This is a genomic window from Pseudomonas sp. FP2309 (assembly GCF_030687575.1).
Taxonomy (GTDB): domain Bacteria; phylum Pseudomonadota; class Gammaproteobacteria; order Pseudomonadales; family Pseudomonadaceae; genus Aquipseudomonas.
Genome location: NZ_CP117439.1, coordinates 2,841,827 through 3,303,199, shown reverse-complemented (window position 1 = coordinate 3,303,199; position 461,373 = coordinate 2,841,827). Strand labels below are relative to the sequence as shown.

The 461,373-nt window shown below is 60.9% G+C and carries 389 protein-coding genes, 2 tRNA genes, 27 pseudogenes and 1 riboswitch (2 of these 419 only partly in view); of the genes and pseudogenes, 180 read left to right on the top strand and 238 right to left on the bottom strand.

Features of this window, described 5'->3' with window-relative positions; translation table 11 throughout:
- Window positions 1-611: the 5' portion of a PAS domain-containing sensor histidine kinase gene (locus PSH59_RS15000; protein WP_305393058.1), read on the bottom strand. It extends 532 nt beyond the left edge of the window; only the first 611 of its 1,143 coding nucleotides appear in the window; it begins with the start codon at window positions 609-611; its stop codon lies beyond the left edge, outside the window.
- Window positions 601-1,416, bottom strand: coding sequence for an alpha/beta fold hydrolase (locus tag PSH59_RS14995; RefSeq protein WP_305393057.1), 816 nt, complete (start codon window positions 1,414-1,416; stop codon window positions 601-603). Before PSH59_RS14995 ends, PSH59_RS15000 begins: the two co-directional genes overlap by 11 nt.
- Window positions 1,417-1,544: 128 nt before the next feature.
- Here PSH59_RS14995 and PSH59_RS14990 point away from each other — a divergent pair, with 128 nt between their 5' ends.
- On the top strand, window positions 1,545-2,747 hold the full coding sequence (locus tag PSH59_RS14990; protein WP_305393056.1) for a YgcG family protein: 1,203 nt from the start codon (window positions 1,545-1,547) through the stop codon (window positions 2,745-2,747).
- Between the two features lie 41 nt (window positions 2,748-2,788).
- Here the strand turns inward: PSH59_RS14990 and PSH59_RS14985 are convergent, their stop codons facing one another.
- Both PSH59_RS14985 and PSH59_RS14980 read right to left on the bottom strand, forming a co-directional pair.
- Window positions 2,789-3,214: a GNAT family N-acetyltransferase gene (locus PSH59_RS14985; protein ID WP_248083513.1), complete on the bottom strand. Its 426-nt coding sequence runs from the start codon at window positions 3,212-3,214 to the stop codon at window positions 2,789-2,791.
- A 17-nt stretch (window positions 3,215-3,231) separates the two neighbouring features.
- A complete protein-coding gene (locus PSH59_RS14980; RefSeq protein ID WP_248083512.1) occupies window positions 3,232-3,723 on the bottom strand; it encodes a GNAT family N-acetyltransferase in 492 nt (163 codons plus the stop codon).
- A gap of 54 nt (window positions 3,724-3,777) precedes the next feature.
- On the opposite strand from PSH59_RS14980, the pseudogene PSH59_RS14975 reads away from it, so the two are divergent.
- Window positions 3,778-3,996: pseudogene (locus tag PSH59_RS14975) on the top strand (GNAT family N-acetyltransferase); the annotation flags it as partial.
- A 64-nt stretch (window positions 3,997-4,060) separates the two neighbouring features.
- On the opposite strand, the gene PSH59_RS14970 reads toward PSH59_RS14975, so the two are convergent.
- The gene (locus tag PSH59_RS14970; protein ID WP_248083511.1) at window positions 4,061-4,546 is read right to left on the bottom strand and encodes an HIT family protein; all 486 of its coding nucleotides are present in this window, start codon (window positions 4,544-4,546) and stop codon (window positions 4,061-4,063) included.
- A gap of 140 nt (window positions 4,547-4,686) precedes the next feature.
- On the opposite strand from PSH59_RS14970, the gene PSH59_RS14965 reads away from it, so the two are divergent.
- Window positions 4,687-5,016 carry a DHCW motif cupin fold protein gene (locus tag PSH59_RS14965; RefSeq protein WP_248083510.1) on the top strand — a complete coding sequence of 110 codons (330 nt, stop codon included), beginning with the start codon at window positions 4,687-4,689 and terminating at the stop codon, window positions 5,014-5,016.
- Window positions 5,017-5,025: 9 nt separating this feature from the next.
- Here the strand turns inward: PSH59_RS14965 and PSH59_RS14960 are convergent, their stop codons facing one another.
- Both PSH59_RS14960 and PSH59_RS14955 read right to left on the bottom strand, forming a co-directional pair.
- Window positions 5,026-5,508, bottom strand: a complete 483-nt coding sequence (locus PSH59_RS14960) for a copper chaperone PCu(A)C (protein ID WP_248083508.1) — start codon at window positions 5,506-5,508, stop codon at window positions 5,026-5,028.
- Window positions 5,508-6,113 carry an SCO family protein gene (locus PSH59_RS14955; RefSeq protein ID WP_305393055.1) on the bottom strand — a complete coding sequence of 202 codons (606 nt, stop codon included), beginning with the start codon at window positions 6,111-6,113 and terminating at the stop codon, window positions 5,508-5,510. The genes PSH59_RS14960 and PSH59_RS14955 overlap by 1 nt, the downstream gene beginning before the upstream one ends.
- Window positions 6,114-6,295: 182 nt before the next feature.
- Between PSH59_RS14955 and PSH59_RS14950 the strand changes: the two genes are divergently transcribed.
- The 5 genes and pseudogenes from PSH59_RS14950 to PSH59_RS14930 all read left to right on the top strand — a co-directional run bounded on the left by PSH59_RS14950 (window position 6,296) and on the right by PSH59_RS14930 (window position 8,638).
- Complete coding sequence (locus PSH59_RS14950) at window positions 6,296-6,679, top strand: DUF2946 domain-containing protein (protein ID WP_305393054.1); 384 nt, start codon at window positions 6,296-6,298, stop codon at window positions 6,677-6,679.
- Window positions 6,680-6,741: 62 nt separating this feature from the next.
- On the top strand, window positions 6,742-7,329 hold the full coding sequence (locus tag PSH59_RS14945; protein WP_305393053.1) for a putative natural product biosynthesis protein: 588 nt from the start codon (window positions 6,742-6,744) through the stop codon (window positions 7,327-7,329).
- A gap of 117 nt (window positions 7,330-7,446) precedes the next feature.
- Complete coding sequence (locus tag PSH59_RS14940) at window positions 7,447-7,890, top strand: hypothetical protein (protein WP_248083504.1); 444 nt, start codon at window positions 7,447-7,449, stop codon at window positions 7,888-7,890.
- Window positions 7,891-8,058: 168 nt separating this feature from the next.
- Window positions 8,059-8,247, top strand: a pseudogene (locus PSH59_RS14935) (GTP 3',8-cyclase MoaA); the annotation flags it as partial.
- 181 nt (window positions 8,248-8,428) lie between these two features.
- Window positions 8,429-8,638 (top strand): DUF3079 domain-containing protein, encoded by a 210-nt coding sequence (locus PSH59_RS14930; RefSeq protein WP_305393052.1) that lies wholly within the window; start codon window positions 8,429-8,431, stop codon window positions 8,636-8,638.
- Here the strand turns inward: PSH59_RS14930 and PSH59_RS14925 are convergent.
- Together PSH59_RS14925 and PSH59_RS14920 are read right to left on the bottom strand one after the other, a co-directional pair.
- Window positions 8,627-8,908: a hypothetical protein gene (locus PSH59_RS14925; protein WP_248083502.1), complete on the bottom strand. Its 282-nt coding sequence runs from the start codon at window positions 8,906-8,908 to the stop codon at window positions 8,627-8,629. The two genes, PSH59_RS14930 and PSH59_RS14925, sit on opposite strands and share 12 nt — an antisense overlap.
- A gap of 71 nt (window positions 8,909-8,979) precedes the next feature.
- A complete protein-coding gene (locus PSH59_RS14920) occupies window positions 8,980-9,456 on the bottom strand; it encodes a hemerythrin domain-containing protein (protein WP_305393051.1) in 477 nt (158 codons plus the stop codon).
- Window positions 9,457-9,801: 345 nt separating this feature from the next.
- Between PSH59_RS14920 and PSH59_RS14915 the strand changes: the two genes are divergently transcribed.
- The gene (locus tag PSH59_RS14915) at window positions 9,802-10,008 is read left to right on the top strand and encodes a PLDc N-terminal domain-containing protein (protein ID WP_305393050.1); all 207 of its coding nucleotides are present in this window, start codon (window positions 9,802-9,804) and stop codon (window positions 10,006-10,008) included.
- Between the two features lie 63 nt (window positions 10,009-10,071).
- On the opposite strand, the gene PSH59_RS14910 is transcribed toward PSH59_RS14915, so the two are convergent.
- Both PSH59_RS14910 and PSH59_RS14905 read right to left on the bottom strand, forming a co-directional pair.
- Window positions 10,072-10,632 carry a type 1 glutamine amidotransferase domain-containing protein gene (locus PSH59_RS14910; protein WP_305393049.1) on the bottom strand — a complete coding sequence of 187 codons (561 nt, stop codon included), beginning with the start codon at window positions 10,630-10,632 and terminating at the stop codon, window positions 10,072-10,074.
- 27 nt (window positions 10,633-10,659) lie between these two features.
- Window positions 10,660-11,163: a DUF4142 domain-containing protein gene (locus tag PSH59_RS14905; RefSeq protein ID WP_305393048.1), complete on the bottom strand. Its 504-nt coding sequence runs from the start codon at window positions 11,161-11,163 to the stop codon at window positions 10,660-10,662.
- Window positions 11,164-11,347: 184 nt separating this feature from the next.
- Here PSH59_RS14905 and PSH59_RS14900 point away from each other — a divergent pair, with 184 nt between their 5' ends.
- From PSH59_RS14900 to PSH59_RS14890, 3 genes are read left to right on the top strand one after another with little or no spacing between them, the layout of a single operon-like run.
- On the top strand, window positions 11,348-11,572 hold the full coding sequence (locus tag PSH59_RS14900) for a hypothetical protein (protein WP_305393047.1): 225 nt from the start codon (window positions 11,348-11,350) through the stop codon (window positions 11,570-11,572).
- Between the two features lie 2 nt (window positions 11,573-11,574).
- Window positions 11,575-12,006 (top strand): DNA methylase, encoded by a 432-nt coding sequence (locus tag PSH59_RS14895; RefSeq protein WP_305393046.1) that lies wholly within the window; start codon window positions 11,575-11,577, stop codon window positions 12,004-12,006.
- On the top strand, window positions 12,003-12,740 hold the full coding sequence (locus tag PSH59_RS14890; RefSeq protein ID WP_305393045.1) for a DUF72 domain-containing protein: 738 nt from the start codon (window positions 12,003-12,005) through the stop codon (window positions 12,738-12,740). Before PSH59_RS14895 ends, PSH59_RS14890 begins: the two co-directional genes overlap by 4 nt.
- On the opposite strand, the gene PSH59_RS14885 is transcribed toward PSH59_RS14890, so the two are convergent.
- Window positions 12,705-13,490 (bottom strand): DeoR/GlpR family DNA-binding transcription regulator, encoded by a 786-nt coding sequence (locus PSH59_RS14885; RefSeq protein ID WP_248083493.1) that lies wholly within the window; start codon window positions 13,488-13,490, stop codon window positions 12,705-12,707. The genes PSH59_RS14890 and PSH59_RS14885 overlap by 36 nt on opposite strands.
- A gap of 122 nt (window positions 13,491-13,612) precedes the next feature.
- Between PSH59_RS14885 and PSH59_RS14880 the strand changes: the two genes are divergently transcribed.
- Complete coding sequence (locus PSH59_RS14880; protein ID WP_248083492.1) at window positions 13,613-14,773, top strand: alpha-hydroxy acid oxidase; 1,161 nt, start codon at window positions 13,613-13,615, stop codon at window positions 14,771-14,773.
- A 191-nt stretch (window positions 14,774-14,964) separates the two neighbouring features.
- Here the strand turns inward: PSH59_RS14880 and PSH59_RS14875 are convergent, their stop codons facing one another.
- Window positions 14,965-15,891, bottom strand: a complete 927-nt coding sequence (locus PSH59_RS14875) for an alpha/beta hydrolase (RefSeq protein WP_248083491.1) — start codon at window positions 15,889-15,891, stop codon at window positions 14,965-14,967.
- 143 nt (window positions 15,892-16,034) lie between these two features.
- Between PSH59_RS14875 and nudK the strand changes: the two genes are divergently transcribed.
- Window positions 16,035-16,622 (top strand): GDP-mannose pyrophosphatase NudK, encoded by a 588-nt coding sequence (gene nudK, locus PSH59_RS14870; RefSeq protein WP_305393044.1) that lies wholly within the window; start codon window positions 16,035-16,037, stop codon window positions 16,620-16,622.
- A 19-nt stretch (window positions 16,623-16,641) separates the two neighbouring features.
- Here nudK and PSH59_RS26395 read toward each other — a convergent pair.
- Window positions 16,642-16,752: pseudogene (locus PSH59_RS26395) on the bottom strand (RHS repeat-associated core domain-containing protein); the annotation flags it as partial.
- Window positions 16,753-17,054: 302 nt separating this feature from the next.
- Here PSH59_RS26395 and lexA point away from each other — a divergent pair.
- The 6 genes from lexA (at window position 17,055) to PSH59_RS14835 (ending at window position 27,112) form a co-directional block, all read left to right on the top strand.
- Window positions 17,055-17,672 carry a transcriptional repressor LexA gene (gene lexA, locus PSH59_RS14860; protein WP_305393042.1) on the top strand — a complete coding sequence of 206 codons (618 nt, stop codon included), beginning with the start codon at window positions 17,055-17,057 and terminating at the stop codon, window positions 17,670-17,672.
- On the top strand, window positions 17,672-18,286 hold the full coding sequence (imuA, locus tag PSH59_RS14855; protein ID WP_305393041.1) for a translesion DNA synthesis-associated protein ImuA: 615 nt from the start codon (window positions 17,672-17,674) through the stop codon (window positions 18,284-18,286). The genes lexA and imuA overlap by 1 nt, the downstream gene beginning before the upstream one ends.
- A gap of 7 nt (window positions 18,287-18,293) precedes the next feature.
- Entirely contained in the window at window positions 18,294-19,706 is a 1,413-nt protein-coding gene (locus tag PSH59_RS14850) for a DNA polymerase Y family protein (protein WP_305393040.1), read from the top strand.
- Window positions 19,703-22,774: an error-prone DNA polymerase gene (locus PSH59_RS14845; RefSeq protein ID WP_248083485.1), complete on the top strand. Its 3,072-nt coding sequence runs from the start codon at window positions 19,703-19,705 to the stop codon at window positions 22,772-22,774. The genes PSH59_RS14850 and PSH59_RS14845 overlap by 4 nt, the downstream gene beginning before the upstream one ends.
- A 109-nt stretch (window positions 22,775-22,883) precedes the next feature.
- Window positions 22,884-24,590: an ATP-binding protein gene (locus PSH59_RS14840; protein ID WP_248083484.1), complete on the top strand. Its 1,707-nt coding sequence runs from the start codon at window positions 22,884-22,886 to the stop codon at window positions 24,588-24,590.
- A 2-nt stretch (window positions 24,591-24,592) separates the two neighbouring features.
- A complete protein-coding gene (locus tag PSH59_RS14835) occupies window positions 24,593-27,112 on the top strand; it encodes an excinuclease ABC subunit UvrA (protein WP_248083483.1) in 2,520 nt (839 codons plus the stop codon).
- A gap of 70 nt (window positions 27,113-27,182) precedes the next feature.
- Here PSH59_RS14835 and tkt read toward each other — a convergent pair whose 3' ends face one another.
- Entirely contained in the window at window positions 27,183-29,237 is a 2,055-nt protein-coding gene (tkt, locus tag PSH59_RS14830; RefSeq protein WP_305393039.1) for a transketolase, read from the bottom strand.
- 174 nt (window positions 29,238-29,411) lie between these two features.
- Here tkt and PSH59_RS14825 point away from each other — a divergent pair, with 174 nt between their 5' ends.
- On the top strand, window positions 29,412-29,639 hold the full coding sequence (locus PSH59_RS14825; RefSeq protein ID WP_248083481.1) for a YdcH family protein: 228 nt from the start codon (window positions 29,412-29,414) through the stop codon (window positions 29,637-29,639).
- A 133-nt stretch (window positions 29,640-29,772) separates the two neighbouring features.
- Here the strand turns inward: PSH59_RS14825 and PSH59_RS14820 are convergent, their stop codons facing one another.
- Entirely contained in the window at window positions 29,773-31,149 is a 1,377-nt protein-coding gene (locus PSH59_RS14820) for a VOC family protein (RefSeq protein WP_305393038.1), read from the bottom strand.
- 288 nt (window positions 31,150-31,437) lie between these two features.
- On the opposite strand from PSH59_RS14820, the gene PSH59_RS14815 reads away from it, so the two are divergent.
- Both PSH59_RS14815 and PSH59_RS14810 read left to right on the top strand, forming a co-directional pair.
- Window positions 31,438-32,847, top strand: coding sequence for an OprD family outer membrane porin (locus PSH59_RS14815; RefSeq protein ID WP_248083479.1), 1,410 nt, complete (start codon window positions 31,438-31,440; stop codon window positions 32,845-32,847).
- A 68-nt stretch (window positions 32,848-32,915) separates the two neighbouring features.
- Window positions 32,916-35,543, top strand: a complete 2,628-nt coding sequence (locus tag PSH59_RS14810; protein ID WP_305393037.1) for a glucosidase — start codon at window positions 32,916-32,918, stop codon at window positions 35,541-35,543.
- Window positions 35,544-35,603: 60 nt separating this feature from the next.
- Here the strand turns inward: PSH59_RS14810 and PSH59_RS14805 are convergent, their stop codons facing one another.
- Entirely contained in the window at window positions 35,604-35,918 is a 315-nt protein-coding gene (locus tag PSH59_RS14805; RefSeq protein ID WP_248083477.1) for an SCP2 sterol-binding domain-containing protein, read from the bottom strand.
- 56 nt (window positions 35,919-35,974) lie between these two features.
- Window positions 35,975-36,685 carry a histidine phosphatase family protein gene (locus tag PSH59_RS14800; RefSeq protein WP_248083476.1) on the bottom strand — a complete coding sequence of 237 codons (711 nt, stop codon included), beginning with the start codon at window positions 36,683-36,685 and terminating at the stop codon, window positions 35,975-35,977.
- Between the two features lie 192 nt (window positions 36,686-36,877).
- On the opposite strand from PSH59_RS14800, the gene sohB reads away from it, so the two are divergent.
- Both sohB and PSH59_RS14790 read left to right on the top strand, forming a co-directional pair.
- Window positions 36,878-37,903 carry a protease SohB gene (gene sohB / locus PSH59_RS14795; protein ID WP_305393036.1) on the top strand — a complete coding sequence of 342 codons (1,026 nt, stop codon included), beginning with the start codon at window positions 36,878-36,880 and terminating at the stop codon, window positions 37,901-37,903.
- Between the two features lie 384 nt (window positions 37,904-38,287).
- The gene (locus tag PSH59_RS14790) at window positions 38,288-39,853 is read left to right on the top strand and encodes a TerC family protein (protein WP_305393035.1); all 1,566 of its coding nucleotides are present in this window, start codon (window positions 38,288-38,290) and stop codon (window positions 39,851-39,853) included.
- A 94-nt stretch (window positions 39,854-39,947) separates the two neighbouring features.
- On the opposite strand, the pseudogene PSH59_RS26390 reads toward PSH59_RS14790, so the two are convergent.
- Window positions 39,948-40,166 (bottom strand): annotated as a pseudogene (locus tag PSH59_RS26390) (thioredoxin family protein); the annotation flags it as partial.
- A gap of 408 nt (window positions 40,167-40,574) precedes the next feature.
- Here PSH59_RS26390 and PSH59_RS14785 point away from each other — a divergent pair.
- The 8 genes and pseudogenes from PSH59_RS14785 (at window position 40,575) to PSH59_RS14750 (ending at window position 47,003) form a co-directional block, all read left to right on the top strand.
- On the top strand, window positions 40,575-41,423 hold the full coding sequence (locus PSH59_RS14785; RefSeq protein ID WP_248083473.1) for a transporter substrate-binding domain-containing protein: 849 nt from the start codon (window positions 40,575-40,577) through the stop codon (window positions 41,421-41,423).
- Window positions 41,424-41,475: 52 nt separating this feature from the next.
- Window positions 41,476-42,138, top strand: a complete 663-nt coding sequence (locus PSH59_RS14780) for an amino acid ABC transporter permease (RefSeq protein WP_065878346.1) — start codon at window positions 41,476-41,478, stop codon at window positions 42,136-42,138.
- 10 nt (window positions 42,139-42,148) lie between these two features.
- Window positions 42,149-42,811 (top strand): amino acid ABC transporter permease, encoded by a 663-nt coding sequence (locus tag PSH59_RS14775; RefSeq protein WP_248083472.1) that lies wholly within the window; start codon window positions 42,149-42,151, stop codon window positions 42,809-42,811.
- The gene (locus tag PSH59_RS14770; protein WP_248083471.1) at window positions 42,808-43,590 is read left to right on the top strand and encodes an amino acid ABC transporter ATP-binding protein; all 783 of its coding nucleotides are present in this window, start codon (window positions 42,808-42,810) and stop codon (window positions 43,588-43,590) included. Before PSH59_RS14775 ends, PSH59_RS14770 begins: the two co-directional genes overlap by 4 nt.
- Window positions 43,591-43,605: 15 nt before the next feature.
- Window positions 43,606-43,989, top strand: a pseudogene (locus PSH59_RS14765) (RidA family protein); the annotation flags it as partial.
- An 83-nt stretch (window positions 43,990-44,072) separates the two neighbouring features.
- Window positions 44,073-44,837 carry an IclR family transcriptional regulator gene (locus PSH59_RS14760; RefSeq protein ID WP_248083470.1) on the top strand — a complete coding sequence of 255 codons (765 nt, stop codon included), beginning with the start codon at window positions 44,073-44,075 and terminating at the stop codon, window positions 44,835-44,837.
- 8 nt (window positions 44,838-44,845) lie between these two features.
- Complete coding sequence (locus tag PSH59_RS14755; RefSeq protein ID WP_248083469.1) at window positions 44,846-46,054, top strand: amino acid deaminase; 1,209 nt, start codon at window positions 44,846-44,848, stop codon at window positions 46,052-46,054.
- 40 nt (window positions 46,055-46,094) lie between these two features.
- Window positions 46,095-47,003: a sugar kinase gene (locus PSH59_RS14750; RefSeq protein ID WP_248083468.1), complete on the top strand. Its 909-nt coding sequence runs from the start codon at window positions 46,095-46,097 to the stop codon at window positions 47,001-47,003.
- Window positions 47,004-47,040: 37 nt separating this feature from the next.
- Here the strand turns inward: PSH59_RS14750 and PSH59_RS14745 are convergent, their stop codons facing one another.
- The 12 genes from PSH59_RS14745 to PSH59_RS14690 all read right to left on the bottom strand — a co-directional run bounded on the left by PSH59_RS14745 (window position 47,041) and on the right by PSH59_RS14690 (window position 62,484).
- Entirely contained in the window at window positions 47,041-47,316 is a 276-nt protein-coding gene (locus tag PSH59_RS14745; RefSeq protein WP_003174397.1) for a peptidylprolyl isomerase, read from the bottom strand.
- 31 nt (window positions 47,317-47,347) lie between these two features.
- Window positions 47,348-49,897, bottom strand: a complete 2,550-nt coding sequence (locus PSH59_RS14740) for a PAS domain-containing sensor histidine kinase (RefSeq protein WP_305393034.1) — start codon at window positions 49,895-49,897, stop codon at window positions 47,348-47,350.
- A 142-nt stretch (window positions 49,898-50,039) separates the two neighbouring features.
- A complete protein-coding gene (locus tag PSH59_RS14735) occupies window positions 50,040-51,992 on the bottom strand; it encodes an acetoacetate--CoA ligase (RefSeq protein ID WP_305393033.1) in 1,953 nt (650 codons plus the stop codon).
- 99 nt (window positions 51,993-52,091) lie between these two features.
- Window positions 52,092-52,865, bottom strand: a complete 774-nt coding sequence (locus PSH59_RS14730) for a 3-hydroxybutyrate dehydrogenase (protein WP_305393032.1) — start codon at window positions 52,863-52,865, stop codon at window positions 52,092-52,094.
- Between the two features lie 7 nt (window positions 52,866-52,872).
- Window positions 52,873-54,264, bottom strand: a complete 1,392-nt coding sequence (locus tag PSH59_RS14725) for a GntP family permease (protein ID WP_305393031.1) — start codon at window positions 54,262-54,264, stop codon at window positions 52,873-52,875.
- 294 nt (window positions 54,265-54,558) lie between these two features.
- Window positions 54,559-55,953: a sigma-54-dependent Fis family transcriptional regulator gene (locus tag PSH59_RS14720; RefSeq protein ID WP_248083463.1), complete on the bottom strand. Its 1,395-nt coding sequence runs from the start codon at window positions 55,951-55,953 to the stop codon at window positions 54,559-54,561.
- Window positions 55,950-57,524 (bottom strand): ABC transporter ATP-binding protein, encoded by a 1,575-nt coding sequence (locus PSH59_RS14715; RefSeq protein WP_248083462.1) that lies wholly within the window; start codon window positions 57,522-57,524, stop codon window positions 55,950-55,952. Before PSH59_RS14715 ends, PSH59_RS14720 begins: the two co-directional genes overlap by 4 nt.
- Before the next feature lie 10 nt (window positions 57,525-57,534).
- The gene (locus tag PSH59_RS14710; RefSeq protein ID WP_248083461.1) at window positions 57,535-58,557 is read right to left on the bottom strand and encodes an ABC transporter permease; all 1,023 of its coding nucleotides are present in this window, start codon (window positions 58,555-58,557) and stop codon (window positions 57,535-57,537) included.
- Window positions 58,557-59,618: a microcin C ABC transporter permease YejB gene (locus tag PSH59_RS14705; RefSeq protein ID WP_248083460.1), complete on the bottom strand. Its 1,062-nt coding sequence runs from the start codon at window positions 59,616-59,618 to the stop codon at window positions 58,557-58,559. The genes PSH59_RS14710 and PSH59_RS14705 overlap by 1 nt, the downstream gene beginning before the upstream one ends.
- Complete coding sequence (locus PSH59_RS14700; RefSeq protein ID WP_305393030.1) at window positions 59,618-61,477, bottom strand: extracellular solute-binding protein; 1,860 nt, start codon at window positions 61,475-61,477, stop codon at window positions 59,618-59,620. The genes PSH59_RS14705 and PSH59_RS14700 overlap by 1 nt, the downstream gene beginning before the upstream one ends.
- A gap of 131 nt (window positions 61,478-61,608) precedes the next feature.
- The gene (locus PSH59_RS14695) at window positions 61,609-61,890 is read right to left on the bottom strand and encodes a peptidylprolyl isomerase (protein ID WP_005788801.1); all 282 of its coding nucleotides are present in this window, start codon (window positions 61,888-61,890) and stop codon (window positions 61,609-61,611) included.
- Between the two features lie 99 nt (window positions 61,891-61,989).
- A complete protein-coding gene (locus tag PSH59_RS14690) occupies window positions 61,990-62,484 on the bottom strand; it encodes a DUF1543 domain-containing protein (protein ID WP_305393029.1) in 495 nt (164 codons plus the stop codon).
- Between the two features lie 106 nt (window positions 62,485-62,590).
- Here PSH59_RS14690 and PSH59_RS14685 point away from each other — a divergent pair, with 106 nt between their 5' ends.
- Window positions 62,591-63,412 carry an aldo/keto reductase gene (locus tag PSH59_RS14685; protein ID WP_248083457.1) on the top strand — a complete coding sequence of 274 codons (822 nt, stop codon included), beginning with the start codon at window positions 62,591-62,593 and terminating at the stop codon, window positions 63,410-63,412.
- 57 nt (window positions 63,413-63,469) lie between these two features.
- Window positions 63,470-63,946, top strand: a pseudogene (locus PSH59_RS14680) (protein kinase); the annotation flags it as partial.
- Here PSH59_RS14680 and PSH59_RS14675 read toward each other — a convergent pair.
- Window positions 63,943-64,272, bottom strand: a complete 330-nt coding sequence (locus PSH59_RS14675; RefSeq protein ID WP_305393028.1) for a DUF6388 family protein — start codon at window positions 64,270-64,272, stop codon at window positions 63,943-63,945. The pseudogene PSH59_RS14680 and the gene PSH59_RS14675 sit on opposite strands and share 4 nt — an antisense overlap.
- A gap of 216 nt (window positions 64,273-64,488) precedes the next feature.
- On the opposite strand from PSH59_RS14675, the gene PSH59_RS14670 reads away from it, so the two are divergent.
- The gene (locus tag PSH59_RS14670; RefSeq protein WP_305393027.1) at window positions 64,489-66,576 is read left to right on the top strand and encodes an EAL domain-containing protein; all 2,088 of its coding nucleotides are present in this window, start codon (window positions 64,489-64,491) and stop codon (window positions 66,574-66,576) included.
- Here the strand turns inward: PSH59_RS14670 and PSH59_RS14665 are convergent.
- The 3 genes from PSH59_RS14665 to PSH59_RS14655 are packed head-to-tail and all read right to left on the bottom strand — an operon-like array spanning window position 66,561 to window position 69,844.
- Window positions 66,561-67,403 (bottom strand): metal-dependent hydrolase, encoded by an 843-nt coding sequence (locus tag PSH59_RS14665; RefSeq protein ID WP_248083454.1) that lies wholly within the window; start codon window positions 67,401-67,403, stop codon window positions 66,561-66,563. The genes PSH59_RS14670 and PSH59_RS14665 overlap by 16 nt on opposite strands.
- 15 nt (window positions 67,404-67,418) lie before the next feature.
- Window positions 67,419-68,309 (bottom strand): SDR family oxidoreductase, encoded by an 891-nt coding sequence (locus tag PSH59_RS14660; RefSeq protein ID WP_305393026.1) that lies wholly within the window; start codon window positions 68,307-68,309, stop codon window positions 67,419-67,421.
- Entirely contained in the window at window positions 68,306-69,844 is a 1,539-nt protein-coding gene (locus PSH59_RS14655; RefSeq protein WP_305393025.1) for an NAD(P)/FAD-dependent oxidoreductase, read from the bottom strand. Before PSH59_RS14655 ends, PSH59_RS14660 begins: the two co-directional genes overlap by 4 nt.
- Before the next feature lie 276 nt (window positions 69,845-70,120).
- Here PSH59_RS14655 and PSH59_RS14650 point away from each other — a divergent pair, with 276 nt between their 5' ends.
- From PSH59_RS14650 to PSH59_RS14605, 10 genes are all read left to right on the top strand, one after another.
- On the top strand, window positions 70,121-71,110 hold the full coding sequence (locus tag PSH59_RS14650) for an alpha/beta fold hydrolase (RefSeq protein WP_305393024.1): 990 nt from the start codon (window positions 70,121-70,123) through the stop codon (window positions 71,108-71,110).
- Window positions 71,111-71,411: 301 nt separating this feature from the next.
- Window positions 71,412-72,692 carry an alkane 1-monooxygenase gene (locus PSH59_RS14645; RefSeq protein ID WP_305393023.1) on the top strand — a complete coding sequence of 427 codons (1,281 nt, stop codon included), beginning with the start codon at window positions 71,412-71,414 and terminating at the stop codon, window positions 72,690-72,692.
- A 111-nt stretch (window positions 72,693-72,803) separates the two neighbouring features.
- Window positions 72,804-73,298 (top strand): alkane oxidation protein activator PraA, encoded by a 495-nt coding sequence (gene praA / locus PSH59_RS14640; RefSeq protein WP_248083449.1) that lies wholly within the window; start codon window positions 72,804-72,806, stop codon window positions 73,296-73,298.
- A 133-nt stretch (window positions 73,299-73,431) separates the two neighbouring features.
- Window positions 73,432-73,926: an alkane oxidation protein activator PraB gene (praB, locus tag PSH59_RS14635; protein ID WP_248083448.1), complete on the top strand. Its 495-nt coding sequence runs from the start codon at window positions 73,432-73,434 to the stop codon at window positions 73,924-73,926.
- A 132-nt stretch (window positions 73,927-74,058) separates the two neighbouring features.
- Complete coding sequence (locus PSH59_RS14630; protein WP_248083447.1) at window positions 74,059-75,513, top strand: outer membrane protein transport protein; 1,455 nt, start codon at window positions 74,059-74,061, stop codon at window positions 75,511-75,513.
- A 258-nt stretch (window positions 75,514-75,771) separates the two neighbouring features.
- A complete protein-coding gene (locus PSH59_RS14625) occupies window positions 75,772-78,297 on the top strand; it encodes an acyl-CoA dehydrogenase (protein ID WP_305393022.1) in 2,526 nt (841 codons plus the stop codon).
- An 81-nt stretch (window positions 78,298-78,378) separates the two neighbouring features.
- Entirely contained in the window at window positions 78,379-79,722 is a 1,344-nt protein-coding gene (locus PSH59_RS14620; protein ID WP_305393021.1) for a 3-oxoacyl-ACP reductase, read from the top strand.
- Between the two features lie 4 nt (window positions 79,723-79,726).
- The gene (locus tag PSH59_RS14615) at window positions 79,727-80,617 is read left to right on the top strand and encodes a MaoC/PaaZ C-terminal domain-containing protein (protein WP_305393020.1); all 891 of its coding nucleotides are present in this window, start codon (window positions 79,727-79,729) and stop codon (window positions 80,615-80,617) included.
- Complete coding sequence (locus PSH59_RS14610; RefSeq protein WP_305393019.1) at window positions 80,614-81,912, top strand: acetyl-CoA C-acetyltransferase; 1,299 nt, start codon at window positions 80,614-80,616, stop codon at window positions 81,910-81,912. Before PSH59_RS14615 ends, PSH59_RS14610 begins: the two co-directional genes overlap by 4 nt.
- 34 nt (window positions 81,913-81,946) lie before the next feature.
- Entirely contained in the window at window positions 81,947-83,650 is a 1,704-nt protein-coding gene (locus PSH59_RS14605; RefSeq protein ID WP_248083442.1) for an AMP-binding protein, read from the top strand.
- Window positions 83,651-83,679: 29 nt separating this feature from the next.
- Here the strand turns inward: PSH59_RS14605 and PSH59_RS14600 are convergent, their stop codons facing one another.
- Window positions 83,680-84,795 (bottom strand): Gfo/Idh/MocA family protein, encoded by a 1,116-nt coding sequence (locus PSH59_RS14600; protein WP_305393018.1) that lies wholly within the window; start codon window positions 84,793-84,795, stop codon window positions 83,680-83,682.
- A 313-nt stretch (window positions 84,796-85,108) separates the two neighbouring features.
- On the opposite strand from PSH59_RS14600, the gene PSH59_RS14595 reads away from it, so the two are divergent.
- Entirely contained in the window at window positions 85,109-86,149 is a 1,041-nt protein-coding gene (locus tag PSH59_RS14595; RefSeq protein ID WP_305395303.1) for a YCF48-related protein, read from the top strand.
- A 15-nt stretch (window positions 86,150-86,164) separates the two neighbouring features.
- Window positions 86,165-88,540 carry an RND family transporter gene (locus tag PSH59_RS14590; RefSeq protein ID WP_248083440.1) on the top strand — a complete coding sequence of 792 codons (2,376 nt, stop codon included), beginning with the start codon at window positions 86,165-86,167 and terminating at the stop codon, window positions 88,538-88,540.
- A gap of 73 nt (window positions 88,541-88,613) precedes the next feature.
- Here the strand turns inward: PSH59_RS14590 and PSH59_RS14585 are convergent, their stop codons facing one another.
- The gene (locus PSH59_RS14585; protein WP_305393017.1) at window positions 88,614-93,302 is read right to left on the bottom strand and encodes a hypothetical protein; all 4,689 of its coding nucleotides are present in this window, start codon (window positions 93,300-93,302) and stop codon (window positions 88,614-88,616) included.
- Between the two features lie 170 nt (window positions 93,303-93,472).
- On the opposite strand from PSH59_RS14585, the gene PSH59_RS14580 reads away from it, so the two are divergent.
- From PSH59_RS14580 to PSH59_RS14545, 8 genes and pseudogenes are all read left to right on the top strand, one after another.
- The gene (locus tag PSH59_RS14580) at window positions 93,473-93,760 is read left to right on the top strand and encodes a DUF5629 family protein (RefSeq protein WP_248083438.1); all 288 of its coding nucleotides are present in this window, start codon (window positions 93,473-93,475) and stop codon (window positions 93,758-93,760) included.
- On the top strand, window positions 93,747-94,922 hold the full coding sequence (locus PSH59_RS14575; RefSeq protein ID WP_305393016.1) for a lactonase family protein: 1,176 nt from the start codon (window positions 93,747-93,749) through the stop codon (window positions 94,920-94,922). Before PSH59_RS14580 ends, PSH59_RS14575 begins: the two co-directional genes overlap by 14 nt.
- 156 nt (window positions 94,923-95,078) lie before the next feature.
- Window positions 95,079-95,258 carry a hypothetical protein gene (locus PSH59_RS14570; protein ID WP_305393015.1) on the top strand — a complete coding sequence of 60 codons (180 nt, stop codon included), beginning with the start codon at window positions 95,079-95,081 and terminating at the stop codon, window positions 95,256-95,258.
- A 185-nt stretch (window positions 95,259-95,443) separates the two neighbouring features.
- On the top strand, window positions 95,444-98,161 hold the full coding sequence (locus tag PSH59_RS14565; protein ID WP_305393014.1) for a type VI secretion system Vgr family protein: 2,718 nt from the start codon (window positions 95,444-95,446) through the stop codon (window positions 98,159-98,161).
- Window positions 98,158-100,059, top strand: a complete 1,902-nt coding sequence (locus PSH59_RS14560; RefSeq protein WP_305393013.1) for a phosphatidylserine/phosphatidylglycerophosphate/cardiolipin synthase family protein — start codon at window positions 98,158-98,160, stop codon at window positions 100,057-100,059. Before PSH59_RS14565 ends, PSH59_RS14560 begins: the two co-directional genes overlap by 4 nt.
- A complete protein-coding gene (locus PSH59_RS14555; protein ID WP_305393012.1) occupies window positions 100,059-101,348 on the top strand; it encodes a sel1 repeat family protein in 1,290 nt (429 codons plus the stop codon). Before PSH59_RS14560 ends, PSH59_RS14555 begins: the two co-directional genes overlap by 1 nt.
- A 49-nt stretch (window positions 101,349-101,397) precedes the next feature.
- Entirely contained in the window at window positions 101,398-102,684 is a 1,287-nt protein-coding gene (locus PSH59_RS14550; RefSeq protein WP_305393011.1) for a sel1 repeat family protein, read from the top strand.
- 51 nt (window positions 102,685-102,735) lie between these two features.
- A pseudogene (locus tag PSH59_RS14545) lies at window positions 102,736-103,425 on the top strand (tetratricopeptide repeat protein); the annotation flags it as partial.
- Window positions 103,426-103,434: 9 nt separating this feature from the next.
- Here PSH59_RS14545 and PSH59_RS14540 read toward each other — a convergent pair.
- Window positions 103,435-104,610: pseudogene (locus PSH59_RS14540) on the bottom strand (IS3 family transposase).
- A gap of 75 nt (window positions 104,611-104,685) precedes the next feature.
- On the opposite strand from PSH59_RS14540, the pseudogene PSH59_RS14535 reads away from it, so the two are divergent.
- Window positions 104,686-105,024 (top strand): annotated as a pseudogene (locus PSH59_RS14535) (DUF6396 domain-containing protein); the annotation flags it as partial.
- Between the two features lie 35 nt (window positions 105,025-105,059).
- Here the strand turns inward: PSH59_RS14535 and PSH59_RS14530 are convergent.
- From PSH59_RS14530 to PSH59_RS14480, 11 genes are all read right to left on the bottom strand, one after another.
- Complete coding sequence (locus PSH59_RS14530; RefSeq protein ID WP_305393010.1) at window positions 105,060-105,653, bottom strand: glutathione S-transferase; 594 nt, start codon at window positions 105,651-105,653, stop codon at window positions 105,060-105,062.
- A complete protein-coding gene (locus PSH59_RS14525; RefSeq protein WP_305393009.1) occupies window positions 105,650-109,288 on the bottom strand; it encodes an AAA family ATPase in 3,639 nt (1,212 codons plus the stop codon). Before PSH59_RS14525 ends, PSH59_RS14530 begins: the two co-directional genes overlap by 4 nt.
- Complete coding sequence (locus PSH59_RS14520) at window positions 109,285-110,526, bottom strand: exonuclease SbcCD subunit D C-terminal domain-containing protein (protein WP_305393008.1); 1,242 nt, start codon at window positions 110,524-110,526, stop codon at window positions 109,285-109,287. The genes PSH59_RS14525 and PSH59_RS14520 overlap by 4 nt, the downstream gene beginning before the upstream one ends.
- A 136-nt stretch (window positions 110,527-110,662) precedes the next feature.
- Complete coding sequence (locus tag PSH59_RS14515; RefSeq protein WP_305393007.1) at window positions 110,663-110,947, bottom strand: DUF3077 domain-containing protein; 285 nt, start codon at window positions 110,945-110,947, stop codon at window positions 110,663-110,665.
- A 381-nt stretch (window positions 110,948-111,328) separates the two neighbouring features.
- Complete coding sequence (locus PSH59_RS14510) at window positions 111,329-112,969, bottom strand: BatD family protein (protein WP_305393006.1); 1,641 nt, start codon at window positions 112,967-112,969, stop codon at window positions 111,329-111,331.
- The gene (locus PSH59_RS14505) at window positions 112,966-114,705 is read right to left on the bottom strand and encodes a tetratricopeptide repeat protein (RefSeq protein WP_248080713.1); all 1,740 of its coding nucleotides are present in this window, start codon (window positions 114,703-114,705) and stop codon (window positions 112,966-112,968) included. The genes PSH59_RS14510 and PSH59_RS14505 overlap by 4 nt, the downstream gene beginning before the upstream one ends.
- Window positions 114,702-115,790 (bottom strand): VWA domain-containing protein, encoded by a 1,089-nt coding sequence (locus PSH59_RS14500; RefSeq protein WP_305393005.1) that lies wholly within the window; start codon window positions 115,788-115,790, stop codon window positions 114,702-114,704. The genes PSH59_RS14505 and PSH59_RS14500 overlap by 4 nt, the downstream gene beginning before the upstream one ends.
- Window positions 115,783-116,277: a DUF4381 domain-containing protein gene (locus PSH59_RS14495; protein ID WP_248080715.1), complete on the bottom strand. Its 495-nt coding sequence runs from the start codon at window positions 116,275-116,277 to the stop codon at window positions 115,783-115,785. Before PSH59_RS14495 ends, PSH59_RS14500 begins: the two co-directional genes overlap by 8 nt.
- Window positions 116,274-117,206, bottom strand: a complete 933-nt coding sequence (locus PSH59_RS14490; RefSeq protein WP_248080716.1) for a DUF58 domain-containing protein — start codon at window positions 117,204-117,206, stop codon at window positions 116,274-116,276. The genes PSH59_RS14495 and PSH59_RS14490 overlap by 4 nt, the downstream gene beginning before the upstream one ends.
- Before the next feature lie 5 nt (window positions 117,207-117,211).
- A complete protein-coding gene (locus PSH59_RS14485; RefSeq protein WP_003174327.1) occupies window positions 117,212-118,171 on the bottom strand; it encodes a MoxR family ATPase in 960 nt (319 codons plus the stop codon).
- A gap of 217 nt (window positions 118,172-118,388) precedes the next feature.
- Window positions 118,389-118,742 carry a hypothetical protein gene (locus PSH59_RS14480; RefSeq protein WP_305393004.1) on the bottom strand — a complete coding sequence of 118 codons (354 nt, stop codon included), beginning with the start codon at window positions 118,740-118,742 and terminating at the stop codon, window positions 118,389-118,391.
- 491 nt (window positions 118,743-119,233) lie between these two features.
- On the opposite strand from PSH59_RS14480, the gene PSH59_RS14475 reads away from it, so the two are divergent.
- Window positions 119,234-124,102, top strand: coding sequence for an NAD-glutamate dehydrogenase (locus PSH59_RS14475; RefSeq protein WP_305393003.1), 4,869 nt, complete (start codon window positions 119,234-119,236; stop codon window positions 124,100-124,102).
- A 159-nt stretch (window positions 124,103-124,261) separates the two neighbouring features.
- Here PSH59_RS14475 and PSH59_RS14470 read toward each other — a convergent pair whose 3' ends face one another.
- From PSH59_RS14470 to PSH59_RS14460, 3 genes are read right to left on the bottom strand one after another with little or no spacing between them, the layout of a single operon-like run.
- Entirely contained in the window at window positions 124,262-124,948 is a 687-nt protein-coding gene (locus PSH59_RS14470; protein WP_305393002.1) for a GntR family transcriptional regulator, read from the bottom strand.
- A 16-nt stretch (window positions 124,949-124,964) separates the two neighbouring features.
- Window positions 124,965-125,666 (bottom strand): FadR/GntR family transcriptional regulator, encoded by a 702-nt coding sequence (locus PSH59_RS14465; protein WP_305393001.1) that lies wholly within the window; start codon window positions 125,664-125,666, stop codon window positions 124,965-124,967.
- Between the two features lie 52 nt (window positions 125,667-125,718).
- Window positions 125,719-127,044 (bottom strand): C4-dicarboxylate transporter DctA, encoded by a 1,326-nt coding sequence (locus PSH59_RS14460; protein WP_248081132.1) that lies wholly within the window; start codon window positions 127,042-127,044, stop codon window positions 125,719-125,721.
- A 216-nt stretch (window positions 127,045-127,260) separates the two neighbouring features.
- On the opposite strand from PSH59_RS14460, the gene PSH59_RS14455 reads away from it, so the two are divergent.
- Window positions 127,261-127,890 (top strand): DNA-3-methyladenine glycosylase I, encoded by a 630-nt coding sequence (locus PSH59_RS14455; protein ID WP_305393000.1) that lies wholly within the window; start codon window positions 127,261-127,263, stop codon window positions 127,888-127,890.
- 96 nt (window positions 127,891-127,986) lie between these two features.
- On the opposite strand, the gene PSH59_RS14450 is transcribed toward PSH59_RS14455, so the two are convergent.
- The 6 genes from PSH59_RS14450 to PSH59_RS14425 all read right to left on the bottom strand — a co-directional run bounded on the left by PSH59_RS14450 (window position 127,987) and on the right by PSH59_RS14425 (window position 133,574).
- On the bottom strand, window positions 127,987-129,420 hold the full coding sequence (locus tag PSH59_RS14450; protein ID WP_305392999.1) for a PLP-dependent aminotransferase family protein: 1,434 nt from the start codon (window positions 129,418-129,420) through the stop codon (window positions 127,987-127,989).
- Window positions 129,421-129,489: 69 nt separating this feature from the next.
- On the bottom strand, window positions 129,490-130,257 hold the full coding sequence (locus tag PSH59_RS14445) for an SDR family oxidoreductase (protein ID WP_122488127.1): 768 nt from the start codon (window positions 130,255-130,257) through the stop codon (window positions 129,490-129,492).
- A 23-nt stretch (window positions 130,258-130,280) separates the two neighbouring features.
- Window positions 130,281-131,348 carry a phosphotransferase family protein gene (locus tag PSH59_RS14440; protein WP_248080727.1) on the bottom strand — a complete coding sequence of 356 codons (1,068 nt, stop codon included), beginning with the start codon at window positions 131,346-131,348 and terminating at the stop codon, window positions 130,281-130,283.
- 129 nt (window positions 131,349-131,477) lie between these two features.
- On the bottom strand, window positions 131,478-132,431 hold the full coding sequence (locus PSH59_RS14435; protein WP_305392998.1) for a 2-hydroxyacid dehydrogenase: 954 nt from the start codon (window positions 132,429-132,431) through the stop codon (window positions 131,478-131,480).
- Between the two features lie 135 nt (window positions 132,432-132,566).
- Window positions 132,567-132,998, bottom strand: coding sequence for a hypothetical protein (locus PSH59_RS14430; protein ID WP_305392997.1), 432 nt, complete (start codon window positions 132,996-132,998; stop codon window positions 132,567-132,569).
- Between the two features lie 63 nt (window positions 132,999-133,061).
- The gene (locus tag PSH59_RS14425; RefSeq protein WP_305392996.1) at window positions 133,062-133,574 is read right to left on the bottom strand and encodes a DUF4822 domain-containing protein; all 513 of its coding nucleotides are present in this window, start codon (window positions 133,572-133,574) and stop codon (window positions 133,062-133,064) included.
- A gap of 438 nt (window positions 133,575-134,012) precedes the next feature.
- On the opposite strand from PSH59_RS14425, the gene PSH59_RS14420 reads away from it, so the two are divergent.
- Window positions 134,013-135,290, top strand: coding sequence for a serine/threonine transporter (locus PSH59_RS14420; protein ID WP_305392995.1), 1,278 nt, complete (start codon window positions 134,013-134,015; stop codon window positions 135,288-135,290).
- Between the two features lie 128 nt (window positions 135,291-135,418).
- Here PSH59_RS14420 and acnB read toward each other — a convergent pair whose 3' ends face one another.
- On the bottom strand, window positions 135,419-138,028 hold the full coding sequence (acnB, locus tag PSH59_RS14415) for a bifunctional aconitate hydratase 2/2-methylisocitrate dehydratase (protein WP_248081135.1): 2,610 nt from the start codon (window positions 138,026-138,028) through the stop codon (window positions 135,419-135,421).
- A gap of 397 nt (window positions 138,029-138,425) precedes the next feature.
- Here acnB and PSH59_RS14410 point away from each other — a divergent pair, with 397 nt between their 5' ends.
- Both PSH59_RS14410 and PSH59_RS14405 read left to right on the top strand, forming a co-directional pair.
- Complete coding sequence (locus PSH59_RS14410; RefSeq protein WP_305392994.1) at window positions 138,426-138,917, top strand: DUF1289 domain-containing protein; 492 nt, start codon at window positions 138,426-138,428, stop codon at window positions 138,915-138,917.
- 122 nt (window positions 138,918-139,039) lie between these two features.
- Window positions 139,040-142,795 carry a YncE family protein gene (locus PSH59_RS14405; RefSeq protein ID WP_305392993.1) on the top strand — a complete coding sequence of 1,252 codons (3,756 nt, stop codon included), beginning with the start codon at window positions 139,040-139,042 and terminating at the stop codon, window positions 142,793-142,795.
- Between the two features lie 113 nt (window positions 142,796-142,908).
- Here PSH59_RS14405 and PSH59_RS14400 read toward each other — a convergent pair whose 3' ends face one another.
- Window positions 142,909-143,757, bottom strand: coding sequence for a universal stress protein (locus PSH59_RS14400; protein ID WP_305392992.1), 849 nt, complete (start codon window positions 143,755-143,757; stop codon window positions 142,909-142,911).
- A 151-nt stretch (window positions 143,758-143,908) separates the two neighbouring features.
- On the opposite strand from PSH59_RS14400, the gene PSH59_RS14395 reads away from it, so the two are divergent.
- The gene (locus PSH59_RS14395) at window positions 143,909-144,511 is read left to right on the top strand and encodes a tRNA-(ms[2]io[6]A)-hydroxylase (protein WP_112195593.1); all 603 of its coding nucleotides are present in this window, start codon (window positions 143,909-143,911) and stop codon (window positions 144,509-144,511) included.
- Here PSH59_RS14395 and PSH59_RS14390 read toward each other — a convergent pair.
- Entirely contained in the window at window positions 144,467-145,666 is a 1,200-nt protein-coding gene (locus PSH59_RS14390) for an MFS transporter (protein ID WP_305392991.1), read from the bottom strand. The genes PSH59_RS14395 and PSH59_RS14390 overlap by 45 nt on opposite strands.
- A gap of 155 nt (window positions 145,667-145,821) precedes the next feature.
- Here PSH59_RS14390 and PSH59_RS14385 point away from each other — a divergent pair, with 155 nt between their 5' ends.
- Both PSH59_RS14385 and PSH59_RS14380 read left to right on the top strand, forming a co-directional pair.
- Window positions 145,822-146,529, top strand: a complete 708-nt coding sequence (locus PSH59_RS14385; RefSeq protein ID WP_248080746.1) for a winged helix-turn-helix domain-containing protein — start codon at window positions 145,822-145,824, stop codon at window positions 146,527-146,529.
- Complete coding sequence (locus PSH59_RS14380; RefSeq protein ID WP_248080748.1) at window positions 146,530-147,834, top strand: ATP-binding protein; 1,305 nt, start codon at window positions 146,530-146,532, stop codon at window positions 147,832-147,834.
- Window positions 147,835-147,854: 20 nt separating this feature from the next.
- Here the strand turns inward: PSH59_RS14380 and PSH59_RS14375 are convergent, their stop codons facing one another.
- Window positions 147,855-148,619, bottom strand: a complete 765-nt coding sequence (locus PSH59_RS14375) for a terpene synthase family protein (protein WP_305392990.1) — start codon at window positions 148,617-148,619, stop codon at window positions 147,855-147,857.
- 65 nt (window positions 148,620-148,684) lie between these two features.
- Here PSH59_RS14375 and PSH59_RS14370 point away from each other — a divergent pair, with 65 nt between their 5' ends.
- The gene (locus PSH59_RS14370; protein ID WP_305395302.1) at window positions 148,685-149,545 is read left to right on the top strand and encodes a polyprenyl synthetase family protein; all 861 of its coding nucleotides are present in this window, start codon (window positions 148,685-148,687) and stop codon (window positions 149,543-149,545) included.
- Between the two features lie 4 nt (window positions 149,546-149,549).
- On the opposite strand, the gene ampC is transcribed toward PSH59_RS14370, so the two are convergent.
- The gene (ampC, locus tag PSH59_RS14365; protein ID WP_305392989.1) at window positions 149,550-150,704 is read right to left on the bottom strand and encodes a class C beta-lactamase; all 1,155 of its coding nucleotides are present in this window, start codon (window positions 150,702-150,704) and stop codon (window positions 149,550-149,552) included.
- Window positions 150,705-150,787: 83 nt separating this feature from the next.
- Entirely contained in the window at window positions 150,788-151,675 is an 888-nt protein-coding gene (gene yghX, locus PSH59_RS14360) for a YghX family hydrolase (RefSeq protein ID WP_305392988.1), read from the bottom strand.
- A gap of 195 nt (window positions 151,676-151,870) precedes the next feature.
- Here yghX and PSH59_RS14355 point away from each other — a divergent pair, with 195 nt between their 5' ends.
- Window positions 151,871-152,428 carry a YceI family protein gene (locus tag PSH59_RS14355; RefSeq protein ID WP_305392987.1) on the top strand — a complete coding sequence of 186 codons (558 nt, stop codon included), beginning with the start codon at window positions 151,871-151,873 and terminating at the stop codon, window positions 152,426-152,428.
- On the opposite strand, the gene PSH59_RS14350 is transcribed toward PSH59_RS14355, so the two are convergent.
- On the bottom strand, window positions 152,425-153,315 hold the full coding sequence (locus PSH59_RS14350; RefSeq protein WP_305392986.1) for a DMT family transporter: 891 nt from the start codon (window positions 153,313-153,315) through the stop codon (window positions 152,425-152,427). The two genes, PSH59_RS14355 and PSH59_RS14350, sit on opposite strands and share 4 nt — an antisense overlap.
- An 89-nt stretch (window positions 153,316-153,404) precedes the next feature.
- On the opposite strand from PSH59_RS14350, the gene PSH59_RS14345 reads away from it, so the two are divergent.
- Both PSH59_RS14345 and PSH59_RS14340 read left to right on the top strand, forming a co-directional pair.
- Window positions 153,405-154,730 carry a PLP-dependent aminotransferase family protein gene (locus PSH59_RS14345; protein WP_305392985.1) on the top strand — a complete coding sequence of 442 codons (1,326 nt, stop codon included), beginning with the start codon at window positions 153,405-153,407 and terminating at the stop codon, window positions 154,728-154,730.
- A gap of 102 nt (window positions 154,731-154,832) precedes the next feature.
- The gene (locus tag PSH59_RS14340; protein WP_248080770.1) at window positions 154,833-155,072 is read left to right on the top strand and encodes a DUF6434 domain-containing protein; all 240 of its coding nucleotides are present in this window, start codon (window positions 154,833-154,835) and stop codon (window positions 155,070-155,072) included.
- A gap of 1 nt (window position 155,073) precedes the next feature.
- Here the strand turns inward: PSH59_RS14340 and PSH59_RS14335 are convergent, their stop codons facing one another.
- Window positions 155,074-156,786: an amidase gene (locus tag PSH59_RS14335; protein ID WP_305392984.1), complete on the bottom strand. Its 1,713-nt coding sequence runs from the start codon at window positions 156,784-156,786 to the stop codon at window positions 155,074-155,076.
- Window positions 156,787-156,842: 56 nt separating this feature from the next.
- Window positions 156,843-157,631 (bottom strand): helix-turn-helix domain-containing protein, encoded by a 789-nt coding sequence (locus PSH59_RS14330; RefSeq protein WP_305392983.1) that lies wholly within the window; start codon window positions 157,629-157,631, stop codon window positions 156,843-156,845.
- Between the two features lie 83 nt (window positions 157,632-157,714).
- Here PSH59_RS14330 and PSH59_RS14325 point away from each other — a divergent pair, with 83 nt between their 5' ends.
- A complete protein-coding gene (locus tag PSH59_RS14325; RefSeq protein WP_248080781.1) occupies window positions 157,715-158,020 on the top strand; it encodes a DUF2834 domain-containing protein in 306 nt (101 codons plus the stop codon).
- On the top strand, window positions 158,013-158,435 hold the full coding sequence (locus PSH59_RS14320; protein ID WP_305392982.1) for an MAPEG family protein: 423 nt from the start codon (window positions 158,013-158,015) through the stop codon (window positions 158,433-158,435). Before PSH59_RS14325 ends, PSH59_RS14320 begins: the two co-directional genes overlap by 8 nt.
- A gap of 51 nt (window positions 158,436-158,486) precedes the next feature.
- Here PSH59_RS14320 and PSH59_RS14315 read toward each other — a convergent pair whose 3' ends face one another.
- From PSH59_RS14315 to PSH59_RS14300, 4 genes are all read right to left on the bottom strand, one after another.
- Window positions 158,487-159,383, bottom strand: coding sequence for a M12 family metallopeptidase (locus PSH59_RS14315; protein ID WP_305392981.1), 897 nt, complete (start codon window positions 159,381-159,383; stop codon window positions 158,487-158,489).
- Window positions 159,384-159,416: 33 nt separating this feature from the next.
- Window positions 159,417-160,589, bottom strand: coding sequence for a GGDEF domain-containing protein (locus tag PSH59_RS14310; RefSeq protein ID WP_305392980.1), 1,173 nt, complete (start codon window positions 160,587-160,589; stop codon window positions 159,417-159,419).
- Between the two features lie 96 nt (window positions 160,590-160,685).
- A complete protein-coding gene (locus PSH59_RS14305) occupies window positions 160,686-161,816 on the bottom strand; it encodes a sensor histidine kinase (protein WP_248080791.1) in 1,131 nt (376 codons plus the stop codon).
- A gap of 118 nt (window positions 161,817-161,934) precedes the next feature.
- On the bottom strand, window positions 161,935-163,146 hold the full coding sequence (locus tag PSH59_RS14300) for an MFS transporter (protein WP_305392979.1): 1,212 nt from the start codon (window positions 163,144-163,146) through the stop codon (window positions 161,935-161,937).
- A 97-nt stretch (window positions 163,147-163,243) separates the two neighbouring features.
- On the opposite strand from PSH59_RS14300, the gene PSH59_RS14295 reads away from it, so the two are divergent.
- The gene (locus PSH59_RS14295; RefSeq protein WP_305392978.1) at window positions 163,244-164,065 is read left to right on the top strand and encodes a helix-turn-helix domain-containing protein; all 822 of its coding nucleotides are present in this window, start codon (window positions 163,244-163,246) and stop codon (window positions 164,063-164,065) included.
- Here PSH59_RS14295 and PSH59_RS14290 read toward each other — a convergent pair.
- The 3 genes from PSH59_RS14290 to proP form a co-directional block, all read right to left on the bottom strand.
- Window positions 164,058-166,637: an EAL domain-containing protein gene (locus tag PSH59_RS14290; protein ID WP_305392977.1), complete on the bottom strand. Its 2,580-nt coding sequence runs from the start codon at window positions 166,635-166,637 to the stop codon at window positions 164,058-164,060. The two genes, PSH59_RS14295 and PSH59_RS14290, sit on opposite strands and share 8 nt — an antisense overlap.
- Before the next feature lie 142 nt (window positions 166,638-166,779).
- Window positions 166,780-167,286, bottom strand: a complete 507-nt coding sequence (locus PSH59_RS14285) for a GAF domain-containing protein (RefSeq protein WP_248080798.1) — start codon at window positions 167,284-167,286, stop codon at window positions 166,780-166,782.
- Window positions 167,287-167,337: 51 nt separating this feature from the next.
- Window positions 167,338-168,840: a glycine betaine/L-proline transporter ProP gene (proP, locus tag PSH59_RS14280; protein ID WP_248080801.1), complete on the bottom strand. Its 1,503-nt coding sequence runs from the start codon at window positions 168,838-168,840 to the stop codon at window positions 167,338-167,340.
- Between the two features lie 413 nt (window positions 168,841-169,253).
- Here proP and PSH59_RS14270 point away from each other — a divergent pair, with 413 nt between their 5' ends.
- Window positions 169,254-170,657, top strand: coding sequence for an MFS transporter (locus PSH59_RS14270; protein WP_305392976.1), 1,404 nt, complete (start codon window positions 169,254-169,256; stop codon window positions 170,655-170,657).
- A 74-nt stretch (window positions 170,658-170,731) separates the two neighbouring features.
- Here PSH59_RS14270 and PSH59_RS14265 read toward each other — a convergent pair whose 3' ends face one another.
- Both PSH59_RS14265 and PSH59_RS14260 read right to left on the bottom strand, forming a co-directional pair.
- On the bottom strand, window positions 170,732-172,024 hold the full coding sequence (locus tag PSH59_RS14265) for a sorbosone dehydrogenase family protein (RefSeq protein WP_305392975.1): 1,293 nt from the start codon (window positions 172,022-172,024) through the stop codon (window positions 170,732-170,734).
- Entirely contained in the window at window positions 172,021-172,434 is a 414-nt protein-coding gene (locus PSH59_RS14260) for a DUF2231 domain-containing protein (protein WP_248080809.1), read from the bottom strand. Before PSH59_RS14260 ends, PSH59_RS14265 begins: the two co-directional genes overlap by 4 nt.
- 186 nt (window positions 172,435-172,620) lie before the next feature.
- Here PSH59_RS14260 and uvsE point away from each other — a divergent pair, with 186 nt between their 5' ends.
- A complete protein-coding gene (uvsE, locus tag PSH59_RS14255) occupies window positions 172,621-173,649 on the top strand; it encodes a UV DNA damage repair endonuclease UvsE (RefSeq protein ID WP_248080811.1) in 1,029 nt (342 codons plus the stop codon).
- An 86-nt stretch (window positions 173,650-173,735) separates the two neighbouring features.
- Here the strand turns inward: uvsE and PSH59_RS26385 are convergent, their stop codons facing one another.
- Both PSH59_RS26385 and PSH59_RS26380 read right to left on the bottom strand, forming a co-directional pair.
- Window positions 173,736-174,440, bottom strand: coding sequence for a methyl-accepting chemotaxis protein (locus tag PSH59_RS26385; RefSeq protein WP_370694432.1), 705 nt, complete (start codon window positions 174,438-174,440; stop codon window positions 173,736-173,738).
- Window positions 174,441-174,638: 198 nt separating this feature from the next.
- Window positions 174,639-175,478, bottom strand: a pseudogene (locus PSH59_RS26380) (cache domain-containing protein); the annotation flags it as partial.
- 115 nt (window positions 175,479-175,593) lie between these two features.
- On the opposite strand from PSH59_RS26380, the gene PSH59_RS14245 reads away from it, so the two are divergent.
- Window positions 175,594-175,752: a hypothetical protein gene (locus tag PSH59_RS14245; protein WP_248080816.1), complete on the top strand. Its 159-nt coding sequence runs from the start codon at window positions 175,594-175,596 to the stop codon at window positions 175,750-175,752.
- Window positions 175,753-175,825: 73 nt separating this feature from the next.
- On the opposite strand, the gene PSH59_RS14240 is transcribed toward PSH59_RS14245, so the two are convergent.
- A complete protein-coding gene (locus PSH59_RS14240; protein WP_305392973.1) occupies window positions 175,826-179,812 on the bottom strand; it encodes a bifunctional nitrate reductase/sulfite reductase flavoprotein subunit alpha in 3,987 nt (1,328 codons plus the stop codon).
- Between the two features lie 564 nt (window positions 179,813-180,376).
- Between PSH59_RS14240 and nirB the strand changes: the two genes are divergently transcribed.
- Window positions 180,377-182,932: a nitrite reductase large subunit NirB gene (gene nirB / locus PSH59_RS14235; protein WP_305392972.1), complete on the top strand. Its 2,556-nt coding sequence runs from the start codon at window positions 180,377-180,379 to the stop codon at window positions 182,930-182,932.
- On the top strand, window positions 182,932-183,294 hold the full coding sequence (nirD, locus tag PSH59_RS14230) for a nitrite reductase small subunit NirD (protein ID WP_248080824.1): 363 nt from the start codon (window positions 182,932-182,934) through the stop codon (window positions 183,292-183,294). Before nirB ends, nirD begins: the two co-directional genes overlap by 1 nt.
- A 135-nt stretch (window positions 183,295-183,429) precedes the next feature.
- Here nirD and PSH59_RS14225 read toward each other — a convergent pair whose 3' ends face one another.
- Window positions 183,430-184,908 (bottom strand): PAS domain-containing methyl-accepting chemotaxis protein, encoded by a 1,479-nt coding sequence (locus tag PSH59_RS14225; protein ID WP_370694431.1) that lies wholly within the window; start codon window positions 184,906-184,908, stop codon window positions 183,430-183,432.
- Window positions 184,909-185,157: 249 nt separating this feature from the next.
- Between PSH59_RS14225 and PSH59_RS14220 the strand changes: the two genes are divergently transcribed.
- Complete coding sequence (locus PSH59_RS14220) at window positions 185,158-187,356, top strand: OsmC domain/YcaO domain-containing protein (protein WP_305392971.1); 2,199 nt, start codon at window positions 185,158-185,160, stop codon at window positions 187,354-187,356.
- 13 nt (window positions 187,357-187,369) lie between these two features.
- Here the strand turns inward: PSH59_RS14220 and dapA are convergent, their stop codons facing one another.
- Window positions 187,370-188,293: a 4-hydroxy-tetrahydrodipicolinate synthase gene (gene dapA / locus PSH59_RS14215; protein WP_305392970.1), complete on the bottom strand. Its 924-nt coding sequence runs from the start codon at window positions 188,291-188,293 to the stop codon at window positions 187,370-187,372.
- A 561-nt stretch (window positions 188,294-188,854) separates the two neighbouring features.
- Here dapA and PSH59_RS14210 point away from each other — a divergent pair.
- Window positions 188,855-189,433 (top strand): DUF1349 domain-containing protein, encoded by a 579-nt coding sequence (locus PSH59_RS14210; RefSeq protein ID WP_370694430.1) that lies wholly within the window; start codon window positions 188,855-188,857, stop codon window positions 189,431-189,433.
- Between the two features lie 129 nt (window positions 189,434-189,562).
- Here PSH59_RS14210 and PSH59_RS14205 read toward each other — a convergent pair whose 3' ends face one another.
- The gene (locus PSH59_RS14205; protein ID WP_248080838.1) at window positions 189,563-189,919 is read right to left on the bottom strand and encodes a VOC family protein; all 357 of its coding nucleotides are present in this window, start codon (window positions 189,917-189,919) and stop codon (window positions 189,563-189,565) included.
- A 104-nt stretch (window positions 189,920-190,023) separates the two neighbouring features.
- Between PSH59_RS14205 and PSH59_RS14200 the strand changes: the two genes are divergently transcribed.
- Window positions 190,024-190,767, top strand: a complete 744-nt coding sequence (locus PSH59_RS14200) for a class I SAM-dependent methyltransferase (protein ID WP_305392969.1) — start codon at window positions 190,024-190,026, stop codon at window positions 190,765-190,767.
- A 42-nt stretch (window positions 190,768-190,809) separates the two neighbouring features.
- Here the strand turns inward: PSH59_RS14200 and PSH59_RS14195 are convergent, their stop codons facing one another.
- The 5 genes from PSH59_RS14195 to PSH59_RS14175 all read right to left on the bottom strand — a co-directional run bounded on the left by PSH59_RS14195 (window position 190,810) and on the right by PSH59_RS14175 (window position 197,709).
- Entirely contained in the window at window positions 190,810-192,147 is a 1,338-nt protein-coding gene (locus PSH59_RS14195; RefSeq protein WP_305392968.1) for an MFS transporter, read from the bottom strand.
- A gap of 245 nt (window positions 192,148-192,392) precedes the next feature.
- Window positions 192,393-193,085 carry a CPBP family intramembrane glutamic endopeptidase gene (locus PSH59_RS14190; RefSeq protein WP_305392967.1) on the bottom strand — a complete coding sequence of 231 codons (693 nt, stop codon included), beginning with the start codon at window positions 193,083-193,085 and terminating at the stop codon, window positions 192,393-192,395.
- 107 nt (window positions 193,086-193,192) lie between these two features.
- Window positions 193,193-194,686, bottom strand: a complete 1,494-nt coding sequence (locus tag PSH59_RS14185; protein WP_305392966.1) for a methyl-accepting chemotaxis protein — start codon at window positions 194,684-194,686, stop codon at window positions 193,193-193,195.
- 179 nt (window positions 194,687-194,865) lie between these two features.
- Window positions 194,866-197,031 carry a TonB-dependent siderophore receptor gene (locus PSH59_RS14180; RefSeq protein ID WP_248080850.1) on the bottom strand — a complete coding sequence of 722 codons (2,166 nt, stop codon included), beginning with the start codon at window positions 197,029-197,031 and terminating at the stop codon, window positions 194,866-194,868.
- 186 nt (window positions 197,032-197,217) lie between these two features.
- Window positions 197,218-197,709 (bottom strand): Lrp/AsnC family transcriptional regulator, encoded by a 492-nt coding sequence (locus PSH59_RS14175; protein ID WP_305392965.1) that lies wholly within the window; start codon window positions 197,707-197,709, stop codon window positions 197,218-197,220.
- Between the two features lie 121 nt (window positions 197,710-197,830).
- Here PSH59_RS14175 and PSH59_RS14170 point away from each other — a divergent pair, with 121 nt between their 5' ends.
- Complete coding sequence (locus tag PSH59_RS14170) at window positions 197,831-198,865, top strand: histone deacetylase family protein (protein WP_248080854.1); 1,035 nt, start codon at window positions 197,831-197,833, stop codon at window positions 198,863-198,865.
- A 67-nt stretch (window positions 198,866-198,932) separates the two neighbouring features.
- Window positions 198,933-200,336, top strand: a complete 1,404-nt coding sequence (locus tag PSH59_RS14165) for an amino acid permease (RefSeq protein ID WP_305392964.1) — start codon at window positions 198,933-198,935, stop codon at window positions 200,334-200,336.
- A gap of 1 nt (window position 200,337) precedes the next feature.
- Here PSH59_RS14165 and PSH59_RS14160 read toward each other — a convergent pair whose 3' ends face one another.
- The 19 genes and pseudogenes from PSH59_RS14160 to PSH59_RS14075 form a co-directional block, all read right to left on the bottom strand.
- Window positions 200,338-201,099: a PIG-L deacetylase family protein gene (locus PSH59_RS14160; protein ID WP_248080858.1), complete on the bottom strand. Its 762-nt coding sequence runs from the start codon at window positions 201,097-201,099 to the stop codon at window positions 200,338-200,340.
- Window positions 201,100-201,276: 177 nt separating this feature from the next.
- A complete protein-coding gene (locus PSH59_RS14155; RefSeq protein ID WP_305392963.1) occupies window positions 201,277-201,936 on the bottom strand; it encodes a glycosyltransferase family 2 protein in 660 nt (219 codons plus the stop codon).
- Window positions 201,933-202,532: an SAM-dependent methyltransferase gene (locus PSH59_RS14150; RefSeq protein WP_305392962.1), complete on the bottom strand. Its 600-nt coding sequence runs from the start codon at window positions 202,530-202,532 to the stop codon at window positions 201,933-201,935. The genes PSH59_RS14155 and PSH59_RS14150 overlap by 4 nt, the downstream gene beginning before the upstream one ends.
- Complete coding sequence (locus tag PSH59_RS14145; protein ID WP_305392961.1) at window positions 202,529-203,287, bottom strand: PIG-L deacetylase family protein; 759 nt, start codon at window positions 203,285-203,287, stop codon at window positions 202,529-202,531. The genes PSH59_RS14150 and PSH59_RS14145 overlap by 4 nt, the downstream gene beginning before the upstream one ends.
- A complete protein-coding gene (locus PSH59_RS14140; RefSeq protein WP_305392960.1) occupies window positions 203,284-204,282 on the bottom strand; it encodes an acyl-CoA dehydrogenase family protein in 999 nt (332 codons plus the stop codon). The genes PSH59_RS14145 and PSH59_RS14140 overlap by 4 nt, the downstream gene beginning before the upstream one ends.
- 1 nt (window position 204,283) lies before the next feature.
- Window positions 204,284-206,443 (bottom strand): glycogen debranching protein GlgX, encoded by a 2,160-nt coding sequence (glgX, locus tag PSH59_RS14135; RefSeq protein WP_248080870.1) that lies wholly within the window; start codon window positions 206,441-206,443, stop codon window positions 204,284-204,286.
- Window positions 206,444-206,576: 133 nt separating this feature from the next.
- Window positions 206,577-206,843 (bottom strand): DUF2934 domain-containing protein, encoded by a 267-nt coding sequence (locus PSH59_RS14130; protein ID WP_248080872.1) that lies wholly within the window; start codon window positions 206,841-206,843, stop codon window positions 206,577-206,579.
- Between the two features lie 30 nt (window positions 206,844-206,873).
- Window positions 206,874-209,618 (bottom strand): malto-oligosyltrehalose synthase, encoded by a 2,745-nt coding sequence (locus PSH59_RS14125; protein ID WP_305392959.1) that lies wholly within the window; start codon window positions 209,616-209,618, stop codon window positions 206,874-206,876.
- Window positions 209,615-211,699: a 4-alpha-glucanotransferase gene (malQ, locus tag PSH59_RS14120; RefSeq protein ID WP_305392958.1), complete on the bottom strand. Its 2,085-nt coding sequence runs from the start codon at window positions 211,697-211,699 to the stop codon at window positions 209,615-209,617. The genes PSH59_RS14125 and malQ overlap by 4 nt, the downstream gene beginning before the upstream one ends.
- On the bottom strand, window positions 211,696-213,441 hold the full coding sequence (gene treZ / locus PSH59_RS14115; protein ID WP_305392957.1) for a malto-oligosyltrehalose trehalohydrolase: 1,746 nt from the start codon (window positions 213,439-213,441) through the stop codon (window positions 211,696-211,698). Before treZ ends, malQ begins: the two co-directional genes overlap by 4 nt.
- A gap of 19 nt (window positions 213,442-213,460) precedes the next feature.
- On the bottom strand, window positions 213,461-215,014 hold the full coding sequence (glgA, locus tag PSH59_RS14110) for a glycogen synthase GlgA (protein WP_248080884.1): 1,554 nt from the start codon (window positions 215,012-215,014) through the stop codon (window positions 213,461-213,463).
- A gap of 536 nt (window positions 215,015-215,550) precedes the next feature.
- The gene (locus PSH59_RS14105) at window positions 215,551-216,504 is read right to left on the bottom strand and encodes a D-2-hydroxyacid dehydrogenase family protein (protein WP_305392956.1); all 954 of its coding nucleotides are present in this window, start codon (window positions 216,502-216,504) and stop codon (window positions 215,551-215,553) included.
- 26 nt (window positions 216,505-216,530) lie between these two features.
- Window positions 216,531-217,532, bottom strand: a complete 1,002-nt coding sequence (locus PSH59_RS14100; RefSeq protein WP_305392955.1) for an alpha/beta fold hydrolase — start codon at window positions 217,530-217,532, stop codon at window positions 216,531-216,533.
- A 46-nt stretch (window positions 217,533-217,578) separates the two neighbouring features.
- A complete protein-coding gene (locus PSH59_RS14095; RefSeq protein WP_305392954.1) occupies window positions 217,579-218,022 on the bottom strand; it encodes a YqaA family protein in 444 nt (147 codons plus the stop codon).
- Window positions 218,023-218,025: 3 nt separating this feature from the next.
- Window positions 218,026-218,472 carry a DUF411 domain-containing protein gene (locus PSH59_RS14090; protein ID WP_305392953.1) on the bottom strand — a complete coding sequence of 149 codons (447 nt, stop codon included), beginning with the start codon at window positions 218,470-218,472 and terminating at the stop codon, window positions 218,026-218,028.
- 82 nt (window positions 218,473-218,554) lie between these two features.
- On the bottom strand, window positions 218,555-219,013 hold the full coding sequence (locus tag PSH59_RS14085) for an SRPBCC family protein (RefSeq protein WP_305392952.1): 459 nt from the start codon (window positions 219,011-219,013) through the stop codon (window positions 218,555-218,557).
- Between the two features lie 81 nt (window positions 219,014-219,094).
- Window positions 219,095-219,802: a methyl-accepting chemotaxis protein gene (locus tag PSH59_RS26375; RefSeq protein WP_370694429.1), complete on the bottom strand. Its 708-nt coding sequence runs from the start codon at window positions 219,800-219,802 to the stop codon at window positions 219,095-219,097.
- A gap of 201 nt (window positions 219,803-220,003) precedes the next feature.
- Window positions 220,004-220,699, bottom strand: a pseudogene (locus PSH59_RS26370) (cache domain-containing protein); the annotation flags it as partial.
- 521 nt (window positions 220,700-221,220) lie between these two features.
- Window positions 221,221-222,216, bottom strand: a complete 996-nt coding sequence (locus PSH59_RS14075) for an aldo/keto reductase (protein WP_305392950.1) — start codon at window positions 222,214-222,216, stop codon at window positions 221,221-221,223.
- A gap of 117 nt (window positions 222,217-222,333) precedes the next feature.
- Here PSH59_RS14075 and PSH59_RS14070 point away from each other — a divergent pair, with 117 nt between their 5' ends.
- Complete coding sequence (locus PSH59_RS14070) at window positions 222,334-223,251, top strand: LysR family transcriptional regulator (RefSeq protein ID WP_305392949.1); 918 nt, start codon at window positions 222,334-222,336, stop codon at window positions 223,249-223,251.
- 108 nt (window positions 223,252-223,359) lie between these two features.
- The gene (locus tag PSH59_RS14065) at window positions 223,360-223,554 is read left to right on the top strand and encodes a hypothetical protein (RefSeq protein ID WP_248080910.1); all 195 of its coding nucleotides are present in this window, start codon (window positions 223,360-223,362) and stop codon (window positions 223,552-223,554) included.
- A 1-nt stretch (window position 223,555) separates the two neighbouring features.
- On the opposite strand, the gene PSH59_RS14060 is transcribed toward PSH59_RS14065, so the two are convergent.
- Window positions 223,556-223,936: a fe2+ zn2+ uptake regulation protein gene (locus tag PSH59_RS14060; protein ID WP_248080914.1), complete on the bottom strand. Its 381-nt coding sequence runs from the start codon at window positions 223,934-223,936 to the stop codon at window positions 223,556-223,558.
- 238 nt (window positions 223,937-224,174) lie between these two features.
- Here PSH59_RS14060 and PSH59_RS14055 point away from each other — a divergent pair, with 238 nt between their 5' ends.
- Entirely contained in the window at window positions 224,175-226,463 is a 2,289-nt protein-coding gene (locus PSH59_RS14055; protein ID WP_305392948.1) for an acylase, read from the top strand.
- 212 nt (window positions 226,464-226,675) lie between these two features.
- Window positions 226,676-226,749 (top strand) — tRNA-Cys (locus PSH59_RS14050).
- Between the two features lie 80 nt (window positions 226,750-226,829).
- Here PSH59_RS14050 and PSH59_RS14045 read toward each other — a convergent pair.
- A complete protein-coding gene (locus tag PSH59_RS14045; RefSeq protein ID WP_305392947.1) occupies window positions 226,830-227,087 on the bottom strand; it encodes a hypothetical protein in 258 nt (85 codons plus the stop codon).
- Window positions 227,088-227,237: 150 nt separating this feature from the next.
- Between PSH59_RS14045 and PSH59_RS14040 the strand changes: the two genes are divergently transcribed.
- The 3 genes from PSH59_RS14040 to PSH59_RS14030 all read left to right on the top strand — a co-directional run bounded on the left by PSH59_RS14040 (window position 227,238) and on the right by PSH59_RS14030 (window position 229,606).
- Complete coding sequence (locus PSH59_RS14040) at window positions 227,238-227,390, top strand: hypothetical protein (protein ID WP_305392946.1); 153 nt, start codon at window positions 227,238-227,240, stop codon at window positions 227,388-227,390.
- A gap of 285 nt (window positions 227,391-227,675) precedes the next feature.
- Window positions 227,676-228,284, top strand: a complete 609-nt coding sequence (locus PSH59_RS14035) for a LysE family translocator (RefSeq protein ID WP_248080922.1) — start codon at window positions 227,676-227,678, stop codon at window positions 228,282-228,284.
- Between the two features lie 341 nt (window positions 228,285-228,625).
- Complete coding sequence (locus PSH59_RS14030) at window positions 228,626-229,606, top strand: GlxA family transcriptional regulator (protein ID WP_305395300.1); 981 nt, start codon at window positions 228,626-228,628, stop codon at window positions 229,604-229,606.
- Between the two features lie 139 nt (window positions 229,607-229,745).
- Here PSH59_RS14030 and PSH59_RS14025 read toward each other — a convergent pair whose 3' ends face one another.
- Genes PSH59_RS14025 through PSH59_RS14015 form a run of 3 tightly spaced genes read right to left on the bottom strand, consistent with a single transcriptional unit; the run spans window position 229,746 to window position 232,954 of the window.
- On the bottom strand, window positions 229,746-231,047 hold the full coding sequence (locus PSH59_RS14025; RefSeq protein WP_305392945.1) for an FAD-binding oxidoreductase: 1,302 nt from the start codon (window positions 231,045-231,047) through the stop codon (window positions 229,746-229,748).
- Window positions 231,047-231,994, bottom strand: coding sequence for a dihydrodipicolinate synthase family protein (locus PSH59_RS14020; protein ID WP_305392944.1), 948 nt, complete (start codon window positions 231,992-231,994; stop codon window positions 231,047-231,049). Before PSH59_RS14020 ends, PSH59_RS14025 begins: the two co-directional genes overlap by 1 nt.
- Before the next feature lie 33 nt (window positions 231,995-232,027).
- Window positions 232,028-232,954 carry a 4-hydroxyproline epimerase gene (locus tag PSH59_RS14015; RefSeq protein WP_305392943.1) on the bottom strand — a complete coding sequence of 309 codons (927 nt, stop codon included), beginning with the start codon at window positions 232,952-232,954 and terminating at the stop codon, window positions 232,028-232,030.
- Between the two features lie 195 nt (window positions 232,955-233,149).
- On the opposite strand from PSH59_RS14015, the gene PSH59_RS14010 reads away from it, so the two are divergent.
- Window positions 233,150-233,929, top strand: coding sequence for an AraC family transcriptional regulator (locus PSH59_RS14010; RefSeq protein ID WP_305392942.1), 780 nt, complete (start codon window positions 233,150-233,152; stop codon window positions 233,927-233,929).
- 84 nt (window positions 233,930-234,013) lie between these two features.
- Window positions 234,014-236,077, top strand: coding sequence for a maltose alpha-D-glucosyltransferase (treS, locus tag PSH59_RS14005; protein ID WP_305392941.1), 2,064 nt, complete (start codon window positions 234,014-234,016; stop codon window positions 236,075-236,077).
- Here treS and PSH59_RS14000 read toward each other — a convergent pair.
- From PSH59_RS14000 to PSH59_RS13980, 5 genes are all read right to left on the bottom strand, one after another.
- Window positions 236,032-236,217: a hypothetical protein gene (locus PSH59_RS14000; protein WP_305392940.1), complete on the bottom strand. Its 186-nt coding sequence runs from the start codon at window positions 236,215-236,217 to the stop codon at window positions 236,032-236,034. The genes treS and PSH59_RS14000 overlap by 46 nt on opposite strands.
- A 59-nt stretch (window positions 236,218-236,276) precedes the next feature.
- Window positions 236,277-237,152, bottom strand: a complete 876-nt coding sequence (locus PSH59_RS13995; protein ID WP_305392939.1) for a sensor domain-containing diguanylate cyclase — start codon at window positions 237,150-237,152, stop codon at window positions 236,277-236,279.
- Window positions 237,153-237,290: 138 nt separating this feature from the next.
- Complete coding sequence (locus tag PSH59_RS13990; RefSeq protein ID WP_305392938.1) at window positions 237,291-237,545, bottom strand: metallothionein family protein; 255 nt, start codon at window positions 237,543-237,545, stop codon at window positions 237,291-237,293.
- Between the two features lie 99 nt (window positions 237,546-237,644).
- A complete protein-coding gene (locus PSH59_RS13985) occupies window positions 237,645-237,989 on the bottom strand; it encodes a general stress protein (RefSeq protein ID WP_305392937.1) in 345 nt (114 codons plus the stop codon).
- A gap of 287 nt (window positions 237,990-238,276) precedes the next feature.
- Entirely contained in the window at window positions 238,277-238,459 is a 183-nt protein-coding gene (locus PSH59_RS13980) for a general stress protein (RefSeq protein WP_305392936.1), read from the bottom strand.
- A 318-nt stretch (window positions 238,460-238,777) separates the two neighbouring features.
- Between PSH59_RS13980 and PSH59_RS13975 the strand changes: the two genes are divergently transcribed.
- Together PSH59_RS13975 and PSH59_RS13970 are read left to right on the top strand one after the other, a co-directional pair.
- The gene (locus tag PSH59_RS13975) at window positions 238,778-239,035 is read left to right on the top strand and encodes a hypothetical protein (protein WP_305392935.1); all 258 of its coding nucleotides are present in this window, start codon (window positions 238,778-238,780) and stop codon (window positions 239,033-239,035) included.
- Between the two features lie 92 nt (window positions 239,036-239,127).
- Window positions 239,128-240,732, top strand: coding sequence for a histidine kinase famiy protein (locus PSH59_RS13970; protein WP_305392934.1), 1,605 nt, complete (start codon window positions 239,128-239,130; stop codon window positions 240,730-240,732).
- On the opposite strand, the gene PSH59_RS13965 is transcribed toward PSH59_RS13970, so the two are convergent.
- From PSH59_RS13965 to PSH59_RS13945, 5 genes are all read right to left on the bottom strand, one after another.
- Window positions 240,729-241,280, bottom strand: coding sequence for a ClpP family protease (locus PSH59_RS13965; protein WP_305392933.1), 552 nt, complete (start codon window positions 241,278-241,280; stop codon window positions 240,729-240,731). The genes PSH59_RS13970 and PSH59_RS13965 overlap by 4 nt on opposite strands.
- A gap of 332 nt (window positions 241,281-241,612) precedes the next feature.
- Window positions 241,613-241,852 carry a hypothetical protein gene (locus PSH59_RS13960; RefSeq protein ID WP_305392932.1) on the bottom strand — a complete coding sequence of 80 codons (240 nt, stop codon included), beginning with the start codon at window positions 241,850-241,852 and terminating at the stop codon, window positions 241,613-241,615.
- Window positions 241,852-242,001, bottom strand: coding sequence for a hypothetical protein (locus tag PSH59_RS13955; protein ID WP_305392931.1), 150 nt, complete (start codon window positions 241,999-242,001; stop codon window positions 241,852-241,854). Before PSH59_RS13955 ends, PSH59_RS13960 begins: the two co-directional genes overlap by 1 nt.
- Window positions 242,002-242,176: 175 nt before the next feature.
- Window positions 242,177-246,319: a CheR family methyltransferase gene (locus tag PSH59_RS13950; RefSeq protein WP_305392930.1), complete on the bottom strand. Its 4,143-nt coding sequence runs from the start codon at window positions 246,317-246,319 to the stop codon at window positions 242,177-242,179.
- 325 nt (window positions 246,320-246,644) lie between these two features.
- Window positions 246,645-246,731: transfer RNA gene (locus PSH59_RS13945), tRNA-Leu, on the bottom strand.
- A 280-nt stretch (window positions 246,732-247,011) separates the two neighbouring features.
- On the opposite strand from PSH59_RS13945, the gene PSH59_RS13940 reads away from it, so the two are divergent.
- Both PSH59_RS13940 and PSH59_RS13935 read left to right on the top strand, forming a co-directional pair.
- On the top strand, window positions 247,012-247,203 hold the full coding sequence (locus PSH59_RS13940; protein ID WP_248080948.1) for a DUF2188 domain-containing protein: 192 nt from the start codon (window positions 247,012-247,014) through the stop codon (window positions 247,201-247,203).
- 125 nt (window positions 247,204-247,328) lie between these two features.
- Complete coding sequence (locus tag PSH59_RS13935; protein WP_248080951.1) at window positions 247,329-247,787, top strand: GFA family protein; 459 nt, start codon at window positions 247,329-247,331, stop codon at window positions 247,785-247,787.
- A gap of 2 nt (window positions 247,788-247,789) precedes the next feature.
- Here the strand turns inward: PSH59_RS13935 and PSH59_RS13930 are convergent, their stop codons facing one another.
- Window positions 247,790-248,317: a DinB family protein gene (locus PSH59_RS13930; RefSeq protein WP_305392929.1), complete on the bottom strand. Its 528-nt coding sequence runs from the start codon at window positions 248,315-248,317 to the stop codon at window positions 247,790-247,792.
- 103 nt (window positions 248,318-248,420) lie between these two features.
- On the opposite strand from PSH59_RS13930, the gene PSH59_RS13925 reads away from it, so the two are divergent.
- Complete coding sequence (locus PSH59_RS13925; RefSeq protein WP_248080956.1) at window positions 248,421-248,579, top strand: hypothetical protein; 159 nt, start codon at window positions 248,421-248,423, stop codon at window positions 248,577-248,579.
- Here PSH59_RS13925 and PSH59_RS13920 read toward each other — a convergent pair.
- From PSH59_RS13920 to PSH59_RS13890, 7 genes and pseudogenes are all read right to left on the bottom strand, one after another.
- Window positions 248,519-248,762, bottom strand: a pseudogene (locus PSH59_RS13920) (cation-transporting P-type ATPase); the annotation flags it as partial. The gene PSH59_RS13925 and the pseudogene PSH59_RS13920 sit on opposite strands and share 61 nt — an antisense overlap.
- A gap of 268 nt (window positions 248,763-249,030) precedes the next feature.
- Window positions 249,031-249,642 carry a LysE family transporter gene (locus tag PSH59_RS13915; protein WP_248080958.1) on the bottom strand — a complete coding sequence of 204 codons (612 nt, stop codon included), beginning with the start codon at window positions 249,640-249,642 and terminating at the stop codon, window positions 249,031-249,033.
- Window positions 249,643-249,715: 73 nt separating this feature from the next.
- Entirely contained in the window at window positions 249,716-250,507 is a 792-nt protein-coding gene (locus PSH59_RS13910) for an AraC family transcriptional regulator (protein WP_248080960.1), read from the bottom strand.
- 50 nt (window positions 250,508-250,557) lie between these two features.
- Window positions 250,558-251,244 (bottom strand): arsenical resistance protein ArsH, encoded by a 687-nt coding sequence (gene arsH, locus PSH59_RS13905; RefSeq protein WP_248080962.1) that lies wholly within the window; start codon window positions 251,242-251,244, stop codon window positions 250,558-250,560.
- Between the two features lie 12 nt (window positions 251,245-251,256).
- A complete protein-coding gene (locus PSH59_RS13900; RefSeq protein ID WP_248080964.1) occupies window positions 251,257-251,727 on the bottom strand; it encodes an arsenate reductase ArsC in 471 nt (156 codons plus the stop codon).
- Between the two features lie 12 nt (window positions 251,728-251,739).
- Window positions 251,740-253,023 carry an arsenic transporter gene (locus PSH59_RS13895; RefSeq protein WP_305392928.1) on the bottom strand — a complete coding sequence of 428 codons (1,284 nt, stop codon included), beginning with the start codon at window positions 253,021-253,023 and terminating at the stop codon, window positions 251,740-251,742.
- Between the two features lie 19 nt (window positions 253,024-253,042).
- Complete coding sequence (locus PSH59_RS13890; RefSeq protein WP_248080968.1) at window positions 253,043-253,399, bottom strand: metalloregulator ArsR/SmtB family transcription factor; 357 nt, start codon at window positions 253,397-253,399, stop codon at window positions 253,043-253,045.
- A gap of 177 nt (window positions 253,400-253,576) precedes the next feature.
- Between PSH59_RS13890 and PSH59_RS13885 the strand changes: the two genes are divergently transcribed.
- The 4 genes from PSH59_RS13885 to PSH59_RS13870 all read left to right on the top strand — a co-directional run bounded on the left by PSH59_RS13885 (window position 253,577) and on the right by PSH59_RS13870 (window position 255,421).
- The gene (locus tag PSH59_RS13885; RefSeq protein WP_025856028.1) at window positions 253,577-253,792 is read left to right on the top strand and encodes a hypothetical protein; all 216 of its coding nucleotides are present in this window, start codon (window positions 253,577-253,579) and stop codon (window positions 253,790-253,792) included.
- A gap of 71 nt (window positions 253,793-253,863) precedes the next feature.
- Window positions 253,864-254,559, top strand: coding sequence for an AzlC family ABC transporter permease (locus PSH59_RS13880; protein WP_248080971.1), 696 nt, complete (start codon window positions 253,864-253,866; stop codon window positions 254,557-254,559).
- Window positions 254,556-254,867, top strand: coding sequence for an AzlD domain-containing protein (locus PSH59_RS13875; RefSeq protein WP_305392927.1), 312 nt, complete (start codon window positions 254,556-254,558; stop codon window positions 254,865-254,867). Before PSH59_RS13880 ends, PSH59_RS13875 begins: the two co-directional genes overlap by 4 nt.
- A gap of 200 nt (window positions 254,868-255,067) precedes the next feature.
- Complete coding sequence (locus tag PSH59_RS13870; RefSeq protein WP_248080977.1) at window positions 255,068-255,421, top strand: hypothetical protein; 354 nt, start codon at window positions 255,068-255,070, stop codon at window positions 255,419-255,421.
- A gap of 145 nt (window positions 255,422-255,566) precedes the next feature.
- Here PSH59_RS13870 and PSH59_RS13865 read toward each other — a convergent pair whose 3' ends face one another.
- From PSH59_RS13865 to PSH59_RS13820, 10 genes are all read right to left on the bottom strand, one after another.
- Entirely contained in the window at window positions 255,567-256,271 is a 705-nt protein-coding gene (locus PSH59_RS13865; RefSeq protein ID WP_248080979.1) for a YoaK family protein, read from the bottom strand.
- A gap of 264 nt (window positions 256,272-256,535) precedes the next feature.
- Window positions 256,536-257,564: a DNA topoisomerase IB gene (locus PSH59_RS13860; RefSeq protein ID WP_248080981.1), complete on the bottom strand. Its 1,029-nt coding sequence runs from the start codon at window positions 257,562-257,564 to the stop codon at window positions 256,536-256,538.
- Between the two features lie 73 nt (window positions 257,565-257,637).
- Complete coding sequence (gene modC / locus PSH59_RS13855) at window positions 257,638-258,717, bottom strand: molybdenum ABC transporter ATP-binding protein (protein ID WP_305395299.1); 1,080 nt, start codon at window positions 258,715-258,717, stop codon at window positions 257,638-257,640.
- A 5-nt stretch (window positions 258,718-258,722) separates the two neighbouring features.
- Entirely contained in the window at window positions 258,723-259,403 is a 681-nt protein-coding gene (modB, locus tag PSH59_RS13850; protein ID WP_248080983.1) for a molybdate ABC transporter permease subunit, read from the bottom strand.
- Window positions 259,404-260,156, bottom strand: coding sequence for a molybdate ABC transporter substrate-binding protein (gene modA / locus PSH59_RS13845; RefSeq protein ID WP_248080985.1), 753 nt, complete (start codon window positions 260,154-260,156; stop codon window positions 259,404-259,406).
- A 115-nt stretch (window positions 260,157-260,271) separates the two neighbouring features.
- Window positions 260,272-261,330 carry a nitronate monooxygenase family protein gene (locus PSH59_RS13840; protein ID WP_248080987.1) on the bottom strand — a complete coding sequence of 353 codons (1,059 nt, stop codon included), beginning with the start codon at window positions 261,328-261,330 and terminating at the stop codon, window positions 260,272-260,274.
- Between the two features lie 107 nt (window positions 261,331-261,437).
- Complete coding sequence (gene ada, locus PSH59_RS13835) at window positions 261,438-262,484, bottom strand: bifunctional DNA-binding transcriptional regulator/O6-methylguanine-DNA methyltransferase Ada (protein WP_305392926.1); 1,047 nt, start codon at window positions 262,482-262,484, stop codon at window positions 261,438-261,440.
- Between the two features lie 75 nt (window positions 262,485-262,559).
- Window positions 262,560-263,225, bottom strand: a complete 666-nt coding sequence (gene alkB / locus PSH59_RS13830; RefSeq protein ID WP_305392925.1) for a DNA oxidative demethylase AlkB — start codon at window positions 263,223-263,225, stop codon at window positions 262,560-262,562.
- Window positions 263,226-263,229: 4 nt separating this feature from the next.
- Window positions 263,230-263,397 carry a hypothetical protein gene (locus PSH59_RS13825; RefSeq protein ID WP_248080993.1) on the bottom strand — a complete coding sequence of 56 codons (168 nt, stop codon included), beginning with the start codon at window positions 263,395-263,397 and terminating at the stop codon, window positions 263,230-263,232.
- Window positions 263,398-263,422: 25 nt separating this feature from the next.
- Window positions 263,423-263,725 (bottom strand): DUF1883 domain-containing protein, encoded by a 303-nt coding sequence (locus PSH59_RS13820; RefSeq protein ID WP_027606593.1) that lies wholly within the window; start codon window positions 263,723-263,725, stop codon window positions 263,423-263,425.
- A 212-nt stretch (window positions 263,726-263,937) separates the two neighbouring features.
- Between PSH59_RS13820 and PSH59_RS13815 the strand changes: the two genes are divergently transcribed.
- Both PSH59_RS13815 and PSH59_RS13810 read left to right on the top strand, forming a co-directional pair.
- Entirely contained in the window at window positions 263,938-264,288 is a 351-nt protein-coding gene (locus tag PSH59_RS13815) for a hypothetical protein (RefSeq protein ID WP_248080996.1), read from the top strand.
- 21 nt (window positions 264,289-264,309) lie between these two features.
- Window positions 264,310-264,540 carry a hypothetical protein gene (locus PSH59_RS13810; protein ID WP_248080998.1) on the top strand — a complete coding sequence of 77 codons (231 nt, stop codon included), beginning with the start codon at window positions 264,310-264,312 and terminating at the stop codon, window positions 264,538-264,540.
- Between the two features lie 7 nt (window positions 264,541-264,547).
- Here the strand turns inward: PSH59_RS13810 and PSH59_RS13805 are convergent, their stop codons facing one another.
- On the bottom strand, window positions 264,548-264,829 hold the full coding sequence (locus PSH59_RS13805) for a hypothetical protein (protein ID WP_248081001.1): 282 nt from the start codon (window positions 264,827-264,829) through the stop codon (window positions 264,548-264,550).
- Between the two features lie 142 nt (window positions 264,830-264,971).
- Window positions 264,972-265,157, bottom strand: a complete 186-nt coding sequence (locus PSH59_RS13800) for a hypothetical protein (RefSeq protein ID WP_034127495.1) — start codon at window positions 265,155-265,157, stop codon at window positions 264,972-264,974.
- A 312-nt stretch (window positions 265,158-265,469) separates the two neighbouring features.
- Here PSH59_RS13800 and galU point away from each other — a divergent pair, with 312 nt between their 5' ends.
- Entirely contained in the window at window positions 265,470-266,309 is an 840-nt protein-coding gene (galU, locus tag PSH59_RS13795) for a UTP--glucose-1-phosphate uridylyltransferase GalU (RefSeq protein WP_003212579.1), read from the top strand.
- A gap of 99 nt (window positions 266,310-266,408) precedes the next feature.
- Entirely contained in the window at window positions 266,409-267,767 is a 1,359-nt protein-coding gene (gene gorA / locus PSH59_RS13790; protein WP_305392924.1) for a glutathione-disulfide reductase, read from the top strand.
- Here the strand turns inward: gorA and PSH59_RS13785 are convergent, their stop codons facing one another.
- Window positions 267,768-268,775 (bottom strand): DNA-binding protein, encoded by a 1,008-nt coding sequence (locus tag PSH59_RS13785; protein WP_305392923.1) that lies wholly within the window; start codon window positions 268,773-268,775, stop codon window positions 267,768-267,770.
- A gap of 170 nt (window positions 268,776-268,945) precedes the next feature.
- Here PSH59_RS13785 and PSH59_RS13780 point away from each other — a divergent pair, with 170 nt between their 5' ends.
- From PSH59_RS13780 to ahpF, 3 genes are all read left to right on the top strand, one after another.
- Window positions 268,946-269,878, top strand: a complete 933-nt coding sequence (locus tag PSH59_RS13780) for a site-specific integrase (RefSeq protein ID WP_248081008.1) — start codon at window positions 268,946-268,948, stop codon at window positions 269,876-269,878.
- Between the two features lie 143 nt (window positions 269,879-270,021).
- Window positions 270,022-270,585 (top strand): alkyl hydroperoxide reductase subunit C, encoded by a 564-nt coding sequence (gene ahpC, locus PSH59_RS13775; protein ID WP_034119642.1) that lies wholly within the window; start codon window positions 270,022-270,024, stop codon window positions 270,583-270,585.
- Window positions 270,586-270,712: 127 nt separating this feature from the next.
- Entirely contained in the window at window positions 270,713-272,278 is a 1,566-nt protein-coding gene (gene ahpF, locus PSH59_RS13770) for an alkyl hydroperoxide reductase subunit F (protein WP_305392922.1), read from the top strand.
- Window positions 272,279-272,328: 50 nt separating this feature from the next.
- Here the strand turns inward: ahpF and gloA are convergent, their stop codons facing one another.
- Window positions 272,329-272,850, bottom strand: coding sequence for a lactoylglutathione lyase (gene gloA / locus PSH59_RS13765; RefSeq protein ID WP_017528076.1), 522 nt, complete (start codon window positions 272,848-272,850; stop codon window positions 272,329-272,331).
- A 198-nt stretch (window positions 272,851-273,048) separates the two neighbouring features.
- Here gloA and PSH59_RS13760 point away from each other — a divergent pair, with 198 nt between their 5' ends.
- The gene (locus PSH59_RS13760) at window positions 273,049-273,585 is read left to right on the top strand and encodes a DUF4946 domain-containing protein (protein WP_305392921.1); all 537 of its coding nucleotides are present in this window, start codon (window positions 273,049-273,051) and stop codon (window positions 273,583-273,585) included.
- 110 nt (window positions 273,586-273,695) lie between these two features.
- Here PSH59_RS13760 and PSH59_RS13755 read toward each other — a convergent pair whose 3' ends face one another.
- The 3 genes from PSH59_RS13755 to PSH59_RS13745 form a co-directional block, all read right to left on the bottom strand.
- Window positions 273,696-274,061 (bottom strand): histone-like nucleoid-structuring protein, MvaT/MvaU family, encoded by a 366-nt coding sequence (locus PSH59_RS13755; protein ID WP_248081017.1) that lies wholly within the window; start codon window positions 274,059-274,061, stop codon window positions 273,696-273,698.
- Between the two features lie 198 nt (window positions 274,062-274,259).
- Window positions 274,260-275,801, bottom strand: coding sequence for an EAL domain-containing protein (locus PSH59_RS13750; protein ID WP_305392920.1), 1,542 nt, complete (start codon window positions 275,799-275,801; stop codon window positions 274,260-274,262).
- A gap of 81 nt (window positions 275,802-275,882) precedes the next feature.
- Window positions 275,883-276,752, bottom strand: coding sequence for a LysR family transcriptional regulator (locus tag PSH59_RS13745; RefSeq protein WP_305392919.1), 870 nt, complete (start codon window positions 276,750-276,752; stop codon window positions 275,883-275,885).
- A 75-nt stretch (window positions 276,753-276,827) separates the two neighbouring features.
- On the opposite strand from PSH59_RS13745, the gene PSH59_RS13740 reads away from it, so the two are divergent.
- Both PSH59_RS13740 and hppD read left to right on the top strand, forming a co-directional pair.
- Window positions 276,828-277,751 (top strand): DMT family transporter, encoded by a 924-nt coding sequence (locus PSH59_RS13740; protein WP_305392918.1) that lies wholly within the window; start codon window positions 276,828-276,830, stop codon window positions 277,749-277,751.
- A 246-nt stretch (window positions 277,752-277,997) separates the two neighbouring features.
- A complete protein-coding gene (gene hppD, locus PSH59_RS13735) occupies window positions 277,998-279,074 on the top strand; it encodes a 4-hydroxyphenylpyruvate dioxygenase (RefSeq protein WP_248081027.1) in 1,077 nt (358 codons plus the stop codon).
- Window positions 279,075-279,128: 54 nt separating this feature from the next.
- Here hppD and rarD read toward each other — a convergent pair whose 3' ends face one another.
- From rarD to PSH59_RS13720, 3 genes are all read right to left on the bottom strand, one after another.
- Window positions 279,129-280,010, bottom strand: a complete 882-nt coding sequence (gene rarD, locus PSH59_RS13730; RefSeq protein ID WP_248081029.1) for an EamA family transporter RarD — start codon at window positions 280,008-280,010, stop codon at window positions 279,129-279,131.
- A gap of 135 nt (window positions 280,011-280,145) precedes the next feature.
- A complete protein-coding gene (locus tag PSH59_RS13725; RefSeq protein ID WP_305392917.1) occupies window positions 280,146-281,156 on the bottom strand; it encodes an aldo/keto reductase in 1,011 nt (336 codons plus the stop codon).
- 82 nt (window positions 281,157-281,238) lie between these two features.
- Window positions 281,239-282,141 (bottom strand): LysR family transcriptional regulator, encoded by a 903-nt coding sequence (locus tag PSH59_RS13720; RefSeq protein ID WP_305392916.1) that lies wholly within the window; start codon window positions 282,139-282,141, stop codon window positions 281,239-281,241.
- Between the two features lie 100 nt (window positions 282,142-282,241).
- Between PSH59_RS13720 and PSH59_RS13715 the strand changes: the two genes are divergently transcribed.
- Window positions 282,242-282,946: an SDR family oxidoreductase gene (locus tag PSH59_RS13715; RefSeq protein WP_305392915.1), complete on the top strand. Its 705-nt coding sequence runs from the start codon at window positions 282,242-282,244 to the stop codon at window positions 282,944-282,946.
- Between the two features lie 52 nt (window positions 282,947-282,998).
- Here the strand turns inward: PSH59_RS13715 and PSH59_RS13710 are convergent, their stop codons facing one another.
- Window positions 282,999-284,309, bottom strand: a complete 1,311-nt coding sequence (locus tag PSH59_RS13710; RefSeq protein ID WP_248081035.1) for an MFS transporter — start codon at window positions 284,307-284,309, stop codon at window positions 282,999-283,001.
- Between the two features lie 160 nt (window positions 284,310-284,469).
- On the opposite strand from PSH59_RS13710, the gene PSH59_RS13705 reads away from it, so the two are divergent.
- From PSH59_RS13705 to PSH59_RS13695, 3 genes are all read left to right on the top strand, one after another.
- Window positions 284,470-285,576, top strand: coding sequence for a sugar diacid recognition domain-containing protein (locus PSH59_RS13705; protein ID WP_248081036.1), 1,107 nt, complete (start codon window positions 284,470-284,472; stop codon window positions 285,574-285,576).
- Between the two features lie 91 nt (window positions 285,577-285,667).
- The gene (locus tag PSH59_RS13700) at window positions 285,668-286,807 is read left to right on the top strand and encodes a glycerate kinase (RefSeq protein ID WP_248081038.1); all 1,140 of its coding nucleotides are present in this window, start codon (window positions 285,668-285,670) and stop codon (window positions 286,805-286,807) included.
- Between the two features lie 53 nt (window positions 286,808-286,860).
- Window positions 286,861-287,931: a DUF1176 domain-containing protein gene (locus PSH59_RS13695; RefSeq protein ID WP_305392914.1), complete on the top strand. Its 1,071-nt coding sequence runs from the start codon at window positions 286,861-286,863 to the stop codon at window positions 287,929-287,931.
- Between the two features lie 77 nt (window positions 287,932-288,008).
- Here the strand turns inward: PSH59_RS13695 and PSH59_RS13690 are convergent, their stop codons facing one another.
- Window positions 288,009-288,701 carry an aspartate/glutamate racemase family protein gene (locus PSH59_RS13690; RefSeq protein WP_305392913.1) on the bottom strand — a complete coding sequence of 231 codons (693 nt, stop codon included), beginning with the start codon at window positions 288,699-288,701 and terminating at the stop codon, window positions 288,009-288,011.
- A gap of 162 nt (window positions 288,702-288,863) precedes the next feature.
- On the opposite strand from PSH59_RS13690, the gene PSH59_RS13685 reads away from it, so the two are divergent.
- Complete coding sequence (locus PSH59_RS13685) at window positions 288,864-289,358, top strand: hypothetical protein (RefSeq protein WP_248081043.1); 495 nt, start codon at window positions 288,864-288,866, stop codon at window positions 289,356-289,358.
- A 115-nt stretch (window positions 289,359-289,473) separates the two neighbouring features.
- Complete coding sequence (locus PSH59_RS13680; RefSeq protein WP_248081046.1) at window positions 289,474-290,145, top strand: DUF3313 domain-containing protein; 672 nt, start codon at window positions 289,474-289,476, stop codon at window positions 290,143-290,145.
- On the opposite strand, the gene PSH59_RS13675 is transcribed toward PSH59_RS13680, so the two are convergent.
- The 5 genes from PSH59_RS13675 to PSH59_RS13655 form a co-directional block, all read right to left on the bottom strand.
- Window positions 290,142-291,125, bottom strand: coding sequence for a DUF3829 domain-containing protein (locus tag PSH59_RS13675; RefSeq protein WP_305392912.1), 984 nt, complete (start codon window positions 291,123-291,125; stop codon window positions 290,142-290,144). The two genes, PSH59_RS13680 and PSH59_RS13675, sit on opposite strands and share 4 nt — an antisense overlap.
- Complete coding sequence (locus tag PSH59_RS13670; protein ID WP_305392911.1) at window positions 291,122-292,678, bottom strand: J domain-containing protein; 1,557 nt, start codon at window positions 292,676-292,678, stop codon at window positions 291,122-291,124. The genes PSH59_RS13675 and PSH59_RS13670 overlap by 4 nt, the downstream gene beginning before the upstream one ends.
- A 101-nt stretch (window positions 292,679-292,779) precedes the next feature.
- A complete protein-coding gene (locus PSH59_RS13665; RefSeq protein ID WP_305392910.1) occupies window positions 292,780-294,180 on the bottom strand; it encodes a DUF1254 domain-containing protein in 1,401 nt (466 codons plus the stop codon).
- Between the two features lie 163 nt (window positions 294,181-294,343).
- The gene (locus PSH59_RS13660) at window positions 294,344-294,706 is read right to left on the bottom strand and encodes a response regulator (protein WP_248081056.1); all 363 of its coding nucleotides are present in this window, start codon (window positions 294,704-294,706) and stop codon (window positions 294,344-294,346) included.
- A gap of 200 nt (window positions 294,707-294,906) precedes the next feature.
- On the bottom strand, window positions 294,907-298,482 hold the full coding sequence (locus PSH59_RS13655) for a hypothetical protein (protein WP_305392909.1): 3,576 nt from the start codon (window positions 298,480-298,482) through the stop codon (window positions 294,907-294,909).
- Between the two features lie 279 nt (window positions 298,483-298,761).
- On the opposite strand from PSH59_RS13655, the gene PSH59_RS13650 reads away from it, so the two are divergent.
- The 5 genes from PSH59_RS13650 to PSH59_RS13630 all read left to right on the top strand — a co-directional run bounded on the left by PSH59_RS13650 (window position 298,762) and on the right by PSH59_RS13630 (window position 305,329).
- Window positions 298,762-302,259, top strand: coding sequence for a response regulator (locus PSH59_RS13650; protein ID WP_305392908.1), 3,498 nt, complete (start codon window positions 298,762-298,764; stop codon window positions 302,257-302,259).
- On the top strand, window positions 302,260-303,090 hold the full coding sequence (locus PSH59_RS13645; RefSeq protein WP_248081062.1) for a protein-glutamate O-methyltransferase CheR: 831 nt from the start codon (window positions 302,260-302,262) through the stop codon (window positions 303,088-303,090).
- Window positions 303,087-303,686, top strand: a complete 600-nt coding sequence (locus PSH59_RS13640) for a chemotaxis protein CheB (RefSeq protein WP_248081063.1) — start codon at window positions 303,087-303,089, stop codon at window positions 303,684-303,686. The genes PSH59_RS13645 and PSH59_RS13640 overlap by 4 nt, the downstream gene beginning before the upstream one ends.
- Window positions 303,680-304,873 carry a hybrid sensor histidine kinase/response regulator gene (locus PSH59_RS13635; protein ID WP_305392907.1) on the top strand — a complete coding sequence of 398 codons (1,194 nt, stop codon included), beginning with the start codon at window positions 303,680-303,682 and terminating at the stop codon, window positions 304,871-304,873. Before PSH59_RS13640 ends, PSH59_RS13635 begins: the two co-directional genes overlap by 7 nt.
- A gap of 78 nt (window positions 304,874-304,951) precedes the next feature.
- Window positions 304,952-305,329, top strand: coding sequence for a response regulator (locus tag PSH59_RS13630; RefSeq protein ID WP_248081066.1), 378 nt, complete (start codon window positions 304,952-304,954; stop codon window positions 305,327-305,329).
- Between the two features lie 25 nt (window positions 305,330-305,354).
- Here PSH59_RS13630 and PSH59_RS13625 read toward each other — a convergent pair whose 3' ends face one another.
- From PSH59_RS13625 to PSH59_RS13615, 3 genes are all read right to left on the bottom strand, one after another.
- Window positions 305,355-306,950 carry an ATP-binding protein gene (locus PSH59_RS13625; RefSeq protein WP_248081142.1) on the bottom strand — a complete coding sequence of 532 codons (1,596 nt, stop codon included), beginning with the start codon at window positions 306,948-306,950 and terminating at the stop codon, window positions 305,355-305,357.
- Window positions 306,951-307,024: 74 nt separating this feature from the next.
- Window positions 307,025-308,524, bottom strand: coding sequence for an ATPase domain-containing protein (locus PSH59_RS13620; RefSeq protein WP_248081068.1), 1,500 nt, complete (start codon window positions 308,522-308,524; stop codon window positions 307,025-307,027).
- 119 nt (window positions 308,525-308,643) lie between these two features.
- A complete protein-coding gene (locus PSH59_RS13615) occupies window positions 308,644-309,702 on the bottom strand; it encodes a HEAT repeat domain-containing protein (protein ID WP_248081070.1) in 1,059 nt (352 codons plus the stop codon).
- Window positions 309,703-309,996: 294 nt separating this feature from the next.
- On the opposite strand from PSH59_RS13615, the gene PSH59_RS13610 reads away from it, so the two are divergent.
- From PSH59_RS13610 to PSH59_RS13595, 4 genes are read left to right on the top strand one after another with little or no spacing between them, the layout of a single operon-like run.
- Complete coding sequence (locus tag PSH59_RS13610) at window positions 309,997-310,764, top strand: SDR family NAD(P)-dependent oxidoreductase (RefSeq protein ID WP_305392906.1); 768 nt, start codon at window positions 309,997-309,999, stop codon at window positions 310,762-310,764.
- A 12-nt stretch (window positions 310,765-310,776) separates the two neighbouring features.
- Complete coding sequence (locus PSH59_RS13605) at window positions 310,777-311,961, top strand: acetyl-CoA C-acyltransferase (protein ID WP_248081075.1); 1,185 nt, start codon at window positions 310,777-310,779, stop codon at window positions 311,959-311,961.
- Window positions 311,962-311,973: 12 nt separating this feature from the next.
- Entirely contained in the window at window positions 311,974-313,101 is a 1,128-nt protein-coding gene (locus PSH59_RS13600) for an acyl-CoA dehydrogenase (RefSeq protein WP_305392905.1), read from the top strand.
- Between the two features lie 11 nt (window positions 313,102-313,112).
- Window positions 313,113-313,886 carry an enoyl-CoA hydratase gene (locus tag PSH59_RS13595; protein ID WP_305392904.1) on the top strand — a complete coding sequence of 258 codons (774 nt, stop codon included), beginning with the start codon at window positions 313,113-313,115 and terminating at the stop codon, window positions 313,884-313,886.
- A 71-nt stretch (window positions 313,887-313,957) separates the two neighbouring features.
- Here PSH59_RS13595 and PSH59_RS13590 read toward each other — a convergent pair whose 3' ends face one another.
- The 12 genes from PSH59_RS13590 to arnC all read right to left on the bottom strand — a co-directional run bounded on the left by PSH59_RS13590 (window position 313,958) and on the right by arnC (window position 326,990).
- On the bottom strand, window positions 313,958-315,109 hold the full coding sequence (locus tag PSH59_RS13590; RefSeq protein WP_248081080.1) for an acyl-CoA dehydrogenase family protein: 1,152 nt from the start codon (window positions 315,107-315,109) through the stop codon (window positions 313,958-313,960).
- Between the two features lie 3 nt (window positions 315,110-315,112).
- Window positions 315,113-316,216, bottom strand: coding sequence for an enoyl-CoA hydratase/isomerase family protein (locus PSH59_RS13585; protein WP_248081082.1), 1,104 nt, complete (start codon window positions 316,214-316,216; stop codon window positions 315,113-315,115).
- Between the two features lie 141 nt (window positions 316,217-316,357).
- A complete protein-coding gene (locus PSH59_RS13580) occupies window positions 316,358-317,068 on the bottom strand; it encodes an HPP family protein (RefSeq protein WP_305392903.1) in 711 nt (236 codons plus the stop codon).
- A gap of 164 nt (window positions 317,069-317,232) precedes the next feature.
- The gene (locus PSH59_RS13575) at window positions 317,233-317,406 is read right to left on the bottom strand and encodes a hypothetical protein (RefSeq protein ID WP_248081086.1); all 174 of its coding nucleotides are present in this window, start codon (window positions 317,404-317,406) and stop codon (window positions 317,233-317,235) included.
- Window positions 317,407-317,696: 290 nt separating this feature from the next.
- The gene (locus tag PSH59_RS13570) at window positions 317,697-319,313 is read right to left on the bottom strand and encodes a glycosyltransferase family 39 protein (RefSeq protein ID WP_305392902.1); all 1,617 of its coding nucleotides are present in this window, start codon (window positions 319,311-319,313) and stop codon (window positions 317,697-317,699) included.
- 3 nt (window positions 319,314-319,316) lie between these two features.
- Window positions 319,317-320,696: a UDP-glucose/GDP-mannose dehydrogenase family protein gene (locus PSH59_RS13565; RefSeq protein ID WP_248081089.1), complete on the bottom strand. Its 1,380-nt coding sequence runs from the start codon at window positions 320,694-320,696 to the stop codon at window positions 319,317-319,319.
- A complete protein-coding gene (arnF, locus tag PSH59_RS13560; protein WP_248081091.1) occupies window positions 320,693-321,094 on the bottom strand; it encodes a 4-amino-4-deoxy-L-arabinose-phosphoundecaprenol flippase subunit ArnF in 402 nt (133 codons plus the stop codon). The genes PSH59_RS13565 and arnF overlap by 4 nt, the downstream gene beginning before the upstream one ends.
- A complete protein-coding gene (gene arnE / locus PSH59_RS13555; RefSeq protein WP_248081092.1) occupies window positions 321,091-321,438 on the bottom strand; it encodes a 4-amino-4-deoxy-L-arabinose-phosphoundecaprenol flippase subunit ArnE in 348 nt (115 codons plus the stop codon). The genes arnF and arnE overlap by 4 nt, the downstream gene beginning before the upstream one ends.
- Window positions 321,435-323,090, bottom strand: a complete 1,656-nt coding sequence (arnT, locus tag PSH59_RS13550) for a lipid IV(A) 4-amino-4-deoxy-L-arabinosyltransferase (RefSeq protein WP_305392901.1) — start codon at window positions 323,088-323,090, stop codon at window positions 321,435-321,437. Before arnT ends, arnE begins: the two co-directional genes overlap by 4 nt.
- A complete protein-coding gene (gene arnD, locus PSH59_RS13545) occupies window positions 323,087-323,971 on the bottom strand; it encodes a 4-deoxy-4-formamido-L-arabinose-phosphoundecaprenol deformylase (RefSeq protein ID WP_305392900.1) in 885 nt (294 codons plus the stop codon). The genes arnT and arnD overlap by 4 nt, the downstream gene beginning before the upstream one ends.
- Window positions 323,971-325,962 (bottom strand): bifunctional UDP-4-amino-4-deoxy-L-arabinose formyltransferase/UDP-glucuronic acid oxidase ArnA, encoded by a 1,992-nt coding sequence (arnA, locus tag PSH59_RS13540; RefSeq protein WP_305392899.1) that lies wholly within the window; start codon window positions 325,960-325,962, stop codon window positions 323,971-323,973. Before arnA ends, arnD begins: the two co-directional genes overlap by 1 nt.
- A complete protein-coding gene (arnC, locus tag PSH59_RS13535; RefSeq protein WP_248081100.1) occupies window positions 325,959-326,990 on the bottom strand; it encodes an undecaprenyl-phosphate 4-deoxy-4-formamido-L-arabinose transferase in 1,032 nt (343 codons plus the stop codon). The genes arnA and arnC overlap by 4 nt, the downstream gene beginning before the upstream one ends.
- 399 nt (window positions 326,991-327,389) lie before the next feature.
- Here arnC and PSH59_RS13530 point away from each other — a divergent pair, with 399 nt between their 5' ends.
- Window positions 327,390-328,202 (top strand): M949_RS01915 family surface polysaccharide biosynthesis protein, encoded by an 813-nt coding sequence (locus PSH59_RS13530; protein ID WP_305392898.1) that lies wholly within the window; start codon window positions 327,390-327,392, stop codon window positions 328,200-328,202.
- Window positions 328,203-328,310: 108 nt separating this feature from the next.
- A complete protein-coding gene (gene xerC / locus PSH59_RS13525) occupies window positions 328,311-329,225 on the top strand; it encodes a tyrosine recombinase XerC (protein ID WP_305392897.1) in 915 nt (304 codons plus the stop codon).
- Between the two features lie 3 nt (window positions 329,226-329,228).
- Here xerC and PSH59_RS13520 read toward each other — a convergent pair whose 3' ends face one another.
- Together PSH59_RS13520 and PSH59_RS13515 are read right to left on the bottom strand one after the other, a co-directional pair.
- Window positions 329,229-330,086, bottom strand: coding sequence for an SDR family oxidoreductase (locus PSH59_RS13520; protein WP_305392896.1), 858 nt, complete (start codon window positions 330,084-330,086; stop codon window positions 329,229-329,231).
- 103 nt (window positions 330,087-330,189) lie between these two features.
- Window positions 330,190-331,398: a multidrug effflux MFS transporter gene (locus tag PSH59_RS13515; RefSeq protein ID WP_305392895.1), complete on the bottom strand. Its 1,209-nt coding sequence runs from the start codon at window positions 331,396-331,398 to the stop codon at window positions 330,190-330,192.
- 156 nt (window positions 331,399-331,554) lie between these two features.
- On the opposite strand from PSH59_RS13515, the pseudogene PSH59_RS26365 reads away from it, so the two are divergent.
- The 5 genes and pseudogenes from PSH59_RS26365 to PSH59_RS13495 form a co-directional block, all read left to right on the top strand.
- Window positions 331,555-332,262, top strand: a pseudogene (locus PSH59_RS26365) (methyl-accepting chemotaxis protein); the annotation flags it as partial.
- 42 nt (window positions 332,263-332,304) lie between these two features.
- Window positions 332,305-333,168 carry a methyl-accepting chemotaxis protein gene (locus tag PSH59_RS26360; RefSeq protein ID WP_370694428.1) on the top strand — a complete coding sequence of 288 codons (864 nt, stop codon included), beginning with the start codon at window positions 332,305-332,307 and terminating at the stop codon, window positions 333,166-333,168.
- 256 nt (window positions 333,169-333,424) lie between these two features.
- Entirely contained in the window at window positions 333,425-334,345 is a 921-nt protein-coding gene (gene rbsK, locus PSH59_RS13505) for a ribokinase (protein WP_305392893.1), read from the top strand.
- Between the two features lie 27 nt (window positions 334,346-334,372).
- The gene (fucP, locus tag PSH59_RS13500) at window positions 334,373-335,704 is read left to right on the top strand and encodes an L-fucose:H+ symporter permease (RefSeq protein WP_248081119.1); all 1,332 of its coding nucleotides are present in this window, start codon (window positions 334,373-334,375) and stop codon (window positions 335,702-335,704) included.
- Window positions 335,701-336,747 (top strand): aldose 1-epimerase family protein, encoded by a 1,047-nt coding sequence (locus tag PSH59_RS13495; RefSeq protein WP_305392892.1) that lies wholly within the window; start codon window positions 335,701-335,703, stop codon window positions 336,745-336,747. The genes fucP and PSH59_RS13495 overlap by 4 nt, the downstream gene beginning before the upstream one ends.
- Here PSH59_RS13495 and deoR read toward each other — a convergent pair.
- Window positions 336,744-337,502 carry a DNA-binding transcriptional repressor DeoR gene (deoR, locus tag PSH59_RS13490; RefSeq protein WP_248081125.1) on the bottom strand — a complete coding sequence of 253 codons (759 nt, stop codon included), beginning with the start codon at window positions 337,500-337,502 and terminating at the stop codon, window positions 336,744-336,746. The genes PSH59_RS13495 and deoR overlap by 4 nt on opposite strands.
- Before the next feature lie 128 nt (window positions 337,503-337,630).
- Here deoR and deoC point away from each other — a divergent pair, with 128 nt between their 5' ends.
- From deoC to PSH59_RS26355, 3 genes and pseudogenes are all read left to right on the top strand, one after another.
- Window positions 337,631-338,314: a deoxyribose-phosphate aldolase gene (gene deoC / locus PSH59_RS13485; protein WP_305392891.1), complete on the top strand. Its 684-nt coding sequence runs from the start codon at window positions 337,631-337,633 to the stop codon at window positions 338,312-338,314.
- 170 nt (window positions 338,315-338,484) lie between these two features.
- The gene (locus tag PSH59_RS13480; RefSeq protein WP_305392890.1) at window positions 338,485-338,904 is read left to right on the top strand and encodes a hypothetical protein; all 420 of its coding nucleotides are present in this window, start codon (window positions 338,485-338,487) and stop codon (window positions 338,902-338,904) included.
- A gap of 361 nt (window positions 338,905-339,265) precedes the next feature.
- Window positions 339,266-340,518, top strand: a pseudogene (locus PSH59_RS26355) (tyrosine-type recombinase/integrase).
- Between the two features lie 143 nt (window positions 340,519-340,661).
- Here PSH59_RS26355 and PSH59_RS13465 read toward each other — a convergent pair.
- Window positions 340,662-340,868 (bottom strand): annotated as a pseudogene (locus tag PSH59_RS13465) (integrase core domain-containing protein); the annotation flags it as partial.
- Between the two features lie 202 nt (window positions 340,869-341,070).
- On the opposite strand from PSH59_RS13465, the gene istA reads away from it, so the two are divergent.
- The gene (gene istA, locus PSH59_RS13460; RefSeq protein WP_305392887.1) at window positions 341,071-342,585 is read left to right on the top strand and encodes an IS21 family transposase; all 1,515 of its coding nucleotides are present in this window, start codon (window positions 341,071-341,073) and stop codon (window positions 342,583-342,585) included.
- 20 nt (window positions 342,586-342,605) lie between these two features.
- Window positions 342,606-343,361 (top strand): IS21-like element ISPsy14 family helper ATPase IstB, encoded by a 756-nt coding sequence (gene istB / locus PSH59_RS13455; RefSeq protein WP_305392886.1) that lies wholly within the window; start codon window positions 342,606-342,608, stop codon window positions 343,359-343,361.
- A 90-nt stretch (window positions 343,362-343,451) separates the two neighbouring features.
- On the opposite strand, the pseudogene PSH59_RS13450 reads toward istB, so the two are convergent.
- The 4 genes and pseudogenes from PSH59_RS13450 to PSH59_RS13435 form a co-directional block, all read right to left on the bottom strand.
- Window positions 343,452-344,427: pseudogene (locus PSH59_RS13450) on the bottom strand (IS3 family transposase); the annotation flags it as partial.
- On the bottom strand, window positions 344,396-345,361 hold the full coding sequence (locus PSH59_RS13445; protein WP_305392885.1) for a DMT family transporter: 966 nt from the start codon (window positions 345,359-345,361) through the stop codon (window positions 344,396-344,398). The gene PSH59_RS13445 and the pseudogene PSH59_RS13450, both read right to left, overlap by 32 nt.
- A gap of 462 nt (window positions 345,362-345,823) precedes the next feature.
- Window positions 345,824-346,969, bottom strand: a complete 1,146-nt coding sequence (locus PSH59_RS13440; RefSeq protein ID WP_305392884.1) for an MFS transporter — start codon at window positions 346,967-346,969, stop codon at window positions 345,824-345,826.
- Between the two features lie 233 nt (window positions 346,970-347,202).
- On the bottom strand, window positions 347,203-347,739 hold the full coding sequence (locus PSH59_RS13435) for a sugar O-acetyltransferase (protein ID WP_370694427.1): 537 nt from the start codon (window positions 347,737-347,739) through the stop codon (window positions 347,203-347,205).
- A gap of 235 nt (window positions 347,740-347,974) precedes the next feature.
- Here PSH59_RS13435 and PSH59_RS13430 point away from each other — a divergent pair, with 235 nt between their 5' ends.
- Window positions 347,975-348,526, top strand: a complete 552-nt coding sequence (locus PSH59_RS13430; RefSeq protein ID WP_305392883.1) for a TetR/AcrR family transcriptional regulator — start codon at window positions 347,975-347,977, stop codon at window positions 348,524-348,526.
- On the opposite strand, the gene PSH59_RS13425 is transcribed toward PSH59_RS13430, so the two are convergent.
- From PSH59_RS13425 to tnpB, 4 genes and pseudogenes are all read right to left on the bottom strand, one after another.
- Complete coding sequence (locus PSH59_RS13425; RefSeq protein ID WP_305392882.1) at window positions 348,507-348,737, bottom strand: hypothetical protein; 231 nt, start codon at window positions 348,735-348,737, stop codon at window positions 348,507-348,509. The genes PSH59_RS13430 and PSH59_RS13425 overlap by 20 nt on opposite strands.
- 69 nt (window positions 348,738-348,806) lie before the next feature.
- A pseudogene (locus PSH59_RS13420) lies at window positions 348,807-349,214 on the bottom strand (FAD-dependent oxidoreductase); the annotation flags it as partial.
- Window positions 349,212-350,000, bottom strand: a pseudogene (locus tag PSH59_RS13415) (IS66 family transposase); the annotation flags it as partial. The pseudogenes PSH59_RS13420 and PSH59_RS13415, both read right to left, overlap by 3 nt.
- Window positions 350,001-350,012: 12 nt before the next feature.
- Window positions 350,013-350,087, bottom strand: a pseudogene (gene tnpB, locus PSH59_RS13410) (IS66 family insertion sequence element accessory protein TnpB); the annotation flags it as partial.
- Window positions 350,088-350,151: 64 nt separating this feature from the next.
- On the opposite strand from tnpB, the pseudogene PSH59_RS26350 reads away from it, so the two are divergent.
- Window positions 350,152-350,415, top strand: a pseudogene (locus PSH59_RS26350) (hypothetical protein); the annotation flags it as partial.
- Between the two features lie 80 nt (window positions 350,416-350,495).
- Here the strand turns inward: PSH59_RS26350 and PSH59_RS13405 are convergent.
- A pseudogene (locus PSH59_RS13405) lies at window positions 350,496-350,642 on the bottom strand (chemotaxis protein); the annotation flags it as partial.
- A gap of 383 nt (window positions 350,643-351,025) precedes the next feature.
- Between PSH59_RS13405 and PSH59_RS13400 the strand changes: the two are divergent.
- Window positions 351,026-352,027, top strand: a complete 1,002-nt coding sequence (locus PSH59_RS13400; protein WP_305392881.1) for an amidohydrolase family protein — start codon at window positions 351,026-351,028, stop codon at window positions 352,025-352,027.
- A 626-nt stretch (window positions 352,028-352,653) separates the two neighbouring features.
- On the opposite strand, the gene PSH59_RS13395 is transcribed toward PSH59_RS13400, so the two are convergent.
- Window positions 352,654-353,331, bottom strand: a complete 678-nt coding sequence (locus PSH59_RS13395) for a TetR/AcrR family transcriptional regulator (RefSeq protein ID WP_305392880.1) — start codon at window positions 353,329-353,331, stop codon at window positions 352,654-352,656.
- Between the two features lie 371 nt (window positions 353,332-353,702).
- Here PSH59_RS13395 and PSH59_RS13390 point away from each other — a divergent pair, with 371 nt between their 5' ends.
- From PSH59_RS13390 to PSH59_RS13370, 5 genes are read left to right on the top strand one after another with little or no spacing between them, the layout of a single operon-like run.
- Window positions 353,703-354,218 carry a hypothetical protein gene (locus PSH59_RS13390; RefSeq protein WP_305392879.1) on the top strand — a complete coding sequence of 172 codons (516 nt, stop codon included), beginning with the start codon at window positions 353,703-353,705 and terminating at the stop codon, window positions 354,216-354,218.
- A gap of 25 nt (window positions 354,219-354,243) precedes the next feature.
- Window positions 354,244-354,885 carry a paraquat-inducible protein A gene (locus PSH59_RS13385; RefSeq protein WP_305392878.1) on the top strand — a complete coding sequence of 214 codons (642 nt, stop codon included), beginning with the start codon at window positions 354,244-354,246 and terminating at the stop codon, window positions 354,883-354,885.
- Complete coding sequence (locus PSH59_RS13380; protein WP_046035965.1) at window positions 354,882-355,496, top strand: paraquat-inducible protein A; 615 nt, start codon at window positions 354,882-354,884, stop codon at window positions 355,494-355,496. Before PSH59_RS13385 ends, PSH59_RS13380 begins: the two co-directional genes overlap by 4 nt.
- A complete protein-coding gene (locus tag PSH59_RS13375; protein WP_305392877.1) occupies window positions 355,489-357,171 on the top strand; it encodes an intermembrane transport protein PqiB in 1,683 nt (560 codons plus the stop codon). The genes PSH59_RS13380 and PSH59_RS13375 overlap by 8 nt, the downstream gene beginning before the upstream one ends.
- Window positions 357,168-357,770: a membrane integrity-associated transporter subunit PqiC gene (locus PSH59_RS13370; RefSeq protein WP_305392876.1), complete on the top strand. Its 603-nt coding sequence runs from the start codon at window positions 357,168-357,170 to the stop codon at window positions 357,768-357,770. The genes PSH59_RS13375 and PSH59_RS13370 overlap by 4 nt, the downstream gene beginning before the upstream one ends.
- Before the next feature lie 154 nt (window positions 357,771-357,924).
- On the opposite strand, the gene PSH59_RS13365 is transcribed toward PSH59_RS13370, so the two are convergent.
- A complete protein-coding gene (locus PSH59_RS13365; protein ID WP_305392875.1) occupies window positions 357,925-359,007 on the bottom strand; it encodes a hypothetical protein in 1,083 nt (360 codons plus the stop codon).
- A gap of 302 nt (window positions 359,008-359,309) precedes the next feature.
- Between PSH59_RS13365 and PSH59_RS13360 the strand changes: the two genes are divergently transcribed.
- Window positions 359,310-360,512, top strand: a complete 1,203-nt coding sequence (locus PSH59_RS13360; RefSeq protein ID WP_305392874.1) for a M48 family metalloprotease — start codon at window positions 359,310-359,312, stop codon at window positions 360,510-360,512.
- On the top strand, window positions 360,500-365,956 hold the full coding sequence (locus PSH59_RS13355) for a WGR domain-containing protein (protein WP_305392873.1): 5,457 nt from the start codon (window positions 360,500-360,502) through the stop codon (window positions 365,954-365,956). The genes PSH59_RS13360 and PSH59_RS13355 overlap by 13 nt, the downstream gene beginning before the upstream one ends.
- 595 nt (window positions 365,957-366,551) lie before the next feature.
- On the opposite strand, the gene PSH59_RS13350 is transcribed toward PSH59_RS13355, so the two are convergent.
- The 3 genes from PSH59_RS13350 to PSH59_RS13340 all read right to left on the bottom strand — a co-directional run bounded on the left by PSH59_RS13350 (window position 366,552) and on the right by PSH59_RS13340 (window position 369,784).
- Entirely contained in the window at window positions 366,552-366,953 is a 402-nt protein-coding gene (locus tag PSH59_RS13350) for a hypothetical protein (RefSeq protein WP_105162211.1), read from the bottom strand.
- Window positions 366,940-367,395, bottom strand: a complete 456-nt coding sequence (locus PSH59_RS13345; RefSeq protein WP_248079346.1) for a hypothetical protein — start codon at window positions 367,393-367,395, stop codon at window positions 366,940-366,942. Before PSH59_RS13345 ends, PSH59_RS13350 begins: the two co-directional genes overlap by 14 nt.
- Before the next feature lie 76 nt (window positions 367,396-367,471).
- The gene (locus tag PSH59_RS13340) at window positions 367,472-369,784 is read right to left on the bottom strand and encodes a TonB-dependent siderophore receptor (protein ID WP_305392872.1); all 2,313 of its coding nucleotides are present in this window, start codon (window positions 369,782-369,784) and stop codon (window positions 367,472-367,474) included.
- 347 nt (window positions 369,785-370,131) lie between these two features.
- Here PSH59_RS13340 and PSH59_RS13335 point away from each other — a divergent pair, with 347 nt between their 5' ends.
- From PSH59_RS13335 to PSH59_RS13320, 4 genes are all read left to right on the top strand, one after another.
- On the top strand, window positions 370,132-371,259 hold the full coding sequence (locus PSH59_RS13335) for an efflux RND transporter periplasmic adaptor subunit (RefSeq protein ID WP_305392871.1): 1,128 nt from the start codon (window positions 370,132-370,134) through the stop codon (window positions 371,257-371,259).
- Between the two features lie 11 nt (window positions 371,260-371,270).
- On the top strand, window positions 371,271-374,357 hold the full coding sequence (locus PSH59_RS13330) for an efflux RND transporter permease subunit (protein ID WP_305392870.1): 3,087 nt from the start codon (window positions 371,271-371,273) through the stop codon (window positions 374,355-374,357).
- Window positions 374,350-375,819 carry an efflux transporter outer membrane subunit gene (locus PSH59_RS13325; protein WP_305392869.1) on the top strand — a complete coding sequence of 490 codons (1,470 nt, stop codon included), beginning with the start codon at window positions 374,350-374,352 and terminating at the stop codon, window positions 375,817-375,819. The genes PSH59_RS13330 and PSH59_RS13325 overlap by 8 nt, the downstream gene beginning before the upstream one ends.
- Window positions 375,820-375,944: 125 nt before the next feature.
- Window positions 375,945-376,559, top strand: coding sequence for a Fur family transcriptional regulator (locus tag PSH59_RS13320; protein WP_305392868.1), 615 nt, complete (start codon window positions 375,945-375,947; stop codon window positions 376,557-376,559).
- Window positions 376,560-376,564: 5 nt separating this feature from the next.
- On the opposite strand, the gene PSH59_RS13315 is transcribed toward PSH59_RS13320, so the two are convergent.
- Both PSH59_RS13315 and PSH59_RS26345 read right to left on the bottom strand, forming a co-directional pair.
- Window positions 376,565-377,416 carry a helix-turn-helix transcriptional regulator gene (locus tag PSH59_RS13315; protein ID WP_017526905.1) on the bottom strand — a complete coding sequence of 284 codons (852 nt, stop codon included), beginning with the start codon at window positions 377,414-377,416 and terminating at the stop codon, window positions 376,565-376,567.
- 191 nt (window positions 377,417-377,607) lie between these two features.
- Window positions 377,608-378,258, bottom strand: a complete 651-nt coding sequence (locus tag PSH59_RS26345; protein ID WP_370694426.1) for a hypothetical protein — start codon at window positions 378,256-378,258, stop codon at window positions 377,608-377,610.
- 277 nt (window positions 378,259-378,535) lie between these two features.
- On the opposite strand from PSH59_RS26345, the gene PSH59_RS13305 reads away from it, so the two are divergent.
- Together PSH59_RS13305 and PSH59_RS13300 are read left to right on the top strand one after the other, a co-directional pair.
- Window positions 378,536-379,264 carry an AraC family transcriptional regulator gene (locus tag PSH59_RS13305; RefSeq protein WP_248079337.1) on the top strand — a complete coding sequence of 243 codons (729 nt, stop codon included), beginning with the start codon at window positions 378,536-378,538 and terminating at the stop codon, window positions 379,262-379,264.
- A 79-nt stretch (window positions 379,265-379,343) separates the two neighbouring features.
- A complete protein-coding gene (locus PSH59_RS13300; RefSeq protein WP_305392867.1) occupies window positions 379,344-380,288 on the top strand; it encodes a DMT family transporter in 945 nt (314 codons plus the stop codon).
- Between the two features lie 125 nt (window positions 380,289-380,413).
- Here PSH59_RS13300 and atzF read toward each other — a convergent pair whose 3' ends face one another.
- The 7 genes from atzF to PSH59_RS13265 form a co-directional block, all read right to left on the bottom strand.
- On the bottom strand, window positions 380,414-382,177 hold the full coding sequence (atzF, locus tag PSH59_RS13295; protein ID WP_305392866.1) for an allophanate hydrolase: 1,764 nt from the start codon (window positions 382,175-382,177) through the stop codon (window positions 380,414-380,416).
- Complete coding sequence (gene uca / locus PSH59_RS13290) at window positions 382,174-385,779, bottom strand: urea carboxylase (RefSeq protein WP_305392865.1); 3,606 nt, start codon at window positions 385,777-385,779, stop codon at window positions 382,174-382,176. The genes atzF and uca overlap by 4 nt, the downstream gene beginning before the upstream one ends.
- Before the next feature lie 205 nt (window positions 385,780-385,984).
- Complete coding sequence (locus PSH59_RS13285; RefSeq protein WP_305392864.1) at window positions 385,985-386,611, bottom strand: urea amidolyase associated protein UAAP2; 627 nt, start codon at window positions 386,609-386,611, stop codon at window positions 385,985-385,987.
- Between the two features lie 10 nt (window positions 386,612-386,621).
- Window positions 386,622-387,335, bottom strand: coding sequence for an urea amidolyase associated protein UAAP1 (locus tag PSH59_RS13280; RefSeq protein ID WP_248079328.1), 714 nt, complete (start codon window positions 387,333-387,335; stop codon window positions 386,622-386,624).
- A gap of 19 nt (window positions 387,336-387,354) precedes the next feature.
- Complete coding sequence (locus tag PSH59_RS13275) at window positions 387,355-388,125, bottom strand: ABC transporter ATP-binding protein (RefSeq protein ID WP_305392863.1); 771 nt, start codon at window positions 388,123-388,125, stop codon at window positions 387,355-387,357.
- Entirely contained in the window at window positions 388,122-388,937 is an 816-nt protein-coding gene (locus PSH59_RS13270; protein ID WP_248079324.1) for an ABC transporter permease, read from the bottom strand. The genes PSH59_RS13275 and PSH59_RS13270 overlap by 4 nt, the downstream gene beginning before the upstream one ends.
- Window positions 388,938-388,952: 15 nt before the next feature.
- Complete coding sequence (locus tag PSH59_RS13265) at window positions 388,953-390,020, bottom strand: putative urea ABC transporter substrate-binding protein (RefSeq protein WP_305392862.1); 1,068 nt, start codon at window positions 390,018-390,020, stop codon at window positions 388,953-388,955.
- A 65-nt stretch (window positions 390,021-390,085) separates the two neighbouring features.
- A riboswitch (guanidine-I (ykkC/yxkD leader) is annotated at window positions 390,086-390,188 on the bottom strand.
- A gap of 454 nt (window positions 390,189-390,642) precedes the next feature.
- Between PSH59_RS13265 and PSH59_RS13260 the strand changes: the two genes are divergently transcribed.
- A complete protein-coding gene (locus tag PSH59_RS13260) occupies window positions 390,643-391,584 on the top strand; it encodes a cupin (protein ID WP_248079321.1) in 942 nt (313 codons plus the stop codon).
- Between the two features lie 33 nt (window positions 391,585-391,617).
- On the opposite strand, the gene PSH59_RS13255 is transcribed toward PSH59_RS13260, so the two are convergent.
- Window positions 391,618-392,526, bottom strand: a complete 909-nt coding sequence (locus PSH59_RS13255) for a LysR family transcriptional regulator (protein ID WP_305392861.1) — start codon at window positions 392,524-392,526, stop codon at window positions 391,618-391,620.
- Window positions 392,527-392,710: 184 nt separating this feature from the next.
- Between PSH59_RS13255 and PSH59_RS13250 the strand changes: the two genes are divergently transcribed.
- A complete protein-coding gene (locus PSH59_RS13250) occupies window positions 392,711-393,127 on the top strand; it encodes a low affinity iron permease family protein (RefSeq protein WP_248079317.1) in 417 nt (138 codons plus the stop codon).
- 109 nt (window positions 393,128-393,236) lie between these two features.
- Entirely contained in the window at window positions 393,237-394,067 is an 831-nt protein-coding gene (locus tag PSH59_RS13245; protein ID WP_305392860.1) for an exodeoxyribonuclease III, read from the top strand.
- A gap of 94 nt (window positions 394,068-394,161) precedes the next feature.
- On the opposite strand, the gene PSH59_RS13240 is transcribed toward PSH59_RS13245, so the two are convergent.
- The 5 genes and pseudogenes from PSH59_RS13240 to PSH59_RS26330 form a co-directional block, all read right to left on the bottom strand.
- A complete protein-coding gene (locus PSH59_RS13240) occupies window positions 394,162-395,724 on the bottom strand; it encodes a methyl-accepting chemotaxis protein (protein WP_370694425.1) in 1,563 nt (520 codons plus the stop codon).
- A 332-nt stretch (window positions 395,725-396,056) separates the two neighbouring features.
- Window positions 396,057-396,491: pseudogene (locus PSH59_RS26340) on the bottom strand (methyl-accepting chemotaxis protein); the annotation flags it as partial.
- A gap of 150 nt (window positions 396,492-396,641) precedes the next feature.
- Window positions 396,642-397,280: pseudogene (locus PSH59_RS26335) on the bottom strand (PAS domain-containing protein); the annotation flags it as partial.
- Between the two features lie 158 nt (window positions 397,281-397,438).
- On the bottom strand, window positions 397,439-398,626 hold the full coding sequence (locus PSH59_RS13230; RefSeq protein WP_370694424.1) for a methyl-accepting chemotaxis protein: 1,188 nt from the start codon (window positions 398,624-398,626) through the stop codon (window positions 397,439-397,441).
- Window positions 398,615-399,079, bottom strand: a pseudogene (locus tag PSH59_RS26330) (MCP four helix bundle domain-containing protein); the annotation flags it as partial. The pseudogene PSH59_RS26330 and the gene PSH59_RS13230, both read right to left, overlap by 12 nt.
- 548 nt (window positions 399,080-399,627) lie before the next feature.
- Here PSH59_RS26330 and PSH59_RS13225 point away from each other — a divergent pair.
- Genes PSH59_RS13225 through PSH59_RS13215 form a run of 3 tightly spaced genes read left to right on the top strand, consistent with a single transcriptional unit; the run spans window position 399,628 to window position 401,414 of the window.
- The gene (locus PSH59_RS13225) at window positions 399,628-400,056 is read left to right on the top strand and encodes a thiol-disulfide oxidoreductase DCC family protein (RefSeq protein ID WP_248079243.1); all 429 of its coding nucleotides are present in this window, start codon (window positions 399,628-399,630) and stop codon (window positions 400,054-400,056) included.
- A gap of 41 nt (window positions 400,057-400,097) precedes the next feature.
- Window positions 400,098-400,658: a GTP cyclohydrolase I FolE gene (gene folE, locus PSH59_RS13220; RefSeq protein ID WP_305392857.1), complete on the top strand. Its 561-nt coding sequence runs from the start codon at window positions 400,098-400,100 to the stop codon at window positions 400,656-400,658.
- 45 nt (window positions 400,659-400,703) lie between these two features.
- Window positions 400,704-401,414, top strand: coding sequence for an SDR family oxidoreductase (locus PSH59_RS13215; RefSeq protein WP_305392856.1), 711 nt, complete (start codon window positions 400,704-400,706; stop codon window positions 401,412-401,414).
- A gap of 62 nt (window positions 401,415-401,476) precedes the next feature.
- On the opposite strand, the gene PSH59_RS13210 is transcribed toward PSH59_RS13215, so the two are convergent.
- Window positions 401,477-402,103, bottom strand: coding sequence for a dTMP kinase (locus tag PSH59_RS13210; protein ID WP_248079237.1), 627 nt, complete (start codon window positions 402,101-402,103; stop codon window positions 401,477-401,479).
- Window positions 402,104-402,315: 212 nt separating this feature from the next.
- Here PSH59_RS13210 and PSH59_RS13205 point away from each other — a divergent pair, with 212 nt between their 5' ends.
- Window positions 402,316-403,185: an oxaloacetate decarboxylase gene (locus PSH59_RS13205; RefSeq protein ID WP_305392855.1), complete on the top strand. Its 870-nt coding sequence runs from the start codon at window positions 402,316-402,318 to the stop codon at window positions 403,183-403,185.
- Window positions 403,186-403,240: 55 nt separating this feature from the next.
- Here PSH59_RS13205 and PSH59_RS26325 read toward each other — a convergent pair.
- Both PSH59_RS26325 and PSH59_RS26320 read right to left on the bottom strand, forming a co-directional pair.
- Window positions 403,241-403,717 (bottom strand): annotated as a pseudogene (locus PSH59_RS26325) (methyl-accepting chemotaxis protein); the annotation flags it as partial.
- Window positions 403,718-403,876: 159 nt separating this feature from the next.
- Window positions 403,877-404,506, bottom strand: a pseudogene (locus tag PSH59_RS26320) (PAS domain-containing protein); the annotation flags it as partial.
- 271 nt (window positions 404,507-404,777) lie between these two features.
- Between PSH59_RS26320 and PSH59_RS13195 the strand changes: the two are divergent.
- Together PSH59_RS13195 and PSH59_RS13190 are read left to right on the top strand one after the other, a co-directional pair.
- Window positions 404,778-405,158, top strand: coding sequence for a RidA family protein (locus PSH59_RS13195; RefSeq protein ID WP_248079233.1), 381 nt, complete (start codon window positions 404,778-404,780; stop codon window positions 405,156-405,158).
- Window positions 405,159-405,228: 70 nt separating this feature from the next.
- Window positions 405,229-407,208, top strand: coding sequence for a U32 family peptidase (locus tag PSH59_RS13190; RefSeq protein WP_248079231.1), 1,980 nt, complete (start codon window positions 405,229-405,231; stop codon window positions 407,206-407,208).
- Here PSH59_RS13190 and PSH59_RS13185 read toward each other — a convergent pair.
- A complete protein-coding gene (locus PSH59_RS13185; protein ID WP_305392853.1) occupies window positions 407,186-408,091 on the bottom strand; it encodes a DMT family transporter in 906 nt (301 codons plus the stop codon). The genes PSH59_RS13190 and PSH59_RS13185 overlap by 23 nt on opposite strands.
- 109 nt (window positions 408,092-408,200) lie before the next feature.
- Between PSH59_RS13185 and PSH59_RS13180 the strand changes: the two genes are divergently transcribed.
- Complete coding sequence (locus PSH59_RS13180; protein WP_248079227.1) at window positions 408,201-408,644, top strand: Lrp/AsnC family transcriptional regulator; 444 nt, start codon at window positions 408,201-408,203, stop codon at window positions 408,642-408,644.
- A 64-nt stretch (window positions 408,645-408,708) separates the two neighbouring features.
- Here PSH59_RS13180 and xylB read toward each other — a convergent pair whose 3' ends face one another.
- The 6 genes from xylB to PSH59_RS13150 all read right to left on the bottom strand — a co-directional run bounded on the left by xylB (window position 408,709) and on the right by PSH59_RS13150 (window position 415,375).
- Complete coding sequence (xylB, locus tag PSH59_RS13175) at window positions 408,709-410,169, bottom strand: xylulokinase (RefSeq protein WP_305392852.1); 1,461 nt, start codon at window positions 410,167-410,169, stop codon at window positions 408,709-408,711.
- A gap of 16 nt (window positions 410,170-410,185) precedes the next feature.
- Window positions 410,186-411,178 (bottom strand): LacI family DNA-binding transcriptional regulator, encoded by a 993-nt coding sequence (locus PSH59_RS13170; RefSeq protein WP_305392851.1) that lies wholly within the window; start codon window positions 411,176-411,178, stop codon window positions 410,186-410,188.
- A gap of 21 nt (window positions 411,179-411,199) precedes the next feature.
- Window positions 411,200-412,132, bottom strand: a complete 933-nt coding sequence (locus tag PSH59_RS13165; protein ID WP_305392850.1) for an ABC transporter substrate-binding protein — start codon at window positions 412,130-412,132, stop codon at window positions 411,200-411,202.
- Between the two features lie 34 nt (window positions 412,133-412,166).
- Window positions 412,167-413,144: a ribose ABC transporter permease gene (locus tag PSH59_RS13160; RefSeq protein WP_248079219.1), complete on the bottom strand. Its 978-nt coding sequence runs from the start codon at window positions 413,142-413,144 to the stop codon at window positions 412,167-412,169.
- On the bottom strand, window positions 413,137-414,669 hold the full coding sequence (locus PSH59_RS13155; RefSeq protein ID WP_248079217.1) for a sugar ABC transporter ATP-binding protein: 1,533 nt from the start codon (window positions 414,667-414,669) through the stop codon (window positions 413,137-413,139). The genes PSH59_RS13160 and PSH59_RS13155 overlap by 8 nt, the downstream gene beginning before the upstream one ends.
- Before the next feature lie 163 nt (window positions 414,670-414,832).
- Entirely contained in the window at window positions 414,833-415,375 is a 543-nt protein-coding gene (locus tag PSH59_RS13150) for a cytochrome b (protein ID WP_305392849.1), read from the bottom strand.
- A 182-nt stretch (window positions 415,376-415,557) separates the two neighbouring features.
- Between PSH59_RS13150 and PSH59_RS13145 the strand changes: the two genes are divergently transcribed.
- Genes PSH59_RS13145 through PSH59_RS13115 form a run of 7 tightly spaced genes read left to right on the top strand, consistent with a single transcriptional unit; the run spans window position 415,558 to window position 421,855 of the window.
- Window positions 415,558-416,235, top strand: coding sequence for a thermostable hemolysin (locus tag PSH59_RS13145; RefSeq protein ID WP_248079215.1), 678 nt, complete (start codon window positions 415,558-415,560; stop codon window positions 416,233-416,235).
- On the top strand, window positions 416,225-417,703 hold the full coding sequence (locus tag PSH59_RS13140; RefSeq protein WP_017530659.1) for an AMP-binding protein: 1,479 nt from the start codon (window positions 416,225-416,227) through the stop codon (window positions 417,701-417,703). Before PSH59_RS13145 ends, PSH59_RS13140 begins: the two co-directional genes overlap by 11 nt.
- Entirely contained in the window at window positions 417,700-418,374 is a 675-nt protein-coding gene (locus PSH59_RS13135; protein ID WP_305392848.1) for a TenA family transcriptional regulator, read from the top strand. Before PSH59_RS13140 ends, PSH59_RS13135 begins: the two co-directional genes overlap by 4 nt.
- The gene (locus PSH59_RS13130) at window positions 418,361-419,170 is read left to right on the top strand and encodes an SDR family oxidoreductase (protein WP_305392847.1); all 810 of its coding nucleotides are present in this window, start codon (window positions 418,361-418,363) and stop codon (window positions 419,168-419,170) included. Before PSH59_RS13135 ends, PSH59_RS13130 begins: the two co-directional genes overlap by 14 nt.
- Complete coding sequence (locus tag PSH59_RS13125; protein WP_305392846.1) at window positions 419,167-419,811, top strand: tetratricopeptide repeat protein; 645 nt, start codon at window positions 419,167-419,169, stop codon at window positions 419,809-419,811. Before PSH59_RS13130 ends, PSH59_RS13125 begins: the two co-directional genes overlap by 4 nt.
- 11 nt (window positions 419,812-419,822) lie before the next feature.
- The gene (locus PSH59_RS13120) at window positions 419,823-420,485 is read left to right on the top strand and encodes a response regulator (RefSeq protein WP_305392845.1); all 663 of its coding nucleotides are present in this window, start codon (window positions 419,823-419,825) and stop codon (window positions 420,483-420,485) included.
- Window positions 420,482-421,855, top strand: a complete 1,374-nt coding sequence (locus tag PSH59_RS13115) for an ATP-binding protein (protein WP_305392844.1) — start codon at window positions 420,482-420,484, stop codon at window positions 421,853-421,855. Before PSH59_RS13120 ends, PSH59_RS13115 begins: the two co-directional genes overlap by 4 nt.
- Window positions 421,856-421,864: 9 nt before the next feature.
- On the opposite strand, the gene PSH59_RS13110 is transcribed toward PSH59_RS13115, so the two are convergent.
- Entirely contained in the window at window positions 421,865-423,103 is a 1,239-nt protein-coding gene (locus PSH59_RS13110) for a DUF4010 domain-containing protein (protein WP_305392843.1), read from the bottom strand.
- Between the two features lie 228 nt (window positions 423,104-423,331).
- Here PSH59_RS13110 and PSH59_RS13105 point away from each other — a divergent pair, with 228 nt between their 5' ends.
- From PSH59_RS13105 to PSH59_RS13090, 4 genes are all read left to right on the top strand, one after another.
- Entirely contained in the window at window positions 423,332-424,255 is a 924-nt protein-coding gene (locus PSH59_RS13105) for a universal stress protein (protein WP_305392842.1), read from the top strand.
- Between the two features lie 213 nt (window positions 424,256-424,468).
- Entirely contained in the window at window positions 424,469-425,812 is a 1,344-nt protein-coding gene (locus tag PSH59_RS13100; RefSeq protein WP_305392841.1) for a HAMP domain-containing sensor histidine kinase, read from the top strand.
- Window positions 425,797-426,180, top strand: coding sequence for a response regulator (locus PSH59_RS13095; RefSeq protein WP_248079199.1), 384 nt, complete (start codon window positions 425,797-425,799; stop codon window positions 426,178-426,180). The genes PSH59_RS13100 and PSH59_RS13095 overlap by 16 nt, the downstream gene beginning before the upstream one ends.
- Window positions 426,181-426,189: 9 nt before the next feature.
- Window positions 426,190-427,401, top strand: a complete 1,212-nt coding sequence (locus PSH59_RS13090) for an EAL domain-containing response regulator (RefSeq protein WP_305392840.1) — start codon at window positions 426,190-426,192, stop codon at window positions 427,399-427,401.
- Window positions 427,402-427,404: 3 nt separating this feature from the next.
- On the opposite strand, the gene PSH59_RS13085 is transcribed toward PSH59_RS13090, so the two are convergent.
- The 3 genes from PSH59_RS13085 to PSH59_RS13075 form a co-directional block, all read right to left on the bottom strand.
- A complete protein-coding gene (locus PSH59_RS13085) occupies window positions 427,405-427,539 on the bottom strand; it encodes a hypothetical protein (protein ID WP_282445891.1) in 135 nt (44 codons plus the stop codon).
- A gap of 11 nt (window positions 427,540-427,550) precedes the next feature.
- Window positions 427,551-427,763: a hypothetical protein gene (locus PSH59_RS13080; RefSeq protein WP_305392839.1), complete on the bottom strand. Its 213-nt coding sequence runs from the start codon at window positions 427,761-427,763 to the stop codon at window positions 427,551-427,553.
- A gap of 70 nt (window positions 427,764-427,833) precedes the next feature.
- Window positions 427,834-428,379 carry a hypothetical protein gene (locus PSH59_RS13075; RefSeq protein WP_248079191.1) on the bottom strand — a complete coding sequence of 182 codons (546 nt, stop codon included), beginning with the start codon at window positions 428,377-428,379 and terminating at the stop codon, window positions 427,834-427,836.
- A gap of 374 nt (window positions 428,380-428,753) precedes the next feature.
- Here PSH59_RS13075 and PSH59_RS13070 point away from each other — a divergent pair, with 374 nt between their 5' ends.
- Together PSH59_RS13070 and PSH59_RS13065 are read left to right on the top strand one after the other, a co-directional pair.
- Window positions 428,754-430,163: a circularly permuted type 2 ATP-grasp protein gene (locus PSH59_RS13070; protein WP_248079189.1), complete on the top strand. Its 1,410-nt coding sequence runs from the start codon at window positions 428,754-428,756 to the stop codon at window positions 430,161-430,163.
- Window positions 430,164-430,166: 3 nt separating this feature from the next.
- Window positions 430,167-431,117: an alpha-E domain-containing protein gene (locus PSH59_RS13065; protein WP_248079187.1), complete on the top strand. Its 951-nt coding sequence runs from the start codon at window positions 430,167-430,169 to the stop codon at window positions 431,115-431,117.
- On the opposite strand, the gene PSH59_RS13060 is transcribed toward PSH59_RS13065, so the two are convergent.
- The 3 genes from PSH59_RS13060 to PSH59_RS13050 form a co-directional block, all read right to left on the bottom strand.
- Window positions 431,114-432,055 carry an alpha/beta fold hydrolase gene (locus PSH59_RS13060; RefSeq protein WP_248079185.1) on the bottom strand — a complete coding sequence of 314 codons (942 nt, stop codon included), beginning with the start codon at window positions 432,053-432,055 and terminating at the stop codon, window positions 431,114-431,116. The two genes, PSH59_RS13065 and PSH59_RS13060, sit on opposite strands and share 4 nt — an antisense overlap.
- A gap of 77 nt (window positions 432,056-432,132) precedes the next feature.
- A complete protein-coding gene (locus PSH59_RS13055) occupies window positions 432,133-434,388 on the bottom strand; it encodes an ATP-dependent DNA helicase (protein WP_305392838.1) in 2,256 nt (751 codons plus the stop codon).
- Complete coding sequence (locus tag PSH59_RS13050) at window positions 434,385-436,034, bottom strand: VRR-NUC domain-containing protein (RefSeq protein WP_305392837.1); 1,650 nt, start codon at window positions 436,032-436,034, stop codon at window positions 434,385-434,387. The genes PSH59_RS13055 and PSH59_RS13050 overlap by 4 nt, the downstream gene beginning before the upstream one ends.
- Before the next feature lie 186 nt (window positions 436,035-436,220).
- Between PSH59_RS13050 and PSH59_RS13045 the strand changes: the two genes are divergently transcribed.
- A complete protein-coding gene (locus PSH59_RS13045; protein WP_305392836.1) occupies window positions 436,221-436,445 on the top strand; it encodes a YgdI/YgdR family lipoprotein in 225 nt (74 codons plus the stop codon).
- A 57-nt stretch (window positions 436,446-436,502) separates the two neighbouring features.
- Here the strand turns inward: PSH59_RS13045 and PSH59_RS13040 are convergent, their stop codons facing one another.
- From PSH59_RS13040 to PSH59_RS12995, 10 genes are all read right to left on the bottom strand, one after another.
- Window positions 436,503-437,927, bottom strand: a complete 1,425-nt coding sequence (locus PSH59_RS13040; protein ID WP_305392835.1) for a lipase — start codon at window positions 437,925-437,927, stop codon at window positions 436,503-436,505.
- 41 nt (window positions 437,928-437,968) lie between these two features.
- A complete protein-coding gene (locus PSH59_RS13035) occupies window positions 437,969-439,309 on the bottom strand; it encodes a TolC family outer membrane protein (RefSeq protein WP_305392834.1) in 1,341 nt (446 codons plus the stop codon).
- A 2-nt stretch (window positions 439,310-439,311) separates the two neighbouring features.
- A complete protein-coding gene (locus tag PSH59_RS13030) occupies window positions 439,312-440,613 on the bottom strand; it encodes an HlyD family type I secretion periplasmic adaptor subunit (protein ID WP_305392833.1) in 1,302 nt (433 codons plus the stop codon).
- The gene (locus PSH59_RS13025) at window positions 440,610-442,361 is read right to left on the bottom strand and encodes a type I secretion system permease/ATPase (protein WP_305392832.1); all 1,752 of its coding nucleotides are present in this window, start codon (window positions 442,359-442,361) and stop codon (window positions 440,610-440,612) included. Before PSH59_RS13025 ends, PSH59_RS13030 begins: the two co-directional genes overlap by 4 nt.
- A 103-nt stretch (window positions 442,362-442,464) precedes the next feature.
- Entirely contained in the window at window positions 442,465-442,833 is a 369-nt protein-coding gene (locus PSH59_RS13020; RefSeq protein ID WP_305392831.1) for a protease inhibitor Inh/omp19 family protein, read from the bottom strand.
- 50 nt (window positions 442,834-442,883) lie between these two features.
- The gene (locus PSH59_RS13015; protein ID WP_305392830.1) at window positions 442,884-444,317 is read right to left on the bottom strand and encodes a serralysin family metalloprotease; all 1,434 of its coding nucleotides are present in this window, start codon (window positions 444,315-444,317) and stop codon (window positions 442,884-442,886) included.
- A gap of 501 nt (window positions 444,318-444,818) precedes the next feature.
- Complete coding sequence (locus PSH59_RS13010; protein ID WP_248079161.1) at window positions 444,819-445,898, bottom strand: polyamine ABC transporter substrate-binding protein; 1,080 nt, start codon at window positions 445,896-445,898, stop codon at window positions 444,819-444,821.
- Between the two features lie 60 nt (window positions 445,899-445,958).
- Window positions 445,959-446,300 carry a cupin domain-containing protein gene (locus tag PSH59_RS13005; RefSeq protein ID WP_305392829.1) on the bottom strand — a complete coding sequence of 114 codons (342 nt, stop codon included), beginning with the start codon at window positions 446,298-446,300 and terminating at the stop codon, window positions 445,959-445,961.
- 27 nt (window positions 446,301-446,327) lie between these two features.
- Complete coding sequence (locus PSH59_RS13000; protein WP_305392828.1) at window positions 446,328-447,734, bottom strand: FAD-binding oxidoreductase; 1,407 nt, start codon at window positions 447,732-447,734, stop codon at window positions 446,328-446,330.
- Between the two features lie 49 nt (window positions 447,735-447,783).
- Window positions 447,784-448,593 (bottom strand): AraC family transcriptional regulator, encoded by an 810-nt coding sequence (locus PSH59_RS12995; RefSeq protein WP_305392827.1) that lies wholly within the window; start codon window positions 448,591-448,593, stop codon window positions 447,784-447,786.
- A 254-nt stretch (window positions 448,594-448,847) separates the two neighbouring features.
- Here PSH59_RS12995 and PSH59_RS12990 point away from each other — a divergent pair, with 254 nt between their 5' ends.
- A complete protein-coding gene (locus tag PSH59_RS12990) occupies window positions 448,848-449,120 on the top strand; it encodes a DUF1652 domain-containing protein (protein ID WP_248079151.1) in 273 nt (90 codons plus the stop codon).
- 11 nt (window positions 449,121-449,131) lie between these two features.
- Here PSH59_RS12990 and PSH59_RS12985 read toward each other — a convergent pair whose 3' ends face one another.
- Window positions 449,132-451,579: a UvrD-helicase domain-containing protein gene (locus tag PSH59_RS12985; RefSeq protein WP_305392826.1), complete on the bottom strand. Its 2,448-nt coding sequence runs from the start codon at window positions 451,577-451,579 to the stop codon at window positions 449,132-449,134.
- Window positions 451,580-451,798: 219 nt separating this feature from the next.
- On the opposite strand from PSH59_RS12985, the gene PSH59_RS12980 reads away from it, so the two are divergent.
- The gene (locus PSH59_RS12980) at window positions 451,799-452,494 is read left to right on the top strand and encodes a pirin family protein (RefSeq protein ID WP_305392825.1); all 696 of its coding nucleotides are present in this window, start codon (window positions 451,799-451,801) and stop codon (window positions 452,492-452,494) included.
- Between the two features lie 68 nt (window positions 452,495-452,562).
- Here PSH59_RS12980 and pgm read toward each other — a convergent pair whose 3' ends face one another.
- The 4 genes from pgm to PSH59_RS12960 form a co-directional block, all read right to left on the bottom strand.
- Window positions 452,563-454,206, bottom strand: a complete 1,644-nt coding sequence (gene pgm, locus PSH59_RS12975; RefSeq protein ID WP_248079143.1) for a phosphoglucomutase (alpha-D-glucose-1,6-bisphosphate-dependent) — start codon at window positions 454,204-454,206, stop codon at window positions 452,563-452,565.
- Window positions 454,207-454,301: 95 nt separating this feature from the next.
- The gene (locus tag PSH59_RS12970) at window positions 454,302-455,708 is read right to left on the bottom strand and encodes a PLP-dependent aminotransferase family protein (RefSeq protein ID WP_248079141.1); all 1,407 of its coding nucleotides are present in this window, start codon (window positions 455,706-455,708) and stop codon (window positions 454,302-454,304) included.
- Window positions 455,705-457,114 carry a hypothetical protein gene (locus PSH59_RS12965; protein WP_305392824.1) on the bottom strand — a complete coding sequence of 470 codons (1,410 nt, stop codon included), beginning with the start codon at window positions 457,112-457,114 and terminating at the stop codon, window positions 455,705-455,707. The genes PSH59_RS12970 and PSH59_RS12965 overlap by 4 nt, the downstream gene beginning before the upstream one ends.
- Window positions 457,115-457,821: 707 nt before the next feature.
- Window positions 457,822-458,844, bottom strand: a complete 1,023-nt coding sequence (locus PSH59_RS12960) for a zinc-dependent alcohol dehydrogenase family protein (RefSeq protein ID WP_305392823.1) — start codon at window positions 458,842-458,844, stop codon at window positions 457,822-457,824.
- A 268-nt stretch (window positions 458,845-459,112) separates the two neighbouring features.
- On the opposite strand from PSH59_RS12960, the gene PSH59_RS12955 reads away from it, so the two are divergent.
- Entirely contained in the window at window positions 459,113-460,027 is a 915-nt protein-coding gene (locus tag PSH59_RS12955; protein ID WP_305392822.1) for a LysR family transcriptional regulator, read from the top strand.
- Between the two features lie 40 nt (window positions 460,028-460,067).
- Here the strand turns inward: PSH59_RS12955 and PSH59_RS12950 are convergent, their stop codons facing one another.
- Together PSH59_RS12950 and PSH59_RS12945 are read right to left on the bottom strand one after the other, a co-directional pair.
- The gene (locus PSH59_RS12950) at window positions 460,068-460,208 is read right to left on the bottom strand and encodes a hypothetical protein (protein ID WP_248079118.1); all 141 of its coding nucleotides are present in this window, start codon (window positions 460,206-460,208) and stop codon (window positions 460,068-460,070) included.
- Between the two features lie 5 nt (window positions 460,209-460,213).
- Window positions 460,214-461,373 (bottom strand): annotated as a pseudogene (locus tag PSH59_RS12945) (pyruvate dehydrogenase (acetyl-transferring), homodimeric type); its annotated part runs 301 nt beyond the window's last position; the annotation flags it as partial.

The following is a 461,373-nucleotide window of genomic DNA, read 5'->3' as shown; positions in this document are numbered from 1 at the left end:
GCGATGTGCCCGAGCAGTTGCTGTTCCTTGGGCGTGCGCTCGGCGCGGGTGAGAAAATCCGTGGCCATGCGGATGGCCGTGAGCGGGTTCTTCAGGTCGTGGCTGACAATCGCGACCATTTGCTCGGCAAACAGCGCGCGGCGCTGGGCGATGGCATAGGCCTCTTTCAATTCAGCCTGGGCCTGGTGCAGCGCCACTTGGGTGGCGGTTTTTTCCTGCAGCAGCGCTTCGGCCAGGTTGCGCGCATTGAGCAGTTCGCGTTCGTACTTATCACGGTCGGTCGTGCCGAACAGCGCCAGGTCGTACACCACGGCGTCGGCTTGCGCGCGTTTATTGCCGTTGAGCAGCACGGTTACCTTGTGTCCGTCACGGTGCAGCATGTCCAGCTTCACTTCGGTGACGCTGCCGTGCATACGCAGCATCGGTGCCAGGTGGGTCTGGTGGAAGATCCGCCCACCCATGGTCAGCAAGTCCTGAAAGCGCTGGCTGCACAGTTCGCCGATGCTGAACCCCAACCACTCGCCGAAGCGCGTGTTGGCTTTGAGGATCATGCCGTCCTCGGCAGTGACGGCCAGGGCACAGGCCGCGCTGTCGAACACTTCAGCTGACACGAGCGGGTATCCAGGGCGCAAGGAACGCGTCCATGGCCACGGCACAGGCCTGCGGCGCGCTCATGTGCGGGCAATGGCCGACGTTGTCCACCAGGCAATAGGTGCTGTTGGGCAATACGCGATGCAGGTATTCGCCCACGGCCACCGGCGCAATCAGGTCGTCGCTCGATTGCAGGATCAGCACCGGGGTGGTCAGGCCGATTACGTCCTGGCGGTTGTCCGACATAAAAGTCACCCGCGCGAACTGCTTGGCGATGTCCGGTTCGGTGCGGCAGAAGCTTTCGGTCAACTCGACGCTCAGTGCCGGTTGCTGCGGCGCGCCCATGATCACCGGCGCCATGCTGCTGGACCAGCCGAGAAAGTTGCTGTCGAGGGTGTCGAGCAGGTCATCGATGTCCGCGCGGGTGAAACCACCGACGTAGCCCTCGGCATCGATATAGCGTGGCGACGGGCCAATCAGCACATGCGCTGCGATGCGCCCCGGTACCAGGCGGTCGGCAAGGGCGCCGATCATCGCGCTGACCGAATGCCCGACCAGAATCACCGGGCCCTCGGCATAGGCGTCGATGATCTCATTCAAGTCGCAGGCGTAGCCGTCCAGCGCGCTGTATTTGGCTTTGTCGAAGGCAGCCAGGTCGGAAAGACCGGCCCCCACCAGGTCATACATCACCACGCGAAAACGGTCGGCGAACTGCGGCGCCAGGTCATTCCACATGGCCTGGTTGCAGCCGAATCCGTGGGAAAACACCAGGGTCGAGGTCCCGTTGCCTATCACATTGACGTTGTTGCGCTGGCGTAGGTCCATGGGTATCTCGAGGTTGTGGCGTATTGCTATAAGGGACGCAGTTTAGATAGTCGAAGGCTTTGGGTCACGCCTTATAGCGCTGATAAGGTAAAGTCGCCACCTTCAGGAAGAAACTTTAGGTAACAAATATGAAGCGGTGGTTGCGGCAATCCGTCTTGAGTCTGCTGGTGCTGGCGTCGGCAGGCTTGTGTATCACCGCCCAGGCTGATCCGTCGCCCATTGGCGTGGCCCTCGACCAGCGGGTGATCGACCTCACAGGCACCCTGGATGCCGGCACCACCACCCGTCTGAAAGACCAACTCGCCGCCCTGGAACAGCGCAAAGGTGCGCAAGTGGCCGTGCTGCTGATACCCACGATCGGCGACGCGAACCTTGAGGACTACACCAACCAACTGTTCCGTGCCTGGAAGCTGGGGCGCAAGGATGTCGATGACGGCATCCTGTTGCTGGTGGCCAAGGATGACCGCAAGGTGCGCATCGAAGTGGGCTACGGCCTGGAAGGCACCGTCACCGACCTGTTGGCCCACCGCATCATTGAAGAACACATCACCCCGGCGTTTCGCCAGGGCGACTATGTCGGTGGGATCGGCAGAGGGGTGGACGACCTGATCGTGCTGGTGGACGGCGGCGATCTGCCGGCCGTGGCTGAACCGGGCTTCCCGATGGGAGCCCTCGCCGTGTTGCTGGCGTTCATTGTCGGCAGCGTCGGCGGGGTGCTGATGGCGGCCGGCAAGTTGCGTTGGCGCCGGGCGCTGATCGCCACCTTGGCGGTCACGCTGCTGTTGACCGTATTGGGCGGTGGTCACGAGTGGCCCATGTATTTGCTGCTGGTGCCGCTGACCCTGCTGATCGGCGGCGCCACGTTCGGCGGCTTGTGGATGGCCCGCACCGTGTTCTACGGCGTGCTCGGCGTGCTTGCGTACATCATCGCGGTGGTGGTGGCGAACCGCTTTATGGCGGTCAACTACGTTCACTGGTTGCTCTGGCCGTTGGGTGGGGCTTTGGTGCTGGGCCTTTACGTGGGGTTGTTCTTCATCATCAAACAGTCCTGGAAAACCCGCCCGCGTTTCTTCCTCGTTCGTGCGTTGGCGGTGCTGGGCATTTATGTCGTCGCAGGGCTGCTGGTGGGGCACGGTTACCAAGGCTGGCTGGTGGCGATACCGGTGGCTTCTTTTGCGGCGTTTGTTGTGTTTGTGCAGAGCATTGGCAGCTCAGGCTCCGGCTCGAGTGGCGGTTCCAGTTCGAGCAGCTCAAGCCGCTCCAGCTCCAGCAGCAGTTCGTCGGGCGGCGGTGGTTCCAGTGGCGGCGGCGGGGCTTCGGGGAGCTGGTAGCTCAGTGCCTGGCGCCCCGGGCCGTCGCCCCGCCCTGAACGTCATAACTGCTTGGAGAGAAACACGCGGCTGCTGCCCTCTGGCGCACAGGGTATTTCCCCAAACCGCACCCACCCATTTTTTTCGTAGAACCCTGGCGCCTGAAAGCTGATGGTGTACAGCACGGCATTCAAGCAACCCCGGCGCCGGGCTTCCTCTTCGAACGCGTGTAACAACCGGCTGCCCAGGCCCACACCGCGCAGTGTTTCGGGCAAGTGAAACAGGTCGAGGAAGGCCATGCCGAACGCGGTCCTGCCGGTTATGCCCCCGAGTATTTCCCCGGTGTGCGGGTCTCGGATCAACGCGCTCAGAGGGCGCCGGTCATGGTAGCCGCTGGCGTGTTCGTTGAACGCCGCCAGACCGCTGCTGAGAACGCGCTCGGCATCGGGGTTGGGCTGGTCGCTGATTTCAATAAGCGGTGCGTTCATGACTGACTCCCTGGCTGTTAGAGCGCTTTAACCATCTCATGCCACGCCATGCCACCGTGGTCCGAGGGCGATGGCCGAACGTAGGTGTAGCCCATGCGCTGGTACAACGGCACGTGTTGCTCCTTGCACATCAGGTGAATGGTCTGCTTGCCCAAGGCTTGCATGCGCTGCACGAACTCGCTCATCAGCCGCTTGGCATACCCTTGGCCCTGATGCGCCGGGTCCACCACCACCGACATGATCACCACATTCGGCGCCTCGGGCGCATGCCCCACCAATTCCTTGAACGCTTCGTCCGACATCACCACGTCATGGGCGCAGCCACTGTTGATAAATCCCACCACCGTGGTATCGGCTTGCAGAATCAGAAAACCCTGAGGGTAGCGGGCAATGCGCGTGGCGATCTTTTCCAGGGTGGCGGCTTCGTCGCCTTCGTAGGCGCTGATTTCGATGTCATAGCAGCGGGCGGCGTCGGCGGGGAGGGCGTTGCGCAAGGTGAGGGCGGGCATTCGGGTTCCTGGAGGTTGAGCGAAGGGCCCTATCATAGAGACAAAACCACCGCGTTGCCTGCCTTCACCGGGCTTGGGTATGGCAGCGCGATGCTGGATCACCTCGAGCGCGTTGCCCGGGAACTGGCGATTGAAGAGGTGGTGCTCGACGCCACGTTGAATGCCGCGGGCTTTTATCGCGGGTTTGGCTACGCAGGCGATGAGCCGGCGATTTACCACGCGCCGTCGGGGTTGCAGTTGGCGTGTATTTCCGATGAAAAGAAACTGGGTTAAACCGATGACCCAAGCCAACGTTGGGTAGACACCGACGACCACCGGCACCTGCAGCGGGTATTCCTCAGTCACGCAGGTGCGCGCGCAGGCTGTCGACAACCTGCCCAACCGATGGCCCTTGGATCAACGCAGGCGTGGGGCTCTCGCCAAATTCGCGCCACACAAACAGCGTTAACTCCGCGCCGTCGGTCAGTGGGTGTCCCTGGGGCTGCAAACCCAAGTCTTGCAGTCGCCGGTAACGCGCATCCTGCCAGAACGAGTCCTCGACCCAGTCATACACCGGGATGAAGTGAAAATGCAGAGGAAATCCCGGCATATGTCCATAGCGGCTTATATACAAGTGCTTGGGTTTGAGGTGTGCTTGCATGACGCGCTGGGTTTTAGCCAGCAGCCCACCCAATTCGGCCAACGCCGCATCCGGCATGTCCGCCAGGGCATCCACAGGCGCCTTGGCGCCCAGCATCAGGTAACCCGGCAGATGCGTGGCTAGGTGATGGTTGAGCAACCAGTGCTCGGTCTCAAGCAGGATATAAGCGGGATCAATCTGCATCAGCACGCGTCCTTGGGAGCAAGGCTGCCAGGATAACAAGCCCGTCGGCCTGTATCCCTCAAAACCAAGCCATCTGTGTCTATCGCACGTGCCGGCAGCTGGATAGTCTCACGCCACGTCAACCGACCACCGAGTACACCATGGAACTCACCGCTGTCCCGTTTGGCATCACCGACTGGTCCACCGTCGCGCCCGAGCGTCACCCAGGCGTTACCGGCAGTGCCTCGTGGCGCACCTGCCATTTCGGCACCACCCGCGTGCGCATGGTCGAGTACACCGCCGGTTACCTGGCCGATCATTGGTGCACGCGCGGGCATGTGCTGCTGTGCCTGGAGGGCGAGTTGCATACGGCGTTGGAAGACGGCCGTCAGTTCACGCTGACGGCCGGGATGAGTTACCAGGTGGGCAATGACATGGAGGCCCATCGCTCATCGACAAGCGTTGGGGCGAAGCTGTTTATTGTCGATTGAGCGGCACGGTCAGTGCATCTTGCTGTGGTCCATGTGGCTATGGTCCACACCATCCAGGCCGCGCGCGGTGGCGCTCACGTCGACGCTGTGTTTTTCGCCCTTGGCGTTTTCCACGGTCAGGGTCAGCGGTACCTGATCACCTTCCTTGATCTGTCCGGTCAGGCCCATCAGCATCACGTGGTAGCCGTTCGGGTCGAGCTTGACCGCCTGGCCTGCGGGCAGGGCCACCGAGTCCACCGGGCCCATGCGCATCACGTCGTCCTTCATGCTCATTTCATGGATCTGCACGTCCTTGGCCACCGGCGAGGCGACACGCAGCAACTGGCTGTCGGTGTCGGCGGTGAGGGTCATGAACGCGCCGCTGGACGGCTGGCCCGGCACTGAAGCGCGCACCCAGGCATCGGTCACTTGAACCTCGGCGCTGGCATGCGCGGCGAAGCCCAACAGGGCGAGACTCAAGGTCAGGCGCTTGAGGTGTTGTACGGCAGTCATTAGCAGACCTCCATGACGGTGAGCAGGTCTTCTGCGCACTCTTTAGCGGTAAGGGATGCTTGCAGGCCCAGGCGCAGGTTGCCGCGGGTGTCGAAGACAAAACTGGTGGCCGTGTGGGACAGGGTGTAGGTGTCGCCGGCGGGGATCTTTTCATAAAAGATCCCGAACTCCTTGGCGGCCACGGCGATTTCTTCCGGGGTGCCGTACAGCGCCTCGAAGCTGGGATCGAAGGCCTTGACGTACTTGTCGAGAATCTCCGGCGTGTCGCGCTCCGGGTCCAGGGTGATGAAGATCACCTGCATGATCTCGCCGTCGCGGCCCATCAGCTTCTTGGCCTGAGCGGCGCGGGCGAGGGTGGTCGGGCACACGGCCGGGCACTGGGTGAAACCGAAGAACACCACCGGCATCAGGCCACGGTAGGAACTGAGGGTCACGGTTTCACCCTCGGTGTTCTTGAGCTTGAAGGTGCGGCCCATGATCTTGTCGCTCAGGTCCTTGCCGTACCTGAAGTTCAATTTTGGGCTGCTGTCACAACCGGCCAGCAGGCCCAGACCCAGCAGGCTCATGCCGGTCAGGACGTTGCGGCGGGTCAATAGCGTACTCATCAACTGGGCATCCTGTGAAACGCCTGCATTGCTCTGGATCTACACATCAGGCTTTGAAAAGGAGTAAACGAGGAGGGCGCCAAGTCTACCAACCCTGGCTACCCCACGTAATCTGCGACGTTCTGCCACAGGTGCGCGGTGCATTTGGCCTCTTTTGTGTCTCGAGTGGTAGAGTCGCCGCCATGAAATTGAGCCATCCCAACCGTTCGCTGATCGCCTGGAGCCTGTATTTCTGCGTGCTGATGAACCTGTTCGTGTGCGGTTTGGGCCATGGGCATATGATGGGCCAGCAACTCAACGGGATCGGCGGGGCGTTCTGTTCGGTGGCGGGTAAACAGGCGCCACTTTCCGACAAAGGGTCCGGCGGCGCGGCTTCCAGTAACATCTCGAACTACTTTGCCTGCCCAGTGTGCGCCACCTTGACGCTCGCCCTGGTGTTCCTGATCGGCCTGGCCTGGCTGCTGGGCCTCTCGCAACCCCCGCGCCCGGCCTATGCGCGGCGCAACAAGGCGCCGCCACGCTACGTCTGGCCCTCGGCCAACCCCCGCGCTTCCCCCGCCGTCTGACGTGTGCCTTGGGCCGCCCCTAACAGGGCGGCGTTCTATCGTCACGACTGTGAGTGCGTTTCATGAGCCACCCATTGCCTGCCGGCGCCCGTCGCCTGCGTGCCGAACCTGTACCTGCGCAATACCCCAGCAATTCCCGCTGCTTCGTGCACCTGGATGCACGTCTGTTGCCGTACTGGCACAGCCTGTTCGACATCTGTCCGGCGCTGCTCAAGCTGGACCCGCCCGAGGGCCTGAACCTGTTTCGCAGCTTCATGACCTGGGCCTACCGCAACCAGCCCGCCCAGGACTGGACCTACCACCTGAATGTCTGCCGCTGGCTGCTGGACTCGCCGTATCGCGAGCAGATCGACGATGAGCCCATCGAAGCCTTCATGGCCGCCACGGCGGCCTGCTGGGTCAATACCGATGACAGCCCGGCCGAAGGCGTGGTGCTGGCGTGGCAAGGGGTGACGCTGTTCGATTGGAAAAAACCTGGGCGCGCCGCTGTCGAACCGCGCGCCTTGCCCCCCGCGCCGTGGGATTTCGCCTGGTGCCCACTGACCGCACGCGGTGGCTTCAGCGGCTGGAGGGTGCCTCCCGACCTGGCCCCACCGGCAAACGGTATCGTTCCCGGGCCCCCACGGGCACGTTCCAAGGCCTGGGCGTGACCTGGCGCAGCACGGTGCTGCAAGGCACGTCAGCCAAGCCTTGATCGGCATCAAGGCTGCACCCTGCGTCCGCCGGCACACTGAGCGCTCCCCGGCCGGTCCCCTTGAGAGGCCACGATGCTCTATCTGCTGCTGTTATTGGCTCACCTGTTCGCCGCGCTGATTTTTATCGGCACGGTGTTTTTCGAGGTGCTGATCCTGGGGCACTTGCACCGGCACTTGCCGCTGCGCGTGATGGTGTTGGTGGAGCAGGGCGTCGGCCGGCGTGCCAGGGTGCTGATGCCCTGGGTGTTGCTGGTGCTGTTCGGCGCCGGGCTCGGTATGGTCTGGCTGCGTTATTGGCCGGCGTTGGCCGCGCCGTTGTCTTCCTCGTTCGGCACCTTGTTGAGCCTTAAGTTGATCCTCGCCGCCAGCGTGCTCGCGCACTTTTTGCTGACCATGGCGCGGATGCGCCGGGGCAGCGTCAGTGCGCGCTATATCCGTGGGGTGCACCTGAGCCTGTTCGGGCATATGGTCGCGATTGTGCTGTTGGCCAAGAGCATGTTCTACCTCACCTGGTAAAGCCCTTGATGCACATCAAGGTGCGCCGTGGCGTCGCACCGGACAATGGCTCACCGTCGCCTGTTCCGGAGCCTGTCATGCACACCGTCATCCCACTCGCTCGCGCACGCCAGGCTCAAGGCGTGCTGGACTTGAACGGGCATGTCGACCAGCGCAAGTTCCACGTCGGTGACCGTTGAAGGGCAGTTGTTGTTGTTGTGTTTGGGGTAGGAAGATGCGCTGGATTTTCGCGCTTTGTTGCGGCGCTATCCGCTGGATGACGGGCCGTTGGTTGAGGCGTTTTGTATGGGGTTGAGGGGCAAGCCGTTGCGGCATGATTTCAGGGGGGATGGGGTGATTGGGGGAACTGAGTATTGAGTACATATCCGTTGCTGCAGCAACGGATATGTACTCTGTCCTACCATCGACACCCCATCCTGAACCAACCCCTGTGTTCGGGGCCCCAGCTGTAAGAACGGACCCAATTGACATCAATCAAGCCCACCAGCCGCCACCGGACGTAGGGTGTGGCTATCGCCCACCGGCAAGGATCCCGCCCATGGCCAAGCCTTTCCCCCTGCACCCCAAGCACCCCGAACGCATCTGCTGGGGCTGTGATCGCTACTGCGGCGCCAGCGACCTGGCCTGCGGCAACGGCGCCGACCGCACCATGCACCCCGCCGAGATGCTCGGTGATGACTGGTACGAACACGGCGACTGGGGCCTTGCCCCCGAGCCACCGAGCGCCGATGAGCCGTCAGCTGCCTGAACGCGGTTTTCTGGGTGGTTTCGTGTCGGAATCGGAGTCCGCAGGTTTGGACGTTTTGTCCGTCTGCTGCTGGTCGCTTTCCTGGGTTTTTTTGTCCCGGTCGGAAGGGCTGCTTGGATAAGTCCCGGGCGGCAGGGCAGAGCCGGCGGCGCCGTCGCCCGCCAAGGCATCGGCCGCAGCTGTGGGGTTGTCGCCAAATGCAGCAAAGGCAGGTTGACCGCACAGGGCAGTCAGGGTGAGGGCGAGCAAAATCCTTCGCGAGTGCTTCATGATTCAATCCTCTTGATCCATTGCGCAAAACTGTTTCCCTCACCCCGACGCAGCGGGACGACGGGCGGTAATCAAGCCGCCATCGGTTTAGCGCCCATGGTTTTTTTATACGCTGCTTTCATGGCTTCCATTTCTGCACCAAGCGCTTCGAGCTGCGCTTTGCCGAGCAGTTTTTTCGCTTGAGGGAACATCTCGGTTTCCTCTTCCTCGATGTGATGTTCCAACAGTTCCTTGACCACTTTTACCCGGCCGGAAAACTCGGTGGTGGAAGGTTCGGTCTTCTTAAGATCAGGCAGCACCAGGGCGTCGACGGTGCGGTGCTCTTCCTTGGCTTCGTGGTACATGACGTCTTGTTCCTTGCCGCCGGCTTTACGGAAGGCTGGGTAAAGAATCTCTTCCTCCAGCTTGGTGTGCAGAGTGATTTCCATCTCCAGCTTGGCCAGCAATTCGGTGCGCTTTTTTACCCCGCGTTCGGTGGACTCGCTCAGTTGGGTCAGCAGCGTTTTGACACGTTCGTGGTCGGCTTTGAGAAGGTCGATCGCATTCATGATGAAACCTCACAGACTGGGTTCGGGCGCGTCGAAGTGCGCGCCTCGTCGGAGTCATTGCATCAGCCGTACCAACTTATAATTTCGATAAAAGTACCTATAGATCAATGGGTTGTGGCGAATTAAAGACGGCGCGGGTCGTGCAGCTTGCATGGTCGGCGGTCAAGCGGATTGCATTACGCCCATGGTGGTCGGCCGGCTTGATGAATGTGGCGCCCACTGCCTGCTTGACCTCACAGGCCAGGCCGCCAGGTCTCTATTCACGTGCCGGCTCAAATAGCACAAATCCGATGGAACCCTTGGGGCTCGTGCTTGACCTAACCCTTAGACCTCAGGAGGTGAAGCATGCAATTAGAATATGTCTGGATTGGGTTGGCGGTGATTGTGCTGCTGTTGGAGTTGTGGGCCATCAACGTGGTACTGCGTAGCACCAGCGGCTGGGAGACCAAGGGGTTGTGGTTGGTTATTCTGATCTTTGTGCCGGTGTTGGGGTTGATCGCCTGGTCGATGTTCGGGCCTAAGCGTGAGATGGCCGAACACCGTAAAAGCTGAGGTTCAGCACGGTCGGCAAACAGGCGCCCCATGGGGCGCCTGTTTACGTTCAGAGCTCGACTATCAGCCAGCCAGGGCGCTGGCAATCGCCTCGTTGAACGCCGGCAGGTCATCCGGTGTGCGTGAGGTGATCAACGTCCAGCCATTGGCTTTGCATTCCTTGACCTGGGCATCGACCCAGCCGGCAGCACCGGCGTTTTCCAGGTCGATGCGCACGCTTTTATACGAGGTCAGGGTCTTGCCCTTGATCACGCCCGCGTCGATCAGCGTCCAGGGCCCGTGACAGATAGCGGCGACGGTCTTGCCGGCGTCGGCGAAGTCTTTGATCAAGCGCAATGCCGCCGCGTCCTGGCGCAGAGTGTCAGCGTTGACGGTGCCGCCGGGAATCACCAGCGCGTCGAAGTCGCTGCTAAGAACGTCCGACAACTGCACATCGGATTCTACCGTCTTGTCCTTCTCGGTATCGCCGACGAAGGTCTGGGTGGTGCCGCCCTTGCTGGAACCGTGGGTCACGGTGGCGCCATAACCGCGCAGCGCTTCCAAAGGCTTGACCAGCTCATCGCGTTCGATGCCGGTGTTGGACGTGATGATAAGGATTTTCTTGCCGCTGAGTGACGAACTCATGGTCGAGTCTCCTGTGTGCTGGGTGGATTATTTGGCGTATTTGCTTTGCAGCTCCTTGGCCATTTGCAGGTGTTTTTCCAGGGTCGGCAGCGTGTCGGTGGCGAATGCCTTCAACTCGGCGTTGTCCGAAGAAGCAGCTTCTTTCTTGAACAATTCGACGGTTTTTTCATGGGCGGCCACCTGGTTGTTGGCGTAGGCCTTGTCGAACGATTCGTCGCGCATTTCGAGGATGGCTTTTTTGGCTTTGTCGGTCAGCGCGGCGTCATCCGGCACTTCAATATCCAGCTTTTTCGCCAGGGCCATCAGTTGCTGATTGGCCTTTGTGTGGTCGGTGACCATGTGCTGGGCGAATGTTTTTACATCGGCCGATGTGCTTTTTTCCAAGGCCAGCTTGCCGGCCTCGACTTCGGTGATACCGCCTTGTGCGGCGTTTTCAACGAAGTCGTTGGACGTGGCGGCCATGGCGGTCGAGATAGAGCCCGCAACCAGTGCGAATGTCAGGCCCATTTGTTTCATCAGCAAAGTAGTCATGGTGTTTCTCCTTGAAAATGGCGAGTGCCAGTACCTGTCTGTTGAGCCGGTACCTGTGCAAAAGGTTTAAATTTTTTTCGCGAAAATCCCGCAGGGCAATTTCTTTGAACGATCGAAATGCCACACGCTCTGCTGCATAAGTGCGCGCTGTTTCTGCGCGCTTTCAATGGCTTGGAGAGAGACCGTGACCGACCCTAAGACCGCCGACAAAACCCCTGACCCGATCAGTTCTGAAGACGCCCAGAAAGGTACCGACGATGCTTTAAAAGGTCAGACCCTGGCGCAGCCGAATCCCAAAACAGAAACCGTCGACAAAGTGCTCACGCCCACATCGATCAAAGACACTGAGCGCCAGACCGATGCGATCCGCGAGCAGGCCGCAGACGCCGAGCGCAAACTGGACCGCTGAGCATGGCAGGTGTTATTACCGCCGCCGACCTGGGCATCGAGCTCAAGCCCGATGACGACAGCAGCCTGTTCAAGTGGTTTATCGCCAGCTTCCTGATGGGCAAGCGCATCCAGGCTTCGATTGCCGCGCAGGCGTACAAGGTGATTGTTCAAGAGCATGGCCGCGACACCGCGCGCAAGTTGCAGCACTGCACCTCGCGCGAACTGGTGGCGATGCTGGGCCGCGCCCATTACGTGCGCTATGACGAAACCACGGCGCAGCGCTTGCTGGACCTCAGCGCCAAGTTGAACGCCGACTATGCCGGCAAGCTCACCCAGATGCGCAGCGCCAGCGCCGACCGCCAGGCGTTCGAGCAGCGCTTGGCTGAGTTCGAGGGGGTAGGGCCCAAGACCATCGAGATTTTCATGCGCGATGCGGCGGCGGTGCTGTTTTGACGCCAGCGTTGTATGTGGGATGCGCGGGCTGGAGTTTGCCGCGTGAGCACTGGCCGGCGTTCAGCCGTGAGGGCACGCATTTGCAGCGCTATGCGTCACGCTTCAATGCGGTGGAAATCAACAGCTCGTTCTATCGGCCCCACCAGCCGAAAACCTATGCGCGCTGGGGACAGAGCGTGCCGCCAGCGTTTCGTTTTTCGGTGAAGGTCCCCAAGCACATTACCCACACCCGGCGTTTGCAGCAGTGTGAGATGGCGCTGGATGAATTTCTCGAGCAATGCTTGCCATTGCGCGAGCATCTGGGCTGCCTGCTGGTGCAATTGCCCCCTTCATTGACCTATGAACCCTCCACGGCCGACGCGTTTTTTACGGCGTTACGTCGACGGTTTGCCGGCAATGTGGTGCTTGAACCACGCCACGTCAGTTGGCACGCCGCTGAGGCGCTGTTGCAGGCAATGCAGATAGGGCGCGTGGCGGCCGACCCGCCGGTGCTTGACGCCTCTGTCACCTGCGCCGGCTGGCACGGCGTGCGCTATTGGCGCCTGCATGGCTCGCCGCGCATCTATCACAGTGCCTATGGTCCGGAACGTGTGCAGGCCTTTGCGCGACTTTTGGGCCAGTCGGCTGCAGAGGGCGTTCCCACCTGGTGCATATTCGACAACACCGCGAGCGGCCATGCGGTGGCCGACGCCTTGTCTCTACTCGACCTCAACCCGCAGAACGTCCACACCTAGCTGCTCATACGCCTCCAGGTTCGGCACATGCCACTCGGTGATTAATGTGTGAATGCGGTTGCACGGCGCCACCACAAACGGCTCCACGGCGCCGAGTTTGTCGGCGGTGGTCACGGCCACTACGTGGGAAGCGCTGTCGAGCAGGGCTCTTTTGACCGCCACTTCATCAAAATGCAGCGAACTGATGCCCACCTGCGGGTGCAAGGCGCACACGCCGGTAAACAGCAGGTCGGCCTTGATGCTCTGGATCAGGCGTACGGCTTCGAAGCCGCCGGTGGAGAGTGTGGCGGGGTTGAGTTGGCCGCCGGCCAGGATCACGTTCACATCCGGATGGTCGGCCAGGGCGATGGCGATCATCGGCGAGGTGGTGACAGCGGTCAGGCGGATCGAGCGCGGCAATGACTGAGCGATCTGCAGCGTGGTCGAGCCGGAATCGAACAACACGATCTGGCCGTCCTGCACTTGGTTTGCGGCCAGTCGTGCAAGATGGCGCTTGGCCTCATTGCTCTCGCCGACGCGGGTGAAGAAGTCCTTGCCGGTGTCTTTCGGCCGGGGCAGGGCGCCGCCGTGGACACGTTGCAACAGGCCGGCGGCGGCGAGTTCGCCGAGGTCGCGGCGGATGGTGTCCTGGGACACGGCAAAGTGTTCGACCAATTGCGAGGCGGTGACTTTGCCGTCGCGTTCCAGCAGCAACAGAATCTTCTGTTTGCGCAAGGACGGCAGATCAATGGCTTGGTGGGTGTTATGCATGTTTTTGCACTTATTTGCGGGTTTGTGCGAGATTAGTCGCCGGTCGATCTAAACGCAATGGCTGGTTGCAGGGCCGATGGGCGGTTACTCTCTGGGGGTCAGTTCAGGGAGAGGTGACCTAGATGTCGTTGATGACAACCATCGAAGATTTACGCAAGCTGGCGCAAAAACGTGTCCCACGGATGTTCTACGACTACGCCGATTCCGGGTCCTGGACTGAGAGCACCTACCGCGCCAATGAAAGCGACTTTGCCGCCATCAAGTTCCGCCAGCGTGTGGCGCGCAATATCGATGAGCGCTCGATCCGCGCCAGCATGATCGGCCAGGACATGGCCATGCCGGTCGCGCTGGCGCCCACCGGTCTGGCAGGCATGCAGCATGCCGATGGCGAAATACTCACCGCGCGTGCCGCCGCTAGGTTCGGCCTGCGCTACACCTTGTCGACCATGAGCATCTGCTCGCTGGAAGACATCGCCGAGCACGTCGGCCAGCCGTTCTGGTTCCAGCTGTACGTGATGCGCGACCGCGCCTTTGTCGAGCAATTGATCGAACGCGCCAAGGCTGCCGGTGTGGACGCCCTGGTGCTGACCCTGGACTTGCAGATTCTTGGGCAACGTCACAAAGACTTGATCAACGGTCTGTCGGCGCCGCCCAAGCTGACCCTGCCGAATATCCTCAACATGGCGACCAAGCCGCGCTGGGTCATGGGCATGCTCGGCACCCAACGGCGTGGCTTCGGCAATATCGTCGGGCATGTGAAGGGCGTGGCGGACATGAGTTCGCTGTCGTCGTGGACCGCTCAACAGTTCGATCCGCGCTTGAGCTGGGACGATGTGCAGTGGATCAAAAAATGCTGGGGCGGCAAGCTGATCATCAAGGGCATCCTCGATGTGGAAGACGCCCGTCTGGCCGCCGATTCCGGCGCGGATGCGTTGGTGGTCAGCAACCATGGCGGCCGTCAGTTGGACGGTGCACCCTCGAGCATCAGCCAGTTGCCGGCGATTGTCGACGCGGTGGGTGAGCGTATTGAGGTGTGGCTCGACGGTGGCATTCGCTCCGGCCAGGACGTGCTCAAGGCCATGGCTCTGGGCGCCAAGGGCACGATGATCGGCCGGCCGCATTTGTACGGTTTGGGTGCCATGGGGGAGGCGGGCGTGACCAAGGCGCTTGAGATCATCGCCCGTGAATTGGACGTGTCGATGGCATTGTGCGGGTATAACGATATACGCGATGTGAATCGCGAGATTTTGTTGCCCGGTACATTTCCAGAAAGCATTCGATAAGCAAAAAAAACGTAAAAAAATAAAAAGAGTTGTCCACGGAAACCGTGGGTATCTCTGTGGATAACTTTGCGAACCCCCGGCTGGCTTGGCGATTTAAGCATAGATCAATATTTGATCAACTTTGCGTTTGGGCCAGCATGGGCTGGGTTTGCGCTTGACAGGCAAGTGCGGACCCAGTGCCGAAAACCTATTTATGACGGGTTATTGCGGCCTGTGGAGTGCGTAACCACCTGCGCCGGCATCCGGGCTTGCATCAGGTTGTCGAGTGCCTGGCGATAGCTGCGACCGGCCAGGCTCATGCTGTTGTTATGGCTGGCACCGGGCACCAACAACAGCCGCTTGGGTTCCCTGGCGGCGTCGAACAATTGCTGGCTGAAACGCGGTGGCACGTAGCGGTCGTCAAGGCCGTGCACCACCAGCAGCGGCATCTGGATGTCGGCGATCTTGTCGATGGAATCGAACTTCTGCGACAGCAACCAGCGCACCGGCAACGAGGTGTTGGCCACCGCCGTGGCCACATCCGCGAGGGAGGTGAAGGTTGATTCGATCACCAGCCCGCGTACCGGCAGCGGCGTCTGCTTACCCAGTTCCGCCGCCAGATCGATGGCCACCGCACCGCCCAGCGAGTGCCCGTAGATCAGGCGTTTGCTTGGGTCTGGTTGCAGCACCTGGAAACGTTCCCAGGCGATACGCGCGTCCTCGTACACCGTGGTTTCCGAGGGAAGGTCACCTTTGCTTTGGCCAAAGCCACGGTAATCGATGGCCAGTACCGAATAACCGAGTGCCTGCAGTTGCTCGATACGAAACAGCTGCCCGGTGAGGTTCCAGCGCACGCCGTGCAGGTAGAGCACCGCCGGCGCGTCTTTCTGGTCGGCCGGGTACCACCAGGCGTGAATGTTCTGCCCTGACTTGAAACTGGCGGGCTTGAGTTCAAATTCCTGCACCGCCTTCGGTAAACCGCTGTACCAACTGGCAGTGCCCGGCTCGATACGAAACACCAGCTCGCGCTCTTTTTGTTGCAGTACGCTGCACCCCACCGGCAAGCCGACGATCAACACCAGCATGCACAACAGGGGAAACCAGCGCAGGCGCAAGCGCGACAGAAAACGAGAAGACATGAAGGTTCCAGTGCAAAGGTGAAGCAGGGTTTTTACCAGATGGCCTACAGCGGCAGGTATAAATTCGACGGTCGTGCAGGGTGATTGCTTGCAAAGTATTACAGAGCTGACAATGGCGCCTTCTTTTGAACAAAGGCCCGACCATGGACAACAGCCCCGTTCGCATCACTGCCGAAGAAACCCTCTCGGACAATTGGTACCTCCTCAAGAAATACAGCTTCGACCTGCGCCGCCGCGACGGCAGCTGGCAAGCCCAAACCCGCGAGGTGTACGACCGAGGCAATGGCGCGACCATCCTGTTGTACAACCGCGAGCAGCGTACGGTGGTGCTGATTCGCCAGTTCCGCATGCCCACGTTCGTCAACGATTACCCCGGTTACCTGATCGAAACAGCCGCCGGGTTGCTGGACAACGCCAGCCCCGAAGAACGCATCCGCCTGGAAGCGGAAGAAGAGACGGGCTACCGCGTGGGGCAGGTGGAGAAGGTCTTCGCGGCGTTCATGAGCCCGGGTTCGGTTACCGAGCGGATTCACTTTTTTATCGGCGAATACCAGCCAGGGGATCGCGTGAGCAGTGGCGGTGGCCTGGAAGAAGAGGGCGAAGACATCGAGGTGTTGGAACTGGGCTTCGAGAGGGCATTGGCGATGGTGCAGAGCGGGGAGATTGCGGATGGCAAGACCATCATGCTGCTGCAGCACCTGGAGTTGAGGATGTTCAAAGACGGCTGGTGAGTCGGCCCTTTCAGGTGAGGTACGCGTTGATCCCACCCGCCAACGTCACCGGGTCTTGCGTGAGGTAACGACCAATATCCGGATTGTAGTAGCGATGGCGGTTGTAGTGCAGTCCGCTTTCTTGATCGAAAAAGGTATTCAGGCATTCACGAAAGTCACGAAAGACGCCTTCGGCATCGACCTTCTTTACGTCCATTGGGGTCAGGGCCAGCCTGCCGATGGCCAGGTTCAAGGCATTGCCCCATTAACCAGGGCCATAACGAAGACAACCATCTGCAATACCTCGCACTGTGTATTCAGGCGAAGGACTTTGCAGCGGTTATCAGGGGCGGGGAGTAGAGGTTATCCGGCGCTTGCGTGGGGCGTTTCGACAATTCGCGTCCCCGCTATGCGACTGCCGGCTATTGTCAGAAATTTCCCACAAGAGTACAAATGTACTCCATGACAACCCTGACCCCCCGCCGTACCGCCATCCTGACCTTCATCCGCGACCGTATCGCGCAGCAAGGTCAGCCCCCGAGCCTCGCCGAGATTGCCGAGGCGTTCGGCTTTGCCTCTCGCAGCGTCGCACGCAAGCACGTCGTGGCATTGACCGAAGCGGGTTTTATCGAGGTCAACCCCAACCAGGCCCGCGGTATTCGTGTGCTTAATCAACCCGCGCGCCCGGAATGGCTTGACGTGCCCGTGCTCGGCCGTGTCGCCGCAGGCCGGCCCATTGGCGCCGACGCCGAAGTGCACAGCCGTCTGCAACTGGACCCGAGCACCTTCGCGAAAACCCCCGACTACCTGCTGCGGGTACAGGGCGACTCGATGATCGAAGACGGCATCCTCGACGGTGACCTGGTGGGCGTACGCCGCAGTGCCGAAGCCTTGAACGGACAGATCGTGGTGGCGCGCCTGGACGGCGAAGTCACCATCAAGCGGTTTGAACGCAGTGGCAACAGCGTGCGCCTGCTGCCGCGCAACCCCGCGTATCAACCCATTGTGGTGGGCCCGGATCAGGACCTGGCCATCGAAGGGGTGTTCTGCGGCCTGGTGAGGCAAGGCTGATGGGCGCCGTGGTTGCGCTGGATACGCTGTTCAACGGCGGCCGCGTGTGGAAAGGCCGACCGGCCGCGCCTCCCGCCAGCGTGCACCCCACCGGGCTGGCCGCGCTGGATGCGGTGTTGCCCAGCGGCGGCTGGCCGGAGTCGGCGTTGAGTGAAATCCTGATGGCCAAGGACGGTATCGGTGAGCTGCAACTGGTGCTGCCGACCCTGGCGCGCTTATCCAAAGCAGGGGAACGCATTGTGTTGGTGGCGCCGCCCTATACGCCGTATCCCCATGCCTGGCAGAACGCCGGGGTGGATGTACGCCGGCTCTCGGTGATCCAGGCCGAGGAGCGTGACGTGTTGTGGGCGGTGGAGCAGTGCCTGCGTTCCGGCAGTTGCGGCGCGGTGTTGTGCTGGCCGCGCAAGGTCGATGATCGCGCGCTGCGGCGTCTGCAAGTGGCGGCGGAAACCGGCCAGACCCTGGCGTTTGCCTGGCGCGCCTTGAGCGAAGCGGTCCATTCATCGCCGGCGGCCTTGCGCCTGGCGGTCGAAGCAGCGCCTGCGCAAGTGCGGGTGCTCAAGTGCCGCGGTGGCCTGGCTCATCCGGCGCCGATCGCGCTGGCCGGGCACTGAGGTTGGCATGCGCTGGGTGTGTATTGTCTTCCCGCAATTGGCGCTGGACGGGGTGCAGCGTGTGCATCCCGAGCCCGACCAGCCCTTGGCGCTGCTGGCCGGCACACCGCAGCGGCGTGTGCTGCAAACCGTCAACGACGCCGCGCGCGCCTTGGGCTTGCGCCCAGGTCTTTCCCTGACGGCAGCCCATGCCCTGGCCAAGACCTTTGCCAGCGCTGAATACGACCCCGCCGAAATCGAGCGCTGGCAGCAGTTCCTGGCGGCCTGGGCCTATAAGTTCAGCTCCCAGGTGAGCCTGTATTACCCACGCGCCCTGTTGTTTGAAATCGAATCGAGCCTGGGGCTGTTCGGGCCCTGGCCACAGTTCGAAGCGCGCTTGCGCAAGGAGTTGACCGAACTGGGTTTTCGCCACCGTATCGTCGCTGCGCCCAACCCGGCGGCGGCGCGGGTGCTGGCCAATCTCTACGATGGCCTGGCCGTCGGCGACGACGCCTTGCTGCACGCCCTGGCGCCGTTGCCCATCGACCGCGCCGGCCTGGAGCCCCAGGCGGCCACCGCCTTGTCGCGCATGGGCCTGCGCACCCTGGCCCAGGTGCAAGCCTTGCCCCGACACACCTTGGCGCGACGCTTCGATGCCGGCCTGCTCAAACACTTGGATGCCCTGGCCGGGCAGCGCCCATTGGCCCTCGGTTTTTACCAACCGCCGGACCAGTTCGATGTGCGCATCGAGTTGAATTTTGACGTGCAGTCCCACCAGGCACTGCTGTTTCCCCTGCGCCGCTTGACCGCCGATTTATCCGCGTTTCTGTGCGGTCGCGACAGTGGCGTACAGCGTTTCGACCTGCACCTGGAACACGCCCAACTGCCCGACAGTGTGATCAAGGTCGGCCTGCTCAGCGCCGAGCGTGAACCGGCGATGCTCTTCGAACTGGCCCGTGGGCGCCTGGAACAGGTGCAGGTCAGCGCACCGGTGCGCGGTTTTCGCCTGGTGGCCCAGGACCTGCCGGTGTTCGTGCCGCAGCGCCAGGACCTGTTCGACGACCGCCCGCAACAGACCCTGCCGTGGGAGCAATTGCGTGAACGCCTGCGCGCACGCCTGGGCGATGAAGCCGTGCAAGGCCTGCGTTTTCATGCCGACCATCGCCCCGAGTGCGCCTGGCAAGCGGCGACCGACACCCGCGCGTGCCCGGGCTTGAACAAGGTGCGGCGCCCCGGCTGGCTGCTCAATCAACCCACCTTGCTGGCTGAGCAGGGCGTGCAGATTCTTATGGGCCCGGAGCGCATCGAGTCCGGCTGGTGGGACGGCGCCGACATCCGCCGTGACTATTACCTGGTCCGGACCCGCGCCGGCCAACAAGGCTGGGCTTACCGCAGCGTCGGGCAAAACGATGGCTTGTGGCTGCAAGGCTGGTTTGCATGAGCTACGCCGAGCTGCATTGCCTGTCCAACTTCAGCTTCCAGCGCGGCGCGTCCAGTGCGCTCGAGTTGTTTGAACGCGCCAAGCGTCAGGGTTACAGCACCTTGGCGATTACCGATGAGTGCACCTTGTCCGGCATCGTGCGCGCCTGGCAGGCCGCGAAGGCGGTAGAGCTGCCGCTGATTATCGGCAGCGAAGTGTGCATCGAGAACGGCCCGAAACTGGTGCTGCTGGTGCAGGATCTGCGCGGCTACCAGCACCTGTGCCGGCTGATCACCGTGGCCCGACGCCGTGCCGAAAAAGGCCATTACCGCCTGCTGCAGGAAGACTTCGAGCAACCCCTCGGTGGTTTGCTGGCGCTGTGGGTCGCGCAGGACAGCGATACCCAGGCCTCGATCCAATGGCTGCGCCGCACCTTCGCCGAACGCCTGTGGCTGGCCGTGCACCTGCACTGCGGCCAGGACGATGCGCGTCATCTTGAGCAGCGCCTGCAACTGGCCGCGAGTCTGAATATCCCGGCGGTGGCCTGTGGGGATGTGCACATGCATGCGCGCGGCCGCCGCGCCCTGCAGGACACCATGACTGCCATCCGCCATCACGTGCCGGTGGCTGAAGCCGGCACACGCCTGCACCCCAATGGCGAGCGCCATCTGCGCAGCCTGGAGGCCCTCGGCGCGCTGTACCCCCAAGCCTTGCTCGACGAAACCCTCAACATCGCGCGCCGTTGCACCTTCGACCTCGGCCAACTGCGCTACCACTACCCGCGCGAACTGGTACCGACGGGGCATGATGCTCAATCCTGGCTGCGCGCCGTCACCGAAGCCGGCATCGCCAGGCGCTGGCCCCACGGCATCGACGCCAAGACCTTGCAGCAGATCGATCACGAGCTGACCTTGATCAGCAAACTGGGTTACGAAAGCTACTTCCTCACCGTGCATGACATCGTGTGCTTTGCCCGCCGCCAGTCGATTCTGTGTCAGGGCCGGGGCTCGGCGGCCAACTCGGCGGTGTGTTTTGCTTTGGGCATCACCGAAATCAACCCGAGCCTGACCAATATGTTGTTCGAGCGTTTCCTGTCCGAGGAGCGCAACGAGCCGCCGGATATCGACGTGGATTTCGAGCACGAGCGTCGCGAAGAAGTGCTGCAGTACGTGTTCCAGCGCTACGGCCGCCACCGCGCCGCGTTGACCGCAGTGGTCAGCAGCTACCACGCGGCCGGCGCGGTGCGTGACGTGGCCAAGGCGCTGGGGTTGCCGCCGGACCAGATCAACGCCCTGGCCGATTGCTGCGGGCGCTGGAATGACGAGGCGCCACCGTTGGAACGCCTGCGCGAAGCCGGCTTCGACCCGGACAGCCCGATCCTGCGCCGCGTGCTCACGCTTACCCAGCAGTTGATCGGCTTCCCCCGGCACCTGTCCCAGCACCCCGGCGGTTTTGTGATTTCCGAATACCCGCTGGACACCCTGGTGCCGGTGGAAAACGCCGCGATGGCCGAGCGCACCATCATCCAGTGGGACAAAGACGACCTGGACGCGGTCGGTCTGCTCAAGGTGGATATCCTCGCGCTCGGGATGCTCAGTGCGATCCGTCGTTGTTTCGATCTGCTGCGTCGCCATCGCAACCTTGACCTGGCCCTGGCCACGATTCCCAAGGAAGACCCGGCCACCTACGCGATGATCAGCAAGGCCGACACCATCGGTGTGTTCCAGATCGAGTCGCGGGCGCAGATGTCGATGTTGCCCAGGCTCAAGCCACAGACCTTTTATGACCTGGTGATCCAGGTCGCCATCGTGCGGCCGGGGCCGATCCAGGGCGGCATGGTGCATCCGTATTTGCGCCGTCGAAACAAGGAAGAAGCCACCACCTATCCGTCGCCGGAACTGGAAAGTGTGCTCACGCGCACCTTGGGCATCCCGCTGTTTCAGGAGCAAGTGATGCAGATCGCCATGGTCGCCGCCGACTACAGCCCTGGCGAGGCCGACCAGTTGCGCCGCTCCATGGCCGCGTGGAAACGCCATGGCGGCTTGGAACCGCATCAGGAACGCCTGCGCACCGGCATGCTTAAAAACGGCTACACCGAGGCATTTGCCGCGCATATTTTTGAGCAGATAAAAGGCTTTGGCAGCTATGGCTTCCCGGAGTCCCACGCGGCCAGTTTCGCCTTGCTGACCTACGCCAGTTGCTGGCTCAAATGCCATGAACCGGCGGCGTTTGCCTGTGCACTGATAAACAGCTGGCCCATGGGTTTCTACAGCCCGGATCAGATCCTGCAGGATGCGCGGCGCCATCGGCTACAGATCCGTCCGGTGGACGTGCAGGCCAGCGACTGGGATTGCAGCCTGGAGCCCATCGACGGCGGGCAACCGGCGATCCGCATGGGCTTGCGCATGATCGCCGGGTTCCGTGAAGCGGACGGGCGTCGCCTCGAAGTTGCGCGTCAGTGCCGGCCGTTCAGCGACATTGCCGACCTGGATGCACGCGCCGGGCTGGATGCGCGTGCCCAGGCCCTGCTGGCCGATGCCGGCGCCTTGCGCGCCTTGGCCGGCAACCGGCATCAGGCGCGCTGGGACGTGGCCGGGGTGCACAAACAACTGGGGCTGTTTGCCGGTTTGCCAGGCCCCGATGAAGCGCTGGTGGACTTGCCCGCGCCCACGGTGGGCGAGGACCTGCACGCGGATTACGCCACGCTCGGCACCACCCTTGGGCCGCACCCGCTGGCGTTGCTGCGCGATGAGTTGCGTAAGCGCCGTTGCCGCAGTTCCCGCGAGCTGATGGCGGTGGAGCATGGACGCAATGTCAGTGTGGCGGGGCTGGTCACCGGCCGGCAGCGCCCAGGCACTGCCAGTGGTGTGACATTCGTGACGTTGGAAGACGAATTCGGCAACCTCAATGTGGTGGTCTGGCGTGACCTTGCCGAGCGCCAGCGCCAGGCATTGGTGGGCTCGCGTCTGCTCAAGGTGGATGGACGTTGGGAGGCGGTGGGCGAGGTGCGACACTTGATTGCCGGGCGCCTGACCGACCTGACGTCGCTGTTGGAAGGCATTCATGTGCGCAGTCGCGACTTTCAATGAAACCGGTGCATCTGAGGGTGTTTACGCCCAAATTTATACCAGATGAAACCAACCGCGCCGTGTAAGCTCCAAAAATGGCGACTGTCTTCTCTTTGCCTTGAGCCAAACGATGCAATTCTTATCCAACCCCCATGGCTGTGAAGGTTGGGCCGGTGAAATGGCCCAGCGTATTCGTGGGTTCGATTGGTCGACCACCGACCTCGGGCCGATCGACCAATGGTCCACCAGCCTTGCGTGTACCGTGCAGATGATGCTCGCCTCGCCGGTGCCCATGGTGATGCTCTGGGGGCGGGCGGGTTACATGATCTACAACGACAGCTACTCGGCATTTGCCGGCGGCCGGCACCCGTACCTGCTGGGCACGCCGGTGGAATTGGGGTGGCCCGAAGTGGCGGATTTCAACCGCCACGTGGTGGACACCTGCCTGGCCGGCGGCACCTTGTCGTTCAACAACAAGGACCTGGTGCTGCTGCGCAATGGGCAGCCGGAAACGGTCTGGCTGGACCTGTATTACAGCCCCGTCGCCGGTGACGATCAGCAACCGGCCGGGGTGCTGGCCATCGTGGTCGAGACCACCGAACTGGTGAAGTCCGAGCAGGTGCGCCAGGAACTCACCCATAACCTCGAAAAGCGCGTCGCCGCCGAAGTGCAGGCGCGCTCGGTCGCTGAAGACCAGTTGCGCCAGTCGCAAAAACTCGAAGCCATCGGTGGCCTCACCGGCGGCGTGGCGCACGACTTCAATAACCTGTTGCAAGTGATCTCCGGAAATCTGCATCTGCTGGCCCGCCATGAGCCGGACAACCCTCAGGTGCAGCGTCGCGTCAGTGCCGCGATTGCGGCGGTGGAGCGTGGCGCCAAGCTGTCGGCGCAATTGCTCGCCTTTGCCCGGCGCCAGCCGCTGTCGCCGGCGGTGTACAACCCCTTGCGCATCTACGAAAACCTCGGCGAACTGTTGCAGCGCGCGCTGGGCGAAACCATCCACCTGGATGTGCAATTGCCCACAGACCCCTGGTGCATCCACGTTGACCGCAACCAGTTGGAAAATGCCTTGCTCAACCTGGCGATCAATGCCCGCGATGCCATGAAAGGCGAGGGCGTGATTCGCATCACCGGCGAAAACATCATCCTCAATCCCAACGACTGCATCGGCAAAAGCATCAGCCCCGGCGAGTATGTGCGCCTGGCGGTGAGTGACACCGGGGTGGGCATGTCGCCGGCCATCCAGGCCAAGGTCTTCGAGCCGTTCTTCACCACCAAGCGCGACGGACACGGTACCGGCCTGGGCTTGAGCATGGTGTTCGGCTTCGTGCGCCAGAGTGGCGGGCATGTCGACGTGTGTAGCGCAGAAGGCCAGGGCACCGTGGTGCAGTTGTATTTTCCACGCAGCCTGGGCGAGGAATGCCAGGAGTCGCCGTCCGAGCCTGTGGCGTCGATGGGCGGCCAGGAAACCATCCTGGTGGTGGAAGACAATGAAGGCGTGCGCCTGACCGTGGTGGAGGTGCTCGAACAATCGGGCTACACCGTGCTCACCGCTGAAGACGGTGACCAGGCCATCCTCAAGTTACAAGGCGGCCTGCAACCGGACCTGATTTTCACCGACGTGGTCATGCCTGGCCGGGTCAAGAGCACCGACCTGGCCGACTGGGCCCGCCAGCAACAGCCCCCCGTGCCGGTGTTGTTCACCTCCGGGCACACCCGCGACATCCTCTCCAGCAACCACTTGCTGAGCCCCGATATTCATCTGCTGAGCAAGCCCTACAGCCCCGAAGCCCTGACGCTACGGGTGCGCCGCGTGCTCACCGCCAGACAAGGTTGACCATGACGTCCCAGCGCAACATCCCCCCGATCACTGCCCAACGCCCAGGTTTTGTGCGGGTGCGCGGCGCTCGCGAACACAACCTGCGTAATGTCGATGTGGACATCCCCCGCGATGCCCTGGTGGTGTTTACCGGGGTGTCGGGCTCGGGCAAATCGTCCCTGGCATTTTCCACGGTGTATGCCGAGGCCCAGCGGCGCTATTTCGAGTCGGTGGCGCCCTATGCGCGGCGCTTGATCGATCAAGTGGGCGTGCCCGATGTGGACAGCATCGAAGGCCTGCCGCCCGCCGTGGCCCTGCAACAGCAACGCGGCACGCCGAGTGCGCGCTCGTCGGTGGGCAGCGTCACCACCTTGTCGAGCCTTATCCGCATGCTTTACTCCCGCGCCGGCAGCTACCCGGCGGGGCAGCCGATGCTGTACGCCGAGGACTTTTCACCGAACCTGCCCCAGGGCGCCTGCCCGCAATGCCACGGTTTGGGGCGCGTGTATGAGGTGACCGAGGCATTGATGGTGCCCGACCCCTCACTGACGATTCGCCAGCGCGCGGTGGCCGCCTGGCCGCTGGCCTGGCAGGGCCAGAACCTGCGCGACATCCTGGTGACCCTGGGCTACGACGTGGATATCCCGTGGCGCGACCTGCCGAAAAAGCAGCGCGACTGGATCCTGTTCACCGAAGAAACCCCCACTGTGCCGGTGTACGCCGGTCTCACCCCGAAGCAAACCCGCGACGCACTCAAACGCAAGCTGGAGCCGAGTTACCAAGGCACATTCAGCGGCGCGCGGCGTTATATCCTGCACACCTTCACCCACACCCAAAGTGCGCTGATGAAAAAGCGCGTCGCGCAATTCATGCAGGGCAGCCCGTGCCCGTTGTGCGAGGGCAAGCGCCTGACCAGGGCGGCGTTGTCGGTGAAGTTTGCCGGGGTGGACATCGGTGAGTTATCGCAGTTGTCGCTAGCGCAACTGGCCGAACTGCTGCGGCCGGTGGCGGCGGGGCAGGACAGGATGAAACTGTCTGTGGAAAAACGCCTGGCGGCGCAGCGCATTGCCCAGGATTTGCTCGAGCGGGTCAGCACCTTGACCGAGCTGGGGTTGGGTTACCTGTCCCTGGAGCGCAGTACGCCGACGTTGTCGTCCGGCGAGTTGCAACGTTTGCGTCTGGCCACTCAATTGGGTTCGCAACTGTTTGGCGTGATCTATGTGCTGGATGAACCGTCGGCGGGGTTACACCCTGCCGATGGTGAAGCGCTGTTCATCGCGCTTGAGCGCTTGAAGGCGGCGGGCAATTCACTGTTTGTGGTGGAGCACGACCTGGAAACCATGCGCCGCGCCGACTGGCTGATCGATGTGGGCCCGGCTGCCGGCGAGCATGGCGGCCAAGTGTTGTACAGCGGCCCGCCGGCCGGCTTGGCCGATGTGCAGGCCTCTCAGACCCGCGCGTACCTGTTTGCCGAGCCGGGCACCTCGCATCGGGTGCGCCGCGAGCCCAGCGCCTGGTTGAAGCTGGCGGGGGTGACGCGCAATAACCTCAACGACCTGAGTGTGGCGTTTCCGCTGGGCTGCTTTACTGCCGTGACCGGTATTTCCGGCTCGGGCAAGTCGAGCCTGGTCAGTCAGGCGCTGTTGGAACTGGTGGGCAGCGGGCTCGGGCGCGTGGTGGAAAACGACGACGAACCGAGCCTGGAAGACGACGCGCCGCAAACCAGTGGTGGGCACATCAGCGCCGGGCTGGAGCACATCCGCCGCCTGGTGCAGGTGGACCAGAAACCCATCGGCCGCACCCCACGCTCGAACCTGGCCACCTACACCGGGCTGTTCGACAACGTGCGCAAATTGTTCGCCGCCACACCGGCGGCGAAAAAGCGCCAGTACGATGCCGGGCAGTTCTCCTTCAACGTCGCCAAAGGCCGTTGCCCGAACTGCGAAGGAGAGGGGTTTGTCAGCGTTGAATTGTTGTTCATGCCCAGCGTCTATGCGCCGTGCCCGACCTGCCATGGCGCGCGCTACAACCCCGAAACGTTGGCGATCACATGGCAGGGCTTGAGCATCGCCCAGGTGTTGGCGCTGACCGTGGAACAGGCGGTCGAGGTGTTTGCCGAACAGCCAGGCGTACTGCGCTCGCTGCAGGTGTTGCGCGATATCGGCCTGGGCTATCTGCGGCTGGGACAGCCGGCCACCGAGCTGTCCGGTGGCGAAGCGCAACGCATCAAGCTGGCCACTGAATTGCAACGCAACGCACGGGGCGCGACCTTGTATGTGTTGGATGAGCCAACGACCGGGTTGCACCCGCGGGATGTGGACCGCCTGCTCAGCCAACTCAATAACCTGGTGGATGCAGGACACACGGTGGTTGTGGTGGAGCATGAGATGCGCGTGGTGGCCCAGAGTGACTGGGTGATCGATATCGGCCCAGGCGCAGGCGACCTTGGCGGGCAGGTGGTTGCCAGCGGTCCGCCGCAGAAGGTGGCCCGGAGCAAGAAGAGCCGCACTGCGCCCTTCCTGGCCCGAGCGCTGAATTAGGCCGTACGACCGCCGGGCTTTTGTGGTGAGCGGGTTTGCCCGCGCGAGGCAAGCTCGCTCACCATAATGGTCAGCGATTGGCGCGTTCGATTTGTTGCCTGGCCTGGCTCACGACGTGCTCAACGGTAAACCCGAACTTCTCCTGCAACTTGGCCAGCGGCGCCGAGGCGCCAAAGCTGTTCATCACCACCTTGTCGCCGGTCTGCCCCACATAACGGTCCCACCCCAACGGGCCGGCCTGTTCAACCACCACCCGGGCTTTCAACGTCGGCGGCAGCACGCTGTCGCGATAGGCCTGGTCCTGTTCTTCGAACAACTCCCAACTGGGCATCGACACGACCTGCGCGGCAATCCCTTCTTTTGTGAGCCGCTCATACGCGGCCACGACCAAACTCACTTCGCTGCCCGTGCCGATCAGGATCACCTGCGGCTCCTGCGCGGCGGCCAGCACATAAGCGCCCCTGGCCGCTCCGGATGCCGCTGCATACTGCGTGCGGTCCAGCGTCGGCAGCGGCTGGCGCGACAGCACCAGGCAACTGGGTCGATGGGTTTGCGCCAGGGCGACTTTCCACAGTTCTCGTGTTTCATTGGCATCGCCTGGGCGCAGGGTCAGCAGGCCCGGTGTGGCGCGTAGCTGGGTCAGCTGTTCGATGGGTTGGTGCGTGGGGCCATCCTCACCGACGCCGATGGAGTCGTGGGTGAACACGAACACCACCGGCAACTCCATGATCGCCGCCAGGCGGATCGGCGGTTTCATGTAGTCGCTGAACACCAGGAAGGTCGAGGTGTACGGGCGCAGGTAGGACAGCGCCATGCCATTGGCAATCGCGCCCATGGCGTGTTCACGGATACCGAAATGCAGGTTGCGCCCGCTGTAGTCGTCGGCACTGAAGCGTCCCGCACCGTCAAAAGTGAGGTTGGTCTTGGTCGACGGCGACAAATCCGCCGAGCCGCCGAGCAGCCAGGGGATGTGCCTGGCGAAGGCATTCAGCACTTCACCACCGCAGGCGCGACTGGCAACGCCCTTCGCGTCGGCGGCAAAATCGGGTAATTCGGCCTGCCATTGCGTGGGCATTTCTCCGGCGCGCATGCGCTGCAATTCATCGGCCAATAGCGGGTCGAGGTCTGCCAGGGTCTGGTTCCACTGCTGCAGCAACGGTTCGGCCCGGGCGTGCAGGGCATCGCGCAGCACCGTGCGTGCTTCATCGGGCACCAGAAAGCTCGAATCCTGCGGCCAGCCATACGCGGCCTTGGTCAGGCGGATTTCCTCGTCACCCAACGGCTCGCCATGGGCGGCGGCGGTGTTGTGTTTATGGGGCGAGCCGTAGCCGATCACGCTGTCGACCACGATCAGGGTTGGTGCGCCGGTGTTGGCCTGGAAGGTCGCCAGGGCGGTGCTCAGGGCGTGCAAGTCATTGGCGTCGGTCACGTGCAAGGTGTGCCAGCCGTAGGCCTGGAACCGCTTGATCACGTCCTCGCTGAAGGCCAACTCAGTGTGGCCTTCGATGCTGATGGTGTTGTTGTCGTAGATCCAGCACAGGTTATCCAGCTTCAGGTGCCCGGCCATGGACGCCGCTTCGCTGCTGACGCCTTCCATCATGTCGCCGTCGCCGCACAGGGTGTAGACGTTGTAGTCGAACAGCACCTGGCCGTCGCGGTTGTAACGCTCGGCCAGCCACCGCTCGGCCATGGCCATGCCCACGCTGTTGGCGCAGCCCTGGCCGAGTGGCCCGGTGGTGGTTTCCACGCCAGTGGTCATGCGGTATTCCGGGTGCCCTGGGGTCTTTGAGTCGGCCTGACGAAACTGCTGGATATCGTCCAGGCTTATCGCCGGCTGCCCGGTGCGTTTACCCTTGGCATCGATCTCTACCACGCCGGCCAGGTGCAGCAGCGAATACAGCAGCATCGACGCATGCCCCACTGACAACACAAACCGGTCGCGGTTAGGCCAGTCGGGATGTTCGGGGTGATAGCGCAGGAAGCGGCTCCACAGCGTGTATCCCACTGGTGCCAGGCCCATGGGCGTGCCGGGGTGGCCGGAATTGGCCTTTTGTACGGCGTCCATCGCCAGGGTGCGCAGGGTGTTGATGCACAGGGTGTCGACAGTGGTGGCAGCGTTAGTCATGAACCGGTCTCCCTCGAGTGGCGATCTAGTGTGGAGGGCCGGGCGCCGCAAAGGTTTGATCCCATCGGCGTTACCGCGACGAACGGGGATGTATTGAGCGTAAACATGACAAGACCCCTCGCAATGGTCTAGCTTCAAGTGCGTAAGCCATTGATCAACTTGCGGAGGTAAGCCATGCCAGTGAAACACGACCTGTATCAGGACTTGGGATTGAGCAAGGAAGTTGTTCACGAACGCAGGGCGAGCGATAAACGCCTGGACTCGCTGCTCACGCAATACGACGCTGCCGATGGAGACGTGCTGGAGGCCGAATCACGCAAAGCCGACGACAGGGAGGTGGAAGTGCTGAAGAAGAAACGCCTGCTGATAAAAGACCAGATCGCCGGACGATTGGACGCCTGATACGAATCAGGTTTTGCCCGGATTTACCGGCGGGGCATCGCGTGACTCTGTCTTTGTGATGCCCTGCGCCCACCCGGCTCCGGGGACTGTTGCGGCGCAAGGACTGCGTCGATGAGCCGGGTGGCATCTTGTTTCAGGCGTTCAGTGCTTCCATGCACTCATCCATCGACCGCTGTTGCGTCTCGTCATAAAGCGTCAATTCATCAAGGGTCTTGCGCCCCAGCGCTTGCTCGAACTCGGCTTGATTCGAGTTCGCAGCGTAATGACTTTGTGCGGCATCCCCCAGGTTCGACTGGAAGATCCCCGCCGCGCTCACCGGTAGAAAATCCTCATACACCAACGGCTCCACATCGACATGGCCGGCGGCGATCAGCGCCTCCAGTGTGCGCGGCTGATTGGCGCTGCCGCGTGCCAAAAGGCCCTTTTCTGTGGCGAAGTAGCGGAAGTAGGCCAGGCCCTGCTCACGCATGTGCGCATGGTTGTCGGGGAAGACCTGGAAGTGTTGTTCCATCAATTGCATGTAGCGCGCGGCGTTGGTGTCGTTGGGGAACGCGCCCAATTCGTCGCGGGCGGCATTGAGCAATCGGTCATACAGCGCGCGCCCCTTGGGGGTGAGTGCGACGCCACGTTGTTCGATTTCACCGAAGCGCGCGCTGTGGCTGCCTCTGGCGTCGGTGAAGGCGATGGCTTCGTCGAGGGCCTTGAAACTGGTCTGGCGCAACAGGATCGGGCATTGGCGGCGCGGTGGGCCTTCTATCACGGCTTTGGGGGTGATGCCTTTGCCGGGCATGGCGGCCTGCACTTGGTCGATGTCCAGGGTGCGCGGGGTGAGGTGGTTGATGTGCGGGCCCTTGAAGGCGACCACGTCGGCGATCAGGCGGTGCTGGTCGCTGAGCTGTTGGTACTGCGCGGCGGTGACGGTGGCGGTGTGGTGCCAGCGGAAGGTTTCCAGGGCCTGACGGATAAATTCGGCGGCGTCGTCGGTGTTAAGGCCGCCGTCTTGTTCCGCTTGCTCGATCAGGGCGAGGGCGCGAGGGGTGAAGATCGAGCGCTTGGCCAGGGCGGCGGCTGCGAAGGCGCGCAGGTCAGGGTTCTCGATCAACTCCAGGCGCAACAAGGAGGTGAACACGCGAAACGGGCTGGTTTGCAGCGCGTCTTCATGCACCGCGCGAAACGCCGTTGAGTGCACGGGCACGCCGGCTGGGGTGAGGTCGTAGTAGCCCACCGGTTGCATGCCCATCACCCCAAACAGGCGGCAGATGGTGGCCAGTTCCGCCGCGGTGCCCAGGCGGATGGCGCCGTGGCGCTCCATGTCCAGGCGCTGGATCTCGCCGGTGCGTTGCAGCTGTCGGGCCAGGTCCGGTTCGGCGTCGAGCACGCGGGTATTGGTCTCGGCCACCAGCGCCATCAGCGCGCCGTACAGCGGAACTTCATCTCGGTACATCGCGGACATGGCCTGGGAAAAGCCCTTGCGGATCTCATCCGGGCTCACATGTAAGGAACTGGGCATAGAAAAATTCCTGATGGCGGTGGAGTGGGGCATGGCCTTTTGCTGGATCTTGTTGGGCTGCAGGCCGCCTTGCAAACGAAGATTCCTCTGGACTTCATTCTGCAAATGAATGGGATGACCTGAATATGACAAAAAACGCCTGTGCCGAAACTTCATTTTCGAGCGGTTTTTCTAACTTTTTCTTCACGGAGTCTGCCCCGGACCTCATGAAACAATCGTCACGGTTGTAGGGATGAAAACGCCGTTTGCACACACATCACATAAAAAAACGTTTAGGGGCCGTCGTTCATGAAGCTATCTACACTGGCGTTATCCATCACCGCCGCCGTGCTTGCACAACAGGCTTGCGCGGATGATTTCGGGCTCGGTTCGCTGGGCACCGGCAACGGTCACAGCGGTTTTCTGGAGGACAGCCATGCGTCCGTCAGTTCGCGGACCATGTACTACAGCGCCGACAACCGTTCGGGTACCAACAATGACTTGCGCGAAGCGGCCACGGCGCTGCGCTTTGACTACAAGTCCGGCTTTACCCAGGGCACCGTGGGTGTGGGCTTTGATGTGATGGGGTTCGGCGCCTTGCGCCTGGACGGTGGCGATGGCCACGCAGCGGGCCCAGGTCTGGCGGGTAACGGCAACAGCTTCTTCCCGACCAGGAACAACGGCACTGAACCTGCCGACTCCTTTGGCCGTGCGGCGGGGAATGTGAAGTTCCGTATTTCCCAGACCGAATTGCATGTCGGTGGCGGCCTGGCGCCGGTGTTGCCGATCCTGGTGGCCAACGACAGTCGTGTGGCGCCGCAGACGTTCGACGGCGGCGTGCTGACCTCGAACGACATTCCCAACGTGACCTTTACCGGCGGTGAACTGAACCGTGCAGAAGGTCGTGCATCGAGTAACGCCACGGGCTTGAGTGTCGCCGGTGGTCAGCGCGACAGCGACAGCTTCAAGTTCGGTGGTGTGGACTACAAGCCCTTCGGGTTTTCCGATAACACCCTCGCGAAAAACCTGACGCTGCAGTACTACTACGCCCAGTTGCAAGACTTCTACAAACAGAACTACGTCGGTCTGGTGCACGTATTGCCGTTGGGCAATGACCAGTCCTTCAAGACCGACCTGCGCTACTTCGACAGCACCAGCGACGGCAAGAATGGCTCGAGCGGCTATGCGTTCAACAACAACGGCGGCTATGCCAGGCATGCTGGCGAAGTGGACAACAAAACCTACAGTGCTGCCTTCACTTATCAGTTGGGCGGCAGCAGCCTGATGCTCGGCCACATCGGCGTAGGGGATGACGGCGGCTTTGTCTGGGTCAACCAGGGCAGCCTGGCCGACCCGCACGCGCAAGGCGCCGGCGGCAGCGACTTCTATCTGTTCACCGACGCGGTGGTCGGCCAGTTCTCCCGAGCGGGCGAGCAGGTCAACTTTGGTCAGTATGCCTATGACTTCAAGGCCTACGTACCGGGGCTGAAGGCGTCCGTGGCCTATCTGGACGGTAAGGACATCAAGTCCAGCGTTGCCGGTGGTCCTGACCAGAAAGAAAACGAAGCCGACTTCCGTTTGGACTACGTAGTGCAGGCCGGTCCTCTGAAAGGCTTCGGTACCACGCTGCGTACCGGTACCTATCACGGAAAAAACACCGGCACCGCCGACCAGGACCAGACCCGCCTGATCTTCAACTACACCTACGCCATCTTCTAAGTCTTCATGTGCATCCGGGCGTGGATGGGTCCTACACTGCACCTCACTGTGCAGGTGGAGGAGGACCCATGACGGCCACGCCCATAACCCAAACGATTGAAGGCCAACGCCTGGCGACCGAGGATGCCGAGCGTTGGCGCGATTGGGGCCCATACCTGAGCGAGCGCCAGTGGGGCACGGTGCGCGAGGACTACAGCGCCGATGGCGACGCCTGGCGCTATTTTCCCCACGAACATGCCCGCAGCCGTGCCTACCGCTGGGGCGAGGACGGCTTGGCCGGTTTCAGCGACAGAGCGCAACGCTGGTGCCTGGGGCTGGCACTGTGGAACGAACGTGATGCGATCCTCAAGGAACGTCTGTTCGGCCTCACCAATGCCGAAGGCAACCACGGTGAAGACGTCAAGGAACTGTACTTTTTCGTCGACGGTGTCCCGAGCCATGCCTACATGCGCATGCTCTACAAATACCCCCATGGGGCTTTTCCCTACAGCGACCTGATCAGCGAAAACGCCCGTCGCGGGCTGGCGGATGCCGAGTATGAAATCCTCGACACCGGCGTCTTTGAAGACAATCGCTATTGCGACGTCAGCGTCGAGTACGCCAAGCATCAGCCTGACGATATCTTCATGCGTGTCACGCTGCACAACCGTTCGGATCAGCCGACCCGCGTGCAGGTGCTGCCCCAGCTGTGGGCGCGCAATGACTGGAGCTGGACCGTTGATGCACCCAAGCCGCAGTTGCGCCTGGACGGTGAACGAGTGGTGGCCCGTCATCACGAATTGCCAGATCGCCAACTGACTGCCTGGGGCCAGGACGGCATGGAGTGGCTGTTCTGCGAAAACGAGAGCAACGTTGTCACACTGGACGGGCTGGCGGCGCCGGGGCCATTCAAGGACGGCATCAACGATTACGTGGTGCACGGGCAGGAGACGGCGATTCGCCGTGACCGCGGCACCAAGGTCGCCGCGCGGTTCATCCTTGAGCTGGCGGGCCTGCAAAGCCAAACCCTGTACCTGCGCTTTGCGCCTATGCAGGCACCACCGGTCAATGCGCGCAAGCTGTTCGAGCAACGTCGTCAGGAAGCCGACGACTTCTATGCCGCGCTGCAACACGGCATCGCCGATGCCGACGCGCGCAACGTACAGCGCCAGGCCCTGGCCGGTTTGCTGTGGTCCAAGCAACTCTATTATTTCGACGTGAACGGCTGGCTCGATGGCGACCCCGCCCAACCGGCGCCACCGCCCGAGCGCCTGCATATCCGCAACACCCATTGGCGGCACTTATCGAATTTCGACATCCTGTCCATGCCCGACACCTGGGAATACCCCTGGTACGCGTCCTGGGACCAGGGCTTCCAGGCGGTGGCGATCGCGCTGATCGATCCGGGGTATGCCAAGCATCAGTTGTTGCTGCTGGTGAAGGACCGCTTCATGCACCCCAACGGCCAACTGCCAGCCTATGAATGGCGGTTCGACGACGCCAACCCTCCGGTCCATGCCTGGGCCACCTGGCGGGTGTACCAGCAAGACAAGGCGATGACCGGCGTCGGCGACATGGATTTCCTCGAGCGGATTTTCCACAAGCTCCTGCTGAACTTTTCCTGGTGGGTCAACCGCAAGGACGCCGAGGGTCGCAACCTGTTCCAGGGCGGGTTCCTCGGGCTGGACAACATCGCCTTGTTCGACCGTTCGACCGCCTTGCCGCCGGGGTATCAATTGGATCAGGCCGACGGCACTGCGTGGGTCGCGGCGTATGCGCTGGACCTGATGCGTATCGCCCTGGAACTGGCCAAGCGCAATGGCGTGTACGTGGATATTGCGGTGAAGTTTTTCGAGCATTTTCTGTACATCGCCGGTGCCATCAACCGCGTCGATGACAGCGCCGATGGCCTGTGGGATGAGCAGGACTTGTTTTTCTACGATGTGCTTCACCGCCCCGACGGCCAGAACGAGCCCGTACGCCTGCGTTCGATTGTCGGCCTGATGCCGCTGTTTGCCGTGCTGGTGCTGGAGCAACGTGAACACGAAGGGTTGCAAGGTTTGCGTGAGCGCTTGCTGGGTTTTATGAAGCACCGACCGGACCTGGCTAAGTTGGTCTCGCGCTGGAACGAGCCGGGGCAAGGCAATCGCCTGCTGCTGGCGCTGTTACGCGGCGAACGCACCAAGGATCTGCTGCGGCGCATGCTCGATGACCGTGAGTTCCTCTCAAGCTTTGGTGTGCGTTCCCTGTCCAAGGCCTTCGCTGAGCAGCCTCTGGCGTTGAAGCTCAATGGCGACACGCTGTGCGCGCGCTATCAACCGGGCGAATCCGATTCGCGCCTGTACGGCGGCAACTCGAATTGGCGGGGGCCGGTATGGATGCCGGTCAATTACATGCTGATCGAATCGCTGCGCGAGTTTCACCGTTACTACGCGGATGACTTCTCGGTGGAGTACCCGACGGGCAGCGGTTATCTGTCGTCGCTGGAGGAAGTGGCGGACAGCTTAAGTCAGCGTCTGACGGGGTTGTTTCTTCGCGATGAAAATGGCCTGCGCCCTTCAATGGCAGGGTATGCGCAGTTGGAAGCGGACCCGGCGAGTCGTGATTTAGTGTTGTTCCATGAATATTTTCATGGCGAGACCGGGCGTGGGTTGGGGGCCTCCCATCAAACCGGGTGGAGTGCGCTGGTGGCGTTGCTGTTGCAACCGAAAATCTAACGCGAAAAAAAATGGGAGCGGACGTGTCCGCTCCCATTGGGATTCAGGGTTGCCCTTGAATCAGGAAGGGAACAGCTCGCTTAGCTTCATCGCCAGCATCATGTCGCCTTCGGTGCGCAGCTTTCCGCCCATAAAGGCCTGCATGCCGTCGGTGGAGCCATCGACGATACCTTCCAGGGTTTCGCTGTCCATGACCAGGGTCACTTGGGCGTCCGGGTTTTCGCCTTCCTGCAGCTCGCAGGTGTTGTCTTTGACGATCAGCGAAAAGTTCTTGGTGTCGTCAATGCGGAAACCGAATACCAGGTCCAGGCCGTCGGCAGCGCTTGGGTTGAATTTGGCTTTCATTGCTTCTACAGCTTTAGCTACGTCAGTCATGGTTTCGATCCTTTAGGGTGGAGTCCAGTGACCTTGGGGTCACGGTTGGCCGCATTTCATCGGAAGGTGATGAGTTGCGGCGCCTTCAACAGTTGCAAGTGGGTATGACTGTTGAAGGAAGCCAGTGCCACCTCGCGCCCGCGGAATTTCAGCTGGTTGAGCGAGGTGTTAACAATTTGCCAGTTCAGTTCGAAGGCCTGGGCGGCAGGCATTCGGGTAATCAGGTGGAGCAGGGCGGTGATGGTGCCGCCGGAGGTAAACACCGCGACTTTGTGCGAGTTGTCCGCCGTTTCAAGAATGCGTTGCAAGCCCGCCTGGACGCGTTCGACAAACCCCAGCCAGCTTTCCAGGCCGGGCGGGTCATACGTTCCGGCCAGCCAGCGGTCGATGATCAGGGCGAAGATGCGCTGGAATTCGCCGCGGTTTTGCGCGGCGTTACGCAGGATGTCCAGTGCGTCGGGTTCGGTGGTGAGCAGGTCGGGGAGCAGGGCGCGAATAATCGCGTCGGCATCGAATTCATTGAAGGCGCTGTCGGTCTCCAGGTCGGGAACCGGCAGGCCGAGCGCTGTGTAGCGATCGAAGGCGGCGGTGGCGGTGTGCTGCTGGCGGCGCAGGTCGCCGGCAATGCAGCGGTCGAATACCACGCCGAGGTCAGCCAGGTGTTGGCCGAGCACTTGCGCTTGCTCCACGCCTACGGGCGACAGCACGTCATAGTCGTCTGCACCGAAGGAGGCCTGGCCATGTCGAATCAGATAGATGCTGCCCACGTCCGTTTTCCCGGTACGTTGAAAGTCTGGCGAGGTTATGAGGATGCCGGAGAGCTGTCAATGAAAAAACATACGCTTGTTTTAAAAGCTCGTTGGAGGCGCGTCGGCAAGGTTTGAGCGCTGGCTCGAAGACAGTGCCGCCGGTATGCTGGGGCAATCCGCGCGTGGCGCACTGCATTGGTAAGGAGCAACATGGATTTTCTGGCCGAATACGCGAGTTTTCTGGCGAAGACCGTCACTCTGGTGGTCGCTATTCTGGTGGTACTGATCAGCTTCGCGGCGCTGCGCAGCAAGGGTCGTCGTAAATCTGCCGGGCAACTGCAGGTCAACAAGCTCAATGACTTTTACAAAGGCCTGCGTGAGCGGCTGGAATCGACTTTGCTCGACAAGGACCAACTCAAGGCCCTGCGCAAGTCCGAAAGTAAAACCGAAAAAAAGAACAGCAAAAACAAAGCCGAGCCCAAGCCACGGGTGTTCGTGCTGGACTTCGACGGCGACATCAAAGCCTCGGCCACCGAAAGCCTGCGCCACGAGATCACCGCACTGCTCAGCCTGGCCACGCCGAAGGATGAAGTGGTGCTGCGCCTGGAAAGCGGCGGCGGCATGGTGCACAGCTACGGCCTGGCTTCCTCGCAACTGGCGCGTATCCGCCAGGCGGGCGTGCCGTTGACCGTGTGCATCGACAAGGTCGCGGCCAGCGGCGGCTACATGATGGCGTGCATCGGCGAGAAGATCATCAGCGCACCGTTCGCCATCCTCGGTTCCATCGGCGTGGTCGCGCAGTTGCCCAACGTCAACCGCCTGCTGAAAAAACACGACATCGACTTTGAAGTGCTGACCGCCGGTGAATATAAACGCACCCTCACTGTGTTTGGCGAAAACACCGAGAAGGGGCGCGAGAAGTTCCAGGAAGACCTGGACATCACCCATCAGCTGTTCAAAAACTTCGTGTCGCGCTATCGCCCGCAACTGGCCATTGATGAAGTCGCCACGGGTGAAGTGTGGCTGGGCGTGGCAGCCCTCGACAAACAACTGGTCGACGAGCTGCAGACCAGCGACGAATACCTGGCCACCAAGGCCAAGACCGCCGAGGTATTCCACCTGCATTACGCCGAGCGCAAGAGCCTGCAGGAACGCGTCGGCCTGGCGGCCAGCGGCTCTGTGGACCGCGTACTGCTGACCTGGTGGAGCCGCTTGACCCAGCAGCGCTTCTGGTAATCCATACCTGAAAATAGCGGCACCCTGTGGGGCGAGCTCTTTTGCGAAGGCGGTGTAGCCGACAAAGCAACTCTCGGCTCACAGGGTCGCTTCGCAAGCCAGCCCTTACCCCATAAGCCTTGCCGTGGCTGGGGTTACAGATTTTGTAATGATTTAGCTCTGAAGGAAATCTGCTCTTCGGTTGTAGGATTCAGGTCCTTTTCTAATCGCAGGACATGCATGAACACCCTCTCGGAGCCCCCCAGTCGTCTTTCCCCAAGACATCCGTTGCTGCCGTTACCGCTAAAGCCCCCCGTATTCCGTCGACTACCCTTGGTCCGGCCCCATGGACCGCACTTTGTCGTGCCCGGCATTTTGAATATTTCGAATACAGAGACTCTATAAATGGAATGGTTAGCGGATCCAACGGCCTGGCTCGGCCTGTTGACCTTGATTGTGCTGGAACTGGTGCTGGGTATCGACAACCTGGTGTTTATCGCGATCCTGGCGGACAAGCTGCCGCCGGAGCAGCGCGACCGTGCGCGGTTGATCGGTTTGTCCCTGGCATTGCTCATGCGCCTGGGCCTGCTGGCGAGTATTTCCTGGCTCGTGACGCTCACCCAGCCGCTGTTCGAGGTGTTCGACAAGAGTTTCTCCGGCCGTGACCTGATCATGCTCTTCGGTGGTGTGTTCCTGCTGTTCAAGGCCACCATGGAATTGCACGAACGCCTGGAGGGCCATGTGGCCCAGCGCACCGGCAATGTGGCGTACGCGATGTTCTGGCCGATCGTGGCGCAGATCGTGGTACTCGACGCGGTGTTCTCCCTGGATGCGGTGATTACGGCCGTCGGCATGGTCGACGAACTGGCGGTGATGATGATCGCGGTGATCATTTCCATTGGCCTGATGATCGTCGCCAGCAAGCCGCTGACGCGCTTCGTCAACGCCCATCCCACCGTGATCATGCTGTGTCTGGGCTTTTTGATGATGATCGGTTTTGCCCTGACCGCCGAAGGCCTGGGTTTCCATATTCCCAAGGGCTACCTGTACGCGGCGATCGGGTTCTCGATCCTGATCGAAGTGTTCAACCAGATCGCCCGCGCCCGTCGCAAGAAGTCGGCACAAGGTGTGTTGCCGGTGCGTGAGCGTACTGCTCATGCGGTGATGCGCTTGCTTGGCGGTCGCAGTCTGGCGGTGGAAGACGTGGGTGAAGAGGTGGCCGACCTGCTGGGTGAGTCGGACGCCGCGCAAGGCCCGCTGTTCGACCGCCGTGAGCGGGTCATGATCAGCGGTGTGCTGCAATTGGCCGAGCGGCCGATCCGCACCCTGATGACGCCGCGGGCCACGGTCGACTTCATCGACCTGGCCGATGATGCCGACACGATTCGCCTGAAGCTGATGCATTCGTCCTACTCGCGCTTGCCGCTGATCCGTAATGGCGCGGTGGATGAGCCCTTGGGCTTTGTGCACAAGAAGGAGTTGCTCAAGGAGTACCTGGCCGGCAACGAGCCAAACCTGGAGCACTTGGCGCGACGTGCGATCAACCTGCTGGAGAGTTTCTCGATCCTCAATGCCCTGGAGCAGATGCGCCAGGAATCGACCCATATCGCCTTTGTGATCAATGAATTCGGGGATTTCATGGGCGTATTGAGCATGACCGACATCCTTGAGTCCATCGCCGGTGAGTTACCGGATGCCAGTGAGATCGAGGGGCCGGATATTGTCGAGGAAGGCGGTGGCTTCCGTGCCAACGGCGCCTTGAACCTCAATCAAGTGCGTCAGCGTACCGGCTTCAAGGCGGTCGCGACCCAGGATTATCAAACCCTGGCAGGGTTGGTAGTGAGTCTGCTCGATCGCCTGCCAAGGGTGGGCGATAGCCTGGAACATGAGGGCTGGCGCTTGACGGTTGCGGCGGTGGAGGAGCGACGGGTGACACAGGTGGCGTTAGTACCGTTGGCGCATAGTCACTGAATACTTCCTCCAGGATCGCTTCCTGTTCCTGCGGTTCACCGATGCCCTTGAGGTTTTCTACCTCAAGGGCATTTTTGTACACCACCAGGGTAGGGGTTCCGTCCACGCCGTCGATTCTCGGGGTTTGGCTGGTGTCCAGCAGCAGGCTTTTGACGCGGTCGGCGTACCGTTCGGCAACGCGGTGGAAGCGTGGGCCAAGCCCGAGACATGCCTGGCAGTACGGTGAGGTAAACAGCACGATGACCAGCGTGTGTTTCTTCAGGATCCGATGGTACTCATCAAGGTCCTTGATAACCGAAGTGATTACGCCCATGAGAACCTCCTTGTGCACCCGGCTTTAATGTTGTCGTGGGTACGCTAAGTCACAGGATTCCCAGCGTCTACTGTCAACCTTCACAGGTAGACGCGCTCGCGTTGTCATTTTGCGGGGCCAACCGCCAATTCAGCCCGAGGAAGTTTCCATGGGCGGTCATGCCCGGTAACGGGGCGGTGATGCACCTCCGTGGCGCTGTCACCCCTGCGTGGGGCCTTCGGTAGCAATTTGATTTCAGATGCTGGCGCAACGCCTCATCTCCTGGCTCCGTCCATCTAGCTGATTAGAAACGAGTTTATGACGACGATAGGTTGCCCTTCAGATGTGTGGCACACTTTCTGCTGTCTATTCCGTTGTTACATACTAAGTTCCGGTATAGCGGAATACACAACCCTTGGAGTGCTTGTCATGCATCACCGACCTTCCGTGTTTACAGCGTGTGTTTTTCTCTTCGCCGCATCGGCTTCCCTCGCAGGCATCGTGCAGGCGGCGGACAGCAAGCTCGACAACGTGCTCAAGCGTGGGCACCTGATCGTGGGTACAGGCAGTACCAATGCGCCGTGGCACTTCCAGGGAGCGGATGGCAAGTTGCAGGGTTTTGATATCGACATCGGCCGCATCGTGGCCAAAGGGCTGTTCAACGACCCGACCAAGGTCGAGTTCGTGGTGCAGTCGTCCGACGCACGTATTCCCAACTTGCTGACCGACAAGGTCGACATGAGCTGTCAGTTCATCACCGTCACCGCCAGCCGTGCCCAGCAGGTGGCGTTCACCCTGCCGTACTACCGCGAAGGGGTGGGTCTGCTGTTGCCGGCCAACAGCAAGTACAAAGAGATTGAAGACCTGCAGGCGGCCGGCGACGGCGTCACCGTGGCGGTGCTGCAAAACGTGTACGCCGAAGAACTGGTGCACCAGGCGTTGCCCAAAGCCAAGGTCGACCAGTACGACAGCGTCGACCTGATGTACCAGGCCGTGAACTCTGGTCGCGCCGATGCCGCCGCCACCGACCAGTCCTCGGTCAAATACCTGATGGTGCAGAACCCGGGCCGCTACCGCAGTCCGGCGTACGCCTGGAGCCCGCAAACTTATGCGTGTGCCGTCAAGCGTGGCGACCAGGACTGGCTGAATTTCGTCAACACTGCGCTGCATGAAGCCATGACCGGTGTGGAATTCCCGACCTACAAGGCCTCGTTCAAACAGTGGTTCGGTGTCGACCTGCCAGAGCCGGCGATCGGTTTTCCTGTTGAATTCAAGTGATTCGGAACAACCGGGGCGCCCGTCATGGCGCCCCAACTAGGTACTGCTGACCATGAACTATCAGTTGAACTTTGCCGCCGTATGGCGCGATTTCGACACGTTGCTGGCGGGGCTCGGTCTGGGCTTGCAACTGGCATTGCTGTCGATCGCCATCGGTTGCGTGATCGGCCTGCTGATGGCGTTTGCCATGCTGTCCAAGCACCGTGCGTTGCGAATCTTCGCCTCGGTGTACGTGACGGTGATCCGCAATACGCCGATCCTGGTGCTGATCCTGTTGATCTACTTCGCGTTGCCGAGCCTGGGCATCCGGTTGGACAAGATCCCCTCGTTCATCATCACCCTGTCGCTGTACGCCGGCGCCTACCTCACCGAGGTGTTCCGCGCCGGGCTGTTGAATATTCCCAAAGGCTTGCGTGAAGCCGGGCTGGCGATCGGCCTGGGTGAGTGGCGTATCCGCGCCTACATCACCGTGCCGGTGATGCTGCGCAACGTGCTGCCGGCGCTGTCGAACAACTTTATCTCGCTGTTCAAGGACACCTCGCTGGCCGCTGCGATTGCGGTACCCGAGCTGACCTATTACGCCCGCAAGATCAACGTTGAAAGCTACCGGGTGATCGAAACCTGGCTGGTCACGACCGCGCTCTACGTCGCTGCCTGTTACCTCATTGCCATGCTGCTCCGTTACCTGGAACAGCGTCTGGCAATCCGTCGCTAAGGAGGTTTGCATGTACGAGTCCCCCAGCTGGCTGCATGAGTTGTGGATCGCCCGGGACACCCTCTGGGCGGGGTTTCAGACCAGCATCTATTGCTCGGCGCTGGCGATCATCTTTGGCACCCTGATCGGCATCTTTGCCGGCCTGGTGCTGACCTACGGAAAATTCTGGATGCGTGCGCCGTTTCGTCTCTACGTGGATGTGATCCGCGGCACTCCGGTGTTTGTGCTGGTGCTGGCGTGTTTCTACATGCTGCCGGCCCTCGGTTGGCAGATCAGCGCCTTCCAGGCCGGTGCGGTCGGTCTCACCCTGTTCTGCGGCTCCCACGTGTCGGAAATCGTCCGCGGTGCGCTGCAAGCCATTCCCCGTGGGCAATTGGAAGCGGGCAAGGCGATCGGGCTGACGTTCTACCAGTCCCTGACCTACGTCTTGTTGCCCCAGGCGCTGCGTCAGATCCTGCCGACCTGGGTCAATTCCTCTACGGAAATCGTCAAGGCTTCGACCTTGCTCTCGGTGATCGGCGTGGCCGAATTGCTGCTGAGCACCCAGCAAGTCATCGCGCGCACCTTTATGACCCTGGAGTTCTACCTGTTCGCAGGCTTTATGTTCTTTGTCATCAACTACGCCATTGAGTTATTCGGGCGCTACATTGAAAAGCGGGTGGCCTTGCCATGAACCAACCTCAAACAACCGAGCCGCTGCTGAACATTCGCGGCCTGCGTAAACAATACGGCACGGTCGAAGTGCTCAAGGGTGTCGACTTGTCCATGCAGCGCGGCAACGTGGTGACCTTGATCGGCTCCAGCGGCTCGGGCAAGACCACGCTGCTGCGCTGCGTCAACCTGCTGGAGGAATTCCAGGGCGGCCAGATCACCCTGGACGGCGAATCCATTGGCTACAGCGAGCTCGACGGCAGGCGCGTGCGGCACCCTGAGCGGGTGATCGCCCAGCACCGGGCGATGACCGGTATGGCATTTCAGCAATTCAACCTGTTCCCGCATTTGAGCGCGTTGCAGAACGTGACCTTGGGCCTGCTCAAGGTGAAGAAGATGGGCAAGGACGAGGCCGTGGCGCTCGCGGAAAAATGGCTGGACCGCGTAGGGCTGCTGGAGCGTCGCAACCACTTCCCCGGCCAGTTGTCCGGCGGCCAGCAACAGCGGGTGGCGATTGCCCGGGCGATTGCGATGAACCCCAGCCTGATGCTGTTCGACGAAGTCACCTCGGCGCTTGACCCGGAATTGGTGGGCGAGGTGCTCAGCGTGATCAAGGGCCTGGCGGAAGAGGGCATGACCATGTTGCTGGTCACCCACGAAATGCGCTTTGCCTATGAGGTCTCGGACCAGATCGTATTCATGAACCAGGGGCGTATTGAGGAGCAGGGCTCGTCGAAAGACATCTTCGAACGGCCGCAGTCGCCGCGCCTGGCGGAATTTTTGAAGAACATTCGTTTTTAATCAGGAGCATTTTTTATGAGCATTACTCGTTACGGCGCCGGCAGCACCGCCGGTGGCGGCCAACCCCGTCCTTTCGCCCGTGCGGTGGAAGCGGACGGCTGGCTCTACGTCTCGGGCCAGGTGCCGGCAGTGGACGGTGAAATCATTACTGGCGGCATCATCGAACAAACCCGGCAGACCATGCGCAATGTGGTGGCGATCCTCGAAGAAGCCGGTTACGAACTCAAGGACGTGGTGCGCGTGGGCGTATGGCTGGAAGATCCACGGGACTTCTGGAGTTTCAACAAGGTGTTCGGTGAATACTTCACCCCTGAGCACGCGCCTGCGCGCGCCTGTGTACAGGCGAACATGATGGTCGATTGCAAGGTGGAGATCGATTGCGTGGCCTACAGAAAAAGGGCTAAATGCCCTGATTTGAATGCTGCACAAGCGCCACTACGGCAGCTGTGCAGCATGACCACTATGACCGGACCGACACCGCCATGACCGAAGACACCATCAAGCGCCGCGCCAAAGGCCTGGACCGAGCATTCGATATCCTCGACTTTCTCAAGGAAGTCGGCCAACCCCTGCGCCCGAATGATATTGCCAGCGGCATCGGCAGCCCCAAGTCCACTGTGTATGAATTGGTCGCCTCCCTGCTTGAGCGGCGCATCCTGGAAACCGTGGGCAAGGACGGTCACGTGTACCTGGGTCGTCAGCTGTACTTCCTCGGCCAGGCACACCTGCGTCATTTCGACCTGACCCGCGAGGCCGACCACGCCTTGCAGGAGATCGTCAGCCAGACCCACGAGACCGCGCAGATGTGCCTGCTCAACGGGCGCAAATACACCGTGGCGCTGATGCGCGAGGGTGAACGGCACTTCCGGATTTCATCGGACATCGGCGAAAACGCGCCCATTCCCTGGACCGCCTCGGGGCGCCTGTTGCTGGGGCACTTGAGCGATCAGCAGATCGTTGACCTGATCGATCACGACGATTTCATCCTGCCGGACGGCCAGCGCCTGGCGCTGGACACTTTTCTGGCGCAAATCCGTCAGGCCACCCTTGATGGGTTCTTCTCCTTCGACAGTGTGGCCGACACCTTTACCCATTGCTTCGCCGCTCCCGTGCGGGACGCGCAAGGCATCAGCATTGCGACCCTGTGCATCGTCGCCCCGCGGGCCGATGCGCTGAAAAACTACAACGACTATCGCCGGGTGTTGATCGAAAGCGCCAACAACCTCGCCCGCCGCATCAACGAATAGGAGTTTTCATGTCTGCCCTCAATGCCGTTGAAAAAGGCGCCGCCGCCGTCGGTGCCCATTTGGTCCGCGACGTCAGCCTGCCGGCCCTGGTGCTGCATCGCGAGGCGCTGGAACACAACATCCGGTGGATGCAGGATTTCGTCAGTAACAGCGGCGCCGAACTGGCACCCCACGGCAAAACCAGCATGATGCCGGCGCTGTTTGAGCGTCAGATCGCCCAGGGCGCCTGGGGTATTACCCTGGCCAACGCCGTGCAGACCCGCGCCGCCTATGCCGGTGGTGTGCGTCGTGTGTTGATGGCCAACCAACTGGTGGGCGCGCCGAACATGGCGTTGATCGCCGAATTGCTGGCCGACAAGGATTTCGATTTCCACTGTATGGTCGATCACCCCGATAACGTCGCCGACCTGGGCCTGTTCTTCGCCGCCCGTGGTCTGCGTCTGAACGTGATGATTGAATATGGCGTGGTCGGCGGCCGTTGCGGTTGCCGCAGCGAGCAGGAGGTGCGCGATCTGGCTCGCGCCATCAAGGCCCAGCCGGCCCTGGCCCTTACCGGTATTGAAGGTTACGAAGGCGTGATCCATGGCGAACACGCCATCAGCGGGATCCGCGACTTCGCCGCCAGCCTGGTGCGCCTGGCGGTGGACCTGCAAGACACGGGCGCGTTCGACTTGCCCAAGCCGATCATCACCGCATCAGGCTCGGCCTGGTACGACCTGATCGCCGAGTCCTTTGAAGCGCAGAACGCCGCCGGCCGTTTCCTCAGCGTGTTGCGCCCCGGCAGCTACGTGGCCCATGACCACGGGATTTACAAAGACGCGCAGTGCTGCGTGCTCGACCGTCGCAGCGACTTGAGCGAGGGCCTGCGTCCGGCGCTGGAAGTCTGGGCCCATGTGCAATCGTTGCCCGAGCCGGGTTTCGCGGTGATCGCCCTAGGCAAACGCGACGTCGCCTACGACGCCGGTTTGCCGGTGCCGCTCAAACGCTACAAGGCGGGCATCGTGCCGGCGCAAGGCGATGACATGAGTGCCTGCAAGGTCACGGCGGTGATGGACCAGCACGCGTTCATGGTCGTGGCGCCAGGGGTTGAGCTGCGCATCGGGGACATCATTTCCTTCGGTACTTCCCATCCGTGCCTGACCTTCGACAAATGGCAGGTCGGCTGCCTGGTGGATGAAGAGTTGCGGGTGATCGAGTCTTTGCATACCTGCTTCTAGACCGCGTCGTGGCCAGCACAGAACACTCGGAGGCTCAGACATGAACAGCAATCCCCGCATCGCCCTGATCGGCGAATGCATGATCGAACTGCAACACCGCGCCGATGGCAGCCTGCAGCAAAGCTTTGGCGGTGACACTTTGAACACCGCTGTGTACCTGCGCCGCGAGTTGGGCGATATCGGCCACGTCGACTACGTCACCGCCCTGGGCGACGACCGTTTCAGCGACGCGATGTGCCAGCAGTGGGCGGATGAAGGTCTGGGGCTGGATAGGGTCCAGCGTCTGCCCGGACGGTTGCCGGGTTTGTACTGCATCCAGACCGATGCCAACGGCGAACGCAAATTCCTGTACTGGCGCAACGAGGCCGCAGTACGCGACTGTTTCACCACCCCGGCGGCCGCACCGATCCTGGCCGCATTGCCGGCGTATGACGTGCTGTATTTCAGCGGTATCACTTTGGCGGTATTGGGGGCGATTGGGCGTGAGCGCCTCTTGCACAGCCTGACCGAAGCTCGTCGGCGTGGCGCCAAGGTGGTGTTCGACAACAACTATCGGCCACGCCTGTGGGCGAGTGTCGAGGCAGCGCGCGCGGCGTATGAGGCGGTATTGGCCGAGGTGGATATCGCCTTGTTGACCGAGGACGACGAGTTGGCCTTGTTTGGTTACGCCGACAGCGAACAGGTGTTTGCGGCGTATCCGGCGATCACCGAAGTGGTGCTCAAGCGTGGCGCGGATGCGTGTCTGATCCGCTGCCATGGCGAGCGCTTTGCCGTGCCGGCGCTAAAGGTCGAGCAAGTGGTGGACACGACGGCGGCGGGGGATTCGTTCAGTGCCGCGTACCTGGCCAGTCGGCTCACGGGCGGTTCGCCAGAAGAGGCTGCGCTGGCGGGGCATCGGTTGGCGAGCCGGGTGATTCAGGTGCCGGGCGCACTGATTCCCAGAGGGTGAGTGAATGGCCCCAAGTCACCAAAAGGTCCTCGCCCCCTCAATCCCGGTAAAACACCTGCACCAGGTGATACCCGAACTTGCTCTTGATCGGCCCGTGAACCACTTTTACCGGTTTTTTGAAGATCACCGCATCAATCGCCCCGACCATCTGCCCGGGCCGCACTTCGCCCAAGTCGCCGCCACGCTTGCCGGACGGGCAGGTGGAGTACTTCTTGGCCAGCACATCAAAGGCCTCGCCCTTGGCGATGCGTTGTTTGAGCTGTTCGGCTTCTTCGCTGGTTTTCACCAGAATATGACGGGCTTGGGCTTTCATTGGTCTCTACCAGGTGTGCGACGGCGCGCGATTATGCCTGAACGGGTGGGGCAACGCTGATCATGCTGCGGATTTTAGTCGCCAGCAGGTCAATGGAAAACGGCTTGGCCACCATGTCCATGCCGTCCTCCAGGAAGCCTTGGCGCTCGGCGGCTGTTTCGGCGTAACCGGTCATGAACAGCACCTTGAGGCCCGGACGATGCTGGCGGGCGATTTCCGCCAGTTGCCGGCCGTTCATGCCGGGCAGGCCCACATCGGTGACCAGCAGGTCCACACGCAGATCCGACTCCAGCAGCGGCAGGGCCGTGCGTGAGTCCGCCGCCTGGTGTGCGGTGTAGCCGAGTTCGTCGAGCACATTGACCACCAGCATGCGCACCGCCGGGTCGTCCTCGACCACCACCACAGCTTCACCGGCCAGGGCCACCGGTGCTTCGCCGAGGCTGGCGGGCAGTTCGCTTTCCAGCGACGTGCCGTGCAGGCGCGGCAGGTACAGGCGCACACAGGTGCCCTGGCCCGGCTCACTCTGGATGGTCACGTGGCCGCCGGATTGTTGAGCGAACCCGTAGATCATCGACAGGCCCAGGCCGGTGCCCTGGCCGATGGGTTTGGTGGTGAAGAACGGGTCGAATGCCTTGGCCAGGATCTTCGGCGCCATGCCACTGCCGTTGTCGCTCACGCCAAGCATTACGTAGTCGCCGGCCTTGACCGGCTCGAGGGTGGTGATGTCGGTGCCGTCGAGGTAGCTGTTGGCAGTCTCGATCAGCAGTTCACCGCCGTCCGGCATCGCATCGCGGGCATTGATCACCAGGTTGAGCAGGGCGTTTTCCAATTGGCTGGCGTCGGTGTTGACCGGCCAGATGTCGTGGCCCAGTTGCACCTTAAGGTTGATATGCGCACCTTTGGTGCGCTGGAACAGCTCTTCCAGAGAGGCTACCAACTGGTTCGGGTCGAGTGGGCGACGGTCCAGCGACTGGCGCCGCGAAAATGCCAGCAGGCGATGGGTGAGGGCGGCGGCGCGATGCGCCGAGGACACCGCAGCATCGGTAAAACGACCGATGTCTTCACTGCGCCCAGCGGCGATGTAGCGCTGCATCAGGTCAAGGCTGCCGATAATCCCGGTGAGCATGTTGTTGAAGTCATGGGCGATGCCACCGGTGAGCTGACCCACCGCTTCCATTTTCTGCGCATGGCGCAAGGCATCTTCGGCGCGTTCGCGCTCGAACATCTCGTTTTGCAGACGCTGGTTGGCCTCGGCCAATGCATGGGTACGCTGTGCCACACGCTCTTCGAGGTTTTCGTTGAGGTGGCGCAGGGCCTCTTCGGTGAGTTTGCGTTCGGTTTCATCGTTCACAAAAATGTAGAAGCCATTCACCGAACCGTCATTGCTGAAGCGCGGCAGGTATTTCATCAGCGCATGGCGCGAACGCCCATCGCGATGCGGGGCAATGGTCATGAAACTGCAAGCTTTGCCGTTGAGCGCGGCGGCGATCATGTCTTCACGCTCAGCGTACGCCTCATCGCCGAGTACCTCGCGGATGGTCTTGCCGTACAGCTCCTGAGGCGTCATGCCGAACCACTCAAGGTAGGCGCTGTTGTTGAGGCGAAAGCGCTGCTCGTGGTCGACGTAGCCGATCAACACCGGCATGGCGTTGATGATCAACTGCAACTCGGTCTGGCTTTGGCGCAGGGCCTGCTCGGTGTGCTTGCGCTCGGTGAGGTCCAGCGCGGCGCCCAGGAAACGCGCGGGGCGACCCTGGTGATCCTTGTAGCAGCGACCACGGGCAAACACCCAGCGCACTTGGCCGTCGGCTTGCTGCAGGCGGTATTCCTCGGCGTACTCGGTGCCGTGGGTGATGCAATGCTTGATGCTGCGCGCCACCGTGCCGCGGTCTTCCGGGTGCACGCCGTGCAGGTAGTCGCTGATGGGCAGCAGGCCGGCGTTGCTGGGGTCGACGCCGTGCAGGTAGGCGAAATGGGCGTCGGCAATAAAGCGGTCTTCGCCGATATCCCAGTCCCAGGTGCCCACCGCATCGGTCGCCGCCAGTGCCAGTTGCAGGCGTTCTTCAGTGTTGTACTGGGCCTTGAGGCTGTCTTCGGAGCGCTGTTGCAGTTCGAGGGTCTTGCGGCGGCGTTCGTTGGTTTCGATGGCGGTGACCAGAATGCCGGCCACCGATCCGCGTTCGTCGCGGATTGGGCTGTAGGTCAGGTCGAGCCAGATCTCGGTGTCGCAGTGATTGCGTTGCAACACAAAGCGCTGCTCGCTGAACGTGCGGACCTGGCCCGTGAGCACCGCCTCGTAGACCGGAGCGGTAAAACTTTCCAGTTCCGGCCAGGTCTGGTGCGCCGGTTGGCCCATGGCCTCGGGGTGCTTGTTGCCGGCCAGCCGTGCGAAGCCATCGTTGTACAACTGGGTGAGGTGTTTGCCCCACAGCAGGAGCATCGGCATCGGCGAGTGAACCACGATGTCCACGGCTGTGCGCAGGCTTTGCGGCCAATCGTTGGCCTCACCGAGGGGGCTTTGCGCCCAGTCCAGCCGCGCAATCAATGCAGCGGCTTCGCTACCGGTGGATGTTCCCTTCATAAAAAGCCCTGAGCGTAACGCTTTGAAATATGACAAAAGCCGATTATCCCGCGAGGGGGGAATGGCTGACTACCCCTCGAAAAATAGCACGCATTGGCGGTTTGTCTTCAAATGACGGCTGCAGCGCTGAAACCTTTCATCTTTAAGCCAGTTCCGGACGGTCGCGAAACGCCTCCAGAGCCTGCGGGTTGGCCAGCGCGTCGGTGTTCTTCACCGGCTCGCCATGCACCACGTTGCGCACCGCCAATTCGACGATCTTACCGCTGATGGTGCGGGGAATATCGCTGACCGCCAGGATCTTGGCCGGCACATGGCGTGGCGTGGTGTTGGCGCGGATCACCTGGCGGATCTGCTGCTCCAGCGCGTCATCCAGGGTCACGCCGTCATCCAGGCGCACAAACAGCACCACCCGCACATCGTCCTGCCAGCGTTGACCGATGGCCAGGCTTTCCAGCACTTGTGGGACTTTTTCCACCTGGCGGTAGATCTCCGCCGTGCCGATGCGCACGCCGCCGGGATTGAGTACCGCGTCGGAGCGTCCGTGAATCAACAGGCTGCCGTTGGGGCGTTGTTCGGCGTAGTCGCCCTGGGCCCACACGCCGGGGAACTGGCTGAAATACGAGGCGCGCAGTTTTTGTTGCTGAGGGTCGTTCCACAAGCCAATGGGCATGGCCGGGAAGTGCCGCGTGCACACCAGTTCGCCTTTTTCACCGATCAGTGGCCGGCCCTGGTCGTCCCACACCTCGATCGCCATGGCCAGGCTCTTGCACTGCATCTCGCCGCGCCGCACCGGCAGCACCGGATTACCGATCACAAAGCAGGAGACGATATCGGTGCCGCCGGACATCGACGACAAACACAGCTCACCCTTGATCTCGCGGTACACGTAGTCGTAGCTCTGGGGCGACAGCGGCGAACCGGTGGAAATCAGCCCCTTGAGGCTGCTCAAGTCATGGCTCAGGCGCGGTTGCAGCCCGGCCTTTTCCAGGGTGGTGAGAAATTTGGGGCTGGTACCGAACACGCTGATCTTTTCGGCATCGATCAGGTCGATCAAGCGTTCCGGGCCGGGGTGAAACGGCGAGCCGTCATACAGCACCGCCGTGGCGCCGATGGCCAGCACCGACACCAGCCAGTTCCACATCATCCAACCGCAGGTGGTGTAGTAGAACAGGCAGTCCTCGCGGGACAGGTCGGCATGCAGGCCGTGTTCCTTGAGGTGGGTGAGCAGCACACCGCCAGTGCCGTGGATGATGCACTTGGGCACACCGGTGGTGCCGCTGGAGTAGAGAATGTACAGCGGATGGTCGAACGGCACCGCGACGAATTGCGGCTCACCGCCGGGTTGGTAAAAGTCGCTCCACAGCGCCACCTTGGCGTGGGTGTGATAGTCCTCCACCCGTGCCTCGGGCCGCGTATATGGCACCACAATCAATTGCTCCAGGGACGGCAACCGTTCGAGGATTTCATTGAGCTTGGCGCTTTGGTCGATGGTTTTTCCGGCGTATTGGTAACCGGCGCAGGTGATCAGCACTTTGGGTTCGATCTGGCCGAAACGATCGATCACGCCCTGGGTGCCGAAGTCCGGCGAGGAACACGACCAGATCGCCCCCAGACTGGTGGTGGCGAGCATGCCCACCAGGGTCTGCCAGGTATTGGGCATGCAGGCGGCGACGCGGTCGCCCTGGGCCACACCGGCAGCCCGCAGGCTGCGCTGCAGGCCGGCGACGTGCGCGGCCAGTTCGGCGTAGGAGAGTTGCTCGCGTTGGCCGTCTTCGCTGATGGCCACCACGGCCGGATGCCCGTCACGGCGGCGCAGCAGGTGTTCGGCGAAGTTCAGGGACGCACCGGGAAACCACTGTGCGCTGGGCATTTGGGTACCTTCGATCAGCGCCTTGGTGGGTGGGCTGCGAAAGTGCACGTCGAAGAAGGCGACGATGGCCTGCCAGAAGTCCGGGCGCTGGTCGATGCTCCATTGGTGCAGGGCTGGGTAGTCATTGAGCTGCACGCCATGGCGATCATTGATAAAGCACCGGAACTGGTCCATCCGCGTGTGGCGGATGCGTTCGGGCGAGGGTTGCCAGAGGATTTCGGACATCAGCAAGGTCTCTTATTCTTGTAAACATCTACCCGTCAACATAGCTCAACGATGGGAACGGGCATGCCCCTTCCCACAGCAGAGCTTCAGCGTCCGGTTTTATTGTGCCAGCCAGCCGCCGTCGATATTCCACGCAGCACCGCGCACCTGGCGGCCCGCTTCGCTGCACAAAAACAGCACCAGTTCACCCAACTGCGGCGGCGTGACGAATTCCAGTGATGGCTGCTTCTGCGCGAGCAAATCGTGCTGCGCCTGTTGCGGGTCCACCCCCGTGGCGATGCGATCATCAATCTGCTTTTGCACCAGCGGCGTCAACACCCAGCCTGGGCAGATTGCATTGCAAGTCACATTGCTGGTGGCCGTCTCCAGGCCTACCACTTTGGTCAGCCCGATCACCCCGTGCTTGGCCGCTACATAGGCCGCTTTGCCCACCGAACCGACCTGACCATGCACCGAGGCGATGTTGACGATACGTCCCCAGCCCTTGGCCTTCATGCCTGGCAGGCTAAGGCGCGTGCTGTGGAACACCGAGGACAGGTTGATGGCGATGATCGAGTCCCAGCGCTCTGCCGGGAAGTCTTCGACGGCGGCCACGTGCTGGATGCCGGCGTTATTGACCAGAATGTCCACGCCACCGAATTCGCGTTCGGCGTAGGCGATCATGTCGGCGATCTGCGCCGGGTCACTGACGTCCGCCGGGTGATGACCGACCTTGCCGCCGAACGCCTGCACCTGGGCGATCACCGCGCTGGCGTCGCCAAAGCCGTTGAGGATCAGATTGGCGCCGGCTTTCGCCAGGCTCAGGGCGATGCCCAGGCCGATGCCGCTGGTGGAGCCGGTGACCAGGGCGGTCTTGCCGTTCAATGTTGTCATGCAAACCTCACACAATGCCGGTGGCGTAGAAAGTACCGATTACCACGAACACCGCAAGGGTCTTGATAATCGTGATGCCGAAAATGTCTTTGTAGGCTTCGCGGTGGGTCAGCCCGGTGACCGCCAGCAGCGTGATCACCGCGCCGTTGTGGGGCAGGGTGTCCATGCCGCCGCTGGCCATGGCGGCCACCCGGTGCAGCACTTCAAGGGGGATATTGGCCGCATGGGCCGCCGCAATAAAGCTCTCGGACATGGCCGCCAGCGCGATACTCATGCCGCCGGAGGCGGAACCGGTGATACCGGCCAGCAGCGTCACGGTGATCGCTTCATTGACCAACGGGTTGGGGATGCCCTTGAGCCAGTCCGCCAGCACCAGAAAGCCCGGCAGCGAGGCGATCACCGCACCAAAGCCGTACTCCGACGCGGTGTTCATCGCCGCCAGCAGTGCACCGCTGACCGCACTTTTACTGCCCTCGGCCAACTTGCTTTTGATCGCCGAGAAGCCGAACACCAGCACCACGATAATCCCCACCAGCAACGCCGCCTGCACCGCCCAGATCGCCGTGAGCTTGGCAATTTCGGTGGTTACCGGCGTGCTCATGCCTGGCAGGCTGAGGCTGTGGGTCTTGCCATACCACTGCGGTATCCAGTGGGTGAACAGCAGGTTCATCACCCCCACCAGAATCAACGGCGACAGCGCGATCCACGGGTTGGGCAGGGTCAGGTTCTCGGCGGTTTCCGGCTCGTTGCGCAGCTCGGTGCCGTAGCCTTCACCCGCTCGCTGGGCTTTGTTGCGTTGGCGTGCCAGGTAGAGCATGCCGGCGCAGAACACGAAGACCGTGCCGATCAAGCCCAGCCACGGCGCCGCCCAGGCGGTGGTGTTGAAGAAGGTGCTGGGGATGATGTTCTGGATCTGCGGCGTGCCGGGCAATGCGTCCATGGTGAACGAAAATGCGCCGAGGGCGATGGTTGCCGGAATCAGCCGCTTGGGGATATTGCTCTGGCGGAACATCTCCGCTGCGAACGGGTACACCGCAAACACCACCACAAACAGCGACACGCCGCCGTAGGTAAGCAGGGCGCAGACCAGCACGATCACCAGCATTGCCTGACGCGTGCCGAGCAAACCGATTGCGGCGGCCACAATGGACCGCGAAAAGCCCGACAGCTCAATCAGCTTGCCGAACACTGCGCCGAGCAGGAACACCGGGAAATACAGCTTGATAAACCCGACCATTTTCTCCATGAACACCCCGGTAAACGCAGGGGCGACGGCGGAAGGGTCGGTGAGCAGGACCGCGCCGAGGGCGGCGATGGGGGCAAACAGGATAACGCTATAGCCACGGTAGGCAGCCAGCATCAACAGCGCGAGAGCTGCCAGGGCAATGATCACACTCATGGTGTGTCTCCAGATGGGATTGTTATTTTTGTGGGTGGTGCTGTGGGAAAGGCTATAGCGAGATACGTGCCATATCTTCAAAGTATTGAAAAATATGGAAATTTTAAGGGCTGACAAACAAAGATTCAGCACGTATCTCTTTTTTGAGACAAGCCAAGATCAAATATGAGAGAGCGCAAGGCCCTAATGAGGCGCTGTTATTCAGCAGATCTGCTTGCCGCGCCTGACTTTTCCCAAGCAAGCTCGCGCTCAAATATATGTCTCTTTATGGAGATAGTTGTCTCTTATGTGAGACTAGGCGATGCCCAGAGCAACCATTTTCTTGTAGAGTGTCGACCTGCCCAGCCCCAACCGCCTGGCCGCTTCCACCACATTCCCCTCACATTCCCTGAGCGCCGCGCCAATCACCTGCCGATCAAACCGCTCCCGCGCCGCCGCGAACGTCTCGCCTTCAACCGCCGCCACGGCACTGCCACGCGCCACCGGAGTGAACGTGCCTATCGCCGCGCGAATCTCCCCGGCATTCAACACCAGGTCATCACTCAACAACGCCGCGCGCTCCAGCACATTGCGCAACTCGCGGATGTTCCCCGGCCATGCATGCTGCGCCAACAGTGTCAGGGCTTCTTGGTCCAGCTCATGCCGGCTGTTCAGGTCTTCGAGGATCGCTTCGCTCAACGCCGGAATATCTTCCAGACGCTCGCGCAGCGGGGGCACCTGGATCGGCAGCACATTCAACCGGTAATACAGGTCGGCGCGAAACTCACCGCGTTTGATCGCCGCTTCCAGGTCCATGGACGTGGCCGCGATCACCCGCACATCGCTGTGCAGCATTTCGTTGGAACCTACCGGTTCGAATTCCTTCTCCTGCAACACCCGCAGCAGTTTGCTTTGCAACGGCAGCGGCATATCGCCGATTTCATCGAGGAACAGGGTGCCGCCCTGAGCGATCTGGAATTTGCCGGGACGGCCTTTGCGGTCGGCGCCGGTGAACGCGCCCGGTGCGGTGCCAAAGAACTCGGCCTCCAGCAAGTCGTGGGGAATGGCCGCGCTGTTGATGCTCACAAACGCTTTGTGCGCCCTGGGCGAAGCCCCATGAATGGCCTGGGCCAGCAACTCTTTGCCGGTACCGGTTTCACCGAGCAGCAGCACCGGCGACTCGGCACTTGCACTGCGTCGCGCCCGGCGTTTGACGTCGAGGCTGGCGGCGCTGGTGCCGATAAAGTGCGCAAAGTTGTACTTGCTTTGGCGTTTACGCAGCAGCGAGCGGGTAGAGGCCAACTCCTGCTGCATGCTCAGGTAGCGTTCGATCAGCGGCGACAGGTTGCGCAACTCATCGAACAGCGCAAACCCAATCGCCCCGATCACCGCGCCCGCGTCGTCATGGATCGGCAGGCGCATCACCACCAAGGGGCCTTTGGGCGTGTCCTGGATATCCAGCAGAATCGGCAGATCGCTGCGCACCACCTGGCGCAACAGACTGTTGGAGATCACTTGCTCGCACGGTTGGCCGATGGCTTCTTCGGCGCTGTTAAGACCGAAGCGCTTGGCGTATCGCTCGTTCATCCACACGATATTGGCGTCGCGGTCGACAATCACCGTGCCTTCGCTGGACTGCTCGATGATCTCGAACAGCGACTGGATGGCCAGGCCGCGAACCTGCTGGTAGTCACTGAGGCGGGTGCTCATGTCGACAGTCCGCACGCTGCAGTCAGCAACTCCCGAGTGTAGGGATGTTGCGGTGACTCAAAGACATCGTGGCTGGCGCCGCTTTCCACCACCTTGCCGTCCTTGATCACGATCATGTCGTGGGCCATGGCACGTACCACTGCCAGGTCATGGCTGATGAACAGGTAGGTCAGGCCGTATTTTTCCTGCAGTTCGCGCAACAGCGCGACCACTTGTTTCTGCACGGTGCGGTCCAGCGCGGAGGTCGGCTCGTCCAGCAGCATCAGCGCCGGCTTGAGCACCAGGGCGCGGGCGATGGCGATGCGTTGGCGCTGGCCGCCGGAAAACTCATGGGGGTAGCGATGGCGGCTGGCGGGATCCAGGCCCACATCCTTGAGCACCTGGATTACTTGTGCATCACGGTCGGCCAGGCTGCACGGCGCATGCACTTCGAGACCTTCGCTGATGATCTGCTGCACCGACATACGCGGGCTGAGGCTGCCGTAGGGATCTTGAAACACCACCTGCATTTGCTTGCGCCATGGACGCATTTGCTGGTGGTTCAGTGGGTCGAGGGCTGCGCCCTGGAAACGGATGCTGCCGCTGGAGTCGATCAAGCGCAAAATCGCCTGGCCCAGGGTGGACTTGCCCGAACCTGATTCACCGACAATGCCCAGGGTCTTGCCGCGCTGCACGCGCAGGCTGATGCCGTCCACCGCGCGCAAGTACGTCTTGCGCTGGAACAGCCCGCCGCCAAGGGGAAACTGCACGGTCAGGTCGTTCACTTCCAGAACCGTCTCACGCGGGTCGCTGCACAGCACATCGCCCGACGGTTCGGCGTCCAGCAACAATTGGCTGTAGGGGTGTTTCGGCGCGGCAAACAAGGTCTCGCAGTCGGCCTGCTCGACAATCTCGCCGGCACGCATCACGCACACCCGCTGGGCCATGCTGCGTACCAGGTTGAGGTCGTGGCTGATCAGCAGCAGCGACATGCCCAGGCGTTGTTGCAGGGACTTGAGCAGCAGCAGGATCTTGCGCTGCACGGTCACGTCCAGCGCGGTGGTGGGTTCGTCGGCGATCAGCAATTCCGGCTCGCAGGCCAGGGCCATCGCGATCATCACCCGCTGGCGTTGGCCACCGGACAACTGATGGGGGTAAGCCTTGAGGCGCTCCTTGGGGTTCTGGAGGCCCACCAGTTCGAGCAGTTCGAGAATGCGCGCCTGCGCGGCCTTGGCGCCCAGCCCCTTGTGCAGCAACAGGGTTTCGCCGATTTGCTTTTCGATACTGTGCAGCGGGTTCAGCGAGGTCATCGGCTCCTGGAAAATCACCGCAATGCGGTTCCCGCGCAGCTTCTGCAACGTGGCGGCCGGTGCACCGATCAACTCCTGGCCGCGATACTTGATTGAACCGGTGGTGTGGGTGCCGGCCTCGGGCAGCAGTTGCAGGATCGAATGGGCCGTGACCGACTTGCCCGATCCGGACTCGCCCACCAGCGCCAGGCACTCGCCGGGACGCACGTCCAGGCACAGCTTGTTGACGACGGTCTGGCCGCTGAAGGCGACGCTGAGGTCGCGGATTTCGATCAGGTTCATCGGGATTCACTCATGAACGTGGGTCGAAGGCGTCACGCAACGCCTCGCCGATAAAGACCAGCAGCGACAGGATCAGCGCCAAGGTAAAAAACGCCGTCAGGCCCAGCCACGGTGCTTGCAGGTTTTGCTTGCCCTGGGCAATCAGCTCACCCAGCGAGGCGCTGCCGGCGGGCATGCCGAAGCCAAGAAAGTCCAGGGCGCTCAAGGTGGAAATTGCCCCGGTCAAGATAAACGGCAGATAGCTCAACGTCGCGGTCATCGCATTGGGCAGGATATGCCGGCGAATGATCTTGCCGTCGCTCAGGCCCAAGGCGCGAGCGGCCTTGACGTACTCCAGGTTGCGCCCGCGCAGGAACTCGGCGCGCACCACGTCCACCAGGGCCAACCAGGAAAACAACGCCATGATGCCCAGCAACCACCAGAAATTCGGCTCGACAAAACCCGACAAAATGATCAACAGGTACAACACCGGCAAGCCGGACCACACCTCAAGCACTCGTTGCCCGATCAAGTCCACCCAGCCGCCGTAGTAACCCTGCAAGGCCCCGGCGGCGATGCCGATAGCCGCGCTGATGGCGGTGAGCGCCAGGGCAAACAGGATCGACACCCGGGCACCGAAGATCACCCGCGCCAGCACATCGCGGGATTGATCATCAGTGCCCAGCCAGTTCACCGCAGACGGGGGGCTGGGGGCAGGTCGGGTCAGTTCGTAGTTGGGCGTGTCATCGCTGAACGGGATGGGCGGGAACAGCATCCAGCCGCCTTCCTTCTTGATCAGCTTTTGCACGTAATCGCTGCGGTAGTCGGCCTGGAACGGCAGTTGGCCTCCGAACTGCTGCTCGGTGTAGCGCTTGAACACCGGGAAATACAGCTCATTTTTGTAGCTCAGCACCAGGGGTTTGTCGTTGGCAATCAGTTCGCCGCCGAGGGTCAGGATAAACAGGCCGATAAACAGCCACAGCGACCACCAGCCACGGCGATTCTTCTTGAACCGTTCGAAACGCCGACGGGCAACGGGAGACAAGTTGATCATCAAGCGTTCCTCGCGGCGAAGTCGATACGCGGGTCCACCAGGGTGTAGCAGAGGTCACCGATGAGTTTTATCAAGAGGCCGAACAGCGTGAAGATAAACAACGAACCGAACACCACCGGATAGTCTCGTGACACGGCGGCTTCGTAACTCATGCGGCCCAGGCCGTCGAGGGAAAAGATCACTTCGATCAAGAGCGAACCAGCGAAGAACACGCTGATGAACGCCTGGGGAATCCCCGAAATCACCAGCAGCATGGCGTTGCGGAACACGTGGCCGTACAGCACCCGTTGCTCGCTCAAGCCTTTGGCCCGTGCCGTCACCACGTATTGGCGCGTGATTTCATTGAGGAACGAGTTCTTGGTGAGAATCGTCAGTGTGGCGAAGCCGCCGATCACCAGGGACGTTACCGGCAGCACCAAGTGCCAGAAGTAGTCGGCAATCTTGCCGACGGCAGTCAGCTCTTCGAAGTTTTCCGAGACCAGACCACGCACCGGAAACCAGTTCAGCGACGTGCCCCCGGCAAACACCACGATCAGGAACATGGCAAACAGAAACGCGGGCATCGCATAGCCGATCACGATGGCCGTGCTGCTCCATACATCAAAGCTGCTGCCGTGGCGTACGGCCTTGCGGATGCCCAGGGGGATAGACACCAGATAGGTGATCAGCGTGGCCCACAGTCCCAGGGAAATGGTGACTGGCATTTTTTCCAGGATCAGGTCGATCACCGTCTTGCCGCGAAAGAAGCTGTTCCCAAAATCCAGTTGGGCATAGCTCTTGAGCATCAGCCACAGGCGTTCCGGCGCGGGCTTGTCGAAGCCGTACTGTTTCTCGATGTCCTGGATCAGCTTGGGGTCCAGGCCGCGGCTGGCGCGCGAACCACTGCTGATGCCTTCACCGGATGAACCGCCGACACCACCGCCGCCAATCCCCTGCAGGTGCGCAATGGCCTGTTCCACCGGACCACCGGGGGCGGCCTGCACAATCACGAAATTCACCAGCAGGATAATCACCAGGGTCGGGATGATCAGCAGCAGGCGCCGCACGATATACGCAAACATCAGCGGGCTCCTGCGCGTTTTTTCAGTTCGGCGCTCATCTGCTCATTGGTCAGTGGTACAGGGCTGATTTCCCACCAGGTTTCCAGGGCCTCGTCGTTCTTGGCCTCGACGGCCGGGCGGCCGAAACGGTTCCACCACGCGGCGGAGGTGCCGGGCGGGTAGTAGTTGGGGATCCACAGGTAGTTCCATTGCAGCACCCGGTCCAGAGCATGGGCGTAGGTGAGCATTTTTTGCTGGGTGTCGGCTTTGACCAACCCCTTGATCAGGCTGTCGACGGCGGGATCCTTGAGCACCATGTAGTTATTGGCGCCCGGATCGAAGGCCGCGCTCGAGCCGAAATAGTTGTACAGCTCCATGCCCGGCGACGTGGTCACCGGAAAGCCGGTGACGATCATGTCGTAATCCCGTGTCATCAAACGGTTGACGTACTGGGATGAGTCGATACGGCGGATATTCAAGGTGATGCCGATCTGCGCCAGGTTGCGCTTGTAGGGCAGCAACAGACGTTCCAGGCCCGCCTGGGCGTTGAGAAACGTAAACTCCAGCGGCTCGCCTTCGGCGTTGACCAGCTTGTCGCCGTCGGGTTTCCAGCCTGCTGCTTCCAGCAGGGCCAGGGCTTGCAGCTGTTTATCGCGGATCATGCCGCTGCCATCGGTGACCGGCGCCTTGAATACCTGGCTGAACACCTCCTCAGGCACTTGCCCGCGCAAGGGTTCCAGAATTGCCAGTTCCTCCTTTGTCGGGGGTTGGCTGGCGGCCAGCGGGCTATTGGAAAAGAAGCTCTGCTGGCGGATGTACATATTGCGCATCATCTGCCGGTTGGCCCATTCGAAGTCCCACAGCATCGCCAGGGCCTGGCGCACGCGGCGGTCTTTGAACATCGGCTTTTGCACGTTGAACACGTAACCTTGCGCCGGTTGCGGCATCTCTTTGGCCAAATGGGCGCGTTGCAGACGGCCGTCGTCCAGGGCCGGACCGTTGTAGCCGATGGAGTAGCCGGTGGCGGAGAATTCGCGATTGAAATCATAGGCGCCGCCGCGCAGCACCTGGCGGGCCACTTCGGTGTCGCCGAAGTACTCCAGGCTCAGGTGATCGAAGTTGTACAGGCCGCGACTCACGGGCAGGTCTTTGCCCCACCAGTTCGGGTCGCGGGTAAAAGTGATGGTATTGCCGCCGTCGATCTTGCTGACTTTATACGGGCCGCTGCCCAGCGGCGCTTCATAGCCGCCGCCATTGGCGAAGTCGCGAGTTTTCCACCAGTGTTCGGGGAACACCGGCAGGGTGGCAAGATCCAGGGGCAGGGTCCGATTTTCGTTGCTGGAAAAGTCAAAGCGCACTTGGCGCTCGCCTTCCACTTCAACCTGTTTCACGTCGGCGAACAGCGTGCGAAAGCGCAGGCTGCCTTGGGTCATCAACAAGTCGAAGCTGTAGCGTACGTCCTCGGCGGTGATGGGCTTGCCGTCGGCAAAGCGTGCCTTGGGGTTCAGGTAAAAACGCAGTGACAGGCCGTCCTCGGCGCGCTCCATTTTTTCCGCCACCAGGCCATAGACGGTATAGGGTTCATCCAGGGAGCGCTGGGCCAGGGGCGCATAGAGCCAACCGTCGACCTGGGACACGCCGATGCCTTTGTCGATATAAGGCAGTACATGGTCAAAGCGTCCGATCTCGATAGCCGAACGCTTTAAGCTGCCGCCCTTGGGGGCATTGGGGTTGGCATAGTCGAAATGGCTGAAACCGGCAGGGTACTTGGCCGCTTCGCCGTACACCGTGAGGTACGGTTGTGGCGCCGCGCTCACGGCGGCACTGGCCAGCAGCAGGGCAAGGGTGGAGCTCAATAGGGTCGAGAAGGCCAATCGCATTATCAGTCTTGAACGCCGCGTAAAGAAGAATAAGGATTTGTACGCTAACGGCATCAGCGTCGCCAGTCATCACATGCACAACGGCCCACCATAAGGCGGGCCGTTGTTTCAAGCATTAGCGCGGGCGGGCATCAGTCCTGACGGCTGGTGACTTCCAGCAGGTGGTAGCCGAACTGAGTCTTGACCGGGCCTTGCACGGTGTTGACTGGCGCGCTGAATACCACGGTGTCGAATTCTTTAACCATCTGCCCTGGACCGAACGAACCCAGGTCGCCGCCTTGACGGCTGGATGGGCAGCTGGAGTTGGCTTTGGCGATTTCTGCGAAATCAGCGCCGCCTTCGATTTGGGCCTTGAGTTCGTTGCACTTGTCTTCAGTGGAAACGAGGATGTGACGGGCGGTGGCTTTGGCCATGAGAGTAACTCCTTGAATAAAAAGGGTGAGCCTACCGGATTCAGGCGGTTATTTCCTGGCAAAGTTCCCGGCAGTCGCGTCAGTGGTGCTGCAGAAGGCTCAGGGCAGCACAATATAGTCGTTCCGCTGGACGATGGGGCGGTGCGGGCCCTGAACCAGGTGCAGGTAGCGCCCATCAACCAGATCGACAGGCAGGCAGTCGTCCACGTCCAGCACCCCGTCGGTATGGGCCTGGGACCAATGGCGCAGCATCTGTTGTTTGCCTTTGCGGGTGGCTTCCTGTTTGTTGCGGGCGACCACCAGCAGGTAGTGGTGAGCCTCGCCGAAGCTGTCGGCTTCATAGCCACCGAGATTAAGGAAGTACAGGTGATGCGCGTCCGCCTGGGGCGCCAAGTGGCTGAGTTCGACCTTCCAACCGTCGACGCCATCAACCGCCATCCAGGAATCGATATGCACGCCCTTGGGGCTGCCAAACCAGGCGTCGCGCAATTGCGGGTAGGTGGATTGCAGTGAATCTCCTGCGGCAAACACCACATCATGCACCTCGATCCTGGCCCGTGGGTGCTTGCCCCCGAGCATTACGACAAACAGCATTGCGGGTTCTTCCTGGCGGCTTGGCAAAGGGCAACCATACTTCGGTTGAACCCTTTTGTCCTGTCAGTGCCCCACGGTTATCACGCGAAATCCTTAGGAGGTTGTCATGCGTACCATCGATCTTGCGGGCGTTCCCGTGCCTGTCATCGGCCAGGGCACCTGGCGCATGGGTGAAGATCCAGGCCGGCAGCGTGCCGAAGTCGCAGCCCTGCAACTGGGTATCGATGAGGGCATGACCCTGATCGATACCGCCGAAATGTATGGCGAAGGGGGCGCTGAAACGGTGGTGGGTGAAGCCATTCGCGGTAGACGTGACCAGGTGTTCCTGGTGAGCAAGGTCTACCCGCACAATGCCAGTCGCACAGGCATCCCTCGCGCCTGCGAAGCGAGCCTTAAGCGTATGGGCACCGATTATGTCGATCTGTACCTGCTGCATTGGCGTGGTCAATATCCCCTCGAAGAAACGGTTGAAGCGTTTGAGCGCTTACGTGAAGCCGGAAAAATCGGTCGCTGGGGCGTCTCGAATTTTGACGTGGCCGATCTTCAGGAACTCGCATCCCCGGCCTGTGCGACCAATCAGGTGCTCTACAACATTGAAGAGCGCGGTATCGAATTTGATTTGTTGCCTTGGTGGCAGCAACACCATTTACCGTTAATGGCGTATTGCCCGATTGCACAGGGTGGTGAACTGCTGTCCAGCCCGACACTTAAGCAGATCGCCCAGCGGCACGATGCCACCCCCGCCCAGGTTGCCCTGGCTTGGGTCTTGCGCCAGGAAGGTGTGATTGCCATTCCCAAGGCGGTCACGCCGGAGCATGTGCGGCTCAACGCTGCCGCTGCCAAACTGGTGCTTGACGAACATGACCTGGACGCTATTGACCGAGTCTTCGGCGCGCCCAAGCGTAAGCACCCGTTGGCGATGGTGTAACCGACAGGCAGAAACGGCACCGTCCCTGGCTACCGTTTCTGCCGGGATCCGCCTTAGCCGATAGCGGTGCAACTGCTGGATGCACTGGCGTATGTCCACCAGCAGGGCGTTGTGCATGGTGATGTGAAACCGGCCAACATCATGCTGGGCGAGCAGGGTGTGCGTTTGTTCGATTTCGGCTTGGGATATGCCCCGGCGCAGCGGGCCGCCGGGTTACCGGGCCTGGACCGCAGCCGCATGAACGCCTGGACTCCGGCGTATGCCGCACCGGAACTGCTGGCCGGTGGGTGCCCGTCCGCCAGCGCCGACCTGTATGGCGCGGCGTGTGTACTTTTTGCGTTGGCCCAGGGGCAGCCCCTCGGCAAGCGCCCGCCCAATACACCTCTGGAAAAGCCTCGCCAATTACCCAGGCATTGCTGGCCGGCGCTGCGTTCGGCATTGGCCATTGACCCGGCGTGCCGAGCGCTCTGCGCCGCCGAACTGCGCGACGCGATGGGGCGCCAGCGTCACGCCTTGTTCGGGTGGCGTGGTTAATCGGGCAGCTCATGCAGTTGGCAGTACTCGGACCAGCTCAGGCCGGCCATTTGGGCCACTTCTCTGTGCACTTCCAAACGCTGATGCTCGAAGGCTTCCGGGGAGTCAGCCGTCAGCTTGAGGGTCAGCTCCCAGGCGAATAACCCCAGGCGCTGCGCCTCGGCTTCGAATGCTTCATGCAGGCGTTCGGCGCGGTACTGTGCCAGGGTTTCGCCCTTGGCCTGGGCGGCCAGTGGGTTGAGGGTATCCAGTTCTGCGGCCACCTCGGGGTGTTCGTTCAAGAAACGGTCAAGCGCGAGCTGGTGGTTATCGCCAGGGGGTGACAAGGGCGTACTCCAAATCAAAGGTGGGCAGATGCGTATCGGTCTTAGCGAAAACAATAACAGATAGGCGATCAGTACCCGGCCCTTCATCCATTGCCGAAAAACAGCGTGATGCCAGGTAAAGGGCTTTCGCTCCCCGTGCCAGGACGTGTAGCGTTAGCCGTGGAGTTTCCGGCCCTGCCGTCCAAGGGCAGAGGGCGACGGGCAGAGGAACGTGTCATGGCGCAAACGCTGTTCAAACTTTTCTTTACTCAACGCCTGGCGGCGCTGGCCAGTACCGAATCGCTACGCGCGATCCGCGAAGGGCTGTTGTGGATTCTGCCGTGCCTGCTGGTGTCGGCGGGTTTTCTGATCCTCTCCGAATGTGCCCGGGTGCTGGGCTTCGAGCCTCAGGTCGTGACTTTCCTGGCAGGGTTGCACAACCAGATCAGCTCGGTGATCCCGCTGTTGGTGGCGGCTTCCATCGGTTACATGCTGGCGATCCAGCACCGCTTGCCGCAGTTGCCGGTGGCGTTTCTATGCTTGGCCCACGTGGTGGTGGCGACCTTTATTCTGCGTGAATACCCCAGGGCATCAGCCACGTTCGTGCTGTTTATCGCCATCGCTTCACCGTTGCTCAATGTGCCGGCCATTGCCTGGCTGCACCGACACCGTTGGACCCGGTTGGTCAACGAAGACCTGGTGGGCCACAACCTCAGGGGCACTATCAATATGGTGGTGCCGGGAGCCCTCACTGCATTGGCGCTGGTGCTGGTGTTGTCGTTGTTGTTGCAGGTGCCCTATGTGGCGCAGTTGCAGGGCCCTCAGGTCATCAATGCGCTGGCGTCGCCCTACGGCAGCGGCTTGTTTGTGACACTGATGAACTCTCTGTTGTGGTTTTTCGGGATTCACGGCGTCTACGCCATGCAACCGCTGTTCGATGTGCTGGACCAGGCCGTGGTACTCAATGGCGTGGCGTCGGCGGCGGGCGAGCCGATCAAATATGTGTTGAATAGCGGCCTCTTGGGCAGTTTTGCCTTTATTGGTGGCTCGGGCGCCGCGTTATGCCTGTTGCTGGCGATCCTGCTGTTTTCCAAAAGCCAATCCATGCGCCTGGTGGCGATAGCGAGCTTGCCGCTGTCGCTGTTCAATGTCAGCGAGGTGCTGCTGTTCGGCTTGCCGATCATCCTCAACCCGCGTTTGTTTATACCGTTTCTAGTGGTGCCCGCCCTGAACGGGATGCTTGCGCTTGGCGTGGTGCAACTGGGGTGGGTATCTCCGGCGGTGGCCAGTGTGCCATTCACCTCCCCGGTGCTGCTCAATGCGTACCTGAGCACCCATGGCGACTGGGCCGCAGTGGCGCTGCAAGTGTCGCTGCTGGGGCTGGGAACCCTGGTGTATGCGCCTTACGTGCGGGCGCTCCATCGCCAGGTGACGGAGGGGGGCACGGTCTATCTCAAATCCCTGGACATGACCTTTCGTGGCCTGGAAGAAAAAGGCCGGTTGCGCGAGCTCGACCCCGTGCTCGCCTCCCACAAGGTCATGGCACGCCAGGCCAATGACCTGAGCCGGATCCAGCAGATCAGCGATTATGAGTTCTATCTGGAGTTCCAGCCGCAAGTGTCTATCCGCACCGGCTTGTGCACCGGTTGCGAAGCGCTGATGCGTGCCCGCGATGCCCAGGGCACGGTGCATTCGCCGTGGGAGTTCCTGCAGTGGCTGGCGCAGGCGGGGTTGATGCCGGACGTGGATGTGTGGGTGGCGTCCCAGGCCGTGCGTCAGTACCAGCGCTGGCAAAAACTCGGGTTCGCGCTGCCGATGACCATCAACATTTCCAGTGCCAGCCTAACCGACGCTGCCTATGGCGATCGCCTGGTGGAGATCCTGGCCCAGGCCCATGGGCAGGTGTCGGTGGAAATTACCGAAGACGCGCTGGTGAGTGATGTCCCGGCCACGCGCCAGACCATCCAGAAGTTGCAGGCCATCGGTGCCAAGGTCTACATCGATGACTTCGGCACCGGCTTCTCGGCCTTGAGTTACCTGCACCAGTTCCCTGTGGACTTCATCAAGATCGACCGCAGTTTTGTGGTGGCCCAACACGATCCCAAGGGCGCCCAGGTCCTGACCGGCATGCTGCGCTTTTGCGAGGCGCTGAACCTTGGGGTGGTGGTCGAAGGGGTAGAGACCGCCGAGCAGTTGGCCTTTTTGAGTACCGGCGCCGAGTTGTTTATCCAGGGCTGGTATTTCAGCAAGGCGCTGCCGGGCGATCAGGTCGAAGGCTTTGTGCGCGAGCGCGCGGCCTTGGCCGACGCTCAGGCCGACTCATAGCCGCGCCGGGTCTGTTCGATCTCCTCGACCAGGCCATCGATGCCGGCCAGGCGCGCACGGTTGTCGTGGTCCCAGGGGTGAAAGCCCGGTTTGAAGTAGTGCAGCCACGGCACCAGCATCCGTGGGAAAACGCCCCTGGGGCCGTAGAGAAACTTCAACATGCGCCAGAACCCTTTAAGGTGCCCGCCGCTCTTGCGGTCGGCAACGAGCAGGCGCAGGTGGAAGTCCAGCACCACCAACCAGAAAAACACCGTGGTGGTGAGCATGGTGCCGGTGCGCAGCAGGTAGCGCATGGGCCCTGGCTTGATCACCGTGTTCCACACATCGAACGCGACGGCCTTGTGTTCGGTTTCTTCCAAGGCGTGCCAGTACCACATCTGTTGGTAGCCCTTGAGGGAGTTACCGAAGCGCGACGGGTCGCTGAGCAGGATTTCGGCCAGCATCGCGGTGTAGTGCTCAAGGGCAATAGTGATCGCCAGGTTGAAGGCGGGTGGGCAGTGTTTTTTCTGCAGGTCGAGGATGAATTTCAACCGACGGTCCAGGGTGTGTGCCGGCAGGCCGGCGGCTTGCATCAGGTCGTTGTAGGCCACGTGTTCGCGGCTGTGCATGGCCTCCTGGCCGATAAAACCCTGGATTTGTTTTTTCAGCTCCGGGTCATCGATGCGCTGACGGTAGTGGCGCACGCTGTCCATGAAAAACAGCTCGCCCTGGGGAAATAACAGGGACAAGGCGTTGAAAAAATGCGTGATGAACGGGCCTTGTTCATGCCAGTTCTTGATGCGCTCGGCAGGCAAGGCAAAACGCAGGTCGCGGCGAATGGGCAACATGGTGTGGGCTCCTGTTCAGAGACGGGGTTCGTCGTTGGTTTCAAACACCGGCCGGGGTTGTTTGGGTGCCATGCGTTTGCTGGCCAATACCACCAACGCTTGATAGGCGGCCGGCAAACAACGCGCGAGCAGGTCGAGGAAGTAGGCGTCGCGGCCGATCAGCACGCGGCGCTTGTTGTGACGCACGCCTTGCAGGATGACCTTGGCGGCCTGATCGGCGTCGGTGATAAAGAGTTTTTCGAAGTCGGCGCGGGCTTGTTGCTCGCTGTGGATCAGAAAGCCGGTCATGTTCGGGTCGATGCGGCTGCTGCGGCAGATGTCGGTCCGGATCCCGCCGGGGTGTACGCAGGTGGCCGACACGCCGCAACGTTGCAGGTCGAGTTCCTGGCGCAGGGCTTCGGTAAAGCCGCGCACGGCGAACTTGGACGCGTTGTAGCCGCTCATGCCCGGTTGGGCGAACAGGCCGAACACGCTGGAGGTGTTGATCACGTGGCCGTCGCCGCTGGCCTTCAGGTACGGCAAAAATGCCTTGGTACCATGCACCACGCCCCAGAAGTTGATGCCGATGATCCATTCCAGGTCGGCGTAGTCCACGCCTTCCACCGTGCTGGACAGCGCCACCCCGGCGTTGTTGAACACCAGGTTGACCCGGCCATGCTCGGCGACGCAGCGCGCGGCCCAATCCTCCATGGCCTGGCGCTCGGACACATCCAGTAATTGGGTGGTGATGGTCACGCGAGACAGCGTGGAGGCCCTGATCAACGTCAGGGTTTCGTCCAGGCCCTGGGCGTTTTTATCCGCCAGCGCCAGATGGCAACCTTCCCGCGCCAACGCCAGCGCCAAGGCGCGCCCCATGCCGGACGCCGCGCCGGTGATGGCCGCGACGCGGCCGTTGAATGACTTCATGACAGGCTCCCCTCTGCATTGGGATGTGGCACTGCGGCTGGACGGGCCGGCGGATTGATCGGGAGCGGATCGACCACGTAGTCCTTGAGGGCGAACTGGCGGGTGACCTGCTTGAAGCGCCAGGTCGAGCCCGGCCACAGCGTGGTGTTTTTGCCGGTGCGCGGGTCCAGATACCAGCTTTGGCAGCCGCCGGTGTTCCAGATGGTGCGCTTGAGCTTGTCTTGCAATTGCTGGTTGTAGGCCTGTTCCACAGCCGGTTTGACGTCGACCGTGGCAATACGGCTGCGCTGCATGTGCTGGAGCGCACCGAGGATGTAGGTCACTTGCGCCTCGATCATCAGAATCATCGAGTTGTGACCCAGGCCGGTGTTGGGCCCGACAATCAAAAACAGGTTGGGGTAGCCCGGCACCGTGGTGCCCTTGTAGGCATGGGCACCGTCGCGCCAGGTGTCCATCAGGTCCACCCCGTCGCGGCCGATGATGCAGTCGCGGGGCAAGGGATCGCTGGCCTGGAACCCGGTGCCGAAGATCAGGCAATCGGCCGGGTGTTTGATGCCGTCGGCGGTGATCACCCCGTCGGCCTCGATGCGCAGCACCGGGTCGGTGACCACCTCGACATTGCTGCGCGACAGCGCCGGGTAATAGTCATTGGAGATCAGCACGCGCTTGCAGCCGATGGTGTAGTCCGGTGTCAGGGTTTTGCGCAGGGAAGGGCGGGCCACCTGTTTGTGCAGGTGGCGCAGGGCGATTTTCTGCACCATTTTCATCAGCCGCGGATTCAGCGCAAAACCTACCACTCGGGCCTCCAAAGCCCAGTAGAAGGCGTTGCGCACCAGGCGCTGGGTGAAGGGCAGATGCTTGAACAGCCAGCGCTCGCCCGCTGAAATCGCCCGGTCGGGCTTGGGCATGATCCACGGCGGCGTGCGCTGGAACAGATCGAGATGGGCCACCTGCGGCGCGATCTGCGGCACGAACTGAATGGCACTGGCGCCGGTGCCGATCACCGCCACACGTTTGCCTTTGAGCGAATAGTCGTGATCCCACTGCTGGGAGTGAAAGCGCCTGCCCTTGAAGCTCTCCAGCCCCGGAATATCCGGCAGCGCCGGGCGCGACAGGCCGCCCATCCCCGACACCAGCACCCGTGCACTCAATTGGCGGCCATCGCTGAAGCGCAACTGCCAGCGCTGCTGCTGTTCATCGAACACCGCGCGCTGCAGGCCCATGCCAAAACGCAAGAACGGCGCCAGCCCGAAGTGCTCGGCGCAGTGCTCCAGATAAGCGCGGATCTCTGCCTGTGGTGCGAACTGCCGGGTCCAGTTCGGGTTAGGCGCAAAGGAAAACGAGTACACGTGGGACTGCACATCGCAGGCGCAGCCGGGGTAATGGTTGTCCCGCCACGTGCCACCCAGGGTCTGCGCCTGTTCAGCGACCAGGAAATCGGTGAACCCGGCTTCCTTGAGTTTGATGGCCATGCACAGACCGGCAAAACCTGAGCCGATGATGGCTATGTCGATTGAGTCACTGTGGGCATTCATAGGCTGTCCTTGATGGGCATCGGATGTGCTCCTGTTTTTGTTGTGTCTTTTAGATAGAACACCATTGCAAAGAAAAATTGAATTAATTATTTTAAAAAAGATTTTAAATAATCTACCTGAAAATATCGTTTACGCCAGATCCTTGTTCCGCTTGTGCGATTTGTCCGACGGACGCGCATGGCATGGACTGGGTTCGGATCCAAGGTGTGGACGGTAGCTGAGGCCCAGATCAATTCCGGTCGGGTCGCCGGCAGCAGGGATGCGGAGGACCGAGCTATGGCTGTGGAATGGGTGGCCGCTGCGGCGGGCGCAAGTGCGCTGTTATGGGGCTTCAGTACCTGGATGACACGGCGCATTGAAGCGCGCGTGCCGATGATGGGGCGTTGCGTGGAGATCGATGGCGAGCGCTTTCATTATGTGGAGGAGGGCAAGGGCCCGCCGCTGGTGATGATTCATGGGCTGATGGGCAGCAGTCGCAACCTGACCTATGCGTTGTCCGGCCAATTGTGTGAGCACTTTCGGGTGATCACCCTCGACCGCCCCGGCTCGGGTTATTCCACACGCCATAAAGGCACGGCGGCCGACCTGCCGGCCCAGGCGCGGCAAGTGGCGGCGTTTATCCAAACATTAGGCCTGGATAAACCCTTGGTGCTGGGGCATTCGCTCGGCGGGGCGATCTCGCTCGCGCTGGCGCTAGACCATCCCGAGGCAGTATCAGGCCTGGTACTGGTCGCGCCGCTGACCCATCCCCAGCCCACCTTGCCCCTGGTGTTCTGGTCACTGGCGGTGCGCCCGGCCCTGTTGCGGCGCCTGGTGGCTCATACCCTCACGGTGCCCATGGGGCTGTTGATGCGCCGCTCGGTGGTCAAGGGCATCTTCGCGCCGGACCCGGCCCCTGACGATTTCGCCACCCGTGGCGGCGGGCTGCTGGGCATGCGCCCCGACAACTTCTATGCCGCCTCCAGCGAAATTGCCCTGGTCAACGATTACTTGCCGGACATGATCAAGCGCTACGGGCAACTGACCCTGCCCATCGGCCTGATCTACGGCGCACAGGACAGGGTTTTGGACGTTCGCAAGCATGGCCAGGCACTCGCCGACCGGGTGCCTGGGCTCAAGCTGCAGTTGGTGGACGGGCGCGGCCATATGTTGCCGATCACCGCCACGGCGCGCGTGGTCGAGGTGGTGCAGCAGGTGGCCAAACGCGTGAAGCCCGTGCAAAGCGCCAGCGTTCTGCATCCCCCTTTTGCCCTGACGAACAAATAAACGTGACCCTCATGGCGGGTATTCACGGTCTGAAACGCTGGGCGTAGAGACCTGACCAAGTGGCAGAAAAAGAGACTGCCCGGTCACGTCAAAAAGGCCTCGAAAAAGTAGTTGACGACCTAACGATTCCGCGCTATTTATTTAAAAAAATATTTCAATTTATATTTTGAAATGATTTTTGAAATGCCTAAGAGCGAATAAAAATGAAAAAAACGCCTTTTATCGCATGGTTGATTTCCCGGAGCATTCAACGCTCCCTGAACCTTTTTTCCCGGCCTGCTTCCCGCGTGCGGAGGCTGCCATGAACCAGACCCTGGCAACGCCCACCGTCTGGGCCGATGGCAAGCGTCATCTGTGGTGGCTGGGCATCATGCCCCTGGCCACGCCGTTACTGTCCGGGGCGCTGGCGATCAGCACCGGTATCCAGTCGTTGTGGTGGGTCGGCGTATTGGTGATCTTCGGCCTGATTCCTTTGATCGACGGCCTGTTGGGCGAAGACGTCAGCAACCCGCCCGAATCCGCTGTCAGCCACCTTGAATCGCAGCGCTACTACCGCTGGATCGTCTACACCGGGGTGCTCTTCGTGATCAGCTCGGTGGTGATCACCGGCTGGCTGGCCGCCGGCGGCATCAGTTGGATCATCCAGGGCGGCCTGACGCAGGCGGTCGCGGGTCTTGACCCGTCCAGCGGGTTGGCCCAAGTGGCGAGCTACATCACTGCCCGCACCCAGTTGCACGGCGAGCCGAGCCTGTTGACCTACCTGGGCATGGCCATGTCGACAGGTGCCGCCACTGGCATTGCCATCAACACGGCCCATGAGCTGGGTCACAAGCCCAGCGCGCTGGAGGTGTTCCTGGCCAAGGTCACCCTGGCGCCGACGTTCTACGGGCACTTCTACACCGAACACAACCGCGGCCATCACGTGCGGGTGGCCACGCCGGAAGACCCGGCCAGCTCGCGCCTGGGCGAGAGCTTCTGGGCGTTCCTGCCGCGTTCGGTGTGGTTCAGCGCACAGTCGGCGTGGAACCTGGAGCGCGAACGCCTGCGCAAACTCGGCCTGCCGGCATGGCACTGGAAGAACGGCGTGCTCAGTGCCTGGCTGTACAGCGTGGTGCTATGGGGCGCGATGATTGCCTGGCTGGGCGCGGCGGTGATTCCCTTTCTGGTCATCCAGGGCATTTACGGGTTCTCGTTGTTGGAAGTGGTGAACTACGTCGAACACTACGGCCTTAAACGTCAGAAGTTGCCCAATGGACGTTATGAACGCTGTTCGCCTCGACACTCGTGGAACAGTAATCGGGTTGTGACCAATATTTTTTTGTTCCAGTTGCAACGGCATTCCGATCACCACGCCAACCCCACGCGCAGCTATCAGTCGTTGCGTCACTTCGATGAGTCGCCGCAACTGCCTTACGGTTACGCGAGCATGATTGTCTGGGCCTACGTGCCGTATTTATGGCGCAGGCGCATGGACCATCGCGTGCTTAACCACTATGCCGGGGATATCACCCTGACCAATTTGCAGCCGTCACAGCGTTTGAAGTATCTGGCGAAGTACAGCAACAGCGCCAAGCCGTTCTAGTTCAAGTAACACGTGATTCATCCACTCGGGGTGTGAATACCGCGCAGGATTTTATCGCCCCGAGAATGTGGTTTGACCCGAACAACAATAATTAAGGGAAGGACGTACACCATGCACACACCTGCCAGGTTCACCGCCCATATCGTGCTCGCCGCACTGGGCCTGATCACCTATCACCAGGCCCAGGCCGCCCGTATCGAACCGGCCGGCAGCGCCTTTACGGCCCAAGGCCCCATCAGCTTCTCCAAGGGCGCGCTGATCAGCGCCGACTGCACCATCAAGGTGGCCGGCAAGGTCGCGGCCGATGGCGCCTCGGTCAATGTCGACAAAGTGGAGTTCGACGGTGGCCTCAAGTGCAGCCGGGTTGAGGCAATCAACTTGCCGTGGGTATTAGTTGCCAAGGATACGAAAAGCGGCGCCATGTCCAACATCAGCGTGGATGTGCATGCCTTCGGCCTGGGCGGCAAGTGCGGGCCGTCGACGGCCGAGGGCACGTGGGATAACGCCACCGGCAAGTTGGAAGCGGCCAATGTACCGATTGGCGAAGACTGCAAGATCAAAACGGTGTCGATCAAGATGCCGCCCAACTTCAAAGTTGTTGAATAACGCTCGTCCTGTTTGTAGCGGTAATTGAATTGAGATTTGGCTGGAAAGGGAAGTTCTGCAGTTTCACCGTGACCTCTCGTTCATGGCCATTACCCCCCGGCGAATGACTCGCCATTACATGTGAGGAATAACAATGAAAAGTTTGAAAACCCTCGTGTCGTTGACTGCCTTGACTGTTTGCATGGGTGCGGCTTCCATGGCGAACGCCTATAGCATCTCTCCGGTCAGTACCAGCTTCACCGCGCCAGGCACGATCTCGGTGAAGTCGCCATCTTCCTTCCAGGCCACCGTTAACTGCGGGGCCACGTTTACCGGGAATGTGGATGCAACCGGTGTTGCCAAGATCACTGGCGTGGCAGTGACCGGCGGTGGCCTGTGTGCGCTGCCTAAAATCACCGGTTTGCCTTGGACCTTGACCGCCACTGGGGCGGCTGTCGGCTCGGTGACAAACGTTGGCTACACCATCGCGAGTTCCATCCTGTACCCAGCCTCCAATTGCGGCCCGTCTACCATCGCGGTGGGTTACAGCGGCGGCGTGCTGACCGCCTCCAACCAGACCCTGAGCGGCAGCTGCACCGTGGTGAGCCTGAGCGTGACCCCAAGCCCTGCGCTGACCATCGTGCCTTAAAGGCAGCACACAACGAAGGGCTGATCACCCGTTGAAAAAACCGGCGCCTGTACCGGGCGCCGGTCCAAACGTTGAAAGCCGCAAGACGAACCGGCAGGGCTGGCTCAGAGAGATAACAATAAGGAGTGCCGCATGAATAATAAGAAACAACATGTGCAGGTTTTGCTGGGGCTGGCGATGATAGGCGGGGCGCTGGTGGCCGTGCCTGTCCAGGCCGGCGGTTTCTCCACACCGACCTACGGCGCGCCTGGATGGGGCCGTGCATTCGGGGGCGGTTCGCTGTTCAAGAACGACCCGAGTTCGGCGTACAACAACCCGGCGGCGATGGCGTTCGTCGAGCACAACGTCGCGCAATTCACCGTCGACTACGCGCGGATCAAGATCAAGTACAAGGGCGACGCTTCGGATTATGCCGGTAACCCGATTTCCAGCACGCCGCTGGATGCCAACGGTTTCCCCGATGTCGCGGCAACCACCGTCAATAACAACGATGGTGGCCAAGGCGGCTTTACTGCCTGGTTGCCGACCGGCTTCATGGTGATGCCCCTGGGGGATCGCTTCGCGTTCGGCTTGAGTCAGGTCGTGCCCCAAGGGATGCGCTCCACCTGGGATCAGGATTCGAAACTGCGCGACTTCGCCGTGGACACCAAAATTGAAACCGTCGGCTTGACGGGTTCGCTGTCGTTCAAAGTCAACGACCAGTTCTCCATCGGCGGTGGTGTGATCGTGCAGCACAGCAAGGGCTTCGTCAGCCAGAACGTCGACTTGTTATCGGCCGCAGCGGTGTCCGATTCGGTGCTGGGCGGGATCAACTTCCCGTCGGACGTGGGTAATGCGCTGATGCGCGTGAAAGTCGACAATATTTCGGCGGGCTGGTTTACCGGCGTGGTCTGGAAACCCACCGACCGAGACACCCTTGGCCTGAACTATCACGCCAAGATCAAGAACAAGATGACCGGCAAATACAACATGTACGCCGATCAGTTTTCCTACAACCTCATGACCCAGCCGAGCCCGTTCGGCGGTAGCGGTACCTTGGTCAATACCGCTTACCCAGGGCTGGAACTGAAGCCGGACGGTGCCCATGCCAGCGTCCAACTGGACATCCCCGCCACGGCGGGCCTGGACTGGGTGCACCAGTTCAACGACCGTTTCACCCTCGGCGCCAGCGTGACCTGGACAGAGTGGTCCTCGTTCAAGGACCTGACGCTTGAGTCCGGTGGCACCACCATTGTGTCCATTCCCTACAACTACAAAAACACCTGGATGTACTCCCTCGGCGGTGACTACCGCGTGACCGACGAGCTGACCCTGCGCGCAGGTGTGGCCCTTGACCAGACCCCAACGCGCAATTCGACCCGCGACCCCCGCATTCCGGACGGTGACCGTACCTTCCTGTCGCTGGGGGCCGGCTACGACGTGAAAGCCATCAAGGGGCTGAGTGTCGACCTGGCGTATTCGCACCAGTTCGTCCAGGAGGTCAAGCTCAAGACGCAAAACGTCGATCGCCTGGGCGGCGCCAGCCTCAACGGCAAGGCCGAGTCGTCGGGTGATGTGGTGAGTGTGTCGGCCACCTACGCGTTCTGAGGCTTCACCGAGGATGATGGAGGAGGGCACCAAGCGCATCTTGCTGCCTTCCCCAGTGGTTCATCCTCATTCCACGCAGGTCTTAAGCGATGAGTCAGGCTGATCCGTTCGGCCGCTGTTTTTTCGTCCGAGCATTAAATAAAAATTTCAAAACAAAATTTGAATTTGCGTTTCCAAGTTTGTAGTGTGGTTTCAAGCCGTCGCTCATACCGAGCGGTACGCGCGTTGGCCATGCCCTGAATCGAGTCGAGGTATCCCATGGTGATCTGGTTATTGGCGGGTTTCGCAGCAGCGATTGCCCTGGCGTATCGACAAGCGGCCGCGGCCCTGTGGCTGGGCATCGGCCTGATATGGATAGCGGCCGGTTATTTGTTCAACGTGGTGGCGGGGTTCGGCATTACGGTTGCCGCGTTACTGGTGCTGTTGCCGGCCGTGTTGCTGGCAATCAAACCGCTGCGTCGCACGCTGTTGACCGGCAAGGCCCTCGGCCTGTTTCGTACGATCATGCCGGCGATGTCCGACACTGAGCGTGCGGCCATTGAGTCCGGAACTGTGTGGTGGGACGCCGAGCTGTTCAGCGGCAACCCCGACTGGCAGCGCCTGCTGCAAGCCGCACCGGCGAGCCTGAGCGCCGAAGAACAAGCGTTTCTCGACACAGAAGTGGAAACCTTGTGCGACATCGCCAATGACTGGGAAACCACCCAGGTCTGGCAGGACATGTCCCCCGAAGCCTGGCAGTACACCAAGGACGCGGGCTTTCTCGGCATGATCATTCCCAAGCAGTACGGTGGCAAAGGCTTCTCCCACTACGCGCACTCCCAAGTGGTGATGAAGCTGTCGACACGCTGCTCGGCGGCGGCGATTTCGGTGATGGTGCCCAACTCCCTGGGCCCGGCCGAGCTGCTGCTGCATTACGGCACTGATGCCCAGCGCAATTACTACCTGCCGCGCCTGGCCCGGGGTGAAGACATCCCCTGTTTTGCCCTGACCAGCCCCTATGCCGGCTCGGACGCCGGGGCGATTCCCGACCTGGGCATTGTCTGCAAGGGCCTGCACGAAGGCGAAGAAGTCCTGGGGTTCAAAGTGACCTGGGACAAGCGCTACATCACCCTGGGGCCTATCGCCACCGTGCTGGGCCTGGCGTTCCGTGCGCAAGATCCGGACGGCTTGCTGGGGCCCAAGGGTTCTCTGGGCATCACCTGCGCCTTGATCCCCACGAGCCACCCCGGCGTGAACAGCGGTCGTCGCCACTGGCCGCTCAACGCCGTCTTCCAGAACGGCCCGACCACCGGCAAGGAGGTGTTTATCCCGCTGGAATGGGTCATCGGTGGCCGTGAGCAAGTCGGCAATGGCTGGCGCATGTTGATGGAATGCCTGGCCGCCGGACGCGCGATTTCGCTGCCCTCGGCCAACGTCGGCCTGGGCAAGGTCGCGGTGCGCGGTACCAGCGCCTATGCGGCGATGCGCAAGCAATTCGGCCTGCCCATCGGCAAGTTCGAAGGGGTGCAGGCGCCGTTGGCGCGCATGGCCGGGCATCTGTATGCGTGCGATGCGGTGCGCAAGGTGTCGGTGGCGTCCCTGGATGCCGGTGAAAAACCTTCGGTGATTTCGGCTATCGCCAAATACCACGTCACCGAACGCGCGCGGATCATCGTCAATGACGGTATGGACATCGTCGCCGGCAAGGGCATCTGCATGGGCCCCAACAACTTCCTCGCCCGCGCCTACCAGCAAAGCCCCATCGCCATTACGGTGGAAGGCGCGAACATCATGACCCGCTGCCTGATCATCTTTGGCCAGGGCCTGATTCGCTGCCATCCCTATGTGTTCCGCGAAATGGAAGCGGCGCGCAACCCGGACCGGCGCAAGGCCCTGCACGACTTCGACAGCGCGATGTTCGGCCACCTGAGTTTCGTGCTGGCCAACACCGTACGCGCGGCGGTGCATGCGCTGACCGGTGGCCGCCTGCTGTCCGCGCCGGCCAAGACCGAGCCGGCGCTGGCGTCCTACTATCGTCAGGCCAATCGGCTGTCGGTGGTGCTGGCGTTGATCTCGGATGTGTCCATGGGCGTACTGGGCGGCGCCCTCAAACGCAAGGAAAGTATCACCGGGCGCCTGGGCGATATCCTTTCGCAGCTGTATATCCTGTCCTGCGTGCTCAAGCGCTTTGAGGACGATGGCCGGCCCCAGAGCGACCTGCCGCTGGTGCACTGGTCGGCCCAGGATGCGCTGTTGCGGGCCCATGAAGCCCTCGCCGAAGTCCTCGATAACTACCCCTCCAAAGCCGCTGCGGCGGTGCTGCGGGGCCTGACGTTTCCGTTCGGCATCCCACTGCGCAAGCCGTCGGATCATTTGCTGGCCCAGGTCGCCGACGTGGTGCAGACGCCGGGCGAGACCCGTGACCGTTTGCTGGCCAATTCCTACATCCCACGGCCGGAGATCGACAAGTTGGCTTATGGCGAATTGGGCTTGCGTCTGTTGCCGCAAGTGGAACTGATCGATGCGCGGCTCAAGCCCGCCGTCAAGCAAGGGCTGATCGAACCGCTGCCGATCTCGACCGCGGCGTTTACGGCCTGGCGCGTCAAAGCGCGAGCGCAGGACCTGATCAGCGAGGACGAGGAAGGGTTGCTGGCGCGCTACGTGGAATTTGCCGATCACGCGATCCAGGTGGACGACTTCCCGCAGGACTTCGGCTTGCTGGAAGCCTTGCAGCAGCGCAAGCAGGCGTTGGAACCAGTGGCCAAACGCCGCGCCAGCCAGGGCGAAAACGCCTCGGTCAACTGAGGACAAACGCCGCCATTGTGGGAGGGCGCTTGCCCCTCCCGCAGAACCCAAGTCACGACAGTGTTTTGAGTGGATCTATCTATGAGTGACAGTTACCTAGCGTTCGTCAGTTCCCCCTGGGGCCGCCGCGTGGCGCAGGCGATCGGCTTGCCCCAGCCCGTGCCGTTGCAGCGTCATCGCAGCGGCCAGCCAGGCTTGGCCAACCCGGTGATCGTCGCCGGGGCAGGGCGCCTGGTCGGCGAAGTGCAACGCCTCTTCAGCGCCACCGACACCGTGGCCGCCAGCCCGGCCACCGTTCAGGCACCGTCCACGGTCAAGGTGCAGGGCGCGGTGTTCGACGCCACCGGTGTGACCGACCTGCACCAACTGGATGAGCTGTACGTGTTCTTCCACGCCAACGCCAAACGCCTCGGCCAGCATGCTCGCGTGGTGGTGCTCGGTACCGCGCCGGAACATTGCCAGGACCTGCCCCAGGCCGTCGCCCAACGCGCCCTCGAAGGTCTGGTGCGCTCGCTGGCCAAGGAGCTGCGCCGGGCGATCACCGTGCAGTTGCTCTATGTGGCACCGGGTGCCGAAGACGCGTTGGACAGCAGCCTGCGTTTCTTCCTGTCACGCCGTTCGGCTTATGTTTCGGGGCAAGTGGTGCGCCTGGACAAACCCGTGGACGGCCAGCCAGGCGTCAATTGGGACAAGCCTTTCACCGGCCGCCGTGCGCTGGTCACCGGCGCGTCCCGTGGCATCGGCCTGGCCATCGCCCAGGTGTTGGCCCGCGAGGGCGCCCATGTGGTGTGCGTCGATGTACCCAATGCTTTGGAGTCGCTGCAACAGGCCGCGAGCCTCGTCGGCGGTTCGGCGCTGCCGCTGGACATCACCGCACCGGATGCCGCCGCGCTGTTGCTGGCCCACGTCAGCCAGTACGGCGCCTTCGATGTGGTGGTGCACAACGCCGGCATCACCCGCGACAAGACCCTCGCCAAAATGCCTGAGCAAGACTGGCGCAGTGTGCTGGCGGTCAACCTTGAGGCGCCGTTGCAGCTGAGCAACGCGTTGCTCGCACACCAGGGGGTGAACCCCGGCGGGCGCATCGTGTGTGTGTCGTCGATTTCCGGCATCGCCGGCAACCTCGGGCAAAGCAACTACGCCACCTCCAAGGCCGGTGTGATCGGTCTGGTCCAGGGCCTGGCCCCGCGTGCGGCCGCGCAGCAGGTGACGGTGAATGCCGTTGCGCCTGGGTTTATCGAAACCCAGATGACCGCGAAGATTCCGCTGATGATTCGCGAGGCGGGGCGGCGCATGAACTCCATGAGCCAGGGCGGACAGCCGATCGACGTGGCCGAAACCATTGCCTGGCTGGCGCACCCGGCCTCGGGTGGGGTCAATGGCCAAGTCGTGCGGGTGTGCGGCCAAAGCCTGTTGGGAGCCTGATGCCATGGACTACGTGACCCAGATCATCGACCCACCGCCTTCGCGCACGCGCCTGTTGCTGGACGGCGTACGCGCCCTGCGCAAGCCCAAGCCCGACGGCGATCCGGTGCTGCCGAACGCGCGCCTGGTGCGCTCGGCGGTGGAGTTGTCCGCCGAGGGCATCGCGGCCTACGGCCGGGCCTGCGGTTTTCGCCTCGAGCAGGGCGTGCCGCTGTCTTACCCCCACGTGCTGGCCTTCCCGCTGCACTTGATGCTGCTGACGCGGCCGAGCTTTCCGTACCCAGCGAGCGGCATGGTGCACCTGGCCAACCGCATTCGTCAGCACCAGCGCTTGCACGAGGGCCAGGCGCTGCGCCTGGAAGTGTATGCCGAGCGTTGGGTGGCCCATCCCAAAGGGCAGGCGCTGAGCATCGCCACGCGGGCGTTCAGCGCGGGCACCCTGGCGTGGGAAAGCGACAGCCTGTACTTGCGTCGTGACGTGCCGACCCCTGTCGGTGAACCCTGGGACGACGTTCTGCCGTTGCAGGAACACGGGTTGTTGCGCACCAGGCGCTGGGTGTTGCCGGCGGATCTGGGCCGACGTTTTGCCAAAGTCTCCGGCGATTTCAACCCGATTCACACCTCGGTGGTAGGCGCCAGAATCTTCGGCTTTCGCCGCGCCATTGCCCACGGCATGTGGACCCTGGGCCGCGCACTCGCCGCCCAGCAACCGCCGGGTGGGTTGGCCCAGGCCGAGGCCCATTGTGATTTCAAGTTGCCGATTTATTTGCCCGGCCAGGTCGCGCTGTGGAGCCATCCGGTGAGCGGCCCACGGCGTGAATTTGAGGTGCGCAATTTCGCAGGCGACAAACCCCATATGCGTGGGCTGTTCATTTGGAATGAGAGCGTTCAATGAGTGACTACCGTTTCAACCCGGCCCCCACTCGCCGTGTGGCGATCATCGGCGGCAACCGAATTCCGTTCGCGCGCTCCAACACCCTGTACGCCCACGACAGCAATCAGGATCTTCTGGTGGCGGCACTGCAAGGCCTGGTGGACCGCTACAACCTGCACGGCCAGCGCCTGGGCGAGTTTGCGGCCGGCGCGGTGATCAAGCATTCGCGGGACTTCAACCTGGCGCGTGAGTCGTTGCTCTCCACCACCTTATCCCCGGAAACCCCCGCCTACGACGTGCAACAAGCCTGTGGAACGGGGCTTGAAGCCGCGTTGCTGGTGGCGAATAAAATTGCCCTGGGCCAGATCGAGGTGGGCATCGCCGGCGGCGCCGACACCACCTCCGACGCGCCCATCGGCATCAATGAATCCCTGCGCCACACCTTGCTCGCCGCCAACCGCGCGAAAAGCCTGGGCGACAAACTGAAGACGCTGCTCAAGGTGCGGCCGTCGATGTTGTTCAAACCGCTGCTGCCGCGCAACGGCGAGCCGCGTACCGGGTTGTCCATGGGCGAGCACTGCGAAGCCATGGCCCAGCGCTGGCAGATCAAGCGCCTGGCCCAGGACGAGCTGACCCTCACCAGCCATCAGCGCCTGGACGCCGCCTACCGACGCGGCTTCTTCGACGACCTGATCAGCCCCCATCGCGGCCTGGCCCGTGATAACAACCTGCGCGCCGATGCCAGCCTGGAAAAACTCGCTGGCCTGTCACCGGCCTATGACCGGCACAACGGTACGCTCACGGCGGGCAACTCCACGCCGCTGACCGATGGCGCCTCGGTGGTGCTGCTGGCGAGCGAGGAGTGGGCTGCGGCGAACGGCTGGCCGGTGCTGGCCTATCTGCGCACCGGCGAGACGGCGGCGGTGAATTTTGTCGACGGCAGCGAAGGGCTGCTGATGGCGCCGGCCTATGCCGTGCCGCGCATGCTCAAACGCGAAGGCCTGAGCTTTGCCGACTTTGATTTCTTCGAGATTCACGAGGCGTTCGCCGCCCAGGTGCTGTGCACCCTCAAGGCCTGGGAAGACGCCGACTACTGCCGCGAGCGCCTGGGCCTGGAGACGCCGTTGGGGCCCATCGACCGCGCCAAAATGAACGTCAACGGCGGCTCCCTCGGCTGCGGCCATCCGTTCGCCGCCACCGGCGGCCGGCAATTGGCGGCGCTGGCCAAGATCATCCATGAGAACGGCGGCGGCCGCGGGTTGATCTCGATCTGCGCAGCGGGCGGGCTGGGCATTACCGCCATCGTCGAAAAGTAGCAGAGCCCACCAAAACAACAATAAGGAGACTGCCATGAACGCTATCAGCCTGGAACACACCGAACGGGTGTGGTTGAACGCTTACCTGCCCGGCGTCCCGGCAGACATCGATGCCGCCATCGAGGACTACCCATCGTTACGCGAAGTGTTCGTGGAACACCTGGAAAAATTCCGCGAGCGTGTGGCCTATGTCAGCATCGGCACCGAAATGAGCTACGCCGACTGGCACGTCCAGGGCATCGCGTTTGCCGCCTGGCTGCAAGGCCAGGGCGTACAGCCGGGCGACCGTGTGGCGTTGATGATGCCCAACTGCCTGCAGTACCCGATCTGCCTGTTGGGTACGATCCTGGCCGGCGCGGTGGTGGTCAACGTCAACCCGCTGTACACCGCCCACGAACTCAAACACCTGCTCAAGGACAGTGGCGCCGAGACCGTGGTGATCTTCGAAAACTTCGCCCACACCCTGGAAAAGGCTGTGGCCGGCAGCAGCGTCAAGCGCGTGGTGGTGGCGGCCATCGGTGACTTGCTCGGTGCCTTCAAGGGCGCCGCGATGAACTTCATCCTGCGCCACGTGCAAAAGCAGGTGCCGGCGTTTCACCTGCCTGGCGCGGTGCGCTTCAATCAGGTGCTCAAGCAGGGGCGCGCGCTGAACCACCTGCCGGTGAGCATGGCGCTGGATGACCTGGCCTTCCTGCAATACACCGGCGGCACCACCGGTGATGCCAAGGGCGTGATGCTCAGCCACCGTAATATCATCGCCAACCTGCTGCAGGCCAAGGCCTGGGTCGGTGACCAATTGGACCAGGACAAGCAGGAAACCAACGTCACCCTGTTGCCGCTGTATCACATTTTTTCGCTGACGGTGAACTGCCTGATGTTCATGTGCCTGGGCGGGCGCAACATCCTCATCGCCAACCCACGGGACGTGAAACGGGTGCAGATGATCCTGCGCAAGGAGCGCTTCAACGGCATTGCCGGGGTCAACACCCTGTTCAACGGGCTGCTGGAAAATAAGGACTTCTGCGCACGAGACTTCTCGGACCTGCGCATGGTCATCGCCGGCGGCATGGCCACCCACACTGCCGTGGCCAAGCGTTGGAAGGAGGTGACCGGGCTTCCGATCATCGAAGGCTACGGCCTCACCGAGTGCTCGCCGGTGGTGAGCATCAGCCCCATCGATATCGCCCGCATGCGTGAGATGGACTTCACCGGCAGCATCGGCGTGCCACTGCCCTCGACCTGGGTGCGGTTTGTGCGCGAGGACGGTGGATTGGCTGACATCGGTGAGCCAGGCGAACTGCAAGTACGCGGGCCGCAGGTGATGCAGGGCTACTGGAAACGCCCGCAGGCCACCGCCGAAGTGCTGGATGCCGAGGGCTGGTTGTCCACCGGGGATATCGGTGTGATGGACGAGCGCGGGTACATCCGCCTGGTCGACCGCAAGAAAGACATGATTCTGGTGTCGGGCTTCAACGTGTACCCCAATGAAATCGAAGACGTGGTGGCGCTGCACCCAGGCGTGGCCGAGGTGGCGGCGATTGGGGTGGAGGATGGCGTGACCGGCGAGAGGGTCAAGATCATCGTCGTGCGCAAAGACCCGAGCCTGACCCAGGAGCAGATCCTCGCCCATTGCCGCGAGTACCTGACGGGCTACAAAGTGCCCAGGTATGTGGAGTTTCGCAGCACCGAACTGCCTAAAACGACGGTGGGTAAAGTGCTGCGCCGGGCCTTGCGCTGATGTGAAACAACAGGGTTTGGCGTGTTAGCTCATACTTCTTCGATTTTCACCCAGCGCTCTTCACGGGCGGCCACGCGAATCGCTGTCGCCAGCCGCTCCACTGCCCATGCGCCGTCAAAGTCAGTGCCATCGGCACCTCTGCCCGCCACGGCCATGATCAATTCCTGCACCTCCAGTGTTTTCAACTCGTTGTAACCCAACTGATGGCCCGCCGCCGGGCTGAACGCGGCGTAGCCGGGCAGGGCGGGGCCGGCCAGCAGCCGCTGGAAGCCGTCTTGGCCGACACGGCACAGGCGCAGTTCGTTTAAACGCTCCTGATCGAAGGCCAGGGTGCCTTTTGTCCCACTGATCTCGAAACCCAGGTGGTTCTTGTAGCCGTGCTTGAGCCAACTGCTGCTGACCGTGCCGCGCGCGCCGTTGGCGAAACGCAGCAGTGCATGCACCTGGTCATCCACCGCGATGGTTTTGACGTCGTTGCCGCCTTTAACGGCAGGGCGCTGGGCATGTACGGTCTGGGTATCGGCGCACACGCTGATCACATCCCCCACCAGATAACGCGCCATCGACAGCAGGTGGCTGCCCAGGTCCGCCAATGCGCCACCAGCGTGGGCCACTTCACAGCGCCATGACCACGGCGACGTTGGGTCAGCCATAAAATCCTCGCTGAATTCACCCTGGAAACTGATGATTTCACCGAGTTCGCCGCCTGCAATCATTTGCCGCGCCAGGGTGATCATGGGGTTGTGCTGGTAGTTGTAGCCCACCCGGGTGACCACGCCGGCAGCGCTGGCGGCGCGGCGCATGGCGTCGGCCTGTTCCAGACTGACCGCCAGGGGTTTTTCGCAATACACCGCTTTCCCCGCCGCGATCGCGGCCATGGCCATGGGGTAGTGCAAGTGATTGGGCGTCGTGATGGCCACCACATCGACCTTCGGGTCGTCGACCAATGCTTGCCAGTCACCATGGGCTGCGGCAAAGCCCCAGGCCGCGGCGCAGCGTTTGGCCCGCTCGGTATCGGCATCGGCCAGGGCGGCCAGCTTGAGGTGTACCGGCAGTTCGAAAACCGCCCGTGCATTGTTGAAGGCCAGGGCGTGGGCGCGGCCCATGAAGCCTGTGCCGATCAAACCGATTCCGAGTTCACGCATAGCCGTGGTCCTTTGGATTATTGTTTTTAAGGTGCCTATTAATGGAATAAAAATTCTCTAAACTCAATAGATGGAATAAAAATTCATTGCGCGCCCGGCAATCAGCCTGGCGAATACGGCTATATTCACCACATGGCCAAACGCCGCCAGTTAACAAAAGATAACGTAGCGCCGATTGTCAGACGATTCGAAAGCCCGATAGGATGGCCCCTGCTTCCTCCAGGCGCTCTAGATTGCAGGTTTCAGAGCCCGGGAAGGCGAGACGACCTAACAAAAAATAATAAATGGGAGAAGGTCTATGAGTGAGCCTGTCATGGGTTGGGTTGTTTGCCGCCCACGCGCCGCACGCCGGGTTGCGTTGCTGGCCACAGCGCTCTCGTTGCTGGCGGGGGCTGTGTTGTCGACACCTGTGCTGGCAGCCAGCGATACCGCCGCGCAGCCGGTGTTTGCGATTGAATCCCCCAAGGCCGCCAAAGGCCTGATGATCGATGTGGTCCACGCGGGCAAGCGCCTGGTGGCGGTCGGTGATCGCGGGCATGTCCTCTATTCCGATGACCAGGGCAGCACCTGGAAACAAGCCAAAGTCCCCACCCGACAGTTGCTCACCGCCGTGTTTTTTGTCGATGACAAGCAGGGCTGGGCCGTGGGCCATGACGCGCAGATCCTCGCCAGCGCCGATGGCGGCGCCACCTGGGTCCAGCAATACCAAGACCTCAAGCGCGAAGCGCCCTTGCTCGATGTATGGTTCAACGACGCCAGCCACGGCCTGGCCGTAGGCGCCTACGGTGCGCTGATCGAAACCACCGACGGCGGCAAAACTTGGGAAGACGTCAGCGACCGCCTCGACAACGAGGACCAGTTCCACCTCAACGCCATCGCCCATATCAAGGACGCCGGCCTGTTTATCGTCGGGGAGCAGGGCAGCATGTTCCGCTCCAGCGACGAGGGCCAGACCTGGGAAAAACTCGAAGGCCCTTATGAAGGCTCACTGTTCGGGGTGATCAGCACTGCACAACCGCACACCCTGTTGGCCTATGGCCTGCGCGGCAACCTGTACCGTTCGACCGATTTTGGCAGCACCTGGGAGCAGGTCGAATTGACTGCCGCGCGTGGCGCCCTGGAATTCGGCTTGTCCGGGGCCACCTTGTTGGAGGATGGCTCCATTGTGGTCGTCGGCAACGGCGGCAGCGTGGTGGTCAGCCACGACGACGGCCAGACCTTCGCCGTGTTCAACCGCCCGGACCGTATTTCACTGTCGGCGGTCACCGCGGCAGGCAATGGCAACTTGATTCTGGTCGGGCAGGGCGGTGTTCGTGTCGCCGCGCCGACCGGCGCCGAACCGACAAAACAATAAGAAGGCGGGGAAAGAATGAGCAGTCATCACAACGATAAAGCGACCTTTCTTGAGCGCCTGATCTTCAACAATCGCCCGGCAGTCATCGTCATCTGCCTGCTGGTGAGCGTGTTCCTGTTCTGGCAGGCGACCTTGATTCGCCCGTCCACCAGCTTTGAAAAAATGATCCCCCTGAAACACCCCTTCATCGAAAAAATGATGGAGCACCGCAACGACCTGGCCAACCTGGGCAACACGGTGCGCATCTCGGTGGAGGCCAAGGACGGCGACATCTTCACCAAGGCGTACATGGAGACCCTGCGTCAGATCAACGACGAGGTGTTTTATATCTCCGGCGTCGACCGCTCGGGCCTCAAGTCGCTGTGGAGCCCCAGCGTACGCTGGACCGAAGTGACCGAAGAAGGCTTCGCCGGGGGCGAAGTCATCCCGCAGAGCTACAACGGCTCGGCGCAAAGCCTCGACCAGTTGCGCAACAACGTACTCAAGTCCGGCCAGGTCGGGCGTCTGGTCTCCAACGACTTCAAATCGAGCATCGTCGATATCCCGCTGCTGGAGTCTTACCCGGACCCGCAGGACCAGGGCAAGTTGCTGGCCCTGGACTACCGCAAGTTCTCCCATGAACTGGAAGAAAAAATTCGCGACAAGTTCGAAGCCCAGAACCCCAACGTCAAGATCCACATCGTCGGCTTTGCCAAGAAGGTCGGTGACCTGATCGACGGCCTCGTGATGGTGGTGCTGTTCTTCGGTATCGCGTTCGTCATCACCCTGGTGCTGCTGTTGTGGTTCACCAACTGCCTGCGCAGCACCATCGCGGTGTTGAGCACCACGCTGGTGGCGGTGGTCTGGCAACTGGGGCTGATGCACTTCTTCGGCTTCGGGCTCGATCCCTATTCGATGCTGGTGCCGTTCCTGATCTTCGCCATCGGGATTTCCCACGGCGTGCAGAAGATCAACGGGATCGCCCTGCAATCGAGCGAAGCCGATAACGCACTGACGGCGGCGCGGCGCACCTTCCGGCAACTGTTCCTGCCGGGGATGATCGCGATCCTGGCGGATGCGGTGGGCTTCATTACCCTGCTGATCATCGACATCGGCGTGATCCGCGAACTGGCCATCGGCGCGTCCATCGGCGTGGCGGTGATCGTGTTCACCAACCTGATCCTGCTACCGGTGGCGATTTCCTATGTCGGTATCAGCAAACGAGCCATCGCAAAAAGCAAGGAAGATGCACACCGCGAGCATCCGTTCTGGCGCCTGTTGTCCAAATTCGCCAGCGCCAAAGTCGCGCCGGTCTCGATCCTGCTGGCGCTGGTCGCTTTTGGCGGCGGCCTTTGGTACAGCCAGAACCTCAAGATCGGCGACCTCGACCAGGGCGCGCCGGAACTGCGCCCGGACTCGCGCTACAACAAAGACAACAACTTCATCATCAGCAACTACTCCACCAGCTCCGACGTATTGGTGGTGATGGTCAAGACCAAGGCCGAAGGCTGTTCGCGGTATGAGGCCATGGCGCCCATCGACCAGTTGATGTGGAAGATGCAGAACACTGAAGGCGTGCAGTCGGCGATCTCGCTGGTGACCGTGTCCAAACAGATGATCAAGGGCATGAACGAGGGCAACCTGAAATGGGAAACCCTGTCGCGTAACCCGGACGTACTGAACAACTCCATCGCCCGCGCCGATGGCCTGTACAACAACAATTGCTCGCTGGCGCCGGTGCTGGTGTTCCTCAACGACCACAAGGCCGAGACCCTCGACCGCGCGGTGCATGCGGTGCAGGACTTCGCCAGGGAGAACAACAAGGACGGCCTGGAATTCATCCTCGCCGCCGGCAACGCCGGTATCGAAGCGGCCACCAACGAGGTGATCAAGGAGTCCGAGCTGACCATCCTGATCCTGGTGTACCTGTGTGTGGCGACCATGTGCATGATCACCTTCCGCTCGTGGGCGGCGACCTTGTGCATCGTGCTGCCGCTGGTGCTCACCTCAGTGCTGGGCAACGCGCTGATGGCGTTCATGGGCATTGGCGTCAAGGTTGCGACCTTGCCGGTGGTGGCGCTGGGCGTGGGGATTGGCGTGGACTACGGCATCTACATCTACAGCCGCCTGGAAAGCTTCCTGCGTGCCGGCCTGCCGTTGCAGGAAGCCTATTACCAGACGCTCAAGTCCACCGGTAAGGCAGTGCTGTTCACCGGTCTGTGCCTGGCCATCGGCGTGTGCACTTGGATTTTTTCGGCGATCAAGTTCCAGGCCGACATGGGCCTGATGCTGACCTTCATGCTCCTGTGGAACATGTTCGGCGCGTTGTGGCTGTTGCCGGCGCTGGCGCGGTTCCTGATCAAACCCGAGAAGCTCGCGGGGCAAAAGGGCAATTCGTTGTTTGCCCACTGACGCGCAAGCGTCGCCGCCCAAACGCCCGACCTGACCGTCGGGCGTTTTTGTTTCCACGGTTACCCACCCGCGCTCAAGGCGCCAATGGCAGGAACCAACGTTCGGCCAGGGCTTTACCGAGCATCCCACGGTGCACAGCCACCACCGCCTGCGGGCTTTGGGCGTTATCCAGCAGGGTGTAATAGCTTTGCCGACGCTGGGCGGCGGTCTTGAGGTGCGCCACGCTGTAGTCGGCTTTGGGGGTGTGTGCGGTGCCGTAGTGAAAGTGCGCGTACCACAGCGGATAGCCCCGGCGATCATTGATCGCATATTCCTGGATAAAGTCTTTGCGCGCGCCGGTCAGCGCAATGCGCTCGCCCAGCATGGCGACCTGCACCAGGCCCTGATCGAATAAAAATTGCAGGTTGCCGCTGGTCGGTGGCAGCTCAAGGCTCAGCGCCGTGCGCAGTTCGTGGCCTTTGCGGGTCAGGCGCGCCACCCCTTGGCGCAGGTCCTCAAGCAGGCGCTGGTCGGCCGCCAGTCTTGCCTCTGCGGGCTGCGCCCCAAGCGCCTGGTCGAGTGCCTGGGCGGCGTTGTCGAGGCGAGTGGCCTCGTTGCTCATCAATTCCTCGATTTCCTGCGGGTGGCGGCACAGTGCTTTGTAACGCTCGGCGCCTTGCAGGTGGCCTTCCAGTTGTGTGAGCAGCTTGCGCGCCTTGCCCTTGAGTTCGTTCAAGGGCCTCGCGGCGGCTGGCGGTTCCGGTGTGCGCACCATGCGCACTTCATCCCACAGGTCCTCTTCGCGGCGTGAGTAGGTGGCGATGACCTGGTTGTTGTCCTCCGAACGCACCTCCACCACATCAATTGGCAGGCTGCTGCCGGCGGGCGCCAGATCGCCGATGAGCATCGCGCCGCTGCGAGTTCTGATGAGTTTTTTCTGCGCTCGGCCCGCCCTGATCTTGGGGCGTTTCGGCGGTTTTCTGACGGTTTGCGCGGCGGGTTTGACTTCATTGGCCAACTGTTGCGTGGCGTCTTCGTAGAGTTTTTCGACAAGGGTGTACAGCGCATTGAAGTGGCCGCTTTCCAGTTCCTCGGCATTGACCTCGCGCAGCCCCTGCAAGCCATCCAGCGCCTGTCCGTAACGCTCTACCAGGCTCTCCAGGGTTTCACGGCGCTCCACCGCCGTCAGCTCCAGGGTCTTGAGTTCGGAGTGGGAGCGTACGTGCACGCTCAAAGGGTCGACGATCGCGTTGAGGCCGTCCATCAGGTCCAGCGCCGCGTCCTTGATGCTCAATACCCGCAGGGCCAGCAATTGCAGCTTTACCACGCCGAGGGCGCTGAGTTCGTTTTCCGGGCGGTCGCGGGTCAGGCGCTCGAACACCGCCACGCCTTCCGGACCCTGCTCATACAAAGCCGCCAGTTGGCGGTCCCTGAGTTCAAGGTTGCGCAGGCTGCGCTCATTGATCTGCGCCAGTTCCTTGATAAACGCCAGGTAGCTGACGTAGTGCTCCATGATCACCTGCCGCAACGACAGGCCACCCCCGATAAAGCGGCGATTGCTGGCGTAGAGCTGCTCGCGGTCCTGCTCAGCGCGCACCACGGCTTTGCGGGCATTGTTGAGGGTGTTTTCCCGCAAGGCCAGCACTGTGTCGGCGCTCAGTGCAATACCGTGTTCGATACGTTCATCGAGTGTGTCCAGCAGTTGTTGGAATACGCGTGTCTGGCGCTCCAGCGCGGTGTCGAACTGACGCTGCAGGCCGGCGCGCTGTTGAGCGGTGAAGCGAGGGTCCTGCGCGGCTTTTTCCATCACGCTTTGCGAGACGTCCGCCGCGCGCTGCAGTGCCACTTGCTGGGCCAGGAAGTCGTTGTACTGATCGGTCAGTTGGATCTTGCGCTGGGCCTTGCGCTGGCGCTGCGCGGCCACACGTTTGAGCGGCATGCCGCCGCGCAGGCGCAGGGTGAGGTCGAGATCCCAGCGACCTTGATCGTCGGCCTTTACATAGGGACCCAGGTTGCGGCTGTCGAGCGGGTCGACGATGAGCACATTGCCGTCTTCCAGCAGGTTGACCCGGTAGAGCTGCCGTTCAATCAACACGTGCCACCGGTTGTCCAGCACGTATAAGCCTCTTCGCGGGCCATTGAGGACTGGCGACGGCAGGGTGGGCGGACGTGGCACTTGCAATCGTGCCAGCCGTGCCTTTTGCGTGGCCGTGAGTCGGCGCCGGGCACTGGCGAAGTCCAGTTCCAGGGCGGAACTGCGTTCACCGGGAAATTCGCCGGGTATCACCACCACGCCTTCGGTAACCGTCGGGGCCTTGGGGCGCGGCCACTGTTGCGGCAAGCGGCGCGGTGCGGGCATGCGCAGGGCCTGTTTCTTGACTTTTAAGGCCAAGGGGGTGGCGCTCTCCACGCCCGGCACCAGCTCACCCAGCACATTCGCCAGGTTCATTAACACATCGGCGGCCGCCAGTTCCCGCGTGGTCGGATCGGCGCTGCCAAGCATCGGTACGTCGCGCTGCAGGCTCGCCGTCAGCGCCAGCAGCCAGGCGGTGAGCAGGGCCGGGCCGCGCAACAGCGGCAGCAGCAGGGTGTTAAACAGCACGCCACCGATCTCCAGCATCGCCGCCCAGCGGCTGCTTTGGGTCGACACCGATTGATGCGTGGCCTGGTCGACCAGTGCCCGTGCGTTGCTGCCATAGAGGTACTCCATCACTTGCCCGTTGAGCAGGTATTGCAATAACTCGTTGCTCGCGCCGTCGTTGGCCAGCCGCGCGGGTGGCGGGGCCTGCAGGTTGGAGAACTCATCGCCCTGGCCGAAGCGCACGTAATGCGGGTGCAGGAAACCGCCGTTGTCATAGATCGGGCGCGCCTCGTCGCTGAGCCAGGTCAATACGCTGGTCTGCAGCGGCCCAGGCTGCGCGATGGCGTTCAGCAGGGCCTCGCGCGTTGGGAACTCACACAAGGCGTCGGGATACAACGGGCGGTAAAGCAGGTGTGGGCCCTGGCTGTTATCCAGTGGTTCGATGATGAACATGTTGGCGACTACATCCGGCACGGCTTCAGCTTTGCGTAACAGCGCCAGGCAACGAATCACCACCGTGTGTTCATCCACCCGGCGTTCGGCGGCGCCAGGCTCGACCAGCGCCGCGACGTAGCGTGCACCGGTCGCGCCTATCGCGCCTTGTTGCTGCAGGTGCAGTTCCAGTGCCTGTAACGGCAGTTGGTGGCGCATCTGCTCGGTGAACAATCGCATGCGCGCCTCGACGGCCGGGGCGTCGCCGAGCAATTGTTGCTTGAGAAACTCGGGATAGTGCCGGCCAATATTGACGGTTTCGATCAGGCCGTTGGTGCCGGTCACGAAGTTGGCGGTCAGCCAGTCGGGCAGGTCCAGGCCGTCACGATGGGCCAGGGTCAAGGTGCCGCGCGGCCGGCCCACCAGGTTCTTCAGTGCCAGTTCCGTGAGACTCATGTGGGTGATTTCGACGACGCCTGGGGCGCCGGGATAGCCCGCGTACTCGGTGAAGGTGAGCGTGATTTTATCGGGGTCGTAATGCTCCGGCGACGCGGGCATCGCCCCGGCGGGGAGCGTCCGTTGTTCTTCGCTGCGCAGGGCCTGGCGCAGCCTGTCCAGGGTGAAGGCTTGAATGTCGGTAATGTCACTGAGAAAGGTGCGACCCTTGTTGAGGATCTTGCAGGCGGCCAGCCCCATGCTGTGCTGGCGGTAAGCCTGTTGCTGGGTTGGCGAGGCGCGCTGCAGCCAGTCGGGCAGTTGCGGGCGCAGCAGATGCTCGAACTGCGGCTCGCCGCCCGCAGGCGTGTCGATCAAGTACTGCGCCGGGTCGCTGAGTTCAGCATGCAGCGCCCGCAGCGTCGTCAGCCCCAGCGTGCAGGGCAGGCGCAGCGCCTCAAGGCTTTTGAGTTGGCGGTTGAGGATCAGCGCGGCCTGCTGGTCGAACACATCACCCTGGATCTCGTAACGGCGCCAGCTCAGCGTATCGATACGGTAATCGTCGGCCAGTTGCGCGCCCCAGTACTGGCCGAACGCATCAACCGAGGGAAAGTGCTCGACACGCCCACCGGGTTTGCACAGCAGCACGATCACCTGGGTATCGACCGTGCGCACCAACAGCAGGTGCGAACCGAGCAGCACCGAGTCTCCCGTATCGCTGTGCAAGGTGGTCTCCAGAGCATAGGCGTGGGTCTGCGCCAGTCCATGGCGGGCCATGCGTTGATCGCCGTCGGGGCAGTTGATCACCTGTTGCAGGGTGTCGCGTTCAAGATCGGTCAAGTCCGCTTGTTTCAACACGCTGATTTGCAGGCTGTCCAGCAACAGGGTGCTGAGTCGCCGCCAGCGGCTGTGGGACGCCTCGTCGTTTTCATTCCAGTAATCGCTCAATGCGTTTTGCAGGGCGATGGGCACCGACCATGGCAGCTCCCGGATCAGCGTAATGATCCGCTGCATGTCCAACGGCAGGCCCGCCGCGCTGTTCAGGCGCCGGGGCGGTTGCCCGGACAGGAAGGCGGCACGCAAATCCAGCTCATTGACGGGAAGGGGGGTGCCGCTGGCCAGGTAATTGAGCACGTGTGTCATAAGCGGCTCAAAGCGCCAGCCGCCGGAGGCCTCCGGGGTGGCCAGTTGGATCTTGGCAAGGTCCAGATTCAGGCCGGGATAGGCGTCGGTCAGCATTGCGGTCAACAGGTTTTGCACCACGGTGTCAAAGCGCGGGCGACTGGCGAACAGCGCGCTGATGGTGTTGGCCACGCTGGGCAAGGGTGTCGGCATATTGGGGCTCCAGGTTAAGTAGTCGGGCATCGCAGCGATGCGCGGTTACTTAACGCTGATCCGGCGAGCGAGGAGAGGTAGCCGGCTACCTCAAGGCCCAAGGCCGCAGTGGGTGCGCGAACCAAACTCGCCTATCATGGGAACTTTCCCCCTTAGATGACTGACTAGTAATGACTGCAGACAACCTGATCGCCGTCCTCGAAACCAGCGATATGCTCCTGATTGACGGCCTGCACGCTTTCGAGTTTCAGCTCGACCAGCAACTGCTGATCACTGCCATGGACGGCCGCGCTGAAAAACGCTGGTGTTTCAGCCTGGAGCAGGTGCAGGCCGCGATTTTCGATAGCACCTTGCAAAGCTGGACTTTGACCGGTGAATCGGGCGAGCACCGCTTGATCTGCATGAGTGCCTTCACCGGCAACAATAACGACGAGGACCACGCCGATGATGATGCGTAAATTCTGGCCCCTGCTGATGGCAGGCAGTGTCGGTGCGATGTCGGTACAGGCCGCACCGGCCGACATCCATGAGTTGCTGGTGGGCAGCTACACCGCCGGCACCAGCGAAGGCATCTACCGCCTGCAGTTCGACAGCCGCACCGGCCAGTTCCAGGGCCAGCCGGTACTGGCGGCACGGGCGGCCAACCCGTCGTGGCTGACGGTCTCCAAAGACCAGACACACTTGTTTGTGGTCAACGAGAATGGTCCCGGCCAGAAAGACGCCGTCGGCCGCGTGAGCAGCTACAGCATCGACCCCAAGACGCACCAGTTGACCTTGATCAACCAGGTGCAAAGCCTGGGCAACGAGCCGACCCATTCCAGTCTTGCTGCTGATGGGCGCTACGTGTTCGTGGCCAACTATTCGGTCCTCGAAGATCCGGGCGGCAGTCTGGCGATCCTGCCGGTGGACGCCAGCGGCAAGCTGTCACCGCCCGTGCAGTTGAGCGGGCACCCGGCCAGCCGCGTGAACCTTGAGCGCCAGGCCTCCAACCACGTGCATTCGGTGGTGTCGTCGCCGGATGGCAAGTACGTATTTGTGCAGGACCTGGGGGCCGACAAAGTGTTTGCCTACCGCTACGACCCCAAGGCCAACCACGAACAACCACTGACCCCGGCAGACCCAGCCTCGGTGCAACTGCCGCCGGGCAGCGGCCCGCGTCACCTGTTGTTCAGCGCTGACGGCAAACATGCGTGGCTGACCACCGAGATGAGCGCCCAAGTGGCGGTGTTCGATTACCGCGACGGCAAGCTGACCCAGACCCAGTTGGTGGACTATGCCGTCGGCCAACCGGTGTCGGACAAAGCCGGCGCGGCGCTGCATGCGTCAAGCGATGGCAAGTTTCTCTACGTGAGCAACCGCGGCACGGCCAACCATATCCTGGTGTTCAGCATTGACCCGGCCACGGCGCACCTCAAGCAAGTGCAGCAGCGCTCGGTGGAAGGCGACCACCCCCGCGAATTCGCCCTGGACCCCAGCGGCAAATTCCTGCTGATTGCCAACCAGAAAAGCAATGAGATCGTGGTGGTCGAGCGTGATCCCAAGACCGGCCTGCTGGGTAAAACCGTGCAGACATTGGCCATCGATGCCCCCAGCGACCTCAAGTTCCTGGTGCGTCAATAAGCCACAGGCCCCGCAACACGGGGCCTGAGTCTTTGTATTAATTGTATTAATAGCGGCTACTGTTTCAAAGCATTTCTAAGGTGTCACCCTCGGGCGTAAGTTCGGTTCCAAGGCCTTCACCGGCCACCCAACCAAACGCACACGAGGGTTACCGACATGAACTTCAATCTCTTCTCCGTTATCGCTGCTTCCGCCGTTTCCGCCACGGTGGCCTTGCCCGCTGCAGCCAGTGTGGAAGTCAGTGGTAAACGTTCCAGCACCAGCGCCTACACCCAGAAATACTTGCAGCAAAGCGCCAACTTCTATGCCGCCCTGGATCACAAGACCCAGCACTGAGCTTCAGGCCGCAGTCAGCCCCCGGCACATTCGGCCAAAGATCGATGACTACCTTGATTTACCGGCCTATAGGACCTGTGGGTGCGAATACGGAAGCGTCTTTCTTGTAAAGTCGAATCTTCCGACATTAATCACCGATAACCAATCTTTACTCTTTGGGCTTTCGCAGCTCAGGGATTGGAGACATGGCTTCCAGCGTTTCACCAAGCGTTTTTTTCGACCATACCCGCCACATTTTGTGGGTCCGCAACCTGGCGGCCCAGCTCGATGTCCTGGCCTTCGACGGCCAGGAGTACCTGAGTCAGCCGTTCCTTTATCGGGTGGAGTTCACCAGCACCGAATGTGACCTGGCCGCCGACAGTCTGCTCGGCCAGGACGCCAGTTTCAGCCTGCACGCCGCGCCCCGAACGCTGCCGCTGTTTAGCCTGAACCCGCCGCCGATCAAACCGCTGCGCACGCTGTATGGCGTGGTCACGGGCTTCAAACGCCTGTCCGGGTCCAACGATCAGGCTGTCTACGAGATTACCTTGCAGCCACGTCTGGCCCTGCTCGACCGTGGCCGGCAGTTCCGTATCTACCAGCATCAGTCGGTGCCTGAAATCGTCGAGAGCATTCTGCGCGGTCGTCACGACCTGGAAGGCCAGGACTTTTTCTTCAGATTGGCATGCGAACACCCCAAGCGTGAACAGGTCATGCAATACGGTGAAAGTGACCTGAAATTCATCGCTCGCCTGCTCGCTGATGTCGGCATCTGGTACCGCTTCACCAGCGACGAGCGCCTGCGCATCGACGTCGTCGAGTTTTGCGACAGTCAAATCTTCTATGAATTCGACATCAAGCTGCCGTATCGCCCGCAATCCGGGCTGGGCAGCAGCGGCGAGGATGGGGTGTGGGCGCTGCAATCCAACCACCAGGTGGTGGAACAGCAGGTGCATGTGCGCACTTACCACCACCGGCATGCCAACGCCTACCTGAACGCCGAGGTCGACCAGACCCGTGGCGCGACCACCACCTACGGCGAGGCCTACCACTACGCCGAACCCTACACGGCCCTGGGTGACCCGCTCGATCAGCACGAAGACCTGCAAGGTGGATGCGGCTATTTCTACGCACGCCTGAGCCACGAACGCTACCTCAATGAGCAGACGCAACTCAGCGGTGTGAGCAGCAGCGCCACCCTGGCGCCGGGCCAGGTGCTCACCATCACCGGCGGCGCCCCCCAGGCGTTTAGCCCTCGCGTTGTGATCACGGGCCTTAAAACCAAAGCCGCCCGCGACCGCAGTTTCGTCGCCAGTTTTACCGGCATGCCCTATTCGGAAACCGTGTGCTTTCGTCCGCAAGTGGAGCAAAAGCCGCAAATCGCCGGGACTGTACCGGCCCGTGTCAGCAGCCCGGAGGCCAATGACCCCTACGGCCACATCGACCTCGAAGGCCGCTACAAGGTCCATTTTCTGTTCGATCGCGATAGCTGGAAGGCCGGTGAAGAAAGCGTGTGGCTACGCCTGGCGCGGCCCTACGCCGGCGACACCCACGGCCTGCATTTACCGCTGCTGGCCGGCACCGAAGTGGCGGTGGCCTTCGAGCAGGGCGACCCGGACCGCCCCTACATCGCCCATGCCCTGCACGACAGTGAGCACCCCGATCACGTCACCCTGCGCAACTACAAACGCAATGTGCTGCGCACGCCGGCCAATAACAAATTGCGCATGGATGACACGCGCGGGCAGGAGCACGTGAAGCTGAGTACCGAGCACAGTGGCAAGAGCCAGCTCAATCTTGGGCATCTGGTGGATGCCGGGCGCGAAAAGCGTGGTGAAGGTTTCGAGCTGCGTACCGATGGTTGGGGAGCGATTCGTGGTGGCAAGGGCTTGTTTATCAGTGCTGACGTACAGCCTCGGGCCAACGGCCAGATGTTGGAAATGAGCGCTGCCATGGGGTGTTTGCAACAGGCCGCCGATCAGTTGGGTAGCTTGTCGGTCGATGCCCAGGCCGCTCAGGCGGACCCGGCAGATGTGCAGGCGCAATTGACGTTGATGCGTGAGGCGCTCGATCAGCTCAAGGCTTCGGTTTTGTTGCTCAGCGCGCCTGAGGGTATCGCCTTGACCAGCGGCAAGCACATGCAGCTGGCGGCGCAGAACAATCTGATGCTCAACGCCGGTGGCGAGGCCGATATCAGTGTGGTCAAGCGCCTGTTCATCGGGGTGGGGCAGGGGCTGAGCCTGTTTGTGCGCAAGCTGGGCATCAAGCTGATCGCCAATCAGGGGCCTGTGCTTGTCCAGGCACAAAACGACACTCTGGATCTGATCGCCCGCAACGGGCTGAGCATTACCAGCACTGAAGACGAAATCCATATCGTGGCAAAAAAGAAAATCGTCTTGAACGCAGGCGGCAGTTACATCTCCCTGGATCAGCGTTGCATCGAGTCGGGAACCTTGGGGGACTACAACGTCAAATCGGCGCACTTCGATTACAGCGGTCCGGCGAGCATGACCGCCGCACAGCCTGAGTATCCACAGAGCCTGTCCCGACAACCCTTGTGGTTAAGCGTGCCGAGAACCCCCAACGCCACCCACCAGGGTTGGGCAGGCATGCCTTACACGCTTTATGCCGACGATGCGGTTATCAAGCAGGGCGTGTTGGATAACACCGGCCAGATAGCAATCAATCACCAAGTCGTAACCCGGCAGTACCGCATGGTCATGGCCAACGGGGCGAGTTTTCAGATCCCGGTGCCCGGCGATTATCGCAATAACGAACAAGCGATCCTGGCCAACGCGGGTTTTCACAACCATCGTTCGCAGCCTGATAGCGAGTTGAGCCAACCCATTTCGCACACCGATCACCGCGCCTCTTACGCCGAGGTGGTGAGCCCAGCCAGTGACCAGGAAGGGGAAATCGCATGACTCAGACCGACATTGTTGTACCCGTGGCCCTGCAGCACACCCAGCAAGCGACGTGCACGCCACGGTGGTACGTGCAGAACACCGAATACCCGCCCGCGAAGGCCACCTACCAGCCGTTGATCAATGGGGAAGAAACCTTCAAGGCCGTGCACCTGGCAATTGCCCAGGCCAACAGGACCATCGACATCATTTGCTGGGGCTTCCAGCCGTCGATGTATTTTATTCGTGACGGCGTAAGTCCGAGCATCGGCGAGTTGTTGATGGCCAAAGCGAGGGACGGTGTGGAGGTGCGGATACTCGGCTGGGAGGCGCCGTTCAACAGTGCAGGCGTGGGAGGCGAGGCCAACCTGCCGGGTAAAGGCCCGTACCGTATTAGCGATCGAGCGCTGCAACCCTCCACTGACGATCAATATGCCTATGACCGGCAGTGGTTTTCCCGCTGTGCATTTGCCGGTCACCTGGCGCCTGCGATGCGAGCAGCGCGCAATGTGCCGGTCTTCGTCGGGCGTGGTTTCAGCGTGTTCGAGCGGGCCGAAATTGCTTATCAGGCCAACTATAAAAGCCACGACCCGCACCTCAGCGTCGGTACGCTGAGCGCGCTGGCCATTGCGCCGACCCACCATCAGAAAACAGTCCTGGTCGACTATGAAATAAAGGACCGTGCCGTTGGCTTCGTCATGGGCCACAACATGCTTGATGAGTATTGGGACAACGACAATCACACCGCGCGGAACCGTTCCGAGGGCAGTAAGCCTGCACCCAATCTTGGCCCGCGGGGTGACACGCCTCGCCAGGACATTTCCAGTCAAGTCAGTGGGCCGATTCTGGAGCACTTGCACCATAACTTTGCGACTGCCTGGCGTGCGGAAACAGGCGAAGACTTGCTGGCGTCCCGACAGGCCAAGCAGACAGGACCACAGCTGACATGCACGCCCGGTGTCACGCGTCAGTTGGCGCAACTCGTGCGCACTCAACCCCAAAACCAAAAGCGCGACATCGCCACGCTCTACCTGAACGCCGTCAATAACGCGACCCAGTTCATCTACATCGAAAACCAATACTTTCGCTGGCCGCCGTTGGCCGAGGCGATCAAAAAAGCCGCCGCCGCGCAAACGCTTGGAGGCCGTGATCCAGGTGTGCACGGCAACTTGCATCTGTTTGTGATCACCAATGCCAGTAAAGACGGTGTAGGCCCGGGGTCATTGAATACCCATCGCATGCTCGAAAGTCTTGGGCGCGGTGACACCATTCCTGAAATTACCAAGCTACAACGCATTGAACAGGCGAAAGCCAAAGCTGCCGCGCAAACACCTGACCTGGCGGAACTGCTGGAGCAACAGGCGTTGCTTATGTTCACCAGCCTGGTCGACACCGTGGGCGGCGGCAACCTCAGTGATAAGGCCCGGGAGGCCGTGGAGGATACCGCCAGAAACAACCGGTATCGGCAGGCGGTACTTAACGACGAAATCAGGAAGATCGAGAGCGACACACTCACCCCGCAGCCGCGTCCGGGTTTGAAAGTTCATGTGTGCTCGCTGGTCGCGGCCGACTCGCCCGCCGGCAAGCCATGGATGCCGGTGTACATCCACTCCAAGCTGATGATCATCGACGACGTGTTTACTACCCACGGCTCGGCCAATGTCAATACGCGCAGTATGCAGGTCGATAGCGAGGTGAATATTGCGCATGAGTGGATGAGTGTGACCCAGGCGTTAAGGCGGCGGTTGTGGAATCTGCATACGGATAAGAGGGGGGCGCAGGATGAGCCGAAGGAGGCGTTCGATGCTTGGCAAGAGATTATCGACGAAAACAAACAGCTCCAAAAAGATGGCGAGACTCCCAACGCTTCGCTCGTCGAATTTTATTACGGCGAAAAGTCCGTGACGGACCTTGACTGATGCGCAGATTCCTATTGCTCACAAGCCTGCTGCTGGCCGCCTGCGATAACGGCAGCGCCCCTAAACACTTGACCCAGGACTTTTCCGTGAACCCACTGATCGAGATCAAAGCCAAGCTGGCCTTTACCTGTGTACATGAACAGATCCCTACGCCGTCCGCCGAAACCGATGAGCTATTCCAATACGCTCGCTGGTTGCAGAAGAACAACCTGCTCAAGGAGGATAAAAGCGTCGACGCCGAGATCGAGCGCCTGTACCGGATTGCTGCCGAGAATGGCCATTACAAAGCCAATATCAACCTGCAAAACGGCACGATGCGCGGCCACTTCACGCTCCGTGGCGCGGACCACCTGCGTCTTAGCCAGCAATTGATCGACGCGAATGTGGCGACAGGGTACTACTTTATCGGTCTCTTTCTGAAGAACGGCTCGGCCGGACTGAAGCAGGACACGGCCATGTCGTTACGTTACCTCCGTAAGGCGGCTGATGAGGGGAGCGCCCAAGCCCAGTACGAGGTGGGCGACAAACTTGATCCAATTAACATCGCACCGGAAATAGCAGCACAGATGTATCGTTGCGCCGCTGAACAGGGTCACGGCAGGGCGGCTATCGCCTTGGGTATCTACCTTAAAAACAGGATGCGGTATCGGGAGGCACTTGAGGTCTTCCAGATGGGGGTTGTAGGAGGTAACGAGAGCGCTGCTGGTCGCCTGAGAAACGCATTTCGCGGGCCTCTTCCTGACAATAGACCGCACTACCTTGCCCTACAGGAAGACCCTGAGCGCGCAGAGCGTTATAAAGCTATCTGGAGTCTGCTAGCGGACTACTCCTACGCCGACCCCAAAGTCCCCGAAATCAACGAAATTCTCCCCTTGCCGCCCGCCAAACTCCCGGCCTGGGACGGCAAGTTGCAATGGCTGGAAGCACGTCTGGCCAATATCCCCCCGCCAAAACCCAGCGAAGCACTGATCCGGCAACTGGCCAGGGCCAAAGGCCTGGAGCCGGCAACCGGCAGGGCCACGCCCGACTCTCCTGCCTTCATTAAGGCCAGCTACCTGGAACCGACCTGCTGCAGCGGCCAGCCGTGTCCGCAAGCAGGCTACTGGCAGGCGGTGGGCGTCACTCACAATGTTTACTCCAGGCTTAAAGGGGGGGATATACGCCGTTTCGAGCAGGGCGAGATAATGCCCACACTCAACGTCCAGAGTCGCGAAACCCGTTTCTTGCTTCCAGACAAGATCACGGTCAGCGAGATGAGCATCGAATGGCGACTGTTGGGTGAGGCGTGAGAAACAGTCGAATTTTATTACGGCGAAAAAACGTGACGGACCTTGATTGATGCGCAGATTCCTATTGCTCACAAGCCTGCTGCTGGCCGCCTGCGATAACGGCGGCGCCCCTGAACACTTGACCCAGAATCTTTCCGTGAACCCGCTGACCGAGATCAAGGCCAAGCTGGCCTTTACCTGTGTACATGAACAGATACCCGCGCCGTCCGCCGAAACCGATGAGCTGTTCCAATATGCTCGCTGGTTGCAGAAGAACAACCTGCTCAAGGAGGACAAAAGCGTCGACGCCGAGATCGAGCGCCTGTACCGGGTTGCTGCCGAAAATGGCCATTACAAAGCCAATATCAACCTGCAAAACGGCACCATGCGCGGCCACTTTACGCTCCGTGGCGCGGACCACCTGCGTATGAGCCAGCAACTGATCGACGCGAACGTGGCGACGGGGTACTACTTTATCGGCCTCTTGCTGAAAACCGGCTCTGCGGGGTTGAAGCAGGATACAGCGATGTCGCTGCGCTATTTTCGAAAGGCAGCCGATCAGGGTAGCGCTCAAGCCCAGTACTTAGTGGGGGAGAAGCTCGCACCGATAGATATCGCGCCGGACGTTGCTCGGCAGATGCGCCGCTGTGCGGCTGAGCAGGGCCAGGGTGACGCAGCTTCCGACCTCGGAGTCAATCTTCAAGGCAGGGGGCAGTACCGGGAGGCACTTGAGGCATTCCAGTTGGGGGTGGCAGCAGGTGATGAAACCTCTGCCGGTTGGCTGGGAGATGCCTTTCGCGGACCTCCTCCCACCGATACGTTTTACTACCTTGCCCTAGAAGAGGACCTTGAACGCGCAGAACGCTATAAAACAATCTGGCGCGTGCTTGCGCGGTACTCCTACGCCAACCCCAAAGTCCCCGAAATCAACGAAATCCTCCCCTTGCCACCCGCCAAACTCCCGGCCTGGGACGGCAAGTTGCAATGGCTGGAAGCACGTCTGGCCAATATCCCCCCGCCAAAACCCAGCGAAGCACTGATCCGGCAACTGGCCAGGGCCAAAGGCCTGGAGCCGGCAACCGGCAGGGCCACGCCCGACTCTCCTGCCTTCATTAAGGCCAGCTACCTGGAACCGACCTGCTGCAGCGGTCAGCCGTGTCCGCAAGCAGGCTGGCAGGCGGTGGGCGTCACTCACAATGTTTACTCCAGGCTTAAAGGGGGTGATATACGCCGTTTCGAGCAGGGCGAGATAATGCCCACACTCAACGTCCAGAGTCGCGAAACCCGTTTCTTGCTTCCAGACAAGATCACGGTCAGCGAGATGAGCATCGAATGGCGACTGTTGGGTGAGGCGTGAGAAACAGTCGAATTTTTTTACGGCGAAAAAAAACGTGACGGACCTTGATTGATGCGCAGATTCCTATTGCTCACAAGTCTGCTGCTGGCCGCCTGCGATAACGGCGGCGCCCCTGAACACTTGACTCAGAATCTTTCCGTGAACCCGCTGACCGAGATCAAAGCCAAGCTGGCCTTTACCTGTGTACATGAACAGATCCCCGCGCCGTCCGCCGAAACCGATGAGCTGTTCCAATATGCTCGCTGGTTGCAGAAGAACAACCTGCTCAAGGAGGACAAAAGCGTCGACGCCGAGATCGAGCGCCTGTACCGGGTTGCTGCCGAGAACGGTCATTACAAAGCCAATATCAACCTGCAAAACGGCACAATGCGCGGCCAATTCACGCTCCGTGGCGCGGACCACCTGCGCCTGAGTCAGCAACTGATCGACGCGAATGTGGCAACGGGTTACTACTTTATCGGCCTCTTTCTGAAGAACGGCTCCGCCGGGTTGAAGCAGGACACGGCCATGTCCTTGCGCTACTTTCGCAAGGCTGCCGATCAGGGAAGCGCGCAAGCCCAGTACGATGTGGGAGACATGCTGGCGCCAATCGGCATTGCTCCGAATATTGCCCGACAGATGCGCCGATGCTCAGCCGAACAGGGCCATGGCAAGGCCGGCAGGGAGCTAGGAGTTGACCTGTCGACAGATGGACAGTATCAGGAGGCCCTTGAGGCATTTCAACTTGGGTTGGGTGCAGGTGTGTAGTGGTCAACTAATCCCGGACACGACGTTAAGTTTTTCCTCGGCCCGCGCTGGGGCCAACCCATCGTTGAATTGATGAGGCCTAATCCAGTTGTAGCGATGCATCAAAAAATGGCTGATATCGCGCTGTGCTTCCTGCGCAGTTCGATAGCCCACGGTCGGTATCCATTCTGTTTTCAAGCTGCGAAATACGCGCTCCATCGGTGCGTTATCCCAGCAGTTTCCTCGTCGGCTCATGCTCTGGCGCATACGGTATCGCCACAACCGCTGGCGAAAGAGTCGGCTTGCATATTGCGATCCCTGGTCCGAGTGGAATAGCAGATCCGAAGGCCTGCCACGCTGCTCGTAAGCCATATCCAGCGCTTTGATCACCAGCTCAGCGTCTGGCTTTTCCGACAGCGCCCAGCCCACGATCCGACGCGTACAAAGATCCAGGACGACAGCCAGGTAATGCCACTTTCCTTGCGCCCAAATGTAGGTGATATCGCCGCACCAGACTTGATTGGGCGCTGGCACGTCGAACTCGCGGTTCAATGTGTTCGGGATATCCAGTCTTTCTACTGTTGCTCGTTTGTAGGCATGGGAGCCGGGTTGTTTGCTGACTAAATCAAGCTCGCGCATCAAGCTCGCGCATCAAGCTGCGCACTTTGAATCGACCGATCTGCTCACCGTCTTCACGCATCAGCGACAGGATGCTGCGACTGCCCGCAGCGCTACGACTTTGCGAGAACAGCTCACTGACGCGACTTCGCAATCGAAGCTGTTCAACATCGGGCGTGCGGCGCCGCAGGCGCTGGGCGTAGTAACACGAGCGCGTGACGTCAAACACCTTGCACAGCCAATCAACCGGCTCATGTGCACTCAACTGGTCAATCAGCGCGAACGCTCGTGATCTTCCGACATCAAGAGCGCGGTAGCCTTTTTTAGTATTGATTTCTCTCGCTCAAGCCGAGCAATCCGGGCTTCCAGCTCCTGAATTTTTTGCTGTTCCGGAGTCAGAGCCTTGCTCTGCGGGGTGATGCCTTTATGTTCTTTCTGAATCTGGTCAACCCAGCGGCGCAATGCCGACTCACCAATGCCGAGTGAACGGCTGGCTTCGATGTAGCTGTAGTTTTGTTTGAGCACGAGGTCGGCAGCCTCGCGTTTGAATTCGGGAGTAAAGGAGCGGCGTTGTTTGGTCATCTGACACCTCGATCTGGCGAGCATTCTCGCCTAAATGGGTGTCCGGAATCATTAGACCACTACAGTGACAGCACCTCGGCTTCCTTTCTGAGTAAAGGTTTCCTTGGACCGAAGTCGGATGATCGTTTGTACTACCTAGGCCAACAGGAAGACCTTGAGCGCGCAGAGCGTTATAAAGCTATCTGGAGTCTGCTAGCGGACTACTCCTACGCCAACCCCAAAGTCCCCGAAATCAACGAAATCCTCCCCTTGCCACCCGCCAAACTCCCGGCCTGGGACGGCAAGTTGCAATGGCTGGAAGCACGTCTGGCCAATATCCCCCCGCCAAAACCCAGCGAAGCACTGATCCGGCAACTGGCCAGGGCCAAAGGCCTGGAACCGGCAACCGGCAGGGCCACGTCCGAACCGAGCTAATCCAGCACCCCTGCCACCGTGAAATAGAGCAGGACTCAAGGTTTTACCATCACCGCGATAAACAGCGGCGTTTCCAGAAAACGTTCCAGCCAGCCCTGCAATCGCCGGTACGGCGTTCCGGCAAACCACTCCCGATCCACATGGGCAAACTGGCGCACAAATGGCGCCAGTGCCACATCGGCCAGGCTCAGGTGATCGGCCAGCAAGAAGTCTCGTTGCGTCAGCAAGGCTTCCAGCTTCTGCAAGAACGCCTCACCTTCTGCCCGATAGAACGTCATGGGCTGTTCCGGGTAGCGCTCGGCGTACTTGTATCGATTCAAATGATGTTTAAAGCCTTCGTCGTTTTCGGCGATCAGTTGCAGAGTGGCCGGGCCGTCCTGTAGCAACCAGCCATCGGGATCGTTCTGCGCCAGTGCCCATTGCATGATCGCCAGGCTCTCATCAATCACCTCGCCGCCCACGCTCAGCACCGGCACCGTGCCCTTGGGCGACAGCGCCAGCATGTCGGCCGGCTTGGCCTTAAGGCTCACCTCGACAATGCGCACCGCAACCCCGGCGTAACGCAGGGCCATGCGTGCGCGCATGGCATACGGGCAGCGTCGAAACGAATACAGCACCGCCTCGCTCACTTGACCTCCAGCGTGCTCAACCCGTTGCCCTGACGCTTGACCTGGATCTGCACCGGGACGCGCTCGTGCATTTCCTGCACGTGGGAAATCACCGCCACCTTGCGGCCCTGGGCCTGCAAACCGTCCAAGGCGTCCATCGCCAGTTGCAGCGACTCGGGGTCGAGGCTGCCAAACCCTTCGTCGATAAACAGCGACTCGATCTTCAACGTGCTGGAGGCCATCGATGCCAGGCCCAGGGCCAATGCCAGCGACACCAGGAATGTCTCGCCGCCGGACAGCGAATGCACCGAGCGCAGTTCATCGCCCATTTCCGTGTCCATCACCAACAGGCCGAGCATGCTGCCGCCGCGCTTGAGACGGTAACGGCGCACCAGTTGGCGCAATTGCACGTTGGCGTGGTGCACCAGCAGGTCGAGGTTGTAGGCCTGGGCGATCTTGCGGAACGTATCGCCGGTGGCCGAGCCGATCAGCGCATTCAGGCGTGCCCAGCGTTGCCACTCTTCGTAGGCGGTGGCGATCTGCGCGGCGAGCGCACTGTTGGCCTCCTGGCGCCGCTGGTCTTCGGCCTGGCGTGCGCGCAGTTCGGCGACCTGCTTCTCGCGGTCGGCCAATTGTGTGTTGAGGGCGGCGAGGGCGCTGTCCAGTTGCTCGGCTTCGAGGTTGCCGTTATGCAAGGCCTGGTGTTCGGCCAGGCGTTGTTCGCGTTCCTGCAACAGGACCTGAGCCTGTTCGACAGCTTTTTCGCTGTGTTGCAGCTGTTGGCGCAGCGCGTTGATCTGCGCGTCGTCGAAGGCCAGGAGGCGGTTCAGGCCGGCCTCATCGAGTTCTGGGTGCAGGGCGCGCCAGTCGCTGAGGCGGGTGGCGAGGGTGTGCAGTTCGGCGTGCAGCGCCTGTTGGCGTTCCTGCAAGGCCTTGAGGTCGGCGGCCAGTTGCACCAGCGCGTCTCGTGTTTGCTGCAGTTGCTCGTTCGCCTCGGTTTCACCCTGGCGTGACTGCGCGACGGCGTGGTCCAGGTGCTGCTGCCAATGCTCGGCGCTCGGGTGATCGCCCAACAGGGCGCTGAGGGTTGCCTGGGCGGCCTGTTGCTGACTGGCCAGCTCGCTGACCTGCTGGGCCAGCGCCTGCAGTTGTTGTTGCCGGTGCTGCTGGTGGGTCTGTTGGTGCTCGATGGCCTGTTGGCGCTCTTGCTGTTCGGCCAGTTCGTCGCGCTGATGGCCCAGTTGCTCCAGGCGTTGACTGACCTGCTGATCCAACTGCATGAACGTCGCTGCCGGTTCGCTGCGCAGCCCCTCCAGCGTCTCGGCCGGCAACAGGCTGGCGAACGCGCTGAGTTCTTCGTCGAGGCGTTCGCGGTCGTTGGACAGCTCGCGCTGCTGGTCCACCAGCAACTGGCGGGCCTGCTGGCTGGCGTCCTGGGCGGCTTGCAGTTGTTGCTGCATGCGCCCGGCATTTTGTTGCAGGTTGAGCAGGGCGCCCTGGCGTTGTTCGTCCGCGGTAATGCTTTGCGTGAGCTGGGCCAGTTGCTGCGCCAGCCAGGCGCTGCGTTTGGCCGCCTCCTGATTGAACAGTGACGCGGCCAACGGGTGCGCATCCAGGCTTGGCTTGAGTGCATGCTGTTGCGTTGCCAGGTGTTCCTGTTGTTGCAGGAACTCCTTTTGCTGGGCAATCAAGCCGCCCACTTCGGCGCGTAACTCGGTGAGTTTTTCCTTGAGGGTGTCGACGGCTTTTTGCGCGGCCGACTCCTCGGATTCATCGTGGCGGCCGAGGCTTTGCAGCAAGGCTTCGGGCTGGTGGTACGGGTGTTCCGCGCTGCCGCACACCGGGCAGGGCTGGCCTTCCTGCAACTGCTCGCGCAACTCCTCGACGCTGGCACTGCGCGCCAGGCGCTGGCGTTCCAGCAGTTGCCGGGTCACCGTCAGCGTCTGCTCGGCCACCGTGAGTTCGGCTTTGGTGTGCAGGCCGGCCGCGTTGAGTTGTTCACGTTGTTGCTGCGCGTCGGCGAGTTTCTGCGTCAGCGCGGCGGCCTGCTGGTCCAGTTGCTGCTGGCTGTCCCACAGGCGCGTCAGGTCTTCAAAGGCACGCTGTTGCTTGCGATTGTCTTGCAGCAGGCTGGCGAGCAGTTGGATCTGCTCGGCCACCGCCTGGGGTTCGGCGCCGGCTTCCTGGTACAGCAGGTCCAGGGCTTCGCGCTGCGCGGTGAACTTTTCTGCTGTACGGGTCGCGCGTTCTTCCAGTTGCGCCAGTTCTTCCTGGCCTTTTTTCAGGCGGCTGCCAATCACCATCAACTGTTGCAGGCGCTCGCGTTGATAGGTCCAGCCATCACTCAACGGCGCCAGGGCGGCGCTGCGCTCAAGTTCGGCCGCAAGGCGTTGCAGGCGCCCGGCGACGAGGGCCTGCTTCTCTTGCAGGCTGTTGAGCAACGTCTGGCCTTCCGTGCAGGCCGTTTGCTGTTGCTGATGCTCCTCGGTGCGCCTGGCCAGGTCCTTGGTCAGGTGGGCGAGGGTGCTTTGTTGCTCGAAGGCCTGGCGCAACAGCGGGACGGCGTCGGCCTGGCTTTTCAGGGCCTCGGCCAAGGCCGCCTGGGCGGATGCCTGCTGTGTCCGGGCTTGCTCCTGGCGGGTAGTGAGCGTCTGTTGCTGCTCGATATGCTGCTCAATCTGTGCGGCCAACGGCGTCAGCGCGCTGTCCAGTTCAGCCTGACGGGCGAAGTGATGGCGTTGCGGCGCCAGTTGCTCCAGGTGGTTCAAGTCCTGGCGTTGCGGGCCCTGGCCTGCCCATTGCGCCTGGGCGCGTTGCAGTTGTTCGGTCGCACTGAGTTGGCGCTCCTGCCATTCACGCAGTTCCTTGAGCCACGTGTGTTGCAACTCCAACTGCTTGAGTTGCGCTTGCTGGGTCTTGAAGCGTTGGCTGGCGTCGGCCAGTTGCTGGTCCAGTTCGGCACGGGCCTCGGCTTGCAGCGGCACCACGCCGGTGGCTTGGTCCTGCAGTTGCTTGTGCGCGTCCTTGGCCTCTTTGGCCTTGTCGAAGGCGCGGCGGCCCAGTTGGGTGTACAGGGCGGTGTCGGTGAGCTTTTCCAGCAGTTCGCTGCGCTCGTTGTCGTTGGCCTTGAGAAACGCGCTGAACTCGCTTTGCGCCAGCAGCACCGCACGGGTGAACTGCTCGAAGTTCAGGCCCAGGGCCAGTTCGAGCTGGGTTTTGTATTCGGTTTTCTGGCTGGCCAGCAGTTGGTCGCTGTCCAGGTCGATCAGGCTCTGGCGGCTGTTCTGCAACTTGCCGCTGGCCTTGTCGCGGGCACGGTTGGCTTCCCAGCGTGCGCGATAGCGTCGGCCGCTGACCCCGACAAAATCCACTTCGGCATAACCGCCGCCGGTGCCGCGGCGCAGCAGGGTGCGCGGGTCACCTATGGAAATATCGCTGTCGGCATCCGGCATCTTGGCCTGGCCGGTGTCACCCAGGCGCGGCACGGCGCCAAACAATGCCAGGCACAAGGCGTCGAGCAAGGTACTTTTACCGGCACCGGTGGGCCCGGTAATGGCGAACAGCCCGGCGCTGGCCAGGGGTTCGGCGGTAAAGTCGATTTCAAACGGACCTGCCAGCGAGGCGAGGTTTTTCAGGCGGATGGCAAGGATTTTCATGGCTGTTCACCCGCCTGTTGCACTTCCTGGAGCAGCACGGCGAAGTCCTTCAAGGTCTGTTCATCCACCTCACTGCCGTAGCTGTCCTGCCACGCGCGGCTGAACAGCTCCTGGGGCGTGAGTTGGTCGAGTTCGATCAGGCGCTCATTGTCCGCCTCATCGGTGCCGCGTTTGCCGGCGTAGTCGGCGGCGATACGCACCAGGCGCACGGCCTTGCCCTGCAAGGCGGTTTCGATTTGCTGGCGCAGGTCCGGTTGTGGCTCGTCCAGGCGCACGCGCACTTCGAGCCAGGGGTGGCGCTGGGTTTCGGCGAGCAGGTCGATGTCGGGCAGGTCAGTCAGTTGTCTGAGGATGTCCGCCAGCGGAGCGGCTTCCAGGCGTTGCAGGTCGACCGAACGGGGGATCAGGATCGGTTCGACACTCACCAGGCATTGGCCCTGGAAGGCCACATCGAGAATCTGATGTTTGTAGCCGATCTCCGAAAATGACAACGGGATCGGCGAACCGCTGTAGCGAATGCGTTCCTCGCCGTTCACCCGCTGCGGCTTGTGCAAATGACCGAGGGCAACATAGCCGACACTTTTGTCGAACAGTGTGGCCGGCAGCGCCTCTGCATTGCCGATGATCAGGCTGCGCTCGGAATCTTCCGACACTGAACCGCCGGCCATATGCGCATGGCTGATGGCGATCAGCGCCTGGCCTTTCTGGCGTTTGGCATTGGCGGCGGCGATCAGCTTTTCATGCACGTGGCCAATCCCGCGCAGGTAGTCGTCACCCAGCTGCGCGCCAGTGACCTCCGCCGGGCGCAGGAATGGCAATGCCAGGCACCAGGCGGCGATCTTGCCTTTGGCATCCGGCAGCGGAATCAGCAGGCGCTCGGCGTCCAGCTGGCCGTCATCGAGCCACAGCACGCGGCCGAGGGCATGGGTGCGCAAACGCCGCATCAGCGGCGCGGGCAGCTCGATGCGCGAGCCGGAATCGTGGTTGCCGGCGATCATCACGATGGTCAGCTTGGGGTTCTGCTCATGGGCGCTGATGATGAAGTCATACAGGCGCTCCTGGGCTTTGAGCGGCGGGTTGACCGTGTCGAAGATATCGCCGGCGATCAGCAGCGCATCCGGCTGCTGCGCGGCGAGCTGGCGCAATAGCCACTCAAGGAAACAGGCGTGTTCGAAGTCGCGTTCCTGGCCGTGCAGGTTTTGGCCAAGGTGCCAGTCGGAGGTGTGGAACAGACGCAAGGCGAACTCCGTGGAGAAGATGAAAAGGAGGGGAGTTTACCCGGAATGCGAACCCAACGTCCCACACGGCGTGGGACAACGGTGAGGCTTGCCCGCCAGTCAACGTTAGGCCGGCAGGCAAGCCGCTCTCACAGGGTTATGGGGCGTGGGTCGGCTTGGGTTTCAGGCAATCCAGCGCGCGGTCGGCCAGGGTTTTGGCCATGTCGATCAAATGCGCGGTGGCGCCGGCCATCTGGCGATCATCGCTACTGGCGGACGCTGTAGCGGCTGCGCAGCGTAGCAGGTCGCAGATCTGGGCGAGTGCGTCTTCGAAGCTGAGGTCGGGGTCGATGATGAAGGTCGGCGTCGAGGCCGGTTGCAGGTAATGGCGCAGGGCGCGCTCAACGAGCTCACGGGGTGGGTCGGGGACGATTTTGTTCATGTAGCAGCTCCTACTAAGTGGGGGAGCCATCCTGTGTCGTTTCCACACGACAGATTAGGTGGCAGCCGTACGCGGGGTGGAAAACCGAGTAGTAGGACTCGGCCAGACCGAAGTCTGCCCGCGTACAGCCGCCATTGAGCGTTTGCATACGATCATGACGCCTACTAGTTCCCAGGTTTCCACACCCGATCGCTGATATGCAGCGACGGAGCGAAGGCTAGCCAGTGGCGTGAGCAGGCGCAAGGCCGTGGGATTGTCTAGGAAACGTCCTGCAAATTAAAGGGACACGGATTGCTGGCCTTTAACAATGCATGTCGATCAGGCGACGCAGATCCACCCGTGCGGGCTTGCTCGCGCAGGGGCATGCAGCCTGAATCAGGGTTATTTGGGATACAGCGGCGGCAGGCTGGTGGTATCCAGTGCCGGGTCTTGCTCGCGCTCGGCCATCGGGATGGCCTTGATCGCGCGCCACAGGTCTTCCCCCAGCCAATAATGGCCGCCCTCGCTGTACAGCGCACCGTTCAACCCATCCAAGGCGTCCGACAGCGGCACGAACCGCGCCGCCATGTCGGCCAGGGTTTCCGGTTGCTGGCGCGCCCAGGCGTCCAGTGCCTGGCGCGTGGCCTGGGGGTCGTTGGCCTGGGTTGCACGCTTGAGGTCGTCGAGCAGCGTGCGCGGGCTGGGGCCGGTTTGCGCGGCGCGCAGGACGGCCGGTTGCGAGCGTGCGCGCCACCACAGGCCGAAGCCGAGCAGGGTGGTGCAGGCCAGCAGCAGGGTGCTCAGTTGCCACAGCCACAGGTGGCTGTCGTCGGGTGCGGTGATGATGGTCGGCGTGGCCGGCGTGTCGATCGCCAGGCTCGGGTTGTTGGCAATTTGCAGGGTGCGGGCGGGCAGGCTGGTGCGTTCGAGGTGGTCCTCATGGGTGTTCCACCACACCACCTCCACGGCCGGCAGTTCCAGTGGGCCGACGCGATTAGGCACCAGGGCCTCGCGGTCTTCGCGACTGCCGATCAGACCGCGGTCACTGGTCTGGGTGCCGAGCACCGGCTGGTCGGGGTAGCGGCGCAAACCACTGATCTCGGTGCTGGGCAGGGCCGGCAGTTGCGCGCTGGACAGGCCTTCGGCTTTGAGCGTGAGGCTGCGGGTCAGGGAGTCGCCGACCTGCACGTGCTCAGGCTCGGGGTTCCAGCTTTCGGTCAGGGTCAGGCTGCGCGCCGGTAGCCAGGGCGTGTCGGCGGGGTACAGCGCCGGCTTGGGTTTGACTTGCAGCGCCAGCGGCGCCGAACTCACGTGGATCAGCTTGCCGGGCTTGGTGCCTTGCAGGGTGTTTTCCTGGGGTGGGCGCGACTCCACCAGCGTGGCGCTGAAGGTTTGCGTTGGAATAGCCAGGGCGCCACTGTGCTGCGGGTAGATCGCGTAGCGGGTTTCGATCACGCCATGGCGGATGCTGTTGATGACTTTTTCGTAGGTGCGCGATTCGCCCAGTTGCTCCACGCGTGCATCGGGGATCTGCAAGGGTGTGAGGCTGCTGTCGTCATACAGCGACACCGAGTGGTACACGCGCACGGTCAACAATGCCTGGGCCTGCACGTACACGTCTGTCTGGTCGAGATTGGCTTCGACAAACACCGGCGCCAGTTCGGCGTTGCTGTCCTGGCTGGTGGTTTCCAGCACCTGCAGGCTGATCGGCTGGGTCGTGTACTCGCCCACCTGCAGCGGTGGGATCACCACGGTGCCGTTTTGCTTGGGCAGCAAGGTGATGATCCAGCGCGTGGTGGCGTGGTTGTCGCCGCCCAGGGTGGTGAGTTGGTTGAGCTGGCGCGTGCCGCTGACTTCGAATTGCGCATCCAGGGGCGACAGGTCCGGTTTGCCGAACTGGGTCACGTCGCTGGATTCCACTGTCAGTTCCACCGTTTCCCCGGAATTGAGGCGGCTGCGGTCGACGCTGGCGACCAGGCTGGCCGCCTGGACGTGGCTGGCCGATAACGCGAGCAGAAGCAGAAGGGGGGTGCGGCGGCTCATCGAGTCTTGTCCTGATGTTGTTGCTGTTCGTACCAGAATTTGCGTCGCAGCAGTTCGCCGGGGTTGTCCGGGATCTCCCGCAGCCACTGTTCCAGGGCCTGGCGATGTTCACCGTCGAGCCTGGCGTCGGTGGGGCGCAGCGGCGGTGTGGTGGTTTGCTCGTCCCCCAGTTCGCTGCCCGGTACTTCGTTACCGCCGGTTGGCGGCGTGGCGCCGGCCTGTGCGTCGCCGGGGCTGGCTTCGCCCTGGCCCTGGGATGACTCGTCGCCGCCGCGGGTGGTTTGCCCGCTGGCGCCCGGTTGCGCAGTTTGGCCGGGTTGACGGGTTTCGTCATCTTCGTTTTTGGCCGGCTGCTCGGGCTCGGGCTGGGCCTGTTCCTGCATCAGGGTTTCCACTAGGGCCTTGTTTTTCAGGGCTGGTTGCAGGTCGGGTTGGGCTTCAAGGGCCTGTTCATAGGCGTCGATGGCCGCTTCCAGCTCGCCGGACTTGGCCAGCGCATTACCGCGGTTGTAGTGGGAATAGGCGTCATCGCCCTCGGCAAAGCGTTTGATGGCCTCGGCATAGTTTCCCGCTTCGTACAGCGCGACGCCCTGCCATTGCGTGTCTTGAAAATGTTCGGCGGCCTCGGCGGGGCGTTTTTTCTTGAGCAGGTATTGGCCTTGCTGGTCGGGGCGCAGCCATAGGTCCTGGAACTCGAAGGCATAACTGGGTTGCGGCGCGGCCATCAGCAGCAACGGCAGGCAGAACAGCCAGCCACGCCGACCGGCGCACGCTGCCAGCAGCAACAGCGGCAAGAGCAGCCAGTAACCTTGGTCGGCCCAGCTGTCCAGGTGCAGTAACTGGCCGTCGTTGCGCAGGGCTTGCGGTGGGTCGAGCACGCCGAGCTGGCGCAGGTCCTTGTCGTCGAGGCGCGCCGCACGGTAGCGGCCACCCATTTCGCTGGCGAAGGCCTTGAGCGTCGGGCTGTCGAGGCGCGGGATCAGGATCGCGCCTTGTTCGTCCTTGAGGAATTCGCCGCTTTCCTGGGTCACCGGCGTGCCGTCGCGACTGCCGATGCCGAGGATCGACAACGACGGCGCCTGGTTGCTTTGCAGCAACAGGCGAATGCCTTGGCGTTCCTGTTTGGAAAGCGACGAGCCGATCAGCAGCAGGCGCCCCTGGCCCAGGCCGCTCTGGTTGAGCAGGCCGAGGGCTTTGTCCACGGCCAGGTCGGCGCGGTGGCCGGGCTCGGGCATGATCGAGGGGCGCAGGGCTTCGAGCAGGTTGCGGCTGGTGGCCAGGTCATCCGACAGCGGCACCAGGGTGTGGGCGCTGCCGGCATACACGACGATGGCGGTCTGCGCATCGGTGCGCGCCTGCAGCAGGTCATACAGCTTGCGCCGCGCCTGTTCGAGGCGATTGGGCGGGCTGTCGGTGGCGAGCATTTCCGGGGTCAGTTCCAGCAACACCACCAACGGGTCGGACGGCTTCTGGCTGATTTGCTCCACCCGTTGCCAGCTGGGGCCAAGCAGTGCCAGCACCGCCAGTAACCAGGCAATCCCGAGCACCACCCACGGCGATTTACTTTCACGGCCACTGCCGCCGCTGAGCAGCACGGCATGGAACGCCGGGGGCAGGATCATCTGCCAACGGCCGGCGCGTTTTTGCCGGTGCCACAACTGCCACAGCAACCAGCCGAGCAGCGGCAGCAGCAATAGCCACCAGGGGCGGAACAGGTGTGGCCACAGGTCGCTCATCGACGCCTCCGCAAGCGCAGTCGTTTGAGGCGTTGGCGCCATTGCGGGTGTTGTTGCAGGAAGATCCCCTTGCTCGACAGTTTGTTAAGGACGCGTTGCAGGGCGTTGTTCGGCCAGCGCTCTTGAATCACCAACAGCATGCTCAGGATCAGCGCCAGGGCCAGCGGGCCGCTGTACAAGGCCTGGGCCGGACGGGCCTGGGTCGGTTGCTGTTCGACGGGTTCGAGCCTGTCGAGGGTTTCCTTGATGGTTTGCAGTTCTTCGCCATCGCGGGCACGGAAATACTCGCCGCCGGTGGCGGCGGCGATGGCCTTGAGCGCCGGCTCGTCGAGGTCCAGGCTCGGGTTGACGCCGAGGATGCCCAGGGAGCCGGTTTGCTCAGGGTCGGCGCCGATGCCGATGGGGTATATCTTCACGCCTTCTTCGGCGGCCAGGCGCGCGGCGGTCAACGGGTCGATCTGCCCGGCGTTGTTGGCGCCGTCGGTGACCAGGATCAGCACGCGGCTTTGCGCAGGACGCTGGCGCAGGCGTTTGAGCGCCAGGCCGATGGCGTCGCCAATCGCAGTGTTTTTGCCGGCGATACCGATGCGCGCTTCATCCAGCCAGCTGCGGACGGTGCGCCGGTCGAAGGTCAGTGGTGCTTGCAGGTAGGCCTGGCTGCCGAACAGGATCAGGCCCACGCGGTCGCCGTCGCGGCCTTCCAGGAAGTCGCCGAGCAGGTGCTTGACCAGGCTCAGGCGGCTGACGTCTTCGTCCTGCCAGTGCATGTCGGGAAAGTCCATGGAGCCGGACACGTCCACCGCCACCAGCAAATCGCGGCCACTGGCGGCAATCGGCAGCGGTTCGCCGAGCCATTGCGGGCGTGCGGCTGCGGTCAGCAACAGCAACCACAGCACCACGAACGGTGCTTGCTGGCGCCAGCCCGGCAGGTTCACGCGGGCACGGCGCTTGGCCAAGCCTTCGAGGTCGCTGAGGTAGCTGATGTTGAGGGCCGGCTCGCCGCTGTCGGCCGCAGGAAGCAGCAAGCGCATCACCCAGGGCAAGGGCAGCAGGACGAAGATCCACGGCCAGGCGAATTCAAACATGTTTGCGAATCCAGGTATCGACCGCCTGGGTCAGCCCGGCGATGGCCTTGTCGTCGAGCTTGCATTCGGGCTTGTAGGCGCCTTCGACCAGTACCATCCAGCGCGTCAGGCCGGCGGCCGGGCAGCGGTTATCAAGGAAGGCCAGCCATTTGCGCCCATTGAGCGTGTGGCTCTGGCTGTAGGGGTAGTCGTTGCGGCACAAACGCTTGAGCAGGCCATTGAGTTGTTGCAGCCAGGCTCCCGCAGGCGCGCCGTCGTAGGGCTTTGGCATCAGCGCCAGTTCCGCCAGGGCGGCGATGCGCAGCGGGTCCAGCGGTTGTTCGGCGCGGGCGAGGGGGCGCCGCGTGGGCAAAAAGCGGCGCAGCCACCACAACCCCCAACCGAGCAGCGGGATCACCAGCAGCAGTAACCACCAGCCCGGCGCGGGCGGCCAGAAGCCGATGGGCGGCGGGGCGATCAGCGGTTGCAGTTGGTCGAGGTTACTCATTGTTTTTTGGCCGGGCGTTGCGGGTTGAGGTATTCGCGCAGTTGCTCGACCATTTCGCTCTGGGTGCTCAAGGGCATCAGCAACACGCGCAACTTCTGCGCGAGCAATTCCCAGCGGGCGATGCGCGCTTCGGCCTGGGCTTTGTAGGCCTGGCGCAAGTCGACGTTGAGGGTGTCCAGTTCCAACAATGCGCCTCGTTGCGCGAAGCGCAGCAGCCCGGCGGCGGGCAGGGCGTGGTCCAGCGGGTCGGAGACCGGTAACAGCAGCAGGTCGCAATGGCGCGACAGCAGGCTTAATTGTTGCTCGGCGCTTTCGGTGAGGGCGCGCTCATCGCAGATCACAATCACCAGGCTGCCGGGGCGCAGCACTTCGCGCCCTCGACGCAACGCCATGCCCAGGGCGTCGGCTTCGGGGCGGGTTTGCGTGTCGAGGCTCTGGTTGACCCGCACCAGGCGGTTCAGCAGTTGCAGCAGGCTTTGCTTGCTGCGTCGCGGTTTGATTTCGTAGTGCTCGTTGTCGCCGAACACTAACCCGCCGACGCGGTCGTTGTGCCCCAGGGCAGCCCAGCCAATCAGGCTCGCGGCCTGGGCGGCGAGCACTGATTTGAACATCTGGCCCGACCCGAAAAACAACCGACAGCTTTGCTCCACCATGATGAAGATCGGGCGTTCGCGCTCTTCGTGGAACAGCTTGGTGTGCGGTTCCTGGGTGCGTGCCGTCACCCGCCAGTCGATGGTGCGCACATCGTCGCCGGCCTGGTAGACGCGCACTTGGTCGAAATCGACCCCGCGCCCACGCAGCTTGGAGTGGTGCAGGCCGATCAAGGGGCTGCGCTGGCTGGGCGTGGAAAACAGCTGCACTTCGCGCACGCGGTGGCGCATCTCAATCAGCTCACTGAGCGTGACGCGGATACCATCGCCGGCGTTCATCGACTTCAAGCGACGGCAACGACGTCGAGAATGCGCTGCACCACGCGATCCTGGTCAATGCCGGCGGCTTCGGCCTCGAACGACAAGATAATGCGGTGGCGCAGCACGTCGAACAGCACGGCCTGGATATCTTCCGGGCTGACGAAGTCGCGACCGGCCAGCCAGGCATGGGCGCGCGCGCAGCGGTCCAGGGCAATGGAACCGCGCGGGCTGGCGCCATAGGCGATCCACTCGGCCATCTCGGGGTCGAACTTGGCCGGCGTGCGCGTGGCCATGACCAATTGCACCAGGTATTCCTCCACCGCGTCGGCCATGTACAGGCCGAGGATTTCCTTGCGCGCGGCGAAGATCGCCTGCTGGCTGACGCGGCGTTCGGGTTTGGTTTCCCCATTGAGGGCTTCGCCACGGGCCTGTTGCAGGATACGGCGCTCTACGGCGGCGTCCGGAAAACCGATTTTGACGTGCATCAGGAAGCGGTCGAGCTGAGCCTCGGGCAATGGGTAGGTGCCTTCCTGCTCGATGGGGTTTTGCGTGGCCATCACCAGAAACAGCGGCGACAGGTCATAGGTACTGCGGCCCACGCTGACCTGGCGCTCGGCCATGGCCTCGAGCAATGCCGACTGCACCTTGGCCGGTGCGCGGTTGATTTCGTCCGCCAGCACCAGGTTGTGGAAGATCGGCCCTTGCTGGAACACGAAGCTGCCGGTTTCCGGGCGATAGATCTCGGTGCCGGTGATGTCGGCGGGCAACAGGTCGGGGGTGAACTGGATACGATGGAACTGCGCTTCAATGCCCTCGGCCAACTCTTTGATGGCCTTGGTCTTGGCCAGGCCCGGCGCGCCTTCTACCAGCATATGGCCGTCGGCAAGCAAGGCGATCAGCAGGCGATCGATGAGTTTTTCCTGGCCGAGAATCTGCGTAGAAAGAAAGGTTCGCAGCGCGAGCAGCGCTTCACGATGTTCCATCGATGACGGTTCCTGGAAAGATGAGCCCGTGTGCGGTGAGGCAAACACCGGGCTGGGGGGCATTACTTTAATGCATCGAGGGGTACGGCGACTAACGACGTAACGGGTATTTTTGGCAAAACTTGTAGGATTTTTGTGTAGGCCGCGATGGGGGGGGCGCTCACCCCAACGACAGGCCCGTTCACCCCAAATAGCACCATGCCGCTCGCAAACCCGCTTAGAGCCGGGTGTAGGTGCCCGTGCCCTTGAGGATGTTCTGCAAGGTTTCTTCCACCTCGGCCAGGTCGGATGCGGCCGTGGCGTGGGTGATTTGCAACTGATCCTTGCCGCCCAGTGCATCGGCATCACCGGCCGCGAGCTGTACCAGCAGGGTGGTGGCGCCCAGCGTGACCTTCAGCCCGTCCAGGGTCGAGGGCTCGTAATCCCAGGTCAGTTCCACTTCATCTTCGTCCGGATAACGGGTCAGCATGAACATCTCGCCGTTCTTGCCGTGGCAGCAAAGCATGGCCATGTTGTCTTCTTCGTCGTCACACGGGGTGGCCATCAGGGCGTCGGTTTTCAGCTGCAGCATGGGGAATCCTGGGTGGGGTGGGGCGTTGCGCGAGGCAATTGTGCCATTGTGGCGAATGTTCTGCTGCATCCTGTGTCACGCGTTGGGCATGACCTGGCGGGTAAAATCAGTCATTTTCAGTACTCAGAGCGGTGAAAATCGCCTGTTTCGGCGCCGCAAAACCAGGGTTGCACCCGTCGCAACCTGGACCCTGCTTACCGATGACCGAATATGTCGCAGCGCTGCAAGAGTGGTCTTCCTACACTCGCTAAGCTGCGCAACGGATGTGCATTGGCCAGGCGTCTGACCTGCCCGTCGTACCGTCACCCGGCTGGATGCGCATCTTATGGAAGTTGTATGTGACCTGACTGTCCTGTCCAGCTTCACCCACCTGTCACCCTGATTCGTTTATGGTGCTTAACTCGTTACCAGCGATCAGCGCTGACGGTCTCCCCGCAAGGGGATAACACGCGACGCTTCCATCAATAACAAGCCCAAGCGGAGTACCACAGATGGCGTTCTTCACCGCAGCCAGCAAGGCCGACTTCCAGCATCAACTGCAAGCGGCACTGGCGCAGCACATCAGTGAACAGGCACTGCCACAAGTGGCGCTGTTCGCTGAACAATTCTTCGGCATCATTTCCCTGGACGAACTGACCCAGCGTCGCCTTTCCGACCTGGCCGGTTGCACCCTGTCTGCCTGGCGTTTGCTTGAGCGCTTCGATCACACCCAACCGCAAGTGCGGGTCTACAACCCCGATTACGAACGTCATGGCTGGCAGTCGACCCACACCGCGGTCGAAGTGCTGCACCATGACCTGCCGTTCCTGGTGGACTCGGTGCGTACCGAGCTGAACCGTCGCGGCTACAGCATCCACACCTTGCAGACCACCGTGCTCAGCGTGCGTCGCGGCAACAAAGGCGAGCTGCTGGAAATCCTGCCAAAAGGCACCCAGGGCGAATGCATCGGGCAAGAATCGCTGATGTACCTGGAGATCGACCGCTGCGCCAACGCCGCCGAGCTGAGCGTGCTGAGCAAAGAACTCGAGCAGGTATTGGGCGAAGTGCGCGTGGCCGTGGCCGATTTCGAGCCAATGAAAGCCAAGGTCCAGGACCTGCTGGCCGGTCTCGACGCCAGCCGGTTCGAGATCGATGGCGAAGAAAAAGCCGAGATCAAGAACTTCCTGGAATGGTTGGTGGGCAACCACTTCACCTTCCTGGGCTATGAAGAATTCGTGGTACGTGACGAGGCGGACGGCGGTCATATCGAATATGACGCCAGCTCCTTCCTCGGTCTGACCAAACTGCTGCGCGCCGGCCTGACCGCCGACGACCTGCGCATCGAAGACTACGCCGTGGCGTACCTGCGTGAACCGACCGTGCTGTCGTTCGCCAAGGCCGCGCACCCAAGCCGCGTGCACCGTCCGGCCTACCCGGACTACGTGTCGATCCGCGAGATCGATGCCGACGGCAAGGTGATCAAGGAACACCGCTTCATGGGCCTGTACACCTCGTCGGTGTATGGCGAAAGCGTGCGGGTCATCCCCTATATCCGCCGCAAAGTCGCCGAGATTGAGCGCCGTTCGGGCTTTCAGGCCAAGGCGCACCTGGGCAAGGAGCTGGCGCAGGTCGTTGAAGTGCTGCCCCGCGATGACCTGTTCCAGACCCCGGTCGACGAGCTGTTCAGCACCGTGATGTCCATCGTGCAGATCCAGGAACGCAACAAGATCCGCGTGTTCCTGCGCAAAGACCCGTACGGCCGTTTCTGCTACTGCCTGGCCTATGTGCCGCGCGATATCTACTCCACCGAAGTGCGCCAGAAGATCCAGCAAGTGCTGATGGATCGTTTGAAAGCATCGGACTGCGAATTCTGGACGTTCTTCTCCGAATCGGTACTGGCCCGTGTCCAACTGATTCTGCGGGTAGACCCGAAGAACCGCCTCGACATCGACACGCTGCAACTGGAAAAAGAAGTGGTGCAGGCCTGCCGCAGCTGGCAGGACGACTACTCCAGCCTGGTGGTGGAAAGCTTCGGCGAAGCCCAGGGCACCAACGTGCTGGCGGACTTCCCGAAAGGCTTCCCGGCCGGTTACCGCGAGCGTTTCGCCGCGCATTCGGCCGTGGTCGACATGCAGCACCTGCTCAGCCTGACCGAAGCCAACCCGCTGGTGATGAGCTTCTATCAGCCGCTGGGCCAGGTTTCCGGCCAGCGTGAGCTGCATTGCAAGCTCTACCACGCCGACACCCCACTGGCGCTGTCCGATGTGCTGCCGATCCTGGAAAACCTCGGCCTGCGCGTGCTGGGTGAATTCCCCTATCGCCTGCGTCATGCCAATGGCCGTGAGTTCTGGATCCATGACTTTGCGTTCATCGCCGCCGAAGGCGTGAACCTGGATATCCAGCAGCTCAACGACACCCTGCAGGATGCGTTCGTGCACATTGTGCATGGCGATGCCGAGAACGATGCGTTCAACCGCCTGGTGCTGACCGCCGGCCTGCCATGGCGCGACGTGGCGTTGCTGCGTGCCTACGCCCGTTACCTGAAACAGATCCGCCTGGGCTTCGACCTGGGTTATATCGCCAGCACCCTGAACAACCACACCGACATCGCCCGCGAGTTGACCCGGTTGTTCAAGACCCGCTTCTACCTGGCGCGCAAGCTCACCGCCGACGATCTGGACGACAAGCAGCAGCGCCTGGAACAAGCGATCCTCAGCGCCCTGGACGATGTTCAGGTGCTCAACGAAGACCGCATCCTGCGTCGCTACCTGGACCTGATCAAGGCTACCCTGCGCACCAACTTCTACCAGACCGACGCCAACGGCCAGAACAAGTCCTACTTCAGCTTCAAGTTCGACCCACGTGCCATTCCCGAGCTGCCCAAGCCGGTGCCGAAGTTTGAAATCTTCGTCTACTCGCCACGGGTTGAGGGTGTGCACCTGCGCTTCGGCAATGTTGCGCGCGGTGGCCTGCGCTGGTCCGACCGTGAAGAAGACTTCCGTACCGAAGTGCTGGGCCTGGTAAAAGCCCAGCAGGTGAAGAACTCGGTGATCGTGCCGGTGGGCGCCAAAGGCGGTTTCCTGCCGCGTCGCCTGCCGTTGGGCGGTACCCGGGACGAGATCGCGGCCGAAGGCATCGCCTGCTACCGCATCTTCATTTCCGGCCTGCTGGACATCACCGACAACCTCAAGGACGGCGCCCTGGTGCCTCCGGCCAACGTCGTGCGCCATGACGACGATGACCCGTACCTGGTAGTCGCAGCGGACAAGGGCACCGCAACCTTCTCCGACATCGCCAACGGCATCGCCATCGACTACGGCTTCTGGCTGGGCGACGCGTTTGCCTCCGGTGGTTCGGCCGGTTACGACCACAAGAAAATGGGCATCACCGCCAAGGGCGCGTGGGTGGGTGTGCAGCGCCATTTCCGTGAGCGCGGCATCAATGTGCAGGAAGACAGCATCACCGTGGTGGGCGTCGGCGATATGGCCGGTGACGTGTTCGGTAACGGCCTGTTGATGTCGGACAAGCTGCAACTGGTCGCGGCCTTCAACCACTTGCATATCTTCATCGACCCGAACCCGAACCCGGCGACCAGCTTCGTTGAGCGTCAGCGCATGTTCGAGCTGCCGCGTTCGGCCTGGAGCGATTACGACACCAGCATCATGTCCGAGGGCGGCGGTATTTTCTCGCGCAGCGCGAAAAGCATTGCCATCTCGCCGCAGATGAAAGAGCGCTTCGACATCCAGGCCGACAAGCTGACCCCGACCGAACTGCTCAATGCCTTGCTCAAGGCGCCGGTGGACCTGTTGTGGAACGGCGGGATCGGCACCTATGTCAAGGCCAGCACCGAAAGCCATGCCGACGTGGGCGACAAGGCCAACGACGCCTTGCGCGTCAATGGCAACGAGCTGCGCTGCAAAGTGGTGGGTGAGGGCGGTAACCTGGGCATGACCCAACTGGGTCGTGTGGAATTCGGCCTCAATGGCGGCGGTTCCAACACCGACTTTATCGACAACGCCGGTGGTGTGGACTGCTCCGACCACGAAGTGAACATCAAGATCCTGCTCAACGAAGTGGTACAGGCCGGTGACATGACCGACAAGCAACGCAACCAGTTGCTGGCGAGCATGACCGACGAAGTCGGCAGCCTGGTGTTGGGCAACAACTACAAGCAAACCCAGGCGTTGTCCCTGGCTGCGCGCAAGGCTTACGAGCGCGCCGCCGAGTACAAGCGCCTGATGAGCGACCTGGAAGGCCGTGGCAAGCTGGACCGCGCCATCGAGTACCTGCCGACCGAGGAGCAGCTCACCGAGCGCGCTTCGAACGGCAAGGGCCTGACGCGTCCGGAGCTGTCGGTGTTGATCTCCTACAGCAAAATCGACCTCAAGGAAGCCTTGCTCAAGTCCCAGGTGCCGGATGACGAGTACCTGACCCGCGACATGGAGACCGCGTTCCCGCCAAGCCTGGTGGCCAAGTTCTCCGAGGCCATGCGTCGCCACCGTCTCAAGCGCGAGATCGTCAGCACCCAGATCGCCAACGATCTGGTCAACCACATGGGCATCACCTTCGTTCAACGCCTCAAAGAGTCGACCGGCATGAGCCCGGCGAACGTGGCGGGTGCGTATGTGATCGTGCGTGACATCTTCCACCTCCCGCACTGGTTCCGTCAGATCGAAGCCCTGGACCACCAGGTGTCTGCCGAGGTGCAACTGGAGCTGATGGACGAGCTGATGCGCCTGGGGCGTCGTGCTACGCGCTGGTTCCTGCGCAGCCGCCGCAATGAGCAGGACGCCGGGCGCGATACCGCGCACTTCGGTCCGCACCTGGCTGCGCTGGGCCTCAAGCTCGACGAACTGCTGGAAGGGCCGACCCGCGAAGGCTGGCAGACCCGTTACCAGGCTTACACCGAAGCCGGCGTACCTGAGTTGTTGGCCCGTATGGTGGCGGGCACTACGCACCTGTACACCTTGCTGCCGATCATCGAAGCCGCTGACGTCACCGGGCATGACGCCGCCGAAGTGGCCAAGGCTTACTTCGCCGTCGGCAGCGCGCTGGACTTGCCATGGTACCTGCAGCAGATCAGCGATCTGCCGGTGGCCAACAACTGGCAGGCCCAGGCCCGCGAAGCGTTCCGCGACGATGTGGACTGGCAGCAACGGGCGATCACCATTGCTGTTCTGCAAATGGCCGACGCGCCACAAGACATGGAAGCCCGTGTGGCACTGTGGCTTGAGCAGCACCAGGACATGGCTGATCGCTGGCGCGCAATGATGGTGGAAATTCGTGCTGCGGTCGGCACGGACTACGCCATGTATGCAGTGGCCAACCGTGAATTGCTCGACCTGGCGTTGAGCGGTCAGTCGGTGCTGCAACCGGCTTGATCAGGCGGTAACACAAAAGCCCCCGTATCCTCAGATACGGGGGCTAATGAGAGGGTCACCCCCAACACCCTGTGAGGGCTACGCTTTCACGGGGTGTTTTTTGTTGGAACACCCGCAATCAAATAAGGGTGGATCTGGGGAGGGCTTTCTCGCTCCGGTTCAGTGGCGCTTGAGTAATTTGCTTTCCAGGTGATCCAGGTGCTGGGTCATCAGTGTCACCGCGGTGTTCGAGTCCCGGTGCTCAATCGCATCCACAATCGCCACGTGCTCCTGCCACGCGCAATACGTGCAGGCCCTGGCTTCCAGTTGCGCGATAATCAGCGACGTCAACGGCACGAGGCTGTTGAGGAACTGCGCCAACGGACCGTTCCCCGCCATCACCGCCAGTTGCAGGTGAAACTCCCCCGACAAGCGAATCGCCGGTCCACGTTGGTCGCGCTCTATGCAGTCGCGTTCGCGGGCGATCAACTCGCGCAGTTGGCGTATCTGTGCGGACGTGGCCTGGGCACACGCCAGTTTCACCACGGTGATTTCGGTCATGCGCCGCGCTTCGAGGATCTGCCGCGCCTGCTGGGCATCCGGCGCCGCCACTTGGGCGCGCTGGTTGGGGCGCAGGATGATTACCTGCTGATGGGACAGCTTGGCCAGCACCCGGCGGATCACGCTGCGACTCACACCAAAGCTTTCACCCAGGCTTTCCTCGGTAAAGCGGCTGGCGGGCGCGATGCGCTGCTCGAGGATTGCGTCGAACAGCCGTGGATAGATGTCATCCACCGAAGGCTTTTTACCGGCCACCAGGCGCAGGGCGGGGAGGAGCGGCTCGCGTTGCAGGGCGTGGGCGGTCATGGTCGTCTCCATAAAGTCAGCTGCCCAGATGGTCATCCGGGATGTTCAGGGCGATGCCCATGCGCAGGCCTTCCTGAAGGATGTGCCGACGCATCTCGGCACTGGCCAGGGCGCTGTTCTTGTTGCGGATGGCGCGCACCACCGCTTCGTTTTCCTGAAGGCGTTCGGCCAGGTGCTCGGGGGAGTTGCGCAGCACTTGGGCGCTTTGCTTGAGCGCGTTGCTGGTCTGCTGCACCACGTTCTGGAAGATCGGGTTGGAGGTGAGGGCGAACAGTTCTTCGTGGAAGCCGAGGTAGGCGTTCATGCCCGCTTCGGCGTCACCTGCGTCGAGGGCTTCGCGCATGTCCATCAGGGTCAGGCGCAGTTGCCCGACTTCCTTGCTGCTGATGGACTGGGCCACCAGGCCAACAATGAACGGCTCCAGGGTGTAGCGCAGTTGCAGGATGTCTTCGAGGCTGGCGTCGGCCACCGCGTCGCTTGACTGTGGTTCGCTGACGCTGGTTTCCAGCACCACCACGCCTTTGCCGGGCATTGAACGCACCAGTCCGAGGGTTTCCAGCACGATCACCGCCTCGCGCAGGCTGGGGCGGCTGATACCCATCTGTTCGGCCAGTTCGCGCTGGCCGGGGAGCATCTCGCCGCGGCGCCACTGGCCCCGCGCCAGGGCGGCGCGCAGTTTTTCTACGACTGAATTGACGACGGTTGAGGTGCTGATCACGTCGTACGCTCCTTAAAAATGAATGAGGGGCCGGCTTCCCGGCCCTGTACTGTCAAAACTCCTGATGCGCCGGCAGTACCGGCTTCTTGGCCTGGAAGGCGTACCCTTGCTGGCCGTCGAGCACCTTGTTGGCGCGCTGGATGTCGATGTCCTTTTCCCAGCGGGCGATGGCTACGGTAGCGACGCAGTTGCCGATCAGGTTGGTCAATGCGCGGCCGATGCCCATGAACCAGTCCACCGCCAGTACCAGCACCAGGCCCACCACTGGAATCGCCGGAATGGCGGTGAGCGTTGCCGCCAGAATCACCAGCGCGGAGCCCGGAATGCCATGGGCGCCTTTGGAGGTGATCAGCGAGACCAGCAGGATGGTCAGCAAGTCGGTCATCGACAACGGCGTGCCGGTGGCGTTGGCGATAAACACGATAGCCAGGGTCAGGTAGATCGAGAAACCGTCGAGGTTGAACGAATACCCCGTTGGAATCACCAGGCCCACGGTGGAGCTGCCGATGCCCAGGTGTTCGAGTTTGCGCATGACCTGCGGCAGCACGGCATCGGAGGAGGCAGTGCCCATGACGATCAGCAGTTCTTCACGCAGGTACTTGAGCAGCGGCAGCATGCGCAGCCCTGACAGGCGCATCACCGCGCCGAGGATCAGTGCGACGAACGCCAGGCAGGTCAAGTAGAACAAGCCCACCAGGCTGCCCAAGTGTTGCAGCGAATCCAGCCCGTAGGTGCTGGTGGTGAAGGCGATGGCGCCGAACACGCCGATCGGCGCCAGACGCACGATCATGCCCATGATGCGGAAAATGACGTGGCTCAGCTCGTTGATCAGCCGAGTGATGCCGGAAGCCGCTTCGCCCACCAGGTTCAGCGCGCTGCCGAACAGTACGGAGAACAGCAGCACTTGCAGCACGTTGTTCTCGGCAAATGCGCCGATCACCGAGTTGGGGATCAGGTCCATCAGGAATTGACTGGTGCCTTTGATGTGCTGACCTTTGTCGGCCAGTTCATTGAGGCCGGCGGAGGACAGTTGCTCCAGGTGGATGTTGGCGCCTTGGCCGATGCCGGTGCTGAACGCCAGAACCAGGCCGATCACCAGGGCGATGGTGGTGAGTACCTCAAAGTAGATCACTGACTTGAGGCCGATACGCCCGACTTTCTTCAGGTCGCCGGCGCCGGAAATACCGCTGACCACCACGCAGAACACGATCAGGCCAATCAGCATTTTGATCAGCTTGATAAAGCCGTCACCCAGGGGTTTGAGTTGCGAAGAGAATTCGGGAAGGGCCAGGCCGCAGGCGATGCCGAGCATCAGACCAATCACGACTTGCAGGAAAATCGAACGCGAGCACCATCTGAGCATGGGAGGGATCTCTATTCGGTGCCCTGGTGGTTCCAGGGCTTAATTGTTGTGGTCATACCGGTAAGTCCAGTGCGTCGCCAGTCTAGGCCAAGTATTTTTGAAATAACAAGTCATTATTCGTCGAATGACGGGTTCCGGTCTGACCAGTTGGTCGCTCAGGGTCAGGCTTGAGCCATTGGCGGGGTGCGAAATTTTTCGCTTATGATCCGTTTTCGGCACATGAGGTGATGGATGGACGCATCAGGACTGATTACCGACCCGGCCGGACGCACCCATTGCGCGTGGCGCACGTCGGCAGCGGAGTATCCGCATTACCACGACCATGAGTGGGGCGTGCCGGTGGCGGTTGATATCCAGCTGTACGAGAAGATTTGTCTGGAAGGCTTCCAGGCGGGCATGGCGTGGATCACCATTCTGCGCAAGCGTGAGCACTTCCGGCAGGCGTTCGACGGCTTTGATTTTCGCCGGGTGGCGCAGTACGGCGAGGCAGATATCGAACGCTTGATGCAGGATGCGGGCATTGTGCGTAATCGGGCCAAGATTGTTTCTGCCATCAACAATGCGCGCAGGGCCTGTGAGCTGGTGGATGAAACCGGCTCGCTGGCGAGGTGGCTATGGACGTTTGAACCCGGCCCGCAAGAGCGTCCGGCCGTGGTGGACCTGGCTTATTGGTCGGGCAATCCCACCTCGCCGGCCTCGGTAAGGTTGTCCAAGGCCTTGAAAAAGCGTGGCTGGACGTTCGTGGGGCCGACCACGATGTATGCGTTGATGCAGGCGATGGGGATGGTCAACGACCATCTTGAAGGCTGCTTGTGCCGTCAGCGCATTGAAGCGCTGCGGCGCGAGTTCAAACGCCCCTGAATGCCTGGCTGGACGCGGTCAAACCTGTGCCCGCCGTTGGGGCGATTTACTGCGACAGGGGCGTCAGCACTAACGACCAAACTGCCGCAAAGCCCCTTAGGCAATCTGCTGAAGAATGCTGCGCACCTTGTCCAGCGCCGGGTCGATGTCCAGGGTTTCGATGGCGCCAAAACCGATAATCAGCCCCGCACGCACGGGGGCGTCGTGGAAGAACACTTCCAGCGGATACAACCCTACCTGCGCCTGGCGCGCCAATGCCACCAACTGTGGAATATCCACCGGCACCGTGCACAGCGCGGCCAGATGGAACCCGGCCACGCTGGGCACGGCCTCGAACCACGGCGACAGATCCCCGGCCAGGCGTTGCAGGATGCGTTCACGGCGCCCGGCATACACCGTATGGCAGCGCCGAATATGCTTGAGCAGATAGCCTTCGCTGATGAACTTGGCTAGCGCCCATTGCGCCAGCGTGGAGCTGTGCTGGTCGGTCAGTTGCTTGGCTTTGATCAGCGCGCCGTGGATCGCCGGCGGCAGCACCAGGTAGCCCAGGCGCAGCTCGGGCAGCAGGGTTTTGGAGAAGGTGCCGACGTAGGTGACCACGCCACGGGTGTCCATACTTTGCAGCGAGTCGGTGGGGCGACCTTCGTAGCGGAATTCGCTGTCGTAATCGTCCTCGATAATGATCGCCCCCAATTCGAACGCGCGCGCCAGCAACGCTTCACGACGCGCCCGGCTCATGGGCATGCCGAGGGGGAATTGGTGGGATGGCGTCACATAGATCAACCGCGTCCCGTCGGGAATCTTCTCGACCACAATGCCCTGGTCATCCACCGGCACGCCGGCGACGCGGGCGGCCATGGCCATGAACAGCTGACGCGCGGGGCTGTAGCCGGGGTCTTCCATGGCGACGATGCTGCCCGGTTCCAGTACCACGCGGGCGAGCAGGTCGAGCGCCTGCTGCGCGCCGTTAGTCACGACGATGTCGTCATCGCCGCATTTGACGCCACGGGAAAACGCAATATGCCCGGCAATCGCACTTCGTAGCGACGGCAGGCCTTCGGGCTGGCTGTAGAAGCCACTGTTCTGCGCAATGCGCCGCAGCGCATCCTGGGTGCAGCGGCGCCATTCATCCTGGGGGAACTGCTGGCGGCTGGTGGCGCCGCCGATAAATTCGTAACGCAGGAGGCTGTCGTGGGTGGGGTGGCGCATGGGGGTGGGCAGCGACTGCCATTTGGCCAGGTTGGCGGCGCAGGCCAGGTCGGTGGCGGTGAGTTCACGCTCAGGTGCCGGTGCCCACGCATTGACGAAGGTGCCCCGACCGATCCTGCCGACCAGCAGGCCTTCGTACGTCAGGTTGGCGTAGGTGTCGGAAACGGTTTTGCGTGAGATACCCAACTGCTCGGCGAGCAGGCGGCTTGGCGGCAGTTGTGCGCCTGCGCACAGTCGCCCGGTGGCGATGGCTTCGCGCAATTGCTGATAAAGCTGGGCGGCGAGGTCCTTGCGGCCGGTGATGACGATGTGCAATTCCATGTTTCATCCTGAGACAGATCGATCTGCGCCAAGGTTACGCGCAAATCGATCTGAACAAACCAGGCGATGTCAGGACAGGAAACCACCGTCCACATTCAGCGACACGCCGGTGGTGTAGCTGGACGCGTCACTGGCCAGGAACAGCACCGCACCCGCCATTTCGCTCGGGTCGGCCACGCGCTTGAGGGGGATCTGCGCCAGGGCCATTTTCAGGATGGCGTCGTTCTTTACCAGGGCTGAGGCGAACTTGGTGTCGGTCAAGCCCGGCAGCAGGGCGTTGCAACGGATGCCGAACTCGGCGCATTCCTTGGCGAACACCTTGGTCATGTTGATCACGGCGGCCTTGGTCACCGAATAGATGCCCTGGAACACGCCCGGCGAGATGCCGTTGATCGACGCAACGTTGATGATGCTGCCGCCGCCGTTTTCGCGCATCAGCTTGCCGGCTTCCACCGACATGAAGAAGTAGCCGCGAATGTTCACGTCAACGGTTTTCTGGAACGCACCCAGGTCGGTGTCCAGTACGTTGCAGAACTGCGGGTTGGTGGCCGCGTTGTTGACCAGGATATCCAGGCGACCGAACTGCTCGCGAATGCCGGCGAACACTTGAGTGATCTGCTCCATCTCACCGATGTGACAGGCCACCGCCGTGGCTTTGCCGCCGTCGGCGATGATCGCGTCGGCGACGTGCTGGCAGCCTTCGAGCTTGCGGCTGGATACGATCACGTGGGCGCCTTGCTGGGCCAGCAACTTGGCGATGGCCTCGCCGATGCCACGGCTGGCGCCGGACACAAACGCAATTTTGCCGTCGAGGTCGAACAGATGAGTCTTGGACATGGGGGTTCCTTGTTTTTGTGCGATCAGAGGGCTGATTGACGAATGACGTTCAGGCTCATCTGCTCCAGCAGTTTGTTCATCTGAATGAACTGCGCAAAGCGTTTGTCCTGGGTCTGGCCATGGAAAAAGCGGTAGTAGATCTGCTGCACGATGCCAGCCAGACGGAACAGGCCGTAGGTGTAGTAGAAGTCGAAGTTGTCGATCTGGATGCCTGCGCGTTCGGCGTAGTAGTCGACGAACTGGCGACGGGTAAGCATGCCGGGGGCGTTGCTCGGCTGGCGGCGCATCAATTGCACCGGTGCCGGGTCGGCGGCTTCGATCCAGTAGGCGAGGGTGTTGCCCAGGTCCATCAGCGGGTCGCCGAGGGTGGTCAGTTCCCAGTCGAGCACGCCGATGATCTGCATCGGGTTGTGCGGGTCGAGGATTACGTTATCGAAACGGTAGTCGTTGTGCACGATGCTCGAGGTGGGGTGGTCGGCGGGCATCTTGTCGTTGAGCCAGGCGGTTACCGCTTCCCATTTGGGCGCGTCGGGGGTCAGGGCTTTTTCGTAGCGCTCGCTCCAGCCGCGGATCTGGCGCGCCACATAACCTTCGGGTTTGCCCAGGTCGCCCAGACCGCAGGCGGTGTAGTCCACCTGGTGCAGTTCGACGAATTTGTCGATAAAGCTTTTGCACAGCGCCTGAGTCGCCGTGGCGTCCAGCCCCAGTTCGGCGGGCAGGTCGGAGCGCAGGATGATGCCGTTGACGCGCTCCATCACGTAGAACTCGGCGCCGATCACCGACTCGTCGGTGCAATGCACATAGGCTTTGGGGCAATACGGGAAACCGTCTTTAAGCCTGTTAAGAATGCGGAATTCGCGGCCCATGTCATGGGCGGACTTGGCCTTGTGGCCAAAGGGCGGGCGGCGCAGCACGAATTCCTGGCCGGGGTATTCCAGCAGGTAGGTCAGGTTGGACGCGCCTCCCGGAAACTGGCTGATCGTGGGGGTGCCGCTCAGGCCTGGAATATGGGCCTTGAGGTAGGGATCGATCAGGCTGGCATCAAGTTCTTCGCCAGGGCGAATCTGGGTCGATTGGTCGTTCAGCGCCATGCTTATCCCTTCTGCTTATTCTAGAGGCCTCGGACTATTTCCTAATCTAATGCGCACAGCCGCCCAGCGACAAGGTCGGGGCGGCTTAATAGGTTAGCGTGTTGGAGGATAATCAGCGTGCCTGATCGGTCATTTTACGGGCGGCGGCAACGCCACCGGCGTGAGCACCTGGCGCCCCGCGAAGTGCTCCACCAGGTTGTCGGCCACCCGTTGCACGGTGTCATGAGCCGCCTCGGGCGACAGGCCGGCGACATGGGAGGTGAGCACGGTATTGCCGAGGCGCTTAAGGGCGTCGGGCACCTCTGGCTCGTCATCGAACACATCCAGGGCGGCGCCGCCGATGCGGCGTTGTTCAAGGGCAGTAATCAAGTCGGCAGTGACCACCACGCTGCCGCGGCCGATATTGACCAGATAACCATTGGGGCCCAGGGCGTCGAGCGCGTTGCGGTCGATCAGGTGGCGCGTGCCGGCACCGCCGGGGGTGGCCAGGATCAGGAAGTCCGAGGTGCGCGCCAGTTCCACGGGGGTGGCGCAGTAGGTGTAGTCCACGTCGTCCCGTGGCTGGCGATTGTGATAGCTCACTTGCATGCCGAACCCCAGGGATGCGCGCCTGGCGATCTCCAGGCCCACGGCACCCAGTCCGAGAATGCCCAGCTGCTTGCCACCCAGCGAGGGGCGCATGACCTTGGGCCATTCGTTGCGGCGCACGGCGGCGTCGGTCTGCGGGATGCCGCGCACCAGAGACAGCAGCAGCGCCATGGCGTGGTCGGCCACCGAAGGTGCATTTACCCCGGCGCCGTTGGTGACGACGATCCCGCGATTGCTGGCGGCCTGCAGGTCGACATGTTCATAGCCGGCGCCGATCACGCAGATGATTTCCAGCAGCGGCAGGGCGGCGATTTCCTCGGCGTACAGGCCCAGCGGGCCACGGGTCAGCACCGCCTGGACCTGGTCGCCGTGGGCCTTGATGGCCTGGGCGCGTTCGAGGGGCGTGGGCGCCAGAATCACGTGAAAGTCATTGCTCTCGATAATGGGCAGGTAGTCGTTGATGGTTTCAACCAGGACCAGAACAGTGGCGGGCATGGGCGGCTCTTGCTATGGGCTTCGATGCCTGGATTATGCGGGATTTTGTAAGCAGAAGCGCCCGCAGGCGAAAGAAGTCGGCCCGGCACGCCAGCGCTCGCGCGGGGCGGCGGGCGCTGTGCGTGGATTTGGGCGTCAGCGGGTTTGTCGTGCCTTGTCTTGTTGCGCCTGGGCGATGTCGCGGAAATCGTAAGTCGGGAAGAACTCGGTGCGGTAAGCGCCCCAGGCGGTGTTCTCCAGGGCCAGATTCACCGCCGACAGGCGCGAAGCGGGAAAGCGCAGCACCACGACCTGGCCGATACCCATGGTGATATTCCAACTGACCACCTCGACCCCGGCAGGCGGAAATACTTTATAGAACTCTTGTTTATCGAGTTGGGCCCGCAGTTCGCTTAATGGGCGCGATTGGTCGTGTTTGAGAAAAACCGTCAACATGATGGCATTGTCAGTTGTAATAGCCGGTTCTGTTACGCGGCTGGGGGATTGGACTTGTGCGTGGGCCCCGGCAGTAATAAGGGCGCAGAGGAAGGCAGTGGGAAGTACGCAGGATTTAAACAAGGCGTGCATAGGTGGTCACCTGTTGATGAACAGTGGGGTGCAAGTTTTCAAGGGGTGTGCCGGGCTTGGCTGTTATTGCGCATAGGCACTGGAAGGGGTGGTTTGAACCGTACCTGTATAGGGGGCATGAACGACGTAGATACGCACGGGCGCATTGGTTTCGATCATGTCGCGGGGCACTTCGCGGGAGTAGGTGAACGCCTGGTTATTCAGCGCCTCCAGGCGGCGCACGACCGTGCGGTTGGGGCCTTTGTCGGGCACGAGGATATGGGTTTTCCCGTCGCCGGTGACCATGAAGTAGCCCCCGCCGCCGTGCTCATACTTCGATAGGCCTGTGTCCGTGTAGAAAAACTCATAGCGATTGCGGTCGGGGTCCCACATGGAGATGCCAACTACGCCGGGGTATTTGTCTTTGACGTCGATGTCCGGGGCACCTTCAAGGTAGACCTTGGTTGTCAGCCAGCGGGGCGATGAGGCGAACGCGCGGACATCAGGCTCGGTCTGTATCGATTGTGCATGGGTGATGGAGGGGACGAGCAGTGCGGCGAGAAACAGGCGTGCAGCCATAACGCGGTATGTTTTCATGGGGAAATCCTGACCTGAAGTGGGTCACTTATTGTTATTTAAAATTGATCAATATCGATCGGCTACTCATAGAAAGAGTGCACGGAATATAAGTGTGATGAAAAACGCGCTCAATGCCTGTGAACAGGTCTGTAACAATGATTCTGCAAAACAAGGTTTAAATAATAATTACGTCTGAAGTGTAAGTAGGTGGTTTCCGAAAGTGCGCTTTAAGTGATTAGGTCTGTAGATGTTTTCTTGTATATGTGCAGCCAAAAGCACGCCCCCTTGAAGGCGTCGAGTCGATTGTAAAAACCACTGCACCGCATCACCGTTCCTCAGCTAAGTCTTTGCTTATTCACGAGAATCCCGGACAATCCGGCCCCTTCTATGGTCGGGACGCTGCCTGTCAGGTTTTTCTGACTCGTCCCGGCCGTGCAAATGCGGAGATCCGACCAGATGAATGATCAGGCCAATAGCGTCGACGAACGCTATGAGACGACACCTGCACCCCTCTCAAGCTGGAGCCGCCAGGACACCACCTGGATGCTCGGTCTGTTCGGCACCGCCATTGGCGCCGGTACTTTGTTTCTGCCGATCAACGCGGGCCTGGGTGGTTTCTGGCCTCTGGTGATCCTCGCGCTGCTGGCGTTCCCGATGACCTTTTTCGCGCACCGTGGCCTGACCCGCTTCGTGCTGTCCGGCCGTGCAGGCTCGGACATCACCGACGTCGTCGAGGAACACTTCGGCATCAAAGCCGGTGCGCTGATCACGTTGCTCTACTTCTTTGCGATTTTTCCGATCCTGCTGATCTACAGCGTGGCGTTGACCAACACGGTCGGCAGCTTCATGGAGCATCAGTTGCATATCCTGCCGCCGCCGCGGGCAATCCTGTCCTTCGTGCTGATCCTGGGCCTGTTGGCAGTGGTGCGCTGCGGTGAGCAAGTGATCGTCAAGGCCATGAGCCTGATGGTGTACCCGTTTATCGTCGCATTGCTGTTTCTTGCCGTGTACCTCGTGCCGCATTGGAATGGCGGCATTCTCAGCACCGCGAGTGTGGTGCCGGCACCGTCCGCGTTGCTCAACACGTTGTGGCTGGCGATTCCAGTGATGGTGTTCTCGTTCAACCACTCGCCGATCATTTCGGCCTTCGCGGTAGACCAGAAGCGCCAGTACGGTGATCGCGCCGATGAGCGCAGCTCGCAGATCCTGTCCCGCGCGCACCTGTTGATGGTGGTGATGGTGCTGTTCTTCGTGTTCAGCTGCGTGCTGACCCTGTCGCCGGCACAGCTGGCCGAAGCGAAGGCGCAGAATCTGTCGATCCTGTCGTATCTGGCCAACCACTTCAACAACCCGACCATCGCATTCGCTGCGCCATTGATTGCGTTCGTGGCGATTGCCAAGTCGTTCCTGGGCCACTACATAGGCGCCAGCGAAGGCCTTAAGGGGTTGGTGCTCAAGAGCGGTCGTCGCCCAGCGGCGAAGACGCTGGACCGCATGACGGCGGCGTTCATGTTGGTGGTGTGCTGGATCGTCGCCACGCTCAACCCAAGCATTCTCGGCATGATCGAGACCCTGGGCGGGCCGGTCATCGCGTCCATCCTGTTCCTGATGCCGATGTACGCCATCCGTAAGGTGCCGGCCATGGCCAAGTACCGTGGGCAGGCGTCCAACGTGTTTGTCACGGCGGTAGGCCTGGTGGCGATTACGGCCTTGGTGTATTCGTTTATTGCTTGATGCCCAGCACGGTCTTTCAGGCCGTGAAGCGCTCGCGCATGTGTTTTGTGGTGACACAAAAAGCTGTGTTCCAGGCATAAAAAAACGCCGCGCATCTTTCGATACGCGGCGTTTTTTACATCAACACCTTAGGCTTGAATCACCGGGATGTTGGCGCTTGCTGCGATCTTGCGGAACTCAGCGATCTGGTCGAAGTTCAGGTAGCGGTAGACGTCACTGGCCATGGTGTCCAGTTTCGCTGCGTAGCCCATGTACTCTTCGACGGTCGGCAGGCGACCCAGAGTGGAGGCCACTGCCGCCAGCTCAGCCGAAGCCAGGTAGACGTTAGCACCATCACCCAGGCGGTTCGGGAAGTTACGGGTCGACGTCGACACCACGGTGGAGTTCGGTTCTACCCGTGCCTGGTTACCCATGCACAGCGAGCAGCCCGGCATTTCCATGCGTGCGCCAGCCTTGCCGTAGATGCCGTAGTAGCCTTCTTCGGTCAGTTGGTGAGCGTCCATCTTGGTCGGCGGCGACAGCCACAGACGGGTTGGCAGCTGACCCTTGACCTGTTCCAGCAACTTGCCGGCCGCGCGGAAGTGACCGATGTTGGTCATGCACGAACCGATGAACACTTCGTCGATCTTCTCGCCGGCAACGCTGGACAGCAGACGAGCGTCGTCCGGGTCGTTAGGGGCGCAGAGGATTGGCTCGTTGATTTCCGCCAGGTCGATCTCGATGACTTCAGCGTATTCGGCGTCGGCATCGGCTTCCATCAGCTCAGGGTTGGCTACCCAGGCTTCCATCGCTTGGGCGCGACGTTCCAGGGTGCGTGCATCGCCGTAGCCTTCGCCGATCATCCAGCGCAGCAGGGTGATGTTGGAGTTCAGGTACTCGGTGACCGACTCTTTGGACAGCTTGATGGTGCAACCGGCAGCCGAACGTTCGGCCGAGGCGTCGGACAGCTCGAAAGCCTGTTCCAGCGTCAGGTCGTTCAGGCCTTCGATTTCCAGGATGCGGCCGGAGAAGGCGTTTTTCTTGCCTTTCTTTTCTACGGTCAGCAAACCGGACTGGATCGCGTAGTAAGGAATGGCATGAACCAGGTCACGCAGGGTGATGCCAGGTTTCATCTTGCCTTTGAAGCGCACCAGGATCGATTCCGGCATGTCCAGTGGCATCACGCCAGTGGCTGCGGCGAACGCGACCAGACCGGAACCGGCCGGGAACGAGATGCCCATCGGGAAACGGGTGTGGGAGTCGCCACCGGTACCGACGGTGTCCGGCAGCAGCATGCGGTTCAGCCAGCTGTGGATGATGCCGTCGCCTGGACGCAGCGATACGCCGCCACGGGTCATGATGAAGTCAGGCAGGGTGTGGTGGGTGGTCACGTCGATCGGCTTGGGGTAAGCCGCGGTGTGGCAGAAGGACTGCATCACCAGATCGGTCGAGAAGCCCAGGCACGCCAGGTCTTTGAGTTCATCACGGGTCATAGGACCTGTAGTGTCCTGGGAACCGACGGTGGTCATCTTCGGTTCGCAGTACGTACCTGGACGAACGCCTTTGCCTTCCGGCAGACCGCAGGCCTTGCCGACCATTTTCTGCGCCAGGGTGAAACCTTTGCCGGTGTCGACAGGGGCTTCAGGCAGCTTGAACAGGTCGGTAGGGCCCAGGCCCAGCTCGGCACGCGCCTTGTCGGTCAGGCCACGGCCGATGATCAGCGGGATACGGCCCCCGGCACGGACTTCGTCCAACAGCACCGGGGTCTTCATTTCGAAGGTGGTGAGGACTTCGTCGGTGCCGTGTTTGCAGACTTTGCCAGCATGGGGGTACAGGTCGATCACGTCGCCCATGTTCATGTTGGTCACGTCGAATTCGATCGGCAGTGCGCCCGCATCTTCCATGGTGTTGTAGAAGATCGGAGCGATCTTGCTGCCGAAGCAGAAGCCGCCGGCGCGCTTGTTCGGCACGTAAGGCACGTCGTCGCCGAAGAACCACAGTACGGAGTTGGTCGCCGATTTACGCGAAGAGCCGGTACCGACCACGTCACCGACGTAGGCGATAGGGAAGCCTTGACCGCGCATTTCTTCGATCTGCTTCATCGGGCCGGTCTTGCCTTGCTCGTCTGGCACGATGCCTTCACGGGCCATTTTCAGCATGGCCAGGGCGTGCAGCGGGATGTCTGGGCGGGACCAGGCGTCAGGCGCAGGAGACAGGTCGTCGGTGTTGGTTTCGCCGGTCACCTTGAACACGCGCAGGCTGATCTTGTCGGCCAGGGTAGGGCGGTTGCGGAACCACTCGCCGTCAGCCCAGGATTGGATCACGGACTTGGCGTGCTCGTTGCCGTTGCGGGCTTTTTCAGCCACGTCGTGGAACGCATCGAACATCAGCAGGGTGTGCTTGAGTTGGGCGGCGGCGACAGGCGCAAGCGTGGCGTCGTCCAGCAGCTCGACCAGCGTCACGATGTTGTAGCCGCCTTGCATGGTGCCAAGCAGTTCAACCGCGCGCTTTTTGTCGATCAGAGGGGAAGTGGCTTCGCCCTTGGCCAGGGCAGACAGGAAACCGGCCTTGACGTAGGCAGCTTCGTCAACGCCTGGTGGAATGCGGTTGGTGATCAGGTCAACGAGGAATTCTTCTTCGCCAGCCGGGGGATTTTTCAGCAGCTCGACCAGGCCTGCGGTTTGTTCGGCGTTAAGCGGCTGGGGAACGATACCCAGTGCTGCGCGCTCTTCGATATGTTTGCGGTAGGCTTCAAGCACAGTTATTACCCTCATCAGTGGTCCCACGGGACGCTCATCCAGAAATGAACGGCACGCATGCGCTCGGGGGCTTTTTGGGCCGCAAAGCCAGCGCTGCCGACATTCCTCACAGAAGCTGCTTTCAAAGTTTTACGCCTGCAGAACGGGGCTGATGAGGGTTGGCGCTGGTTATCTACCTACCGGGTAATAACCATCGCCAACACCGTTCTGAAGGAACGACTGTGCTCGTGACGCTTTGAAAACAGCTTCCAGCGGATTATTGGCGCCTTACAAGGCCGGGTGATTCTACGGCAAAAAATGTCTAAAGGTAAGTTGCCACCGCAAGTTTGCTGGGTGATCACTCTTAGACAAAGGGCTAACATGGCGCATTGTTTCGCTGATTAGCGTGCCGTTGCCCATGCCCAACCCAACCATCAAAACCCCCTGTGTCGGCCTGTGCTCCACGGTTTACGGTGATCTGGTGTGCCGCGGCTGCAAGCGCTTCCACCACGAAGTGGTCCAGTGGAACGGCTATCACGAAGAGGAAAAACGGGCGGTCTGGCTGCGCCTGGAGCAATTGCTGGTGCAGGTGATGGCCGGCAAGCTGGAGGTGTTCGATCCCGCGGCCCTGCGCGGCCAGCTTGAGCAGCGCAAGATCCGCTTCGTGCCGCACCAGTCGCCTTACTGCTGGGCCTACCAACTGATCGCACGGGGCGCGCGGGTGATTTCCAATCTGCAAGCTTATGGCATGGTGCTGCTGCCGGAGTTTCGCGACTGGCCGCTGCCGGACCTGCGCGATGCCATCGACCGCGAGTTCTTTATCCTGTCCGAAGCCCACTACCAGCGCTATATCGCGCCGGGGTTTCTCGAAGAGGCGTTGGCTGCGCCGCAGCCCGATACGTTCGATTGATCCTTTAATCCAGCCTGCCACTCGTCGGCACTGTCATTTCTGACAGGTTGACCTTGCGCCTGCACGGGCGCTTTCTGTCCTCACGGCGCGCACAGGGCGCATCGCATACGAGGAGATTCAAAATGGCTGACACCCCTGTTGTTACTGCTGATGACTACCTGGATCCACCATTCGTCCCCTACGCGGTGCGGCCCGTCGTGGGTGCGACATTCGGCGTGGGGATTCGCCATATTGAAAACAGTCTGCACGTGTCGTTGTCGCGATGGGCGGCGCTTCAGGCCGGCGATGTTTATGAAGTCCATGTCGGTCATGTCATGGCGTCCGGTACGGTCCTGGATAGCCAACTGGACCAGAGCCTTTTCCACCTGGCAATCCCCCGTGAAGCCTTGCCTACCGGTTTTGTACCGCGCTGTTATGCGCGGGTGGTGCGAGCAGGCAGTGAGCAGGTCAGCACGTCTGAAGAGCAGACGTGGTTTATCAAGGACACGCGCCCAGGCGGTGTGGATAAAGACCCCGGCAAGCCGTTCCACTCCGAGTTGCGTGTGCATTTGCCGGAGGATCTGCAAAAACCGGGCGTCGTGCTCGACCCCGACCGCGCAGCCGAAGGCGTGATATGCACCATTGACCCTTACCCCAAGATGCGCGTGCGCGACACCATCGAGCTGTTTTGGAATGGCTATCCGGTGACGCTGAAGTTGGATGAGGGGCACGTCAATAAAACCAAGCCCATCGCCCTTCTGGTGCCACCTGCGGTGATTGCCAACGGCGGCAGCGGCGAGGTGAAAATCCGCTTCCGGGTATTTGACGAGGTGCGCAACTATTCGGGTGAGCTGCAGCAATGGTCCGACGCCGTGAGGCTGGACAGCGACCTTGACCCCAACCTGCTGATGGCGCCGTACTTTCTGGTGGATGGCATCGAGTTCTCCGATGTGAATCTCGACACCCAGACCGGCAGTGCATTCGCCGTCGAACTGATCGTGCCCGGCAGGCTCGCGAATGGCAGCGCCGTGCCGCGTAACGTACAGGTGGTGGTGAAACTCAGCGGTGTGCGTGCTGATGGCACGACGCTGAACACTACGCTGCCGACCCTCATCAGCAACCCCAACCGTGCAGCCGTTGCGCCGGTCGATGAAAGCATTATCGAGGAGCTGCTCAACGGCACGTTGAAAGCCACCTACGAATTGCAGTACCCCAAAGGCACCGTGCTGGGCACGTCCCGCGTCATGGTAGTGAGCGTGTATGGCACCGTCACCAACATGCCTGCCGTCAGTGTGCTGGAAGCGGATATCGATCTGATCGACCCGAGCCTTCCGTTCATCACCGTTGTGTTTCCGGACTACACGCCTTATGACGCGAATTACAGCGAAACCCTGCGGCTGGAGGGCACACGCCCTGGCGGCGGTCTGGAAGTGTACGAGCAGACCCTGCTGGCCGGCGCACCACCACCGCCTGCGCGCTCGCGAACAGTGCCGCGCAGTGAATTCGAGCGCTTTATCGGCCTGGCGAACGTGAGGATGGTGTATCAGGTGGACGATGGCACGGATGACGATGCGCAGACGTTCCGAGAGTCCGACGCTTTTTATGTAAAGTTCGGCGAGCCGTCAGCCGAACTGCCCAAGGCGTTGATTCAAGGCGTCGACTCAGCCGGCAACCTTGATCCGGACAGCCTGGTCAACCAGGCCATCGTGACGCTGCCTTATGTCAACACCGTCGCTGGCGACCGCTTTGTCTGGCGCATGGTGGGCGATAACGAGGGCGGCAGTACCGGCAACGCGCAATCTCCGATTGTGCTCAACGGCAGTACGGCGGGTAAGGCCGTTGCGTTCCCGTTGGCCAAGGCTTTTATCGTCGCCAACCTCAATGCCGAGTTTCGCTTTACCTACACATTGATTCCGGCAGACGGTGGCCCGGTTCTGCGTTCGGAGGTGTTGCTGGTCAGCGTGGGCATGGCGCTGGGTGAGTTGCGCGCGCCGCAAGTGCTGGAAGCCACTCAATCGCCCGACGAACTGGCGCCAGGGGCCGTCGTGGGCGGGGCCACCGTACGCGTAAGCTTTCCGCGAATGGCAGCGACCGACAAGATTCGTATGCTGTGGACGGGCCTTGCCGGGCCAGGCAGCTACGAGGAAACCAAGGATGGCACCAGCGACAATATTGTCGACTTCACTGTGCCGCCGGAGGTGATCGGGGTCAGCCTGCTACCAGGTGGGCGCGACATCAGCGTGCAATATTTTGTCATTCGTAATGGCCAGGAGGCTCCTTCGCCGGTGCTGACATTGCGGCTTCTGGCGATCAAGCCTATTCCGGTGGCCACGATCGAGAACATCGGTGACCGCGAAGTGCTGGATGTAAACCAACTGACGGGCGCTGAACGCACGGTGATCGGGATCTGGCGCTTTATCCATAAAGAGCAACGGATGTGGATGGAGTACCACGGCGTAAATGAGGACGGCTCGGCCTATTTCGAAAAAACCTACACGGCGAACCTGGTGACGGCCGACGGCGAAGCCCAAGGCATCATGCCGCCTGCACCGGTGGATAAACTGCGCAAACTCAAGGACGGCTCGGTCCTGACGATCACCTTCAAGGTCGCTTATGACCGCAGTTCGACCGAAGCCAATGCTATTGCTTTCCCCTCGCGCACATACACGGTTCACACCGTGCCGGAGTTCAACCTGCAGTTTCTGGATCAGCCTTACTCGGTCGGTCCCAATGGGCGCCTGGATAAGGTCAGGCTTGATGCCGGCAGCGATATCACGGCGCCGGTGAAAGTCACGCTGACGTTGCCGGAGGGTTTCAGCTTTCAGGATGGCACGGCAGGGAGTAAGGAGTTCACCACGGATGCCAATGGGAAGCTTGCGATCGCGGGTATCAAATGTTCGGGTAATGCGGGGACGTACCCTATAACGGCGAAGCGCGGAACGAGCAGTTCGAGTGCCGAGATTGATGTTAAGCGCTTGTTGGCTGCAGGGGCGTATACCTATTTGCCAGGAAGACCGGAAGCTATCGCGCTGGCGCCGGACAATTTGTACGCTTATATCACTATTCGTGCGGTTGCGCTGATTGCAAAAGTTGATTTAAGTTCAGGTAATATTGTTAAGGAAATTGATGTTGTGAAGCCGGGTGGTAGGTTGAAAGTCTCCCCTGATGGGTTAAAAATTTATGTCGCTTCTCAGGATGCTGTACTCGTTATTAGTGTGAGTGAGGATAGGATGGTGAAGTCTATACCTGTGCTCTACGGGACTTATGATTATCCAATTGATTTTAGTCCTGATGGGAAATATGCAGCTGTGTTATCTCATTTGCCGTGGCAGAACATAGGGGGCATCGAACGGTATTCTTGTAATTTAAACAGCATTGATACTGAAACTGATACGGTAAACAAAGTTTGTCATTTGGGCTACGGCCGTTCAGCCGGCGGGGTTTATTGCACAAACGAAAAAATTGTTTATACGTTAAGGGCCAGGTACTTTGGAGTGATGCGTACCAACCTTTTATCAGGGGTGACGGATGTCATTTATTCGGAAGCTTCGACTGGCAATGTTCACGACCTTATTATCAGCCACGATCGTGAGAGCATATATGTTTGCACTCACGCGAACGGGAATAATGTCTTTCAAATGAACATGTCTACATTGGCTACTAATTTCCGTTCAGTTAATTTGCCAGCGCCGCAAGCGATTGCCATAAATTCGCTGTCTACTCTTATGGTGGTCTGGTCGTTTGCTGCTGACACATACTTGGTTGATCTTAAGAGTATGGTAATAATAAGGCGTATGGCGGCTACTCGGTGGGGGGGCGCCGTGTTCAGCCCTTCCGAAAAATATGTTTACTTGTGCGAGATTGAAAAGAACAGGCTAAGTGTCGTGCCCGTTTCTTGAGATAATTAAACGTACTGGCTGTTGTAGTAAATAACAATTCGGTAAGTAGGGTCGCCCCAGTTAGAACTGAAGTGGCCCTGTTTACTTTGCGCGAATTAAAATCTGAACACCCTTCACTCTTCCAAATGATCAATCAACCCCTGCGGCTTGAGCACCAGCACATCGCCTTCCACCTTATCCAGAACCACTTCCGCCGTATTGCCGATCAATGCCCCCGAAATGCCCGTACGCCCCACGGTGCCGATGATGGTCACTGCCGCCTGCAGCGTGTGGGCGAAATGCGGGATCAAGACATCCGCCGGACCTTCCTCAATGTGCAAATGCCTGTCATCCACATCGAACTCCGTCTGGAATGCCTTGCACTGCTCGCGATAGCGCGCCTGGATGGTTTCGGTGAGCTGGAACGTCGGGTCTGCCGCCGACAGCATCGGCGACGGATGGGCGCTGATCACGTGTAACTGCGCCTTGGCCAGACTGGCTATATCGAAACCGTGGTCGATGATCGAGGTGTGCAGTGAGCGGTGTTCGTCATCGGTATTGCCCACGTCGATGGCTGCCAGAATCACCTTGCCGGCCCAGGGGGTAGAGGTCTTGACCAGCAGCACCGCTGTCGGGCAGTAACGCAGCAGCTTCCAGTCCGCCGGGGTCAGCAGCGCCTTTTTCAACGGGCTGTCGGGAAAGTGCTGCTTGATCACCAGGCCGCAGCCCTCGGCCTGCTGCGCCTCGATGATGGTTTCATGCAGGTTTTCGTTCCAGGCCTGTTCGGTGGTGACGCTGTAGCCGTCTTCCTGCAAACCCGTCTTGAGCAGGCTGAGTAGCGCCGAATGCTCATGCTTTTTGTCGCAGACCAGCAAATGCAGCTTTGCACCGGTCACCCCGGCGATCAGCTTGGCGCGTTTGAGGGCCAGGCTATCCGAATGCTCGGGCTCGATGACCACCAAAATGCTGCGAATGGCTTGCATGCTCGGAATCTCCAAAAGGGGTGGGCGTTCATTCACTATAGTTGCCCCGCGCCGCACGTCATGTTGATGCACATCAAGGCCAGTGGCTGGTGGTCTGCGGCGTGGTCGGTATAATCGCCGGCCTTTTGTGATCCTTTTGCCCGTGAGCCCGATGAACCTGCCAGAAATCCACGAATTCCTCGGTTGCCGCACCCCTGATGCCTGGGTCCAGGCCGCGCTGGCCGATCAGGAAACCTTGCTGATCGACCACAAGAACTGCGAATTCAAGGCCGCCAGCACCGCCCTGAGCCTGATCGCCAAGTACCACGGCCACGTCGACCTGATCAATATGATGTCGCGCCTGGCCCGGGAAGAACTGGTGCACCACGAGCAAGTCATGCGCCTGATGAAAAAGCGCAAGATCGAACTGCGTCAGTTGCACGCCAGCCGGTATGCCTCGGGCTTGCGCAAGGTGGTGCGCAGCCACGAGCCGGTGAAATTGGTGGATACCCTGGTGGTCGGCGCTTTTATCGAAGCGCGCAGTTGCGAGCGGTTCGAAGCACTGGTGCCACATTTGGACGAAGAACTCAGCAAGTTCTACTTTGGCCTGCTTAAAAGCGAGGCGCGGCACTTTCAGGGTTACCTGAAGCTGGCCTATCAATACGGCGACGCCAAGGACATCGCCCAGGTGATCGAGCGCGTCAGGGCAGCCGAACAGGAGCTGATTGAGTCACCCGACGTCGAGTTCCGCTTTCACAGTGGCGTGCCAGCCTGAGGCCACGGCCACGCCGATCACGGCGGCGATCCCGGCCAGCAACAGGGTCACCGTTTGCGTGCCCAGTGGTGCGGCCAACACCGCCACCGTCAAGCCTGCCAGCGGTTGCGGCAGGTTATTGAGCAGGGTGATCACGCCCACCGTCTTGCCGAAATCCTCCACGGGAATCACCCGCTGACGCGTGCTGCGCAGGTACACGTTGAACATCTTGTCGAAGCCGGTCACCAGCAGGAAACCCAGCGTATAGGCCCCCGCGTTGGGGCTGATCGCCATGATCAATGCCCCTGCGGCAATCATCGAATACGACACGCCGCCCATGACTTTCAGCGGCAACGAAGACCGCGCCAGATAAAACAGAATCACGATCGTGACCCCGGCGCCGGCGGCTTGCAGCAGGGCGTAGGCGTCTTTGCCGGCGGCGTACTGGCCCGTGATCATGGCGGCGGATGTGGCCAGCGTCACGCCGATCAACAGGTTCACGCCGATGGCCAGGGTGATCACGCGCCTGAGCGCTGCCAGGCTGCGGATATGCCCGAACGCAATACGCAGAGGTTGCAGCCAGATATCGCGATGCTGTGCATGGGTTTTCAGGCGCACCGTGGTGTTGCGCTGCCAGACCCACATCGCCACGTCCGCCAGCACGAACAATCCGCCAACGCCCAGCACCACCCACTGCCACGCCCACACCTCAAGCATCAGCGCCGCCGCCAGCGGGCCCAGCACCAGGCCGCTCTGGTCGGCGATTTGTGAATAGGACAGGGTTTTGGCGTAGGTGTAGTGCTTGAAAATGTGCGGCATCACCACTTCCCGCGCCATGATGCCCTGGGTGGTCAGTACCCCACACAGCGCCGACAACAACACCAGCCAGTAAATGCCGTCGAACACCCCATGAAGCGCCACCGCGGCAACGCAGGCCATTGCCCGGTAAACCTGGCTGATGTGCAGGATGCGCAGCGGCGAGTACTTGTCGCACAAGGCGCCACACACCGGGAAGGCCAGGTAACGAGGCAGCGACTCGACAAAAAATGCCAGCCCGGCCCAGGACACGCTGCCGGTGGTCTGGAACACCATCAGCGGCACGATAAACAACAGAATCTGGTCCGCCAGGCGGGACAGGAACAGCGAAACAAAGAACGCCAGATAGTCCTTGCGCATACAGCTCCCTGTGAATGGCGTTAAAGAGTGTGGGCTATTTGTTAAAAACTCTTAAAAGCATGAAGCTTGGTCTTTGGGGGGCGACCGGTTGCGTCAGTTGCCCAGCTTGCCACCTATAATGGCGCCTCTTCAATCTGCGTCTGCACTGAGAACATATGGAAAACCTGGGGCTGGGCAAGGTCCTGCTCGTTGAGGACGACGAGAGGCTGGCGGGGCTGGTCGCGCATTTTCTGGCGCAGCATGGCTTCGAGGTGCGAGTGGTGCACCGTGGCGATGAGGCCCTGGCCGCCTTCCTGGATTTCAAACCCAAGATTGTCGTGCTCGACCTGATGCTGCCGGGGCAGAGCGGGCTGCAGGTGTGTCGCGGGATTCGCGCGGTGTCCGACACGCCGATTGTGATCCTCACCGCCAAGGAAGATGACCTGGACCACATCCTCGGCCTGGAGTCCGGTGCCGACGACTATGTGATCAAACCGATCAAGCCACCGGTGCTGCTGGCACGCCTGCGAGCGCTGCAACGCCGCCAGGCGCCGGAGCCGACGGTGCGTGGTGCCGTGGAATTCGGTCGGTTGACGATTGACCGCAGTTGCCGCGTGGTCAGCCTCGGGGACGACAGGATCGACCTCACCACCATGGAATTCGAGCTGCTGTGGCTGCTGGCCAGCAGCGCAGGCACCATCCTTTCCCGCGATGACATCCTGAACCGCATGCGCGGCATCGCCTTCGACGGCCTCAACCGCAGCGTTGACGTGTACATCAGCAAACTACGCGCCAAGCTCAACGACAACCCCCGTGAGCCGGTGTGCATCAAGACCATCTGGGGCAAGGGCTATCTGTTCAATCCGTTTGCGTGGGAGGTCTAGATGCTGCGCCTGTTTCTGCGCTTGTACGTGATCCTGGCCCTGGGCCTGGCGGGAGCGATCTGGCTGGTCAACTACACCTTCGATGAGTTGCTGCCCGAGGCCAACGAAACCTATAACCGCGAAGCCATGCGCGGCCCGGCCTACGCCCTGGTCGAGCAACTGCGCGGGCTGCCCGCCGATGCGCGTCAGGCGCGGCTGGCTGAGCTGCAACCGCATTACGGCCTGCCCTTGAAGTTGGTGGCAAAAGACGCGCTGGCCCTGACTGAGCGCGAACAGGCGCTGCTCAACAGCGGCTTGCTGGTGGTGCGTGGCGACTTCGTGGAGTTCCTCGCCCGTATTGATGGCGGCCCGCAGGTGCTGGAAATCAAACTGCCCGAAGAGCCCAAGTGGCTGTACCTGTGGGCCTATGGTTTTCTTGGGGTTTGCCTGGCCATCGTGCTGTATTTCTGGGTGCGTCCGCACTGGCGTGACCTGGAGCACATCCGCCTGGCCGCACAACGTTTTGGCGACAACGACTTGGGTTCACGCATTTTGCTGCCGCGCCGTTCCACCGTGCGCGAGCTGGCCGGGCACTTCAATCAGATGGCCGAGCGCATCGAACACCTGATCGCCAACCAACGTGAACTGACCAACGCAGTGTCCCACGAGCTGCGCACGCCGATTGCGCGTTTGTCGTTCGAACTCGACCAACTCAAGCAGCAGGCCGACCCGCGCCAGCGCGTCGAACTGATCGCCGACATGTACGCCGACCTCGGTGAGTTGGAAGAAATGGTCTCCGAGTTGCTCACCTACGCCAGCCTGGAACGCGGCGCCACCCAAGTCACCCGCGAACCCATCGAAGCCCATAGCTGGCTCGACAGCGTGATCGGCAGCGTGGCCCTGGAGGCCGAGGCTGCCGGTATTCAATTGTCGCTGCGCACCTGCGACGTGGACGTGATCCAGATCGAACCGCGCTTTATGGCGCGGGCCGTGATCAACCTGCTGCGCAACGCCATCCGCTACGCCGAACACCGCGTGGACGTGTCGCTGGTCAGGTTTGGCGACGGCTATGAAGTGCGTGTGTGTGACGACGGCCCTGGCGTGCCGGAGGAGGGCCGGTCAAAGATTTTCCAACCGTTTATGCGCCTCGACGCCAGCCGCGACCGCCGCACCGGCGGCTTTGGCCTGGGCCTGGCACTGGTGCAGCGGGTGTCGCAGTGGCACGGCGGGCACGTGCGCGTGATGGACTCGGAGTGGGGCGGCGCGTCGTTTCGCATGACGTGGGCGTATGCGGATTCGCCTTCAAGCGCGCCGTCAGGTGCGTAGGCAAGACCGCTACCTTGGCTTCAGCCAGAAAAGCGTATCTCTCGATAACGCGGCACCGCCAGATGCCAGGCGATGTTGCCGCGCCATTGGTTATGCAGGGCCTGGGCGCAGATCCTCGCTTGTTCCTGGCTGCGCTCGTCAAATCCCAGGGCTGCCAGCCGTGCGGGCAGCGCCGCCTGGGCCAGGGCGAACCGCTCGGCCCACTGCTCAATGCGTTGGGACACCGTCCGGGTTGCTTGCTCCACGCTATAGCCGTGGGTGCGCCTGAAATGAGTCAGCAGGTTGAAAACGTCCTCGTCGGGGTTTTCCATGATTGGAAACGACAGCACATCGTTGACCGCCTTGAACACGTTCAGCGCCAGGCTGCGCAGCTCCTGCCACGGCGGGCTGTAGTAGAGCTCGGCTGATAAATTGATGTTTTGCGCCAGGTACGTGAACTCCACGCAGACCTGAAACCCACCGGCGTTTTGCCAAAGGTGCTCGTAACCTTCGATACCTGGCTGTGTCCGGTGCCGCCGATGCATCAGTGCGATGGCGCACGGCGCGAGGTAGTTTGCATATTGCTCGGCCACGCGTTGCTTCCAGATCGGCGGCATGAGGCGGGCGGCTCTATGCACGATGTCCGCCAGTGCGCAGGCCAGGGGCGCGCGGCTCACGCTGTTTGAGGTGAACGCACGGGTGTGGACGTCACGAATCACGCGTTCGAGCACCTCGGGGTCGTCACAGTCCTCATCGGCGAAGTCGTCCTGGCAACTGAACCAGCCCACCAGGTCGGACAGAATCATCAAGATGTCCGCCGGCGCATCACTCCACATATAACCGGCGTTCCCGGCACGTAGATATCCAATTGATGCGCCGCGTGGGGGGTATTGCCCAGTCCCATACGGCTGAGCCATTGGCGAGTATGTCGTCTGCCGCGCAGGCACGTGTGCTGTGTGAGGCGGTTGAGCTGATGAACACGGCTTCATTGATACATGACGATGTGTTCGATGGCGACGGTTTGCGCCGGGGACAGCCGTCGGTTTGGGCGGCGTATGGTTCGACGGTGGCGATTATCTCCGGGATGTACGGTTACCTGGGCGGTCTTCAGCGCCTGGCTGAATTGGGCAATGTGGATGTCCTGAGCGCCGGCCTGGAAAGCCTCGAAGCCTTGCATATCGGGCAACACCTCGACGTGTCGGTCAGTGATGGCAGTGTGCTGCCGACGCTGGAGGAATACCGCCTGATTGCTCAAGCCAATACGGGCTGTTTTTTCGTGTTTTTATTGAACGCGTGCCAGTGTTTGAAACCGGTGGATGAAGCACTTTATCTCGCGTTGAAAGCCTTGTTGTATGAGTTGGCCGTTTACTACCGATACGTCAATGACTATTGCGATGTGAACCATATTCCGCACTTCGAAAAAAAAGGATTCGCAACGGATCTGGAGGGTGGGCCAAAGTCATTTTTAATGATCCTGGCCGGTCAGCCCCTGGCCAAAGGAAAGCGCTCCTCGGAACAAAAGAACGAGATCGTCCGAGCCTTTGGCGACGCGGGTGTACTCGATCGCGCAAGCGCCCTGATGGACGCGACGTACAAGCAACTTATCGAGCACTTGCTCGTCATTGGACAGCATTGCGCCAAGCCCAGGCTCAAAAGGTTGGAAGTGTTTATTCGTGATATTCACTTCCAGCCGGGGCCCGATGACGACTACTACAAGCGCGTGCTCAAGTAGCGGCTTATTGGTCCAGCGCGCTCAAGATGACATGGGCCACCTTCACCCGCTCCGCGTTCGGGTAGTTCCTGTTCGCCAGGATCACCACGCCGATGTCCCTGCTCGGCACGTACGCCACGTACGCCCCGAACCCGCCGGTGGAGCCGGTTTTGTTGAACAGCACATTGGCCGGCTGTACCTGGGGCGTGGCCAGCCACTGAGCCTTGTGCGGCTCCATCGCCATCGATGTGGAGTTGCCATCGATCAACGCTTGTCGGCTGATAGGGTAGGGGTAGTACTCCCAGCCCAGGGCCTGGGTCATGCCGTTGACTGTGTAATACCCGGTGTGGGCGGTGGCGATGGCTTGTTGCAGCGGCTTTTCCAGGGTGCCGGGGTGCATGTTGACCATGACGTAGTGCGCCAGATCGCGGGTGCTGGTCTTGATGCCATAGGCTTCGCTGTCCAGGGCGCCGGGGCCGACGTGCACCGGTTGTTGATTCTTGTCATAGCCTTGGGCATACAGCGCGGCCTTGTCGGCCGGCACGCGGACATAGGTGTTCGTCAGGCCCAGCTTGGGCAGCAAGGTGTCCTGCATCGCCACATTGAACGGCTGGCCCAGGCTTTGCGCGGTGAGGTAGCCGAACAGACCGATGCTCGGGTTGGAATAGAGCCGTTGAGCGCCAGGGGCGTAGGCGGGTTTCCAGTGCTGGAAGTAGCCCAGCATGGTTTCGGGGCTGTCGGCCGCGTTCGGAAATTGCAGCGGCAAGCCGCCCGGGGTGTAGGTGGCCAGTTGCAGCAGGCTGATGTTGTCGAAGGCGCTGCCTTTGAGCGCCGACAGGTGTTGGCTGGCCTTGTCGGTGAGTGTCAGCGCGCCGGTGGCCTGGGCATAACCGCCGAGGGTCGCGGTAAAGGTTTTGCTCAGTGAGCCGATTTCAAACAGCGGGTCCTGAGTGACGGGTTGCCGGGTGTCTTTGGCGGCGACGCCGTAGTTGAAGTAATGCACCTGGCCTTTGTTCACCACGGCCACCGAGAGGCCCGCAATACCTTGCTGCTGCATCAGGGGTTCAACGCTGGCATCCACCAACCCCCGCAGGTCGGAAGCGGCCAGGCAGCTGCCAGTGGCGAGCAGGGCAATCAAAGCGGTGACAGGGCGTAGGGCAAATTGACGGTGTTCAGGCATGCTGTTGCTTTCTCGCGAGTGATTCGTTCGTTAGGCGGTAGGGCTCTGAAAGCGTCGATCTTACGAAAAACACACCGCTGTCGTCAGCCAAGGTACTTGCGGAACCAGCCCAGTGTGCGCTCCCACGCCAGGTTTGCCGCCGCTTCGTCATAGCGTGGCGTCGAATCATTATGAAAGCCGTGGTTGGCGCCCTTGTAGATGAACGCCTCGTAGGTCGTGCCCGCCGCCTTCAAGGCCTGCTCGTAAGCTGGCCAACCCTCGTTGATCCGCGTGTCCAGCTCACCGAAGTGCAGCATGATCGGCGCTTTGATACGCGGCACGTCCTTGGCCTCGGGTTGCCGCCCGTAGAACGATACCGCCGCGCCCAGTTCGGGGTAGGCCACCGCCGCTGCGTTGGTGACGCCGCCGCCGTAGCAGAAACCGGTGATGCCGACTTTGCCGTTGCTGCTGTCGTGGTGCATCAGCCATTCGATGGCGGCGAAGAAGTCGTTCATCAGCTTGGTGGGGTCGACGGTCTGTTGCAGCGCCACGCCTTTTTCGTCATTGCCGGGGTAACCGCCGACGGACGTCAGGCCGTCCGGTGCCAGGGCAATGAACCCGGCCTTGGCGAGTCGTCGGGCCACGTCTTCGATATAGGGGTTCAGGCCACGGTTTTCGTGGACCACCACCACCGCCGGCAACTTGCCCGTGGCCTTGGCCGGGCGCACCAGATAGCCACGCACGCTACCGTTGCCCTTGGGTGACGGATAGGTGATGTAGTCAGCGACGATATCCGGGTCGGTGAATTTCACCTGTTCGGCCAGGGCGTAATTGGGGCTCAGCGCTGCGAGCAACGCCGAGGCGGTGAGGCCGCCGAAGGTGAACAGCGCGGCGCGGTCGAGAAATTCGCGGCGGTTGAGCTTGCCATGGGCGTAGCCGTCGTAGAGTTCCAGCAGTTCGGGGGCGAAGTCCTTGGCGGTGAGACGAGTCATCGGTGCAATCCTCGAGTAGCGGTGACAGTCAATGTAGACCAGGATCAGTCTTCGCGGCCATGGGCGGCGGTGGTGTCTTGCAGGGAAGCGTTGTGCATGCAAAGTCCTTATTCTTATTGTTGTGTCGCGGGCAGCTACTCTGTTTAGCAGGACGAGCGCCTGATGGGAATATATCCAACCTTTGCGGAGCGGTGCATGACACGACGATTGTTGCCGGTTGCCCTTGTTCTGGGGCTTATCACCAGCGCCCAGGCGGTGGAGTACAAGGACGTCAACCCTACCGCCAGCCAGATCAGTTTTACCTACGACCAGTTGGGCCAGCGTATGTATGGCACGTTCGGCGAATTCGAGGGGGCCTTGAGCTTCGATACCCAGTCGCCCGAGGCGGGCCATGCGATGCTCAAGATTCAGCTCGCCAGCATCAATGCGGGCAGCGAGGACGCCAATGACACCCTGCAACGCGCGTCCTGGTTCGATACGGCGACCTATCCGGTGGGCATGTATGAATCAACCGCGGTCAAGGCGCTGGGCAACAACCGTTTCCAGATCGCCGGCAACCTGACCATCAAGGGCACCACGCGCCCGGTTGAGGTGCAAGTGGTGCTCAAGGAACTGGACGGTATTGGCATATTTGATGGCGAATTCGACCTCAATCGCGGTGATTTCAAGATCGGCGAGGGGGAGTGGGCCGGTAACAGCGTGGTGTCCAACGACATCCACATCAAATTCAAGATGGTCGCGCCGCAGCGTTAGCGGGCGAATTTCTTCGCCCCAGCCACACAGGCGATCACGGCCAGCGTGACTAGCACCATGCCTGCGCTCACCTGTTCACGCAGCAGGCCGGCCGCCAGTGCCAGGCCGAAGAACGGTTGCAGCAATTGCAATTGACCGACGGCGGCGATGCCACCCTGGGCCAGCCCGCGGTACCAGAACACAAAGCCGATCAACATGCTGAACAGCGAGACATAGCCCAGGCTCAGCCACGCCGGCAGGCTGATGCCGCTGACACTCGACGGCGCCAGCAGCAGGCTCAACGGCAACACCACCGGCAACGCCACCACCAGCGCCCAGCAGATCACCTGCCAACCGCCCAGGCTGCGCGACAGTTTGGCGCCTTCGGCATACCCCAGGCCGCACACCAGCACCGCCAACAGCATCAACAGATCGCCAGCGGGCGCCGCGCTCAGGCCTTGGGCGACGGCGTACCCCATCACCAGCCCGCTGCCCAGGACCGAAAACAGCCAGAACACCGGGCGCGGGCGTTCGCCACCGCGCAGTACGCCAAACACAGCGGTGGCCAGAGGAAGCAGGCCGATGAACACGATGGAGTGCGCGGAGGTCACGTATTGCAGGGCCAGGGCGGTGAGCAGGGGGAAGCCGATCACCACGCCCAGGGCCACAATCACCAACGGCAGCCACTGGCGGTGCGCAGGACGTTTCTCTTTGAACAGCCACAGCAGAAGCAGGCCCAGTACGGCGGCCAGGGTGGCGCGGATCATGGTGAGGAACACCGGGTCGAATTCCATCACGGCCAGGCGGGTGGCGGGCAATGAGCCGCTGAAAATCACCACGCCGATGAAACCGTTGATCCAGCCTCGGGTGCTGCTGTCCGGGGCGCTGAGGGGGGATGTGCGTTCCATGGGAATTGACCTGCAAAGTCCGGTTGCGTGGCGCCCATCCTAGGACCGAAGATTAAGACAATCAAAAAATTGTCATGGATACATCGCCGATGCCCCGTGCACGTTATAAGTCGCTGGTCGACACGTTTGCCCAAGCCATTCGTTCAGGGCAAATGGCCCCCGGCACGCGCCTGCCTACCCACCGCCAGTTGGCGGCCAGCCACGGCCTGGCCCTGGCCACTGCCACCCGTGTGTACGCCGAGCTTGAAGCCATGGGCCTGGTCAGCGGTGAAACCGGGCGCGGCACCTTCGTTCGCGAGATTTCGCTGCCGCCGGGGCAGGGCGGTGGCCAGATGGCGGTGGCGGCGGGCCTGCTCGACCTCAATTTCAACTACCCCGCGTTGCCGGGCCAGGCTGACCTGCTGCGCAGCGCCTTGCGCCAGTTGGCGCTGTCCGGCGACCTCGAAGCGCTGCTGCGCTATCAACCCCATGCCGGCCGCGTGCATGAACGCGCGGCGGTGGCGCGGCACCTGCTGAGCCGGGGGGTTGCGTTGGACGCCGAGCAGGTGCTGATGGTCAGCGGCGCCCAGCACGGCCTGGCGGTGACGCTGATGAGCTTGCTCAAGCCCGGGGATGTGGTTGCCGTGGACGCGTTGACCTACTCCGGGTTCAAGGTGCTGGCCGAAACCCTGCACCTGGAAATCGTCGCGATCCCGGTCAGCGCCACCGGTCCGGATTTGGATTGCCTGCAATCGCTGTGTCGCAAGCGCCCGGTGCGCGCGGTGTACAGCATGCCGACGCTGCACAATCCGCTGGGCTGGGTGATGGACTTGGCGCAGCGCGAGCAACTCGTCGCCATCGCCCGACAGCACAACCTGATGATCATCGAGGACGCGGCTTACGCGTTCCTGGCCGAACACGCGCCACCACCATTGGCGAGCCTGGCGCCGGAGCGCACCCTGTACGTCGGTGGCTTTTCCAAGAGTGTCGCCACCGGGCTGCGCGTGGGGTTTGTCGCGGCGCCGATGGCTTGGGTAAAAGCGCTGGAACGCAGCATCATGGCCACCACCTGGAATGTGCCCGGCGTGATGAGTGCCATTGCAGTGGCCTGGCTCGAAGACGGTACGGTGGCGCGGTTGGAAGCGCAAAAACGCGAGGACGCCAAGGCGCGCCAGGTGTTGGCGGCGCAGGTACTGAAGGGCCTGGCGTACACCGCCCATCCGTCATCGTACTTTTTGTGGTTACCCCTGGCGGAGGAAGTGCGCGCTGATCAAGTGGCGATGACCTTGCAGCGCGCGGGCGTTTCGGTGTCCACCGCCGAGCCCTTTGCGGTGTCGGCCCACGTCCCCCATGCGCTGCGCCTGGCGCTGGGCTCGGTGGACCTGCCGACGCTGCGCGAGGCATTGGTGACGGTGCGAGCGGTGGTGGCGTGGTGAGCCGCGTGGCTCAGATTGATTTCAACCGATTGGTCCTGGCGCTTCCTGGCAATCTGGCACATCGCTATGCTATTGCCGACTGAACCACTGCCCGAGAAAAAAATGGATTTTAACTGGCACAGCGACCCCCTTACACGCGTCACCCCCGTGACGCCCCATTACAAAAACACCCAGAACGTACGGCGTTTCATGCTCGAACACTGCGGCCCGAGGTTTAAATTCGACCGGCCGTTCATGGCCTGGATTCGCAACGGAACGCCCAAGACCCTGGGCGATGTGGTGGATGAGTGGTTGCGCCGCAACGGTGGGAGCGGCGTCGCTCCCACCGCAGGCGTGCGTTGACTCAGCGGGTCTCGGCAGGCAATGGCGGCGTACGCGGCGGTACCTGACGCTTGCTGCCGGTTGCCTCATACGCTGAGGCAAAGCGCAGCAACGCCGAGTCGTCATACGCACGTCCGGCAAACGTCAGCCCTACCGGCATGCCGATATCCGCCATCACGCCCATCGGCACGGTGACGGTGGGCACGCCCAGGTGGCGGATCGCGAGGTTGCCGTTGGCCACCCAGATGCCGTTGCTCCAGGCGATGTCGGCGCTGGCTTCGTTGACATCGGCATCGGCCGGGCCCACGTCGGCGACGGTGGGGAACAGCACGGCGTCCAGGCCGAGTGTGTCCATCCAGTCCTCCAGGTCGATGCGCCGGGTTTGTTCAAGACCGCGCAGGCCGTCGGGCAGGGTGCTGATCTCGTTCCACGGGGTGATGCCGCGCTGCGCCATGCGCACGTATTCGTCCATGCCGGCGGCAAGGTCGTCTTCGCGGTTGGGCAGGGTGCCTGGGTCGTGGGGGAAGATCTGTGGGCCGTCCACGTCCGCCAGGCGATTAAGCGTCGGGTCATCGTTGGCACGCAGGAAATCGTCGAACGCCCAGGCCGACAGCATCCACAACTCATCGTGCAGGAAGGCCTTGGACACCAGGCCACGGTTAAACACCGTCGGCGCGCCGGGGCGGTCGCCTTCGCAATTGGACACCAGTGGGAAATCCACCTCGATCACTTCGGCACCGGCGGCTTCCAGCGCCTGGCGGGCGGCGTTCCACAGATCGATCACGCTGGCGCGGGTATTGATCTTTTGCCCGGTCGGTCCGCCGATACCGGGTTTTTCGCTGGTGCCCGCAGCGGGGTCGGCGTTGATGTACATGCGCGGGACGCCAAAACGTTTGCCGGCGAGGGCACTGCTGTCGGCGGCCAACTCGGCGTAAGCGGTGGGGCGCACCTGCGCGACGCTGGGGATCGACACCCAGGGTTGCAGGCGCCACAGGTCGCCACGGGGGTTGGGGTCTTCGGCGACCACCACTTCAAGCACTTCCAGCAGGTCGGCCATGGTGCGCGTGAACGGCACCACCACGTCCATGGTCGGGGTCAGCGGCCAGTTGCCGCGCACCGAAATCACCCCGCGCGAAGGCGTATAAGCGCACAGCCCATTATTGGACGCCGGGCCACGCCCGCTCGACCAGGTTTCTTCCGCCAGGCCGAAGGCGGCGAAGCTGGCGGCGGTGGCGGTACCGGCACCGTTGGACGAACCGGAGGCAAACGGCGCGGTGAGGTAGTCCGCGTTATACGGGCTCTCGGCACGGCCATACACACCGCGCTGCATGCCGCCATTGGCCATCGGCGGCATATTGGTTTTGCCCAGGCAGATGGCGCCGCCGGCGCGCAGGCGCTCGATGGTGAAGGCATCGCGTTGGGCGACGAGCTTGGCAAACGCGGGGCTGCCCGACGCTGCGGTCAGGCCTTTGACCAGGTAGCTGTCTTTGGCGGTGTAGGGAATGCCGTCCAATGGCCCCAGGGTTTCGCCCTTGGCACGGCGCGCATCGCTGGCCTGGGCTTCTTCAAGGGCATGGGCGTTGCGCACCACCACGGCGTTCAGCGCGGTGGCGGTGTGCGGCCCGTCGTAGGCGTCGATCCGTGCAAAGTAAGCCTTGACCAGTTCAACAGACGTGGTCTGGCCGGATTCCAGCGCAGCGCGCAATTGGGCAATGGAGACTTCGGTAACTTGCATGACGTTTTCTTCGCCGCCTTCAGTTGTGGTATCGCCGCAGTCTACGTACAGATATTTCACAAAACCAGCGCGGAATAATCGGCGCAGGCGGCGCGCATCACCTGCCAGGTCGCGTCATCAGCGGGAATCAGATGCTCGATACGCAACGAGGTCAGGGTGATGTCCTGAGGCATGCCGAAGGTGGTGAAAGTCGACAGAAACGTCAGCTCGCCCCGGCTTGAACGGATGCGCGTCAGCACCAGCGGCGGCAATTCGCTGGGCAATTCGGGGCAGGCCGGCACCGGCAGATTCGCCAGCACAGCGGCCAGCGCCGGATTGCCCAGTGCCTCGCGTGTCGCCCGCTGCCAGGCCAGGCGGCGGATCTCTTCGGCGTTGATCAGGTGGTCGCCCAGGCCTCCCGCCTGCAGCAGCGTGGTCAGCAGATTAAGGCCATCGGCCGCGTCCGGCTTGATCCCCACCAACTCAAACAGCACGCCGGTGCTGGCGTTAGCCGCCAGTACGCGCCACTCGCTGTCCAGCAGAATGGCCGGCGCCGGGTTGTTGGCGTGCAGCACATGGCTGAGCGCTTCGCGAATCGCGGTCATGGCCGGCGAGGCGAGGGCAGTGGCGGCGTAGCGCGGTGCGTAACCGGCGGCGAGGAACACGCGGTTGGCGTGATCCAGCGGTGCTTCCAGTGCCGTCAGCAGTGTGTGCAACGTGCCCGGCCCGGCCTTGGCGCGGCCGGTCTCGATGCAACTGAGGTGGCGCTGGGAAACGCCGGTGAGCAAGGCCAGATCGAGTTGGCTCAGGTTGGCCTGTCGGCGCAGTTGGCGCAGTTGTGCGCCGGCGGTGGCACGCGTGTCCATGACGTTTTCATGACCTCCGAGGTCATTGCGAGGGGCCAGACCTTATCACTAAGGTGGGCCTCGATCACGTCAAGGAACAGACCATGCAACGATCCTCTCTCGCCCTGGCCGCTCTGCTTGGGTTTTCGCTGTACACCCTGGTGACGATGTTGACGGCCGAGCAATCGCTGCTGGCCTTTGGGCAGGAACTGATGTCACGGCCGGACACCGCGCAAGTGCTGATCGACCTGTATTTGATGGCAGCGCTGGCGGGGGTGTGGATGTACCGCGATACGCGCCGACGTGGGCGTTCGGCTGCTTCGGTGCTGCCGTACCTGGTGCTGACGGCCGTGTTCGTGTCCGTGGGGCCGCTGCTCTACCTCGTGGTGAACGGAGTGCGCGATGAATGAGCTGCTGCGTTTGTATGCCCTGTGTGTGCTGGTGCTGTGCCTGAAGATGTTCGCGGTTTCCTGCTACCAGGGGTTTTTCCGCCTTCGGCGGCTGGCGTTTACCAACCCTGAAGATGCGGCATTCCTCAAGCGCGCTGTGCGGGCTGTCGAGCTTCCGCAGGTAGGGCGGGCGAGCAAAGCGTGGGCCAACGACTTGGAGAACATCCCCGTGTTTTTTGCGCTGGGCGGGCTGTGCGTCGCGCTGCAGACACCCGCGGTGGCGACAGCCTGGTGCTTCGGCGGCTTCACGTTGGCCAGGCTGGTGCACACGCTGACTTACCTGGCCGGTTGGCAGCCGTGGCGCACACTGGCGTATGGGCTAGGGGTGGTGTGTTTGTTCGCGCTTGGCGCGCTGACAATTGGCCGGCTGGCCTGAACAGAGCCCGCCCGATAACGCGTTGCAGATACGCCGGTGCGGCTGGCCGCGTCATGCCGAGAGCGGGGAAAGCAGCAAGCCGGACAGAAAACGGACCAGTTCTTTGAGGGTGTTGACGTCTTCGGACGGCGGCGGCGCGAGGGGGTAGAGGGTCGCCAGAAACGCTTTGTCCTGTTCCGAAAGCACTAAGTTATCCCCGGTGGCGTCTTGCTTCCAGAGCACGCTGGCGGGGAAGTTGTAATGCATGATGGAGTTGGCGTCGTACGCTGAGTATGTGTGTTCGGCCCTGTTCAGTTTTTTAAGGACATTCAAGTAAATCTTTATTTTGTCCAAGCCCGTACTGTCTTTGTAAATGGTGTACGTTTTCGGCGTGTTGAAATCCAGGGTTCTGTCCGGATGTTGATGCTCGTGTTCCAGGCCCAGCGCGTGCCCGAATTCATGGAGTACGGTCATGGCTAACATCGTTTCAGTCGTGTGTTGGATATCGAAGTGCATGGTGGGTTTGTGTTTGGGCACTTTCAAGGCGTCTGTGCCCAGACACGACCAGTTCCCTTGTATGTCCTCGTGCGTCGATATGCGGATATCAGCGTCAGGGTCCTTAACAAACTTGAATTGTATGTTGACCAGCGGTGAGTAAGTGGCGGCGCATTGTTTTATAAGGCGTCGAGCGCGCGACGGCACGTCCATGAAGGAGACCGTAACCACTCTGTTTTGCGGCCATAGCTTGCCCGTGTTGGCGATGCCGCGTTTGGCACGCGAGACTGGCGTGGTGTCGTGTTGTTCAGTAGGGGGCTGGACTTGGCGCGGCGGACCGATGTGCCCATTAATTGCAAAATTACCGTTGATCACAGATCGTCCTCTTTCATAAGGCAGCTCACGCCCCAGGCTGATGTTGAATCGCTTGGAGTCTGTGGTGTGATCAACGATCCAGTTCCACTTCCACTTCACGCAGCAGGCCACCGCCCCCGCAGGCGGCGGTTGTCAGGATGCGCCGTTAGCGCGGCCCACCGTGCGATCCACCAACCGAATACGGTCGCGCCCGGCACGTTTGGATTCATACAACGTCGAATCGCCCTGTTCGATCAACGCTGTCAGGCTCGCTGGCGGCTGGTCGAACAGGTTCGCGCCTATGCTCAACGTCACTGGCTGCGGCGTGCTGAAGCTTTGCGCAGCCAAGTGTTGAAACTGCTCGCGCAAGGCACTGCCCAGTTCAACGATCTGCTCGGCAGAGGCCTGGTTGAGCAAAATCACAAACTCGTCCCCACCCAAGCGCGCCGCTACGGCGCCCCGAGGCACGATGCCACGGATCATTTCACTCAGGGCGATCAGCAGGCGGTCGCCAGCGGTGTGGCCATGGAGGTCGTTGACCGATTTGAAGTTGTCGATATCGATCAGCAGCAGCGCGCCCGGCTGGGCCGGCGTGATCTGGGCCAACAGGCGCGGTGCTCGCAGGTCGAGGGCACGGCGGTTGTACAGGGCGGTGAGTGGATCGCGGGCGGCCAGGCGCGCGATCTGTTGTTCACGGCGGTAGCGCTCGGAGCCGGTCATGGACAACGCAATCAGCATGATCGCCATGGCGCCTTCCACCAGGGACACCTGGATGATCTCGCCCTTGAATGCGGCCAAGTCGATCAGGGTGCCGGGGATCACCACCGACAGCGCCTTGGCCAGATAAAAAAGCCCATGAATCAGCAGCACGAAACGCAGCTGCACCGCGCCCACGCTCAACGACCGGCCATGGGGCCGCAACAGGAAACTGGCGCGCAGGGTGGGCAGGGCGACCAACAGTGACTGCACTGCCAGCATGGCCTTGGACCATGCCTGGTCGGCGGGTAGCGCGAGCATGCCGAACCAGACCAAGGGCATCAGGAACCATGCCGGCGACAAGCGGCTTTGGGTAAACCGGGCTACGCCGAGTAAAAACAGAAAGTGCGCGGTCACCAACAAGCCATTGGCAAACCAGATACCGATCACTAGAGAACCGTTGATACGCAGCAGGGCCAGGGTGGAACCGACGGTGATCGTGGCGAAACCGGCGCTCCACAGCAGCAGCGACGGTTCACGCACGCTGCGCCATTCAACGGTGAGGTAGAGCGCGGCCGCAGCCGCAAGGGCCACGGTGAGCGCCAAAATGGTGGGTGGGTCGAGTGTCATGTGCTGCCGAATCTGCCTGAGGGACGTGGACACGCGCGATTATAGGCGTTGTGCAGGCGTTTTCGGAGCGTAAGTGGCGAACGGCTACTGCGGCAATCATGCGCCGTTCAGCGGCACCGTCACGCGAAACAGCGTGCCGCTTTGGCGGTCTGATTCGACTTCAATCAGCCCCTGGTGGGAGGCGACGATTTCGGAGGCGATAAACAGGCCCAGGCCCAGCCCTTCGGTAGGGCCTTGCTCAATCACCGCACGTTGGGAAAAACGTCCCATGGGGTTGAAAATGAAGGGCTGCACGTCGTTCGGGATCGGGTTGCCGTGGTTGTGCACGCTGAACACGCAGCTGTCTTGCGTGACGGTCAGCGCAACGTTGATGGGGGCGTGCCGATCACCGTGATGCACCGCGTTGCTGATGATGTTGGAAAACACCTGTTCCATTCGCGCGCCGTCGAACAGGCCAACCGCCGCCGTATGTGATTCAAAGCGCAGCATTGCCTTCGGATCAAACGCCTGGATCTCTGCCACGATGCGCTCGCAGATCGGCGCGAGGTCGACCTGTACGCGCCTTACCGGAATGCCCGGGCCCATCTGGCAGCGCGTCAGGTCGAGGAGGTCGCCCACGATTTGGCTGGCGCGCTGAACGCTGGTGTAGATTTGCCCGGCGACGCGGATGTCGCGGTCGCTGCCCGATGGCGCGCGTCTGAGCATGTCGGCGCCCAGCAGAATAGCGCCCAGGGGCGTGCGCAAGTCATGACCGAGAATACCCAGGAACACATTGCGCGAGGCTTCCACCGCGCGCGAATAGCTGGCGATGGATTCGGCGAGGGCCTGGTCAATCGCTTCGTGAAAACGGTTCATGTCTTCCACGTCCAGCGCCGTGTTGCCCTTGATGTGCCTGAGCCACTGGCGCAGCACACTGGTGCGCAGCGCGCGGTACTCGGACACCATTTGGTCGATGGAAAAACCCGCCATCAAGCGTGTTACGGCGTGGGTTTCGGCAGGGGTTTCGGTGTCTTGCTGCGGGGCCAGGCCCTGGGCTTTGTCCAGCCGCTCCTGCATCGTCTGCTTGGTGCGCAGGTCGTCGACGATGGCCTGCAGCATTTGCGCGGCGTGATCGCGAAGACCCTCCTGGTCCAGGGCGATACCTGGTGTCTGGATCGTAGCGGCGAAGTCTTCCCAGTCCTGCAGGATCGGTTCGAGGTTACTGAGGATAAAGTCCGACAGGCGCATGCGGTGATCCTTGCAAGTGGCAATACGCAGAGCGCGCGCGGAGCTGCCAAACAGGGATTTAAGCACGATTCGGCCGCGGTAGCGCTGCGCAGTGCGTTGACACTGTGCAGCGAGATGGCTAAACGCCTTTAGTCGACGGCAGCAAGACCGTCAGAATGCCCACCAGCGGCAGGAACGAGCACAGTTTGTACACGTACTCGATGCCGTGGTTATCCGCGAGCAGCCCCAGCAACGCGGCGCCGATGCCGCTGAAGCCGAACATCAGACCGAAGAACACACCGGCGATCATCCCCACATTGCCCGGCACCAGTTCCTGGGCAAACACCACGATGGCGGAGAACGCCGAGGCCAGGATAAAACCGATCACCACGCTGAGCACGGCGGTCCAGAACAGGTCGACGTAGGGCAGCGCCAGGGTGAAGGGCGCGGCGCCGAGGATAGAAAACCAGATGACTTTCTTGCGGCCGATCCGATCGCCGATCGGGCCGCCGAAGAACGTCCCGGCAGCGACCGCACCCAGGAACAGGAACAGGTACAGCTGCGAGTTGGCCACCGACAGGCCGAACTTTTCAATCAGGTAGAAGGTGAAGTAGCTGGTGAGGCTGGACATGTAGAAGTACTTGGAGAACACCAGTACGGCCAACACCACCAGGGCAAAGGTCACGCGGGCTTTGGACAGGCCGTGGGTGGCCTGGCCGCCTTGTTTGAGCTTGAACAGATTGAGGTGATTGCGGTACCAGCGGCTCAGGCCGTAGAGCACGAAGATCGCAAACACCGCAAACAGGCCGAACCAGGCGATATTGCCCTGGCCGTAGGGGATGATGATCGCCGCCGCCAACAAGGGGCCAAACGCGCTGCCGGTGTTGCCGCCGACCTGGAAGGTTGACTGCGCCAGGCCATAGCGACCGCCCGAAGCCAGGCGCGCCACGCGGGAGGTTTCCGGGTGGAAGGTCGACGAGCCCACGCCCACCAGCCCTGCCGCCAACAGGATCAGCGGAAAACTGCCGACGAACGCGAGCAGCAAAATACCGATCAAGGTGCACACCATGCCGGCCGGCAACAGCCAGGGCTTGGGATGGCGGTCGGTGTGGTAGCCGATCCACGGCTGCAGCAGCGAGGCGGTCAGTTGAAAGGTCAGGGTGATCATCCCCACCTGGGCAAACGTCAGGCCGTAGTTGGCCTTGAGCATTGGATAGATCGACGGCAACACCGCCTGGATCAGGTCATTGATCAGATGCGCCAGGGCGCAGGCGCCGAGGATGCGCATGACCAGCGGGCTTACTTGGGGCGTACTGGGTGCAGCAGCGGGTGACGCGGTAAGTGTCGACATGCAGGCATTCCATACAAGGCAGCGAACAGGCGCAACCGGTACGTGTGCCGGTTGCCCATTTCAAATTGTTTCGGCATTCATGCTAGATTCGCCAAAAATGCCTGTCTCACGAAATCGGGGCGGCAACTGTCGCAAAAAGGGCGAAATGATCAAATCCCTGGATAAATTCCTGCAAGAGATCGACGAGGCCGAGTGGTCCGTGATCAGTTCGGCCACCGATTATCCGCAAAACTGGCTGATCCCCGAGCATAGCCACGAGAAGCACCAACTGCTCTACGCCACCGAAGGGGTCATGGTCGTGCACTCGGCGCAGCGCCAATGGACAGTGCCCCCCAACCGCGGTTTTTGGATGCCCAGCGGGCATGTGCATTCTCTGCGCTGCGTCGGCGCATTGAAAATGCGCAGCGTGTTTGTGCGCGCCGACAGCTTCGCCAATTTGTCCACCGAGACCAAGGTGGTGAGCATCTCGCCACTGCTGAGCGAGTTGATCAAAGCCTCGGTCAGCTTGAAACCGCCGTATGCCGAGGACTCGCGGGATGCGCGCATCATGCACCTGATCCTCGACGAACTGGCCCTCTTGCCGGCCTTGCCGTTATCCCTGCCGCAGCCTGGCGACGTGCGTATTCAGCGCATTTGCCAGGCCCTGCAACAGGACCCCGGCGATGCCTCCACCGTGGCGCACTGGAGTGAGCGCCTGGAGCTGGACCAAAAAACCATTCAGCGCCTGTTTCGCAAGGAAACCGGCATGACCTTTGGCCAGTGGCGCCAGCAGGCACGCCTGCTGCTGGCACTGGAGCGCATGGCGCTGGGAGAGAAGATTATCGATGTGGCCCTGGCTCTTGGTTATGAAAGCCCCAGCGCCTTTACCAGCATGTTCAAGAAGCAATTCGGCAAGACGCCGAGTCAGTTCCTCAAATAGGTTGCGTGTGCCGGCGATCATCGGCCAGCAGGCCGTTGAACGCAGTGACGTCCATCGGCCGACTGAGGAAGTAGCCTTGGCCCTCATCACAGGCCACCGCCTTGAGCATGGCCAGGTGTTCGGCGGTTTCGATGCCTTCGGCGGTTACGGTCAGCGCCAGGGCACGACCCAGTCCGACGATGGCCTGGATGATAGCCTTGTCGTCTGCGCTGTCTTCCAGGCGGGTGAGGAAGCTGCGGTCAATCTTCAAGCCGTCGAACGGGAAGGCGCGCAGGTAGCTGAGGGATGAATAACCGGTGCCGAAATCATCCATAGCAATGCGCACGCCCAGCTGTTTGAGGGTGTGCATGATCTCCAGCGCGCCCACCGCGTCTTCGAGCATCACGCTCTCGGTGATCTCCAACTCCACCCGCGCCGGGTCGATGCCCGAGGTGTTCAGTGCGTGGTGTACGCGCTGTACCAGATCACCGCGTTTGAACTCGATGGGCGACAGGTTCACCGACACAAACAGGTTATCCGGCCATTCGGCGGCACAGGCGCAGGCGGTGGCCAGCACCCAATCGCTTAACGACAGGATCAACCCCGACTCTTCGGCTATCGCAATAAAGGTGTCCGGTGCGATCAGGCCGCGTACCGGGTGCTGCCAGCGCACCAACGCTTCGGCGCCGACCATCTGCCCATCGGCAATGCGATAACGCGGTTGAAAGTGCAAGCGCAATTCGCCGTGCTTGATCGCGTACCGCAGGTCGCTCTCCAGGCGGCGGCGCTCGATGATCCGTGCGTTCATTTCACCCGAATAAAAGCGCCAGGTATTGCGCCCGGCGGCCTTGGCTTCGTAGAGCGCAATGTCCGCGTAGCGCAGCAACTCAGCGACTTCAACGGCGTCATTGGGTGCCAGCGCAATGCCGATGCTGGCGCTGATAAAGACTTCCTGCTCGTCAATGCAAATGGCCTGTTCGATGGCCGCAATCAGCCGCCCGCACAGGTTCTCGACTTCATCCTGGGTGCCGGCCTCGTTGAGGATCAACACAAACTCATCGCCGCCGACCCGCGCCACCAGGTCACCGTGGCGCACGCAAGCGGTCAGACGGCTCGACACTTCATTGAGCACGCGGTCGCCGGCGGCATGCCCGAGCAAATCATTCACGGGTTTGAAGCGGTCCAGATCCAGACTGAGCATGACCAAAGGGCGCTCCGGAGTCGGCAGCGCCTTGAGCTTGCCGTCGAGAAAGGCTTGCAGGCGCGTGCGGTTGGGCAGGCCGGTCAGCGCATCATGCTGGGACAAAAACTCGATGCGCCGCCGCGCCTCGACTTCTTCGGTGACGTCGGTGGCCGTGCCACGAAACCCCCCACACGGCATTTGCCGCGCCGCCAGCCGAGTGGTGCGTTCCTGGCCTTGGGCATCGAGGTAAAGGCACTGTACGTTGAGGTCCGGGCTTCGCTGGGGGTTGCAAAACCATTGCGATAACCGCCCGGCTTCGGTGATCAGCAGATCGTTCATGGCCGCACCCACCCACACGTCGCGGGCCAGCCCTGTGACACTTTCGAAACGCTCCGACAAATAGGTGAAGCGCAACTCGGTATCGATCTCCCAGACCCAATCGGAACTGGCCTCCACCACATCGCGAAAGCGCGCTTCGCTGGTGGCCAAGGCGCTCCGGCTGTTTTGCAGCGACGCGTGGCTGGCGTCAAGGGCAAGGGCGGCGGCCGTGCTGCGGCGCAAAATCACCCAGGTCATCAGGCACACTAGCAGGGCGGCCAGGCCCAGCAGCGGCAGGCCGACACCGATCAGACGCCTGCCGGGTTGTTCGGGCTGCCAGTACAAACTGCCGGCGCTGCCGTTGTCGCCGAGGGGCAAAAACGTGCCCTTGGCGATTTCTTCCGGCGTGGCGATGTGCAGTTTATCCACACCGAAGTCATCGCCGATTACGCCCAGTTTCGCGCTGTCGAGGATGTCGACGAAGATCAGCACCGACGGCTCTCGGTCATCGGCGACCACGGTCGGATCGGTGCCTGTGGTGATGGCGGCGGCGGCAACGAGCGCCGGGCTGCCGCGCACATTGATCAGGGTGCTTATCGGTGTTTCGCTTTCTACGCCGGCCCGCGCTTGTTCGAGCAGTTGGGTGATGGGCTGGTCGAGCCATTCGGTGAGGTCAAGGGTTTGCAGTTGGCCGTCCACCACCGCATACACCGTGCGCCCGGCGTCGTCGACCACAAACAGGCCCTGGAAACCGAAGTCCTGGAACAGCGTGGCGCCGATATTGCCACGGGTATAGGCCCACTCGTTGTCCACCTTGAGGTGCAAATGCTTGTAGGCATCGCTCCAGAACGCATAGTCCTTGACGGTCAGGCGCATGGATTTTTCCATGGACTGCATGGCTTTGCGGGTGTGAAACGCGCTTTCGGCCTGCTCCGACTGGTCCATGTCATGGGCGAGGTAAATCAGCGAATAGGCCGCTGCCGCAAAAACGCCCGCCAGCAGGATCATGAAATTGAACAGTGACGTGCGCGTCAGCGACAGGCTGGTGCGCGTGGACAGCGAACGAACGATAGGAGCAAGGGAGTTAGGCATTGTTTCGCGCAGGGCCACGCTGTCAGTCAGGGGTATGAAAGGCTATCGGCGGCCCGGGGCAAATATTTAGCGCCTCAGGCGCGGCTCAGACGCTGTGCGTGGTCGCTGACGCGTGATGCCGGGCTGCCCGGCAAGGCGTCGCTCAGCGATCATTCGTCGTCAAGTTAGCGAAGAAAATGCAACCAATCAGCCGCGCGAACAGGCTCAGGGTTTCCGGCAGGTTGGGGTCGTCAAACAGCATCGCTCTGGAGTCCAGCGCGCACAGTGCACCGAACAGGCGCCCGTCAGGCAGGAAGATCGGCGCGCCGGCGTAACTCTCGATGGCGAATTGCTTGACCACCGGGCGCGCCGCAAAGCGGCCGTTGGCGCTGATTTGGGGGACGAACAGGGTCTGGGGGTTGATGCAGAACTCGCTGCACAAGGTGGTTTCCAGCTCGAGCACGTCGTCGACATGGATCCCCATGTCCATGGTGTCATGCGCCGAGCAGACCACCCATTCGAGGTCGGTGAACTTGGCGATGCCGGCAAAGCGCATGCCCGTCAGGCGGGTGACCAATTGCAGGATGCTGGTGGTGGCTTCGATTTCGGCGATAGCAGCGCGTTCATCTGCGCTGAGCAGCGATTGTGGGGCGGTGACGCTGGAAAGCATGCTGAACACTCCAAAGGCGTGGTGGTTCAGGCCACCACGCGCGGTCAGGTCTTAGTTGATACGCGGGTGCTGCTGCACCAGAGTCTTGCGTTTGGCTTCAAGCTCGGCAATCTCGGCGTCGATGTCTTCGATCTTCTGCTCGATATTGTCGTGGTGTTCCTGCAACAGCTCCTTGGCTTCTTCCATATCCGACGCGGCCGGGGCCGCACCGCGCAGGGGTTTGTTGGCGGTTTCCTTCATGGTCAGGCCGGTGATCAGGCCGACCACGGCGAACACCATCAGGTAATAAGCCGGCATGTACAGGTCGTTGGTGCTTTCCACCAACCACGCTACGGCGGTTGGCGTAACGCCGGCAATCAACACCGAGACGTTGAACGCGCTGGCCAGTGCGCTGTAGCGCAGGTGGGTAGGGAACATCGCCGGCAGGGTCGAGGCCATCACACCGATAAAGAAGTTGAGGATTACCGCCAGGATCAGCAGGCCGGCAAAAATCAGCCCGATTTTGCCGCTGGTGATCAGCATGAACGCCGGGATCGACAGAAACAGCAAACCTACGCTGCCGGCGATGATGAACGGCTTGCGCCCGATCTTGTCGCTGATAAACCCAATGAACGGCTGCACGAACAGCATGCCGACCATGATCGCGATGATGATCAGTACGCCGCTGTTTTCTTTGTAGTGCAGGTTATGGGACAGGTAGCTCGGCATGTAGGTGAGCAGCATGTAGTACGTCACGTTGGTGGCCGCGACGATGCCGATACAGGTCAACAGGCTGCGCCAGTGCTGGGTCGCAACTTCCTTGAAGGACACTTTGGGACCGTGGCTCAGGCCTTCGCGGTCGCCTTGTTCAAGCTTGTCCATGTGCTGTTGGAAGGCCGGGGTTTCCTCCAGCGCATGGCGCAGGTACAGGCCGATGATGCCCAGGGGCAGCGCCAGGAAGAACGGCAGGCGCCAGCCCCAGGCTTCAAATTCAGCCTCACCCAGCACGCTGGAGATCAGCACCACCACGCCCGCACCCAGCACGAAGCCGGCAATCGAGCCGAAGTCCAGCCAACTGCCGAGGAACCCGCGCTTGCGGTCCGGCGCGTATTCGGCGACGAAGATCGATGCGCCGGTGTATTCACCGCCCACCGAGAAGCCTTGGGCCATCTTGCACAGCAACAGCAGGATCGGCGCCCAGATGCCGATGGAGGCGTACCCGGGGATCAGGCCGATGGCGAAGGTGCTTAGCGACATGATCACAATGGTCGCCGCGAGGACTTTCTGTCGCCCGTATTTATCGCCCAGCGCACCGAAAAACAGGCCGCCGAGGGGGCGAATCAGGAAGGGCACGGAGAACGTACCCAGTGCCGCGATCATTTGGACGCTGGGGGAGGCATCGGGAAAGAACACCTTGCCCAACACGTAGGCGACGAACCCGTAGACGCCAAAGTCGAACCATTCCATGGCGTTACCCAGTGCGGCGGCGGTGATGGCCTTGCGCACTTTGGTGTCGTCAACGATGGTGATGTCGTTCAACCCGATGGGTTTGACGCTTTTCTTACGTAATTTCATGCGAACCACTCTAAAACTGAACTGGGGTGGTGCTATCACAGCGATAGCACCGCTCTGTCAGTTCAGATACAAGCGGACACGAAAAAATTCACCGCTTCGGCTATTTTTTTGCACAGCGAGGTATTCGGGCGGGCGCGGCCTGACCACGCCGTGTCTATCCGTGTGCTGGAAAAGGTCGGTATGCCGTGCATCGGCGCGCTGAACGATGGGCCCGGTCAGCCGCCAAGTCGGGTGTTATGCAGATGTCATCCTACAACTGATCAAATCCGACACATTTGATACCCAAGCGATAGCGGGGTATAGCGCAATCTTTCCGATTGACACAGGGTAGGAGGCTCGATATAAAAGCGGCAGTTGTACGACGACATATGACGTTACATATGTCCTACCTAACAAAAATAAAAAGTGATGCCATGAATCTGAACGAGCCCATCAGTGCCCATCGTGTTGGCCAGGCGGTCGGCAACTATCGCTGGACCATCTGCGCGATGCTGTTTTTCGCCACCACCGTCAATTACCTCGACCGGCAGGTGCTTAGCCTGCTGGCACCGCAGTTGTCGACGCAATTTGGCTGGAGCAACACCGACTACGCCAACATCGCGGCGGTGTTTCAGTTTGTCTATGCGATCTCCATGCTGTTCGCTGGGCGCTTCGTCGACAAAATCGGCACCAAGGCGGCCTACGTGGTCGCGATTGCGATCTGGTCCACCGGCGCGATCATGCACGCGTTCTCCGTGCCGATGGGCGAGGGCATTGCCGCCATCAGCGGTGCGATCGGCCTGGCGGTGATCCCGGTGTCGATTGCCGGTTTCATGCTGTCGCGCGCGGTGCTGGCGATTGGCGAGGCGGGCAACTTTCCCATCGCCATTAAAGCCACGGCCGAGTACTTCCCGAAGAAAGAACGCTCGTTTGCCACCGGTATTTTCAACTCCGGCGCCAACGTCGGCGCGATTCTGGCGCCGATCTGCGTGCCTTTGATCGCGGGTATGTGGGGCTGGGAAGCCGCCTTTATGGTGATCGGCATGCTCGGCTTTCTGTGGGTGGCCGTGTGGGCCGCCGTGTATGAAAAGCCCGAGCAGCAAAAACGCCTGTCGGCCGAGGAACTGGCCTATATCCGCAGCGACCAGGCCGTGCAGCCGTTCACCGAGGCATCTGCCGGTACCGTCGCGAAGAAAGTCTCGTGGTTCAAACTGCTGACTTACCGCCAGACCTGGGCCTTTGCCTTCGGCAAGTTCATGACCGATGGCGTGTGGTGGTTCTTCCTGTTCTGGCTGCCCACTTACCTGTCGGCGCAGTACGCAATGAAAGGCGCGGATATCGTCGTGCCCCTGGCCGTGTTGTACAGCATGACCATGGTTGGCAGCATCGGCGGCGGCTGGTTCCCCAGCTACTTCATGGCGCGCGGCGATGCGCCGTACGACGGCCGTATGAAAGCCATGTTGGTGATCGCGCTGTTCCCGCTGGTGGTGTTGCTGGCGCAACCGCTGGGTTACATCAGTTTCTGGGTGCCGGTGTTGCTGATCGGCGTGGGTGCGTCTGCGCATCAGGCCTGGTCGTGCAACATCTTCACCACCGTGTCTGACATGTTCCCGCAGAAAACCGTGGCATCGGTGGTCGGTATTGGCGGCATGGCCGGTGGCCTGGGCGGTGTGGTGATGACCAAGATCGGCGGTTGGGTGTTCGACTATTACAAATCGATCAACGACATCCATACCGGCTACATGATCATGTTCGCCATCTGTGCGCTGGCCTACCTGGTGGCCTGGAGCGTGATGAAGGTGTTGGTGCCGCGCCACAAGGAAATCACGGACTTGTAATGCGCTGTTCAGCGAGACCCCGTGGCGCAGGTCGGCCGTTTTCGGCCAGCCTGCGCCACGGTCTGCTCGTTGAGTCAGGGTTTACGCGTCACCCGCCACACCGTATTGGCCAAGTCATCGGCAATGATCAGCGCACCTTTGGGATCCACCGTCACGCCCACCGGGCGGCCACGGGTCTTGCCGTCATCACCGCGAAAGCCGGTGGCGAAGTCAATCGGCTCGCCCGCAGGCTTGCCATTGCTGAACGGCACGAAGATCACCTTGTAGCCAACAGGGTTCGGACGGTTCCAACTGCCGTGCTCGCCGACGAATACGCCGTCGGCGAATTTCTCGCCCATGGCCGGGATGGAGAAGTCCACGCCCAAGGCCGCCACGTGTGAACCGAGGCTGTAGTCCGGTTTGATCGCGGCGGCGACTTTCGCCGGGTTCTGCGGTTGCGCGCGCGGGTCGACGTTCTGGCCCCAGTAGCTGTAAGGCCAGCCATAGAACGCGCCTTCACGCACCGAGGTCAGGTAGTCCGGCACCAGGTCCGGGCCCAGTTCGTCGCGTTCGTTGACCACCGTCCACAGTTGCCCGGAGTCGGGTTGGATGGTCAGCGCGGTCGGGTTGCGCAGACCGGTGGCGTAGGGCTTGTGGGCGCCGGTGGCGGCGTCGATCTGCCAGACCATGGCGCGGTCGATTTCCACTTCCATGCCGCGCTCGGTGACGTTGCTGTTGGAGCCGATGCCCACGTACAGCTGGCGCCCGTCGGCGCTGATAGCCAGCGATTTGGTCCAGTGGTGGTTGATCTGCGCCGGCAGGTCGGTGACTTTGGTCGGCGCGCCGCTGGCCTTGGTCTGGCCGTCGGTGTAGTCGAAACGCACCAGCGCATCCTGGTTGGCCACGTAGAGTTTGCCGTCGGCGAACGCCAGGCCGTAGGGCGCGTTGAGGTTTTCGGCAAATACGGTTTTCAGTTCGTAGGTGCCATCACCGTCGGCATCACGCAGCAGGGTCAGGCGGTTGCCGCCTTTGACCTTGGTATTGCCCTGGGCCTTCATCACGCTGGCGATCACATCCTTGGGCTTGAGCTTGGCTGCGCTGCCGCCCCGGCCTTCGGCGACCAGGATGTCACCGTTGGGCAGCACCAAGGTCTGGCGCGGGATCGCCAGGTCAGTGGCGATGGCGGTGACGCTGTAGCCTTCGGGCACCTTGGGCTTTTGCTCGCCCCAGGGGCTGGGTTCGGCGATCTTCATGCTCGGTACCAGGCTGCTTTGCTGCTCCGGCAGTTTTGGGTCCGGGCCACGGGCCTGGGTTGGATCACCGTCACCGCCACAGGCGCTGAGCAGCAGGGCGGCACTCAGCAGGGTCAATGTGCTGGATGGGTTCATTTGGCACCTCCGCAACGCAGGCCGGTAAAGGTCGCCGCGAGGGTCAGCACGGTGACGATCACCGACAGCACCAGGCCGGCGGGCATCATGGCGTAGGCGTCCTTGGCATGCTGGAAGGCATTGACGAGCCCCAGCACCCAGGCCGCCAACAAGAGCAGGAAGTAGGCGAGCGGTTGCCCGGTCTTGTGTTCGGCGCGCAACAGGTTGACGAGCGCGAACAACAACGCAAACCCAGCAAAGACCAGCGCGCCGGCAATCAGCCAGGCGGCGAAGTTGGCCCATTGAATCTGGTAGGTCTGGCCGTAGGCAATATCACTGAGCAAGGCCCCGAGAAACAACGGCACGGTGCCGGCGAGCAAGGTCGCGTGCAGTGGACCTGGCATGGGCCGGTAAGTGGAGAGGGTAGTCATGGTGGGGCGGCTCCTTGTTTTCCAACGTGTTATCCAACACCCCTGGGTGGGGCAGCACATAGGAAATGAGCACGCCGCAAGTAGGAAAGTTCAGCGTGATTGATGTCTAAATATTATGAACCCGCTTGATTGAGCCTGGGCCTAAGGCCGTATCATTCGTTCCTTTCCTCGAGTGCAGGCGCTTTCATGACTCATCCTCGCATCGGCTTCCCCTGCCAGTACAAGCACCCCGAACGCCTGTTGTCCGCCAGTGCCTTGAAATTGATCGAGGGGCCCTTCAATCCGCGCACCACCACACTGCGCTGGATGGACAGCGTCGACGCCCGTGTCGCCCGCGACAAACTGGTCGAAGTGGTCACCCATAACCTGGCCGCGCAATTGCGCTTGCTGGCCTATGTGGCTGAACTGCCACCGACCTTGCACATGCTGCGCCTGAGCAGTGATTTGCTGCCGTTCTACAGCCACCCGAAAGTGGCCGCGGTGTACAAAGACCCCGCCATCGAACGCCAATTGATCGACGGCTTCGCTGCCATCGGCGAACTGGCGCGTGCTGCGGATATTCGCCTGTCGTTCCATCCCGGCCAGTACTGCGTGCTCGGTTCGGAAAACCCCGGCGTGGTGGAAAACAGCCTCGCCGAGTTCGAATACCACGCCGACATGATCCGCATGATGGGCTATGGCCGGCGCTTCCAGGACCTCAAGTGCAACGTGCACATCGCCGGCCGTCTTGGGGTGGAAGGCACCCGCGCAGTCTGGTCGCGCCTGTCAGAGGCGGCGCGCAATTGCATCACCTTCGAGAACGATGAAAAGACCTACGGCCTTGATCACTGCCTGCAAGTGGCCGACCTGGCACCGGTGGTGCTGGACATCCACCACTGCTGGATCAACGAAAACCACTACATTGACCCCGACTCGCCGCGTGTGGCGCGGGTGATCGACAGCTGGCGCGGTGTGCGCCCGACAATGCACTACTCCCAACCCCAGGAAAGCTTGCAGGAACTGGGTTTTGACGCCGAACACAAACTGGAAATGGAGCCGCTGTTGCAGGTAGTCGCCAAGCGCGATCTGTACGGCCACAGCGCGCAGATGTGGAATCGCTGGACCAACGACTACGCACTGCAGTTTTTCGACCGCTTCGACATCATGCTCGAAGCCAAGGACAAGAACGTGGCAGCGTTGGCGTTCTACGAGCATTTCAAGCGTCACTCGGGCTAGAAAGTCGTCGATGCCTCGCTGGAACTCCTGAGCCCCCACAGGGGATACCTGTGAGGGCTGCGAAGGGCGTCAGGTTGCCGCGCTTATCAGGACTTGAAGCGGCCTACCAAGCCATTGAGCTCATCCGACAGATCGGATAAGCGTCCCGAGTCGTCCTGCGCCGAGTTGGCCAGGCTTTCCACCAGGCGCGCTTCGTCGTAGATCTGCTGGATATGCCGGTTGATCTCTTCGGCCACGCTGTGTTGTTCCTCGGCGGCGGCGGAAATTTGCAGGTTCTGGTCGCGGATTTCATTTACCGACAACTGGATGCCTTCAAAGCTGTCCCGCGCGCTTTCGATGGACGACACGCTGGCCCGTGACAGGTCCAGGCAACTGCCCATTTTTTGCGTGACTTCTTCGGTCTTGCTGCCCAGGGTGCCGAGCAGTTGCTCGATCTCGCCGGTGGAGTCGGACGTACGTTTGGCCAGCGCGCGGACCTCGTCAGCCACCACGGCGAAACCTCGACCCTGGTCACCCGCGCGGGCCGCTTCGATGGCGGCGTTGAGCGCCAGCAGGTTGGTCTGTTCGGCAATCGCGCGGATGGTGCCGATGATCTGGTTGATACTGCGGCTGCCGGCTTCCAGCTCGACCATCGCCTCGGACGATTCGGTCAGGCGACGTCCCAGGCGGTTGACGTTATCGGTGGTCTGTTCGATCTGCTGTTTGCCTTCGGCCACGCGGCGATGGCCGTTCTCGGCAGACTCCGCCGCGCCGCTGCACGAGCGCGCAACCTCGTTGGCCGTGGCGACCATCTCGTTGAACGCCGTCGAGACCAGTTCCACTGCCTCACGCTGGCGCCCGGCGGCTTCGTTCATGTTGTGCGCGACCTCGCTGTTGACCTTCGAGGCGTTCTGCAAATTGGCCGAGGCCGCGCCAATGTGCTGGATCAACTGGCGAATCGCGGCAAGAAACTTGTTGAACCAGCCCGCCAGTTCGGCGGTTTCGTCTTTGCCTTGCACCTGCAACGCGTGGCGCAGGTCGCCTTCGCCCTCGGCGATGGACTGCAAACCGCTGCTGACCTGACCGATTGGCTTGACGATCACTTTGGAAAACGCCGCCGCGAGCAAGCCGAAGACCAGTACCAGCACACCAACGATGACCGCCGTGACGTAGGTCATGCGCGTGGCTTCGGCCATCACTTCGTTGTGTTCGATCAGGCCGATGTAGCGCCAGCCCAGGCCGGGCGAGGTCCACACGTTGGCCATGTAGCGCACGCCGTCGATCTCCACGTCGGTGGAACCCTGAGGCGTATCCGCCAGGTGCGCATAGGGCGCGCCCAGGTCTTTGAGCGGCTTGAAGCTGTGGGCGGCGTCCCGTGGGTCCACCAACACCACACCGTCTTCGATCAGCATCACGTAGCCGCTTTCGCCAAGCTTGATGCTCTTGACCAACTCGGTGAGGTTTTTCAGCGACACGCTGACCACGAACACGCCCTTGGCTTTGCCGGCGTTATCCAGCAATGCGCGTGCGGTGCCCACCAGGGCCACGTCGTCTTTGTCGTAGTAGTACGCCGGGGTGCGCACGGTTTTGCCGGGGCTGGCCATCGCCGCTTTGTACCAGGGGCGCGCGCGTGGGTCGTACTTGGCCAGTTGCGGGTCATCCGGCCATTTGACGTAGGTGCCGTCCTCCAGGCCGATGGACAGGATGGCGGCTGCCGGGTGGGTCGCGCCGTAGCGTGCGAAGCGGTCGATCACGCTTTGCGCTTGGGCAGGCATGGGCAGGCTGGCCGCGTCGGCGGGTTGGTAGTTCTTTAAGGTGTTGATGGAGGTGTACACAGGATCGGTCGCCATTTGATCGACGTTCTGCAGTGTGCCGTCGAAGAACTGGCGGATATTGCCGTCGATCTGGCGGATTTCCCGGGTGCTGCCGTCGATAAACTGGTCGACCGCCTGGGTCCGTGTGTTCATGACAGAAATCACCGCCACCAGGCTTACCGGGATGAACGCGACAGAGACAAAAGCCAGCACTAGCTTATTTTTTATTTTCATCGAAACGACCATCAACGTGGAGGGCGGCCAAACCGTCGTCTTGCGCAAGCCAAGCGCGGCGATTTGCTATGACTGATGTTTCGGCGCGTACCGGCTAAACCTTTAGGGTTTTTTGTACACAATACAAAACCCGATTGTTCTGTATCCAATCAGTACACATCACGCAGATAACGTTTCTGCTCACTTAATTGCCGCCAGTAGTCCACCGCGTCTTCTGCGCCAAGCCCGCCGTGGGTTTGCGCCACTTGGCGCAGTGCCTGGTCGACGTCCTTGGCCATATGGCTCGCGTCGCCGCAGACGTACAGCCTGGCGCCGTCCTGCAGCCAGCGCCACAGCTCGGCGCCGTGCTCACGGATGCGGTCCTGCACGTAGATCTTCTGGGCCTGGTCGCGGGAAAACGCCAGGCTCAAGTGGGTGAGCAGACCGTCGTGCTGCAGGCCTTGCAGCTCGTCCTTGTAATAGAAGTCGCTGGCGGCGTGCTGCTCCCCAAAAAACAGCCAGTTGCGGCCCTGATGCCCCATTGCCCGGCGTTCCTGCAAGAACGCGCGAAACGGCGCCACGCCTGTGCCGGGCCCGATCATGATCATCGGCACCTCACCGTCGCCTGGCGTGCGGAAGTGCTTGGACGGCTGCACGAACACCGGGACTTCGTCGTCACCAACGCGGTCTGCCAGGAAGGTCGACGACACGCCCTTGCGCTTGCCGTAGCGCACGGCGGCCACGGTGAGGTGCACTTGCTGCGGGTAGGCCTTGGCGCTGGAGGCAATCGAATACAGGCGCGGTTGCAGGCGCTTGAGGGTGCCGAGCAGTTCGTCCGCCGTGCAGTCGATGGGGTAGTGCTGCAGCACATCCACCAGTTGCCGGCCCCACAGCCAGTCTTTGAGCTCAGCCTTGTGCTCGGGGCGCAGCAACTGTTCAAGGCCCGCGTTGGCGCTGCGCTGCGCGATAAAGGCGAGGGTCTCGCTGCTGGGCCGGGCGATTTCGAAGTGTTGGGTGAGCGCCTGTTGCAGCGGCACGTCCCCGAAGGTGTCGATGTTCACCAGCGTGCCTGCGCTCAGGTGGGTCAGGTCAAGCAGTTCGCTCACCAGCTCGGGGCAGTTGCGCGGGCGCACGCCCAGGGCGTCGCCGGCTTCGTAGGTGAGCCCGGAGTCCGCCAGGTCGAGGGCGAACTGGCGGGTTTCCTTGTGCCGGCTGTCGGGGTTCAAGTGCCGGTTGAGCAACAGGCGCGAACCATGCAGCTTGGTTTTGCCGGCGGGGGTGGCCTGGGTGATGGGTTTGGCCGGGTTGAGGGTATGCTGGAGGCGCGTCAGCCAGGCGTCGGCGCGTTCTTCGAAGTCGGTGTCGCAGTCGACCCGTTCCAGCAGGCGCGTGGCGCCCAATTCCAACAGGCGCTGGTCAAGCCTTTTGCCGTGCCGGCAGAACTGGTCATAGTTCGGATCGCCCAGGGCCAGCACGGCAAAGCGCAGGGACTCCAGTCGCGTTCCAATGCTGCTGAGGCCGTGCCAGAACGCTTCGCCATTGTCCGGTGGATCGCCGTCGCCAAAGGTGCTGCTGATCAACGCCAGGGTTTGGGTGCTGGCCAATCGGCTGGCGGGGAAGTCTGCCATCGCGCTCAGTTCGACGCTGATGCCTGCTTCCCGCAGGCGCCTGGCGCAGCGTTCGGCCAGGGCTTGGGCGTTGCCGGTCTGCGAGGCCCACAACAAGGTGACGTCGGGGGAGGGCGCAGGGGCGGTTTCGCTGCGGCTGAACAAGCCCGCGAGCAAACCGTCCAGCCACAATCGGGCGTCCTGGGTCAACGGCGCACTGGCCGGCATCACTGGCACACCCTTGGCCTGGCGCGCGGCACCGGATTGCAGGCCGTTGAGGAAACCAGCGAGGTAGGTGCGTTCGCTGTCGCACAGGGCCGGTGCCGGCAGGTCGCGGATGCCGGTGAGTTCGGCGAAGGCGTCGAAGCGCGACATGGCGGGGGCCTCTGCAAGGGCATGGGCGGCGGCGGCCGGTTGCTCGAGAAAGCGGTGCTCGATCAGTTCGACACGGGCCAGTGCGACGGCGCAGCACTTGAACTCCGGCTGCAGCGAAATCGGGTCGACGGCGTCGTGGGTCACGGCATTGATCGCCAAGTGCTCGCCAAACACGTCGTTCCAGTGAAAGGGCGCAAAGCAGTTGCCGGGGCGTACCCGGTCGGTGATCACGGCGGGCAACACCGCGCGCCCACGCAGGGAGCGCACTTCCACCGGGTCCTTGGCACGGATGCCCAGGCGCGCGGCATCCTCGGGGTGGATTTCCACGAAGGGGCCGGGGTTGAGTTTGTTCAGGGTGGCGACCTTGCCGGTCTTGGTCAGGGTGTGCCACTGGTGCTGCACACGGCCGGTGTTGAGCACGAAGGGGAAAGCGTCATTTGGCAGTTCCGCCGGTGGCATGTGCGGCCGAGGGTAGAACCGGGCTTTGCCGGTGTCGGTGGCGAAGGTGAGTGTGCCGTTGTGCGCGTAGCGGATCGGGTTGCGCGGCGCTGCCTCGTTGGATGCGCAGGGCCATTGCAGCGGTTGTTCACGCAGGCGGGCGTAGCTGGCGCCGCGCATGTCGTAGCCGGTCTTGGGGTTCCAGGCGTGTTTGATTTCTTCAAACACCTCGCTGGCGCAGGTGTAGGTGAACGCCTCGGCAAAGCCCATGGCACAGGCGACCCTGGCGATGATCTGCCAGTCGGGCAGGGTTTCGGCGGGCGCATCGACGGCTTTTTGCATCAGGGTCAGGTTGCGTTCTGAGTTGATCATCACCCCTTCAGCCTCGGCCCATAGCGCGCCGGGCAGCAGGATATCGGCGTAGCGGTTGGTTTCGGTGTCGAGGAACGCGTCCTGGGTGATCACCAGTTCGGCGGCGCGCAGGCCGTCGATCACGGTCTGGCGGTTCGGCACGCTGGCCACCGGGTTGGTGCAGATGATCCAGCAGGCTTTGATCTGCCCCGCGGCCAGTTGCTCGAACATCGCCACGGTGCCGCCACCGGCCTGGCGCGGCAGGCGATTCTGAGGGATCTGCCACAGGTCTTCGATAAATCGGCGATCGGCTTCCACCAGCACTGAGCGTTGTCCTGGCAGGCCTGGCCCCATATAGCCCATCTCGCGTCCGCCCATGGCATTGGGCTGGCCGGTCAGGGAAAACGGCCCGCTGCCGGGGCGGCAAATCGCGCCGGTGGCCAGGTGCAGGTTGCACAGGGCGTTGGTGTTCCAGGTGCCGTGGGTGCTCTGGTTGAGGCCCATGGTCCAGCAGCTCATCCACTCGGCGGCTGTGCCGATCCAGTCGGCGGCTTGGCGGATATCGGCTTCGGCCAGACCGGTGATCTCGGCCACGGTGTGCGGCGGGTAGTCTTCGAGGAAGCCAGGCATCGCCTCCCAGCCGTCGGTGAAAGCTTCAATAAACGCCGGATCGGTGTGGCCGTTCTTCACCAGCAGGTGCAGCAGGCCATTGAGCAGCGCGAGGTCGGTGCCCGGTTTGATTGGCAGGTACAGGCCGGCCTTGTCCGCCGTGGCGCTGCGCCGAGGGTCGACCACGATCAGTTTTGCCCCGGCTTTGACCCGGTCCATCATGCGCAGGAACAGGATCGGGTGACAGTCGGCCATATTCGCGCCGATCACGAAGAACAGCTCGGCGCGGTCGAAGTCTTCATAGGAACCGGGCGGGCCGTCCGCACCCAGTGACAGTTTGTAGCCGCTGCCCGCGCTGGCCATGCACAGGCGCGAGTTGGATTCGATGTTATGGGTGCCGACAAAGCCCTTGGCTAACTTGTTGATCAGGTACTGGGCTTCCAGCGACATCTGCCCGGACACGTAGAAGGCCAGTGCGTCCGGGCCATCGCGGTCGAGGATATGCCGCAGGCGGCCAGCGGTTTCGCTGATGGCCTTGTCCATGGCGATGCGCACCGGGTCGTGCTCGCGGTGTTCACGCAAGTAGGCATTTTCCATGCGTCCGGACTCGGCGATGGCTTGCCCGCAGGTGGTGCCCTTGGTGCACAGGCGGCCGAGGTTGGTGGGGTGGGCCGTGTCGCCGATCACCTTGACCACTTTATTCTGCTCGACCTGCATGACGATGCCGCAGCCCACGCCACAATAAGGACACACGCTACGTACGCTTTGGTTTGCCATCTGTAACCCTCGAAACTTTTTACCCGCCAACAAAAAAGCGCCCTGCAACCCGCCGTTCGTAAACGGGGGTTGCACGGCGCCTTTGTCGTGTGTGGGGCAATCAGCGTTGACTGCTCTTGAGGTGTTCCTAGCAAGTCACGCGCCAGGTTTTTCCAAGCACTGGCATGCGCGGCGTTGTGGTGTGAGAAGACGTGTGTGGTGAGCGGGCTTGCTGTGGTGAGTGAGGCCAGCCCGCTCACTGCAACACGCTCAGAGGTGCGCTTTTTTGAGGCGGCGCGCACCAGTTGGAGGCGCAATCCGGGCTGATTGGGCTATTAAAATGGCGTCGGCAGCCATGAGCACGCGGCCTCGCCAGTTTGGCACAGACCCTGCAAGCTCCCCCGCAATCCCACTCGGTCAACGACGATCGACAGGCCCTAACAGGTCATGGGCATAAAGCGATGGATCCGGCGAAGTCGTCCGAACCGATCCCGCATAAGAACAGGCAAAGACGCCTGGAACCGCAAGGTTTCAGGCGTTTTTTTTTGCTTTTTTTAACCGTGATGAGTGTTGTCGGGTGCTGATATGAACTCCAAGATCGCCAGTAGCAAACAAACCCTGATCGTCGTCGGCAATGGCATGGTCGGCCACCACTGTGTGGAGCAACTGATCGAGCGCGGCGCGCTGGAACGCTACCAACTGCACGTGTTCAGCGAAGAGCCGATGCGCGCCTATGACCGTGTGCACCTGTCCGAGTACTTCACCGGTCGCGATGCCGAGTCGCTGGCGCTGTCCGAAGCGGCGTTGTACCAGACGCCGGGCATCACGCTGCACTTGGGTGTGCCGGTACTGGAGATCGACCGCGAGCGCCGCGAGGTGATCACCGCCCAGGGCTGCGTGGCGTACGACAAACTGGTACTGGCCACCGGCTCTTACCCCTTCGTGCCGCCGATCGAGGGCGCTGAAGGCGATTCACGCCTGGTGTACCGCACCTTGCAGGACCTCGATGCGATCCGCGTTGCGGCGGCCAATGCGCGGCGCGGCGTGGTGGTCGGCGGTGGCCTGCTGGGCCTGGAGGCGGCCAACGCGCTGAAAAGCCTCGGCCTGGAAGCCCATGTGGTGGAATTCGCACCGCGCTTGATGCCGGTGCAGTTGGACGACTTCGGTGGCCTGGCGCTCAAGGCCCAGATCGAACGACTGGGCGTCGGCGTGCACCTGTCCCGCGCCACCCAGTCGATAAGCGCGGGCGAGCAGTACCGCTACCGCATGAACTTTGCCAATGACGAATTCCTCGAAACCGACCTGATTGTGTTCTCGGCCGGCATCCGTGCCCAGGACGCCCTGGCGCGTCAGGCCGGCCTGGAGATTGGCCCGCGCGGTGGCGTGGTGATTAACGATGAATGCTTGAGTTGCGACCCGCACATTTATGCGATCGGCGAGTGCGCATCGTGGAACGGCAGCCTGTTCGGCCTGGTCGCGCCGGGCTACCAGATGGCGCGCGGGGTGGCTGCATTGCTGTGCGAGCAGGCCGCCGAACCCTTTGTCGGCGCCGATATGTCGACCAAGCTCAAATTGCTGGGCGTGGATGTGGGCTCCATCGGCGACGCCCATGCGCACACACCCGGCGCGCGCAGCTATCAGTTCATCGACGAGGCCAGCGCCAGCTACCGCCGCCTGGTGGTGGACGCAAGCGGCAAGCACGTGATCGGCGCTGTGCTGGTGGGCGACAACAGCTATTACGACACCTTGCTGCAATACATGCAGAACGCGATTGCGCTGCCGGCCGAACCGGCCAGCCTGATTCTGCCGTCCTCGGCCGGCGCGCCAACCCTGGGCCCTGGCGCGCTGCCGGAATCGGCCACCGTGTGCTCGTGTCACAACGTCAACAAAGGCGCGATCTGCTCGGCGATTGACGCCGGGTGCAGCGACCTTGGCGAACTCAAATCCCAGACCAAGGCCTGCACCGGTTGCGGTGGCTGCGCCGGGCTGCTCAAGCAAGTCTTCGAACACGAGTTGATCGCCCGAGGCGTCAGCGTCGACAAGAGCCTGTGCGAACACTTTGCCTACACCCGCCAGGAACTGTATGCCCTGGTGCGCGTGGAAGGGGTGATCACCTTTGAAGAACTGCTGGCCAAACACGGCCGTGGCCATACCGGTTGCGACGTGTGCAAACCGGCGGTGGGCTCAATCCTGGCCTCGTGCTGGAACCAGCCGATCATGGACGCCTCCCTGGTGCCATTGCAGGACACCAACGACACGTTCATGGCCAACATGCAAAAGAACGGCACCTACTCGGTGGTGCCGCGTATTCCCGGGGGAGAGATCACCGCCGACAAGCTGATCGTGATCGGCGAAGTGGCGAAGAAATACGACCTCTACACCAAGATCACCGGCGGCCAGCGCATCGACCTGTTTGGCGCGCAACTGCATGAGCTGCCGGATATCTGGGCCGAGCTGATTGCCGCCGGTTTCGAAACCGGGCATGCCTACGGCAAGTCCACGCGCACGGTGAAGTCCTGCGTGGGCAGCACTTGGTGCCGTTATGGCGTGCAGGACAGCGTGAAAATGGCGCTGCTGATCGAGGACCGCTACAAGGGCCTGCGTTCGCCGCACAAGCTCAAGTTCGCGGTGTCCGGTTGCACCCGTGAATGCGCCGAGGCCCAGAGCAAAGACGTGGGGGTGATCGCCACCGAGAAGGGCTGGAACCTTTACATCGCCGGCAACGGCGGCATGCGCCCGCGCCATGCCGAACTGTTCGCCACCGACCTCGACGACGCCACGTTGATCAAGTACATCGATCGCTTTTTGATGTTTTACATCCGCACCGCCGACAAGCTGCAACGCACCTCGGTGTGGCGCGAAAGCCTGGAAGGCGGCCTGGACTTCCTCAAAGACGTGATCCTGCACGACAGCCTGGGCCTGGGCGCCGAGCTCGAAGCGCAGATGCAATTGGTGGTCGACCGCTACGAATGCGAATGGGCCAACGCCCTCAAAGACCCGGAAAAACTCAAGCGCTTCCGCACCTTCGTCAACGACAAACGCCCCGACCCGGACATCCACTTTGTCCAGGAGCGCGGCCAGCGTCGGCCGATCATGGCCGCCGAACTCAACCTGATTCCCGTCATCGAGGAGATTGCCTGATGAGCCACTCCAATACGCAGCGCAACCTGGCTACCTGGAAAAGCGTGTGCAACGAGACCGACCTGGTGCGCGATTCCGGCGTGGTGGTGTGGCTCGACGGCGCCCAGGTGGCACTGTTCTACCTGCCCGGCGCGCAGGAGCAGACGTTATTCGCCATCGACAACCACGACCCGGAGTCCGGGGCGAATGTGATCGGGCGTGGTTTGGTGGGTTGTATCAAGGGGGATCTGGTGGTGGCTGCGCCGATCTATAAGCAGCATTACCGCTTGCACGATGGGCAGTGCCTGGAGGCACCACACCAGCGCTTGCGCGTGTGGCCGGTACGGTTGAACGGCGGGGTGGTGGAGTTGGCTGTGAGCTGATGCACTACGGTCTTCAGGTGGGGGGGGCACGCCCTGATGCCCAGCAGTCAACGGCGAGCACTGTAACGACGGCGAGGGCGGCAGGGTTCTGCGTCCAATAGGCGCTGTATGTGCCCCCTCGCCGCTGAGCTTGACTTAGCGATTGAAACGCTCAACCAACGCATACTGCGTGGCCGCAGTGTTGGTCAGTTCTTTGCTCAGGTCGGTGGATTGATGGGCTTGTAGCGACGTCTGGTCGGCCAGTTCGGCGATGGTGGTGATGTTGCGGCTGATCTCTTCGGCCACCGCGCTTTGCTCTTCGGTGGCTGCGGCGATCTGGGTGGTCATCTCGGTGATATGGGACACCGCTTCGCTGATCCCCACCAGCGCCTGATCCGCTTCGAGCACCCAGGCCACGCCTTCCTGGGCCTGACGGTGGCCGTTTTCCATGCTCTGCACGGCATTGTTGGAGGATGTCTGCAATTGGGTGATCAGGGCGTGGATCTGGGTGGTGGACTGCGAGGTGCGTTGGGCCAGTTGGCGCACTTCATCAGCCACCACCGCAAAACCACGGCCTTGTTCGCCGGCACGGGCGGCTTCAATTGCGGCGTTGAGCGCCAGCAGGTTGGTCTGATCGGCGATGCCTTTGATCACGTCCACCACGCTGCCGATTTCGTCGCTGTCCTTGGCCAATTGCGCCACGGTAGTGCCAGTCTCGCCGACCACCGCAGACAGGCGCTCGATGGCCTGGCGGGTGTCGCGCGCGACTTCGCGGCCGCGTCCGGTCAGCACGTTGGCTTGCTGGGTGGCGTCGGCGGTGCGCTGCACATGGCTGGCGACTTCCTGGGTGGTGGCGGCCATTTGGTTGACCGCAGCCGAGACCTGTTCTGTTTCGTGGCGCTGGCGGTCCAGGCCTTTGGAGCTGGCAGTGGCCAGTTGATCGGACTGCCCGGCCAGGGCGCTGAGTTGTTCGGCGCTGTCCTGCAGACGGGTCAGGCAGGTCTTCAAGCGTGCGTTCTGGCTGAGGAACGCGGTTTCCAGGCGTCCCTGGGGCCCGCGCGCGTCGCTGTACATCTGGGCGATCAGGGCATCCGAAGTGGAAGGCTCGACCCCCGCCAACAGGCGCAAGGTGCTGCCCTGGCGCCAGCGTGAACAGAGCAGGCCCACCGGCACGGCGACCGCCACGGCCAGCGCGACAGCAACCGGCGCGCTGAGAAACAGGCCGGCCACACTGCCGACCACACCCGTGGCTGCGTAGGGAACGCAACTTGCCAGCGCCGGCAGCCACGCATCCATGGGCGACACGCCGGACTTGCCCTGGCGCAGGCGCAGATACAGGGCCTCGGCGCGGCGGATTTGATCGGCGGTGGGCTTGACCCGCACCGATTCGAAACCCACCACCCGGCTGCCCTCGAAGATCGGCGTGACGTAGGCGTTGACCCAATAGTGGTCGCCGTTTTTCGAACGGTTCTTGACGATGCCCATCCACGGCAGGCCTTGCTTGAGCGCGCTCCACATGTGCGCAAAGACGGCAGGGGGCACGTCCGGGTGGCGCACGATATTTTGCGGCGCGCCGATCAGGTCGGCCCGTTCAAACCCACTGATTTCGACAAAATCGTCGTTACAATAAGTGATGCCACCCTGGGTATCGGTGGCGGAAATGAGTTTTTGTTGCGGCGCGAGTGAGATCTCACGTTGTGTTACGGGCTGGTTATTACGCATTCCGACTACTCCCTGATTCCTCACAGTCCATCGGCGCCAACTGGCAGAAGATTAATGCACATTGGCCATTTCGCCAGCCGTCGGTCAAAAGCCTGAAATAAATCGACGAAAAACCCCATAATGGCGGCCATTTTTGTTTAGCCCGTATTCTGGTGTACCCCCATGGAAATCAAGGTCAACTTTCTCGACAACCTCCGACTTGAAGCCAAGTTCGATGACTTTACGGTGATTGCCGACCAACCCATTCGCTATAAAGGCGATGGTTCGGCACCGGGGCCGTTCGACTATTTCCTGGCGTCGTCCGCGCTGTGTGCGGCGTACTTTGTGAAGTTGTACTGCCAGACGCGCAACATCCCCACCGACAATATTCGGCTGTCGCAGAACAACATCGTCGACCCGGAAAACCGCTATAACCAGATCTTCAAAATCCAGGTGGAGTTGCCGGCGGATATCTCCGAGAAGGACCGCCAGGGCATCCTGCGCTCCATCGACCGCTGCACTGTGAAAAAGGTGGTGCAGGCCGGGCCCGAGTTTGTGATCGAAGAAGTGGACAACCTCGATGCCGATGCGCAGGCCTTGTTGATGCCGGGCAGCACATCCGAAGGCGGCACCTTTATCGCGGGCAAGGACCTGCCGCTGGAGCAGACCATCGCCAATATGTCCGGGATTCTCGCCGGGCTGGGCATGAAGATCGAAATCGCGTCGTGGCGCAATATCGTGCCTAACGTGTGGTCGCTGCATATCCGCGATGCCCATTCGCCGATGTGTTTCACCAACGGTAAAGGCGCAACCAAAGAGGGGGCCCTGGCCTCGGCGCTGGGCGAGTTCATCGAGCGGCTCAACTGCAATTTTTTCTACAACGACCAGTTCTGGGGCGAGGAGCTGGCCAATGCGCCGTTCGTGCATTACCCGGATGAGCGCTGGTTCCAGCCGGGCCCCAACGACGAACTGCCGGCTGAAATTCTCGATGCCTACTGCCGCAAAATCTACGACCGTGAGGGTGAGCTGCGCGGTTCGCACCTGTACGACACCAACTCCGGCAATGAAGCGCGCGGCATTGTTTCGCTGCCGTTCGTGCGCCAGTCGGATGGCGAGGTGGTGTATTTCCCCTCCAACCTGATCGAAAACCTCTACCTCAGCAATGGCATGAGCGCCGGCAACACCCTGGCCGAAGCTCAGGTGCAGTGCCTGTCGGAGATTTTCGAGCGGGCGGTGAAGCGCGAGATCATCGAAGGCGAATTTGCCTTGCCGGACGTACCGGCGCAGGTGCTGGCCAAGTACCCCGGCATTGCGGCCGGCATTGAAGGCCTGCAAGCCCAGGGCTTCCCGGTACTGGTCAAGGATGCGTCCCTGGGCGGTGAGTTCCCGGTGATGTGCGTGACCCTGATGAACCCGCGCACCGGCGGGGTATTCGCCTCGTTCGGCGCCCACCCAAGCCTGGAAGTGGCGCTGGAACGCAGCCTGACCGAACTGTTGCAAGGCCGCAGCTTCGAAGGCTTGAACGATTTGCCGCAGCCGACCTTCGAAGCCCAGGCGGTGACCGAACCGAACAACTTCGTCGAGCACTTCATCGACTCCAGCGGCGTGGTGTCGTGGCGCTTCTTCAGCGCGCAGTCGGAGTATGAGTTCGTCGAGTGGGACTTCTCCGGCGAAGGCGAAGACTCCAACGCCCAGGAGGCCGCGACCTTGTTCGGCATTCTCGAAGGCATGGGTAAAGAGTCGTATATGGCGGTGTACGAACACCTTGGCGCCACGGCGTGCCGCATCCTGGTGCCGGATTATTCGGAAATCTACCCGATGGATGACCTGATCTGGGACAACACCAACAAGGCGCTGTTTTTCCGCGCCGACATCCTCAACCTGCACAGCCTTGACGAAGAGCAGTTGCAGGCGCTGGTTGAACGCCTGATCGAGAGCGAGCTGGACGACTACACAGATATCGCCACCCTGATCGGCATCGAGTTCGACGACAACACCGCGTGGGGTCAGTTGACCATCCTGGAGTTGAAGCTGCTGATCTTCCTGGCCTTGAAGCAATACGAAGAGGCCAAAGAGTGCGTGGAGATGTTCTTGCAGTACAACGACAACACCGCTGATCGCGGCCTGTTTTACCAGGCGTTGAACGCGGTGCTGGAGATGGAACTGGACGACGACCTGGAGCTGGCCGATTACGAAACCAACTTCCGGCGCATGTTTGGTGATGAACGGATGGACGCGGTGATCGGCTCGGTTGAGGGCAGCGTGCGGTTCTACGGGTTGACCCCGACCAGCATGCAACTTGAAGGCCTGGACCGCCACCAGCGTTTGATTGAAAGCTACAAGAAACTGCACAGCGCGCGAGCGGCACTCTCCAGCCGGTAACCGCGCCGTGGGCTCACCTGAACCTTTCTGGAGCGGGCATTTTGGCGAGCGGGAAAGCCCGCTCGCCACAAGCCTGGCGGGCATTCTTCAACAGTGTTTGCAAGCGAGCCACACAGGCCTCGCTGGCCGCCTGCATCGGTGCCCGCAACTCACTGCCGATCAGCCCCTGCAACGCCAGCGCAGCCTTAACTGGCGCGGGGTTGGGCTCCATGAACATTGTGTTGATCAACGGCAGCAAGGCAAAGAAGGTGGCCCGCGCCTCGGCCAGCCTGTTATCCCGCACTTGCTGGTATAGCGCTACGAACTGCTCGGTGTGTACATGGGCCGATGCCGCAATCGCTCCCGTGGCGCCCAGGCACAGCGCGTTGAAAAGCTGAATATCCTCGCCGCACAGCACATCCACCTCGCCACTGGCCAGCAGCGCCAGGGTATTTGCCAGGTTGCCGCCACAGTCCTTGATCGCCACGATACGCTCGTGGGCCACGATGCTCAGCAAGGTGGCCTGCTCAAAGGTCGCGCCGGTCCGATAGGGAATGTCGTAGAGAATGACCGGCACGCGGGATGCATCGGCCACGGTGCGAAAGAACGCCGCGAGACCGGCCTGGGACGGGCGAATATAACTCGGCGCCGGCACCAGCAACCCGGCTATCGGGCGCTCGAGGATGTGCTGCTGAAACTGCAGCAGCTCACGCTGGTTATTGCCCGACAGGCCTATCACCACACGACCGGCGGGTACTTGTTGCAACACGGCATCGAGCACCGCCAGTTGTTCATCTCGGCTCAGCGCAGCGGCTTCACCGGTGGTGGTGCACACCATGATCCCGGCCACGTGTTTGTCCAGCAGATGGCCGACCAGCCGCCGCAGGCTGATGAAATCGATGGCGCCGTCCTGAAACGGGGTGACCACGGGAACCCAGATACCTTGAAACGATGACATGCACTTTCTCCTGAAGGTGGACCGGTAAAGTCACCGTCAGAAGGGCAGGGGCTATTGTGCAAGGGAGGAGGGGATCCGCGCTCAATGTCCTGTCAGCTCATCTGACGGGACAGCGCGCCCCGGTCACATGAGCGACTGTTTCTTCGATTTGAGGGCGTGCGCAACGCAACCTTGCGCCTTGGCAATCAAGCCAATGACGGAAAGGTTAACGAACGTGGTTGCGGACATTTGCTGACACACCCTGAGTAAGGGGTCCATCATCAGGGGATGTCAGCAAATGTGTCAAGTGCGTGCAGCACGGTGAATTCGACGGTCAATACGTCGCTTTGTTCAGATGCGCTGCGCGTTAGGTTTCAAGGCTGCGCACCCGAGTCGGCCACGTCCTGTCAGCCATCGCGCGGACAAACGATCGGCGGCGACCATGAGTTTGATACAGTCTCCACGGCCAGCGGGTCATGAGAGAAAACGGGTGTGCAACGCTGGATTCTGCAAATCAATGGAGGGGGTAGCCTGATGGCTAAAAAACAGATTGAAGTCGTCAGTCAAAACCTTGAAGTGTCAATTTGGCAATCGGCTCAATGGCTGAATAAACCGAGCCTTTACCAAAGCTTTGCTGACCACTCTTTAGAGGTTTTTACGGACTTCCAAACCGATTTCTGGCGTGAAACTCATTATGGGTTCATTCGAGACAGCGGACATTTCCTGGGGTTTGAGACCACGGGGGGCTTTACCGCTCAAGTCAGAGTTAACGCCGATTTTCGCGAACTCTATGACCAGGCGGGCATTATGGTCAGGCTCAATGAGCAGACCTGGCTCAAGGCAGGCATTGAATATAACGATGGAATGCCAATGATCAGCAGCGTGCTCACACACGGCTCGTCTGACTGGGCGCCCAGCTGTTTTTCTGGCGACCCGAGCGATTTTTGGCTGCGTTTGACCGTTTCCGAGGGCGTGTTGCGCTTGCAATACTCCACCGACGGCGTGACGTGGCCATTGCTCAGGCTTGCGGCATTTCCACACGCCGAGCGCTACAGGGTTGGCCCTATGTGCTGCACACCGCAGCGGCAAGGGTTGAGGGTGAGGTTTTCTGAATGGTCTTTGAGCGCGCCGCTTGGGCGAGACCTGCATGATTTGAGCTAGCCAATCCGGGCAGGTCAGTCACGCACATGACGTGGGAAATGAGGCTCGTCCGGAGGCTGTCCGTCGCCACGCCTGCCCGCCGCAGTTTCCAGTGAGCGGACAAGCCAGGGAGCCTGACGTGGGTGATGCCTACGGGCGATCTGTCCAGACGGCGAGCTCATATCCATCCGGATCAAGGAAGTGAAACCTGCGCCCACCAGGGAACGCGAAGGTCTCGCGGCTGATTACCGCGCCAAGCGCTTTAAGTCGCTGTTGCGCCCCTTCAAGGTCATCCGAATACACAATAACTAAAGGGCCGCCGGGCCTTACGGGCTCCCCGGTGGTGAACCCGCCGGTCAGTCGGCCATCGCTGAATTCGCTATAGGTGGGGCCGTAGTCAACGAACGTCCAGCCAAACACGCTGCCGTAAAAGGCTTTGCTGCGGGCGATGTCACCCACGTTGAATTCGATATTGTCGATCTGGCGGTTTTTTCCGCGAACACTCATGGTGGCCTCCTTGGCTGACGTTTGAGAGGCGAGTGTAGCGGCTTGCGCCTCTGACTGGGTTACCATGCCGCCGCGAAATTCCCGCCGTCCTGCCCTGGCCCCCTATGTCCTCCAACGCGCTGTATACCGACCTGTCTATTTACTACGACCTGATGTGCGCCGACATCGACTACCGGGCACAGAGCCACAGCGTGCAGCGCCTGCATCAACTGTTCGGCAATGGCGGGCGCCGGCACCTGGACCTGGCCTGCGGCACCGGGCCGCACGTGCGTTATTTCCTCGACGCCGGCTTTCGCAGTACCGGGCTGGACATCAGCCAGCCCATGCTTGACCTCGCCCGACTGCGCTGCCCGCAAGCGCAGTTCAGTTGCCAGGACATGGCGAGTTTCCAGGTCGACGAGCCACAGGACCTGATCACCTGCTTTCTCTACTCCACCCACTACAACGCCGGGCTGACGCAACTGAGCGCGTGCCTGGCCAGCGTACACCGCGCGCTCGCCGACAACGGCGTGTTCTGCTTCAACGCGGTGGACAAGCGTCACATCGACAACCGTTTGCTGGTACGCCATAGCGTGACGTTTGAAGACAGCCTATTTTCCTTCGGCTCCGGCTGGCATTACAGCGGGGAGGGCGAGCAGCAGGCGCTGCGCTTGAGTATTGAAAAGACCACTGCGGGGGTGACCGAGGCCTGGCAGGATGAGCACGCCATGGTTGCGCTGAGTTTTGTCGAGCTTGAGCAGTTGTTGCAGCCACACTTCGACGTGCAGGTGTTTGAGCATGACTACGAGCGGATCACGCCTTGGGAGGGGGTGACGGGCAATGCGTTGTTTGTGTGTGTGAAGCGCTGAGTCTCTGGGAGGCTGAACCCTCGACGGTTCAGCCTCGAGGGTTTAACGCGAAAACACCGACGCTGCTTCTTGTTCCTCGGTGCCCACGTCATGCAGGGAAATTCTCGACGTTTCCGGCAATGCCAAGCCGCCGGCCAGCGCCAGTAATGCCACGGCGATCAGGTAAAACGCCGGTGACAGGTTGCTGCCGGTGGTGCTGATCAGCCACGTCGCCATCAGTGGCGCGGTACCGCCGAAGATCGTGTAAGCCATGTTGTACGTGATTGCCGAAGCGGTATATCGCGTGCGCGTCGGGAATGTCTCTGACAGCAGCGCCGCTGTGACCACCCCACACAACACGGCACCCACTGCCAGCAACATTACCCCGATAACAGACGCTGCGAACGACCCGGAACTGGCCATCAGGAACGATGGGTAGACCACCAGCATCAACAGCACACAGGCCGTCATCACCGTGACGCGACGCCCCACCCGGTCTGAATACAGCCCCGCGAGAGGGCAAATTGCCGCGGCGAAAATCAGCGCAATCAGCGACACCAGCAACGCGCCTGCCCGACTCAGCCCACCGGCCACTTGCAGGTAGGTCGCGAAGTAGGTGGTGAACATATAAAACGACAGCGCGGTCAGCGACACAAAAGCGCCCAGGCAGCAGATCGCGGCACCATGGTGGCGCAAGGTCTCCTTGAGCGGTGAGTGGGCCACTGCGTGCTCCTGCTTCACGGCCTGGAACGCCGGCGTTTCATCCAGCTTCCAGCGCAGGTACAGCCCCACCAGCCCCAGTGGCGCGGCGATCAGGAACGGCAAGCGCCAGCCCCAGCTGCCCATCGCCTCGGCGGACAACGACGCCTCAAGCGCATACGCCACCACGGCAGCAGCGGCGAACGCGGAGAACGTGGACACCGGCACGAAGCTGCCGTACCAGGCGCGTTTGTCACTGGGCGCATGTTCCATCAGGTAAGCACAGGCGCCGGCGTATTCGCCCCCGGCGGAGAAGCCTTGGGCGCAGCGAATCAGCGACAACAGGATCGGCGCGGTGACGCCGATCGCGGCGTAGGTGGGCAGCAGGCCGATCAGGGTGGTGGCACCGGCCATCAGCAGAATCGTCATGGCCAGGGTGCGTTTACGGCCGATGCGGTCGCCAAGCATGCCGAAGAAAATCCCGCCCAGCGGCCGGAAGGCAAACGCCACGGCAAATACCGCAAAGGTCTTGAGCAGTGCCACGCTGGCGTCGCCGCTGGGGAAGAACTGCTGGGCAATGGTGGTGGCAAGAAACCCGTAGACGGCAAAGTCAAACCATTCGACGAAGTTACCGATGCCGGCGGCGATGATGACCTTGCGCAGGGTTTTGGGGCTGACCTGTTCGGTGGAAGCACTCGTCATGGGTGAAGGCCTCGAAAGGGGTAGGGGAGATGCTTGATTATCGGAGGTGGGGCGCGGGCGCCGGGGTTCAAAAGAGTCGTCCGCGTAGTCAGCAGCGACTGGAGGGGCGGGTGCAGGAACTGGGCCAGATGCGGCGGGAGGTATTGAGGGGGCGGGCACCCGGTGACGCGAAAAGCACCGGCAGGGCATCCAGGAGGCAAAGAGTCGAAAGCCGCATGGTCTTACCTGGCATCTGCGCGCAAGGCCTAAAACCAAAGAGTGGCCATGAAGTACCTCAGGAGCGAAAGCACTCCCGCAAAGATGTGCAGCAGCACGGGCACCAATAGGCCAGCGCTGCGCACCCGCGCATAGCCCAGGATGATTGACAGCGTGCCGACCAGCAGGAAGTTTGTCCAATGGGCGTAGGGCATATGCATGAGCATATACAGCGCAGTCGTGAACAGGATTGCCACGTACCGCCAACGACGGTGACCCAGGGGGAACAGGCGAATCAGGAAGTGACGGTACAGGAGCTCTTCGAGCGTTGAAATAATCACCAACGTCATGGCGAAGAGCAGCAGCTTTTTCGTCATGGATTGGGTGCCCGCCAGCGGCGTGGGCTCCTGCCAATATCCGAACCCGACGTCCAGACCGGTACTGACCAGGTAAGCCCCCAGCACCCATGGCGCACACTGCTTGAGCGTGTTGCCCAGGTCGTGCCCCACCAGGGCACGCACCCCGCCTGAGTGCCTGCGCTCGACCCACGCGAATATCAGCAGCACCACCAATGAAGCACTGATGCTCATCCACAGCGTCGAGGCTTTGCCAACCGCGAATATGAGCACCAGTTGAACCGCAAAATACAACAGGATCGCCAGGCAAGCCATCAAGAGGCGACGCCGCCAGGAATAGGTGTCCATGTCAGCCGTGGAGAGCCCTGATAACGCTGTGTCCTTCACCCCATACGTCCTTTTATGCGATTGGTTGGCCGCCTATATTAACCAACGCGCGCAGCAGGGGCTGATATATCGACCTGAGCCTTGAACGCTCCCTCAGGTCCGGCCCGTCATGGATGAAAGCGCCTGCCCAGGGCATCGAGCCTGACCGCAATCGGTGGCAATTGTTCGCTGCTCCTGGCCAACAGCTCCACATCATCGGCCGTGCTCTGTGCGATGTTTTGCACCGACTGCAAGCGCCCGACAATCTCCAGGTTCGCTTCGGTCTGCTCGCGCGTGGTGGTGACAATCTGCCCGTTGAGCGCATCAATCCGCGCAATGTCATTGCCCACCGCTTGCAGCATCTGGACGGCCACCTGGCTGTCTTCCACGCAGCGTTCCACACCTTGGCGGCTGTCGTGCATCGCCTCTACGGCCTGACGACTGCCGTGCTGCAAGCCTTCGATGATGGTTTTGATTTCCTGGGTGGACACCGCCGTGCGCTGGGCCAGGCTGCGCACTTCGTCGGCAACCACTGCGAAGCCACGACCTTGTTCGCCCGCGCGGGCGGCTTCGATGGCGGCGTTGAGGGCGAGCAGGTTGGTCTGGTTGGCGATGCTGCTGATGACTTCCAGCACCGAGCCGATCTGTTCGGCTTGCACGGCCAGACCCTGGACGGTCTGGTTGGTGCCTTCCAGGCGGGTGGCCAGTTGGGTGATTTCATGTTGCGCGCGGCCGACGCTTTCCTGGCCGCGCAGGATTTGTTTGCTGGCGACACCGGCATGCTCAACGGCGTGTTCAACGTGCACGGCGATGTGGCCCATGGCGTGCTCCATGCGTTGCATTGAGCCGGTCATTTCGCTGATTTCGGCCAACTGGTGGCGTGCGCCTTTTTCCAGGGTGCCGCTGGCGTGGGCCAGTTCCTGGCCGAGTTGGCCCAGGCCGTGGGAGTCACGGGCCACGCCGTCGATCAGGTGGGTGAGTTGTTGCAGGAAATGGTCGAAGCGCTTGGCCAGGGAGACGCGGACCTTGCCGTCGCCCTCGGCGCTTGCCTCGGAGAACCGGGAGGTCACGGCGAGCATCTTCTCGAGCATGTCCTGGCTTTCCACCGCTTCGGCCTGGCTGTGCACGGCGAGGTAGAGCAAGGCGACAGTTTCCATCAGCACGTAGAAAGCATGCACGAATACCATGGTCCAGCCGCCGTGGTGTTGCATCACAAACACCGGGAAACCTTGGTGTTGCAAGGCGTGGAAGACCACGTGGTGCACGGCGATGGTGAGCGCCGCGACCAAAATCGGTAGCCAGTCCCGATAGAACGTCAGCACCGCCAGCAACGCAAAGATGCCAAAGTGCGATTCGATCACGCCCTGCGCCTGGTTGATATGCAGCGCCGCCATGACCATCAGGCCTGCACCCAATGCACAACGCATCATGCGGGTGCCGCCGATGGCCCGATACAACAGGGTGAGCACCAAGCTGGTGCCGCCGCCGATGACGACCGCCTGGATCAGGGTGTCGTGCCAGAACGCCAAGCCCAGAGAGAACAGGAACATCAGCCAGATCAACGCCAGCATAATGCGGTCGGCCTTGCGGTAATGCTCTATGAAACGCGGGCGGTGAGGCATGCACTCTTACTCCATGTGGGCTGGCCTGGAACAAAGCATGCTGCGTGCCATGATGGCACTCTGATGTTAAGTCGAACAGGTATCAGGATGTTTGCAGATGCAGGCGAGCCAAAAGGCCTATCGGCATTTCGAGAGCAGACTTTAAGCAGGGCAGCCCGAGTGGGCTGCCGCGAGAACGATCAGAAGCTGTACTTGGCCGTCAACATCATGTTTCGGGGGTTGCCGTAGCTGTCGCCACCGTAGTCCACCGAGTTGGAGATGGACGAGTAATAGCTGCGGTCAAAGATGTTGTTCGCGTTGAGCTGCAGGTCGAGGTGTTGGTTGACCCGGTAGCCGGCCATCAGATCGGTGACGGCGTACGCGCCTTGTTGCAGGCGGTAGCTGCTGCCATCGGCCAGGGCGATGTCGTTGTACATACGGCTTTGCCAGGAGATGTTGCCGCCCACGCGGAATTTCTCCAGCGGGCCCTGGAGGTTGTAGCGGGTGGTCAGTTTGAACAGGTGCTCAGGCGTGTCGGTGTCGTACTGTTTGTTGACCTTCTGCGGGTTGGCTGTGTCCTTGATGGTATGGGTGCGCGCGTAGGTGTAGCCACCGCCGACCTGCCAGTTTTCGGTCAATGCACCTTGCAGTTCGAAGTCGATACCCTGGCTGCGAATCTCGCCGGAGGCGTCGTAGCACTCGGTCTGCGGGCAGTTCTGCACCGTGACTTTTGTGGCGCGGTTCTCCTGGTCGACACGGAACAGCGCCACGCTGGCATTGAGCGCACCTCCCAGGTATTCGCCTTTGATACCGACCTCGTAGTTTTTGCCCTCAATCGGTTTGACCGGTGTGCCCGAGATGTCCTTGGAGCTCTGCGGCGTGAAGATATCGCTGTAGCTGACGTAGACCGAGTGATGGTCGTCCAGCTCGTAGATCAGGCCGGCGTAGCGGGTGAGGTTGCGGGTGACCTTGTAGTCGCCGGTGTTACTGCCATGGGCGTCATAGTCGTACCAGTCCAGGCGGCCGCCGAGGATCAGCTTGAGCGGGTCGGCCAGGCTCAGGCGCGTGGTGAGGTAAAGGCCGTCCTGGGTGGTGATTTCACGGGTGTCCGAGGTGTGGACGAAGTCCGGCTTGCCCGCGCTGAGCGGCCAGTTGGTGTTATAGGGGCTGTAGTCGTGGCTGGTCATGTCGTAGATGCGTCGGCTGGCGCCCACCACCAGTTCATGGCTGCGCCCGAACGCCTGGAACGGGCCGCTGGCAAAGGCGTCGACGCCGGCCTGGTTTTCATCGTAGGCGGCCTGGTACACCGTACGCGCCAGGGACTTGTCGGCGGCCCAGCGCGATTGGTAGGAGCCCGAGAACAAGGCTTTCTGCTCGGCGTAGTTGGCGTTGACCTGCAGCGCCCAGTCGTTGGCCAGTTGCTGGCGCAGTTCGGCGAACACCGTATTGATTTCCTGGTCCTTGTTCTCCCAGTCGGTGCCTGGGTTGTAGGAACGCGGCAGGTCCAGGTGGTGACCGTCCAGGCCGACCATCGAGGAGCCCCAGAAGTAGTTGGTCTTGTCCTTTTGGTTGGAGTAACCCAGGGTCAGGCGGGTGTCTTCGCTCAGGTCGGCTTCGGTGACGGCGTAGAACAGGCCGTGATACTCCTCGGCGTTGTCGATGAAGCTGTTGGCGTCGCGGTAAGAGGTGACCACGCGACCGCGCCAGGTGCCGCTGTCGTTAAGCGGGCTGGAAGCGTCCAGCTCGCCACGGTAGTCGTCCCAACTGCCGGCGGCGCCGGTCAGGGTGACCTTCTGCTCGTCCAGTGGGCGTTTGCGGATCAGGTTGATGGCGGCCGACGGGTTGCCCGCGCCGGTGACCAGGCCGGTGGCGCCGCGCACCACTTCGACGCGGTCGAACATCGCCAGGTTGGGTTGGGCCCCGACCGTTACCCCGTTATAGCCGCTCGGGATGCCGTCATACATCAGGTTGTCGATGTCAAAGCCACGCGAGGTGTAGGACTGCCGCCCAGGGCCGCTGGAGAAATTCAGGAACAGCCCGGGCGTGGCGTTGACCACATCGTTGATGCTGGTCATCGCCTGGTCGTCCATGCGCTGGCGGGTGATGACGGTAACGGCCTGTGGGGTTTCACGCAGGGTCAGGGGCAGTTTGGTCGCCGTCTTCATCGCGCCCGTGGTGTAGGACTGCGTGCCCTCGGTAATTTCGCTTAATTGCTGCTCGCCGGAGACTTGGGTGGCGCCCAGTTCCAACGTGGTGGCCGGCGCTTCTGGCTCGGCGGCGAAGGCCGTTTGTGAGGTGGCAAGACACACCGCGAACGCGATCAGACTCGGTGAAAAACCTTTACCTGCAGGTTGTTGCACAGACATGGAACTGACTCTCCCCGACGCGCCGTCCGTGGCGAATAATAAAACGGTTGATAATTATTCGCATCAGTCTGGCAGATTGAGCCTGTGGGAAAAAGCCTTTGGCGAGAATTGGTTAACGAATTTTTCACATCGAATGGGCAGGCGATTCGCCATCACCTGCCACGACTTTTCCGGATATGGGCGCGTTCAATCGCGCTTCGGTATCGCCACCCGACTCGTCGCTTTCACCTCCCGCAGCGCCAGGCTCGACTGGATCGACGCAATCCCCAACTGGCGCCTCAGCACGCTCTCGACAAACTCGCTGTAGCTGTCCAAATCTTCTGCCAGCACCTGCAACAGGTAGTCCGCATCGCCGGTGATTTTGTGACAGGACAGCACCTGAGGCAGCTCTTTGACCACCGCTTCAAACGCGTCCGGCGCATGGTCGGTGTGGATGGCAAAGCGCACATGCACAAACGCCATGATGTCCAGGCCGAGCATCTTGCGGTCCAGATTGGCCTGGTAGTCCTTGATCACGCCTTCCTCTTCCAGACGTTTGCGCCGACGCCAGCAGGGCGTAAGGCTCAATGCCAGGCGCTCGCTCAGCTGGGCGTTGGAAATACTCGCGTCTTCTTGCAACAACGCAAGGATGGCGAGATCGGTGTCGTCAAGAGCGACCTGCTTGGTTTTATTTTTCATATTTGTCTTTGTTAGAGGTAAAAACACCCGATAAAGCTAACAGCGTCAGAAGTAAAAGCAAAGAAAGCCCGGTCAAGCCAGAACAAAATAGGCCCTGTCTTTTACTGGCGGATGTATACCAATGCTGACTGTTTTTAGTGATGACCACCGTTTGCACCACGGCACCGAGTTGAAAGATGGCGTGCTCAAACCCTCCTTCGAACAACCCAGCCGCGCCGACACCGTGCGTGACCGCGTAAAGCATGTGGGGCTCGGTGACATCATCGTGCCGCGCACCTTCGACCGCGCCTGTTACGTCAACGCCCACAGCGAGCGCTACGTGGCCTTCCTCGAAACGGCGTGGGCCGAGTGGACCGCCATCGGCCGCAACCACGACGCATTGCCGCTGGTATGGCCGGTACGCGATTTGGCCAACCAACAAGTACCGGACTTCATCGACGGCAAGCTGGGCTTCTTTGCCATGGACGCCGGCTCGCCGATCACCGCCACCACCTGGAACGCGGTCAAGACCAGCGCCGATATCGCGCTCACCGGCCTGGCACTGATCGACGAAGGCCACAACAGTGCGTTCGCGCTGTGCCGGCCACCGGGTCACCATGCCGCCCGCGAATACATGGGCGGTTATTGCTACCTCAACAACGCCGCGATTGCCGCGCAACAGGCCATTACCCAAGGCGCCAAGCGCGTCGCGGTGCTGGATGTGGATTTCCACCACGGCAACGGCACGCAAAATATTTTCTACGACCGTGCCGACGTGCTGTTCATCTCCTTGCACGGCGACCCGGCGGTCTCCTACCCGTATTTTTCCGGCGCCGCCAGTGAGCGTGGCGTCGGCGCGGGGGAGGGCTTCAACCTCAATTACCCGCTGCCCAAAAACACCACCTGGGACCACTACAAAACCGCCCTGGCCGACGCCTGCCGGCAATTACGCCAGTTCGCCCCTGAGGTGCTGGTGATTTCCCTCGGCGTGGACACCTTCAAGGACGACCCCATCAGCCACTTCCTGCTCGACAGCGACGACTTCCTCAGCATGGGCCAGCTCATTGCCGGTGTTGGTGTGCCGACGTTGTTCGTAATGGAAGGCGGCTACATGGTCGATGAGATCGGCATCAATGCCGTCAACGTGCTGCACGGTTTCGAACGCCACACCGCCTGATCCCAATAACAACTAAACGCCACACTTTTTTCTGCCAAAACTCAAAAACATAACAAGAGGTTTTGTGATGAAAACAACCACGTCCGGGCTTTGCGAAAAGCCTGCGTTGCAACGCACCCTGAGCAACCGTCACATCCAACTGATGGCCATGGGCGGTGCGATCGGCACCGGCCTGTTCATGGGCTCCGGCAAGATCATTGCGCTGTCCGGCACATCGATCATCCTTATCTACATGATCATTGGGCTATTCGTGTATTTCGTGATGCGCGCCATGGGCGAGCTGCTGCTGTCCAACCTCAACTTCAAAAGCTTTGCCGATTTTGCCGGTGCTTACCTGGGGCCGCGCGCGGCGTTCTTTCTCGGCTGGTCGTACTGGCTGAGCTGGAGCGTGGCGGTGGTGGGGGATGCGGTGGTGGTCGGAGGATTCTTCCAGTACTGGTTCCCCGACGTCCCCGCCTGGGTACCGGCCGTGGGCATGCTGATGACGCTGTTCGCGTTGAATGTGCTGACGGTCAAACTGTTCGGTGAAGTGGAGTTCTGGTTCGCGATCATCAAGATCATCGCCGTGGTGACGCTGATTGGCGTCAGCGGAGTGCTGATCGCCACCTCGTTCGTTTCGCCCACCGGCGTGACCGCGTCCCTGGGCCACCTGTTGGATGCTCAGGCGGCGTTCCCCAATGGCCTGTTCGGCTTTTTTGCCGGCTTCCAGATGGCGATCTTTTCATTCGCCGGCACCGAGCTGATCGGCACCGCCGCCGCCGAAACCCGTGCGCCGGAGAAGACCTTACCCAAGGCGATCAACTCGATTCCGCTGCGCATCATTCTGTTCTACGTGCTGGCCCTGGCGTGCATCATCGCCGTGACCTCGTGGCAACAGGTGTCGCCGACCAAGAGCCCGTTCGTGGAGCTGTTCCTGGTGGCGGGCTTTCCGGCTGCCGCGGGGCTGGTCAATTTCGTGGTGCTGACCTCGGCGGCGTCCTCGGCCAACAGCGGGGTGTTTTCCGCCAGCCGCATGTTGTTCGGGCTCGCCGATCTGGGCGATGCACCGGGCATCTTCGGGCGCCTGTCGAACAGCAGCGTGCCGTTTATCAGTCTCGCGTTCACCACATTGCTGATGCTGATCGGCCTGGTGCTGCTGTTCGTGGTGCCCGAGGTGATGACGGCGTTCACCATTGTGTCGACGGTCTCGGCGATTCTGGTGATTTTCACCTGGTCGACCATTCTCGCGTCCTACATCGCCTACCGTAAAAAGCGCCCGGACCTGCACGCCAAGTCCCTCTACAAAATGCCCGGCGGTGTGCCGATGGCCTGGTTCTCGCTGGCGTTCCTGGTGTTTGTGCTGGGCCTGCTGGCGTTGCGGCCGGACACACGCCTGGCGCTGTGCGTGATGCCGGCCTGGTTTATTTGGCTGGCGATTGCCTATCAGATCAGAATGCCATTCTCAGGCCGAACGTCCCTCGGCGGCCATTGAGCTACACAAACACGATCTCGTAAGGCTCGCGAATCCTCTCCAGCAACTCCTGGGCCAGCATCGGCGCCAAGCCGATCTGGGGGTCGCCGCTCAATTGGCTGGCAAACGCATGGGTGGCGTGGAGTTTGCGCGCCACGCTCCAGGTGTCCAGGCGCACCTTGCGCGCCCGATGCCAGGGGATGACGGCACTCTCGCGCAGCGGCCAGTGCCAGGCACGGATCGGCAGTTCATACAGGTGCGCGCCTGCCACACTGCAGGCGTTGGCGGCCGCGCGGCCAACGGCGTCGTGGTCGTGGTTACCGTCGTTGCGCCAGGTGGTGAACACCATGTCGCCGGGTTGCAGGTAGCGCGCAATGAACTGGCTTAATTGGGGTTCGCGGGCGGCCAGGGCGTTATCGCAAAACCCGCCACGGATCCACTTCAAACTGTGCAGGGGCATGCCCAGGCGGCGCAAAGCCTCGGCACTTTCCTGCGGACGCACCACGCTCAAGCGGCTCGCCGGCCATACATGGGAGCCGGGGTGGCTGGCGCTGCCGTCGGTGATGGAGATCAGTTGCAGGGGATGCTCCAGCGTACTGAGCAATTGCAGGATACCGCCGCACGCCAGCACTTCGTCGCCGGGGTGCGGCGCGATGATCACCACGCGGGCTTTGCCGGGCACCAATGAGTCGGCTGATATTGGCGGGATTTGCGCCAGTTGAGGCGCGCTGTTCCAGATTTGTGCAGGGCCGCGACGGCCTTCGCTTAATGAGGCAGATTTCATGGGTGTCACATCCTTGTTCAAGGGTGCCGGGTCGTGCCCCGTTGAGGGGCCGTCCCGCGCTTATTGACCACAGACTCCGCTGTGGTGTTCGCAGGGCCATTCGATCGTGAATGACTGGCAAGGCGTCATGAGCATAGACAAGGATCGGCGGTTTTTACATTTTGCAATCGCGTTTTTTCAGGACGCCTGCAACAGGCTCTTCAAATAATCGCCGAATCCGCCTTCGGCTCGCGCTTCCAGGCGCGCGCTGGTGACTACTTGAGGGCCGTGGCTCCAGGCGATGGACGCGCCACACCGTTCGAGGTTGCGCACCAGTTGCACATCTTCATGGCACGCCAGCGGTTCGAAGCCGCCCGCGCGGATATACGCCCCTGCGCTCACCCCCAGATTGGCGCCGTGGATATGCCGATGTCCGTCCCGCGCCTCGTAGCCCTGGTGATAACGGATCTGCGCTGCCGGGTCGAAGCCTTCACTCCAGGCGTCCACCGTCACAGTGCCGCACACGGCATCGGAACCCAGCGCCAGTTGCGCTACCAGCCAGTCTGGGGCGACGCGGCTGTCGGCGTCGGTGCAGGCAATCCAGCGCGCCCCTTGGTTAAGCAGGTGCCGCGCGCCGGCGCCACGTACCTGGCCGACATTGCGCGCTTGCAGTTCCAGACGTTGCACCGGGTACGCCTGGGCGATGGCGGCACTGCCATCGCTGCAACTGTCGAGTACCACCAGGATCTGTACCGGTTCGCCCAGCAGGCCGGGGTGGCGCGCGGCGATCAGCGCGGCGTCCAGGCAGTCGGCCAACAACGTTTCTTCGTTATGTACCGGGATCAGAATACCGATCATCGCAGGCCCTCATGGCGGGCGACCGAGGTGCCATCGCGGCTCCACAGGTCGAGAAGAAAGTCGGGGTCGTCGAGGCTGGCGACTCGGGTCATGCCCAGTTGCTGCTCAAGCCGGGCGTGCACCTGCTCGGCCGTCTGCGGGCAGCCTTCGATAGGCGAACGCCAGTGGCAGGCGAGCAATTGGCCGTCGGCGGTCAAGCCGGCCAGGGCGCGTTCGATCAAAACGCGCAGGTCGTCGGCGTCCAGGTAGTACCCCAGCTCACTGAGGACGATCAAATCGAACTGCCCCTGCGGCCACTGTTCGGGCAGGCGATTCTGCTGCACCTGCGCATGGGGGAAACCCAGCAGGCGGCTGCGCGCCAGGCTGACGGCGGCCGAGGCGGTGTCGCAGCACAGCAGGCGATCACACCGTGGTGCCAGTTCAAAGCTCAACTCGCCGTTGGCGCAGCCCGGTTCGAAGATCGATGCATAGCGCGGCCGTGTCAGCATCGCCAGGGTCATGGCGCGCTTGCGGCGCTCATACCAGCGTTGGCGAAACGCCCACGGGTCGTCGTTTTCGGCGAACAGTTGATCAAAATACGGCGTGGCCACACTCATATGAACACCACTTCAAAAGGTTGCAGCAAACGCTCCACCACATAGGGCGCCAGCACTGGCGCGAGGCCGATCTGCGGGTCGCCTTCAAGCTGGCTGGCAAAGGCGTGGATGGCGTGACGCTTGCGGGCCACCGCTGCGCAGGTGAGGGGGATTTTGCGCGCGCGGTGCCAGGGCACCAGGCTGTCCTCGGCGGTTGCCCAATGCCAGGTCCACACCGGCAGTTCGTATAGCGTGGCGCCCACCGCCTGCACCGCCTTGGCACTGGCGCGGCCGACGGCTTCGTGGTCGCAATGCCCGTCCTCGCGCCACGTGGTGAACAGCACGTCCGTGGGTTTGAGGTAGCGCTGGATAAACTCAACCAACTGTTCCTCGCGCGCGGCGACGTTACTGTCGGCGAAACCGGCGCGCAGCCATTTGAGGCTGTGCAGCGGCACCCCCAGGCGATGCAGGGCCTGCGCCGATTCCTGCGGACGCACCACGCTCAGGCGCTCCACCGGCCAGCGCCGCGAACCTGGGTGACTGGCGCTGCCGTCGGTTACCGAGATCAACTGCATGGGCCGTCCCAACGCTGCCAACCCTTGCAACAGGCCGCCGCAGCCGAGCACTTCATCGTCCGGGTGGGGGGCGATGATCACCGCGCGGTGACCTTCGGGCACCAACTCCTGGACACTGATCAGCGGCAACTCGGCCATGCGCGGTGACGTTTGCCAATGCTGCAGCGGCGTACCCTGGCCGACGATAGGGTTGGGTTTCATAACTGCCACCTCCCTGTGGGTTCGCCGGCCACCTGTTCGCCGAGGGCGGCCAGGTCGCGTTCGGCATGGCTTTGGCGCAGGTACACCGGCAGGTCTGCCATCAACTGCGCAAAGTGTGGGTCCTTGCAATAAGGCCCGGCGCCGACGGCGCGGCCGACATGGCGTATCACCTGTTCCACGGTCGCTTCGATACAGGCGCGGGTCTGCTGAGCCAATTGCTGCGCGTTGGCGGTGGGGGCGCGATCGATCTGCTCGGCGGCGGCGCGTAAGACGCAGGCGGCACTGTGCAGGGCGCTGTCGACGGCACCCAAATGGGCCAGGGCATGGGGCTCCTTACGGCTGCTGCACTGCTCGCGCAGAGCCTCTGCCAGCCGTTGCGCCGCGCCATACCAGCACGCGGCGATGCCGACCCCGCCTTGCCAGAAACCAGGCCGGGCGAGGTAGTCGCCAGGGGCGCCGACGGCAAGCCCCCAGGCGCCATCGAAGATAACGTCGACACTGCCGCTGGCGGCCATGCCCACGGCGTTCCAGCCTTCATCCGTGACCGTCACGCCCGCGTGTTGCATCGGCACCGCCACCAACTGCTGACGGTCTTGTTCATCCCAGGCGGTCAGCAGCCCGTGGCTGACCACCGTCGCTCCGGAACACCAGGCCTTGCGCCCCTCCAAGCGCAGGCGCTGACCCTCACGGCGCACGCGCACCTTGGCAGTCGGCGGTTCGGCCGCCCACATGCCCCAGATGCTGCCCGAGGGCGGCAAAGGGCTGCGCAGCTCGGCAAAAATCGCCAGGGCGTCGGTGTGGCCTTCGAACAGTTTGCACAGGCGCAAGTCGTGCCCGGCCACCTCGGCCAGGCGACTGAAACGCGCCAATGTCTCACCGCTGCCCGGAAGCGGCAGCTGGTCGAGGCCTTCTTCCTGAAGCGCCTTCAGGGCCTGGCCCAGGGCCTGCGTGTCCGCATAGCCCCGAAAGCCCTGAAGGCATCCATGCAACGCCATCTCACACCTCGTCTTCGCGCTGCAGCTCAAACAGCAGCAGCGAACGTCCGGTCACCGCGTACTCGTGGTCAAAATCAAAGCGCTCCTGACCGCGCACCGCGATGTCATTGGTGTCGAGCATGCAGGTCCAGAACTCACCCTCGGGCACTGGCGGCAGACGGAAATTAACCATGTCGTGGTGCGCGTTCACTACCAGCAACAGCGTGGCATCGGCACCCGCACGGCGAATCCCGGTCTCCTGGGCGCGGCCGTCCATCAGCATGCCGAGGCAGCGGCCGTGAGCGTCCTGCCACTGTTCGATGGTCATTTCGTTGCCGTCGGGGGCGAGCCAGGTCACGTCCTTGACGCCGATGTCTTCGTTGTAGTCGCCGACCAGGAAGCGCCCCCGGCGCAGGATCGGGTACGCCAGGCGCAGTTTGATCAAGCGCTTCACGAACTTGAGCAGCGACTTGCCGTCCTCGTCCAGGTCCCAGTTGACCCAGCCGATCTCGCTGTCCTGGCAATAGGCGTTGTTATTGCCGTGCTGAGTGCGGGCAAATTCGTCACCGGCGACGATCATCGGCGTGCCCTGAGCCAGCAGGAGGGTGGCGAAGAAGTTGCGCATTTGGCGCAGGCGCAGTTCGTTGATCTGCGGGTCGTCGGTAGGGCCTTCGACGCCGTGGTTCCAGGACAGGTTGTTGTTGCTGCCGTCCTGGTTGTTCTCGTCGTTGTCTTCGTTGTGCTTGTCGTTGTACGACACCAAGTCATGCAGGGTGAAACCGTCGTGGGCGGTGATGAAATTCACCGAGCTGTATGGCCGGCGGCCCCGATGGTTGAACATCTCGCCCGACGCGGTCATGCGCCCGGCAAAGTCCGCCAGTTGCCCGTCGTCGCCTTTCCAGAACGCGCGCACGGTGTCGCGGAAACGGTCGTTCCATTCCACCCAGCCCGGCGGGAAGTTGCCCACCTGATAACCACCGGGACCGCAGTCCCAGGGCTCGGCGATGAGTTTGAGCTGGCGCAATACCGGGTCCTGGCGGCAGGCCACGAGGAAGCTGTGGCGCTCGTCGAAGCCGTCACGGTAGCGGCCAAGAATGGTTGCCAGGTCAAAGCGGAAACCATCGACATGCATCTCGTTGGCCCAGTAACGCAACGAGTCGGTGACCATTTGCAGCACGCACGGGTGGCTCAGGTCCAGGGTGTTGCCGGTGCCGGAATCGTTGATGTAGAAGCGCTTGTCGTCCGGCATCAGGCGATAGTACGAGGCATTGTCGATGCCGCGCATGGACAGGGTCGGACCGCGCTCGTTGCCCTCGGCGGTGTGGTTGTAGACCACGTCGAGGATCACTTCCAGCTTCTGCTCATGCAGGTGCGCGACCATCTCCTTGAACTCGGCGATCTTGCCGCTGGCCAGGTAGCGCGGGTCAGGGGCGAAAAACGCGATGCTGTTATAGCCCCAGTAGTTGGTCATGCCTTTTTCCAGCAGGTGCTGGTCGTTGACGAAGGCGTGTACCGGCAACAGCTCGACCGAAGAAATGCCCAACTGGCGAATGTGCTTGAGCACATCGTCTTCCATCAGCCCGGCGCAGGTGCCGCGCACCGATTCACCGACGGAGGGGTGGCGCATGCTGATGCCGCGCAGATGGGTTTCATAAATGATCGTGCGGTCCCACGGCACCCGCACCGGCTGGTCGTTGCCCCAGGTGTGCGCCGGGTCAATGACCTTGCATTTAGGCACGAAGGGCGCACTGTCGCGCTCGTCGAAGCTGAGGTCGTCGTCGGGGTGGCCGATGGTGTAGCCGAACAGCGCCTCGGACCATTTCAACTCGCCCACCAATTGTTTGGCGTAGGGGTCGATCAGAAGTTTGTTGTGGTTGAAGCGATGGCCGTTGGCCGGGTCATAGGCACCGTAAACGCGGTAGCCGTAGATCAACCCCGGATGGGCGTCGGGCAAGTAGCCGTGGAAGATTTCGTCGGTGTATTCAGGCAGTTCGATACGTTCGAGTTCCACTTCGCCGGTGTCGTCGAACAGGCACAGCTCTACCTTGGTGGCATTGGCCGAGAACAGCGCAAAGTTGACGCCCAGGCCGTCCCAGGTGGCGCCGAGGGGGAAGGGCAAACCTTCACGAATCCGCGACGGCTCATTGCCCGGCGTCGATGGGGTTTTATGGGGTTTGCTCATTAAGTGTTGCTCCTGCAAGGGTCTTTTTCCGGGCCGAACGCGGCCGTGCCGACGGTGGGTCAGCTGAGAAGTCTGAAAAGTAAGGTCACCTCCTGCCGACGTTGTCGGGAGGAGGTTCATGGCGTCACGGGGTTTAGGGTTTGGGCTTTTTCGGTGCCGGCGGTTTTTTCGCCGCTGGAGCGGCAGGTTTGCTCACCGCCGCAGGCTTGGCTTTCGCCGCAGAAGGTTTGGGCGCCGTCTTGGGCTTGGCGGCCGGTTTTGGCTTGCTTGGCGTGAGCGCTTCCGCTTCAGCCAGCTTGCGCGCCATCTCCCAGTGCCGCGCGTCCTCGCCGTGAGGCTTACCCTCGGATTCCCAGATCTGGTGCGCCAATTCGCGTATGCGTTTGTCTTCAGTACTCATCGCAATGCTCCTCACAGAAAATGTTCAGCTTTATTGATCATCAATATTGATAAAGACATTGACCGGGAAATCCCCCAGGGCAGTGTTGATCAACAGCTCCTTGTCTGGTGTGACTGCGCCCGTTTGAAAAAGTCCCTTCCAGTTTTGAGTTGGTGCGGCGAACGGTAATTTCACCCGGGTATTGCCCCAAACCCGCGCATTGATATGGGGATGCACGCCTGCTTCCAGCAGCGCATGAGGCCAGCGCGGCACCACTACCAACAGCCGTGTACCCGCGTGCTCGCGGCTGAAGGCGACCACTCGTTCGGCGTGCTGACCCACCACCTCCAGCGGTGTGTAGCTGGCGTTGTGAAACAGCTCAGGATGGGCCTTGCGCAAGGCCAGCACCTGGGCAATCACCGCTTGTTTGATACGCCCGTCGCGCCAGTTGAACAACAGTTCGCCACTGTCCGGTGGGGCGTTGAGCGCCTGTTGCCGCGCATCGAAATCCACTGGCCGACGGTTGTCCGGGTCCACCAGGCTGAAGTCCCAGAACTCGGCGCCCTGGTACACGTCCGGTACGCCCGGTACGGTGAGTCGAAGCAAGGATTGCGCCAGCCCATTGAGCGCGCCGGCCGGCGCAATGGCCTGGGCCGCCGCCGCGATCGCCGTGCGCAAGGGACGGCCGGCATCGCTGAGCAACAGGCTTGAGAGGAAACGTTCGACGCCTTTCTCGTAGGCCTCGTTAGGCGCGCTCCAACTGCTGTGCAACTTGGCTTCACGCAGGGCCTTTTGCTGCCATTGCCACAGGCGCTGCTGATACCCCTCGACATCCGCGTGCGCGTCCAACGGCCAACTGCCCAGCAACACTTGATACAGGATCAGCTCATCACCCGCCGAGGGTGCCGTCGCGTCGGTGCGCAACGGCGCTGCCAGGGTTCGCCAGTGCTCCACTTGCTCGGCATACCACGACGCACATTCGCTCAATACCGCCAGGCGCGCGCGGGTGTCTTCGCCACGCTTGTGGTCGTGCGTGGCCGTGGCCAGCAGGTTGTCGGGGAAGGCCCGCAAGCGTTGCGCGTTGACGGCATGGAACTGGGCCAGGGGCGCACTGAACTGTTCGGTGCTGAAGCCCACGTCGTTACGCGACAGCAACACGGCCGAGCGATAGAACGCGGTGTCTTCCACGGCCTTGGCCGCGGCCGGCGAGGTCAGTTGCTGGAAGCGTACACAGGCATGCTTGAGGATCTTGCGCTCGCGGCCCACCGGGCGATTGCGCCAGGGTTGGCCGCCGAGCCATTTTTCCAGGTGATCGAGCACCGGCCAATCGCCTTCGCTCAGGGTGGTGCGTGCGCCCTCCAGGGCCTGCTGGAACACCTTGTCGTCGGCCGCGCTACGGCCACGGGCGCTGATGTAGGTGCGGTACACCGGAAAGTGCACGATCAGTTCCTGCAGTGCGCGACGAATCGCGCCAAGGGTCAGGTCGCGGGTCATCACATCGTCGCGGGCCACTTGCAGCAGGGCCTGGGCCACGCTCTCGAAGTCGCCGCCCAGCGAGCCGTTGAGGATTTGCTGGCGCGCCAGCCGGGCTTCCTCGATAAACGCCGAGGGGCGTTCGCTGTGGCGTGTCCACAGCTCGGCCAAAGGCGCGAACCCGTCAGGGTGGTGTTGCAGCAGTGACAGTTGATCCATGAATTCGTAGCCGGTGGTGCCGTCCACTTGCCAGTCTTCGCGCAGGGTTTCGCCTTCGCCAAGGATCTTCTCGACGAAGATCGGCAGGTGCCGCCCCGGCGCCAATGCATCCACGCGGCGACGCAACTTGCGGCAGTACCCGCGCGGGTCGGCCAGGCCGTCGATGTGGTCGATGCGCAGGCCATCCACCAGGCCCTCGCCGATCAATTCGAAGATCTTGCCGTGGGTGGCCTCGAACACCGCGCTGCGCTCCACGCGCAGGCCGCCCAGTTCGTTGACGTCGAAGAAGCGCCGCCAGTTGATGTCGTCTGCCGCGGTGCGCCAGCTGGCCAGGCGGTAGCTTTGTTGTTCCAGCAACTGGTGCAGGCGAGCGAAACCTTCGGGTTGGCGTCCGTCGAACTGCGCCAGGCGCTGTTCAATCGCTGGCAGCACGTCGCTGGCGCGCTCGGCCAAAGCCTGTTTGAGCCAGGCGGCTTCGGCATAAGCGTCGTGCTGGTAGGTGAGCGCGGCGAAGCCTTCAGCCAGCGGCTTGAGCGGTTCATCGCGGCCCAGGATCAGCGCGTAATCCCGTGGGCAGATCGGGAAGCGGTGCTCGTAGTGTTCAACGTAGAACGCGCCGTGTTCGGCATCAAACTGCAGGGTCAGGGTGCCAGCTTGCAAGGCATCGCCGTAATCGCTGCCCAGAAACGGCATCAACAATTGGCCCTTGAGCAACGGGTCGGGGGAGTGCCACTGGATATCGAAAAATTCGCTGTAGGGGCTCAGGCGGCCCCATTCCAGTAAGTCCAGCCACCAGGGGTTATCAGCTCCGCCCACGGCCATATGGTTGGAGACGATATCGAGGATCAGCCCCATGTCATGTTCGCGCAGCGCGGCAACCAGACGGCGCAAGGCCGCTTCACCGCCCAGTTCGGGGTTGACGCGGGTCGGGTCGACCACATCGTAGCCGTGCATGGAGCCAGCGCGCGCACTGAGCAGTGGCGAGGCGTACAGGTGGCTGATGCCTAATCGGGCGAAATACGGCACCAGCGGCACCGCGTCGTCCAGGGTAAAACCTTTGTGGAATTGCAGGCGCTGAGTGGCGCGCAGGGGCAGTGCGTTCATCGGTCACGCTCATAGGCTTGGTTGCGCGCGACGGCCAACAGTTCGAGCCGCCGCGCCGCGCCGGCGTTGTCGAGCAGACTGGAGGCTTCTCCCGTCAGGCGTCGGCGCCAGTTAGGGTGAGTGTCGGTGGTGCCGGGCAGGTTGGCCTGCTCCTCGACGCCCAGCGCATCTTCCAGGGGCAACAGCACCAGGGGCGCGCGGGTGTGGCCGAGGTAGCGCACGCTGGCGTCGATCATGTGGTCGGTTTCGTTGCGGATCTCATCGACGAAATTCTGCGGGTCCTGACTCAGTGCCTGGCGCAGCGCCTGGCGTTCACGCAGGCGATGTTCGCTCCATTGCTCCACGGTGGGCGCATCGATCAGGCCCAACTGGACGTTCCAGTCGATATCGCGGCTGTGCCACCAGCCGTTGAGCGTGGGCAAGTCGTGAGTGCTGGTGGTGGCCAGGGCGTTGTCCGGCCAGTCGAGGATCGGGTTGAACTGGCCGTCGTGGCCTTGCTCGAACAGCAGCACGCGCATGCCCAGAATCGAACGGCCGATGAGTTTTTCGCGCAGGCCATCGGGCACCGTGCCCAAGTCTTCACCGAGCACGATGGCCTGGTGACGATGGGACTCCAGTGCGAGCAGGCGCAGCAGGTCATCCACCGGGTAATACAGGTACGCGCCGTCGCGGGGCGAGGCGTCCATGGGCATCACCCACAGGCGTTGCAGGCCCATGACATGGTCAATGCGCAGGCCGCCGGCATGGGCGAAGTTGGCCCGCAGCATCTCGATGAACGCGCGAAAGCCGTTGCGCTTGAGGCCTTCCGGCGAGAACGCGGAAATGCCCCAGCCTTGGCCGGCGCGGTTGAGAATATCCGGCGGCGCGCCCACGGTCAGGCCTGACAGCAGCTCATCCTGGCGGCTCCATGCCTGGCTGCCACCGCCATCGGCGCCTACCGCGAGGTCGGCGATCAAGCCGACGCCCATGCCGCTGCCTTTGGCGGCTTGCTGGGCGCGTGCCAGGCAACGTGCGATCAGCCATTGGGTAAAGGCGAAATAACCAATTTCGTCGCGGTTGTCCTCGGCGAATCTTGCCAATGCCGGGCTCTGCGGCGTGCGCCAGTCCTCGGGCCAGTGGCGCCAGTCGAGCGCTTCACCGGCAGCGGCGCGCGCCGCTTGCACGGCTTCGAAGCGGCAGTGGTTCTCCAGCGCTTCACCGCCGGCCTGGCGGAAACTCAGGAAGTCGGCGTGTTGCGGGTTCTGGCCATGGCGGAAGTCTTCATACAACGCACGGAACACCCGCTGCTTGGCCTTGGCGGCGGCCGGCCAGTCGATCAGCTCGAGCTGTTCCAGGGCATGCAGCTCGTCTTCCAGGCCGAGGGCTTCAATGGCGTTGCGCACTTCACGCTCGCCGAGGATGCAGCCGGGCGAGGCATACAGGCTGTTAAGGAACAAACGACTGGACGGCGAATAGGGGCTGTAGCGGCCGGTGTCGGCGCTGAACATCGCATGCATCGGGCTGATCGCCAGGGCATCGGCCCCGCGCTCGGCGGCCGCGCGCGCCAGGTGTTCCAGGGCCAGGGTATCGCCAAAGCCTCCGTCGCCCAGGCGGCGCAGGGAATACAATTGCGCACTCAGCCCCCAGGCGCGGGCCGGCCGGCTGTCGACCGCTTCGGCGACGCTGTAGCAGTGGGTGGGGGCGACGGCCAGGGTGAAAGTCTGGTCGTTGATGTGCACTTGGTGGTAACCCAGGGCGATCACACCGGGCAGCACGGCGTTGCCGTCCAGTCGCAGCTCCAGAGTCTCGCCGTCTTCCAGGCTGACCCGGCACAGGGTATCGGGTTCGAAATAGTGGGCCAGATCCAGGCCCTCGCCGCTGTCGATCGTCAGCAACGGAGGCAGGTGTTTGTCGTGTTGTGCCTGCTCCAGTTCCAGCAGGCTGGCGTCGATCTCGGCATCGATGTCGGCCGGGTGGCCCAGGCCTTTGAGGACGGCGCGCAGAGCGTCCGGTGTTACGCGTTGCGGACGGCCGTTGGCATCGATCCAATCGACGGCCAGGCCCGCGCGGCTGGCGAGCAGTTCAAGGTTCGCTTCGCTCAAGGGTGTTCTCCAACAGGGAAAAGGCTCACGCGTGCGCTGTGCGGCGGCAGGTGCGCGCCTTGGTCGGCAGGCGTGGCGAAAATAATCTGCGCCGGCGCGGTGTGAGCCACGGCGCTGGCACTGAGGTTCAGGTCGATCTGCAACACGCGGCCGTTGCCCAGGCGCCAGCGCGCAGTCACGGCACCGTCTGCCAGCACCTGCGCGCCCAATGCCACGCTGCCGGGCAAGTGCGGGGTGATGTGACGGTGGCGCAGTTTCAGCAGATGGCGATAAAGCTCAGTGTGGGCGTTCTCCACAAACACCGGCGCTGATTGCCGGAACGTCTCCAGCGCGTTGGGATCGGGGATGCGTTCGCGCCGCTCAGGGTCGTGGAAGGCGGCGAAGTCGGCAAACTCATTGCGCCGGCCTTCGCGCACCGCCTCGGCCAGTTCGCCGTGGTGGTCGGTGAAAAACAGAAAGGGTTCGCGGGCGTTGACCTCATCGCCCATGAACATCAGCGGAATCATCGGCGACAACAACAGCAGCGCGGTCGCCGCTTCGAGTGCCTGGGGCGAACAGAGCTGATGCAGGCGTTCGCCCAGGGCACGGTTGCCGATCTGGTCATGGTTTTGCAAAAACAACACAAACGCGCTCGGCGGCAGGTGCCCGCTGGGTTCGCCACGGGCATGGCCATGGCGGGTGGTATGGCCTTGGTAGATAAAACCTTCGCTCAGGCAACGGGCGAGTTTGGCGGTGGTGTCGGTGGCGAAGTCGCTGTAGTAGGCGTCGGTTTCGCCGGTGAGCAACACGTGCAGGGCGTTGTGGCCATCGTCATTCCACTGCGCGTCGAAATCCCGTTCCAGCAGGCCCGCCTGGTTGAATTCGTTTTCCAGCACCAGCCACACGTGGCGACCGGTCTCGACCTGTTCACGCACGCGCTGTGCCAGCTGTTGCAGGAACCCGGGGTTGTCGATGGCGTGCACGGCGTCCAGGCGCAGGCCGTCGAAGCGGTACTCCATCAACCACATCAGTGCGTTGTCGAGGAAGAAGTCGCGCACCTCCCGGCGGTCGAAATCGATGCCCGCGCCCCACGGGGTGTGCACGTCTTCACGAAAGAAGCCCTGCGCGTACTGGCCCAGGTAATTGCCGTCGGGGCCGAAGTGGTTGTAGACCACATCGAGAATCACGGCGAGGCCGTGCCCATGGGCGCTGTCGATCAGGTGTTTGAGTTGTTCCGGGGTGCCGTAGGAGGACTGGGGCGCATACGGCAGCACGCCGTCGTAGCCCCAGTTTCGTTCGCCGGGAAACTGCGCCAGGGGCATCAGTTCAATGGCGGTGACGCCCAGCTCGGCCAGGCGTGGCAGGTGTTTCTCGACCTCGGCGTAGCCCCCCAGCGCGCCGACGTGCAGCTCGTAGATCACCGCCTCGTGCCACGGGCGGCCTTGCCAGTTGGCATGCTGCCAGGGGTAAGCGAGCGGGTCGACCACCACGCTCCAACCGTGTACATCATCGGCCTGGGCCCGGGAGGCCGGGTCAGGCACCTCCCGTTCGCCGTCGACGTTGTAGCGGTAGCGCGTGCCGGCCGGGCACTTTATTTCTGTTTCAAACCAGCCGTCTGCCTGCGGCAGCATGGCCACGGACTGACCGCTTTCCAATTCAACGCTCACATAAAACGCGTCTGGCGCCCACAAGGCAAAACGCGTGTGTTGCGCGTCCAGCATGATTGCGCCGTGGGGCCAGGTTTCCAGAGTCCGTAATGGCATCTATAGAGACCTCCCTTGATTACTTGGCTTGTTTCCCCAGTGCTTTAACCACCAGTTGTTCGTACAGTTCGGCGTAGGGTTCGACCGCCTGGCACCAGTTGAAGGGTTGGGTCATGGCACGGCAACGCATGGCGTTGAGCAGACCGGGGAAGGCGAATACCTTGAACGCGCGGCTCAGGGCTTCTTCATAACTTTGCACGGTGGACTCATTGAACAGGAACCCGGTGACGCCATTCTCGATGGTGTCGGCCAGACCGCCGGTGTTGCGCGCAACCGGCAGTGAACCGAAGCGCTGCGCGTACATCTGGCTCAGGCCGCACGGTTCATAACGCGAAGGCATCAGCAGGAAGTCGCTGCCGGCAAACATGCGCCGTGCATCGGTCTCGTTAAAGCCGATACGCACACCGACCTGGCCGGGAAAGCGCAAGGCCAGTTCACGCATGGCCTGTTCTTCTTCCGGTTCGCCACGCCCGATGATCGCGATCTGGCCGCCGTTCTCGACGATAAAACTGGCGACCGCTTCGGTCAGGTCCAGGCCTTTCTGATAAACCAGGCGCGAGACCACAGCGAACAGCGGGCCGCTGGAGTCATGCAGGCCGAACAGCTCGCGTACATGGGCGGCGTTGATCGCCTTGCCTTCCCAGTCGCCGATATTGAAGTTATGGATCAGATGCTCATCGGTGGAGGTTTCCCAGCTTTCATCGATACCGTTGGGGATTCCGCTGAGCAGGCCTTGCTGGGTCTTGGCGGCGAGGAAACCGTCGAGGCCGCAGCCGAATTCCGGCGTGGTGATTTCCTGGGCGTAGGTGGCGCTCACCGTGGTGATATGGCTGGAGTACGCCATGCCGGCCTTGAGGAACGACATCTTGCCGTAGAACTCCATGCCTTCCTGCTGCAAGGCGTGTGGCGGAATACCCAGCTCCGGCGTGGAGGCCAGGCTGACCACGCCTTGATAGGCCAGGTTATGAATGGTGAACAGGGTGGGCGTGCGTGACCCGCGCCAGTGCATATACGCCGGAGCCAGGCCAGCGGGCCAGTCGTGGGCGTGCACCAGGTCCGGGCACCAGTGGATCTGCGCGAGGTTGGCGGCCATGTCGGCGGCGGCCAGGCCCAGGCGGGCGAAGCGAATATGGTTGTCGGGCCAGTCGCGGCCGTTGTTGGCGCCGTAGGGGGTGCCTTCGCGCTCGTACAGCTCAGGGCAGATCAGCACATAGATGACCAGTCCGTCCTTGAGGTCCATGCGCCCGATCTTGCACGGCGGCAGCGCGGCGTGGCCACCCAGTTCGCCGATGATGTGGATCGGGTTATCGCTTTCCATCACCTGCGGGTAACCAGGGATCAGCACGCGCACATCGTGCAGATGGGCCATGGCGCGTGGCAGGGCGGCCGACACGTCGCCCAGGCCGCCGGTCTTTACCAGGTCGGCGAATTCGGACGTGACAAACAGCACTTTCTTTCGATTGGGGTTATGACTGGACACCGGCCGCACCGTGTTGAGGTCGACTGAAGGGGTCGACCCGCCAACTGGCTGACTAACACGTTCTCCCTGAATACTTACTGCGGCACTGATCATAGTTCTCTCCACGTGTTGGTCGGCTAGTGGCCCGCTGCCACTAGCTCCGATGACCGCTTCCTGCGGCCAAGCGCGCAAGCGCATTACAAACTGGCAAGGCGTATGCCAGTTGTACGGATAGCTTTAAAAGAATGGATGGACGGGCATGTAGCGTGAATCGCGGTGTGCTCGCCTTGCCTTAAAACTTGACCAAGGGCCGAGTTGAAAAGTTTAGTTTTTTTGCGGGGTTTTTGTTTTCGAACGGACCCATCGGTCATGAGTCTAGGACAGATCCCAGAGCCTGTAGGCCTTTTGAGCGGTTTTTGTAGGACAAAAATCTTGTAACCACAAACGATAAGGGTATTAGCGCCCTTACGGGCCGGGCGTCGCGGCCTGTTTGTGGCGAATGGGCTCGTCCGCATGGGGTTGCACGGCAGCCCCAAAAAGAGTCGGGGCGTTGATCCAGATCAATCAGCGCCCCCGCAATGGCGCCTTTTCACGCCCTGGTACGGGCAAGCCCGCTCGCCACAAAGGCGCGGGCGCCCTCTAATGGTGCGTCAGCACAGCACACGAATGGGCGCCTTGTTCGCCCAGGCTTGGATGTCCTCAATCATTTGCTGATAGAACTGCCGGTAGTTTTGCTCACTCACGTAGCCGACATGGGGCGTGGCCAATACAGTGGGTAAGTGGCGGAACGGGTGATCCACGGGGAGTGGCTCTTCGCCATATACGTCCAATGCCGCGCCGGCCAGGCGACCGCTCTGCAGGGCCTCAATCAACGCCTGCTCGTCCACAATCGGCCCGCGAGCGGTATTCACCAGCCGCGCGCTCGGTTTCATCCAACTCAACGCCTCGGCATCCACCAGGCCACGGCTGCGTTCGCTGAGTACCAGATGCACGCTCAGGATATCGGCCTGTTCGAACAGCTCCCTTTTACTGACCCAGGTCACACCCGTTTCGCTGGCGCGCTCCGGCGTCAGGTTTTCACTCCAGGCGATCACTCGCATGCCGAAGGCCTGGGCAAATCGGGCCACCTTCTGGCCAATGCTGCCCAGCCCGAGAATGCCCAGGGTTTTGCCATACAGATCGCCACCCAAGCCCACCTGCCAGTGGCCCGCGCGCAGAGAATTGGCTTCGGCCAGCAGGTTGCGGGTCGACGCCATGATCAGCGCCCAGGTCAATTCCGGCGCCGCGTGCTTGTAGCTGTCGGTGCCGCATACCGCGATGCCCAGGGCCTTGGCCGCTGGCAGGTCGATGGCCGCATTGCGCATGCCGCCGGTAACCAGCAACTTGAGGTTGGGCAGGCCCTGCAGCAGTGCCCTGTCGAACGGGGTGCGTTCGCGCATCACGCAGATCACCTCGAAGGCCTGTAACCGCGTGATCATCGTCGCGGTATCCGCCGGGTAGTCGTGCACAAAGTGCACCGCGCCCAGGGCCTCCAGCACCGACCAATCCACCACACTACTGGCCACCTGTTGCCAATCATCAATGACTGCGATCTGTATCGACATGCACGAATGCCTCGAAAAGGGTTGGATTAAAGCGCGTTCAGGCCCTGCAACAGCGCTTGGTGAAACTTCGCCGGTTCTTCCATTTGCGGCGCGTGACCCAGGCCCGGAAACTCCACCAGCGTCGCGCGGGGGATCAACTGCGCCACCTGTTTGCCCAGCACCTGGTAATTGCCGATCCTGGCCTTGACCGCCGGCGACGCGATGTCCTTATTGATCGCGGTGGTGTCGGACGTGCCGATCAATAACAGCGTAGGCATCTGCAGGTTCTTGAACTCGTAGTACACCGGCTGGTTGAGGATCATGTCGTAAATCAACGCCGAGTTCCATGCGACAAGCTTGCGCCCCGGACCTTGGGCCAGACCGACGTACATGTCCACCCAGCGCTCGTACTCCGGCTTCCAGCGGCCCACGTAATAGGTGTTCAGCTGATACTTGCGGATGCCCTCGGCGCTGACCTTCAGTTCACGCGCATACCACTGGTCGACGGTGAGGTAGGGTACGCCCAGGGCTTTCCAGTCTTCCAGGCCGATCGGGTTGACCAGCGCCAGTTGCTCGGTCTGCTCGGGGTACATCAGCGCGTAACGGGTGGCGAGCATGCCGCCGGTGGAGTGGCCGAGGAGGGTGGCCTTTTGAATGCCGAGCTTTTCCAGCAGTTGATGGGTGTTGGATGCCAATTGCTGGAAGCTGTACTGGTAGTGGTCGGGCTTGCTGGAGCTGCAGAAGCCGATCTGGTCGGGCGCGATGACGCGGTAACCGGCGTCGCTCAAGGCTTTGATCGAGCCTTCCCAGGTGGCGCCGCAAAAGTTCTTGCCGTGCATCAGCACCACGCTGCGGCCATTGGGTGTGCCTTTGGCGGGCACGTCCATATAGCCCATCTGCAAGGATTTGCCTTGGGATTGGAATTGAAAATGTTCAAGCGGGTAGGGGTATTGGAAACCTTGCAGTTCCGGGCCGTAAGTGGCGGCGAACGCGGGTGCGGTGCTGGCCGTCAGCAGGCCGGCGAGACAAAAAATACGCAGTGAAGGCATGGGCGGGGGCTCCGAAAAAGGCTGTCCGGATGCTGTTGCGAAGGGATTAACGGGGGATTAAAACCCACTGCAAGGTCACGGCGGCGAGCACACCATAGCGTGCGCCTTTGGCCAGGGTTACCAGCAGCAGGAACCGCCAGAACGGCTCACGCATTACGCCGGCCACCAGGGTCAGCGGGTCGCCGATGATCGGCACCCAACTGAGCAACAGCGTCCAATGCCCCCAGCGTTGGTAATGGTTGCGGGCTTTTTCCAGTTGCCTGTCGCTGATCGGAAACCAGCGGCGTTGCCTGAAGTGCTCCACCCAGCGTCCCAGCCACCAATTGACCACCGAACCCAAGACATTGCCCAGGGTGGCGATGCCCAGCAGCCATGCCAGGCTGTACTGCCCGCTGAGCAACAGGCCGACGAGCACGGCTTCCGATTGCAGCGGCAGCAACGTCGCGGCGCCGAACGCGGCGAAGAACAGCCCCAGGTAACCCATCAGCACCGATCAGTGCGCCGGGTAGTCGGCCACCACCACATCGTTGCCGTCGCGGGTCAGGCCGATGACTTGAAAGGCCTGGCTGCGGCCGTCCACTTCCATCCCCGGCGAGCCCATCGGCATTCCCGGTGCAGCGATGCCCAGCAGATCGTCGCGCTTGCGCAAGGCCAGGACCTGTTCGGCGGGCACGTGGCCTTCGACGAACTTGCCGTCGATCACGGCGGTATGGCATGAGCCCAGGCGCGGGGCGACGCCCAGGCGTTGTTTGACTGCACTCATGTCGGCTTCGACGTGATCATTGACCTTGAAGCCGTTGCTCTCCAAATGGCTGATCCACTTTTTGCAGCAGCCGCAGTTGGCGTCACGGTGCACGTCGATAGGGATCAGCTCCGCAGCCTGGACCAGCGTGGTGGTGAACAGGGCTGAAAGCAGGGCCAATCGCAATGGGTTTTTCATCGAGGTCTCGTCCAATACCGGGCAGTTGAGCCGGGCATTCTCCGCGCTTTTATGCGCAGGACGGCACGGTAATGTTTCAAAATTATACGGCGGGAGGGTTTTCCAGCCGCTGCTTGAGCCGGTCCAGCGCAATGTCTGACAGTTCGACCATGCGCGCGTGCAGGCTGGTCAATTGCAACTCGGTTTCATAACTGAGCACACGTTTGAACAGCGTGCCATCACGAAAGGGTTGCAGGAAATAGTGAATCGAGCCGTCGACGGCCAGGGAGGTAAACACGGTTTTGAATTCATCGGGGCGGCGCGCGATCTGGACGCGGTAGCTCATGGGAACGCGCACGCCCAACAGGTCGATGGTTTCGGTAAAACGCGCACCGGCGAGCAGGGGGCCGCAGGTGCCGGTCTCGGCGCTGAGGGAACTGGGGTGCCATTCGTGCCAGCGTTCCGGCTGGGTCACATAGTCGTAAACGGTATCGATGGGGGCCTTGATAAAGCGTTCCTGACTGATCCGCTTCAAGCGGACCGAAGGCTCGACAGCGTGCATGGCACACCTCCTGTGCGGCGACTATGAGCTGTCAGAATAGCCTTGCTCCCGTGCTTTGCACGGGAGTCTCCAAGGGATTTTTCAGCGCACTTTGAAGCGGCTCATCAACGCAATGACCCGGCCGTTGGCACTCAGCAGGCTTTGCGTATTGGTTTCAGTGGCATGGCCGCTTTCCACCAGCTCTTCGACCATATGTCGGATCTGCACCATGCTGCGGTTGATCTCCTCGGTCACCGCGCTTTGCTGCTCGGCGGCCGTGGCGATCTGGGTGCTGAGGTTGTTGATGTGGCTCACGGAACTGGCCATTTCATCCAGGCCGGTGTTCACCCGTGCGGTGGCATCGGCCGCCGATTGGCAGCTGGCCTGGGTATTTTCCATGGCCGCCACCGAGGAGCTGACGCCGCTGGTCAGGCGCGTCAGCATTTCATTGATCTGCGAGGTGCTGGCCTGGGTGCGTGCCGCCAGGGCCCGCACTTCGTCGGCCACCACGGCAAAACCACGGCCTTGTTCGCCGGCCCGCGCGGCTTCAATCGCCGCGTTGAGCGCCAGCAGGTTGGTCTGGCCGGCAATGGCGCCGATCACACCCAGGGTCTCGGTGATGCGCGCGGCGTCCTGGCGCATGTTTTCCACGGTGTGGGTGGCGCTGGCGACTTCGCCGATCAGGGCGCTGACGCTGGTGGACGCTTCCCCCACGACCACGCGGGAGCGGTCGGCATGTTCATTGGCGCGTTGGGTGAACGAGGCGGTTTCGGCAGCGTTTTGCGCGACGTTGTCGGCGGTGGAGCTCATCTCGTTGATGGCCGTGACGGTCTGGTCGGTTTCCGAGGCGTGGCGCACCAGGATCTGGTTGGTGTGGGCCGACGTTTTCTGCAACTGCTCGAGCCCTGACGACATGGCGCCGGTGGCCTGGGTGACTTCGCCGATCATGTTTTGCAGGTAAACAATAAAGCGGTTTACCGAGTGACCGATCGCGCCCAATTCGTCTTCGGCGCGGATGGTGATGCGCCGCGTCAGGTCGGCATCGCCGGCCGACAGCGCGTCGATGTTGGTTCTCAGGGTTTTCATGCGCTGCACCAATTGGCGGATCGCATAGAGCGCCAACAGCACCAGCAGCAACACCATGGGCACCTGCAACAGCGCCAGGCTGCCGAGCACGTCGTCGCGCTGGGCGGTGATCAACGAGGTGGGCAGGGCGGTGGCGAGGAACCACGGGGTGCCTTCGATGGGGCGCATGTAAAACGTGCTGGCCACGCCGCCATTGTCGAATTCACTGCGTTGCAGCGCCTGGTCGCGGTGGGCCAGGGCCTTGCTGACCTGGGCGGCGAATGCCGACGTAGCGGTCAGTTCGCTGATGTTCTTCAACACCACCGGGCTGCTCAGGCGCGTGCTGTTGCTGATGATCTTGCCGTCGCCTTCGACGATCAGCATTTGCCCGCCGATGTCTTTTTCCTTGGTGGCGACCAGCTCATTGAAAAAGCCCAGGGTTACGTCGATGGTCGCGACGCCGTACGCGGCGCCGTCGCGCTGGATGGCCATGGCGCAGTTGGTGCGCGGCTCCTGGCTGGCGTCGTCTTTGTAGGCGGCGGCCCAGGCGCATTGACCGCGTGGCGAGGCGAGGCCGCCTTTGTACCAGCTCTGGTCGTAGTAGTTAGGTGCGGGGTCGCTGTTCCAGAAGGTGTTGACCATCAGTTTGCCGGACGCGTCGCGGTGCCAGAACGTACTGTGTTTGTTGCGCCCCGGTGTGCGCTGGTTGGGCAACGGCCAGATGCCGCCGCCGAACACTTTCAGCTCGCCGTACTGGTCCACCAGGCCGGGCAGCACCTTGTCGATCGCTTCGCTGTCGAGCAGGGGAATGGTCTGGGTGATGGTGCGTTGCTGGGCCTGAACTTTGTTGAGTTCGCCCTTGATCTGTTCGGCCACCTCGGCGACGCGGTTGAGCACCACCTGTTCTTCGGTGTGGCGCAGCGTCGGGGCGACCAACTGGCCGATACCGACCACGGTCAACACGAACAGCACCAGGACGAACAGCACCAGAAACAGGGTGTAGCGGGCTTGGATAGAGCGCAGTGGGGGCATGGGGTCGTCCTTACGAAGCGTTCATTGTCGACGCGGCTTTATTAGAGCTTCGTAGGGCTATCGGCCTGGCACACGGGAGCTTTAGGTACCCTCGTGCAAGAAACGGCAGGCGCCGCCAAGCGGCGCCCTTCTTATATATCCAGCATCGCCATGACCGCTTCGGGGTAACGCAGCCCGGCGCTGGCATGGGCCGGAAAGATGGCTGCCAGCGCCGCCAGTTCGGCCGGGCTGAGGGTGATCGACACGGCCGCCACGTTCTCTTCCAGGTACTTGCGCTGCTTGGTGCCGGGGATGGGAATAATGAAGTCGCCCTGGGCCAATACCCAGGCCAGCGCCAGTTGCCCGGCCGTGACGCCTTTGTCTGCCGCGAGGGTTTGTACCTGCTTCACCAAGTCCAGGTTCTTCGCAAAATTTTCGCCTTGGAAGCGCGGGTTGGTGCGGCGATAGTCATCGGCAGAGAAGTCATCCGGGCTTTTCAGTGCCCCGGTCAGGAACCCCCGGCCCAACGGGCTGTAGGGCACAAACGCGATGCCCAGGCGCTGGCACGCGGCGAGGCAGCCGTTGTCTTCCTGATCGCGGCTCCACAACGAGTATTCGCTTTGCAGGGCGCTGATCGGGTGCACCTTGTGTGCCCGCTCCAGGGTGGCGGCCGACGCCTCGCTCAGGCCCAGGTAACGCACCTTGCCCTGATGCACCAGCTCGGCCATGGCGCCGACGGTTTCTTCGATGGCTACCTGCGGATCGATACGGTGCTGGTAGTACAGGTCCAGGGTGTCGATGCCCAGGCGCTTCAAGGTGCCGTCGATGGACGTGCGAATGTATTCGGGGCGTCCATTCACGCCGCGCAGCGCCGGGTTGGCCGTGTCGCGGACGATGCCGAACTTGCTCGCCAGGAATACCCGGTCACGCTTGCCGGCAATGGCTTTGCCGATCAGTTGCTCATTGCTGTGGGGGCCGTACATGTCGGCGGTGTCGAAGAAGGTCACGCCCAGCTCCAGAGCGCGGTGCAGTGTGGCGGTGGCCTCGGTGGTGTCTGCCCCTGGACTGTAGAAATCGGTCATGCCCATGCAGCCCAAACCGATGGCAGAAACCAGTGGGCCGTTTTTTCCAAGTTGACGGGTGTTCATGGGTACAGCTCCTGTTGAGGTGAGGCGCCATTGTCACGCTCGACAAAAACGCGATAAACAGGCTAAAACGTCTATCACTATTCGTAATATCTAAATAATCCAGTGAGGGGCCGAGCTGTGGACCGTTTCAACGCGATGCGCGTGTTCACCCGGATCGTTGAACTCGGCGGGTTCGCCAGGGCCGCCGACAGCCTGCAACTGCCGCGCGCCTCGGTAACCGTCTTGATCAAGCAACTGGAGGCGCATCTCGGCGTGCAGTTGTTGCAACGCACCACGCGCCAGGTCAGCCCGACCCTGGACGGCGCCGCGTATTACCAGCGTTGCGTGCAGTTGCTGACGGACCTGGAAGAAACCGAAGCAGTGTTCTCCACCCAGCGTCAGAACCCGCGCGGCACCTTGAGTATCGATATGCCGGCGGGCATTGGCCGCTATCTGGTCATCCCGGCGTTGCCGGCGTTCACGGCGCGTTACCCGCTGATTGCGCTGGAGATCGGTCTGAACGACCGCCCGGTAGACCTCATCCGCGAAGGCGTGGATTGTGTATTGCGCGGCGGCCTGGCGCTGGACGAGTCCTTGGTGGCGCGGCCGCTGGCAATGATGGACCAGATTACTCTGGCCAGTCCCGCGTACCTGGCGCGCATGGGCGTCCCAGAGACGCTTGACGACCTGGTCGACCATCAGATGGTCGAGTATGTCTCCAGCGCCAGCGGCAAGCGCTTTGGCCTTGAGTTCGAGCTCGGCGGCGAGCTGCGCGCGGTCAACCTGCCGAAGATGGTGGCGGTCAACAGTGCCGACGGTTACTTCTGCGCCTGTGAGGCTGGCTACGGGTTGATCCAGGCGCCGTATTATCACGCCATGCAGCGCCTGGCCGAGGGCTCGCTGGTGGAAGTGCTGCCGCAGTTGGCGGTGCCGAAGATGGCCCTGACTGCGCTGTACCCGCCGCACCGGCAGTTATCGCAGCGGGTGCGCGTGTTCGTGGATTGGCTGGTTGAGCTGTGCGCTCAACCGGGCACGGGGTTGCAACGTCAGGCCTGAGCCTGGCGGCGTGACGTGAGACGCCATAGGAGCCAAGGCGGTTCATCCTGTAATATGCGCCGCTGCCGACTGCGGTCCGCTCATATTCCTAAGGTGCAGGAGCCTGTCATGACTCAAAAGCAACGCTTGAAATACTCGATTCTGATTTCCCTCGTGGTGCTGGGGTCGATGTTCGGCCTGTCTTACCTGCAGAACACCGGGGTGATCAGCGAAAAAACCTTCCAGTACATCGCCATTGCGATCGCCGTGACGGTGGTGGTGATCAATGGCGTGATGCGCCGCAAGGTCAAGCCTAACCTCTGAGTCAGGTGCGACCTTCGAGTACCTTGGCAGCCTCTTCATGGAGGCTGTAGCTTTTATCGACGTTGAGGGTGATCACGCCTTCGCTGCACAGGCGCTTGAGCACCTCGCGCACGCTCAGGAACGACAACGGGATGCCCAGCGCCAGCAGGTGGCTGTGCACGCCGCGGACCCCGAGGGGGCGCCCGTTGTCGGCCGCGGTGAGCAGGGCGTCGATGACCTTCAGCCGAATCAGGCTGGTGCGTAAGCCAAAACACTTGAGCAAATGCCGAATCCGTTGGTTGCCTTGCTGTTCCGGCGCTTTACCAAACGCGTGTGCGCCGCTGCCGAAATTGGCATCGGCAGCCGTTGAATGTCCTTCCGTGGGCACTGTCGGGTTGTACATGCAAAAAACTCCTTATCAGAGCCTGATCAGGAAAATGATGGCGCTCTTATGAAATAAGACGAACGAGCGAGCGAAATCATGAAGATCAGGATGTAGAAATTTCGTCAGTGTCGGTTTTGTCACAAAGGCGTCGCCCGAAATAAACCCGCCTTATCGCTAAATTGTGTCGTTTAAATTGCGTTCTTACGGTGGGGTCGTTGCCCCGCGTAAGGGTGTTCAATTTGACGGTGGAGTCTGCGTGATTATTTCCAAGGGGTTGTCCAGGGCAGGGGTGGCGGGTGTGTTGCTGGGGGTGAGCCTGGCCGCATCGGCACGCGAACCGTTGACGCAGGCGTCGGCCGATATCCGCCGCACCAGTTTTGGCGTACCGCATATTCGCGCCAGTGATGAGCGCGGCCTGGGCCTGGGCATCGGTTACGCCTATGCCCAGGACAACCTGTGCCTGCTGGCCAACGAAGTGGTCACGGTCAATGGCGAGCGAGCCAGGTATTTTGGCCCCGACCAATCGACCCTGGAAGAACGCAACAATCTGACCAGCGATGTGTTTTTTGCCTGGTTGAATACACCGCAGGCCGTCGCCGCGTTCTGGAAGGCACAGAGCCCGCAGATCCAGCAGCGCATTGAAGGCTACGTCGCCGGCTACAACCGTTACCTCAAAGAACACGGCGCGCCTGCGCAATGCCAGGCGGCCTGGGTACGCCCGCTGGTGGCCGAAGACCTGGTCAAATTGACCCGCAGGTTGTTGGTCGAAGGCGGTGTCGGCCAATTCGCCGAAGCCCTGGCGGGCGCCAAACCTGCGCAAGCCACCGCCGGCCTGCAAACCGACACCAAGGCCTTTGAGCTCGCCGCTGCCAACCAGCAGCGCTTCAGCCTGGACCGTGGCAGCAACGCGGTGGCCGTGGGGCGTGACCGTTCGTTCAACGGGCGCGGCATGCTGCTGGCCAACCCGCATTTTCCGTGGATCGGCGGCATGCGTTTCTATGAGATGCACCTGACCATTCCCGGCCAACTGGACGTCATGGGCGCCGCGCTGCCGGGCTTGCCGGTGGTCAATATCGGCTTTAACCAGCACGTGGCCTGGACCCATACGGTCGACACGTCCAAGCATTTCACCCTGTACCGATTGACCCTGGACCCCAAGGATTCCAAGCGGTACATGCTGGACGGCAAATCCATCGCCCTGGATGAAACCCCGGTGCAGGTGCAGGTCAAGCAGCCCGATGGCAGCGTCAAGATGCTGAGTCACACGGTCTACAGTTCGCAATTCGGCCCGGTGGTGCAATGGCCGGGCAAGCTCGACTGGGACGATCGCCATGCCTTCAGCCTGCGCGACGCCAACCTCGGCAATGACCGTGTGCTGCAACAGTGGTATGCGATGAACCGCGCCGACAGCCTCGCCGCGCTGCAAACCTCGGTGCACACCCTGCAAGGCATCCCCTGGGTCAATACGCTGGCCGCTGACGACCAGGGCCAGAGCCTGTACATGAACCTGTCGGTGGTGCCGAACGTCAGCGCCGCCAAACTGGCGCACTGCAGCGACCCGCGCGCAGGCCTGCAGATGATCGTGCTCGACGGCTCCCGCAGCGCCTGCGCCTGGGACGTCGACCCGCGCGCGGCCCAGGCCGGCATATTTGCGGCCGATCAACTGCCGCAACTGGCACGCACCGACTACGTGCAGCACGCCAACGACTCCGCCTGGATGGTCAACCCCAAGGCGCCGCTTACCGGGTTCTCACCGGTGATCAGCCAGGACCACATCGGCCTCGGCCCGCGCGCACGGTTTGCCCTGCAGCGCCTGCAATCCCTGGACAAACAATCGATCACCGTCGCGCACTTGCAACACATGGTGATGGACAACGAGGTGTACCTGGCCGGCCAGCTCATGCCGGATCTGCTTGAGTTCTGCGCCAAAAGACTCGGCACCGATACGGATGCGCTGACGCCACTGTGCACCAGCCTCAAAGCCTGGGACCGGCACGCGAACCTCGACAGTGGCGTGGGCCTGGTGCATTTCATCAACCTGGTGGAACACCTGCAGCAAATCCCCGACGCCTGGCGCGTGGCCTTTGACCCGGCCCATCCGCTAACCACGCCGCGCGGGCTGGCCATTGACCGTGCAGACGTGGCCAATGCACTGCGTGCCGCCATGCTGGCCTCCAGCACCGAGGTGGCCAAACTCGGCCTCAGCGCCACCAGCCGCTGGGGCGATGTGCAGGTTTGCGGCCAAACCCCGATCCACGGCGGCCCGCAGGAACTGGGCATTTATAACGCCATGCAGACCGTGCCCCGCGCCGACGGCAAACGTGAAGTGGTCAGCGGCAGCAGCTACCTGCAAATCGTCACCTTCGACGATAACGGCCCCCAGGCCCAGGGCGTGCTGGCGTTCTCCCTGTCCAGCAACCCTGCGTCGAAACACGCCAAGGACCAGACCCAAGTCTTCTCCGAAAAAAAGCTGCGGCCACTGCCGTTCACCGACGCCCAGATCGAGGCCGACCCGCAGTACCGGTTGCAGCGAATCCAGCAGTAGCGCAGGCACGCAAGCCCTTGATGCCACGGCGAAATATTTTTGAAATCAAGGGGTTGCAGGCATAGGCAAATGAGTACATAATGGCGCCCATCGAATGCATTGATGCATTAAAAACTTCAATGTATTCAATGAGTTAGAGTAGAGGCATGGCTTTATAGCCCACTCAAGTTTTTACGCGGTAAGTGCCAGCATCCAGGGCATTGATCGTTTGAGGCCGAGTAGCAAAATGGTTATGCAGTGGATTGCAAATCCACCTACGCCGGTTCGATTCCGACCTCGGCCTCCACTCTTGAAAACCCCGTAGATTTGTTTCTACGGGGTTTTTTATTGTCTGCGATTCAGCCGCGTTTGGCGTGTGCCCCTGGTTCAGCACGCCGCTTCGGCGCGCGTCACACGCTGGCGCCTGACTTCATCTGCATAGCCGCTGATTTTCTGCTGCTGCGCCATCAGCAACGCACAGACCTTCAGAAGTGCCTCGGCCTCGCCTGGCGCCTCGTTGCTCTGCGCGATGCGGGTCAATTCCATCACTGACCATCCCATCATGGCGGCGGCATCCTCCAGGTCGTAGAACAGTTCCTGCTGTGCGGTTCGGGGTCCGTCCAGGCCCAGGATCAATTCGTTCATTTACTTCTCCGTCCGCTGATCACATGGGCGCGCGTTGTACCCGCAACCCTACAAAGCCTACCAACACGTTACACGATAACCGTGAGGCGCTTGAGGTCACGCTGTCATATCAGGGGAGAACTTAATCTCGTCAAGTAAGAGAGCGATAGCATGAAGTTGAATTACCTAACCAAGGCTGCGGTTGTTGTTGCACTGTTGTCGACGCTGTCGGGCTGCTGGATATTCATGCCGCCGGGCGGTGGCGGTGGGCATGGCGGTGGCGGTCATGGGCAAGGCGGGGGGCCTGGCGGCGGTCCGCGTTAAGCGTCAGATACACAACAGAGGCGGGTCATGCACATGACCCGCCTCTTTTTTTGTCGGCGATAAATCCCAGACAAAGAAAAGCCCGTGATGGGGAGCACGGGCTAAAAGGGATGTTCATTAGGAGCTGGGTTAACCATAGGCGCCAGCGTGTGAAAGGTTTGTGAAAGCCGTGCAAACATTTAAATGCGAAGTGTATGCCTCGATCCAAGCCCAGCTGTACGGGGCGTCAGGAGTCCTGAACCACTACTGTCACAGGCAGTTCACTTCCCGTATGGATGCCGCGCCATGTTCATGTCTGCAAGTCTGCTCTACGCCTTTGTGCTGTTCGCCTTCGTTTCGTCGATCACACCGGGCCCCAATAACACCATGTTGTTGGCATCGGGGGTGAACTTCGGCTTTCGCCGTTCCATGCCCCATGCGCTGGGGATCAGCATCGGTTTTATGCTGTTGGTGATTTCGGTGGGCCTGGGCCTGGGCGAAGTGTTCAAGCTGTTCCCCTGGGCCTATACGGTCTTGCGCTACGTGGGCGCGGCGTACTTGCTGTACCTGGCGTGGAAGATTGCGACGGCGGGGGGCATGTCCGACAGCAGTCATGATCAGGGCAAACCCATGACGTTTTTGGGCGCGGCGGCGTTTCAGTGGGTAAACCCCAAGGCCTGGATCATGGCGCTGGGGGCCATTACCACGTACACGCCGGCCGAGGGCTATGTGACCAACGTGCTGGTGATCGCACTGGTCTTCGCCGTGGTAAACCTGCCCAGTGTGTGCGTGTGGGTGGGCTGTGGCAGCAGCTTGCGCGATGTCCTGCGCGAGCCGCGCCTGTTGAGGGTGTTCAACCTGACCATGGCCGGGTTGCTGGTGCTGTCGCTGTACCCGATGCTGTTTGCCGGCTGAGCGCTAGACCGGCGAGATGGTCGCGAGCAGGCCGATGCCGATCGTCAGCACCAGAAAACCGAACAGGAAAATCGCCATCTTGGTCATACGGCCTCCGAAGGGAAGGGGGTGGGGATGGCGCTATTGTCCGCTCAGGTGGCCGTTCAATACAGAGGCAGGTAGCAAAGAAAAAACCGTATCAGATGCCCGTAGCGCTGTTCTGCTGCGGGCTTTTGGCGCCCGCGCATTGTGCGAGATCAGTGCGTGAGACAGCCGACGCATTTCCCCCTAAGATGGCGCCCATTGCATCAACAATAAGAGTGGGCCAACCCTCGATGGAACGACGTCAATTCAGCGGTGGCATGAAAGGCAAGAACCTGCGCTACCTCAATGAAACCTCGCAGCCGGCGTCGCTCAGCCGCGTCGGCTTCCTGTTGCTCGAACACTTTTCCCTGCCGGCCTTCACCCAGACCCTCGACACCCTGGTCACCGCCAACCTGCTGCGCCCCGAGTTGTTCGCCTCGCGCACGTTCGGTTGGGACGACGGCGAAGTCGTCAGCGACCTGGGCCTGGTCATTCGTCCCGACGCCCGCCTGGACGCCCATGCGTTGCATGAATTGGACTTGCTGGTGATCTGCGGCGGTTTTCGCACCGAACTCAAGGCCAGCGAAGACTTCATCCACCTGCTGCGCGGCGCTGTTGAACACGGCATTCAGCTGGCCGGGCTGTGGAACGGTGCCTGGTTCCTCGGCCGCGCCGGGCTGTTGCAGGGCTACCGCTGCGCCATTCACCCGGAACACCGCCCGGCGCTGGCCGAAGTGTCCAAGGCCACCCACGTCACCAGCGAACCCTACGTGATCGACCGCGACCGCCTCACGGCATCGAGCCCGTCGGGCGCGTTCCATATGGCGCTGGACTGGATCAAGAGTCTGCACGGCAAGGCCCTGGTCGAAGGCATCGAAGATATCCTGGCGTTTGAAGAGTCGCGCTACCGGCGCATCAAACCCACCGAAAACGTCAGCGTCAGCGCACCCTTGCGCGAAGTGGTGAAGCTGATGGACGCCAATCTCGAAGAGCCGCTGGAGCTCGACCAACTGGCGGTCTATGCAGGGCGGTCGCGCCGGCAACTGGAGCGATTGTTCAAAGAGCAATTGGGCACCACGCCGCAGCGCTACTACATGGAACTGCGCGTCACCGAAGCGCGCCGGTTGTTGCAGCACACCGAGTTGTCACAGGTGGAAGTGCTGGTGGCATGCGGGTTCGTGTCGCCGAGCCATTTCAGCAAGTGCTACAGCTCGTACTTCGGGTATCGCCCTTCCAAAGAGAAGCGCTTGGTCAAGTGATCCGGGGGCGTTGCGCCTGGATAACCTCGCGCGGCAGATGTTTTTGTGGTGAGCGGGCTTGCCCCGCGCCGGGTCGCGAAGCGGCCCTGTCAGCAACGCTGCGTCCTGGCCGGAAAAGCCCGGCGCGTTCGGCCTGGGGTTAGAAGCGGCTCAGCCGATACGGCCCGGGTTCTGCCACGCCGTTATCCGACAGTCGCCCCACCATCTCCGCCGTCACCGCCGCCTGCGTCAACCCCAAATGCTGATGCCCAAACGCAAGCAGCACTTTGCCGTCGCACACCCGATCAATGATCGGCAGCGAATCCGGCAATGACGGTCGAAAGCCCATCCAGGGCGTGGCGTCCTGCGCATTCAGGTCCTGACGAAACAAGCCTTTGCTCAACCGATGCAACTGCCAGGCGCGGGCCATGTTCGCCGGGCGCTCGAGGCCGGCGAATTCCACCGTGCCGGCCAGGCGCAGGCCCCCGGTCATGGGGGTCATGATGAACTTGCGCTCCAGCGAGGTAACGGCAAACGGCAGGCGCTGGTGCTCGTGGGGCAGCATCAGGTGATAGCCGCGTTCGGTGTCCAGCGGCACTTGCTTGCCGGTGAGTGCAGCGGTGAGCCGGGCCGAGTGGGCGCCGCAAGCGATGAGTACCTGGCGCGCGGCGAGGAGGCCCTGGTCGGTGCTCAACGTTACTCGGTCAGCGTTGACGCGCGCGTCCAGCACCTGGCGCTTGAGGAACTGCACGCCACTGGCCTCGGCCGCTGCCACCAGCTCGCACACGGCCTGGTAAGGATCGAGGAAGTGTCCCGTTGCGGGAAAAAACAGCCCGCCCTGGATCCGCTCGCTTAATTGCGGTGCGACCTTGCGGATGGCATCCCCCGACCAATACGTCACTGGCACGTTTTGCTGCTGCATGCGTCGGTGCAGCGCGTCCAATGCGTCGCGTGAGTCTTCGCGCTCGAACACCAGTAACGAACCCTCTACGCGCAGCAGTTCAGCGCGATCGAGGCTGGCCAACAACCGCTGCCAGGCACCGAGGCTGGCCTCGTTCAACGCGCGAATACCTGCCACCGTGCGTTGGTAACGGGTCGGCCGCAGGTTCAGCAGCAGCCGCGCAAACCAGGGCAGGGCGCGGGGCAGGTATTTCCAGTCCAGGCGCAATGGGCCCATGGGGTCCAGGAGCATCGCGGGCAAACGCTTGAGAATCGACAGGTCGGCAATGGGAAACACCTGTTCGGTGGCCAGATGCCCGGCATTGCCATAGGACGCCCCCAGGCCGGGACCTTGCGCGTCGAGCACCATCACACGCCGGCCCTGACGCGCCAACTGCAAGGCGCAGGCCACGCCGATAATGCCGGCGCCCACGACGATGATGTCTTCGCGCGCCGGTCTCGTTGGCGTCTCGGTGGCGGGATCGACCGCGGCCTTATCACTCGAACGCGGGGGCTGACCCATCAGCCGTGGTTCCGCTCGGTCGACCAGTTGGCGTACCACCGGCGGAACAGCGCGTATTGGCTTTCGGCATAGCGGCGCTGGGCATCGCTGAGGGCATCGCTCGCATTGAAGTGCAGGTCGTAGCCGCTGTCGCCGTTGAGCACCATCAAGTGCTTGTAATACAGCACCAGGTCGCAGCCTTCATCGAAGGACGACAGCACCGCCAACGCCGCTTCCAATTCAAGGGCCAGGCGACGGGCCTTGGCATCACCCTTGGCCGCTTGTCTGCTCAGGGCGACCAAGTGCAGCACCTCCCTTGGCAGGGCATTGCCGATGCCGGTGATCGCGCCGGTCGCGTTGCAGTTGACGAACCCGTGCACGACCTGGGTGTCGACGCCGACCATCAGGGTCACGCTGTCGTCCTGAGAGGTGATGTGCTCGGCGGCGTAGCGCAGGTCGGCGCCACCGCCGAATTCCTTGAAACCAATGAGGTTAGGGTGTTCGCGGCGCAGTTCGAAAAACAACTCTGCGCGGGTGGCGAAACCGTAGTAGGGGCTGTTGTAGATCACTGCCGGCAAGTCCGGCGCCGCCTTGAGGATCGCCGAGAAGTGCGCTTTTTGCGCAGTCGCGGACGCACCACGGGACAGTACCCGCGGAATCACCATCAGGCCATGGGCACCCACCTTGGCCGCATGGGCCGCGTGGGCCACCGCTTCCCGGCTGTTCACCGCGCCGGTGCCGACGATGGTCGGTACGCCCGCCGCCACCAGGTGGGCCACGCCTTCCTGGCGCTCGGCCTCGGTCAGCAGCGGCCAATCGCCCATGGAGCCGCAGTAGACCACGGCGCTCATACCGATATCGACCAACTCGCGGCCCTTGGCGACCAGGGCATCGAAGTCTGGTTTGCGCGCCGCGGTGCACGGGGTCATCAGCGCGGGGATGCAGCCAGTGAAGATGTTGTCGCTCATGGTTCTAACTCCGTTCAGTCAACTAGAGGAGGCTCAGATGCCCCAGGCGAAAGGGTCCTGCGGGTCGATCAGCAGCGTGCTGTCGGCGGTCATGTAGGCGCGGCCGGTGATAAACGGAATCACGCGTTCGCCGTCCCGTTCATAACGGCCTTCGAATTGGCTGCCAGTGATACTGGCTTGCACCCAGGTCGCGCCGGCGGCGAGCTTGTTGTCGGCCGCCAGGCACGCCAGTTTGGCGCTGGTGCCGGTGCCGCACGGCGAGCGGTCGTAAGCCTTGCCGGGGCACATCACGAAGTTGCGGCTGTCGGCGTGGGCGTCGTCGGCGAACAGTTCGATATGGTCGATCGGCGCACCGTCTGCGCCGCGAATGTCGCTGTCTTCCAGGGCCTTGAGCATCGCCCAGGTGTAGTCGGTGAGGGCGTCGACGTTGTGCATCTCCAGGGCCTTGCCGTGCTCTGACACCAGGAAGAACCAGTTGCCGCCCCAGGCAATATCGCCGTACACCGTGCCATGCCCCGGTACGTCCACCGGCACCTGTTGTCGATAGCGGTAGGCGGGCACATTGCGCAGAGTGACGGCGCCGTCCGCGTGCAAGGTCGCGGCCACCGGGCCCACCGGCGTGTCGATGCGGTGCACGCCGGGTTGGATCTGTCCCAAGTGGTGCAACGACGCCACCAGCCCGATGGTGCCGTGGCCGCACATGCCCAGGTAACCGGCATTGTTGAAGAAGATCACCCCGCACGTGGCCCCGGGCGTGACCGGCGCGCAATACAGCGCACCGACCAGCACGTCATTGCCACGCGGCTCCAGCAGGCAGGCCCGACGCCAGTGATCGTGCGCGCTGCGCAGGTGGTCGAGCCGCTCGGCGATGGTCGCGCCCTTAAGCTCAGGAAAACCGTTCATGATCAGGCGCGTGGGCTCGCCGCCGGTATGGGAGTCGATCACATGCAGTCGCTTCATAAGAGGCTCCGATCGGTGGGCAGCCGGCGTTTGGGTCGGCATGCAGTGACCCTATCCTGAAGGCGAGCACGGCTCGGCGATTGATGTTTTTTGCCGGCATCGATGACGAATTCAGCACAGCGCGGGTCGCTCGACAGCGTGCGGGGGATCGGGCAATCTGCGTCGGTCGAGGCGATCAGCAGGGGATACACCGTCATGATGCACAGCGTGTTTGCGAGCCTTTGCCAGGGCGGCGAGACGAGTGCCCCGCATACCCTCGAGCAACTATTGGCGGGTGTGGTGCAGTTGTTGCCGATGCTGGATGTGATCCCCAACGCGACGATTTTCATCAAGGATCTGGACGCCCGATACGTCCTGGCCAACCGCACCCTCGTGCAGCGCTGCGGCCTCAAGCAACTGCAACCGCTGCTGGGCAAGACCAGCGCCGAAGTATTCCCCGTACAACTGGGCCCCGGTTATACCGAGCAGGACCGCCGCGTGTTGCAGCAAGGCTTTGTGCTGGCGGATCAGCTGGAATTGCACCTCTACGGCAGCCGCGAACCGGGCTGGTGCCTGACCCACAAATGGCCGCTGTACAACCACGAGGGCCGCATCATCGGCTTGGCCGGCATTTCGGTCGACCTGCAAAGCGCGAGTGAAAGCCACCCGGCGTATCCGCGCCTGGCCGCCGTGGACGCACACATCCGTGCGCATTTCCATCGCCGCGTCACCCTCAGTGAACTGACACGCCTCGCCGGCATTTCCGTCGCGCAACTGGAGCGCTACTGCAAGCGGGTGTTCCAGCTCACGCCCCGGCAGATGATCCAGAAGGTGCGCCTTGAGCACGCCCACCGTTTGCTGCAAGGCGACCTGCCGATCACCGAGGTCGCCTTGCAGTGTGGCTATACCGACCACAGTGCATTTACCCGCCAGTTCAAGGCCTCTACCGGGTTTACCCCGCAGCAGTACCGACTGGCGAGGCAGGGATTGGGCTAGCGGGCGCGATCGCAATGCAACGAATGGGCCGCGTACCCCTCATATGTCTACGAGTAACGTTTTACGACGACAGGTACCCGACTTATGACCGCGGCTGAAAACAACCATGTGAACTGGCTGGTGGAACAATCGATGCTGCATGCGGCACGCCAGCGCGCCAAGCTCTACTCGGGGCAGGGCCGGTTGTGGCAGCAGCCCTTTGCGCAAACGCGGCCGAGGGATGCCACGGCGCTGTCGTCGGTGTGGTTTACCGCATACCCGGCGTCGATCGTGACGCGTGAGGGCGGCACCGTACTGGAGGCGCTGGGGGATGAAACGCTGTGGCACACGCTATCGAAAATCGGCATCCAGGGCATCCACAACGGCCCGTTGAAGAAATCCGGTGGCCTGAGCGGTAGGCGGCACACGCCGACCATCGATGGCAACTTTGACCGCATCAGCTTCGAGATCGACCCCCAACTGGGCACCGAGGCGCAGTTGCAGGCGTTGACGCGCATGGCGGCGGCGCACAATGCGGTGATCATTGACGATGTGATCCCGTCCCACACCGGCAAAGGCGCGGATTTTCGCCTGGCCGAAATGGCGTACGAGGACTATCCCGGCCTCTACCATATGGTGGAAATCCGCGAGGAGGACTGGCCGCTGCTGCCCGACGTCGCCGAGGGCCGTGATGCGCAGAACCTCAGCCCTGTGCAGGTGGATGCGCTGCGGGACAAGCACTACATCGTCGGCCAGTTGCAGCGGGTGATCTTCTTTGAGCCCGGCGTCAAGGAAACCGACTGGAGCACCACCCCGGTGGTGATCGGTGTGGATGGCAAACCGCGGCGCTGGGTGTACCTGCATTACTTCAAGGAAGGCCAGCCGTCGCTCAACTGGCTGGACCCGACCTTTGCCGCGCAGCAGATGATCATCGGCGATGCCTTGCACGCCATCGACGTGATGGGCGCGAAGATCCTGCGCCTTGACGCCAACGGTTTTCTCGGCGTGGAGCGCAAGCTCGATGGCACGGCGTGGTCGGAGAGCCATCCGCTGTCGATTACCGGCAACCAACTGCTTGGCGGGGCGATTCGCAAAGCGGGCGGCTTCAGCTTTCAGGAGTTGAACCTGACGGTGGATGACATCGCGTCCATGTCCCATGGTGGCGCCGACCTGTCTTATGACTTCATCACGCGCCCTGCGTATCAACATGCATTGTTGATGGGCGATGCCGAATTCCTGCGCCTGATGCTGCGCGAAATGCACCGCCAGGGCATCGACCCCGGATCATTGATCCACGCGTTGCAGAACCACGATGAACTGACCCTGGAGTTGGTGCACTTCTGGACGCTGCACGCCCATGACAGTTTTCTGTATCAGGGCCAGACCTTCCCCGGCAACATCCTGCGCGAGCACATCCGCGAGCAGATGTATGAGCGCCTGACGGGTGAGCATGCGCCGTACAACCTTAAATTCGTGACCAACGGCGTGTCGTGCACCACGGCCAGCATCATCACCGCAGCCCTGGGCATCCGTGACCTGGAGACGATCACACCGACGGATATCCAGCAGATTCGTCAGATCCATTTACTGTTGGTGATGTACAACGCGATGCAGCCGGGCGTATTTGCCTTGTCCGGCTGGGACCTGGTCGGGGCGCTGCCCCTGGCGGCCGACGACGTCGCGCACTTGATGCAGGACGGCGACACCCGATGGATTCATCGCGGCGCCTACGACCTGGTGGACCTGAACCCCGATGCTGAACTGTCCGCTGGGCAGATGCCGCGCTCGAAAAGTTTGTACGGCAGCCTCAACAGCCAGTTGCAGGACCCTGAATCCTTCGCCTCGCAGCTGCAAAAAATCCTCGCCGTGCGCCGTGCCTACGACATTGCCGCCAGCCGCCAGATCCTGGTGCCGGACGTAGAAAATCCCGCCCTGCTGATCATGGTCCACGAACTGCCGGCCGGTAAGGGCACGCAAATCACCGCACTCAACTTCGGCGCCACGCCGATCACCGAAACCGTGAACCTGCCTGATATTGCAGCAGGCATGGTGGTGGACATCATCAATGAACGGGTGGAAGGGGATCTGACGGCGGACGGGGCATTCACCATTACGCTGGATGCCTATGAAGGGTTGGCGTTGCGCGTGGTCAGCAGCACCCCGATATAGCCCTCTCGCGACGCCGACGGCGGCTCACCACCCGGGCCGTTTGTCGACAGTGCCTCCAGAAACTGCCGGTGCTTGAGCGTTTTCGAAGCATCGGCCGCCTGTTGTTGCGCGGCGGTGAACGTGGCCGTGCAGTCGGTCAAAGTGAACGCCCTGCAGACTCCCGCTATGCCCTTCGTGGCGGAGTGCACGCGGCGGCGCACTATTCACCTTGCGAATCAATCGCGTAGCGGTGCCGTTTTATCCGGTACATATCCCCGTCAGCGTGGCTGAGCAGCGTATCGGCATCTTTGCCGTCGGTCGGGTAAAGCGCCACGCCGATGCTGCAGGACGGCATCTTCACGTCGCCGAATTCAGCGTCCAGCGGTTCGGCCATAACAGCGAGTATCTGCGCGACTTTCCCGGGAACCGCGTCGTCGGTCTGGATGTCCGTCAGGAGCACGGTGAATTCATCACCGCCCATGCGCGCAACCACGTCGCTGTCGCGGACGCAGCGCTCCAGCCGGCGCGCTATCACACACAGCACCCGATCGCCCATGGCATGGCCATATTGATCGTTGACGCCCTTGAAATCATTGACGTCCACGAACAGCAGCGCCAGGCGGCGGTCGTGACGCTGCGCGCTTCGCAGGGCGCAGTCGAGTCGATCATTGAACAGCGCCCGGTTGGTGAGGGCCGTCAACGGGTCATGATGGGCGAGAAAGCGCAGCTCTTCTTCGGCCTGGGTGAGGGCGGTCACGTCCCGCGCAACGCCGATGCGCGCCCCCACCTCCTGGGACCAGAACGCCGCCCACAGAATGTGCACCATACTGCCGTCCTTGCGCAGGTAGCGGTTGCGGAAGTCGACGTGGGGCTGGCCGTTCATCACCCGTATGATCGAGGCCCGCGTGCGCGCCAGGTCTTCAGGGTGCATGTAGTCGGTAATCGCGGTGCCGATCAACTCGTTGGCCGAGTAGCCGAGCAATGCCTCACAGGCATCGCTGACAAAGGCAATCTGGTTATCACCGTCGACGACGAAGACGGTGTCCAGCATCAAGTGGATCAGTTTGGGATAGAGCGCGTGCAGATCAACGGGCATGGGGATTCGGGCGTCAGGTTCAGATGGGCCGATCATAGCCCTATCAGCCAGGCGCGCGGCGAGCAATTTAGCGCGCCGATTAACCCGATGGCGTTGCGTCGATGAACAGACGTGCTCACAGCCAGGATGGCCGGGGACTCAAGGGGAGATCGGATCACTGGCGGGGAACGTTTCTTCGATCGCTTCGTCGAGTTGACTTTCGCTTATGGCGCGTTCCATGAAGGGCACGCCCGATTCACAATGGCAGTCAGCGGCGGGGCAGGGTTGCCCGTCCGGGTGCCTGTCAGCACAAGCCTGACTGCAGTAATGTTTGCCGTCGCGCTGATGGTCTGCGTTGGCTTCGCATGTGCAGGCGTTGCAAGCGCATTGAATAAACGGGGCAGGGGTTGACATGGTGTCTCCTGAATCACTTGCCAGGGTTAAGGCGCGAACACCTCGACGAACCGAATCCGGACAGCAGGGGAGCACGGCTCCCCTGCGTCAGTAAGGCGGCTATTGACGTCCGCCGCCATGGCTGTTTTCGCCACCTTTGCGTCCAGCCTCGGACGCTTTCTCGCGGTCATTGGCGAAATTGCCCCCGCTGTTTTGACCGCCTTTACTGCCGGCCTCGGCGGCACGTTGGGGGTCGTTCTTGAAGTTTCCGCCGCTGTTCTGGCCACCTTTACTGCCAGCCTCTGCAGCGCGTTCCGGGTCATTTTTAAAATTGCCTCCGCTGTTTTGGCCCCCCTTGCTGCCGATCTCCTGATAGAACTCCTTATCATGGCTGGCCGCGGTGGCTTCGCCACCTTTTTGACCGGCTTCGTTAACTGACATACCGCTTTGTTTATCCTGAGACATTTCAGATACCTCAATGTAATCAATCATCAATGAATGTGAATATAACCAGTGGGCAATGGCCGTAGTTATACGGTTGTGGTGAAGTGCTGCATTAACAAAGTTGCCGGGCTAACAGCAACAGGTCGCAGAACGCAAGTGCGGCTTAGTGTCGGCCGTCATCGAGTTCGTCTCGGTTACGTGATGGATATCACCCTATCGACGGCGTCGCACTTAGGGTCGGCTACGCCGTTGCGAAGACCACACCGAAACGAGCCGAAAGGGCGGCCGCGCCGCCCCTGTACGCTCGCTTACGATCCTGCTTTACGGCCGCCGCCGTGGCTGTGCTGGCCGCCCTTGCGCCCCGCTTCCGAGGCTTTCTCGCGGTCGTTGGCAAAGTTGCCTCCCGACGATTGGCCGCCTTTTTTACCGGCTTCGGATGCCTTTTCGCGATCGTTGGCAAAGTTACCTGGGTTTTTATTGCCTGTAGTCATGATAGCTCTCCAGTCATTAACTTAACGCTTCGTTAGTTGCCCGGTTTTTCACAACGGACATGTACTCGGATGTCGCACTGCGAAAAAACGTTTTAAGTATTTTACCGTGGGGCGACAAACGGTAGTCGGCGAAAAAAACTTATACAACATCGAGTTTTTTTTACCGCTTCGTATAAGTTTTCAGATGGGCGTAGCTATTAATTTGATAGCAGGTGCTGTTCGCTTCGCTTAGTGCGCGGCCGTTCGTCCTTTAACGGGCACTTGAATCTTATGGATGATTCCAAGTGGGTTTACAGATGTATAAAGGAGATGCTTGCTATGAACACTGATTCATCCAATGGCCAAGAGCTCACGGTGGACAATTCCCCTGAGCCGAATGAGGACGGTTGCGTCTTGGGCACAGCCGGGCGCGACGAAGATCCGAATGCAACCACTGACTGGGACCACCCCGACGATCCTAATGCTGGCCAGGCCCTTGAGCCGCCGGGCGGTGGCAATCAACGCGATGTCACACCTGTGCCCAACGGAACACCTGGCATCGACAGCGTTCCCGCTACGCAGGCAGGCGAAGATTGAGCGTGCCGTGACGAAGCGCGCTTTAAAAAGGCGCCGCATTTTGCGGCGTTTTTGTGGTCAACAATGCAATGCCGTTTCTCGGGAGGTAAACCTTGGCCAGCAAGAAAAAACCTACCGTCGACAAACTTGATTTGCCGGCGCTTTCGTCAAGCAGGAACGACCTGTTTTTCGCGGCCATGCAAACCAGCCGTAGCGCGATGATCGTGACGGACCCCGCTCAGCCCGACAACCCGATTATTTTCGCCAACCAAGCGTTTCTGGCCCTCACCGGGTTTGAACACCACGAGGTCATTGGGCGCAACTGCAGGCTGCTGCAAGGGCCGGACACTGACAAGCGCGCCTTGCGTAAGGTGCAGGCCGCGTTGGCGCATCAACACGAGGCGTGCGTGGAGCTGCTCAATTATCGCAAGGACGGCTCGACCTTTTGGAATGAGCTTTTCATTTCGCCGATGTTCAACGAACGGGGGCAACTGGTGTGCTTTTTCGCGTCTCAGCTAGACGTAAGCCGCCGACATGATGCCGAGTCGCGGGTGCGGCGCGCGCAGGACCTGGAAGCGCTGGGGCAACTGACCGGCGGCATTGCCCACGATTTCAACAACCTGCTGCAGGTCATGGTCGGCTACCTCGAACTGATCCAGCAGAGCGCAAAGCGCCCCGGCAGCGACTCAGAGCGCATCGTCAAAAGTGCCGGTCGTGCCAGGGCGGCAGCAGAGAAGGCGCAAAGCTTGACGCAACAGTTGCTGGCGTTTTCACGTAAGCAACGACTCGATAGCCGCGTGATCAATCTGAACGTTTGCCTGAACCGCCCTGATTTCATTCGACGAGCGTTGCACGACGTTAATCTGCGGTTGGACCTCGCGCGTGATCTGTGGAACTGCCGCATTGATCCCACGCAGGCTGAGCTGGCGGTCCAGCACTTGCTATCCAACGCGCAGGATGCGCTGGAGGGGGTCACCAACCCGACCGTGGTCGTCAAGTCTCGTAACGTTCAGGTACCGGGCGATGCAGAGGGCCAACGGGATGGATTGGCACCAGGTGGCTATGTGAGCCTATCGGTCGCCGACAATGGAAAAGGGATGACCACGGATATCCAGGAAAAAGTTTTGCAGCCGTTCTTCACGACCAAGGAGGAGGGCAAGGGCTCGGGGCTGGGGCTGTCAATGGTGTATGGCTTCGTTAAACAGTCAGGCGGCACCGCCCGGATCGAGTCATCCGCGGGAAAGGGGACAACGGTGCGCCTGTATTTTCCAGCCGACGATAACCAGCTCTGGGTCGACAGCCCCCCCGCAGCCACCCCCACGCTTCAGGGGGGCGAGCGCATTCTGATTGTAGAAGACCGGCCTGAGGTCGCCGAGTTGGCGCAGGTGACGTTATCTGAATACGGTTATCAAACGGACACCGCGCACAACGCCACCGAGGCGCTGAGCCTGCTCGAGCGCATGCCTTACGACCTTGTGTTCAGTGACTTGATCATGCCGGGCACGATGAATGGGGCGGCACTGGCTCGTGAGGTGAAGCGCTTGTACCCGCACACGCGGGTCTTGCTGACGACCGGCTATGCCAAGGATTCGCTGGAACGCACCGATATTCAAGTGCACGAGTTCGAGCTGCTTCCCAAGCCTTATCAGCATGCCGATCTGCTCACAAAAATCCGCACTTTACTCGACGTGCCGCCCCCGATCGGCGCTGAACACTAGGCGTGAATAAAGCTGTTCGCGCACTCCGCCTTGATGAGCGGCTGTTCGATCGCGTGGACCAGCCCCGCGGCGACGGCTTGTTGCGGGTCAAGAATGCGGGGCTCTGCGGTGAGGTAGCGTTCGGTCTCCAGTTTTTCACGGGCCTCCTGAGTGCGCTCGGCCACGATCCGGGCATACAACTGCAAGTCGTAGTCGAGGCTCATCGCGTATTCGGACATGCGCGAATGGTCGACGGCACCTTGAACATGCCAGTGAAACGGATGGAACAGGAATTTGCTGTGCGGGCACGCCGTTCTGCGCTCGCCTGCAAGGAAGATGATGTTGCCCATCGATTCCACAGTGCCGAGGTTATGGGTATGAACCGGTATAGGCAAGGAACGCAGAACGTTGTACATCGTGAAGCCGTAGCTGCATTCACCGCCCATGGTGGCGATGTTCACCACCAGGCCGGATGCGCCTTGCTGGACGGCCAACGTGGCTTTTTCGATCAGTTGGCTGCACGTCGAGGCGGTGACCGGCCCGGTAAAGTGAATAATGTGTAAAGCCATGGTATTCCTCATCAATCATGGCAGCGGCGCGCTGCTTCCCTGCATCAGCCGCGTGAGTCGTGATGCCCTGCTTCGATCGGCACACCTAGTCGAGGCGTTATGACTGCCTTTCGCACAGCGGTGGGGTTTGCGACGCACCGGTGGTGGCTTCCGCCAGTTCGGCACCTCGCTGATGTTCGTAACAGGTGGACGTGTTCGAGTGCACAGTGGATCTTGCCTCTGTTCGCTCGTGCATAGCGGATCGGTGATACGGTTCGCTACGCGGATGTTCGATTGACGTACGCATGGTTGTGTACCTGAGTCGGAGTTATCGGAAACCGTCCTCAACGTGCCTAATCCGCAAAGACCAAGGCAGGTCTGTGGTCATTGAGTTTTCGCAGGCGCTCGTGACTCGTCGCTTGAGCAAGGGAGGGGTTGGTCAGCATCGCCTCTTCGTGAAGTGCCGCTTCCAGCGCTTCCAAATGCCGCGACAGTATTCTCACCGATCCGCTCGGGTTGGCGGGATCGAACGGAATTTTGCCGTTTGCGATCAACACCATCGCCAGTTCCCATGCGCGCTGTGAATTGTTCATCACGCCATCTCCTCGTCATGATCGGGACGGTCCAGCAGGTCGAATGCGTCGCAGCGCAGGGCATTGGCTGGGTCTAAACGCTTGCGTTTTTTCTCCATGGCGAAGTGGCGGCAAGCGAGCATTTTTGTCGGGGCGTCGTGGGATTGCATGACTTGGATCCTTTTTCCGCAGGTCTCTAGAGTGTGTGACCTGCCCGTGACGCCCTTGTATCCATTTACATTTTTCCGATATATCGATTAATTCAACGATTCAGTTGCGTCGAACGTATCGTGTTTTTAGATCGCCTCAGCGCCATTTACGGCATCAGTGTTCCGGCGTTTGAACTTAACGAGGTAAGCGACACAGTTTTTCGATGACGGTAATCAACGAATCGTGGGCGACCGGTTTGCTGATATGAGTACTGAAGCCCGACTCGACCGCTTTTTTCTGGTTGCCACCGGCACCGTAGCCTGTGAGCGCGATGGCGGGCACTCTGCGCAGGTGGCCGATGGTGCGCAGCTGACGCATCAGCTCATGACCATTCATCTTCGGCATACCAATGTCCGAGATGATGAGGTCGTACTGTCCCTCATGGGCTGCTTTAAGTGCGTTCTCAGGATCACTGAACGCACTGACCTGGGCGCCTTCCATCGCCAGCAACAGGTTCAGCACATCGAGCACCTCGGTGGAGTCATCCACCAGCAGCACCTTGATACCCTCAAGTCGCTCATCCTCGCCCTGTTCGCTATCAAAAGGGAGCAGGTCCTGTTGTTCGCACAGGGGCAGCCATACCGAGAAGGTGCAGCCAAAGCCTAACCCTTTGGAGTGGACACTGACTGAGCCATCGTGCGCCTCAACCAGTTGGCGTACCAGGGACAAACCTATCCCCAGGCCCTCGCGCTGATGGGTCTGATGCTGGTTTTCCGCTTGCCCGAACAGGTCAAAAATCTTCTCCAGGCTGTCCTCGGCCAAGCCGGTGCCACTGTCGATCACGTCCAACTGGGCACGCCCGTCCGAGCGGCTGAGCACTAACTGCACCTGACCGCCCTCCGGGGTGAACTTGAGCGCGTTGTTGACGAGGTTCCAGATCACTTGCTCAATGCGCGTGGGGTCGACATCGACGATCATTGGCCCTTGATCCGAGGGCGTCTGCAGTGTCACCTGGCGCCGGCGGCCATCGGCGAGCACCACGGCATGGACATCCTGCAGCATGCGAATCAGGTCGATCGGCTGTTTTTTCAGCTTGAGCTTGCCGGTGCGCACCCGGGCAACGTCGAGCAGGTCGTCGATGATGCGGGCCTGACTCGACACGGCCTCGCAGATCGTATTCACGGCTTTGATCGCCGGGTCCGCCGTCTTGGTCGCGGGCAAGCGGCGCAGCAATTCCGCATTCAGCTGGATCAGGTTCAACGGGTGCTTGAGCTCATGGGACATCACCGCGAAAAATTCGTCTTTCAAATGGCTCTTCGTCTGAGTTTCCATCAGGCGCTGGCTCTGCTCATCCTGGGTGCGTTTGTGGCCCGTCAGGTCGCGGGCGATCTTGACGTAGCCCTGCAAGCTGTCGCTCTTGAGCTGCGTGACTTCACCGCTGCAGTAAAACCGGCTGCCGTCCTTTCGCACATGCCAGCGCTCATCTTCACCGCGACCCTTTTCGCGGGCCGCGCGCAGCTCGCTCTCGGGGGCGCCAGCTTCACGATCCTCCGGTGAAAAAATCAAGTCGTAATAGGTGCCCAACACTTCAGCCTTGTTGTAGCCGAAGATCAGTTCTGCTCCGGTGTTCCAATCGGTGATGGTGCCTTGGTCATCGAGGATGATGATCGCAAAGTCATGGGTGCTTTCGGCGACCAGACGCATGCGTTCTTCGCCCAGGCGCAGTTCCTCTTCGGCCTGGCGCCGCTTGGTGATATCGATGAATGTCAGCACAGTGCCGTCGATGTGGTCCTCGCTGGAGCGGTAGGGCAACAATCGCGCGATGTACCAACGGTCCTCTTTACTGCTGATTTCCCGTTCGATCATGCTCAGCGACTCAAACACCGTCGCAGCGTCATCGGTCATTTCCGGGTAATCGAGGCGGTGCGTGATGTCCATCAGTGAACGCCCCGTGTCCACAGGCAGCATGCTGAAAATATCGGTGGCGCGTGGCGTGAACCAGCGGATGCGCATGTTGCGGTCGACAAAGACAGTGGCGATGTCGGTGGAGGCAATCAGGTTGGTCAAGTAATCGTTGACCTTATCCGTCTCCTCCACCTTGGTCTTGAGTTCGTAATTGACGGTCAACAGTTCTTCATTGATCGACTGCAGCTCTTCCTTACTGGTTTCCAGCTCTTCCGTGGCCGAGCGCAACTCTTCGTTGACCGCCTGCATTTCTTCGTTGGAGGCTTTGAGTTCTTCGCTGGCGATTTCCGACTGTTCAATGGTGTCCTGCAGGTGCAATTTGGTCCGTTGCAGTTCCCTTTCCAGGTTGCCCATGATTTCGTTTTCAGCATGGCTGGTAGCGCCTGCCGCCGACGTTTGAGGGCCTATTTCGGTTTCCTGAAAGATCACCAGTACGTAGTCGCTTTCGGTTCCGTCATGGCGAAAAGGGCGGGCAGTAATATCCACCAAGCACGCACCTTCGTCACGTTGGATTCGGACCTTGCGGGAGGTTACAGGCAGATTTGATTGCTGCACCTGGAACAAGGTGGTGCGGATGTCCAGACGCAGGTCAGGGTGCACCAGGGCCAGCAGATTGTGGGTGGCCTCGCCGGCGACATAGCGCAGGAATCGCCCGGCGCCCTCGCTCATGTGCAGGATGTCGGCTTGGACATCGACGATCACGCTGGGCGGCGCGGCTTGTTCCAGGGCCCGCAGATGGATATCCGCGAACGAAACTTTGTTGGGCGCTTTGGTTTCAGTCGCCGTCGGCGTGGTGGTCGGGCGCAAGTAACCGCTTCGCGGCATGGTCGGGGCGCGGCGCATGGCGGAAGAGCCGGCGCGCACCCGAAAAATGCGGTTTCGTTTGTCCACCGGCACAAACAAATCCAGGCATCCGTCGGCCGATTCCGAGGAGCCGAGGAAAAGATACCCACCAGGCCGCAGCGCAAAGTGGAACATCTGCAGGATGTCGCGCTGCACTTCGCGGTCCAGATAAATCAACAGGTTACGGCACACGATCAGGTCGATCTGGGAAAACGGCGGATCGGCCAGCAGGCTGTGCTTGGCGAACAGCACCTTCTCGCGGATTTCTTTGCGCACCCGATAGTGCTGGTTCTTCTCTTTGGCAAAGTACTGGCGCAACCGCGGCGGCGGCACGTCGGTGATGATTGCCTCGGGGTACACACCGTTGCGGCCGTGGGTGATAGCGCGTTCGTCTATATCGGTGGCAAACACCTGCATCTTCGCGCCGCTTGCATCCAGAGCCAGTTGTTCGGCCACTAGCATGGCAAGGCTGTAGGCTTCTTCGCCGGTGGAGCAGCCGGCCGACCAGACGCGTACCTCTTCACGGTGCGGCACGCTGTCTTCGAGTGATTTCACCAGGTTGGGAATCACATCCCGCTCTAGCGCTTCGAAGGCCTCGCGGTCGCGAAAGAAGTTGGTCACACCGATCAGCATGTCGCCCAGTAAGGCCTTGGTTTCCTCCGGGTTGTCCTGGAGGTAGTTGTAATAGGCTGCGAGGTCCGGTTGGGCGGTCACTTGCAAGCGCCGCTCGATACGGCGCAACACCGTGGCGCGCTTGTAATGCTTGAAGTCGTGGCCGGTACAGGCGCGCAGCTGAATCAGAATGTCCAGCAATAACTGCTCCGCGACGGCTGCATCGCGTTCGGTGGCAGGCGGGGAGGTTTTGATTTCGGGATCGTCGGCGGTGGGCAGGATGATTGACTGAGCGTTGCGCCATAGGTCCATCAACTTCTGCGGCATTTCCACCACGGGAAGCACCAGATCGACCATTTGCGTTTCGATGGCAGCCAGTGGCATACCGTCAAACTCGGCATCTTCGGGGGTTTGGACAAGCGTTATCCCGCCTTGCTCTTTGATTCGAGACAGGCCGACCGCGCCGTCCGATCCAGTGCCGGAGAGGATCAGGCAAAACGCGCGCTCTTTGTGCGTGTCGGCCAGATCGCGAAAAAAAAGGTCGATCGCAATATGCGAACCGCCTTCACGTACCGCTGGCGATACCGACAGATAGCCATCGTTCATGCTCAGGACGTGGGCGGGCGAGATGACATACACCCGATTTTTGTCGATGGGCGTGGCGCCATTGACCTGAGAAACCGGCATGCCGGTCGACTCCTGAATGATCTTGTCCGCCACGCTTTGATGGTCGGGGGAAAGGTGCAGGACTACGACGAACGCCATGCCGCAGTCTTTGGGCATATGCTCGAAAAACGCCTTTACCGCCCGCAGTCCACCTGCCGACGCGCCGATTCCCACCACCGGGAAACTCAAATTGCTGGGGGTCAGGTCCTTGCGTTGCGGTACGTTAGGAGACCGCAGGGGGGCAGACTTCATGAATACCAACCTTGGTTAATTGCGCAAGAGAAGCACGTAGGGAGGAAACGAACGTATACGAGGGTGAGGACTTAACCAGGAACAAAATATAGCTGAAACCTATCCTCAGCAAAATGCTCCGGTGCCACCCGTCCGTTCTGCGATGTCTTACTCTCCGATTGAGGGGCACCCCGTCGGAAAGGTTTATTCGGATTGACGAATGGCAGCGCTGCGTGGGCGACAGTGCGAGGCGACACATCACCTTGCTCCACAAACGAAAAAACCCGCCGGACGGCGGGTTTTAAAGCGCTCCACGGACTGTACTGGCCGTCAGTGGAACAAGAGATGGTGCCCGAACCCGGAATCGAACCGGGACGCCCTTACGAGCGGGGGATTTTAAGTCCCATGCGTCTACCAGTTTCGCCATTCGGGCGGTAGCGCGGTGAAGCAGGGTTGGGAATATATAGATCCGGGCGCGTATGCGCAAGGTCGCATGGCCGCTTTCTTGCGCGGTGGCGTGAATGAAAAAGCCCGCTAGATCAGTGATCTACGCGGGTTTTAAACGCCGGGTTGGCGGGCCCCTCACGCTGGCATCCGCTCCCATGATCAACCGCAGCGCCCTGTAGCCCGCGACATGTGGTCGGCCCGGTGGGCGGGCGCGGGTGTAAGGTAGGGCGTGCAATCCGTGGAAATCTCAGAAAAGCGAGGTGACTATGAGCGCTCCAATGCTGAAGAAACTGCATCTGAATGGGTACGACATTGTGCAGGTCAATTACGGCCCTTGGCGGGTGTGTACCCACAGCGACCGCTTGGCGTCGTTCAATTCCCGTGAACAGGCGCTGGCCTACGCCGCGACGCTGCCGGGTTATAGGGCACGCCGCAGGCCGGTTTCCAACGACGATTGAGCCTGCAAAAAAGAGCCCCGGTTCAGCCGGGGCTTTTGCGCGTTGAGCTTGTACGTTTGCGGGCCTGTTCAATCCAGATCCCCGGCGCTACGCTGCCAGGCTCCCATCACAAAAAGGACAACCTGATGAGCGTCGACACCTTGCCGCAAGAGGGCAGCTGCCGCTGTGACCGCGTGCGTTTCAGCGTGAGCGCGGCCCCGGTGATTACCATGGCTTGCCATTGTCGCGGCTGCCAGAAGATGACGGCCAGCGCGTTTTCCCTCAGTGCGTTATTTGCCGCCGAGGCGTTTACGGTCACGCAGGGATGCCCGGTGATCGGCGGGTTGCACGGCGTCGACCGTCATTACATGTGCCCCCACTGCATGAGCTGGCTGTTTACCCGACCCCACGGCATCGACGCGTTCGTCAATGTACGCGCGACTGCGTTGGAGAACGCCTCGGGTTACGTACCGTTCATGGAAACCTGGACCTCTGAAAAGCTGCCCTGGGCTAACACCCCGGCGGTCGAGCATTTTGCGCAGTTGCCTGAGCCCCATGACTTCCCGCGCCTGATGCAGGCCTACGCCGACTACAGCGCGCGCTGAACTCAGTCGATCAGCGCCAGCAGGTCCGTGACGCCCACATCCACACCCGCCTGGGAGAGCAGGGTGGTCACCTGGCCTCGGTGGTGGGTCTGGTGGTTGAAGAAATGCACCAGCAGGCTGAAAAACGGCTTGTCGGCGGCTGCGCCACGCATGTTGTGGTAGTACAGGCGTTGGTCCAGGTCCGAGCCGCACAGGGTGTTGGTCCAATCGATGATCAGTTGATCCAGCCAGGTGCGACGGGCCGCCAGTTCGCCCAGGTCGGCGAAGGCCAGTTGCTTAAGGTCGCCGGGCACGGCGATGGACGCCAGCGGTGCCAGCGCCGCAAAGCCGGCCGGGTGTTCGGCAAAGCGCTTGAGCCAAACGGTGTCACCCAGCGCCAGGTGGTTCAGTGTGCCAAGGATCGAGCCAAAAAAAGCGCGACGATCCAAGTGCAGATCAGCGTCAGGCAACGTGGCGGCGGCGTCATAGACCTTGCGGTTCATCCACTGGTTGTAGGTCGCCATCAGCACGATCTGTTCGGTTCGGTTCACGGTTTATCCCTGGTTGTCGGCGTACCCGCGGGCCGCTCGTGGTGGTGTGGCAGTGGCGGGCTATGGTTGTTGAATGCCCATATTACGCTTGGGCGAGGTGAGCATGAATACGAGTCAGGCTGCGGCCAACGATCAGGTCCACGCCGCCCGATTCCCTGACATGAAAGCCCGATCCGGCCTGCCGCGCCTGATCGCCGCCGACCGCATCGGCAGCCAGCAATCGGTGAAGAAGCTGATCGCGACCAGGGTCAGCAGCACGTAGATGAACGGGTTATTCAAAGCTTGCAGGAACTGCACGATGGCGTGAGGCGGCCTGTCATGGGCGGCTTCGTTGACCTTCCCGTTGCAGGCGGGCAGCGGCATCCAACTCGGTCAGGCCCTCACGGGTGGCACGGACGTTGGCCAGGGTGGCCGATAGACCATTGTGGGCTTCACGGGCGGCCCGCTGACCGCGCGTTAGTTAATTGGCGCGCAGCGGGCTACAACGGGAAGTGTTCATAAAGAACTCCAGAATATTAATCAGGAAGTTGTTGTTTTCAGCAGTGTCAGGCGGCGCGAGTGCTCAGGTAAAAGCCGAGCGCCGCGCCGACCAGCTTGGCGCGCAGGGCGGCGGCAAGTGTGCGTACATCAGGCAAAGCAGGCGGGTTGAAGGGGCATAACACGCCTCGGGACCGGACACGCAGCCGGTAGTGAAAGTGCTTGGTTATATAACTTCAAATGCCGCACGCCGCGAGAACAGCGAGATAAATCAATACCGCGCCGCAAGCGGCATAACTGATGCGTTGCCACAGGGGCGAAGCAGTCCTGCGCAACAGGTTCACCAGTGCGGCAATCAGAAAGCACGACAACACCGAGGCGAGCATAAATCCTGCGAAAAACATCAGCGTCTGCCCATGGCTGGGCGTGGCCCCCACGATGCCGGACAAGGCGCTGCCCAAGGCGCCCCAATAAACAATGTTCTTTGGGTTGGCCAGGGAAATCGCTGCGCCCACCGCCAGTGCGTTTTGCCCGGAGCGGGCGGTGGCGCTGTCGGCTACTGGTAACTGCCAGGCGTCGATCAGGCTGCGTACGCCGAGCCAGGCCAGGTACAGCGCGCAGATCACCGTCAACGGCACGCGCACGGTGTCATGCTGAATCAGCAGGGCGATGCCGGTGAGGCCGATCACCGCCCAGACGGCATCGCCCACCAGCGAGCCGATTTGCACCAGCAGGGCCGGTGTAAAACCGTGGAGCAAGCCGCGCCGCAGGGTCTCCGCCAGCACCGCGCCGGGAGAGAGGCAAAACACAAAACCGAATACCAGCGCGTAGAGAAAAATGCTCAGCATGCCCAGGTTCCTTCAAAGGTGGCGGGCAGTGTGAGGCGGCGGGGCGGGGTTGTCTTGAACCAGATTGCTCAGATCAGCCTTTCAGCACGCTTTGGTAGCGGCCAGGTGTGATGCCATAGGCGGCGCGAAAATGCCGGTTGAGATGGCTCTGGTCGGCGAACCCCAGGTCGTGAGCGACCTCGGAGGCCGGCGCGCCGTTGCGCAGCAAGCTTTTAGCGCGACGGGTACGCAATTGCATGGCCCACTGCCGAGGACTGAGCCCGGTTTCCTTCTGGAAGGCGCGTAGCAGATGGAATTTGGAAAGCCCTAACTCATTGCCGAGCTGGTCCAAGGGCACCGATTGATGCAGATGCGCGGCAAGCAGCTCCTGGGCGCGGCCGACCGCGCCTTTGCCCGTTGCGCCGGTGCCGGGCAGGCGCACGCCGCTGAGGGCAACCACGTCACCGAGCAGGCTCACCAGCGCTTCCTCATGCCGTGCACGAAGCAACGAGTCAGCGCAAAGTGCGCCTTGCACCGCAGTCGCCAAGCGTTGCGCGAGCAGCGGCTCAACGCACAGCGAGCGATCGAACTCCAAGTGCGTCAGGCCCAGGTCCGCTGCCAATTGATCCGCCGTGACGTAGAGGCTGACGAAGTGCCAGGGCGCGCCATCGGCCGCACCACCACCTTGAATCTGGCCGGGGTTGTACAGGGTGATGCTGCCCGGCCCGGCGCTGAACTCGCGGCGGTCCAGCCAGACTTTTTCCTCACCGATCAGGTTCACGCCGATCACGCATTCGTCATGGCTGTGACGGGCAAAGGTCAGGCCGGTGCATGTGGTGTCGCTGATTTCGTAGTTACCCAGCCAGGCGTGTTGCAGGGTGCTCATTGCGCAAGCTCATTAAGACAATGCGCATGAGCATACGCTGGCTGCGGGGGTCAGATCGACCGTTGATTGACCCGTTGTGACAGCTCAGCGGCGCTTTCCTTGCGCTCGGAGTAACGGTCCACCAGGTCCGGGCGTTCGCGTAGCAGGACAGTGAATTTCACCAACTCCTCCATCACATCCACCAGGCGGTCGTACAGCGCCGAAGGTTTCATACGGTCCTGGTCATCGAACTCCAAAAAGGCTTTGGGCACCGAGGATTGGTTGGGGATGGTGAACATGCGCATCCAGCGGCCCAGCACACGTAGCTGATTGACGGTATTGAACGATTGCGAGCCGCCGGAGACTTGCATCACCGCCAGGGTCTTGCCTTGCGTCGGGCGCACCGCGCCCAGGGCCAGCGGGACCCAGTCGAGTTGCGCCTTGAACACTGCCGACATTGAGCCGTGCCGTTCCGGCGAGCACCACACCTGGCCTTCGGACCATTGCATCAGGTCCATCAACTCCTGAACCTTGGGGTGATCTCTCGGCGCGTCATCGGGTAACGGCAGCCCGCCAGGGTTGAAAATCCGCGTGTCGGCGCCAAAGTGGCGCAGCAGGCGTGCGGCCTCTTCCACCAACAGGCGGCTGAACGAACGCTCTCGTGTCGAGCCATACAACAGCAGGATGCGCGGCGGGTGGGTGGGCCCGCTGTGCAGTGGAGCGCACAGAGAGGTGTCGAGGTTGGGCAGGGTGGTCATTGTGCTCTCCGGCTACCGTGTGGCGATACGCTCGAGTTCAGCCTTCAACTCGGTCGGGGAGAGGCTGGCAAACGGCAGCGCGAAAAACGCTCGGCAGCGGGTTTCGATGGTCTCCAGTGTGGCGTTGAACGCTGCGTTCACGCGGGCTTCATCGCCGTTAACATCCGACGGGTCTTCCAGCCCCCAATGTGCCTTGGTCGCGGGCCCGAAATACACGGGGCAGGCTTCACCGGCCGCTTTGTCGCACACGGTGATCACGATATCCGGCGGGCTGCCTTCAAAGGCGTCATTGCCCTTGCTGTACAAGCCCTCGGTGCTGATACCCGCTGCCTGCAGCGTGCTGAGGCTGCGCGGCAATACCTGGCCTTTGGGGAAGCTGCCGGAGCTTACGGCCTCGAAACCCTCGGGTGCCAAGTGGTTGAACAGTGCTTCGGACAAAATACTGCGGCAACTGTTGGCGGTGCACATGAACAGGACTTTCATTGGGATTCTCCGTCAGACACTCAGACGTAAGGCGAGGGCGGCAAGGGTGATCAGCAATACAGGCACGGTCAGCACGATCCCCACCTTGAAGTAGTAACCCCAGGTGATGGTGATGCCTTTGCGCGCGAGGATATGCAGCCACAGCAACGTGGCCAGGCTGCCGATGGGGGTGATTTTGGGGCCCAGGTCGCTGCCGATCACGTTGGCGTAGATCATCGCGTCCTTGACCACGCCAACGGCATGGCTGGACTCGATGGACAGCGCACCGATCAACACGGTCGGCAGGTTGTTCATTGCCGAGGACAGCAGAGCCGTCAGCACGCCGGTGCCCATGGCCGCGCCCCAAATGCCGTAAGTCGCAAAGGTATCGAGCCAGGTCGCCAGATAAGTGGTGAGGCCGGCATTGCGCAAGCCATAGACCACCAGGTACATCCCCAACGAAAACACCACGATCTGCCACGGCGCTTCTTTCAGCACTTTGCGCGTGGAAATCTTATGACCCTTGGCGGCGATGACCAGCAACAGCACGGCGCACACTGCGGAGATAGCGCTGATGGGGATGCCCAACGGCTCCAGGGCAAAGCAACCGATCAACAGGATGCCCAGCACCCACCAGCCGGCACGGAAGGTGGCGCGGTCGTGAATGGCACTGGCCGGCTCGGCCAGGTCCGCCGGGTCGTAAGTCTGCGGGATATCGCGGCGAAAGAACCACAACAGCACGGCGAGGGTGGCCGCGACGCTGACGAAGTTGACCGGCACCATTACGGCGGCGTATTCGTTGAAGCCGATCTTGAAATAGTCCGCCGAGACGATATTCACCAGGTTCGACACCACCAGCGGCAGGCTCGCCGTGTCCGCGATAAAACCTGCGCCCATCACGAACGCCAGGGTCGCCGCCGGGGAGAAGCGCAGCGCCAATAACATCGACATGACGATAGGCGTGAGGATCAGCGCCGCACCGTCATTGGCAAACAGCGCTGAAACCAGCGCCCCGAGCAGCACCATATAAGCGAACAAACGTCGGCCGCGACCACGGCCCCAGCGCGCCACATGCAGCGCGGTCCAGGCGAAGAAACCGGCTTCATCGAGCAGCAGGCTGATGATGATCAGGGCGACAAAGGTTCCGGTGGCGTTCCAGATGATGTGCCACACCACCGGGATGTCCGCCAGGCTGATGACGCCGCAGGCCAGGGCCAGGATCGCGCCGAGGGTGGCGCTCCAGCCGACGCCGAGGCCCTTGGGCTGCCAGATGACCAGGATGATGGTGAGGATAAAAATAGCAATCGCGACAAGCATGAATAAACGCTCCGATGGCTCAGCAGCAGGTGCTGGCCCGTTGTGGTCTGTCGCCCATTGCATCCAGACGCTGGGCGTCGGTGTGCAACCATGGCTGGTTGGCTTGCAGGGTGATGTCCAGCACGTGGGTCACCCAGTGGGGCAGCGCCGGATTGATGCGGTAGTAGACCCATTGGCCTTGGCGACGATCCAGCAATAATCCGCAACTTCGCAGGTGCGCCAGGTGGCGCGAGATTTTTGGCTGGCTGTCGTCCAGAGCATGGATCAGTTCGCACACGCAAAGTTCGCCTTCGCGCAGTATTAATAGGGTCAACCGGGCGCGAGTGGTATCGGCCAGGCATTTGAACAGGGTGGGGGGAGAGAGCGGCGCTGACATGGTGAGCGGTTTCGTATATGCGGTTGGCCGAATATACGTATTACCATATATGTAGGTCAAATCCGGTTTTGCGTTGACATGGATCAAACGCCGCCAAATGAACCACAAGTGCTTGAAATTAAAATGAAACACGAATGTCCTAAAGTGCCTGCCATTGCTGACGAAGGAAGAACCCGCGTGACCCGTGCCACTCGCAACCTGCGCAAGACCCTGGATTCCGTCGCGGAAAATAACGAAACCGCGGCGTTCGACCTGATGCGCGCCGTGGAAAAACTCGGCGATGAAGTGCTGCGTCAGCGCTTGCTCAATACCATCCACCGGCTCAACCAGGACGCCCACGAATTGCGCGAAGCGCGCGATTCCGTGGAGCAGGTGTCGGTCAGGCTCGCCTGAGCAAGATCATTCAAGACACACCCCTGATCCGGCTGGCATGCTTGTCGACTGTCTGTCGATGAGCCGTCTCCATGCCTGCTTCCTTACCGCATTACGCCTTCGCTCGCGGCGCCATCGCCGTTATTCCCTTGTCCCTGGCCTGTGCGCCCTGGGGGCTGCTCGCCGGCTCCATGGCCATCGATGCGCAATTTACTCCGCTGCAAGCCCAGGGTTTATCGGCGATCGTGTTTGCCGGCGCGGCGCAGTTGGTTGCCATCGGTATGGTCAAGAGCGGCGCGAGCCTGATCTCCATCGTGCTGACCACGTTGCTGCTGACCTCCCAGCATTTGCTGTACGGCATGCATTTGCGCCCGATTGTTTCGCCGCTCAAGACCCGCTGGCGCATGAGCCTGGGTTTTCTGCTCACCGACGAATTTTTCGCACTGGTCAGCCACTACGACCGTGAGACGTTCAATCGCTGGTACGCCCTGGGCGTGGGCCTGACGTTCTATATCGCCTGGAACCTCTTCACCCTCGCCGGCATCGTGCTGGGTAAAAGCATTCCGGGCCTCGATCAGTTGGGGCTGGAGTTTTCCATTGCCGCGACTTTCATCGCCTTGATCACTCCCGTGGTGCGCGATGTGCCGACGGTGGTTTGCGTCGCGGTAGCGCTGCTGTGTTCCGTGTGGCTGAGCTTCCTGCACTGGGAATCGGCGGTGGTGGTGTCCGGGGTCTTGGGCATGAGCGCAGGGTTTGCCTGCAAGCGACTGGGAGTAGGGCAGCGATGATTTACCTGATGATTGTGACCATGGGGCTGGTGGTATTTCTGAATCGTTACCTGTTTATCGAACCGCGTCTGCCGGTGCGTCTCAACCGTGGCGCGCGGGAGTTTCTGGGGTTTGCGGTGCCGGGCATGCTCACTGCGATTTGCGGGCCGATTATTTTCCTGGCTGACCACCGGCTCAACCTGAGCCCCGCCAACCCCTATTTGCTGGCTGGCGTCTGCGCCGTGGGGTTGATGTTCTGGACGCGCAATGTACTGCTCACCGTGCTGCTGAGCATGGCGTTGTTCTACCTGTTTCGCTGGTGGTTCTGACACGCAGACGAAAAAAAGCCTGCGGGAGAGCAGGCAGAAGGGAGACTTCTAAAAATGAGCCAGGCCACTATAAATGGCGGGTTCACTCTTCACAGTGAAACTATATTCATACGGCTCGGCGTTGAGTTCGCGCAGCGCTTGATCAGCATGGGCGGTGTCGGCTAATGGTAAAGTCGCGTTTTTTTCAAGGAAGCGATGGCATGCGGAACATGGTATTGGGTGCATTGGCACTGGCAGCACTGGCCGGTTGCGCGGGTTCGAAGATGAACGAAGCGCGCGCAGGCAGTCCTTATAAGACCCTGGCGTCGGACAAGGCGACCCTGGTGGTTGCCGAATGCATTCAGTTTGGCTGGCAGGACGAAAGTGTGTTCGGCGTCGACGCGGGTGGCTTCAAGGAGCCGAACGGCGCGGGGGGATTCACCGTTTACACCACGGGCGGGGACTACTTTGTCGACGTAAAAAGCGCCGGCGCCGGCGCGACCGTCAACTACTACGCGACTGAAGACAGCATGCCTGCCAAGCGCCGTTTGGCTGCGCTGGCAACCTGTCTGTAATCCGTTGCCTCAGTCATATTCGGAAACGCCCGGCAGGACAGCCACCGGGCGTTTCGCTTATTATTCACACCGCTCGCCCGAAGTGGTGGCTCTTTACCAGCACACGGACGTCGAGGCCGACGCCTCGGGCGAGCATCTTTTTTCTCTAGCGCGGCATGAACCCCAAATGCCAGCGACGGGGAATCTTCAGCGTCAATACCCCCAACAACCCTGCCAACACGCCACTGACCAGCAACGCCTTCAAGCCCATCTGCTGCTCCAGCAGTGCGCCGATCACCGCACCGACAAACATGCCGCCCCACGGAATCAACTGCACGCGCCAGCCGTTGCGGCGTTCACCGAGCATCCAGCGTCCCAAGCCACGCCCAAACCGTGACAGCGCCCCGGTGACGTAGGTCAGCCCCACCGGCAAACCATTGACCTCTTCTACTGCTGCATTGAGCATGCCCATCGCCGTGATGGCTGCCAGCAGCGCGGGCAGTGCATCGCCGAACGGCCACAATGCGCCCGCGCACAACAACGCCGCGATGCACAGCAGCAGCGGCAATGCATGGCGTCGACCGAAGCGACTCACCACCACCCCCAATGCGTTGCCCGCCACGAAGGTGGCGACCAGCAGCAACAGTCGCCCGGTCAGCCCGAGATCGCCCGCGCTGATCGCCACCGCCAGGCGCGTGGTGTTGCCGCTCATGAACGATACAAAGTCGCCGCTGGCCATAAAACCAATAGCATCGGTCATGCCCGCCAGCACCGACAGGCAGGCCACCAGGATCAATCCGACCCGACCGCGCCAGCGCTGTTGGTGGGCCAGTGCAGCATTGGCAAACGGCTTGTGAGACGAAGGCAGCATCGGGCCGGGCTCCTCAATGAGATTATCCGGCCACTACGGTAGGACGCTTTCAGTTCGCGCGCAATGACCTCAGACAGTGTCCAACTGCCAACCGAGGGGATTCCAACTGAGCACATGGGTGGGCCTGATCGCTCGCACAAACGCTTCATCATGGGACACCACCAACATCGCCGGTAAAGTCGCGGTTTAGGTCCTCCTGCAACAGAGCGCTATCGGCGAACTGAAAGTACAGGTGTTGCAGCGTGAGGGTGAAGGGAGACAAACCTAACCCGCCTCGGCGAGCTGTTCAAGGAACATGGCCAACGCCACCTCCTCGGCCTTGAGCCCCTTGCGCACCTTGGGCTTGGGCAATTTGGACAGTTGGCCCAGGCTGAAATGCTCGAGCACCGCCGGGTGGATATAGCACTTGCGGCACACGGCAGGAGTGTTGCCCAACTGTTTGGCGACGTCCTTGACCGTCGCGACAACGTGTCGCTTGGCATCCGATTCCGGCTGCCACTCCAGCTCGCGCAACACCGCCAATGCCAGCGCCGTACCGGCCCAGGTGCGGTAGTCCTTGGCGGTAAAGTCTGCGCCGGTGAGGCTGTGCAGGTAGGCGTTCACATCCTGCGAGCTGACGGTGTGGCGTTCACCGTTTTCGTCCAGATACTGAAACAGGTCTTGCCCCGGCAACTCCATACAGCGCTTGACCACCGTCGCCAGGCGTCGATCCCGCACGCTGAGCTGATGCTCTACGCCACTTTTGCCACGGAACTGGAACTTTATTTCGCTGCCCTTGACGCCCACATGGCGATTGCGCAGCGTGGTCAGTCCGTAGGATTTGTTGTCGCGGGCATATTGGGTATTGCCGACACGGATCAACGTGGCATCGAGCAGCATCACCACGGTGGCCAGGACCTTTTCACGGGTAAAACCGGGCGCGGCCAGTTGCGCTTCCAACCGTTTACGTAGCTTGGGCAGGGCTTGGCCGAAGGCTTGCAGGCGCGCGTACTTGTCGCTGTCACGCACTTCGCGCCAGCGCGCGTGGTAGCGGTATTGCTTGCGCCCACGGGCGTCACGGCCGGTGGCTTGCAGATGGCCACGCGGGTCGGCGCAGATCCACACATCGGTGTACGCCGGCGGCACGGCCAGGGCATTAAGACGCTTGATCTCTTCATCGTCGGTGATGCGTACACCCTTGGCATCGAAGTAGTGAAATTTGCCGCGCACTTTCTTGCGGCGAATGCCCGGTTGGGTGTCGTCAACGTAATGCAGGTCGCGGGGCAGGTCGGTCGGCAGGGTGGAGTCGGGCATGGGCGGGTTCCTTGGCATCAGATCAGGCCGGTATGTCTGATTGACCGCAGCGCTGTGCGCTCGTGCCAAATACTTAGGCCAGCACCGCCACGGCCTTGATCTGTGCCCACAGCTGCTGCCCTGGGTGCAGGTGCAACTGATCGCGCGAGTAGCGTGTGATGCGCGCCAGCAATGAGGTGCCATCGGCTTCCAGGCGCACCAGCACGTGAGCGCTGTTGTCCGCAGGCATTTGCTCGATCACGGTCACCGGCAGGCGGTTGAGGATGCTGCTGTGTTCTTCGGCTTGCAGGCTCAGGCTCACGTCGCGCGCCTGCACCTTGACCCGCAGCGATTTGCCCACGGCCAGCGGGGCATGGGCCACGCGCATCGGTAACACACTGCCCGGCAGTTGCAGGGTGAGCAATTGATAGTGCGCATCGTAGGCACTCACGGTGCCGTTGATCACCACGCCAGCGTCGTCGCGCCGGGCCAGGGGCAGGTCTAGCCGTGCCAGGGTTTCGCCGATGGGTCCGCTGGCCAGGGCCTTGCCTTCATTGAGCAGCACGATGTGATCGGCCAGGCGCGCCACTTCATCCTGAGCGTGGCTGACATACAGAACGGGTATGTCCAACTCGTCGTGCAGGCGCTCCAGGTAAGGCAGGATCTCGGCCTTGCGCTGGCTGTCGAGTGCGGCCAGTGGCTCATCCATCAGCAGCAAGCGCGGGCTGGTGAGCAACGCGCGGGCGATGCCGATGCGCTGGCGCTCGCCGCCTGAGAGGTGCAGCGGGTTGCGCTCGAGCAGATGAGCGATGCCCAGCAATTCGGCGGCCTGGGTCATGTCCACCCGACGTTGCTGGCGAGGGATGCGCTTGAGACCGAATTCCAGGTTGGCGCGCACGCACAGATGCGGGAACAGGCTGGCCTCCTGGAACACATAGCCCAGCGCCCGCTTATGCGGTGGCACGAAAAGCCCATTGCGGCTGTCTTGCCAGACGTCACCATTAACTTGGATAAAACCGTTGTCCGCGCGCTCCAGGCCGGCAATGCAACGCAGGCAGGTGGTTTTGCCGGAGCCGGAGTGCCCGTAAAGCGCCGTTACACCGCGTCCCGGCAGGTGCAGGTCCACATCCAGGGCAAAGCCCGAGTACTGGAGTTGCAGGCGCACATCGATCATCGACATCAGTTCCAGCCCACGTTGGTTTTACGGCTGGAGTACAGCGCCAGCAACACGATGAATGCGAACACCACCATGGCCCCCGCCAACCAATGGGCCTGGGCATATTCCATGGCTTCGACATGATCGTAAATCTGCACTGAGACCACGCGGGTCTTGTCCGGGATATTGCCGCCGATCATCAGCACTACGCCAAACTCACCGACGGTGTGGGCGAAACCGAGAATGGCTGCGGTGATAAAACCAGGGCGGGCCAGGGGCAGGATCACGCTGAAAAAGGTGTCCCATGGACTGGCGCGCAAGGTGGCGGCAACTTCCAGCGGGCGCGAGCCAATGGCGGAAAACGCGTTTTGCAAAGGCTGCACTACAAACGGCATGGAATAGATGACCGAGCCGATCACCAGCCCGCTGAAGCTGAAAGTGAGTGTGCCCAGGCCCAGCCACTGGGTGAACTGGCCGAAGAAGCCGTTGGGGCCCATGGTCAGCAGCAGGTAGAAACCGATCACCGTGGGCGGCAGCACCAACGGCAGGGCAACGATCGCACCAATGGGCCCACGCCAGCCTGAGCGCGTGCGCGACAACCACAGCGCAATGGGAGTGCCGATGACCAACAGGATCACCGTCGTCAGTGACGCCAGTTTGATGGTCAGCCAGATGGCGGAAAAATCGGCACTCGATAGCGGCATTTAGAGCTCGTAACCGTAGGACTTGATGATGGCCGCGGCTTTCGGACCTTTCAGGTAGTCGACCAGTGCCTTGGCAGCGGTGCTGTCTTTGCCTTTGTTGAGGATCACCGCGTCCTGTTTGATCGGGTCATGCAGGGCGGCCGGGACGATCCATGCCGAACCGCCGGTGACTTTGCCGTCTTTGTAGATCTGCGACAAGGCCACAAAACCCAGTTCGGCATTGCCGGTGGAGACAAACTGATAGGCCTGGGTGATGTTCTGGCCTTCGACGAGTTTGTCTTTGACCTGCTCGCTCAATCCTTCCTTTTCCAGCACTTGGGTCGCGGCCAAGCCATACGGCGCCGCTTTAGGGTTGGCGATGGACAGGTGCTTGAAGTCGTTCTTCTTCAGCACTTCGCCCTTGGCGTCTACGTAGCCTGCTTTGGCTGACCACAGCGCCAGGGTGCCGATGGCGTAAGTGAAGCGCGAGCCTTTGACGGCATCGCCTTCGTTTTCAAGTTTTTTCGCGGTGGTGTCATCGGCGCTGAGAAACACTTCGAACGGCGCGCCGTTTTTGATCTGGGTATAGAACTGCCCAGTCGCGCCGTAGGCGGCGATCAGTTTATGGCCGGTGTCTTTTTCGAAATCGGCGGCGATCGCCTGGATCGGCGCGGTGAAGTTGGCGGCTACCGCCACCTGGACTTCGTCGGCATGGGCCGAACCAAACGCGAACGCGGCGACCAGCACGGCCAGGCGTGAGGCGTGAATCATCATGAAGCAGCTCCTTGGTGTGCTCGGCGTGTCATGGGAGAAGGCTAACCGCTATGTAGGCGAATATATAGCGGTTGGCCATTGCCGGTACAGCGCGAAGTGGCCGCGGGTGCCTGGATCAGGTGAGTTTGGCCAGCGTTTGCTCGGCCAGCTCGCGCGTCAGGTCATAAGCGGTGATGTCTTTGCCCAGGCGCAGTGCCTGGCCCGACCACAGGTTACTGAAGCCTGCCTCGTCCTTTGCTTTAAGCGGCACCAGCGCACCGCCGGCGCGCGGAAACGCCGGGGCCGCCGGGTTGATCGGGCCCAATTCGCGCATCACGCGGTTGACGATGCCACGGGCCGGGCGGCCGGTGAACAGGTTGGTCAGCGCGGTTTCGCTGGCCTGGGCGTGGCGCAACGCGTAATGGTGGGCGGCAGTGACATTCGCTTCCGGGGTAAACAGGTACGCAGTACCGATCTGCACCGCCGAGGCACCGAGCGCGAATGCCGCGACAATCCCGCGCGCATCGCCGATCCCGCCGGCCGCAATCACCGGCACCTTCACCGCGTCGACGACCTGCGGCAACAGGGCGAACAGGCCGATCTGCGTGTTGAGGTCGTCGCTGAGAAACAGCCCGCGATGCCCACCGGCCTCGCTGCCCATGGCAATGATTGCGTCACAGCCGTGCTGTTCCAGCCAAATCGCCTCCTCTACCGTGGTGGCGGATGAAAGCACTTTGGCGCCTGTGGCTTTTACTCGGTCCAGCAAGCTTTGCTCCGGCAGCCCGAAATGGAAACTGACCACCTCTGGACGAAACGCTTCGACCACCTGGCAGGCGGCGTCATTGAACGGTGCGCGGTCGGTCACCGGCGTTGGCGCGGTAAAATCGGCGCCCAGTTGCTGGTAATAAGGCTCAAGCAATGCCTTCCAGCGCTGATCCCGCGCCTCATCCACTGGCGGCGGTTGGTGGCAGAAGAAGTTCACGTTGATAGGCCCCGTGCAGGCCTGGCGGATGGTGGCCAGCGCTTCACGCAGTTGCTCGGTGCTCAGCGCGGCGGCCGGCATCGACCCCAATGCGCCAGCCTGACTGGCCGCGATGACCATGGCGGTGGTGGTGCCAACGGCCATCGGCGCCTGGATGATCGGTACCTCGATACCGAGCAGGTCGAGAATGCGCGTGTCGGGCCAGGTGCTCATGGGTGTGTGTCTCCAGCGTTCGTCGGATTTTTCGCTGTTTTAGCAGGGCATCTGGCTCCCGGCCAGTCTGTTTTATTCACTGGACGACGCAGGTTTTTCGTGCGGCGTTAACGGTCGCGTTCACGCTCGAGCAATTGACGCTTGCGCTCGACGCCCCAGCGGTAACCCGAGATATCGCCATCGCTGCGTACCACGCGGTGGCAGGGGATAGCCACGGCCAGGCGGTTGGCGCCGCAGGCCTGGGCCACTGCGCGAAACGATGTGGGGGCGCCGATCTGCTCGGCAATCCGCGCGTAGCTGGCGGTGCTGCCCACGGGAATGTCTCGCAACGCCTGCCACACCCGTTCCTGGAACGCGGTGCCGCGCACGTCGAGGGGTAAGTCCAGGCCCAGGGCGGGGGCTTCGATAAACCCCACCACCTGTGCGATCAACTGTTCGAAGCGGCGATCGGCGCCCACCAATTCGGCCTTGGGGAATTGATCCTGCAGGTCACGCACCAGTGTGTCCGGTTCATCGCCCAGCAAAATTGCGCACACGCCGCGCGTGCTTTGCGCCACCAGAATTGCCCCCAATGAGCATTCACCGACCGCAAACAGGATCTGGTTATGGGTACCGCCGGCTTTGTAATCGCTGGGCTTCATGCCGAGCACGTGGTTGGCAGACGCGTAAAAGCGGCTATTGGAATTAAAGCCTGCGTCATACAGCGCATCCGTCACCGTATGTTGGCCTTTGAGCCCATCGCGCAATTTGCGTGAGCGGTGGGCGCTGGCGTAGGCCTTGGGGGTCAGGCCAGTGACGGCCTTGAAGACGCGGTGGAAGTGAAACGGACTCAGGCCTGCCTGGGCGGCCAGGGTGCCCAGATGGGGCGGGGTGTCAGCCTGCTCGATATATCGGCAGGCGTCGGCCACCCATTTGGCATGCTGCGCGGCGCGCTGGGTCTGGTCGCCGGCGGCGCGCCTGCTGGGGCGATAGCCTGCCGCTTCAGCCTGTGCCGGCGTGTCGAAAAATTCGATGTTTTCCGGGCGCGGCAAGCGTGAGGCGCTGCTGGGCCGGCCATACACGCCGGTGGTTTTAACGCCATAGACGAACAGCGTATCGGCCTTGGGGTCGCGGGCGACGATCGCCGCCCAGCGCGGGTCTTGTTCGGTAGTCATGGTGGGCACTCTTGACGGATCCTCAGCAGGTTAGCCGTGCCGTGGTCGTCTGGCACTCCGAAGCTTGCGGTCAAATCAGCCGGCGGTACGCAAGGTCAGGTTGATGCGTTGCGCGCCCATGATCGGATGCGTGCCTTCCTTGATCGGCATCACGCCGTGAAAGCGCAAGCGATCAACGCCGCCCCAGATCACCACGTCGCCGTGAAACAACGAAATTTTCTTCGCTTTGTCACTGCGCGCATGGCCACCGAACAGGAAAATCGCCGGCAACCCGAGGGACACCGATACCACCGGCGCGCTGTAATCGCGTTCGTTTTTATCCTGGTGCAGAGACATTTTTGCGCCGGGTACATAGCGATTGATCAGGCAGGCATCCGGGGCGAACTCGCGAAACCCTGCTTCAGCGGCCGCCTGTACGGCCAATTCGCGCAAGGCGTCGGGAAGGGCGGGCCAGGGGCGCTGATTGCGTGGGTCGAGCGGGCTGTAGCGGTAGCCCGTGGTGTCGGTGGTCCAGCCCAGCGCGCCGCAACTGCTCAATGCCGCCGACATGGTAAAGCCCCCCGGCGTGACCATTTGCCGAAACGGCGATTGAGCCAGCCCGCGGCGTAACTCGGGTAGAAGCCTTTCAATCCAGCGCAGGGCGTAGCCCCTTAGCACGTAGGATTGCTCGCCAATTTGCTCGCGTCCTGCAGGTTGTTGCAGGGCGTCATCGGCGAACAGGTCGGCGGTGGGGCCGGGCATGGTCTTACAGCGCCTTGCTCACGGTGATGTCAGTGATTTCATCGCTGGCATCGTGGATTTTTGCCAGGGCTTGCTTGGCTTCTTCCACGCTATGGGTCGTCAGTTGGGCGAACTCAAAGCGGCGTTCGCCGTTGAGCTTGTACTTGATCACGTATTTAGTAGTGGCAGTCACGGCTATGTCCTGTGGCGTATGCAAATCAGCTCAGCTTGGTGCTGGTGCGACGTACGATGCGAATCTTGTGGGACAGCGCGGGCTTGCGAGTGACGCTGATCGCGCGGCGCGTGACCACGTCAAGAGTGATGTTCCAGAAGCCCGTGCTCGGCGCGGTGATTTTGGCGGGGAATGTGTCGAACGCGCCGCCGTGGTAGGTGTGGCGACCGCCATTTTTGAAGCTGCGGAAATTCGCATCGCTCATCAGACGGATATTACAAGTCTGCGAGCATTCGATGACGACAATATCTCCCTCGTTGAGGTGCTCGCGCTGGTGGATAAATTTCATGAGGGTGTCTCCAGAAGGGCTTTTTCTGAAAAATCAGAACGATACGTAGGTTAAGATGGAGTTTATCAGCCCCAGCGCGTTTATTATCGACTCGTCTTCAGTCACGTCGACAATTTAAAACAGTTATTTACCGAGTTATCAGGGATAAATCCTACGTGGGCGGGAGAAAATTACCATCCCCGTGGTCGTAGGATCTTTATCGGAGGTTTTGTATGAAGTGGAGTGTGTTGGTGCTGGCCTTGGCGATCGGTGGGTGTGCTTCGGTTGCAGATATCAAGCAGACCCCGCCGACGCTCGCCGTCATTTCCGGGAAAAAACCCCAGGAATACGCCGCGTGCGTGGTACGCAAATTATCAGCTACTCGTCGCCCGCCGCAGATCGAACCGCATAAGGACGGTGTGCGTGTGATCGTGCCGCAGAAATTTTCAGCAGACCCGTCGGCCATTTTTGAAATTGAAGAGCGCTCCAGCGGCAGCAGTATCAAACTCTACGAGAGCATGTCCAACGTGCCGATCCGCCCGGCTGATGTGAAGAAGGCCGGGGAAGAATGCATTTCCGGCTGATGCCGCTGTGGAAAACCAGATATGAAGCGTGAACACGTCAAGACTCGTCATGGCGAAGGTGAAATCTCGGCCACCCATGTCATCCAGAACCCTGCTCATCTAGGCGAGTGGATTGTCTTTTTCAAGAAGAGCGGCGGGCGCAGTTATTTCCTGGTGGATGACCAGGATGAAGTCGAGTCGTTTGCCAGCCTTGACCAGTTGACCGAGCTCCTTCGGGAGCTGGGTATCAAGTTTGCCGAGATTCACTTGTAACGCAGGGTTACTTGCAGACCACCACGACACTGCGACTTTTAAAGTTGCCTACGTCCTGGCCCAGGGTTTTGTCGCTTTCCTTGAGTGCCGGGGTGCCTTCGGTGCCGACGATACGGTAGCCGGTACCCGCGCAGGAAGCGTCGGCCTTTTCGTAGCAACTGGCCCACGAGTTGGCCTCGCCCGAGCAGTCGATGGTCAGGCCTTGTTCGCCGTTTTTCAGGTAGACATCAGAGGTGGTGGTGCAGCCGGCAAGCGCCAGTACCGCAATCAGTGCCAGAAGTTTGTTCATGTAGGGTCGTCGTCAAGGGTGTGAAAGGGCGCTGACACTTGTCGTGGGGCGTTTTCGGAAGATTATAGCGAACTGCCATGTAGGTACAGACAAACACCAAAAAGCCCCTGAAATCGGGGCTTTTTGCGTGATGCTTTAAGGCTTACTTGGTCTTCGGCCGCTTGCTCGATGCGTGGCCTGCTTCATCCACAAACACTTCGGCGACGGCAATCGCCATGCTTTCGCTTTCGAAAACACCCGCAACGCTGTCCCCGTGGAAGTTGATCAGGTGCCAGCCGTCCGCTCGCTTGGTGATCAGGTAGCCGTTCACGCCTTTTGGTTCTGACATCTATTAACAATCTCGTGGTGTGGTTCAAGGGCCTAATGATAGCGCCAAATGTCGTGGGGCCGCGCAAGTTATTCCAGGTCAATGTTCCGGGCCGCAAAGCGTGTTAAAAGGGTTCTTGGTGGTTTCAGCAGTGGGAAGTCGACGTGTTTTACCGTGCCGTTAAGACACGGCTCGTAAGATCAGCGGAACTTACGTCGAGTTTTTTTCTCTATGATGACATCGCAACGCCAGTAGCCCACCCCATTGTAAGGTGGCTGCGGCCTGATTAGACTGCGCCGAATTCCGTACGCACAGCCCTTTGTAAGGACCCATATGATCAAGAAATGCTTGTTCCCAGCAGCCGGTTACGGCACTCGCTTCTTGCCAGCGACCAAGGCCATGCCCAAAGAAATGCTGCCGGTGGTGAACAAGCCACTGATTCAGTACGGCGTGGAAGAAGCACTGGATGCCGGTCTGAACGAAATCTCCATCGTCACCGGCCGCGGTAAGCGCGCGCTGGAAGACCACTTCGATATCAGCTATGAGCTGGAAAACCAGATCAAAGGCACCGACAAGGAAAAATACCTGGTCGGCATCCGCAAGCTGCTCGACGAGTGCTCGTTCTCATACACCCGCCAGACCCAGATGAAAGGCCTCGGCCATGCGATCCTGACCGGTCGCCCGCTTATCGGTGACGAACCGTTCGCCGTGGTGCTGGCGGATGACTTGTGTGTGAACCTGGAAGGCGACGGCGTACTGACTCAGATGGTCAAGCTGTATCAAAAGTACCGTTGCACCATCGTTGCCGTCCAAGAGGTTGATCCTCAAGAGACCAACAAGTACGGCGTGATTGCCGGCGACGACATTGGTGATGGCCTGATCCGTGTTCGTGACATGGTTGAAAAACCAGCGCCTGAAGATGCTCCGTCGAACCTGGCGATCATCGGTCGCTACATCCTGACGCCGGATATCTTCAAATTGATCGAAGAAACCGAGCCGGGCAAGGGCGGTGAAATCCAGATCACCGACGCGCTGCTCAAGCAAGCCAAAGACGGTTGCGTGATTGCCTATAAGTTCAAGGGCCGTCGCTTTGACTGCGGTGGTGCTGAAGGCTACATCGAAGCCACCAACTTCTGCTACGAGCACTTCTACAAAACTGGCAAGGCTTACTGATTCACGCCTGTCTGCCGCTAAAAAGCCACCTTCGGGTGGCTTTTTCGTTTTTCAGCACCCTGTAAGTCGGTATGCTGACGGCCTGCCGAGGAGAGTGAAATGGCCTACGATTTTGATCTATATGTAATTGGTGCCGGTTCCGGCGGTGTTCGCGCGGCGCGCTTCGCGGCGGGCTTTGGTGCCAAGGTGGCCGTGGCAGAAAGCCGCTACCTGGGCGGTACCTGCGTGAACGTGGGGTGCGTACCCAAGAAACTGTTGGTGTATGGCGCACATTTTGCCGAAGACTTCGAGCAGGCCAGCGGCTTTGGCTGGTCGCTGAGCGAAGCACACTTTGATTGGGCCACGCTGATCGCCAACAAAGACCGCGAGATCAATCGCCTCAACGGTATCTACCGCAACCTGCTGGTCAATAGCGGCGTGACCCTGCATGAGGGGCATGCGCGTCTGGTGGATGCGCATCAGGTGGAGATCAATGGCGAGCGCTTCACCGCCAGGCACGTCCTGGTCGCTGTGGGTGGCTGGCCACAGATTCCCGAGATTCCAGGGCATGAGCACGCTATAGGGTCTAACGAAGCGTTCTTCCTTAAAGAGCTGCCCAAGCGCGTATTGGTGGTGGGTGGCGGTTATATCGCGGTGGAATTCGCCGGTATTTTCCAAGGCCTGGGCGCCCGGACCTCGCTCTTGTATCGCGGTGATCTGTTCTTGCGTGGTTTTGATGGTGCGGTGCGCAAGCATCTGCAGGAAGAGCTGACCAAGCGCGGCCTGGACCTGCAGTTCAACGCCGATATCGCCCGCATTGACAAGAGCGCTGACGGCAGTCTCAAGGCCACCTTGAAAGACGGCCGTGTACTGGAAACCGATTGCGTGTTCTACGCCACGGGGCGCCGTCCGATGCTGGATAACCTTGGGTTGGAGAACACTGGCGTCAAATTGGACGAGCGCGGGTTTATCCAGGTCAATGATCACTACGAAACCAGCGAGCCGTCGATCCTGGCGATTGGTGATGTGATCGGCCGGGTACAACTGACACCGGTGGCGCTCGCCGAAGGCATGGCCGTGGCGCGTCGCCTGTTCAAGCCTGAGCAATACCGTCCGGTGGATTACGCGATGATCCCGACGGCCGTGTTCAGCCTGCCGAATATCGGCACGGTAGGGCTCACGGAGGAAGACGCGAAGAAGAACGGCCATAACGTGCTGATCTTCGAAAGCCGCTTCCGGCCGATGAAGCTGACGCTGACCGATTGCCAGGAAAAGACCCTGATGAAACTGGTGGTCGACGCCGACACCGATAAAGTGCTGGGCTGCCACATGGTGGGGCCGGACGCCGGTGAAATCATCCAGGGCCTGGCGATCGCGCTCAAGGCGGGGGCGACCAAGCGGCATTTCGATGAAACCATCGGCGTGCACCCAACGGCGGCGGAAGAATTCGTCACCCTGCGCACGCCTGTGGCCGACTGATCAGGCGTGCGGTGTTGCCTCTGGCGCTGTCGCAATGGCGGCTGCCAGGCGCAATGCCTCGATACTCGCCTGGGCCTTTACCAGGTCCAATTCGAGCGTTTTGTTGGTGTGTTGTTGCTCGGCCAGCGCCTGGTGGCGTGATTCGCTTTCCAGCAGTGCGACACGCAGGCGTTCCTGAAGCAGGGTGCGCTCGCTGTCGATCTGATTCACTTGCTCGCTCAGTTTCAGTTGCTGGGCCTGGCCTTTGCGGGTTTCTCCCTGCAGTGCGGCCAACTCCTTTGTGGTCACGCGTTGCTCGATCAGCAACCGCTCATTGTCGCGATGCAGTTGGGTGATCTCGTCCTGGCGCACCATGGCGCTTTGTTGGGCCTGGCGTAACTCGGCCTGCATCTGCTGCAACTGACCTTCGTGGCGTCGCTGTTCTTGCTCGCGCTGGTCCTTGATTGCGTTGCGGTAGTGCTCCAGCGCCTCGCGGGCATGCAGGTGCTTCTCTTCCAGCGAGCGAATCTGCTCATCCTTGTCGTTAATGCGTAATTCGTAATCACTGCACGCCTGGCTGAGCCCCGCGTTACGGGTTTGTTCGGTTTGCAGGCTGGTGCTGGCGGTTTGCAGTGCCGCGCTTTCCTCTGCCAGTGCAGCGGCCTGAATATCAAATTGTTGCTTGAGCTGACCGTGGGCCTCCTCAAGCGACGCCAGCTGAGCGAGCAGGGCGGCTTTTTGCTGCTCGAACTGGGCCAGGGCCAGATCAATCGGTTCTTGCGCTTTCTCCTTCAAGCGCTGGGCCAGTCGCGCCACCAGCTCACCCAGCTCATCGTCGATTGGCGCCTCGGTGATGGTCAGGCGGGTTTCGCTGTCGTCCAACTCCTTTAAGTAACGATGAATTGTGGTTTTCGAGCCGGTATTGCCCATCTCGATGCGCACGGCATCGATGCTGGGGTTTTCGCCGCGGGCAAGGATCGCCAGGCGTGCCGTTTGAACTACTGCTTTGTTTATGCCGCCGCGAGCCATGGGGTCTCCGTCGATTTAGTACTGTGGTATGTAGTATGTATATACGTACTATAACATGAATAAAAAGCTGTTTGAATTCATGGTTTAACAGACGGGATATTGGCGTATTATCTCGTGTGATCTGCGTTCTGAACGCATGTATACCTGCCAGCAGTACGAATAGGCCTCCCATGAGCGATCTGGATCGTTACCTCAACGCCGCCACCCGCGATAACACGCGCCGCAGCTATCGTGCGGCCATCGAGCATTTTGAAGTGAGTTGGGGTGGGTTCCTGCCCGCCACCAGTGACAGCGTCGCGCGCTATCTGGTGGCGCATGCTGGTGTGTTGGCGGTCAATACGTTGAAGCTGCGGCTCTCGGCATTAGCGCAGTGGCATACCAGTCAGGGCTTTCCTGACCCGACCAAAGCGCCGGTGGTGCGCAAGGTGCTCAAAGGCATTCGCGCCGTGCATCCGGCCCAGGAGAAACAAGCCGAGCCGTTGCAACTCCAGCACCTGGAGCAGGTGGTGGCGTCGCTGGACGCAGAAGCTTGCGCGGCCATCCAGGCACAGGATCAACCTCTGCTGCTGCGCGCCAAGCGCGACACCGCGTTAATCCTGCTCGGCTTCTGGCGCGGTTTTCGCAGTGATGAATTGTGCCGATTACGCATCGAGCATGTGCAGGCCACGCCGGGTGCCGGAATCAGCGTCTACCTGCCGCGCAGCAAAAGTGACCGTGACAACCTCGGCAAGACTTATCACACCCCGGCGCTGTTGCGCCTTTGCCCCGTGCAGGCCTACAGCGAATGGCTCAGCGTTGCCGCGCTGGTGCGCGGCCCGGTGTTCCGTGGCATTGACCGCTGGGGCAATCTGGCAGAGGAGGGCTTGCACCCCAACAGTGTGATCCCGCTGTTGCGCCAGGCACTTGAGCGCGCGGGCATCGCCGCTGAGCAATACACCAGCCATTCCTTGCGCCGGGGCTTCGCCACCTGGGCCCATCGCAATGGCTGGGATTTGAAGTCGCTGATGAGTTACGTCGGCTGGAGCGACATGAAATCGGCCATGCGCTATGTTGAAGCGACGCCTTTTCTGGGCATGACCCTGGCTACCCAGCCACTGCTTTGAGATTTCTTCTATTAATACAGTCAGCTGATAGGGAAAACCAATCGTGAGCATCAGGTTTGCCAATGAGCCATCGCCGGAAAGAGTGGGTAGCATTCACTTCATCAACTTAACGCCCTCTTACAAACCCTGACGGAGAGTCAACGATGCCTATCATCAACAGCCAAGTAAAACCGTTCAAAGCCACCGCATTCAAAAACGGCAGCTTCGTAGATGTGTCCGACGCTGACCTGAAAGGCAAATGGTCGGTCGTGTTCTTCTACCCAGCCGACTTCACCTTCGTTTGCCCGACAGAACTGGAAGACCTGGCTGACAACTACGCCGAGTTCCAGAAACTGGGTGTCGAAATCTACAGCGTTTCCACTGACACTCACTTTGCTCACGCTGCCTGGCACAACACCTCGCCAGCCATCGGCAAGATCCAGTACACCATGATCGGCGACCCGACCCTGACCATCTCCCGCAACTTCGACGTGCTGATCGAAGAAGCTGGCCTGGCCGACCGCGGCACCTTCGTGATCAACCCTGAAGGTCAGATCAAGATCGTTGAGCTGAACGACGGCGGTGTAGGCCGCGACGCTTCCGAGCTGTTGCGCAAAATCAAGGCCGCTCAGTACGTTGCAGCCCACCCGGGCGAAGTGTGCCCAGCCAAGTGGAAAGAAGGCGAGGCCACCCTGGCACCGTCTCTGGACCTGGTCGGCAAGATCTAAGTCTGTGAAATACCCAGGGCGGGATTCCGCACCTAAGTAAGCTGCATCCGCCCTCAAAACGCCCGGGCGAGATTCGCTCGGGCGTTTTTTTGTCTGCAATAAACCGAATTAATAGGAAATCGCCCGTATGTTGGACGCCAATCTTAAAGCTCAGTTGAAGTCATACCTGGAACGGGTCACCCAGCCGATTGAGATCGTCGCCTCCCTCGATGACGGCGCGAAATCCCAGGAAATGCTCGCTCTTCTGCAGGACGTTGTCAGCCTCACCACGCTGATTGCCCTGAAAACCGACGGTGACGATGCGCGCAAGCCGTCGTTCTCCATCAACCGCCCGGGTGCCGACATCAGCCTGCGTTTCGCCGGCATCCCGATGGGTCATGAATTCACTTCGTTGGTGCTGGCCCTGCTGCAAGTCGGTGGCCACCCGTCGAAGGCCAGTGTCGAAGTGATTGAACAGATCCGCGCCCTCAAAGGCGAGTTCAGCTTCGAGACATACTTCTCGCTGTCGTGCCAGAACTGCCCGGACGTGGTCCAGGCGCTCAACTTGATGGCGGTGCTCAACCCGAACATCCGCCACGTCGCGATCGATGGTGCACTGTTTCAGGCAGAAGTCGATGAGCGCCAGATCATGGCGGTACCGAGCGTGTACCTCAACGGTGTGAACTTCGGTCAGGGCCGCATGGGCCTGGAAGAAATCCTCGCCAAGCTCGACACCAGCGGTATTGAAAAGGCCGCCGAGAAAATCAGCGCCAAAGACGCGTTTGATGTACTGGTTGTGGGTGGCGGACCTGCTGGTTCTTCGGCTGCGATCTATGCCGCACGTAAAGGCATCCGCACCGGCGTTGCCGCCGAGCGCTTCGGCGGGCAGGTGCTGGACACCATGTCCATCGAGAACTTCATCTCGGTGCAGGAAACCGAAGGGCCGAAACTGGCCAGTGCGCTGGAAGCCCATGTGCGTCAATACGACGTGGACATCATGAATCTGCAGCGTGCCAGCAGCCTGGTACCGGCAAAAAATCCCGGTGAGTTGCACGAAATTCGCTTCGAAAGCGGCGCTATGCTCAAGTCCAAGACCGTAATCCTCGCCACCGGCGCCCGCTGGCGCGAAATGGGTGTGCCGGGTGAGCAGGAATACAAAGCCAAGGGCGTGTGCTTCTGCCCGCACTGCGACGGCCCGTTGTTCAAAGGCAAGCGCGTGGCGGTGATCGGTGGCGGTAACTCCGGCGTGGAAGCGGCCATCGACCTGGCCGGTATCGTCAGCCACGTGACCCTGCTTGAGTTCGACAGCAAACTGCGCGCCGACGCCGTATTGCAACGCAAGCTGCACAGCCTGCCCAACGTGGACGTCATCACCAGCGCGCTGACCAGCGAAGTTAAAGGTGACGGTCAGAAAGTCACCGGCCTGGCGTACAAGGACCGCGATAGCGGTGAGTTCAAGACGATCGACCTGGAAGGGATCTTCGTGCAGATCGGCTTGCTGCCCAACACCGACTGGCTCAAAGGCACGGTAGAGCTGACACCGCGCGGCGAGATTATTGTCGATGCCCGTGGCGAAACATCACTGCCCGGTGTATTCGCGGCCGGTGATGTCACGACGGTGCCGTACAAGCAGATCGTGATTGCAGTAGGTGAGGGCGCCAAGGCCTCCCTGAGCGCGTTCGATCATCTGATCCGCACGTCTGCGCCGGCGTAAGTCAGGCCCTGCAAATGAAAAACCCCATGAGTCATCATGGGGTTTTTTCGTTACAGCGGTGCGGGTTGAATGATCTCAACCCAGTACGCATCCGGGTCCTTGATGAACGCCAGGCTCTTCATGCGGCCGTCGCTCAGGCGCTTCTGAAAATCACAGCCAAGGGCTTCAAAGCGTTCGCATGCGGCGACGATATCCGGCACCGAGATGCAGATATGGCCGAAGCCGCGAGGGTCGGTATTGCCGTTGTGGTAGGCGAAGTCGGCATCGTTTTCGGTGCCGTGGTTGTGGGTCAGTTCCAGGATGCCCGGGATCGACTTCATCCATTGGGTACGCGCGGCGGCGTCGGCTGGAATCTGGGATTTGTCCACCAGAGCCAGGAAGTACAGGCTGAACTCGGCTTCGGGGAAGTCGCGTTTTTCAACCAGAGAGAAGCCCAGTACGCGGGTGTAGAAATCCAGCGACTTGGTGATGTCCTTGACCCGCAGCATGGTGTGGTTGAACACGAAGTTCGAGGTGGCGGTGTCAGGTTGGGCGGTGACGCCCGGGAAAGTGTTCAGTTCGTGCAGGCTCATGGGCCCTCCAGAAAAAAATGGGGCAAACGCGGCTCCAGGTGTGGGGAGCGTTCCCTTGGCTTGCGGGCGGCATCCGTGCAGCGCCGCCATGATACGCAAGGCCCGCCTGCTGCGCCAAATGAAAAAGGGAACGCAGGTCTTGCGAGTTGCGGGCGGTGGGGCTCAAACTTCGGCACTTGATCCTTGGGTGTTTTTCGCATGAGCGACGTTCGTAAACGGCTGTTAAGTACTGCATGTTTGCTGTTGGCCAGTTCCTTGGCGGCGGCAGCGGACCCTGAAGTTCATTGGCCCAGCGGCTGGCAAATCGAGGAAGTGGCAGCCGACGGCGAGGCACCGACAAAACCGCAGCCGGTCTCGCGACAGCGGGCGATCAAGAATGATGAAAATGGCAACACTGTGATGGTCATGGAGTTAACCGGCACGCCCATCGAGGTGGGGCATAAAGTTAATCTGGAGGGCGTTCTGCTTGAAATGCGCAAATCTATCCAGAAAGATTTTGCCCAGGGCGGTTATCAAAGCGTGTGCACCAAAATGCACGCAGCTACATTGAGCCGTCTTGAAGCGCTGGAGACTACCTGCGTGATTACCGAGAACGGACGGCACGTGCTGTCGCAAACATTAGTAGGGGCGGTGGATATCGATAAGGCGTATGTTTTTTCATACGCGGGCCAAGCCGCAGCCTACGACGCGAGCAAGGAGGAAGTCCGCTCGGTGCGCGAAACCCTCAAACTTTAAGTAGGGGTGACCGGTCGGCTCTGAAAAATGAAATGTTATTTAAGTTCGCTTTCGAACCGATGAATACAAAAAGCCCCGTCTAAGCGGGGCTCTTTATTAGTGCAGTGCGATCAACCGCGAAGCCAGGAATCTACAGTGGCGGCGCCGTACTGTTCTTTCCAGGCCTTGAGGCCGCGGTGGTTGCCGCCCTTGGTTTCGATCAGTTCGCCGGTGTGCGGGTTCTGGTAGACCTTCACCACGCGCGCGCGGCGTTGTTTAGGGGCGTTGGCGGCAGCAGCGCTGGTCTTGCTCGGGTTTGGATCGAGGATCAGGATGATTTCACGCAGGCCTTTGCCGTAGGTCTTCATCAATGCCTGAAGCTTTTCTTCGAATTCGATTTCTTTCTTCAAGCCAGCATCGTTCTTCAGGGATTCCAGCTGGGCGAGCTGCTCTTGAAGGGCTTTTTCTGCTGCGCGAAATTCGGCGAGTCTGGACAAAATCTTTACTCCAATAGTGTAGTTGGCTGTTATCAACGGCAGACAAAGCTATTAAGCCAAGAGCTTTAAGGCGACTCAAACAACAAGCCAGCCTACGAGTTCTGCACAGGCAGGAAAAATTGTAGTAGTTAATCCGCTACGAGTAAATCACGTCTTTTGTGCCATTAACATTATTTCAAGGTGTTTAGTGCAGGTTTTTCAATGGCTGACCAGGCATTTAATGAATTCATCAATCGGCAAAGGCTTACCAAACAGGTAACCCTGTAGGAAATCGACACCCTGCGCGGCGAGATAGTCGCACTGCTCAATTGTTTCCACACCTTCTGCAACGACACCCAGATCGAGCTTGCCGGACAGCTCGATGATGCTGTCCAGAATATGGCTAGATAGTGCATCTGCACCGATCATGGCGACAAAACTCTGGTCGATCTTCAAGTAGTCCACATTGAAGTTGCGCAAGTAACCCAGGCTCGAATGGCCAGTGCCGAAATCATCGATGGCAATCATCACGCCCAATTGATGCAAGGCAACGAACAACTGACGGGTGATATCGGTGGGTTCGATCAGTTCGCGTTCGGTCAACTCCAGTACCAGCGTCACCTGGCCCGGCGCGAAGGCAGCCAGGAACTCACGACAGTCATCCACCAGCGCCAGATCGTGGCAATGCCGCGCGGTGATATTCACACCGATATGAAAGCCTGGGTCGAAGCAGCCCGCGTAAGGCGCGAGCCGCGCAGCCGTCTGACGCAGCAGGGCGCGGGTCATTGGCACGATCAGGCCGCAATGTTCGGCCAGCGGGATAAACAGGTCCGGGCTGACCAGGCCTTCCTTGGGATGCTGCCAGCGCATCAGCACTTCGCAGCCGGCCCATTGGCGAGTGTCGCCGTGCACCACCGGCTGAAAATAGGCGATGAACTCATTGGCCTCCAGCGCCCGTTGCAGTTCATGGGTGGGGGCCGACGAGCGTTTTTGCAGCCAGTGCGCGAATACGCCGGCCAGCACGCCAAAAAACACCACCAGGCTGAACAACGCGGGATAACGATCGCGCATATATCGCCATACCTCACCCTCCGGCATGCCGGCGTCGACGCTGTACGGATAGCGGGCGGACGCCAGTTGGTGGTGGGCGACCGCAAACGTGGGCATCGGCAGGTTGCGCACGTTGCCATCTGCCCCGAGCCAATGGGGCCCAACCTGCAGGATCAGCTGTGTGTAACGGCTGATCAGGCGCAAAGCGTTGGTCAATTGGTAACCGTCGATCGAGGCAAATGCAGCTTTGTCTGCGTCGACCAGTCGGTAAACCAGCAGCGCGGTATCCGGGGTGACCGGGTTGCTTTTCATCAGCCACAACGTGCCTTCGACATAGTCACTCGGGTTGACATCGGACGCCTGCTCGCCGCCAAACAGCGAAGTGCAATAAATGTTCCTTTGCCACGACAAGGTCGTCGCGCGCACGAACGGTCGGCGCGTGACTTGCTCGCGCAGGGCCAGTTGCGTGGCGTTATCGCAGGGTTGGCCCGCCAAAGGCAGCAAAGCCTGAGCGGCGAGGGCGGTGTTATCGAGCATCAGGTCAAACTGGCGCACCGCTTCCTGAGCCGTAAGGGCGGTATTCTCTTGCAGCGAGCGTTCGGCCTGCCAGTGCAGGATGACTACGCCAAGGGCAATAGGCAGTAAGCCACTGAGCGCGGTGATCAGGCTGCGAGTGGCCCGTTTTTGCTTGCCGTTGACGGTCAGGGGCATGGGGGAACGGCCTGTCGCATTGGGAATAGGTCGATGATAGATGGCTTACCGGTAATAAGCTCGACGCATCTGCCCGCCTGTTCACAGCGCCAGGCTTTGGGCCGTACGAATAAACGCCAACGTCGCTGGGGAAGATTGGCGTCGGTCCAATACCGCCAACCCCACCCGACGCGGCACCGCGGGCAGCAGCGCACGCTGCACATAGCGAGGGTCGGGTGTGGCGGGCAAGGAGGCCTGCGCCACCAGGCTGACGGCATCGCCACGGCTGACGGCTTCCAGAGTGCTCAGCAACTGCGAGCAGCGATAACGGATGTTCGGGCTCAGGCGCGCGTCGCTGAACAGGCGTGTGACCAGTTCCGACGAGCCGGCCTCGGTCAGGGCAAACGGCGCGCTGCACAAGTCGTCGAGGGTGACCTGCTGGCGGACGGCCAGCGGATGATCGGCAGGCAGCAGCGCGACCATCTGGTCCTCGAACAGTGGGTAGGTATCAAAACGCTCCTGTTCGAGCACGACAAAGCCGATATCAATCCTGCGTTCGTCCAGCCAATGCATGACCTGCCTGTCAGGCCCTTCGTCCACGTGCACTTCGATGCCAGGGTGCGCCTGTGCAAAGCGATGGAGGATTTTGGGCAGCAGGTAAATGGAGGAGGTTGGCCCGAACGAACCGATGCGCAACGTCCCGCGCTTCAGGCCTCGGGCGTCTGCGGCCTCCTGCTGCAGCGTGTTGGCCAGGCCCAGCATGGCGCGGGCCCGGCCGAGTAACTGCTGGCCGATGTCGGTGGTTTCTACCAGGGTTTGATGGCGCCTGAACAAGCTCACGCCCAGTTCCTGCTCAAGCGCCTTGATGCCGTGGGACACCGCCGATTGACTGATGCCCAAGCGGTGGGCGGCACTGGTGAAGCCTTGCAGTTCGGCGACCAGCGAGAAGATTTCGAGTTGGGTCAGGGTCATGAGTGATTACTCATTTTACGATGATTGATCATTAGTCGAAGAATACGTCAATTCCGCTGCTGGCCGAGCCCTTCCATGCCCCTCGTTTCCGATCGCCTCACATACTGCAAGCTGGTCGCCGTCACCATGATCTGGGGCGGCACCTTCGTCGCCGGGCGTTACCTGGCCGACCAAGTCAGCCCGCTGCTGGCCGCCTGCGCGCGTTTTATCCTGGCGAGCCTGGCGCTGTTGCTGTTCATGGCCGCCGCGCGGGTCGCCCTGGTGCGCCCAAGCCTTGCGCAGTTGGCGCAACTGGCGGTGCTGGGATTTTTCGGGATTTTTTTCTACAACCTGTGTTTCTTCTATGGGCTGCAGTACATCAACGCTTCACGCGCGTCGTTGATCGTGGCGTTGAACCCGGCGGTGATCGGGTTGGCTTCCTGGCTGTTGTTCAAGGAGCGGCTGGGGCGCACCAGGGGCGTGGGCATTGCGCTGTGCCTGGGCGGGGCCGCTACGGTAATTGTCAGCCGCAACCCGCAGCTGATGCAGGAAACGCCTGACAGTTGGGTGGGGGATCTGTTGATTGGCGGCTGTGTACTGGGCTGGGGCGTTTACTCGGTGTTTTCCAGGGGGCTGAATGCAAGCCTGGGTCCGTTGCAGACCGTGACGTGGTCGGTGCTGCTGGGCAGCTTGATGTTGACCGTCAGTGCAGTGTCTGCCGGCGAAGTCACGCTACAGGCGCTGACACGCATTGATCTGCGCCAATGGCTAGCCTTGTCTTACCTGGGTGTACTGGGTTCGGCGCTGGCGTATATCGGATACTACGATGGCCTGCGGCGTATCGGCGCGACGCGTTCCGGCGTGTTTATCGCGCTTAACCCGCTGACCGCCGTGGTTTGCGGCGCGCTGCTGCTGGGCGAACAACTGACCCTGCCCATGCTGACCGGCGGGGCCGTGGTGCTGCTGGGTATCTACCTGTGCAACAAACCCCTTGCGCGGGCCAGGGCAATGGGGATTTGATAAGAGAACGGACAAACGCTGTTACGCTGTGTAGAATCGATTTACGCATACAAGAATATGGACTTGCGCTCACGCAAGCCTCGGCCGTCAGAGACTGATGTAACCATGAAGCGACACGGCTCCCCCCTCATCTTTGGTGACTTCCTCGCCCGCAGCGTGCGAGGCCTGTCCTGTGCGCCTCCCTCGTACCTCATCCTTGCTCGCAACTGACCGATTGCTACCCACAAGAATGATGAGGCACGCGCCATGACTGACCAATATGAAAACCCGATGGGCCTGATGGGCTTTGAATTTATTGAATTCGCCGCGCCCACCGAAGGCACCCTGGAGCCGATCTTCGAGATCATGGGCTTCACCAAGGTGGCGACCCACCGCTCCAAGAACGTCCACCTGTACCGCCAGGGCGAGATCAACCTGATCCTCAACAACGAACCCAACAGTATCGCCTCGTACTTTGCGGCCGAGCACGGCCCATCGGTGTGCGGCATGGCGTTCCGCGTCAGGGATTCACAGCAAGCCTACAACCGTGCCCTCGAACTCGGTGCCCAGCCGATCCATATCGAAACCGGTCCGATGGAACTGAACCTGCCGGCGATCAAAGGCATCGGCGGTGCGCCGTTGTACCTCATCGACCGTTTCGGCGAAGGCAGCTCGATCTATGACATCGACTTCGTCTTTATTGAAGGCGTGGACCGTAACCCGCAAGGCGCCGGGCTCAAGGTCATCGACCACCTGACCCACAACGTCTATCGCGGGCGCATGGTCTACTGGGCCAACTTCTACGAAAAACTGTTCAACTTCCGTGAAGCGCGCTACTTCGATATCAAGGGCGAGTACACCGGCCTCACGTCTAAGGCCATGAGCGCGCCGGACGGTATGATCCGTATCCCGTTGAACGAAGAGTCGTCCAAAGGTGCCGGGCAGATCGAAGAGTTCCTGATGCAGTTCAACGGCGAAGGCATCCAGCACGTGGCATTCCTTACCGACGACCTGATCAAGACATGGGACGCGTTGAAGAAGATCGGCATGCGCTTTATGACCGCGCCGCCCGACACCTACTACGAAATGCTCGAAGGCCGCCTGCCGGACCACGGCGAGCCGGTGGACCAACTGCAAGCGCGTGGCATCCTGCTGGACGGCTCGTCCATCGCAGGGGACAAGCGTCTGTTGTTGCAGATTTTCTCCGAAACCCTGATGGGCCCGGTGTTCTTCGAGTTCATTCAGCGCAAAGGCGACGATGGTTTTGGCGAGGGCAACTTCAAGGCACTGTTCGAATCGATCGAGCGTGACCAGGTGCGTCGTGGCGTGTTGACCACCGACTAAGCGTAAAAAGCCCGGCCGAGGGCAACCCCCGGCCGGGCTTTTATTGGCTGGCTGTCAGGCCCGGCGTTGACGCACCAGATGCTTGAACCCTTCGAACACCAGCACCATCACCGCAATCCAGATCGGAATGTAGGTCAACCACTGCCCCGGTTTGATCCCTTCGCCCAGCAACAGTGCCACCATCAGCAACAGCACCGGCTCGACGTAGCTGAGCAGCCCAAACAGGCTGAACGCCAACAAGCGGCTGGCGATGATATAGCTCACCAGTGCCGAGGCGCTGATCAGGCCCAGGATAGGGATCAACGCATACAGTCTGGGATACACATCCAGCACCGCAACGCCTTGTTCGCCGCTTTGCACAAACCACCACGCCACTGGCAGCATCAGTGCCATATCCAGCCAGAGTCCGCCCAGATGGTCGGTCTTGAGGTATTTGCGCACGATGAAATACAGCGGGTAACCGATGATCACCACCAGCGTCGCCCAGGAAAAACCTCCGGCCTGGTACAGCTCGTTGACCACCCCGAGACCGGCGAAGAACACCGCGATTTTTTGCAGATAGGACAGTTGCTCGCCCCATACCAGGCGTCCGGTCAGCACCATGGTCAGCGGCAGCAGAAAGTAACCCACCGACACATCCAGGCTGCGCCCGTTGAGCGGTGCCCACATAAACAGCCACAACTGCACGCCGAGCAAGGCGGACGAGAGTGCCACCCCGGCGATCATCCGAGGCTTGGACGCGAGGACGCGCAGCAGGTCGCGCACCTGTCGCCATTCGCCGCTGACGACCATGAACACCGTCATGCACGGCACGGTCAGCAACATCCGCCAGCCGAAAATCTCCAGGCCGCTCAACGGCGTGAGCAGCGACGTGAAGTAATACATCACGGCAAACAACACCGAGGCCGAAACCGATAACACCACACCTTTAGACACGCTGTCCTCGCGAAATCCGATTTGTACAAGAGAGCGGGCATTATGGTGCTTGCGGCGTGAAACGGCTGCTCTGTTTTGGGGCGTATGGCAAGAAAATTTCTCACTGCCCCTCAGCAGGGGCAGCGACCCATGAATTTACGTGCGCGCGCTGCGGCCCGATACGAAGTGGCTCACGTCATTGAAACCGGGGGTAGACGAATGCCCCGGCGTGACCAATGAATCGATGAACGCTTCATCCTCCGCCGTAATCTTCACCTCCAGCGCGCCGGTGTAGGCATCCCACTGCGCTTCGGTGCGTGGCCCGACAATCGCCGAACTCACCGCCGCGTTGTTCAGCACCCAGGCAATGGCAAATTGCACCATCCCCACCCCACGCCCTTGGGTGTACTGCTGAATCTGCTGGGCCATGCGCAAAGACTCCACACGCCATTCGGTTTCCAGGATGCGTTTGTCCTGGCGCGCCGCGCGGCTGCCCGGTTCAGGGGGGACGTCCGGCGCATATTTGCCGCTGAGCACGCCGCGGGCCAATGGGCTGTAGGGCACCACGCCCAGACCGTACGCCGCGGCGGCGGTGATCTGTTCCACCTCGGCCTGGCGGTTGACGATGTTGTACAACGGCTGGCTGATCACCGGCTTGTCCACGCCCAGGCGCTCGGCCACGCGGATCACCTCGGCAATGCGCCAGCCACGATAATTGGACAGACCCCAGTAACGTATCTTGCCCTGGCGAATCAGGTCACCCATTGCCGAGACAGTCACCTCAAGCGGCGTGTTGTGGTCTTCGCGGTGCAGGTAGTAGATGTCCAGGTAGTCGGTGTCGAGGCGGACCAGGCTTGCTTCCAGCGCATTGAAAATACGCTTGCGGCTCAAGCCGCTGCGATTGGGCATGCCGTCCGGTGGGCCAAAACCGACCTTGGATGCCACCACCCAGTCCTGACGGTGCCGGGCGATCGCTTCCCCAACCAGCTCTTCGGAGCGTCCGCCGGTGTAAACGTCCGCCGTGTCGATAAAATTGATGCCTTGGTCCCAGGCCTTGTCGATGATGCGCAACGAGTCTTCGGCGTTGGTCTGCTCGCCAAACATCATGGTGCCCAGGGTCAAGGCGCTGACCTTCAACCCGGACTGGCCCAATGTGCGGTAAATCATGCAAAACTCCTCAAGTCTGGGAAACGTGAGGCCATGCAATACCAGACTCAGAGGCTCTGGAACAAGCCCTGCGCGCATTTCTTCATGAACACAGCAACGCCTGGCAGCGCTCCTGTAGAAAGCCATGCAGCACCTTCACCCGTTCCGATACTTGCAGGCGATGCGGGCACATCAGGTTGAAAGGCGCCGGCTCCCCCTGCCAATCGTCGAACAGCGCTACCAGACGGCCTGCGGCAATATCGGCGACCACATCGAGCCTGGCTTTGTACGCCACCCCATGCCCGGCCAGCGCCCAGCGCCGCACGATTTCGCCGTCATCGCTTAGGAAATCCCCGGTCACGTCCACCTCCTGCACGTCGCTGCCCCGATGAAAGCGCCACGTCTTGCTGACCTGGCCCTGGCGCATGTACCGCAGCGCACTGTGGTGCGACAGGTCCAGGGGAACCTGCGGCGTACCGTGACGCGCCAGGTACGCCGGGCTGGCGCACGCGACGCGGTGGTGATCAGGCGCAATCGGCAGCGCGACCAGACTGGAATCCTGGGGCACGCCGAAGCGCAGGGCGATGTCCACCGTTTCGCGAAACAGGTCGGCGTTGCTGTCGTTAAGCATCAGTTGCAGACGGATATTCGGGTGCTGCTGCTTGAACTCATCGAGCCACCCCAGCACTACATTGCGCCCGAAGTCCGACGGCGCCGCCAGTTGCAGTAAACCGGTCAGGCCCTGGCTCTGCTGCTTGAGCGCCTGCTCACCCTCTGACAAGGCCGCCAGTGCCACGCGCACACTGTCCAGGTAACGCCGGCCTTCCTCGGTCAAGCGCATGCTGCGGGTGGAGCGCGCCAACAGGCGGGTGTCCAGTCGGGTTTCCAGGCGTTTGAGGGCAATGCTCGCCGCTGCCGGCGTCAGGCTCAGGCTGCGCGCGGCGGCCGACAAGCTGCCCGTGTCGGCGGTGCGCACAAAGACTTCAAGGTCAAGGATTGAGCTCATTTGTAAAAATCCTTTAAAGATCTTGTCGTTTTACCGGGATTTTTCATCGATTGCCAAGCTGGGAAGATGAACGCTCACTTTCTGACCCAGGACATTCCCCATGACATCTCCCCTGAGCGGCAAAACCGTCATCGTGATCGGCGGCAGCAGTGGCATTGGCGCAGCAGTAGCCGAGGCGGCGCATGCCCGAGGCGCACAGGTGGTGCTGGCCGGGCGACGGTTGTCGTCCGGCAGCGACAATGGCGTGCGCAGTGAACCGGCGGACGTTACCGACAGCGCATCCTTGCAACGTTTATTCGAAGGCGTGGGGCGCTTCGACCATTTGGTATATACCTCCGGCCCATCGGTTCGCGCCAAACCGTTGATCGACACCGACCTGCATGAGGCCCAGGACAACTTCGATGTGAAACTCTGGGGCGCATTGCGCGCGATCCAGCTGGCCCTGCCGTTTCTGGAAGCGCAAGGCAGCATCAGCCTGACGTCCGGACAATTGGGGCGTAAGTTGGTGCCGGGTCAGTTCATCAAGATCGGCATCAATGCGGCGACCGAGGCGCTGGGCAAGCAACTGGCCAAAGAGTTGGCGCCGCGCCGTGTCAACGTGATCAGCCCAGGGGTGATCGATACACCGGCGTATGCCGGGCTGGCGCAAGAGCAGCGCCAGGCAATGTTTGCCAAAACTGGCGGTGCGTTGCCGGTTGGTCGGGTAGGGCAGGCAGCGGAAGTGGCGGCGGGGTATGTGCTGGCCATGGAAAATGGCTACATGACCGGCAGTGTGATCGACATCGACGGCGGCGGCCTGTTGTAGCACGGGACCGACAGCGTGGCAGCCGGCAAACCCGGCTCCCACGCCGATATCACTAAGCCTTGAGGGTGCGCGTCATCCGCAGCGCCAGCACACTGCCCGCCACAATGACGCCTGCCAGCAGGTACAACGCCATGTCCGTCGACCCGGTGGCATCCTTCACAAAACCGACGATGTAGGGGCTGAGAAAGCCGGCCATCTGGCCCATGGAGTTGATCAACGCCAGGCCACCCGCCGCTGCGCCCGCGCTGAGCAGGGCGGTGGGCACCGGCCAGAACATCGGCAGGCCGGTAAGGGCGCCCATGGTGGCAATGGTCAGGCCGAGGATCGCAATGGCCGGGGTGGTGGCGAAGTTCACCGCAATCACCAGGCCGACGGCCCCCATCAACATCGGCACCACCAAGTGCCAGCGCCGCTCTTTGCGCAAATCGGCGGAACGTCCCACCAGCAGCATGAACACCGCCGCCAGCAGATACGGGATCGCACTGAGCCAGCCAATCACCAGGTTATCGCTGAAACCCAGGTTCTTGATGATCGAAGGCAGCCAGAAGTTGATCGCGTACACGCCGCTCTGGATGCAGAAGTAGATCAGGCCGAAGGCCCAGATGACCGGGTTCTTGAACACTTGCGCCAGGGAGTCGGTAGTGGTCTTGGGTTTGTTGGCCAGGTCCGTGGCCTGGTCGGCTTCCAGCACCGCACGTTCGTGGGGCTTGAGCCACTTGGCGTGGGCGAAGCTGTCACTGAGCAGGAAGTAGGCGAGGGCGCCGAGGATCACCGTTGGGATGCCTTGCAGCAGGAACATCCACTGCCAGCCCGCCAGGCCGCCTTGGCCGGCGGCGAAGTGGTTGAGGATCCAGCCGGAAAACGGGCTGCCGAGCAAGCCCGACACCGGGATCGCCGACATGAACAGCGCCATGATCCGCCCACGACGGAACGTCGGGAACCACTGCGAGAGGTACAGCACCACACCGGGAAAGAAGCCGGCTTCGGCGGCACCGGTGAACAGGCGCAGGGTGTAGAAGTGCGTCGGCGTGGTCACGAACAACAGGCACGTGGACAAGGTGCCCCACACGATCATCATCAACGCAATCCAGCGGCGCGGACCAAACTTGGTCAGCGCCAGGTTGCTCGGCACGCCGCACAGCACATAGCCGATAAAGAAGATCCCGGCCCCCAGGCCGTACACGGTTTCACTGAACTTCAGCGCATCGAGCATCTGCAACTTGGCAAAGCCAACGTTGACCCGGTCGAGGTAGTTGAACAGATAGCAGATGAAAATGAAGGGGATCAGGCGCAGGGTGATGCGCTTGTAGATGGCGTTTTTATCGTCATCGGTGGCCAGTGGGGCTGCGGCGCTCTGTGACATGGCACTCTCTCTTTATTATGATTTTTTGCGATGCGAGGGTAACGTTGATCGCCCCACGAGTCTCGGCCACCTGGCGGGCTGCTGTCTTTGTGCTAGCGCACAGTGATGCCAGCTTTGCGCTGTGCCGATGAACAACCATGCTTTCTAGGAACTTAGCCCCATGTTCGAGCTGGATCATGACCTGGCACAGGATATTGTCGATCGAACCATGGCGATTCTGCCCTACAACGTCAACGTCATGGACAGCCAGGGCCTGATTCTGGGCAGCGGTGAAGCCGAGCGCATCAACACCCGCCATGAAGGCGCGCAACTGGTGCTGGCCAATGGGCGCGTGGTGGAGATCGACGGCCAGACCGCCAAGCACCTCAAGGGCGTGCAGCCGGGGATCAACCTGCCGTTGATGCACGACCAACGGCTGATCGGTGTGTTGGGGATCACCGGCGAGCCGGAGCGGTTGCGCACCTACGCCGAACTGGTGCGCATGACTGCCGAAATGCTTGTCAGCCATCGGCACCAGCAAGCCGAGCAACAATGGCGGCGCCAGCGGTGCGATGACCTGCTGGCACTGCTCCTGGCCGACAGCGGTGACTCGCCACGGTTGGTCGATGAGGCACAACAACTGGGGCTCAAACCGCAGCTGGCGCGTAGCCCGTACCTGTTTGAGCTGGGCGCGGGCCAATCGGCAGAGGCCTTGAGCACCTGGTTGAGTTCGCGTTACCCGGACAGCTGGTGCGTCAGTTCGGCGCAGTTTTCATTGTTGTGGTGCCGGCCCGCGTCGGCGCAGGTGGACAACCCGCGGTTGCTGGACAAGCTCGAAGGCCTGGGCTGGAATGTTCTGCGCGTAGCGGTGGGTGGGCAGGCCGACGGGCTGGCCGGGCTGCGCCGTTGCTACCGGCGCGTGGGCGACTTGCTGGCCTACGGCCGTGACGTACTGCCCCGTTCGCGGCTGCTGACGCTCAACCGTTACCGCCTGCCGGTAATGCTCTGGCGCCATCGTAACGACGACGCCCTCGACGAGCTGCTCAACCCCTTGCGCAAGGTACTGGCCAAGGACAGCAACGGCCAACTGCTCGCCACGCTGCGCAGTTGGTGCGACCACGACGGGCAAAGCCAGGCCTGCGCCGACGCCTTGGGCATTCACCGCAACAGCCTGCGTTATCGCATGGAGCGCATCGCTGAACTCAGCGGCGTCGACCCCCTGACCCTGGACGGCATGCTCGCCCTGTACCTGGGCGTACAGCTGCTGCCGCAGTCTTTGTCGGAATGAACAACAAACCTGCGCCGTACCTGTGCATCGGACAGGCGTCAATCGCGAAGCCAACTGGCAGCATGGGCGTTATAAAAACCGGAGAAAGCCCATGAAAATCATCATCGCCCCCGACTCGTTCAAGGACAGCCTGAGTGCCGAAGGCGTTGCCCAGGCCATCGCCCAGGGGCTGGCTCAGGTGTGGCCGGATGCCCAGTTGGTCCAGTGCCCGATGGCGGACGGGGGTGAAGGCACAGTGGACGCAGTACTTGCCGCGTGCAACGGCGAACTGCGTCGCGAGCGGGTACGCGGGCCGCTGGGCGCCACCGTTGAGGCGCGCTGGGGCTGGTTGGCCGGCAGCCACACCGCGATCATCGAAATGGCCGAAGCCAGCGGCCTGCAATTGGTAGCGCCGAGCCAGCGCGACGCCTGCATCAGCAGCACCTTCGGCACCGGGGAGTTGATCCGCGCAGCCCTGGATGCCGGTGCCCAACGCGTCATCCTGGCGATTGGCGGCAGCGCCACCAACGATGGCGGCGCCGGCGCGATGCAGGCCCTGGGTGTGCAACTGTTCGATGCGCAAGACCAAACCCTGGCGCCTGGCGGCCTGGCCTTGGCGCATCTGGCCCGTATCAGCCTCGCACAGGTGGACCCGCGCCTGGCCCAGGTGCGCGTTGAAATCGCCGCAGACGTGAATAACCCGCTGTGCGGCCCCCATGGCGCCTCGGCGATCTTCGGCCCGCAAAAAGGCGCCAATCCATATCAGGTGCAGCAGCTCGATGCCGCCCTCGGCCACTTCGCCGATTGCTGCGCTCAGGTGCTGCCCAAAGACGTGCGTGAAGAACCCGGCAGCGGCGCCGCCGGTGGCTTGGGCTTCGCGGCCAAAGCCTTTCTCGGCGCGCAGTTTCGTGCGGGGGTGGACGTCGTCGCCGAGCTGGTCGGCCTGGATGAAGCGGTGCGTGGCGCCGATCTTGTGATCACTGGCGAGGGCCGCTTCGACGCTCAGACCCTGCGCGGTAAAACCCCGTTTGGCGTGGCACGCATCGCCCGGAGGCACAATGTCCCGGTGATCGTCATCGCCGGCACCCTGGGCGATGGCTATGAGCAGATGTACGCCCACGGCGTGGATGCCGCGTTTGCATTGCCGGCCGGGCCGACCAGCCTGGAACAGGCGTGCAGTGAAGCGCCACGCTTACTGCGCGAGCGGGCTGCCGATATCGCGCGGGTATGGCGCGTTGCCGCCAGGCGCTGACGCATCTGCCTGAACATGGGACAATCCGCGCCTTTTCGACACGGAGAGTCCCCATGCTGCGCCCCGCACTGCTGGCCTTGCTGCTGAGCAGCACCGTCACCCTCGTTCAAGCCAATCCTGAAACCGTCCCGCTGCTACGCGAAACCAAGCAGTGGGTCACCGGTTGTGACAACCTGCGCAATTGCCACGCCCTCAGCGCGCCCAACGGCGTCGATGAAGAGGACGACAGCTCGCTGACCCTGCATATCTGGCATCAGGCCGGTTCGCAAGGCTTCCTGCGTTTGCGCTTCGACCACCGCGGCGAGGCGCTGGACCTGTCCACGGTACTGCTGGACGGCCACCCGCTGGATCCGGCCCTGACCCGAGAACTGCAGGTCGAGTTGGACGATCAGGGCGGCGATCCCGACGTGCAGTCCTATGGCGTCATTGACGATGCTGCGGCCCGGCAATGGCTGCAACGCCTGCGCAATGGTCAACGCCTGCAACTGCCGGGTGATGCACAGGCCCATGTGTCGCTGAGTGGGCTGAGCGCTTCGCTGCTGTTGATGGATGCGGTACAGGGGCGGGTGGATAACATCACCGCCTTGGCTCGGCCGGGTAAAGGCGCGGCCAGTGCCGTGCCGGCGCGCCTGCCGACTCCGGTGCTGCGCAAGTTTCCGGGGGCTCCGGCCTTGACGAGCGAGGAACAGAACGGCCTTGTCGCTGCGGCGTTGCGCCCGATCACGCCAGAGGTCAACGGCACCGGCGGCGACCCCGAAGCCAGCGTCGGCGCGCTCACAGCGCAACAAGCAATGACGGTGGTGCGTTATGACTGCGCGGCCTACAACTGTGAGTACGACGTGCTCAGCCGTGAGCGCCACGCGCCGTATGCCGAAACACCCCTGGCGATTGAACCCTTGCCACTGGATGGCGCAGCGCTGCAAGGCTCGTTGGGTTATGAGCCGGCCACCGGCACCTTGAGTTACTTCTACAAACAACGCGGCATCGGCGACTGCGGCGGTGGTGGGGTGTGGGTGTATGACGGCAAGGCCTTCCAGCTCAGCGAGTTTCGCATGATGCCGCGCTGCACCGGGGTGGCCTACGCCGATTGGCCGGCGTTGTGGACCACCGTGCCGGCGCCCTAGCCACCTGACTTGCAGTACCTGCGTGTGCGCCAGGCCCATGTCGGTTCATTCGGCATGGCCCGCCTGCGCACCTCGGTTTAGTCCTGCAAGGCAAACGCCACCGCAGCCCGCGCATGCAACTCGGTGGTGTCCAACAGCGGCAGGTCGCTGTGTTCGGACTTGATCAACAGGCCGATTTCCGTGCAGCCGAGGATGATCGCCTGGGCACCACGGGCGGCCAGTGACTCGATCACCCGTTGATAGATCTGGCGTGAAGTGTCGCTGATCACGCCCACGCACAACTCCTCATAGATGATGCGGTGCACGTCCTGGCGTTCATCCGCGTCCGGCACCAGCACGGTCAGGCCGTGCTCCGCCAGGCGGGCGGTGAGAAAATCCTGCTCCATGGTAAACGCCGTGCCCAACAGGCCGACCGTCAGCGTGCCGGCTTTCACGGCAGCCACGCCGGCGGCATCGGCGATATGCAGGAACGGAATCGACACCGCCGTCTCAATGCGTGGCGCCAGCTTGTGCATGGTGTTGGTACACAGCACCACACACTCCGCACCGCCGGCCTGCAAGCGGCGCGCGGCGTCTTCGAGGATCAGCGCGGTGTCATCCCAGCGCCCCGCATGCTGGGCTTGCTCCACCGGCCCGAAGTCGACGCTGTACATCAACAGTGGTGCCGAGCGCAGCGGGCCGAGCTGATCGCGCACGCGCTGGTTGATGATGCGGTAATACTCGGCGCTGGACTCCCAGCTCATGCCGCCGATTAGGCCGATAGTGCGCATGGAATGTTCCTGACAAAGGGGGCGTTTTACCTTACGCAACCGCTCGGCAATAGTCATACGCAGTTGCTGCCCAAATGACCGGTGCAGTTTTAAGCCATACGCTCAACCGCTGTATCTGCCATGATCCGGGCTCGCAACCGGGCTCACCCAAGGAACGCCGCAATGGACGATGTACAGCAACTGAGCGAGATGCTTCGTCATTACGCCGACAGCGAAGCGCATAAAAAACAGCAGTTGGACATTCAGTCAGCCCGCTGGACGCACAAGCTGGATGAGTTGTTCCAGCAGATCGAACACTGGTTGGAACCGGTGAAAACCGTTGGTTTGCTGGAAGTGGGCCGTCAAGTCTATACCGCCAGCGGCCCGAGCGTGCCGGTGGAGACATCGACCTTCAAGACACAGAAGCTGACCGTACAGATCACCGGCAAAACCGTCGAGTTCGTCCCGGATGTGATGGGCGCCGGTGGCTCGATTTCCATAGCGGTGCTCGGCCTGACCGCTGCCCGGCATGGCAGCGTGTCGCTGGTGCTGGCGGCGGATAAAAACGATTGGCTCTGGAAGAAGACCAATGGTCTGAAAGATCCGGACACCTTTGGTTTCGACGCGAATTTCCTCGCTGCGCAGTTACAGAGCCTGATTCCACGCGACCGCGCCTGAACCCGATACTTTAAAACGGCTCACCCAAGTGTCCTGTGTCAAATAAGGTGTATTTCCCAGGATTGGCTATACCTAGAGTTCACGCTTACGACGAAGGTCGCCAGGGAGCTCGATGATGAAACTAAGGCTAACGATCAGCACGCTGTGCATCGCCGCGCTCGGCATGACCGGATGTGCCAGCAAGGTCACGCAACCGGATGAGTATTCAGGATTTCTCTCCGACTACAGTCAACTGAAAGAGGCCAAGTCACCTTCGGGTGCCGAGGTGATGCGTTGGGTCGATCCCAAGCTGGACCTGAGCCGCTACAGCGCGGTGTACATCGAACCCACCCAGTTCTACCCCAAGCCCCAAGCCACCGCAAAAATCCCGGACAGTACCCTCAACGGTATCAACAGCTATTTCAATCAGGCGCTCAAGCGTGAGTTGGCCAAGTCACTGCCGTTGGCGAATGGTCCGGGTCCGGGAGTGATCGTGGTACGGGCGGCCATCACCGCCGTCAGCAGCAGGGCCGAAGGCCTCAAACCTTATGAGTTCATCCCGGTGGCCCTGGTCGCCGCTGCGGTGAGTACCGGCACCGGCATTCGTGACCAGGAAACCACCTTGGGCACCGAGGCACAGTTCCTGGACGGCGCCAACGGCAAAGTATTGGCCCAAGTGGTGCGTAAAGGCACCGGCAAGCCGCTGGAAAACGACTCGCAAGTGATGAAGGCCGATGACGTGAAAAACGTGATCGATGGCTGGGCGTCCGACCTGCATCAGTCTTATGTGAAGTTTAAAAAGCGCTAGAAGGTATTGCGCGCGTACCGGTTGTAAAAGCTGAGCAGGACGTCGTAGCGATGGGTGACGAGGGCGTAGTCGTCGCTCAGTTGCTGTGGCGGGGCGTGCTCCAGCCAGTGCTGATGCAGGGTGCGCAATGCGTCCAGGTACGCATCGGCGGACGCCTTGGTGTTGTACCAAAGGTATGCCACCCGCTCATCCGGCCGTGTTTTCGGCATTGCATTCATAAAGCGCCTGCTGTCCTCACTCGCTTCGCGCACCGCCTCGGTCAGGTCGGCCAATTGGTGCGGCGTAAGGTTGGCGTCGCGCACGCCTTGTTCGATTTGGCGCACCGCCTGGCGCGCGGCGATCATGTAGTTCAGCAGGTGCCATTGCAGGTCCCGTCCAAAACGGGCTTGCAGTAACGCCAACTGCGCCGGGCGAACCTCGAGGTCTTCACGTTCCAGTTGGCTGCGCAGTTGTGTGGACACTTGCAGATAGGCTTCACCCGCTCCGGCGACTTCCCCCTGCAGGTGCTTGTTCATGACGTCAGCGACCATCTGCTGAGTATCGGTGGACAGGTTACGGGACGGCATGGGTGTCACGCTGTCCGCCAACGCTGTGAACTTATTCAGCCTGTAGGCGTACACACTGGCGAGGCCGATCAAGCGACTGCCGGGTTCCAGACGTTCCAGTTTCAGCGTGAATAATGGGGAGCACACCGCCGCCTGAATCAGGCGCGGAACGGGCTCGCTGTCGTCGCCGAACGTATCGCCAGTGGACATTTGCGCCTGTGGCGCCTGGCTGTGGTAGTACGCCAGGCGCGTATCCCGGTCGACGCGGTTCACACAATCAATGATCGGTGCGAGGGCGCTGGCCTTGGCGGTGAAAGGGCTGTCGCGCTGGTCCAGCCACAATTGCACCTTTTGCAGGGGCTTGGTGGCGCCAGCCACTCCCAGCAGGCCCAAGCCCAGCGCCAGGCTTATAGGGAGCAACCATTTTGGATTCATCGCCGGGCCTCCTGGCCATACCACTGGGCCTGGGTCGCGGGAGCCTGGCATTGCGCCGCGTTGCGCGGCATGCGGCTGCACAGGCGTTCGGTCCACTGTTGCAGGCCCTGGTTACGGGTGACCAGGTGCTGGTTGTCGAGCATGTTCAAGCCGGCATAGAGCGTGACGCCGGCCACCACGCACAACGCGGTGCCCACGATGGCCCAGCCAGGATGACGGGCAGTCCAGGGCGAGTGGTGGTTTGTGAGGGGGCGCTTGATCCAGCCGATCAACGCCAGCACGGCCACCAGGGTCAAGCTGGCGAAGGGGCCGAACACATAACCCAGGGCCACCGCCACCACCAGCCCCGGCACCAAGTCGCGCAAGGGCAGTAACGGCAAGTGGGTAGGGCTGATCCAGCGGGGTAAGCGTTGGCTCAGACGTTCATCCTGCACCCGGTACTGGTGAGCAAACGGGCGCCAGGCCTGCCAGGCGACCCCGGCGCAGACCACCGCGCCTATGGACCAAAGAACGCCCTGGCCCAGGGTGGGTACTATCGCGCCTGCCAGGCGCTCGGCCTTGACCAGCACGCCCACCAGGCAACTGACGACCAGCGCGACGATCCAGGGCCAGGTGTCCATGGCGCTGTCCCAGCCTTGCCAGAAATACACCGTACCACCGGGCATCGCCTCAGCCACACGGACGTGGTCGGCGTAGATGTCGGCGCTGAGCGCTTGACAGGCTTTCCAGTCGTACTCATCGAACCGTTGGGCGAACGCGCGGCGCTGGCCCAGGCTCATCGGCGCCAGCAGCAAGCGCGCGGCGCGCTGTTGTGGACTGTCGGGCGGTTCTGCGGCCAATGCGCGTTGGCGCGCCAAAAACACCGGCCCTTGCTGGCGCCGCAACAGCGTGGGCCAATCGCCAGGCGGGCAATTGTGATCAGCGCCGCCATGCCAGCCTTGCCCCGCACAGACCGCTTCGAATACTGCGCCGGACCAGTAGGCATGATGGGAGAGCAGCCTGGCCAACCACGCGTTGAACCACTCGGCATGGGGATGGTTGTTCATCCAGAAATGCTCATGACGGGCCGCATAGATCGCCAGGAACGCGTCCTCATCCTGCTGATCGAGAGCCTGCTGCAACGGTTGCTGCAGCCGCGCGCGTTGCTGGCGTTCCAGGGTGTCTACCAACATGCCGGGCAGTTCCAGGCGTTGCCAGGCGGTCAGCCAGTTGAACGTCTCGAACGCCCATCGGCTGTCCTCGGCCGTGAGATCGCCGTCGACGCAGCGTTGCAATACATGGATTTCCAGGGACAACGCTGTGCCATCGGTCATTGCGCTCGCATAACGCTGCGCCAGGGGCGCGTCCCGTTCCTGGGTGCTTGCCTCATCCTCACTCTCCGGCGCCGGTGGGGTTTGGCTCCAGTCCAGCGCCGTTTCATAGGCGTCACGCAGGCGCTGGAAACCCTCCGGATCGTCGTCCGGTCGGGTCTTTTTCAGCAAGGCGGCGTATTGGCGCTTGATCGCGCGGGTATCGGCATCCGGCGTCAGGCCAAGGACATTCCAGCAAGTCATGTGCGGTACAACTCCCTAAGCAATCGCGCGCACATTACCTGTTTTACGGGGGGATAAACCAGCGCTCGTGCGAGGCGCCCGCGTGAGCCGGGCGCGGGGCATTATTTCAACGGTGTCAGCGGCGGCACCTTCCACTGACCGTTACCCACCTCTGGTTTGGGCAGATAGATGCGCAGCACCGCGAAGAATGGGCCGGGCGGGGCAGGCAACCAATTGCTCTGTTCCGCCTTGGGCGGCTCGTGGTGCTGTAGCGCCAGGGTCAGGCCACCGTCTGCGTCCAGTTTGAGGTTGGGCAGCATCCGCGAATTGATCAGGTAGCGTTTTTTGTGGTTCGGCACCAGCAATTTGGTCTTGGCGTCGTAGAGCGTCAGTGACCAGAACGCGTCGGCCGGTGGCAGTTGGCCCTTGGCGAAGTGCAGCGCGTAGCTGTGGCGCGCGCCGTTGACCGGCTTGCCCTCGCTGTCGAGGGTGTAGCTCAGCACCGCCGCTTCGTCGCCTGAGTTGCCGAAGAGTGCCAGGTCCGCACCGGCGTAGCGGTACAGGTAGTTGTTGTTCAGGCGATCTCGGCTGCCGTGCAGATCGCCGCTGCTGACCTGGTGGGTGTCGATCTTGTCCTTTTTGAACGCGGCGAATTCAGCGCGGGCATCGCTGATGCCATCTTCCAGCGCTTTACGCTGTTCGGCGCTGAGCTGATTGACCTTGAACGGTAAGCCTGGGGCGATGCCGATCCTGGCAAAGCGCGCCAGTTGGTCTTTCTCACTGTCCTGAGGCGCGGCGAAGCTCAGCATGAAGTTCAAGTAGCGAAACAGCTGCGGACCTTCGGTCATGGTCGCCATCGGCTTGGGCCAGTCGACTTTCGGCGGCTTGGTCGGGGCGGCCTGCTTTACGTAGCTGCTCAGGGGCTGCACTTTGTAGCCGCTCTGGATCTGCTTGACCTTGTTCAGGTCCTTGTCATCAAACAACTGCGTGCGATACAGGGCGTAGGCGATGTTGCTTTCGCTGTATATCACGCGGTCCACGTCGACCGGCTGCTGCCCCTTCCAATCCGGGCCGGCGATCATGTAGTGGCCGCCATTGTTGCCCGTGCTGCGGGTCCCCAGATAGGCGAAGTTCTGCGTGTACAGGTCGATCAACTGTACCGAGTAGTAGCGGTCGTCTTCGATCTTGGGCAGGGTCAGCACCAACGGCTCGCTGCGCAAGTCCATCCATACGAACGAGTAGGGCGTGTCGGGGTTCGGGGTCAGGGGCGCGGTGTCCTTGGGGGTGAACACCTGGGCGGTATGGCCGATACGGTTGAATGGCGCCTTGAAATGGGTTCCGCCTTTATCAACAGCCTGGGTGTAGAGCGTCTTGTACATCTCGACGACCGGGAAACCATACAAATAGGCTTCCTTGGCAATGGCTCGCGCTTCGCTTGGGGTGGCGGTGAAATCGGCCCAGGCGCCGGTACTCATGAGTATCGAGAGGCTCGCCAACAGCAGGCGCGCAGGTTTTCCAATCATGTTGTTGCATCCTTCCAGAGTGCTTTTGACTGACGGGGATTGAAGGCTGCGAGTTTCCTGCTTTATTTGTCGAACGTCACGTTAATCCCAACACACAGGCAACCAAGGGCTTCGCCGTGCCGTTAGAGGGCCTGGTACAGGCTCGAACGCGCAGCCGGGCGTATCAGGCGTCTGGCAGCATCGATGTGACTTTGTTGCGCAATTGATCAATCGAGAACGGCTTGCCGATTACCTGCATGCCTGCCGGCACGTCGATATTTTCGGCGTAGCCGCTGGCGAACAGGATCGGCAGGGCGGGGCGCTGTTCACGGACCTTGGCTGCCAGCTGCTTACCGTCCATATCGGGCAGGCCGACGTCGGTCATCATCAGGTCGATCACCTGGTCAGTCGTGTCAACGATCGCCAGTGCGGCTGCGGCATCAGCGGCTTCAAGCACTGTGAACTCCAACTCCTCAAGCACATCGACGATCAGCATGCGCACGATGGCGTCGTCTTCAACTACAAGGATGGTGTGGGGGGAGGGCATAGTGAGGAGTCCTGAAAAATGAGGGGGGAGGTCTTGCTCAGTCGAAAGACTATCCTCTACTGAGTTGTGTCTTTCTCGGCAAGTTCCCGATACCAGCCGCCTATTGTGCAGGCAGCCGGCCATGATGTCTCGCAGGAAGCTGAAATCATGGCCGGCAAGGGGGTTCGGGTGGTTAGTCATTACACCCCGGTTTGGCGGTTTTACAGGTCCGTCATAAACAGATCGGGCACACTGCTATTGAGTGAACGGGTCATTATGTTCAACTCCACCTCATCAAAGTTCGAAATCTTATAGTGGGGCACGGACGGGTCCGTACCGTAGTGGGGCATCACGTGCTTGGACAGGCCGCTCTTTAACGTGCTTTCCAATCCGGCACGCATCTGCGCTTCTGTAGTGAATGTCGCTTTGCCGAAGTTGGGGTCAAAGTAGAACCATTCCTTTTTACCTTGGCTCACCGTGACACCGGCGGTAATGCCATGGCCAGGGCCATTGATCAACAACGTGCGTGAACGACTGGCGTTGGCCAGTTCCGAGATGAGTTCGGTGTAGGGCACCAATCGCTCCTGCATACCCAGGTGGAAATTGCTGCCCAGGATGTTCTGCAGCTCACTCAGTTGCTCATGAAACCGCGCCACTTTAGCGGCTCGGGTCTGCTCGGCAACGGCCTTGGCCGGATCGGTTTTGCGCAACGCCAGGATTTCATCGGGGGTCAGCGTGGGCACCATCGAGGCGTAAAGGTTCCTCATGAAGGTCTCTTGCTTGCCGTGTTTGATCGCCGCGGCCATCACATTGGACAGTGCGGCGCACTCGCCCTCCGAGAGCACGGAGGCTTGGCTGAGGTAAAAGCCTTGGGGCAATGGGATGGTTTTGCCACCGGCGGCGGCTATTTCGTCTTTGAAAACCTGGAAGTTCTGTTGGCTGATGGTGATTCTTCGGTTTTCCATGTACCGGAACAACTGCCCGATTTCTTCCGGGGTGCGCCCGCGAGCGATAGCCAGTTCTGCCAGTTGAGCATTGGTCAGGGTTTCCGAGAATCCACTGATGGTGTCTGGTCGCCCTGAGTTGTAGCCCTTTTTGTACGCATCAAGGTCGAGTGTCTTCGCCGTCAGACGCGCGGTTTCGAGCCGCTCGGGCAGCACTTCAAGCTCATCGATTCGCTTGACCAGGCAGCCCAGTTCTTCCGGCGAGCGCTGTTCGGCAACCGCCAGGCGTTTCAATTCCTCCACCTTCATTGCCGGGGAATAACCAAAAATCGCCTCGGGCTTGCCGGTGTTCTGGCCTTTGATATAGGCCGCATTGTCTTTGGCTTTGGCGTTGGCGATCGCCGCGATAAAGTCTTTACGGTAGTTAGGATTGTTCGCCGCAGGCGCGAGTACCGAAGCGATCATTTTCCCGAACCAGCTATCGACGATCGCTTTGACTTCGCCTTCATGAGCGGCAACCGACGGCACGAAACCTTCGAGCGCAGCACCATAAGGCTGCTGTCGGACAGGGTCGTAGTTGTACCACTTGCCATCTCGAAGTACCGCACCGCCTGCAACGGTCTGTTCTGCGACTTTGAACGAGCCCACCGCCGCCACCTTGTGTTGTCGGCTGGCGGCCTTGAGCAAATCGTAGCTGCCACTGGCGCCCTTGAGCGTGTTGACGACTTCGATGCCTTTGGACAACAGGTACCCGCTGCCCTTGCCGGCCAGCCTGGCACCGCTGGCCGCCAGGTCGCCCAGGCCACTCAAGGGGTTAAGGACGCCGATGGCGGCGGCACCGATCACTTTGCCGGCCTTGAGCGCCTTGGCGCCGCTGGAAATGGCTGAGCGCCCGATGTTGATCAGTTTCCCCGTAGTTGCAGCGCCTGCGGTGAGAAAGCCGAACACATCCAGTGCCAGATCGACGGCCCCTTCGCCGTAGTTACCCTTCTGGAAATTGACGATGGCTGATCTGAAGGGGATCAAGTTGAGCAAGAATTCGCTCAGTGGTTTGGGGCCGCCCTGCAACTCGTCCAAGGTCGTCTGCCCACGCGCCTGTTCTTTGATCGCGGGGTCGTCCAGTTGCAGGTGTCGAACAAAGGCGTCGGCAATCAAATAGGAGCGGTTGCTGTTGAAGCTGTACATGGAGGCCGGGTTGACCGGACGCTCACGCGCCAGATCATCCGCCCCTACGCGCGGAACATAGGTTTTGGTCGTGGACATTCGCTTGGACTGCCGCGATTCCTGATTCTGCGCGCGGTTCAGGCCCGTTCGCTCGATCGTGCCTTTGTTGAAATTGATTTCATACGCGCGCGACTGCCCATTGAGCTGCGTCTTTATCACCAGCCCCGCTTCAGTTGAGGCGTTGGAGGAATCAAAAAAGCCCGTGCCCAACTCATACGAGCCCTCCTGGAAAAAGTTGATTTTCCCAAACTCAAAATGCTGGCGGTCTTCCAGTGGAAGCTGTGAGATCAGATGCCGGATCATGGTGTTAACGGCGGCCTTTTTTTCCCGGATCGCACCCTCAAACTGCAGTTCAAAGGCCTGTTGAACGCCGAACGTCGGGTTGTTGTTCAGCGCTTCTACGGGGATTTGCGGGTCATCGCAGGTGAAGGGTCTTGGGTTCGGCAAGTCCATCATGGCGATGTCCAGGAGCGAGTGCAGGCCAACCAACCCGGTTTGGCTCGCATCGCCACGGTACTGATCAGTGCCAAGTACTTTTTTTTCGAACAGCTCGCCCAAATCGCCAAAACGTTCCTTGAGTTTGGCCAGCGCCAGCGCTTTACGCGTCGGAATTTCGTTCTCCAGCGCCTTGGAGGCCGAGAGCCGAACTTCCAACTGCCGATTGAATGCAGTTCTGACCGAGTCGAGTTGCGCGGGGGTGTAGTCGATGCCCGCTTTTTTTACCAGCCACCCGTTAGCTTCGCCCCAGTCGAGCAACGCGGCGGCCTGGGCGCGCTGGGTAATCGCAGGGTCAACCAAGGCGGCGCTTTCGGCCTCGCCCATGACGTCGGCAAAGGTCATGTTGGCGACTTTTCCCGGCGTACGTGCTTCTATCGTGGCGGCGGCGATTGCCAAGTTAGCCCAGGCCTGGCTGCCATAAGTGACTGTGTCGGGAATGTTCTTGATCAGGAACACGGGTGCTCGCTGTGCCAACAGCAGGTGGGCTGCGGCTTTGGCCAGGCTGGCGCTGGTTTTGCCCGTGGCACTCAGGTGATTGGCAAGACCGTCTACCACGGTGGAGGCCCGCTTGCCCCAATGCGTGTCGCTTGCCAGATCGAAGCCGGCAACGGTGTTTCTGCGCGGCGCGCTGATCGACTCGGGGTCCAGTTGCAACGTAATGGCTGCCAGCAGGTAATCGGTGTCACTGCTGTCGGTGGCGATGCCCTGCATGCCTTCCCGGAGCGCGCGGCCCATCAGGCTGGCCTGGGGGGAATCGATCAATGTTTCGAGTATTTTGGCAGGATCGTTTTGCGCCTGGGCTGCAAGGGGCTGACGGTAACGCAGGAACTCCAGCACGCCGCCCGGGGTTTGCGAAACCGTGGGCCTGTCCCCCAGCGCGTGTACATGGCTGAGGGTGAGGGCGTGCAGACGCTTTTGTTGATCGATGTTCAACGGCATCGGCCAGGCCAACGCCCCACCCAGGTGACGGCCGGCGAGGGCGGGCCGATCAGTGGGCGGCGGGGTTTGTTGGGGCTTGACGTCCTCAGGTGCCGAAGCGTTCATGACTGGAGCCGGTGGCACGGGCACCGAAGTGAAGGGCACGACGGGATTGAACGGGCGGATAAGCGCGTGGGGGGAAATCTGGGCCATGACTCTGTACCTTTACGGGAAGGAAATCGCGTCCTCCTGGTGGAGACTCCCTGTATCCGAGACGCCGCAGTGTGTGGGACCCGATAATGGCGGGGTTCCGACGCGTCGCCGGCAAAGTGTCAGCAGTTGAGTCGATGTCAGGCCGTAAAACGCCCAGTGACCGTGCGATTGTGTGCACGAGGCAATGGCTCATTCACCTCCGGGCGCTTAGAAAAATAGCCCTTGGGGCGGACTTTGGGGCAAACTCGCGGTTTTTCCGTATTTGGCCAAGGCATGCCCATGACTCCCGCGTCGACAGTCGATGAAAAGAGCTTTCGTACCCTCCTGAGCCGAAACGTGGCGCTGCCTTTGGGTGTGGGCGTGCTCAGCGCGGTGTTTTTCGTCTGTCTGATCACCTATCTCTTGACGGTGATTCAGTGGGTGGAGCACACCGATCGGGTCATTAACAACCTCAATGAATCGTCCAAATTGACGGTGGACCTGGAAACCGGCATGCGTGGTTTTCTGATCACCGGTGACGAACATTTCCTCGACCCCTACGAAGTGGCCAAGCCACGCATCATGGCCGACCTGCGCAATTTGCAGGGCCTGGTGGCGGATAACCCACAGCAAGTGGACCGCCTCAAACGCCTGGAAGCCCTGCAACTGGAGTGGAACAAGTACGCTCAGTCAATGATTGACATGCAGCGTCAGAGCGGCGACTTCCGAGGTGCGGTCAAGGCTGGGCGCGGCAAGCGCCTGACCGACGAGATCCGCAAGGAATATGAAGATGCCGTGGCGATGGAGCAGCAGTTTCGCATCACGCGCAACCAGGACGTCACCCGCACGACGATCATCAGCGTCATCCTTTATCTGGTGTTCGTACTCGGCTTAAGCGGCTTCCTGGCGTATATCGGCAGAAAAAATCTTGTAGCACTTTCAGACAGTTACAGCGCAAACCTCGCGTCACAACAGAAGATCGCGCGACGCCTTGAACAGCAAGCCTGGCTGCGCAACGGCCAGACCGAATTGGCCGAACAAGTGCTCGGCCAACTGACCCTGAGCATGTTGGGTCGCAATATCCTGCAATTTTTTGCCCAGTACATGGGCTCGGCCGTTGCGGCGCTGTATGTGCGCGAAGAACACGGCGGCTTGCGGCGCGTGGCCACTTATGGCTTCTCCCGCGATCAGGAGCAACTGGAACAAGCTATCTATAGCGACGAAGGGATCGTCGGTCAGGCCGCCCAACTGGATCGTCTGATCCGCCTGGACGATGTGCCGGTGGACTACTTCAAGGTCAGTTCGGGCCTGGGCGAAGGCACGCCCCGCAGCGTGCTGGTAGTGCCGACCAGCGATGATGACCGCGTCAATGGGGTGATCGAACTGGGTTTCCTGCGTCCCCTGCTGGAGCGTGACGTGGAACTGTTGGAGCTGATCGCCGGCAATATCGGCACCTCCATCGAAGCGGCGCGTTATCGCCAGCGGCTTCAAGAAGTGCTGGCGGAGACCCAGCAACTCAATGAGGAGCTGCAGGTCCAGCAAGAAGAGCTCAAGACCGCCAACGAAGAGCTCGAAGAGCAATCGCGCATCCTCAAGGAATCCCAGGCCCACCTGGAAACCCAGCAAGCGGAACTGGAGCAGACCAACGAGCAGCTTGCCGAGCAGGCCCAGACCCTGTCGGAGCAACGCGATGCCATGGACCGCAAGAATGTCGAGCTCAACCAGGCGCAACTGGAGCTGGAGGACCGCGCGGATGAATTGCAGCGCTCCAGCAAATACAAGTCCGAATTCCTCGCCAACATGTCCCATGAGCTGCGCACGCCGCTCAACAGTTCGCTGATCCTGGCCAAGCTGCTGGCGGAAAATCCCCAGGACAACCTCAGCACCGAACAGGTCAAGTTCGCCGAGTCGATCTATTCGGCCGGCAATGACCTGCTGAACCTGATCAATGACATCCTGGATATTTCCAAGGTGGAAGCCGGCAAGCTGGAGGTGCGTCCGGAAACCTCCAGCGTGACGCGTCTGGTTGAGGGGCTGCGCGGGATGTTCGAGCCGTTGGCCGCCGATCGCAAGCTGGGCTTCCAGGTCGAGGTGCAGGCCGGCGCGCCGGGCATGTTGTTTACCGACCGCCAGCGCCTGGAGCAGATCCTCAAGAACCTGCTGTCCAACGCGATCAAATTCACCGAAAAGGGCGAAGTCAGCCTGTCCGTTTCACGCGCGCCGGGGGAAGGCATTGCGTTCACCGTGCGCGACACCGGGATCGGTATAGCTCCCGACCAGCAGGAGAGCATCTTCGAGGCCTTCCGTCAGGCCGATGGCACCACCAACCGTCGCTACGGCGGTACCGGGCTGGGCCTGTCGATTTCCCGCGACCTGGCCGCGCTGCTCGGCGGCTATATCAGCGTGAGCAGTGAGCCAGGCAAAGGCAGTACGTTTACCCTCGTGTTACCCGAGCAATACGTGGAGCGCGAGGAAGACGCGCCGCCCATCGAGCAGCCGCGCCAAGCCGTTGTGGCGCCAGCCCCGAAACCCGTCGCCATTTCACCGCTGCCGGTGGCCGACGCGAACCTCATCCCGCGTTTCGCCGATGATCGCGACAAGGCCCCATTCACTACCCGTTGCATTCTGGTGGTGGAAGACGAGCCGAATTTCGCACGCATCCTGTTCGACCTGGCCCATGAACTGGGCTACCACTGCCTGGTGGCCCACGGTGCGGACGAGGGCTACAAGCTGGCCGAGGAATACATTCCCGATGCGATCCTGCTGGACATGCGCCTGCCGGACCATTCCGGCTTGACCGTGCTGCAGCGCCTGAAGGAGCACGCCGGTACCCGCCATATCCCCGTGCACGTGATTTCCGTGGAAGACCGCGTCGAAGCGGCCATGCACATGGGTGCCATCGGCTATGCGGTCAAACCCACCACCCGCGAAGAGCTCAAGGACGTGTTCGCCCGCCTGGAAGCCAAGCTGACCCAGAAGGTCAAGCGCGTGCTGCTGGTGGAAGATGACGACCTGCAGCGCGACAGCATTGCCCGCCTGATCGGCGACGATGACATCGAGATCACCGCCGTCGGCTTCGCCCAGGAAGCCCTCGAACTGCTACGCACCAACGTCTACGACTGCATGATCATCGACCTCAAACTGCCGGACATGCTCGGCAACGAGCTGCTCAAGCGCATGGCCACCGAGGATATCTGCTCGTTCCCGCCGGTGATCGTCTACACCGGACGCAACCTGACGCGCGACGAAGAGGCCGAGCTGCGCAAGTACTCGCGCTCGATCATCATCAAAGGCGCGCGCTCGCCGGAGCGTCTGCTGGACGAGGTCACACTGTTTCTGCACAAAGTCGAATCCCAGTTGTCCCATGAACGCCAGAAGATGCTCAAGACCGCCCGCAGCCGCGACAAGGTCTTTGAGGGGCGCAAAATCCTGTTGGTGGACGACGATGTGCGCAATATCTTCGCCCTGACCAGCGCTCTGGAGCACAAAGGCGCGGTGGTGGTGATCGGGCGTAACGGCCGCGAAGCCATCGAGCGGCTCAATGAAGTCGAAGACATCGACCTGGTGCTGATGGACGTGATGATGCCGGAGATGGACGGTTACGAAGCCACGGCGTTGATCCGCCAGGAGCAACGCTGGAAGAAACTGCCGATCATTGCCGTGACGGCCAAGGCGATGAAAGACGATCAGGAGCGCTGCCTTGCGGCCGGTTCCAACGATTACCTGGCCAAGCCCATCGATCTGGACCGTCTGTTCTCGTTGATTCGCGTATGGCTACCCAAGATGGAACGCATTTAAGTGGAGCAACGTTTTTTGGAAAAAAGCAGCGACATTGAGCTGCGCCTGCTGATTGAGGCGATTTACCTCAAGTACAGCTATGACTTTCGCGACTATTCCGGCGCGTCGGTCAAGCGCCGCGTGGCCCATGCCTTGCGTCAGTTCGAGTGCGCGACTATCTCGGCGTTGCAGGAGCGGGTGCTGCATGACCCGGCGGCGTTCATGCAGTTGCTGCAGTTTTTGACGATCCCGGTGAGCGAGATGTTTCGCGATCCGTCGCACTTCCTCGCGATTCGCCAGGAAGTGGTGCCGCTGCTCAAGACCTACCCCTCGATCAAAATCTGGATTGCCGGGTGCAGCACGGGGGAGGAGGTCTATTCCATGGCGATCCTGCTGCGCGAAGAGGGCCTGCTCGATCGCACCATCATCTACGCCACCGACATCAATCCCGCCTCCCTGGACAAAGCCAAGCAGGGGATCTTCTCCCTGGAGAACGTACGCGCCTACACGGCCAACTATCAGCAGGCCGGCGGGCAACGTTCATTTGCCGACTACTACACGGCGGCCTACGATTACGCGATCTTCGACAAGACACTGCGCGAGAACGTGACCTTCGCCGACCACAGCCTGGCAACCGACAGCGTCTTCTCAGAAACTCAGTTAATTTCATGTCGTAACGTATTGATTTATTTCAATAAAAAATTGCAAGATCGCGCGTTTGGATTGTTTCACGAGTCGTTGTGCCATCGCGGCTTTCTGGTGCTGGGCAGCAAGGAAACCCTGGATTTTTCCGCTTACAGCACGCAGTTCGAGCCCTTGGTCAAGCAGGAACGGATCTACCGCAAATCATGAACGACGCAGTTGCCAGCCCGATTCGCGGGATTGAAGCCATCGTCGTCGGCGCCTCCGCCGGCGGTGTGGAGGCGTTGCTGAGTATTTTTGGTGAGCTGCCGACCGGTTTCGGCCTGCCGATCATCGCCGTGCTGCACCTGCCGGATGAGCGCCGCAGTCAACTGGCCGAAGTCTTTGCGCGGCGCCTGCGCATCCCGGTCCGTGAGGCACGGGACAAGGAAGTCATCGAGGCGGGCACCTTGTATTTTGCCGGGCCCGGTTATCACCTGTCGGTGGAGCACGACCGCAGCCTGTCCCTGAGCCAGGAGGAGCGGGTGCATCATTCCCGGCCGGCTATCGATTACCTGTTTGCATCGGCGGCTGACGCCTACGGCCAAGGCCTGCTGGCGATATTGCTGACTGGCGCCAACCAGGACGGCGCACGTGGGCTGGTCCATGTGCAACAGAGTGGCGGCACCACCGTTGTGCAAGACCCCAATGAAGCACGTATCGCCGTGATGCCCCTGGCGGCGCTGGCGCTGCATACACCTGACCACATTATGACTCTGAGCCAGATTGGCTCGTTGCTGGCTTTGCTGGAATCCTCCCCATGTTAAGTACTGTCCAGGCCAAGCTGCTGATCGTCGACGATCTGCCGGAAAACCTGCTGGCCCTCGAAGCGCTGATCAAGCGCGAGGACCGTCAGGTCTACAAGGCATTGAGCGCCGACGAGGCCTTGTCCCTGTTGCTGGAACACGAGTTCGCCATGGCGATCCTCGACGTGCAGATGCCCGGCATGAACGGCTTCGAGCTGGCTGAACTGATGCGCGGCACCGAAAAAACCAAGAACATCCCGATTGTGTTCGTCAGCGCCGCGGGCCGCGAACTCAACTACGCGTTCAAGGGCTATGAAAGCGGCGCCGTGGACTTTTTGCACAAGCCGCTGGATATCCACGCGGTGAAGAGCAAGGTCAACGTGTTCGTCGACCTGTACCGTCAGAGCAAGGCGATGAAGCTGCAGCTCGAAGCCTTGGAGCGCAGTCGCCGTGAGCAGGAGCTGCTGCTTACGCGGCTGCAGGCCACCCAGGCCGAGCTGGAGCAGGCGGTGCGCATGCGTGACGACTTTATGTCGATCGTCGCCCATGAAGTGCGTACGCCGCTCAACGGTTTGATTCTCGAAACCCAGCTGCGCAAGATGCACCTGGCCCGAGACAACGCCGCGGCGTTTACTCTGGACAAGATGCACGCCATGGTCGACCGCGATGAACGGCAGATCCAGAGCCTGATCCGCCTGATCGAAGACATGCTCGACGTGTCGCGCATTCGTACCGGCAAATTGTCGATCCGCCCGGCGCGCTTCGATCTGGCGCAATTGGTGCGCAACCTGGTGCAGAACTTCGCGCCGCAGGTGGCCGCCGCTGGCTCTTCGATGCAGTTGCAGGCCGAAGGGCCGGTGGAAGGCAACTGGGACGAGTTCCGTATTGAGCAAGTGATCACCAACCTGCTGACCAACGCCCTGCGCTATGGGGCCAAGAGCCCGGTGGATGTGCGCGTGTATGCCGAGCACGGTGAAGCGCGGGTGGAAGTGCGCGACCGCGGCATTGGGATCAGTGAAGAGAACCAGAAGCGCATTTTCCAGCAGTTTGAGCGCGTGTCAGCCAGCCAGGTGGCGGCGGGGTTGGGCCTTGGGCTGTTTATTTCCGAGCAGATCGTCACGGCCCATGGCGGCACGATTGAAGTTGAAAGCCGGATCGGTGAGGGCGCGCTGTTTCGGGTGTGCCTGCCCCTTGAACCTGCGGCGTGAAATCAATCGTCACTTCGACGCAACCTCTACGTGACCCCATGGTCGTACATGCAGCAATTGACCGGACAAAGGCTTCCCATGAGTGAAGATGCACAAGATGTCGTACTGATCGTCGAAGACGACGAATCCATCATGTTTGTGTTGGGTGAATACCTGGCAGGCTTGGGTTATCGCGTGTTGAAGGCGATGGATGGGGAGCAGGCCTTCGAGATTCTGGCGACCAAGCCGCACCTGGACCTGATGGTGACGGACTACCGTCTGCCCGGCGGTATTTCCGGTGTGCAGATTGCCGAGCCTGCGATCAAGTTGCGTCCGGAATTGAAGGTCATCTTTATCAGCGGTTACCCGCAGGAAATCCTCGACTGCAACAGCCCGATCACGCGCAACGCGCCGATCCTGGCCAAGCCGTTTGACCTGGATACCCTGCAAGAGCATATCCAGCGTTTATTGGCCTGAACCCTCTCAGGGCTGCGTCGCAGCCCTAGCTTTGAATCATTTCACGTACTTTTGCCGTCAACAGATCAAACGTGAACGGCTTGGTGATCAGTTGCATGCCCGGGTCGAGAAAACCACCGCGCACCGCAGCATGTTCGGCATACCCGGTGATGAACAGTACTTTGAGCTGCGGTCGAAATTGCCGGCCGATTTCCGCCATCTGCCGGCCGTTCATGCCAGGCAGGCCAACATCGCTGATCAGCAGATCAATGCGCTGCTCCGATTCGATGATCGGCAGGGCGCTGTCGGCATCTTGCGCCTCCACAAATCCATAACCCAACTCCTTGAGCACTGCGCTGACCAGCACGCGTACGGCCGGGTCGTCTTCGACGATCAGCACGGTCTCTCCGGCGTTGGCAAACGGCAGCAACGCGGGGTCGATCGGCTCTGGAGCGATCATTTCGCCGACAAAGCGCGGCAGGAACAGGCTCACGGTAGTGCCCCGTCCCACTTCGCTGTGAATGGTGACGTGGCCGTGGGACTGGCGGGCGAACCCATAGATCATCGATAACCCAAGGCCTGTGCCCTGGCCGATAGGCTTGGTGGTGAAGAACGGGTCGAATACCCGACCAATAATGCCTTCCGGAATGCCGCAGCCATTGTCGCTGACGCTCAGCTCTACGTAGTCACCAGGGCTGAGTGTGCCGTAGGCGGCAGTAAAGACGCTGTCCAAATGACGATTGGTGGTTTCCACCACCAGCTTGCCGCCGCTGGGCATTGCATCACGGGCATTGAGCACCAGGTTGAGCAGGGCGCTTTCCAGTTGATTGGGGTCGACTTCGGCGGTCCAAAGCTGCTCGGCCAGGCGCATGTCCAGAGTGATGCTTTCGTTGATGCTGCGCTGTAACAGTTCGCCCATGGAACTGACCAACTGATTGATATTGACCGGCTTGGGGTCCAGCGACTGGCGGCGGGAAAACGCCAACAGGCGGTGCGTCAGGCCGGCCGCGCGGTTGGCGGACGTGACCCCCAGGTCGATCAGACTGTCGAGGTCGTCCAGCTTGCCACGGGATACGCGCCTTCGCAGCAGCTCAAGGCTGCCGATGATCCCGGTGAGCATATTGTTGAAATCGTGGGCAATGCCGCCGGTCAATTGGCCGACGGCTTCCATTTTCTGCGACTGGCGCAGGGCTTCTTCGTTGTTGCGCAGTTGTGCGGTGCGCTCCTCGACTTGCTGTTCGAGGGTTTCCAGGGTGCGGTGCAGGCGCGACTCGCTCTGGCTTAGTTCGATCAAGCGGTCGCGGGCCTCATATTGCCGGCGCCGACCGCGCAGGGCGGCGCTGACCAGGCTGATCAACGTGACCGGATGGAACGGCCGCTCCAGGAAGGTCACGTTGCCCAGCAGACCGCTGAGGTGCGATGAGCCATTTTGCTCGCTGCCGCCATGATGGGTCAGCAGCACGATGGGCATGTCCGACCACGCCGGCTGCTGGTGCAGGTACTCAAGCAAGGGCTCCAGATCGACACCGCGCAAGGCTTCAGCGGCGATGATGAGCAGGCCGGCGCCTTCTTCCAGCGCCTCGCACAACATAGGCAGGTGCGTGGCGACGACGCCGCTGTAGCCCGCCTCATTGAGCATCATCAGGGCCAGCGTGCTGTCGCGACCCACCGGCGCCAGGATGATCGCGCGTTCGGAGGCGCCAGGTAGTGTGGGCACTATCCCTCTTCCTTGAGCAGAGGGGAGCCGGCACCCATGTAGATGGGGATGCCGCGCAATACGCCCTGGAAATTATCCAGGGGTTCGCCGACGGTCAGGCCGGTGTTGCCGATTCGGTATTCGCGAATCGTCGCCTCGTGGGTGCCGGTGCGTTTCTTGATAATCGAAATGGCGCGGCGAACCTTGCCCAATGCTTCGAAGTAACGCAACAGAATCACGGTGTCCGCCAAATAGGTGATGTCGACCGGCGTCTGCATGTCGCCGACCAGGCCGTGCTGTGCAACGGTCATGAAGGTGGCCGCGCCGCGACGGTTAAGGTACAGCAGCAGCTCATGCATATGCAGGATCAATGCGTTCTCTTCCGGCATCGCCGCCTGGTAGCCGTTGATGCTGTCGATGACCACGGTTTTGATCCCGTGCTCATCGACGCACCGGCGCACCCGGTGGGAGAACTCTCCCGGGGTCAACTCGGCGGCGTCGACTTGTTCGATCATCAGGTTGCCGGTGGCTTGCAGGGCTTGGAGGTCGATGCCCATGTTGCGCATGCGTTCGAACAACAGCCCCAGCTCTTCATCGAAGATGAACAGCGCGGCCTTCTCGCCCCGCGCCACAGCGGCGGCGGCAAAAATCATCGAGATCAGCGACTTGCCGGTACCGGCCGGGCCGAGAATCAGGCTGCTGGAGCCGGTCTCTACGCCACCGCCCATCAGCGCGTCCATTTCCGGGATGCCGCTGCTCAAGGTTTGCCGTACGTAGCCACCGCGATGTTCTGCCGCCACGAGGCGCGGGAATACGTGGATGCCGCCCTGCATGATGGTGAAGTCATGAAAGCCGCCGCGATACTTCTGGCCGCGGTACTTGACGATCCGGACACGGCGGCGCTCGGCGCCGTAGTTAGGCGTCAACTCTTCCAGGCGGATCACACCGTGGGCCACGCTGTGTACGGTTTTATCCAGGGATTCGGTGGTCAGGTCGTCCAGCAGCAGGACGGTCGCGTCGTAGCGTACGAAGTAGTGTTTGATCGCCAGGATCTGCCGGCGGTAGCGCAAAGAGCTTTGCGCCAGCAGGCGGATCTCCGAAAGGCTGTCGATCACCACGCGGGTCGGTTTGACCCGCTCAACCACCTCGAAGATCTGCCGTGTGGCCTCACCCAGCTCAAGGTCCGAGGAGTACAGCAGGCTTTGCTGGTGCTCGGCGTTGAGCAGGCTTTCGGGCGGGGTCAACTCGAAGATATGGATGTTGTCATCCAAGTCCCAGCCATGGGATTTCGCACCCTGGCGCAGCTCGCGCTCGGTTTCTGACAAGGTGATGTACAGGGACCGCTCGCCGTCCTTCGCTCCGGCCTGGAGGAAGTGCAGCGCCACGGTGGTCTTGCCTGTTCCAGGTTCGCCTTCAAGCAGGAACAGGTGGCTACGCGATAGCCCGCCGCAAAGAATGTCATCAAGACCTTCGACGCCGGTAGCCGCCTTTTCACTGAGCAGTGCTGTGGATGTAGACAAGTAGTGCCCTCGATTCAGGTACAAGTAGAGGGGCATGCCTGTCACGGCATGCCATGTTTACTTGACCGTTGGGCGTTGTAGCGGTTCAACCGATTGATCAATTTGATGCGCCGGCGTGCCTATAGACCCTGCTGCAGGGCGGGGTCATCCGGGTTTTGCTGTTCAAGCTGCGCGAGTAAAACCTGGACGTTTTGCAGTTGGCCGCTTTCTTTCCAGTAATTGACCAGCAGCACCCTGGCCTTGCGATTGGCGGGGTGGCGCTGGACGATTTCTTCCAACTGGCGCTGCGCCGCTTCCAGCTCCTGCTGGTCGTGCAGGGTGGTGGCCAGGTCATAGCGGTAATCCTGATTGTCCGGCTCCAGTTCCACCGCCTTGGACAGGCCGAGCAAGGCATAGGGCCGCTCGCCATGGTGCAGCAGCCACATGCCCAGGGCGTGTTGCAGGTAGGCCGATTCGGGATGCGCAGCCAACTGGCGCGCCAGCAATTGGCGGGACTCTTCAGACTTGCCTTGCTTGTCCAGCAATTCGATTTGCGCGACGCCCGCCTGCAGGTTGTCAGGCTCCAGGCGCATGGCCTGCTCAAGCGCCTTTTGCGCATCCGGCAGCAGGGCGCTGTGGATGTACAGACGTGCCAGTTGAATCCAGCCTTCGGCGGTTTCGGGCTGGGCCTTGAGGTATTTCACGAATTCATCCAGCACCTGCTGTAACGGCCCGAAGTACAGGCCCAGGGTGTCGGGCGACAGGCCCAGCAACGCATTGGCCGCCGCAAACCGCACGTTTTGCTCGGGGTCATCGAGCACCGGGCCGAGCAGCAGGGTGCGCTGGCCACTGGGCACCAGCCCGACAATGCTGTGGATCGCCGCTTCGCGCACCCTTGGCGATTCGCTGCTGAGGTCTTTGTCGGCGAGCTTCAACGCTTGAGGACTGGGGTAGTTGGGCAACTCGGCGTGTAAGGCGGCGCGGCGTTCCTCGGACAGGTCCGGCCGTCCCAATTGCTGATACAGCACGCGGGCGGCGCCAGGCTCGCCATTGCGCGCCTGCTTCAAGGCTTTGGCGTAACCATGGGCGATGGCGGGAGGCACCGCCGCCGGGGTTGCGCGGGAAAAATACCAAGTGATCAGCACAATAAAAAACAGCGCGCACAGGCCGACGATGGCGTAACGGCGTGACTTTGACATGCAGGCGTCCGAAAGCTGGGGTAGCGGTTGCAAAGCCGTCAGCTTCTGTCAGACCACGGCAGGTGTCAAACCCGCATCACGCGAGCCCGCACTCCACCGGCGCCATGGCAGCTGGGAGGCTGTTTTAGCCCAGGGCGGCCAGGCTCTCGGGGGTTTGAATAGCTGGGTTTTACCGATGGAATTGGCCAAAGCAGTCAGCCATGTTGAAAGGTTTGACCATTGCTGCTGCGCGGCGCTGAAGCGACTATTTCGCCCATACGCCCGTAACGGGCTCCATCGTTCAAGGAAACAATCATGCAGATTGAAAACAAGATTTTTCTGGTCAGCGGCGCAGCATCGGGCCTCGGTGCGGCCACCGCTGAGATGCTGATCGCCGCGGGTGCCAAGGTCATGCTGGTGGACCTGAACGCCGATGCGGTGGCGGCCAAGGCTCGGCAGCTCGGTGATAACGCGCGCAGCGCTGTCGCGGATATCAGCCAGGAGGCGTCCGCTGAAGCGGCGGTGCACGCCACTGTAGCGGCGTTTGGCGGCCTGCATGGGCTGGTCAACTGCGCAGGCGTGGTCCGTGGCGAGAAAATCCTCGGCAAGAGCGGCCCCCACGGGCTGGCGAGTTTTGCCCAGGTGATCAACGTCAACCTGATCGGCAGCTTCAACCTGTTGCGCCTGGCGGCTGCGGCCATTGCCGAAACCGAAGCGAATGCCGATGGCGAGCGGGGTGTGATCATCAACACCGCTTCGGTGGCGGCATTTGACGGTCAGATCGGCCAGGCGGCGTATGCCGCGTCCAAAGGCGCGATCGCCAGCCTGACCCTACCGGCCGCGCGTGAGCTGGCGCGCTTCGGTATTCGGGTGATGACCATCGCCCCTGGCATCTTCGAAACCCCGATGATGGCCGGCATGACCCCGCAGGTGCGCGATTCGCTCGCCGCCGGTGTGCCGTTCCCGCCACGCCTGGGCAAGCCGGCCGAATATGCCGCGCTGGTGCGGCATATCATTGAAAACAGCATGCTTAACGGCGAGGTGATCCGTCTCGACGGCGCCTTGCGCATGGCGGCCAAGTAAGGAGCATTACCCATGAACGATCCCATCGTTATCGTCAGCGCCGTGCGCACGCCCATGGGCGGTTTCCAGGGCGACCTTAAAAGTTTGACCGCGCCGCAATTGGGCGCTGCCGCGATTCGTGGCGCGCTCGAGCGTGCCGGTATCGCCCCCGACGCCGTGGATGAAGTGCTGTTCGGTTGCGTACTGCCCGCCGGCCTGGGCCAGGCGCCCGCCCGGCAAGCGGCGTTGGGTGCCGGCCTGGACAAGTCGACCCGTTGCACCACGCTCAACAAAATGTGCGGCTCGGGCATGGAGGCCGCAATCCTGGCCCATGATTCACTGCTGGCCGGCAGCGTCGATGTGGTGATCGCCGGCGGTATGGAGAGCATGTCCAACGCACCGTACCTGCTGGATCGCGCCCGTGGCGGTTACCGCATGGGCCACGGTCGCGTGCTCGACCATATGTTCCTCGACGGCCTGGAAGATGCCTACGACAAAGGCCGCCTGATGGGCACCTTCGCCGAAGACTGCGCCTCGCATAACGGCTTTACCCGTGAGGCCCAGGACGCGTTCGCCATCACTTCCCTGACGCGTGCCCAGGAGGCGATCACCCATGGTCACTTTGCCGCCGAGATCGTCCCGGTGCAGGTCACGGTGGGCAAAGAGCAGATAACCGTCCTGCACGATGAGCAACCGCCCAAGGCCCGGCTGGACAAGATTCCCAGCCTGAAACCGGCGTTCCGTGAAGGCGGTACGGTGACGGCGGCCAACTCCAGTTCGATTTCCGACGGTGCGGCCGCGTTGCTGCTGATGCGCGAATCCGAGGCGCTTAAGCGAGGACTCAAGCCGTTGGCGATCATCCACGGGCATGCGGCGTTTGCCGACGAGCCGGGTCTGTTCCCTGTGGCACCGGTGGGTGCCATTCGCAAGCTGATGAGCAAAACCGGCTGGAACCTGGCCGACGTCGACCTGTTCGAGATCAACGAAGCCTTTGCCGTGGTCAGTCTGGTGACCATGGGCAAGCTCGAGATCCCTCATGCCAAGGTCAATGTGCACGGCGGAGCCTGCGCTTTGGGCCATCCGATTGGCGCCTCGGGCGCGAGGATCCTGGTGACGCTGCTCTCTGCGTTACGCCAGAAAGGCCTCCAGCGCGGGGTCGCCGCCATCTGCATCGGCGGCGGTGAAGCCACGGCCATGGCCGTTGAATGCGTGTATTAAGGACTGTCGACCATGCTGCCAAATGACGAACAACTGCAGATCAGCGACGCCGCCCGGCAATTTTCCCAAGAGCGCCTGAAACCCTTCGCGGCAGAGTGGGACCGCGAGCACCGTTTCCCCAGGGAGGCCATCGGCGAAATGGCTGAGCTGGGCTTTTTCGGCATGCTGGTGCCGGAGCAGTGGGGCGGCTGCGACACGGGTTACCTGGCCTACGCCATGGCGCTGGAAGAGATTGCCGCCGGTGATGGCGCCTGCTCGACCATCATGAGCGTGCACAATTCTGTGGGGTGCGTGCCGATCCTGACCTTCGGTAATGAGCAACAGAAAGCCCAATTCCTCACACCCCTGGCCAGCGGCGCCATGCTCGGTGCCTTTGCGCTGACCGAGCCCCAGGCCGGTTCCGATGCCAGCAGCCTGAAAACCCGTGCGCGCCTGGATGGCGACCACTATGTGCTGAACGGCTGCAAACAGTTCATCACTTCCGGGCAAAACGCCGGGGTCGTGATTGTGTTTGCCGTTACCGACCCGGCCGCGGGCAAACGCGGGATCAGCGCGTTTATCGTGCCCACCGACTCACCGGGCTACAGCGTGGCGCGGGTCGAGGACAAGCTCGGCCAGCACGCCTCGGATACCTGCCAGATCCTGTTTGAAGACGTGAAAGTCCCGGTGGCCAATCGTTTGGGCGAAGAGGGTGAAGGGTACAAGATCGCCCTGGCCAACCTCGAAGGCGGCCGTGTGGGTATCGCCTCGCAAGCGGTGGGCATGGCGCGCGCTGCCTTTGAAGCCGCGCGCGACTATGCCCGCGAGCGCGAAACCTTCGGCAAGGCGCTGGTGGAGCATCAGGCGGTCGCATTTCGTTTGGCCGATATGGCCACGCAAATCGCCGTGGCCCGCCAGATGGTGCACTACGCCGCCGCCCTGCGCGACAGCGGCAAGCCCGCGCTGGTTGAAGCGTCCATGGCCAAGCTGTTCGCCTCGGAAATGGCCGAGAAAGTCTGTTCGGCCGCCTTGCAAACCTTGGGTGGTTACGGTTATCTGAGCGACTTTCCCCTGGAGCGGATCTATCGCGATGTGCGGGTCTGCCAGATTTACGAAGGCACCAGCGATATTCAGCGCATGGTCATCTCACGCAATCTATAAGGAGCCGATACATGAGTTATGAAACCATCTTGCTCGAAGTCCAGGACCGTGTTGGGTTGATTACCCTGAATCGTCCGCAAGCCCTCAATGCCTTGAACGCGCAACTGGTCAGCGAGCTGAACCAGGCGCTGGACCACCTGGAAGCCAATCCGCAGATCGGCTGTATCGTGCTGACCGGCTCGAAGAAGGCCTTTGCCGCCGGCGCCGACATCAAGGAAATGGCCGAACTGACCTACCCGCAGATCTACCTTGACGACCTGTTCAGCGACAGCGACCGCGTGGCCAACCGCCGCAAGCCAATCATTGCCGCAGTGAACGGGTTTGCCTTGGGTGGCGGCTGCGAACTGGCGTTGATGTGCGACTTTATCCTGGCCGGCGACGGGGCCAAGTTCGGCCAGCCGGAAATCAACCTCGGCGTATTGCCCGGGATGGGCGGTACCCAGCGTTTAACCCGTGCGGTGGGCAAGGCCAAGGCCATGGAAATGTGCCTGACCGGGCGGTTTATCGATGCGGTTGAAGCCGAGCGCTGTGGCATCGTCGCGCGTATCGTGCCGGCCGATGAGCTGTTGGAAGAAGCACTGAAGGTCGCCAGTCTGATCGCCGGCAAATCGGTGCCGATCAGCATGATGGTCAAGGAAAGCGTTAACCGTGCCTTTGAAGTGAGCCTGTCTGAAGGCGTGCGCTTTGAGCGCCGGGTGTTCCATGCCGCGTTTGCGACGCAGGATCAGAAAGAAGGCATGGCCGCGTTCGTGGCCAAGCGTGCGCCGGCGTTCAAAGACCGGTAAACCGGCTTACTGATACCGCCGACCAACTGTGGGAGCCAATGCGCTCCCACAGTTGTTTGTGGGGGGGGCGGTCAGAGTTGGTAGTTTTTCAGTTCGCGGGCAATCACCATTCGCTGAATCTCGCTGGTGCCTTCGTAGATCTGCGTGATCCGTGCATCCCGGTAGTAACGCTCCACCGGATAATCTTCCAGGTACCCATACCCGCCATGAATCTGCATGGCTTGGGAGCAGACCTTCTCGGCCATCTCCGAGGCGAACAGCTTGGCTTGGGATGCCTCCGACAGACACGGCTTGCCGGCACTGCGCAGGCGCGCTGCGTGGAGGATCAGTAAGCGGGCGGCGTTCAAGCGGGTTTGCATGTCCGCCAGCAGGTTGGCCACGCTTTGATGCTCGATGATCGCCTTGTCGAATTGCACACGGTCACGGGCGTAGGCCAGCGCCGCTTCAAACGCCGCACGGGCGATACCCAGGGCTTGGGCGGCAATGCCAATGCGGCCGCCTTCGAGATTGGACAGCGCAATTGCCAGGCCTTTGCCGCGCTCGCCCAACAGGTTGGCTTCGGGAACCGTGCACTGGTTAAGGGTGACGGCGCAGGTGTCTGAGGCGCGAATGCCCATTTTGTGTTCAGTACGGTCCACCACAAAACCTGGGGTTTGAGTGGGTACGAGGAACGCGGAAATGCCTTTCTTGCCCAGATCCGGATCGGTCACGGCAAATACAATCGCGAGCTTGGCACGCTTGCCGTTGCTGACAAATTGCTTGGCGCCATTGATCACCCACTGGCCGTCCCGCAGCTCTGCACGGGTGCGCAGGTTGTGGGCTTCGGAACCGGCCTGGGGCTCGGTGAGGCAGAAGCAGCCGATTGCCTGGCCACTGGCAAGGTCCGCCAGCCAGGTTTGCTTCTGTTCTGTTGTGCCGTAGTTGAGGATTGGCCCGCAACCCACTGAATTATGGATACTCATCAGCGCACCCGTGGCGCCGTCACCGGCAGATATCTCTTCCACCGCCAGGGCGTAGGCGACGTAATCAACATAGGTCCCGCCCCATTCTTCCGGTACCACCATGCCCAGCAGCCCCAGTTCGCCCATCTTCGCCACCAGGGCGTCGTCGATCCAACCGGCTTTTTCCCAGGCCTGGGCGTAAGGGGCGATTTCACCGCGGGCGAAGTCGCGCGCCATGTCGCGAATCATCACTTGTTCTTCAGTATATTCAATATCTTGCATGATTTATCTCACAACCTGCGCGAAGTTCTGGAAGAAGCTTTCCACATGGGCGACTGCCAACCCGTGCAGGGTGGGCGGGTTCCAGCGGGGGCTTTTGTCTTTGTCGATGATCAGCGCACGCACGCCTTCGATCAGGTCGCCGCGTTCGAACCATTGACGATCCAGGTGCAGCTCAAGAGCAAAACACTGCTCCAACGGCAGGCGGCGACCACGCCGCAGCATGTGCAGGGTGACGGCCATGGCCAGGGGCGAGCGGGTCTGCATCAGGTGGGCGGTGTTAAGCGCCCATTCATGGCTGTCGGCCACGGTGACCGCCTGCAACTGCTCGACGATGCTCGGGATATCCGGCAGGGCGAAGAAGTGGTCGATCGCCGGACGCAAGGCGGCCAGCGGCGGTTCGGGCAATTGTTGTACGCCAATCTTGGCGAGCATGCTTTGCAGGTCTTTGAGCGGGGAGCCGTGCCATCTGAGGTTATCGAGCCGTTGGTCCAGATCGGTCAGTTTGGCGCTCTCGAGGTACCAGTCGGCCAAACCGCAATACAGCGCGTCGGCGGCGCGGATTTGCACGCCGGTCACGCCCAGGTAAATCCCCAGCTCCCCAGGAATGCGCGGCAGAAAGTAGCTGCCGCCCACGTCGGGGAAGTAACCAATGGCCACTTCCGGCATGGCCAGGCGGCTGCGCTCGGTGACAACCCGTAGATCCGCGCCTTGCACCAGCCCCATGCCGCCGCCCAGGACAAACCCGTCCATGAGGGCCAGCACCGGCTTGGGATAATGGTGAATGGCGAGGTCGAGCGCATATTCCTCGACAAAGAAGTCTTCGTGGAGCGTGTCGCCAGCCTTGAAACTGTCATACAGCGAGCGAATATCACCGCCGGCACAGAACGCTTTCTCACCGGCGCCGCGCAGGACCACGGCGTACACCGTGGGGTCGTCCGACCACGCCTGCAATTGTTGGGTCAGGCGACGGACCATGTTCAGGGTGATGGCGTTCAGACCGGCGGGGCGATTGAGGGTCAGGTGCCCGATATGGTTGCGAACGTCGGCCAGAATCTCTTCCTGGGGCGACTCGGCATGGCTTGCTTCGGATGGAGCCTGAGCTGTCATCGATAACTCCCTGCTTTTATTGTTCTTTATCAAGATGTTCGCGGACGAACCATCTCACGATCGTAGCAGTGCAAATTTGCCCAGTACAACCCGGAATCATGCAGGTCGTTGTTGCATTTATGCAGGGAGCAGGGGCCAGCCTCAAGGCACCCGGCTTGCCAGCACTTCACCGATGCTGCGGCGGCGTGCATGGGTCTCGGCGGCGTGAATCAACTGTTCGAGTTCCGTGGGGGCCACATCGTAAAACTGCTCCATCTCGGCCAATGCCAACTTCAGGTCGGCGGCCGTCACGGCGGGATCTCGAGCCGCATTGCGGTGGTTCAAAAAGGGCGCCGGCGTCTCAGCGGCACCTTTGGGGTAGCGAGTGCGCGTGGCATTGTTGTAAGCCAGTGCGCAACTGAGCAAGGTGCCGGCCCCCAGCAGCACCGCGCCCAACTCGTACCAACCCAGGGCGGCCGAGGCGGGGTCGGCCAACACCAGGGTCATGGCCAGCCCTCCGGCCGGTGGGTGCAAGCATCGCAGCCAGCACATCAGCACGACCGACATGCCCGCCGCCAGGCAGGCCGCGCCCAGGGTGCGCCCGAGGACCCGCGCCACCAGCAGGGCGACGACGCCTGCGCACAGGTAACTGCCGATGATCGACCAGGGTTGTGCCAGGGCACCCGATGACACCGCGAACAACAACACGGCAGAAGCGCCCAGCGGGCCGAGCAGGTGCAGTGCCACCTCCATGCCGAACACCTGCGCGCAGAGCCAGACACTTAACAGCGTGCCCAGGGCCATGCCAATGGCAGCACGGCTCCATTCGGTTGGGCGGGTATTGATAGCAGCGGGTAACCAGCGAGCGAGCATCGAAAGGACATCCATAAACGGCAGGCAAAAAAAAGGCTTGTCTGGTTACCCGGAAAAGCCTTGTGAAGGTTCCTGCATTTGGGGGAGGAACTCGCGCAGTGTGCCGTGGCGGATAAAGCTGCGCCAATGCATATTAATGCGGATTAAATGCAAAAAAACTGAATTTAAAGGGTGTCAAATGAAAGTGAACACAGCGCGCAGGGCATAGGTGCGTCGCGTTTGCCCAGCACACGGTTCTCGGTTTCCTGGTTGAACACATGCCGGCGCAGGTTTTCCTGCACCCCGGGTTCGCTGGCCAACGGCCCTTTGAGCGCAACCAGCGCATTGCGTAGCGTCATCAGGCGATCCAGCGGTGGAATCGCGAGATAGCCTATGTGCACTTCATCGTGGCCCTGGGGATTTTCAGTATCAGGCGAAACATCTTTTGGCACGGCATTGTCCTCTCGCGAAGTGAGCCGCAGTGGTCGCTGCGGTTCGTAGCGTCCTTGTTGTTATCCATGGCCCGTGGCGGTAATTGCTTACCACACCGGCCATCGAGTTTACAGTCGGGCTTCGCGCACGGAAAAGTGAAATGACATCAGCCCTTACGCATAGCTGCGTAGGAGTTTTCGGTACCCAGAACTCCAGGTTATGGACTTTTAACCAGGTGCAGCAGTACGTAGGGGTTTTTGTCGAATTCGCCCGTCAGGGTCGGCTTAATCGAGGCAAAACGCGGGTCCTTCAATGCCTCGAAGTCCGCCTGGCTCATCACCAGCCAGGCGGGGCCCTGCAGCGGCGTCAGGTCGGAGGCCTGTTGGGTGAACAAGGGCACGTGGTCGCAGTCGAGGTTGACCATGTACTTGATGGCCTTGGCGTCTTTACCCAGCCCGTGCAAAACCACCGGCGCCCGCTGCTGCATGACCTCCTCGTGAACGCGCAGCGTAAAGGTACGAGTGTCGTAGAGGCTGCGCTCCAGCGGTTCGACCACCAGGATATAGGTGACCCACACCGCCAGCACCGCTGCTAATGCGGGACCAACCGAGCGCCACCGAGGCATGAACAACGCCAGCAGTACCAGGCCCTGCAGCAGTCCAAGTACACCAAACACCAGGCCCAACTGGTTTAACTGCTCGGGGTAGCGGGGGCGGGCGAGCAACAGCGCGGCGATCAGCAAGACCGGCAGCAACGCCCACAGGCCCAGCATCAAACCCCGCAGCCAGGCAAACATTCGCCCCTGAACCACCTGGAAGGGGTATGCCGCAATGATCGCTGCCATGGGCAGCATCGGCAGCACATAGCGCGCTTTTTTTGCCTGGGGGATCGACAGGCCGAGCATCACCAGTACGCCAGCCGCGGCGCAATACAGCACCAGTTGCAAGGCCGGGTCCGGCGTGCGCCGCCCACCCAGGGCGATAGCCAACAGCACCATCAGGGCGATGGGGTAGGCGAGTGCGTAATTGCCCAGCGAGCTGGTGAAGTAGTACAGCACGCCACTGGAGCCTTCGCTGCCGTCCATGCGGCCGAGGAACTGCATGCGGATCACGTCCTGCATGAAGCTCTCGCCGCCACTGAGCTTGGCCATCAGCAGCAACAGGCCGACACTGGCGATCAACAACGCCAGGGCCAGCAGACCGAAGCTCAATAACGGGCGCCACTGGCGATTGATCAGGTAATAACTGCACAGTACGCCGGTCGGCACAACCAGGCCGATCGGCCCACGAATCGCAAACCCTGCGATCAGCAGCAGGTACACCCAGTGCAGGCGCTTGTCCGCGCCAAAGTGATCATGGGCGTAACCCAGGTAGAACACCGCCAGGGTGATGGCAGCGAGCATCTGGTCCAGGGACACCGCACGGGTTTCGCTGATAAAAGTGCTGCTCAGCAACAGCGTGGCAATGCTCAACACGCCCCAGCGCTGGGAGTAGGGCGCTGTCAGGCGATACACAAGGATGACGATAGTGGCTGAAGCTATCGCCGTCGGCAGCCAGGCCGTCAGGCTGGTGACCTGGTCCAGCGGCATCGAGAGCAGCCAGGTCAGCAGCGTCGAGGTGGCCAGGTAATCGGCATAGGGCTGGCCATAGGTGGTGGGGAAAAAGCTCGGCCCATGGCGCAGCATCTCCTGTGCAAACACCACGAAGCGCGAGTCGAAACCGATAATCGCCTGGTGCCAGTTGCCGGCAATGAACAGCAACAAAGCCAGCAATCCCAGGGCAAGGGATTGCTGGCGGATCGTGGCGCTAGGCAGGGGCGTGTGGACCTTGTTCACGTATCAGGCTTCCACGACCTGCGGCAACCACTGTTGCTGCGGGATCGGCAACTGGCACGAATCGCCACGGCCCATCGGGAAATACTGGAAGCCTTTGCGCGCCAGGCGCTCGCCGTCGTACAGGTTGCGGCCATCGAAGATCACCGGGGTTTTAAGGCGCTGGTGAATCAGGTCGAAGTCCGGCGCTTTGAATTGCTGCCATTCGGTGCAGACGATCAGTGCGTCAGCGCCATTCAACGTGGACTCCGGGGTGCCCATCAGCATCAGGCGTGCTTCCTCGGCGTAAAGGCGCTGGGTTTCCTGCATGGCTTCCGGGTCGAATGCGCGCACCGTAGCGCCGGCGGCCCACAGAGCTTCCATCAGCACGCGGCTGGGGGCGTCGCGCATGTCGTCGGTATTGGGCTTGAACGCCAGGCCCCACAGGGCGAAAGTCTTGCCTCGCAGGTTGCCCTTGAAGAACGCGTTGATGCGCTCGAACAACTTGCTCTTCTGGCGCTGGTTGATCGCTTCCACGGCTTCGAGCAGATCGCTGGAGCAGTTGGCCTGCTTGGCGCTGTGGATCAAGGCGCGCATGTCCTTGGGAAAGCACGAGCCGCCGTAGCCGCAACCGGGGTAGATAAAGTGGTAACCGATGCGCGAATCGGCACCGATGCCCAGGCGCACGGCTTCGATGTCGGCGCCCAGGTGTTCGGCCAGTTCAGCGATCTGGTTGATAAAGCTGATCTTGGTGGCCAGCATGCAGTTGGCGGCATACTTGGTGAGTTCGGCGCTGCGCAGGTCCATGAAGATGATGCGGTCATGGTTGCGGTTGAAAGGCGCATAGAGGTCGCGCATCACCTCGCGCACTTCTTCGCGCTCGCAGCCGATGATGATGCGGTCCGGACGGCGACAGTCGGCAACGGCCGAGCCTTCCTTGAGAAATTCCGGGTTGGAGACGATATCGAATTCCAGGTGACGGCCGGCCACGCGCAGGGCTTTTTCGATATGTGCCCGCAGGGTATCGCCGGTGCCGACGGGCACGGTGGATTTCTCCACCAGGATCACCGGGTCGATGCGGTGGCGCGCCACGGCGTCGCCGACGGACAGCACGTATTTCAGGTCGGCCGAGCCGTCCTCGTCCGAAGGCGTGCCCACGGCGATAAACAGCACCTCACCGTGCTCGACGGCGAGCTTTTCATCAAAGGTGAAATGCAGACGCCCGCTTTCCAGGTTTTCCTTGACCATGGCGGCCAGCCCTGGCTCGAAGATACTCACATGGCCTTGCTGCAGCAGCTTGACCTTGTTCTGATCGACGTCCATGCAGATGACATCGTGACCGACTTCTGCCAAAACGGTGGCCTGCACCAGGCCGACGTAACCACTACCAAATACACTGATTTTCATGGGGCATTCCTGGGACTTGTGGCACTAGCACGACGAGAGTTGATGATCAGCACGCCGAGGATGACAAGCGCCACCCCGAGGCTCTTAGAAAGTGAAAAATGTTCGTTGAACACTGGCAGGCTGGCGGCCAGCAGGTACACCAAGGCGTAACTGATGCTCAGCAGCGAATAGGCACGCCCCAGGGGCAGGTGCCTGAGCGCGCCGAGCCAGCAGAGCATCGACAGGGCGTAGGCGAAGATCGCCAGCAGCACTACGCCAAGGGCGCCAGAATCAACCTGAGCGCTGAGCCATTCATGGGGCAGCGGCAAGCGCGTCATGCTCCAGCGCATGCCCAACTGGGCGGCACTGACCAAGCCAACGCTGCTTAAGGCCAGCGCAAAGCCTTGAACCCGGCTCATACCTGGCGTCCCAGCAGCACGACACCGGCGATGACCAGCAATACGCCGAGCCAGTGACGACGGTCGATGGACTCATGGAAGACAAACCGCGCCACCAAGGTGACCAACACGAAGTTCAGGCTGAGCATGGGGTAGGCGATGCCCACTTCCAGGCGCTGTAACACCAGCAGCCATACCAGCAAGCCCAGGCCCAGGCAGATCAAGGCGGCCCACAGCCACGGCGAGCGCAGTTTCAGCGCCCAGCCGTCGGGCAGGTCACGCCAGCTTTCCACGGCGAACTTCTGGGAGACCTGGCCCATGCAGGTCAACAGGCACGCGCTCAGTAACAGCAGCAGGGTGATCATGGTGAGACCTGCGGGAAGATCAGAATCATGATGTTGCCTTGCGCGTAGCGCTGCCCGTCAGTAGGCAGCAACGCCACTTCGGCGATTTCGTCGTCACCTTTGACCCGCATCACCACGCCAACCGGGCCTCTCTTGCGCGCCTCGCTCATCCACTGCTGTACCTGGGTGGTGTCCACCTTGTGGTGACCGGCATCCGGGTAGGCGAGGCCGTATTTGACTTCGCCGATCGTGTTGTAAAGGGTCACGTCCGGGCGTTGCAGGCGCCAGGACAGGGCCGACGCTGCGCCAAGGTCATTGCTGAGCAATGCGCTGGTCGGTTGCAGTTCCTGCAGATGGTCGATGATGAATTGATCCGGGGTCTTGTTGTAGACCACCGAGTGCGGCAGCGCGGCTGGCAGCAGGGCGACCATCAGCCAGCTGCCGAGCGCCGGCGCGGCCCACAGGTGCAACGGCCGTGCGGCTTGCAGCAGGTTGGCGATGATCCAGCCGAACAGGAACGCGAACACCAGCACCAGGCTCAGGGTTTCCTGGCCCTGCACGTAGACCGGCTTTTTGAGTTGAAACCAGGTCAACGCCAGCAGGGCCAGCACACCGATCGCCAGGTTCAACCCACCGTTGATACGCAGGACACGACCACGGCCGGCGGCCAGCTTGTCGGCGAGGGTGGAGCCCATCAGCAACGCCAGGGGCAACAGGCACGGCATGATGTAGGACGGCAGTTTGCCTTTGGCCAGGCTGAAAAAGGCCAGGGGCATCAGCAGCCACAGCAAGACGAAGCCGACCTTGGCACTGCGCTTGTCCAGCCAGGCCTGTTTGAGGGTAGACGGCAGCAGCGCCATCCACGGCAGCGAGAACGCCACCAGCAACGGCAAGTAATACCAGAAGGGCTCTGCATGCTGGGCATCGTCACCGGCAAAGCGCTGGATATGCTCGTGCCAGAAGAAGAAGTTCCAATAGTCCGGCTCCTGCAGGTGTACGGCCAGCGCCCAGGGCAAGCTGACGACAACCGCCACCACCACGGCAACCACGCCATACGCCAGTAACTCGACAAAGCGCTTCTGCCAGATCGCATAGGGCAGGGCGATCAGCACGGGCAGCAGCCACGCGAGAAAGCCCTTGGTCATAAAGCCCATGCCGCAGGCAAACCCCAGCAACGCCCAGGCGCCCAGACGGCCGTTGCGCGTGGCGCAGTCAAAGCAAAACCACAAGGCCACGCCGGTCAGGTTGACCCAAAAGGTGAACTGCGGGTCAAGGTTGGCGTACCCGCCCAGCGCCGCGACACTGACAAAGCTCATGTACAGCACGGTGCTGATCAGGCTTTTTTGCGGGTCATTCCACAACCGGCGCGATACCAGATACACCAGCAAGATGCTCAAGCCGGTACTCAGGGCGGAGGCGAAGCGCACGCCAAACAGGTTTTGGCCGAAGATCGCCTGGCCCAGCGCGATCATCCAGTAACCGGCGGCCGGCTTCTCAAAGTAGCGAATGCCCATAAAGTGCGGCGACGCCCATTTGCCGGTCAGCAGCATTTCCTGGCTGATTTGCGCGTAGCGGGTTTCGTCCGGGATCCACAGGCCGTGGGTGGCCAGTGGCACCAGGTAGAACAGGCCAAACGCCAACAGAAGCAGGGGCAACGCCCAACGCCGGCTCATGCTTGCTGTACGCCGAGCCAGCCTTCGCGGCCGCTGAGGGCGCCGCGTACCAGCTGTTGCTGGGGCAGGGTGGAGAGATCGGTGGGCAGCAAGTCGACCAGGGGGTGGAAGTGGATGCCGCGCTGCCCTGCCTGGGCGAGCAACTGGCGAAAGTCATTGGCCATCAGAATCCCTTCGACTTCTGCGTGGATGGTGTAGACGTTGAGCTTCGATTCGCTGAATCGGTCAAGAATGAAGCCGTTGAAGTCTTTGGCAGCCACCACCGGCCCAACGACTTCGTCGAAGGTCGGCAGGTCCACCGGAATTTGTGGCGTACCGGCGCTGCCATCGGCCAATGTCGGCCGAAACAGGCTGGTACCCCGGCAATCGCTGTTGTAGCGAAAGTTGAAACCTTGCTTGGCTTGCACCACGCGCTCATCGGCGCGCCAACCGGCGGCCGCCGAGCAGTCGACGTGGTCACCCAGGATGTCGCTGAGGGTGTCCACGCCACGTCGGATCTGCTCGATCAGTTGTGCGTCGCTCCAACGTCCGGTGTTGGCCTGCCAACCGTGGTGGTCCCACGCGTGCAGGCCGACTTCGTGCCCGGCAGCCTTGGCCTGGCGCATCAGATGCCCCAGGTCGCGGCCGATCGGTTTACCTGGCCAGGCGGTGCCGGCCAGCAGGATGTCCCAGCCATACAGGCCGGCCGCGTTGGAACGCAGCATCTTCCACAGGAACTGCGGGCGGATCAGGCGCCACAAGTGGCGCCCCATGTTGTCCGGGCCGACGCTGAAGAAAAACGTCGCTTTGACCCCAGCTTCATCCAGGGTCTCAAGCAGCCGCGGCACACCTTCACGGGTGCCGCGGTAGGTGTCGACGTCGATGCGCAAGCCTGCCTTCATCAGTGCTTGTCCGCGATTTCGAGCATGGCCTCGCGCAGGAAGAAGTCCAGCGTGTTGCCGATGGTCTCGCTCATTTCCACGGTCGGCTCCCAGTTGAGCAGGCGCTTGGCGTTTTCGATGCTTGGCTTGCGGTGGGCCACGTCCTGGTACCCGGTGCCGTAGAAGGCCTTGCTTTCCACGTCGCGGAAACCGGCGAACGGCGGGAAGTTGCCGCGTAGCGGGTGGGCTTCGAACTGACGCAGCAGTTCTTCGCCCAGTTGGCGGATGCTCGCTTCGTTTTCCGGGTTGCCGATGTTGATGATCTGGCCGTTGCAGGCATCGTTGTCGTTATCGATGATGCGTGCCAGGGCTTCGATGCCGTCAGCGATGTCGGTGAAGCAGCGTTTTTGCTCGCCGCCGTCGAACAGGCGGATCGGCGTGCCTTCCACCAGGTTGAGGATCAGTTGAGTGATCGCACGGGAGCTGCCGATGCGCGCCGAGTCCAGGCGGTCGAGGCGCGGGCCCATCCAGTTGAATGGACGGAACAGGGTGAAGTTCAAGCCCTTGGCGCCGTAGGCCCAGATCACGCGGTCCAGCAGTTGCTTGGAGACCGAGTAGATCCAGCGCTGCTTGTTGACTGGGCCGACCACCAGGTTGGAGGTGTCTTCGTCGAAGTACTGGTCCTGGCACATGCCATACACTTCGGACGTCGACGGGAAGATCACGCGCTTGTTGTATTTGACGCAGTAGCGCACCAGCTTGAGGTTCTCTTCGAAGTCCAGCTCGAACACACGCAGTGGGTTGCGGGTGTATTCGATCGGCGTGGCAATGGCCACCAGCGGCAGAACCACGTCGCACTTCTTGATGTGGTACTCGATCCACTCGGTGTGGATGCTGATGTCGCCTTCGACGTAATGGAAGTTGGGGTGGCTGCGCAGGCGCTCGATGGCGTCGGAGCCGATATCCAGGCCATACACTTCGTAACGGTCATCACGCAGCAGACGCTCTGACAGGTGGTTACCGATAAAGCCGTTCACCCCCAGAATCAGCACGCGGGTGCGACGTGGCTTGCGCCCGGACTCGGCGCCGCGCAGTACCGAACCGTCCACCAGGCCCAGTTCATTGGCCAGCGAAGGGCCGGCCAGGTACAGGCCGTTGTCGTTGCGTTGGCCGAACTGGACCACCAGGGAGTCCTCGCCGCAGGCAATGCGCAACGGGTTGACGCTGATCACACGGCCAGGCGCCAGGCCGTCGTTGCCCTTGACCACGTCGGCCTGCCACACGATCAGCTTGTGCTCACCCACGGCGCAGAAGGCACCCGGGTAGGGTTGCGTCACGGCGCGGACCAGGTTGAACAGGGTTTCGGCCGGTTGTTTCCAGTCCAGCTTGCCATCGGCGGCGGTGCGGCGGCCAAAGTAGGTGGCCTGGCTTTCGTCCTGGGCGGTTTCGGAAAGCTTGCCTTGGGCCAGTTGCGGCAATGCATCGCGCAGCAGGTTGCTGGCCGCGTCACGCAGCTTGGCGTGCAGGGTCAGGCCGGTGTCGCTGCGCTCGATGGTGACTGTTTGCTGGGCGAGGATTGCGCCGGCGTCGGCGCGCTTGACCATGCGGTGCAGGGTCACGCCGGTTTCGGTCTCGCCATTGACCAGCACCCAGTTGGCCGGCGCGCGACCACGGTATTTAGGCAGCAACGAGCCGTGCAGGTTGAACGCGCCCTTGCTGGCGGTGGCCAACAGCGGCTCGCTGAGCAGGTTGCGGTAGTAGAACGAGAAGAGGTAGTCCGGGTTCAGCTTGGCAATGCGCTCGATCCACAGCGGGTGGTTGGCGTCTTCGGGCGCATGCACCGGGATCCCGTTGCGGGCGCACAGTTGCGCGACGGAGCCGTAGAAGTTGTTTTCCTTCGGATCGTCGGCATGGGTGAACACGGCAGCAATTTCGTAGCCGGTATTGAGCAGCGCTTCGATGCCTGCACAACCAATATCGTGGTACGCGAATACAACAGCTTTTGAACTCATGACTGAACCTGATCGGCAGAAGTGGAAGTATGGGAGGACGCAAGGCCGTCAACGACGACCACGGGAGCCGGTGCCGCCGGAGTGTTGCGCAGCACTTTTTCGATAAAGAAGCGCGGGCGCGCGCGCACATCGCTGTACATGCGTCCCAGGTATTCACCCAAGAGGCCCATGCCGATGAACTGGCCGCCGGTGAACACGAACAGCACCGCGAACAGCACGAACAAGCCGTCGCCGGCCCAGTCGGCGCCGAACGCCAGGCGTAGGATGATCAGCGCGAAGGCGAACAGCATGCCGAGGGCGGCCAGGCTGAAGCCCACGATCGACAGCAGGCGCAGCGGCGTGGTGGTCATGCACGTGAGCAGGTCAAACATCAGGCTGATCAGGCGCATGGCGCTGTATTTCGATTCGCCGTGTTCGCGTTCGGCGTGGTGCACCAGGATTTCCGTGGTGTGGCGCGCAAAACCGTTGGCCAGGATTGGAATAAAGGTGCTGCGCTCGCGGCAGGCGAGCATGGCGTCGACGATGGTGCGGCGGTAGGCGCGCAGCATGCAGCCATAGTCGCTCATGGCGACCCCGGTGGAGCGCTGCACCGCCAGGTTGATCAGGCGCGATGGCCAGCGGCGAAACGCCGAGTCCTGGCGGTTGTTGCGTACCGTGGCCACCACGTCGTAGCCCAGGGCGGCTTGCTCGACCAGGCGCGGGATTTCTTCCGGCGGGTTTTGCAGGTCGGCGTCGAGGGTAATCACTACGTCGCCGCGGCACTGTTCGAAGCCGGCCATGATCGCTGCGTGCTGGCCGTAGTTACGGTTGAGGATCACCGCCACCACGTTGCTGCCATCTTGTGAGGCGGCGTCTTCCAGCATTTGCGCGCTGTTGTCGCGGCTACCGTCATCCACCAGGATGATTTCGTATTCGTAGGCCAGTGACTTGCAAGCTGCCATCGTACGACGCAGCAATTCAGGCAGGCTTTCTTGTTCGTTGTAGACCGGGATAACGATCGACACGCAATGAATAGGGTAGGGTTTCAAAGATTCATGACCTCGGGGTTAGAGCAACTTGGCGCGTTGAAACAGCAGCAATCGTTGGACGAACAGGTAGCGCGCAACGACAAAGGCGGCGCTAAAGGTGAAGCGTAATCAATAGGTTATTCGCTAAAGCGCGGTTTACCGTGAACTGCCGGGTTTAAGATTAAGCGTAAAAATGTCGTACAGATATGAAACGCGGATGAAAAACTCGTTTATTTGACAGGCAGACAGCTAGGGTTCAGCAAATCAACCAAGGCCGGCGCAGAGCGCAATCAGAACGGTCTGTAGGGCGTTTGGTTCAACCTGCGCAGGCGCGGCAGGCCCGCGAATTTATTCAACAAACTTCTCTGCAATACCGCCCAAGTGCCGGTAAAGTAAGCGCTCTCTTGCCAGGGTAATGGGATGAATAGCGTGCAGCTTTTACGCGGCCAGTTGCGGCCAGTGTTGATGGGGTTGTTGATGGGCCTCGCCTGCGTCACCACGGTACAGGCCGATGACGGCGTGGCGCTGACCAGCGTCGACCAGGTGCCGGATGGCGTGGAAGTGCGCGGCAAACAGATTGCGGCCTACACCTGGGACGACCGTCAGGGCAAGAACCTGCTGGTGCTCGCCGAGCAAGTCAGTGAGCGCGATGATGACGGCACCCAGTCGGCGTTCGTGTACGCGGCCCAGTACCTGATCGACGGCAATCGTCCCAAGCGCATATGGATGCTCTACGACGACGTGCAGCATTGCGAATTCGACGCGGCGTTGCGCTTCGACCGAGGCGCAACCAAAGTCACCGACCTGACTGGCGATGGTATTACCCAGGCCACCGTGGGCTATTCGCGCACCTGTGCCAGTGATGTCAGCCCGAATGAATTCAAGCTGATCATGCATGCGGGCAAGGCGCAGAAGTACCGCCTGCGGGGCGTCGACCGCTACGGTGCGGCGTGGTGGGACGAAGAGGCCGGCGCGCTGCGTGGCATGCCGTTGCCCAAGGATTGCAGCATTGCCGGGCAGCAGGCGCTGGTCAGCCAATACAAGGAGCAGGGCACCGAGTTGCCGCTGCCGGGCTGTTACGGCGACGAGAAGGACTTCGCCAAAGCCCCTGAGGCCTACCTGACGTTTATGCGTCAACACTGGTTCGCATTGATGCAGAAGCAGGACGCGGAGTGGAGCCAGGCCCAGACCCAACCGCAGGAGCCTACTGAAGATGTTGATACGGCGCCGTGAGTTGGTAAGAGGGCCGTTGCTGAGCTAGACTCGACCCTTGCCAATTCACTAAATACCTCGAATAAACAATAGGTTGCTCGAGGTATTTAATCCAAAGGCTGATCTGTTTTGACTGAGTCCATCCGCAACCCGCTGACCCTTTACCTAACCCGTCTGGCCCCCTCCAGCCAACTGACCATGCGCTACGTGCTGCAGGATGCCGCCGACCGCCTGGGCTTCGAGGACATCAACCTTGAAGACATCGACTGGCACCTGCTGCAACCCGAACATGTCATCGCGCTGGTAGCGGCCTTGCGCGAGGACGGCTATGCGCCCAACACTTCATCGCTGTATGTGAATGCGGTGCGCGGGGTCATGAACGAAGCCTGGCGCATGAGCCTGATCAGCCAGGAACACCTGCTCAAGATGCGCACGGTCAAAGCCGCGTCCGGCGCGCGTCTGGGCCAGGGCCGTAACCTGCGGCGCACGCTGATTCGCGAAATGATGGAAGCCTGCGCCGCCGACCCGCGCCCCCAGGGCCTGCGTGATGCTGCGGTGATCAGCATTTTGTATGGCTCGGGGATGCGCAAATCCGAATCGGTGAACCTCGACCTTGCGCAAATCAACTTCCAGGAGCGCAGCCTGCGGGTGATCGGCAAGGGTAACAAGGAACTGCTCAAATACGCGCCGGACTGGGCGTTCGCCAAACTGCAGGCGTGGCTGGCGTTTCGGCGCGAGCAGCTCAAGGAAGGGGAACAAGACGACAGTTTCCTGTTCAACCGTATCCGCAGGGGCAGCCATATCACCCGCGAACGCCTCACCAAACATGCGATTTACTACATTGCTCGCCAACGTGGTCAACAGGTCGGTGTGAAGATCATGCCCCATGACTTCCGGCGCTCTTTTATCACGCGGGTGATCGAGGAGCATGATCTGTCGATTGCGCAAAAGCTCGCGCATCACACCAATATCCAGACCACCGCCAGCTATGACGTGCGTGACGACAATGAACGGCGCAGGGCGGTGGACCGGTTTGATTTGTAGCGCTTACAGAATCGGTTTTCCACCCGTCACCGCATAGCGCGAGCCAGAGATGTAGCTGGCTTCGTCAGAGGCCAGCAGTACATAGATCGGCGCCACTTCCACCGGCTGTCCAGGGCGGCCCAACGGGGTTTGGCCACCAAAGCCCTGCACCTCTTCATCGGTCATGGTCGCGACGATCAATGGCGTCCAGATCGGCCCCGGTGCCACGCTGTTTACGCGAATGCCTTTGCTGCCAAGCATCTGCGCCAGGCCGCCGGTAAAGTTGGCAATGGCGCCTTTGGTGGTGGCGTAGGGCAACAACGTCGGCTTGGGCATGTCCGAATTGACCGAGCTGGTATTAATGATCGAACTGCCGGGCTTCATATGCGGCAGCGCGGCCTTGCAGATACGAAACATCGCAGTGATGTTGATATCGAAGGTCCTGACCCATTCCTCATCCTCGATTTCTTCGAGGGTTTCGTGGGTCATCTGGAAGGCGGCGTTGTTGACCAGCACATCAATACGACCGAATTGTTCGACGGTCTTGTCCACCAATGCCTGGCAGGTGGCCTTCTGCGCGATATCACCGGGAAGCAGCAAGCATTGACGGCCGGCTTCTTCAACCCAGCGTGCGGTTTCCCTGGCATCTTCGTGCTCATCCAGGTACGCGATGGCCACATCGGCACCCTCGCGCGCAAATGCGATGGCGACGGCGCGGCCGATGCCGCTGTCGGCGCCGGTGATCAAGGCGATCTTATTGGCCAGCCGGCCAGAACCCTTGTAGCTCTGTTCGCCACAATCAGGGTACGGATCCATCTTTTTCTGGCTACCGGGCACAGCTTGGGCTTGAGGGGCGAAGGGTGGGCGTGGGTAATCAGTCATTTCAGTCTCCATAGCATTCCAAAGGTGCTATGGAGTTAGTAATTCAGCCTCCGGCGATAGTTGTAATGGATAACCACCAGGCCCGACGAATGGTCCCGAACCTTCAAGAGGAGGGCGCGGCGCTCGCCAGATGCGCCGGCAGGCGGCGCAGGGTCCACACCACCGTGAGCATCGCCGCCACGGCGCACAGCGCAATGCCCACCAGCATCGGCGCAGGCGTGTGGTCGGCGAACACACCGACCAGGGTCATGGACACGGCGGCGGTAATCATCTGGATCGCCCCCAGCAGCGCAGAGGCGGATCCGGCCACTGCGCCATGGTCCTCAAGGGATAACACCCCGGCAGCCGGCAACAACAGGCCAAGAAAGCCGAAGCCGATAAACAGCAAGCTCATCATCAGCACCAGGTTGTCGATCCACAGCGTCGTCACTGCGAGCAGGACCATGACCGCCGCCACCGCTGTCACCGACCAGCGAATCAACGGCGCCAGGCCAAAGCGCGCACTCAGGCGTGCCGTCAGCTGGCTCATGGCGAAGAACGACGCGGCGTTAAGCGCGAAACACAGGCTGAATTGGGTGGGTGTCAGGCCGAAGTACTCGATGTACACGAAGGGGGCGCTGCCGATAAACACAAAAAACGTCGCCAGGCCAAAACCACACACCACTGACAACCCGATGAACACCGGGTCGCGCAGCAATGCGCCGTAGCTGCGGAACGCACTGCCCAGGGTCTTGCCCAAACGGCGCTCGGCCGGATGGGTTTCGGGCAACTGCACGATGGTCATCAACAGGCACAGCAGCGACACCACCGCCAGTACGGCAAACACTTCGCGCCAACTCCAGAGGGCAATCACTACGCTGCCGGCCAACGGCGCGAGGATCGGCGAGACACTCATCACCAGCATCAGCAAGGCCATCAACCGCGCGGCCTCATGGCCGGTGTACAGGTCGCGCACAATCGCCCGGGGCACCACCATCCCGGCGCATGCGCCAAACGCTTGCACGGCGCGAAAACCGATCAGCACTTCTATGGTCGGTGCCAGCGCGCAGCCGATGCTGCCCAGGGCAAAGATCACCAACCCCGCGTAAATCGGCGGCTTGCGCCCGAACACGTCGCTGATCGGCCCGTAAAACAACTGGCACACGCCGATGATCATGAAGAATATCGTCAGGCTCATCTGCACCGCCGCCGGCGAGGCCTGCAGGCTGGCGCCCAGGGTGGGCAAGGCGGGCAGGTAGCTGTCGATGGCGAATGGGCCGACGGCAGTGATCAGCCCCAGCAGCAGGGCGAGGTGCGCGATTCTTCGAGACATGGGGCAGTTCCGGGCAGAGCAGAGGTCGGTCAGCTTAAGGGATTCGCGCAATTGCGCAAACTTAGGCTTCACTACAGGCAACTGCTGCCGATAACAGGATTAGCGGTTCGTGGGCGGTTGGGCTCCAACCGGCGCTTCAGGTATGGGGATGTCAGTATGACGATCAAATTACGCTTGATGTTGTTGATAGCCACCGGGTTGCTCACGGCCGTGATCATGAGCCTGGCCGCTTACTTGGGGAACACACGCATGGGCGATGCGGTGCGGGACAACGAGGTCAGCATGACGGTGCTGCGCAACCACATGGAAGCCGACATGATGCACGACGCCCTGCGCGCCGATGTGTTGTCGGCGATGTTGGTGGGCCTGGGCAAAAGCACCGGTACCAGGGACGAGGTCACCAGTTCGCTGAAAGAGCACGCCGAGCATTTTCGCCAGGTGCTGGGCGACAATTTAAAATTGCCGCTGAACGACGCACTGATGTCCAGCCTGGAAAAAATCAAGCCCAGCCTGGATACCTACATCGGCGCGGCTGAGCGCATTGTCGCCCAAGCCCTGGTGAGTCCGGAGGCTGCTAGCGGCGAGCTGGAAGGTTTCAACACTGCCTTCAGTCAGTTGGAAGACCAGATGGCCGCACTGAGCGAGCTGATTGAAAGTAACACCGAACTGACCAGCACAGGCACACGGCAGACCCTCAGCACTGCCAATTTCACGCTGGGCGCGGTATTGATTGTCAGCTTGTTGCTGCTGTTGGCCCAGGGCCGTTGGGTCATCCTGAGCATCATGGGCCCGCTGCAAACCGCCAGCCGCATTGCCGCGAGTATTGCCCGGGGGAATTTGAGCGAGCCGATTATCGAACCGCGTCGCAAAGACGAGGCCGGCGCGCTGATTAGCAGCCTCGCCACCATGCAGCGTGACCTTCGCGGCATGATCGAGGTGGTGCGCAGCAATGCCCATGGTGTCAATAACATGAGCGAACGGTTGAGTCAGGGTTGCCATGAAGTCGCCGACAGCAGCCAGCAACAAAGCAACGCTGCCGGTACCATGGCGGCGGCCGCCAGTGAAATGACCGCCAGTATTGAAGAAATCACCCGGCACGCCGGGCGCGCCCTGGACATGGCCAACCAGGCCGAAGCCCTGGCCAAGGACGGTGGTCGCGTTATTCACCAGGTGGTTCAGGATATGGATGGCATTGCCCGCTCCGCGCAGCAATCGGCCCAGGTTATCCGCACACTGGATAAGGAATCCGAGGCGATCTACAGCATTATCCAGGTGATCAAAGGCATTGCCGACCAGACCAACCTGCTGGCTTTGAACGCGGCGATCGAAGCTGCCCGTGCCGGCGAGCAAGGGCGTGGGTTTGCGGTAGTGGCCGACGAGGTGCGCAGCCTGGCTGGGCGCACCAGCGCATCGACCCAGGAAATTGCCGCGATGGTCGGGCGTATCCAGCAAAACACCCGCGAAGCGGTGACTAGCATGGAAGAGGGCGTCTCCCAGGTAGACAAAGGCATCGCCGTGACCGCTGAGGTGGAGCGGGCGATCCGCGACATTCTGCAGGCCACCCTCAATACCACCGAATTGGTCAACGATATCTCGCGCACCATTGGCGAGCAGAGCCTGGCCAGCAACGAAATTTCCCATCAGGTGGAGATGATCGCCGGCATGTCGCAAAACAACAGCCGCGTTATCGGTCAAACCGCCTCGACCACCGACGAGTTGGCCGGCCTGGCAGGCAAGCTGTCGCAGTCTGTGGATCGGTTCAGCCTGTAACGCAGGCACGTTTTTCGGCCGGCCCCAGTGGGCCGGTTTTTTTTCGCCTGTCATTTGGCGATCCTCAACTGCGCTTGCGCAATGGCTCAAGATCGCGGCCCGGCGACTGCTGGCGGGGACCGACTGCTGCCACGGCGTACGACACTTTTATTCGTTCCTGCAAAAAAAGATTGAATATTCACACCTAATGTTATTTAAATAACAAAACAAGAGCGGCTCGACCTGCCTGGCCGTGCCGTAACAAGGTGGAATAGCAATGAGCAAGATCGCAGTCATCGGCAGCAATATGGTGGATTTGATCACCTACATCGACCGTATGCCGGCCCAGGGTGAAACATTGGAGGCGCCAGGTTTTGCCCTGGGTTGCGGTGGCAAAGGCGCCAACCAGGCGGTGGCCGCAGCCAAGCTTGGCACTGATGTGTTGATGCTGAGCAAGGTCGGCGACGACATGTTTGCCGACAACACCGTGGCCAACTTTGAGCGCTTCGGGATCGATACGCGCTATGTCCAGCGGGTACCGGGCGTTTCCAGTGGTGTTGCACCGATTTTTGTCCAGGCCGATTCCCACAACAGCATCCTGATCGTCAAAGGTGCCAACGCATATCTGTCACCGGCGGATATCGAGGCGGCGGCCGCCGACCTGCGCGAATGCAAGCTGATCGTGCTGCAGTTGGAGATCGATCTGGAGACGGTCTACTACGCCATCGAATTCGCGCATCGGCACGGCATCCCTGTGTTGCTCAACCCCGCGCCGGCCCTGTCCGGGCTCAGCGCCGAACACTTGGCGCACCTGGACTTCCTGATCCCCAACGAATCGGAACTGGCGTTGATCAGCGGCCAGGTGGTCGACTCGCCGGAATCGGCGCACGCCGCCGCCCGCAGCCTGGTGGCCGGCGGCATTCGCCACGTGATCGTCACCCTCGGCGAGCAGGGTGCGCTGTACGTGGGGGAGGAGGGCGAGTTCCAAGTGCCGGGCGTGCGGGTTGAGGCCCGGGATACCACCGGTGCCGGTGATGCCTTTATCGGTTGCTTCATTCACCACTGGAACCAAGACGCTGATATCCGCCACGCCATGGAACAGGCCGTCGCATATTCCGCCTGCTCGGTCATGGGCCTGGGGACGCAAACGTCCTACCCCGACCGCGAAACGTTCAAGCGCTTTCAGCAACAGCGTTAACACCCTTATCCAGCCCGGAGAACAATAATGAACAAACCTGCGCTGCAACAGACACCCGATGGTTTCTACCTGAACCGCACGCCGTGGTTCGCTTTTATCCTGCTGTGCAGCATTTTTGCGCTGTGGGCTGCGGCGGCGAGCATGAATGACGTGCTGATCGCCCACTTCAAGAAAGCGTTTTTGCTCAGCGATTTCCAGACGGCCTTTGTGCAGTCGGCGTTTTACCTGGGCTACTTTTTTGTGGCGATTCCGGCGGCCATGGTGGTGCGTCGCTTCAGTTACAAGAGCACGATTCTGATCGGGCTGCTCCTGTATATGTTCGGCTGCCTGCTGTTTTTCCCGGCAGCGTCCACGGCCAAATACGGCATGTTCCTGCTGGCGCTGTTTGTGATCGCGGCCGGCCTGTCGTTCCTGGAGACAGCCTGCAACACCTACTCGACGCTGATGGGCCCGCGTGAAACCGGGACCCGGCGCTTGAACATTTCGCAGACCTTTCACCCGTTCGGCGCCATGGCCGGCGTGTATGTGGGCAGTTTCGTGATGTTCAAGGAGACCGACGCGACCACCGAACAACTGGCACAGATGAGCGTCTCCGAGGCGGCTGTCCAGCAGTTGCAGATGATTCAGTCCACGCTGTTGCCGTACAAATGGATGATCGCGGTGTTGGTGCTGATGTTTATCCTCGTTGCCATTACCCGGTTCCCTGCGTGCAAAGGCAACAAACCTGCCAACAGCAAGCCCGGCAGTGTGCGTCAAAGCCTGGGGCGGCTGTGGCGTAACCCGCGTTTTACCTTTGGCGTGTTGGCGCAGTTTCTGTACGTGGGCGCGCAGGTTGGCGTGTGGAGCTTCACTATTCGTCTGGCCATGCAGATGGGCGATATGAACGAGCGCAGCGCCTCGTGGTTTTTGCTGACCACCTTTGCGGCTTACTTCGTGGGCAAGTTGATCGCCAACCTGTTGATGCGCCGTCTGCACCCGGCCAAGGTGCTGGCGATCTACGGGGTGCTGTGTATCGTGCTGCTGGCGTACACCATTCTGGTGCCAAACATTTCGGCGGTGTATGCAGCGGTCGGCGTGAGTATTTTCCTGGGCCCTTGCTGGCCGACCATCTACGGTCTGACCATCGATGGGCTGGGTGAAGACACTGGTGTCGGTGGCTCGTTGCTGGTGATGAGTATTGTCGGCGGCGGGGTGATCCCGATCTTTCAGGGCCTGTTGTCCGACGCCAGCGGCGGCAATATGCAATTGGCCTACAGCGTGCCGTTGCTGTGCTTTATCGTGATTGTGATGTATGCGCTCAAGTGCCTGCGCCAACCTGGCACTCTGCCGGTAAGTGCGCCCGGGGCGGTGGCCTCATGACCACACGTATCGCGCTGTACCCTGCGGTGTTTGGCGAGCAGGACAAAATCCTTCTGCAATCGGCGGCGTTCAAGGTCACCGCCTGGACCTATCCGTCCGGCGTGTTGGCCGTGAGCCTGGAGAACAGCCGCGGTCGACTGGTGGTTTTGCCTTATCAGGGGCAGATCATCTGGTCCGCCGTGTTCGACGGGTGCGACCTGACCATGAGCAATCTGTTCGAACAACCACGGCCCTGCCCGACGATTATCGACACCTACGGCTGCTTCATGTTTCACAGCGGCCTGTTGCGCAACGGTTGCCCGGCGCCCGATGACACCCACGCCCTGCACGGCGAGATGCCTTGCGCGCCGATGGACACGGCGTGGCTGGAAGTAGGCGAGGGCACCTTGCGCCTGGGCGGTTCGTATGAATACGCCAAGGGCTTCGGCGATCGGTACCGGGCCTGCCCCAGTGTGACCCTGCGCGCCGATTCGGCGGTGTTCGATATCGGCATGGACGTGACGAACCTTGCCGGCAAACCCATGGAGCTGATGTACATGGCCCACATGAACTACGCCTATGTGGAGGGCGCGCGGTTTGTCGAGCCGTTCGGCGTGCAGTGCCAGCGCCTGCGTACCAGCGTGCCGGCCCATGTGAAGCCGACGCCGGCGTGGAGCGCCTACATGGCGCAGTTGGCGGAGCATCCAGCCCAACTGGCCTGTCTCGAACAGCCGGAACTCTACGATCCGGAGATCGTGTTTTTCTTCGACAACGTGGCTACGGACGCCATGGGGCAGGCGCACTTCCTGCTGGATCACCCCGACGGTGCGGCGTTCTATACCCGTTACCGCCCGGAGCAATTTGCGCACGCCGCGCGCTGGATCCTGCACACGCCGGACCAACAAGTGGCGGCGTTCGTGCTGCCTTCCACCTGCGAACCCGAGGGCTATAACGCCGAGCACGCCAAAGGTCATGTGCGCCTGCTTGCGCCTGGTGCCAGTGCCGCGTTCAGTGTGACCACCGGTTATTTGAGCGCGCAGGAGCGGCAACGCGTATTGGGTTAAACCAGCAGTTGCGCGCCATTGGCGTGGATCACGTCCTTATAGCTGCGGGGGATTTTCTTGTCGCTGACCACGTACTGAAAATCCCCCAAGGTGGCGAAGTGAGCGGTGCGCACCGTGTCGAATTTGCTGAAGTCGGCGAGTAACACGCGTTGCTGGGCTTGGCGCATGACCTTTTGCTTGACCTCGACCTCGTTGAAGTTGAAGCACGTCACGCCCAGTTCCTGGCTCACGCCAGCGGCGGTCACGAAGGCCCACGTCAGGCGCACGCTGTCGAGAATGCTGCTCTCGGCGCTGCTTTCAAACACTTGGTTCTTGCGGTGAAAGGTGCCGCCGCACAACACGATGTGGCAATTGGGCTTGTTCTGCAGCTTGAGCAGCACGTTCAGCGAGCTGCACACCGCGGTGAACTCCAATGCATCGGGGATGAAATCAACCACAAACGGCGAGGTGGTGCCGCAGTCGAAAAATACCGTGTCACCGGCCTGGATCAACTGCGCGGCGAGTTTGCCGATGCGGCGTTTTTCTTCGACGTGCCGCGTGTCCTGCTCGGCTACCCGGTAATCGCCCACCTCGTTGCCGACGCGGGTGATATAGCCGCCCAGCAGCCGCAGGTGCTCGGTGAAGTGGTTGAGGTCGCGACGCAGGGTCATCTCGGATACGTCCAGCAGTGCCGCCATTTCCTTAAGGTGAATGGCGTTCTGGTCCTGCAGGGCTTGTTGGATAAGCTTCAATCGCTCGGTTTTTCTACTGTCCACGAGGCATCCAGGGCTTGATTGTTGGTGTTAAATAAGTAACATTAATTGTTATTATTGTAACGTATAAGCGTGAGCACTGTGACAAGCACCTCACAATCATTGGCAACATACAGGCAAGGGCCCATTAAATGAACAGTCTTCCACCCGCCGCATTGGCCAAGTACATCGATCACACCTTGCTGGCGCCCGACGCCTCCCGTGACCAAGTCCGGACCCTGTGCGAGGAGGCCCGGGAACACGGTTTTTATTCGGTGTGCCTCAATTCCGCGCAGGTGCCGTACGCCGCGTCGTGCCTGACTGGCAACAGCGTCGTCATTTGTGCAGTGGTGGGCTTCCCACTGGGCGCCGGCCTGAGTGACACCAAGGCCTTCGAAGCTCGGCAAGCCATTGCCGCCGGGGCAGGGGAGATCGACATGGTGCTCAATATCGGCTGGCTCAAAGACGGGCTGCTGGATGCCGTGCGTGACGACATCGCCCAAGTCCACGCCGCCTGCGGCGCGGTGCCGTTGAAGGTCATCCTGGAGACCTGCTTGCTGGATGACACACAGAAGGTCCAGGCCTGCGAAATCTGCCGAGACCTGGGGGTGGCTTTTGTAAAAACATCCACTGGGTTCAGCCGCAGCGGCGCTACCGTCGAAGACGTTGCCTTGATGCGCCGGACGGTGGGTGCCGGTGTCGGCGTGAAAGCCTCCGGTGGTGTGCGCGATTACCCGACGGCAGTGAAGATGATTGAAGCCGGCGCGACGCGCCTGGGCAGCAGCTCGGGGATTGCCATCGTGAGCGGAACGATGACGGCGGCGAGCGGATATTGAAGGGCGCTCATCGACGGTTTAAGGATTGGTATTTATTTAACTCAACTAAATAGATATTTAGTTGAGTTATGTGCTTGTTGTGTAAATAAAGGGCAGGGTATAAGCGGTGGGGTAGCAGATCATTGCTTTATAATCCGTCATCGCGCCCAACTCCCAGGAGCAACATCGCTATGGAAACAAGCACCACCCAGCCTTGGTATAACACACGTCCGGTACCTGTCTTCATGACGGTTTTTTACTGCTCTGTCGTCTTGCTGCAATCCGGACTCTGGGTGGGTTACGTAGGATTTCCAATGATTCGGATGGGCGACATGTCGATCCTGCTCTTTATCAATGTCTGTGCCGTCACGTTGCTGACCTTCGTCGGTGGCTTAATGCTGCTGTTCAAGAACAAGAGCAGCTCGTTGTGCTTCATCCTGGCTCTGGTCTTAGGGGCGGTGTCCACACTGAGCCTGCTAAGCAGTAATTCGGTGGGAGACGTTTTGTCGCTTCCCGTGTTCAAGGAATACGCCTTGGTGTTCGGCATCTGGATTTACAGCCTGCAACTGCGTACCTGCGACTATTACGTTGCTAAGCGCGTTGCCAGTTAGTTAGGCAGCGCCGTTGAGTTGGACGATGCCATCGGCCGTCGCAGGGCTTTGCATTTGAGAGCCTCAAATTTCTGAAGGGCCGTTCAGTCGGGTAGCGAGGCGTCGCTGAAGATCTATGGGTGGCGTTTTCTCGGACGCGAGCAATCTTCGGCCTGGCACGGCTTGAAATCTGGCCTCCAGAGCCTGCCAAGTCCGCATACGGTGTTACGCATAATGTATATTATGTTAAACGACAGGTCATGTCATAGATGTTCATGAGCTGTCTAAGCCACTGATTCGACAAACCCGCTTCTGCCGTCCACTCTCTCAACGGGCCATGTCCTTCGTGTTCATGACGAGTCATTCAATGTGGTGGCTGCCGATGAAGCTGATTCAGTGCCGTTTCTCTTCAGGTCAGCGTGTTCCGCTGCTCGTGCACGCTGGTAGCGCGGAGCCGTTGCCCATACTCGTTCCGTTCATCTACGTCCAACTCAAACTCAGGCACCGCGCTTACAATACGGCTGCGGCGCACCTGCGCGCGATCCAGGCTTTCTACGCCTATGCCAAAAGCCGAGATCTGGATATCGATGAGGCCATCTTGGCCTGCCACTTTGAGGCGATTCTGGCTTTGCTGGACGGCTACGCCATCTGGCTCCAAAGTGGCCGTCATGCCGATAATCTGATCGCCGAATTGGCAAAGCTGGCACTGTACTTTTTCAGCAGATCAGTTCACGAACACGTGATCAGTACCTGCGCCTGCTGAAGAAATACCTGTCCTGGTGCGTCACCCGTTACATCCCCCGCGCCCGTCAGAATTCAGCCACACAGGCCGACATCAACGTGGTATTTGCCGATGTTGCCGACGTCATTGAGCGGCGCTTTGAGAGCCATATCATCAATGCTCGTCCCGATCGCACTCGTTACCGCAGCCTGACAGATATGCAACTACAGATCGTTCGCACACTGATTCGCCCTGGCGCTGTGGAGAATCCGTTCCCGGAGCGTTTGCAACTGCGTAATTGGCTAATGATTGAATTGCTCTTGGAGACCGGCATCCGTCGCGGAGAGCTTCTGAAGCTCTACTCCACGGATATCAATAAAGGGTCTCAGCACGCCTATGTCAGCATCAATGATCGAGAACATGATCCCCGCGATCCGCGCGTTGAAGAGCCTGCGCTCAAAACACATGGGCGGACCGTAGGTATCTCCGCACAGTTGTATGAGGTCTACGAGCGCTATATCCAGAGCGACCGGCGCCCTTTGCGCGACGGCAAACCGATGAAATTGCTGTACCGCTATTTGTTCATCTCGGATCGTGGCCGCCCGCTGTCAATCCGCGCGTTGTCTAACGTTCTTGACCGGCTGTTTCTGACCATTGAACTGGCTCATCCAGGATTGTTGCCTACACTTTCTGCGCATGACTTTCGCCACACCTTTGCCGATCGGTTTTTGGCTTACCTTGTCGAGAAGCGTGGGTATGACCTCGAGCGGGCCACGGACGAACTCCGGCGAGTCTGCGGTTGGTCCGACACATCGACGATGCCACGCCGTTATGCAAGTCGTTATCTAGCCGAGTCGGCTAACCTCCACAACGCCCAGCGTGCTTCGGCAGCCTGGAGCCGACTTGACAGTTAAGGAGGTTCGTCGTGGCCAAATCAGCCGATCAAAAACAAGCAACACCACCCTCCTCTTTGCCAGCTTACGTGTTCAAGGGACCCGCTTACGTTGCAATTCGAACTCGCACTAATGACCAGCCACGCTACGTCGATATGTAGTGGTCAACTAATCCCGGACACGACGTTAAGTTTTTTCTCGGCCTGAGCCGGTGGCAGCCCACCATTAAATTGGTGCGGTCGAATCCAGTTGTATCGGTGCATCAAAAAATGGCTGATATCCCGCTGAGCTTGTTGGACGGTCGTGTAGCCCATGGCCGGTATCCACTCGGTTTTCAGGCTCCTGAACACCCGCTCCATCGGCGCGTTATCTGGGGATTCCATGACCATCCGGACACCCATTCCACCAACATCCGGACACTGATTCCACGTTGATCCGGACACTCATTCCACAAGTATCCGGACACCGATTCCACGGCCATCCGGACACTTTCAGGCAGGCAGCAACGCAGGATTATTCACTACCATCGGCCTCTTTTTTCGAAGCGAAGAGGTCGTCGTGGAGCGTTTATCCATGCGTAAAATCCGAGAGGTACTACGCCTAAAGTTCGACGCCGGCCTGTCCGTGCGCAAGATCGCCAAAAGTTTATCCATTGGCCATTCGAGTGCGGGAGACTACCTTTGCCGGTTCGCTGCCAGCGGGCTTCAGTGGCCCATCGATCTCTCAGATGCCGAGCTGAATCGACGTCTTTTTCCGCCGGCAGTACCCGCGCCAAGCGACCAACGTCCGACGCCGGACTGGGCTCATGTCCACGCCGAGCTACGCCGCCCCGGCGTAACCTTGGCCCTGCTCTGGCAAGAGTACCGACTCACCCATCCCCAAGGCTTCCAATACAGCTGGTTCTGCGAGCACTACCGCCTCTGGGCGGCCAAGGTCGACGTGGTCATGCGCCAGGAACATCGCGCCGGCGAAAAACTGTTCGTCGATTACGCGGGTCAGACCGTGCCGATCATCGACCGGCGAACCGGAGAGATCCGCCAGGCCCAGATATTCGTCGCCGTCCTCGGCGCCTCCAGCTACACCTTCGCCGAGGCGACCTGGTCGCAGAAACTGCCCGACTGGCTGGGCTCGCACGCCCGCTGTTTTGCTTTTTTCGGCGGCACCGCACAGATCCTGGTGCCCGACAATCTGTGCAGTGGCGTGACCAAGGCGCACCGTTACGAGCCCGATATCAACCCCAGCTACCGCGATCTGGCCGAGCACTACGGCGTCGCCGTATTGCCTGCTCGCTCACGAAAACCCAAGGACAAAGCCAAGGTCGAAGTCGGTGTTCAAGTGGTCGAGCGCTGGATCCTGGCGGTGCTGCGCAATCGGCAGTTCTTTTCGCTGGGTGAACTCAACACGGCCATCGGACTGCTGCTGGATCGCCTCAACCAAAAGCCCTTCAAAAAGCTGCCCGGCTCACGCCGTTCGGCCTTCGAGACCATCGACCAACCGGCGTTGCAACCGCTACCGGAACACCCTTACATCTACGCCGAGTGGAAAAAGGTGCGGGTGCACATCGACTACCACGTCGAGGTCGACGGTCACTTCTACTCGGTGCCATACCAACTGGTGAAGCACCAACTCGAAGTGCGACTGACTGCACAGACCGTCGAGTGCTTCCACGCCAACCAGCGCGTGGCCAGCCATCTGCGCTCGCCGCACAAAGGCCGCCACACCACCCACACCGAGCACATGCCCAAAAGTCACCGCGAACACGCCGAGTGGACGCCCCAGCGGCTGATCCGCTGGGCTGAGCAGACCGGGCCGAACACCGCTGGCGTTATCGCCCACATCCTCGAACGCCGAATCCACCCGCAGCATGGCTTCCGCGCCTGCCTGGGCATCCTGCGCCTGAGCAAGCAGCACGGCGAAGCGCGGCTGGAAGCCGCTTGCCAGCGTGCGCTGGCACTGGGCGCATGTAGCTATAAAAGCCTCGAATCGATCCTGCGCCAAGGCCTGGAGCGACTACCGCTGGCCCAGCAAAACCTGCCGTTACTGCCCGACGAACACATCAACCTGCGCGGCCCTGGCTACTACCACTGACCTGAAGAAGGAGCACGAACATGCTGCCCAATCCGACACTCGACAAGCTACAAACCCTGCGCCTGCACGGCATGATCAAGGCGCTTGGCGAACAACACGCAACGCCTGACATCAACGATCTCAGCTTCGACGAACGCCTCGGCCTGATGGTCGACCGCGAGCTGACCGAGCGTGAAGATGCGCGCCTGAGTACGCGTCTCAAAGCCGCACGACTACGCCATAACGCCTGCCTGGAAGATATCGACTACCGCAGCCCGCGCGGCCTAGACAAATCTCTAGTCCTGCAACTGGGCAGCGGCCAGTGGCTGCGCGACGGCCTGAACCTGATCATCGGCGGCCCGACTGGTGTAGGCAAAACCTGGCTCGCCTGCGCGCTCGCTCACAAGGCCTGCCGCGACGGTTATAGCGTGCGTTATCTGCGCCTGCCGCGCTTGATGGAAGAGCTGGGCATGGCCCACGGCGATGGGCGCTTCGCGAAACTGATGGGGGGTTATGCCAAGACCGACTTGCTGATCCTGGACGACTGGGGCTTGGCGCCATTTACCGCTGCGCAACGGCGCGACATGCTCGAACTGCTGGACGACCGCTACGGTAACCGCTCGACGCTGGTGACCAGCCAAATGCCGGTGGATAAATGGCATGCGCTGATCGGCGATCCGACCTTGGGCGATGCGATCCTCGACCGGCTGGTGCACAACGCTTATCGGATCGAACTGAAGGGCGAATCGATGCGCAGGCGCGCAACGAAATTGACGACGGCAGGGACTTCAGACTAACAATGCAAACCTGCGTCGCCGCGCTCCGACTGCCTGTCCGAATGAGCGTGGAACGAGTGTCCGGATGTTCGTGGGCTGAGTGTCCGGATGGCGTGGAATCCGCACGTTATCCCAACAATTTCCTCGCCGGCTCATGCTCTGACGCATGCGATATCGCCAAAGGCGCTGACGAAAACTCCGGCTTCCATATTGCGAGCCCTGTCGGAGTGGAACAGCAGACCTTGAGGCTTCCCTCGCTGTTCGTAAGCCATGTCCAAGGCCTTGATGACCAAGTCCGCATCCGGCTTTCCCGACAACGCCCAGCCCACAACACGGCGGGCAAAAAGGTCCAGCACCACCGCCAGATACTGCCATTTCCCTTGAGCCCAGATGTAAGTGATATCGCCACACCAGACGTGGTCAGGAGCGGGCACGTCAAACTCCCGGTTCCAAATATTAGGAATGTCGGGCCGCTCGACCGTCGCCTTTTTGTAAGCATGCGATCCCGGCTGTTTGCTGACCAACTCCAGCTCGCGCATCAGGCTGCGCACTTTGAATCGCCCGATCTGCTCGCCGTCGTCCTGCATCATGGCCATGATGCTACGGCTACCGGGAGCACTGCGGCCTTGGGTGAACAACTCGTTCACCCGACTGCGCAATCGAAGGCGTTCTACATCCGGTGTGCGGCGCCTGAGACGCCGAGCGTAGTAGCACGAGCGGGTCACTTCAAACACCATGCACAGCCAATCAACCGGCTCGTGGATGCTCAACTGGTCAATCAGCGCGAACGCTCGAGATCTTCCGACATCAAGAGCGCGGTAGCCTTTTTTAAGATCGACTTTTCCCGCTCAAGGCGAGCAATTCGGGCTTCCAGCTCTTGGATTTTCTGCTGCTCCGGGGTCAGCGCTTTGCTCTGCGGGGTGACGCCCGTGCGTTCTTGCTGCACTTGGTCGACCCATCGGCGCAAAGCCGACTCGCCGACACCAAGCGAGCGGCTGGCCTCAATGAAGCTGTAATCCTGCTTGAGAACGAGGTCGGCAGCCTCGCGTTTGAATTCAGGGGAAAAGGTACGGCGTTGTTTGGTCATCTGACACCTCGTTCTGGCGAGCATTCTCGCCTAGATGGGTGTCCGGTTTCATTAGATCACTACACGTTTTGTCGTCCCCTTGCGTACGCGCGATTCTAAGCTCCGTGACTGCAATGCCCAGAAGGATTAGCGCCGCCCCTGCAAGTCGTTCAGGGGGCAAACGATCTCCAGCGAGGAGATAACCAAAAGCCCCACTAAACACAGGTTCGCAAATAAGTATTAGGGCGACCTTTTCAGGGGTAAGCACAGCCTGAGCGCGATTCTGAATGGCGTAAGCCAAGGCAGTAGCGAACAGCCCCAGCGAAAGGATCGTAACTGTCGTGGGGAGCGCGCTGGGAAAAGAAAACTGGTTACCGGCCAAGCTCCATATCAAAGAAAGCGAGCCAACCAGCCCTAGCTGGATTGAAGTTGATGCCATGGAAATGGCGGGTGTTGCGAACGTTGAGACAATCACAATGTGTAATGCGAAGCATGCCGCACACCCCAAAATCAGTAGATCACCATAGTGCAGCGCGAATCCGTCAAGGCTCAGTAAACCGAGCCCAAATACGGCAATCACTGTTCCGGCAGCCTGCTTAGGACTTGGGCGTCCTTTGCCTATGAAATAAACAAACAATGGAGTGAAAACAGTGCACAAGCCCGTGATGAACCCGGCATTGGAGGGCGTGGTGAGGGCTGTCCCTGAAGTCTGCAGTGAGAAAGCGACAAAGAGGACTATTCCGGCAAATACCGCACTCGCCCAATCACGCCGATTCAGATATCGAAATGAGCGGATTGAAAATGGAAGGAGCGCTAAAGCCGCTAAGGTAAACATCCATGCGTTCAGCGTGGATGGGGCCATGTTTGTCAGCGTTTCGTGCTTAGCTACAAAGCTCCAGCCCCAGACAGCTGTGACCAGTAAAAGCGCGGTTGACCAGAAGGTTCGGTACGACATAGCTGTCCCCTAGGCAGGCATTTATACCGAATGCCTTACCAAGAACTGTATGTCAGCGGTACCCAGAATGTTCTACGATAATTTAGTAAAAGGATGTTGGCAATCATGAACGCTGATGCTGGCGGGTTGTCTTGGAACCTCAAATATCTACGAGGAGATTAACAAGCATCGCCGCGCCGAATGATCATTCCAGCAGATCTCTTTCCCAGCGATTTACCGTTCACCCGTTGCCACAGTGAAGGAAGATCCCTCACCACCCTTTCGGGGTATTTGCCTGAGTCAGGCAAGGTGATTTTGGCGGACGCTTACACTATTTCTACACTGGGCGCTTATGGAGCTTTGCCTGAAGTCGCAGGGCGAGAGAATCTCCGCCGCTTCAACGCGGCAACAGGTTCATCTCTAGGGAAAATAAAAGTGATCGGCACCTGTGCCCCAAAACGGCCATCACCTGGAGACTCAACGCTATTTGTATGATGCGATCTTGGCGCCGCAGAGGACGAGGATCAGTAACGCAGAGGTGAAGAGCAAAGAGAAGCTTAGGGACGTAGCATGAGCGATAAATCCAATCGCAGCCGGCCCCATCAGTATGCCTAGGTATCCGATTGCATTGATGACAGCCAGAGCTTGAGCGACGGGCATTACAGTCTGATGCCCGGCCTTAGAGCAAAATATCGGAACGAGATTCGAGATCCCTAATCCGACGAGTACGAACCCGAAAACCGAAACTATCCATTGGTCGATGCCCACCGCCAACGCCATGCCGCCCATTGCCAACATACTTCCTGCCAGTAGCACTGCCCGCGAGCCGACCTTGCTTACGATCCAATCGCCTAACAGTCTCCCTACTGCCATGGTCACCGAAAATGCGGCGTACCCAATGCCCGCAATATCAGGCTCCACGTCCCGGCTCGAAGTCAGATAGACGGCACTCCAGTCGAGCATAGAACCTTCAACCAGAAAAGCGATGAAGCACAGCCCCGCCAATAGCAACACCAGCTTGGTTGGCTTCATTTTGGCTGGCGCCCCCTCAAGCTCCGCGAACGGGAGCATGTGACGACCAAGAGATAAGAGCGCCACGCCCAATCCCAGGGCGAACATAAGGATTGACTGTACGGGATTGAGGCCTAGCCAAAGCAGTAGGCTTACCGTGCCCGCGCCGAAAATATTTCCGACGCTGGCTAGCCCATGAAAGCCAGACATCATCTGCTTGCCGTGGTGGCGCTCGACAAGCGAGCCTTGAAGATTCATGTTTACATCGGCTGTACCAATGGCGGCCCCAAACAGAAACAAAAAAGCCAAGAGCGCCCAATATGAAGTAGCAGTTGCCAGGCCAACAAGGGCAACAGCGGTAACAGCGCTTGCAAGATAGACAGTAGTTCTGCAGCCAATTCGATTCGCTAAACGGGCCACAAACGGCATCATGCACATTGATCCGGTACCAAGGCCCAAGAGTAGCAGACCAAGTTCCGCCTCACCTATCTGCGCCCTTTCCTTGGCAAATGGAACCAAAGGTGCCCATGCGCCCATACAAGATCCCGCTAGGAAGAAAGCATATCTGGAAGCAGATAGCGTACTAGAGGTAAAAAAAGCTTGTTCCGTACTATTCATCTAATAAAGCCTGTAGTTGGCAGACAGACGCCATGCCCGTAACTGACGTCGCAGACTGATAATGAAAAAGTTTGCTGACGCATGCGACGTTGAGAGCGAGGCCCATTTCTCACAGATGTAGCGCTCGAAAGTAAAGACGCCCCGTGGGTAGCCGAGTTTTTCGCTGGCAGCTTTGCCGATACGCTTCAGCGCACAGCCGCGTTGGCAATGGCTGCTTGCCGGCTTGTGATTAATTAATTTCTGGTGCGCCGGAAATCATTCCGCATGGCATCGTCAGAGGTAATTTCTCGAATCACGTGACAAGGATTTCCTACCGCAATAACATTCGCTGGGATGTCCCTAACGACTACGCTGCCGGCACCAATAACCGAATTATAACCAATAGTCACACCAGAAAGAATTGTCGCTGAAGCGCCTATCCATGCGTTATTGCCTATCGTGACGGGCAGCGCATATTCCATACCTTGATTCCGTCTATCAAAATCCACCGGATGACCTGCCGTATGGATTCCAACTCCCGGCGCAATGAAAACATTACTCCCAATGACTACTTCCGCTCCGTCTAAAATAACTAACCCATGATTCGCATAAAAGTTATCACCGATGGTGATATTTGTACCGTAGTCACAATAAAAAGGTGGCTCGATGATAGGACTTCTGCCGCACCCGCCAAAAATAGCATTGATGAGTTCTAACCTGACAAGGTCTTCATCTGGCGCTGTGGCGTTGAACAGACCGCATAGTGTCTTCGTCTTCTTCCTCAAACTAATAAGCGATTCGTCGAAATTTGCGTCATACAAAAAACCATCAACAACACCGGTTAATTTGTTCATTCAAGAAGTTTCCTTTCTAGGAGCAATTCGTTTCGGCCTCTTGCTCAGCACTGGAAACCGTACAGATGTACGATTTCTATCCTACCGCCAGCGCTGATTAAGGTCAATGAAATCGTACAGTTGTACGATTTGACGTCCTATGCTAATATCACCGGCTAAGATAGGAGCATGCATGACGACTGAGAAACGTAAGACTTGGCAGCAAGACCCTCATCGTAGGGAGCATATCCTCAAGGTAACCCTAGACTGCATCGAGCTTCACGGGATTGCATGCACAACGTACCGAAAAATTTCCGAACTCTCGGGCGTGCCTCTCGGTTCACTTACGCACTACTTCCCGAGCATGCAGGAGCTACTGCTGGAGGCGTTTCAGCTGTTGGCTCAATGCGTTTCTACTCGATTTGCAGCAGCAATTCGAAAAGCAAACAATAAAGAAGATGCTTGCCATGCGATTGTGGATGTTATCTTTGAAAGATCCACATTCGGCACTAGAACGATCCAACTGACTTGCGAGCTCTATAGTTTTGCGTGTCGTAGCCCTGTTATGAAGAATGTTATGAAAGACTGGATGCTTGAAATCAGAGGGTCACTCGAACTCTATTTCTCCCCCTTGTCAGCAGTCGCGCTAGATGCTTTGATTGAAGGAATAATTCTTCATCGATCAGTAATCCCCATTGCTCGTGAAGACGCTCACAAAATGATAGTTATGCTATCGGATTTGTAATAGTTATTAGTGGTAGACAGAGAGATGAAGGCGTTATCAGGCCTGCATATCCGTGCCTATCCGGGAAGTATATTACGTGTGAAGTTCGTTCGCAGTGTGGAGATGATTTCCTGAAGTTTGAGCGACCCGTGTTCAGCATCTTAGACGTAACCGTTACACTACTGTCGAGTTCGTTCACGACGTAAGCGTTCTTCCCTGCCTGCGTAAACATCGCATGGCGCGGGCCCGCCGAGCGCAAAAAACCGGCCTGTGTTTCAGCCGTTTTTTTATTTCAACGGTTTCAGAACGCAGCGTCTTTCAAACCGTCGAGGTACCGCTCGGCATCCAATGCCGCCATGCAACTGGCGCCGGCCGAGGTGATGGCCTGACGGTACACGTGGTCGGCCACGTCGCCGGCAGCGAAGATGCCTTCGATGTTGGTCGCGGTGACGTTGCCTTCACGGCCGCCTTGTACCACCAGGTAACCGTCTTTGGCTTCCAGCACGCCTTCGAACAACGATGTGTTCGGCGTGTGGCCGATGGCGATAAACACACCTTCGACGTTCAGCTCGTCGAAACTGCCGTCGTTGTTTTTCAGGCGAGCACCGGTCACACCCATGTTGTCGCCCAGGACTTCGTCCAGGGTCGCGTTGAGCTTGAGGATGATCTTGCCTTCAGCGACACGGGCGTGCAGCTTATCGATCAGGATCGGAGCCCATTTATGCGGCAGCAGCTCGGCGACGTCACTTGCACGCTGTGCTGGCAGTCGCGCCAGAACGTCTTTCAAGTAAGCATATGGGTCATGCCCGTTGAGCTTCGCCGACTGGATCACGCTCATCAACATCGGCGCGCGTTTGCCGCTGCGCAACGATCCGGCGAAGAGCCAATTCTTGCGTCCAAGAGCCCATGGCCGGATCTGTTGCTCGATGTGGTTGTTATTAATAGGCACCGCGCCGTCGTACAGATAACGTGACAATGCTGGCCAGCGTTTCAGGCTGTAATCCAGAGCCTCGGCAATGGCCGCGCTATCATGCACAAGCTCACGCTGGGCGATCATCCAGGCGTGCAGCCTATCCATCACGGGGACGGCTTTTTCTTGCCGTATTCGTCGCCGTAAATCTGGCTTCAGGTCGCGGATCTCACTTTCGATTTCGTATAGCAACTGGATAGAGTGCAGTACCTGCTCGGCGAGCGCGCTCTTGTTTCTGGCATGCAGGTCGAAGAACTTGCGCCGGGCGTGGGCTATGCAACCGATTTCTGTGACGCCCAATGCGAAACTGGCCTTGTAGCCACCAAAATCGTCGCACACCAGTTTGCCTTTCCAGTCTTGCAGGAAGTTGCGCGCATGCTCGCCCGAGCGGCTTGGGCTGAAGTCGTACACCACTGCGCTGATATCGGCTGATGCGGTGGTCGCGTAGGCCCAGACTTAGCCACGATGGGTTTTCTTCGCGCCCGGCATGAGCACCTGTACCGGTGTTTCATCGGAGTGCACCACGCGAATGCTTGGCCAGTGGAACCTACCCTGATTCAACCGGCGAGCCGCCAGCCAGATACCCAAGCCGTCGTGGACTAGAACCTTCATGCAAGTGGCACGACGGTTGGCAAATAGATAAGCACAGTGCGGCTTCGCCGCACCAAACACCGCAATCACCCTGGCTAACGCGGTTTCGGTGACCGCCGCACTGGTCGCATGGATCGGCCGCGCTGCGCTGGGTAGTTTCGAAGTCTGGCAGCAGGCATTCGAATCCGCACGACCTTACCTGCGGTGGTGGCGCGCCCTGCTCTACGAAGCCCTATTTGCGCTCTGGTGGGACCTGCTTCGGCGCTACCGACATCGACCACAGGATCGACTGCGCGTGAAACGCATCGAAGCATTAGGGCTCGCGCTCTTTACATGCGTCGAACTCACAATAGGCGGCAGGTTCCTTGTACCACCGCGTGGTTATCCCAGTCAGGGCTTCGATCTTCCTTTCCATACGGCCAACAGCGGCAGGGTGCCAATATCGGCGTTGTCCATGGCGCGGTCGGTCGCATCCCGGGAGGGGAATTTCCTCAACCAGAGGAAGCCACCCAGTAGGGTTCTGCCCGTGCCGCCCAGCCAGGTAGCTGGGCCTGGGCCGAGGTCGGTCGGGTCCATTGTTACTCCAGAAATGAAAAAGGCCCGCCGATATGGCGAGCCTGGGATTGGGTGCAGTTGGCTGGAGCAGATATCCAGCTCTATTGGGCCGGATCGCCTGTTCAGGTACCACGTCCGGAATTTAGTAAAAGCCCGGTGTTGTCACGGAAATTGCGCGTTGGACATACCGACTTAAGTTGACGATGCCCAGACCCGTTAATTCCACACCACCTTCCCTTCGAAATGCCCTTGTGACCGGTTTCTACATGCATCCTTAACCCACATCATGCTATACCATCAGTATTTCGGACTTGTAAGCTGACCGGAATTTCGAACTCTCGCCTGCTGCAAGCTGGCGATGGCCTTTTCGAAGAGAGCTTGGAAAAATGGTTGAGGAGCCACAAATGCACATGATCGCGACCGAGGAGGCTTTCGCCACTCCGGAATATCTGGAAGCTCTTGGCAAGTTCGCTTCGACGAGCACTTCTGACAACGTGCGCTATGCCGCCTATTTCCAGACGAAGCCGGAAGCGGCCAGAGGTCTTTGCGACGTTGAAACGCGTCTCGCAAACATGGATGCGAACGGTGTCGATATGCACCTCATGTCGTTGACGAGCCCAGGTGTTCAGCTATTCGACGCCGACCTTGGGACGAGTTTGGCCAAGCAAACGAATGATTATTTGGCCAGCTTGATCCGGCAGCATCCGACGCGCATTGCCGGTTTGGCCGCCATTGCGCCACAGGATCCCGTGCGGGCTGCTGACGAGGTCAAACGTGCAATGACCGAATTGGGAATGCACGGCATTATCATTAATTCGCACACAAATGGAGAATATCTGGACGAACGGAAGTTTGATCCTATTCTCGAGGCAGCCCAGCGCTGTCAGGCTCCTGTCTATATTCACCCGACCTTTCCGTCTGGCGACATGTGCAAACCAATGATGCCCTATGGACTTTCTGGCGCGATATGGGGATTTGCCGCCGAAACTGGCCTCCATGCCACTCGCATGGTGTTGGGGGGAGTGTTCGATCGGTTCCCCGAACTACAGGTCGTTTTGGGCCATATGGGCGAGTCGTTGCCCTTTTGGCTATTTCGCTTCGACAACATCTACAAAATGATGATGTCCCAAGGTCAGGTTCCGCCGGGCATGGTCAAGCTGGAGCGAAAGCCGAGCGAATACATTAAATCGAACATCCATATCACGACGAGCGGAATGTTCTGGGATCAAGTGCTCAAATTTGCGATCGAAGCTCTTGGCGCAGATCGTGTCATGTTTGCGATCGACTATCCCTACGAATCGTCGGAGATCGGTGCCGAATGGATACGCAACGCACCGATTTCCGCAGAGGAAAAGGAGATGATCATGTCCGGCAATGCGCAGCGGCTGTTCAAGATCAAACCATAGGAATCTCGGAGGACCAGGCGGCATCGTCAACTTAACGGAATCTGGAGTTTGATGCGCGATGGCGGGTGATGACAGAAAATAACCCACTCTATCATCGCCACCGCTTTCCCGCTGACTGTACCTTCACCCAAACCAATCATCCGTGTTTACAGAGAGCCGAAAGCTAGTAAGTCGATCACCGCGCCATGTAAGGGTGACCGACAAACTATACAGTCGGATCAGCCTCGTAGTGGGAAGAAGCCGTATCTCCCACTCTTTCTGCTTTTCGTGAAGTGCTGATAATTCAAATGAGGGATGAGCGCTATATCAGGATCCTTGTTCTCAAATACAATTACTTGAAAATCTTTGAACCTGCTTGTCCCATTCAACTGAGAGGAACCCTCAAAAAAGCTGAAGCCAGCAAAATTTTTTTATCATGAATATCGCACTATCTGTAGAGTTTTTTATCTTGACAATCGATTTTTCCTAGGAAAGACAGACGATAAGACAGTTCATAGACGCCACCTACAAAAGGTACAGTATGGTATCATTATCGCTTCATGCCGAAGGGCTCAGGCCCCGACGGCATGGCCTCTATCTCGGAAGATCAGTTCCGAGATGTGCCTGGGGCAAACTCTAACCAGCAGTCACTTGGCGATATCAATTTCGATTTGATCGGCGTCCCAGGCCAGCATCCGGGACACTTGCGCGATATCGTTAATTGATTTAATGCGCAAGGAGTCTAAGTCGCTATTGAAGAGCGCGCTCAGAAATAGCGGATGCAACGCCATTTCGACAAATCGTCTGCCTATCTCAATTGCCAAATTTTCGGAGATGGCTTGCTCACCTGATGCTAGGACTTCCGCAACGCTCTTGACCCCCTCGCTGAGTCCCCGCTGATATGCATCACGAGTCAACCGTGGAAAATGCATGGTTTCTGCAAGTATCATTTGCATAAGTCTAATCACGAAATTGGTGAGGTTTGACTCAACCAGCAGTTCTCCAACTTTCACTAGCTTGCTTTCAACGGTTCCTTGAATCTGCCCAGACGTAACCGGCTCATAAAATTTATCAAGACAGCTCTGAACTACAGCGTCGAACAATAATTCTTTCGTCGGAAATCGATTATATAAAGTAGTCTTACTTACACGTGCGCTCTCAGCCACCTGATCTTGCGCCGTCCTGCTAAAACCTTGATTTAAAAAAAGTTGAGTGGCTGCATCTAGAATCCGCAAATTTATTTCTGCGACGTTTGAAGCCTTGGGCCTTCCAAGCTTGGGCCTAGGTATAGACCTGTAATGATTATCATAATCTTTACCGCTCATTTTGTCCCCTTTCCAGCCTCTGTGAGATGTAAAAAACGAATTATGCCATATGTGCAGATCATCTACCTGTCAGCGGTCAGCAGGCAATAGGCTGCCTGCTGACCGATATCGCCGAACCCACAACCATAGCCCTTGACAGATAATGGTACTGATCTGTATCTTTAATGCGGCCTAGAGTGATTGTTCCGTGTTGAGAACCTCTTAAACGCCGGCGAAGACCGTGCGTATATTTGAAAAATTGGGGTCAGATGACGACTGCTTTGGATTGCTGCATCTGCACACATGGATATCCATTTGCAAAATTGAAGCTTGCGTAATTGCTTGAATCAAAAAGCCGGCGGCTGTTTCAATAACTTAACTGAGATAATCCTGTGGCAGTCATAATTCAAAAAGAATGGTATCTATCACGTCTAGCTGTGATCACTCAGGTGACGATGAAGATAACCCATCACTCCATGGTTATTTCTCAACAAACACATATACCTCAGCTCTGCCTTGAATGCGCAAGAGTCAATAAGGTTTTTTTCCAAAATCGACTAATCCTGTCTGATCACCTCTCCATCCTTTCAGGGCCAACAAACTATCCCGAGCTTGCGAAACGTGTCAACGCGCAGACCATTCTGAGAGATCCATTTCAAACTCTGCCAAATGATAGTAAGGACGTTCTCTGCCATCTTAGCGAGTTAATAGCTCAATTAGCATTTGGCGAGCGGGTCTTAGATGAACTTGGTTTAGCTGCTCATCTTTCAAAAAACTCCACTTCTAAAGAAGAATTATGGTGGATGCGGGACGAACACGCTACGTATGCTAGGCGTTTATTCGAACTGCAGCGTTATTATTTACACACGTTATTTGCTACGACCGATGGTTTAAAGCATGAGAAGTAACTTAACGGAAAGTGCGTGCCACTCAATGCAGAACGTCATCCCTGCAGATTGCATAACGAACACGTCTTACCGTCGCATCATCTGCGAACACTGCGATTCGCTGTTCGAATCTGTAGCCTTGGGCCATGGTCAAAAAGCCGAATGCACGCGTTGTGGCGCGGTGTTAGAACGTGGCCATCGCTTGAGCATCCAGGCGCTGTTTGCGCTCGCTCTGACCGCGGCCGTGCTGTTCATGCTCGCCAATACCTTTCCAGTCATCAGCATAGGCATGGAGGGCCTGACCAACCAGGCTACCCTACTGGCGTCGGTGGAAGCTTTGGCACAGGGTCGCATCACTCTAATGGCCGCGGTCACCGGACTAACTATCATTCTTGCACCGCTGCTGCAGATATGCCTGTTGTGCTGGCTGCTCGGTTTTGCCACGGCCGGACGCGCAGCACCTGGCTTTCGCCGGTGTATGCGGGCACTGGAACACCTGCGCCCGTGGAGCATGCTCGAAGTCTGTCTGCTCAGCATCCTGGTGGCGATCGTCAAGCTGGCGGGCATGCTTGACGTGCACTCCGGCGTCGGGCTTTGGGCGCTGGGCATGGTCACGGTGCTATTGATACTGATCTCAGGCAAGGGCATTCGCCGGCTCTGGGATGACCTGGAAGGAAAGCTGCGATGAGCTTTCCGGCGTACGCGCGGCAATTGGGCTTGGTGCTCTGTCATACCTGCGGGCACATCTGTCAGGCAGGCGAAAACCAGTGCCCGCGCTGCCACTCCACTGTTCACGCACGCAAGCCCGACAGCATCGCCCGCACCTGGGCACTTTTGATCACCGCGCTAATCCTGTACATCCCTGCCAACCTGCTGCCAGTGATGCGCACCAATATGTTTGGCAACGTCAGCGAGAACACCATCATGAGCGGTGTCATCGAGTTTTGGCATGGTGGCTCGTGGGACATAGCTGTGTTGATCTTCTTCGCTAGCATGGTTGTGCCCTGCATGAAGTTCATGAGCTTGGGCATGCTGCTGGTGACCTGCCAGCGCAAAAGTCGCTTTGCCATGCGCGAGCGCGCGCGCTTGTATCGATTAATAGAGTTGATCGGCTATTGGTCGATGCTCGACGTACTGGTCGTGGCTCTGGTGGCCGCACTGGTGCAGTTCCGCTCCCTGAGTTCCATCGATCCTTTGTTGGGTATCGTGTTTTTCGGTCTGGTGGTGGTGCTCACCATGCTGGCCGCCATGAGTTTCGATCCCCGGCTCATCTGGGATGTAGAGGTTGAAGATGTCTGATAGTCCACGCTCCACCCCTGAGTCTCCTGCCGCTGCGCCGGTCGTCAAGACGCGTCGTTTCAATGTCTCGCTGGTGTGGATCGTGCCGATCATCGCCAGCCTAGTCGGCGCCTCGATGCTTATCAGCGATGTTCTCAATGCCGGCCCGCAGATCGAGATCAGCTTCCAGACCGCCATGGGCATTGAGGCCAACAAGACCCAAGTCCGATACAAGAACGTGGTGATCGGCCAGGTGACTGCCATTGCGCTCAGCGATGATCGCAGCCACGTAGTCGCCAATGTCGACCTGAACAAATCCGCAGAAGGCTTTACCGCAGAGGACTCGGTGTTCTGGGTAGTACGCCCGCGGATCGGCGCCAACGGCATTTCTGGCATGGATACCCTGCTCTCCGGCGCGTTCATCGGTGCCGACGCCGGCAGCGCCGAAGCGCGCAAGAAAGAGTTCGTGGGTAAAGAAACACCGCCGCCGATAACCTACGGTGAACAGGGCAAGCGCTTTACCCTGCATACCGAGGATCTAGGTTCGCTGGACATTGGCTCGCCGGTCTACTACAGGCGTATCGAAGTGGGCCAAGTTATTTCCTACCAGTTAGCCGAGGATGGCAAGGGGGTCGATGTGGAGATCTTCGTCCATGCACCCATTGACAAGTTCGTCACCACGGACACGCGCTTCTGGAACGCAAGCGGCATAGACTTGACCGTGGGTGCCAGCGGCCTGAAGGTCAACACCGAATCTCTGTCGACGATCTTGGCTGGCGGCGTCGCGTTCATAGAACCCAAATACAGTCCCAACGCGACACCGGCCACGGAGCGCTTGCGTTTCGACCTGTTCTCCGACCAAGAAACCGCGCTAGCGCCGCCTGACGGTGATCCACGCTACATCAGCATGAATTTCAACCAGTCTCTGCGGGGCCTCACGGTAAATGCACCGGTGGAGTTCATGGGCGTCAATATCGGTCGGGTGGTGTCGGTCAACCTGGACTATGACGCCAAGACCAAGAGCTTTCCAAGCGTGGTTGGCGCCGTGATTTACCCGGATCGCCTGGGCAAGGCACACGAGAAGCTGCTCAAGCAGATGGGCACAGAGGAAGATGAACGCTGGGCTCAGCTACTGTCCGCTTTCGTTAAGCAAGGCCTACGCGCCCAGGCACGCAGCGCCAACTTGATCACCGGCCAGCTGTATATATCGCTAAGCTTCATCCCCAACGCGGCTCCCGTGGTCTTCGACACAGCGGCCCGGCCGCTGCGTATACCTACGGTTCCCGGCAGCTTGGACAAGGTGCAGGAACAACTGCAGGCCGTGGTCGATAAGATCAGCAAGCTGCCGCTGGACGAAATCGCCAACAACCTCAATGGCACTCTGAGCGAGATGCAAAAAACCTTGCGCCAAGTCAATTCCGACGTTCTGCCGCAAGTGCGAGGTACGCTACAACAGACCCAGAAAACGCTCGCTGCGGCCAACTCGACGTTTGCCGAGGACTCGCCCGAGCGCCAGCAACTCAGCCAAGCAATGAACGAGGTCCAGCGCACAGCGCGCTCGGTGCGCGTACTTACCGACTTCCTCAGCCGCAACCCCGAGGCGCTAATTCGAGGCCGCACCAATCAAGGGGAGCCGGACGCCTACCGCAGCCCTGTTAGTAATTCACATGAAGTCCAACCGGAAGCTCAACCATGATCAAACGCACCTTGATGCTAGCCGCGAGCATGGGCATGAGTGCGTGCAACTCGCCGGCCGCCCATTACTACACGTTGCAGGACGCCGCTCCAAGCGCCCCGACGCGCTTGGCCAAACCGCCCTTCCAGTTCGAAATGCTGGGAGTGCATATGCCGGTTCAGGTCGACCAGCCGCAATTGGTTGTGCGCCAGAACCGCGGAAACCTAGTGATTCTGGAAAACGATCGCTGGAGTGCGCCATTGGCGGACGAGTTCCACGATGCCCTGACGGAGCGCCTAGAGCGCCACCTGGGCACTCGTGACATAGCCGGATTGCCAAAGGACGCACAACGCCCGGTGCTGTCATTGCAAGCCGATGTGCGGCGCTTCGACTCGCTACCGGGCCAATATGCCTTGGTCGATGTGGTGTGGAGCCTGGGAATGCGCGGGGACTCGCAGCAGCGCCGTACATTGACCTGCGCAAGCCTAATCCGTGAAACAGCAGGGATAGAATTGAACAGCCTCGTGATAGCACACCAGCGAGTTATCGATCAATTGGCAGCGGAGATCGCGATCACTGCTGGAGCGTGGGCGCGTGGCACCGGCGCCTGTCCTAACTGAGAACGCTGTGCGATTCAGGATATCGATCTCGATTCCTTAATATCCTTAATGCATATCCGTGGCCGCTCCAATCGAGTGAGCGCCCGGACACCAACTTGGTAAAATTAATGTAAGCGTCCCGTTATGTTTGCAAACTGCAGGTTCGTCGGTGAGCCTATGTCGCTCCTGTTGCTACAACAAACCGCTTGGCCGCGGGACTTTTTTTGATGAGCCCTTCATCAACCATCGTAGTAACAAACTCCTCAGACAGCGTCCTCCGTTTTGGAGAGGTGTTTTTCCATCCCCAATACTTGGCTATCTCGGGATAGATTGCAGCGCCCAGCTCGGCCTTGGTGCCCGATGCCATTCCAGACTTCACGAGTTTTCGCAAGCACATTAGGCTAAGGTGTTCGCGATCAAACAGTTTTGAGTCTAAATATTCGATCAACTTGTTGGCCGTATGAGTGGATTGAGTCGCTGCATTCTTGCAGCGCTTTATCATCTCTACCGCCAGTTCATCAATGCAGAACGAGCCGGACGACCGAATGGCGATTACTTTGCGAATGGCCGCGGGATTCAGCAAGTCTTCATGTGCTGGCAACTGTTTCGTCAGCAGTTCCGCAAATGTGATTGCCACTGCATAAAGATCAAAGCCTGGTCCAACGGACTGCATTTGAGGGGGTCGATAGGCCGGCGTATACCCACGCGGCACGCCGCCTTTATAAGTACTCACCCCCAAATCTATAAGTTTTATCATGTCGACATAGGCCGGCATCGTAAAAACAGAGTGAGGTCGCTGTTTTTTCTTATTAAAAAGAAACAGATTAGCTGGTTTGATATCCGCATGAATTACACGAGTGCCCCGTTGGTAGGGTTTGCCATGCATAGAGCTCAGGCCATGTAAAATCGCGCGGAGCACTTCGAAACACTCAAAATAAAACTGTATGTCTGATTTTTTATATCGACGCTTACTAATTAAACTTGAGAGCGTTGACCAAGGCGCCTCAAGGTGTTCCATGGTGTAAGCCTCCCAGCCATTTACACCCTTATAGAAATCAAATACCCGAGCGGTCTCCCCATCAATTTCACGGCAGAGTCGAACTTCATCCGACAGATTATGTTCACTGAATTTAATGGCGACCGTCGAACCGATCCAGTTATCGTGCGCACGCCAAACAGCACCAAAGCCGCTAACTTCGCCGATTGCCTTGTCGCCTTCAAGCGTGTATCTGGCCTCAATACCAGGGAACTGCGCCAATATATCTTCCTTGCGAAACTGTGCTGCCGCGTTGATGCGATTCCTTTCCTGATAATGCGAAAACTGAATAATAGCCTAGTGCTATCGCTCTTGGGTATCCCTGTCGCCCTGCCCCGTGCCCCGTGGCTTTGCGAGGCTGATCGGTTTTTCACTGAGCGGAAACATGTACTTTCACAAGTATTTTCCCCACCCCCTAGGTATGCTCCGCGTTTATTGCCGATCACTGATACCGGGATGCCAGCCCAGTCTCTGCTGCCCACGCAGTGTATGGAGCCGTATCCTCTCAAGGACGTTTGAACACGATGAGTACCCCTGCGCTGGATATCAGCAGCCTGACGCCATTGCCTTACCACCAGCATGTGGTCGACTACCTGAAAGCCCATGAACCAGTCGTGTGGGAATGGGCCTCGTCCTTGGGCGTTCAACAGGAACACGCCCAGGATGTACGTGCGCAATTGCTGCGTGACACCTATCGCTTGAGCCCCGAGACCCATCCGCAGGCCTATCAGGCCTGTGAAACCGCATTGCAGCGTCTGCAGATCAAGGCACCCGCCACCCTTTACCAGGCCGGCGACGGCGCGATGAACGCGAGCCTTTATTACCTGGCCGGCGAAGTGCATGTGGTGTTTTACGGGCCGATTCTTGAGCGTCTGGACGCCCAGGAATTGCTCGCATTGCTCGGGCATGAGCTGGCTCATTACCGGTTATGGTCGGAGCACGGTGGCGACTTTCTCACCGCCGAGCGGATTCTCAATCACGCCATGGCCGACATGAATACGCCGCCCAGCCTGGAACAGACTGCACGTCTCTATAGCCTGCACACTGAAATCTATGCCGACCGCGGCGCGGCACTGGTGGCCAATGGGTCGGAGGCGTCGATTACCTCGCTGGTCAAGATTCACACCGGCATTGTCAGCGTCGATGCGGCCAGTTACTTGAAGCAGGCCCGCGAGCTGGATGGCAAGGACGCGCAGCTGTCTCAGGGCGTTTCCCATCCGGAGACGTTTTTGCGCTCCCAAGCGGTGGACAACTGGTGGCAGCAACTCCCGCAGACGGATAACTGGCTGGATCGCCGGTTGCGCGGGCCCTTGTCGCTCAATCGCCTGGATGTGACCGACCAGGTCGAATTGACCACCCTCACCCGCGGCTTTATAGCCCATTTCATCGGCTCACCGGTGTTGCAATCCGAGGTTGTGCTCAATCAGGTACGTGGATTTTTCCCGGACTGGAAAGCCAACGAAACGCCGCTCGACCTGACGACGTTGAATGCCGAGCGCATCGACACCAGCATCCATGAATACCTGCACTTCATCATGCTTGACCTGAGTCTGGTGGACCGCGACTTGCGGGATGAGGCTCTGCTGCACGCCGCGCGCACCGCGAAGAAACTCGGCAGCGCCGATGACTTTATCAGCGTGCTCAAGCGCGATATCAAACTACCCAAACGTGAGCTCGACCCGCTCGTTCGCGCGCTCAAAGCGGAGGTCGACACATGGACCCAGTAATCCAACCCGTCACGTTCACTCAATTACTGCAGAGCCACGATGGCGCGGCCGTGCCCATCGACGATGTGTTGTTCCTGGCGCTGCCACTGCTGCGTCAGGTGGCACAGCTGCACGAGCTGGGACGTGTCGCCCAGCTCGGTTATCTCGATGTGCTGCAAGGGCCGGAACGCACGCTGCAACTGCGTAACCCTGAAGGCGTGCCGCCACGGCTGGCGCTGGAAGCGATCAAGCAGGTGCAGCCCAATCCGGAATCGGCGCTGAACGTCGTCGGCAAAGTCCGCCTGACCCTGGATTCGGAAAGCGGCGTGGCCATTACCGACCTGCAGGTCCAGGAGGACCTGCATCAGGCCATCGACCACCCGGTGTTCCTTCCGGACCTGCACAGTTGGGAGCATCGCCTCGGGCACCACGATGAGATCACCGACATATTCCAGCTCGGCCAGTTGCTGGCGTGCCTGGCGTGCGGGTTGGATTTTGCCGATATCAATGACCTCAAGACGTTTGCCCGGCACCGACGCAATCTGTTCCAGCTCAATGGCCGGCTCAACCCGGTGCTGGCCAACCTGATCGTCGAGATGACGGAGCTCAACCGCCACGAACGTGCCACGGATGTGGGCTCGCTGGCGCGGCGCCTGGAGTCCTGGCGCGAACAGCCGGCCAGCCTGGATGTCGAGCGTGTGCTGGCCCAGGCCGAAGGCCCGGCGTCGCCGCGTACGGTGGTGCTGGAACATCTGCGCAACCGCTTGTTTGACCTATCGCGGCGCAATCGCTTGCTGTATTTCCGGACGACCCAGGCCAATGTCAATCTGACCGTGGCCAGCGTGCCGTTGGTGATGCGCATTGAAAGCATCCGGCCTGAAGCGCTGTGCACCTGGCAGCCGACCTTCGGCGGGTTCTCCGAACAAGTGCTGAGCGGCAAGCCCGTTGGCCTGCAACAGTGGCTGCGCTTTGAAGACCAGACTTGGTTGCAGGCGTCGCTGGAGCGCATCATCCAGGAAACCCGGCGCGACCGTGCCGAGTTTGGCTTCAGCAACCTGCGCCTGGTGGTGGCCTTCATGCGCTGGCACAACCTCAAGGACACGCCGGAAGAACGCATCGTCACCCCGCTGCTGTGGCTTCCAGTGGAGTTGAGTCGCAAAAAAGGCGTGCGTGACCAGTTCGTGTTGCAGTGCGACGAAACCGAGGCCGAATTCAACCCGGTCCTGCGCCATCAACTGCGTCAGCTCTACGATATCCAGTTGCCGGAAACCGTCGACCTGCAAAAGACTTCGCTGGAAGACATCCACGCCGATATTGCGCGCCAGATCAAACTGACCGAGCCCGGCGTCGAGTTACGCCTGCAAAGCAAACCGCAAATCGAATTGATCCACCAAAAGGCCGTGCAGCATCTGCACCACTTCCAGCGCCGTCGTGCCCGCCAGCGCTCGGCGATGCCTTTGGTGAAACCGGATTTCAGCTACGACCGCGAAGATTTCCGTCCGCTGGGCCTGCAATGGTTCCAACAGAAGGTCCTGCCCAGCGAATTGCCGCTGCGCCTGGCCGTAGGCGCCAAACCTGTGCTGCGCAATCAACATCCTCAGATGGTTGCGAGCAGCGCCGAAAACAGCACCTTCGCTCTGCCCGAGAACCAGGGGCATCGCTACGCCTGGGACATCGACCTGACCCAGGTGACCCTGGCCAACTTCAACTATCGCAAGATGTCGCTGGTGCGTGACTATGCCCAGTTGATCGACGAACCGGCGCAGAACGAAGCGTTTGACCGGATGTTCTCCATCGAGCCGCGGGACGTTGAGGTCCAGGCCCCCGACCCTATCCCACTACCCGAACAGTGGAACGTGGTGGCCGGCGACGCGACACAAAATGCTGCCGTCAGCCTGGCCCGCACCGGGCGCAACTTCATTATTCAAGGGCCGCCTGGCACGGGCAAATCCCAGACCATCACCAACCTGATCGCGGACTATGCCGGTCGCGGCCTGCGAGTGCTGTTTGTCTGTGAGAAACGTGCGGCGCTGGACGTGGTATTCCATCGCCTGCAACAAAGTGAACTAGGCGACTTGTGCTGCCTGATCCATGACTCCCAGACCGATAAGAAAGCCTTCGTGGGTAACCTGCGCGAGTGCTATGAACGTTGGATCGCCGGCGATGCCCAGTCGCCGCAGTTGCAAGCGCGGCGCGACACCTTACTGGCCGGCCTGAGCCAACAGCTGGGCTTGATCGAGCGTTTTGAACACGCCATGACGGGCGTGCCGGAGTCCCTGGCATGCTCCGTACGCGAGCTGGTGCGTCATCTGATCGAGCTGCCGCCCGTGGTTGCCAAGCTACCACCCGAAGCCTTGGAGCGTCTGCCCGAGTGGCGTCATTGGCAGGCCCAAAGCGAGCTGACTGGCCGCGTGTATCAGGCGATCAAAGAACGTTTCGGCCTCGACAGCTTTGCACGGCATCCTTTCAGCCGCTTGGCCTCAAGCCTGATTACCCATGAACATGCCTATGGTCAACTCAAGGCATTCCTGGATGAAACCAGTGGGTTGATGGACAGTGTCGAACTGTTTCTGGAGTCATCGTCGAGCCTGCTGTCCGGGAATACTCGCTTGGCAGATGCGTGCGTACTGACCCAGGCCGCCGAACAACTGACCAGCGCCAACCTGGCCGCGCACCTCGATCTGCTGGAGCCAGGCTCATCAGGCTCTCAAGCGCTGCATGCCGAACAAGCAGCGTTGCAGGCACTGGCCGTGCAGCAACACAACGCCCGCGAATCCACCCACTACTGGCGTGAAAAACTTGCGCCGCAAGACACCCAGGCGGCCCTCGAGCTGGTACAGCGTTTGGAAAGCTCGCCGCTGCGTTGGTTGCAACCCGCTTGGTGGCGACTGCGCGGTGAATTGCAACGGCGCTACGACTTCAGCCAGCACGCGATTCGCCCGAGTTTGCGCAGTGTGCTCGACAATCTGGCGGGTGAGCACCGCGCCACGGCCGAGTTGCACGCCGAGCAGCAACGCTTGCAAAGCCGTTATGGCATCCCGGACATCGACCTGTTCGTGTACAATCTGCAAGCCCTGCTCCAGCAGCTCAGCGCATCACCACTGTTGCGCCAGTGGGTCGAGAGCCTGCGGGGTAACCCGGACGCCCTCCCCGGCGTGCGCCAGGAAGCCAGCCTGCGTCAGCCGTTGGCGCGCCTGGCCGAGCTGGTCGCGCAACATTGTGTGTTCGACCCCGCGCCAAGCCTGGGCGAGTTGGCGGAATACCTGCGCGATCTGCGTGAAGAACTCGACGAACTGCCCGATACCCTGCCCCTGCTCAATGAGCTGCACCAGGCCAATCCTGTCTGCCTGGCGGTCGTGCAACAGTACGCCTTGGCGCAACGTGCACTGGACGGCTTGATTGCCCAGGAAAACCTGACCCGCCTGTACCGCGCCAACCCACAGCTGGCCCGCTTCGATGGCCCGGCCTTGAGTTTGGCCGCGCGCCAGGTCAGCCAGGCAGAAAGCAACCTGCTCAAAAGCAACGCTCACGTGCTCAGCGCCACGCTGCACCAGCGGTTTCTGGAGCATGTGAAGCAATCGGCGATGTCGGTGACGCAACTGGACGCCCAGGCGCGTGAGTTCAAGAAGGTCTACGCCAAGGGGCGCCGTGAACTGGAGCATGAGCTGGGCAAGACCATGCGCTATCGCTCCATTCGTGAAATGGCCAGTGGTGACAGTGGCCGGGTGATCAACGACCTCAAGCCCATCTGGTTGATGAGCCCACTGTCAGTGTCCGACACCCTGCCATTGACGCCGGACCTGTTTGACGTGGTGATTTTCGACGAAGCCAGCCAGATCCCCAGCGAAGAAGCCGTGCCGGCCCTGAGCCGTGCGCAGCAGGTGATTGTGGTGGGTGACGAGATGCAGTTGCCACCGACCAACTTCTTCTCCAGTGCCGGCGACCAGGACGATAACGAACTGATTGCCATGGAGGACGGCGAACAGATCGCTATCAACCTTGATGCCGACAGCCTGCTCAGCCAAGCTGCGCGTAACCTGCCGGCGACCCTGCTGGCCTGGCACTACCGCAGCCGCCACGAAGCCTTGATCAGTTTCTCCAACGCGGCGTTCTATGAAGGGCGGTTGATCACCATTCCCGACCGTCGTATCGAGCGCCCTGCCCCGGCCCACGCTGCACTGGACTCCACGGATACCGAGGCCGTGATCCAAGGTGCCGACACGCTGTTGGAAAGCCCGATCAGCTTCTTGAAGATGAGCGACGGTGTCTATCTCAGCCGCAGCAACCTGGCCGAAGCACGCTATATCGCCAACCTGGTGCGTGAACTGCTGCAACGCGAGACCGGCTTGAGCCTGGGCATCGTGGCGTTTTCCGAGGCCCAGCAAGGCGCCATCGAGCAGGCGTTGGAAGACTTGGCCAGCAGCGACTCGGCCTTTGCCACACGGCTTGAGCGCGAGTATGTGCGCGAAGATGCCGGGCAATTCAATGGCCTTTTCGTCAAGAACCTGGAAAACGTCCAAGGGGACGAGCGTGATGTGATCATTCTGAGCATCTGCTACGCGCCAGGGCCGAACGGCAAGATGCTGATGAACTTCGGCCCGATCAACCAGCGTGGTGGGGAAAAACGCCTGAATGTGATCTTCAGTCGCGCCCGCAAGCGCATGGCGATCGTCTCCAGCATTGAGTCCGAGGCCATCACCAACACCCACAACGATGGTGCCGCTGCACTGCGTGCGTTCCTGCAGTTTGCCCAGGCCAGTGCCACTGGGGATACGCCGCGCTCCCAAGGCATCCTCGCCAACCTCAATCCAGGCGCCAAGCAATCCTTTGCCGTCAGCCTGCCCAAGGACCACCTGCGCAGTGCCCTCGCCACCGCGTTGCGCAAACGCGGGCATTCGGTCCAGGAATATGTCGGGCGTTCGCAGTTCCGTTGTGAACTGGCGATCAGTGACGCCAGTGGCGAACACTTCAGCCTCGGCGTGCTGCTGGATGGCGATACGGCGGCGGCTGCCGACGTGCGTGAGCGTTACATCTTCCGCCCGACGGTGCTGCGCAGTTTTGGCTGGAAGATCATCGACGTGCTTAGCCATGACTGGCTGCGCGATCCGGAGGACGTACTCAATCGCATCGAAAGGCTCCTGCGGGGTGAGGAAGCTCCTGCGCTGCCAGAAGCGGAACCGGTAGCGGACACCGTCGAGACCGAGGCCGAACGGCCTGCAACCACTGAGGCGTCACTCTTGATGCGCGAGTTCACCTTTGGTGAAGGCAACTCCAATAAGTTCTGGCGTATTGGTGTCGCAGAGGCCGAGGTGACGGTGCATTTTGGCCGTATCGGCACCAAGGGTCAGACCCTGATCAAATCCCTCGACAGCCCTGAACGTGCTTTTCGTGAAGCGGAAAAGCTGATCGCGGAGAAACTGCGCAAAGGGTATCAAGAGCAGGCGGGTTCAATCACCTCGGGGTGAGCTGAGTCGGTCCAGCATGAATCAGACAAGCGCGTTCAATTTGAGCGCGCTGCAGCGGTCCGCAAAAGGGGGCGGCTCCCTAGAGAGCTATCTCTCATGAGCATCAATTTATGAACATTCGGCTCAACAATTTGAGCAAGGCGCTGGACATAGCGATTTCGGGACTCTTCGTGAACCACGGCGATGTCTTTCCCTCCTATTTGAGGTTGCTCATCTCCAAGCAGACGCTGCTGCCGTTGTACTTGACGAATAAGGTTCATGAACATATATAGATGAACACCCACTCCCATCCATAGAAAGCTAACCAGCTAGAACGGCGCTTTGACCGATACATGAACATCTGACATCGCCCACTTGTTAAAGAGAAAGCACTCGGTAAGAGCCCTTCCTATCAGCGCATCATGCGCAGTTTATTAACCGGGAAATCGTCCAGCGTCGAAATACAGTTGCAGAAAGAGCCATCCGCCGCGTCATCAATACGCAGTACATCGGAGACATCGGTGCCTGTGCCCTACCCGTTCAGTTAAGGCAGTAGCTCGCCGCCACATTGCGAGGCGGCAGAGTCTCATGGGAAATCGGATGCCGGCACGGGCCATCAGTGAGATGGCTTTCCATCCTTTGAGAGCAGTTCTTTTGCCATCTCCATTGCCTGCTCACGGGAAGCAGCGAGAAGCAAAGGGTAGCCCCAGAACTTGGCAAAAACGATCGCGAATGCCCTGAAACCAAGACGTTTTGCAGAGTTGGGCTCGATCATGATCATAGCCAGAACTAACCTTCGCAATTCGACCTTGTGCTTTTTCATCCAAAGCGCGGTGCGTTTCTTTTCTTCCGGCGAGTGCTCGTGGTCTTCGGCAGGTACGGTATCGGTCAAAATTACGAAGGACTCCCCGCGCTGCAGATTGGCCTCGAATTCGGCGAAGTCCTTTTGGTGATCGTGTCCGGGTTCTTGCGTAAGGCTCATCCAGACATAAGGGAAGTCAGAACTATTCACCGACATGGCCGTTTCCTCTGCTTTTGATGCTCCGCCAGGTGGCCGCAATGGCAAACACGCCGGGCAACGTAATGAAGAACACTGCAGAAAAGGCAATGTGCCAACCGTCGCGCAGCCCGTCAGTGATTCCCCCGAGGGTATTCAGGGCGACAAGCAGGCTGCCCAGAACCAGGGTAACCCACTGAGCCTTACGGGTTGCTCTCAGTGCGATAAGCACCGTTACGAACCAAGAGCCATAGAACGCTGAAAACATCCACAGTACATCGGGCTCAAACGTAATCGCCGGTATCGCTCCGGGCGCTCTCGCAAAGTCGTTTACGTAGAAAAATAACTGGAAAGTGACAAAAAGTACGGCACCCGCGGCGGTGGTCAGCCAGAACAAGGCAACTCTGTTTGCGTTGTTCACGACCAGCGCTTCGCTGGGGTGCAGGGTAGTCTGAAGAGACATAGGAGCGTTCTCGATAATCAATGGGCTGTTCTAGGTATGGGGGCTTTTAACGGGTGAAGCGTCCGCCTGCGGGTCATCAATACTTATAATCCATCGTCACCATCAAGTTACGGGGGGCGCCATAACCTACGGTGTCGAAATCGCCCTTCTGCAACGCATACTTCTTGTCGAGCACGTTATTGACGTTGACTGACGCGGTGATCTGCTTCGTGACGGCGTAGCGCCCCAACACGGATACCAGCGCATAAGAACCTTGTTCCCCGCCCAACGAACTGGTGCCGGTGTTGGGCGCCTCGTAGAAGCGGCTTTGCCATTTAACGCCTCCGCCCAGCGTCAATTTGTTCCACTCTCCCGGCAATTGGTAGGTGCTGAAAAGCTGGGCAGTGGTGCGCGGTATTTGCGAATTCAAGCGGACGCCATCGCCATCTTGTGCCGTGAAATGGGCGATGCCTGAATAGATGTTCCAGCCACGCGCCAGCTCGCCCTGCAAGTCCAGCTCGATACCCCGCGACTTCGTCCCATCCGAACCCATATAGGCTTGGGCACCACTTGGCGTATAGGTTCCTGCGACCATCTGTGCAGCGTTGTCCAGCTCGGTATGGAACAAGGCCACCGACGCATTCAGACGTCCATCCAAGTAAGCGCCTTTTAGGCCGACTTCCTTGGTTTTTCCCTTTGTCGGCGTGAGCACGTTGCCCTTGCTGTCTCGATAGTCGGTTTGCGGATTGAATATGCCCGTGTAGCTCACGTAGGCCGAATAGGTCTTATCGATGTCGTAGATCAAACCAGCATACGGGGTGAATTCACTGCTCTTCTTGTAGTGCAACGACGAGGCGCCGACCGCGTCGTCGATTTCGTAGTTGCTGAAGCGGCCGCCGACAATCAGTTTCAGAGGCTCGGACAGCGAGAACCGGGCTGCGCTATAGACACCGCTCTGTTTGATCAGGGTGCGGGTCGGTATCGAAGCCATGGCATCGAAGTTGGGACGGGGAAAGGCCGGGCTCAGTTGATAGACATTGACCGGCGTGAAGCCTGCATAGAACGGAGCGATAGCTTCCTGGCTGGAGGTGCGGCGCGAACTCGTCGCCCCCAACACCAAGTCATGCTGGCGGCCGAGCAGTTCGAAGGGGCCGCTCGCCATCACGTCGAAGGTGTTTTGACGGCTGCTACCTTCGGACGCCAGTGCCACCGGAAGAGCCCCGTTGGGAAAAGAGCCCAGTCCCGTGGCGCGATCGGGGCGGCCGACCAGGCCGAGCAGTTCGGCATCGAATTCCGTGCGGTATTGATTAGCGACGGCCCGGAGATTCCAGCCGTTGTCAAAGCGGTGCTCGATCTCGGCAAACGCCGTCTTGAGGGTGTTGTCCCAGTGGCTCCATTTCTGCGCGTAGTTCTTGGAGCGTGAATACTCGGCCTGCGTGCCGTCGCTGAACCATAGCGGTAAACCTCCCCAGGTGGAGCCCTTCGGCGTGCTGTCCTGGTAGTCATAGCCCAGACTCACCGTGGTGTCGGGTGTCAGATCTGCCTCGATGATGCCGTAGAACGCCCTCCTCTGCGGTTTGTAGCCATCAATGTACGAGTTTCCTTCCTGGGACGTCCCGACCATGCGGGCGCGGATACGGCCATCCTCGGTCAACGGAGTCGATACGTCGGCCATTTCCCGGTGGGTATCCCAGCTCCCTGCACCGAGCGAGGCGGACGCCGAGAAGTCGCGGGTCGGTCGTTTGCGCACCAGGTTGACGGCGGCCGAGGGATTGCCGGTGCCGGTCAGCAAGCCAGAGGCGCCGCGCACGACCTCGACACGATCGTAGAACGCGGTATCGAGGGAGCTGATCCCGCTCCCGCTGACGATGTCGCCTACGACGGTTGGTATGCCATCGTACTGAACGTTGTTGATCAAGAAACCACGCGAATAGAAACTCGTCCGTTCGCTGTCGGATTGGTACGACGAGACGCCCGTGGTGTTATCCAGCACGCTCTGCACCGAGTTCAGTTGCTGGTCGTCCATGCGCTGGCGGGTGAGCACCGTCACCGACTGCGGTGTTTCTCGTAGCGAAAGTGGCAGGTGCGTCGCCACCGATGTCTGGCCCGTAGTGTAGGAACCAGTACCTTCGGTGGTCGCCGTATCCATCGGCCCCGTTACGGTGATGGCCGGCAAGGCTATCTCCTCTTGATGCTTTCCACCGGCCTTGGTCTGAATCTGCCCTGGCTCGGCCGCGAATGCGCCCTGTGCACTAATGAGAACTGCCGCAGCGACTGCCGAGCCCAGCACGGTGAGGGGCGCGCTCCTGGCTGCGCCCTTGTACGGCCCATTCAAATGAGAATAGACGGCGGGCTCTGCGTGGATATCTATTGGCCAACGAGGTTTCCCAGTAGTTGTGAGGGTGGTCATCAACAATACTCATTTGCATTTAGGTGGCGTATTTAACAATAGAGCTGGATGAGTATGCATGGCTAAATCAAGCCAGATTGTTATTCAATTAGGCCAATTTCACCTGCTTCAGGCCTTTGGCTGTATTGCGAAATAAATTGACCTTTTTACGCAATGTAGAAGTGTTTCCAGGCGGATAGGCTGCGCTTGATCGTGGTCTGCCATGCCTCAATCCAGCTTGCTTGGCGGGCCGATTCCCCATTTCTTTCCGAGGAAATTCCCCCTATGCACTCACTTTGCTTTGGTGGGTCGGCCCCGCACCGCCGGTCACGCGCCACCCCAATCTCCATTGTCATCGGGAGGAACGCATGAGCACCGCTGTTATCTCCCGTGCCAAACCCATCGTCGTAAGTGTTGTTGCGCTCGTCATGGTCTTCGGCATGCTGTATGCCTGGCGCACCACCCGCGCCGGTGGCGCGGAACATTACGCTATGCCGCCGATGCCCGTCTCGACGATCCGCGCCGAACCTCGCGGCGTGGCCGAGGAGTTGCAGGCCGTCGGCAATTTGCAAGCCGTTCGCGAAGTGCTGCTGGCTCCCGACACGTCGGGCCGCGTGACAGCCATTCATTTCGACGCCGGCCAGTCCGTGAAGGAAGGGACGGTGCTGGTTCAGCTCTACGACGCCCCCGAACAAGCGGATCGTGCCGCTGCCGCAGCCAAGGCCGATTTCGCCCAATCGCAACTCCGTCGCTCACAGGAACTGGCCCCTACCGGCGCAGAGCCACGCGAATTGCTCGAACAACGCAAGTCGCAAGCCGCCCAGGACGTTGCGGCGGTGCGGCAACTGGACGCGCGCATTCAGCAGAAGGCCATCCGTGCGCCGTTCTCCGGCCAGCTCGGCATCCGGCGCATCAATCCCGGCCAGTACCTCAATGCCGGCGATGTGATCGCCACGCTGACCCAGCTTGACCCGCTCTACGTAAACTTCACGCTGCCCCAGCAGGACTTGCCCAAGCTGACGCCGGGCGCACCGGTGCAGGTGACGGTAGATGCAGCACCAGGTCAGGTATTCAACGCCAAGATCAGCACCATCGAACCACGCATCGACGGCGAAACCCGCAATGTGGCCGTGCAGGCACTGTTGTCCAATGCCGACAGGCTGCTTAAGTCCGGCATGTACGCCACGGCGCGGCTGGCGTTGCCCGCGACCACCGACGCCATCGTGTTGCCGCTGACGGCGATCCAGACTTCGGCCTCCGGTGACAGTGTGGTGCTCGTGCAGGATGTCGACTCGCAGGGCATCGGCAAGGCGGTCGCCGTGCCAGTCGTCACTGGTCGCCGGCTCGGCGAGGAAGTCCTCGTGACCCAGGGCGTCAAGCCTGGCGACATCGTAGTTATGGCTGGTCAGAATCGACTGCCGCCCGGTGCGGCGGTGAAGATCAATGCACCTGCGCCTGCCGCCCCGGCGGTTGCCCCCGCCGCCAGCGCACGATAGAGGACGGCACCATGCATTTCACCGACATATTCATCCGCCGGCCCATTCTGGCGCTGGTCGTCAGCCTGTTGATCCTGCTGATGGGCGCCACCGCCTTGTTCCTGCTGCCCGTGCGGCAGTACCCCTATCTTGAAAACGCCACCATCACGGTCAGCACCACGCTTCCGGGTGCGACCCAGGACGTGATGCAGGGCTTCGTCACCACCCCGATCGCGCAGTCCATCGCCACGGCCAGCGGCATCGAATACCTCAGCTCGACCACCACGCAGGGCAAAAGCGAGATTAAGGCGCGGCTGGTACTCAACGCCAACGCCGATCGCGCGATGACCGAGATCCTCGCCAAGGTGCAGCAGGTCAAGTACCAGTTGCCGGCCGGTGTCACCGATCCGGTCATCGCCAAGTCCACCGAGGGCGGCACCGCCGTGCAATACGTCGCCTTCTATAGCAAGACCCTGTCGATCCCACAGGTAACGGATTTCGCATCCCGGGTAGCGCAGCCGTTATTCACAAGCATTCCCGGCGTGGCCTCGGCCGACGTCTTTGGCGGTCAGGCGCTGGCCATGCGCGTCTGGATCGATCCGGTACGCTTGGCGGCACATGGACTGTCGGCCGGCGAGATTTCGGCCGCACTGCGCGCCAACAACGTGCAGGCTGCGCCAGGCCAGCTCAAGAGCGCGCTGACGGTCACCAACATCAGCGCCGACACCGACCTGCGTAGCGTCGAGGACTTCCGCCAGATGGTCATCAAGTCCAGCCCTGGGGGCGGCGTGGTGCGGCTATCGGATGTCGCCACGATGGAAATCGGTGGTCAGAACTACAACAATCTCTCGTTCGCTAACGGCGTCCCCGCTATCTTCGTTGCCCTCCAGCCGACGCCCGATGGAAATCCTCTGGAGATCGTCAAGCAGGCCAACGAACTGCTGCCCAAGATCCGTGCGATGGCGCCGCCGGGACTGACGGTGGCACCCAACTACGACGTCGCACGCTTCGTCAACGCCTCCATCGAGGAAGTGAAACACACGCTGATCGAAGCCATCGTGATCGTGATCGTGGTGATCTTCCTGTTCCTCGGCACCTTCCGCGCCGTCATCATTCCGGTCGTTACCATTCCGTTGTCGCTGGTTGGCACGGCGGCGCTGATGCTGGCCTGCGGCTTCTCGATCAACCTGTTGACGCTGCTGGCGATGGTGCTGGCGATCGGGCTGGTGGTGGACGATGCCATCGTCGTGGTGGAGAACATCCATCGCCACATCGAGGAAGGACTGACACCCGTGCGTGCGGCACTGCTCGGAGCGCGCGAAATCGTCGGACCGGTGATCGCCATGACCATCACGCTGGCGGCGGTCTATGCGCCGATCGGCATGATGGGCGGGCTGACCGGCACGCTGTTCAAGGAGTTCGCCTTCACGCTGGCCGGTTCCGTGATCGTCTCGGGGATCGTTGCGCTGACGCTCTCGCCGGTGATGAGCTCGATGCTGCTCAGTTCCAAGCAAACCGAGGGACGGCTGGCGAAGCGCATCGAACACTCCATGGAAGGGCTGACCGCATTCTATGGACGCCTGCTGGCCCGCACGCTTGCCGCTCGCGGTGCCGTGCTGCTGGTCGGCGCGGTCGTGCTGGCCGCCATCGTGGTGCTGTTCACCGGCACCCGCCACGAACTGGCGCCAACCGAGGATCAGGGCGCCGTAATCGTCGTCACCAAGGCACCGCAGTATGCCGGCGTGGGCTATACCGCCCACTATGCCCAGCAGATCGAAAAGCTGTTCGAGTCGATTCCGGAGTTCGACAGCAGCTTCATGATTATCGGCGACTATGCAGGCGGCCAGAACAAGATGATCGGCGGCGCGATCCTCAAGGACTGGTCGGAACGCAAACGATCGGCCACCGACATCCAGGGCCAGATCCAGGCCGCCGGCGGCGCCATTGACGGCGAGACGCTGACCGCCGTGCAGTTGCCCCCGCTACCGGGTTCCAGCGGCGGCCTGCCGGTGCAGATGGTGCTGCGCTCGCCGGACGACTTCAAGACGCTTTACGAGACTGGCGAGAAGATCAAGTTCGCCGCCTATGCCAGCGGCCTGTTCCTCTACGTGCAGAACGACCTGTCCTACGACAGTCCGCAGGCGCACATCAGCATCGACAATGCGAAGGCAAGCGAAATGGGCGTGACCATGCAGTCCATCGCCGACACCCTGGCCGTGCTGGTCGGTGAGAACTACGTCAACCGCTTCAACTTCCACGACCGCTCCTACGACGTGATCCCGCAGGTGCGCGGCGGCGAACGCATGACACCGGAAGACCTCGGGCGCTTCTACGTCAAGGCGACCTCCGGCGCACTGGTACCGCTATCGACCGTGACGCGCGTCGAAATGCGTCCGCAGGCTAACCAGCTCACCCAGTTCGGTCAGATGAACTCGGCCACGCTGGAAATGCTGCCCGCCCCGGGCGTGACCATGGGTGACGCCGTGGCGTTCCTGCAATCGCAACCCCTACCACCCGGCACCAGCGTGGACTGGCTCAGCGACAGCCGCCAGTTCGTGCAGGAAGGCAACCGCCTGCTGGTGTCGTTCTGCTTCGCGCTGGTGGTCATCTTCCTGGTACTGGCGGCGCAGTTCGAGAGCCTGCGCGACCCGCTGGTGATCCTGGTGACGGTGCCGCTGGCGATTTGTGGCGCATTGGTGCCGCTATGGCTGGGCTACGCGACGCTCAACATCTACACCCAGATCGGACTGGTTACGCTGATCGGTCTGATCTCCAAGCACGGTATCCTGATGGTCACCTTCGCCAACCACATCCAGCATCACGAAAACTTGAGCCGTATAGAGGCCATCGAGAAGGCCGCGGCGGTGCGTATGCGCCCCGTGCTGATGACCACCGCGGCGATGGTCGCCGGCCTGGTGCCACTGCTGTTCGCAGATGGCGCGGGTTCGGCCAGCCGCTTCTCCATCGGCATTGTGGTGGTAATGGGCATGCTGGTCGGCACCTTCTTCACGCTGTTCGTGCTGCCCACCATATACAGCTTCCTCGCCGAGGATCACCGGGCGGCAGCGGAAAGTCCCCGCGCCCGCGAACTTGCCACTGCGGAGGCCCCCGATGTCTGACTCTAAAGCGATTGCTGCCATGACGACTGCTTCGCATCCAGCCATGTTTTTCCCTCGGCGCGCTGCCTTAATGGCCATTGCCATTGCGTTGATAACCGCAGGTTGCGCCAGCGGCCCCGACTATCGCGCTCCGGCCACGCCGGAAAACGCGGCAGGCGCCTTCGTCAGCAAGCCGGCCGATACGGAATCCGCTGCATCACTGCCGGCGGACTGGTGGAAGCTGTATGACGATCCGGCACTCGACAAGCTGGTGCAGGAAGCTCTGTCGGCCAATACCAACCTGCGCGTGACGCTGGCCAACCTAGACCGCGCAAGGGCCATCTACAACGAAGCGCGCGGTGGCCTGTTTCCCTCGACCAGCGTGTCGGCGGGCGCAGGCTATGGCCGCGACCAGTCCACGTGGACGGGTACCGGCCAGGCGCCCACACAATGGAGCTACAGCGGTGGCCTCGACGTTTCCTACGAACTCGATCTTTTCGGTCGGGTCAGGCGCGACATCGAGGCCGCACGCGACGACACCGATGCCGTCGCCGCAGCCCATGATGCCGCCAAGGTCGTCGTCGTCGCCGAGACGACACGTGCCTATGTGGACGCCTGCACCTATGGCGAATCCATCGGCGTCGCACACTCGTCCATTGACCTGGCTCAGCGCAGCCTGGATCTGGTCAGCGGCCAGGAACGCGCCGGCTCGGCGTCGCATCTGGATGTGGAACGGGCCGGTGTCACGCTGGCCCAGGCCCGGGCTGCCTTGCCGCCGTTAAAGGGTCAGCGGGATGCCGCGTTGTTCGAACTGGCCGCGCTGGTGGGCCGCACGCCGTCGCAAATACCCGAGTCGGCGCGCAACTGCACCCAGGCACCGGAGATCGCGGGGGCGCTGCCGATCGGTGATGGCACCGCGCTGCTGCGCCGCCGCCCGGACTTGCGCCAGGCCGAGCGCCAACTGGCCGCCGATACCGCCCGCATCGGCGTGGCCGTTGCCGACCTCTATCCGCGCGTCACGCTGGGCGCCTCCGGTAACTACCTGCGCAACGACTATCTAAAAGGCAATCGCACCTGGTCGTTCTCCTTCGGGCCGCTGATCTCCTGGAGCTTTCCCAACACGATGGTCGCTCGTAGCCGCATCGCACAGGCAAAGGCGCAAAACGCGGCATCGCTGGCCAGCTTCGATGGCGCCGTGCTGAATGCCCTGAAGGAGTCCGAACAATCGTTGAGTGCATACGGCGCCGCAATGCAGCAGCGCGAGGCACTGATCGAAGCGCGCGACCGGGCCGAAAAAGCCTTCCAGTTGGCAGACCAGCGTTACCGCGCCGGGTCTATCAGCTACCTCGACGTGATTGTCGCGCAGACCAGTCTGATCGACACGAAGTCGCAGGTAGCGGTTGCTGACCAGCGCGTAGGTGCCGCGCGGGTCAGCGTGTTCAAGGCGCTTGGCGGCGGATGGGAACAGGCCGCTGCGCAGTAACGCTTACGGACATGGGGCTCGGTGACGGCCCCAACATTGCGCCCATGTCCGAGACCAACGATTAGCCACGCCGCTCCGCATTGTCACAAGCAATCGGATATCCGGCATAGCGAAGGAATACAGAGATGGAACCGCACGATGCCCAACCCCGGATCATTGACCTGATTACATCATTCGGTAGCAAGAACCTGACGTCAGGCAAACACATGATGAAGCACACCGCAGCAGCCAATCCAGAGGCCGGAGCGCCGACATCGTCTCAGGAACAACGATTGCTGGCGAGCCGACTGCGACCGACGATCGCTCGTACCAGAGTCTTGAACGCGCTGGAGAAGGCGACCCCGAACTGTCTAAATGCCAACCAGATGTCTCGTATCCTCAGCTCGCAATTCGACAGCTTCGCGCCTGGATCGATCTACCGAACGCTGAATGATCTCTGGACCGCTGGGTTGCTGGTTCGCACAGAAGGCACACATGGGCGCGCGTTCTATGCAATCAAACCGGAGGCGCCAAGCGACCAGCACGACACACTGCGATGTCATTGTGGCGCGCGGCTGGTTTTCATTGAAAACCTGGCGTTGCATGAACACCTGCAGTCGCTGGCGTCCGAGGAGGGCTTAGCTCTCGACGAGGAGTCAGTCTTCACCATCACCACAACATGTGCGAAATGTCGGCACCACTGCAAGGAAGGGCCGCAGACGATGCAGGGCGGTCGGTGGTCCCGGGCCAAGACAGCCTGATCCAATCAGGGTGAGATTTCATCGGGGAGCATGATGCTGGGAACGGAAGCAAGCTCCACGCCACTCATGCGATCCGAGAGGTATCGTGCCGGAGGCTTGCCGACCGCCTTGCGGAACATGGTTATGAAGCCGCTGGCGTTTTCGTAGCCCAGCTCCAATGCCACCGTTTGCACGCTTTCACCCTTGGTCAAACGTTGAAGCGCAAGGATCACATGCAGCTGCCGGCGCCAGCGCCCGAAGCTCATTCCAATTTCATGCAGCAAAAGACGGCTCATGCTTCGCTCGCTCATGCCAATTCGAGTTGCCCAATCGGCCTTCGAGGTCTTGTCCGTGGGGTCGTCCAGCATCATTTCCACGAGGTGGCGCAATCGGGCATCACGCGGCATGGGCAGATGCAAGTCTTCCACCGGTGCCTCCACCAACTCATCGAGCAATACGGAAATCAGCCGGTCTTCCCTTCCCCCCTGCGCGTATGACTCAGGGAAACCGGCCACTTTCAGTAACAACTCGCGTAGCAATGGCGATACCGAAATCGTGCAACAGGTTTTCGGAAGGTCCGGTGCGGCGTCTGGCTCAACGAACAGGCAATAGCATTCCGTTTCACCTGCCCCCCGCGCCGCGTGCGGCAAGTCTCCCGGAATCCATATGGCGCACTGTGGCGGCACGATCCAGACACCGTCTTCAATCTCACAGTTGAGGATGCCGCGCAGGGAGTAGATCAGCTGTGCCTTGCGGTGCTGATGCGTCGCATTTTCCCAGTCCTTTGTTACCGAGGTGGCGCTCAAGGCCACAACGGGCCGCGAGACGCTGTCGACGTCCCAATTCACAGTTAGATCGGTGATTGCAATGCTAGACATGTTGTCTTGTCGAACCCAGGATGAAAGATGTGGCTTTGGCCTAATCGAAAAATACTATGATCAACTTATTCAATGACGTCTAGCCATTCCGAGGCCTGGATTAGGTCCAGCGAAGGCACTTACAGTAAAGGCTATCACTACATCTGAAATTGCTTGACCAGCCTGTTCAATTCGACCGCCAGCTTTGTGAGTTAGGACGTCACAATAGCTGTCTGACTTGAGCCCTCTGCCGCTTGATTTGAAAGATCACGGATACTCGCCAGGCTCCGATCTACCTCCCTTGCAACCTGGGCCTGCTCTTCATCCAAGACCATGCCCGACGTGGCCGATACGTAGTACACGAAGTTCAATGTCTCGGTGAGTTGATCGCTCCAGTTGTCGAACATCTCGTTTTGGTTGGCATCTGCCTTTGCGGCCTGCTCGATCAACCGCTGCACCCCCGTGTGCAGGCGCTGCACGCGGTCACCGGTTTCCAACTGCGTGGTGAATTGGCTGTCAGTGGCGGCCAGTTTCGAAAACGCGTCCTCCAGCTTCGTCTGGTTGGCCGATAGATCGGCTCGAGCGGTTCTATCACCGCTGAGAAAGCGGTTCGTCAACGCGCGATGCAACATTGATAAGCGCAGCACAGGTGTGACGTCCAACAGATAGCGCTGGCCCAATTGTTCCGAGCGAATAACCGCAAGGCTCTCGTTTATCTGATGGATGACGCGCGTACCGAGTAGAACCAGAGGGATGAAGACAATGATTGCGAGCACACCGAATTTCGTGGAGAAGCGTAATCGGTCAGCCAGGTGTACGGCAATTCGTCCTTTGCGGTATAGCGGGTCCTTGAGGTCAAGCACTTCGACATAAGACAGTTCAGCCATCAGAACCGCTTCTGGCATTCGGCCTTCTATCGCTCCATAGTCAGGTTCGTAATGTCTGATGGATAAATATGGTGGGCCAACCTATGATTGCCGAAGTCTAGCTAGCCGTAAGCGTATGGCCAATACAGATTGTGGGATCAACGGTCTGATCCGCAGATGTAAGAATCAGTGGCAAGCCTGACCTGACGCGGGTTCGCACTGGACGTTGTGGAACGTCAATCTTGGATAACCAGACGGGCCGGAAGGTGCAGTAATGTTTCTAAGTCTTGAAGTTCGCAGCTATGAGAGGGAAGACCGTCACCACCACCACGAGCATGCTCAATTGGTACTGCCGATTCGTGGCGAAATGAAAATTGACGTAAACGGTTGCGGCGGCTGTATTGATCAGTCATTGGCAGCGCTTGTGACACCTGGCTCGATCCATTCGCAGCAGACTAACCTCGATAGCCGTTTTTTAGTTTTGGACTGTGCGCCGTCGACTTTTGAAACGCTCCAGATCGAGCGTCTTGCTCAGAAAATATATGTGCCCATTTCCCCCGCAACTCGTCGGCTTATAGAGTTCGCTGAGCTAATCGGCAACGCACAATTGTCCATCGCGGCCTCCCAATTGGGGCCTCTGCTTTTGTCGTCCCTAACTCCGGGAATCTCCCGCTTTCCAGACCCCATGAAGCAGTTGATCGCTCGTGTTCAGGCGGATCCTGGAGCGAACTGGAGCAATGAAAGCATGGCTCAAGTAGCAAAAATGAGCATCAGTCAGATGCACCAACGTTTCCGGCTAATGTTCGAGATGAGTCCGCAAGCTTGGTTGACTGATTTACGCCTGCAAGAAGCTCAACGATGGTTGCGTGGAACCTCATTGACCATATCCGAGATTGCCTTGCGTGCCGGCTTTTGCGACCAGGCATCGCTGACCCGTGCCATGCAGCGCGTGAGGGCCACGACCCCGGCGGTTTATCGTAAAACGCAAAAACAGTCTGGGTAAAAAATCCCGCAGTTACCGACAATACTCCCCGAATCAGTTGCTCCAGACTTTCCCCATAACGCTTTGGAGCGCGGATGAAATGTTTGCTGATCGATTACTGCTAAAGGGCATTGTCTACGGAGTTTGCGCGGGCCTGTGTTGGGGAGTGATCTTCCTCGGCCCCCAGCTCACCCCGGGGCTGAGCGGCCTGCAATTCGCCGTTCTGAGATTTCTCTGCTACGGCGCAATTTCGGTGGCCTTGCTTATGCCCCGCTGGAGGCGTGTTTGCGCCAATCTCACTATCGTCGACTGGAAGTCACTCTTCTGGCTTAGCCTGATTGGGAATCTCATTTACTACACGCTAGTGGGCACCGGTGTGCAGTTGGTTGGGATTGCCACAACGTCTCTGATCGTCGGACTCATTCCGGTGTTCGTCACGCTGGCAGGTCGTCATGACGTCAACGCTATTTCTTTGCGCAAGCTCACTCCCTCGCTGTTCTGCGCTGTGGGCGGGGTCGTACTCATCAGCTGGCACGCACTGATCAACGGCGACAAGCCAGATATACTGACAAACCTCGCCGGAATTCTATGCGCAGCGGGCGCGTTAGTGACATGGAGTTGGTTCGCAGTGAGCAACGCTCGGCGGCTGGTTCACGTAGCCAGCGTTTCCGCCCATGACTGGGCACTGCTGACAGGGGTCATGACTGGCGCTCAGTCACTGCTTTTGGCGGTACCTGTCCTGGGCAGGCAGGTCGGAACGCATGGCAACTCCGAATGGCTACACTTTGTCATGGTAGCCGGTGGCGTAGCGTTTTTATCTTCGGTTGTGGGTAATGCGTGCTGGAATCAGGCGAGCCGACTTCTACCACTGGCACTAAGCGGACAGGTGCTCGTGATTGAGACGTTAGCGGCGCTGGTTTTTGGATTTCTATGGGAGCATCGGCTGCCCGACTCATATGAAATTGCGGCGATTGCACTTCTGGTCACCGGTGTCGTGTGGTGTCTGAATTGTCATCGCACTCCCCGTCACTCTCCGGCTATTTAACTCGTACAAAGAGCAGGCGGCTTCAATCACTGGGCTGGACTGAGTCGGTCCGCATGAATGAGGCAAGCGCGTTCGATCTGAGCGCGCTGCAACGGCCGTAAAAAGGGGCCGCCCCATAGGAGATGTCATACCTGAGAGGTCAACCAGGCACGCCAGCCACCGTACTCGCTGATATCGGCAGCACCTTCGAGGCCGTAACCTTCACATATGAAGCCGGTTTCCCAGCGACCGTCCTGAAGCTCTACCTTCCCCAACCCGAGAGGGGCTGGAATACCATTGAGGAAGGAGCCCAGTTCCGAACTAGGCAGTTGCCAGACCTCGACGGCGATCTCAACGCCTCCTTGCGCAACACGTACCATGCCCGGACGTTTTAGCGGCCCGCCAGCCAGTGCGTACAGCCGATAATTAGGGGCGCTCACGGTGGCCTCCAGCAGGGTCGCGCCACGTTGCTTGAGTTGCCAGTTGAGCGCCAGGCCGTCGAGATGTGCCCCGCACACAACCACGCGGGACTGATCGTTACGGGCCGCATTGCCTGGAGTTTTGCCATCCTGATAGGCATTGGCAAGGCTCAACAGATATTGATCCGTAAAGGCTCGGCCAAACAGCGTCACGCCCCAAGGCAGGCCGTTGACCATGAGGTCGCTCGGTACGGCCACGGCGGCATAGTCGAGCAGGTTCATGAAGTTGGTGTAGTAGCCCAGTTCCGAGTTGCGCAGCACCGGCTCTGCGGCGAGCTCTGCCAGAGTAACTGGCCTGCCTATGGTCGGAGTCAGTACGCAGTCGAGGCCTGACATTACGCGGTCGCACGCGGCCTTTAGTGCTTGCATGCGATAGTGGGCGCGAAAGGTGTCGACCCCTGTCACCTCGGGGCCTTTAGCGAGAACGGCGTGGATCACTGGCAAAACCGCCTCTGGCTGGGTTCGTGCCAGCTCTCCAACCACGCTATAGCGTTCAGCCACCCAAGGGCCTTCGTACAGCAACCGCGCGGCTTCCAGGAACGGTGAGAGATCCAGAACTACCGCCTCGCCCCCCAGCCCTTTCAAGCGCTCAACGGCTGCGGCAAACAGGTCGGGCCCCTCGGTGCATCCGAAGAACTGGAGGTCTTCCTCGCGGGGTACTCCGAACCGGAAAGCGCTGACATGTCCAAACGCAGAGCCATCGTTCCAACTCGGGTTGGCTCGACTGTATTCGTCTTGAGGATCAAGCTCTGCAGTGAGCGCCAGCAGCCGGCTGGCCTCGGCTGCTGTCGCGGTGAAGGTCGTCACACAGTCCAGCGTTCGACAGGCGGGAACAACGCCAGCAGTGGATATCAGGCCTTTGGTTGCCTTTAATCCTACAAGGTTGTTCAGTGCGGCCGGCACTCGACCGGAGCCGGCGGTATCGGTGCCGAGCGCGAAGCTGGCCAGGCCCAACGCGACTGTCAATGGCGATCCCGCGCTTGAACCGCCGGATGGATACTCGCGCAATACGCTGTTGATGCAGGCGCCGTAGGGTGAGCGTGTTCCATTGAGCCCTGTTGCGAATTGGTCAAGGTTGGTTTTGCCTAGGGGCACTGCGCCAAGATTGATCAATTTCTGAACAACCGTCGCCGAGTGTTCAGGTGTATAGGCATAGGCTGGGCACGCCGCCGTCGTTGGGATGCCCGCCAGATCAATGTTGTCTTTGATGGCAAATGGAACGCCGTACAGCGGAAGGTCTTCGATCCTGCTGGCCTCAAGCGCGGCCAGATAGGGTTCCAGCTCTTGAACACTGAGCAGGTGGATGAACATATTGAAATCAGGATTCAGTGCCTGTGCCTGCTCCCTGAGCGCCAGGATCAGGCTGCGGGGAGAGAGCTGACCGCTGAGGTAGCGCGCTCTCAGCACTTCAAGTCTCAGATCGTCTTTCATGCTTTTTCTCCTTGTGCGGGAACAGGTTCGAGAACGATTACTCGTTGTCCGGCGCGTATCGCGCAGCCCGGTTCTACTAGAACTTGGCGAACGATGCCGGCGCAGGGGGCCAGCACTGGGATTTCCATCTTCATTGACTCAAGTACGACTAACGGCGTACCTGCGCAGACTTCATCATCAAGGGCGACCTGGACTTGCCATAAGTTGCCTGCAATGGGGCTCTCGATACCGGTTTGGTGAGGCGGCAAAAGTGCTTCTTCAGTGGCCGCCGCCACCGCTTCGTTGCTCTCGAAGTGCGCCTGACCGCTATCAATCCAACGCTGCCGTTCTGCTGCGAATGCAGCCTGCTGTTGGTCTCGAAACGCCTGGATGCTCTCGGCTTCTTTCGCGAGGAAGGCTTGGTAATCGGCCAGTCTCAGTTGGCGCTCCTCGATCTGCAGGTCAAATCGGCCGAGCGGAAAGTCACGGCGGATGCGAGTCAGTTCGTCAGCCGTGACCGGATAGAACCTGATCTGGTCAAAAAAACGCAGCAACCAAGGCTTGCCCGAAAAGGCAGCGACTTCTCGATAGCGATTCCACATCTGCAGCGTACGGCCCACAAACTGATAACCACCGGGGCCTTCCATGCCATAAACGCATAGGTATGCACCGCCGATCCCCACGGAGTTTTCCGCTGTCCAGGTGCGGGCCGGGTTGTACTTCGTAGTGACCAGCCGGTGTCTGGGATCCAGCGGAGTTGCCACGGGCGCACCCAGATAAACGTCCCCTAGCCCCATGACGAGATAGCTGGCATCGAACACGGTTCGTTGCACCTCGTCGAGATTTGGCAGGTCGTTGATGCGGCGAATGAACTCAAGGTTGCTTGGGCACCATGGCGCATCCTTGCGTACGGTAGTCATGTACTTTTCGATCGCCAACTGGCATGCAGGGTCGTCCCATGACAAAGGCAGATGCACGATACGCGAAGGCACCTGCAGGTCGCCTGCAGCGCACACTGCACCCCACTCACCGGCAACGATCTGAAGCAGGGATTTAAGAGGGAGTTCCTCAGGCTGATAGTGGACTTGCAATGAGCGAATGCCAGGCGTTAAGTCGATCACCCCCACCAGCTGTTTAGCCTCCAGCGCCTGCATCAATGCATGCCCGCGAAAGCGCAGCACCAGGTCAAGTTCAGGTGCGCCGATCTCCAATAGAAGATGAGTATCACCGGCTACACGGGCCACCAGGCGGGTGTCGTCCTGACCGATATCCAAAACGATCGGCGACAGTGGCTCGATGGATTGATCCCACTCGGCATCATTTTGTTCAGCTGACAACGCTGCGGTCGCAAGCTGACGGGCGCGGCTAAGGTTGGTTGGAACGAAGCGGATCTTGTCGCCAGCTTTGAGCTGACCCAGCTGCCATAGATCTGCCTCAATCACGGTCACTGGACAAACGAAGCCGCCCAGGCTTGGCCCATCAGGCCCGAGTATCACGGGCATATCGCCGGTGAAATCCACGGCACCAATCGCGTATGGGTTGTCATGAATATTGGAGGGATGCAGGCCGGCTTCTCCCCCGTCGGCACGCACCCACTCAGGCTTGGGCCCTATAAGGCGAACACCCGTGCGGCTGGAGTTGAAGTGCACTTCCCAGTCGGTTGCAAAGAACGTAGCGATGTAGTTCTCGGTAAAGTATTCCGGTGCTCCATGTGGGCCATAAATGACCTTTATGCGACGGAGCGCGCCCAGTGGAGGCTGTTCAGGAAGCACCGCCCCGACAGTTTTGTCTGTCAGCGCCGCCAGGTGGAGCACATCGCCTGCCCGAAGAGCTCGACCACAGTGTCCGCCAAATTGACCCAGGGTGAAGGTGCTTTTGCTACCGAGGTAGTCCGGCACCTGAATGCCACCGCGCACGCAGAGGTAACTCCGTGCGCCGGCACCCGCGATCGTGCCTACGTTCAGAATCGAACCCGAACTGACCAGTATCACAGCGTTCATGGCGATGTCCGTGCCATCGAGCGTTACCGGCACGACGGCTCCGGTCACCACCACCACCGCATCGGTATTGAACCGAAGTGTGGGCCCGCTCATGGTGATCTCCAATCCGGCCGTACTGTCGGGGTTACCCAACAGCCTGTTGCCCAAGCGCAGGGCTCGGCTGTCCATCGGGCCCGAAGGAGGCACTCCAACAGCCCAGTAGCCCAGGCGTCCTGGATAATCCTGGACGCTGGTCTGGGTGCCGCCACTCAATACTTCAAAGGTTTGCGCCTGATAGACCAGCCCTTCAAGGCAGCGAGTCCATGGTTGGCCACTGGCGAAGGGTTGATCCAGCAGAATTTGACGAAGGTAATCGCGGTTGGTCTCCACCCCGTAGAGCTGACTTTCGCCCAATGCCTTGTACAGTTGGAGGCGGGCCTGTTCTCGACCAGGCGCCCAAGCGATGACTTTGGCAATCATCGGATCGAAGTAAGGCGGGATTTCGCATCCAGCTTCAACCCATGTGTCGATGCGCAGTGCTTTTCCATCGGCCGTGGGAAAGCGCACGGCAGTTAACAGGCCGGGGCTGGGCTGGAAATCCTTGCCCGGATCTTCGGCATAAAGCCGCGCCTGCACAGCGTGACCATTCGGCTGCAACTGCGCGCCAATCTCGCTCAGCGGCGGCAGGTCGCCTGCGGCCAGCTGGATCATCCACCGAACCAAATCCACGTTCCAGACCTGTTCGGTGACTCCATGTTCGACCTGCAGACGCGTATTCACTTCCAGGAAATAGAAACACTGGTCATCGCTGTCGAAGACGAATTCGACTGTACCGGCACTCCGGTAGTTGACCGCTTTCGCAAGCTTGATCGCTGCTTCGCAGAGCGCCTCGACCATGCCTTTGGGAAGATTGGGGGCAGGCGTTTCTTCAAGCACCTTCTGGTTGCGTCGCTGAACGGAACAATCCCGAACCCCCAAGGCCAATACCTCACCCGCGCCGTCACCAAAGACCTGGACTTCAAGGTGGCGCGCGCGCTGGATGTACTTCTCGATGAACACGCCAGCGTCGCTGAAGTTGTTTTGGCCCAGGCGTTTGACCGTCTCAAACGCCTCGCTCAGCTCTTGCGCCGAACGGCATACACGCATGCCAATCCCACCACCGCCTGCGGTGCTTTTCAGCATGATTGGATAGCCGACCCGGGTTGCCGCCGTCAAGGCGTCCTCGACACTGTCCAGCAGGTCTGTGCCTTCCAGCAGCGGCACACCATGCTCGCGTGCGAGCGCACGGGCTGTGTGTTTGAGGCCGAACACACGAAGCTGTTCAGGCGTCGGGCCGACAAACGCGATGCCGGCGGCTTCGCAGGCCTCGGCAAACGCGGCGTTTTCAGAAAGAAAGCCGTAGCCTGGATGAATCGCCTGGGCACCGCTGGCTTTGGCCGCGGCCAGAATCTTGTCGACCGCGAGATAGGTTCCAGCGGCGGCGCCTTCGCCAAGGCTCAGCGCTTGGTCTGCCTCAAGGATATGACGGCTGGCGACATCGGCCTCTGAGTAGACGGCAACACCTTTTACGTCGAGCTCTCGCAATGTTCGTAAAATACGGCAGGCGATAGCGCCACGGTTAGCGATTAGCAGGGTGTTGAACATGGATATCCCCTAAAGACGGCAGCTGTCCGCCTCAACTGGGTTGCGGGTCGTCCCGCAGTTTTTCGAAAGGTCGTGGGGCCGTCCCCAGACAGAGATCAGTCAGGCTTGCGAGGCTTGTCGTGATGATCGTCACGAGGTCGAACTTGGGCTGCGCGGCTTTGGCAAATCATGAACAGCCAAGCCCTCCCTGTGAGAAGCCAGGCCTTCATTCCCATATCAATAGCTCTGCTGGGGTGGGGTTATAGCCATTGCAGGGATTGTTCAGTTGAGGGCAGTTCGAGATGAGAACGATCACGTCCATCTCCGCCCGCAGTTGCACGTACTTGCCTGGTGCGGAGATACCATCCTCGAAAGTGAGGCCACCGTCTGAAGTCACCGGAACGTTCATGAAAAAATTGATGTTGGGGCTGATGTCACGTTTGCCCAGACGGCCATCGTGGCAGCAGGCACGTAGATAGTTGTCACGGCAGCTGTGCATATGGCGCTTGTCCAGCGCATAACGAACCGTGTTGCTTTCCTGCGCGCAGGCGCCACCGAGCGTATCGTGACGGCCACAGTTGTCCTCGACAATGGTCAGAAGCGCACGGCCCAGATTAGAGTAGAGGACGCTTCCAACCCCAAGGTACACATTGTTCTGCCGACGCAGTGTGCGCTGCACGTCGTAACGTTCACGGGGATTTGCAGCGCTGTAAAACAAGGTATCGATGGCCTGGTTACCTTCCAGATCCAGGATCCGGAGTGTTTGACCTGCTTTGACTTCGGTCAGCCAGGGTTCGCCAGCGGGAATAGTGGCTCGATAAATGGCGGCTTCCGGATGCAGATGAGTAGTCATGAAATAGTCCTCAGGCGAACAAGCGGTCGGTGTTGGTAAACCCACGCTGATTTTCCGGGCGCGAAGTGCGGCAATGCTCAGCAACACTGGCGTCTGCATTCATGAAGGTCAGTTGGACGGGCTTGGGGCAATACTCGGGTGCAGGATCCATCGGATGCTGCAAGGCGGTGATAACGAACAGCGTGTCCATGGGCGCATACAGTTCGATGCAATCGCCGGCCTTGGAGTTTCCCTCTGCAAAACTCAGCCCGCCGTTGTTGTCCACATCGACGCGGCTGAACAGATTCAACACCATCGACAGGTCAGTCAGGCCCAGCTCCCATTTCCCCATCTCGACCAGCAGGTTGTCCGCGCCGTTACGGAAGAAGCCATTGCGCAACTCCTGATAGCGACCTTGGCCGTACTTTTCCTCGACCTCGTCAGCACACAGGACACCACCAATGCTGTCGCTCCACCCGCAGGTGTCGCGCGTTATAGCGGCGAGTACACGCCCCATGTCCGAATACAGGCAATGACCTGCGGTCAGCTTGGCTGTGTGCTGTCCTTTGAGACTGTCGGGCAGATTCAGGCGCTCGCTTTTTTCGTTCGCGTTGAAAAGCATCACGCTGACGTTGGCGCCGCCTTCAAGATCAGTGAGGCGCAGCATTTGACCGCGTTTTAGAACGAAGGAAAGGTGGCCACCACCTGGCAATAGCTCTTCGGAGAAAACGGTACTTTCACTCATGGAAACACCTCAATATTGATTAATGGGCGCCTGGCAATGCCGAGGCCAAGGTCAATTGGGCCTCGCTGCGCTTTGCGTTCAGCGGCAGGTCATAGGTGATGCGAGCGCCATAGGCGTATGGGGCATGAGGGTCAACGCGAACTTTGTCGAACACCATCAATCGAGTGCCCAAGCTGAACCCTTCACTAATATCGTGGGTGACCATGAACACGGTCAGCCGTGTCTCACGCCAAAGCTCCAATAGCAGTGCATGCATGTCCTTGCGGATGCCGGGATCGAGTGCGCCGAAAGGCTCATCCAACAGCAGCACCCGAGGCTTCATGATCAGGGCCTGAGCGATGGCAAGGCGCTGTTGCATGCCACCCGACAGTTGCGACGGGTATTTCTGCAAAGCGTGGCCAAGCCCCACTTTTGATAACAATTGGGCTGCCTCCTCCCTGGCGGCCCGTTTACGCTGGCCGAACAGGCGTCCTATCAACGGCGCGTTTGGAAGTTCCAGTCCCAAAGCAACGTTGTCCAGCACGCTCAGGTGCGGGAATACCGAATAGCGCTGGAACACAACGCCCCGGCCAGGATCCGGTTCAGCGACCAGCAGACGCCCGTCCAGCAGTATCTCGCCCTTAGTGGCTCTTTCTTGGCCCAGCAATAGTCTTAAGAAAGTGGACTTGCCACAGCCTGAAGTACCGACCATGGTGCAGAACTCGCCTTCGGCAATGCTCAGATTCAGGCCTTCGAGCACCACATGGTCGCCGTATTGCTGCCACACGTTGTTGACTTGAATAAAGCTCACGGGCGTGCCCCCTCGTACCATGGGAACGCTCGGCGGGTGAGGGTCTTGAGACACCAATCCATAAGCCAGGCCAGGAGGGTAATCCACACCACATAAGGGAGAATCACGTCCATGGCCAAATAGCGCCGCACCAGGAAGATCCGATAGCCCAGCCCATCCTCTGATGCAATGGCTTCAGCTGCGATGAGAAACAACCAGGCAGAGCCAAGAACCAGGCGAAGCGAGATCAGCAAACGCGGAAGCAACTGTGGGAGTACGACGCGCAAGATCAGCGTCCAGGTCGACGATCCCAATGTTTGAGCCTTGATAAGAAGCTCTACGGGTATTTCACGCGCACGCTGTTCGAGATCCCGCGCCAGGATCGGGGTGATGCCGATCACTATCAGCATCACCTTCGAGACCTCGCCAAGGCCAAACACAATGAACAGGATCGGCAGTATCGCCAGAGGTGGCACCATTGATAGAACAACCATCAAGGGTGACAAAGTTGCGCCGAAGAGCGGCAACGTACCTGCAGCAATACCGAGGCACAGCCCCACCAACGCGCTCACACCCAACCCGATCGCCAAACGCTGCAAACTGGACGCCGTGTCCTGCCACAGAAGATAACTTCCGCTGCGTTTGTCCTCGGTAAAGGCCATGCGCTTCACGGCATCGGTCATTTGCACTGCGCTTGGCAGCAGCTTGTCATTGGGATTTTCCGCAAGCCGTTGTGCTGATCCTAAAAAGTAGGCGCTCAGCAATAGAACGAACGGAAGGATGACCAGCAACAACCGCGTTGGGCGATCCGGGTGGCGATTAATCAATTGCATAGCGCGCACCCCTGGTCAAAGCTTGCCGTCAACGGCCATCTGTACGTAGCTAGGATCGAAGCGCAGTTTGATGTTCCCTTTATCACCCCGGACGACGTCTTGAGCGAAGCTCATCCCCACGGCGCTACTGTCTTTTGCGCCCTCTCCGAGCAGCCCGTGCTCAAATGAAAAGTTAGCGACCTTGGCCATCGTTTGCGCAAGCTCGGGGCTCTTCGCAAAATCAAGCGCCTCTTGGGCGGTGTAGAAGAGCTGAGTCGTCGCGAGCTGTGACTTGAAGCCAGCCAGATCGGTGCCAGAGGCTTGGGCCATGTGCTCCAGCGCAGCCTCGCCCTCAGGCCCTTTGCTTTTCATCAGTGCCATCACCTCGAACCACGCACCGGTAAGCACTTTGCCCAGGGCGGGATTGTCCTTAAGCGTCTGGCTGTTGACGACCATCATGTCCAATATTTCGCCAGGGATCTTGCTGGAGTCGAAGACCTTGGTGACATTTGGCTTTGCCGTGATATCGGCAAGCATCGGGTTCCATGTCGTTACCGCTTGAACGTCTTCGGTGTTGAATGCTGCGGTTATATCCGCATCTGACGTGTTGACCACTTTGAGGTCTTTTTCCCGCAGATCCACGGTGTCGAGGGCTCGGGCCAACAGGTAATGTGAGACCGATAGCTCAACGAGGTTGACGTCCATTCCCTTGAGGTCGGCAATCGTTTTGCCAGTGCCTTTGATGACAATGCCGTCATTTCCGTTGGAGAAATCGCTGACAATCAGCGCAGTGCTGTCGACGCCACCTGCAGCGGGGATGGTCAGTGCGTCCATGTTGGTCATGGTGCAGCCATCGAACTGGCCGGCGGTGTACTGGTTGATCGACTCTACGTAGTCGTTGAGTTGAGTGACCTTGACGTGAATGCCATATTTCCTGGCCCACTTATCGACTACGCCCTGAGCCTGCGCGTACTCCCAAGGCATCCAGCCCGCATAGATCGTCCAGCACACATTGAAATCCGTCTTCGCAGCGGCGTATGAAGACGTGCTTGTAATCAAGGCGATGCCTGCAGCCAGGCAGACGGAGAGCAGAGGATTTCTCATGGTAGGACTCCAGTTGAGGATGAACGGGCAAGGAGCAGCGCAACACCTGTGCAAGCAGGTGGTCTGTCTCCCGGGCTTTTATCCCGCCGTGTAACCTCAACTAGAGGTCGTCAGCTCTCGGCCCAGACGCTCACTTTTCAGTGAACCGGAACCCTAGCCAACCATTTTCAAATTGTGGTGCGTTCAACTTTAGCTGCTCCCGCACACCTGAGGACTAGCGATAATCATGCCAATGATCAGCGATCAACCGGGTTTGTGCCGTTGCCATTGAACTACGGGGGCTCAAACGGCCATGGATCGCGGGTTGCCGTGACGATAAAAGCTCTACCACTTTGAACTGTCGCACCACGCTGGGGCTCTGCGCGCCAAAATGGATCGTAACTATTTGCGCAAGCCGCCTGGTGCCACACCGGGTGGCAGGTTGATAGTCGCCCCAATCGACTGCCCCCTACCCCACCCTTTCAAAGCCAAAATCCCGAAACAATCAACCCCCCTTTGCACACAAGTGATGTGTGGGTGCGGTCCTTCATAGCGCCGTAGCACGCTCGTATATTGAATCCACCGTGGCGCGCCGGCTCCTGCAGCGTGCTGATGATGAGACCCCAATAAACGAGACTTCATTATGAACAATGCAATCCAGCCGCATTTAAACCCGGAAGTACCTGCACACGAGATCGATGCCGAATACTTCGAGTACAGCAAAGCGGCAAACCCGATCAGCGCAAACCTGATCACCCGCATCCCTTACCAGAGCTTCCCTGCTTCGCTCTATGATTCGGGGCCATCTCGAACCGTTGCGCTCGATTTGAGCGAACAACTGGCATGTGAAGGCCCGGCAACCGGTCCTGGTCTTTGCGCCAGTTTTATTCGACTCAACGCCGGCGATGAGGTGACATTGGCGCCCAACGCGACCTCACAGGTTCTGTATGTCATCGATGGCAGCGGCAGCCTTGCCTACGGTGACGAGGCGTTTGAATGGACGAAAGGCTGTTTTATCGCGCTGCCTGGGATGAACAGCACACTCCTCAAAGCGTCGGCGGATGCCCGGTTCTACTGGGTCCATGATGAGCCTCTACTGCGCTACCTGGGCGTGAGCCGAAGTGAAGACCGCTTCACCCCGACGCTGTACCCGGCGGATGTCGCATCGGCAAAACTCCGTGAAGCCGCCGAGGATCCACGTGCACAGGATCGCAGTCGCATCAGCATCCTGCTGGGTAACAGCCACTTCCCTCAGACACGTACCGTGACCCACGTGCTGTGGGCGATGTACGGCATCCTCCCGGCCGGCTCGATCCAAAAACCCCACCGGCACCAATCCATCGCCCTGGATTTCATCATTGACTGCCCTACCGGGTGCTATTCGCTTGTCGGGACGGAACTGGACGAGAATGGCCAGATTCGCAATCCAACACGGGTAGATTGGACACCAGGCCTGGCGTTCGTCACACCACCTGGCTATTGGCATGCCCACTTTAACGAGTCCGATCGCGAAGCCTTTTTAATCCCGATTCAGGACGCAGGTCTGCAGACCTATCTGCGATCGCTGGATATTCGGTTCAGCTGATGGACGCTCGGTATGACTCGTTCATACCGGGTTTTATCGCTGCCACACAGGTGGGTCAGCCAGGCGCTCAGCCATGAAATCAATGAAGCAGCGCACCTTCGAAGAAACGATTCGCTTCGGCGGATAAACAAACCAGACCGCACACGATTCCTGTGCGGACTTGACCTTCCAATCCGGCAGCCAGCGCACCAGTCGACCCTCGCGCAAACTGGCGCTGGCAAGCCAGTCCGGGAGCAATGCCATCCCCAGCCCGTTGCTCACCGCGATTAGGCGAGCGTCCAGATCGTTTATCCAAAGTGCAGCGCCAACGGGCAGCGACACTTGTTCGTTGGCGTTGGCCCATATCAAGGCTTCAGGGCTCTCACGCCCGGCGATCAGCGTGTTGACCGGCAATTGGTCAGGGCAATCCGGGTGAGGATAACGCGTGGAAAACGCAGGACTCACACACAGGAAAGTCTTCACCTCAGCCAACTTTCTCGCCTTGAGATTGGAGTCGGCCAACCTGCCGATACGAATAGCAAGGTCGATTCCAGTGGCGATCAGATCGACGTGTGACTCTTCAAGACTGAGATCCAGTGTGATGTCGGGGTAACGCCCAATAAACTCGCCCACCAGAGGAAGTATGTGATGACGTGCAAACGCAGGCGGCAGACTGACCTTCAATCGTCCTCGGGGGTTTTGATTAAGGGCGGACGTCGCCGCCCGCGCCTCTGACAATTCAAAGAGGACTTTTTGGGCGTGGTGCAAGAACGTTTGCCCACCCTCCGTCAATGCGAGTTTGCGTGTAGAACGATTGAACAGTGCGATGCCGAGATCTTGCTCCAGATCTTTGATGTAACGCGAAACCGTGGACGCTTTGATACCCAAACGCCCTGCAGCTTTGGAGAAGCTGTTCTCGTTGGCAGACTCTACGAAAGCCGTCAGTGCTGCTAGGTAGTCCAAGTGCGCCTCTCTGGATTGTTCGCCCTACCGCGTCGACTCACAGACCTATGAGCTTTCAGGTCCGCCCACTCACGGAGCCACCTTCGCGAGGAATCATCGCACAGCCGACGAGCGGTTAAAATGTAATAAAGAATTTCAAGTTTTTGGATGGTCTATTGGGTAGGTACAGCAAGAGACCACATTCATGACATTCGCACGTTTCTGCCAGGCGCTGTCCAACTGGGCAGGCAGCTCCAAAACCTTTCTCTTAGCTATCGTGTTGATAGGCGTCTGGGGCCTGACTGGGCCGTACTTCCATTACAACGACACGTGGCAGCTCATCATTAACACGTCGACCACCATCATCACCTTCCTGATGGTGTTCCTTATCCAGAACACACAAAACCGCGACAATGACATTTTGCATCTCAAAATTGACGAGCTGATTCGAGCCACCCAGGATGCGCAGAACGCAATTCTTTGCCTGGAAAAGCTGAGTTCAAAAGACCTGCGCAGGCTTCGTGATCAGTACAGCTCCCTGGGTGAAACTCATCTTGAACCTACTGAGACAGGCGGCGCGCCGACATTAGACGCTCGGCCTCATTCGACGCACAGTGAATGAGGTCCAGACCTGCTGCCTTTTCGATCTCGATAGAGCGCTTGGCAATCAATAGGGCCTACCTTCAGCAGGCGATACCCCACCGTTGGGAACCCAACCAAGGATCCCGGTAATGCAGAACCTCAAGATCGCGACCTTCAACGTAAACGGCATAGGGGCGCGCCTGCCAAACCTTCTGCAATGGCTTGAGAGAGAGCGCCCGGACATCGTATGCCTGCAGGAATTGAAAGCGCGGGACAGCGCTTTCCCGGCAGGCGAACTTGAGACGGCTGGCTATGGTTCGCTGCACCATGGCCAAGCGGCCTGGAACGGAGTAGCCATCCTTGCACGCGATTGCGAACCCCTTCTGATTCATAAAGGCTTGCCGGGTGCCGAGGACGATTCACAGTCCCGGTACCTGGAAGCGGCTGTTCAGGGTGTCATTGTGGGGTGCCTGTACCTGCCCAATGGAAACCCGCAACCGGGGCCTAAATTCGATTACAAGCTGGAGTGGTTTGAGCATCTGATTACGCATGCCGAGGCGCTGCAAGCCAGCGAACATCCGGTCGTGCTTGCGGGTGACTACAACGTTGTGCCCACCGACTTTGACATCTACAACACCCGCTCCTGGCTTAAGGATGCCCTCCTCCAGCCAGAAAGCCGCGAATGCTTTCAGCGGCTGTTGCGTCAGGGTTGGATCGACTCGGTGAGGCACCTGTATCCCCAAGAGCGGGTGTACACGTTCTGGGATTATTTCCGTCAGCACTGGCAGAAGAATTCCGGTTTGCGCATCGACCACCTGCTGCTCAACGCGGTCCTTGCGCCCCACCTGAAAAACGCCGGCGTTGATGCATGGGTGCGGGATCAGGCGCATGCCAGCGATCACGCACCGACCTGGATCGAGCTTTCATCCCGGCGAACCCAGTCAGCAAACAAGCCAAGGGCCCCGCGTAAATCACACTGAACCCGCCGCGACTGACTCCGAGAAACCAGCAGGGGTGCGAACGCATCCGGCGCGCCAGTCCGCAGCGCCCCATAAGCGTCTCGAAAGCCCTATGTCACACCACAAACCGGCTAACCAACTGATTCAGGTTAACCGCCAGTTTTGACATTTCACCGCACGCACTGGCCGTCTGGCTGGCACCCGCCGCGCTCTGCGTTGCCAGCTCGCGAATACTGACCAGATTGCGGTCCACCTCGCGCGCAACATGCGACTGCTCCTCAGAGGCCGTGGCGATCATGAGGTTACGCTCATTGATCTGAACAATAGCGCTCGCAATTTGATCCAGTGAGGTGCTGGCTTCCTGGGCGACGCCAAGTGACTCGGTCGCCAGATCTCGGCTGGTATTCATCGCTTTTACGGCCAGGTCAGAATCGTTCTGAATGGCGGCAATCATCTGCTCGATTTCCTGGGTCGACACCTGGGTGCGATGGGCCAACGCTCTGACTTCATCGGCGACGACCGCAAACCCACGACCTTGCTCTCCAGCCCGCGCGGCCTCGATGGCGGCGTTCAGGGCCAACAGATTGGTCTGCTCTGCAATCGCCCGAATCACCTCGACAACTTTATTGATGCTCTGGGCACGATCCGACAGCCCTTGAATCTGTTCGCTGGTGTTTTCCACGTTGCCGTTGAGCTTTTGAATGGACATCAATGTCTGAGCCACTCGCGCCAAACCGACCTCGGTGTAGCCCTGGGTACGCTTTGACTCTTCGGAAGCTGACTCCGCGTTGCGAGCGACCTCGTCAACTGCCGCGCTCATTTCCGTGACTGCTGTTGCCGCTTGGTTGACCTCGTCATTTTGCACGACAAGACCCCGGCTCGACTCCTCAGTAACCGCCGTCATCTCTTCGGACGCTGATGCCAGCTGGGTGGAGGAGTCCGATATCTGCATGATGGTGGCGCGCAGGTTTGCCTGCATCTTCGCCAGCGCGCTCAACAGCCTGCCAGCTTCATCAGTTCCGCTGACCACTACCTCCTTGGAGAGGTCACTGGCCGCGATACGCTCAGCGACGGACAACGCATCGTTAATTGGAGACGTAATACTTTTCGTCAGCAGTAATGCCAATCCCACCGTCAGAATGACCACGCCCGTGATAAGGCCGACAACCAGCCACAGGCCATGGTTATAAAGATCCGTCGCGGTTTGTCCTGCTTGGGCTGCACCTTCATCGTTAAAGGTGGTCAAGGCCTTGATCTGCTGCTCCAGCGTGTTCGTGACCGGGCGGATGCTGGTAGTCACCAGACTGGCTGCGGTGGCTAAGTCGCCCTGTCTCATCAACGGATCGAGAAGGTCCAGCTGTTTGGAATAGGCGTCGGCACTGTTTTTTACCGCCGTGTAAAACGAGCGTTCTTTATCACTCGCGATCAGAGGCTCATAGTTCGCCACTGCATCCTTGAATGCCTTGCGATGGCCCGCGAAGCTATCAATGTTCTTCTGAATGGACTGAGGGTCAGCAAGGCCTCGCTGGATTTCGAGCCTCAGGCGAAGGGTGGTGGTATTCATCAACGCTGTTTGGCGGATGCTGGCCATCCAATTGAGTTCAACGTCTTTTTCAGCATCCCTGAGCTTGCCCATTTGCAGGACTGCAAATACGCCCAGAACAACAACAAGCGCGATGATAGAAGCGAAAAACAGGGCAGCTCGTGGAGCTAAATTGAGGTTTCTAAGGCGCATACGAGATTCCGGTTTCCCACTGATGGTTGGCATGTTCAAAAAGTTATCGACCTGAAGTCGCAAACGTTGAGCACGCCGTTGAAAAGCCGGTGGTACGCCCGTGGGTGCCGTCCCTGGCAGAGGCCTATCGGCGTCGTGGAGGCATAGCAGATGGTGAGCTTCGGTCGCATCCGGCCTGAATGAGATAAGCGCGTTCACTCAGAACGCGCTGCAGCATGCGCGCCCCTCCTCTTCATTACGCGCCTCACCCACTCCCATTGCCGCGGCATGTTTTGCTAAGCGATCTGATGCGCGAACTTAGCAACGGCGTCGACCACCCGCCTGGCGCCGTCTTGAATTTCCACAATCACGTCGCCTGCCTGGGTAGCTAATTCGAGGCCCTGCTCAGCCTGGGCCTTGCTATTGGCCATCTCACTGACCGTCTCATCGACCAGTTTCTGGTTCTGCAACACCACCGATGCAATCTCTTCAGTCGCGCCGCTGGTGCGTCCAGCCAATTTGCGCACTTCATCAGCGACGACCGCGAAGCCTCGGCCTTGCTCACCCGCGCGCGCCGCTTCTATGGCCGCGTTCAAGGCCAACAGGTTGGTTTGTTGGGCGATGCTGCTGATCGTCTGGATGATCGAGCTGATCAACAGTGACTGTTTTCCGAGCGCTTCGACACCGTTGGAGGCAGCCTGCATATCCACTGCGACTTTGCGCATGGTGTGCATCGTGTCCTTCACCACGACGGCGCCGCGCTGGGCCGCCACATCGGTCTGTTGCGAAATTTCAAACGCCGTCAGGGCTGCCTGGCTGACGGCCTGTTCATGAGAGACCTGGTCAGTCACGACCGTCGCAAATTTGACCACTTTGCAGAGCGTTCCTTCAGTGTCATAAACCGGGTTGTACGTCGCTTCCAGCCATACGGTCTGGCCACGACTGTCGACGCGTTCAAAGCGGCCGGCGACAAACTCACCCTTATTCAAGGTTGACCAAAAGTCCGTGTATCGCTGGGATGAAACTTCATCCGGCTTACAGAAAATACGGTGGTGACTGCCTTTAGCCTGGCCCAGGCTGTAGCCCATCGCTTTCAAGAATTGCTCATTGGCCATGAGTACATGCCCGGAAAGATCGAACTCGATCACCGCCGTCGAGCGAAGTAATGCATCAATGAAGGACGCGTTTTCCGAGGCTTTTTCAACGCGTGAAGTGATGTTCGTCGCATGGCAGGTGATGTGACTTAACCGGCCGGCGCTGTCGACTATGGGTTGCCAATGGGCATCAAGCCACACGAGTGAACCGTCGGCATGCAGGTATCGGTATTCGTCAGAAATTGACTTGCCTGCCGCCACCGCGGCGCGAAAGTTGTGAAAGCACGGCAGCTTGGATACGTACTGCGGCACGATATCAGCCATGGCGCGCCCCAGGAGCTGATTCTGGGTGTAGCCCAACGCCTGGGCAAAGTTCTGATTGCAGGCGGTAATTGCAAACGCCGAGTCGATACTCAATGTCAGCATTTCGCGGTCCAGGCCATCGCGCAGTTGGCGCAGCTCCGACAGCTCGGCCGCCTGAGCGTTAAGTTGGTGCTTGATCTTGGTGTTGAACATGGAAAACCGCCTGTTGAATCATAGTAAGTCTGAAGCCGTAAACCTTTGTGAGCCCGCCCCGAACGATCCTAAGCAGCGCTGAAGAACGCCACTTTAGCGGTAAGGCGGTCTGCCAACTGGGACAGCTCCATGCTGGCGGTTGCCACTTGGCGTGAGCCGGCAGCCGACTGCACGGTGGATTCATGAATGCGATTTATATTTTGAGCAACATCATCGGCAACGCTGCTCTGCTGCACCGAGGCACTGGCGATCTGAGCATTCATATGGCTGATGGCGCCGACCTGCTCGCTGATCCTGGCCAGCGCATCCTGCGCGCTTCGGGTTTGTGTGACGGTCTGGCTCATCAACTCGCAACTGGTGCGCATGGTTTGCGATGCGGTTTCTGTGCCCAGTTGCAAGGTGCTGATCATCGTCCGAATTTCCTCGGTCGACTGCTGCGTGCGGTTTGCCAGTGAGCGCACCTCATCCGCGACCACCGCGAACCCGCGCCCATGCTCTCCGGCTCGCGCGGCCTCGATCGCGGCGTTCAGGGCCAGCAAATTGGTTTGCGCGGCGATGGCGTTGATCACGTCGATCACCGACTCGATATTTTCACTGTGTTTGGAAACCTCGTTTACGGTATCCGTCGTCTGTTCCAGCGTTATTGCAAGCTGTTCGATGGCACGTGTGGTGTTTGCCACCAATTGATTGCCGCTTTCCACTTCCGTATCGGCCAACCGCGAAGCATCCGCCGCCTGCGCGGCATACCCGGACACTTCATTCACCGTCGCAGCCATTTGCGTGATGGCTGTGGCCACTTGCTCGGCTTCGCGGATTTGCAGACTGATCTGTTGGTTGTTGGCCGATGAGGTGGCGGACAATTGAGTCGAGGCGTGATTGACCTCTTGGGCCGCTCCGCGCACCTGCTGGATGGTCTCCGCCAGGTGGCTGAGCGCGTCTTTCAACACGCCCATCACGCTGGCGGGGTAACGAGTGGAGATCGTTTGATTAATGTCCCCCGCCGCCAGCCGCTCGATGGCCAGTGCAACCTCGGTGGGCTCAGCGCCCAACGTGGATTTCACGAAACGAATGATCACCGCCGACAACAGGAGGCTCAGCAGCAGAGCAATACCTGTTGCGACCAACATGAGTGTACTGAACTGGCTGGCGGTGGCCTGAACGTCGCCAAGCTTGGCCTTGATTGACGCCTCTTCATAGTCGATCAACGCATTCACGCGTTTGAGCCACTCACTGTAATCCAGCGACGTTTGACGCATCAGCAGCGCCTGGGCGCCTGCAATATCGCCAGCCCGGCGCAGGGACAATACCGCCTGGGTCGATTTCAGGGTTTGTTGTTCAATGTCCTTGATCGCGGCGAGTAACCGAGCCTCTTCGCCCGTCACGTTCGCCGCCTTGAACAGCTGATCCATGGGCGCTGCCGAATCGGCGTAGTCTTTTTCCAGGGCTGTGACTTCGGCCAAGTGTTTTTCCAGGCCAAGGTCAGTCGTCACCAGCACCGCATCGCGGATGGCAATGGCGCGGTTGTGCACGCTGCCCCGGAAATTGATCGCATAGCGCTGCACCTTTGCGGCGTTTTCGCTGACGTCGCTTAAGGTGGAATCAATGAACGCAACGCGCTGAATGCCGATGGCAGTGATCAGTACAAGAAGCGCCAGGACGGCTGCGAAGCTAAGCCCTATACGTGTGGCCAACGAAAGCGTTTTCTTCATGGCTAGCTCGGAATGTGCCCTGTAGAGGATTGGGTTTGCGCGCATAGGCGAGTCAGCCTGTCAGCCGCTCACGGTAAGTGTGTGGACGATACGTGGGTGCGGAGTTGGCCAGCCAGTTAGCAATGTGTACCGAGCTGATAGCCTAGTGCTATCAATTAAGTCTCGGCGCCGCACTCAGCTTGAGCAACGATTTGACGTTCGCGCTAGCCATCGGCCGAGGATGCTACGAACTTTAGCGAAACCTGTACATTTTTTTGTTTATGTACAGCCTTCGGGAATGTCCACACTGGAATAAAGCCCTCTGCAATTGTCTGAACACCCGGTTTTTTCAGGCAATGTCCGGTGATAGGCAAGGTCCGCCAGCGACGCACGCACCCGCGCAATAACTGGAGCACTGCGACTTTGCTCGCGACGAGCACAACAGAAACGGCGAGCCATCCTTCCCCGGAGGGAGCTTTTCGGCAAACCGCACGACAAAAGACCAACGCCCATTGTCAGCGACTATTTTTCAGCCTATCTTGGATAAAACCTATACAGAGCAGTAACCGATGTACAAGAAAAGCGATTGGCCACTGACGCTTTACTACGATGGCGACTGTCCTCTCTGCGCCCGCGAGGTCCGCCTATTGAGTCGGCGCGCCTTGGAAACTCGCCTGGTGTTGGTTGATATCAGCCACGGCGAGTTCGATGCAACGGCGCTGGGTTTCACGCTGGACCAGATGCAAGGGTCGCTGCATGCCCGGTTCGACGATGGACGCTGGGTGACAGGCCTGGACGCCACACTGTGGAGCTGGCGCGCAGCCGGTTTGGGGGCGTGGGCCGCCCCGTTGAGCTGGCGACCGCTCAGGCCGTTTTTTGCACTCGGTTATCGCGCCTTCTGCCGCCTGCGGCCCCGCTTGGGATGGTTGCCGCATCCCGATGGCGGTCGACGGTGTCGTGACGACCGCTGCGCTGTAGCGCAGGACAAAAGGCCCTAAGGGCACCCACCCAGCTGAAAATCGAATTGCGAGGCATCCACGTGAACCCATCATTAGCCGAGAATTACCTCGAAATTCTGGTCGGCGTCGGCGAGAACCCTGACCGCGAAGGGCTGCTGGACACGCCCAAGCGCGCCGCCAAAGCCATGCAGTACCTGTGCAACGGCTATGCGATGAATCTCGAAGAAATCATCAACGGCGCGCTGTTCGAGTCGCAGAACGATGAGATGATCATCGTGCGTGATATCGAGCTTTATTCACTGTGCGAGCATCACATGCTGCCCTTCATCGGCAAGGCGCATGTGGCGTACATCCCCACCGGCAAGGTGCTGGGGTTGTCGAAGGTGGCGCGGATAGTGGATATGTTTGCCCGGCGCTTGCAGATCCAGGAAAACCTGACCAAACAAATCGCAGACGCCCTCCAGCAGATCACGGGGGCAGCCGGCGTAGCGGTGGTCGTTGAAGCACAACACATGTGCATGATGATGCGCGGCGTTCAGAAGCAGAACTCCGTGATGATCTCATCGGTGATGCTGGGAGCCTTTCGTGATTCAGCCACTACGCGCCAGGCGTTCCTGCAATTGATCGAGCGGCGCAATTAATCACGGTCATGCCTCTTCCCATCATCCGTGCACAGGAGAGACTCAATGAACGCCCCCTTTCAAATGAACTCTCTTGGCGAGGGTTACCGTGCCTTGGTAATAGGCTCAAGCGGAGCACTTGGCTCAGCGTTATGTGAATGGCTCAAAAACGATCCACGCTGTGGTGGTGTCCGCGAACTGGGGCGCCAGACTGATCCTGCATTGGATCTGGAGAACCCCGAGAGTATCGCTGAGGCCGCTGCCGAGCTGGCGGGCGAGGCGCCGTATCAGTTGATCGTGCATGCCGCCGGGTTGCTCCATCGAGACGAAATCAAGCCGGAAAAAAGTTACCGCGCAATTGAAGCACACGCGCTGCAGGCGGTGTTCCAGGTCAATACGTTGGGGCCGGCGCTGGTTTTGCGCCATTTTCTGCCCCTGTTGGCCCGTGACGGTGCGATGGCGATGCTGTCCGCCAAGGTCGGTAGCATCGGCGATAACCGCCTGGGTGGCTGGTACGCCTATCGCGCTTCGAAAGCTGCGCTGAACATGCTGGTCAAAACGGCCGCCATCGAACTTGCACGTACCCACCCTCAAAGCCGTTTGCTGAGCCTTCACCCCGGCACCGTGATTTCGGACCTTTCCAAGCCCTTTAGTGGCGCTGCCGCCGCAAGGCCGGCGAGGGTCGCTGCACGTGAACTCTTATCCGTGATTGACCGGTTGGTGCCAGCCGACAGCGGTGGTTTCTTTGCGTATGACGCAGAGCGCCTGCCCTGGTAGAGCGGTTCTGCAGGCGCTGCCCGGCCAGCGGCCTTCGCGCCCTGCTTACCCCTAACCACACGCTACCCATTCAAGGCTTGGCCGAGGGCTCGATGTATTTCAGCCGCCACCTGCCTCGCGCCCTCTTCAACCGTTCCTTCATTGCGGCATACCACCCAGCCCTGCTCTGCAATCGCCTGCTCGAACGCGTGGGTGCAGGCAACATGCTCTTGCAGGGTATGGATGACCGTGCTGCTCAGCCCACGGCGGCGTGCTGTGGCTCTGGCCCATGAAATCTGCGGCGCGGTGACCACCCCGACATGCAAGTCGGGCACTTGCACATGGCGATCCATGTTCAATTGGAGAATCTCTGCAAACGGTACCATCCGGCGAAAGGCCGCATCCGACGGGTACCAGCGATCCATCAGGATAATGCTGTCGGCCGGCTGTTCAGGCAGAACGTGGCGGGTAATCCATACACGGCTATCAGCAAAGCGCTCGCAGATCTGCCACTCCAAATCCCGGCTGGGCGCCCTCGCGAGTCTATTTACCAGGACCATTGTTTCAGCCCGGAAAGGATCGCTTTTTCTCTCGCAGAGCCGGATCACCTTTTTGTTGTCGGCTCTGAGCACGCGGGTAACGGCCTCCAACAGGGTGGTTTTGCCGACGCCCTTGGGGCCATCCAGAGAAACAAATAACGCACGGTTCATGCTTCACGTATCAATGGAAAGTGGGTGTGCACTGTACCCCGGCTGCCCGATAAAGGGTGAACCAGGGCGCTTGGCCGGAGCGGGCACCTCATGTGTCATCCGCATAGCCCATGCTCAAACGTCATAATCCCCGCCCCGCCTGCGTGGTAACCTCGCGCCACCACGAATAGACATAGATCGTCACATGACGATGACCAGAGCCAGGAAAGAACATGCCCAAAAAATCTCACTCAGCGCTGCGCCGCAACTTCCGCGAATTGCTTGCAAAGCCGACCTGCGTTGAAACCGCCTCCGTCTTCGACCCCATGTCTGCCCGTATCGCCGCAGATTTGGGGTTTGAGGTGGGTATCCTGGGTGGCTCGGTCGCCTCGCTGCAGGTGTTGGCAGCGCCGGATTTTGCCTTGATCACGCTGAGTGAGTTCGTTGAGCAGGCCACGCGCATCGGCCGTGTCGCCCAACTGCCGTTTATTGCCGACGCCGACCATGGCTACGGCAATGCCCTTAACGTGATGCGCACGGTCGAAGAACTTGAGCGCGCCGGTGTGGCCGCGTTGACCATTGAAGACACGCTGCTGCCCGCGCAATTCGGGCGCAAATCCACGGACCTGATCTCCATCGGCGAAGGCATCGGTAAAGTCCGCGCGGCCCTGGAAGCCCGTGTCGATCCTGAACTGTCGATCATTGCCCGTACCAATGCCGGGGTGTTGTCCACCGAGGCGGTGATCGAGCGCACAAAGGCGTATCAGAAAGCCGGTGCCGACGGGATCTGCATGGTCGGTGTCAGTGACTTTGAGCACCTGGAAAAAATCGCTGAAAACCTGACCGTACCGCTGATGCTGGTGACCTACGGCAACCCCAAGCTCAACGACGCTCAGCGTCTGGCCGAGTTGGGTGTGCGCGTGGTAGTGGCCGGTCATGGCGCCTACTTTGCGGCGATCAAGGCCACCTACGATAGCCTGCGCGCCCAGCGCCAGTTGACCCACAGCACTTCGAACCTCAGCGCGACCGAGTTGACCCACACCTACACGCTGCCGGAGAGCTACGTGGCATGGGCCAAGGAATTCATGGACGTGGAAGAGTAAGGCCCGCTGGGATCGTAGGGGTGCCCCTCGATCCCAACGGACGGTCAACCGCGGACTACCCCACCCAGCCTACCGCGGTCTTGGGAATCACCTCGGATTCATCCAGCTTGGACGCAAACATACTCACCGCCTGCACCGCATCACTGGTGCTGGTGCGGATTTGCAGGATCACTGAACCGGCCTGATCCGCCAGGTTCACGCCGCGCTGCGCGCCTTCCTGAGTGGCGCTCATGCTTGCCACCGCGTCCCGCGTCTCCGACAGGATCATGCTGATCATCTCGGCAATTTCCGCCGTCGAGCGGCTGGTGCGCCCCGCCAACTGGCGCACTTCGTCGGCCACAACCGCAAACCCACGCCCTTGATCACCCGCCCGCGCCGCTTCGATGGCCGCATTGAGCGCCAGCAGGTTGGTCTGGTCGGCGATGCCGCGAATGGTGTTGACGATGGCGGTGATTTGTTCGGAACGATCACCCAACTGCCCGACCAGGCGCGCCGAAGCGCCGATGTTCTCGGCAATCCGGCGCATCTCTGTCGCGGTTTCCTGGATCACTTGGGTGCCGTGCTCGGCAAACCGTTCTGTCTCGGAAGAAATATGGTAGGCCCGCGATGCGCCGCGTGAGTCTTCCTCGAACTTCTCCACGCGTTCAGTGATGTCGCTGGCGAATTTGACGATTTTGATCAGCTTGCCGTCGCCGTCGTACACCGGGTTGTAACTGGCTTCGAGCCACACCACCCGACCGTGTTTACCAAGGCGCTTGAATTGGCCGGTAAAGAACTCGCCATTGTTCAAGCGCCGCCAGAAGTCGGCGTATTCACTGCTGTTGATCAGCGCCGGTTCACAAAACAGACGGTGGTGCTTGCCTTTGAGCTCGGCCAGCGAATAGCCCATCACGTTCTGGAAGTTGGGGTTGGCATCGAGTACCTGGCCGCTCAAATCGAACTCGATCACTGCCATTGCCCGGTCCAGGGCCACGAGTTTGCTGTGGATCGCGGCTTCCTGCTCGACTTTACGGGTGATGTCCAGCGCGTATTTCACCACTTTCAGCACCTGGCCGCGCTCATCCAGCACCGGGTTGTAGCTGGCCTCCAGCCAGATGGTGCGGCCTTGTGAGTCCACGCGTTTGAAAGTGCCCGACACAAACTTGCCGGATTTGAGTTCGCTCCAGAACTCGCCATAGGCCGGGCTGCTGGTCAGCGAGGGCAAGCAAAACTCGCGATGGGATTTGCCGAGCAGTTGCTCACGACTATAACCCAGGGTTTTCAGGAAGTTATCGTTGGCACGCAGTACTTTGCCGTTCAGGTCAAATTCAACCACCGCCATTGAGCGTTCGAGTGCTGAAATCAGTCCTTTATATTCGGTGGCTTCGGCCGTCCTGGCCGCCAGTTCTGTTTTGAGTGTGGTGTTGAACATGACGTACCCTCAGCCGTGCGGAGAACCTAGTGTTAACCTAGCTGTCGGCTGCGTAATGCGCGACTTTACGCGGCAAAAATAATTATTTTCTGGCGTCAAAAAATGCCATGCGTGTTTGCCCCTGCCGAAGTTTTCGTGGACCATGGCCGCCTTTGCGATCCAGCCCATTCGAGAGGCGCCCATGGCCAACCACGACCTGCACTACACCCCTGATCCGGATGCCGATTCCATCTCCTCCGATGTGATCGGTTTCAACGGCATCCTGGTCTCCACCCAGATCCCCACCCGCGCCGACGGCAGCCTGGAACTGGGCGACATCACCGCGCAAAGCGAGTGCACCCTGCAAGCGCTGAAAGTCGCCTTGGAAAAAGCTGGCAGCAGCATGGACCGGGTGATGCACCTGACCATTTATCTGACCGATATGGCTGATCGAGCGGCGTTCAACGAGGTGTACAAACGCTTCTTTGCCAAGCCGTGGCCCGTGCGTGCGGCGGTTGGCGTGGCGGCGTTGGCCGTAGAGGGGATGCGGGTGGAAGTTACCGCGATGGCCGCCCAGGCCTGAGAAGGTGCCGGTCAGGCAATTCACGGCTACAATGCGCGCCTCGACCGTGACAAGCCTGACTAAAAAAACTATGTCCTTGCCCAAGCATCACCTGGAATTGCTCAGCCCTGCCCGCGATGTCGCCATCGCGCGCGAGGCTATCCTGCATGGCGCCGACGCCGTGTACATTGGCGGCCCAAGCTTCGGCGCGCGCCATAACGCCTGTAACGAGGTGAGCGATATCGCGCAATTGGTCGAATTCGCCCGCCGGTACCATGCGCGCGTTTTCACCACGATCAACACCATCCTGCACGACAACGAGCTGGAACCTGCGCGCAAGCTGATCCATCAGCTCTACGACGCCGGTGTCGATGCGTTGATCGTGCAAGACCTGGGCGTGATGGAGCTGGATATTCCGCCCATCGAGCTGCACGCCAGCACCCAGACCGACATTCGTACCCTGGGCCGCGCCAAGTTCCTCGACCAGGCCGGCTTCTCCCAACTGGTATTGGCCCGTGAGCTGAACCTGCAAGAGATCCGCGCCATCGCCGACGAGACCGATGCCGCCATCGAGTTCTTTATTCACGGCGCCCTGTGCGTGGCGTTCTCCGGGCAGTGCAATATTTCCCACGCGCAAAATGGCCGCAGCGCCAACCGTGGCGACTGCTCCCAGGCCTGTCGCCTGCCGTACACCTTGAAAGATGACCAGGGCCGCGTCGTGGCCTTTGAAAAACACCTGCTGTCGATGAAGGACAACAACCAGAGCGCCAACATCCGCGCCTTGGTCGAAGCCGGCGTGCGTTCGTTCAAGATCGAAGGCCGCTACAAGGACATGGGCTATGTGAAAAACATCACCGCCTATTACCGCCAGCGCCTCGACGACGTCCTCGAAGACCGCCCGGACCTGGCCCGTGCGTCCAGCGGCCGTACCGCGCATTTCTTCCTGCCCGATCCGGAAAAAACCTTCCACCGGGGCAGCACCGACTACTTCGTCACCGACCGCAAGATCGACATCGGCGCCTTCGACACCCCAACGTTCACCGGTTTGCCGGTGGGTACCGTGGAAAAAGCCGGCAAGCGCGACTTGCTGGTGGTCACCCATGAGCCGCTGTCCAACGGCGATGGCCTCAATGTGCTGATCAAGCGCGAAGTCGTGGGGTTCCGCGCCAACATCGCCGAGCCCAAGGGCGAATTCGAAGAAGACGGCCAGAAGCGCTACCGTTATCGCGTCGAGCCGAATGAAATGCCGGCCGGCCTGCACCAACTGCGACCGCATCACCCGCTGAACCGCAACCTGGACCATAACTGGCAACAGGCACTGCTCAAGACTTCCTCCGAGCGGCGTATTGGCCTGTCGTGGATCGCGCGCCTGCGTGAAGACCGGCTCGAAATCACCGCAACCAGCGAAGAAGGCATCAGTGCCGGCACCACCCTGCCCGGCCCGTTCGGCGTGGCCAACAAGCCGGAACAGGCGCTCGATACCTTGCGTGACCTGCTGGGCCAGTTGGGTACCACCGAGTACCACGCCACCCACATCGAGCTGGATGCACCGCAAGCGTTCTTCGTGCCTAATTCGCAGCTCAAGGCATTGCGCCGCGAAGTGATCGACGCACTGACTGCCGCCCGTGTTGCCGCGCACCCACGCGGCGGGCGCAAAGCCGAGACCACGCCGCCGCCGGTGTACCCGGACGCGCACCTGTCGTTCCTGGCCAACGTCTACAACCAGAAGGCCCGGGATTTTTACCACCGTCACGGCGTCAAGCTGATCGACGCGGCGTTCGAAGCCCATGAAGAAACCGGCGAAGTGCCGGTGATGATCACCAAGCACTGCCTGCGATTCTCCTTCAACCTTTGCCCTAAACAGGCCAAGGGTGTGACCGGGGTGAAAACCAAGGTGGCGCCGATGCAGTTGATCCACGGCGATGAAGTGCTCACGCTGAAATTCGACTGCAAACCGTGCGAGATGCACGTGGTGGGCAAGATCAAGGGGCACATCCTTGGCCTGCCGCAACCGGGCAGCGCCGTGGAGCACTTCAACCCGGAGAACATCATCTTTCAGGGCACGCACTGACGCTGCGCGGGCGGGGCCACCACCAGCCCCGCTGTAACCCCGCTGCCGCCAGCAGAATCGCCGCCACCCCCAGCCATTGCAGCCAGCCCAGGCGATGCCCGAAGGCAATCCAGTCGACGCAGATCGCCGCAATCGGGTAGATAAACGACAACGCGCCGGTCAACGCCGTCGGCAGTTTCTGGATCGCGCCGTACAGCAACACATACATCAGTCCGGTATGCACCACACCCAGCGTGGCCAGCGCCGCCCAGGCGTTGGTGGTGACCGGCAAGCTATTCCAGGGCACCAGCGGCGCCAATAGCAACGCGCCCGTCGTCACTTGGATCAACGCCATCAAATGCGGCGGTACGTCCTTCAAACGCTTGATGATCAGCGCCGCAACCGCATACAAAAATGCCGCACCCAAGGCCAGCGCGATGCCGGTCAGGTAATCGTCGCCACCGCTTTGTTGCCCGCCATGGGCAGTGACGATCGCCAACATTCCAAGAAACGCCACGCTCAGCCACGCCAGCTTTTGCACGGTGATCTTTTCGCCCAGAAACAGCGCCGCCAGCATCACCAGGATGAACGGCTGCACGTTGTACACCGCGGTGCTGATGGCGATGGATGCGCGTGAATAGGCTTCAAACAGCAGCAGCCAGTTACCGACAATCGCCACGCCGCTGAGCATCGCCAACCCCAGTCGGGTCCAACTGAACAGGTCCAGGCGCAGGTAACCCAGCGCCGCGCACACCAGCAACAACGTCAGGCCGCCGATCACACAGCGCCAGAACACCACTTCGATCACTGACACGCCCGACACCCATACAAACCAGCCAATGGTGCCCGAGATCAGCATGGCGGCGATCATTTCCCACGACCCGCGACGGATGGATGTGTCCATGATTGAAACTCCTCAAGTGAGGCGCAATTATGGCAATCTGCGCGGACGCGGCTCCAGCGACTAAATAAGGCCAGAAGCGCAAATCACCTTTAGTTATTAGGCGAAAACCATGATCGACACTATCGACCAACAACTGATCGCCGCCCTGATGGACGACTCGCGCCTGTCTCTCAAGGCATTGGCGGGTATTACCGGGCTGTCTTCGCCCAGCGTGTCAGAGCGTCTGCGGCGCCTGGAAGAGCGCGGCGTGCTGACCCACTACACCGTCGATATCGACCCCAGGCATTTTGGCTACCTGTTACAAGCCATCGTGCGCATCCGCCCTCTGCCCGGCCAGTTGCAGGAGGTGGAACGTCAGATCCAGGCGATCCCTGAATTCACCGAATGCGACAAGGTCACCGGCGACGATTGCTTCATCGCGCGCCTGCATGTGCGCACCATGGACCACCTCGACAGCCTGCTGGACCGGATCAATGCGTATGCCGAAACCAACACCGCCATCGTCAAGAAAACCCCGGTGAAGCGACGCTTGCCACCGCTGACCAACGACTGAACCGTAACAAACCGATTCCTGTGACGATCGCGCCTGTTGTGGCGAGCCCGCTCGCCATAGGAGCCTAGTCGTGAAGGGCCTTTGCGGCAGGCAGCAAACGCTGAAACTTGCGATAACGCGCCTCCAACACCGGCTGCTGCGTCAGGTCAGGTTTGTACCGGGCCTTGACCGGCATCCCCGCCGCCAGCAAATCGGCGCCCAGCCCCAGCGCCACAAACCCCAACTTTGCCGCGCCAATGCACGCGCTCAATTCACTGCCGTGCAAGGTGACGATTTCCCGCTGCAGGATGTTCGCCAGCAACTGCGCCCAATACGCACTGCGCGCACCGCCGCCCACCAGGGCACAGGCTCCCACGTCGGCACCGGTCGATTGCACCGCACGCAACGCATCGAGCAAACCGAAACCCACCCCTTCCATCACCGCATACCCCAACATCGCCGGGGTGCAGTCATGCCCGAGATTCATAAAACCACCGCGCAGTAAGGGATCGTTATGGGGCGTGCGCTCACCGGCCAGGTAAGGCAGAAACAGCGGCGTGCTCAGTGGCACCGGCTGCCCGCTCGGCAACTGCGTCTGCACCTGGTCCAGCAACGCCTGTTCATCCGCCACGCCCGTGAGCTGCGTGACCCAGCGCAGGCAACTGGCGCCGGCGAGCATGGCGCCCATGGTGTACCAGCGGTTGGGTAGTGCATGGCAGAAGCTATGAACCGCACTGCCCGGGTTGCCGGCGGCGTGGTCGGTAATCGCGACAATCGCCGCGCTGGTGCCCAAGGTAATAAAGCCGTCACCAACGTTTATCGCGCCGATACCGACGGCCGCTACCGGGTTGTCACCGCCGCCACCGGCAATCACCACCTGCGTCGACAAACCCAGCCCGCTCGCGGTCACGCGGGCACTGGCCGCGCCGCCTTCCACCAGCCGGGGCATCTGCGCAGGCGTGAGGCCCGTGGCGTGCAGCATCGGGGTGAACCACTCACGCTGCGCCACGTCCAGCCACAGGGTGCCGGCGGCGTCCGACATATCGCTGATACGTTCGCCACTGAGCCGCAGGCGCAGGTAGTCCTTGGGCGACAGCACGCAGTCGATCGCATTGAACACCAACGGCTCATGCTGTTTCAGCCACAGCAACTTGGGCGCGGTGAGCCCGGCCATGGGCAGGCTGCCGGTGACCTCGGCAAAGCCTGGACCGAGCTGTTCGGCCTCGGCCACCGCGCGTGAGTCGTCCCACAGGATCGCCGGGTACAACACGCGGTTGTCATCGCCCAATAACACCGCGCCGTGCATTTGCCCGGACAAGCCGATGCAGGCCACACGGGCGAACGCTTCATGGGTGCGCAGGGTTTCAAGTGCCTGCAAACAGGCTTGCCACCACTCTTGCGGCGCCTGTTCGGACCAGCCGCTATGGCGCCGAGCCACGCTCAAGCGCACGCCGGCATGGGCCAGCACGCGGCCATGGGTGTCCATCAGGATGGCTTTGAGTTCCGAGGTGCCCAGGTCAATGCCCAGGGAAACAGGACTGTTCATGCGTGTGTGATTCCAATCAATGACAGCCACAGGAGTTACGTAACTGCAGGGTCGGCGCGAGGCGCACGCTCTGGGGCGGTGCGTTGGGCGCCGCCATGCGTTGCAGCAACAGGTCAACCGCGCGGGCGCCGAGCGCCTTGACCGGCTGGGCGATCAGGCTCAGGCGCGGCACGAAAAAATCCGCCCAGTCAAAATCATCAAAGCCCACCAGGGCCATTTGTCTCGGCACGTCAAGCTGCGCGTCACGCAAGGCGTGCATCGCGCCGAGGGTCATGAGGTTATTGCCGGCCATGATCGCCGTGGGTGGCGAAGCCAGGCCCAGCAACTGCACCGTGGCCTGGCGCGCAGGCTCGGTGTTGGAGCCGCCGTTGACCAGCAACTGCGGATCGAAGGCGAGCCCCGCCGCGTGCAACGCCGCGCAGTAACCCGCCACCCGCTCATCCGTGGTACTGAACCCCGTGCGCCCGGCAATAAAGCCGATGCGACGGTGCCCGTGCCCGACCAAGTGTTCAATCAGCGCCTGGGTGGCCTGGGCATTCTCCACTCCGACCTGATCAAACTGCTCACTCATCATCCGATCCACCAGCACCGCTGGAATCTCGTTGGCGCGCAGATACTCCAGGGCCAACGAACCGTTGGAGGGGGCCAGCACAATTCCGTCGACCCGCCGGTGATGCAGCGCCGTGACCACCCGCAGTTCCTGCTCCGGGTCGTCGTGGGTGTCGACAAACAGCATCATGTAGCCGTGTTTGGCGCACTCGGTTTCAATCGCATGCACGGTTTCGCTGAAATAGTGGTTGGACAGCGCCGAGATCGCCACGCCGATGGTGTTGGTGCTCGAACGGGCCAGCGAGCGCGCCAGGGTGTTGGGGATGTACCCCAACGCCTGGATCGCCTGCTGTACCGCCAGCACCGTGGCCGGGCTGACTTTGCGGGTGCCGTTCAACACGTGGGACACGGTCGACGTCGATACCCCCGCCCTGCTTGCCACGTCGTCCATGGTCACCACGGCGCTGTTCCTCTTTTCAGATCAATGTTTACTCGACCAGCCGCTGTAGGTACCGACGTTGTCGCGGGTGATCAGTTTTGGCGTGAGCAGGGTAACGGCTTCGGCCGGGGCTTTGTCATTGAGAATGTCATTGCCCACATCCACTGCGGTCTGGGCCATGGACCAAGGGTCCTGGCTGGCGGAGGCCTGGATTTGTGTGTCGGTTTTCAGCGCGTTCTCGATATCCGGCGCGCCGTCCACCGAGGTGATGATGATGCCGCTGCGTTTGAGTTGCTTGGCCGCCAGGTCACTGCCGATGGCTTGCGGGTCGTTGATTGCAAACAGGCCGTCGATTTTCGGGAAGCGCGTGAGGTAACCCTGCATCACGTTCAGGCCGCCTTCGCGCGAGCCCTTGCCATCCTGATCATCGGACAGCACCTTGATATCCGGAGCGCCGGCCAGCGCGGCCTTGCAGCCTTTGACGCGGTCGGTCACGGCGGTCACCTGCGGGCCGTTCTGGATAATCACATTGCCCTTGCCCGAGAGTTTGTCCACCAGGTACTGACAGGCCAGTTTGCCGGCTTCGACATTGTCGGTCTGTACCGTGGCGTTCACGCCCTTGGCGTCCACATCCACCGCCACCACCACAATACCGGCGTCACGGGCTTTCTTGATCGCCGAGGCCATGGCGGACGGGTCGACAGCGTTGATCAGAATCAAGTCGACCTTGGACGAGATGAAGTTATCGATCTGTGAGAACTGCTTGCTCAGGTCATAGTCGGCCGACACCGACGTGACCTTGACGTTGGGGTTCAGCGCTTTGGCGCGTGCGGTGGCGCCGTCGGCCAGGGTCACGAAGTAAGGGTTGCCCAGCGAGCCCATGCTGATGCCCAGTGCTTTGAGCTCACGGGCCTCAACCGCTTGGGACATGAGGGCAGCCAGAGCGATGACGGGAACGATTTGTTTGAAGTTCATGCGGGTCTCTCTTGTGATTGTTGTAGGAGTGAACTCAGGTGCGCGCACCGGACTGGCGATAACGATCCAGCGCCACCGCGCCAATGATCACGATGCCCTTGATGATGTACTGCCAGATATCCGATACCCCCAGCAGCACCAGGCCATTGGTGAGCACCGCGATAATCAGCGCGCCGATCAGCGTGCCGCCGATGGTGCCGACGCCGCCGGTAAAACTGGTACCGCCGAGGATCACCGCGGCGATCGCATCCAGCTCATAGGATTGGCCCAGTTGCAGGCCATTGGCGGCAAACAGGCGCGAGGCGCTCATCACCGCGCCCAGCCCGGCCAAGGCACCGGACATGGCGTAGACGAACAGCAGCACCTTCCACACCTTGATCCCCGACAGCCGCGCCGCTTCCGGGTTGCCGCCCACCGAATAGATCTGCACGCCCATCACCGTGCGCCGCAGGATGAACCACGACAGCGCGACCACCGCCACGGCGATCACCACCAGCCACGGCACCCCCAGAATCGAGTCGTTGCCGATAAAGGCGAACGGCAGGTCAGGGTTGAACACGGTCTTGTCGTCGGCCAGCAGGCGCGCCAGGCCGCGCATGGCGGTCAGCGCACCGAGGGTGACGATAAACGGCGGCAGGCGCATGAAGGCGATCAGGCCGCCGTTGACCAGGCCCAGCAACAGGCCAAAGCCAATCCCGGCGGCGATCCCGAACATGCCGAACTGCGGCGACATCGACGCCTGCAACGCGACCACCGCAGACGCCGCCAGGATGGCCCCCACCGACAGGTCGATGCCCGCCGTGAGAATCACAAAGGTCATGCCCGCCGCCAGCACCACGTTGACCGAAGCCTGCTGGGTAATGATCGACAGGTTCTGCACCGTCAGGAAGTTCTCGCTGGCCAGGGCAAAGCCCACCAGCAACAACACCAACACCGGCAACATGCCCACGGTGCGCATCAGCGCCCGCGCACGCTCAGCCTTGCCCACTGTTGCAATCATCGAATCAGCCATTGGCAACCACCTGATCGCCACCGGTGGCGAGGTCAATAATACGTTCCTGGGAAATAGCGTGGCCCGAGGCCCCGCCGACTTCGGCCACCAACTGGCCTTCACGCATGATCAGCACGCGGTCGCACGTGCCGATGATCTCCGGCAGCTCGCTGGAGATCACCACGATCCCCACCCCCGCTTGCGCCAGTTGATTGATGATGCGGTAGATCTCGGACTTGGAACCGATGTCGACGCCACGCGTGGGTTCATCGAGGATCAGCACGTGGGGCTTGACCTCCAGCAGCCGCGCCAGCAGCACCTTTTGTTGATTGCCGCCGGACAGCGCACCGACATTGACCTTGCCCGACGCGACGCGAATCGACAGTGACTTGATCGCGTCATTCGCGCGTTGCGCACCATGGCCGCGATCGAGCACGCCGCCGGCATGGGCGTCCGGCACACAGGCACAGACATTGATGTTGTCGGCCACGCTCATGTCCAGGAACAGGCCCTGCGCCTTGCGGTCTTCGGTGAGGTACACCACACCGGCGCGAATCGCGTCCGCCGGGGTGCGCAGTTGGGTGACGGTCTTGCCCACCACTTCCAGGGTGCCGCTGGTGCGCGGGTCGGCGGCGAAGATCAGCCGCGCCAGCTCGGTGCGGCCTGCCCCCACCAGCCCGGCAATGCCCAGTACTTCACCGGCGTGCAGATCAAAGCTGCAGTGGCGCACGCGCTTGCCGTCGGCCATGTCGCGTACGCGCATCACCACCGCGCCGGGGTCATAGGCGGCGTGTTCCTTTTTGTAGAAACCGGACAGGTCGCGGCCGACCATCATTTTCACCAGCACCTCGGCCGACAGTGCGTCGCGGGTCAGTTCGCCGATGTATTGACCATCGCGCAGCACCGACACCCGGTCCGACAGCTCGTAGATCTCGGCCATGCGGTGACTGATATAGATGATCGCCAGGCCCTGGGCGCGCAGTTGCTTGATCAGCGCGAACAGGCGGTCGGTCTCGCGGGACGACAACGGCGTGGTGGGCTCGTCCATCACCAGGATTTTGGCGTGGGCATGCAAGGCGCGCGCGATTTCCACCAGTTGGCGCTCGGCAATCGACAGGCTGCTGACCTGTGTCGCCGGGGTGAATTCGGCGCCCAGGCGCTGCAGCACCTCCACGCAACCGTCCCTCATGCCTTGACGGTCGATGGTCCAGCCACGGCGTAACTCACGGCCCAGGTAGATGTTCTCGGCCACACTCAGGTTCGGGCACAGGCTCAGCTCCTGGTAGATCACGGCAATACCGAGGGCTTTGGCGGTGGCGGGGTTGAAGGTGGGAACGGTTTGACCGTCGATGCGGATTTCGCCGCCGGGGTCGGCCTGGTAGGCGCCGGAGAGGATTTTCATCAAGGTGGATTTGCCGGCGCCGTTCTCCCCCATCAAGGCGTGGATTTCGCCGGGGTAGACCTTAAGGCCGACACTTTTAAGCACGCGCAACCCGTTAAAGGTTTTGCTGATGCCCTGCATCTCAAGCAAGGGTTCAAGGCTCATGGCTGAGCTCCTGGTTTTATTATTTTTGTATTCGCCCCCTTTGAAAAAGAGCCGATTGCCACCGACTCTAATCAGATACATTTGCTTACGCAAGCGCTTGCGTCGCCCGTTTGTCGCTAGAAGAAACGTTTCACCCAGCGCTATAAGCGTAGCTTTCGCATTTCTAACGTTTTGGCAGCATTCGCGTCAGGGTGTTATCCCGCACCCAGTAATGGTGGAACAACCCAGCGGCCGCGTGCAGGCCAATCAGCCAGTAGCCGGTACTGCCCAGCCACTCATGCCAGTGCTTGAGTTGCTTGGCGTGGTCCGGGTCTACGGCCACCAGCGACGGCAGCGCCCATTCGAAATACGGCACCGGCTTGCCCGCGGCGTTGAGCATCAGCCACGCCAGCAACGGCGTGCCGATCATCAGTGCGTACAGCGCCAGGTGCATCAGGTGCGCCGCGACGGTCTGCCAGGCCGGTGGGCGCGGCAAAATGGCCGGGCGCGGCGCGAGGCGGCCCAGCAGACGCAGCCATACCAGCGCGAAGATGCCGAGACCAAACAGCGCATGGCCGGCCAGCAACAGCCCCTTGAGCGCGTGCCCTCGAGGCAACAGGCCCTTGAGTTCGATACAGGCGTAGACGCCGACAAACAGCGCCAGCATCAGCCAGTGCAGGGTCATCGACAGACGTGTGTAGCGCTGGGTCAGCAGATGTTCGCTCATGAAAGGGCAACCTTGTGCGGAAGTAGAGGCCGTGTCCGGCCTGGGAAAGTCGGCGCCAACCTGCCTGCACAGTCTTAAGGCAGTCTGAAGATCGACAATAACGCCGACTTTTCCCACCTTCAGACTTCGTTAAGAAACGCCGCTGATACTCCTCCCAACTTCACTTGGGAGGCACACCACCCATGCCCCGGATCGATTGGAACATTCCCTTGCCGCTGCTGTTCGGCCAGCCCGACAGCACCACCCTGCAACTTGCCCGCGCCCTGCCCCATGACCGTGAACGACCGGCCTTCGAGGCGTTTATCCAGCAACGTTTTCGCCTGGCCCACGGCGCCGATATCCGGCACTTCATGCCGCAATTGTTCGGCGTCAGCCAGGTCGACGGCGAGCTGTGCGCCGTCGCCGGGGTCCGCCTGGCGGGGGCCGAACCGCTGTTTCTGGAGCGCTACCTGGATCATTCGATCGAGCCACTGATCAGCGCTGCCGCCGAACGCGCGGTGGAGCGCAGCGCCATTGCCGAAGTGGGCAATCTGGCGGCCAGCGATACCGGCAGCGCGCGCCTGAGCATCATCGCCATTACCTGGCTGCTGGCCATGGCGGGCCTGGAGTGGGTGGCGTTTACCGGCAACGTCGGTCTGGTCAATAGCTTCCACCGTCTGGGTTTGAAGCCCGTCACCCTGTGCGCCGCCGACCCGCAGCGCCTGGGCGACGAGCGCCATCACTGGGGCAGTTATTACGAGAGCCAGCCCTGGGTGCACGTCGGCAATATCCGCGCCGGCTTCGTTCATTTGCGCAACATGGGCCTGTTTTCACGCCTGGGGTTGCCCACGCTTCTAGAGGACACTAGCCATGTCGCCTGAAACCCGTCGTTTCCATGCTGTACTGCGTGGCTATGCCGAACGCAACGACGGCGCTGTCGCCCTGTGGGGCGACACGCTGAAAATCAATTACACCGCGCTGTTTGCCGAAGTTACCTACCGCCAGGAACGCCTTCGCGATGAGGGGGTCAAGGTGGTGGCTCTGGCCCTGGACAACGGCGTCGACGCCATCTTGTGGGACTTGGCGATTTTGTTTGAAGGCCTGACCTGCCTGACCTTGCCACCGTTCTTCAGCCCTGCCCAGCGTGCCCATTGCCTGGAACAAAGCCACGCCGAGCGGGTGATCGCCGAGCCTCATTTGGACGCTGAGTTGCACGCTGGCGGGTATCGCAAAACCGGCGAGTTCTGGTGCCGCGCGTTTGAAGGTCGGCCGTCAATGCCGTCTGGCACCGCCAAGCTGACCTTTACCTCCGGCACCACCGGCACGCCCAAAGGGGTGTGCCTGAGCGCCGACAGCGTGCTGCGGGTCGCGCGTGAGTTGCACCAGGCCAGTCATGCCAGTGATCCACGCCATCACCTGGCGCTGCTGCCCATCGCCATCCTCCTGGAAAACCTGGGGTGCTACGCCGCGCTGTATGCCGGTGCCACCTTGAGTGTGCCGAGTCAAAAAAGCCTGGGCATCCAGGGCGCCAGTGCGGTGGACGCTGCACAGTTGCTCGGTTGCCTGGCGCTGCGCCAGCCCCACAGCCTGATTCTGGTCCCGCAATTGCTGCTGATGCTGGTGATTGCCGCCGAACAGAAGGCGTTCAGCCCCCACGGCCTGCGCTTTGCTGCGGTGGGCGGCGCGCGGGTGTCCAAGGCGTTGCTGCACCGCGCCGGACAACTCGGCTTGCCGGTCTACGAAGGCTACGGGCTGTCGGAATGCGCTTCGGTGGTGAGCCTCAATCGTCCCGAGGCGCAGCGCCCGGGCAGCGTCGGCAAACCCTTGCCCCACGTTGAGATCCGCCTGGCCGAGGACGGTGAAGTGCTGATCAAGGGCTCAACCCTGCTCGGCTACCTGGGTCAGGCCGAAGCGCCCGGAGAGTGGTGGCCCAGCGGTGACCTCGGCGCCTTTGATGCCGATGGGTTTCTTTACCTCAAGGGCCGCAAAAAGCATCAATTCGTCACCAGTTACGGGCGCAACGTCAACCCGGACTGGATCGAAGCCGAACTGACCCAGAGCGGCGTGATTGCCCAGGCCTTTGTCTACGGAGAGGCCCAGCCGCACAACCACGCCCTGCTTTGGCCACTGCGCGCCGATTGCACCGAGGCACAGCTGCAGGCGGCCGTGGACGCGGCCAACAGCGGCCTGCCCGACTACGCGCACGTGCACCGGTGGACGCGTCTGGATCAACCCTTCAGCGCCGCCAACGGCTTGCTCACCGCCAATGGCCGCCCACGGCGCGACGCCATCGTCGCCCGCTACCAAACCCTGCTTGCCCCTGCCTTGAACGAGGAAATGTCATCGTGAACTTTTTCGATACGCTCCAAGATGCCACCCAGCACGAACGCCAGGCCCTGTTCAGCCTGCCCATCATCCGCGATGCGCTGGAGGGCAAGGTCAGCCTGGAAAGCTACCGCGCCTTCCTGGCCCAGGCCTATTACCACGTTCGCCATACCGTGCCCCTGATGATGGCCTGCGGCGCTCGCCTGCCGTCGCGCCTGGAGTGGCTGCGCAAGGCGGTCTGCGAATACATTGAGGAGGAGTACGGCCACGAGCAGTGGGTGCTCAATGACATTGCCGCCTGCGGTGGCGACGCCCACGCGGTGCGTGAGGGCCGCCCCGGTTTGCCCATCGAGCTGATGGTCAGCTACCTGTATGACCTGATCTCCCGTGACAACCCGGTCGGTCTGTTCGGCATGGTCAATGTGCTGGAAGGCACCAGCATCGCCCTCGCCACCCATGCAGCCGGGAGCATTCGCGAGCGCCTGCATCTGCCGGAAACGGCGTTCAGCTACCTCAGCTCCCACGGTTCGCTGGACATTGGCCATATGCAGACCTACCGCGGCTTGATGAACCGCCTGGATGACCCGGCCGACCAGGCCGCCGTGATCCACGCGTCCAAGGTGGTCTACGCGCTCTACACCGACATGTTCCGCACCCTGCCGCGCATCACGGAGACGCAACATGCGCCTGTCTGATGCGCGCGTGGTGCTGACCGGCGCCAGTGGCGGCATCGGCCTGGCGATTGCCGCCGTGCTGTGTGCCAGTGGCGCCCAGGTGCTGGCGGTGGCACGTCATCGCGCCCCTTTGGAGGTGTTGCTCGCGCAGTATCCGCAGCAGCTGTGCTGGGTGAGTGCCGACCTGACCTTCCTCGCCGACCGGCGCAAGGTGCTGGCGGCGGCCGATGCCATCGGTGGCGTCAACCTGCTGATCAACACCGCCGGGATCAACCACTTCGCGATGCTTGAGCAACTGGACGACAGCGAAATCAGCGGCATGCTGGCGTTGAACATCACCGCGCCGATCTGCCTGACCAAGCTGTTGCTGCCGCAACTCAAGCTCGCGCCGAGCGCCATGGTGGTCAATGTGGGCTCCACCTACGGCTCCATCGGTTACCCCGGCTACGCCACCTACTGCGCCACCAAGTTTGCACTGCGCGGGTTTTCCGAAGCCCTGCGCCGCGAGCTGGCCGACACCCGCGTGGGCGTGTTGTACGTAGCGCCACGGGCAACGCGTACGCACATGAACAGCCCGGCGGCGCAGGCATTGAACGACGCGCTCAAGTCCAACGTCGACGACCCGCACACCGTCGCCTCGGCGGTGATCCAGGCCATCCTCAAGGATCGTCGCGACCTCTACCTGGGCTGGCCGGAGCGCTTCTTTGTGCGCCTCAACAGCCTGCTGCCAAACCTGGTGGACCGTAGTTTGAGCAAACAACTGCCACTGATTCGGCGCTTGAGTCACACACCTATCGATAAGGACCCCACCCCATGAAACGACTTTTTGCCGCCCTGCTGTTCACCCTGTTGAGCCCTCTGACCTGGGCAATGGACGCCGCCGACCAGCAACGCCTGACCGAAATCCAGACCCGTTGGGCACACATCCAATACAACCTGCCTGAGGAACAACGTTCCAAAGCCTTCGAACAGCTCGCCAGCCAGACCACGGCGCTTACCACGCAGCGCCCCAAGGCCGCCGAAGCGTGGATCTGGTCCGGTATCGTCACCAGCAGTTGGGCCGGCGCCCAGGGCGGGCTTGGGGCATTGAGCAAGGTCAAGGCGGCCAAGGCCGACCTCGAAACAGCGCTGGCCCTGGATCCCAAGGCCCTGCAGGGTTCGGCGTATACCAGCCTGGCGGCGCTGTACGACCGCGTGCCCGGCTGGCCCATCGGCTTTGGCGATGCGGACAAGGCCGATGCGCTGCTCAAACAGGCCTTGCAACTCAACCCGACGGGCATTGATAGTCTGTACTTCTGGGGCGATCACCTGTACCGGCAAAAGCGCTACGCCGAAGCGCGTGACGCCCTGCAAAAGGCCCTGCTCGCCGCACCACGGCCGGGGCGCGAAACCGCCGATGCCGGGCGCCGCAAAGAGATCACCGACCTGTTGGCCCAGGTCAATCAAAAACTCAACTGACAGGAGTCCATGTGCGCCTATTACTGATCGAGGATGATGTGGCGCTGGGGGAAGGCATCCAGCAGGCGCTGGTGCGTGAGGGCTACACCGTCGACTGGCTGCAGGACGGCAGCAGTGCCTTGCACGCCGTGCTCAGCGAAACCTTCGATGTGGTGGTGCTCGACCTGGGCCTACCACGCATGGACGGACTGGAGGTATTGCGCCGCCTGCGCGACAGCGGCGCCGTTGTGCCGGTGTTGATCCTCACTGCACGGGACGCCACCGAAGACCGCATCGCCGGGCTGGATGCCGGCGCCGACGATTACCTGATCAAACCCTTCGACCTGTCGGAACTCAAAGCCCGCCTGCGCGCGCTGCTGCGGCGCAGTGCCGGGCGCGCGCGGGTGCTGATCGAACACGCCGGCATCTGCCTGGACCCCAGCACGCAACAGGTCACCTACCACAACCAACCGGTGGTGCTGACCCCTAAGGAATACCAGTTGCTGCACGAACTGCTCTCCCCGCCCGGCCGCGTGATGACCCGCGATCAGTTGATGCAGTTGCTTTACGGCTGGAACGAAGAGGCGGAAAGCAACACCCTGGAGGTGCATATTCACCACCTGCGCAAGAAATTTTCCAGCGAGTTGATCCGCACCGTGCGCGGGGTGGGCTACCTGGTGGAGGAGCGTGGATGACCTCGATCCGGCGGCGCACCCTGACCCTGATCATCGGCCTGATGCTGACCGGCCTGCTGGTGATCAGTTGGCTCAACCTGCACGACAGCAACCACGAAATCGCCGAAGTCTACGACGCGCAATTGGCGCAGAACGCGCGGCTGTTGCAGGGCGTGATGAGCATGCCGCTGGGCGGCAAAGACCAGGCCGAGCTGTATCGCGCGTTTAACAAGGCCTTGGGCAACGCCGTGCCTAAGCTGGACGGGCATCCTTACGAAAGCAAAATCGCCTTCCAGGTATGGAACCCCCAGGGCGAGCGCCTGGTGTTTACCAGCAGCGCGCCAGCGCTTGCGGCGCCTCCCGAGACTGCCGGGTTCGGCAACGTCGAGGATGTCAGCGGTCGCCAATGGCGCGGTTTCGTGCTCAAGGACAAGGACAATGGCCTGCGTATCTGGGTGGGTGAACGTGACGACGTGCGCTCGGACCTGGTGGGCCGCATCGTGCGCCATACCCTGTGGCCCAACGTGTTGGGCAGCCTGATCCTGGCCGCATTGGTGTGGCTGGCCATCGGCTGGGGCCTCAAGCCTCTGGCCGATATGGCCGCCACCCTGCGCGCCCGCCACTCCGGCTCGCTGGAGCCGATGCAACTCACGCCCCTGCCCACGGAGCTGGAGCCGATGCAGGCGGCGTTGAACCGCATGCTGGCGCAAATCCAGGACATGGTCGGCCGTGAACGGCGCTTTATCGCCGACGCCGCCCATGAAATGCGCACGCCCCTGGCGGTGCTGCGGGTGCATGCGCAAAACCTGCTGGAAGCCGGTACCGAGACCGAACGGCGTGAATCCCTGGCCTTTTTGATCAGCGGCGTCGACCGCACCAGCCGCCTGGTCAATCAGTTGCTGACCATGGCGCGCCTGGAGCCCAGCGACGAGCATCTGCCTGTGCAGGCCATCGACCTGGCGGCGGCAGTGCGCGAAACGCTGATTCAACTGACACCCTGGCTGCTGAGCAAAGACCTTGAACTGGTGTTCGACGTGGACGACGCCGCCTATGCCGTGAGTACCGATGCGGTGGCGATCAATATCGCCCTGACTAACCTTGTGACCAACGCGGCCAACTTTTCACCGGAGCACGGCGTAATCACGGTGTGCTTGCGCAAACACGCCAACCGCTTCGCGCTGACCGTGGACGACCAGGGGCCCGGCATTGACGAGAACGAGCGCGACCGGCTGTTCGAACGGTTCTACAGCCGCGGCAATGCCCAGGGCGCCGGCCTGGGCCTGACCATCGTGCAAACCATCGCCCAACGTCTGGGGGGCCGGATACACCTGGAAAATCAGGCATCCGGAGGCTGCAGAGCCATCCTGGAGATCCCCGGTGATGCGCCGTAGGCGCAGCCGTCACGCGGCCACGGTTCCCAGCCACATCGCCCCGGTCAGCAGCAACTGTCCAGGGATCACGTAGGCCGCAAAACGCCGGCCGCCGGTGACCCAGGCCACCAAGCATTTGCTCAACGCGTTGCAACTGATGGCCAGCAACACGGGGGTGGACGCGGCAACCAGCGTCAACTGGCCGCTGCTGGCCAGCGCTGCAATCGAGGCGGTCGAGGCATGGGCATCGGCGAAGCCAGCCAGGGTGGCGCTGACAATGACCCCCATTTGGCCGAAGTGATAGAGCATCACCGACGACACAACGCCAATGCCCGTCAGTGTCAACACCATGATCAAGGCCAACTTGAGGTCGAACGCGCCGCCAACCTGAACCGGCTGGCCGGTGGGCGCGGTGCGCGCTCGCAGCATCACACCCAGCGCATACAGTGCGGTGGCAGCCAGGCCCGCCAGCAGCGGCCAGGCCAATTGGCGCAGTAAGGCAGGCTCCACGGCGCCCAGAATCAAAGCGGCCTGGGTCATCGTTGCCAGGTTCGACAGAATGGCGGCTGCCGCCAGGGTTCGCAGGTGGTCCGGCTCTTTGAGCGCCCTATGCCCCATGGCGGCGATGGTCACGGTACTGGACGCAAACCCCGAAGCGATGGCCCCGATGGCATACCCGTAACGGGGGCCCAGAATGCGTTCCGCCACGTGCCCCACCGCGCCTACTGCCATCAACATCACCGTCAACGTGCAGATGGTGCGCGGGTTCACCGCCTCGTAAGGGCCGATAAATCGATCCGGTGCCAATGGCAGCACCACCAACGCCACAACCAGCAGCAACAGGCCGTCGCGCATTTCTGCATCGGTCAATTGGCTGCGGGCGAAATTGTGCAGTTTCTGGCGGTAGACCAGCAAACCGGCCATCACCACGCCAATCGCCGTCGCCAGCGCAGGCGACGCGGCACACAGAGCGCCCAGCACCAGGACAGTCAACAAGGCGACTTCACTGGTGATGCCTGGGTCTTTGTCCTGACGCTTCCAGTAAGCCGTACTCACCAGCACGGCCAGGCACAGCGCGATCAGCCCAAGCAACAGCGCACCACCGACTTGTTGGGTGACATAGCCCAGCAAACCGGTGATGGAATAGGTACGCAAACCGGCAAACGCACGGTGTTCGCCCTCGCCTTTATGGCGCTCACGCTCCAGCCCCACCAGCATGCCGATGCCCAGCGCCGCGGCGGCGCCGGCAATGCCCAGGGTTTGCGTCATGCTGTGCCCCTATTACGCGCAAGTGTGCGGTGGGTTACCAGACTGCACCGCAACGGCACGATACGTGTTGATCATGGTCAACGACGCGCCGCACCGCTCGACCGACCGTCGCCCGGCGGCTCCCCCCTGCGCGCCCCTTGATGCAGGTCAATTCCGGCAAGGCGCCTGGGGCGATGATCAACCAGAGGCGTCACGACCCAAACCCCTTCGTTGCCACGGGAGATCAGCATGTCTGCTCAAGCACGTTTCCTTTTATTGGTTTCACCGTTGATGGAACACAGCCCTGCCCTGGAAAGAGCCGCCGCCCTGGCGAAAGCCGAAGGCGCCGCGCTGCATATCCTGGCCTTCGACTACCTCGACGGCCTGGCAACCGCGGGCCTGGTGAACGAGCAGGCATTGGAGCAGATGCGCCTGGGGTACGTGGAGCGCCACCACCAATGGCTGGAGGACCAGGCCAGGCCGTTGCGCAAGCTCGGGCTGACGGTCACCACCGAAGTCGCGTGGGTCGAACACCCGCTCAAGGAGTTGCTGCTGCGCCTCAAGGAAGAACCCATGGACCTGGTGATCAAGGCCCTGGAGCAGGAATCGTGGCTGTCGCGCCTGGTATTTACGCCGCTGGACGTGCACCTGTTGCGCGAATGCCCGGTGCCGCTGCATTTTGTGCGTCAGGTCAAACATGCGTTGCCGCGCAAAATCGTCGCGGCGGTCGACCCGTTTCATCGCGACGGCCGCTACGAGGGGTTGAACGACCGTATCCTGCATGAAGCGACAAAACTGGCCATCGCGTGCGATGCCGAAGTAGAAGTGGTGTATGCCCACGACTTGTCCGACCTGAGCGCCCAGGAGTATGGCTTAGGCAGTGGTGCGGGTTTTTTCTCTTCACAGGCCGCCAAGCTGCTGTTCGACGAGCAAGGCAAGGCTTTCGACGACCTCGCGGCGCGCAACGGCATCCCGCCCGAACAGCGTCACATGATCCTCGGCAGCCCGGCCCGTGTGCTGTCCAGCTATGCCGATGCTTACAACGTCGACGTTATCGTCATGGGCCGCGTCGGCCATCACGGCCTCGAGCGCCTGCTGGGCAGCACCGCCGAATCGCTGCTGTACAAGATGCCGTGCAGCGTCTGGATGGTCTCACCCGAAGTTATCGATTGAGTACCTGACGCAGCTGTCAAGGGCGGCGCTCTGCCGCCCTGTTGAATTTCTGCCCATCCAATTGAGTGCAGCGACACCGCACCGTGCGTGGTATCTGCTATTGTCAGGGCACTTCATGTCCTCCCCGTCGCCTTCAAGCGACTTTGTGTGAGCATGCTCTGCGCCCTCGCCTGACGACGACGGCGGGCCTGAACCCCATGGAACGCACAAGCGATGGACACTCCCCCGCCCTTACTGCCGCAGTCACGCGCGGAAAAAATCGTCGAGTTCAAACGCCAGAAAACCCTGCTCAAGACCGGTGCGCTGCAAGACGCCATCTTTAACAGTGCGTACTTTTCCAGCATTGCCACCGACGAAAAAGGCGTGATTCAGATCTTCAATGTCGGCGCCGAACGCATGCTTGGTTACGCCGCCACCGACGTGGTCAACCGCATCACCCCCGCCGACATTTCCGACCCCGCCGAGCTGATCACCCGCGCCGCCGCCCTCAGCCAGGAACTCGACACCCCCATCACCCCCGGTTTCGAAGCGCTGGTATTCAAAGCCTCGCGCGGGATCGAAGACATCTACGAGCTGACCTACATCCGTAAGGACGGCAGTCGCCTGTCGGCCATGGTCTCGGTGACTGCGCTGCGCAACCGCAATGACACCATCATCGGCTACCTGCTGATCGGCACCGACAACACCGCACGCAAGCAGGAAGAGGCCGAACGCAAAGGCTTCGAGCGAGCCCTGGAAGAAAAAAACCTGGAGCTCGAACACGCCAACCACATGAAGTCCGAGTTCCTCGCCACCATGTCCCACGAACTGCGCACACCACTGAATGCAGTGATCGGCTTTTCCGAGGCATTGAAAGACGGGCTGGTGGGCGACATGAGCGACACTCAGCGCGAATACATCGGTGACATCTTCACCAGCGGCCAGCACCTGCTGTCGCTGATCAACGACATCCTTGACCTGTCCAAGGTCGAGGCCGGGATGATGGACCTGGAGCTGGAACCCGTGGAACTGGCCGGGTTATTGGCCAACAGCCTGCTGATCGTGCGCGAAAAAGCGGCCCTGCAGCGCATCCAGCTCAAGCTGGACAGCCCGGTCGACCTGGGGACGCTGGTGCTGGATCTGCGCAAGACCAAGCAGATCGTCTACAACCTGCTGGCCAACGCGGTGAAGTTCAGCGAGCACGGCAGCGACGTCAGCCTGGCGGTGCGCGAGGTCGGCCGCGATCAGGTCGGCCAGATCGCCGGTGACTGGCCGGTGCATCGCTTTGTCCTGCAACCCAGCGCGCACCAGCAATTTCTTGAACTGAGCGTCAGCGACACCGGCATCGGGATTGCCCCGGATGACATGGGCAAGCTGTTCAAGGCCTTCAGCCAGATCGACAGCAGCCTGGCACGCAAATTCGAAGGCACCGGCCTGGGCCTGGCGATGGTCAAGCAGCTTGTCGACCTGCACGGCGGCAGTGTTGCCGTGGCGAGTCGCGAAGGACTGGGCGCGCGTTTTGTGGTGTGGTTACCCCTGCATCGCGCGAATGTGGAGGCCCCATGGCCAACATCCTGATCGTCGAAGACAACGAAGCGAACATGCGCCTGGCGCGCCTGCTGCTGGTCAACGCCGGCCACAGCGTGGTCTGGGCGGCGGATGCCGAAAGCGGCCTGACCCTGGCCCGTGAACAGCAGCCGGCGTTGATCCTGATGGATATCCAATTGCCAGGCATGGACGGCCTGGCTGCCACCCGCCTGCTCAAGCAAGACCCGCACACCGCGCAGATCCCGGTGATTGCCCTCACCGCCATGGCCATGAAGGAGGACCGGGAAAAAGCCCGGCTCGCCGGGTGCGACGCGTATGTGAGCAAACCCCTGCGCTACAAAGAGTTGTACCAGGTGATCGATACCCTGCTGAACCCGCCCAACACACCTCTATCATGAGTCCTCTCCATGGCCAGCCCACCCGCAACGCTGTTGATCGTTGATGACGAACCCCAGGTTCGCAAGCTGTTGGAAACCCTGTTGCAGCACGAGGGCTACCTGACCCTGAGCGCCGGCTGCGGTGAAGAGGCCTTGCGGTTGGTGGCCGAGCAACCGCCGGACCTGATCCTGCTGGACATCATGATGCCCGGCATGGACGGCTATGAAGTGGCCAGCCAGCTCAAGGGCAATCCGGTCACGGCGAGCATTCCGATCATCATGCTTTCAGCGTTGAGCGAGCCGACCGCGCGGGTCAGCGGCCTGGAAACCGGCGCCGAAGAGTTCATCAGCAAACCGGTGGAGCGGGTTGAATTATGGCTGCGGGTGCGCAACCTGCTACGGCTCAAGGCCCATGGCGAACAGTTGAAAAAGCCCAGCGACAATCCTCAATTGACGGTGCACGACCTGGCCCGCCTCGACTTGGAGAACGACCTGCGCGACGCCATTAAACACCAGGCATTCACCCTGCATTACCAGCCCAAGGTCGAAGTGGCCAACGGCAAGGTATGTGCTGTGGAAGCCCTGTTGCGCTGGGACCGACCCGGTTATGGCGCGGTCTCGCCCGCGGTGTTCGTGCCGGTGTTGGAAAACCTGGGGTTGATCGTGCCCGTGGGGCGCTGGGTCATCGAGCGGGTCTGCCAGCAAATCGCCGCCTGGCAGCGCAGTGATGTCGGTGCAGTGGAGGTGGCGGTCAACGTCTCCGGCCAGCAACTGATCGAGGGCGACTTGATTGCCGATATTGCGCGCATCCTCGCCAAAACCGGGGTCGAGGCGCATTGGCTGGAGGTGGAGCTGACCGAAGGCTCACTGATGGACAACACCCAGCGCACCATTGCCAGCCTGCAACGCCTGCGGGCCATGGGCGTGAAGATCGCCATCGACGACTTTGGCACGGGCTATTCAAGCCTGGCCTACCTGCGCCGCTTTCCCCTGGATACGCTGAAAATCGATATCGCGTTTATCCGCGAAGTCACCACCAACCCTCAGGATGCGGCGATCACCCGCACAATCATTGAGCTGGCCCATAGCTTGAAGTTGCGAGCGGTGGCCGAGGGCGTCGAAACGCAGGCGCAACTGGCCTTTCTGAAAGAGGCCGGCTGCGATCAGATGCAAGGGTATCTGTTCAGCCGGCCGTTGCCCGTGGCGAACCTGGAGCGATTGCTGACCAAGCAGCCACGCTGAAGATCAGTCTTGTTTGTCGGTGTGACCGACGTCTGCCGCTTCATCAGCATCGTTGAGCGGCACTTGCGCATCGTCCATCAACGAGCCGGGGTCTTCGTTGCCCGGATCGTTGAGTTCTTCCTCCATTTCTTTTGACATGAGCGTCTCCTCTAACCGCCTTGGGTGTCGATATCGGCATCGGTGTCAGGCTTGGGCTCGCGCTCAGGCTCGAAGTCTGGACTGTAGTCGTTTTCCGACGCCTTGGGATCACTGCCGGCCTTGGGGTCTTTTGGCGCATCGGCACCGGTGGCCGGTGCTGAATTGCCGCCGTCGATCGCCGGATCGTTGCGGTCACTGACTTGCGGATCGCTTGGGGTGCTCATGGTGCATACCTCTGCTTGGCCTCAGTCCTGTTTTGGCGCTGGCGAACGGCGTGAAGTTCCGCCTGATCGATCATCGGATCGGATTGTCGACCTGGATATAGAACGCATAAATGCCCAGCAGCAGCCAGAAGACCATGAACAGCCACGGCGCGCGCATCGAGAACAGCAGTGACTTGCGATAGCCCTTGTGGGTGGATTCCATTTCGGAAAACAACGGTGACTCGTCATAGGCCATGCCCATCACCGGTTCGCTGCGCAGCAGTTCGCTCTGCTTGTAGTGCCAGTGATCAATGATCTCGTACGCGGCACGGATGCCCGGCCAGGCGTTAAGGGAGCTGAGAATGCCCAGTGCCACCAGAAACACCGGCACTACCAGGGTGAACAGCTTGCCCCATTCCGGGTTGAGGTTGCCCATGCCCGACACGAAGGCAATCACCAGGAATGACTGCGCAGTGAGGTAGGCATCGGTGCGGTTGGCGAGGATCGTGGTTTCGTACTGGATCTCGCGGCGGTAGAAGTCGAGGCGGTCTTTGGGCGAGCCGAAAATCTTCGCGTTGTGTTCGCTGTGGTCGGTGGCGGCCGCTTCCGGGGTGTGAGGGGTGATGATTCTGGGCACGGCGGTGCTCCATAAGGTTACGAACCTCGTTAGAAGAATCGGGCACGGGTGAAGTTCAAGTTTGTTGACGCACCAATCCAGTGCAAGCGGTGCACCGTTCTCGTATCAATAGGACGCCGATTCTCTGTGGCGGGCGGGATCAGGGCTCGCCAGCGGTTACCGGTCTGCCAATAACGGGTTTCGGCACAGGCATTGCTTAACCCATTCATCTGCCCGAATACAGGAACATTCGTTACCCCCCGACCCAGAGCCGACCCTCATAAGAAAGTAAGGACCAGGCCTGCTGGCACCCTCAGCCACAGGCTCATAAAAACATGCGTTTTTTTAAGCGGCAGTGCCACCCAAGCAACCCTGGGCACTGACAAGGTACTGGAATGGCTCGATCTTTCTTTGATGAAATGAATGACGCAAACGGCGTGTGCCGTGCGCACTATCAGGACTTCTCCCGCTGGCTGGCCAACACGCCACCGGAACTGCTGGCCCAGCGTCGCCGCGAAGCCGATTTGCTGTTTCACCGTGCCGGGATCACCTTCACCCTCTATGGCGACGAGCAGGACACCGAGCGTCTGATCCCCTTCGACATCATCCCGCGCAGCATCCCCGCCAGTGAATGGAGCGTGATCGAACGCGGCTGTATCCAGCGGGTCAATGCGTTGAACATGTTCCTCGCCGACATTTACCACGACCAGCGCATCATCAAGGCAGGGATCATTCCCGCCGACCAGGTGCTGGGCAACGAGGGTTATCAGAAGGCCATGGTCGGCCTGGACCTGCACCGCGATATCTATTCGCACATATCCGGCGTCGACCTGGTACGCGACGGCGACGGCACCTACTACGTGCTCGAAGACAACCTGCGCACTCCCAGCGGCGTGAGCTACATGCTCGAAGACCGCAAGATGATGATGCGCCTGTTCCCGGAAGTGTTCGCCAGGCAGCGCATCGCGCCGGTGGACCACTACCCCAACCTGCTGCTCAAGACCCTGAAAAGCTCAAGCCGCCTGGACAACCCCAATGTGGTGGTGCTGACGCCGGGGCGCTTTAACAGTGCATTCTTCGAACACGCGTTCCTCGCCCGGGAAATGGGCGTGGAACTGGTGGAAGGCGCCGACCTGTTCGTGCACGACCTCAAGGTCTTCATGCGCACCACCGACGGGCCCAAGGCCGTCGACGTGATCTACCGCCGCATCGACGACGCCTTCCTCGACCCGCAGGCCTTCAACCCCGACTCGATGCTCGGCGTGCCCGGCCTGGTGGCCGCCTATTGCGCCGGCAACGTGGTGTTGGCCAATGCCATCGGCACCGGCGTGGCCGACGACAAGTCGATCTACCCTTACGTGCCGGAAATGATCCGTTTCTACCTGGACGAAGAGCCGGTGCTGCAAAACGTGCCGACCTTCCAGTGCCGCAAGCCCGATGAGCTGTCCCATGTGCTGGCCCACTTGCCCGAATTGGTGGTCAAGGAAACCCAGGGCTCCGGCGGCTACGGCATGCTGGTGGGCCCGGCCTCGACGGCGGCCGAAATCGAGGACTTCCGTCAACGCATCAAGGCGCGTCCTCACGCCTACATCGCCCAACCGACCCTGAGCCTGTCCACCTGCCCTACCTTCGTCGAAAACGGCATCGCCCCAAGGCATATCGATCTGCGCCCCTTCGTGCTCTCGGGCAAAGAAACCCGTCTGGTGCCCGGCGGCCTCACGCGTGTGGCCTTGCGTGAAGGCTCGTTGATCGTCAACTCGTCGCAAGGCGGTGGAACCAAAGACACCTGGGTGGTGGAGGGCTGAATCATGTTGAGTAGAACCGCCGCAGATCTGTACTGGATGTCCCGCTACCTGGAGCGCGCAGAAAACCTGGCGCGCATGCTGGAAGTCAGTTATTCGCTGTCGCTGATGCCCCAGGCGGGTCACACCGACGGCCTCGACGAACTGGCCATGTCGTTGCTTAGCAGCGGCACCCTGGACAGTTACCTTGAACGCCACCAGACCCTGGACGCCGAACGCATGCTGCACTTCTTCGCCCTCGACGAAGAAAACCCGGCCAGCATCTACAACTGCCTGCGCGCAGCGCGAGGCAATGCCCACGCGGTACGCGGGCGCATCACCGCCGATATGTGGGAAAACCTCAACGCTACCTGGCTGGAAATGCGCAGCATCGCCGCCGGCGGCCTGGCGCGGCATGGCATCAGCCACTTCTGTGACTGGGTCAAGCAGCGTTCGCACCTGTTCCGTGGCGCCACCTCGGGCACCATCATGCGCAATGACGCCTACCGGTTTATCCGTCTGGGGACCTTTGTCGAGCGCGCGGACAACACCCTGCGCCTGCTGGACGCCCGCTATGAAATGTTCGGCGAAGAGTCCGAAGAAGTCAGCGACCTGTCGGCCCGCGGGTATTACCAGTGGAGCGCCCTGCTGCGTGCGTTGTCGTCGTTCGAGGCCTACACCGAGCTGTACCCCAACGCGCTGAATGCGCGCTCGGTGTCGGAATTGCTGCTGTTACGCAGCGACGTGCCGCGCTCGCTGCATGCGTGTATCGAAGAGTTGAGCCATATCCTCGCCGACTTGCCTGGCAGTTATGGACGTTCAGCGCAGCGCCTGGCCGCCGAGTTCGAAGCGCGGCTGCGCTACACCGGCATCGATGAGATTCTGGAGGATGGGCTGCATGCCCGCCTGACGGAGTTCATCGACAACGTGCGCGAGTTGGCGCGGGCGATTCAAAGCTCCTACCTGGAGATGGTCTAAGGTCGCTTCAGAAACTCGAGCAGCCGCTCGTTCACCTGTGCGGCCTGCTCGTTCTGGATCCAGTGGCCGCAGTTGGCCAGGACGTGTTGTTCTAGGTCAGGCACTGACTCCGGCATGCGCTTGAGCGTGTGGGCTTCAAACACCCCGACCGGGTCGCGGTCGCCAATCAGGAACAGCGTCGGCTGCAGCACCTGGCGCCCGGCCAGGTGCTCGGTGCGTTGCCAGTTGCGTTCGAAGTTGCGATACCAGTTCAGCGGCCCGCGAAAGCCGTGTTCGGCGAAGGTCTGCACGTACACGTCCAGGTCCTCCTGGCGGCACCAATGCGGCAATGCGCCGGGGCTGCCAACACCGTCGAGCAACCGCGCATCGGCGGGCTTATGTTGCAGGAACACGTCCTGGTCCTGCATGAACAGCCGTAGCGTGCGTTCGATATCGGCGTTCAATTCCTGCTCGGCCACACCGGGCGTCTGGAAATACAGGATGTAGTTGAAGCGGTCGGCGTACAGCTCACGCATGATGTCGATCACCGGCCGGCGGGCCCGCCCGGCGAACGGCACAGACATGGTCACCAAGCGGCTGACGCGCTCGGGCTCGAGCAACGCCAGGTGCCAGGCCACCACTGCCCCCCAGTCATGCCCGACCATCACCACCTGCGTGTGACCAAAATGGTCCATGGCCTTCTGGATATCGCCGCACAGGGTCAACAGGTCGTAATCGCTGATATCCGCCGGCGCGCCTGATGCGCCATAACCGCGCATTTGCGGGGCAAACACCCGGAACCCGGCCGTGGCCAGGGCGGGCATCTGCTCACGCCAGGAGTACCAGCACTCGGGAAAACCATGCAGCAGCCAGATTGGCTGACCGTGCTCGGGGCCGCAGCTGTGAACGTTCAGGTGAATACCGTTGACGGCGATTGTCTGTTCGGTCAGGGAAGTCATGGGCTTGGCCTGTGTGCTGTTTCGGCCAGGGTGCAAGATTGTGCTTCACGCGGCCAGCAATATTGATGCGGCAAATATCAGCCAACGGCCCACCAGCGTGGCAGCAACTGACGGACCCGTGCCTCGCCAAAGCGGTCATCGATCAACATCACCACGCCCTGATCCTGCTGGCTGCGAATCACCCTGCCCGCCGCCTGCACGACTTTTTGCAGGCCGGGATACAAATAGGTGTAGTCATACCCGGCGCCGAAGATCGCCGCCATGCGCTGCTTCATCTGCTCGTTGACCGGGTTCAGTTGCGGCAGGCCCAACGTGGCGATGAACGCACCGATCAAGCGGGCACCGGGCAGGTCGATGCCTTCGCCGAATGCACCGCCGAGCACGGCAAAGCCGATGCCCTGGCTGTGCTCGGTAAACTGATCGAGAAAAGCCTGGCGCTCGGCCTCGGCCATGCCCCGCGATTGCTGCCACAGCGGCAGGTGCGGATGCCGCTCGGCCAGCAGTTGCGCCACTTGTTGCAAGTAATCGAAACTCGAAAAAAACGCCAGGTAGTTGCCCGGTTGCCGGCTGAACTGCGCGGCAATCAGCTCGACGATCGGCCCCAGCGACGCGTGACGATGCACGTAGCGGGTGGAGATCTCATCAACGATACGCACCGGCAATTGCTCGGCCTTGAACGGCGACTCGACGTCGATCCACGCAGTGTCCGCGGGCAGGCCAAGCAGGTCGGCGTAATAGTGCCGGGGGCTCAATGTGGCGGAAAACAACACGCTGCTGCGGGCGGCAGTCAGCCTGGGACGGATGAACTCGGCGGGCACCACGTTGCGCAGGCACAGGCTGGAACTGCTGCGTTTGCCACTGAGCTGGCGTTTGGTGATGTCGAAAATGAACTGCTCGTTGAACAGCTCGGCCACCTTGGCAAAGTGCAGGGCCTCGAAGTAGAAGGCTTGCAGGTCGCCCGCCAGGGCCTCGGGGCGGTCGTTGAAGTAGTCGCCCATGGCGCTGCTGCACAGGCTCAGGGCCTGCAACAGTTTGTCGGGCCTGCCGGCATAGGCTTGGTACGGCGCGACCTGCTCTTTGTGCAGCGCATTCCACTCACGGTTCAGGCGCTGCAAAGGTTTCTTCAACGGTTCGGGGGCCATGTCGCGCAGGGTTTTGAGGCTGTACTGGTCGAGGCTGGCGCTGTACATCGAGCGTGCGCGCTCGACCAGATTATGGGCTTCGTCCACCAATACGGCGGCGCGCCATTGGTTGAGTTGGGCCAGGCCAAAGAGCATGGCGCCAAAGTCGAAATAGTAGTTGTAGTCGGCAACCACCAGGTCGGCCCAGCGCGCCATTTCCTGGCTCAGGTAGTACGGGCAGACATCATGGGCCAGGGCCACGTCGCGCAGGTTGCGCTGATCAAGCAAGCGAATGTCAGACGCGGCGATCCGCGCGGCGGGCAGACGGTCGTAGAAACCTTTGGCCAAAGGGCAGGAATCGCCGTGACAGGCTTTGTCAGGGTGCTCGCAGGCTTTGTCCCTTGCCACCAATTCCAGCACGCGCAACGGCAGATCGGGGGTGCTGGTCTGCAACACCTGCGCGGCATCCAGCGCGAGCTTTCGGCCAGGCGTCTTGGCGGTAAGGAAAAACACCTTGTCCAGTTGTTGGGGCGCCAGCGCCTTGAGCAACGGGAAGATCGTGCCGATGGTCTTGCCGATACCCGTCGGCGCCTGGGCCATCAGGCAACGCCCGGTGCTCACGGCCTTGTACACCGACTCGGCCAGCGAGCGCTGCCCGGGACGAAAGTCGGCATGGGGGAAGCTCAAGGCTTGCGCCGCCCCGTCGCGGGCTTCGCGGTGCTGCATCTCTTGCCGGGCCCACCCGAGGAACAGCTCACACTGGCGATTGAAGAACGCTTGCAGCTCATCGGCCTGCAAGCGTTGGTTAAGCACGGTCTCACCCTCGCCGACGATATCGAAGTACACCAATGCCAGTTCGATCTCGGCCAGCCCCAGCTTCTGGCACATCAACCAGCCGTACACTTTGACCTGCGCCCAGTGCAGCTGGCGGTGGTTGGCCGGCTGGGCGTCGAGGTCGCCACGGTAGGTTTTGACTTCTTCCAGGCGGTTGGCGTCCGGGTCGTAGCCATCCGCCCTGCCCCGTACGCTGAGCTGCTGGTATTGGCCTTCGAGCGCCACTTCGTGCTGGTAGTGCGCGTTGCGCCGTGACGCCACGGTGCGGTGCCCGACCATGCCTTCCTGGGCGCTGGGCGATGGGGTAAAGCGCAGGTCCAGGTCGCCGACCTTGGCCGTGAACTCACACAGTGCCCGCACGGCCACGCGGTAGCTCAAGCCGCTTGCTCCGCCCAGCGCACGTAGCAGACGGTGACCGGCATCTGGTTTTCACCGCAGAACGCCAGCCAACGCAATTGGTTGTCTTGCAGGCGGTCGCCGGGGCCTTTGACTTCGATCATGCGGTAGCGCTTTTGCGCCGGCCAGAACTGGATCAGGTCGGGCATACCGGTCCGGTTGGCACGGATATCCAGCAACAGTCGCTCAAACCAGTAGCGCAGATGCTCGGCGGGCAAACAGTCCAACGCCTGTTCCAACAGCGCTTCACTCAGCAGGTTCCAGAATACGAACGGCGACTGGATCCCCCATTTCTCTGCATAGCGTTGGCGGATGACCGCTTTGTAGCGGTCATCGCGCAGTTGCTCGAAACACGCGGCGAACAGCGGCGCGCGGCGTTGATGGAAGTCCTCGCTGTGCAGGTCTGCCGGCCCGCGCTGGAACGGGTGAAAGAACGCGCCGGGCAGTGGCGCGAAGATTACGTCCCAGCACAACAGGCCGAAGAGTGAGTTGATCAGGCCGTTTTCGACGTAATGCACCGGCCCATCCGGCTCACTCAGGTGCGCCAGCACGCAATGCTCCACCGACATCAGCGGCTGTGGCAGTACCAGTTCAAGGTCCAGCCGCGTGACTTCACGGGGCTTGAGCGCAGGCAGCCTGGGTTCACCAAGCTTGCGTCGCAGACGCGGGATCACCCGCAGCAGGTGTTGCGCCTCGGCAGCACTTTCCGGCGCCTGTTGTGCCGCGCTTGCCAGCGCCATGGCCTGTGCGTAGTCCTCCTGACGCTCCAGCACGCGGATCAGCCGGGCGCGGGCGCCGGGGTAGGCGCAGGTGCGGTAGATCTGCTCGGCCAGTGCCAGTTCGGCGCTGCGCTCACAGTACTGCCCGAGCTGGAACAGCAATTTTGCGCGGCGTTTTTCCAGCCACGGGTTGTCGGTGTGCAGTGCGGCGACCTGCGCCAGCACCTCTTCAAGGGCCGCGCCGCTTTCGAAGGCTTGCTGGCACTGGTGCAGGAACAGATAACCCTGCACGTCGGCACGCGTGCGCAAACCGCGGGATTCGCTGCAAATGTCGACTTTTTCGTAGGTGTAGATGCCCAGATCCGCCAGCACGAACTCTGACCAGTCCTGATGCAGGTTGCCGAAGAACATCAGGCGCAGGCGGTCGCACAGGTCCATCACGGTAAGGCTGTACAGCGTGTCGCTCAGGTCCGGGCACCAGCTGGCAAAACTGCGCGGCTCACTGAACTGCGCGGCCAACCCTTCGAGCCAGTCGGCCTTCTTGCCTTTGGGTTGGCTGATCCAGGGTGTGAACGCGGCGAGCAGTTCGCCTTTTTGCAGCAAGGCGAACAGTTCTTCAAACGCCAATGGGCACTGCCCATCGACCCAGCCCAAGGCGCGCAACGGCACAGTGGCGGCGTGAGGACAGCCGATTTCCAGGTAATTGAGTTTGGACGCGCGAAAATGCATGCCTTTGCGCATGACCATTCGCACCAATAACGCCTGGGAGGCCTGGGGCAAGCTGTCAAATTGCTGAATGAACTGCGTTTCGTCGGGTGCGAGCAGGTCGGCATAACGTTGCCCCAGCCAATGCAGGACTTGGCGGAAGTTATGCAGGTAATAGAGCGGATCTTCGAGGGTGCTGGCCATGGAGGGGGTCAATCAAATACTGGTTATGCATACAGAGTGCCGTCGTCAGCAGCGTGTTGCAATCGGTAATAGATAAATGGCGCACGCAACTTTTTGTATAAAAGTGATCAGATGGGGGAGTCGATGACGTAACATTTACGGCCCGCAGCCCCGGCGCGGGACTTTTCAAGGTTAAAGGTAAGGGTTATGAACATGAAGAATTTGGGTCTTCCGCTGGTTGCACTCACTTTTCTGCTACTGGGCGGTTGCGCGACGCAAACCGTGGTGACGCTGCAAAATGGCACGCAATATTTGACCAAAGACACGCCCAACGCCAAAACCGCCGATGGCTTCTATGAATTCACCGATATTGCCGGCAAGCGCATACGCGTCAAGGCCGATGATGTGGCGACGGTGCGCAAGGAAGACTGATCTTCAAACGTCAACGCCGATCAAAAGTGCGAGGGAGCATGCTCCCTCGCCACCGCGTTAGCTGATCACAATCCCCTCCCCCGACACACCGCTCACCCCCACCAACGTCACCGAATCCCCACCGAAGCTGATCACCGTGTCCGCGCCCACCCTCTGAATGTGATCACGGATGTCCGCACTGCCTGACACCTGGGTGAACACCAGCTTATCCGTGGGCTGGCAGCCAATGATCCGGTCCTGACCAAACTGCCCGCTGAACACAAAGGTGTTGTGCCCGCTGTTATCACGGATCGTGTCATTGCCCTTGCCGCCCTCGATAAAGTCCGCGCCCTTGCCGCCCTGGATCAGGTCATTGCCGTCGCTGCCAATGATGAAGGTGTTGCCCTGGTGCGGCTCGGCGTTGCGGTTGAGGTCCTGTACCCAGGTGGTGGCGCGGGCCGGGTCGGACAGGTTGGCGACGATGATCGTCGAATCGCGGGTCATCTGCTCATAGAAACCGGATTGCAGGATACGCGTCATGCCGTCGCCATACGCCGTGGGCAAATGGGACACCCACGTCGGCAGTTGGGTGATGGAGAACGGCAGCACATTCCACAACGTCGAGGCGTAATGGTCGTTGAAGCTGACGATATTGTCGGTGGTCGAGCCATGGGGTTTGTCATGCACGCCCAATGACGACCAGTTGAAGGAGGAGCCGTCCAGTGCGCGAAACACCGGATCGTTTTCGTAGCCGATATTAAGCACGTTGTCGCTGCTGCTCTGGGTCGGCGAAGCATAGGCGATGTAATTGGCATCCCGGTAGAACCCGGCCCATTTGCCGCTGCTCAGGTCCGCCAGGCTGTTGACCGCCAACCCGCCCAGGCTATGGCCGCTGACCAGCACATCCTGGCCGCTCAGGCCGCGGGCACTGGCGTAATCGGCGACGTGTTTGAGCAAGGTGCCAAAGGCTTCGCCTGCGTAGTTTTTTGCGTAGTCCCTGGGGCCCAGGGCCGCGAGTACGTCGCTGACCAGGTCGCCAATCGAATCGCTGATCAGGCTTTCCCTGGGGCCCGAGGTGCCGCGAAATCCGATGCCGATTTGCAACAGCTTGCCGGCGTCGTCGTATTTGCCGAGCACCTCAACCTGCGCCGTGGTGTAGCCGGGCTTCTCGCCGAAGAACGTGCCCCTGGCGTCGACCTTGCCGGCATAGCCCAGGGTACTGGCGCTGATGGGCGTCCAACCGGCCTGTTGTACGGCGTCCAGCGCGGCTTTTTCCGCGTCCGGGTTCCAGGGGATGCCGGGAATCACACCCTGAGAGTCGCTGCTGCCGAGCAATGCCCCGACCAACGTGGCCGGCAAGCCCAAGCCCAAGCCGTTGAGCTGGTAGCCCACGGCAAAACCGTTATCCAGGTTGTGATAGGTATACAGCGTGATCGCCATGGCATCGGCGAACAGCGCCTTGGAGCCCTCGGTGCCGAGGTTTTTGTAGTCGAACACACCCATGGTATTGCCTCTCTTTTTGTTGGCGTTATCGAGAAAGCGCTTTAATGCGGTGTCGGACCGAAGGCCTCGTCCACTTTGGCCAGGTCGGTGTCGCGCAGGTTACCGGCGTAGTAATGCAGCTTGGTCCAGGCCATCAGGTAGTCGTAACGGGCCTGGGCCAGGTCGCGACGGGTGCTGTAGAGCTGCTGTTCGGCGTTCAGCGCATCCAGGTTGACCCGCTCGCCGCCGAGAATGCTCTGCCGGGTCGAGACCACCAGCGCTTCGGCCGAGGCGAGGGCCTTCTGGTAGGCGCGCAGCTTGCTCACGCCGGACAGGCAGGCGCTGAACTGGCGGCGCAGTTCAATCAGGGTTTCGCGGGTCTTGCCTTCCAGTTCGTACTCGGCCTGCTCCATGGCGCGGCTGGCCTGGCGGGTGGACGCCGAGATGCCGCCGCCGGCATACAGCGGCAGGCTCACTTCTACGCCGATGGTGTTGGTGTCGTAGCGCTGGTTGTAGGTATTGCCACTGTCAGACTCCTGCTGGCGCGAGCTGGCGTAGGCCGTGACCTTGGGCAGATGCCCGGCGCGGTTGCGCTCCACTTCATAGCGCGCCACTTCCAGGGCCTGGCGCTGGGACGCGAGCGTCGGGTTGCTGCTGATTGCCAGCGCATGCCAGGCGTCGTAGTTGGCCGGGGCCAGGGCGAACGCAGCAAACGCCTGGTTAAGCGGCGCAAGATCCTGAATGTTGACGCTCTGCACGCCAATCAGCGCACCCAGCTCCCTTAGCGAGGCGTCCTGTTCGTCCAGCGCTTCGATCTCTTCGGCGCTGGCCAGCTCATAGCGGGATTCGGCCTCGAGAATATCGGTACGCGTGCCCTCGCCCTGCTGGAACAGGTGCCGGTTTTGCTGGAATTGCCGCTCGAAGGCCTTCTTCTTGGCGCGCGCGATGTCGATCTGGTCCTGGGCAAACAACGCCTGGGTGTAATAGGTGAGCACGCGCACCAGCAGCGCCTGGCTCTTGTCGCGAAAGCTCTCATCGGCAAACAACGCCTGGGCCACGCCCTTGCGGTAGTTGGCGTAGGCCTCGTAGTCGAACAGCGGCTGTTGCAGGCTGAAGGTGGAACCGTAACTGTTGTAGTTGCGGTCGTCGTGGTAATTGCCACCACGGCCGTCGGGCAAGGTGGCCTGTGAGTTGTTACGGCCCTTGTTGTAGTTGTACGACAGCTTAGGCAGCAGGCCGGCCCGACCGATGGTGCGGTTTTCAAGGCCCGCGTCGCGCTCCTTGATGGCGCCGAGGAACACCGGGTCGTTGCGCAAGGCTTGCTCGTACACATCGAACGGGCCCATGACGGCCTCGACGCTGCTGCAGCTCAACAATAAGCACGCGATAAACACCGGTTTCATGTTCATTCCTCGGTCAACGCAGAGCCGGCGCGGTCGAGCAGCGGCTTGAACAGGTAGTTGAGCAGCGAGCGCTCACCGGTGCGCACGAACATCTCGGCGGGCATGCCGGGTTTGATCACCAGGCCGTGAAGTTTCTCCAGGGCAGCTTCACTCACGGTGGTGCGCAACACGTAGTAAGGCGCGCCGGTTTTTTCATCGAGCATCTGGTCGGCGGAAATCAGGCTGACCTCCCCCGGCACTCGTGGCGTGCGGCTCTGGTTGAACGCGGTGAAGAGAATATCCACCGGTAACTGTGTACCGATCTTGTCCACCAGGTGCACCGGCAAGTGCCCTTCCACCTCCAGGCGAGTGCCTTGGGGCACGATTTCCAGCAGGGTCTCACCGGCGCGTACCACGGCGCCTTCGGTGTGCACGCCGAGGTTGACCGCAATGCCATCCGCCGGCGCGTTGATTTCGCTGTGCTGCAGGTCGAACCCGGCCGAGGTGAGTTGCTGCTCAAGGGTCAGGCTGCGCAACTGCGCATCGGCCAATTGGCTGCGCACTTCTTTCTGGTATTCCTCGCTGTGCTGCTGCAACTTGAGGCGCGATTCGAGGATGCCCTGCTCCACCCGGCCGCTTTCGCCGCTGTTCTGCGCCAGGTCCTGTTGCACCTGGGACAACTGGCGTTGATATTCCATCAGGCGATTACGCGGAATATAGCCGTTGTCGGCCAAGGGTTGCAGGTTGCTCAACTGGTCACGCAGCGATTGCGCCTGGGCGGTCAAATCGCTGCGGGCGCGGCGCATGCCGTTGAGCTGCGCCGAGGCGCCTTCGATGTTCGCGCGAATACCGGCCTGCTCTCGGGCAAAGGCTTCGCGACGGCTGCTGAACAGTTGACGCTGGCCTTCCAGCACCAGCGCCAACGCAGGATCGGAGTGGTTGCTCAGTTCAGCGGGAAACGTGATGCTGCCGCGGTTATCCCGCTCGCTCTGCCAGCGTGCCACGCTGGCCCAGGCCATGCGGTATTGGGCTTGCAGCGAGTGCACATCGGCCTGACTCTGGGTCTGGTCGAGCCGGAACAGCGGCTGGCCCTGTTTTACCGACTCGCCTTCACGCACCAGAATGCGGCTGACCACACCAGGACTGAGGGTTTGCACGGCCTTGCGCTTGCCCGACACCACCACCGTGCCCTGCACTGCAATGCCCTGATCCAACGGCGCCAGGCTGGCCCACAGGAAAAACCCACCAGCCCCGACCACCGTCAGCATCCAGCCCATGCGCACAAAAAAACCGGCGTCGCGTCGTTCAACAGTACGGCTGCTCATACACCCGGATTCCTTGCAGTCTGATACTGGCGACTGAAACTGACGCCGGGTTTGTCCTTCGGTGCATCCTGCTGACCGGACAGTGCGCGCAGCACCTCCTGGCTCGGCCCGAACGCCTGCAGGCGCCCTTCATTGAGCACCAGCAATTTGTCGGCCTGGGCCAGCGCCGAGGAGCGATGGGTCACCAGCACCACGCTGCTGCCCTGGGCCTTCATTTGCACGATGGCGCCGGCCAGCGCCGCTTCACCCACGGTGTCGAGGTTGGAATTGGGCTCATCGAGCACGATCAAACGCGGCCCGCCGTACAGCGCACGGGCCAGGGCTACTCGCTGTTTCTGCCCACCGGACAGACCGGTGCCGTTATCCCCCAGTACGGTGTCGTAGCCCTGGGGGAGCCGCAGGATCAGTTCATGCACCCCGGCCTGTTGCGCAGCCTTGACCACCCACGCAGGGTCCGCTTGGCGAAAGCGCGCGATGTTGTCGGCGATGCTGCCGCTGAACAGTTCAATGTCCTGGGGCAAATAGCCGATATGCGGGCCCAGGTCGTCACGGTCCCAGCGATGAATATCCGCAGCGTCCAGGCGCACGGTGCCCGCCAGCGTCGGCCATACACCCACCAACACGCGGGCCAGGGTCGACTTGCCCGAACCCGAGGCCCCCAGCACGCCAAGCACTTCGCCGGCGCCCAGGCTGAAGCTGACCTGATGCAGGGTCGCCATACGCCGCCCCGGCGGGCCTGCACTGACGGTTTCGAAGCTCACCTGGCCTTTGGGCGCCGGCAACGCCATCGGCTCGACCTGCGGCGGGAATTCGCGCAATAAGTCATCCAGGCGCTGATAGGCCAGCTTGGCCGAACTCCATTGCTTCCACACGGCGATCAACTGGTCGATCGGACTGAGCACCCGGCCCATCAGGATGGAACCGGCGATCATCATCCCTGCGGTCATATCGCCGCGAATCACCAGCAGCGCGCCCAGGCCCAGGACCAACGATTGCAGGCATAAACGCAGTGACTTGCTCAAGGAGGTGATCACTGAACCGGTGTCACTGGCGCTGTTCTGCAAGCCCAAAAACTGCGAATGCACGGCAAACCAGCGCTCGCGCAACGCGCCCAGCATGCCCATGGCCTGGATGGTTTCGGCGTTATGCAGATGGCTGGTGGCCAGTTGGGTCGACTGCTGGGAAAACACACCGGCCTCGCCCAGCGGCTTTTTGGTCAGGTATTCGTTGAGGCATGCGAGGCCGATCAGCAGCACAGCGCCCGCAGTGGCCAGCACGCCAAGCCACACATTGAACAGAAAAATCACGAACAGGTAGATCGGAAACCACGGCGCATCAAAAAACGCGAACAGAGCAGGCCCGGTGATGAATTGACGGATATGGGTCAGGTCCCCCAACGATTGCCCGGCATGCCCCTGGCCGCGCTGCAGGTTGCGTTCAAACGCTGCTTTGTACACGCGTAAGTTGAAACGCCGCTCCAACTGGCTGCCGATTCGGATCACGATAAAACTGCGGATCACTTCCAGCAGGCCGATAAAAGCAAAGAAACCGACGACCATCAGCGTCAACATTACCAGGGTGGTTTCGTTCTGGGACGACAACACGCGGTCATACACTTGCAGCATGTAAATCGACGGCACCAGCATCAGCAGGTTAATCAATGCCGTGAAGCAGCCAACACTGATCAAGATGCGCCTGTACTCACCCAGCGCCTTGAATAAAGGCGCGACGACATGGGGCTTGGCCATATGTTTTTATCTTCCTTGAAGCACATTTCGCGCAACAGTTGCCCGCCCTCCTTTATAGAGGTCAGCCAACTAATAAATTTGAGTTATAGGCTTATAGCGATAACTAAGGCATTCGTTTCAATTCAATCACGGCGCCTGACTTAGTGCGGGCCTGATAGCCGCCGTCCTTCTGGCGATTCAAGTGGGCGATGCCGCTGCCCTCAGCGTTGAACAGCCAAATGCCGTCGGGTGTCGGCGACCAGCTCATTGGCCTGTCTCCCAGCCATTGTTCGGCACAGGCGACATCGCCGCCCAGGGCGTTGGCCTGTTCCAGCAGGTCGAGGGCGCACACGTGGTCCTGCTGGTGCAACTGCCAGTGCCCGGCCAATTGGGCGCTGCTGGGTAATACAAGACTGCTCGCCATTGCGTGGGCTCCTGCCGACACGAACATCACCTGCATGACGCAGGCGATCAAACTGAAAAAACGCTGCATCTTTATGCTCGATCCCCTGAGGCGCGGCGCCGAAACGCCGCGCCGGTGTATCAGGCCACGATGTCGCTGACGGCCGCCTGGCCGACGGTGGTGATGAGGAAGTCCGCCGCGCCGTGCCCGGAGAAGTCCACCGCCAAAGTGCCCAGGTTGGTGCCTGCCGCGTAACTCAATACCGCGTCGCCGGCATGCCCGGTGAACGCATTGACGAAGGTCAGGCCGGTCCCTTGGGTGATGCCGCTGAGGTCGATCTTGTCCGAACCGGAGGTAAAGTCAAAGATCTTGTCCGCCGCCCCTGGCTTGGAGTCGGAGCTGGCACCGAACACAAAGGTGTCGCGGCCCGCGCCGCCCCACAGTTGATCGGAACCGCCGCCGCCATAGATCAGGTCGTTACCGGCCCCACCCTTGATGACGTTGGCGGCATTGTTGCCGATGATCAGGTCGTTGCCCGCGCCGCCGAATGCGTTCTCGACCGTCACGCCCTTGGCGATGGACACGTTGCCCACCAGGCCACCCACGTCGGAGAACGCCGTCTCGTTGAGGTTGATCTTCTGGTTTTGGGTGAAGCCGGAGAAGTCCAGGGTGTCGTTGCCGCCACCGTCCCACACCGAGAACACCAGTTTGTCGGCGTTGGAGCTGGCGCTGAGAAAATCACGCCCGGTGTTGGAGTTGAACCCGTAAGTAGTGTCGCCGGCGCGGGTGTTGTAGTTGGCGCCGTAGAGCTTCTGAATCGCGGCGATATCGTCGATCAGCGGGCCGGACGCATAGGCTTCGACCCCGCCTTTGCTGAAGTTCTGGTTGGTGTTGCTCTCACTCCAGTAACTCATGAGGCTGTAGCCGCGCGTGTCCTGTCCATAGGTCGCGTCGTTGTAGTTGGGCGCGCCTTCGCCGGCGTTGTAGTCGCCGGGGTGAGCCAGACCCAGGGTGTGGCCGATTTCGTGGGTCAGGGTCTGCCGGCCATAATTGTTCAGGTCCGGGGTCTTGTTCGGCGTGTAGCTGTTGTTGGTCAGGTACCACGAGGTGCCGTCGTAGCCCGCGCCGGTGCCGGGCAGGTAGGCGAAGGCCGCTGCGCCGTCCTGGCCGCTGCTGTAATTGCCGAAGGTCATATGGCCGTCACCGCCGGTGGCTTTCTCGGCGAAGGTGACCTTGGCCACGTCCGCCCAAGACTGCATGGCCAGTACGGCCTGTGCCTTCTGCTGCGCGCTGAACTGGCTGAAGCCCGAAATGCCATGTTTGTTCAAGGTGCTCGAGGACGCCGAGGTCAGGAACGTGTAGGTCAGGTCGATCTTGCCGTTGCCGTCAGAGTCCCGGTACGCGGCGCCATCGCGCAGCAGTTGGGTGGCTGCCTGGTCGACGGTGTAGGAGGGTTTGCCATTGATCGTGAGGTTGCCGCCACGGTCATACAAATGGCTGAAGCTATCGATTTGCGAGTAAGCGGTGCTGGCTTGCGCCGCCGACACGATAGCCTTGTCTTTTACTTTTGACATAAACGTACTTCCTTGTTTGCAAGTGCATCAGTCTTTGTTCGATAGGAACCCCGCGGGCGAGATCGTCCTATCACTCGCCTCTTTTGAAGGCGTAAGAAAACTGACACAACTTGAAATCTTTCGTCCACCTCTATTTCCAGCATAGAAAACACCGCTTCGGTAAGCAGTGTAAGTTTGCGCCGTATTCATTGGCCGGCTTTGAGTTTGTCCGACAAAAAACCATCGCCACGTATTTAAATATTAAATAGCACTAACGCCACTCAACTTAGGTGCCGCCACTAATAAATGGATCCAATATATTGACAGGGTGTCAATGGCGACATTAAACAGCCATTACTTCAACTAACGGTTAGCGCTGCACTATTGACTCAGTGGACATATTCTGGAAAACCCCTGAGTGCCCTGCGTGTTTTGTGAAGGTGCAAATGTGTGGTGAGCGAGTTTGCCCGGTCACCACGGAAAACCACCCTCCCATGCCCACATGCGCGCTTTGCGCCCAGGTCAACGGCCCATGCGAATGGTGTTCCAGATCCGCGTGCGAATCCGGTCGATGCTCAGGGGCATCGCTTCCAAGGCGAACAATTTGCCCATCATGGCCTCGCTTGGGTAGATCTTGGTGTCCGACTTGATCTGGGGCTCGACCAGGCTATCGGCCGCGCTGTTGCCGTTGGCGTAGTGCACGGCGTTGGTGATGTCCGCCATCACTTGGGGCTCGAGCAAATAGTTCATGAACGCATAACCGGCCTTTTCATCCGGGGCGTCGGCGGGCATGGCGACCATGTCGAACCAGATAGCGGCGCCTTCCTTGGGAATCTGATAACCAATCTTCACGCCATTGTTGGCTTCCTTGGCGCGGCTTTCGGCTTGCAGCACGTCGCCGGAGAAGCCGACGGCGACGCAGATATCGCCATTGGCCAGGTCGCCCGTGTATTTCGACGAATGGAAGTACGCCACATACGGCCGCACTTTCATCAGCAGCGCCTCGGCTTTTTTGTAGTCCTCCGGGTTTTTACTGTGGGGCGGCAAGCCCAGGTAATTGAGGGCGATCGGCAGCAGCTCCGGGCCGTTGTCGAGGATGGCCACCCCGCATTTGCTGAGTTTTTCCATGTACTCGGGCTTGAAGATCAGGTCCCAGGAGTCCACCGGGGCGTTGTCCCCCAGCACGGCCTTGACCTTGTCGATGTTGTAGCCGATGCCGGTGCTGCCCCACAGGTACGGAAAGCCGTGGGCGTTGCCCGGATCGTTGTTTTCCAGGGCCTTGAGCAGTACCGGGTTGAGGTTCTTCCAGTTAGGTAACTGGCGTTTGTCGAGCTTCTTCAACGCGCCGCCCTGGATCTGCCGGGCCATGAAATGGTTGGACGGAAACACCACGTCGTACCCGGAGTTGCCGGTCATCAGCTTGCCATCGAGGGTTTCGTTGCTGTCATACACGTCGTAGCTGAAGCCGATCCCGGTCTGCTTCTGGAAGTTCTTCGTGGTATCGGGCGCAATGTAGCTGGACCAGTTGTAGATTTTCACCGTCTCGGCGGCCTGGCTGATAGAGGCCAACAACATCAAGGGCAACAGGGCAATGGCTTTCATGGTTCGATTTCCTGGCGGTTTTAGGGCTGTTTTTATGGCAGGCGATCAAGGATCAAAGCGTTACAGAATCAGGACATAGGTCTTGCGCACGGTTTCCTGGATATCCCAGATGCCCGTGCTGTTGGCCGGCAACATCAGTGCATCGCCGGCTTGTATGTGAATGACTTCACCGTTGTCGGGGGTGAAGGTGCAGCGGCCCTGGATAAAGTGGCAAAACTCCTGGGATTTAATCTGTCGACGCCAGCGGCCTGGGGTGCAGGCCCAGATGCCGGTCTCGACGCCGTCGCTGCGTTCAACGCTCAAGGTCGAGGCCACGGCGATCGGCTCGCCCAGGGGCACGGCCACTGGCGACGCGTCGGGTAAATCGGTGTTCAGCGTGTCTTTGAAGTGCGTAATGCTCATGGGCGATTCCCGTGTGAATGAAGCAGTTCAGTGCATGAAACCTTCCATGAATCCGGCCACCCCGGTCGCCAGTTTGCGGCGCCAGGGCGCGGTGTTGGGGTTGGCTAATACCTGGTCTTCATGGACGAAGCTGCGAATGATCGCGTTGTAGCCCAGCCAGCGGCAGGGTTCGGGTTCCCAGGTTTTGAGCGCGTCCAGGCCTCTGTCGCGAATGACCCAGGGCTGCCGAGTCAGCGGCGTATCACGCCCCAGGATCAGGTCGGCCAGGGTGCGGCCACCGAGGTTGGTAGCCCCCACGCCCTCCCCGCCATAGCCTCCGGACAACGCGATGCAGTTATTGCGGTCGCAAAGCATGTGCGGTCGGAAATGGCGTGACATGCCGAGGTTGCCGCCCCACGAATGGGTAATCCGCACGTTCTTCAGCTGTGGGAACAGTTCACCGAACAGGTAGCGACGCAGCTCCACTTCGCTGTCGGTCAAATCGAAGTTATGGCGCAATTTGCCGGCGAACTGATACCCGCCGCGGGCACCGAACACCAGGCGGTTATCCGCCGTGCGCTGGCCATAGGTGACCTGGCGACTGCTTTCGCCAAAAGCCTGGCCATTGCGCAGGCCGATCTCGTCCCAGGTGCCGGCTGGCAGCGGCTCGGTGGCGACGATCAGGCTTTGCACCGGCAACTGGTAACGGCCCAGGGGCGGCAAGGTGTTGGCGTAGCCTTCGACCGCTGGCACAACCCATGACGCGCGCACGCTGGCTTTCGCCGTGCGCAGACTGCCGGATTGCCACTGCGTGACGGGGCTGTTCTCATAAATCTTCACGCCCATGCGCTCCACCAACCGCGCCAGGCCGCGCACCAGCTTGGCCGGGTGGATCGTGGCAACGTGGGGTGCATAGATACCGCCATAGGGCCGGGCGATGCGGATCTGTTCGGCCAATTGCTGCGGGCTCAGCCAGCGGTAGTCGGCTTCGGTGAGGCCCTGAGCGTAGAGTTTGTGCAGGTAGCCGCGCAGGCTGGTTTCCTGCTCGGGGTAGCGCGCGGCGCAGTACAGCGCACCGCCCTTGCGGTAGTCGCAATCGATGCCTTCACGGGCCAGCACCTGTGCCACTTCATCAGGAATGCCGTGGAGCAAATTGAATGAGGCGCGGCGCTGTTCAGGGGCCAGGCCGGCCAACAGACGGTCTTCGCCCAGCAGGTTGCCCATCAGCCAGCCGCCGTTGCGACCGGATGCGCCGAACCCCGCGGTTTGCGCTTCGATGATTGCGACAGTCAGTTCGGGCGCCTGGCGCTTGAGGTAGTAAGCCGTCCACAGCCCGGTGTACCCGGCGCCGATGATGGCCACGTTGACGTCCAGGTCATGCTCAAGGGATGGCCGCGCCAGCAGCGGGTCGTCCAGTTGGTCCATCCATAAACTGATGTTGCGCCATGCCGGCATGCCAAGCTCCCCTACCTCGTGTGGATAGGGCTGATGCTAGGGCTTGGGGTCAGGGGCTGTCTTGCGCGCGTGCACGCAGGGAAATTTGTTTGACGTAGGCCTTGGGCGACTGGCCGGTGTGCTGGCGGAACGCACTGTAGAACGCCGACAACGAATTGAAGCCGGCCGCGAAGGCCAAGTCGTCGACTTTGATCGGCGGCGTGGCGTGCTCCAGTGCGGTCAATAAATGCTGGAGTCGCGCCTGGTTGACGTAACGGTAGAAGCTTTGTCCCAGCACTTGGTTGAGCAGGTAAGAAATCTGATTGCGGCTGTAGCCGCATTCCCTGGCGACCCGCTGCAGGTCCAGCTCAGGGTCCAGGTAGGGTTGTTTGTGGACAAAGTACTGTTGCAGGTCATTGGCCATATGCCCCAATTGCTGGGGCGACAGGCCCAGGCGGCTGACCGTTGGGCGCAGCGCCTGGGTGGCTTGTTCATGGACCAGCGAGGCGTATTCATTGACCCGCCAGATCAGCCCGTCGCGCACGGTGATGGCTTCGCTGGTGCGAAACGACACCAACCCGCGGCCGCCCCGCAAGGTGATGCGGTACTGGATAAACGCCGTGTCACCATCGGCACGAATGCGGTCAGTGTGCTCAATCGCTTCGTCGGCCTCGCGGGGCATGCTCGCTTGCAGATATTCGCGCAGTTCGGCGTAACCGATGACACGGTTCTGGAAAAAGTCGTGGTATTGGATATCCGGGTGGTAGTAAGCCATTACTCCGTCCAGATCGCGGTGGCGCCAACACAGGTGGTGGCGCAACACCAGCTCGCCCGTGGCGTGGGTGTGCTGGCGGTCCTCGTTTGGGGCGATGTCGGGCATGGAAGGCTCGGCTGCAAGTAAACCGTGGAGACTGCCGAAATTCAGCGTTGCCTTCAATGGTGGTGCACATCTTCGGACTAGTGGCGATTTGCCCAGTTATCGGTAGGACGTGACCCACATCAATCTAATGGAAAACAACCGCTGAACGGACCGAAAAAACCCACCTCGCGCTTGCGAACGAATGCTATTTTAAAATTCGTCGGCCATGACCAGTGACGGTAATGGCCCCTGCCGCGAGCTAAAGGAAGCGCTCAATGAACAAGGTGGGCAACATGAACAAAGTGACGTTCCCCAACGCCTGCCAGCTGATGCGCTGGCATTTTCATCCGATGGGCTTCGAGGCCAGCATGGACGCGCCGGGCAGTATGATCGCCCGCCTGTTCGACCGGGCCAGCGGCGAAACCCTGATTGCCATTGCCGGGATCCCCTGTGCCACCGTGATGAACGCCACCGACGTGGAGCGCATCATCGAAGCGGTGGAGGATGAGCTGGCGTCCTTTGTGCCGCCGCTGTCATTGCGCGCCTGACGCCTGCGCCCTTAGCCGCGCTGGTCGTCAAAGAACGCCTTCTTGCCGTCGACTCGCTCCGAGGCTTTCGGCACATTCACCGCCTGGCCCTCGGGCTTTTCCACATACCAATAGCAATGGCTGACGGCCCGGGTGATCCCGACATAGGCCAGGCGCAGCACCTCATCCTTTTGCGCGCAGTCATACGGTTCACTGTCGCCTTCCTTGCCCAGACCCGCCATGCGGTAAACCTGGTTCTTGTAGGGCGAGCTGGTCACGTGCTGGCAGTCCCCCAGTAGAAAGACCGCATCGGCCTGCAGCCCCTTGGCACTGTGATAAGTCAGTTGCCGAAGCCTGCGCGCGGCAGGCGCCAAGCTGGAATCAGCATTAATTGCGGCCTGAATATGTTCTTGAATCAATAGTTTATCGCTGCTTTTTCGATACAGCATTAACACCGAATCACCCTTTTGATAATGCGCCAGCAATTGGCGCCCCAGAGCGGCGTCGTCGCGCTCAAGCACCTTGACGGGCTCCAGCGCCTTGGGCGTGCCACAGGCCTTGGCTTTTTTGCCGGGGATCGCCGGCGCGGCGCGCACGATATGTTCGGCCGCGTCGATGATGTGCTGGTGACTGCGGTAGTTCTCGCCCAGCATCACGCGGGTGGTGCTCGGCGATGGGAACTCCTGATTGAACGCCATGAAGTATTTGGGCGAACTGCCCCGCCAGCCGTAGATCGATTGCCAGTCGTCACCTACGCACAGCAGCGATGAGCGCTGTGCGCCGCGCCCGACGTGCATCGCCGGGCCACGGCTGCGGATTTCACGCAGGCTGGCGCGGATCCACGAAACGATCTGCGGCGACACGTCCTGGAACTCATCGATCATCAAGTGCGACAACGGTCGCAGTAATGAATCGCTGAGCAGCTTGAGGTTTTCCGGGGTGTTTTCGCCAAACAGCGAGAACATGCGGTTGTAGGTCATGATCGGCGGCGACTGGTCGAGCAAGTGGTCTTCCAGGGCCTTCCAGAAAATGCTCAGGGCCTCGAAGAAGTACCGGTCGGGATCGTCCTTGGCAAAGCTCATTCGGCTGACAGCGCTGGGCACATCCAGCCCGAGATTTTCGATAAAACCGGCCGCAGTGACAAAACTGTCCAGCAGCGGCGCGCCAGCCAGCTCACCTTTGACCTTGTAATCAAACCCGGGCCCGGCACTGGCATCGCCAGCCAAGCTGCTCAGAACGCGCTTTGATGATTCATAATTATCAAGCCATATCAGCGGTTTGCGACAGAAAGCTTGAAACAGGGTGCGCTTTACCGCCCATTCGGCGCGCACCGACAGTTTGGCATTTGGCCGGCTCAGTTGCGGGTTTTCCCGCGGATCGAAGCCCAGCACCACCCATGCGTCCAGCGCAGCTATATAGCCGTGGCAGTGAAACAGCGCGCCATTGATCTCCACCGTCTGGCGGTTGGGCTCAATGCCTTTGATCGGCCAGGCCCCGGCACGAAACCACAGGTCCTCGATCACATCGCACAGCTCTTCATCGCGCTTGGCCGCCAGCTCAGTGACCGCCACGCGCTTTTGCACGTCCGGGTGGTCGCGCTCCAGTTCTTTGAGCTGCAGGCCATGGCGCGCCAGCGGCGTGATCAGCTCACGAAAGCGTGCGTGCTGGCCATGCAGCCGGTGATAACAAGCATTCAGGTGCTGGCGCTGGGCGTCGTTGATGCGCAGGTCGAAGGGATTGCTGTCGGCCTCCTCGAACCCTGAACTCAGGTTCTCGAACGCCTGCAGACGCTCAAAGCCCGGCAGGCTGCGCACCATCGGCAAAATGCGTGAATGGAAGGTACGCACGATGGCCTGGGCTTCTTTGATGCCAATGGGTTGGCCCCACAGGCTGAGGATTTGCATAAGCTTGCTGATGAAATCTTTACGTGACTCACGGGTGAAGGTCACCACGGTCATCGAGCTCAACTCAAAGCCCAGGTAATGGGTGAGCAGCAAAATACGCAGAACCAGAGAGGTGGATTTACCAGCCCCGGCCCCGGCAATAACCGAGGTCGATGGCGTATCGCTGAAGATCATCTTCCATTGCGCGGCACTGGGCTGCGCGTGGGCCGGCAGTAAGCGCGCCACATCAGCCTTCATGCGCTTTTTCAGATCGGCGGTCAGAGGCAGCCGCCAATCGTCGAACAGGCTGTCGTCGACACCGGGTGCAGGATGCTCATCGGGACGAAAGTCGCGAATCAACAGGACCTGGCGACCCTCTTCCAGGCCATCAGCCTTGCCTTCACGGTAACCGTACTCCACGCCCGCCTCGTGGCCGCTGCGAAAACCGTCGGCCTGCCCGTGCAACCAGGAAAACCGATGCTGCGCACGCAGACGGGTCAGGCCGTGGCCGAACAGGCGGGCGGCGAGTCGTTTCAACAGCGGCATGTCGGCGAGCGGGCGCAGTTCGGGGGGCAGATCAAGCTTGTGTTGCGGCACGCGGACTCCTGCGATGGGCTGAGTTTTGACAAGTGCGCCATGGTCGCCGGAATCGCGGCTCAGTTCCAGCCAATTGCTGTAGCGTCATGCAGTTAGGCGATGAAGTGAAAGTCAAAACGCCGCTAAACAATCTATTTAGCTGATAGGAATCAGGCATTTTTTACGCTTTTTATCGATGAAGTGCTGGTGGAAGATGAACGCTATCAACAGGAGGCAATCATGCTTGAACTTCGACCTTTCACCGGCTTGGGCGGCGCCCATCATGGCTGGCTTGACGCTCATCACCATTTCTCGTTCGCCGAGTACCACGACCCCAAGCGCATGCACTGGGGCAACCTGCGGGTGTGGAACGACGATATCATTGCGCCGGGCACCGGCTTTCCACAGCACTCACACCGCGATATGGAAATCATCACCTACGTGCGCGAAGGCGCCATCAGCCATGCCGACAACCTTGGCAACAAGGGGCGGACTGAAGCGGGTGATGTGCAGGTCATGAGCGCAGGCACCGGGATCGCCCACAGCGAATACAACCTGGAAGCCACGCCGACCAAGATTTTCCAGATCTGGATTATCCCGAACGAAGCCGGGCTGCCGCCTTCATGGGGCGCCAAGCCGTTTCCCAAGGGCGAGCGCGAGGGGTTCGTGACGTTGGCCAGCGGCAAAAACGGTGACAGCGAGAGCCTGCGCATCCGTGCCGATGCACGCTTGGTGGCGGCCAACTTGAAAGCCGGAGAAAGCGCTGAATACCGCCTGGACAGTGGGCGCCGCGCGTATCTGGTGCCGGCCACGGGGCTGATTGAAGTCAATGGTTTGCGCGCGCAGGCGCGGGATGGTGTTGCGGTTGAGGATGAGCAGGTGTTGCGGGTGACTGCGATCGAGGACAGCGAAATCGTACTGGTCGATCTGGCCTGATCAGATGCCAGGTGGACCCTCACGAAGGTGGCGGGTGTGTCCGCCACCTTCGTTTCAAGCGCGCGCTGTCAGTTGGAGATTGCGCCATCTACCAGCACTTGGGCTTCTTCCACGAGCTTTTTGAGATGATCTTCGCCAATAAAGCTCTCTGCGTAGATTTTGTAGATATCCTCGGTGCCCGATGGCCGTGCGGCAAACCAGCCGTTTTCGGTCATCACTTTCAAGCCGCCAATCGCCTGGTTATTGCCCGGCGCGTGGCTGAGGATCTGCTGGATGCTTTCGCCGGCCAGTTCGGTGGAAGTCACCTGCTCGGGCGACAGTTTGCCCAGCAAGGCTTTCTGCGCCGGCGTGGCTTTGGCGTCGACCCGAATGGCGAACGGCTCACCCAGCGCGTCGGTCAGGCCACGGTAGATCTGGCTTGGGTCCTGGCCTTTGCGCGAGGTCATCTCGGCGGCCAGCAACGCGGGAATCAGGCCGTCCTTGTCGGTGCTCCAGACGCTGCCGTCCTTGCGCAGGAATGACGCCCCGGCGCTTTCTTCGCCGCCAAACCCCAGCGAACCGTCGAACAAGCCATCGGCAAACCACTTGAAGCCCACCGGCACTTCATACAAACGACGCCCGATACGCGCGGCCACACGATCGATCAAACCGCTGCTGACCACGGTTTTGCCCACCGCCGCATCGGCGCGCCAGTCAGGACGGTTCTGGAACAGGTAGTCGATGGACACCGCCAGGTAGTTGTTCGGCGCCAACAGCCCGCCGGACGGGGTGACGATGCCGTGGCGATCGTGGTCCGGGTCGCAGGCGAAGGCGACGTCAAAACGCTCTTTCAACCCGATCAAGCCCTGCATGGCATAGCTGGAGGATGGGTCCATGCGGATCTGGCCGTCCCAGTCGACACTCATAAAGCGGAACGTGGAATCGACTTCGGTGTTGACCACGTCCAGGTTCAGGCGGTAGTGCTCGGCGATCGCCGACCAATAGCGCACCCCTGCTCCGCCCAAAGGATCGACGCCCAGGCGCAGATCGGCGCTGCGGATCGCGTCCATGTCGATCACATTGATCAGGTCGGCCACGTAGCTGTTGAGGTAGTCGTGGCGATGGGTGGTCTCGGCCTTGAGGGCCTTGGCGTGGGTGATGCGCTTGACCCCTGCCAGCTTGTTCGCGAGCAGCTCGTTGGCCTTGGCTTCGATCCACTTGGTCACGTGGGTATCGGCCGGACCACCGTTGGGCGGGTTGTACTTGTAGCCGCCACTCTGCGGCGGGTTGTGAGACGGCGTGATCACGATGCCGTCAGCCAGGCCGCTGGTACGGCCGCGGTTGTAGCAAATGATGGCGTGGGAAATCGCCGGCGTCGGCGTGTACTCATCGCCTTCTGCCAGCATCACGTGCACGCCGTTGGCGGCCAGGACTTCCAGGGCGCTGGCACCGGCGGGCGTCGACAGCGCGTGGGTGTCGAGGCCGACGAACAGCGGTCCGTTGATGCCTTGGGCTTCACGGTACAGGCAGATCGCCTGGCTGATGGCGAGCACGTGCCATTCGTTGAAGCTCAGCTCGAACGAGCTGCCACGGTGGCCGGAGGTACCAAAGGCCACGCGCTGGGTGGAGATCGCTGCATCAGGCTGGCCAGTGTAATAGGCCGTGACCAGTCGCGGGATATCCACCAGCAACTGGGCCGGCGCCGGTTTGCCCGCAAAAGGACTGATTGTCATGCATAAACCTCGAAAAGAAGGATTTGGAAAAGGGCAGTTTACTGAGAGTTGGACTACTGCGCGACGTTATCGATCCTACAACAATGACAGAAATTTCAGCTCGTCTGCGCCTTGTGCAGTGCATCACTCAGCGCCGTCAGAGCAATGTCCAGATTAGGCTGCCCATGAAAGGTGTGGCTAAAACGCAGGTTCTGGTGGTGCAGGCCACTGACGCTGAACAACTCCCCCGGCGCAATCACCACCTGCTGCGCCAGCAAGCGCTGAAACACTTGGCGCATGTCCACCGCACGCGTGGAGGCCAGCCAGAACGCTGCCCCTGCTGCCGGCATGTGATAGGCCACCTGGTCGCCCAACTGCTGATCCAGACGTCGGCTCATCTGCGCGGCTTGTTCACACAGTTGTTGGCGCAGTGAACCCAGGTGCTGGTCGATTCGCCCGCTTTGATACAGACGCGCGATGGCACGCTGGCGAATCGACGACACGCGAAATGCACGCTGCAGGAACTGGCGCTGCAACTCAGTGCTCAGGTGCCGCGACAGCAGATAACCATAGGGCGCTTCGGAGCCGAGTAATTTATCGAACGAGGAAAATACGATCAGTCGCTCGGGGTTCACCAGTTCGCGCAGTGGCGTGTGCGTGCTATCGAAGCTCAGCGCGCCGAAGGTGTCGTTCTCCAGTAACCAGCAGCCGTGCTGTCCCAGCAATCGCGCCGTCTCCTGGCGCTCGCAGCGCGACATCGTGACGCCGGAAGGCAGGCTGACCTTAGATGAGAGCATCACCAGGTGCACCGTTTCGTCACGCAGCAGTTGCTCCAGGGTCGCGCGGTCCAGGCCGCCCGCGGGGGTCCACGGCAATTCGAGGATCCGCACCCCGGCATCCTGCAACAGGCGCAAGACCTGCCAGTCACAGGGCGATTCCACAATCACCGTGGTACCGCGCAGGCCCAACACGTCGATCAGGATGTCCAGCACACCGCGCAGGTCGGCACCAATGTACACATCATCGGCATTCCAGCAGTGGGTGGGCGATGAGGTGTACCGCGCGGCCAGCACAGCGCGTAACTCCCACACCCCATAAGGTTGCGACCACGGCTGCAAGTGTTGCGGATACTGGCGCACCAACTCGCGTTCCAGGCGCAACAGGGCCGCGTCCAGGGAGGCGAGCAGCGCCGGTTCATCGCCACTGAACACCACCATCCCGGGGCGCCGGGCCGCCGCGTAGAGACGGTCGAGCAAATCGCCGCCCGCCCACGCCGGCGGGTGTTTGGACATGGGCCAGGCGTAGTATCCGGACTTGGCCACCGAATAAATCCGGCCCTCCTTCTCCAGCAGCGCATAGGCGTACTGGATCGTCGAGATCGACACGTTCAGGCGCCCGGCCAGTTGCCGCAGTGACGGCAGCTTTACCGGGGTGTCGCTGCTGACTTCGTTGATCAGGTTGATCAGATAACGGTAGACCGCCTGATAGGCGAAATCCGCCTGACGCTCGCCACGCAGGGTCATCGCCCGGACAATTGCGCGGCCTGCGCCGGGCCATGAGCGGCACGGGTACGCCGCACACCCACGGACGGCCGTTTACGATACAGGTGCTGTAACAACGGCAAGGGCAAACCGCTGGTGTCGGTGAGCCACTGCTGCAGCATGTCGGCCGACGGCTTGCCCTGAAGCACCTTATGCAACTCCGGCAGCGCCACCAGCATGCCCGGATGACATTGACGCAAATAGCCTTCGAGGCGCTCGCCGTGATGGATGAAGGGTGAGAACAACAGGCAAATCAATTGCGTTTCATCCACGCCAAAAAACGCCTCGGCATAGGTACTTGCCAGCATCCGCCCTTCAGCGGTCCCCGCCTGGGCCAGCCATTCTTCGGGCACGTGCAGACGACGCAGGTAGGACGCTGCTTGCTGCATGAACCCTTCGACCCCTTCTTCATAGTCCAAATCACGCAGGCATTCGGCCTGCAACCCTTGCAAGTGGGCCATCAACAGCGGATTCGAGCAGGCCGGATGGCTGAAGTGAAAACCCAGCGGGTCGGGGGTAAAGGCCATGAATTCGGTCAGCAACGACGATGAGTCCAGGTCAACGTCTTCCAGCAGGTCTGCGATGCCGATGTAGCTCAGGTGGCGGTGGCTGCCTTCGCTGGGTGTTTCAGGGAGCTCATGGTGCTCGCCGAACACGTCATGGTAGTAGCCGGCACTCCACGCCTCCATCCGCGCGAACACCGCATTGAGGGAACGCGCCCGCCCTTTGGTTATCGGCATGCCGGCGGCTTGGGCGGCTTTTTTGAGCCAAGCGAGGAACTGGCCTTGCTTACGCGCAGAATCGCCGCTGACCAACGCGTGGACGCCGCCATTACAGGTGGTGACACGCTGATAGAAGTCACCAAGGGCCAGGTAGGTGTCGTTGCACAATGTTGCGCGACTGTCTCCGGCACTCATGTGCCCGATCATCAACCTCGCGCGCTGGGTGATCTCTCGCCCTGCCGCCGAGGCTGGACGCTGATGATTGAAGGGCTGAATCTCCTGGTTTTCCACCATCAGCAGTTCGACACGCGGGTCATCGTGAAGGAACAAACGGCCGTAGCCCCGGTTGAGCGTATCGAACTGGGCGTCGGTAATTCCTGCGTGCCGTAACGTTGCAACCCGCAACTGAAAGGTGCGCGGCGCCCGCCCCGCAATGGTCAACTGAGCGGCACGCAACAACGCGAGGGTGTAACTGCTGACTTCACCGCCGCCGTGAGCCAACAGCACTTTAAAGTCCCCTACCTGTTCCATCCCCCCCGCCGCCACGATTATTCGTTGGACTAACAGTTGGAGTGCCGTGCGTCCTGCGCGGCTCAAATGCCCGATCAAGCGTTGCAGAACTTGTTGATAAACATGGTTCATTGCCTGCTCGTGAATAGTGCTCATAGTTCTACTACCTGAGTTGGAAGATCAGTTTCAAGCAACGACTGACAGTGTTTGCTCGACCTATTGCATGGGTAGGAAAATTGCGCGACACCTTGTGCGTCGATGAATAAACCCTAGCACTTTGCAACACACCAACAGGGGCGCGCCTGGGCGCACATCCCCACCCTAAAATGACGCAAGTCTTTGATTTAAATTAGTCATGTTGAAAGTTGTTGAACGCCTTAAGACGCTTCCGACAGCTTCCTACAGAGTTTTAACCATGACTTTAGGGAAGCGTCCGACAGGTCGGCTCGAAAGCATTTTTCCATGGGTTCAATAGCAACCTCTGCATGAAATACTCACGCCGTGCACGCACAGGAGATAAACACTTAGTTGGAGTAACGGTGGATAACCGCGCCATAAAATCAATCATTGCTCAATCCTTGAGATGACACTGAAGGCGTAATTATCAGCGCTGGAATAATGATTAATAGATACAGAACCTGGCCGAAAACCAGTGCAGATGAACAGGCGCTGACACCTTGAGGAGGCACACACAAGGACGCCGCCCTGGGATTCAGGGCGGCGTCAGGGAGAAAACGCAGGATTTGCGGGCCTAAGGTGCCAGGGTGGCGCGTCAGGGGGTGCGCAGGTTAAGCCCTGACAAATGGCGCATTTGCCCCATCCGATCAGACGTCGGCGCATTCATTTGCGAATACTCCTACAGCTCAAACAGCTTCAACCTGCAACGCCACTCGCTCTCGGCATGGACATTCGTCCATGTAACGGTGCGCTTCGACGAACTGCTTGAACGGAAACACCGTGGTTTTCAGCGGGACGAGCACCCGGTCGGCAGTCAACTGGTTGATATCGCGCAGCGCGCGTTGCAATGCAACGTGGTCCTGGATGATCCCCAGTTCCGGTTTGCCGGTAAAGTTGCCGATGCAGTGCACAAAGAACTGAATGTTCTTTTGGAACGCCGCACAGGCGGGAAACGGCGTCTGGTTGCCACCCTGCAAGCCGTACAGCACCAGGCTGCCACGGGGCGCCAGGACATCGCCAAGCAGGGACATCTGTGGCCCCCCCAGACCATCGAATACCACGTCAACGCCGCGGTTGTCGGTGAACTTGTTGATCTGCATGAGCAGATCCTGCTCTTCGGTGACAATGACCTTTTCGGCGCCGAGCGACAGCAGGTATTCGCGCTCTGCGCTGTCCTTGGTCGCAGCAATCACCCGCACACCCAGGGCCTTGCCCAGTTGCACAAATGACGGCCCGGCGCAGTGGCTGGCGTCGGTTACCAGGGCGAATTGGCCCGGTTTGACCCGTGCCAAATCCACGTAGGCAAAATAGGCAATCAACAGCGGCGTGTAGTGCACGCTCGCTTCGATAGGGCTCAAGACGTCCGGGTAGCGGGTCAGGGCCGAACGGGGCATCACAATCTGTTCGCCATACACCAGGTAATCATTAGGGCTCTCGGCCGGAAAACTGGCCACTTTATCGCCCACCGCCAGATCATCGACTCCGTCGCCCAGGGCAACCACAACCCCGGCCATTTCATGACCAAGGCCCGAGGGAAGACGTGCATGGGAAGACGCCAGGTTCTGACGCCATAAAATGTCATACCAACTGACGCCGATCGCTTCGACACGCACCTGCACTTCGCCCGGTGCGGGCTGCGCGGCTGCATGCTCTTCGCATTTGAGCACCTCGGCCGGACCAAACTTGTGAAAACGGATCGTGCGGGACATCGCAAACCTCGTCAAAGTAACCTCTAATGCCATGAACTCTATCTGGGCTTTCCCGGTAAAACCACAGGTCGCTATTAATAGTCGACATGCCTGTCATTGATTCCGCCTGTAAGGAGCAGACCTCAGCAGTCGCGGAAAAACTCAATTGGATCGTAGGAAAACTCAATTAGCCGGTGCAGAGTACCAGCCTTTGCCCGTAAGATTCATGCCGGGCATTGTTCTTACGTGACCGCTCTCGTCAAGTTCGCTGACTCTTCCAGGACACAAGATGAACCGTAACGACCTGCGTCGTGTCGACCTTAACCTCTTGATCGTATTCGAAACCTTGATGCATGAGCGCAGCGTGACCCGCGCCGCCGAGAAACTGTTTCTCGGCCAGCCGGCCATCAGCGCGGCATTGTCACGCCTGCGCGGCCTGTTTGATGACCCACTGTTTGTGCGCACCGGCCGCAGCATGGAACCGTCGGCCCGTGCGGTGGAGATCTTCGCCCTGCTCTCCCCGGCGCTGGACTCGATCTCCACCGCCGTCAGCCGCGCCGCCGAATTCGACCCGGCGACCAGCACCGCGGTGTTCCGTATCGGCCTGTCCGACGATGTTGAATTTGCCCTGCTGCCTCCATTGCTCAAACGCCTGCGTGCCGAAGCTCCCGGCATCGTGCTGGTGGTGCGCCGCGTCAACTACATCCTGATGCCCGGGCTGTTGGCTTCCGGCGAAATTTCCATCGGCGTCAGCTACACCGCCGATCTGCCGGCCAACGCCAAACGCAAAGTCCTGCGCCGCAGCATGCCGAAACTGCTGCGCGCCGACAGCGTACCGGGCTCCCTGAGCCTGGACGACTTCTGCGCCCGCCCCCATGCCCTGGTGTCGTTCGCCGGCGATTTGAGCGGGTTCATTGATGAAGAACTGGAAAAGCTCGGCCGCAAACGTCACGTGGTACTGGCCGTACCGCAATTCAACGGCCTGGGCACCTTGCTTGCGGGCACCGACATCCTCGCGACCGTCCCGGACTATGCGGCGCAGGCACTGACCTCAGCGGGCGGCTTGCGCGCCGAAGACCCACCGCTGCCGGTGCGTAGTTTTGAACTGCATATGGCTTGGCGAGGCTCGCAGGACAATGATCCGGGGGAGCGTTGGTTGCGGTCGCGGATTCAGATGTTTTTTGGCGATCCTGAGAGTCTTTGATTCAAGCCGTCGCACACTTAAACGCTAGATGACCGGGCACTCACAACGGCCCGCAAAAGAGCTGCAGGCACTGCTGCTGAGCCAGATGGTTGGCGACCAGCAAGGTACGCCAACCCTCAAGATCATATGACAGCACCTGCCACACCAGCCACAGCCACAGGTAGCTGAGTTGGAACACCACCTAGGTCAATCCTTATCCGTACCGTCCATGACACGGCGGGCTTTGGCGACCGTGTCTGCGCCCAGGCGTCCTTGCTCCACCAGTGCATGGAGAGCCGTCAGGCAGATCGCCTGGCTATCCACCTCGAAGTAACGCCGCAGGGCGCGCCGGGTGTCTGAACAGCCGAAGCCATCCGTGCCCAGCACCTTGAACGGCGCACTGACATAGGGAGCGATGAGTTGCGCATAGGCCCTGACATAGTCCGTCGCCGCCACGACCGGCGCGGCCCCGCCCAGGCATTGCTCGACATGTCCCAGTGTCGTCTGCGCACCCGCCAGACGCGCGTGTTGGGCAGTCCTGGCATCGCGTTCAAGCTCGCTGAAACTGGTGACACTCCAGACCTGCACCGTCACGCCCCATTGCTCGCGCAGCCGGTTCGCCGCCGCCAGCACTTCATTGAGGATCGCGCCGCTTCCAAGCAGGCGCACCAACGGCGCGTCCGACCCGGCGTCCAGTGTGTCGAGCAGGTACATGCCCTTGATCACATCCGCCTCGGCACCGTCCGGCAGCGACCGTTGCAGGTAATTTTCATTGGTCACGGTGAGGTAGTAAAAGACGTCCTCCTGGGCGGTCAGCATGCACTTGAGCCCATGGTCCACAATCACTGCCAATTCACCGGCAAACGCCGGGTCGTAGGCTCGGCAGTTGGCTACGGTCGCCGCGACAACATGGCTTGAACCGTCTTGATGCTGCAACCCCTCCCCGGCCAGGGTCGTGCGCCCTGACGTCGCCCCGATCAGAAAGCCGCGGGTGCGCTGGTCAGCCGCGGCCCAGATCAAGTCGGCAACACGCTGGAAGCCGAACATGGAATAGAAAATGTACACCGGCAGCATCGCTATGCCGTGGGTGCTGTAGGCGGTACCTGCTGCGATCCATGAAGACATCGCCCCAGCCTCGGTGATGCCTTCCTCAAGGATCTGACCATCGCGAGCCTCGCGGTACGACACGATAGAATCCTTGTCCTCGGGTATATAAAGTTGGCCTTGGGGCGAATAGATACCGTACTTGTGGAAGAGATTGGCCATGCCGAACGTTCGTGCCTCGTCGGCCACAATCGGCACGATGCGCTCGCCTAACACCGGAGCCTTGAGCAATGTGCCCAACATGCGCACGAACGCCAGGGTGG

Bases quoted from the DNA above. Each gene is read 5' to 3' on its own strand.
- PSH59_RS13600 (WP_305392905.1), top strand. From the start codon at position 311,974: ATGCTGCCAAATGACGAACAACTGCAGATCAGCGACGCCGCCCGGCAA.
- PSH59_RS13665 (WP_305392910.1), bottom strand. From the start codon at position 294,180: ATGATTGGAAAACCTGCGCGCCTGCTGTTGGCGAGCCTCTCGATACTC.
- PSH59_RS14430 (WP_305392997.1), bottom strand. From the start codon at position 132,998: ATGCACGCCTTGTTTAAATCCTGCGTACTTCCCACTGCCTTCCTCTGC.
- PSH59_RS13980 (WP_305392936.1), bottom strand. From the start codon at position 238,459: ATGACTACAGGCAATAAAAACCCAGGTAACTTTGCCAACGATCGCGAA.
- PSH59_RS14015 (WP_305392943.1), bottom strand. From the start codon at position 232,954: ATGAAGCGACTGCATGTGATCGACTCCCATACCGGCGGCGAGCCCACG.
- ahpC (WP_034119642.1), top strand. From the start codon at position 270,022: ATGCCTATCATCAACAGCCAAGTAAAACCGTTCAAAGCCACCGCATTC.
- PSH59_RS14170 (WP_248080854.1), top strand. From the start codon at position 197,831: ATGCTGACTGTTTTTAGTGATGACCACCGTTTGCACCACGGCACCGAG.
- PSH59_RS13895 (WP_305392928.1), bottom strand. From the start codon at position 253,023: ATGCTTGTCGCGATTGCTATTTTTATCCTCACCATCATCCTGGTCATC.
- arsH (WP_248080962.1), bottom strand. From the start codon at position 251,244: ATGACCACCCTGCCCAACCTCGACACCTCTCTGTGCGCTCCACTGCAC.
- PSH59_RS14670 (WP_305393027.1), top strand. From the start codon at position 64,489: ATGGCGCAAACGCTGTTCAAACTTTTCTTTACTCAACGCCTGGCGGCG.
- PSH59_RS13300 (WP_305392867.1), top strand. From the start codon at position 379,344: ATGTTTGCTGATCGATTACTGCTAAAGGGCATTGTCTACGGAGTTTGC.
- PSH59_RS14740 (WP_305393034.1), bottom strand. From the start codon at position 49,897: ATGAAGGGAACATCCACCGGTAGCGAAGCCGCTGCATTGATTGCGCGG.
- PSH59_RS14200 (WP_305392969.1), top strand. From the start codon at position 190,024: ATGTCCTCCAACGCGCTGTATACCGACCTGTCTATTTACTACGACCTG.
- PSH59_RS14300 (WP_305392979.1), bottom strand. From the start codon at position 163,146: ATGTCGACACTTACCGCGTCACCCGCTGCTGCACCCAGTACGCCCCAA.
- PSH59_RS13045 (WP_305392836.1), top strand. From the start codon at position 436,221: ATGAACATGAAGAATTTGGGTCTTCCGCTGGTTGCACTCACTTTTCTG.
- PSH59_RS14290 (WP_305392977.1), bottom strand. From the start codon at position 166,637: ATGCCTAACTCCCTTGCTCCTATCGTTCGTTCGCTGTCCACGCGCACC.
- PSH59_RS13110 (WP_305392843.1), bottom strand. From the start codon at position 423,103: ATGACGCAAACCCTGGGCATTGCCGGCGCCGCCGCGGCGCTGGGCATC.
- PSH59_RS14575 (WP_305393016.1), top strand. From the start codon at position 93,747: ATGATGATGCGTAAATTCTGGCCCCTGCTGATGGCAGGCAGTGTCGGT.
- PSH59_RS14565 (WP_305393014.1), top strand. From the start codon at position 95,444: ATGGCTTCCAGCGTTTCACCAAGCGTTTTTTTCGACCATACCCGCCAC.
- PSH59_RS14625 (WP_305393022.1), top strand. From the start codon at position 75,772: ATGGTGATCTGGTTATTGGCGGGTTTCGCAGCAGCGATTGCCCTGGCG.
- PSH59_RS14880 (WP_248083492.1), top strand. From the start codon at position 13,613: ATGTCGTTGATGACAACCATCGAAGATTTACGCAAGCTGGCGCAAAAA.
- PSH59_RS12995 (WP_305392827.1), bottom strand. From the start codon at position 448,593: ATGCCCGACATCGCCCCAAACGAGGACCGCCAGCACACCCACGCCACG.
- PSH59_RS14580 (WP_248083438.1), top strand. From the start codon at position 93,473: ATGACTGCAGACAACCTGATCGCCGTCCTCGAAACCAGCGATATGCTC.
- PSH59_RS14755 (WP_248083469.1), top strand. From the start codon at position 44,846: ATGTCTGCCCTCAATGCCGTTGAAAAAGGCGCCGCCGCCGTCGGTGCC.
- PSH59_RS14075 (WP_305392950.1), bottom strand. From the start codon at position 222,216: ATGAACACCCGTCAACTTGGAAAAAACGGCCCACTGGTTTCTGCCATC.
- PSH59_RS14445 (WP_122488127.1), bottom strand. From the start codon at position 130,257: ATGTCCAAGACTCATCTGTTCGACCTCGACGGCAAAATTGCGTTTGTG.
- arnF (WP_248081091.1), bottom strand. From the start codon at position 321,094: ATGAGCCGGGTTCAAGGCTTTGCGCTGGCCTTAAGCAGCGTTGGCTTG.
- PSH59_RS13995 (WP_305392939.1), bottom strand. From the start codon at position 237,152: ATGCCCGTTGATCTGCACGCGCTCTATCCCAAACTGATCCACTTGATG.
- PSH59_RS13605 (WP_248081075.1), top strand. From the start codon at position 310,777: ATGAACGATCCCATCGTTATCGTCAGCGCCGTGCGCACGCCCATGGGC.
- PSH59_RS13185 (WP_305392853.1), bottom strand. From the start codon at position 408,091: ATGGACACATCCATCCGTCGCGGGTCGTGGGAAATGATCGCCGCCATG.
- PSH59_RS14970 (WP_248083511.1), bottom strand. From the start codon at position 4,546: ATGCAGATTGATCCCGCTTATATCCTGCTTGAGACCGAGCACTGGTTG.
- PSH59_RS14265 (WP_305392975.1), bottom strand. From the start codon at position 172,024: ATGAACCCATCCAGCACATTGACCCTGCTGAGTGCCGCCCTGCTGCTC.
- PSH59_RS14515 (WP_305393007.1), bottom strand. From the start codon at position 110,947: ATGAACAAAATCGTCCCCGACCCACCCCGTGAGCTCGTTGAGCGCGCC.
- PSH59_RS14620 (WP_305393021.1), top strand. From the start codon at position 78,379: ATGAGTGACAGTTACCTAGCGTTCGTCAGTTCCCCCTGGGGCCGCCGC.
- proP (WP_248080801.1), bottom strand. From the start codon at position 168,840: ATGAAATTACGTAAGAAAAGCGTCAAACCCATCGGGTTGAACGACATC.
- PSH59_RS12990 (WP_248079151.1), top strand. From the start codon at position 448,848: ATGAACAAGGTGGGCAACATGAACAAAGTGACGTTCCCCAACGCCTGC.
- PSH59_RS14550 (WP_305393011.1), top strand. From the start codon at position 101,398: ATGCGCAGATTCCTATTGCTCACAAGCCTGCTGCTGGCCGCCTGCGAT.
- arnA (WP_305392899.1), bottom strand. From the start codon at position 325,962: ATGAGTTCAAAAGCTGTTGTATTCGCGTACCACGATATTGGTTGTGCA.
- PSH59_RS14770 (WP_248083471.1), top strand. From the start codon at position 42,808: ATGAACCAACCTCAAACAACCGAGCCGCTGCTGAACATTCGCGGCCTG.
- PSH59_RS14180 (WP_248080850.1), bottom strand. From the start codon at position 197,031: ATGTCTGTGCAACAACCTGCAGGTAAAGGTTTTTCACCGAGTCTGATC.
- PSH59_RS14495 (WP_248080715.1), bottom strand. From the start codon at position 116,277: ATGAGTAACCTCGACCAACTGCAACCGCTGATCGCCCCGCCGCCCATC.
- PSH59_RS13000 (WP_305392828.1), bottom strand. From the start codon at position 447,734: ATGCCGGCATGGCGCAACATCAGTTTATGGATGGACCAACTGGACGAC.
- PSH59_RS13025 (WP_305392832.1), bottom strand. From the start codon at position 442,361: ATGGCCAAGCCCCATGTCGTCGCGCCTTTATTCAAGGCGCTGGGTGAG.
- PSH59_RS14065 (WP_248080910.1), top strand. From the start codon at position 223,360: ATGACTCAAAAGCAACGCTTGAAATACTCGATTCTGATTTCCCTCGTG.
- PSH59_RS13530 (WP_305392898.1), top strand. From the start codon at position 327,390: ATGAATAGCGTGCAGCTTTTACGCGGCCAGTTGCGGCCAGTGTTGATG.
- arnE (WP_248081092.1), bottom strand. From the start codon at position 321,438: ATGATCACCCTGCTGCTGTTACTGAGCGCGTGCCTGTTGACCTGCATG.
- PSH59_RS14965 (WP_248083510.1), top strand. From the start codon at position 4,687: ATGGAACTCACCGCTGTCCCGTTTGGCATCACCGACTGGTCCACCGTC.
- PSH59_RS26375 (WP_370694429.1), bottom strand. From the start codon at position 219,802: ATGAGCTCCACCGCCGACAACGTCGCGCAAAACGCTGCCGAAACCGCC.
- PSH59_RS14410 (WP_305392994.1), top strand. From the start codon at position 138,426: ATGCCCAACCCAACCATCAAAACCCCCTGTGTCGGCCTGTGCTCCACG.
- PSH59_RS13150 (WP_305392849.1), bottom strand. From the start codon at position 415,375: ATGAGCGAACATCTGCTGACCCAGCGCTACACACGTCTGTCGATGACC.
- PSH59_RS13615 (WP_248081070.1), bottom strand. From the start codon at position 309,702: ATGTCAAAGTCACGCCGTTACGCCATCGTCGGCCTGTGCGCGCTGTTT.
- PSH59_RS13250 (WP_248079317.1), top strand. From the start codon at position 392,711: ATGACATTCGCACGTTTCTGCCAGGCGCTGTCCAACTGGGCAGGCAGC.
- PSH59_RS13315 (WP_017526905.1), bottom strand. From the start codon at position 377,416: ATGTCTAGCATTGCAATCACCGATCTAACTGTGAATTGGGACGTCGAC.
- yghX (WP_305392988.1), bottom strand. From the start codon at position 151,675: ATGACTCGTCTCACCGCCAAGGACTTCGCCCCCGAACTGCTGGAACTC.
- PSH59_RS13085 (WP_282445891.1), bottom strand. From the start codon at position 427,539: ATGTCAAAAGAAATGGAGGAAGAACTCAACGATCCGGGCAACGAAGAC.
- PSH59_RS13125 (WP_305392846.1), top strand. From the start codon at position 419,167: ATGAAACGACTTTTTGCCGCCCTGCTGTTCACCCTGTTGAGCCCTCTG.
- PSH59_RS14750 (WP_248083468.1), top strand. From the start codon at position 46,095: ATGAACAGCAATCCCCGCATCGCCCTGATCGGCGAATGCATGATCGAA.
- PSH59_RS13105 (WP_305392842.1), top strand. From the start codon at position 423,332: ATGTCTGCTCAAGCACGTTTCCTTTTATTGGTTTCACCGTTGATGGAA.
- PSH59_RS14825 (WP_248083481.1), top strand. From the start codon at position 29,412: ATGCCAGTGAAACACGACCTGTATCAGGACTTGGGATTGAGCAAGGAA.
- PSH59_RS14400 (WP_305392992.1), bottom strand. From the start codon at position 143,757: ATGCAAGCCATTCGCAGCATTTTGGTGGTCATCGAGCCCGAGCATTCG.
- PSH59_RS14655 (WP_305393025.1), bottom strand. From the start codon at position 69,844: ATGAATGCCCACAGTGACTCAATCGACATAGCCATCATCGGCTCAGGT.
- ada (WP_305392926.1), bottom strand. From the start codon at position 262,484: ATGACTACCGAACAAGACCCGCGCTGGGCGGCGATCGTCGCCCGCGAC.
- PSH59_RS14695 (WP_005788801.1), bottom strand. From the start codon at position 61,890: ATGGCCAAAGCCACCGCCCGTCACATCCTCGTTTCCACTGAAGACAAG.
- gloA (WP_017528076.1), bottom strand. From the start codon at position 272,850: ATGAGCCTGCACGAACTGAACACTTTCCCGGGCGTCACCGCCCAACCT.
- PSH59_RS14685 (WP_248083457.1), top strand. From the start codon at position 62,591: ATGCGTACCATCGATCTTGCGGGCGTTCCCGTGCCTGTCATCGGCCAG.
- PSH59_RS14885 (WP_248083493.1), bottom strand. From the start codon at position 13,490: ATGCATAACACCCACCAAGCCATTGATCTGCCGTCCTTGCGCAAACAG.
- PSH59_RS14350 (WP_305392986.1), bottom strand. From the start codon at position 153,315: ATGGAACGCACATCCCCCCTCAGCGCCCCGGACAGCAGCACCCGAGGC.
- PSH59_RS13205 (WP_305392855.1), top strand. From the start codon at position 402,316: ATGCCCAAAAAATCTCACTCAGCGCTGCGCCGCAACTTCCGCGAATTG.
- PSH59_RS13330 (WP_305392870.1), top strand. From the start codon at position 371,271: ATGCATTTCACCGACATATTCATCCGCCGGCCCATTCTGGCGCTGGTC.
- PSH59_RS14100 (WP_305392955.1), bottom strand. From the start codon at position 217,532: ATGCCTTCACTGCGTATTTTTTGTCTCGCCGGCCTGCTGACGGCCAGC.
- PSH59_RS13520 (WP_305392896.1), bottom strand. From the start codon at position 330,086: ATGACTGATTACCCACGCCCACCCTTCGCCCCTCAAGCCCAAGCTGTG.
- PSH59_RS13130 (WP_305392847.1), top strand. From the start codon at position 418,361: ATGCGCCTGTCTGATGCGCGCGTGGTGCTGACCGGCGCCAGTGGCGGC.
- modA (WP_248080985.1), bottom strand. From the start codon at position 260,156: ATGATGATTCACGCCTCACGCCTGGCCGTGCTGGTCGCCGCGTTCGCG.
- PSH59_RS13625 (WP_248081142.1), bottom strand. From the start codon at position 306,950: ATGATGCTCAATGAGGCGGGCTACAGCGGCGTCGTCGCCACGCACCTG.
- PSH59_RS13595 (WP_305392904.1), top strand. From the start codon at position 313,113: ATGAGTTATGAAACCATCTTGCTCGAAGTCCAGGACCGTGTTGGGTTG.
- PSH59_RS13095 (WP_248079199.1), top strand. From the start codon at position 425,797: ATGGCCAACATCCTGATCGTCGAAGACAACGAAGCGAACATGCGCCTG.
- PSH59_RS14785 (WP_248083473.1), top strand. From the start codon at position 40,575: ATGCATCACCGACCTTCCGTGTTTACAGCGTGTGTTTTTCTCTTCGCC.
- PSH59_RS14475 (WP_305393003.1), top strand. From the start codon at position 119,234: ATGGCGTTCTTCACCGCAGCCAGCAAGGCCGACTTCCAGCATCAACTG.
- PSH59_RS14040 (WP_305392946.1), top strand. From the start codon at position 227,238: ATGAAGTTGAATTACCTAACCAAGGCTGCGGTTGTTGTTGCACTGTTG.
- sohB (WP_305393036.1), top strand. From the start codon at position 36,878: ATGGATTTTCTGGCCGAATACGCGAGTTTTCTGGCGAAGACCGTCACT.
- PSH59_RS14665 (WP_248083454.1), bottom strand. From the start codon at position 67,403: ATGTTGCCCATTCGCCGCGACCTGCGTTTTGCCTTGCCTGCCGAGCGC.
- PSH59_RS14660 (WP_305393026.1), bottom strand. From the start codon at position 68,309: ATGAAGTCATTCAACGGCCGCGTCGCGGCCATCACCGGCGCGGCGTCC.
- PSH59_RS14025 (WP_305392945.1), bottom strand. From the start codon at position 231,047: ATGGGTCAGCCCCCGCGTTCGAGTGATAAGGCCGCGGTCGATCCCGCC.
- PSH59_RS14320 (WP_305392982.1), top strand. From the start codon at position 158,013: ATGAATGAGCTGCTGCGTTTGTATGCCCTGTGTGTGCTGGTGCTGTGC.
- PSH59_RS13710 (WP_248081035.1), bottom strand. From the start codon at position 284,309: ATGTCACAGAGCGCCGCAGCCCCACTGGCCACCGATGACGATAAAAAC.
- PSH59_RS13305 (WP_248079337.1), top strand. From the start codon at position 378,536: ATGTTTCTAAGTCTTGAAGTTCGCAGCTATGAGAGGGAAGACCGTCAC.
- PSH59_RS13385 (WP_305392878.1), top strand. From the start codon at position 354,244: ATGCAGAACGTCATCCCTGCAGATTGCATAACGAACACGTCTTACCGT.
- PSH59_RS14875 (WP_248083491.1), bottom strand. From the start codon at position 15,891: ATGTCTTCTCGTTTTCTGTCGCGCTTGCGCCTGCGCTGGTTTCCCCTG.
- glgA (WP_248080884.1), bottom strand. From the start codon at position 215,014: ATGATCAGTGCCGCAGTAAGTATTCAGGGAGAACGTGTTAGTCAGCCA.
- nirD (WP_248080824.1), top strand. From the start codon at position 182,932: ATGAGCCACTCCAATACGCAGCGCAACCTGGCTACCTGGAAAAGCGTG.
- PSH59_RS14645 (WP_305393023.1), top strand. From the start codon at position 71,412: ATGAACCAGACCCTGGCAACGCCCACCGTCTGGGCCGATGGCAAGCGT.
- PSH59_RS13165 (WP_305392850.1), bottom strand. From the start codon at position 412,132: ATGAACTTCAAACAAATCGTTCCCGTCATCGCTCTGGCTGCCCTCATG.
- PSH59_RS14810 (WP_305393037.1), top strand. From the start codon at position 32,916: ATGACGGCCACGCCCATAACCCAAACGATTGAAGGCCAACGCCTGGCG.
- PSH59_RS13180 (WP_248079227.1), top strand. From the start codon at position 408,201: ATGATCGACACTATCGACCAACAACTGATCGCCGCCCTGATGGACGAC.
- PSH59_RS14615 (WP_305393020.1), top strand. From the start codon at position 79,727: ATGGACTACGTGACCCAGATCATCGACCCACCGCCTTCGCGCACGCGC.
- PSH59_RS14990 (WP_305393056.1), top strand. From the start codon at position 1,545: ATGAAGCGGTGGTTGCGGCAATCCGTCTTGAGTCTGCTGGTGCTGGCG.
- PSH59_RS13210 (WP_248079237.1), bottom strand. From the start codon at position 402,103: ATGAACCGTGCGTTATTTGTTTCTCTGGATGGCCCCAAGGGCGTCGGC.
- PSH59_RS14980 (WP_248083512.1), bottom strand. From the start codon at position 3,723: ATGCCCGCCCTCACCTTGCGCAACGCCCTCCCCGCCGACGCCGCCCGC.
- PSH59_RS13375 (WP_305392877.1), top strand. From the start codon at position 355,489: ATGTCTGATAGTCCACGCTCCACCCCTGAGTCTCCTGCCGCTGCGCCG.
- PSH59_RS13515 (WP_305392895.1), bottom strand. From the start codon at position 331,398: ATGTCTCGAAGAATCGCGCACCTCGCCCTGCTGCTGGGGCTGATCACT.
- PSH59_RS14940 (WP_248083504.1), top strand. From the start codon at position 7,447: ATGCTCTATCTGCTGCTGTTATTGGCTCACCTGTTCGCCGCGCTGATT.
- PSH59_RS13585 (WP_248081082.1), bottom strand. From the start codon at position 316,216: ATGACAGCTCAGGCTCCATCCGAAGCAAGCCATGCCGAGTCGCCCCAG.
- PSH59_RS14930 (WP_305393052.1), top strand. From the start codon at position 8,429: ATGGCCAAGCCTTTCCCCCTGCACCCCAAGCACCCCGAACGCATCTGC.
- PSH59_RS14165 (WP_305392964.1), top strand. From the start codon at position 198,933: ATGAAAACAACCACGTCCGGGCTTTGCGAAAAGCCTGCGTTGCAACGC.
- PSH59_RS14305 (WP_248080791.1), bottom strand. From the start codon at position 161,816: ATGCGCCTGTCGGACTTTATCCTCAGTAACCTCGAACCGATCCTGCAG.
- PSH59_RS13190 (WP_248079231.1), top strand. From the start codon at position 405,229: ATGTCCTTGCCCAAGCATCACCTGGAATTGCTCAGCCCTGCCCGCGAT.
- PSH59_RS13915 (WP_248080958.1), bottom strand. From the start codon at position 249,642: ATGCTGAGCATTTTTCTCTACGCGCTGGTATTCGGTTTTGTGTTTTGC.
- modC (WP_305395299.1), bottom strand. From the start codon at position 258,717: ATGATCGATGTGCGCCTGCAACTCCAGTACTCGGGCTTTGCCCTGGAT.
- PSH59_RS12980 (WP_305392825.1), top strand. From the start codon at position 451,799: ATGCTTGAACTTCGACCTTTCACCGGCTTGGGCGGCGCCCATCATGGC.
- PSH59_RS13630 (WP_248081066.1), top strand. From the start codon at position 304,952: ATGAGTGAAGATGCACAAGATGTCGTACTGATCGTCGAAGACGACGAA.
- PSH59_RS14710 (WP_248083461.1), bottom strand. From the start codon at position 58,557: ATGATCAACTTGTCTCCCGTTGCCCGTCGGCGTTTCGAACGGTTCAAG.
- PSH59_RS13875 (WP_305392927.1), top strand. From the start codon at position 254,556: ATGATTTACCTGATGATTGTGACCATGGGGCTGGTGGTATTTCTGAAT.
- PSH59_RS14835 (WP_248083483.1), top strand. From the start codon at position 24,593: ATGACGTCCCAGCGCAACATCCCCCCGATCACTGCCCAACGCCCAGGT.
- PSH59_RS14085 (WP_305392952.1), bottom strand. From the start codon at position 219,013: ATGCACGCTGTCGAGCCTTCGGTCCGCTTGAAGCGGATCAGTCAGGAA.
- PSH59_RS13965 (WP_305392933.1), bottom strand. From the start codon at position 241,280: ATGGCTTTACACATTATTCACTTTACCGGGCCGGTCACCGCCTCGACG.
- PSH59_RS14335 (WP_305392984.1), bottom strand. From the start codon at position 156,786: ATGCAAGTTACCGAAGTCTCCATTGCCCAATTGCGCGCTGCGCTGGAA.
- PSH59_RS14570 (WP_305393015.1), top strand. From the start codon at position 95,079: ATGAACTTCAATCTCTTCTCCGTTATCGCTGCTTCCGCCGTTTCCGCC.
- PSH59_RS13355 (WP_305392873.1), top strand. From the start codon at position 360,500: ATGGACCCAGTAATCCAACCCGTCACGTTCACTCAATTACTGCAGAGC.
- PSH59_RS13890 (WP_248080968.1), bottom strand. From the start codon at position 253,399: ATGTCAGCGCCGCTCTCTCCCCCCACCCTGTTCAAATGCCTGGCCGAT.
- PSH59_RS14945 (WP_305393053.1), top strand. From the start codon at position 6,742: ATGAGCCACCCATTGCCTGCCGGCGCCCGTCGCCTGCGTGCCGAACCT.
- PSH59_RS14730 (WP_305393032.1), bottom strand. From the start codon at position 52,865: ATGACAACATTGAACGGCAAGACCGCCCTGGTCACCGGCTCCACCAGC.
- PSH59_RS13265 (WP_305392862.1), bottom strand. From the start codon at position 390,020: ATGAGAAATCCTCTGCTCTCCGTCTGCCTGGCTGCAGGCATCGCCTTG.
- PSH59_RS14595 (WP_305395303.1), top strand. From the start codon at position 85,109: ATGGGTTGGGTTGTTTGCCGCCCACGCGCCGCACGCCGGGTTGCGTTG.
- PSH59_RS13010 (WP_248079161.1), bottom strand. From the start codon at position 445,898: ATGAAAGCCATTGCCCTGTTGCCCTTGATGTTGTTGGCCTCTATCAGC.
- PSH59_RS13145 (WP_248079215.1), top strand. From the start codon at position 415,558: ATGCCCCGGATCGATTGGAACATTCCCTTGCCGCTGCTGTTCGGCCAG.
- praB (WP_248083448.1), top strand. From the start codon at position 73,432: ATGAAAAGTTTGAAAACCCTCGTGTCGTTGACTGCCTTGACTGTTTGC.
- PSH59_RS14630 (WP_248083447.1), top strand. From the start codon at position 74,059: ATGAATAATAAGAAACAACATGTGCAGGTTTTGCTGGGGCTGGCGATG.
- PSH59_RS14650 (WP_305393024.1), top strand. From the start codon at position 70,121: ATGGCTGTGGAATGGGTGGCCGCTGCGGCGGGCGCAAGTGCGCTGTTA.
- PSH59_RS14240 (WP_305392973.1), bottom strand. From the start codon at position 179,812: ATGGCAAACCAAAGCGTACGTAGCGTGTGTCCTTATTGTGGCGTGGGC.
- PSH59_RS13760 (WP_305392921.1), top strand. From the start codon at position 273,049: ATGAGCGACGTTCGTAAACGGCTGTTAAGTACTGCATGTTTGCTGTTG.
- uvsE (WP_248080811.1), top strand. From the start codon at position 172,621: ATGACTCATCCTCGCATCGGCTTCCCCTGCCAGTACAAGCACCCCGAA.
- PSH59_RS13785 (WP_305392923.1), bottom strand. From the start codon at position 268,775: ATGGCTCGCGGCGGCATAAACAAAGCAGTAGTTCAAACGGCACGCCTG.
- PSH59_RS13350 (WP_105162211.1), bottom strand. From the start codon at position 366,953: ATGTCGGTGAATAGTTCTGACTTCCCTTATGTCTGGATGAGCCTTACG.
- treZ (WP_305392957.1), bottom strand. From the start codon at position 213,441: ATGCCATTACGGACTCTGGAAACCTGGCCCCACGGCGCAATCATGCTG.
- PSH59_RS14270 (WP_305392976.1), top strand. From the start codon at position 169,254: ATGAATCTGAACGAGCCCATCAGTGCCCATCGTGTTGGCCAGGCGGTC.
- istA (WP_305392887.1), top strand. From the start codon at position 341,071: ATGCGTAAAATCCGAGAGGTACTACGCCTAAAGTTCGACGCCGGCCTG.
- nudK (WP_305393044.1), top strand. From the start codon at position 16,035: ATGGACAACAGCCCCGTTCGCATCACTGCCGAAGAAACCCTCTCGGAC.
- PSH59_RS13115 (WP_305392844.1), top strand. From the start codon at position 420,482: ATGACCTCGATCCGGCGGCGCACCCTGACCCTGATCATCGGCCTGATG.
- xylB (WP_305392852.1), bottom strand. From the start codon at position 410,169: ATGAACAGTCCTGTTTCCCTGGGCATTGACCTGGGCACCTCGGAACTC.
- PSH59_RS13870 (WP_248080977.1), top strand. From the start codon at position 255,068: ATGCGGAACATGGTATTGGGTGCATTGGCACTGGCAGCACTGGCCGGT.
- PSH59_RS13325 (WP_305392869.1), top strand. From the start codon at position 374,350: ATGTCTGACTCTAAAGCGATTGCTGCCATGACGACTGCTTCGCATCCA.
- PSH59_RS13705 (WP_248081036.1), top strand. From the start codon at position 284,470: ATGTTCGAGCTGGATCATGACCTGGCACAGGATATTGTCGATCGAACC.
- lexA (WP_305393042.1), top strand. From the start codon at position 17,055: ATGTACTCCATGACAACCCTGACCCCCCGCCGTACCGCCATCCTGACC.
- PSH59_RS14220 (WP_305392971.1), top strand. From the start codon at position 185,158: ATGGAAATCAAGGTCAACTTTCTCGACAACCTCCGACTTGAAGCCAAG.
- PSH59_RS14020 (WP_305392944.1), bottom strand. From the start codon at position 231,994: ATGAGCGACAACATCTTCACTGGCTGCATCCCCGCGCTGATGACCCCG.
- PSH59_RS14955 (WP_305393055.1), bottom strand. From the start codon at position 6,113: ATGAGTACGCTATTGACCCGCCGCAACGTCCTGACCGGCATGAGCCTG.
- PSH59_RS13810 (WP_248080998.1), top strand. From the start codon at position 264,310: ATGAAGCGTGAACACGTCAAGACTCGTCATGGCGAAGGTGAAATCTCG.
- PSH59_RS14455 (WP_305393000.1), top strand. From the start codon at position 127,261: ATGGACGCATCAGGACTGATTACCGACCCGGCCGGACGCACCCATTGC.
- PSH59_RS14760 (WP_248083470.1), top strand. From the start codon at position 44,073: ATGACCGAAGACACCATCAAGCGCCGCGCCAAAGGCCTGGACCGAGCA.
- PSH59_RS13960 (WP_305392932.1), bottom strand. From the start codon at position 241,852: ATGAACAATTCACAGCGCGCATGGGAACTGGCGATGGTGTTGATCGCA.
- PSH59_RS14195 (WP_305392968.1), bottom strand. From the start codon at position 192,147: ATGACGAGTGCTTCCACCGAACAGGTCAGCCCCAAAACCCTGCGCAAG.
- PSH59_RS13805 (WP_248081001.1), bottom strand. From the start codon at position 264,829: ATGAACAAACTTCTGGCACTGATTGCGGTACTGGCGCTTGCCGGCTGC.
- PSH59_RS13100 (WP_305392841.1), top strand. From the start codon at position 424,469: ATGGACACTCCCCCGCCCTTACTGCCGCAGTCACGCGCGGAAAAAATC.
- glgX (WP_248080870.1), bottom strand. From the start codon at position 206,443: ATGAGCAAACCCCATAAAACCCCATCGACGCCGGGCAATGAGCCGTCG.
- PSH59_RS13860 (WP_248080981.1), bottom strand. From the start codon at position 257,564: ATGCCCGACTCCACCCTGCCGACCGACCTGCCCCGCGACCTGCATTAC.
- PSH59_RS13065 (WP_248079187.1), top strand. From the start codon at position 430,167: ATGTTGAGTAGAACCGCCGCAGATCTGTACTGGATGTCCCGCTACCTG.
- PSH59_RS14010 (WP_305392942.1), top strand. From the start codon at position 233,150: ATGATGCACAGCGTGTTTGCGAGCCTTTGCCAGGGCGGCGAGACGAGT.
- treS (WP_305392941.1), top strand. From the start codon at position 234,014: ATGACCGCGGCTGAAAACAACCATGTGAACTGGCTGGTGGAACAATCG.
- PSH59_RS26360 (WP_370694428.1), top strand. From the start codon at position 332,305: ATGCAGCGTGACCTTCGCGGCATGATCGAGGTGGTGCGCAGCAATGCC.
- PSH59_RS13820 (WP_027606593.1), bottom strand. From the start codon at position 263,725: ATGAAATTTATCCACCAGCGCGAGCACCTCAACGAGGGAGATATTGTC.
- PSH59_RS14470 (WP_305393002.1), bottom strand. From the start codon at position 124,948: ATGACCGCCCACGCCCTGCAACGCGAGCCGCTCCTCCCCGCCCTGCGC.
- PSH59_RS14925 (WP_248083502.1), bottom strand. From the start codon at position 8,908: ATGAAGCACTCGCGAAGGATTTTGCTCGCCCTCACCCTGACTGCCCTG.
- PSH59_RS14610 (WP_305393019.1), top strand. From the start codon at position 80,614: ATGAGTGACTACCGTTTCAACCCGGCCCCCACTCGCCGTGTGGCGATC.
- PSH59_RS13425 (WP_305392882.1), bottom strand. From the start codon at position 348,737: ATGTTTACGCAGGCAGGGAAGAACGCTTACGTCGTGAACGAACTCGAC.
- PSH59_RS13655 (WP_305392909.1), bottom strand. From the start codon at position 298,482: ATGGCCCAGATTTCCCCCCACGCGCTTATCCGCCCGTTCAATCCCGTC.
- PSH59_RS14105 (WP_305392956.1), bottom strand. From the start codon at position 216,504: ATGTCGATACAGATCGCAGTCATTGATGATTGGCAACAGGTGGCCAGT.
- PSH59_RS14340 (WP_248080770.1), top strand. From the start codon at position 154,833: ATGGATTTTAACTGGCACAGCGACCCCCTTACACGCGTCACCCCCGTG.
- PSH59_RS14425 (WP_305392996.1), bottom strand. From the start codon at position 133,574: ATGAAAACATACCGCGTTATGGCTGCACGCCTGTTTCTCGCCGCACTG.
- PSH59_RS13780 (WP_248081008.1), top strand. From the start codon at position 268,946: ATGAGCGATCTGGATCGTTACCTCAACGCCGCCACCCGCGATAACACG.
- PSH59_RS13370 (WP_305392876.1), top strand. From the start codon at position 357,168: ATGATCAAACGCACCTTGATGCTAGCCGCGAGCATGGGCATGAGTGCG.
- PSH59_RS14895 (WP_305393046.1), top strand. From the start codon at position 11,575: ATGGCAGGTGTTATTACCGCCGCCGACCTGGGCATCGAGCTCAAGCCC.
- PSH59_RS14805 (WP_248083477.1), bottom strand. From the start codon at position 35,918: ATGACTGACGTAGCTAAAGCTGTAGAAGCAATGAAAGCCAAATTCAAC.
- PSH59_RS13060 (WP_248079185.1), bottom strand. From the start codon at position 432,055: ATGACTTCCCTGACCGAACAGACAATCGCCGTCAACGGTATTCACCTG.
- PSH59_RS13695 (WP_305392914.1), top strand. From the start codon at position 286,861: ATGCTGCGCCCCGCACTGCTGGCCTTGCTGCTGAGCAGCACCGTCACC.
- PSH59_RS14385 (WP_248080746.1), top strand. From the start codon at position 145,822: ATGGAAAACCTGGGGCTGGGCAAGGTCCTGCTCGTTGAGGACGACGAG.
- PSH59_RS13140 (WP_017530659.1), top strand. From the start codon at position 416,225: ATGTCGCCTGAAACCCGTCGTTTCCATGCTGTACTGCGTGGCTATGCC.
- PSH59_RS14060 (WP_248080914.1), bottom strand. From the start codon at position 223,936: ATGTACAACCCGACAGTGCCCACGGAAGGACATTCAACGGCTGCCGAT.
- PSH59_RS13910 (WP_248080960.1), bottom strand. From the start codon at position 250,507: ATGAGCACCCTGCAACACGCCTGGCTGGGTAACTACGAAATCAGCGAC.
- PSH59_RS14905 (WP_305393048.1), bottom strand. From the start codon at position 11,163: ATGACTACTTTGCTGATGAAACAAATGGGCCTGACATTCGCACTGGTT.
- arnD (WP_305392900.1), bottom strand. From the start codon at position 323,971: ATGAAGGCAGGCTTGCGCATCGACGTCGACACCTACCGCGGCACCCGT.
- PSH59_RS14150 (WP_305392962.1), bottom strand. From the start codon at position 202,532: ATGAGTGTGGCCACGCCGTATTTTGATCAACTGTTCGCCGAAAACGAC.
- PSH59_RS13745 (WP_305392919.1), bottom strand. From the start codon at position 276,752: ATGACCCTGACCCAACTCGAAATCTTCTCGCTGGTCGCCGAACTGCAA.
- PSH59_RS14310 (WP_305392980.1), bottom strand. From the start codon at position 160,589: ATGACACTCGACCCACCCACCATTTTGGCGCTCACCGTGGCCCTTGCG.
- PSH59_RS14690 (WP_305393029.1), bottom strand. From the start codon at position 62,484: ATGCTGTTTGTCGTAATGCTCGGGGGCAAGCACCCACGGGCCAGGATC.
- PSH59_RS14420 (WP_305392995.1), top strand. From the start codon at position 134,013: ATGAATGATCAGGCCAATAGCGTCGACGAACGCTATGAGACGACACCT.
- PSH59_RS13590 (WP_248081080.1), bottom strand. From the start codon at position 315,109: ATGCAAGATATTGAATATACTGAAGAACAAGTGATGATTCGCGACATG.
- tkt (WP_305393039.1), bottom strand. From the start codon at position 29,237: ATGACTAACGCTGCCACCACTGTCGACACCCTGTGCATCAACACCCTG.
- PSH59_RS13740 (WP_305392918.1), top strand. From the start codon at position 276,828: ATGCCCCTCGTTTCCGATCGCCTCACATACTGCAAGCTGGTCGCCGTC.
- PSH59_RS14560 (WP_305393013.1), top strand. From the start codon at position 98,158: ATGACTCAGACCGACATTGTTGTACCCGTGGCCCTGCAGCACACCCAG.
- PSH59_RS13800 (WP_034127495.1), bottom strand. From the start codon at position 265,157: ATGTCAGAACCAAAAGGCGTGAACGGCTACCTGATCACCAAGCGAGCG.
- PSH59_RS13080 (WP_305392839.1), bottom strand. From the start codon at position 427,763: ATGAGCACCCCAAGCGATCCGCAAGTCAGTGACCGCAACGATCCGGCG.
- arnT (WP_305392901.1), bottom strand. From the start codon at position 323,090: ATGAGCCGGCGTTGGGCGTTGCCCCTGCTTCTGTTGGCGTTTGGCCTG.
- PSH59_RS13940 (WP_248080948.1), top strand. From the start codon at position 247,012: ATGAGCGCTCCAATGCTGAAGAAACTGCATCTGAATGGGTACGACATT.
- PSH59_RS14985 (WP_248083513.1), bottom strand. From the start codon at position 3,214: ATGAACGCACCGCTTATTGAAATCAGCGACCAGCCCAACCCCGATGCC.
- PSH59_RS14725 (WP_305393031.1), bottom strand. From the start codon at position 54,264: ATGAGTGTGATCATTGCCCTGGCAGCTCTCGCGCTGTTGATGCTGGCT.
- PSH59_RS13935 (WP_248080951.1), top strand. From the start codon at position 247,329: ATGAGCGTCGACACCTTGCCGCAAGAGGGCAGCTGCCGCTGTGACCGC.
- PSH59_RS13750 (WP_305392920.1), bottom strand. From the start codon at position 275,801: ATGCCCCTGACCGTCAACGGCAAGCAAAAACGGGCCACTCGCAGCCTG.
- PSH59_RS13575 (WP_248081086.1), bottom strand. From the start codon at position 317,406: ATGACGCTACGCAATGCGCTGGTTGCGCTCAAAGGGCCGTTGGCCAGC.
- PSH59_RS12955 (WP_305392822.1), top strand. From the start codon at position 459,113: ATGAACCGTAACGACCTGCGTCGTGTCGACCTTAACCTCTTGATCGTA.
- PSH59_RS14045 (WP_305392947.1), bottom strand. From the start codon at position 227,087: ATGAACGAATTGATCCTGGGCCTGGACGGACCCCGAACCGCACAGCAG.
- PSH59_RS13195 (WP_248079233.1), top strand. From the start codon at position 404,778: ATGGCCAACCACGACCTGCACTACACCCCTGATCCGGATGCCGATTCC.
- fucP (WP_248081119.1), top strand. From the start codon at position 334,373: ATGAACAAACCTGCGCTGCAACAGACACCCGATGGTTTCTACCTGAAC.
- PSH59_RS14435 (WP_305392998.1), bottom strand. From the start codon at position 132,431: ATGCCCGCCACTGTTCTGGTCCTGGTTGAAACCATCAACGACTACCTG.
- hppD (WP_248081027.1), top strand. From the start codon at position 277,998: ATGACTGACCAATATGAAAACCCGATGGGCCTGATGGGCTTTGAATTT.
- PSH59_RS14745 (WP_003174397.1), bottom strand. From the start codon at position 47,316: ATGAAAGCCCAAGCCCGTCATATTCTGGTGAAAACCAGCGAAGAAGCC.
- PSH59_RS14140 (WP_305392960.1), bottom strand. From the start codon at position 204,282: ATGGCGTTGCATGGATGCCTTCAGGGCTTTCGGGGCTATGCGGACACG.
- dapA (WP_305392970.1), bottom strand. From the start codon at position 188,293: ATGTCATCGTTTCAAGGTATCTGGGTTCCCGTGGTCACCCCGTTTCAG.
- PSH59_RS14260 (WP_248080809.1), bottom strand. From the start codon at position 172,434: ATGACTACCCTCTCCACTTACCGGCCCATGCCAGGTCCACTGCACGCG.
- PSH59_RS14245 (WP_248080816.1), top strand. From the start codon at position 175,594: ATGACAGAAATCACCGCCACCAGGCTTACCGGGATGAACGCGACAGAG.
- PSH59_RS13955 (WP_305392931.1), bottom strand. From the start codon at position 242,001: ATGCAATCCCACGACGCCCCGACAAAAATGCTCGCTTGCCGCCACTTC.
- PSH59_RS14370 (WP_305395302.1), top strand. From the start codon at position 148,685: ATGCGCCGCGTGGGGGGTATTGCCCAGTCCCATACGGCTGAGCCATTG.
- PSH59_RS13815 (WP_248080996.1), top strand. From the start codon at position 263,938: ATGAAGTGGAGTGTGTTGGTGCTGGCCTTGGCGATCGGTGGGTGTGCT.
- PSH59_RS14035 (WP_248080922.1), top strand. From the start codon at position 227,676: ATGTTCATGTCTGCAAGTCTGCTCTACGCCTTTGTGCTGTTCGCCTTC.
- PSH59_RS13865 (WP_248080979.1), bottom strand. From the start codon at position 256,271: ATGCTGCCTTCGTCTCACAAGCCGTTTGCCAATGCTGCACTGGCCCAC.
- PSH59_RS13035 (WP_305392834.1), bottom strand. From the start codon at position 439,309: ATGAAACCGGTGTTTATCGCGTGCTTATTGTTGAGCTGCAGCAGCGTC.
- PSH59_RS13395 (WP_305392880.1), bottom strand. From the start codon at position 353,331: ATGAGCGGTAAAGATTATGATAATCATTACAGGTCTATACCTAGGCCC.
- PSH59_RS13635 (WP_305392907.1), top strand. From the start codon at position 303,680: ATGTTAAGTACTGTCCAGGCCAAGCTGCTGATCGTCGACGATCTGCCG.
- PSH59_RS14330 (WP_305392983.1), bottom strand. From the start codon at position 157,631: ATGGACACGCGTGCCACCGCCGGCGCACAACTGCGCCAACTGCGCCGA.
- PSH59_RS14715 (WP_248083462.1), bottom strand. From the start codon at position 57,524: ATGAACCTGATCGAAATCCGCGACCTCAGCGTCGCCTTCAGCGGCCAG.
- PSH59_RS14590 (WP_248083440.1), top strand. From the start codon at position 86,165: ATGAGCAGTCATCACAACGATAAAGCGACCTTTCTTGAGCGCCTGATC.
- PSH59_RS13880 (WP_248080971.1), top strand. From the start codon at position 253,864: ATGCCTGCTTCCTTACCGCATTACGCCTTCGCTCGCGGCGCCATCGCC.
- PSH59_RS13015 (WP_305392830.1), bottom strand. From the start codon at position 444,317: ATGTCAAAAGTAAAAGACAAGGCTATCGTGTCGGCGGCGCAAGCCAGC.
- rbsK (WP_305392893.1), top strand. From the start codon at position 333,425: ATGAGCAAGATCGCAGTCATCGGCAGCAATATGGTGGATTTGATCACC.
- PSH59_RS14380 (WP_248080748.1), top strand. From the start codon at position 146,530: ATGCTGCGCCTGTTTCTGCGCTTGTACGTGATCCTGGCCCTGGGCCTG.
- PSH59_RS14295 (WP_305392978.1), top strand. From the start codon at position 163,244: ATGCCTGTCTCACGAAATCGGGGCGGCAACTGTCGCAAAAAGGGCGAA.
- PSH59_RS14030 (WP_305395300.1), top strand. From the start codon at position 228,626: ATGAAAGGCAAGAACCTGCGCTACCTCAATGAAACCTCGCAGCCGGCG.
- galU (WP_003212579.1), top strand. From the start codon at position 265,470: ATGATCAAGAAATGCTTGTTCCCAGCAGCCGGTTACGGCACTCGCTTC.
- PSH59_RS13675 (WP_305392912.1), bottom strand. From the start codon at position 291,125: ATGAATCCAAAATGGTTGCTCCCTATAAGCCTGGCGCTGGGCTTGGGC.
- PSH59_RS14145 (WP_305392961.1), bottom strand. From the start codon at position 203,287: ATGAAACCCAACCCTATCGTCGGCCAGGGTACGCCGCTGCAGCATTGG.
- PSH59_RS14490 (WP_248080716.1), bottom strand. From the start codon at position 117,206: ATGAACGCCGGCGATGGTATCCGCGTCACGCTCAGTGAGCTGATTGAG.
- PSH59_RS14790 (WP_305393035.1), top strand. From the start codon at position 38,288: ATGGAATGGTTAGCGGATCCAACGGCCTGGCTCGGCCTGTTGACCTTG.
- alkB (WP_305392925.1), bottom strand. From the start codon at position 263,225: ATGCCCGGCCCCACCGCCGACCTGTTCGCCGATGACGCCCTGCAACAA.
- uca (WP_305392865.1), bottom strand. From the start codon at position 385,779: ATGTTCAACACCCTGCTAATCGCTAACCGTGGCGCTATCGCCTGCCGT.
- PSH59_RS14700 (WP_305393030.1), bottom strand. From the start codon at position 61,477: ATGCGATTGGCCTTCTCGACCCTATTGAGCTCCACCCTTGCCCTGCTG.
- PSH59_RS14130 (WP_248080872.1), bottom strand. From the start codon at position 206,843: ATGAGTACTGAAGACAAACGCATACGCGAATTGGCGCACCAGATCTGG.
- imuA (WP_305393041.1), top strand. From the start codon at position 17,672: ATGGGCGCCGTGGTTGCGCTGGATACGCTGTTCAACGGCGGCCGCGTG.
- PSH59_RS13160 (WP_248079219.1), bottom strand. From the start codon at position 413,144: ATGGCTGATTCGATGATTGCAACAGTGGGCAAGGCTGAGCGTGCGCGG.
- PSH59_RS13215 (WP_305392856.1), top strand. From the start codon at position 400,704: ATGAACGCCCCCTTTCAAATGAACTCTCTTGGCGAGGGTTACCGTGCC.
- PSH59_RS13660 (WP_248081056.1), bottom strand. From the start codon at position 294,706: ATGCCCTCCCCCCACACCATCCTTGTAGTTGAAGACGACGCCATCGTG.
- PSH59_RS12960 (WP_305392823.1), bottom strand. From the start codon at position 458,844: ATGTCCCGCACGATCCGTTTTCACAAGTTTGGTCCGGCCGAGGTGCTC.
- PSH59_RS13360 (WP_305392874.1), top strand. From the start codon at position 359,310: ATGAGTACCCCTGCGCTGGATATCAGCAGCCTGACGCCATTGCCTTAC.
- PSH59_RS13640 (WP_248081063.1), top strand. From the start codon at position 303,087: ATGAACGACGCAGTTGCCAGCCCGATTCGCGGGATTGAAGCCATCGTC.
- pgm (WP_248079143.1), bottom strand. From the start codon at position 454,206: ATGACAATCAGTCCTTTTGCGGGCAAACCGGCGCCGGCCCAGTTGCTG.
- atzF (WP_305392866.1), bottom strand. From the start codon at position 382,177: ATGAAAGACGATCTGAGACTTGAAGTGCTGAGAGCGCGCTACCTCAGC.
- PSH59_RS13610 (WP_305392906.1), top strand. From the start codon at position 309,997: ATGCAGATTGAAAACAAGATTTTTCTGGTCAGCGGCGCAGCATCGGGC.
- PSH59_RS14505 (WP_248080713.1), bottom strand. From the start codon at position 114,705: ATGAGCGACCTGTGGCCACACCTGTTCCGCCCCTGGTGGCTATTGCTG.
- PSH59_RS13020 (WP_305392831.1), bottom strand. From the start codon at position 442,833: ATGCAGCGTTTTTTCAGTTTGATCGCCTGCGTCATGCAGGTGATGTTC.
- PSH59_RS14525 (WP_305393009.1), bottom strand. From the start codon at position 109,288: ATGAAAATCCTTGCCATCCGCCTGAAAAACCTCGCCTCGCTGGCAGGT.
- PSH59_RS13090 (WP_305392840.1), top strand. From the start codon at position 426,190: ATGGCCAGCCCACCCGCAACGCTGTTGATCGTTGATGACGAACCCCAG.
- PSH59_RS14960 (WP_248083508.1), bottom strand. From the start codon at position 5,508: ATGACTGCCGTACAACACCTCAAGCGCCTGACCTTGAGTCTCGCCCTG.
- PSH59_RS13445 (WP_305392885.1), bottom strand. From the start codon at position 345,361: ATGTCGTACCGAACCTTCTGGTCAACCGCGCTTTTACTGGTCACAGCT.
- PSH59_RS13580 (WP_305392903.1), bottom strand. From the start codon at position 317,068: ATGCTCGCTCGCTGGTTACCCGCTGCTATCAATACCCGCCCAACCGAA.
- PSH59_RS14090 (WP_305392953.1), bottom strand. From the start codon at position 218,472: ATGAAAAACCCATTGCGATTGGCCCTGCTTTCAGCCCTGTTCACCACC.
- ampC (WP_305392989.1), bottom strand. From the start codon at position 150,704: ATGCCTGAACACCGTCAATTTGCCCTACGCCCTGTCACCGCTTTGATT.
- PSH59_RS14775 (WP_248083472.1), top strand. From the start codon at position 42,149: ATGTACGAGTCCCCCAGCTGGCTGCATGAGTTGTGGATCGCCCGGGAC.
- PSH59_RS14950 (WP_305393054.1), top strand. From the start codon at position 6,296: ATGAAATTGAGCCATCCCAACCGTTCGCTGATCGCCTGGAGCCTGTAT.
- PSH59_RS13260 (WP_248079321.1), top strand. From the start codon at position 390,643: ATGAACAATGCAATCCAGCCGCATTTAAACCCGGAAGTACCTGCACAC.
- PSH59_RS13700 (WP_248081038.1), top strand. From the start codon at position 285,668: ATGAAAATCATCATCGCCCCCGACTCGTTCAAGGACAGCCTGAGTGCC.
- PSH59_RS13285 (WP_305392864.1), bottom strand. From the start codon at position 386,611: ATGACTACTCATCTGCATCCGGAAGCCGCCATTTATCGAGCCACTATT.
- PSH59_RS12970 (WP_248079141.1), bottom strand. From the start codon at position 455,708: ATGACCCTGCGTGGCGAGCGTCAGGCGGATTTCGCCTATCAGGCGGTC.
- ahpF (WP_305392922.1), top strand. From the start codon at position 270,713: ATGTTGGACGCCAATCTTAAAGCTCAGTTGAAGTCATACCTGGAACGG.
- PSH59_RS14355 (WP_305392987.1), top strand. From the start codon at position 151,871: ATGACACGACGATTGTTGCCGGTTGCCCTTGTTCTGGGGCTTATCACC.
- PSH59_RS13005 (WP_305392829.1), bottom strand. From the start codon at position 446,300: ATGAGCATTACGCACTTCAAAGACACGCTGAACACCGATTTACCCGAC.
- PSH59_RS13990 (WP_305392938.1), bottom strand. From the start codon at position 237,545: ATGTCAACCCCTGCCCCGTTTATTCAATGCGCTTGCAACGCCTGCACA.
- PSH59_RS13650 (WP_305392908.1), top strand. From the start codon at position 298,762: ATGACTCCCGCGTCGACAGTCGATGAAAAGAGCTTTCGTACCCTCCTG.
- PSH59_RS13280 (WP_248079328.1), bottom strand. From the start codon at position 387,335: ATGAGTGAAAGTACCGTTTTCTCCGAAGAGCTATTGCCAGGTGGTGGC.
- PSH59_RS13925 (WP_248080956.1), top strand. From the start codon at position 248,421: ATGAATACGAGTCAGGCTGCGGCCAACGATCAGGTCCACGCCGCCCGA.
- nirB (WP_305392972.1), top strand. From the start codon at position 180,377: ATGAACTCCAAGATCGCCAGTAGCAAACAAACCCTGATCGTCGTCGGC.
- PSH59_RS14735 (WP_305393033.1), bottom strand. From the start codon at position 51,992: ATGTCCGAAATCCTCTGGCAACCCTCGCCCGAACGCATCCGCCACACG.
- PSH59_RS13155 (WP_248079217.1), bottom strand. From the start codon at position 414,669: ATGAGCCTTGAACCCTTGCTTGAGATGCAGGGCATCAGCAAAACCTTT.
- PSH59_RS14395 (WP_112195593.1), top strand. From the start codon at position 143,909: ATGAACCTGCCAGAAATCCACGAATTCCTCGGTTGCCGCACCCCTGAT.
- PSH59_RS13340 (WP_305392872.1), bottom strand. From the start codon at position 369,784: ATGACCACCCTCACAACTACTGGGAAACCTCGTTGGCCAATAGATATC.
- PSH59_RS14585 (WP_305393017.1), bottom strand. From the start codon at position 93,302: ATGCCGACACCCTTGCCCAGCGTGGCCAACACCATCAGCGCGCTGTTC.
- PSH59_RS14390 (WP_305392991.1), bottom strand. From the start codon at position 145,666: ATGCGCAAGGACTATCTGGCGTTCTTTGTTTCGCTGTTCCTGTCCCGC.
- PSH59_RS14995 (WP_305393057.1), bottom strand. From the start codon at position 1,416: ATGGACCTACGCCAGCGCAACAACGTCAATGTGATAGGCAACGGGACC.
- PSH59_RS14915 (WP_305393050.1), top strand. From the start codon at position 9,802: ATGCAATTAGAATATGTCTGGATTGGGTTGGCGGTGATTGTGCTGCTG.
- PSH59_RS13900 (WP_248080964.1), bottom strand. From the start codon at position 251,727: ATGAAAGTCCTGTTCATGTGCACCGCCAACAGTTGCCGCAGTATTTTG.
- PSH59_RS13715 (WP_305392915.1), top strand. From the start codon at position 282,242: ATGACATCTCCCCTGAGCGGCAAAACCGTCATCGTGATCGGCGGCAGC.
- PSH59_RS14125 (WP_305392959.1), bottom strand. From the start codon at position 209,618: ATGAACGCACTGCCCCTGCGCGCCACTCAGCGCCTGCAATTCCACAAA.
- PSH59_RS13270 (WP_248079324.1), bottom strand. From the start codon at position 388,937: ATGCAATTGATTAATCGCCACCCGGATCGCCCAACGCGGTTGTTGCTG.
- praA (WP_248083449.1), top strand. From the start codon at position 72,804: ATGCACACACCTGCCAGGTTCACCGCCCATATCGTGCTCGCCGCACTG.
- PSH59_RS14175 (WP_305392965.1), bottom strand. From the start codon at position 197,709: ATGAAAAATAAAACCAAGCAGGTCGCTCTTGACGACACCGATCTCGCC.
- PSH59_RS13430 (WP_305392883.1), top strand. From the start codon at position 347,975: ATGACGACTGAGAAACGTAAGACTTGGCAGCAAGACCCTCATCGTAGG.
- PSH59_RS13680 (WP_248081046.1), top strand. From the start codon at position 289,474: ATGAAACTAAGGCTAACGATCAGCACGCTGTGCATCGCCGCGCTCGGC.
- PSH59_RS13030 (WP_305392833.1), bottom strand. From the start codon at position 440,613: ATGAGCAGCCGTACTGTTGAACGACGCGACGCCGGTTTTTTTGTGCGC.
- PSH59_RS14510 (WP_305393006.1), bottom strand. From the start codon at position 112,969: ATGAGCCGCCGCACCCCCCTTCTGCTTCTGCTCGCGTTATCGGCCAGC.
- PSH59_RS14155 (WP_305392963.1), bottom strand. From the start codon at position 201,936: ATGATCGGTATTCTGATCCCGGTACATAACGAAGAAACGTTGTTGGCC.
- PSH59_RS13040 (WP_305392835.1), bottom strand. From the start codon at position 437,927: ATGGGTGTGTTCGACTACAAAAACCTCGGCACCGAGGGCTCCAAGGCG.
- PSH59_RS14500 (WP_305393005.1), bottom strand. From the start codon at position 115,790: ATGTTTGAATTCGCCTGGCCGTGGATCTTCGTCCTGCTGCCCTTGCCC.
- PSH59_RS14405 (WP_305392993.1), top strand. From the start codon at position 139,040: ATGGCTGACACCCCTGTTGTTACTGCTGATGACTACCTGGATCCACCA.
- PSH59_RS14840 (WP_248083484.1), top strand. From the start codon at position 22,884: ATGCAATTCTTATCCAACCCCCATGGCTGTGAAGGTTGGGCCGGTGAA.
- PSH59_RS13725 (WP_305392917.1), bottom strand. From the start codon at position 281,156: ATGATTTACCGCACATTGGGCCAGTCCGGGTTGAAGGTCAGCGCCTTG.
- deoC (WP_305392891.1), top strand. From the start codon at position 337,631: ATGAACAGTCTTCCACCCGCCGCATTGGCCAAGTACATCGATCACACC.
- PSH59_RS14375 (WP_305392990.1), bottom strand. From the start codon at position 148,619: ATGATTCTGTCCGACCTGGTGGGCTGGTTCAGTTGCCAGGACGACTTC.
- PSH59_RS13985 (WP_305392937.1), bottom strand. From the start codon at position 237,989: ATGTCTCAGGATAAACAAAGCGGTATGTCAGTTAACGAAGCCGGTCAA.
- PSH59_RS14920 (WP_305393051.1), bottom strand. From the start codon at position 9,456: ATGAATGCGATCGACCTTCTCAAAGCCGACCACGAACGTGTCAAAACG.
- PSH59_RS13495 (WP_305392892.1), top strand. From the start codon at position 335,701: ATGACCACACGTATCGCGCTGTACCCTGCGGTGTTTGGCGAGCAGGAC.
- PSH59_RS13245 (WP_305392860.1), top strand. From the start codon at position 393,237: ATGCAGAACCTCAAGATCGCGACCTTCAACGTAAACGGCATAGGGGCG.
- istB (WP_305392886.1), top strand. From the start codon at position 342,606: ATGCTGCCCAATCCGACACTCGACAAGCTACAAACCCTGCGCCTGCAC.
- PSH59_RS13380 (WP_046035965.1), top strand. From the start codon at position 354,882: ATGAGCTTTCCGGCGTACGCGCGGCAATTGGGCTTGGTGCTCTGTCAT.
- PSH59_RS14205 (WP_248080838.1), bottom strand. From the start codon at position 189,919: ATGAGTGTTCGCGGAAAAAACCGCCAGATCGACAATATCGAATTCAAC.
- PSH59_RS14820 (WP_305393038.1), bottom strand. From the start codon at position 31,149: ATGCCCAGTTCCTTACATGTGAGCCCGGATGAGATCCGCAAGGGCTTT.
- PSH59_RS14485 (WP_003174327.1), bottom strand. From the start codon at position 118,171: ATGGAACATCGTGAAGCGCTGCTCGCGCTGCGAACCTTTCTTTCTACG.
- PSH59_RS13335 (WP_305392871.1), top strand. From the start codon at position 370,132: ATGAGCACCGCTGTTATCTCCCGTGCCAAACCCATCGTCGTAAGTGTT.
- PSH59_RS14720 (WP_248083463.1), bottom strand. From the start codon at position 55,953: ATGAGCACCCGCCTCAGTGACTACCAGCAGGTTCGCGGCCTGGCCATC.
- PSH59_RS14325 (WP_248080781.1), top strand. From the start codon at position 157,715: ATGCAACGATCCTCTCTCGCCCTGGCCGCTCTGCTTGGGTTTTCGCTG.
- PSH59_RS13720 (WP_305392916.1), bottom strand. From the start codon at position 282,141: ATGAGCTCAATCCTTGACCTTGAAGTCTTTGTGCGCACCGCCGACACG.
- PSH59_RS14285 (WP_248080798.1), bottom strand. From the start codon at position 167,286: ATGCTTTCCAGCGTCACCGCCCCACAATCGCTGCTCAGCGCAGATGAA.
- PSH59_RS13440 (WP_305392884.1), bottom strand. From the start codon at position 346,969: ATGAATAGTACGGAACAAGCTTTTTTTACCTCTAGTACGCTATCTGCT.
- PSH59_RS13400 (WP_305392881.1), top strand. From the start codon at position 351,026: ATGCACATGATCGCGACCGAGGAGGCTTTCGCCACTCCGGAATATCTG.
- PSH59_RS13840 (WP_248080987.1), bottom strand. From the start codon at position 261,330: ATGAGCACCTGGCCCGACACGCGCATTCTCGACCTGCTCGGTATCGAG.
- PSH59_RS14910 (WP_305393049.1), bottom strand. From the start codon at position 10,632: ATGAGTTCGTCACTCAGCGGCAAGAAAATCCTTATCATCACGTCCAAC.
- PSH59_RS14815 (WP_248083479.1), top strand. From the start codon at position 31,438: ATGAAGCTATCTACACTGGCGTTATCCATCACCGCCGCCGTGCTTGCA.
- PSH59_RS13070 (WP_248079189.1), top strand. From the start codon at position 428,754: ATGGCTCGATCTTTCTTTGATGAAATGAATGACGCAAACGGCGTGTGC.
- PSH59_RS14450 (WP_305392999.1), bottom strand. From the start codon at position 129,420: ATGGAATTGCACATCGTCATCACCGGCCGCAAGGACCTCGCCGCCCAG.
- PSH59_RS13975 (WP_305392935.1), top strand. From the start codon at position 238,778: ATGAACACTGATTCATCCAATGGCCAAGAGCTCACGGTGGACAATTCC.
- modB (WP_248080983.1), bottom strand. From the start codon at position 259,403: ATGCCGCTATCGAGTGCCGATTTTTCCGCCATCTGGCTGACCATCAAA.
- PSH59_RS13230 (WP_370694424.1), bottom strand. From the start codon at position 398,626: ATGCGTCAAACGTCGCTGGATTACAGTGAGTGGCTCAAACGCGTGAAT.
- PSH59_RS12965 (WP_305392824.1), bottom strand. From the start codon at position 457,114: ATGAGCACTATTCACGAGCAGGCAATGAACCATGTTTATCAACAAGTT.
- PSH59_RS13670 (WP_305392911.1), bottom strand. From the start codon at position 292,678: ATGACTTGCTGGAATGTCCTTGGCCTGACGCCGGATGCCGATACCCGC.
- PSH59_RS14605 (WP_248083442.1), top strand. From the start codon at position 81,947: ATGAACGCTATCAGCCTGGAACACACCGAACGGGTGTGGTTGAACGCT.
- PSH59_RS13345 (WP_248079346.1), bottom strand. From the start codon at position 367,395: ATGTCTCTTCAGACTACCCTGCACCCCAGCGAAGCGCTGGTCGTGAAC.
- PSH59_RS14850 (WP_305393040.1), top strand. From the start codon at position 18,294: ATGCGCTGGGTGTGTATTGTCTTCCCGCAATTGGCGCTGGACGGGGTG.
- PSH59_RS13685 (WP_248081043.1), top strand. From the start codon at position 288,864: ATGGACGATGTACAGCAACTGAGCGAGATGCTTCGTCATTACGCCGAC.
- PSH59_RS14555 (WP_305393012.1), top strand. From the start codon at position 100,059: ATGCGCAGATTCCTATTGCTCACAAGCCTGCTGCTGGCCGCCTGCGAT.
- PSH59_RS14600 (WP_305393018.1), bottom strand. From the start codon at position 84,795: ATGCGTGAACTCGGAATCGGTTTGATCGGCACAGGCTTCATGGGCCGC.
- PSH59_RS13320 (WP_305392868.1), top strand. From the start codon at position 375,945: ATGGAACCGCACGATGCCCAACCCCGGATCATTGACCTGATTACATCA.
- PSH59_RS14160 (WP_248080858.1), bottom strand. From the start codon at position 201,099: ATGAAATCTGCCTCATTAAGCGAAGGCCGTCGCGGCCCTGCACAAATC.
- PSH59_RS14705 (WP_248083460.1), bottom strand. From the start codon at position 59,618: ATGTTTGCGTATATCGTGCGGCGCCTGCTGCTGATCATCCCGACCCTG.
- PSH59_RS13950 (WP_305392930.1), bottom strand. From the start codon at position 246,319: ATGAAGTCTGCCCCCCTGCGGTCTCCTAACGTACCGCAACGCAAGGAC.
- PSH59_RS26385 (WP_370694432.1), bottom strand. From the start codon at position 174,440: ATGGTCGCCACGGCCAACGAGGTTGCGCGCTCGTGCAGCGGCGCGGCG.
- PSH59_RS14440 (WP_248080727.1), bottom strand. From the start codon at position 131,348: ATGGCGCTGAACGACCAATCGACCCAGATTCGCCCTGGCGAAGAACTT.
- PSH59_RS14185 (WP_305392966.1), bottom strand. From the start codon at position 194,686: ATGCCTCACCGCCCGCGTTTCATAGAGCATTACCGCAAGGCCGACCGC.
- PSH59_RS14480 (WP_305393004.1), bottom strand. From the start codon at position 118,742: ATGCTGCAGCTGAAAACCGACGCCCTGATGGCCACCCCGTGTGACGAC.
- PSH59_RS13050 (WP_305392837.1), bottom strand. From the start codon at position 436,034: ATGGCCAGCACCCTCGAAGATCCGCTCTATTACCTGCATAACTTCCGC.
- gorA (WP_305392924.1), top strand. From the start codon at position 266,409: ATGGCCTACGATTTTGATCTATATGTAATTGGTGCCGGTTCCGGCGGT.
- PSH59_RS13480 (WP_305392890.1), top strand. From the start codon at position 338,485: ATGGAAACAAGCACCACCCAGCCTTGGTATAACACACGTCCGGTACCT.
- PSH59_RS14845 (WP_248083485.1), top strand. From the start codon at position 19,703: ATGAGCTACGCCGAGCTGCATTGCCTGTCCAACTTCAGCTTCCAGCGC.
- PSH59_RS13225 (WP_248079243.1), top strand. From the start codon at position 399,628: ATGTACAAGAAAAGCGATTGGCCACTGACGCTTTACTACGATGGCGAC.
- PSH59_RS13690 (WP_305392913.1), bottom strand. From the start codon at position 288,701: ATGCGCACTATCGGCCTAATCGGCGGCATGAGCTGGGAGTCCAGCGCC.
- PSH59_RS14345 (WP_305392985.1), top strand. From the start codon at position 153,405: ATGCCCCGTGCACGTTATAAGTCGCTGGTCGACACGTTTGCCCAAGCC.
- PSH59_RS14780 (WP_065878346.1), top strand. From the start codon at position 41,476: ATGAACTATCAGTTGAACTTTGCCGCCGTATGGCGCGATTTCGACACG.
- PSH59_RS13565 (WP_248081089.1), bottom strand. From the start codon at position 320,696: ATGAAAATCAGTGTATTTGGTAGTGGTTACGTCGGCCTGGTGCAGGCC.